The following is a 455,929-nucleotide window of genomic DNA, read 5'->3' as shown; positions in this document are numbered from 1 at the left end:
TGGCGGCCAAGGTATTCGATCCGGCCATCGGCGTCCTGCCTGACGCGGTCGCCGGTGCGGTACATCCTTGCACCGGCGGTGAAGGGATCGGGGACGAAGCGCTCGGCGGTCAGTCCCGGGCGACCGAGGTAGCCGCGCGCCAGCTGCGGTCCGGCGATATAGAGTTCGCCGACGATGCCGGCGGGCACCGGGTTCAGGTCGGCGTCAAGCACATAGACGCGTGAGCCCGGCAGCGGGGTGCCGGTCGGCAACTGGCGTTCGGGCAGGGCCACCGCTTCATGCGTCAGCACGCCGACCGTGGTCTCCGTCGGGCCGTAATGGTTGAACAGCCGGCATTGCCGCTTCAGGTCGCGGATCGTCCGAGCCAGTTCGGCCGAGGTAGCCTCGCCGCCAAGAATCAGCGCCTCTTCGGGCAGGACGTCGGCAGGCTGCCGCGCCTGCAGCAATCCGCGCAGATGGCTGGGTACGATCTTGAGCACGCCGACGCGGTGCCGCGACATGTACTCGGCGAAACGATCGGGATCGAAGCCCCGCTCGCGCGAGATCAGATGCAAGGTGCGGCCGCTGCAGAGGGCGCCGAACAGCACGGTATGGCCGAGATCGGCGGCGGTAGTCGAGACCATCGCCATCGAGGCGTCCGCAGTCAACTGCAGCCGGTGCAGCACGCCGGAGACGTAATGCGCGAGCGCATCGTGGCTGACCACCACGCCCTTGGGGGTGCCGGTGGAGCCGGAGGTGTAGATCAAGTAAGCGGCTTGCCCCGGAAGCAACGAGACGGAAGGCGCATCGTCGACCGGCGTCACCGAGGCCGGATCGATGCAATCGAACCCCGGCCCGAACCCCGGTCCAAACTCCGGCACCGAGCTCGGCCCCGAGCCCACGACAACACTGGCGCCAGCGTCGTCCAATAGCTGGCGCAAGCGCTCGGCTGGCTGCGCCGGATCGAGCGGCACGCAAACTGCCCCGGCCTTCAGGATGCCAAGCAAGCCTGTAACGAACCCCAGCGAGCGCTCGACACAAAGTCCTACCCGCGTCTCCCGCCCAATGCCGCGTTCGGCCAGCGCCGCCGCAATGCCGTTGGCGATCCGATCGGTCTCGCCCCGAGTCAGCGTCTGATCCTCATATTGCAACGCGACGGCTGCGGGCCCGGCGGCGACATTGCGCTGCCAGGCGGTCAGCACATCGGCTGCTCGAGTACCCAGCGGCTCGCCGGCCAGCCTTCCGTCCTCCTCGCCGGCAAACCGCAATTCACCGACACGAGCATGCGGCGCCGCGACGATCCGCTGGAGCACGGCTACATAATGCCGCTGCAATTGCTGGGCGGTCGCCGTCGAGAAGAGATCGCACTGGTAGCTGCAACCGATTTCGAGGGTGGCACCGGCCGAGATCACCAGCGTCAGCGGATAGTTGGTAGTCGCCGCATGGCTGACCTCGCCGAGCTTCAGGCCGTTCTGCTCGCGTTGGCGCAGTGCCGCATCGACCGGGTAGTTCTCGAACACCAGGATCGAGTCGAACAGCGCCTGCCCGCCTTGACCGGCCCAGCGCTGGATCTCGTACAGCGGCACGTGTTCGTGCTCGCGCAGCGCCAGGTTCTCGGCTTGCAGCGCCTGCAGCCAGTCGGCGACGGCCTGGTCCGGCGACGGGGCCTGGATCACCGGCAAGGTATTGATGAACAGGCCGAGCATCGCCTCGGCGCCCGGCAAGGCCGCCGGCCGACCGGCCACGGTCGCGCCGAAGGCGACGGCACGCCGACCGGTATAGCGCTGCAGCACGATGACCCAGGCCGCCTGCAACAGCGTGTTCAGCGTCAGATGCTGGCTGGCGGCGCTGCGCTGGAGGTGCGCGAGGGCGTCGGCATCGAGGCTGGTGCGGCACGTCGCGTGACCGGTGCCGGCATCCGGTGCGGGAAGTGCCGAGGCCAGCCGGGTAGGCTCGTCGAGCGCTTGCAGCCGCTCGCGCCAGAACGACTCGCTGGCGGCGACATCGTGGGTCTGCAGCCAGGCGATGTGGTCGCGATAGCGCGAGGCGGGCACCTCGACCGGCTGGCCGTGGTAGCGCTGCAGGACTTCGCCGATCAGGCGGGCGGTGCTCCAGCCATCGAGCAGCAGATGGTGGCTGGTCCAGATCATGCGGTAGCGGTTCGCGCCCAGGCGGAGGAGGCGCACGCGCATCAGCGGCGCAGAGTCGAGCGCGAAGGCCAGCTTGCGTTCTTCGAGCGCAACGTCCTCGCACGCCGATTCGTTCCAGTCGCGTTCGGCATTGATCCGAACCGGCGAAGGCACCTGCCGATAGACCGCCTGCATCGCCTGCCCGTCGATCCAGACGAAGCCGGTTCGCAGGATTTCATGGCACGCGACCGTCTCGTCCCAGGCCGAGCGGAAGCGCTCGGCATCGAGGCCATCGAGCGTGATGGCGAGCTGGTTGACGTACAGCCCGGCCTCCGGCGCGTAGAGCGAGTGGAACAGCATGCCGTGCTGCATCGGCGTGAGCGGATACAGGTCCTCGATCTGGCCGCCGTCGAGGCGATCGAGCTGATGCTGGTTCAGGCCGGCGAGCGGCACATCGGACGGTGTCAGCGCGCCGGGTGGCATGCCGATGCAGTGGTCGATGGTGGTCTCCAACGCCTGCCGGTAGGCGTCCACCAGCGAGGCGATGGTGTCGTGGCGGTAGCGGGCGGTGCTGAACGTGACGCCCAGCGACAGCACGCCGCCGATGACCTGGCCATTGATCGTGATCCAGTTGTCAAGCGGTGCGTCGGGGGAGACGGGCTGCCCCGGAGACTCTGTGGCCCGATCGAACAGGGCCGCTTCGTCGATATTGGCGTCAAGCTGGCCCAGATAGTTGAACGTAATGCGAGGCGAACGAAGCGCGGCAAGTTCGTCGCGGATCGCCTGCGGTCCGAGAAGCCGCAGTAAGCCATGGCCGATGCCGTGATGGGGGATGGCGCGCAACGTTTCCTTGACCGCCTTGATGCTGCTGCCGGTGTCGCCGAGCACCGGCAGGACGACGGGGAACAGGCTGGTGAACCAGCCGACGGTGCGGCTGATATCCACGTTCTCGAACAACGCCTCGCGGCCATGCGCTTCCAGGAAGATGGCCGCTCGGTCCACGCTCGCCCAATCGCCGACGGCTCGCGCGAGCGCGCTGAGCAGCAGGTCGTTGATCTGCGTGCGATACGCCGCAGGGGCTTGCTTGAGCAGCCGCTGCGTCTGCGCCGGCGACAGCTGCAGGGTCAGCGTGGCGGCGTCGGCGATGCGATCGTTCTCCACGACGCGATCGCAAGGCAGTTCCGGCCCTTGCTGGGTGCGCCAGTAGTCCGCCTGCCGGATCAGATCGTCCGAGTTCGCGTGCTGGACCAATGCCTGCGACCAGGCCTTGTACGACGCCGTCCTGGGCGGAAGGGCGATCGACCGGCCGTCCCGCGCAAGGCGATACGCCTGCTGCAGATCTTCCAGCAGGACGCGCCATGACACGCCGTCGATCACCAGATGGTGTACCGCGAGCAGAAGGCGCTCACTGCCGTCCGGAAGCCGCAGATGCAGCGCACGAAGCAACGGACCGTGTTGCAGATCGAGGCTCTGTTGCGCGCGGGTGCAGTGTTCGTCCATGGCCTCCAGACCAGCGACATCTTGCTGCCACAGCAACTCGTCTTCTGCCGGCTCGGCGTAGTGCTGGCGCCATTCGCCCTCGGTCTGCCGGAACCGTAGCCGCAGCGCGTCGTGATGTTGGACCACCGCCAGCAGCGCCTGCCCCAGTGCGTCGTGGTCGAGCGGCGACCGCGGACGCAGCAGCACCGATTGGTTCCAATGGTGGCGGTGCGGCATCGGCGTCTCGAAGAACGCCTGTTGGATCGGCAGCAGCGGCACCTCGCCGGTCGGCGTGTCTTCGACGGCCCGGTTTGCTTCCTCGCGCGTGGCGATCTGCGCGAGTGCCTGCACGGTCTGGTGCAGGAACAGGTCCTTGGGCGTGAAGCGCAGGCCGACGCGACGCGCCCGGCTGACCGCCTGGATCGACAGGATCGAGTCGCCGCCAAGTTCGAAGAAGTTGTCGGTGATGCCGACTCGCTCGACACCAAGAACCTCCTGCCAGACCTGGGCGAGCCGCGCTTCGATGCCGTTGCGCGGCGCGACGTAGCTCTTGGCTTCCCACGCCGGCTCAGGCAGCGCGCGACGATCCAGCTTGCCGTTCGTCGTGACCGGCAGCCGATCCAGCTCGATGATGTGCGCCGGGACCATATAGGCCGGCAGGCAGCCTTCGAGATAGCCGCGAAGCTCGGCGGAGAGATCGGAGGTGTTCTCGCGCGTGACGATATACGCGACCAGCTGTTTCCCGCCTTGGCCATCGTGCGCAAGGACGACGGCCTCCCGGACCGCGGCATGGGCGCGCAGGCGCGCCTCGATCTCGCCGAGTTCGATGCGGTAGCCGCGGATCTTGACCTGATGGTCCAGCCGGCCGACGTATTCGATGCTGCCGTCGCGGCAACGCCGTACCAGATCGCCGGTGCGGTACATGCGGGCGCCGGCGGTGAAGGGGTCGGGGACAAAGCGCTCCGCGGTCAGTCCCGGTCTGCCGACATAGCCGCGCGCGAGACCCAGGCCGCCGATATAGAGCTCGCCTGCCACGCCTACCGGCACCGGGTTCAGGTCCGCGTCCAGCACGTAGGCGGTGCGGTCGCCCACCGGTGTGCCGATCGGCACGTACGCGCTCGCGCAGTCGGTGTCGCGCTGCCCGACCCAGGCCAGCGGCGTGACCACGGCCTCGGTGGGTCCGTAGCCGTTGATCAGCGTGCCAGCCTGGAATTTCTGCTTGATGCGGGCCAAGGCCTCGCGCGACATCGCTTCGCCGCCGAAGGACAGCAGGCGCAGCGGCACCGGCTCGGTGGCCGCCTCGGCCAGACGCAGCAGGTACGCGGGCGGGAAGCCGGCATTGGTGACGCTTTCGCGCGCGATCACTTCGAGAGTCTGCTCGGCGCTCCACAGGGTGTCGTCGCGCAGCACCAGCTGGGCGCCGGCGATCAGCGGTACCAGCCAGCGTTCGTGGGCCCCGTCGAAGTTGAAGGACAGGAAGTGCAGCTCCCGGTCATCCGGTCCCATGCCGTATTGCTCGACGGTGGCGTGGCAGTGCATCGCCAGCGGTCCGTGCTCGACGGCGACGCCTTTGGGCGTGCCGGTGGAGCCGGAGGTGTAGATGAGATAGGCGAGCTGGCGAGGATCGACGGTCGGCAGTTGCACCGCCTCCGGTTCACCAACGTCTTCCATGACGATGACCGGCAGGGTGGTATCGATCCGGCCGGTCAGGACTCGGGAGGTCAGAACGAGCTTGACGCCGGCGTCCCGCAGCAATTGCTCGATACGCGCAGCCGGCAGTTCGGGGTCCAACGGCAGGTAGGCGGCGCCGGCCTTCAGCGTGGCCAGCAGCCGTACGATCAGGTCGGGACTGCGGTCGAGCACCACGCCAACGACGGCCTCCGGGCCGGCACCGGCCGCGTGCAAGGCGTAGGCAAGACGCGTAGCAGCGCCATCAAGCTCGCCGTAGCTGACCGCGCGTTCGCCGCAACGCACCGCAATGGCATCAGGGCGCTGCGCCGCTTGGCGAGCGATGGCGACGTGTACCGGCTCCATGGCGGAGAACCGCTTGTTCGGCGTGTTCCAGTCACGCAACTGACCTTGCTCGCCGATATCGAGAAGGTTCAACTCTCCGATACGAACCTCGGGCCGTGCGACGACCTGCTGCAACAGACCGACGAAATGCTGCTGCAAGCGCTCGACGGTGTCGTGCTCGAACAGATCGGCGGCATAGCCGAACACGCCGCTGAGAACGCCCTGTTCGTCCTCCTGCGTATCGAGCGCCAGATCGACCTTGGCCGCGTTGGCGGTACGCTCGACTTTCTCCAGCACCAGACCGGGCAGGCGATCCAGCGCGCGCAGGTCGCGCCGCTGATGGTTCAGCATGACCTGGAACAAGGGGTTGTGCGACAGGTTTCGCTCGGGCTGCAGCGCCTCGACCAGCTGCTCGAACGGCAGTTCCTGATGCGCCTGCGCTTGCAGCAACGATTCCCGAGCGCGGGCGAGTACCGCGTCAAACGCCATGCTGCCGTCGATCTCGGTACGCAGGACCTGCGTGTTGACGAAGAAGCCGACCACGCCCTCGGTCTCGACGCGATTGCGATTGGCCACGGGGACGCCGACGCGCAGGTCGCACTGACCGGTGTAGCGGTAGAGCAGGACCTGGAAGGCTGCCAGCAGCACGGTAAAGAGCGTGGTGTCGGCACGGCGCGCCAATGCCCTGAGCTGGGCCGACAGGCCAGCGTCGAGCGAGAACGAAACCGCACCGCCGCGGTGGCTCGGGACAGCCGGGCGCGGCCGGTCGGTCGGCAGTTCCAGCACGACGGTGCCATCGTCTGCCAGATGCGACTTCCAATAGCGCAGTTGCCGCTCGAGCTCACCGGCCTCCAGCCACTGCTTCTGCCACGCCGCGTAGTCGGCGTACTGGATCGGCAGCGGCGCCAATTGAGCCGGCTGGCCGCTGACGAAGCCCGCATAAAGCCGCGCGAACTCGTCGATCACCACGTTCATGGACCAGCCGTCGGAGACGATATGGTGCATGGTGACCAACAGGATGTGGTCGTCGTCGGCCAAGCGCAGCAGGCGCACGCGCAGCAGCGGTCCGTGTTCGAGGTCGAACGGGGCCCGGGCCTCGGCGTCGACCATCGATTGCACAACAGCGTCGCGCTGCGCCGGATCGGTGTCGCGCAGATCGCTGATGGCGACGGGAAGGGGAGCAGGCGCGTGAATGCGCTGCACCGCCTGCTCGCCCTCCTGATGGAAGGTGGTGCGCAGGCTTTCGTGCCGCTCCACCAGCGCATCGAAGGTCCGCTGCAAGGCGCCATCGTCCACCGAGCCGCGCAGACGCAGCATGCCGGCGAGGTGATAGGCGCTGCCGGCAGGCTCCAGCTTCCACAGGAACCACATTCGTTGTTGTGCGGCGGACAGCGGCAGATCGCCGGAGGGCGGGCGCCAGTCTGGCGTAATCGGAAGCACCGACAGCGAAATGCCCTGCTGGCCCAGCCGCTCCAGCAGGATCTTCCGCTTCTCCGGCGGAAGGCCGACGAAACGCCGGATCAGTTCCCGGCTTGCTTGCTGTTCGTTCATTGGATCAGGAAGTCTCGAGATCGGCCATCAAGTCGTCGATGGTTTGCAATTGGCTGGCGACGTTGACCGTGGCGCCGGTCGCCTGTTGCTGGGCGATGTATTCGGCAAGCTCGGCCACGGTGGGCAGCGACATCGCTTGACGCAGCGTCAGCGTGTTGCCGAACTCGCGGTGCAGCCGGGAAACGAGTTGCGTCAGCAGCAGGGAATGGCCGCCAAGCTCGAAGAAGTCGTCGTGAATGCCGACCCGTTCGACGCCCAGCACCTCCTGCCAGATCGCCGCCAGCAATGCCTCGATGTCGTTGCGCGGTGCCACGTAGGAATGGGTTTCCCAAACCGGCTCGGGCAGGGCGCGGCGATCGAGCTTGCCGTTGGAGGTAACCGGCAACTGGTTCAGCGGCACGATCTGCGCCGGCACCATGTAGGGCGGCAGGCAGCCTTCCAGATAGGTTTTCAGCTTCGCGCCGACTCCGTGCTGGTCTTCGGCGGGAACGGCATAGGCGACCAAGTGCTTTCCGCCCGGACCATCGTGGGCGACGACCACCGCTTCGCGCACGGTTTCGTGTGCGCGCAGGCGCGCCTCGATCTCGCCGAGTTCGATGCGATAGCCGCGGATCTTGACCTGATGGTCGAGCCGGCCGACGTATTCGATGCTGCCGTCGCGACAACGCCGTACCAGATCGCCGGTGCGGTACATGCGGGCGCCAGCGGTGAAGGGGTCGGGGACAAAGCGCTCCGCGGTCAGTCCCGGTCTGCCGACATAGCCGCGCGCGAGACCCAGGCCGCCGATATAGAGCTCGCCTGCCACGCCTACCGGCACCGGGTTCAGGTCCGCGTCCAGCACGTAGGCGGTGCGGTCGCCCACCGGTGTGCCGATCGGCACGTACGCGCTCGCGCAGTCGGTGTCGCGCTGCCCGACCCAGGCCAGCGGCGTGACCACGGCCTCGGTGGGCCCATAGCCGTTGATCAGCGTGCCGGCCTGGAACTTCTGCTTGATGCGAGCCAAGGCTTCGCGCGACATCGCTTCGCCGCCGAAGGACAGCAGGCGCAGCGGCACCGGTTCGGTGGCCGCCTCGGCCAGTCGCAGCAGGTACGCAGGCGGGAAGCCGGCATTGGTGACGCCTTCGCGCGCGATCACTTCGAGGGTCTGCTCGGCGCTCCACAGGGCGTCGTCGCGCAGCACCAGCTGGGCGCCGGCGATCAGCGGTACCAGCCAGCGTTCGTGGGCCCCGTCGAAGTTGAAGGACAGGAAGTGCAGCTCCCGGTCATCCGGTCCCATGCCGTACTGCTCGACGGTGGCGTGGCAGTGCATCGCCAGCGGTCCGTGTTCGACGGCGACGCCCTTGGGCGTGCCGGTGGAGCCGGAGGTGTAGATCAGATAGGCCAGTTGACGGGGATCGACGGCGGGCAGTTGCACCGCCTCCGGCTCGCCAATGTCCTCCATGACGATGACCGGCAGGGTGGTATCGATGCGGCCGCCCAGCGCCTGGGACGTCAGAACGAGCTTGACGCCGGCGTCCTGCAGCAGTTGGTCGATACGCGTAGCCGGCAGTTCGGCGTCCAGCGGCAGATAAGCAGCGCCGGCCTTCAGCGTGGCGAGCAACCGCACGATCAGGTCTGGGCTGCGGTCGAGCACCACGCCAACGACGGTTTCCGGGCCCGCACTGGCTGCATGCAGGGCGTAGGCAAGACGTGTGGCGGCGGCATCGAGTTCGCCGTAGCTGACGGCACGCTGCCCGCAACGCACTGCAATGGCATCAGGGCGCTGTGCCGCCTGGCGCGCGATGGCGACGTGGACAGCCTCGGTCGCCGAGAAGCGGCGGTCCGGCGTATCCGGGTCGCGCGAAGGCTCGTCATGGTCCGTATCGAGCAACTTCATGTCGGCGATACGTGCCGTCGGGGCAGCGGCAAGTTGGTCGAGCACCCCACGGTATTGCCGCTGCAATTGCTCGACGGCAGCGTGCGAGAACGCTTCGCACTGATAGCTGCAGACGATATCGAGCGTGGCGCCAGCGGAGACCACCAGCGTCAGCGGATAGTTGGTGGTCGCCGCATGGCTGACCTCGCCGAGCTTCAGGCCGTTTTGCTCACGCTGTCGCAGTGCCGCATCGACCGGGTAGTTCTCGAACACCAGGATCGAGTCGAACAGCGCCTGTCCGCCTTGGCCGGCCCAGCGCTGGATCTCGTACAGCGGCACATGTTCGTGCTCGCGCAGCGCCAGATTCTCCGCTTGCAGCGCCTGCAGCCAGTCGGCGACGGCCTGGTCCGGCGACGGTGCCTGGATCACCGGCAAGGTATTGATGAACAGGCCGAGCATCGCCTCGGCGCCCGGCAAGGCCGCCGGTCGACCGGCGACCGTGGCGCCGAAGGCCACCGCACGCCGACCGGTATAGCGCTGCAGCACGATGACCCAGGCCGCCTGCAACAGCGTGTTCAGCGTCAGATGCTCGCTGGCGGCGCTGCGCTGGAGGCGGGCGAGGGCGTCGGCATCGAGGCTGGTGCGGCACGTCGCGTGACCGGTGCCGGCATCCGGTGCGGGAAGTGCCGAGGCCAGCCGGGTAGGCTCGTCGAGCGCTTGCAGCCGCTCGCGCCAGAACGACTCGCTGGCGGCGACATCGTGGGTCTGCAGCCAGGCGATGTGGTCGCGATAGCGCGAGGCGGGCACCTTGACCGGCTGACCGTGGTAGCGCTGCAGGACCTCGCCGATCAGGCGGGCGGTGCTCCAGCCATCGAGCAGCAGATGGTGGCTGGTCCAGATCATGCGGTAGCGGTTGGCACCCAGGTGGAGCAGGCGCACGCGCATCAGCGGGGCGGTATCGAGCGCGAAGGCCAGCTTGCGTTCTTCGAGCGCAACGTCCTCGCACGCCGATTCGTTCCAGTCGCGTTCGGCATCGATCCGAACCGGCGAAGGCACCTGCCGATAGACCGCCTGCATCGCCTGCCCGTCGATCCAGACGAAGCCGGTTCGCAGGATCTCGTGCCGCGCGACCGTCTCATCCCAGGCCGAGCGGAAGCGATCAGCATCGAGCCCGTCGAGCGTGATGGCGAGCTGGTTGACGTACAGCCCGGCTTCCGGCGCGTAGAGCGAGTGGAACAGCATGCCGTGCTGCATCGGCGTGAGCGGATACAGGTCCTCGATCTGGCGACCGTCGAGACGATCGAGCTGGTCCTCGGTCAGGCCGGCGAGCGGCACATCGGACGGTGTCAGCGCGCCGGGCGGCATGCCGATGCAATGGTCGATGGTGGTCTCCAACGCCTGCCGGTAGGCGTCCACCAGCGAGGCGATGGTGTCGTGCCGGTAGCGGGCGGTGCTGAACGTGACGCCCAGCGACAGCACGCCGCCGCTGACCTGGCCATTGATCGTGATCCAGTTGCCAAGCGGGGCTTCCGGATCGCGGCTCTCTCCGCTTGGCTCGTCGGCGAAATCGAACAGCGCGTCGCCGCCGACGCTCTGGTCGAACTGGCCCAGATAGTTGAACGTGATGCGGGGCAATGGGTACGCCGCGAGTCGTTCGCGGATGGCCTGCGGCGCGAGATGCCGCAACAGACCGTAGCCGATGCCATGATCGGGAACGCCGCGCAGCGTCTCCTTGATCGACTTGATGCTGGCCGCGGTGTCGGCGGCCACCGGCAGCACGACCGGGAACATCGTCGTGAACCAGCCGACGGTGCGGCCGATATCCGGTGCAGCAAGCAGGGTTTCCCGGCCATGCCCTTCGAGCAGGATGGCGGCGCGATCGACGCCGGCCCATTGGCCCACTGCCTGCGCGAGCGCGCTGAGCAGCAAGTCGTTGATCTGCGTCCGGTAGGCGGCTGGCGCCTGCTTCAGCAGGCGTTGGGTCTGCTCGGCGGACAATTCCAAGGTCAGCGTGGCGGCCTGCGCGATGCGATCGTCCGCCGCGGCGTGGTCGCATGGCACCTCGGGGCCGTGCTGGGCGCACCAGTAGTCTGCTTGCCTGGCGAGTTCGTCGGAGTTCGCATGTTGAACCAGCGCCTGTGCCCAGGCCTTGTACGACGCCGTCTTGGGCGGGAGCGCGATGGATTGGCGTTGCTGGGCCAGCCGGTATGCCTGTTGCAGGTCTTCCAGCAGGACGCGCCAGGAGACGCCATCGACGACAAGGTGGTGGACGGCGAGCAGCAGGCGCTCGCTGCCATCCGGTAATTGCAGATGCAGTGCGCGCAGCAATGGTCCCTGTTCGAGGTCCAGGCTGCGCTGGGCACGATCGCAGTGCGCTTCGATGGAATCCGTGTCGGCGACTTGCTGTTGCCACAGCAGCTCGCTATCGCCGGGCGCGGCGTAGCGTTGCTGCCATTGGCCGTCCTGCTGCCGGTAGCGCAGCCGCAATGCGTCGTGATGATCGACCAAGGCCTTCAGCGCGCGGCGCAGTGCGTCCGGATCCAGGCGCTCCACGGGACGCAGCAGCACGGATTGGTTCCAATGATTGCGGTTCGGCATCGGCGTCTCGAAGAACGCCCGTTGAATCGGCAGCAGCGGCACCTCGCCGGCAGGCTTGTCGTCGACGCGGCGATTGGCCTCGTCGCGCTTGGCCACCTGGGCCAGCGCCTGCACGGTCTGATGCAGGAACAGATCCTTGGGCGTGAAGCGCAGGCCGAGGCGGCGAGCGCGGCTGACCGACTGGATCGACAGAATCGAGTCGCCGCCAAGTTCGAAGAAGTTGTCGGTGGCGCCGACGCGTTCGACGCCCAGGACCTCCTGCCAGATTTGGGCCAGCAGCGCTTCGGCTTCGTTGGCGGGGGCGATGTAGCCCTCGGCCTCCCACAACGGGGCAGGCAGCGCGCGACGATCGAGCTTGCCGTTTGGCGTGACCGGCAGGCGGTCCAGCGCAATGAGCTGTGCCGGGACCATGTGGTCGGGCAGCTGGGCCTTGAGCTGCGTTTTCAGTGTCGCGGTATCCGTGCCGTCCAGCACGCAATAGGCGACCAGACGGTCCTCATGGACGATCACGGCGGCGTCCTTGACGCCAGCTTGCGACCGCAGCAGATGCGCAACCTCTCCGAGTTCGACCCGGTAGCCGCGGATCTTGACCTGTTCGTCCTGGCGGCCAAGGTATTCGATTCGGCCTGCCGCATCCTGCCTGACGCGGTCGCCAGTGCGGTACATCCGCTCGCCCTCGGTGAAGGGATCGGGGACGAAGCGCTCGGCGGTCAGCCCTGGGCGACCGAGGTAGCCGCGCGCCAGCTGCGGTCCGGCGATATAGAGTTCGCCGACGATGCCGGCGGGAACCGGGTTCAGGTCGGCGTCAAGCACATAGACGCGGGAGCCCGGCAGCGGCGTGCCGGTCGGCAACTGCCGTTCGGGCAGGGTCACCGCTTCATGCGTCAGAACGCCGACCGTGGTTTCGGTCGGGCCGTAGTGATTGAACAGCCGACAGTGCGGCTTCAGGTCGCGGATCGTGCGAGCCAATTCGGCCGAGGTCGCTTCGCCCCCAAGAATCAGCGCCTGCTCGGGCAGCACGTCCGCGGGTTGGCGGGCCTGCAGTAATCCGCGCAGATGGCTGGGGACGATCTTGAGCACACCGACGCGGTGCCGGGCCATGTAGTCGGCAAAGCGATCCGGATCGAAGCCCCGCTCGCGAGAGATCAGATGCAAGGTGCGGCCGCTGCAGAGGGCGCCGAACAGCACGGTATGGCCGAGATCGGCCGCGGTGGTGGATACCATCGCCATCGAGGCATCGGCAGGCAGTTGCAGCCGGTGCAGCACGCCGCAGACGTAATGCGCGAGCGCGTCGTGGCTGACCACCACGCCCTTGGGGGTGCCGGTGGAGCCGGAGGTATAGATCAGGTAAGCGGCTTGCCCCGGAAGCAACGAGACGGAAGGCGCATCGTCGACCGGCGTCACGGACGTCGGATCGATGCAATCGAAGCCCGGCCCGAACCCCGGTCCGAACTCCGGCACGGAGCCGGGCACCGAGCCGACGACAACACCGGCGCCGGCGTCGTCCAATAGCTGGCGCAAGCGCTCGACCGGCTGCGCCGGGTCGAGCGGCACGCAAACCGCGCCGGCCTTGAGGATGCCAAGCAGTCCGGTGATAAACGCCGGAGAGCGCTCGACACAAAGCCCAACCCGCGTCTCCCGCCCAATGCCGCGCTCGGCCAGCGCAGCCGCAATGCCATTGGCAAGCCGATCGGCCTCGCCGCGGGTCAGGGTCTGTTCCTCATATCGCAACGCGACGGCAGAAGGATCCGCCACGACGCTACGCCGCCATGCCGTCAGCACATCGACCGCAGCCGACTCCAGAGCCTCGCCGACAAGGCGCCCGTCCTCATTGCCCAACGCCAGCTCACCCACGCGAAGCGTCGGTGTCGACGCGATCTGTTCGAGGATGCCGACATAGTGCTGCTGCATCCGTTCAATGGTGTCGGAATCGAACAGGTCCGTGGCGTAGCCAAATCGCCCCGCAATGCCGTCCTCGCTCTCCACCAGATCCAGCGCGATATCGAAGCGCGTGACATCGCCTTCGATCTGTTCGGCCGTGACAGCGTGGCCCGCCAGTCGTTTCGGGACGGCGATCGGCAGCGCCAGGTTGAACTTGACCTGGAACAGCGGGTTATGGGCGAGGCTGCGATCGGGCTGCAAGGCCTCGACCAGCTGTTCGAAGGGCAGATCCTGGTATTGCTGCGATTCGAGCACCGTCTCGTGCAGCCGGCGGAGCAGGGCGTCCCACGGCATGCTGCCGTCGATATCCGTGCGCACGACCAGCGTATTGACGAAGCAGCCGACCAGGCCTTCGGTTTCGACCCTGCCGCGATTGGCGACCGGCACGCCGACGCGGACATCGCGCTGCCCCGTGTAGCGGTACAGCAGCGTCTGGAACCCGGCGAGCAGCACCGCGAACATCGTGGTTTGTGCGCCCAGCGCGATGCGACGCAAGCTCGTCGCCAGCGCGCCGTCCAGCATGAACGGCACCGCGCCGCCGCGATGGCTTTGCACCGCGGGGCGGGGGCGATCGCTCGGCAGCTCCACGACCAGGGACTCGTCGCCAAGACGATCCTTCCAGTAGGCGAGCTGACGGTCGCGCTGGCCGGCGACGAGGCGATCCGCATGCCAGCAGGCATAGTCCGCGTAGCGGATCGCAAGCGGCGTCAGGTCGACGGGGCGATCCGCTACGAAGCCCTCGTACAGCCGGCAAAACTCGTCGATCACGACATTCATCGACCAGCCGTCCGACACGATATGGTGAACCGTGATGGACAGCCATTCCTGCTCGTCCGCCACCCGCAATTGCGCGACGCGCAGTGGCGGCGAGGCCAGCAGGTCGAAGGGCTCGGCGCTGAGCGCTCTGGCCGTTGCCTGCGCCTCGGCAGCTGCATCGGAGCCGTGCTCGCGCAAATCCAGCACGGCGATGGGGCAGGCGCCGGCGGGCAGCACCCGTTGCCTCGGTTCCTCGTGCCGGTCCGGTTCGAAGCGCGTGCGCAGTGCCTCGTGCCGCGCGACCAGCGCATCGACCGCGCGTTGCAGTGCGATCCGGTCGAACCGGCCGTGGAGCTTCAACACGCCGGAGACGTTGTAGGCGCCACTGTCCGGCTGCATCGACCACAGTACCCACAAGCCGCGCTGCACCGGGGACAGCGGCGCAAGGTCGGTGTCGGTTCGGCGCGTAATTGCCGCTTCCCCGTGGGAAGCCTCACCGTCGTCGCGCGCCAGCAATCCATCGATGACCGCCGCATTGGCCCGCAGAGTCCCATCGGCGAAGAGATGCGCCAACGCGTAGCCACGATGCAGGCGTTCCCGCGTCCTCGACACCAGCTGGGTCGCGCGCACCGAATTGCCGCCCAGGGCGAAGAAGTTGTCATTTGCCGAGGCAGGCCGGACGCCAAGGACCTCGTGCCAGAGCGCCGCCAGTGTCGCCTCGGTGCCCTGCAGCGCCACGGTGTTGCCGGTAGCGGCCGGCGAGGCGGCGGCCTCCGACGATGGAACGGATGCGAGCCGCCGCCCCGATTCGAATGCCGCCCACAGCGCCAGTTCGCCGCTGCGCCAGGCAGGCAGGCAGCGCGAACGCTGCAGCTTGCCGCTGGTGGTCTTCGGCAATTCGCCGGGCTGCAGCAGCAGCACCAGTCCCGGCGGCTCGCCGCAGCATTGCGCCACTGCCTCGCGAATGGCCGCTTCCACCGCTTCGGGCGAGCCGAACTTCTGGATGCTGCGCGCAATCTCGGCGGCGACGCCGATCGTTTCGAACTGCCCGTCGGCCGATTGGAACGGGAAGGCCGCGACGCGCCCCTTGCGCACGACCTCGACCGCGCCTTCGACCGCGATCTCGATGTCCTGTGGATACAGGTTGTGCCCGCGGACGATGATCAGGTCCTTCGAACGTCCGGCGACGTAGAGCCTGCCTTCGTGCAGGAAGCCGAGGTCGCCCGTGCGCAGATAGCGCGAGGCGGGGTCGTCGTGATGCGGGAAGGTGCTGGCGGTGGCCGCCGGCTGCTGCCAATAGCCCGCGGTCACGCTCGGCCCGCCGATGCAGATCTCCCCGATCTGTCCGTCCGGAACGGGGCTGCCATGCTCGACATCCCGAATCTCGATGCGATGGCCCGGAGCCGCGTCGCCGCAGGCAACTAGTCGCGCGCCGCCGCCATCGATCGATGCAACGGCGCGGCCGGTGGCCAGCGCCGCTTCATCAAAGCCGATCATCGTGGCGCCCTCGCCGGGGCGACCGCCGGTGGCGAGCAGCGTCGCCTCGGCCAGTCCATAGCAGGGATAGAGCGCGCGAGCGTCGAGGCCGGCGTCGGCGAAGTGGCTGGCAAACCGTTCCAGTGTCTCGGCACGAATCGGCTCGGCGCCGCAGAAGGCGACGCGCCAGCTGCGCAGGGACAGCGTCTGGACCTGTGCCGCACGCACGCGTTCCACGCACAGCCGATAGGCAAAGTCCGGGCCGCCGCTGACGGTGCCGCGGAAGCGGTCGATCGCCTCGAGCCAGCGGCGCGGCCGCTGCAGGAAATAGGTCGGCGACATCAGCACCAGCGGCATGCCGCCGTAGAGGGGATGCAGCAGTCCGCCGATCAGCCCCATGTCGTGATAGAGCGGCAGCCAGCTGACCATCACGTCGTCGGCCGTGGTGCCGAACTGGCTGGCGATGGCCGCTTCGTTGGCGACGATATTGGCGTGCGTCACCATCACGCCCTTGGGCGTCGCGGTCGAGCCGGAGGTGTACTGCAGGAAGGCAACGGTGTCGGGGCGGACGGCCGCGGCCCATGCCCTGGCGTCGGCGATGGCCGCTCCCGGCATCGTTTCGCCGACCGAGGAAACCCACGAGCCAGACGAGACCGACGATACGGTGACGATGCGCGCTTGCAGGCTGTCCGACCGCCCACTGGCCCAGTCGCCTGCAAGTCCGTCGTCGGCCACCAGGACACTGGGCCGCGCATCGGCCGCGATGGCGTTGAGCCTGGCCAGATGCTGCGGCCGCATCGATTCCGGCGGAAACGCCGGCACCGCGATCACGCGCGCCAGCAGGCAGCCGAGGAACGCGCTGACGTAGTCGATGCCGGTGTCGAGCACGATCATCGCGCGCTCGCCGGGCTGCGCGACCTCGCTCAGGCGCGTGGCATAGGCAGCCGCGCGTGCGAGCAGGTCGCGGTAGCGGTAGGTCGTGCCTGCCGGGTGGTCCTCGTCCAGCACCGTCAGTGCCGTCGCATCGGCGCGGCTGGTCCCGTGATGGATCAAATAGTCGAGCAGCGTCTCGCCTTGCATTGCTGTCCTTTTGCGAATCGATGGACCGGTGCTGCACCAGCACGTCCGACAGAAGGAAGACGAAGGGCGAGGCGGGGAATTTAGCGCGGCGGAGTGGTCATCAACCGGGCATCAGCACAATGCCGCGCACTCGGCCCGCAGCGGACAGGTGCCGCAGTAGTCGTCGCCGTCGAGCCGGTACTTCAGGCAGCAGACGCGGCGCACGCGCCGTTCGCCGCCGTCCGCCTGCGGACGGTCGAGATAGGCGGCGCGATAGGGATGCGGCCGGCCATCGGCGTCCGTGTCGGTGCGCAGCCACCGCGCCAGCGTGTCGCGGCGGCGTGCGTCGAGCGCCGGATGGGCGAGCAGGTTCATGCCGACGTATTGCACGAACTCGGCGGCGTGGCTCCACAGCACGCGCGGCGACGCACGGGTCAGTGCCGACAGCGCGGCGAACACCGGCGCCAGATGGCGCTGGGTCATGGCGGCCAGCATGTCGTCCAGCGTCGCCGCGCCCTGGCCCAGCGCCGATGACCGCAAGTGAATGCGCGATACGAGCCCATCCGGGCCGAATGCGATATCGACCTCGTCCAGCGATACCGGTACGGTCCGGCCCAGCGCAGCCGCCGCGACCAGCACGGGTGGCACCAGCACCACGCAGTAGTGCCGGGCCCACCACGATGCCAGCGCCGGCGGGGCGCGTTCGTGCTCGGCGCCGATGGTGTCGCGGTAATCGGCCAGCCGTTGCTGCAAGGCGCCCGGCTCGGCGAACCGGCTTCCCGGCAACGCTTGCGCACTGGCGGGCGCCGCGGTGACCCCTTCGCCGAAGCGCCGCAGCGGGCCGGGAAAGAAGGGCGTGAGTTCGGCAATCAAACGGGAATCTCCAGGCCGGGCGGGGCCGTATCAGGGCTTTGCGGTTGGGCGCCGCCTTCCACGAGAGACGGACCGGCGCCGCAGGAAATTAGGCGGCGCGCCCTTCTTGTGCCGATCAGCCGCCAATTCCCCTGTTCAGGCTCCCTATTGCCGTTCTCCCGTCACTCACGTAATAATTACGAATCATTATCATTCGCAGACGCATTACGGTAAGCCTTTTGCGTACCGGGCCGGCGCGATCCAATAAGAAGGGGAGTCTCATGCAACGGGTGTTCGATTGCCGGCGGACGGAGGTCCGGCGGGCGGTGGTGATGTTGTTTGCGCTGGCGGGCAGCGCGCATGCGCAGCAGCAGGCGGCACCGGCGGGCCAGCCGGTGGCGGGGCAGTTGCCGGAAGTCACGGTCCGGGCAGCGGGGTCGGAAACCGGGATCGGGCCGGTCGGGGGCTATGTCGCCCGCCGCAGCGTCACCGCGACCAAGACCGACACGCCGCTGTCGGAGACGCCGCAGTCCATTTCGGTGATCACCCGCGAGCAGATGGAAGACCGCGGCGTGCAGACCGTGTCCGAGGCCTTTGCCTATTCGGCTGGCGTGGTCGGCGACAACGTCGTTGAGTCGCGTTACGACAAGCCGGTGATCCGGGGCTTCCCGGCACGGCAGTATCTCGACGGCCTGTACATCAACTACTACACGAGCGGCTACCTGATGCCGCGCGTCGACGCCTACGGGCTCGAGCGCGTCGAGCTGCTGCGCGGCCCCAGCTCGGTGCTGTATGGCGCCAATGCACCGGGCGGCCTGATCAACCTGGTCAGCAAGCGGCCGACCGCCGAGACGCTGCGCGAGGTCAACGTGCAATACGGCTCGCACAATCGCAAGCAGGCCAGTTTCGATCTGTCCGGCGCGGTGGACAGCAACCAGACCGTGCTCTATCGGCTGACCGGCCTGTTCCGCAAGAGCGATACGCAGACCGACCACGCCAAGGACGATCGCATCTTCATCGCGCCTGCACTGACGTTCCGCCCGTCCGCCGATACCACCTTCACGCTGCTGACCCACTATCAGCGCGACAGGCAGGGCACCGCGATCAACTTCCTGCCGCGCGAGGGCACGGTCATTCCGACGGTCAACGGCCGCAGGATCTCGAGCTCGTTCTTCACCGGCGAACCCGGCTTCAATACCTTCGATCGCGAGGAATACGCGATCGGCTACGCCTTCGAGCATCGCTTCAACGACACCTTCCGCGTGCGCCAGAACGTGCGTTACATGCATAGCGACCTGACCTATACGGGGGTCTACGCGGTGGGCTGGAATTCGGCCGCGCAGCAGCAACTGCGGCGCGGCTCGCTCGATGCGGGCGGCAAGCTCGATACGATCGGCGTCGACACCCAGCTGCAGGCGGACTTCAGCACCGGTCCGGTCCGGCACAAGATGCTGGTCGGCGTGGACTACCAGCACGGCAAGTTCGACGACAAGCAGGGCTTCGGCACGGTCGGCACCCCGCCGCTGGGCCTGATCGATCCGTGGAATCCGGTCTACGGCGCGCGGATCAATCCGATCGCCTCGTACACCAACGCGGAGCAGACCCAGCGTCAGCTCGGCGTGTACTTCCAGGACCAGATGAAGCTGACCGAGCGGCTGACGTTCGTTGCCGGGGGGCGCAAGGATTGGGCGAGTTCGGATACGACCTCGACGCGGATCGTTACGGCGACCAACGCGCGGACCGTGACCACGACGCCGATCGACCAGGACGACTTCACCTATCGCCTCGGCCTGCTGTACCAGGCGCCGTACGGCATCACGCCGTACGTCAGCTACTCGACTTCGTTCCAGCCGCAGGCCGGCACCGATCGGCAGGGTTCGCCGTTCAAGCCGACCACCGGCAAGCAGACCGAACTGGGCGTCAAGTTCCAGCCGCCGGGCAGCAACAGCTTCATCACCGCGGCGGTCTACGACCTGCGGCAGCAGGACGTGCTGACGCCCGATCCAGGGCGTCCGGCTGGCACCAATTTCCAGATCCAGACCGGCGAGATCCGCTCGCGCGGCTTCGAGCTGGAAGGCACGATGGACTTCCAGAACGGCTTCAAGGCGATTGGCTCCTACACCTTGATGAATCTGGAAACCACCAAGAGCAACGGGCCCGACCTGGGCAAGACGCCAACCAACCGGCCGCGCCATACGGCCGCGCTGTGGGTCGACTACACGATGCGCGGCGGCATGCTGCGCGGCCTCGGCATGGGGGCCGGCGCGCGCTATATCGGGTCGACCTGGGGCGATGCGGCCAATACCTTCAAGGTGTCGTCGGTGTGGCTCGCCGATGCGGCGATCCACTACACGCTGGACCAGCATTGGCGCTTTGCGCTGACCGCGACCAATCTGCTCGACAAGGAGTACGTCGGGCAGTGCGGCAGCGCGACGACCTGCTACTACGGTTATCGCCGCAACATCCTGGCCACGGCGACTTATCGTTGGTGAGGGCCTGAGGCCGGGGCCCTGGTCCCCGGCCTGGGCCCCGCGCCTCGAGGCCCGAGGTCCCGAGGCACCGAGGCACCGAGGCACCGAGGCACCGAGGCACCGAGGCACCGTGGCACCGTGGCACCGAGGCACCGAGGCACCGTGGCGCCGTGGCACCGAGGCACCGAGGCACCGAGGCACCGAGGCACCGAGGCACCGAGGCACCGTGGCCCGGAGGCCCGGAGGCCCCGAGGCCCGGGGGCCAGAGGCCAGAGGCCCGCCAAGGCGCCGGCAATCCCGGCCCTGCGAACGTCGCCGGCACTGGCGGCGTCCGTTTCCGCCTAATTCGCGGGCACCTTCGTTCGTCACAGGAAGAAGACCTCTTCCTCGTGGAGCCACCGACCGTGTCCGCCTTCCCCTCGCTGCGCAATGTGTTGTTCCGGGCCTCGGGCCATCTGCTGGCGTTTGCCATCGTGGCCAGCCTGGCCGGCGGCGCGGCGTCGGTGGGGCTGATCGCCACCATCAATCGCGCATTGGCGACGCCGGCCGATCAACTGACGGCGCTGGGACTGCGCTTCGCGGCCCTGGCGGTGGCGGTGCTGCTGTGCCGTACCGCCGCGCTGATGCTGTTCGTGCGGCTGAACCAGACGGTGCTGGCCAGCCTGCGCGAGCATATCGCTGGCCGGTTGCTGGCCTCGCCCTATGCCGAGCTCGAACGGGTTGGGCCGGGGCGCGGACTCGCGCTGCTGGGCGAGGACACCAATCAGGTGGCGACGCTGCTGGTAGCGCTGCCGTTCGTGGTGATGAACGGCACCATCGTGCTCGGCTGCCTGGCCTATCTGGCCTATCTGTCGTGGCAGGTCTTCCTGTTCGCGCTGGTTGCCGTGCTGACCGGCTCGATCTGCTACCGGCTCAGCCGCAAGCGTTCGCAGCACTATCTGCGCGATGCCGGCAAGTGGCACGATGTGTTGATCGAACGCTTCGGCGCGATCTTCGCAGGCGCCAAGGAACTGAAGCTGCATCGCCAACGCCGCGAGGCGTTCGCCAGCGGGCCGCTGGCCGAAGCGATCGATGCGGTCAGGACCAACCGCACGCACGGGCTGTCGCTGCTGTATCTGTCGCTGACGATCGGCAGCACGCTGTTCTTCGCGGTGATCGGCATCATCCTGTTCGTGGTGCAGCGGCCGCTCGGCGCCGATGCTGCCGTCGCCAGCGGCTATACGCTGGTGTTCCTCTACATGATGGCCCCGCTGGAGGGCCTGCTGAACAGCCTGCCGCAGTTCAATCTGGCGCGCATCGCCTATCAGCGCATCGCCGATACCACCGGGCCGCTGGCGGTGGAGCAGGGGCAGGCAGATGCCGCGGGCGATCGCCGGCCGTTCGTCGCGCTTGCCTTGCACGGCGTCACGCATCGCTACTTCCGCGATGGTGAGGACGGCGCCTTCACGCTGGGGCCGATCGATCTGTCGCTGCGCGCCGGCGAGGTGGTGTTCCTCGTCGGCGGCAATGGCAGCGGCAAGACCACGCTGGCCAAGCTGCTGGTCGGCCTGTATGCGCCGGAGAGCGGGAGCGTGGTGCTCAATGGCCAGGCGATCGCCGATGCGTCTGACCGTGAGCGACACAGGCAGCAGTGCACCGCGGTGTTCTCCGACTTCCATCTGTTCGACAGCCTGCTGGGCGCGGCCTCGGAAGGTGAAGAGGGGGTGGCGGGTGGCAATGACGGGCAGGGCGATCATGAAGGCAGATACGCGGCGCTCGACGCGCGTGCCAACGAGCTGTTGGCGCGTCTGCAGTTGCAGCACAAGGTGACCGTGCGCGGCGGCGCGTTCTCGACGCGCGCGCTGTCGCAGGGCCAGCGCAAGCGCCTGGCGCTGGTCGCCGCCTGTCTCGAGGACCGGCCCGTGATCGTGCTCGACGAATGGGCCGCGGATCAGGACCCGGCCTTCAAGGCAGTGTTCTATCGCGAGATCGTGCCGGCCCTGCGCGCGCAGGGAAAGGCGGTGCTGGTGATCTCGCACGACGATCGCTACTTCGATGCGGGGGATCGCATCGTGCTGCTCGAACAGGGTCGCATCCGCGAGCAGCACATTGAACACCAGCGCGAATACCCGCCCGAATACCCGCCCGAATACCCGCCCGAATACCCGCCCGAATACCCGCCCGAATACCCGCCCGAACATCAGCGCGAACATCAGCGCGAACATCAGCGCGAACATCAGCGCGAACATCAGCGCGAACATCAGCGCGAACACCAACCGGCCGCAGAGCCGGCGGGCGTGGCGATCGCCACCGAGCGGCAGCGCGCGGCATGAGACACCGGCTCGTTGCGCCGGTGCCCAGGCAGCGACTCCGCTACAATCGCGTCACACGACGCTGGTGCATGACATCGGCGCACAAGAACGCATCAAGGGGAGCTGTACGTGGTCCAGAACCGATCGCCGGGCAACGACATCGCCTGGCAACAAGCGCTCGATTGGGTGATGCTGATGCGGGACGGCATGCTCGACGCCAGCGCCGAACAACGCCTGCTCGACTGGCTCGACCAGTCGCCCGATCACATCGAGTCGTTCCGCGAGGCCTGCGCCGTGTGGCAGGCGACCGGTGCGGTGACCCCCTCGATCCAGGCCGCCCTCGAAGCGCGCATGCCGCCCACGGCAGGGCAGCGCCCCACACGCCACGGCTGACCTTCGCTGTCATACCTCGGTCGCATTCGGCCACCAACCTTTACACATTGCCTCTTCGAATCGCACGGGCATGTCGCTATAATTGCGAATGAGTCGCATTTGCGTTAGCATGTCCGTCGGTTTCTTCTGGGAGGGGGCACGAAATGACCGAGCAACCGATCAACGAGGTCCGGACGCCTGTCGAGGCGCACCAGCCGCGCCATATGAATCAGGAACTGTTCGGTACCTTCCTCAACTATCGCCGAGCCCTGATCGACGCCGCGGCGCGCATCCTGGGCTGCCGTGCCGGCGCGGAGGACGTGGTGCAGGACACCTTTCTGAAGCTGATGGACCAGGAGAGCGCCATCGTCGTCCGGCAACCCGTCGGCTACCTGTTCCAGACCGTGCGCAATCTCGCCATCGATCGGCATCGGCGCGCGGCGCTGGAACAACGGCACGCCGCCTGCGAGGAAGATGGCCTGCTGGTGGCCAGCGACGCCTTGTCGCCGGAGTCCATCACGCTGGGCCGCGAAGCGCTCGGCACGGTGGCTGGCGCGCTGGCCGAACTTCCAGAGCGTACCCAGAAAGCCTTTGAGATGTATCGGATTCGGGGGATGACGCAGAAGGAGATCGCGGTGATCCTCGGCGTGTCTCCGACCCTGGTCAATTTCATGATCCGCGATGCGATGACCCATTGCCGCGACGCGTTGTTCGGCGCTGCGTAATTTTCATCCTGCAATCCGTGCAGTCCGGTACCGCTTGATCCGGCACCCCCTGATCCGGCACCCCCTGATCCGGCACCGCTTGATCCGGCGCCGCGTGATCCGATACCACTTGATCCGGCGCCGCGTGATCCGATACCACTTGATCGGGACCGTGCAAGCGCGACCATCGCATCCTGTTATCCCCCCTCTACCCAAGTTCCAGCCCTCCATCGCGCCGCTTCCCGGAATGCAATTTGCGTCCTGCCGTGACATTGCGGTCCGGTGGGTCGGACCGCGTCAACCCAGTCTTGCGGAGTTGCGCGATGAAAGCTGTCGTATTCCACGGAGTCGGCGATATACGCCTGGACGATGTGTCCGATCCGGTGCTGCAGGCGCCGACGGACGCATTGACCGAATTGACCGCCAGCGCCATATGCGGCACCGACCTGCATATGGTCCGCGGCACCATGCCCGGCATGCGCCCGGGCACCATCCTCGGCCACGAGGGCGTCGGCGTGGTGACCGAGGTCGGACAGGACGTCAACAATCTGCGGCCCGGCGATCGGGTCGTGATTCCTTCCACGATCGCCTGCGGCTACTGCAGCTACTGCCGCAGCGGCTACCACGCGCAGTGCGACAACGCCAATCCCAACGGCATGCGCGCGGGCACGGCCTTCTTCGGCGGACCGCAGACCTCCGGTCCCTTCCATGGCCTGCAGGCCGAGTACGCGCGGATTCCCTTTGCCAATATCGGCGCGATCAAGCTGCCGGACGAGATCAGCGACGACCAGGCCATCCTGATGTCGGACATCTTTCCGACCGGCTATTTCGGCGCGCAGCTGGCCGAGATCCGGCGCGGCGATACGGTGGTCGTGTTCGGCTGCGGACCGGTCGGCCAGTTCGCGATCGTGTCGGCGCATCTGCTGGGCGCGTCCCGCATTCTCGCGGTCGATCATGTGCCTTCGCGGCTCGAGGCAGCGCAGGCGCAGGGCGCCGAAGCGATCGACTTCAACCGTGAAGATCCGGTGCAGGCGATCCTGCGCCTGACCGGCGGCATCGGCGCCGACCGCGCCATCGATGCGGTCGGCATCGATGCGCAGCGCCGGCATGCCGATGGAGGCGGCTCCACCGGCCGGCCGTCGCTATGGCAACCCGGCGATGGTCCATCGGAGGTGCTGAAGTGGTCGGTCGAGGCGCTGGCCAAGGCCGGCACGCTGTCGATCATCGGCGTCTATCCCGAGGCGCACGAGACCTTTCCGATCGGCAAGGCGATGAACAAAAACCTGACGCTGAAGATGGGCAACTGCAATCACCGCGCGATCCTGCCCGAGCTGGTGGACCTGGTGCGCGCCGGCGTGATCGATCCCGCCGAGGTGCTGACCCAGACCGAGCCGCTGACCGGCGCGTTGCAGGCGTACGAGGCATTCGACCAGCGCCAGCCCGGCTGGATGAAGGTCAAGCTGGAGCCGTAACCTGGCGCTCCAGGCAAGGGCATCGAGCAAGCGCAGCGATACCCGGGGGCGAGCGATCGCCCCGGTCGACACCAGGACGAAGCCCGGACGAAGCCGCGGACAAAAAAAAGCCGGCACGCCGTATCCGGTCGTACCGGCTTGCCGGGCCATGCAGCGCCCGGTCAGCGCCAGGCTTACTGCTTCGTCGCGGGGCTGGGGGAATCGCCCTTCGGCGCCGACGGCGAGTCCGGCGTTACCGCGTCGGGCATGCCCTGCTGGCGCGGCTTCTTGCTGCGATGCGTGGTGCCGCTCTTCTTCTTGTCGCGTTTCTCGGTACCGGTCATGGTCGAACCGGTCGAGCTGGTCGACCCGCTTTGCATCGTGGTGTCGCTGCTGCCGCTCATGCTGCCGCCAGTCGCCGACGGCGTCGTGCTGCGGCTCGCGGGTGGGTTGCCTTCGGTCGGCGGCGCGCTCGGGTTCGGCGCGTTGTTGCTGGGGGGTGCCTGCTGTGCGACCACGGGCAGGCTCAGCGCCGCGCACAGCGCAAGCGCGGTAGTGGTGACGATTCGCTTCATCGTTGGCTCCATCCATTGAACGTGAGAACGGGCAGGCCCGTCCGGACAGACACCGGCTGGTGGCACACGATGCCCGTTACCTAACGATACGTGCCGCGCCATGCCCGCTCAGGAAGGCGATGCCTGAATTGACTGTAGGAATTGGACGACGGCTGCGAGTCCCGTACTGCAATCCTTACGAGGCGATGTAGAAATTCCGGGGCGGCAACGCAGAGGACCACGCAAGCAGGCCACCCGTATGCCTCGGGCCATACACCGATCTTGTCGCGCCGACTCGGCACGGAAGTTGCGCCGCGGCCGTTGTCACTGATCTGGCCGATGGAGGTCATCTTGAAAACGATGCAATGGATCCGTCCCGCGCTGCTGGTTGCCGCCGCGGCGTCGATGAACCTCGCGTTTGCCGAGGTTGGCAAGACCGACACGAACTTCATGAAGAAGGCGGCCGAGAGCGGCATGCTGGAAATCGAGGCCAGCACGCTGGCCGAAAGCAAGGCATCGAGCGAGACGGTGAAGTCCTTTGCCTCGCAGATGCTCAAGGACCACAAGGCCGCGGACAGTGAGCTCAAGGCATTGGCTTTGACCAAGGGCGTCGAGCTGCCGACCGAGCTGCCCTCGGCGGACAAGAAGCGGCTGGAGGCGCTGGGGGCGCTGGAGGGCGCCACCTTCGATCGCGAGTACGCGAAGGAGGTCGGCGTCAAGGCGCACAACAAGGCCGTGGCCCTGTTCCGCGAGGCTTCGACCAAGGCGCGCGATCCGGAAATCAAGGCGTTCGCCGGCAAGACGCTGCCAACGCTGCAACACCACCTCGAGATGGCCAACAAGATGGCCAACGAGGTGGGAAAGTCCCCGGCCAAGTCGGCGAAACGCTAGGCACCGCGCCAGGCACCGCACCAGGCAGCACGAACCGCGATACGCCGGCGGGGCCCGTCGCCACCACTACGCAGGAGACAGAGATGAAACGTTTTGCCACCTTCGCGATGCTGGCGCTGATGTCCGGCGCCGTGATGTCGCAACCCACGGCCACGCCCGCCACCGGAACGCCTCCGGGCGGGGACAAGGCGCCCGGTACGGCCGCGTCGGACGTCGCGCCGACCCGCCCGGTGCAGGGGCCGAGCGGCGGCTCCACTTCGGACCATGGCGCGCATGGCGGCACTCGCCAGCACGATGCGGCCAAGGGCACGGGCACCAGCAAGCGCGGCGAGGCAAGCCAGTCGAATCGTGGCAACAGCCGCAGCGCCTCTGCGGCCGAAAGCTACGGCTATCCGGCTTCGCCGGCGAAGGCACGCTGACGATCCCGCTGGCGCCGGCCATTTCCGTAGCGCTTCTTCCCGCTTTTCCGTCCCTTTTCCTTGTCCGAGCGCGGCGCCCAATACGGGCGCCGCTTCTTTTCGCGCGACCGCAATTGGCCGCATGGACGGAAATGTTGGCTCGCGCACATAGGCAAACAATTTTTTATTTGCGGGCGCAGCAAACGCTAACTAGATTGCCTTCGTGGGTTTGTCAACGCTGACATGCTGGCGGTCTTTGCATGTCGCGGCCGCGGCAACCCGCCGTGGCGGTACACCGGCATGCCAAGGCAATCGCGTCCGAGCCGTGGGGGAGGGCGGACGCGAGGCAGCGCCAGTCCACGGGGTCTGGGGCTGGTCCGTCGAAGCATGATGGCGGCCGCTCGCGTCGAAGTCATACCAGGAGGCCAGGCATACCGACCGGCATGCACCGGGCGGGTCCGGCCTGCCAATACGCAGCGCATTGGAAAGGAACGGCATCGCGCCGGCGACGGCGTGCGGCCGGCCGGCCCTTCGCGTCTTTCGTCTGGTGTGGGCCGTGGTCACGGCCGCGCCGGCGCTTCTACCCCGGGATCCAACATGAACGACGCCCTGCTCTCCGACCCATGCGTTCCAGCGCGCGCCGAGCCACTCGGTCCGTCCGTTTTGCGACGCGATGTCGAACGATCCGACGCCACCCTGGCCATGCAGGCGACGGCCAGCCGAGAGGACAGCTATCTCGAGCGATTGCAGCCCTTTCTGAAGCCGGGCGCCGTGGTACGCGGTGGGGCCTTTCCCGAGGCGCGCATCGATGCGTTCACCACCGGCATGCGCGCCAACGCGCATTACTTCAGCCATCCCAAATGGATGGACGACTGGCTGGCCAGCGTGCATCGCTATCCGGAGTTGCGAGAGCGGTGGCTGTCCGTAATGGGGTCGCTCGATGGCAAGGTGCTGGTCGATGTCGGCTGCGGCCCCGGGAATCTGCTGGCCGCATTGGGGGGCAAGCCGCGCGTCGCGATCGGCGTCGACATCGCGCCGGGCAGCCTGGAGAGAGCGGCAGGGGTCGGCTACCTGCCGTTGCGGGCCGACGCGCACGATATGCCGTTGCGCTCGGGCATCGCCGATGTCGTGGCCATCAACGGGTCGCTGCATCATCTGGACGACATGCGGCGCGCGCTGGTCGAGGCGTCGCGGCTCGTCCGTCCCGGCGGGCTGCTGATCCTCGATCACGATCCGCAGCGCTCGGCGTGGAATTTCCGCGGGATTGCCTTGCTGCTCTGGCGCATGCGCTTGCCGATCTATCGCTGGCTTCGGCGCGGCGGCCATACCGCGGCCGATGACGAACAGATCTGGGCGCTGGCGACCGAACTGCATCACCGGCCGGGTGATGGGCTCACGCGCGAGCTGGTACACACGACGCTGAGGCCACTGGGCTTTGATATCGCGATCTATCCGCACAGCCACTATGTCGGCAAGGACGTGCTCGATGGTGCGATGGGCCGCCCGCCGTTGAAGATCCGGCTGGCGCAGCGGTTGTCCGGCATCGATCCGCGCTCGGCGGAAGCCGCGCTGAGCCTGTTCGTCGTCGCGCGACGGCGCACGCTGTAGTCACGCCGACACGCCAGTCGGCCGCATGGCGATCTCCCGATCGCCTCGCGCCGCCGCCGGTTTCGGTGGCGGCGCGCCGCAGTTGCCGCCTTCCTTGGCGCGACGTTCGATCCCCTGGTTCCCTGATTTCCTGAGTTCCTGATTCCCTGATTGCAGCGTGCATCGCCTGATCGCGATGCGCATTGCCATGTCCGAATCGCCGCGCGCATCGCCATGTTCGCGCGGGAACGCTATTTGCGTGATGGCCGATGCGGTCAGCCCCGGCCTGCCCTTGCACGGCAGCCGCGCGGCAGGCATGGCTGTGGCGCCCGTCGGCGCCGCGGTTCCGCGTGCCGCCCGCAGGGGTGGCTGGGGCGTGGCCGTCCCGCACTGCGATCCCCAACGAGAAAGTCCGAACGACAAAGTCCAGACGAGAAAGGGCGCCTCTCCACCGGGGACGGGAGAGGCGCCAAGCGCGGGCGAGCGGTCAGTCTATCCCGCGTTGCCACAGGCTATCCGCCGCCACTCGGCGCGAAAGTCGCCTAGCGCACACAGCCTTCGGCGGCGGAATGGAAATTGCGTCACCAAGGACATCACCACCGATACACGCCGGACCGGACGGGCGTTTCGCGCCGGTTCCTCGCCACAGCATTTGCAACTCTTACCAACGGAGGCAGAGATGAACGATCGCAGCACCAGCCGCCGCGTATGGGATTACCGCCAGCCGTATAGCGCCGAAGATCGGCTTGACCAGCGCGGCTCGCGCCAGGGCGGCCGTTATGCGGAATACGCCGAGGAGGAAATACGTCAGGGACGCGGTGTCGGCCGGCCCGGCATGCCGCGCTACGGCGGCGGCCGCGACGATGCGTTCGCGGCGCCGCGCCATGCCGAACACGGCTATGGCGCCGGCCACTTCGGCGAGGGCCGCTTCGGCCGCAGCTACGAAGAACCGGTTGGCGACAATCCCTACGGCACCTATCCGTCGACCGGCGAGGTGATGCGCGGCAACAGGGGACTATCGGGCAGCGGCGAACGGCGCAGCGGCGACCTGACCGACAGCCGGCTCTCGCGCGGACAGCGCGGCGGGCCGTGGCCAGATCAATCGCGTACGCCCTGGCGCGATCGCTACGAGCCCGACGACCCGCAGACCCGCGCCAATCTCGCCCAGGCCTATGGCATCTCGGATTCGGAGCGGCTCGATGCGCCGTCCTGGCCCGACGAGCGCGGCAGCGGCAATGCCGGCCGCCGCCAGGCCAGCGCGCGCTGGATGGACGAGGGCGGACGCTTCCCTGAAAGCGAGCGCCCGGGACGCGGCGGCCGTCCGTCGGGCTGGCCGGGCGACGACTGGAGCGCCGGCGGACAATGGCAATCGCACGGCCGCGACGAGGCCTACGAGCGCTTCAGCGGCGCGCCGCAGCGCGTGAACTGGGGGCAGGGCTCGGGCAGCGGCAGCGGTCCCGGCCGCCGCGTCTCGCCCAAGGGCTACCAGCGCAGCGACGAACGGATTCGCGAGGACCTGTGCGAACGCTTGGCGCATGACGACCGCCTTGAAGTGCAGGACGTCGAGGTCCAGGTCAGCGAGGGCGTGGTCACGCTGACCGGCGCCGTGCGCGACCGCCGCCAGAAATACTGCGTCGAGGACATCGCCGACGACATCTTCGGCGTGCGCGAGGTCCACAACCGGATTCGCGTGCAGCGCGAAGGCGGCCAGGTGGTGCAGGGTTCGGCCGGGTCCGCGTCGCGGGGCCAACGTGTCTCCGGCATGAGCACGTCCGGCAGCGCCACCGGCAGCACCGCCAGCAGCTATGTCGGCGGCATGGAGGTCGGCGCCGGGGAAGTGCCCAAGGGCACCGACCCGCACGGCGGCACCACGACGCCGGGCAAGCACGCTACGTGATGGGGAGAGGACGATGAACCGGAACACCGACAACAAGCGCGATCAGGACGATGCCCGCGACAAGCTTCGCGCGCGCGAGTCTGCCGACGATATTGGCAACGACAGCGGCAACGACAGCACTACCTCCAGCGCCGAGGCCCAGCGCGAACGCGAGGTGAGGGAGGAAGCGCGCGCGATTCCGAGTTCGCTCGATCCCGATACGGACATCGAGCCGATCGATTCGGACATGAACCTGGAAGGCCTGCCCGAGCAGGAACAGGACTATCCGCACGACAATCGGACCGAGGCGTTGCTGCCAGAAGAGCAGATCGGCGAGCGCATCGCCGATGCAGCCGAAGGCATCCCCCCGGATACGCCCGCGGACCGCGCCGATCACACTGACCAGCGCGAGGAACGTCCGCCCCGGCACGAGCCCGAGTAAGGCCGGATCGCTTGCCGAGGCGGTCCGATGATTTGCGATAGGGGCGCCTCGGCATGATGTCGATCCGCTTGCAGGCGAGGGCGGGGGTGAGGGCGAGGCCGAGGCCGGCTCAATCGAACTGATACGACCAGCTCGCATTGATGCGCGGCGAGCGGCGGTCCGCATTGATCGGCTTGTCGCCGACCGGCTGCGCCAGCGACAGGTCCAGCGTGTAGTAGCGCCGGTCCGAGAAGCGCACGCCCAGCGCCACCGACGACAGCGAGCGGTGCGTCAGCGAGTAGCTGTTCGAAAAGACCCGCGCGACATCCGCCAACACATACGGCTGCAGCGTCTTCAGGTAGGTCATGTCCATGCCGAACAACCGGCTGATCTCGGCGGACGCGCCCCAACCCTTGTCGCCCGCCACTTCGCCGGCGGGATAGCCGAGGCCGAAGAAGCGTCCGCCGAAGCTGATCTGCTCGCTCGACGCCAGGCGATCGCCGCTGTACTGGCCGGCGGCCGAGACCGCCATGCCGAAGCCGAAGGGCAGGTCGGTCGCCTGCGACAGCAGCAGCCGCGTGCGCAGGAAGCTCAGGTCGTTGGCATTGTTCTCGCGGCGTGCGCCCAGCGCATCGACGCCCTTGTACAGGCCCAGCGTGGCGCTGCGCGACACGCCTTCCTTGCGCTGGACATAGGCCAGCTCCGCATTGACTACCCGCACATTGGTGCCGATCGCCACCGAGCGATCGGTGCCGGCCTGCGTATAGCGCTCGAACTGGTCGGTCCCGTAGAGCCCGCCGCTCAGCGTCAGCGAATGCCGCGCACTGAGCAGCAGCGGATAGCTCAGGCTCGCGCCAAGCCGCTTGTTGTCGTTGACGTAGCGCCGGTTGAAGCCGATCTGCTCGAGCGTGGCGTTCTGCGGCACGCCGCGATAGTGCGACGCGTTGACGCGCGCGACCAGCCCCTCGGTGCCGATCGGTTGCGCATAGCCGAGCGCGTAGTACTCCTCGTCGTCGCGTCCCTTGGGGAACAGCGCCGATACCGTCAGCTGCTCGCCAAGCGGCGTCAGGCCGCTGGCCGTTGCCGTTGCAATCGCCCGCACGCCGGGCGACATGTAGTCGACGCCGGTGCCGAAGGCGATCGGCTTGCGCTTGACGTCGAGCACCATTTCGCTGGCGCCGTCGGTGGTGGTCGGCGGCTGCACCGTGGCGCCGACCTGCACGCCCGGCTGCAGGCCCAGCACGCTGGAATAGCGGTCGAAGCTCGCGCGCGTCAGCGGCCGTTCCTCTTTCAGCCGTTCGGCGATCGCGCGAAGACGATTCTCCAGCGGCCCCGGATTGCCGCGTATGGTCACACGCGCGACATAGCCTTCGACGACGGTGATCAGCACATTGCCGTTCTCGAAGGACTGCGCGGGAACGAAGGCGAACGACAGCGGATAGCCATGCTGCTGGTACATCTCGGTGACCGCATTGGCGGCCTGCAGCAGTTCGGCAACCGTGATTTCCTTGCCGGCCAGCGGCTTGAACTTGTCCGCGATCTGGTCGAAGGGCAGCGTCCTGGCGCCCTCGATCTGAAAGCGTGTCGGCGTCAGCTTGGCCGACAGCAGATTCTGCAGGGCCGGGTCGGGACGTTCGACCTGTACCTTGACTTCCCCGGTGGGCTTGGGCGGCGCGATCTTCGGCAGCGTTTGAGTCGGGTCCCCCTGGACCGGGCTGCGCGGATCGGCGGCCAGAACTGGATGCATGCCGCCATGCCAGGCACCGAGGCCGAGCAGCAGCATGGCGACGCGAGTGTGCGTGCGCGACATGGTCAATCCCCTTTCACAATGAAACCGATGCGGCTGTGGAAGCCGGATCTCCACCGGCGCGCAGGCTGCCGCTGCCTGCGCGCTTATCGAAGTGGCGTCCGGCTGTACTGCAAGGCTGAGTGAGGCGATGCAGCGGATTTGCCGCGATCGGCCAGGCGGCCGATCGGCGGCGCATCACGTGTGCATCAAGCGGGCATCAAGCCCTCATCAGCGGCGACCCCCCAGCAGACCGCCAACGGTGCCGAGCACACCGCCGACGATGCCGCCGACCGCGCCGGTGACCGGACCGGTGGTCGCGCCACCGGCAGTGCCGCCGGGAGCGGGAGCCGGGGCGGGTGCCGGTGCCGTGCCGCCGCCAGTCACGCCGCCGGTAACACCGGCGACCACGCCGCCGACCAGATTGGTCACCGGAGCCAGCGGACCGCTGCCGGCACCGCCGGTGCTGCCGCCCGTGAGACCACCGGTCAGCCCGCCGACGAGGTTGGTGACCGGTGCCAGCGGACCGCTGCCGGCGCCGCCGTTGCTGCCGCCGGTGAGGCCACCGGTCAGCCCGCCCACGAGATTGGTGACCGGAGCGAGCGGACCGCTGCCCGAACCGCCGTTGTTGCCGCCGGTGAGGCCACCGGTCAGCCCGCCGACGAGATTGGTGACCGGTGCCAGCGGACCGCTGCCACCGTTGTTGCCGCCCGTCAAACCGCCGGTCAGGCCGCTGACCAGGTTGGTCACCGGCGCCAGCGGACCCGTGCCGCCATTGCCGCCACCGGCCAATCCGCCCGTGATGCCGCTGACCAGATTGCCGACCGGTGCCAGCGGACCGCTCGGGGTCGTGCCCGGCGCATGCACCGCGCCGCCCAGCGCTGCAACCGTGTTGCCCGCACCGGTCACCACGCCGCCCACGCCGCTGACGACCGGCGTATTGGTCTGCTGCAGCTTGCCGCCGAGCTGCGCCACCGTGCCGCCGACCACGGTCAGCAGGTTGTTCACGGGCTGGCCGAGGCCGGTCGTCGCGCCCAGCGATTGCGTGGTGCTGGTCAGCTGCGAGGTCAGCGGAACGATCGCGCGGCTGACGCCGCTGGTCAGCTGCTCGACCGGACCGGTCGACAGCACCGTGCCCACCGTGCCGCCCAGCGTCTGCACGCCGGTGCCGACCTTGTCGACCAGCGCACCGACCGGCGACGTCACCGCGCCAAGCGGCGACAACGGGCCGGTGCCCAGGCCGGTGACCGCGCTGCCGACCTGCGTGACTGCCGTGCCGACATGGGTCACCACGTTGCCGGTGCTGGCCACGGTAGTGCCGATCGGATTGACCGCGTTCGGGATATTGCCCAGGCCGTCCTTCAGTCCGGTGCCCAGCGAGTCGACCGCGTTGCCGACCGACACAAGCGCGCCGCCGACACCGTTCTGCGTCTGGTCGGGGACCACGGGGAGGTTGGCGTTCTGCAGCTGCTCGCCGACGGCGCCGACGACGTCGCCGACCTTGCTGACGAGGCCGCCGGTCTGGTTGACGATCTCCCCGGTCGGGCTGCGTACCGGCGTGCTGCCACCGCCGCCGCCATCGCCACCACCGCCGCCGCCACCACCGCTACCGCCGCCATCGCCGCCGCCGCCGGTACCACCGCCGCCGCTGCCACCACCACCAGTACCGCCGCCGCCAGTACCGCCACCGCCGGTGCCACCACCGCCGCTACCGCCACCATCAGTACCACCGCCACCGCTTCCACCACCGGTCCCACCTCCGTTCGGGCTGCCGGTGCCGCCATTGGTGTCACCGACCGTGCCGCCTCCCTTGCTGCCCGTCCCCATCGAGGTCGAGCCGCTGCCGCTCGCGCAACCGCCGAGCAGCAGCAATGCGCTGAGCAGCGCCGTGGCGGTCAAGGTTGTCTTGGTTCTTTTCATCATTGATCCCCTGGTCAACAAGTGTTCTCGTGTTTGACGTTCCCGAGTTGAAAGGCATGGGGCGCGTGGCGCCGCCGTGCTGCTGTCACAAGCGCAAGCGGTGTGCCACTGAGTGACCAGCTGTGCGCCACGCGCATGGACAAGTTCGATGGCTTGCCGGAAAGCCTTGTGCAGCAACGGTTTGCGGGAAATGCGGGCTACCGGCGCAAGGGCGCGCGAGACCATGCGCGAGGCGTGTGGCGGCGTTACGCGTTACGTAACGCGCTACGGCGCGAACGGAACATCGGAGGGGGTGGGCGATGGCGCGCGGGGCGTGCCGGCGCGGTGTTTGCAAGCGTCGGCGTGTGGCGATGGGCGCCGTAACACGTTACGTAGCACGTAACGTCGGAAAGCGCGGCAATGCGTCCTCGCATGGCCTCATTTCCATGCCGGGCTTTGGCCCGCAAAGGCGCGCCCTGCAAGGCTTTGCGGGCGATGCGCCGGGCTGCGCGGCCGGCACGTTCCGCATCGTTTCTCTCCATGGCACACGCCTTGCGGACCAAGGCGTCGAGTCCCCGCTGCACGGGGACCGCCGGCACCACGGGACGGGTCAGGGTTCCGCGCCGGTCCGATCCACAAGGAGAAACACAATGAAGCGGACGAATTCGACGCGACGCGCGCCGGTGATGATGGCGCTGGCGTGCGCATGCGTACTGGGGATGATGGCGGGCTGCTCGTCGAGCGGTTCGGGTAGTGGCACGCGGCCGCCTGCGACGACGCCGCCTCCAAGCAATGGCGGCGGCGGTGACGATGGAGGCGGCACGCCGCCGCCGACCACGTCGAAACCGACCACGCCGACGGGCCAGGTCGCGGAAGGCGCCGGCAATACGGTGACGGCGACCGGCAATGCGATCTCGGAAATCGGCAAGCAGATCCAGGGCGCCAATCTGCCGATTGTCAGCGACGCGACGGGCAAGGCGACCGGCCAGGTGGTCGTCGATGCCGGCAACACGGTGGCCGCGCTGGGCGCGGGCGTGCGCGATGGCCTCGGCAAGATGGGCGCGGTGGACAACCCGGTCGGCGTGACCGTGGCAAGCACAGGCAATGTCGTCACGCAAACCGGCCATACCTTGTCGAGCACGGGGGACCTGGTGAACTCGCTGGGCCAGGACCAGCTGAAGGTGCTGTCGCCGGTGACCACGCCGGTGGGCGCCGTGATCAATCACGTGGCCGGCGGCGTGCAGCAGTTGGGCGAGAAGCTGGGCGACAAGCTGTCGACCGGCCCGGTCGCGCAGCTGACCGGCCAGACCAGCAAGGTGATCGTGCCGTTGACCAGCAAGCTGACGGACACCACGCAGGCGCTGGGTGCCACCACGCGCCTGGGGGCGCCGGTCGACAACCTGTTGACCAAGGTCGGCGGCGTGGTCGCGCATACCGGCACGCACCTGAGCGCGACGAAGGCCCCGGTGGTCGGCCCGGTGGGCGGTGTCGTGACGGAAGTCGGCAGGACCGTCGCCGCGGCGGGTGGCCTGGTCCACGGCGACGGCAATGCGGCAGGCGGCAGCGGCAATCCGCTCGGTGGCCTGCTTGGCGGTCTGCCTCTCACCCAAACGGGTGGTCAGGCGGGCAGTGGTTCTGACAAGGGTGCCGGCAGCGGCAAGACCGGCGGTGTGTTGGCACCGGTCGGTGGGCTATTGGCACCTGTGACCGGCCTGGTCGGCACGCTGGGAGCGCTGGGGCGCTAAGGCGTAGTCGACTGCTGCCATGGCACCAGTCCGGGGGCCATGCCAGGCAGCTTGATGGTGCGCAGTCGGACGATCCCCGCGGCTGCGCATCTTTTTTTATTCAGGGGAGCGGAAAGACCGTCCGCCATCCGTAGTAGTCCTAATGCATGAGCCGACAGTAGGAGCACTGTCAATCGGGGCAACTGAAAACTTTTGTCAAGACAGCAAACGGATGTAGCTGAAATTAAAAAATTCCTTTATAAAAACAACACGGATACTTGCTGCACGAGATCAGCCAAGCCATTAGAGCCAGGCGATCGCGCGGATCGACGCGGTATCCAAAGTGTTGGGATAACTAGCAATAAAGAAGGAGCGGTCATCATGAAACAGGGGTTCTTGCGTTTCATTCGGGACGAGCGGGGGGCGACGGCCATTGAATATGGTCTGATCGCGGGTCTTATCGCGCTGGCGGTCGCCACCGGGGCAAAGTCCCTCGGCACTAATCTCAGCACTGCCTTTACCAACTTGGCGACCTGGGTCACGAACAACGTCAAGGCGCCCTGAAGAAGCAGCGCATTCCTCATGACGCTGCTCGTCACGCTGCTCTGCGTGACGACCCTTTGGACTGACTTTCACTACCGCAAAGTACCGAACCTCGCATTGGCGTGCGCGCTGATTGCGGCCGGTCTCGTGCTGTCTCTCGGCTACGACGCGTCGTTGCCGCTGGGAACGCGCGCGCTCGGATTCGCGATCGGGTTTGCGATCATGCTGCCGGCTTACCTGCTCGGCCGCATGGGCGCCGGCGACGTGAAGTTCTTCGCGGTAGTGGGACTGTTCATCGGGCCGTCGGGCTTGCTGCCGGTATGGCTGGTCGGCACATTGCTGGCGTTCGTCCATGCTTGCGCCGTTCTTGCGCTTCGTCATTCGGCGGTCGTCGGGTGGTTCGGGATTGCCATGGGGCAGTGGCAACGCCGTTTCGGCGTATTCGATGCATTGCGCCCGGAGACCGTGGCGCGAACTCGAGGCATTCCCTATGCCGCGTACCTTGCCATCGGGGTGCTGCTATGGCTATCGGTTGGGCAAGGCAGTTCCTGAAGAGCGATATGCGCCACCGGTTGGCGCCAACATAAGACAAACCGGATGAATGCATGAAACTGGGGAAAAGGGGGCTTATGCCATCGCGAGCCCGCGCGCGAGGCATCGCCGCGCTGGAATTCGCCGTGGTCTTGCCTGTGCTGCTCGCACTGGTGCTGGGCATTGTCTACTACGGCATGATCCTGGTCCTCGAGCAGGTGTTGACGCTGGCCGCGGCCGAAGGCGCGCGCGCGGCGTTGCGCTACCCCAGTGGCGCCGTCGACGGCAGTATTGCCGCATCCAAGGACTTGCGCGTGGCAGCGGCTGCCGACACCGCGCTTGCCGCGCTGCCTGCCAGCATCAAGTCAAATCTTGCTTCCGCCGGCAATCTCGCGTCGGCGGCACCCTGCAGCGCGCCGGCCGACGCAATCTGCGTCAGCGTGACGTTGCGCCTGCCGGCCGCCAACATCCTGCCGCGCATTCCCTTCGTGCCCGTTCCCGAAACGCTGATGGGCAGTGCCGTCGCGCAATTGGCGCCCGATATCTGAGCACCAACATGTCGCGGCACCTTTTCTACCCCAATGACATAGTGCGCGAATTCCACGCCATGCACGGACATCTCCCATGACCAGCAAACAGATCCGAATCGTTGCCATCGTGCTGCTGGCCTTGGCAGGGCTGCTCGCGCTGCTTGCCTGGCAGGTCGGGCGGGGGCCCGCCAAACCGCCCGTGCATCCGGCTTCATCGCCCGCGGCCTTGCATCCGGTCGTGATCACCACCAGGCCCGTGGAGGCCGGCAAGCCCTTGAGTGCAGATGCATTGAGGGTGGAGATGCTGCCGATCGATCCGACGGGCGGCTACAAGTCCGTTGATGCGGTGGCGGGCCAGATTCCGCTGGTGGCGCTCGGTGCCAATGTGCCGGTGCTGGAGGGCCAACTGGCCGGCGGTCTTGCCTCACAGGTGCCTGAAGGCGAGCGCGCGGTCGCCATTGCCGTCGACGAGGTCATCGGTGTGGGGCATCGCGTGCGGCCGGGCGACCTTGTCGACGTGTTCCTCGTACTGCGGCGGGACAGTCAGGAAATCGACGGCAGCCAGGCCCGCTTGCTGCTTTCCAGGCTGCGCGTACTGGCGTATGGCGTAAACGCCGTCAACGATTCGCGCGAAGGCGCACCCGAACAGATGATGAACCGCCGCGAAGGCGCCAAGACCGCGGTCCTGACGGTGCCGCTGGCGCAGGTCAGCAAGCTGACGATGGCGCAGCAGGCGGGCCGCCTGGTGCTGGCGCTGCGCAATCCGCACGATGACGGCATGCCGAGCGAGACGCTCTTCGCAGAGCCCGCGCCTGCCATGGCCACGCGCGGCGGCGGACTGGCCAGCGCCGATGCGCTGGAGCCGGCCGACCGCGCCGCGGCCGGGGTCGCGCTGGCCGGCCTCGCCGGCGGTGCGTCCAAGCCGCGCACGCCCGTCGCGCGCCCCGAGCCGCCGCAGATCGCACAGGCCAGGCCCGCCGCCGCGGCCTCGCCTGCCGGTGTCGAAGTGATCCGCGCCGGCAAGCGCGCCATCGAATAGGGACACGACGATGACCTCCCCGCTGCCGACGGCGCGTCGATTCCACTTCCATGCCTTTCCCGCTGTGTCCTTCCACATGAAGTCATTCCACCGGCCGCGCCAATCCCGTACGCTGACCGCGCTGCTATTGGCGGCAAGCCTGCTCGGCCCCGCGCCGCTGGGCGCGCAGCCTGCGCCATCCCGCGCGCCGGCAAACGCTCCGGGCAGCGCGCAGGGCAGCGCTCAGGCCGGCGATCAAGTCAGCGATCGCGCCGAGCCCACCGCGCAAGGGCCGTCGCAGCGTGTGACCCTCGCCGTCGGCGCGCAGCGCGAAATCCGTATCGGCCGGCAGCTCGAACGCATCGCCATCGGCAACCCCGACGTCGCCGACGCGCTGCTGCTCAAATCGCGCGGCGCCAGCACCGCCGTACTGCTGGTCGCACGCAAGCCCGGCAATACCGATCTGATGGTGTGGCCGTCCGGCGAGGCGCCGATCCGCTACGCGGTGCAGGTCGATGCGATGGCCTCCGACGGCCAGGGCGCGCAGATCGACGTCGCGGGGCAGGGCGCCATCATCCGCGGCCAGTCCGCCGATGCCGCGGCCGCCGCAGGCGCGCAACAGGCGGCGCGCGCGACGGTGGGCAACGGTCCGGTGATCGACCGCTCGACCGTGCCGGTCAGCGGCACCGTGCAGGTCGACGTGCGCGTGGTCGAGATCAGCAAGAACGTGCTGAAGCAGGCCGGCTTCAATTTCTATCGCAACCGCTCCGGCTTCGCGTTCGGCAGCTTCTCGCCGTCCACGCTGACCAGGGCCACATTCACGCCGCGGCCGGGCGGCAGCAACACCGGCGGCGGCCTTGCCACGGAATCGACCGCGCCGATCAGCAGCGCCTTCAACCTGGTCGCGGCCTCGATGAGCCACGGCATCTTCGCTAACCTGAGCCTGCTCGAAGGCAACGGCATGGCGCGCATCCTCGCCGAGCCGAGCCTGGTGGCGCTGTCCGGCCAGAGCGCAAGCTTCCTCGCCGGCGGCGAGATCCCGATCCCCGTACCGCAGGCGCTGGGCACGACCACGATCCATTACAAGCAGTTCGGCATCGGGCTGACCGTCACGCCGACGGTGCTGTCGCCGGACCGCATCGCACTGAAGGTCGCGCCCGAAGCCAGCGACCTCGATCCCTCGCGCGGCATCGTGATGAACGGCGCGACGATCCCGGCCATCGTCACGCGCCGCGCCGACACCACGGTCGAACTGGGCGATGGCGAGAGCTTCGTGATCGGCGGCCTGGTCAGCCGCAATACGGTCAGCAATATCGACAAGGTGCCGGTGCTCGGCGACCTGCCGCTGATCGGCGCCTTCTTCAAGAACCTGAACTTCCACCAGGAAGACCGCGAACTGGTGATCATCGTCACGCCGCACCTGGTGCGACCGCTGGCGAAGGGTTCGAGCGCGGCGGCGCGGGTCGGGGGCGACGGCCGCACCTCCGCCAATCCACCGGTCTGGGGCAAGTTCCTCGGCGGCGAACTGGTCGATCCGGCCTTGCCGGGCTTTTCGAGGTAGAGGAAGGCATGGACATGACGCTGCCCCCCATCGATGCGGCCCCCGTGGCCAGCAATGCGACCTTCCTGTTAAACACCACCGGCGAGGCGCCGCGGCGCTGGCTCGAACGCGCGCTGGCGCCGCTGGGCCAGGTGCATGCGGTAGATGGCGTCGACCCCTCGCGCGACGGCATCGTCGAGCGCATCGGCACCGCCAATCCCGGTATCGTGTTCCTGCATTTCAGCGCGGAGCATGCCCAGGCCTCGACCCGGCTCGGCCAGCAACTGGCCCGGCTGTTCCCGAACCTGCCGCTGGTCGCCCTGGGCGAGGCGCAGGAGCCCGAGCTGATGCTGGCGGCGCTGCGTGCAGGCGTGAAGGACTTCGTCGACATGCGCTCGCCCGCCGCCAATGCGATTGCCACGGTGCAGCGGCTGCTGGCCACGCGCGAGGTCGTGCGGCCGGCGCGCCGCGGCAAGGTGCTGGCGGTGCTCGGCGCGCGGCCCGGCGTGGGCGCGACCACGCTGGCCACCAATCTCGCGGTGGCCGCGCGGCGCCGGCAGAACGGCGAGGTGCTGCTGCTCGACCTCGGCTTGCCGGCGCGGGACGGCGCTCTGTACACCAACGTCGCGCCGGGCTTCCACTTCGTCGAGGCCGTGCGCAATCTGCGCCGGTTCGACCAGGTCTTCGTGCAGACCGCGCTGACCCGGCATGCCGGTGGCGTCGCGGTGCTGCCGCTGCCGCAGACGCTGGCCGAACTGCGCGACATCTCGTTCTCGGAGGCGCTGTCGCTGCTCGGCACCCTGCGCAGCCATTTCGATCTGCAGGTAATCGACCTGGGCGGCTTCAGCAATCTCGACTTCATGGCCCAGCTGATCAAGGTCGCCGACGAGGTGCTGGTGGTGGCCGAGCAGAGCGTCGCGGCGATCGTGTCGGCGGCCGAGCTGCTGGAGGAACTGGGCCGTCGCGAGGCGGGCCGCGAGTCGATGCGGCTGGTGGTGTCCCGCTATCAGGCACGGCTCGGTCTCGACGCGGAGCAGATCGCGCAGCGGCTCGAGCTGCCGCTGGCCGGCACGCTGCCCGATTGCCGCGAGACGATGCTGGCCGCGATGAACAGCGGCGTGGTGCTGGCCGACCGGCAGCCCGCCGCTCCTTACGTCCGCGCGCTGGCGCCGATGCTCGAGCGCCTCGGCTACCGCTGCGAAGCGCGCGCCTCAGGCCCCGGATGGCTGGAGCCGATCGCGCAGGCGGTGCAGCGGCTGCGCCTGGGCCATGCAGCAGGCAAGAACAAGGCAGACCATTGAGATGACGCAACCGATCGAATTCTCCGACAACGCCGCCGCGCCGTTTCCGACCTCGCAGGAATTCCACACGATCAAGGAAGCCGCGCACGAGCACCTGCTGACGCGCATCGAGGAACTGGGCGCGGAGTTCGGCCGCTGGTCGCGCACCGCCATCCAGCGCTTCGTCGATCTCGAACTGGAAAGCTTCACGCGCTTGCGCCGGATTCCGATCAACGAGGCCGAACTGCACCAGATCGCCGAGGCGCTGACCAAGGAGCTGGCGGGCTTCGGTCCGATCGAGGACCTGCTGAACGATCCCGCGGTCGAGGACATCCTGGTCAATGGCCATCTCGACGTCTACGTGTCACGCCACGGCATGCTCGAACGCATCCCGGTGCGCTTTGCGGATGCCGGGCATCTGCTGCGCATCGTGCGCCGGATCCTGGCGCCGATCGGCCGGCGCCTCGACGAATCGAATCCGATGGTCGATGCCCGGCTGCCCGACGGCGGCCGCATCAACGTCGTGATCCCGCCGCTGGCGCTGCAGGGGCCGGTGGTGTCGATCCGCAAGTTCCGCAAGGACCCGCTGACGCCGGAGGCGCTGCTGGGGCTGGGCACCATGAACCAGGAGATCGGCGATCTGCTGGAGGCCGCGGTCAAGGCGCGCTGCAATATCCTGGTCAGCGGCGGCACCAGCTCGGGCAAGACCTCGCTGCTGAACGCGCTGGCGATCTTCGTGCCGGACAGCGAGCGTGTGATCACCATCGAAGACACCGCCGAACTGGCGCTGAACCATCCCCACGTGGTCCGCCTCGAAAGCCGGCCCGGCGGATTCGAGGGCACCGGCGTGGTGTCGATCCGCGACCTGCTGCGCAACAGCCTGCGCATGCGGCCGGACCGGATCATCGTCGGCGAAGTGCGCGGCGGCGAGGTGCTGGAGATGCTGCAGGCGATGAGCACGGGCCACGATGGCTCGATGGGCACCATCCACGCGAGCAGCCCGCGCGAGTGCCTGTACCGGCTCGAGATGCTGGCGGGCTTCGCCGGCTTCCAGGGCAGCGAGGTCAGCCTGCGCCGGCAGATCGCCAATGCGATCGACTTCATCGTGCAGATCGGCCGGCTGTCGAACGGCAAGCGCCGCATCCTGTCGATCACCGAGGTGACCGGCATGGGCGACAACATCGTCACCACGCAGGAACTGTATCGCCACGACCCGTATATCGGACCGGATGGCGTCGAGGTAGACCGCTGGCAGTCGCTCGGCATCCTGCCACATTCGCCCAAGCTGGCGCGCCTGCGCCAGGCCGGTTTCGGCATGGACGATCCGCTGGGCCGCTTCGATGTCTAGCGCCGGCCTGGCCATCGCCGCCGTCGCCTTGCTGCTGCTCGGCGCCGGCCTGCTGTTGCTGGCGCAGGCCGGCACGCGTGCGCAGCGCGAGGCGGCGCGGGCTTTCGTACGGGCGCAGACCGAACAGGTACGTTCCCGTTATGCGTCCGCGGCCGAGCTGCCTCCCGTCACCGGGCCACGCGACTTCAAGCGCCGCTGGGCCGATCTGCTGCGCCGCGCGGACCTCGAGCCGACGCGCCGCACCTATCTGCTGTGGGGCGGGCCACCGCTGCTGCTGTGCGCCGCGGCCTTGATCGGCGGCGGGTTTGTCGCGGCCGCCGCGATGGCGGTGGTCTGCCTTGCCATCTGTGCCTGCCTGTTGTGGCGCCGCACGATCCGTTTTCATCAGCGCCTGTGCGAGCAGCTGCCGGGGTTTCTCGATGGCGTGGTGCGGCTGATGACGATCGGCAGCGCGGTACCGGCGGCGTTCCAGCATGCGATCGGCAATACCGAACTGCCGCTGCGCCAGTGCCTGGTGCAAGCGGTGCATCTGCAGCGCGCCGGCAAGGAACTGGACCAGGCGGTGATGCAGGTCGCGCGCAGCTATCGCTTCGACGAACTGATCCTGCTGGCCTCGGTGCTGCGGCTCGCCACGCGCTACGGCGGCCGCGCCGACATCGTGATGGAACGCACCGCCGCCTATATGCGCGACCGCGAGCAGGCGCAGCGCGAACTGTCGGCGCTGTCGGCGGAAACGCGGATGTCGGCGTGGATCCTGGGTTTGCTGCCGGTGGTCGTGGCCGGACTGATGTTCGTGTTCAATGCCGGCTACCTGCTGATGATGTGGAACGATCCGTCGGGCCGCCTGATGCTGATGGCGGCGTTCGGGCTGGAGATCGTCGGCGCGCTGCTGCTGTATCGGCTGGCGCGTTCGGTATAGGGGCGATGCGATGAACCGTGACAGCCTGATCGCTCTCAGCCTGCTGATCGCCGCGCTCGGTGTGGCGGCGCTCGCCCTGCCGCTGTTGCAACAGTGGTGGCTGCGCTGGCGCTCGGCGCGCACGCTGGACGCCGCGCTGGCGCGGCAGGGGGCGGCGGCGGGGCAGGGTGTGAAGACGGCCGTGGGTGAGCCCGGGGCGGCGTCGTCGGGCGGAGCGGTGCCTGCTGCCGGGCGTCAAGGTGCGATGCCGGCGGCGAACGCGTCCGCCGCAGCAACCGGCGCGGTCAATGCGTCGGGAGCGTCGACAGCGCCGGCCGCGGGCGCGGGCCGTGCGGGTGGTGTGGGTGCGGGTGGTGTGGGTGCGGGTGGTGTGGGTGTGGGCGGTGTGGGCGGCCCCGGCGGAGCACGGGCGCGCCTGGGCGCCCAGCTCGGCGGCCGCTTCGACGAACGCTGGCTGGCCAGTCCAATCGGCAAGGCCATCGTCGGCCCTGAAGAACTCCGCTTGCTGGAACAGTGCGGCTGGTATGGCCCCAAGGCCCGCGCCATCTTCGGCGGCCTGCGACTCTGTGTGCCGCTGCTCATCGCCGCGGTGCTGATGCTGTGGCGGCTGCCGGAATCGCTGCAGGGCGCGGTGTTTACCGCGTTCGGCGGCTTCGCGGTGTCCTTTCTCGCGTTCAAGTCGGTGTTGCGTCGGCGCGCCGCCGGCCGGATGCGCCAGCTCGACGACGAACTGCCGGTGCTGGTCGACATGCTGCGGCTGCTGCAAGGCGTCGGCATGTCGATCGACCAGAGCCTGCAGCTGATCGTGACCGAGTTCGGCAGCATGCTGCCCGTGCTGGGTCCCGAACTGAAACGCGCCAACGACCAGTTCGCCTCCGGCCGCTCGCGCGAGCAGACGCTGCAACGCATCGGCAAGCTGTTCGAGAGCGAGGACCTGCGCAATCTGATCATGCTGCTGAACCAGGTGGATCGCTTCGGCGGCGCGGTGCAGGAGCCGCTGAAGCTGTTCGGCCTGCGGCTGCAGGAGGCGCGCAAGATGCGCCTGAAGGAAAAGGTCGGCCGCCTGACGGTGAAGATGACCGGCGTGATGGTGGTCAGCCTGCTGCCGGTGCTGCTGATCGTGACCGCGGGACCGGGGTTCCTTGGCGTGATCCGGATGCTGGCGAAGTTTGCTGGAGATATGCAATGACGGTGTTTGCTAGCGCGCTACGTGCGGTGGCATGTTTTCTTCCTTCTACCGCGAGGGAGAGGCATGTGGCGGCGTGTTTTCTCTCCTCTCCCGCGCGCGAGAGAGGGGCCGGGGGAGAGGGCAGTCTTCTGCCCGTGGCAACGCGTTGGCGTCGGACATTGACCGCGGTTACCGTCGCTACCGCAAGTTGGCTCGCCGCCGGCTGCGCCACCACCAGCGACCCGGCCTCGCTGATGAGCAAGCAGGCCGACGCACAGATCGCGCTGTCCAAGCTGCAGGACAAGCAGGCGCAGGAGCAGTACGACGATCGGGCCGTGTACCGCGGACTGATCGAGCGGATGCAGCAGCAGGGGCTGTACTACGCCTCGCTCGCGCATCTCGACGCCTATCAGCAACGCTTCGGCGACAACGCCGACGTGGCGATGCTGCGCGCCGATGCGCTGCGCGAAACCGAACAGGACGAGGCCGCCGCGGTCGCCTACCGGAATCTGCTGGGCACCGGTTACGCCGCGCGGGCCTATCACGGCCTCGGCCTGCTGGCCGGCCGCAGCGGCGATTTCGGCGAAGCGGTGACGCAGCTCGAAGCGTCGTTGTCGCGCGATCCGACCAATGCCCTGGTGGCGAGCGACCTGGGCTATGCGCTGATGCGCGCCGGACAGTTGCAGCAGGCCCGCGTGCCGGTAATGCAGGCCCTGCAGCTCGATGGGGCGAATCCCCGCATCGTCAGCAATGCCGCCGTGTGGATGCTGGCAAACCGCCAGCGCGACCAGGCGACCGCACTGATGGAGCGCGCGTCGATGTCGGCGGCGACCCGCAAGGCGATCGCGCAGGAGGCGGACCGCATCGCGCGCGAGGCAGCGCGGCAGGAGCGCGCGGCTTCACGGGTTGGCGGTGCACGGCCGCCCAAGCCGCAGCGCATCGCGCTGACAACGGCCGCGCAGCCGGGCGAGGGCGCGGCACAGAACCCGGCCAGCGCACCGTGATCATCGCGAGACGATCCGCGATCGACGGCAAGCTGGCAGGGACGGGACAGCAAGCGGACAGCAAGAGGAGAAGTGCATGAACATCATGAGACCGTCGCGCATCGCGAGTACGGCCGCAATCGCCTTGTGTGCCGCGAGCTGGCTGCCCGTTGCCGGAGCGCAAACCATGGCGCCGGCCAGCCCGGACACAGGCGCAGTCGCGCAAATCCAGAAACCATCGAACACCGCCATCGGCACCGACACACGCAGCCTGCTGGCAATCCAGCGCGAAGGCAGCCAGGCCGGCGCCATGCTCCCCATGCCGGGCGAACAGGCCGCGCTGGCGCATGCGCGCTATCTGAAGAGCTTCCAGCACCCGATTCCCGAGCGTTTCGTCGGCCAGCCGAGCGGCGGCAGCGGCGTCAGCCTGCTCGGATTGACGCCCTCGCGGTAAATGATGATGGCTCGGCGTAGCAGGACACGCAGCACACGCGCGCAATCGCGCGGTGCGGTCAGCATTCTGATGGTGGTGCTGCTCGCCACCATCGGCATGGCCGCGCTGGTGTCCATCGACGTCGGCCATGTTTTCTACCGGCAACGGCAGCTGCAGTCGGTTGCCGACATGGCGGCGCTGGCCGCCGCCCAGCAACTGCGACGGGCCGACACCAACGCGGCGATGACCGAACGCGCGTTGGCGGCGGCACAGGCGTCAGCGGGCCAGAACGGTTTTACCGGCGCGGCGCGCCAAGACTGCGGCGCCAGCCCCGGGGGCGAAGACGGCATGGCCGTCTGCGCGGGCGTGTGGGATCCCAACGATGCGGCTGCCGCTGCCGATGGCCGTCATTTCCGCGGCAGTTTCGACCCGGCGCGGTTGTCTCCGAACGCGGTGCGGGTCGTGGTGTCGCAGACGGTGCCGATCCTGTTCGGGCTCCCCGGCGGCGACGGACGGCGGCTGCGCGCCGAGGCGATCGGCAACGCCAGCCCGCCTGTCGCATCGTTCTCTGTCGGCAGCGGGTTGCTCAATTTCGAATCGTCGCGCAGCGCGCTGGCGCTGCTGCTCGGCAATACCATCAGCCTGTCGGCCGCGGACTGGCAGGGGCTGGTCGATACACGCGTGACGCTGGACCAGTTGCGGCTTGAGGCCGGCCTCGGCACGGTCGACGAATTGTTGAACGCCGACTTGTCGCTATCGCGCTTCTATGCGCTGGTGCTCCGTGCCGCGAACAAGGAGTCGCTGCTCAACGCGATGCTGGGTGGAATGCCCGGGATCATCGATGCGCGAGCCCTGGCGGCGGGGCTAAGTGTCGGACGAGTGCTCGACCTCGGCGTGCTGGCGCCGGCGATGTCGTCGGCGGCGGATGTGGGGCTCAATGTGGCGGAGTTGTTGATGCTGGCGGCGCAGGTTGCGAACAAAGGGGCAGCGGTCGATCTGGCTGGCGCGGTCCCACTATTGCCCGGCACGCAATTGGCGTTGCAGATCGTCGAGCCACCTCGCATGGCGGTGGGGCCGGTGCGGGCATCCAGCACCGATCCAATGGGTTGGGAGACCACCGCACGAACGTCGCAGGTCGATCTCGGTGTGAGGTTGAACCTTGGTGGAGAGATTCTTGGTGGCTCCTTGATATCGGTGAATCTGCCACTGCGCGTGCAACTTGGTACTGCTCACTCCGCGCTGACGGGCATGCGCTGTGCCGCTGCGCGATCAGACCGCCGAGCGACCCTCAACACGGTAACCACAGCGGCGACGGTTTGTCTTGCCCGCGACGATTTGAGCCAGTGTGCTACCTCGGATGTCGTTGTCACTAACCTTGCGGGTATCAAGATCACGGCCAGCCCCAAACAGCAAACCATCCCGGGCAACGGTATGACGTCGACGCTTGCGCCTGGCGAGCAGACCTCGACCGCCTCCCAAGGCCAATTGGCGGCATTGGTCGAAAGTCTGGCGCGCAATCTCGACGTGAAGCTCATCGTCGCTCCAGTTGGCATCCCGATCGCCAACCTGGATCTGAAACTCGGCGGCATCGTCAGCGCCCTGAGCTCCGTGATATTCGGCCTGCTTGGCCCCACCCTCGACGGCCTGCTGGCCGCCCTCGGCATCCAATTAAGCAACGCCGACCTCTGGGTTCACGACGTCGATTGCGACAACACCAGACTCGTCTATTGAACCGCGACATGAATACGACCAGCCGCCGCGCGGCAATTGCAGCATCGCCATGAAAACAGACCGCTGGGCCTACGAAAATCTCGAAGTCTACGTATGGGAAGGCAAGTACGAATTTGCCGACCGCGTAGCCCGCTTTCTCGCGCCGCTTGGCGCCGAAGTGATCCGCGCCGGTGGGCTCGAAGGCTTGCCGACCGAGCCGCGCCTGAAACTGTCGGTGGCGATCATCAGCGTGTCGGTGATCGGCGCCGCCAAGTTCACCGCGCTGGATTGGGAGGCGGTGCACGGCATGCCCGTGATCTGGGTCGCTGCGCCCACGCGAGAGAACGATCCGGGCCGCTTTCCGCCGGAATACGCACACATCCTGTCGGACGATTTCACCGGCGCCGACCTGCGTGCCCAACTCGGCAAGCTGCTGCCGCAACTGCTCGCGGCCAGCGAGGTGCAGCCGGAGATCGCCGAGCTGGTGGCCGGCTCGCCGGCGATGCAGCAGTTGATGTCGCATGTCGACACCTACGCCGACTTCGACAGCAACGTGATGCTGTATGGCGAGACCGGTGCGGGCAAGGAACGCATCGCCCGGCTCTTCCATGAGCGGCATAGCCTCTATGGCAAGGGGCCGTTCGTCGCCGTCAACTGCGGCGCGATTCCCGACGGGCTATTTGAATCGCAGTTCTTCGGCCACGCCAAGGGCGCGTTCACCGGCGCGATGTATGCGCACCGCGGCTACTTCGAGCAGGCCAACGGCGGCACGCTGTTCCTCGACGAAATCGCCGATCTGCCGCTGTTCCAGCAGGTCAAGCTGTTGCGCGTGCTGGAGGAGAACGTCGTCACGCGGCTTGGCTCGACGCTGCCGGTCAAGCTCAATTTCCGCCTGGTCGCCGCGACCAACAAGGACCTGCGCGAGGCGGTCGGGCAAGGCAAGTTCCGCGCGGATCTGTATTTCCGGCTGGCCGTCATCGAACTGCGGATTCCGAGCCTGGAGGAGCGGGGCGCCGCCGACAAGGTCGGACTGCTCGAGGCCTTCCTGCGGCAGATTCTCGGACGGTCCGGCTACGAGGCACTGCCGCCGATGCCGGACTGGCTCAAGGGCGCCGTTGGTACCGCTTACTTCGCCGGCAACGTACGGGAGTTGCGCAATCTGGCGGAGCGCGTCGCGATCGTGGTGCAGCACGACGGCCTGTGGGACCAGGATCGCATTCGCCCGTTATTCCGCGCGCTGCGGCCCGGGGCGTTCGAGGGCAATGACCGCGGCGTCGACTGGCGCACCGAGGTCGAAGAACGTCGCCGCATCATCGCCGCGCTCGATGCCAACGGCTGGCGCCGCCAGGACACGGCCGCCAGCCTCGGCATCAGCCGCAAGGTGCTGTGGGAGAAGATGCGCAAGTTCCAGATTGCCGACAACGAGGCGGAACCGGCCTGAGCGTGGGCCGGTCCGCGCCGCCATGCGGCCATGCGGCCATGCGGCCACGCGGCCACGCGGCCACGCCTTGGCGCGATATCGGGACAGGGCTGCCGATTTTTACCGACTCCGCTTCGCCGCCTCGTGCTCCAGCAATTGCCGCAACTCCGCCCGGATCGTCCGCAGCAGCACGATCCGTTCTTCCGGCGTCGGCTCGCGCAAGAAGGCGTACGCGTGCAGCGTCAGCGGATGCAGGCCGAGGACACTGGCGATCTGCGCCACCTTGTCCAGCGTCGGGCTCTTCTGCCCACGCTCCAGGCTGCTGACATAGGTGCGGCTCGATACGGTGCCGAACGCCTGCTGCGACAAGCCTCTGGCAGTGCGCGCGGCCCGCAGCGCCCCGCCGAAATGCAGCCGGAAGTTCATCTTTTTCAGGTTCAGGAGGACGTCGGGATCTGGGCCTTGCTGCATCTTCGGTAACTCGTCATCACATTCATCGCGCGCCCGCCGTCGGCTCGCGCACGGACAGCCCGCCGCCGAAGACAAAACCCTGGCCGAAAGGCAGGGCGGGTTGCGCGGGCGCGTGCCGCGAGCGGGAGGCCGTATCCGCAGCCCGGTGGCCATCTGCCGATGAGCCGGACAGGATCTGCCGGATGCGCGCCAGATAGCGTTCGCCGACGGCCCGGTTGGCCCGCGTCGTTTCCATGCGGAAGGCACTGCGCGCCGGCGGACGAATGTCCAGCGCACGGCAGACTTCGGACACATAGGGCTTGGATTCGCCGTTCAGGCGCCTGGCAGCGAGCCGCACCGCGTCGTCACCGACCTGTTGGCGCAGCCACCGAAGGACGAGACGGTCGTATTCGTTCTGAATCCGGATCAGGTCTTCCATGGGCACTCCCGCAACTGTATGTTTGTACAGGTACTGTAAGGATATACAGTATCGGCGAGGATGCAAGGAAAAATTGTTGACGAGGCACACGATCTGTGTGGCTCGGCCTGAGGCGTTGCCCACGCGACATTTTTACGCGCCAAAAGCTGTATCCTTGTTTTACTGCTTGAAGCGAGTATTCTTTGGATACAAAGGAAAGCCAGTAAATCTGAAATACAATCGATCCGTTGTAAAGCAGGAAGACAGCCGAGGCCCGTATGCGCAACTTCACCGTCCGAACGTCCGACCAGTTACCGCAGTTGCTTCAAGCGTTCCGCAAGGAAGCAGGTCTGACGCAAGCCGAGGCCGCAATGCGCATGGGCGTCAGCCAGCAGACCTTGTCTGCGCTGGAACGCAACGCCGCGCGCATCAGCGTCGAACGGCTCATGCGCCTGCTCGGCATCCTTGGCGTCGAGTTCGTGCTGCGCAAGGAGGCTCCGTCACCCGGCAATAGCGACAGCCATAGCGACAGCAATAGCGGCGAGGCGTCGTCGACCACGCAGGCCTGGTGACAATGGGGCGACGGTCGCACACTCGCGCGCTCGGCCTGTGGATGAACGGCGCCTTCGTCGGCACGTGGCGGTTCCATCCTCATGCGGGGGACACGCTGGAATACGCCCCCGAGTGGGTGGCCTCCGAACAGGGACGGCCTTTGTCCCTGTCCTTGCCCTTCATCCCCGGCAACTCGCCCCACCGCGGCGAGAAGGTGCGGGCCTATTTCGAGAACCTGCTGCCGGATACCCGGGAAATCCGCGAGCGCATTGCGCGGCGGTATCGCACCGGCTCGATCGACGCCTTCGATCTGCTTGCCGAGATCGGCCGCGACTGCGTGGGCGCGCTGCAGCTGCTGCCGGACGGTGCGTCGCCAGCCGCGGGGCAGGCGGTACAAGCCGAGCCGCTGACCGAGGCGCAGGTCGCACAGGTGCTGCGCGGCACGCTGGCGCCGGCGCCGCTGAGCATCGTTCACGACGAGGACGAGTTCCGCATCTCGATTGCCGGCGCGCAGGAGAAGACCGCGCTGCTGTATCACAACGGCGCGTGGTGCCTGCCGCATGGCCAGACGCCAACCACGCACATCCTGAAGCTGCCGCTTGGCCTGGTGGGCGGGCTGAAACTGGACCTGAGCGAATCGGTGGAGAACGAGTGGCTGTGCTCGCTCGTCATGAAGGAATTCGGCTTGCCGGTGGCCAGTTGCGAGCTGGTGCGGTTCGAGGACATGAAGGCGCTCAGCGTGCAGCGATTCGACCGCGTCTGGTGGCAGGGCCCGGCGGGCGACAGCCGCCTCGTCCGCCTGCCGCAAGAGGACATGTGCCAGGCGAAAGGCGTGCCGCCGACGGCGAAGTACGAAGCCGATGGCGGCCCGGGCATCGACACCATCATGGACACGCTCGCGGGGTCGATGACGCGCGAGCAGGACCGCAGGACCTTCTTCCAGGCACAGGTCATTTTCTGGATGCTGCGCGCACCCGATGGGCACGCAAAGAACTTCAGCCTGTTCCTGCGCCCGGAAGGGCGGTATCAGCTGACTCCGCTCTACGACGTGCTGTCGGCCCATCCCATCATCGGCGAAGCCCCGGGCCGGCTCTCTCCGTTCAAGATCAGGATGGCCATGGCGGTCCGGTCGCAGAACGCACACTACAAGATGCGCGAAATCGAGCGCCGGCATTGGGTGGCCCTCGGCGAGCGGCATGGCGTACTGACGCCCGACGGACGGCCGGCACGGTATGTGGTGGAAGACCTCGCAGAACGCGCCCCGGCGGTGGCTCAGGCGGTGCGGGCGCAGTTGCCGGCGGACTTCCCCGAACGGCTCGCCGATTGCGTCCTCGATGGGATGTTGGCGGAGGCCGAAAGGCTTGCCGGGTAGCGCCCCGGGGTAATGCCTAGGGTAATGCCCCGGGTAACGCCGGGCGGGCGGAGCCCTTCAGCGCGCCATCGTCATGAGGTCTTCATGAGCGGCGCGCCGCCGTCTCAGAAGTCCACCGTCATGGCGACCTTGAAGGTGCGCGGGGCGCCCATGATCAGGTAACCGCCATATGCGGACGCCCAATACGCCTTGCCCGCGACGTTCTCGATGCCGGCGCGCAGCGTGTAGCGCTGCTGCGCCGCCTTGAAGGTATAGCGGGCGCCCAGGTCGAAGCGTCGCCACGACGGCAGGCTGACCCGGTTCGCCACGTCCAGATACTGGCGTCCCGTCTGCAGATAGCGGCCCGATACGGTGAAGCCCGGCACGCCAGGGATGTCCCACTCCGCGCCGACATTGAGCGTGTAGTTGGGTACGCCGACCGCCTTGTTGCCATCGTTCGCCGGCGTGCCGGTACGGTTCAACCTGGCGTCGATATAGGCCAGGCCGGCCAGCAGGCGGATGCCGGGCAGCGGTTCACCGAAGCCGCTCAGTTCGATGCCCCGATTGCGCTGCTCGCCGGCCAGCGAATACACATCGCCCTGCAGGATGCCGGACGGCTGCTCGATCTGATAGACGGCCAGCGTGCTGCCGAACTTGCCGGCGTCCCACTTGACGCCGGCCTCGACCTGCCTGGACTTGATCGGCGGGAACACTTCGCCGCGGTTGGCCGCCGTATTCGGCGCGGTCGGTCCTTGCGCCAGGCCCTGAATGTAGTTGGCATACAGCGAGATCTGGCGCGTCGGCTTGACCACCAGCCCGAAGGCCGGCGACGTGGCCGACTCGTCGTAATTCGACTGTTGCACGCCCATATAGCTGTAGCCGCGCACGCTCAGGTTCTGCTGCCGCACGCCGGCGGTCAGCAGCACGCGGTCGTCGAGGAAGGACAGCGTGTCCGAGATGGCGAACCCGCTGAGGTTGGTCCTGCCGGTGACGCCGGGGTTGGCCATGTCGCCGCCGGTCAGCGTGGTGCCGGGCCGCGGCGTCTGCACCGGGTCGTACAGGCCGGTAGCGAAACGGCCCGACATCTCGTAGGCCGTGCGCTTGACCGATTGCATGCCCGACCACGCCAGATTGATCCGATGCTTGACCGGCCCGGTATGGAAGGCGCCGCGCACGCCGACTTCCTCGGAGGTGGTGTTGGACTTGTACGGCACCGTCAGCCGCGCCGCGGTCCCGACGCCGCTCCCGTTCACCGTCAGCGAGGAATAGTTGCCGAACTCGTTCGTGTGGTGCGCGCCGGCCGCGAGATAGGTGGTCCAGTCGGGCGCGACGTCGTATTCGGCGCGCAGCGTGCCGTAGGTGTCCTCCAGCATCGAATCGGTCCAGGCCTGCGCGAAGTTGGCGCGCGCCGACGGCACGGCGGGCAGCGTGGTGCCCGTCAGCGACACCATCGGCCGGCCCTGTCGAATGGTCTGCTTCTGGTAACCGAAGTCGGCCGACACGCGCAGCTTGTCGCCCTGGTAATCGAGGCCCGCGGTGAACAGGCGCTGCTGGCGGCGCTCGTCGTCGATGGCTGCCTCGCCGCCGCGCGCCAGCGCATTGATGCGCACGCCCCAACGCTGGTCCTCGCCGAAGCGGCGGCCGATGTCGACATGGCCACCGGCTCGGCCCTGGCTGGTGTAGTCGATGGTGGCCTGGGTCAGCGGCTGGTAGGGCGCAAACTTGGGAACCAGGTTGATGCTGCCGCCGATGCCCGTGCCGGTCGGCGTGACGCCGTTCAGAAAGGCGCTGGCGCCGCGGAAGACCTCGACCCGATCGAGCCCCTCGACGGCCACGAGCTGGCGCGGGGCGATGCCATAGAGGCCGTTGTAGCCGATGTCGTCGCCATTCAGCTGGAAGCCACGGATCACGAACGTCTCGGAGAAATTGCCGAAACCCAGGCTGCTGCGCACGCCGGGATCGTTCGCGAGGACATCGGCGACGCTGCGCGCCTGCTGGTTCTGGATGGTCTCGGCGGTGTATGCCGTGATGCTGAACGGCACGTCCATCATGTCCTGATTGCCAAGAATGCCAAGCCGGCCGCCGCGCGCCACCTGGCCGCCGGCATAGGCGGGCGGCGGCTGGTCCGGCGTCGTCTCGGCGCGGACGGTGACCTCGGGCAGGGTTTCCGCCGACTCCGCGGCGGTGGAGGACTGGGCTTGCGCCAGGGCCGTCAGCGGCAGGGCCCCGGCGACCGCCATGGCAAGGACATGCGGTCGAAACCGGTGCGCGCGGGATGGGCGGGCCCACTCGGGGCGGCTGGCATGGAGTCGGGCAGACGGGGCGCGAACGGGGAAGCGGAGCGGGGACACGGGCGGCAATGTCGTATTGAAAGGACATAATGATAATCGTTTTCATTATCATTTGTGCCGACAAGGCCGCGTCGAACATGGGCGTGGACAGGTGCTGCATTCCCGTTGCGCATCCGGTTGCGCACCCGGTTGCGCACCCGGTTGCGCATAGGGCCGCGCATCGGGAGACCGGCTTCGCCTCACTGCGTCCCGAATCCCTCCTTCAACGCCTCGCGCAGATAGTCCACCAGCAGCCGCACCGGCCGCGGCAGCAGCGGGCTGTAGGGCCGGATCGCGTAGATCGTGTCGCCGAACGCCCCCGAAGGCCGCCAGCCCGGCAGCACTTGAACGAGCTTGCCCGCATGCAGGTCGGCCTGCGCGGTGAAGTCGGGCACCAGCGCGATGCCCAGGCCGCCCAGCGCGGCATCGCGCAGCGCCTCGCTGTTGTCCGCCGCGAAATTGCCGCGGATGCCGACGCTCTGCCGGGCCGCACCGCCCCGGACCGGCTCGAAGCTCCAGGTCGGCTGCTCCCCCCGGCGGAAGTAATGCAGGCAGTTGTGCGCGGTCAGGTCGGACGGCGAAACGGGTGTGCCGTGGCGCCGCAGATAGGCGCGCGTCGCCACCAGGACCGTGCCGGTGCGGCACAGCGTCCAGGCGATGTGGGTATCCGGTGCGCGCGAGGCGTGGCGCACTGCCAGGTCGAATCCCTCGCGCGCAAGCGAGGCGAAGCTGTCCGACAGTTCCAGCTCGACGCGGATCTGCGGATACATCGCCAGAAACGGCGGCAGCCGCGGCACGATCTGCTGCCGGCCCAGCGCCACCGGTGCCGTCATCCGCACCAGCCCGCGCGGCTCGCCGCCCATGTCTTTCACGTCGCCGAAGCTGCGCTCGATCGACTCGAACGGTATCCGGGTCGCGTCCACCAGCCGCTGCCCCGCCTCGGTCAGCCGCACGCTGCGCGTGGTGCGCTGCACCAGCGGGATGCCGGCCGCCCGTTCCAGCTCGGCGATGCGCTGGCTCATCGCGCCCTTGCTGATGCCGAGTTGCGTTGCGGCGGCGGTATAGCTGCCCACGTCGCCCAGCACCACCAGCGAGTGCAGATGCACCCACAGCGATTCGATCTTTTGCTTGTCCATCGACGGATTGTTTAATTCATTGAACAGTGAGTCAAGCGCGGCGCTATTGAATGAGGCCGGGAGCGACGCCTACACTGGCCCCATTCCACCGATTCCAGAACTCCAAAGGAGCCCGAGATGACCCAAGCGCATGCCTATACCGACCGTGCCGACGTCGGCCACTACATCGGCGGCCAGCGTACGAGCGGCAGCAGCCAGCGCCGGCAGGACGTGTTCAATCCGGCCACCGGCGAAGCCGCGCGCAAGGTTCTGCTCGGTGAAGTCGCCGATGTCGACGCCGCCGTCGCCGCGGCCGCCGCTGCATTCCCCGCCTGGGCCGACACGCCGCCGATCCGCCGCGCCCGCGTGATGCAGCGCTTCCTGCAATTGATGAACCAGCATCGCGACACGCTCGCGGCGATCATCACCGCCGAGCACGGCAAGGTCTTCTCCGACGCGCAGGGCGAAGTCATGCGCGGCATCGACGTGATCGAGTTCGCCTGCGGCATTCCCCAACTGCTCAAGGGCGATTACACCGATCAGGTCAGCACCGGCATCGACAACTGGACCATGCGCCAGCCCCTGGGCGTGGTGACCGGCATCACGCCGTTCAACTTCCCGTGCATGGTGCCGTGCTGGATGTTCCCGGTGGCGATCGCGGCGGGCAATACGTTTGTGCTCAAGCCCAGCGAGCGCGATCCGAGCGCGAGCCTGTTCATGGCCGATCTGCTGGCCGAGGCGGGTTTGCCGGCCGGCGTGTTCAACGTCGTGCAGGGCGACAAGGTGGTGGTCGACGCGCTGATCGCGCATCCGGAAGTGAAGGCCGTCAGCTTTGTCGGCTCGACGCCGATCGCACAGGCGATCAGCGAGCGTGCCGCGCAATTCGGCAAGCGCGTGCAGGCACTGGGCGGCGCCAAGAACCATCTGGTGGTGATGCCCGATGCCGATCCGGAGATGGCCATCGACGCGCTGATCGGCGCGGCCTACGGCTCGGCCGGCGAGCGCTGCATGGCGGTGTCGGTCGCGGTGCTGGTCGGCGATACCGCCGATCGCCTGATTCCGAAGCTGGCCGAACGCGCCCGTGCGCTGAAGATCGACAACGGCATGAACCCCGAAGCGGAAATGGGCCCCGTGGTCACGCGGCAGGCGCTGGAACGCATCGAGGGCTATATCGGCCTGGGCGTGGAAGAGGGCGCGACGCTGGTGCTCGATGGCCGCGGCCATCGCGTGGCCGGCCATGAAGGCGGCTTCTTCACCGGCGCCACGCTGTTCGACAACGTCACGCCGCAGATGCGCATCTACCGTGAGGAAATCTTCGGCCCGGTGCTGGCCTGCGTCCGCGTCAAGGACTTTGCCGAGGCCGTCGAGCTGATCAACGCGCACGAGTTCGGCAACGGCGTGGCCTGCTACACCAGCGACGGCGGCATCGCCCGCGAATTCGCGCGGCGCATCCAGGTCGGCATGGTCGGCATCAACGTGCCCATCCCCGTGCCGATGGCCTGGCATGGCTTCGGCGGCTGGAAGCGCAGCCTGTTCGGCGATACGCATGCCTACGGCGAAGAGGGCGTGCGCTTCTACACCAAGCAGAAGTCCGTGATGCAGCGCTGGCCGCAAAGCATCGGCAAGGGTGCCGAGTTCGCGATGCCGACGGCAAAGTAAGGCGCGCCACAAACGGCGACATCCGGCGGCGCCGGCGGGGGAATACCCGCCGGCGCCGTTTTTTTTGCCGCGATCCCCGAACGCTTCAACGCGCGGATGCCGGTGCGGTGCGGTGGCAGAGGTCTCCCAACATTCCTGTCCGTTCAAGATAGCGAAACAAGCGTGGCATGGATGAAGCCTCGCGCGTTAGTTTGCATGCGCAAGTTCCCCGCGCGGGATCGACGTCGACGCCGATCGTGCCACGGAGCAACACCGCAACTATCGGCAGTCAAAGGGAGACAAACCATGAATACGCGCAGGCGATGGATGGCCGCCACGGACGCCGGCGTCAAGCCGGAGTGAGAAGCCATGCAATCCAAGGGTTCATTCGATAGCAGCGGCCTGGGCGGGGCCGTGTTGGCCGGACTGCGCGTCGTCGACTTCGGCCAGTTCATCGCCGCGCCGTCGGCAGGACAAATCCTGGCCGATCTGGGCGCCGACGTGATCAAGGTCGAGCCTCCGGGCGGCGATGCCAGCCGTCGCTCTGGATGGCAGGCCGATGCCTGTGGGCCCATGTTTTCCGCTTATAACCGCGGCAAGCGTTCGATCGTGCTCGATCTACGCCGCGAAGAGGATCGAGATGTGGCGATGGATCTGGTGCGCCGCGCCGATGTGGTGCTGCAGAATGCGCGTCCGGGCGTAATGGAGAAATACGGGCTTGGCGCCGAACAGCTTCGGGGCGAGCATCCGCGGCTTGTCTACGGCTCCGTCAATGGCTTCGGCGACAGCGGGCCGGCGGCGGCGCGCCCAGGCCTCGATATCGCCGCGCAGGCCGAAAGCGGCATGATGAGCATGAACGGCGATGCCCATGCCGATCCAACACGCGTCGGCTTCACGGTCGTCGATGTGCTGGCCGGCCGTACGCTGGCGACAGGCGTGCTCGCTGCGCTGGTGCGCCGTGGCATCACCGGACAAGGTGCCCATGTCAAGGTGTCCCTGATCGACGTGGCAGCCGATGCGCTGAGCCAGCAGTGGGCCGAGTACCAGATCCTCGACACGGTGCCGTCACGCTGCGGCAACGGCCAGCCGACGATGGCGCCGGCGGCGGATGTGCTAACGACTGCCGACGGCAGAATCGTGATTTCGGCCTATCTGCAGGAACACTTTTCCCGCTTGTGCGAATGCGTCGGACTGCCGGAACTCGCGCAGGACGCACGCTTTCACGACAACGCCTCGCGCGTGGCGAATCGACCCGCCTTGCTGGGGATGCTTGCCGGCGCGTTGTCGGCACTGACCACCGAAGACGCTTGCCGAAGGCTCAATGCCGCTGGCGTGGTGTGCGGCGCGGTGCGCGACCTGCACGATGCCATCCAAACCGCGCAGGCCACGACACCGGAACGCGTGATCAACGTGCCGTCGCCCGGCAACCGGTCCCTGCGGATGCCGGCCTTGCCCATGACGATCGACGATGCAAGCTCGCGCGATGCCGCCCTTCCCGATCTCGGCCAGCATACGGCGGAGATCCTGGCCGAATTGGACCGGCAGCGGGAAACGATGGCATAACCCGATGGCATAACCCGATGGCATAAGCCGCTTCAAACGAGCGCCTCGCTGGCGGGCGCGTTGGCATTGTTCGCCGTTTGCGCCGACCAGCCGCTGGTTGCGGTCATCGCGATGCTGCTGGTCGGGCTGACCGGCGTGTCGCTGAATCCCGCGATGGTGGTGCGCGTGATGCGCGCCGCGCCGCCCGGGCCGCTGGTCAATACCATGCATACCGCGGTGATCAATATCGGCCTAATGTCCGGCTCGTGGCTTGGCGGCGTAGGCATCAGCCAGGGCTGGGGACTGCGATCGCCGCTGTGGGTCGGCACGGTGCTGGCCGTAGTTGGCGTGCTGGCGGTGCTGCCTTATGCCTTGCGGCGGTCGCAGGCTCTGAATGAGAGCTTTGAAGCGGAGTGCGCGAAGGGATAGACGTGTTCGATCCCTAAACTAATCCCGATCAATCGCGCGAGAACGCAGCGCCCCCGCCTGGCCGGATATAACGCGGCGTAGGGAGGCCCATCGCTTTCGCAGCATTCAGAATGCCGTCCTCGATCGCGCCCGCGTCGCGTACCCCTTGATATTCGCCGTCCTTGAAAATCACGTTGGCGCCGTAGACCACCATGAATCCTTCGGCCGCCTCCCTGGCATCGGCCGGCACGGAGAAGGTATGGACGGAGCCGCCGGGCTCATACAGGTAGCTGCCGGCGGTCTGGCGATCGTCGGGGTATTCGACGTAGTTCCACTCTCCCTTCGTCGTGAAGAAGTGGACGGTGCCCGTGTGGAAGTGCGGGGGCAGCGTGGTGCCCGGCTCGAACTTGCCGTACAGCACCCAGACGCCGTTTTCACGGTCGAGGAACAGCGGAATGATGGTCGACCCTGACTCCGATCCAGGGAATTCGACTGCTTCATGGATGTTCACCGTCAGCAGACGGTCTTGATGCGTGACGACCTTGGGCAAGGCCATGATTCAACTCTCCTTTGCCAGTAGCGGCAGAGCTGGGACCCATAGCCCAGCGTGATATGGGAATGGCCAGGCCGGTGGCGCTTTACAACAGCCCCAGCGCGCGCAGCTTCGCATCCGGGGCGGAGTACGGCCGTTCGCAGATGATCTTGTCCGAGCCCGGTGCGAACTCGAACGTGGCGGCGATCCGGATGCGGAACGTGCGGCCCGTCGGCGCATAGGTCTTTCCGTTGGCCTTCAACGGACCCAGGTGCGTGCCTTGCAGCCAGAACTCGACCAGCACGGTATCGCCATCGGCCGCAATTGCGATGATCTCGTTCTTCAGATCGGGGAATGGCACGCGCGATGAATCGAAATAGCCCCGCACCTCGGCTTCGCCATCGAATACCGTTCCACTGCCGTGCATTTCGTAGCGGGGATGCGCGAAGGTGTCGATCACCGCGTCCCAATCGTGGACGCACTCCAGCGCCATATGATCGCGTACGGTCTGGATGCGGGCTTCATTCAGTGTGGAAGGCATAAATCGTTCTTGTGGTGTCGTCATGAAAGAGGGGAGAGCACGAGCGCCGCGATGCGTCAGTCCAGCGCCATCTGCGCCTGTCTTGCGATCGATTTCCACATCGGGATATCGCGCGCATTGATCGCTTGCTGCTCGGCCCCGGAAACGTATTTCGCCGTGATGCCGAGCGACAGCAGCTTGCTGACGACCTCGGGTTCCTTCAGCGTGTTCTCGAGCACGGCCGACAGCTTGTCGACGATCGGCTTCGGCGTCTTGGCAGGGACATACATCGCCCATGTCAATTCGCGGTCGAAATCGACGCCTTGCTCCTGATAGCTGGCCACGTTGGGCAGACTCGGTGAGCGCTTCGTGCAGACGGCCAGCGCCTTGACCTTGCCCTCCTTGACGAAGGGCGTGGCGGTGACCATGTCGACGAAACCCACGGAAATATGGTTGCCGAGCAGATCGGTGATGATCTGCGCGGTGCCCTTGTAGGGCACGTGCTGCAGCGGGATGCCGGCCTTCTGGCTGAGGATCTCGCCGCAGAAATGTCCGGTCGATCCGGAGCCCCAGCTGGCGTATTGCACCGGCGCCTGCTGCTTGCGGGCCAGAGCGGTCAGCTCTTTCAGGTTGTTTGCGGGGTACGAGTTCGACGCGACCATCACGATGGACGAATTGCCGATGGTCCCCAGGCTCTGAAAGTCGCGCACGGGGTCGTAGGGCAGCTTCGCGTACGTCGCGGCCGCCAGCGGATGCGTCGACATGCCGCCGATCATGATCGTGTAGCCGTCCGGGGTCGCCGTCGCAACGGACTGGGTCCCGATCGTGCCGGCGGCGCCGGGCTTGTTCTCCACCACCACCGGTTGCTTCAGCTGTGCGGCAAAGCGTTCGGCGAGAAAGCGGCCCAGCGTATCGCCGCCACCGCCAGCGGAGAAGGGCAGCAGCATGCGAATGGGGCGCTCGGGATAGTTGGCGGGGTCCGCCGCCTGGGCGGCCGTGGCCGCCAGGGCCAGCAGCGCGGTGGTGAAGAGTGTCTTCATGTCTGTCTCCATGGGGTTCGCCCGTTCTGCGATGCGGGTATCGGTTCACGTCTCCGGTGCAGTGGAAACGTTTCCATATCAGTGTGGCTAAGGTGAATGCGGGCAGCAATCATGGTTAACGCTATGCTGCATAACGCCGCGCCATCGGCTACCGTATTGTTATGGAAACGTTTCCAGCGTTGCAATGACATGGAGCCGAAATGAGCTTGCTGTTCGGAGGCGTATGCCAGATCGGCTACGTCGTACGCGATATCGAGAAGGCGATGCGGCACTGGAGCGAGGTGCTTGGCGTCGGACCGTGGTTCTACAAGAAGGAAGTCGGCACGACCGAATTCCGCTATTACGGCGAGGCGTCGGCCTTGCCGGATCTCTCGATCGCGCTGGCCAATTCCGGCGGCGTGCAGATCGAGTTGATCCAGCAGCGCAATGACGCGCCGTCGCTGTATCTGGATTCGCTGAAGCAATTCGGCGAAGGGATGCAGCACATCGCGTACTGGACGGGCGACCGGTTCGACGAGTTCGCCGAACGATTGCGCGCCAGCGGCTATGTCGAGGGCCACGGTGGCCGGATGGGCATGCGCGGCCGATTCGCCTATTACGTGCATGCGGACCTGCCGGGCAATATCGTCGAGATCTCCGAAATGTCCGGCGGCAAGGGCGAATATTTTGCCGCGATTGCGGAGGCCGCGAAGAACTGGGACGGCAGCGATCCGATCCGGCGGATTGGAGCACCGCAATGAACGCCACCGAGGGCAGGGATTCGGAACGCCGGATCGCGGTGGTAACCGGCGCCGCGCGCGGCATCGGGCTCGCAATCAGCAGCCGGCTCGCCGCGGACGGATACGCGGTCGCCCTGTGGGATCGCGATCGCGCGCTGCTCGATGACGGCGTTCAGGCCCTGCGCAGAGACGGCGCGCACGTATTGGGCGTCGCCGTCGACATTACCGATCGCGGACAGTTAGATCGCGCATTTGCGCAAACCGTCGAAACGCTCGGTACGCCGACGGCGCTGGTCAACAATGCCGCCATCCTCGGTCGCAGAGGCCCCACGGTCGAGGCGTCGGTCGACGAATGGAAGCTCGTTTTTGACGTCAACGTATTCGGCGCGTTGCAATGCGCGCAAGTAGTCGTGCCCGCGATGGTGAAAAATGGCTGGGGCCGCGTCGTCAACGTGGCCTCGGTCGCCGGCAAGGAAGGCAATCCGTTTGCCGGTGCCTATGCGGCATCGAAGGCCGCCTTGATATCGATGACAAAGAGCCTCGGCAAGGAACTGGCGGAAACGGGCGTGCTGGTCAATTGCATCACGCCCAGCGCCGCAGATACCGATATTTTCGGCGAGCACGACGAGAGCCAGCGGGCGCAACTGCAGGCGCGCCTGCTCGAACGTGTGCCGATGAAGCGCTTTGTGCGAGTCGAAGAAGTGGCGGAGATGGCCGCATGGCTGTGTTCCGAGCGCTGCAGCTTCAGCACGGGCGCGGTGTTCGACATCAGCGGCGGGCGTGCCGTGTACTGAGAGAAACGGCACGGCCTGGCCCTGGCTTTCGACGATAATAGCGGGCCAGGAAGCCTGCGAAGATTGCCGCATGCTTGGACATTCCCGCCGGATCATCAATGACCAGCCGAACGCGCGCCCCCAGCTCCGATACGCCCGCCCGCGTCACCATCCGTGACGTGGCGCGGGCCGCCGGCGTTTCGGTGGGGACGGCATCGCGCGCCCTGAACCGCAGCGGCCCGGTAAGCGAGGCCGCGCTGCAGGCCGTCGAGCGCGCCGCCAAAGCCCTGGCGTATGCGCCCGATCCGATTGCGCAAAGCATGCGCACCGGCACCTCCGGCGTCGTGGGCCTGCTGGTGTCCGATCTGGCCAATCCGCTATACGCCCGCATCATCACGGCCGTGGAAACGCGGCTGCAGCGCGAGGGTTATGCGATGGTGGTCGGCAACACGCATAACAACAAGGCGCAGGAAGAGCTGATGGTGGACCTCTTCCGACGCCGCCGCGTCGATGGACTGATTCTCGGGCCCTGTGAAACCGAGCGCCCCGATTACCTGGCCCAGATCTCCCGCGATCTCGCCGTTGTCGCGATGGACCGCGATTTCGGCGCGCAAGGTGTCGGCGTTCATGTCGAACACGCCCGCGGTTCATACGAAGCGACACGATACCTGCTCGACCTGGGGCACACCCGCATCGCGCTGATGACCTCCGACGGCGCATTGCGCCCGGGCCGAGAGCGCATCAACGGCTATCGCGAGGCGATGGAAGAACGCGGCCTGACTGTGGACAACACGCTGGTGCGATCCAGCCGCTCGGCGATGGATCTGTCATTCAGCGATGCATTGGCACTTCTCTCGGCCAAGGATCGACCGACCGCTTTCATCTGCCTCGGTACACGGATTCTCTCCGGCGTCCTGCAGGCGATGAAGCAGACCGGGAACCGCGTGCCGCAGGATGTCAGCCTGATCTGCGTCGGCGACAGCGATCTCGCGCAGCTTTACTCGCCGGCGATCACGGCGATCAATTGGGATCTGGAGGCGGTGGGGACGGCGGCGGCGGAGATGCTGCTGCGATCTATTGGCGTGGGTTCGGGAAGAGGCGAGGGGAAGGTGCTGGAGGGCGAGGAGATTCGGCTGACGACGCATGTTGTCATGCGGGAATCTTGCGCGCCGCCTCGGGCCGGGAAGACGTAAAGGTCCGAGCATCCCCAGGGCGGGCCTCGCTTGTCCACCCATGCTCTTCTATGTCTGGTACGCGTTAAGGGACCGCTTTCGGCGGCGCATGGCGCGCCAGGAACCGATCCAGTTGGCCGGCAAACGCCTTGCTGTCCTGAGCGGAATACGGCGCCGGCCCGCCCGTATCGATGCCCGAGGCGCGGAGCTGGTCCATTACCTCACGCATCGTCAAGCGCTCCTGGATGTTCTCCCGGGTGAACCAGCTTCCTCGTGGATCGAGCACGTGGGCGCCCTTGTCCAGGGCAGCCGATGCAAGTGGGATGTCCGCCGTAATCACAAGGTCACCGGCGTTGACCAGCTCGACGATCCGCTCGTCGGCGGCGTCGAAGCCCGCCGGCACCTGGATCGATTTGATGAAGCGCGAAGGCGGCGTGCGCATGTACTGATTGGCGACCAGCGTGACGCACACTTCCAGGCGTTGCGCCGCTCGGTACAACATTTCCTTGACTACGACCGGGCAGGCGTCTGCGTCGACCAGGACTTGCATCGCGGTATTTCCTTTGAATAGGGCGCTCATGATACCGCTTGAGTGGGCCATTTCCACGGCAATCCGCCACACCGATGCGACTACGATTGCGCCGCGGCGAGAACGAACCGAGGCGAAAAACGGGCGCTCCTACGCCAATCTCAGATCCCGCAGCATATCCAGTACGTGTTGCGTGGAACGTTCAACGTGCCCCGCACGATGTGCAATGCCGAGCCGACGCCACAACGCCGGGCGCAGCGGACGCATGACAATGCGCTTGTCCGGTAATGGCGCCGTCGCCTCGTGGGGCAACAGCGCCGCACCATAACCTGCTGCTACCAGACTCTTGATCGCATCGTTGTAGTTCAGCTGAATGCGAGGCGCAGGATGATAGCCCGCCGTCGCGAACCACTCAGCGGTCAGGCGGGAAAGCCGCGTGGTCGCGTCATTGAGAATCAGAGGTTGGGCAGCGAGCCATTCGGGCGTGACGCGCGCCGGGCAACGCCAATGCGCCGGCACAAAGGCCATCACGGGGTCGCGCCTCCACGGCTTGATCACGAGTCCAGCTACCGGTGGCTGAGGCAGTGCGACCAGTCCCACATCCAGCGTCCCATCCGCCAGCCGGGACAACGTTTCCTGTGAGGTCAGCACGGCAACCTGAATGTCGATAGCAGGATGGCGCTGGCGCAGACCCTCCAGCGCCTGCGGCAGCAGGTGCGCGAGCGCGCCAGTCGATGCAGCCAGCCGAACGCGTCCTTCGAGCCCCTGCACCTGGCGCTGAATATCGTCCAACGCCTGCTCCGCATCGGCCAGCAGCCGACGTGCGCGCTCCACCAGCACCTCTCCGATCGCCGACGGCCTGACATGTCCGCGCTTGCGCGACAGCAGTGGAGCCCCAATGCGGTCTTCCAGTTCGGCGATATGGAGGCTGACCGTTGGCGGCGCCAGGTGCAAGGCACGCGCGGCATCGGCAAATGAGCCCCGGTCCGCAATGGTGACCAGGGTGCGCAAGCGGTCCAGGCTGATCTCTCGCATGTCGGCGTCCGGGTTCAGGAAAGATGAATGTTCTCGTTGTGAAATTCAACTTTCCCTATTGTAGCGGTCCGCCGAAGATGGGGCTCGTTCGTCGTTCGACTTCTTGCAACCCCAATCCCAGCGGAGTATCCACGTATGAGCTCACCCGTTGTTTTCATCGACGGCGACCAAGGTACCACCGGGTTGCTGATCCACGAACGGCTGCGTCACCGGACCGACATCCGGCTGATGACGCTGGCGGCTGCCGAGCGCAAGGATCTGCGGCGGCGCGCAGAAGCCTTGAATGCCTGCGATATCGCCATCCTCTGTTTGCCGGATGCCGCCGCGCGCGAGGCAGTGGCGGCCATTGTCAATCCCGCGGTCCGGGTCATCGACGCCAGCTCGGCGCACCGTACACACCCGGACTGGACATACGGATTCCCCGAAATGGCGCCCGAGCAGGCGGAGCGAATTGCAAACGCACGTCGGGTCACCAACCCGGGTTGCTATCCGACCGGTGCAATTGGCCTGCTGCGTCCGTTGGTGCAGGCCGGGCTGATACCGGGCGATTACCCCATCAGCATTCATGCGGTATCCGGCTACTCGGGGCGCGGACGCGCCGGCGTGGAGGAATATGAGGGGCCGGGCGCCGCCAGCGCGCCGTCATTCCAGGTCTATGGGCTGGAACTCACGCACAAGCACACGCCGGAGATCCAGCAGCACGCGGGGCTCGCGCAGCCGCCTATTTTTGTCCCCGCATACGGATCGTTCCGCCAGGGCATCGTGCTGACGGTGCCGCTGGCGTTGCGGCTGCTGGCCCCGGGCGTCAATGGCGACACGTTACACGCCTGCCTCGCGCGCCACTATGCCAACGCGGATCACGTACATGTCTTGCCGCTGCAGGAATCGAGCGCCTTGAAGCATCTCGATCCGCAAGCGCTGAACGGTACGAACGACATGCGCCTGAGCGTATTTGCTGGCGCGCAGCACGGCCACGTCCTTCTGTCCGCGGTCTTCGACAATCTTGGAAAGGGCGCGTCTGGTGCAGCGATTCAGAACCTGGATTTGATGCTGGCGTAGCGTTGATCGTCAATGACTTAAGACAACGTTAGGCCACGTCCATGTGCCAACGATGCATTGTTTTGGACAGGATGACGAGGCTCGACATGCAATCAGCGGTCCCTCGATGCGTTGCCGTCCCTACGGGGGCCAGTCTGCATCGCGTCGTTCTCTTGAACCCTTCAAGTCCTGAAGCACTTCCGTATCTCCCCTCCTGATGAGGGGGGTGCTAAAGAACATCGAGGCGATGCCGTAGTTCATAGGTGTCGAACTCGGGGAGAATAATAATGGGACTTTTCGGCAAGGTTGCTGCCCTAAGCAGTGGCCTGAAGGACAAGGTCGTAGCGGCGGCAGAGGAAGCGGAACTCGGAACGAAGCTCGTCAACCTCAAGGACAAGGCCTCAGACCGCGCCTCCGACTACCTGGCAGCCGGAAAGCAGCAGGCGGGAAAACTGGTCGATGCCGCGAAGGAGAAGATGGAGGACGTGGACTTCGATGCCCTGAAACGGCGGGAAACCTACGTCAACAAGTTCCATGAGTACCGTGAACTCAGCTCGGACAAGATCGCTGCTGTTTATCGCTCGACATTCGAGGTGGACAAGACTACGTCGGAGATGATCGACGGCATTCGTGGGCGGCTTCCCTCCCGTCCGAAGGACATCGATGACATCTTCGAGCAGTGCAAGCGTGAGGCTTTCCAGCGCGCGATTTCTGCGTTCTGCCTGGCCCCGGTTATGGTGGGTCTGGACAAGCAGCTTGAGGACCGTTACTCAAATCTCTCCGTCAAGTACAAGAGCTTCAACGACGAGAACGTGCTGGATGACCATCCCAACTATGCGGAATTTCAGAACGTTCGCAAGAATACCGAGTTCCTAGGTTCGGTCGACAATGGCTACAACCGCAATGCCCCGCTTCGGCCCGCCGACGCGCAAATCGATCACATTGTCTCCAAGAAGGAATACTACGAGGATTGGCTGCTTCGGCTGTCGACGAACGATGATGAAATCATCCATGTGCTGAACCACAGCGATAACTTGACCTTCGCTAACGCCTCGTTCAATGGCGGCAAAGGCAGCAAGGATTTGTTGGCCTACATGGAAAAATTTGGCACACCGGATCCAGAGGATCCGAATCTTGTCCACTTTCAGTACGACAAGGGTGGCGACGTTGTCATTAACAAGTCGGATGCGGTCGCAAAGTATGAGACCGCGAAGGAGCGCTTGCGGGAGGCACAAATGGCGGCAGCAAAGGAGATCGGCCTGACCGTAGCTAGCGCCGGTGCACGCATGGCTGCGCAACAAGTCGTCGGCTTGATCGTTATGGAGACGATCGATATCTTCGTTGACGAAATCAAGGACATCGTCAAGAACGGAAAATTCATCGATGAGAACGGCCTGCTCGCCAATATTCAACAGCGCAAGCAAAGCATCTCGGAGAAGCTCGCGAATCGATTCGAGGAGCGCCAGATCTGGTCTCGGGCCAAGGCAGCAGGCATCGACGGAGGCGTCGCCGGCGCGCTTAGCGCGATTCCTCAGATTCTTATCTCGTTGATCATCAAGATGCCGGCGTTCGTTCTTTCGATGATCCGGGAATGCACCCTGTCGGTTGTCAGGTCGGTACGCGTGCTTTTGAGCGACGACGAGAATAAGTTCGACAGCATCAAGGTCGTGATGCTTGGAACGGCCACCGGCGTGCTGGGCGCCTACGTGGGCAACGTGATTTCCAAGGCGATCGCTCCCGTTCCGATGCTCAACGTCTTCAACAGTCAGGTCACCGAGGTACTCAGTGGCGTGGTTGTGACGGCGGTACCGCTTGGCGCGATCTATGTATTCGATCAGAACAAGGCGAAGCTCGCTTTTTCTGTGATCGGCCGCAAGGCGACGCCGTGACAGGCCTGCGGCTTATTCACGGGGCGCCTTGTGGTTCAACGCTGCGTTGGTTGTTGCGCAGGGTCAAGCGCGGCTGGGATGGGGCCTTCAACACAAGCGACCTCGCGGTGACGTCGCTACGGGCTGAACGATAGGGATCGACGAGGTAATGGAATCGGACTGTTGGTGTGGCCGGGATCGCTGTGCCGCAAGCTCGAAATCGAATGGCACACACCAACCCCCTGATCAAAAAAACCCGGGCCGTCCTCCGACGCCCGGGCGAGTACTACAGGGGCACTGCAAATCAAAAAAATCAGTCCAGCTTGATCCCTACTGTCTTCACGACCTTGTCCCATTTCTGGGAATCGCGGTTCACGAGTTGGGCGAATTCCACCGGGCCCAGTGCGCTGGGTTCCATGCCCTGCTTGGTGATGGAATTGCGGACCGAGGGGGTTGCCACTACCGCGGCGATTTCCTGGGCGAGGCGCTTCACGGTCGGCATGGGCGTGCCGCCGGTGGTGAAGACCCCATACCAGGACACCACTTCGTAGCCCGGCACGCCAGACTCGGCGATGGTCGGCACGTCCGGCATGGTTTCCACGCGCTTGGCGCTGGTCACCGCGATGATGCGGACCTTGCCGGAGTCGGCGCCGGCCTTGGCCGACGGCAGGCTGGCAAACGTCATCTGCGCCTGACCCGCCATCACGTCCTGCATGGCAGGCGCGTCGCCGCGATAGGGGATGTGGGTGATGGCCACGCCGGCCATGCTCTTGAACAGCTCCGCGGACAGGTGCGAGATCGTGCCGTTGCCCGGCGACGCGACATTCAGCTGGCCCGGATTGGCCTTCGCATAGGCCAGCAGCTCCTGCACGGTCTTCACCGGCAGCGCGTTGTTCACGACCAGCGCGTTGGCGGACTTCGCCACCAGCGAGACCGGCTGCACGCCTTTGACCGGGTCATAGGGCAGCTTGCTGTAGACCGACGGGGCGATAGCCTGTCCGCCCACCGATCCGAGCAGCAGCACCGAGCCGTTCGGCGTGGCGCGTGCCATTTCCGCGGTGGCGATCGTGCTGCCGCCGCCCGGCCGGTTTTCCACCACCATGGTCTGCTTGGTGTTCAGCTGGAACTGCGTGGCGACGACGCGAGCGATGACATCGTTGCCGCCTCCGGGCGCGAAGCCGACCAGCATGCGGATGGGCCCGGGAGGCAATTCCTGGGCGACGGCTTGTGTGGCAGCGAATGCCAGTACGACAGCGGGAACGATCTTGAAAAATGCCATGGTTTGTCCTCGTAGATGGGTGGAATCCTCTCAGGATGTCGCTGCTGCACTGGATCGTTGCGGCACCTTGGGCGCGGGCGGAGCTTCGATATGCCCCGACGCTTGTCGCTTGCGGTGCTCGCTTTCTAGTTGTGTTGCGCCGTACCGCAATGCAGTCCGGCGACGCGTTCTTCGACGCGATAGTTTCCTGGTGGCGTTGGCCAGCCGCACCTGCATGCCGGGCACGCTGGCCATCACCCCTTACTTCTTGAAACGCACGACCGCCTCGCGCGATGCCGGGGTCTGCGGCAGCGTAGCGATTTCCCCCAGCGTCACGGGCTTGGTCGGGAAACGCAGCCGGTAGTAGCCCACGTCGCGCGGATGGCGCTGCTGCTCGTCGGCGATCAGTTCGGTCACCGTCAGACCGCAGAACCGGCCCTGGCAGGGGCCCATCCCGCAGCGCAGGAATGCCTTCATCTGGTTGGGGCCCTGGCAGCCGATGCGGGCGGCATGCCGTACTTGCTCGGCGGTGGCCTCTTCGCAGCGGCAGACGATGGTGTCGCCCACCGGGCGGCGGAACTGCGCCGCCGGGCGGTACAGCACCTCGAGGAATTCCCGGCCCCGCGTAGCGCGTGCGAGAGCAGCCTGATGCGGTGCGGCCTCGCGGTCGCGGGCGGCGGTGTCGATGCGTCCCAACGCCGCGGCGACATGCACGGCCGCGATGCGCCCGCGGTGCTCCGCTGCCATCGCGCCCGCGATGCCCGCGCCGTCGCCGGCGATGCTCAGTTGCGGCACCGAGGTCGCGCCCCAGGCATCGACGACCGGTTCCCAGCAGTCCTGCAGGTCGTTCCACGCATGCTCGGCGCCGACAGCGCGCGACAGGTTGGTATTCGGGACCACGCCCTGATGCAGCAGCAACTGGTCAACGGCCATCGAACGGCTCTGGCCGCCCGCGGTATATCGCACTTCGGCCAGCTGGCCATTAGCGCCGGCCAACGCCTCCAGCGCGGTGACGCCGCTGACGATGGGCACCGCCTTGCGGACCGCGCGCATCAGCGTCAGGCCCTTGCCAAGGTAGGGCGATCGCAGGAAGCTCCAGGCATGAGGCAGCGCCTGCAGCCATTGGCTGCTTGCCGTGGTTTCGAGAATGGCGTCGAGCTTCACGCCCGCATTCAGGTACTGATAGGCCAGCAGATAGAGCAGCGGTCCGCCGCCTGCGAGCACGGTGCGTCCTTCCGGCACGACGCCCGAGGTCTTGAGCAGGATCTGCCCGGCCCCTGCGGTGATGACGCCCGGCAGGGTCCAGCCCGGGATCGGGAAAGGCCGCTCCTGTGCGCCCGTGGCCAGGATGATGTGCCGGCAATGCAGCAGCGAGGCCTGCGGTTCTTCCCCACCCTTGGACACGGAGTAGGCGACCTCGAAGCCCGCCGGCTGGCCGCCGGCCTGCGGCTCGAGTCGATTGATCGACCACACGGTGGCCGAGGACAGATAGCGTGCGCCGCTGCGTGCAAAGGGCTCCAGCAGTTCCAGGCCGTGCCAGTAGTCGGCGCCGAGGATGTTGCGATCCTGCACCGGGGTACTGCCGACCGCGCGATAGATCTGGCCGCCCGGCGCGGGCTGCTCGTCGATCAGTGCGGTGGCAAGGCCGAGGCCGGCGGCGCGGGTGGCCGCAGCCAGGCCGGCGGGGCCAGCGCCCACCACCAGCAGGTCGTACTGCGGGATCTCGGCGGAAATGGAAGCCATGTCGGAGGCCATGTCCGATGCCATATCGTTCATACCGCCACCTCGCGCGCGCCCAGCTGGCGCTGCACCGTCATGCCATCTCGCACCGGCGTCATGCACGCCTGTTGATTGGGCCGTCCGTCGATGCGCACCAGGCAGTCATAGCAAACGCCCATCATGCAGAAGGGACCACGCGCCGCGCCCGACACGGCGGTGTCGCGACAGGCCTGCACGCCGGCCGCGAACAGGGCCGCCGCGACGCTGTCACCCTCGCGGCATTCCAGCGCGACGCCGTCGACGATGACACGCACCGTGCGGCCGGCAGCTTGCACGACGGGTGCATCAAGTCTTCTGAACATGAAATCTCCGGGTCGAAAAAGTGTCCAGCTCGGGCGCCAACGCGCCGGCGGCGATCATGGGGGCGAGCGTCATCGCATGCGTGGCGGCCAGCGTCACGCCGCTGTGGCACGTCACCAGAAAGGCCCCGGGGTGGCTGGCCGATTGTTCGTAAACGGGGAAGCCATCCTGCGCGCGCACGCGCAGGGCGGACCAGGCGCGCACCGCACGCACCTCGCGCAGCGCCGGCAGCGTGCGCACCGCGCGGTCGGCCAGCGTGGCGAGGATCGGCAACGTGGTCACGTGGTCGGCGTAGCCTGCATCCTCCTGCGAGTCGCCCACCAGCCAGCTGCCTTCGTCGTTCTGGCGCAGGGTCACCATCGGGGTATCGAGCAGGCGGCGCGTGCGCTCGAGCACCAGGATCTGGCCGCGCTGCGGCGCCATCGGGAGATGGGTGCCGACCATGCGGCCCAGTTCGCCGTTGCGCAGCCCCGCGGCCAGCACGATCTTGCGGGCGCGCACGCTGCCCTTGGGCGTGTCCAGCACGAAGTCGCCGTCCGACAGCTGCGTGATGGCCGTTACGCCGTGATGGGGGAGGTAGCGCACGTCGCTCTGGCTGAAGGCGACATGGAATGCGCGCAGCAGCTTCAGCGGGTTGACGATGCCGTCGTGCGGGGTCCAGATGGCGCCGGTCACGTCGGGGCCGAGCCCGGGCACCAGCGAGGCCGCCTGGTGATGATCCAGCAGCTTCCATTCGTAGGGCTCGACGCCCGGCTGGGACATTAGCTTGTTGACCCAGGCCAGGCGCGCTTCGATCTCGTAGTCGCCCATCAGCGGGGTCAGCCCGCCTTTCTGCTCGAGCGCCACGTCGATGCCGGTTTCCGCCAGCAGTTTTGCCGCCAGTTGGGGCCACAGCCGCACGGAGCCCAGCGTCCAGCGGCTGTAGGCGCCCATGCCGTAGCCCTTGCTCTGCAGCCAGACCAGGCCAAAGTTGCCGCGCGAGGCGCGCAGGGCGACGTCGCCCTCGTCAAGCACGGCGATGGAGCTGACGCTGCCGCGCAGGCCATAGGCCACCGCGGAGCCGACCAGGCCGCCGCCGACGACGGCGACATCGAACGTCGGATGTTGGGAGGGGGTGGAGGCGTTGCCCATTCAGCACGCCCTCGCGCGGGTCGGGAACGGGCCTTGGGCCCTGTCAAAAGTCATGTGGGGACTCGCAAATATCGCGGCAGCCCTGGGCCGGAATCGTGGCGCCGGGCCGGTGTTGCCAATGCGAGCGAGTATGCGCACCGACCCCCGATACGCGCAAATACCAATTCGTGCGGTACCTATACGAAAAGCTGATGGGGTCTGACGTGGCGTCTGAGGTGGGATCTCAATCGGCCAAGCCTTCGATTTCCGCGTCGATGACCTCGCGCAGCCGCGCGATAAAGCGGTCCACCAGCAGATTGGCCGGCCGATTGCGCGCCAGCAGCAGATAGCTGACGAAGGGCACGCGGGGCTCGAATGGCCGCACCACGATATTGGTGTGCCGGTACATGCGGGCGACCAGCGGATTGACGATGCCCACGCCCAGCCCAAGACCGACCATATTGCAGATGGTCGCGCCATAGGGCGTCTCGAAATGCATCACCCGGCGGTCGTCGCCGGCGAAGGCGGCATCCACGGCGGCGCGCAGCCCATCGCCATGGGCCATCGAGATGAACGGTTCGCCGGCGAGGTCGGCCGGCGTGATGACCTCGCGGGCCGCAAGCCGATGGCCGGGCGGCAGCACGCAGCAGCCGAACAGCTCGGCTACCGGATGCGCCTCGGTCACGGCGGCAGTGGGCAAATAGGAAACCAGTCCGAGCTCGCAATGGCGGTTGCCGACCTGCTCGGCCACGAGCTGCGTGCTGCCGGTTTCCATGGCGACGTAGACGTCGGGATGGTCCGCATGAAAGCGTTGCAGCACCAGCGGCAATACCGTCATCGCCAACGAGGGCACCGTGGCGATGCGAAGGCGGCCCGCCCCGAACTGGCGGATATTGCGTGCGGCATCCTTCAGGGCCTCCAGCCCGACGAAGGTGCGATCGACCTCGCGCAGAAAAGCCAATCCTTCTTCCGTCGGCGCGAGTCGTCCGGCATTGCGAGTAAAGAGCGTCAGGCCGGTGGAAGCTTCCAATTGGGAGATCAGCCGGCTGACATTGGGCTGCGACATGAACAGTTCGTTGGCCGCGGCCGTCATGGAGCCCGTGCGCATTACCGCGCGAAAGGCATAGATTTCCTTGAATTTCATACCGAATCGATGAAGGGCGGATTCGGCGAATACTAACGTTGTTTGCCCCGGGAGGCCGCAGCGAGGGCTGGGGCGGCCATCGGAATCGGCACCACGCACCAAAGGAGGCGATGGGCAGTAACCATCTGTCAGGCAGAATCGCGCGTCATTGCGAACGGCGGCCCGCAAAAAAAGCCCTGCTGAACGATGGTCCAGCAGGGCTTTTATCGGGCGACGTTGGGGCGGTCGATCAGCGCTTCGCAGCCTGATCACCCTTCGCGTACACGCGTTCACCCGCCACCCAGGTCTCCAGCACCTGGATTTTCCAGATGTCGGCCGGTGCGACCTTGAAGAGATCGCGGTCCACCAGGATGAAGTCGGCCCACTTGCCCGGCTCGAGCGAACCCAGCGTCTTTTCCTGATGCTGCGCGTACGCGGCATCCATCGTGAACGCGCGGAACGCCTGCGGCAGCGTCATCGCTTCCTCGGGGTGCCAGCCCTTGATGGGCCGGCCTTCATGGTCGGTGCGCGTGACCGCGGCGTGCAGCCCGTAGAACGGGTTGGCCGATTCCACCGGGAAATCCGAGCCGCCCGCGATCACGGTGCCCTCCTTCAGGAAGGTCTGCCAGGCATAGGCGCCCTTGATGCGCTCCTTGCCGATGCGGTCTTCCGCCATGTTCATGTCGCTGGTGGCGTGGGTCGGCTGCATCGACGCGATCAGGTTCAGCGTCTTGAAGCGCGGGATATCGGGCAGCGAGACCACCTGTGCGTGCTCGATCCGATTGCGCAGCTCGCGGCCGCCCACGTCCTTGTAGGCGACTTCCATCGCGTCGAGCACCTGATGGTTGGTCTTGTCGCCGATCGCATGCACATTGACCTGGTAGCCGGCCTTCAGCGCGGTCTTCACGCTGGCCTGCATCGCGGCATCGCTCATGAACAGCAGGCCGCTATGCGCGTGATCGTCAGTGTAGGGCTCCATCAGCGCGGCGCCACGGCTGCCCAGCGCGCCGTCGCCGTAGAGCTTCACGGCGCGCAGATCGTAGCGGTCGTTGCCGTAACCGATCAGCGGGCCTTTCGCGGACAGCGTCTTGAAGTCCTCGCCCGTGTCGCGAATCATCCCGTAGATGCGCGTGGTGAGCTTGCCCTGGTCGGCGAACTCGCGATAGATGCGATCGTCGGCAACGGTCACGCCGGCATCGCCGACAGAGGTCAGGCCCAGCGCGTTCAGGTGAGCGACGGCGGCGGCCAGCGCGGCACGGCGATCGTCGTCGGAGTAGGGCGGGATCACGTTGTTGACCAGCGCCATGGCCTTGTCGATCAGCACGCCGGTCGGATTGCCGTTGGCATCGCGCTCGATGCGGCCGCCGGCCGGGTCCTTGGTGTCGCGCGTGATGCCGGCCGCCTGCAACGCCTTGGTGTTCAGCCAGGCCGCGTGGCCATCGACGCGCACCAGGCGCACCGGACGGTCCGACACCGCGGCATCGAGCTCGGCTGCGGTCGGGAAGCGGCCCAGCTTCCAGTTCACCTGATTCCACCCATAGCCCAGCAGCCACTGGCGCTGCGGATTCTTCTGCGCGTAGTCGCGGATCTGGCCCTGCGCTTCCTGCAGGCTCCGCGTCCCCGACAGCGAGATCTCGGTCGTCTTGAAGCCCAGCCGGAACACATGGCCGTGGGCATCGATCAGGCCCGGCAGCAGCGTCTTGCCCTGGCCGTCGATGCGCTTGGCATCGGGATACTTCGCGCGCAGCGCGGCGGCATCGCCGGTCTCCAATACCTTGCCCTGATCGAACACCAGGCCGCTGAAGGTGACGATCTTGTCGTTCTGCAGCGTGTAGCCCAGAACGGACTGCACCAGCGTGGGAGCGGCGTGCGCGTGAACGGCGGCCATGGCGGCCAGCGCGAGCAGACTCGTGCGGATGGACTTCTTCAAGGTGACTCCTTGTTGTTGTGCTGTTTTTTTATGGTGTGTTGATGACGCCCGGGACGGCGTCGAACGCTGGCAAGCGCCGCGTGTCGTTTACCGACCGGCGGTCGTCCTTCTACCGGCCGATATGACGCGCGGCATCATAAGAGAAAACTGCGGTGCGGGAAAGGGCGAGGGGATGCCTGAGGGAATGTCTGAGGGAATGCCTGAGTTAGTGCCCGAGTGAATGCCGGGGCGCGAATGCCGGGGCCCGAATGCGATGCGCGAATGGCCGAGGCGCGAATGGCCGAGGCGCGAATAGTTGGCGCGAATGCTGGACTTGGAAACGCAGTACCATCGTCATACCACGCGCCATGGAGCAGGGCATGCAGTTTCTCTGGCCACAAATGCTCTGGCTGCTGCTGGCTCTCCCCTTGCTGGCAGCCGCCTACCTCTACGTGATTGCGCGGCGCAAAAAAGCCGCCTTGATGTACGCCAGTATTGCGCTGCCGCGGGCCGCCCTCGGCCGCAAGCAACGAGTGCGGCGCCACATCCCGCCGTTCCTCGTCTTGCTGGGGCTTGGCGTCGCCCTGCTGGCTTGCGCCCGCCCTACGGCCACCCTCACGCTGCCCGCCGACACCGTCACGGTGGTACTCGCGATGGACACCTCCCGCAGCATGGCAGCCGCTGATGTGGCACCCACCCGAATCGCCGCCGCTCAGCACGCCGCGCGCGATTTCATCATCGGCCTGCCGGCCAGCGTGCGCCTGGGCATTGTGTCCTTTGCCGCCACCGCGACCGTAGTGCTCTCGCTCACCGAGAGCCGGCAGGACATGCTCGACGCGATCGATCGCTTTCAACTCCAGCACGGCACGGCAACCGGCAGCGGACTGATCCAGGCGCTGGCGGTGCTGTTGCCCAACGATGGCATCGACCTGGAATCGATTATTTTCGGCGGCGAGTCGCTTGCCCCGGGATCCGGCGGCAGATCGCTGTCAGAAGCCGCCGCCGCGGAGGCCGTCCGCAATCGCGAACAGGAGCAGCCCTCGGCGAGCCCCGGCTCCTATCGGCACGGCGCAATCATCCTGCTCAGCGATGGCCGCCGCACCACCGGCCCGGACCCTCTCGACGCGGCACGCATGGCCGCGCAGCGCGGAGTCCGGGTCTACACCGTGGGATTCGGTACGCCGCTAGAGGAGGGCGCAGCGCCGCCCGGGATTTCTTCGCCTGTGCAATTGGATGAGGCCACCTTGCGGCAGGTTGCGATGCTGACCGACGGGGAGTACTTCCAGGCCAGTTCGGCGGCTGATTTGACGCAGGTCTATCGCCGGCTTACCAGCCGGTTTGCGCTGGAGCGGAAGGAGGTGGAGGTTAGTGCGTTGTTGGCGGCGGGGGCGGTGGTGTTGCTGGTGGTGGGGTGTGGGTTGTCGGTGGTTTGGTTTCGGCGGTGAGGGGGAGAGTTGGCAATCGGTTGGGCTTCGGAGAGGTCGCCCTTGATGACCACTAGCGACCCTTCTGCGACATTCACGCTTTTCTCTGCAACCGGCTGCGTGTAGGACGAGACCTGTTCTGCAGAGGCCGATATTCGATTGATGCCGCGCCGTGCTGGCGTCCGCATGGATTTGCCAGGTGAGGTCAATGTGTCGCCACAGGGCGCACAAAGGCGGTGCGCCCCAAAGGTCGTCGCGCTGGCTTGAGTGGGACAGACCCGGGGAAAATGGCGGTCGCCGCGAGGCCCAATTAACTTGCGCGATTCCGCAAGCGCGGTGGTCTCGAACTGGTGTGCATTCCGGGTGCCGGCTGCGATTCGCAAGGTGATCTACCAAACCACACGTCTTCTGAGGCAGTTGTGGCCCAAGAGGTGCAGAGCACAACGGCGACGAGCCGGCACGGCGAGACGCAGGGGACTTTATGGGGGCGAGGACGCCAAGATCGATAGCGGCCGTCGACCGCTCAGAGGTTGATCGGCGGCCCCTGGCCGCACGCCGCGCGGCGTGCCCTCCGAGCCTCGGTGAGCGCGACTACACGACGCTAGAGCCAGGTCGCGATCGCTTCCACGCACCGTTCTATGCCTTCCCTGCCCTCCGAGTATGCGCTGACAACACCCACACCGAAGGTCTCCCACGTCTCGCGTTGCTCGAGTGAATCGACATTTGACGCGCCAGGTAACAAAAGAAGAGACAATTCGGGACGACGACCATCCAGAATGAGGGAGTCGTGGTAAATGTGCGCCGATGCCATCGCTTCTAGCACATTGGTTTTTCCGCTGCGATATTTTGCATCAAGAATCAGCATCCTGTGTGTGCTTCCTCTGGACGCTACAAGTACAATGTCAGGACGCCGCTCTCCAGACAAACTCCACGCTTCTCTCTCGCTTCCTATCCCGTTGGAGCGAAACGTCGCCTGGAACAGCAGTTCAAGCTCGTCACCATTAGGCAGTCGCGCAGCCAAGCTAAGTTCAGGTGATACATTGAAACACGATTTTCTCGGCTCCAGCCTGACGCCCAACCGCGATTCCAGTGCGTTGGCCAAAGCCACATAACACCATGTTTCATAGACGCCCCATGAAGGACTGACATGAAGATGTTCCGCCGAAGCATGGTCTTCAACGCCAAGACGCAGGGCCTCCGTACCAGTGCGAAAGGCACGCGAATAGATGGGATTCGCGGCGATCTGCGTCAGGCCGGCTGCGGTGATCTCGGGCTTGTCAACAGCCCGAAACGGGTAGCGGCTTAGCAAACGTCCTACGTTCGCATCCAGAGAACGAAGAATGGTCAGACGCCGATTGCGTCGCCGGAGTGCCTCGGCATGGGACAGTTCTCCACAGTCGGACATAACCCATGATTCCAGCCCAATGATGGCCCGTCTGAATCGATTGAGTAGCGCATATATAGCCCGGTTCGCCGCAGTATCGACTGTCGCAACAGGTACGTGGGTATGCAACCGGATGGCATCGACACGCTCGTGTTCGGACAGCCGCCCCGTAGCCAACGCGACGATACGGCTGTCGCGCCGTGCAGCCACAGGCAGCCGCTTCATCCGCGCCAAGGGTAGTAGTTGCCTCATTGGCTTGAGCTTTACATGTGGTATGCGCGTGATCGATTCCACGAAGTTCAGAAAAGGGCTGCCATGCCGCTTCACGCGCTCCCAACGAACGAGGTTGTCGAATTTGCCGCTCATCCCGGCGTTGCCGAATCCGAGACAGGCGGAAGCATGCCCCAGAAGGAGCCGCTGATCGAATCGTCGGATGGCGTCAATCATCGACGAGTACTGGGCGGTCTGGAGTTTGCTGCTTGCCGGATTGACTTCAAGATAAAACGGAGTTTCTGCCCCCTTCCGGTCGACAGAAATGAGTTCGACGCGACCAGCAAAAAAGCCGGACGTCCACGTGAAATATTCACCGTGCGCTTCCGTCAACGGCACATCGTCCACATAGAGATGTGTTGCGCCGCTGACCTTGAGGAGATAGGAGGCGTCCTCCCTCAGACCGGAAATCAGCCCTCTCGGACCGATGCGGCCCAACTCTTCGCTAGTCGGGTCCGTGGTATGAATGACGAGGTGCTGCCGCGACTCCATTTTTATCGCCAGAACCGGGTCGAGCCGGCCTCATTCAGATCACGCAGCATGTCCTGTACTTTACTGGCGCATCTGGCCAGGCCATGCTCCTGGCAAATGGCCTGAGTGTGAGACATTGCTCTGGTTAGGCGATCAGAATGTTCGCCGCGCAACTTCGGTAACACCTTCGCGTATAGGACATCATCTAGCGCCTTATTGAAATCGACGCCCAATTCTTGTGTGAAAACAAGGTAACTCACGACATCATCTATTGTCCGCAATCCGAAGTGCAGACGCACCGGTTCGAGCGCCTCCATCAACTTCCTGAGGACACCTTTGACTTTATTTCGGACTTCTTCGGACACGAGGTTTGACCACTTAGGGTAGCTCTCGGGGTCGATCTTCCAGAATTCCAAGGTGTATGCGCGGTCGAGGACCTTGTCCGAGAGGCCATGAGTGGTCTCGTCCATGTTGACGGTACCGATGATGGCAAGGTTCGCGGGATATCGAATCTGACTCGGCACACCGACGACATCTTCATCCATCTGATGGAGGTCGATCACGCCCTGAGTTTCCATCGCGGACAGGATCGGGGCGAGATATTGTTCGGGATGCGACAGGTTCATTTCGTCGAGAACAGCGACGTACGGGCTCGTCGGATTCTCCGCAGCTCGCAGGAGAAGATCTAGGAAAGGCGTCCCGTCATAGACGTTCTGCAGAAGTGTGTTCATCTGTCCAAGCAGGGGAACCGTGTCGAACCAGCCTGGCTGGATTGGAAAAACCTTCACGCTTTCCTGTCCGGCTCGCTGCGGTCCGCACAGCGCCAGCGCGTAGTTGAGCGCGAGTTGAGTTTTTCCTGATCCTGACAAGCCAGCCATCACCGCGAAATGACGTACGGGATGAAACCACAGGCCACCGTGCAATTGCTCGATGAGGCCTTTGTCCCAGTTGAAGTTGCCGGCTGCAGCTTCGGCAAGACGCGATTGCAGCGTTGCCCAAGCAGGAAGGGTGAGCTTCGCATCCACCTCCTCCTGGATTTCGATCACTGTTTCGGCAACCTTGGGAAGTGTTGGCGGGTCCCACGTGATGAGATCATTCCATTGGTGGCCCTCAGCCGTTAGGGCGTAGCCGCTCGCGGGCTGGTAAGAGATGACCTGTAGGCTTATTAGCCAGCTCAGCAACGCTGACGGTGCAAAGCCTGTTGTCCAGCCGGGGTTCACGGTCTGCAGTATCGCGATGAGCTCAGCTTTGGACTTCGAGCCTGCCGCCAAAGTGCGAACGACGTAGTCGACACCCAAAATCTTCGTCAGAAGCTGGTCAGCCAATTCCTTAGGATCCTGAGAATCGAGTAAGTTGACGCCGCGAGCGGAAAGCTGATAAACGGAACCATTGCGCTTACAGAGGTCGAACTCTCGCATGACGACGTTGATGATCGTCCGTATGCTGCCGTCCACCAATGTCGGATTCGACTCGCGAATGAGGTCGCGAAAATCCTCCTCGCTTAGACCATCGCCACTCAGCGTCGGCAGGTATCCTAGGAGCGTCTGGAAGTAGCCTTTGATGGCAGTGAGGCCCTTACGGCGCAGCATGGCCGGCAATGGGACCAGGCCGTCTTCGCGAACGGCCTCCGACCGCGCAACGACAGGTTCCTTCTCATCGGTGATGCGCTCGTAGAGAAACCACGACAGACACATTTGCTTCACACTGTCCATCGTTCCTGGTTCGGCCGGGCCAACGATGGCTTTAATCATCCCACGAATAGCCACATGCATGTGAATGACATGGGCTCGCCCTTTGCCTCCCAGTGCGCGGTAAAGCTCGGTGAGCTTTCCCTCGTCTGCCAGCGTGGTAAAGAAGTCCGGAAACAGTGCGGACAACGCCCGGTTGATCTTGAGCAGTGGCCGCTTTCCGCACAAGGTGCGAAATCTGGCTGCAACTTCGTCGTGCAATTCAATAAGCCGCGCCGTTGCCTCGTCCGGGTCCGATGGAAGAGGCCTGGATGCATTCTCCGAGAACCAGGCCACGAATTCTCCATCATCGATCGCCGGCGCCACGCTGATGGTACACATGCCTGTGGCCGACACGTGGTCAGAATCGAACAAAGTTCTCAGAAAATCTTTGTTCTGGAGCTGGCCAGCGGATGCGCCGCGCGTGCCGATCAGATGGCGAATGCAACCTTGGAATCCAGGTTTGGACCGCCCATGTCGGCGGCGTCTTATACAGAGACTCGATATCCGCCTGAAAGGCGGTTTGATTCAGGAGTTTCCCTGTTACTTTCGTCTGCCCCACTTCAGGAGGACTCTCTACAACGGGATTGCTATTGGAAAGAGCTTGCTCCGCATCTACAATGCTCAGGAACTCCGCAAGAGTGCCGTCGAAATTACGAAGAACATCTCTCCCTGCCAGAATAGAAGAAACAGAGAGCTTCATCGTTACGGAGTTACCGTCAGCGGTCCGGCTCACGCGCAATAAACGTTTTGCTGGTTCGATGCCATTCGATAGCCAGATCGACCACCCATCGCTTCGTGGCTCCACTTTCAATTCCGGCCGCTGTGCCATGACACCGGCAACAATTTCGTCGAAGATCATAAATCACCTTAGCTTCCGCAATACCTGGCTTGAAACACGTCTGAAGGCGGCCGAGTGTCTGCGCCGGACTTCGCAAGTCTCGAAATTGTACTCGCCAAAGTGTCATCAATTGCGTGCTGCATCGTTAAGGTGATGAATCTAACGTTCGACTAACAAGAGAGTGTTTACGTGGGCAATTAAAGCCATTCGGGGATTTGGCGACTAACACACCAAAACGCTTGATCCTACTAATCCTCTCGGGAAGGCAACGCAGGCGCATCGCCATAACATCTCGGTGGCCGTCGCCGAGTCGTAGGAAAACCGGAAGTCGCCCGCAAACGCGATGCGCACAACAAGGTGCACGTGAGCTCGCCGGACGGGATCACGACGAGTTCTGCGAAGCACCAAAATAGGGGTTTTGCGCGCCGCGACATTAATGATGGCCCGGGCGGCAACCGACATATCACATTCAGGACCGCCATGAAAGCGCCTCACATAAAGAAGCGTGCTCTACCGCAGCCTGGGTGCACGAAGGCCGCCCCTATCCTTTCCGTGCTGTGGGCAAGTGAGCGCGACGGTCGCGCGAAGAACTGTACAGAGCCCTACGAAGCGGCAAGTATCCTCACGTTGCGCATCGGGCCGATGTCGGGGTTGATCGGCCGGTCGAATGACCGCTGCCTGGCTCAGGTGAACGTCTCTTCACGGCCAAAGGCGACAGTACCGGCCAGCACATAAGCGTCGTCCGCAACTCCCAAAGAACAGCGGATGCATGGCCGCCAATTAGGTAGATATACCGGGGGACCCGCTCAGCGCACTCTAGTGATGCTGCGAATACGGCAGCGTCCATAGGAGTTCCTCCGCCGTTGATGCATTGATACTTCCATGTGGTCAGCTATCGCGGGTCGAAACTCAGTTCAAGTCGCGTGCCACCCGGCTCCATCACCATCGCGTGCCACTTGGGGCCGTTGCCGGACAGTTCCGGAGCAAACTCTACCTCAACGCCGGGATAAGCGCGAACACGTTCGAACAGGCCGCCGAGCGAGGACCGGTCCGGAACTTTCAATGCAAGGTGGTGAAGGCCGACAGCGTTCTTGCGGTCGAACGCCGCGAACGCGGTTGCATCCGCGACCTGCCACAGCGTGATCTTGGCTGTGCCGTCGGTGACGTACGCAGCGGGGTATGCAGGGTTGCTGCCGAATACGCGCCAGCCCAGGCATTCCGTAAAGAAGCGCGTCGAAGCTTCGAGGTTTGCAACGGTAAGGCCAATGTGGTCAATGCCCATGGTCGTGGCAGTCATCGCGTCTACTCCGTTTTTGTGTTGGCTGGCGAAGATTGTGGCATGCGCCAGCAGGCGGCTCATCCCTTGCGCAGCAAATCGACTTGCGTATATGATTCGTATATGAACCATATAGAGATACCGCAATGGGCATAGTCAATATCGACGACGATCTGCACGATCAAATCCGCAAGGCAAGCGCCGTGTCATGTCGGTCGATCAATGCGCAAGCGGCGTTCTGGATCAAGATCGGCATGCTGTGCGAAATGAATCCCACGCAGAGTTTCAATGAGATCGTGGCGGGGGAATTGCGGGCGGCTGGTGTGGTGTCGCAAGGCATCAAGGTCGCTTCGACATGACAAAGCGGCCGGAAGAAATCGCGATTCTGGCGGAGTCGGGCAGATTGTTGGCCCAGGTGTTTGCCTATCTAGACCGACTAAATCTGATCGGCATGTCTACCATGCAGGTCAACGACTTGGTCGACAGCTTCATCGTCAATGAGCTGCAAGCGCGCCCGGCGAGCAAAGGGCAGTACGGGTATGCGTACGCGCTGAACTCTTCTCGCAACAACGTGGTCTGCCACGGCGTTCCATCGACGTCGGACATCCTGCAGAACGGGGATATCGTCAACTTCGATATCACGTTGGAGAAGAACGGCTATATCGCCGATTCGAGCAAGACGTATCTTGTTGGCGAGGTGTCACCACTAGCCAAGCGGCTCGTGCAGGTTACCTACGAAGCCATGTGGAAAGGCATCCAGACTGTTCGCCCTGGCGCCCGGCTTGGCGATGTCGGGCACGCGATCGAGCGGCACGCGCGAAAGCACGGCTATTCGGTCGTCAGGGAATATTGCGGGCATGGCATCGGGCGTGAAATGCACGAGCCGCCCGAAGTCCTGCACTGGGGAAGGCCGCGAACAGGGTTGGAGCTGCGCGAAGGCATGGTGTTCACCATCGAGCCGATGATCAACCAAGGCGGGCACGCCGTCCGGACCGAAGACGATGGCTGGACGGTGGTGACGCGCGATGGCCAGCTGTCCGCGCAATTCGAGCACACGGTCGCTGTCACGGGGAACGGCGTGCGAGTCCTGACGTTGCGGGCCGGGGAGACGGTGCCGAATTTCGGCTCGTGATGGCGATGGTAGAGTGCATCGTTGTGCCAGCGCCCCCCTTTGATTCAGCAGATCGTCGACAAAGACAAGGAACGCGCCTGATGCGCGTGATATGACCATGCAGATTCCGGCAATCGTTCCCGCAAAAACCGCGCTGTTGGCCATGCACTATCAGACCGACATTCTGGCGTTATTTCCCTCGGTCGCGTCCACTTTGCTCTCCAATACGCGCAAGCTCTGTGACGCTGCGCGGGCCAGCGGCGTCAGCGTCTATTTCGCGAAGTTCCATTTCAGCCCCGGCTATCCGGAAGTCAGTCCGTTGAACAAGAACGGGCAGGGCGTCAAGAAGCTCGGTCTTTTCGTTGAAGACAAGGTTTCGCCTGAGCTCGGTCGGCGTGCCGACGAACCGATCATCATCGCCCACCGTGCCAGTGTGTTCTTCGGTACAGATCTGCAGGTGCGGCTGTCCGCGCAAGGTATCGATACGCTGATCATGGTTGGCATTGCGTCGACCGGCGTGATGCTGTCTTCGGTCGCGTACGCGAGCGATGCGGACTTCCGTCTGTTCACGGTCAAGGATTGCTGCTACGACGCGGATCAGGTCGTGTACGATCATCTCTTCTCGACAGCGTTTGAATCCCGTACGACGGTGCTTTCGCTGGCTGACGCCTTGGCATTGCTAGCCTGAGACTCCGGCGACTCAATCGGGATGGGTTCGGCGAAAACTTCGGAGGATGGACGGGAATGAGGCCGCGAACGCTGGCACAATTGCGCCTTTCTCATGAAGCATCAAAGGAATCCCCATGAAGTCTTCCCGCCATTACAACCACCGCCAACGCAAGAAGCTCCATATCGGTGAGTATCAGGAGCTGGCGTTCGAGGTGATGGCCGATGTCTCCGAGTCGGCTCGCCAGGGTGATCCCGAGGCGCTGCTCGATCGGTTCCTGCAAGAGGCGATCGAGGCGAACGGGCTGCTGATGGCGGGCGCCATCGACGATTACCAGTTGTCCGCCTATGTTCTGCTGAACGCCGCTCGCGGTTCGGTGAGCGCCGAGCAGCGCGAAGCGGTCGAGAAGTGGTTGCAGGCATCGGGCGACTTCGAGAACGTGCGCGTCGGGCCGCTGCGCGACGCGTGGTACGGCGTGGACCAGGAGTAATAGGGATAGGGCAAAGCTGCTACGGGCCGGGCGGCTAGGGTGGCCGCGTGATGGCCCGCAGCCGGAAGCGGTGAAAGCCGTATCGTCCGACGTGGAACGGCGCCGGCGTGAAGCTGCGCGCCGAGCCATGGAGGATCGACGCCGTGTTCCGGCGGCTCGAATACATCCTCGACGCGCTGGACCTCGATGGCACCCTGACCACGACGGCCGCCGGCGTTGCCGATCTTCCTCGATGCCGACGACGGCCGCTGGTGGGAGACCGCGCCGGTAGTGGAGGCGTCGCCTGCGCCTTTGAGATGCCGGAGGGCCGCAAGCGTGTGACGCACAAACTCCACCGACGATATGTCGGTGGGCGAGCTCAGCGAATACCTGGCGAAGATGCAGGCCGCGGCGGTCTCCGGCGTCTGCTTCCACGGGTTTAATTGCTTAGCAAGGAGCAGGGCTTCCGCGCGGCGAAGTGAATGAAGCCTATTACCAGGTGCTGGAGGACCCGGCGCTGGCGCGGCCGGAACACAAGTTCGTGGCGCACGGCCTCGTCGAGGACCGTACAACCTGCGATGCGCCGGAAGGCCTTGCGGCGCGGCGAAAAATGGCTCGCGTTTTTGCACCAGGCGGCATAGATCTTTGCCAGACTCGCAGCAAAGCCCCTCAAGTTGGGGGCTTTTCTTTTTTACGGTTCATGGTTGAATGCTTAGCTTCAACTATGGAGAAGTAAGAATGGGTCAAAACTCGTTGGCTTGGGGGCGCTTGACTATCGGCGCCACCCTTGATGAAACGGCGAAGAGCGCGGTGCAGAAGTTGACGACACCTGCCGCAGGGGAAAATCGGTCGCCCGGCATCGCAGTGTCCGGCATTGACGACTACACCCTTAAAGTGGAAGGCCACCGGATGGTCCTCATCGCGGAATATCGGCGCGCGGTCGACGAGAGCACCCGTGGCAGCAAGTCGCTTGTGGGCCTTATCGAGTTTCGCCGCCTCCGGGGTGATGTCCCTGAAGGCGGTCCAGTCCACACAATGTGGTTTGATTCGGAAGGCCGCCTTTCGGTGTCAGGTCAGCCGGACGATGCGGTGGACTACGTCCTTGGCAATCATGGCGACTATCATCTCGACGCGCGAAATGCCTTCTTGGAGCAGATGGCAGTTGTGCTAGATCGGCTTTTGCCGAGGATAGGCACCTCGGCGTCGTGATCGCCGTAAGATTTATTGTATCGCCCCGCCGGCAACGCCGCGCGGGGCGTTTGCTTTAGAGCCCCGGATACGACGGCGAGCGCGAGTTGATGTCGTCGACCGCATCGGAAAATCGCCGCGCTTCGTCCGCGAATCCTGCATTGCTTAGGTCGCGCAGTGTCATGCGGGCAAAGTTTTGGAACTCGCTCCCGGCACCGCTCGCAGCCCCTGCCGGCAAGTGGTCAATCAGCGCGATAGCGAAGTGCTGAAGTGCGGCGACCTGGGCCTGCAAATTCTTGATGGTTTCGTCCATGCATACCCCTTTCGTGGGTGGTTGAGAAGCTTACAGAGCTCAATTGTTCCACGACTTCGGGTTAGGCTCGTCGTCATGGTCATCTAGCCGCCGAGGAAAGGAGATCGGCAGCGATAAGTTCTGCGAGAAGCTCAGCTCTAGATAGCCGGTTCGCATCGTATAGCGCGTAAGCAAAGCCGAGCCGGGGGCATTGAAAGGTCGTACCAAGAACTAGTGCGTCTTCGGGATCGTGGCTGGCGAAGCGGAAGCACAGATCAGCGAACTGCTCGGGCCGCCAGGCATTGTAGTGCGGCCTGAGCAATGCAAGCTCGGATTCAAATACCCATCCCCGGCCTATGATCCCGTTCACGACAACGGGTCCGACGTCCGGGCGCAGGAAGGCTTCGCGTAGCTCATCATTCGTAGGGAATGGCGACGCTGAACTCATGGTGTTTGCCGATAGCGGAGAATAGCCATTATTCCATTCCGACAAATTCGTCTCGACATGACAAAAGCAAAGGACATCGACTGGGTCGCTGTCGAAGCGACCTATCGCGCCGGCACCGAGCCGGTGACCGCGATCGCCGCGAAGCACTGCATCAGCCATACCGCCATCAACAAGCGGGCGAAGGCGCAAGACTGATCCGCAATTGGGGCGCCGCCAAGCGCCCCTCCCTTTGGACAGTCCTTAGCGTTGTAGCTGGCCAACGTGGCGGCGTAAGACCTCGGTGCGAGGGGAAAGGGACATGGAATCCTATGACGGTAGATTGAACAGCGCGGAAGCGCCGAATATCAAGCCGATAAGAAACGCCCCGAAGCTTCCGTAGCCAATGATGTATCCCCACCGTTCATACTTATGAACCCGCGCGTCATCCCGCCGAAGTAACTCATTCCATGGAATTGAACCGCGCAGGAAACTTGCATAGTCATCGCGCCATTGTTCTAGCAAGTAGCCGATTAAATGCAGCGTATATGCGCGAGTAAAACCGGCATTTACCAGGCCAATAGCGAAGAACGCAATGGAAGCGACAGCAGCGCTCGAATGTCTTACCTCTGCGACGGCGCCTACGAAAGCGAGCATGCCAGCGAGCGCTCCGCCATTTACAGTTAGGAGATAACTGTGTGCGCCTTCGGATTGCGCTATAAGGATGCCATTGAGTTGGCTCCAGCGCTCATCATAGTATCTTTGAGCAGACGTCAAAGGAGTTTGACTCTGTGACATCCGGGCATCTCTCCTGCGGATCTAAAGGAGTACCGGACTACGCTCGCATAGGGCCGTGCCTACGGCGCCGTGCAGCCATAGGACGCCGGTACGGCTATTGGAATAACGTCAAGTCGACGTTATCTGGTTTGAGCTTCAAAATCAACATATCGTAGTACCAGGCCAGCGCTCCGAAACCAACCGCGAAGGTGAGGAGGGTGGCTTTCAGTCCGAGCCCCACGCGGTCGCCACCGAAAAGTGTGAATATGAACCCAAACAAGGACAGGCCAGAAAGCAGCTTACAGCCAAGGAGAAATAGACCGCGGAAGGTGCGCAGAAGGTGAAAGAGGATGGTCTTGAATGCTCGCATACGTATGGGATGGTTGTGCCGATGGTGGAATCTTCGTATCGGCACTGGGCGCAAATTTCTTTACCCCTCTCAAGAAGGGTGTTTGGTTGCCGCCAGGTGGTACTTTTCTCTCCAGAGTCCAAGGTATGCAGCAGGCTAGTCGCCACAGCCGCTACAAGTGGGTACAGCGGGTCGCAAGTACCCACCACGCGGCCCAACACCTCTCAGGATCCCCCATGTTCGACCACGTAAAATTCGGCGTTAGCAACTACACCGCAAGCAAGGCGTTCTTCCTGAAGGCCCTCGAACCGCTCGGCGTAGCCGTAGCCTCAGAGGGCCCACCGTCCTACGGCGTCGAACTTTGCCCCCCAGGCAAGCCTTCCCTGTGTATGTTCCAGACCAACGAAAAGCCGGCGCATTTGCACCTCGCCTTCAAAGCCGAAACACGCCAGCAGGTGGATGCCTTCTATCGCGCCGCCCTCGAAGCGGGTGCAAAAGACAACGGCGCACCGGGCCTACGCCCGCACTACCACCCCAACTACTACGCCGCCTTCGTCATCGGCCCCGACGGCCACAACATCGAGGTCGTTTGCCACGAGCGTGAAGCAGCAGCCTAAGCTGAGGCCAAACCTACCGCTGCACCAAATCCCTGACCCCCTGCCGGCAAAGGCTGACGAAATGCTGGGCCGCCGATGACTGGCCGCGCCCCGGGTGAAACGCCAGGATCGCGCGGAATCGGACCGCGCCGGCAAACGGAATACTCCGGAGCCCGAGGGCCAGATAGGTCCGTGCGACAAGGGGATTGGTGATCGCGAGACCGGCGCCCGCCAGCACCAGCGCGCATTGCGTATGGCTGTACGGCGTCGTCGCGACGAAGCGTGGGGCGATCTGGTGCTCAGCGAAGGCGGTTTCCAGTTGCCGTTGCGCCGGGTCGGCGGCGTCGAGGCCGATCAGCGGGGCGTCGGCCAGGTCGGCAACGCTGACTTTGGCCCTGGCGGCGAATGGGTGTGTGGCCGGCACGATGCAGACGGCCGGCACGGCGTAGAACTCGGATGCGGTCAGGCCGCTGGTGTCGACCTCATCGCCCATGAAGGCCAGGTCGAGCTCGCGTTGCAGCAGGCGCTCGCGCAGCGCGCGCGAGCTGTCTACCTCCAATCGGCAATGGCTGCGCGGATAGCTGTGCGAGAAGCTGGCGACCGCGATCGGCATCACGCTGGCGGCCATGGCATGCAGCGCGCCGACGCGCAGCATCGTGTCCTCGTGCTGGCGGAGCAGGTCGATCTTGCGCTGGACGGCGTCGAGGCCGATATAGACGCGCTCGACTTCGTCCATCAGCGCGGTCGCCTCGGCGGTCGGGACCATGCGGCCCTTGCTGCGGTCGAACAGTCGCAGCTGCGCGATCTTCTCCAGTTGCAGGACGATCTGCGTCACCGCCGGCTGGCTGATATGCAGTGCCTCGGCGGCGCGGCGCGCGGAACCGAGGCGCATGACCATGCGGAATACCTCGATCTGCCGGGCACTGATGGGCGGTTGGCCTGCGTCTTTCGCCGCCTCTTTCATAGGGACCCTATAAGTTCGTCTTATTGCAAAGCCGCAATGGCTTTGATCGCAATGGCATGCCGCGCCGTAGACTTCACCGTATGCAATCGTCGTCTATCGCCATGCCTCTCGACCATTTATCGAAGCCCCTTTCGGCCATCAACCCGACTTTCAACCCGGCACTGCACGCGCTGCAATGCATCAGTTGCGAGGCGATCTATCCCGTTTCGGATCTTCCGGAAGGTTGCCCTGCCTGTCACAGCCGGGGCCGACCCAGCAGTGTCGAAGCGGTCTACGACGCGCGAGCCTTCGATTTTGCACCAAAAAGCACAGGTTATCGCTGGGGGCACTGCCTGCCGTATCTGAATGGCGTGACGCTGGGCGAGGGCGACACGCCTTGTCTTCCGGTGCCCGCGCTGGCCGAGCTGGCTGGCGTCGCCTCGGTATGGATCAAGAACGAAGGGGCGAACCCGACCGGCTCGCACAAGGACCGCATGTCGGCCCAGGCGGTGAGCCGTGCGCTGGCGATCGGCGCGAGCGAAGTGGTGCTCGCCTCGAGCGGCAACGCGGCGGTATCCGCCGCGGCCTATTGCGCGGCGGCCGGCCTGGCGTGCGAGGTGGCGACCTATCGGGACCTGCCGCCGATCTTCGATGCGGCGCTGCGCTACTACGGGGCGAAACGCATCGTTTGCGAGACCGGTCATGCGCGGTGGCAGCATGTGCGCCAACGCGTCCGCGACGATGGCGCGTTCCCGCTGACGAACTACAGTATTCCGGCGGTGGGCAGCCCGGTGTTCGGTGTGGAAGGCTATCGCGCGGCGGCGCTTGAATGGGTGCACCAGGGTTGCGAGCCGGACCATGTCATCGTGCCGACCGCGCGCGGCGACCTGCTGTGGGGCATCTATAGCGCGCTGCGCGATCTGGTGGCGGCACGGCGGCTGGCCCGCGTGCCGCAGCTCTGGGCGGTCGAGCCGTTTCCGCGGCTGTGGCGCGTGCTGGCCGGCGAGCCGCAGCAAGGCGATTTCTATGGCGCCACGCAGCAGTTCTCTACGGCGGGATCGACGGTGACCGCGCAGCAGGTCCTCGCGGTGACGCGCTCCGGCGGCGGCGCGGTGGTCGTGGGTGACGATGCCGCCCGCGCCGGCACCGCAGCGCTGGCCTCGGCAGGATTCTGGGTCGAGCTGTGCGCCGGGGCAGGGCTCGCCGCGGCGCAAATGCTGCGCGCCGATGGGCGCATCGATGCATCGCAATCGGTTCTTCTGATGTTGACGGCACGGGGCGATCGCGACCCCGCGCAAGGCTGACCCTTATACAGGCTGGAGTGTTCCCATGACGCTGCGCTATCTGATCGCCTCCCTCGCAATCTGCCTCACCGCCCATGCCCCCGCGGCCATGTCGGCCTATCCGGAAAAACCCATTCGCCTCGTCGTGCCCTGGGCCGCGGGCGGCAGCACCGACGCGCTGGCGCGCGCCGTGGCGCAGCGGATGAGCGAATCGATGGGCCAGCCTGTGGTCGTGGAGAACCGGGCAGGGGCATCGGGCCGCATCGGCGCCGAGGCCGTGGCAAAGGCGGCCCCCGACGGCTATACATTGGGCGTCATCGAACTGGCCCATACGGTCGCGCCGTCGGTGTTCCGCCAGATGCCATACGACCTGCTGCGCGATTTCACGCCGGTCTCGCTGCTCGGCGAATCGCCGCTGGTGCTGTTCGCCGATAGCACCCGCTATCGGCCCGGGGAGGCCCAGCGCTTCCTTGCCGATGCGCGCAAGCAGGCCAAACCGCTGCAACTGGCCACGAGCGGCAACGGCACGATCAGCCATCTGGCGGCCAAGATGCTGGAGGCGCAGGCCACGATTCCCATCGATGCGGTGCCATACCGCGGCTCCGCGCCCGCGCTCACCGATGTCTCCTCGCAACTGGTCGCGGGCCATTTCGCCACGCTGGCAAGCGGCAGCAGCCTGCTTGGCGCGGGCAAGATCACGGCGCTGATGGTTACCGGACCGGCGCGCATTGCCGCGCTGCCGAATGTGCCGACCGCCGCCGAAGCGAAACTGCCGGCGCTGCAGATCAGCCAGTGGTGGGCCATCGTTGCACCGGCACGGACGCCGTCGACGGTGGTCGCGCGGCTTGGGGACGAGGTGCGGGCGGCGCTGACCAATCCGCAGACCAAGGCGCGGCTGGATAGCCAGGGCATCGAGCTGAAGGCCTCGTCGCCCGCGCAACTCGGCGACAGGCTGCGCGGCGAGGTCGATCGTTGGGCGGCGCTGGTAAAGCAGGCCGGCATTCAGCCGGAATAAGGATCGGCGCGGATCCCGTCATCGCGGCGGGATCCAATCGATCATCAGGCACGGTGGCCCGTGTCGCCGATCGCGGCCAGCAGGGTATTAGGCGCGTTGGTCCGTGTCGCCGATCGCCGTCAGCAGGTATCAGGCGCGTTGGCCCACGTCGCCGATCGCGGCCAGCAGGTCGTCCGCGTGGACCATCAATTCGCGTACGCGCCGCAGCGCCCGGTATTGGTTCAGCACGGCGCTCCACTGCGGCGATTCCAGCAGTTGATGCCAGACCGGCTCGAGTTCTCGCGAATCCGCCTGCTGCGTTTCGATCAGCTTGCTGGCGAATGCCAGCGTGGCCGGTGCGGACAGCAGCTGCATCCGGCTCGCTGCGCTCAGCACGCGTGGATTGGATTCGGCGGGCGCATCGCTGCAATACAGGACCTTGCTGGCGACCCCGGCCTCGTCGGTTGGCAGCGCGCTCAGCGAGGCGCCACGCAGGCGCACGGTGCCTTGTTCCGTCTGGAATGCATACGTGACGTGTTGCTCGGCGTGGGCGAGCAGGCGCAAGCCGCGCAGCAAGCGAGGGAGATCCGTCGTGGCCGCATCCACCGAAGCCTTGGCTTCGACGAGCAGGCAGACGTCCCACGCCGGTGTTTCGTCGTCGGCCTCATCCTCCGTGCTGGCCTGCCTGAGCAATACCGCATCCCATTCGGTCTTGGCTCGCTCGTGGCTGGCCGGCAGCGACGCCGGCACGCGCATCGAAGTCACCACGCGGTAAGGCGCCGACGTTCCCTCCGCGTCGTTGAGCCGCTGTGCCAACGCCCGCAGCGCCTGTGCGGCCAGCGCTTCGGCGGCGGCCCCGCGCTGCCGCGAGGAAGCGCCCTGCGCCGTCGCGGTGGCGGTTCCCGAGCGAGGACCTTGCCGGTCCCATAGCGACCGATATTGGCGGACCTGTGCATCCGAGCTCAGCGCTTCGAGGCGTCGCAAGCGTTCCAATGCGGGGCTGTCCAACAGTTGCGCCAATGCAGGTTGCAGCGGCGCTGCGTTTGGCATGGCGTTCGGCGCCTCGTTCGAGGTCGCCGGCATGGCGAGCAGGCGTCGAACCGTATCGTGCAGCGCCGCCCACGAGGAAGCCGAGGCCGCCGCGTGGAGCTGCGTCATTGCCTCGCGCTGCGGGCCAGAAGCATTCCGCTGCGGCTTGTTCGGGTGGGCCACCGCGTTGACGACGGCCAGCACCAGCCTGCGGTCCTGCTCGGCACGGGCCGCCAGCGATGCGTACTCGCGCACGTGGGGCACCCGATGCCGAAGGACCATCGCCTGGAAAGCCGGGTCGCCCGCATCCGGCCGGATCGCTTCCCGCACCATGCGCGCGAGCGATTCGATGAACAGATGTTTCAGTGCGGCGCCCGGGACCTCGCCGTTGGCGAGGGCGAAGCGCGCCTGCTCGATGGTCACCGCCAGCGCCGTCGCGGGATTGGCCTCGTGAATCCGTTCCGATACGGCGCCGATCGCCGGCAAGCGATACCGGCGTGCGACGGCGCGCAGCGTGTCGTCGAGCAGGGCGGGCGGTGGCGGCAGCGGCAGGGACATGCGTGCAATGGTAGCAATGACTCACGCGCCCAACGACTCCAGCGCCAATGAAGCCCGCACCAATGATGCCCGCACCGGATACGCCCGCGCCGATGACTCCAGCACCGATGACTCCAGCACTGATGACTCCCGCACCCCAACGCGCCCCGATGTCCCCCGGGGCAACCGCCACGCAGTCCTGTTACCCCGCGCGCGCCATGGCACCGAGGCGCCCGAGCACGTCGTCCAGCTCGGCGTTCAATGTCGCCACCAGTTCCGCCGCCGGCAGCGAACGCGCCAGCGGTGCGGCCTGGCCCGCCCATTGCGCGGCGAAGTCCGCGCTGCCGGCCGCCTTGGCCGCGGCGTGTAGCGCCTTGCCGGCGTCATAGGTGATCGGGTAATCGGGGATCGGCGGCGCATCGGCCGCGACGCCCAGTTCGGTGAAGCGATTGACGAAGCCGCGCGCGGCGCGTCCGGAGATGGCGCGCGTCAGCGTGGTGGGACGCGTCTGCTCCGCCAGCAGCGCTTCGCGATACGCGGCATCGGCCACCGTCTCGGGGCATGCCACGAACGCGGTACCGAGCTGCGCCGCTGTCGCGCCCAGAGCCAGCGCGGCCGCGATGCCGGCGCCGTCCATGATGCCGCCCGCCGCGATCACCGGCAGGCCGGTCTTGCGCACCAGCAGCCGGACCAGCGCCATCGTGCCCAGGCCCTCGTCGAAGCCCTGCGTATCGAACACGCCGCGATGGCCGCCGGCCTCGACGCCCTGCGCGACCACGGCATCGATGCCGGCCGCTTCCACCTTGCGCGCTTCCGCGATTGTCGTCGCCGAGGCCAGCAGCACGATACCCGCCTCGCGCAGCGCGTCGATCCATGCCTGATCCGGCAGGCCGAAGTGGAAGCTGACGACCGCGGGCTTTTCCTGCAGCAGCATCTCGTACATGGCCTCGTCGGCGACGAAGCTGCGATAGATCTCGCGCAGCGAAGCCGGCGGGGTCGCGCCGAATTCGGCGAAGCGCGGCGCCAGGTAGTCGAGCCAGCCGCGTTCGCGCTGCGCATCGGCCTGCGCTGGCACATGGCAGAACAGGTTGATGTTGAAGGGGCGATCGGTCAGCGCGCGCGTGTCGCGGATAGCCTGGCGTGCGGCATCGGCGTTCATCGCGCCGACGCCGAGCGAGCCGAGGCCGCCGGCGTTGGAAACGGCCGCGGCCAGCGCCGGCGTGCTGACGCCCGCCATCGGGGCCTGGATGATCGGCGTCGACATGCCGAGCCGGGCCAGCAGCCCGTTCTCAGCGGAAGATTCAACGGAAGAGGGGGTCATCGGATGCTCCTTCGGGATCGGGCCGCTCAGCCTTGGCGCAGCTCGTGCAGCAATGCTTCGTAGGCGGCGGTGGTGAAGCCGGCACGCTTGACCAGGAAGGTATGCGCGGCGCGCACCGGCACGGTGTGGAAGTCGTCGCTGTCGCGATGCAGCGCCAGCAGCGATTTGGGCAGGATGGCGAAGGCCGAGCCCGCGCTGACGCAGGCCAGGATCGCGTGATAGGAGGGCATTTCGCGCACGGTCAGGTTGCGGCGCAGGGCCTCGTCGGCCTGCGCCAGCCATTCCTCGGCGCAGCGGCGGTAGGTGCAGCCGCGCGAAAAGCCGGCGAGCGTGCGCAGCCTGACGTCCTGCGGCCGGCGCACGCGCGGATGGCTGGCCGGCAGCACCAGCACCAGTTCCTCGGTGAACAGGAACGTGCCTTCGAGCCCGGGCGCCATGTCCTCCATCGACAGCTGGCGCGGCGATCCAGTGCCAGGATGGGCGACGATCGCGCAGTCGAGCTGATGCATGGCGACCGCATCGGCCAGCGCCTGCGCGGTGCCGGTGCGGATCTCGACATCGACCAGCGGATAGCTTGCGTGATAGCGGGCCAGCGGCTTTGGCAGGCGGGCGGCCGCGGCGCTTTCCATGGTGCCCAGCCGCAGCTTGCCGGTGGGCACGTCGTGCCGCATCGCCTGCCGCGCTTCCTCGGCAAGCGCCAGCAGCCGCTCCGCATAAGCCAGCAGCTTTTGCCCTTCGGCGGTCAGCGTCATGCGCTTGCTGTCGCGCTGGAACAGCGTCACGCCGAGGCTGTCCTCGAGCTGCTTGATACGCGTGGTGACGTTCGACTGCACGCGATCGAGCGCACGCGCGGCCCGCGTGACGCTCTGCTCCTGCGCCACGGCGCGGAAGATTTCCAGTTCGGCCAGTTCCATCCGGATGCGGCGCGGTGTCTCGCGTCGTTCTCAATTCAGGAATGAAGATGGATCAAATATCCTGTATCGAGAACGATAAGTCAAGGCGGCCACAAAGGGCGAGGCGGCCACGAAGGACCTACGAAGGACCCACGAAGGACCCCCGAAGGACCCACGAAGGACCCCCGAAGGACCCACAAAGGACCCACAAAGGACCCCCCAAAGCAAAAAGGGAGAACGCAGTGCGGTGGTCAAGTTTTATCAGACAGTCGTTAAGGTGGTCTGGTTGAACTTGTCCTCGTAATCCTGCGGCGACTCATACCCCAGTGTCGAATGCAGACGCATGGGGTTATAGAAGCCAACGATGTACTGCATGATGTCGCGCCGGGCTTCGGCCCGGTCGGCGTAGCGGCGCTGCCACACGCGCTCCATTTTCAAGTTCAGGAAGAAGCGTTCGGCCACCGCGTTGTCCCAGCAGTCGCCCAGGCGGCTCATGCTGCAGACCATCCCGTGACGCGCCAGCAAGCTCTGGTACTCGTCGCTGGCGTACTGGCTGCCACGATCCGAATGCACGATCAGACCCGGCCCCGGCTTGCGGTGCGCAATGGCCATCTGCAACGCGCTTACCACCAGGGTGGACGGCATGGCCGCGGCCATGGACCAGCCCACGACCTTGCGGGAGTACAGGTCCAGCACCACCGCCAGGTACAGCCAGCCCTCTAGCGTGCGGATATACGTGATATCCGACACCCACGCCTGGTTGGGCGCCGCGGGTCTGAACTGTCGATCCAGCACGTTGCGCGCGACCGGCCGGTCGTGCCGGCTGTTGGTCGTTGCCACAAATTTGCGTTTCCACACCGGACGCAGATGGGCCTGACGCATCAGCGTGCGAGCGCGATACCGGCCGATCTTGACCCCTTGCCGGCTCACATCCCGCGCCACCCGCCGGCTGCCATAGGTGCGCCCGCTGGCCTCGAATGCGGCGCGCACGTACACCATCTGTCTGGTCCGCTTGGCGTCGCCACCGGGGCGGCGCAAGAACGCATAATAGCCAGCGCGGCTGACACCCAGCGCCAGGCAGGCGCGGCTCAGGGGAATGGCCTCCTTCTGCAAACCACTGACTGCGTGATACATCACTTCAGTTCGCGGGCGAAGAAGGCCGATGCCTTTTTTAGGATCAGGTTGTCCTCCTTCAGGCGCCGGTTCTCTTCCTCCAGCTGACGGATGCGTTGCTGCTCCGGCGTCAGCGGCCTACCAATCCCCTTCTCGCCCTTGAGCTCGGCGTCGTACTGGGCCAGCCAGCGCCGTACGGCCGTCTCGCCAATGGCCATCGAGTGGCACACCTCGGCCACCGACAGGCCTTGATCCCGGATCATCCGGACCACCTCCAGCTTGAAGGCAGGGTCAAATTTGCGGCGTTGCTTCATGGTTCGGTCTTTTTCCTCGTCGATCGTGATTTTCCACTTATCGACCTGTCTGAGGAAATTGAACCACCGCACAGTACGCGTTCTCCCTCCTGGAGCGTTCGACAGGGTGGTCCGGCGTGGCCGGCCCCCAGTCCGATCAGAAGTCCTCGGCGTCCACGTCGTAGTTCGCCGGCTCCCAGCGGATCGCCAGCAGCGCCAGCAGGCCGGCCAGCGGCGCCAGCGCGATGACCCAGAACACCTTGGTGCTGAGCGCGGCGGCCAGCACCGGGAACAGGAACAGCGACAGCGTGGAGCTGGCGCGCATCAGCGTCTGGTTGAAGCCCACGCCCACGCCGCGCAGCGAGGTTGGGTAACTCAGCGAGGCATAGGTCATCGTATGCGCGCCCGGACCGAAGCCCTGGCCCAGCAGGAACACGGCCAGCAGCGCGATCGCCGCCACCACTTCGCTGACCCCGTCCGGTTTGCCGACCAGCGCCAGGCCGACCAGCGCGGCCAGCTGGAACGCGTAGCCGACCACGGTCAGCTTCCACGCGCCGACCCGCGGCACCAGCCGCACGCCGATCAGTCCGCCGACGAAGGCGAACAGCAGGTTCAGCGCCAGCGAGATCAGGATCGTGTTCAGCATGGTCTGCGCCAGGAAGCTGGCGATGATGACCGGCAGGCCGAAGGCGACCGCGTTGTAGGCGAACGACGAAGCGATCGACATGATCGTCGCCAGCACCGTGCGGCTGCGATAGACGCCCTGCAGCAGCACCGCGTAGTTGCCCCAGGACGCGGCGCGCTTGGCGGGCTTGGCAACCGCGTCGGGTGCAACCACCGCGTCGATGCCATAGGACCGCTTCAGGATCCGCGCGGCCCCTTCAAGGTCGCCCTGGTTGGCGGCCCACACCGGCGATTCGCTCATGTACTTGCTGCGCACCGCGATGATGACCAGCGCCGGCACCGCGCCGAAGCCGAGGATGATGCGCCAGAGCAGCCCGCTGTGCGACTCGGGCAGGACCGCGTAGCACAGCAGCACCAGTAGATACGACACGCAGATCGCCGCATACCAGGTGGGGCACCACATCGCCACGCGCGAGGCCTTGTTGCCGCGGCCCTGCAGCTTGGAGAACTCGGCGAGGAACGCCATCGCCACCGGCAGGTCGATGCCGACGCCCAGGCCCATCACGAAGCGGGCGCCGGCCAGCACGTATTCGTTCGGCGCCAGCGCGCAGGCGATGGCCGCCACCACGAAGAACAGCATGTCGGCCATGAAGACGCGATAGCGGCCGATGCGGTCGGTGAAATAGCCGCCGAGGAAAGCGCCGACGATGGCGCCGAAGGTGATCGCCGACGCGACCATGCCCGTGCCGGCCGGCGTCAGGTTGAATTCGCGGGTGACGTCCTTCAGGCCGAAGGCCAGCGCGCCGAGGTCGTAGGCGTCTAGGAACACGCCGCCCAGCGCGATCGCGACCACCATGCGCGCATTGCTGGCCTGGGCGCCGCCCTGGTTGACCAGTTGCGAGACATCGGCGGCGGAGCGGATGACGGCCTTGTTGGGTGGAGCGGCGGTGGCGGCCGCCTGTTGCGCTTCGGCAGGGGAGAGGGTGAGGTCGACGGACATGGGGATCGTGATGGGAGCATGCGCCGCGCGCCGGGAGAGGCGGCGGCGCGGCGAATGCTACGCCAGCACGATCGCTGATCCAAATGACTTATTGTTATATCTTTAAGGACGCTGGAATTCCGGGCCTTGGGGCGTCCCGTTTCCCATGTTCGGTATATGTTTCAAATGTTCCGTGGGCCTTGCGGTCTTGCCTGCATGCCGTCTTACGGCCGGCTGCTTCCCGTTCCCTCGAAGGCCGAGCGCAGCGCTGCCGCGTCCAGCTTCTTCATCTGCAGCAGGGCTTGAACCAGCCGGTCGATGCCCGCCTGGTCGCCGGAGCGCATCAGCGTGTCCATCTCCGCCGGCACGATCTGCCACGAGATGCCGAACGGATCCTTGCACCAGCCGCATACCTCGGCTTCGGGTACCGCGGAGAGCTTCGACCAGTAATGGTCGATGCTCGCCTGGCCCTCGCACGGCACGACAAACGAGATGGCCTCGTTGAAGGCGAAGCCGTGCGGGTAGCCGCTGTCCATCGCCGCCATCCACGTATTGCCTAGCCGGAAGTCGGAGAACATCACCGAGCCCGCCGGATTCGGCTCCATGCCGGGCCCATAGCGGACCAGTTGCCCCGCCTGCGAATCCGGGAAGATCTCGCGCCAGAACTCGCCCGCCGCCTCCGCCTTGCCGCAGGCATCGCCGGTGAACATCAGCGCCGGCACGATCGGCGGCCGGGATTCGCTCGACGTATCGGTCAGCATCAATTGCCAGGACAGCCCGTAGCGGTCCTGTATCCAGCCGAAGCGCGCGCTGAAGGGGTAGGCGTCCAGCGGCATCAGCGCCTGGCCGCCATCGACCAGCTTGTCCCACATGGCATCCAGCCGCTCGCGCGCCTGAGGATCGCGGCCCGGATCGAACAGCACGAAGAAGGAGATCGACGGATTGAAGCGGAACATCGGGCCCGCCGAGATCGCCATGAAGGGCTGGCCCCATAGCGTGAACCGCACGAGATCGCAGTCGCCGGACGGCGTATTGCGGATCTGACCAACGAAATCGACGGCCGAATCCGGAAATACCGATACATAGAAGCGCGCCGCTTCGACGGCCTCCTTGTCGTACCAAAGGTGCGGGACAAGGGTGGGCGGTGAGGCGACAGGCGGGGTGACAGGCGTGGTCATGTGCCGGGCTCCTTTTCAGGCATCTCGAAAGGAAAACGGCGCCATGCCGGCCGCCGTTTTGCGATGAAACTCCAGAGTAGTCGCCGCACGCGTCCGGCACAAATCCTGGGCGCAAAAAATCCCCAGGGTGGAGTGCCCTGGGGATCGGGTATTTCGGGATCGCGTGTTTCAGGGCCGCATGTTTGGGCGGCCCGGCGCCGCTATTTCTGCACGGCTGGCGCCGGCGCCGGCGTGCGCAGCGCTGCCTCATGACTGGCCGAGGCCGAACGCCGATGGTCGATCATCGAGACCGCCAGCGCGGCGATCACGGCCGGAATCGCGATGGCGACGAAGTTCTGCTGCAGCGGCAGCGCCATGCCGACCAGCATGCCGATCACGATCGGGGCCAGGATCGCGCCGCTGCGGCCGACGCCCGACGCCCAGCCGATGCCGGTGCCGCGCGCGGCCATCGGATAGAACTGGCCGGCATAGGCGTACGTCACGATCTGCGTGCCGATGGTCGACGCACCGGCCAGGCCCACCAGCACGAACAGCACCGGCGTCGGCACCGGGTAGCCAAGCAAGGTGATCGAGACCGCCGCCAGCGCGTACATGCCGACCAGCACGTGCTTGATATTGAAGCGGTCCGCCAGCCAGCCGCCGCCGACCGCGCCGATCATCGCGCCGAAGTTCAGCACCAGCACGAAGGTCAGCGCCGAGCCCAGGCTGTAGCCGGCGCTGGCCATCAGCTTGGCCAGCCACGAGCTCAGCGCGTAAACCATGAACAGGCACATGAAGAACGCGACCCAGAACATCACGGTGCTGAAGCCGCGGCCGTCCTGGAACAGCTTGCCGATCGGCGCCTCGCCGGCCTTCAGCTCGGGCAGCGCAAAGCGGTCGTCCGCTTGCGGCCGGTAGGACGGCTCCAGCCGGCTCAGCACCTTCTTGACCTCGTCCAGGCGTCCCGAGCGGATCAGGAAGGGCATCGACTCCGGCAGCGACTTCATCACCATCGGGATCAGCAGCACCGGCAATCCAGCGGCCAGGAACACCGATTGCCAGCCGTAGCTCTCGATCAGGCCCTTGCCGACCACCGCGGCCAGCATGCCGCCGACCGAATAGCCGCTGAACATCAGCGTGACCATGGTGCCGCGGATCTTGCGCGGCGAGTACTCGGTCATCTGCGCGACGACATTGGGCATCACGCCGCCGATGCCCAGGCCGGCGAGGAAGCGCGTGACGCTGAACGTCACCGGATCGCTGGTGAAGCCGGCAGCCGCGGTAAAGACCGAGAACAGCACGATGCAGATGGCAATGGCCCAGCGCCGGCCGATGCGATCGGCGATGGTGCCCAGGAAGATCGCACCGAACATCATGCCGAACAGCGCGGAACTGACCATGAAGCCGGCCTGCGTCGCGTCGACGCCCATCGACTGCATGATCGACGGCAGGGCGATGCCGGCCACGGCCAGGTCGTAGCCGTCGAAGATGATGATCAGCGCGCACCAGAACAGCACGAGCCCATGGAAGCGGTTGAAGCGGGCCTCGTCGGCCAGCTGGTGGACGTCGATTTGACGCATGGTTGTCTCCTTGCAGTCCGGTTTCTACCGGCTCTGTGATGGGTGAACGATCGGGTACGGGGCCGACGGGGCCGCCAGGACGCCGCGCCGGCGTTCCCGGCGGCGTGCGGCGACTATTGCGGCAAGTTCTGCGGCAACTCTTGCGGCAACTCTTGCGGCAACTCTTGCGGCAAGTCGTGCGGCGACCGCGTGATCGGCGCCATGGCTGTCGACTGCGGATCGCGCACGAAATCGACGATCGCCGCGATCAACGCGTCGGGCTGATCGCGATGGGGCGAATGGCCGCACTCCGGCAGCTCCAGCAGGCGCGTCTGCGGCACGCGGCGCGCAATGCCGTGGATCTGCTCCAGCGTGCCGTACTCGTCGTCGAGCCCCTGCACCGCCAGCAGCGGGCAGGTGATGCTGGCAATCTCGGCCTCGATCGACCAGTGGCGGAACGGCGGATGCAGCCAGATGCCATTCCATCCCCAGAAGGCCGAGTCCGGATCGTCGTGATAGCGCGCCAGCCGCTGCCGCAGGTCGGTATTGAGATAGGCTTCGCGCGCCTTCTCGATGCTCGAGACCGACAGGTCCTCGACCAGGATGTGCGGGGCCAGCACGATGGTCCCGGCGACGCGCGACGGAAACCGCGCCGCGTACAGCAGCGCGATGGAGCCGCCATCGCTGTGCCCAAGCAGCCAGGGCGGTTCGGCCTGGGCGTCGATGCCGAGCGCCGTCAGCAGCGTGGGCAATACCTCGTGCGCCTGGCGGTGCATGAAATCCGGATGCCAGACCTCGTCCGCGGCCCGCGGCGTCGAACGCCCATAGCCGGGCCGCGAATAGACCAGGCCGCGCCACCCGAGCGCCTCGCAGACGCGCTGCGGAAAATCGCGCCACATCGCCACCGATCCCAGGCCCTCGTGCAGGAAGACCAGCAGCGGGGCGCCGGCGTTCTCCGTGCCCAGCCGCTGATATTCGATCCGCACCGGGCGGCCGGCCCAATCGATCTCGACGAATTCGACCGGCGCGCTCATTGCAGCCCCGCCAGTGCCAATTGCCCACTCGGCGAGATCAGCACGTTCGACGCGACGTCGCGGCCGCAGTCCATGGGCTGCTGTCGCTGTTGCTGCTGCTCCTGCTCCCGCAGCCGGAAGCGCTGGATCTTGCCGGTCGCGGTCTTCGGCAGGCTGTCGACGAACTCGATCAGCCGCGGGTACTTGTAGGGCGCCAGCCGTTCCTTGACGAAGGCCTTGAGCTCGGCGTCGTCGCACTGCGTACCGCGTTTGAGCACGACAAAGGCCTTGGTGCGCGTCAGCCCCTGCGGGTCGTTGACGCCGATCACCGCGGCCTCCAGCACGGCGGGATGCTGCATCAGCGTGGCCTCGACCTCGAACGGCGAGACGTAGATGCCGCTGACCTTCAGCATGTCGTCGCTGCGGCCCGCGTAGCAGTAGGTGCCATCGGCGTTGCGCACGTACTTGTCGCCGCTTTTGGTCCAGCTGCCCTGGAAGGTCTCGCGCGACTTGTCGCGATTGCCCCAATACATCAGCGCCGCGCTCGGGCCCTGGATATAGAGGTCGCCCACCTCGCCGTCGGGCACCGGCCGGCCTTCCTCGTCGCGCAGTTCGATGTTGTAGCCGGGCACCGGCCAGCCGGTGGTGCCGTAGCGGACCTGCCCCGGGCGATTCGACAGGTAGATATGCAGCATCTCGGTCGAGCCGATGCCGTCGATGATCTCGCAGCCGAAATGCGCGGTGAAGCGCTGGCCCAGTTCGGCCGGCAGCGCCTCGCCGGCCGACGAGCACAGCCGCAGCGCCACCTGTTCGCGCGCCGGCAGCGCGGGCGAGGCGAGCATGCCGGCATAGCCGGTGGGCGCGCCGAAGAACACCGTGGTGCGATGGTCCAGCCAGCGCCGGAAGATCGCCTCGGGCGTGGGCCGCTCCGCCATCAGCACCACGGTGGCGCCGACGCTGAGCGGAAAGGTCAGGCCGTTGCCCAGGCCGTAGGCGAAATACAGCTTGGCCGCCGAGAAGCAGACGTCGTCCTCGTTCAGGCCGAGAATCGGCTTGGCGTAGAGCTCCGCGGTCCAGTACGGATTGGCCTGGCTGTGCAGCACGCCCTTGGGCCGGCCGGTGGAGCCGGACGAATACAGCCAGAAGCCGGGGTCATCGGGACCGGTGGCTGCGGCCGCCGGCTGCGGTGCATGGTCGGCGATCAGCGCGTCGAGCGAGACCATGCCGGCAGGAAAGGTGCTCCCATCGCCGTTGGCGCCCTCGGGGCGGGACACGATCACGTGGTCGACCTCATGGCCGCCTTCGCCCATCGCCTTCGCCATGGCCTGCTCCAGCACCGGCAGCAGTGCCGCCGACACCAGCGCCGCGCGGGCGCGGCTGTGCTGCAGCATGTAGGCGTAGTCGTCGGGCGTCAGCAGCGTGTTGACCGCGACCGGCACGATGCCGGCGTAGATCGCGCCGAGGAAGCAGACCGGCCAGTCGCTGCAGTCGTGCATCAGCAGCAGCACGCGTTCCTCGCGGCGTACGCCGAGGGCTTGCAGCGCGGTCGCGAACCGGCGCACGCGCTCGGCCAGTTCGCCGTAGCGCAGGCGGCCGTGGTCGTCGATATAGGCGGTCTTGTCGCCGCGGTGCGCGTTGCCTTCCAGCAGGTGCTGGGCGAAGTTGAAGGGCGTGGTGGGCGCGACCACCGGCGGAGGGTCCGAGCCTGGCGCGGTGGCGGTGATCGTGGTCGCGGTAGTCGTCGTTGCGGCTGCCATGCGTTGTCTCCCCATCTGTTCTATGGACGCTGCGAATGCTGCGAATACTGCCGGTGATGCGATGTGCTGCGTGTCTCCTTGCAACTGGTCCTGGCAGCGGACCCCTACAGCCGGTCGAGCACCGCCGTGCTGGCCTGCACCGCGCTGCGGCGATGGTAGAAGTTCAGCGCCCGCAGGCCGCCCAGTTCCTCGCCGCCGCCGGCGCGGCCGGGGCCGCCGTGCAGCGATTGCGGCATCACGTTGCCGTGGCCGGTATGCAGCTGCGCGACATCGGGCGAGATCACGTGGACGCGGCCGTGGCTGTCGGCCAGCTGAAGCGCCGCGGCGGCCAGCGCGGCCGGATCGCTGCCATAGAGCGACGCCACCAGCGAGCCTTCGCCGCGGCGAGCCAGTTCGAAGGCATGGCCGGCGTCGATGCTGTCTTCGCCTTGCCGCTCCCGATAGGACATCAGCGTGGCGACCGGGCCGAACACCTCGATCTGATGCACCAGCGCATTGCCGTCGGGATCGCGCGTGCCGAGCAGCGTCGGACCGATGCAGCAAGCCACGGCCGGATCGGCGTCGATCAGCGCCTGGCTCGCGCCGTCATGCAGGGTTTGCGTCTGCGCCTGCAGTTGCGCGAGGCCCTCGCGCACGGTGGCGAGCTGCGCACGGCTGACCAGCGCGCCCATGCGTACGTCCGGGCTGCGCGGATTGCCGACGGTGACCTCGCGCAGCTTGGCCGCGATGGCTTCGGCGGCGGCGTCGTACAGCGACTCGGGCACCAGCACGCGGCGGATCGCCGTGCATTTCTGTCCCGACTTGACCGTCATCTCGCGCACGACCTCGGACGCCAGCAGCGGCAGCGGATCGTTGCCGCCGGCCTCGCGCGGCAGCAGCAGCGCCGAGTTGACGCTGTCCGCCTCGATATTGACGCGCACCGAGCGCTGCGCGATGGCCGGATGCGTGCGGATCTGCGCGGCCGTCTGCGCCGAGCCGGTGAACGACACCACGTCGAAGGGCTCCAGTGCGTCCAGCAGGCCGTCGGCGCTGCCGCAGACGATCGACAGCGCGCTAGGGGGCAGGATGCCCGCCTCGACGACATCGCGGACCATGCGGTGCGTCAGCCAGGCGGTGGAGGTGGCCGGCTTGACGATCACCGGCACGCCCGACAGCAGCGCCGGCGCGGCCTTCTCCCACAGGCCCCACGAAGGGAAGTTGAACGCGTTGATGCACAGCGCGACGCCGCGCGTGGGGACCAGCATGTGTTGCGACTGGAACAAGGGATCCTTGCCCAGGCGCGCGGCTTCGCCATCGAGCAGATAGCGCCGGTCGCCCAGCGTCTCGCCCAGCTTCGCATAGCTGCCCAGCGTGAAGATCGCGCCGTCGATATCGACCGCGGAATCGCGCTTGACCGTGCCGCTGTTGGCGGTCGCGATCTCGTAGTAGGCGTCGCGGTGTTGCTGCAGCACCTGCACGATGGCGCCCAGCAGCGACGCCCGTTCGCGATAGGTCAGCGCCCGCAGCGCCGCGCCGCCTTGCTCGCGCGCGAAGGCGAAGCCTTCGGCCAGATCGAGTCCGGTGGCATCGACACGCGCCAGTTCATCGCCCAGCACGGGGTCGAACAGTGCCGTGCCCTTGCCGTTGCCATGCTGCCAGCGGCCGGCCAGATAGCTCGGTAGCGATTCGCTCATGCTGCCTCCTGTCGGGTGAAGTCGATGCGCCCTTCGGGCAGCAGATAAAGAACCAGCGCGCGCCCGTTCGACACCGTGGGGCGATGGGCGCTGCCGGGCGGGCACACCAGCCAGCCGGCAGGCCTTCCGTCGAAGCGGGCCTCGCCCTCGATCGGCATGATCAGGTCGATCTCGCCATGGGGATGGGTGTGATGCGGGCCGGCGATGTCCTGCATGTCGACCACGTCGACCGAGAAGCCGTGCAGGTCGTCGGCGGGTTTGAAGATGCGGCCGTAGCGGATACCGCCGCCTTCGCGATCGCACAGCCAGCCTTCGGCGACGCCGGTTTCGCAGGCGGCCTTCAGCGCGCGATAGGACTCGGTATCGGGGCCGTATTCGGCGTTGAGCCAGGCGTCCAGCTCGGCGTCGAGCGGACGGCCCGCAAGGCGGGCCGTCAGTTGCGCCAATTGCTGGCGGAAGGCCTGGGCGGCCGGTGGGAGGGTGGGGGACATCGGCAAGCGCTCCGTCAGATCGGGAAGAACGTCACCGGTTGGCGTAACCGGTTTGCACGTCCGCGGTGTTCAAGTCTGCGGTTTGCACGTCTGCTGTTAATGCATTATTGTGCATGGGCGAACCATAGAGGTCGACGTCGGCTCTGTCAAGAACTATATTGCAGGAGTGTCGGCGGAAGCGCTGTGAAAACACCGGCGTGCGTTCGGCAAGCCGCCGGCGCCATAGGGGGCGACGGACGGGCGGCTACAACGGATGGCCACACCGCCAAGGCCGCGTATTGGCGGGATCGCCACGCGCTCTATGAAGTAAAGCGCAGCGTCGCAGTCATTCGCTAATATGCACAATAATTCTTGACGTCGCGCGAAGCGATGCACTATGATGCGTGACATCGGATCCCGATCCATGCACTATCGTGCTTCGCGGTGCTTCGTTGCACCACGCGCCCAGGCTGAACAGACAGCGATGTCAGCACAGAGAACAGGAGACAATGCCGTGACCCAGGTCCCCCGCGTCGACTACCAGACCGACCCCTCCCAATACAAGCACCTGAAGCTGCAGTTCGACGGACCCGTCGCCACGCTGGTCCTCGATATCGACGAGAACGCCGGCCTGCGTCCCGGCTACAAGCTCAAGCTCAACAGCTACGACCTCGGCGTCGACATCGAGCTGAACGATGCGCTGAACCGCATCCGCTTCGAACATCCGGAAGTGCGCAGCGTGGTGGTCACCAGCGGCAAGGAGAAGGTGTTCTGCTCGGGCGCCAATATCTTCATGCTGGGCGTCAGCAGCCACGCGTGGAAGGTCAACTTCTGCAAGTTCACCAACGAGACGCGCAACGGCATCGAGGATTCGTCGCGGCACAGCGGCCTGAAATTCCTCGCCGCGGTCAACGGCGCCTGCGCCGGTGGCGGCTATGAACTGGCGCTGGCCTGCGACGAGATCCTGCTGGTCGACGACCGCTCCTCGGCGGTCAGCCTGCCGGAAGTGCCGCTGCTGGGCGTGCTGCCGGGCACTGGCGGCCTGACCCGCGTCACCGACAAGCGCCATGTGCGCCACGACCTCGCCGACATCTTCTGCACCACCACCGAAGGCGTGCGCGGCCAGCGTGCCAAGGACTGGCGCCTGGTCGACGACATCGCCAAACCGGCCGTGTTTGCGCAGAAGGTGCAGGAGCGCGCGCTGGCGCTGGCCGCGCAGAGCGACCGTCCCGCCGACGCGGCCGGCATCTCGCTGACCCCGCTGGAGCGGACCGTCGAAGCCGATGCGCTGCGCTACGGCTACGTCGACGTGCAGATCGACCGCGCCGCGCGCACCGCCACCTTCACGATCCACGCGCCGCGCGGCCCGCAGCCGCAGACCCCGGCCGCGATCGCCGAAGCCGGCGCGGCCTGGTATCCGCTGCAGCTGGCGCGCGAGCTCGAGGACGCGATCCTGTCGATGCGCACCAACGAGCTGGAGATCGGCACCTGGCTGATCAAGACCGCCGGCGATGCCGAGGCGGTGATGCAGATGGACGCCACGCTGCTGGCGCATCGCGACCACTGGCTGGTGCGCGAGACCATCGGGCTGCTGCGCCGGACCTTCAGCCGTCTCGACGTGTCCTCGCGCAGCCTGTTCGCCCTGGTCGACGAGGGCACCTGCTTTGCCGGCTCGCTGCTGGAACTGGCGCTGGCCTGCGACCGCATCTACCACCTGGCGCTGCCGGACGACGAGGCGCGCGCGCCGAAGATCACCGTCGGCGAGACCAACTTCGGCCTCTATCCGATGGCCACCGGCCAGAGCCGCCTGGGCCGCCGCTTCTACGACGAGACGCCGGCGCTGGAAGCGGTGCGCGCCAGGGCCGGCCAGCCGCTCGATGCGGACGCCGCCTTCGCGCTGGGTCTGGCGACCTCGAACCCGGACGACATCGACTGGGCCGACGAGCTGCGCATCGCGATCGAGGAACGCGTGGCGATGTCGCCCGACGCGCTGACCGGCATGGAAGCGAACCTGCGCTTCAACGGCCAGGAGACCATGTTCACCCGCATCTTCGGCCGGCTGACCGCCTGGCAGAACTGGATCTTCCAGCGGCCCAACGCCGTCGGCGACAAGGGCGCACTGAAGGTCTACGGCAAGGGCGACAAGGCGGCATTCGACTGGAATCGCGTCTGACGCGCAGGTCCGCGCGCGCAGCGACACAAAGACACAGCGACACCACGGCACAACGACACGACGACATATCACCGGGAGACCAACGATGTCCGGTATCAACTACAGCGAGAAGATCCCCAACAACGTCAACCTCAGCGAGGACCGCACGCTGCAGCGCGCGCTGGAGCAGTGGCAGCCGAACTACCTGAGCTGGTGGAACGACATGGGCCCGGACGGCTCGCAGAACTTCGACGTCTACCTGCGCACCGCGATCAGCGTCGATCCGCAGGGCTGGGCGCAGTTCGGCTACGTCAAGATGCCGGACTATCGCTGGGGCATTTTCCTGAATCCGGCGGAGCAGGGCCGCAAGATCCATTTCGGCGACCACAAGGGCGAGGACGCGTGGCAGGACGTGCCGGGCGAATACCGCGCCAACCTGCGCCGCATCATCGTGACGCAGGGCGATACCGAGCCGGCCTCGGTCGAGCAGCAGCGCCATCTGGGACTGACCGCGCCGAGCATGTATGACCTGCGCAACCTGTTCCAGGTCAACGTCGAGGAAGGCCGCCACCTGTGGGCGATGGTCTATCTGCTGCACAAGTACTTCGGCCGCGACGGCCGCGAGGAAGGCGAGGCGCTGCTCGAGCGCCGCAGCGGCGAACAGGACAACCCGCGCATCCTGCAGGCGTTCAACGAGCGCACGCCGGACTGGCTGTCGTTCTTCATGTTCACCTACTTCACCGACCGCGACGGCAAGTTCCAGCTGTGCGCGCTGGCCGAGAGCGCGTTCGATCCGCTGGCCCGCACGACCAAGTTCATGCTGACCGAGGAAGCGCACCACATGTTCGTCGGCGAGTCGGGCGTGTCGCGCGTGATCCAGCGCACCTGCCAGGTGATGAACGAACTGAAGACCGACGATCCGGGCAAGCTGCGCGCCGCCGGCGTGATCGACCTGCCGACCATCCAGCGCTACCTGAACTTCCACTACAGCGTGACCATCGACCTCTTCGGTGCCGACGAGTCGAGCAATGCCGCCACCTTCTACAGCACCGGCCTGAAGGGCCGCTTCGAGGAAGGCAAGCGCAACGACGACCATCTGCTCAAGGACAGCACCTATCGCGTGCTGCAGGCCTCCGGCGGCCAGTTGGTCGAGAAGGAAGTGCCGATGCTGAACGCGCTGAACGAGGTGCTGCGCGACGACTACATCAAGGACAGCGTGGCCGGCGTCGAGCGCTGGAACCGCGTCATCGACAAGGCCGGCATTCCGTTCCGGCTGAAGGTTCCGCACAAGGCCTTCCACCGCAATATCGGCGCGCTGGCCGGCGTCAAGGTGTCGCCGGACGGCCGCGTGATCTCGGACGCCGAATGGCAGGCCAATGTCGACCAGTGGCTGCCGAGCGCGGAGGATCGCGCCTTCGTCGCCAGCCTGATGGGCCGCGTGGTCGAGCCGGGCAAGTTCGCCAACTGGATCGCGCCGCCGGCGATGGGCGTCAACCGCCAGCCGGTGGACTTCGAATACGTGCGCTTCAACTGAGCGGCGAGAGCAACGGCAATAACGGCAGCAACAGCGCCATCAATAGCGCCAGCAATAACGACAGCGACCGCGCGTGACCGAACGTAGCGCCGAGCCGCCGCAGCATCTGGAGACGGCCATGGATATGGCAGACATGCAAATCATCAAGCAGCATCTGATCGACCCCGAGATCTGCATTCGCTGCAATACCTGCGAGATGACCTGCCCGGTCGGCGCGATCACGCACGATTCGCGCAACTACGTGGTCGACGCCGACAAGTGCAATCTGTGCATGGCCTGTGTGTCGCCGTGCCCGACCGGATCGATCGACAACTGGCGCATGGTGCCGCGCACGCGGCCCTATACGCTGGACGAGCAGCTGGGCTGGGACACGCTTCCCGAAGAGCTGAGCAGCGAGCAGCTGGCCGCCAGCGGCGTCGGCGCCGAGGCGATCGCCGAAGCGCAGGCGCTGGAGGCGGTCGACGAGCCGGTCGATCCCGCGCTGGCGCAGATCGCGCCGTTCAACAGCGCGCAATACGGGGCCACGCTGCCGCCGTGGTCGGCCGCGCATTGCTACACCAATCTGTACGGGCCGAAGGCGGCGATCAAGTCGGTTACCGCCACCGTGGTCGGCAATGTGCGCGTGACCGAGGTCGGCCGCGACTACGACACCCATCACCTGGTACTGGACTTCGGCGCGATGCCGTTCCCGGTGCTGGAGGGCCAGTCGATCGGCATCGTGCCGCCGGGCGTCGACGAGCAGGGCCGCCCGCATCACGCGCGCCAGTACTCGGTGGCGAGCCCACGCAATGGCGAGCGGCCGGGCTACAACAACCTGTCGCTGACGATCAAGCGCGTGCTGGAGGACCACCAGGGCAATCCGGTGCGCGGCGTGGCCTCGAACTACCTGTGCGACCTGCAGGTGGGCGACACGGTCGAGGTCATCGGCCCGTTCGGCAACAGCTTCCTGATGCCGAACCATCCGCGCTCGAACATCGTGATGATCTGCACCGGCACCGGCAGCGCGCCGATGCGGGCGATGACCGAATGGCGCCGGCGCCTGCGCAAGTCGGGCAAGTTCGAGAGCGGCAAGCTGATGCTGTTCTTCGGCGCCCGCACGCGCGAGGAGCTGCCGTACTTCGGTCCGCTGCAAAGCCTGCCCAAGGACTTCATCGATATCAACCTGGCGTTCTCGCGCACGCCGGGCCAGCCCAAGCGCTATGTGCAGGACGTGATGCGCGAGCGGGCCGCCGACCTGGCCGCGCTGCTGGCCGATCCGGACAGCTACTTCTATGTCTGCGGGCTGAAGAGCATGGAGGAGGGCGTGGTACTGGCGCTGCGCGATATCGCCGAGCAGGCCGGTCTCGATTGGGAGGCGGTGGCCGCTTCGCTCAAGCGCGAAGGGCGGCTGCATCTGGAGACGTACTGAGCTCGGGACGTACCGAGCAAGCGGTCGCGCGGACCGGGTTTGATGTTCTTGATGTGGCCAGGGCCAGCCGCCGCGGAAACGCGGGGCCGGCCTCGTTCGTTCAGTCGGCGGACCAGCTTGGCGCGTGCTCGCCCAACGCCGCCACATGGTCGTCGCCATCGGGAAGACCCAGCGAAAAACGGACCGGAAAGCGGACGGCGACGCGATCCTGATCGGGGTCCGATACCTGACGCACCGTACCGCGCGCCTGCACATGCGGGTCCCGCAGCAGCTCTTCCGCGTTCAGCACCGGCGAGATCGGCAGGTCCACGCCGGCCAGCGTGTCCAGCCACTGCGCCAGCGTGCGGCTGACAAAGATCTGCGCCAGCAGCGCATTGACCTCGACCTTGTGGCGCTGGCGTCCGGCCCGCTCGGCGAAGCGCGGATCCATCAGCGAAGGAAACTTCTCGCCCAGCGCGTCGCGCAGGTTCAGCCAGAACTTGTTCTCCAGAATGCCGAGCGCCAGATGGCGGCCGTCGCGCGTCTCGAACAGGTCGTTCTCCGGCATCACCGTGGGCGAGCGCAGCGGCGCGTCGGCATGTTGTTGCGCGGCCCAGGCGCCATGGGCCGTCCACGACAGCACCGCATCGTGGATCGATACGTCCAGATGCTGGCCGCGCCCGTGCTGACGCGCGCTGAGGATGGCGACGGTCAGCGCCAGCGCCGCATAGCTCGACGCCGCATAGTCCGACACCCGCACGCGCGGCCGCGCGACCTTGTCGCGGACCTGTACCGGCGCGGCCCAATAGCCGGCCAGCGCCAGATAGTTCAAATCGTGGCCGGCATGGTCGGCATAGGGGCCGGTCTGGCCGAAGCCCGAGATCGAGCACAGCACGATGGCCGGATTGACCTTGGCCAGTTCGGCGTAATCGATGCCGAGGCGCTGCATCACGCCGGGACGAAAGCCTTCGACCACCGCGTCGGCATCGCGCACCAGCTCAAGGAAGGCCGCGCGGCCCTCGGCATCCTGCAGATCGAGCGCGACCGAACGCTTGCCGCGATTGAACTGGGCGAACACCGAGGCGCTCAGCGTGCGCGAGGTATCGCCGACGCCGGGCCGCTCGACCTTGATCACCTCGGCGCCCAGCTGCTGCAGCTGCAACGTGGCGTGCGGGCCGGGCAGCAGCTGGCTCAGGTCGATAATCCTGACGTCGTTCAGGCAGGACCAGTCCGGTTTGGTTGGCGGCTTTGTTGGGGGCTTCGCTGGCGCCTTGGTTGGCGGCTCGCTCGATGGCTTGCTCGATGGCTTGCTCGATGTCATGGCCCGCGCCCGCTCAGCCGATGTCGGCCGTCATGCCGATATCGCGCATCAGCGACGCGTAGCGCTTGGTCTCGGCCGAGACCATCTCGCGGAACTGCGCCGGCGAGGCGCTGCGGCGCAGTTCCCCCGCGCTGGCTTCGAGCATCGCATCGAGCTTGCCGCTGGCCTGCACCTCGTTGATCGCGGTGAACAAACGCTGCGTCAGCGCGGCGGGCATCCCCGCCGGCGCGAACAGCCCGCTCCAGTTGTCGAGCACGAAGCCGGGCGGCAGCGCCTCCGCCAGCGTCGGCACGTCGGGGAAGTAGCGCGAACGCTCGGCGGTGGTCACCGCGAGCGCGCGGACCTGGCCATTGCGCAGGTACGACGTGGCCGTGCTGAGCACCGGCATGCCGAACTGCGTCTGCCCGGTCAGCATCGCCGTCAGGATCTCCGGCGCGCCCTTGTACGGCACGTGGACCGCTTCGGTGCCGGTCTGGTGCAGCATCGATTCGACGGCCAGATGGGCGATGCTGCCCTTGCCGCCGGAGCCGTAGTTCAGCTTGCCCGGCGCGCGCTTCATCGCCGCGATCAGGTCGGCGGCGGTGCGGTACGGCGAGTTCGCAGGGACTACCAGCGCGGTGGGGCCGCCCGACAGCGGCGCGATGCAGGTGAAGTCGCGCGCCGGGTCGTACGGCATCTGCTTGTACATGTGGATGTTGATCACGTGCGTGTTGGCCAGCACGCCGAGCGTGTAGCCGTCCGCCGCGGCCCGCTTGAGCGCGCGGCCGCCGATGATGCCGCCCGCGCCGGGCATGTTCTCGACCACCAGTGGCTGGCCGAGCTTCGGTGCCAGCTCGGCCGACAGCGCGCGCGCCATGTTGTCGGGCGAGGTGCCGGCCAGGAAGGGGACGATCAGCCGGATCGGCCGGTTCGGATAGCCGTCGGCCGCGTAGGCGCGCGGCAGGATGCCGCCCAGTGCCGCGGCGCCCGCGGCGGCCAGCCATGTTCTGCGATGCATTTGCTGTCTCCTGTACTGATGGCGCAGTCCGGGCTGCGTCGACGTTCTGCTGCTGCTGCTGTTGCTGGTGCTGCGGGCAACCGGCGGCACTATGCCGCGCCGCGCCCCTTGCCCGCCTGCTCCATCAGCGGCTCCAGGATCGCCCGCGCAATGGTGTTGCGCTGGATCTCGCTGGTGCCCGTGAAGATGCGGAACATGCGCAGCTTGCGGAAGGTCTGCTCGACCGGGTGGCCGCGGGTGACGCCCACATTGCCGTGGATCTGCACCGCCTTGTCGGCGATCTCGAAGCAGCGCTCCGATACGAAAAGCTTGCAGGCCGCGGCCTTCATGCGCAGATCGGCGCCGCTGTCGGCCAGCGCGGCGGTCTGCGCGATCATCGCCTCGCACGCCCACAGCGCCGCCGCCATGTCGGCGAGCATATGCTGGATGGCCTGGAACCGCGCGATCGGGCCGCCGAACTGGCGGCGCTTGCCCGCGTACTCGACGGACGCCCGATACACGCTGGTGGCCAGACCCAGCATGCTCGGGCAATGCAGCAGCCGGTTGACGTTGATGCGGGACATGCTGAGCTTGAAGCCATTGCCCTCGCCGCCGAGGATATTGCTGCGCGGCACGCGCACATCGACCATGCGGATATCGGCGTCGATATGCTGGCCCGACATTGGCGTGTATTCGGTATCGACGGTGACGCCGGGCAGGTCGAGATCGACCAGCACCGCGCTGATCGACGGCGGCGTGGTGCTGGCATCGGTCACGCACAGCACGATGGCGAAGTCGGCGAACGGCGCGCCGCTGATGTAGTGCTTGTGGCCGTTGATGACCAGCTCGTCGCCGTCGGCCACCGCCGTCGTCGAGATGCTCATCGCATCGGAGCCCGAATGCGGCTCGGTCATCGCGAAACAGGTCGAACGCTCTCCGCGGATCACCGGGCCGAAATAGCGCTCGATCTGCCCGGGCGTGGCGTACTTCAGCATATTGCCCACGCGCGGCGGACCGCCGAGGTCGCCCAGCACATGCGGCGCCAGCGAGCAGCCGCTGGCGGCGATGTCGGCTTTCAGCGCGCACTGCTCGGCGATGTTCAGGCCCTTGCCGCCCAGTTCGATCGGCAGGCAGGCGGCGTAAAGACCCAGCTCGCTGGAGCGGCGCCAGACCCGGCGCAGCACCTCCTTCGGCCACGGGTCTTCCGAGCCCAGGCCAAGCTCTTGCTCCATCGGGCGCAGTTCCTCGTCGATGAAGCGGCGGATGGCGGCCCGCGTCTGGACCAGCACGGGGTTGGTCAGGTATTCGAACATGGCGTGGTTCCTCGGTGTCGTGGGCTTTGAGTCGCGTTTGTCAGTCCGCGTTTCAAGCCGCGTGTCAGTTCACGCGGCGTTCCTGACCCTGCCAATAGCGCTCGCGCACCAGCTTGCGGGCCAGCTTGCCGCTGGCGTTCTTCGGCAGCTCGCTGACGAAGTCGATCGAGCGCGGGGTCTTGTAGTCGGCGATGCGCGCGCGGCAATGCGCGATCAGGTCGGCCGCGCTCAGTTCGCGCCCCGGCCACAGCGTGACCACGGCCTTGACGCTCTCGCCCCAGGTCGCATCGGGCACGCTGATCACGCAGGCCTCCATCACGTCGGGATGCTGATACAGCGTGGCTTCGACCTCGGTCGGATAGACGTTGAAGCCGCCCGAGATGATCATGTCCTTCTTGCGGTCGACCAGATAGATGAAGCCTTCCTCATCGACGCGGGCCAGATCGCCGGTATGCAGCCAGCCGTCGATCAGCACCTCGCGGGTCAGCTCGGGCTCGCCCCAGTAGCCCTGGAACACGTCCTCGCCGCGGATCACCAGCTCGCCGATCTCGTCGCCGCTGACTTCCTCGCCGCGCTCGTTGACCACGCGTACCTCGGTCTCGCCCAGCGCGCGGCCGCACGAGGCCAGGCGCTCGGGGCGATTGGCGAGCGCATCGGCATGGTCGGCGGTGGACAGCCGCGTGACGCCGGAGGTCGATTCGCTGGCGCCATAGCCCTGCGACAGGATCGGGCCGATGCGCTCCCACGCCTCGCGGATGCGCGCCGGGGCCATCGGCGCGGCGCCATAGGCCAGCGTCTTCAGGCTGGAAAGATCGGCGCTGGCGAGCGACGGCTCGGCCAGCACCATATTGATCATCGCCGGCACCATGAACACGTGCGTGATGCGCAGGCGCGCGATCTCGGCGAGGAAATGCGCCGGCTCGAACTTGTCGAACAGCACCAGCGTGGCGCCGCAGTACAGGTAGGGCTGCATCAGCATGCCCGAGGCGTGCGTGACCGGGCCGATCAGCGCCAGCCGGTCGCCGGAGCGGGCAGGGCGATCCATGCCAAGCACGATCTTGCGCAGCGAGGCGATGCGGTTGCCGTAGCTCTGCATCGCCGCCTTGATCTTGCCGGTCGAGCCGGACGAGAAGTGCAGCACCGCGAGATCGGACGCTTGCGGCGTGTAGTCGGGCGCCTGGGTGTCGCCACGGCTGACGACGTCCTCGTAGTCCAGATAGCCCGGGGCTGCTTCGCCGATCGCGATAAAGGTCTCGACCGAGCCGAAGCCAGGCGTCTGCGGGTTGTAGCCGGTGTAGCCGCGGCCCGCGATCATCACGCGCGGTCCGCAATTCTCGACCACCTGGGTCGCCTCGGCGGCGGTGAAGCGCGGATTGAGCGCCGCCTTGACCAGCCCGGCCTTGAAGAGGGCGCATTCGATCTCCACCAGCTCGGTGCAATTGCGCGACTGCACCGCGACGCGGTCGCCCTTGACCAGGCCCAGCCCCAGCAGCGCATTGGCCAGCCGGGTCGAGCGCTCGTCCAGCTGGCGATAGCTGAGCGCGCGGTCGCGATACAGCACCGCGGGGCGGTCGCCCCAATAGCGCGCGGCACGCCGCAGGAAATAGGCGAAGGTCATCGAGGTCTCCTTGATCTGCTTTGGCGGCAGTTTGGAAGACGCGGGACATCACTACAATGCTGCATTGGAAATAAAGCCATAACCGACTGGAATGCGAGGGGAGCGGCATGGAGACACGCGATCTGGAGTACGTGCTGGAGGTGGCTGCTCACGGCGGCATCGGGCGCGCCGCCGAGGCGCTCGGCATGAGCCAGCCGGCGCTGACCAAGGCGGTGCAGCGCGTGGAAGCGCAGATCGGCCTGCCGCTGTTCGAGCGCACCGCGCTGGGCATGCGGCCGACGCAGGCAGGCGCGGCATTTATCGACCGGGCCCGGCGCATCCGGCTCGAATACGAGGATGCGCTGGCCGAGATGCGCGGCATCCGCACCGGCGAACAGGGCGTGCTGCGGCTCGGCTATTCGCCGTCGATTCCAAACCCGGTGGTGCTGGACGCCTGCCGCCAGCTGATGCAGGAGCGGCCCGTCGCGCGGCTGCGGCTGACGCGGCGGATGGCGCGCGACCTGATGGATCCACTGCTGGCCGGCGAACTGGACTTGGCCATCGCGCCGGTGCCGCGGCAGCGGACCGAGGCGTTCGTGGTCCACGACCTGTTCGACGACACGCTGGCGGTGGTCGCCGACGAAGCGCACCCGCTGCACGGCAAGCGCGGCCTGCGGCTCGCCGATCTGGTCGATCAGGAATGGCTGCTGCCCGGTGCGCATATCGTGCTGCGCCAGCAGCTGGAGGCCGCGTTTCAGCAGCGCGGCCTGCCGCCGCCGAATCTGCGCGTCGAATCGGATTTCGGCAGCGCCTCGCTGTTCTATCTGATGCGGGGCACGCGCATGCTCAGCATTGCCGGGGCGCAGATGGCCAGGCCCCTGGCGGGTTTTCGTGCGTTGCGGTTGAGCAGCGAAGAACTCGATCTGCGCCGGCGGGTCGGCGTGATCGCGCGGGCCGGCGCTTATTTATCGCCGCTGGCGCAGCGGATGGTGGCGATCCTGCAGGCGCAGGTGAAATAACGATTGCGGCACCGATTGCGGCACCGATTGCAATACCGACTGCAATAACGATGGCGAAAACGAATGCCGGTATGACCAATACAACAGATTACGTGATTTAAAAAACTTTCATATCGGCGGCCCCTTACCTGTTGTATTTGTATTGGGCAAAACGGGTTTCCCAAAAATATAAAGGGGTCGGCGCGAGCCAGCGCCAATGCCGATACGATGAAACTTTCTCTCTTCCTGCTGGGAGCAGGAACCCTGGCCGCGATGTTGATGGGCGCCGCCCAGGTAAAGGACACGCTGACGAATGCGCCGATCGCGGCGCTGGCGCCGGGCTTTCACGCCGATGGCGATCATTTCGGCGGCAGGCCTTGCGCCGCGCCATGCGCCGATCTGTTCCAGGGCTATGCATGGGCGCTGATGCACGACGTGCGCCACGCCAGGTCGTGTGAAGCAGTACAGCCGGCCTTTCGGGCCGGCTGCATGCAGTACGTCGACGATCTGATCGTGCGGCGCGGCGCGCGAGCGATGGCGCAGCGCCAAGCCGATGCCGAACCCGCGGGCGAGGCTGCGCAACCGATCGGCCCCACGCCAACGCTGGTTCGGCCGATTGCTACATCCGGTACCGCAGCGTCGCCATGACGCTGCGCGGCGCGCCCGGCAGGTTCAGGTTCGCGTTGGAACCGTGCGCGGACACGATATAGCTCTTGTCGAACAGGTTGTACAGGTTCAGCTGCAGCTCGACGGGGCCGCGCCGGTACCACGCCATCATGTCGGCGGTGACATAGCCGGGCAGCGTGACCGTGTTCTGCGGATCGGCCATGCGCGCGCCGATCAGGTTCAGGCCGCCGCCGATGCCGAAGCCGTGGCCCAGCTCCTTGGTAACCCAGAAATTGCCGCTATGCCGCGGCGTCAGCGTGGCGCGCTTGCCTTCCAGTGCGCTGCTCGAGCGCGTCACCCGCGCATCGAGATAGGCGTAGCCGGCCAATACCTTCCAGCCCTGGCCCAGGTCGCCGGCGAACGTCAGCTCGGCACCGTCGGTGCGCTGTTCGCCGATCGGCATCAGCGCGGTATTGGTGGCATTGGCGACCTTGATATTGGTGCGCTCCAGCCGGAAGACCGACACCGTGGTGCTGGCGCGCCCATCGAAGAAATCGTATTTGGCGCCGATTTCGGTATTGCTGGTCTTTTCCGGTTCCAGTTCGGCGTTATTGGCCGCCAGCGAGAAGGTCTCGCCGGAAGGCTGGAATGAACGGCTCCACGACAGGTAGTAAGACTGCGTCTTCGACGGCTGCCACACCAGGCCCGCGCGCGGGCTCCAGGCATTGTCGGTACGCGACAGGCCGCGCTGGTTCGGGCGGCGGTCGACGGTCTCCTGCTCGAAGCGGTCGTAGCGCACGCCGACCAGCGCCTTCCACTGTTCACTGAGCGTGATCATGTCCTGGGTGTAGAGGCCCAAGGTCTTGAAGGTGCCGCGGTTGGTGGTGCCCGGCGTGCCGCCGATCAGCCGCGGCAGCGTCGGCAGCACCGGATTGAACAGGTCGACGGTGGCGACGTTGTTGCGCGAATAGTTGACCAGATCCTTGTTCTGCTGGCCCACCTCGACGCCGTACAGCAGCTCGTGCTTCATGCCGAACAGCGTGGCCTTCTGCGTCAGGTCGGTCTGGTTGAACCAGCCATGCTCCTCGCGATAGACGTTGGAGCGGTTCAGCGACACGGTGCGGCGCGCCGCGTTGACGGTGCCCGGCAGCGTGTTGTTGCGGTCCAGCGAATAGTTGTAATAGCGCGTCGCGTTGCGGATCGACCATTGGTCGTTGAAGCGATGCGTCAGCGTGGCGGTGCCCGAGTACACCCGCGATCGGCTGTAGTCCACGTCGCGTGCATTGGCCGCGCCGTAGTAGGTGGACGCCGGCACCTCGACCGGCCGGCCATTGAAGGCCGGAATGCCGAAGTCGGTCACGCGGCGGTCTTCGAGGTAGTCGGCCTGCAGCAGCAGCTTGGTGTCCGGCGCGAGCTTCAGGTCCAGCGACGGCGCGATCGCGGTGCGGTCCAGAAACTGCTGCGAGCGGTAGCTGTCGGCGCGTTGCACCGCGCCGGTGATGCGAAACGCCGCCGCGCCGTCGCCGAACACCCGCCCGACGTCGACCTCGCCGCGCCGGTCGGCCCACGAGCCGTAGCTCAGGCTCAGGTCGGTGATATCCAGCCCGGGCTTCTTGGTGACCCGGTTGATCAGCCCGCCCGACGAACCGCGGCCGTACAGCACCGCGGCCGGTCCCTTGATCACCTCGATCCGCTCGACGTTCGACAGGTCGCGGAAATACAGCGCGTCATCCCGGATGCCGTCGACGAACTGATCGGCGATCGCGGTAAAGCCGCGGATCGTGACCTGGTCGCGCTGTCCGTCCCCATGCGAGAAGCCCACCCCCGGCACGTTCTTCAGCGTGTCCTGGATCGAGGTCGCGTGCTGGTCGCGCATGACCTCGGCCGTCACCACGTTCACCGTCTGCGGGACGTCCCGCAGCGGGACATCCATCTTGGTGGCGCTGACCGTATCGGGCGGGTTGTAGCCCTCGCCCAGCTCGCGGTTCGCGCTGGCCTTGACGGTGACCTCCGGCAACGTCTCGGCGCCCTGGGCGCGGACAGCCGCGGGTGAGAGAACGGACGCCGCCAGCAGGGCAGCGGTAATAGGGTGACGCTTGGCTCGCATTTTGTAATGAACTGTAATATTTTTAAGGGAATGCGAATTATTATCATTTCGGCATATGTGGTCAACTGCCTAATCACCCGTTCGTGGGGTGCCGCCAACAATGTTTCAGGTGGGGTGCTGCTTGAGTAACGTGCCCAAAGACGGGCGGAAAGATGCGGCGAGGGAGAGGGCGAGAGGGCGAGAGGGCGAGTGGGCGAGAGGGCGAGAGGGCGAGAAGGCGAGAAGGCGAGAGGGCGAGAGGGCGAGAAGGGGACAATTTCCGGTACATTCCCCGCGCTCCGCCGGAGAATTCGCGCCAGATGGCATCGGAGACGCGCCGCGGGGGTATGCTTGCACGGTGGTCAGCCGTCCCCAGCCGTCCCTCCTTACCCATGCCTCCGCTTCGCAACCGCCGCCGATCCGCCTCCTCCCCTCATCCGCGCAGTCCCTCGCCGTTCCGCCATTTCCGCCGATTCCTTCCCGATCCCGAACGGCTGCAACAGCATCGATGGCTGCGCTGGATGGGACCGATCCTGCAGCACCCCCGCCTATGGCATGTCAGCCGCCGCGGTATCGCATTGGGCGTGGCGCTGGGGCTGTTTTTCGGCCTGCTGCTGCCCATCGCGCAAATTCCGATGAGTGCCGGCGTGGCCGTGGCCCTGCGCGCCAATGTGCCGGCCGCGGTGGCCAGCACCTTCGTCAGCAATCCGTTGACCTTCGGCCCGATCTATTACGCCGCCTGGCGGTTGGGCAGCGCGGTGCTGGGAGAAAGCGGCGAGCCGCCGGCGCCGGAGACGCTGGCGGCTGTCGCGGAACCGGGGGCGATCGTCAATCTCGTTCCGGGTGGCGCCGACCCGGCCGCGCAGCCCGCCCAGGTGGAAGAGGAGAGCTGGTGGACGCAGACGCGTCGCCGCCTGCTGGGCGTCGGCAAACCGCTGCTGCTCGGTCTCGCACTGATGGCGAGCGTGACCAGCGTGTTGTTCTATTTCGGCGTGTCGTGGGTGTGGGCGCTGCGAACGCGCCTGATCCGGCGCCGCCGCGTCAGGGCGGCGCGCGCGCAGGACAAGCTCGACGGCCGGGGGCCAGCCGACAGGCACTGAAGCCGGCGCGCGTCGATTCCACGATTCGTCGATTGGCCGGCTGGCGGATACCGTCCCAGGATGGAGCGGCTGCCCCTCAATAGCCGCTAGTGGATGCCGGGCTCGCTGGCACCTGGCCCGACGCCCGGAAGCGCGCGGCGGTGCCGTCCAGGCCGTCGCGCAGCAGCACCGTATCGAGCGCTACCGCGACGAACTGCGCGCCCAGATCGAGGCATTGGCGCGCGCGGGCCTCGTCGACCATCAGAATGCCCGGAGCCTTGCCGCAGGCCCGAATGCGGCGGATGGCGTCGTCGATCGCCTGGTTGACCGCGGGGTGGCGCGCCTGGCCGGGGTAGCCCAGGCTCGCAGACAGATCCGCCGGGCCGATGAAGATGCCGTCAATGCCGTCGATTGCGGCGATGGCCTCGATCTGGGCCAGCGCCTCGGCGGTTTCCACCTGCACCAGCAGGCACAGCTCCTCCGCCGCGCGGGCCGCATAGTCGGTGGTGCGGCCGAAGTTCGAGGCGCGAGTCGAGCCGCCCATGCCGCGAATGCCCTCGGGCGCATAGCGGATCGCCCGTACCGCCGCCTCGGCCTCCTGCGCGTTCTGCACGAAGGGCAGCAGCAGCGTCTGCGCGCCGATGTCGAGGTAGCGCTTGATCAGCACGGGGTCGTTCCATGCCGGCCGCACGACCGCATGGGTCGGCGGCGAGCATGGGGCGGGCTGCGCGGCGGCGACCGCCTGCAACTGGCTCAGCATCAGCGGCACGTCGGTGGGCGTGTGCTCGGTGTCCAGCAGCACCCAGTCGTAACCGGCGCCACCGATCAGCTCGGAAACGAAGGGCGACGGAATGGTGGACCAGACGCCGATCTGGGACTGGCCGGCGCGCAGCGCCTTCTTGAAATGATTGATGGGCAGCATGCTGTCTCCGGTGATGACGTTTTCGCAATCATTCCATGGCTGGGGCTCGGATACTCATTCGTACCTCCACCGAGCCGGAATCGAGGGCCGGATATCGGGAAATATGTTGCTTCCAGCACAAATTGGGCTCTGTCCGCCCGATGTGACCTTCCCGCTCTCGCTTTAGGTGTTGCTTTCCGGCATACGCATTTCTACCTAATGTTGCAATGCGTCAATCCTTTGCCTACAATTCGGGAAAACCCCATAAGGGTTATCCCTGAAAGGAAGGACGCCATGAACACCCAATCCGATATCAAGCTGACCGACCAACTCGAACGCGACCTGATCGAGCGCGAACTCGATGCTCCGCGCCTGGGCTTCGCTTACGACGTCAAGCGTGCCATCGCCGCCGTGCAAGGCGTGCTGGCCCGCCTGCAGTCGGACGCCCGCAAGGCCAAGATCGTCTTCGCGAACGGCTAAGCAGCCGGCTCGACCCCTGCATCGCGACGGTCCCCCGCCGTCGCGCGGCGGTCCGTCCGCGGTTGGCCTCTGGTCAACCCGCGGCCACCTCTGGCGAGCCCGCAGCTCGCCCGGAGCTAGCCCGCAGTTAGCCAGCCGCCAAGGTCAGCCAATAGAAAACCGGCCCGGTATCGGCCTCGCAGCCACGCGCTGCGGGACCGATACCGGGCCGGTTTTTTTGCGTCGCGGCTCAGCCCGCGCTGCTTTCCGGTTCTTTCGTGTCCCCGGAAGCGGAAGCGGCGGCGGGCGCAGGAGCAGTGCGAGCGGTCGCAGCAGCGGAAGAGGCCGGATTCGGCGCAGGCCGGCCCGCCGCCGCGGTGGCGCGCGGCTGCCACGACACGCTGATGTCGCCGTTGACGAAGGTCTGGCAGGCAAGCCGGTGGCCGCTGGCCAGTTCCTGCTCGGTCAGCAGCTTCTTCTCCTTAGCCTTGACCTCGTCGGTGTGTTCGAGGCCGCTGTCGATGTGGCATTTGCAGGTCCCGCAAAGGCCGCCGCCGCACTTGAACGGAATGCCGCCCTGTTCGCGCAGCGAGACGCGCAGCAGGTTGCTGTTGGGCGGGGCGGTGGCGGTCTTGCCGTTGTTGCTGACGAAGGTGATCTGGATCATGGCAATGCGCTGCTATCAGGTATCGGGCGTGTTCAGGATTCGAATGGCGACCGGCGATTCGAATGCAATTCAAATGGCGACCAGCGCCAGCTCCATGCTGCCGAACGAGGCGAGCCGGCGCAGTTCCTCGCGCGCCGCTTCGACGGTGGCGTACTTGTCCAGGAACTTGGTCGGGACATGGTTGACGATGCCGGGCGGCGTTTCCTCGACCACGCGGACCTTGGTCTCGCGGTCGAGCTGGGCGATGACGAAGCGCACGGTGGGTTTGCCGTAGAAGCGGTACTCGTAGCGTTCCACCGGCGTGATGCCGTCGACGGGCTCCGTGCGGAACTGGCCGGGGCGGCTGGTCAGGATGATGTACATGGCGTCGAAGTCGGGAACAGCGCCATCAGGTCGGCGACGAGCAGGCCTTGGCGCCGGCCGGCACGCGGCCCGCGGCGGCCGCGGATTCCTCGGCCGGCGACAGTTCGTCCTGCGCCAGCTCGATGTCGTGCTCGATCCAGAGCTGGCAGATCAGCCGGTAGCCCTGTTCGAGCCGCTCGCCCAGCTGCTTTTTCTCTTTCCAGTTCGGCGGCGGCAGGTGTTCGGCGCCCGCCAGCACGCGGCAGGCGCATTTCGAGCACTTGCCCATGCCGCACTCGTAGCGCAGGTTCGGATAGGGAAACTGCCGGATCCCGGCGCGCACGACGAGGTTGGTGCGGGGCGCGACCTCGTCGCTGTGGAGTTGGCCGTGCCGGTGAAGAAGAACCTTGGGCATGATGTTGTCCTGCTTGTTGCTGTCTACGTGTCTGTCAATCTACGAATGCCGCTATCCACGGATGCCCGTCCACAAACGGCTCGCCGATGGCGCAAGGCAGGGCATGGCGGCGGCCAGGTCAGGACCACAGCAGCATTGCCGCCACGGTCGAGCACGCCAGCCCGATCACCACCGGGATCAGCAGCGCCCGCACCGCGTCGAGCACCGGCACCCGGGCGAAGCCGGCCACCGCGATCAGCGAGGACCAGGCGATCAGCGTGCCGCCGCCGGTCCAGACCGCACCCATCTGGCCGACCGCCGCCAGCGTGGCCGGATCGAAGCCCACCACCGGGCCCAGCGCGCCGGCCAGCGTGCCGGTCAGCGGCAGGCCCGCGAAGCCGGAGCCGTCGATGCCGGTGATCATGCCGACCAGCAGCACACCGAACGCGACCAGCATGTGGTTGTCGGGAATCAGGTGCTGGTACGACTGGATCAGCTCGAACAGCAGGCTGGGCGCCTTGCCCGGCGGCAGGCCGAGGATGTGCGCCGCGGTCTCGCCGGCGCCGACGAAGAAGAAGCCCGCGATTGGCAGCACCGATCCCATCGCCTTGAAGGCGAATACGAAGCCGTCCGTGATGTGCTCGGGGCAGACGTCCAGCATCCGGCGCGGGCCTTCGGCGGCCAGCGTGGCCAGCATCATCAGCACCGCGGCCACGCCGCCGACCAGGGCAGCGGCCTCGCCGCCCTTCAGGTCCTGCACGCCGGTGCCCAGCTTGGGCAGCACCATCACGGTGACCACGGCGAGGAAGGCGATCGGCGTCACGATGGCGAAGCACTTCGACCATTTGATCCGCTTGCGCTCGACCATCGACAGGCTGGCCTCGATATTGGATTCGGTGGCCAGCGGCTCTTCATGCGCGGTGGCGCGGGCGATCTCCGCCTTGTCGAAGGTGCCGCCGCCATCGACGCCCAGCGTCGTGCCGCTGGCGCGCTGTTGCCACCGGTCCAGCAGCGTACCGCTGGCGGGAACGATGTGCTTGCGCATCGACAGATAGGCCAGGCACAGCGCGATCGCGCCGGTGATGATCGACAGGGTCAGCGCGCGGTCCGCGACCACGGCGGCGCTGACCGCGGCGCCCGCCGCCTTGGCGCTGATGCCGGGGGCGACGCCGATCACATAGTCGGAGGACAGCGCCATGCCCTGGCCGGCGATCGCGATCGCCATCGCGCCCGCCAGCGGCGGCAGCCCGGCCGCGATCGCCGCCGGCAGCAGGATGGCGGACACCAGCGGCACCGCGGGCGTCGGCCAGAAGAACAGCGAGATCACATAGGTCACGCCGGCGAGGATGAAGAAGGCGCTGTGCCCGTTCTTCATCACCACGCGGAAGGGCTCGACCATGCGGATATCCGAGCGCAGCGTCTTCAGCGCATTGAGCAGCGCGGTCATGAAGGCGATGACCAGGAAGATATTGAACAGCTCCTTGGCGGCCACCAGGCTCGCCGAGAACACGCCCGCCAGCGCGGACACCGGGCTGCCGGTCAGCGCGAACACGACCAGCGCGGTCCCCACGATGGAGGGCACGACGACATTGGCGCGCAGGATCATCGTCAGCACGATGACCGCGACCCCCATGAGATATATCCAGTGCGCGGCACCGATCACGACTTCGTGTTGCATGAAAGCTCCGTGGGGCGAGAGGGTGGTTCGTGTAGCTCGACCGTCCTTCGGGTGGGGGTCTGAACGGTATACTATATTCCGTATGGCGGTGCCGCCAAGCGAAATCGTATACGGATATACGCTGATACCGGAGTGGGGTGCGGCGCCGGGAAGCCGCACCAGAACTGGGAAAGATGCGGACAAGGAAACACCGTTGCGGTGCGGCGCGCGGCGAATCGGGTTGCGTTTTGCCTTCGTCGGTATGTAGACTGTATACCAACATCCGCTGCTCAGGTATTCCACCGCTGCGCAGCCCACGCGACGCCCGCATCGCGGCCGCCAGTCCTGTTCCAACCGCCGCTTCGTCATGACAACCACGTTGCCCGCGCTGATTGCGAGTCTGTTGCCGACGCTGTCGCCGGCCACGTCGTTGCTGCCGGCCGTGCCGTTGTCCGAGTACGGCTGGATGGGCGTGACGATCTTTGCCGGTGCCTGCCTGCAGGGCGTCGGCGGCATCGGCTTCGCGATGCTGGCGGCGCCGCTGGCCGCGATGTTCTTTCCGCAACTGGTGCCGGGGCCGCTGCTGACGATGGGTGGTTGCCTGTCGCTGCTGGCCGCGCTGCGCGAGCGCGAGGCGATCGCCTGGCGGCTGACGGGAACGGCGCTGCTCGGCCGCACGATCGGCGGGCTGATCGGCGTGCTGGCCATTGCGTGGCTGCGGCCGCAGTGGCTGGCGGTGGTGTTCTCGCTGTCGATCCTGGTGGCGGTCGCGCTCAGCGCCCTTGGCTGGCGCGTGCGGCCCTCTGCCGGCAATCTCGCCATCGCCGGCACCGCGTCGGGCTTCATGGCGACGTTGACATCGGCGGGCGCGCCGCCCTTTGCCATCGTGATGCAGCACATGAGTCCGGCCGCGATGCGCGCCACCGTGGGCTGCATCCTCGGTGGCGGGGCGGTGTTGTCGTTGGCGATGCTGGCGGGCGCGGGGCGCTTTGGCATCGTGGACCTGACGCTGAGCGCGCTGCTTGCGCCGTTCTTGCTCGCCGGCTTTGCGGTATCGAGCCGGCTCAAGACGCGCGTCTCGGCCGTGGCTGTGCGGCGCTTGCTGCTGGCCCTGTGCGCGGCGGGGGCGATCGCCGTGCTGGTGCGGCTGGCGCTGCAGAGTTGAGCCGCGCGGTCCGCTCGCCTTCGACCCCGACCCTGACCCGGATCCCGACTCCGACTCCGACTCCGACTTCATTCCAACTTCATCCATCCACCATCGCAGGAGACCCGATGCAGCACATCACAGACGAAATGGTCGATCGCCACGTCGCACCGGAGGACGTGCAACGCATCATGCTCGAAGCGTTCCGCAGCTTCGGGCAGGGCAGCGCCGCCATGCAGCAGCGCATCCGCACCGAGGCCGGTGGCGTCAAGCTGTCGACGCTGGGCGCGGTGATCCCGGAGCAGGGCGTGGCCGGCGGCAAGGTCTACACCACCATCGACGGGCAGTTTTCCTTCGTGATCCTGCTGTTCTCGACCGAGGACGGCCGGCCCTTGGCCTCGTTCGATGCGGGCGCGATCACGCGCCTGCGCACCGCCGCCTGCACGGTGGTCGCGGCGCGCCATCTGGCGCGGCCCGACGCGCGCACGCTGGCGCTGTTCGGTGCCGGCACGCAGGGCGCTGCCCACGCACGGCAGTTGAGCGCCGCGCTGCCGCTCGAGCGCATCCTGCTGTGCGACCCGTACGCGCCGGCCGATATGCCGGAGCGCCTGAGCCAGAGCTGCGGCATCCCGGTGATCGCGACCGAGGCCGAAGCCGCGGTCCGCGAGGCCGACATCGTCGTGACGGCCTCGCGCTCGACCACGCCGCTGTTTTCGGGCGAGGCGATCAAGCCCGGGGCCTTCGTGGCGGCCATCGGTTCCAGCCTGCCGCATACGCGCGAACTGGACGACGTGGCGCTGTCGCGCGCCTCGGCGGTGGTCGTCGAGTGGAAGCCGCAGTCCACGCGCGAAGCCGGCGACATCGTAATGGCGGGGCAGGGCGTGCTGCCCGAGGCGAAGCTGATCGAGCTGGCGGACGTGGTGCTGGGCCGGACGCAGCCCCGGCGCAGCGACGACGACATCGTCATCTACAAGTCCGTCGGCGTCGGCCTGGAAGATGTGGCGCTGGCGGGCCTGGCATGGCGGCGCCTGCAGGCGGCCGCGGAAACCGGCGCCACGATCGCGGCCTGACGCCGGCTGCCCGCGCTGCCTTCGCTTCCCCGCGCACGGCCACCACCGCACCAAGGTAAACCCCGATGAATAAACCTCCGCAGGACCTTGTCCGCCCAGCCTAAGTGTATATAGTATACAAACATCGAGCGAACGATCCGCCCGACCCAACCCATTCCGAACGTCAGCCAACAAGGAGCCCCACATGGCCGAACTGATGAACCGAGAAGAATTCCGTGCCGCCCTGGAAGAAGCGATCAAGGGCAAAAGCGCCAACCAGGCGCCGTTCAGCAAGGCCTGGGCCACCGGCAAGCTCAGCCGCGCCCACCTCGCCCGCTGGGCCGAGAACCACTATCACTATGTCGGGCCGTTCGCCGACTACCTGGGCTATATCTACGCCCGCATGCCGGATCGGTATACCGAGGCCAAGGATTTCCTGCTGGCCAATATGTACGAAGAGGAAATCGGCGGCGATCGCCACACCGACCTGCTGATCCGCTTCGCCGAGGCCTGCGGCACCACGCGCGAGCGCGTGATCGATCCCGACAATATGTCGCCCACCACGCGTGGCCTGCAGGCCTGGTGCTATTCGGTGGCGATGCGCGAGGACCCGATCGTCGCGGTGGCCGGCCTGGTGGTCGGGCTGGAGTCGCAGGTGCCGTCGATCTACCGCAAGCAGACGCCGACGCTGCGCGAGAAGTACCAGTTCACCGACGAGGAGGTCGAGTTCTTCGACCTGCATATCGTCTCGGACGAGATCCACGGCGAACGCGGCTACCAGATCGTGCTCGAGCATGCCGATACGCCCGAGCTGCAGCAGCGCTGCCTGAAGATCTGCGAGATCGGCGCACAGATGCGGCTGCTCTATACGACCGCGCTGTACTACGACTATGTCGCGCACGAGCTGCCGCTGCCCGAGCTCGAACTGGCGGCCTGATCGCCCGGTCCGCGCGGCGGCGCCTTCGCGGCGCCGCGCTTCTTCCCCTAACCGCCTGATGAGCGCCGCACAGATGGAACCGTTCTACAACTACATCGATGGCGAATGGACCGCGTGCCAGTCCGGCCGAACCTTCGACAACATCAATCCCGCCGATACGCATGACGTGGTGGGCCGCTTCCAGGCGTCCGCCGCCGAAGATGGCCAGGCGGCGGTGGCCGCTGCCGCTGCCGCCTTCGACGGCTGGAAGAACACGCCGATCGGCCGCCGCGCGGCCATCCTGAACCGCGCCGCGCAACAGCTCGAAGCCAATGCCGACAGCATCGCGCGGGAACTCACACGCGAGGAAGGCAAGGCGCTGAGCCTCGCGCGCGACGAGGTCCTTCGCTCGGCGCAGACGCTGCGCTTCTATGCCGTCGAGGGCCAGACCTTCACCGGCGAATCGTTCCCCAACGACGATGGCGACATGCTCGTCTACACGCAGCGCGAGCCGCTGGGCGTGGCGACGGTGATCTCGCCGTGGAATTTCCCGATCTCGATCCCGGCGCGCAAGATCGCGCCGGCGCTGATCACCGGCAATACGGTGGTGTTCAAGCCGTCGTCCGATGCGCCGCTGAGCGGCTATCGGCTGGCCGAGGCGCTGATCGACGCGGGCCTGCCCAAGGGCGTGCTGAACTTCATCACCGGCAGCGCCGCCGACGTGGGCGCCGCGATCACGCAGGCACCCGCGGTGCGCGCGATCTCGTTTACCGGCTCGACCCGTGCCGGCGAGCAGATCCATCGCTCGGTGCCGCTGACCACGCGCACGCAGATGGAGCTGGGTGGCAAGAATCCGCTGCTGGTGATGGAGGATGCCGACCTCGACCAGGCCGTCGAACTGACGATCAAGGGCGGCTTCTCGCTGAGCGGCCAGGCCTGTACCGGTACCAGCCGCGTGCTGGTTGCCGAGTCCGTGCGCGAGGCCTATACCGAGAAGCTGCTGGCCCGCGTCAAGACGCTGAAGATCGGCAGCGGCCTGACGCCCGGCATGGACCTCGGCCCGCTCGCAACGCGCAACCAGCTCGACAACGTGCTGCGCTATATCGACATCGGCAAGTCCGAGGCGACGCTGCTGTGCGGCGGCGAGCGGCTGACGGGGCCCGAATACGACAACGGCTTCTATGTGTCGCCCGCCGTCTTCACCGATGTCACGCAGCAGATGCGCATCGCGCAAGAGGAGATCTTCGGGCCGGTGATCGCGATCATCGCGTTCAGCGACTACGCCGATGCGATCGCCAAGGCCAACGATACCGAGTACGGCCTGGCCGCGGCGATCGTCACGCGCAATCCGCGCTACATGCACCGCTTCGCGGCAGATATCGAGGCCGGCACGGTGAAGATCAACCGCACCACCACCGGCAATCTCGTCAACGCGCCGTTCGGCGGGCTCAAGCGTTCGAGTACCTCGACCTTCCGCGAGTCCGGTCGCACCGGCCTCGAGTTCTATACCCAGATCAAGACCGTCTACCGCGGCTTGTAAGCACCGCGGCATTGCAGCGCCGCACTGCAGCGCCGGACTGCCACGCCGCATCGATCAGGAGAACATCGCATGAAACAAGCCATCAAGCTCGAACTGCGCGAAGCGCGCCATATGGTGGCCGCGGCCATCGCCAAGTCCGAGGAGATCGGCGTGCTCGAGTCCATCTGCGTGGTGGACGAGGGCGGCTATCCGCTGGTGCTGGAGCGGATGGACGGCGCTCGCATCACCGGGCCGCAGATCGCGTGGAACAAGGCCTTTACCGCCGCCGGCCACAAGCGCTCGACCCACCTGTTCACGACGCCGCCGAACGGGCCCGCGCTGCCGGGCAACGAGGCCTTCGGCATCCAGTGGAGCTTCGAGGGCAAGTTCGCTGCCTTCGTCGGCGGCTTTCCGATCGTCGTCAACGAGCAGGTGATCGGCGGCATCGGCCTGAGCGGCGGCAACGGCGAGCAGGACACGCAGGCCGGCCTCGCCGCGCTGCAGGCGCTGCAGGAACTGCTGGCACCGCAGGACCTGAAGGTGGTGGTGCAGGCCGACATCAAGCGCTGAACCTAGCGCTGAGCCAGGCGCTGAACGGCGCGCTGAACGCGCGCCGCCTCTTTCAACCGGCTATTCGGAACCCATCATGTCTCACCGCATCCAGATCCTCGAAACGCAGCAGGCCTTCTTCGTCGAGCGCGGCGAAACGCTGCTGCAGGCCGCGCTCAAGGCCGGCATCACGCTGCCGCACGATTGCCAGCTGGGCGGCTGCGGTACCTGCCGGCTGAAGCTGGTCGAGGGCGAGGTCCGCTACGAGGAGGAGCCGATGGGGCTGGCGCCCGACGAGGCGGCCGCGGGCTATGCGCTGGCCTGCCAGGCACAGCCGGTTGGCGATCTCGTGATCAGCACCGCGCGCGAGGACGAGGCCTGCGCCGAGCCGATGCGGCATCGCGCGCGGATCGAAGCGGTTCGCCCGCTGACGCCGACCGTGCTGCAGGTCCGGCTGCAGGTGCCGGATCTCGAGGCGGCGCTGGACTATCGGCCCGGCCAGTACCTGAAGCTGATCGCGGCAGAGGGGCGGGCCCGCAGTTTCTCGATGGCGTCGGTGCCGCGGGGCGGCAGCATCGAACTCCATGTCCGCCGCATTCCGGGCGGCGCGGTCACCGACCGCATCCTGCCGGGCCTGGCGCCGGGCGATGCGGTCGAGGTCGAGCTGCCGCACGGCAACTTCTTCTATCGCGCCCGCGACTACCGCCCGCTGCTGATGGTAGCGACAGGCACCGGCATCGCGCCGATCAAGGCGATCCTCGAATCGCTGATGGACGATCCCGATTGCCCGCCAGTCTCGCTGTACTGGGGCATGCGCGAGGAGGGCGATCTCTATCTGCACGAGCAGATAGAGAGCTGGGCCGAGCGCCTGTACGACTTTCGCTATGTCCCGGTGCTGTCGCGTGGCGGCATCGGCTGGCAGGGCCGGCGTGGCTATGTGCATCACGCCGCGGTCGACGATCTCGGCGATCTGTCCGAGCATGCGATCTATCTGTGCGGCTCGCCGGACATGATCCGCGACGCGCGCCAGGCCTTCCTGGATCGCGGCGCGAGCACCGAGCACATCTACACCGACAGTTTCACGTTCCAGCGGGACTGAGAAGGCCGGCGATCGTCGGGAGCGGCGACCGCGCCGCTTCGCTCGGTAGCTGGTATACAATAACGCCAGCCTTTGGTGCGGGCCTTGCACCAGCCGGTGTCACGCGCCGGTGTCACCAGTCGGTGCCATCCGCGGTGCCGCCAAACCGGCCACGGTCCCGCCCATTCGCGCTGTTCAATCCGATCGCCTCGCCATCCGCCATGTCCCTCCGCCCGTCCGTTTCCGCCGCGCCCGATCAGGAAGTCGTGAGCCTGGGCGCCAGCCATTCGCCGCTGTTCGCGCTGGTCACCGACAAGCTGCGCGAGCGCATCCTGAAGGGCGACTACGCGCCGGGCGAACGCCTGGTCGAGAACAAGCTGTCGGCCGAGCTGGGCGTGTCCCGCATCCCGGTGCGCGAGGCGCTGCGGGCGCTGGCGAGCGAAGGGCTGGTGCTGATCGAACCGCGCCGCGGCGCCTCGGTGGCGAAGCTGTCGCCGGATATCGTCCGCGAGATGGTCGAGGTGCGCGCCACGCTGGAGGGGCTGAATGCCAAGCTGGCCGCCCAGCGGCGCGATCCGGGGCTGATCGCCGAACTCGAGGCGGTATTGCAGCAGGGCATGGAGGCGGCGGCGCAGGGCAAGGCGGACGAACTGCTGACACTGAACTCGCGCTTCCACGAGGTGCTCGGCAATATCGCCGCCAACAGCGTGCTGCAGGAAATGATGCGCTCGCTGCGTGAGCGCACCGCGGTGCTGTTCGGACCCGCCAATACGGTGCGCGCCCGGCAGAACTGGGACGAGCACGCGCAGATCCTGCAGGCGGTCATCGCCGGCGATGCGGATCTGGCGGCCCTGCTGGCGGCGCGGCATGTCTACAGCGCGGCCAAGGCGGCCGAGCTGCCGGTGGGCGAGCAGCACGCTGCTTGAGCCTCAGTGTCGAACGCCTCACGCCTCACGCCTCACGTCTCACGTCTCACGTCTCACGTCTCACGCCTCACGCCTCACGTCTCACGCCTCACGTCTGACTCCGGGACAAGTCCTCCGGTCCTTCTCCTTCCCTTCGGTTTTCTCTGTCGCGCCGCACCACGGTAGCGGCGCCGCATGCGCTGGTCTGCGGCTGCTTGCGGTCCGCTGTAGATGGGCACGGCATCGCGTGCACGCACGGCTTCGGGGCGTGCCGCCGCACCGTCATGGCGCAATGCACAAAATTTGTGTATACTGTCAACCGTTGTAAACGCAATAGAGAAAGACCATGACTTACCGCGACACCACCGCCCGGGCGTCGTACCTGGACACCCCGGTCGGCCAGCAACTGCTGCGCCACTACGCATCCCGCGATGCCGTCCGTCATGCCACGCCGCTGATCCCGCTGCGGGCGGCCGATGTGCTGCGCTTCGTGCAGTGCCTGTTCGGCCGCGCGGGCTGCGGGCATCGCCCGGCATAAGCGCCAACGTACCTGCAAAGCGCTGCTGGCAGCGCCCGAACCGCCCTCCGGGGCGGTTTTTCTTTTCCTTCTCCTGATTCGGCTCTGCTGACCCGCCCCGCCGACTCCGCCCTCCTGGCGCCGCTCTCCGACGCCGCTCTGCCGACGCCGCTCTGCCGACGCCGCTCTGCCGACGCCGCTCTGCCGACGCCGCTCTCCCGACGCCGCTCTGCCGACGCCAAGCATTCGTCCGGGAGCGATTCCATCTCTCGGCCAACGCGGCGCACCGCATGGTGGCCCACGTCCCGCTGGGCCGATTCTTGCGTAAAGCGCATCCGCGACGCCGCCCGCGCCTGGGGCGCACCGGCGGTGCGAGGGTTTCCGCCAATGCCGGGGAACCTTGGTGCGCCCTAAACTATTGCATATAGTATACCGACGCAGCACAAACTCAGGACTCCCAGTAGAGAGGCCGGGTGCTGCCGTCAGGGTCGCGGCAATAACAACAGGCAACAACAAGCAACAACAAGAAAAGGAGCCGACGTGAGCCTGCCAACGTCCCCGTCCATTCCCGCCCGCGCCGGCGTTCCACCGCGCCCTAAGACGGCAACCGCCGGATCTGACGCGCGCCATCGCCCGCTGTGGCAGGCCGTCGACGATCTCGCCGAAGGCCGCACCAGCGCCGAGCAACTGCTCGATCTGTGCCACGCCGCCTGGGCCGAACGCAATCCGCTGCTGAACGCCATCGTGCTGGCCGATTTCGATGCCGCGCGCGAGCAGGCGCGCGCCTGCGACGCGCGCCGCCGCCAGGGCAGGGCGCTGGGGCCGCTCGATGGCGTGCCGTTCTCCATCAAGGAATCGTTCGACGTGGCCGGCTGGCCGACCACCTGCGGCAATCCGGCGCTGCGCGAGCATGTCGCCCGTCGCGACGCCACCGTGGTGCAGCGGCTGCGCGAGGCGGGGGCCGTGCTGATCGGCAAGACCAATGTGCCGCTCGGCCTGCGCGACTGGCAGAGCTACAACGCGGTCTACGGCACCACGCGCAATCCGCACGACCCGTCGCGCACGCCGGGCGGTTCGTCGGGCGGCAGCGCGGCGGCCGTCTGCGCCGGCATGAGCCTGTTCGACATCGGTTCGGACATCGGTTCTTCGCTGCGCAATCCCGCGCACTACTGCGGCGTGTTCTCGCACAAGAGCAACCACGGCATCGTGCCGCTGAGCGGCCATGGCACCGCTGCGGCCTCGTTCGGCATGCAGGACATCAACGTGGCCGGGCCGATCGCCCGCAGCGCGCGCGACCTCGAGCGGGTGCTGCAGGCCATCGCCGGTCCCGAAGGCGCCGATGCGGTGGCCTATCGCCTGGCCCTGCCGCCGTGCCGGCTCGATACGCTGGCGCAATTTCGCGTGGCGGTGCTGCCGTCGCACCCGCAGGCCGAGGCCGACCGTGAAGTCAGCGACTGCATCGAAGGGCTGGGCCGCTGGCTTGAAGGGCAGGGCGCCAGTGTCGCCTGGCATGTGCGTCCGTCATTCGAGGCCGAAGAGCTGTGGCGCGTCTACGTGCTGCTGCTGCGCGCGACCACCTCGGTCCATATGCCGGACGGCGCGTTTGCCGAGGCGATGGACCAGGCCGCGGCCGCATCTCCGGGCGATGCGCGTTACGCCGTGCTCCAGCATGCCGGCGCCACGCTGCGCCATCGGGACTGGCTGCTGTTGCAACACGCGCGCGAGCGCTTCGCCCTGGCCTGGCAACGCTTCTTCGACGACTACGACGTGCTGCTGTGCCCGGCGGCGGCCACGACCGCCTTCGAGCTGGACGAGGCCGGCGAGCCGTGGCAGCGCCATCTGAACGTCAACGGCAAGCCGCAGCCGATGACGACGCAGCTGTTCTGGGCCGGCCATTCGGGCCTGTGCGGGCTGCCATCGACCGTCGCGCCGATCGGCCCCGGCAGCAGCGGCCTGCCGGTCGGCGTGCAGATCGTCGCCGGACGCTACCGCGATCTGACCTCGCTGCGCTTCGCCAGTCTTCTGGAGGCGGCGGGCTTCGGCTTCCGGCCTCCGCCCGGCTGAGGACGCACGAGGCAACGGACGAGGACGCACGACGCAACGGACGAGGACGCGAGCCAACGCGCCACGCCACTGGCCCGGCATCCCACCCCACCGAATTCGCACGCCACGCGGCCAACCACGCGGCAACACGCCGCCACGATGCCCCACACTGACAAGGAGCGACGATCATGCTGGACTGGTTCAAAGAGCTATCGCGGATGGAGCGCAAGGGTTTCTACGGCGCCTTCCTCGGTCATGCGGTCGACGTGTTCGACTTCATGATCTATTCCTTCCTGATCTCGACGCTGCTGACGCAGTGGCAGATGAGCAAGTCGACCGCCGGCGCGATCGTCACGTGGACGCTGGTGTCGTCGCTGATCGGCGCGATCGGCGCCGGCATGCTGGCCGACCGCTATGGCCGCGTGCGCGTATTGCGCTGGACCATCGTGGTGTTCACCGTTGCCTGCTTCCTGTGCGGGCTGGCCAATTCGCCCGAGCAGCTGATGCTGTTCCGCATGATCCAGGGCATCGGCTTCGGCGGCGAGTCGTCGCTGTGCATGGTGCTGGTGACCGAGATGATTCGAAATCCCGCGCACCGCGGCAAATACTCCGGCTTTACGGCGAGCAGCTATTCGTTCGGCTGGGGCGCGGCGGCGCTGGCCTACGGCCTGACCTTCAGCCTCTTTCCGGCCGAGACGGCCTGGCGCGTCTGTTTCTTCCTCGGCATCGTGCCGGCGCTGGTGGTGTTCTATCTGCGCCGCAACCTCGACGAGCCCGAGGTCTTCGTCAAGACGCGCGCCGAGCGCGCCGCGCAACGCGGCTCGGCGTGGCATGAACTGAGCCGCCTGGTGCGGCGGCCGCTGCTGCGCAAGACCGTGCTGTGCAGCCTGCTGTCGGGCGGCATGCTCGGCGCCTACTACGCGATCGCGACCTGGCTACCGACCTTCCTGAAGACCGAGCGCGGCCTGTCGGTGTTCGGCACCAGCTCCTATCTGGCGGTGACCATCCTCGGTTCGCTGGTCGGCTACGTGGCGGGCGCCTATGCGACCGACCGCCTGGGACGGCGGCCGACCTATGTGCTGTTCGCCGCCGGCGCGTTTGCGATGGCGCTGATCTATATGGTGATCCCCGTTTCCAACCTGTCGATGCTGTTCCTCGGTTTTCCCCTGGGCGTGCTGATGCAGGGCGTGTTCTCCGGCATCGGCGCGACCATCTCGGAGTCGTATCCGAACGATATCCGCGCGACCGGTTACGGCGTCTCGTACAACCTCGGGCGGGTGATCGGCTCCTTCTTTCCGCTGTCGGTCGGCTGGCTCAGCTCGGGCCGGACCTCGCTGCCGCTGGCCATCGCCATCGTCGCCGGGGCCGGATACGCGCTCGTCGTGTTCGCCGCGCTGATGCTGCCGGAAACCACCGGCATGGACCTGGACAAGGCGGGTGGCGACGAAGCCGACCGCGACGAGACGGCGCCGGGCAAGGTCGGGCTGGCGCCCGCGCCGGGTGCCGGCGGGACCGTGGCCTGACCGGCCGAACTGGCGAAAGCCGGGGGAGCAGGCGGGGCAGAGGCCGGGCGCAAGTCGGGCGCGGACCGGGCGCCGATCGGGCGCCGATCGGGCGCGGCTGGGCGCAATCCGGCGGCAAATCGGGCGGCAAATCCGGCGGCAAATCGGTCGGAATGGGCCGCAAATCGGTCGGAACGGGCTGGGCGGAACACCCCGCCCGATATCCCAGATCGTCACGTTTTCGGGAACAACCTAGGGCTAACCCTGTCCAGGCGATTGCATTCGGTTACAATGCCGCTCTTGCGTCTTATTACGCAGGGCACCAGCCGTCATATTCCTGGCGTCGTGCGCTTGCCTGCATACCGACGCCAACTTCCCCTTGATGCGAGCCTTACTGCCCTTTCTGATCGCGTGCTGCCTGTTCCTGCTCTCCTTTGGAGCGCAGGCCGGCACGCGTCTGGACGCGGCGGCGGGGCTCGGTCCCGGCCAGATGCGGGTCGGACCGCTGGTTTGCAGCATGGCGGCGGTTGCCGCCGTGGCCGCCCGCACGCTCTCCAGCGATGAGGACGGCAGCCGCATCGTCGCGCCCGGCGACGACGGCATCCATGCCGACGACGTCGTCGAATCCGCGCCCTCGCCAGGCTACTGCAATATCTGGTCGGCCGATCTGCTCGATCCGCCCGACGTGCTCGACGAAATCGAGGAATCCAGCGCGCTGTTCGCCCTGCCGACGGCGCCGCTCGAACTGCCTTCCGGCGATGTCTCTCCGCCTCGCCACGGTCGCGCGCCGCCACTGCCCGCGGCGCTGTTCAAGCCCCCCATCCTCACTGCCTGATCGCTGACGCGCCGGTCCAGTCCCGTATCGGACCGGCCGCGCCTCCTATCTGCGTGTCTTGCTCGCGGCCTTCGCCGCCGTGGGCCGTGTGCTTGTCGCGGTAACGCCGTCCGCGCGAAGCCGGCATGCAGTGGTCCGGCTTTTTCTCGTTGCCATGAAGATCTCTACGCTTACCCTGATAGCGTCGCTTTCGCTTGGGGTGTCGTCGGCCTTTGCCGCCGATGCCTTCTCGCTGGAGCAACTGCTTTCCCTGTCCCAGAACTCGAACAAGGGCGTGGTCGCCGCGCATGCCGGCGTGGACGCCGCCAGCGCCGCCGTCACCAGCGCGGGCGCCTATCCGAATCCCCAGGTCGAAATGATGTACGGCCGCCTGCGCGGCCGGCAGGCCGGCGTTGCCGAGGGAAACGCGCCCAGCTTCTCGATCACGCAGCGCCTCGACTACCCCCAGCAACGCAGCCTGCGCCGCTCGATCGCCGAGCGCAATCTCGACGCGACTGAAGCCGGTCTGCAGGCCTTCTACGCCGACCTCGCCGGCCGGGTCAAAACCGGCTACTACGGCGTGCTGCGCCGCGAGAGCGAACTGGCGGCGGCACGGGAAGACCTGGCGATGATGAAGCAGGTCCATTCGCGGGCGCGCCTGCGCGTCGAGGTCGGCGAGGCGCCGCGCTATGAGCTGATCCGTGCCGAGACCGAGTTGCTGGCCGCGCAGAAGTCGCTGCAGAGCGCCGAATACCGCGTCGACCAGGCCAAGGCGGCGCTGCGCCAGCAGGTCGGCGGCGCGCTGCCGCCGAAGTTCGCGCTGGCGGGCAGCCTGGGCCAGCTTCCGAGCGTGCCCGATCTGGCCGTGATGCGCGAGCGGCTGAACACGGCCAACGCCGAACTGGTCCAGCGCCGCATGGAGCTGGAGCGCGCCAATCTGGCGGTCGACTACCAGCGCTCGCTGCGGCTGCCGGAGCTGGCGGTGCGCGCCAGCACCACGCGCGAACCCGACAACAGCGTCTCGCAGGTCGGCCTGGTGCTGACCATTCCGCTGTGGGACCGTCGCAAGGGCCCGGTGGGCGAGGCGGTCGCGCAGGCCACGCAGGCGCGCAATGCCTACGAGCTGCGCGAATTCGAACTGGGCCAGGAGCTCGAGTCGGCGTACCGCCAGCTGGAAATCACGCAGGCCCAGGTTACCGCGCTGGAGTCCGGCATCGTGCGCGAGGCCGAGAACGCGCTGCAGGTCGCGCAGGCGGCCTACCGCTACGGCGAGCGCGGCATCCTCGAAGTCATCGATGCCCAGCGCACGCTGCGCAACGCGCGCAACGAACTGATCGCCGCGCAATACGACCAGCAGATGGCCGTGATCCAGATCGAACGCCTGCTGTCGATGGCGCCCGGCATGACGCCGCCGGGCATGGCCCCGACCGCCGCGACCTTCTCCACCGAATCGAAACAAGACTGACCATGCGCCCCTTTTCCCTCCGTACCCTGGCGGTGGCTGCCGCCATGATGTTGACGCTCGCGGCCTGTTCCGAGGAGCCGCCGCCCGCGGCCGAGGCCCCCAAGCTGCCGCCCGGGGTAGTCAAGCCCGAGCCGTCGCTGCAGCAGCAGCTGAAGGTCGCGCCGGTGACCACCAGCCCGTTCAGCGAGATGCTGCACGTGGCCGGCCGCATCGACTTTGACGAGCAGCGCGTCGCGCGCATCGGCGCGTCCGTGACCGGGCGCGTGACCGACCTCTACGCGATGCCCGGCCAGGAAGTGAAGGCCGGCCAGGTGCTGGCGCGCCTGCACAGCAGCGAGCTGGGCGCCGCGCAGATGTCGTATCTGAAGGCGCTGGCGCAAACGCAACTGCAGGCGCAGAACGCCGAGCGCGCGCGCCAGCTGTTCGCCGCCGACGTGATCGGCCGCGGCGAGCTGCAGCGCCGCGAGAGCGAATATGCGATCGCCAACGCCGAGATGCATGCCTATCGCGACCAGCTGCGCGTGCTCGGCATGTCCAAGGCGGCCATCGCCGAGCTGTCCAAGGGCGGCAGCATCAATTCGTATTCGCCGGTGTACTCCAGCATCAGCGGCACCGTGGTCGAGCGCAAGGTCGCGCAGGGGCAGGTGGTGCAGCCCGCCGATTCGCTGTACACGGTGGCCGACCTGTCGCGCGTCTGGGTCGTCGCCGAGGTGCCCGAGCAGCAGGCCGCGCTGGTGGCCGAGGGGCAGACCGTCGAGATCGACGTGCCGTCGCTGGGGGCCGGCACGGGCCGCAGCCGCATCGCGGGCAAGCTGATCTATGTGGGCCGCACCGTCAATCCCGAGTCGCGCACGGTGCTGGTTCGCACAGAACTGGACAATCGCGAGGGTCGCCTGAAGCCCGCGATGCTGGCCAGCATGGTGATCGCCAGCCGGCCGACCGAGCGGCTGGTGGTGCCCGGCTCGGCCGTGGTGCGCGATGGCAACGAGGAGCAGGTCTACGTCGAGCAGGGCGAAGGCCTGTATCGCGCCGTGCCGGTCAAGCTCGGTGCCGAGAGCGACGGCATGCGCGTGGTGCAGAGCGGCGTCAAGGCTGGCGACCGCATCGTGGTCAATGGCGCGTTCCATCTGGATAACGAGCGCAAACGCCTCGAGCAAGGTTGACCACGATGATCCAATCCCTAGTCCAAGCTGCCATCAACCAGCGGCTCGTGGTCTGCGTGATCGCGGTCGTGCTGTTCTTCTTCGGGTTGCGCGCCGCCGGCAAGCTGTCGGTCGACGCCTTCCCCGATGTCACCAACGTGCAGGTGCAGATCGCCACCGAAGCGGCGGGCCGCTCGCCGGAAGAGGTCGAGCGCTTCGTCACCGTGCCGATCGAGATCGCGATGACCGGCCTGCCCGGGCTGGTCGAGATGCGCTCGCTGAACAAGGCGGGCCTGTCGCTGATCACGCTGGTGTTTACCGATGCCACCGACGTCTATTTCGCGCGCCAGCTCGTGATGGAGCGGCTGATCGAGGTCGGCGGGCGCATGCCGGAAGGCGTGTCGCCGGTGCTCGGCCCGGTCTCCACCGGCCTCGGCGAGGTCTACCAGTACACGCTGGACCGCGCCGACGACGGCGATCGCGAACTGACGCAGGAGGAGCTGTCCGAACGCCGCATCGTGCAGGACTGGGTCGTGCGTCCGCTGCTGCGTTCGATTCCGGGCGTGGCCGAGATCAACTCCCAGGGCGGCTACGTCAAGCAGTACCAGGCGCTGATCAACCCGGATCGCATGCGCCACTACGGCATCTCCGTGCAGCAGGTGTACCAGGCGCTCGCGCAGAACAACGCCAACTCCGGCGGCGGCGTGCTGCCGCACTATGCCGAGCAGTACCTGATCCGCGGCGTGGGCCTGGCGCAGGGCGTCGAGGACCTGAAGAGCATCGTGCTCAAGGAGGTCAACGGCACGCCGGTCTATCTGCGCGACGTGGCCGAGGTCACCATCGGCCATGAAGTGCGGCAGGGCGCGCTGATCAAGAACGGCCAGACCGAGGCGGTCGGCGGCATCGTGATGATGATGCGCGGCGGCAACGCCAAGGAAGTCGTCAGCCGCGTCAAGCAGCGCGTCGCCGAGATCAACGAGCGCGGCATGCTGCCCGGCAAGCTGCAGATCGTGCCGTACTACGACCGCAGCGAACTGGTCGATGCCGCGTTGTGGACGGTGACCAAGGTGCTGCTCGAAGGCGTGGTGCTGGTGGTGATCGTGCTGTTCCTGTTCCTCGGGGACCTGCGCTCGTCCGTCATCGTGCTGGCCACGCTGGTGCTGACGCCGCTGCTGACCTTCATGGTGATGAACCAGGTCGGGTTGTCGGCGAACCTGATGTCGCTGGGCGGTCTGGCGATCGCCATCGGCTTGATGGTCGACGGCTCCGTGGTGGTGGTCGAGAACGCGTTCGAGCGATTGGGGCGCAAGGATGAACTGAGGCTGACCAAGACCGAGGTGCTGGTCAAGGCGGTGCAGGAAGTGGCGACGCCCGTGATCGTCGGCGTCGGCATCATCATCCTGGTGTTCCTGCCGCTGATGACGCTGACCGGCACCGAGGGCAAGATGTTTGCGCCGCTGGCCTTCACCATCGCGATCGCGCTGGCGATCTCGCTGGTGCTGTCGCTGACGCTGTCGCCGGTGCTGTCGTCGTACCTGCTCAAGGGCGGTGCGGAGCACGACACCAAGGTGATCGCCTTCCTGAAGCGCCACTATCTGCGGATGCTGGGCTGGGCGATGGCGAACAGCCGCAAGACCGTGGTCGCCGCCGTGGTCGCGTTCCTGGCCACGCTGGCGATCGTGCCGCTGCTCGGTTCGTCGTTCATGCCGGAGATGAAGGAAGGCTCGATCGTTCCGGCGATCGACCGCGTGCCCAACATCTCGCTGGAGGAATCGATCAAGCTCGAGAAGGAGGCCAACAAGCTGGTGCTCAGCGTGCCGGGCGTCAAGTCGGTGGTGTCCGGCGTCGGCCGCGGCGAAAGCCCGGCGGACCCGCAGAGCCAGAACGAGTCCACCCCGATCGCCAGCCTGAAGGACCGCGACGAGTGGCCCGACGGCTGGACCCAGGACGACATCGCCGAACAGATCCGGCAGAAGCTGCGGGCGATCCCCGGCGTGCAGATCGTGATGGCGCAGCCGATTTCCGACCGGATCGACGAGATGGTCAGCGGCGTGCGTTCGGATATCGCGGTCAAGATCTTCGGCGACGACCTCGGCAAGCTGCGCGAGCTGGCCGGCGAGGTGGCGCGCGTGGCCGGCGGCATCCAGGGTTCGCAGGACATCCGCATCGAGCGCATCACCGGTCAGCAGTACCTGTCGATCGAGATCGACCGCCAGGCGATCGCGCGTTATGGGCTCAATGTCTCGGACATCCACGACATCATCGAGATCTCGATCGGCGGCAAGCGCGCCACCGACATCTTCGAGGGCGAGCGCCGCTTCAGCGCCGCGGTCCGCCTGCCGGAGCGCTTCCGTCATGATGTCCAGTCGATCCGCCAGCTGCTGGTGACCACGCCGGACGGCATCCAGGTGCCGCTGCAGAGCGTCGCCAAGATCGAGGTCAGCGACGGCCCGGCGCAGATCAGCCGCGAAATGGCCAAGCGCCGCGTGGTGGTGATGATCAACGTCAAGGACCGCGACCTCGGCGGCTTCGTCGCCGAACTGCAGCAGGCGGCAGACAGCAAGGTCAAGCTGCCCGAAGGCTATTACTTCGAGTGGGGCGGCCAGTTCCAGAACATGGAACGCGCGATGGGCCACCTGAAGATCATCGTGCCGATCACGATCGCCGCGATCTTCTTCCTGCTGTTCCTGCTGTTCAACTCGCTGCGCTTCGCCACGCTGATCATCACCGTGCTGCCGTTCGCATCGATCGGCGGCATCATCGGCCTGTTCGTCACCGGCGAATACCTGTCGGTGCCGGCATCGGTGGGCTTCATCGCGCTGTGGGGCATCGCGGTGCTCAACGGCGTGGTGCTGGTGTCCTATATCCGCGGGCTGCGCGACAGCGGTCTGGATCTGGACACCGCGGTGCGGCAGGGCGCCGCCCAGCGCTTCCGCCCGGTGATGATGACGGCGACCATCGCGCTGCTGGGCCTGGTGCCGTTCCTGTTCTCCACGGGGCCGGGTTCCGAGGTGCAGCGCCCGCTGGCGGTGGTGGTGATCGGCGGCCTGATCACGTCGACGCTGCTGACGCTGGTGATGGTGCCGACGCTGTATCGCTGGTTCGACGACCACAAGCCGAATCCGGCGACGGACGAGCCGGTGTAATCGAAGGCCGGGCGCCGGCACCGTGCCGGCGCCATGGTGGTGCGTTGGGGTCCCCGCGAAGGCGGGGGCCCTTTTTTATTGCCGGGCGCTCGGTCAGTCGTCCTGCGCCAGCCGATGCACAGGCTCGGGCAGCGCATCGAGCAGCGGCTTGCCGAAATACTGCCGATCGCTGACCGCCAATTGCCGCAGCCCCTCGCGCAGCGAACGCAGCGCACGGGCCGCCTGTTCCAGTTGGCCCGCATGGGCGGCATACCACGACAGTTCGAACCACAGACTGCTCTGCTGCAGCAGCGGATACTTGCGCTCGCCGCGCTGCGATTCGGCCAGGCGCCAGGCGGCGACCTCGTGCCAGGAATCGGGCCAGGCCGGACCGGTGAATGCGTCGGCGAACGGGCCCGCGAGGTCGCGCAGCGCCGCGACGCCGATCGGCGCGGCGGCCTGGAATTCGGCCAGCGTGGGACGCGGCGCGGTATGGCAGGCGCCGCGGGCGATGCGCATCAGATAGATCGCGTTCCACGCCGACGGATGGCGATTGCCCGCGCCGCGGCCCAGCCATTCCGACAGGCCGATCCACTGGATCGCGCGCTCGGCCTCGCGCTCGGACGAGACCCCGGGCACGGCACCGGGCAGTGCGCCGGGCAAGGCGCCCGACCATGCGATGCCGGCCTCGCCGAACAGCCATAGCGCCATGCCGATATTTGCCGCGACGTGCTGAGCGGCATCGGAGACGTTCGATTCGAAGGCCGCCGCCAGCGCCTGCTCGAAATGCGCGACGGCCTGCTCGGCGAGCGTGCCGGCCGCTGCCGTGTCGTTGGTCGCGGCCGCCGACAGCGCATGCGAGCGCTGGATCAGCGCGGCGAGGTTGTGCCACTCGAAGCGGACGTGCGGGTGCACCTGCACCAGCGTCGCGCCGGGCGCGTTCTGCGCCAGCGCCTGCAACAGCGCCAGCGCCCCGCGCAGATCGCGCTCGTCGTAGGCGCACCAGGCCGCGACGATGCCTTCCATCGCGTCGAGGTAGTCGTTGCCCGCAATCGCGTGGCCGCGCCGACGCCGTCGCAGCGCGCGCAGCATCTTGCGGGTTTGCGCGCGGTCGCCGAGGCGGCGCCACAGCAGCGCCTCGTTCAGCGCGACAAAGGCGTGTTCGAATTCGCTGACGGCGAGCCGGCGCGCGGCGCGAAATGCCGTCAGCGCGGCCGGGGCGTCATGGCTGCCGTTACCACCTATGCCTGCGGCAGCCGCTTCGTCGCGCGCCAGCGGCGTCAGCAATCGCCCCTCGCGCAGCGCCTGCTTGCCGTCGACGAAATGGCGCCAGAAGGACAGGTCGGTCTGCGTCACCATCCGCTGCGGCACGGCGGCCTTGCCTTGTGCGCGCCCGTCGCGGTCCAGACCGAGAAAGGCGGCAATCTCGTGCGCAGTGGCGGGCGCGCCTTCGACCTGGCAGACGATGCGCTGGCGCTCGTGCGCGGCCAGCCAGAACGGCCCCTGGCTGCGTCCTTCCAGATTGAGGAAGCGCGGGTCGCGGCTCGCGTCCTCGCCCCATCCGACCTGCAACTGCCAGCGTCCGAAATCCTGGAAGGCACGGGCGATCGCCATCCGCAGCGTGCGCGCATTGCTCATGCGCTCGCGCAGGTCGTCCGCGTAGACCAGTGGCCGTTGCGGCGATGCCAGCGTGGCGTGGTGCAGCCGCACCAGCAGCCAGACCGACTGGTAGGCGGCGCGCGTGCCGTTGACCGATTGCGGGGCGGACAGTTCGACGACGACGGGATCGGGCATGGAGCAGGGGGAGCGAAAGGGGCGCAACGGAGCGGAAGGAAGACGGAAGGATGGCAAAAAAGTCCGGTCGATGTGACAGCCGTGACAGCCGTGCCGGATTGTCGCATGGGCAGGATTGGACCGGAACCCCGCCATGGCTACGATGCGCACTGTCCGGCCGGCGATGCGCCGCGCCGGCCGGACCGGCGCGCACAACCCGCCGCTGCCATCGGCAAGCCGCCGATCGCAGCAGCCCCAACGAACAAGGAGAGACCATGAAGTCCCGTACCGAAGCGCAGTCCCTGCACGCGCATGGCCTGTATCGCCGCCGCCTGCTGCAACTGGCCGGCGGCGCCGCGCTGCTGCCTGCCGCGCGCCTGGCGCTGGCCGATGTCGCGCCGGCAAGCGCCGTCGCCGCGCCGAGCGAAGTCGCCCGCGAGGATTTGATGTCGCACTTTCGCGCGCTGGACGTCGACGGCTGTTTTGCGCTGTTCGACGTCAAGGCGAACCGGATGACGCTGGTCAACGCATCGCGTGCGAAGACGCGCATGGTGCCGGCGTCGACCTACAAGATTCCGAACAGCCTGATCGCCTTCGAGACCGGCGTGGTGGCCGATCCGGACCAGATCCAGCCATATGGCGGCGGCAAGACGCGCTTCCCGCAGTGGCAGCGCGACATGAATCTGCGCGAGGCGATCGCGATGTCGAATGTGCCGGTCTACCAGGGCATTGCCCGGCGGATCGGCATGCAGCGGATGCAGACGTGGGTCGACCGGCTCGACTATGGCAACCGGCAACTCGGGAAGGTGGTGGATCAGTTCTGGCTGCGCGGGCCGCTGGCGATCTCGGCGGCCGAACAGACGCGCTTCCTGGCGCGGCTGGCACAGGGCCAGCTACCGGCGTCGCGCCTGAGCCAGCAATGGGTGCGCGAGATCCTGCGCGTCGAAGCCAATGACGATCACGCGATCTACGCCAAGACGGGCTGGGCGATGGATGCCGGGCTGAACCACGGCTGGTGGGTGGGGTGGGTCGAACGCAGCGGCGGCGTCCATGCCTTCGCGCTCAATATGGATCTGCAGCGCGAGGAACTGGCGCCAAAGCGCATGGCCATCGCACGGGCGATGATGGCGGAACTTGGCGTGTTGCCCGTGGAGAACGGGCAAGCGCGCAAGATGAGCTAGCGCAAGACGGGCCAGCCCGGGCGAGCCAGCGCAAGATGAGCTGGCGAAGAGGAGCTGGCGAAGACGAACTGGCGCGGGGCGGAGCTTGCCGCGCCGGGCGTACCGGCTGCGTCAGGCTGTCGCGTGCGCCTTCGTGGCCGCGGCCTTGCGCTTGCCCTTGGTAAAGCTCGACAGGCCGTCGATCACATCGCGACCGTAGGCGACGGCCGCTTCGATCGCCTCGCGCGGACTGCCGGCGCGATGCGAGCGCAGCGCCGGCAAACCGGTCGACGGCTCTCCGCCCAAGGCGATGATGTTGACCGTTGCCTCGAAGCTGTCGCGCGCGGTGCCCGACTTGCCGGCTTGTTCGCCGGCGTGATGGACGTGTGCCGAGAGGCGATAGCCCTTGTAAACAGCGTGATTGGCGTACATGGTGGACTCCTTGGAAATGCGCGCGCTCAATGGCGGCGCAAGCGCGTAATCGCGCGTTCGCCCGCCTGGCGGGCGACCTGCTTTGCCTGCGCTTCCGTGCGATGCAGCGTGTCGCGTACCGCGACGTTTTCGAGCACCCGCTCGCGTCCGCTTTCATAGCGGCTGACGATGTAAGTGGCGAACCACTGGCCGGGGCTTTGCTGGATCGGATGGACGGCGACGGTGTATTGGTTCTGGTTCTGGTTTTGGCTGTGTTGTTGATTCATGTCATTGGAAGGGGGCGGTCCCTTGCCCTGATCCGATGGGTCCGCGCAGATGCCAGAGGCAGGTGCATGCGGATGTCGAGCGCTGCGGCGCGTGAGTGCGCGCCAGTTGCGGCTTACGGAAACGGCTTGGTCGCGAGGCGAGGCCCGGCTCGGTTGAGCCGAAACAGCGGTGAGGCGACGGAACGGGAACGCTGGGTGGTGAATGCCGGACGTCAGGTCGGGCGGCGGGGCCCTGGGGGCCAGCCGGACAGTGTCTTGTCTTAATAATCTGTCCGGGTTTTCGCCTCTTGGGGCGAAGGCACACACTATAGCACGGTTGGCCTGTCAGCACCGGCTGCGCGGGTAGGCTCCTCTCCCACGCGCGGGAGAGGATAGGGGAGAGGGAAAAACGGCGGTCGCCACGGCATCGCCGTCGCAACCAGCCTTCGTTTCCCCCGCAGCGCGCAGCGAAGCGCCTCACATATGCAGCACGCCGCGAATCGTCTCCGCCAGATCCTTGGCGAGGAACTTCGACACGTAGGCGTCCGCGCCGACCTTGCGAACATGGTCCTCGCTGGCATTGCCCGACAGCGACGAATGGATGACCACCGGAATGCCCTGGAAGCGCTTGTCCGCCTTGATCTTGCGGGTCAGCGTGAAGCCATCCATCTCCGGCATCTCGAGATCGGTCAGCACGCAGGCGATCTCGTCGCGCACATTGCGCCCGGCCTTCGCGGCGGTGGCGGCGATGTCGTTCAGTTCGTCCCACGCTTCCTGGCCGGTCTTGGTCATCACCACGGATACGCCCATCGCATCGAGACCTTGCTCGATCAGGCTGCGGGCGAGGGCGGAATCGTCGGCCGCGAGGATTTTCGTGCCCGGGCGCAGCGCCAGCTTCGGTCCGACGGTGGACGGATCGACATCGGGCTGACTGGTCGGCAACACGTCGCGCAGGATCTGTTCGACGTCGAGCACCTGTACCAGGCGAGCGTCGGGGGTGTCCGCATTCAGCTTGGCGATGCTGGTCACCAGCCCGCCCTTGGTGCTGGCTTCGGCCGACACCACCTCGTTCCACTCCAGGCGCACGATTTCCTCGACGCCCTCGACGGCGAAGCCCTGCGTCGAGCGGGCGTACTCCGTGACCAGCAGGATGCCGCAGCTGCCCCCCTGTGGCGTGCAACCCACGATCTTGGCCAGGTCGATGACCGGAATCACCTGCCCGCGAATATCCGCCATGCCCAGCATCGCCGGCGCGCCGCCGACCACGGTCGTGATTTTCGGCATCACCAGAATTTCACGGACCTTGAATACATTGATGCCGAATATCTCGTTCTGGCCGGAACGCTCGGCATTCCCGAGCCGGAACAGCAATAATTCGAACTGATTATTGTTGGTCAGGTTGGTCCGCTCGTCGATTTCCTTCATCAAGCCGCTCATGACTTCCCCATATTCCTCGCGACGCCCGCGTGACCGGTGGCGCAGTGTGTTGTCGATGACACACGAGGGCACGGCTACGAAGAGGGCCCGACCGCTCGCGGTACGGGTCATTAACGACCGGGCGGGTGGAACCTTTAGGGCCGTGACGCAGCGCTTCCCCGGCTAGGTGCTGGTGCTGACGATCAACGGCAATCTGGTGGCGACGCCGCGGATCGCGCGGCCGGACCAATGGCCTGTTGTTCGTGCCGATGGCCAGCGAGCAGCAGGCGCTGAACGTCGCCGCGGTGATTGGCGGCGCGGGCGCGCCCGCGACGAGATAACAAGGCGCTCTGCCGTCCCTGCGTGCGGGGACGCGGCGTCTTGCTGCCTTTCTCGCTTGGTTGCCGCTTGTTTCCTGCTTGGATTGCTGCCCGGTTGCTGCCTGGCTGCCGCTCATTTACCGATATACCCAGGCAGTCCCCGCGCCTTCGGACTCCTGGCCGCCTTGACCGCCAACGCGAGCGCATAGGCGAAGCATTCCGGATTCCCCATCGGCCCGCGAATCTCGCGCCGGAAGAAATCCGCCCACTTGAAGTCGGGATAGGCCTGCTTGACCCGGCGGTAGCCGCCCGCGATGCGGGCAAAGGCCTCCAGACTGCGATATGGATCGTCGCGCATGCCCGCGACAGAGCGCGGCAGCGCCGACAGCGGCTGGCGCTGGCCGTGCTCGTCGTACGGGTGGACCTGATGGCGGCGCAGCATGTACTCCCAGAACTCGTCCTCGGAGCGGTCACTCAGGTCCTTGCGGACGAACACCGGGATGATGTCGAAACCCAGCTCGTGCCAGGCGCGCACCCAGTGGTGATGGTCCACGACCCACAGCACATGCTGCGGTCCCACCACCACGTGGATGCGATGCTTGTCGAAGAAGGCCTCGAGCCGGTCCTCCGGCTGCCGGCGCGTCGTCTGCATCTTGCGCTTGACGTGCAGCATGCCGACCGTGATCTGGGTCGGCCGCAGCTCCGCGATCGGCGCGCGGAGCTTGCTGCCTTTGGCGAGGGTCGTGGTGCCCACGTGCGCCGGTCCGGTCGGGCTCAGCGGTTGGTTCCCTTGCCGGTCGAGCCGAGCCCGTCGCCGATATCGGGCGTGCTGCCCGAAGCGGAGGAGACCGACGAGCCGGATGTCCCGGTCGTTCCCGATGTCCCGGACGTGCCCGACGTTCCCATCGAGCCGGTGCTGCCGGTGGTGCCGGACGTTCCCATCGTGCCGGACGACAGCGGCGAGCCGGTCGACGTGGCCGAGGTGGAGCCGGACGAACCGGAGGAGCCCGACGTTCCCGACATCCCGCCGCCGCTGCTGCTGCTGCTGCTGCGATAGTCGCCACCCGCTTCCGAACCGGCACCCGCGCTGCCCATGTCGCGCGTCACGCGGATCTGGTTGTGGACCTCGTTGACGCCGAACACTTCGTCGGCGATGTCCTCGATCACGAACTTCTCATGGCGCTCGCGGACCGTGCCGGTCAGCGTCACCGTGCCGCCGCTGACTTCGACCGAGACCTGGCTGACATCGACCATCGGCACATCGGACAGCCGCTCGCACAGATCCTCGCGAATGCGCTCGTCCGAACGCTGATAGCCCTTCGGGCCGACGCGCCGGCGGCGTTGCTGTTGTCCGTATTGCTGGCCTTGCTGGCCGTACTGGGAAGCTTGCTGGCCATATTGCTGCCCCTGACCATACTGCTGACCCTGGCCATATTGCGAGCCGTAGCCCGACTGGTACTGCGAGCCGCCCCGGCCGCCGGATTCGTAGCTCTCCAGCCCGTAGCCGCGGCCGCCCTGGCCCGAACTGCCGCCATAGCCGGAGGTACCGCTCTGGCGATAGCCCGGATCGCCGGGATAGGCCCGCTGACCGCCGCTGTACGACTGTCCGCCGCTGGAGCTGCTGCCGTAGTAGCCGCCGCCATAGCCGGGCTCGTTGCCGACGCGACGCGAACGGTCGCGCGCCTCGAGTTCGCGCCAGGTTTCCGCGCCACCGCCGCGGCGGCCTTGCTCGCGCCCATAGCCACCGTACTGCTGGCCGCCGGATTGCTGGCCGCCGTACTGCTGGCTGCCGTACTGCTGGCTGCCGTACCCCTGGCCCGATTCCCAATCGTCCTCGCGGCCGGTATCGCGCACGCCGTACATGCCGTAGCGCTCCACGCCGCCGCCGCTGGGGTCGTAGCCGGCATAGCCGCTGCTGTACGGATTGCGCGCGCCGCCCATGTCGGTCGGGTCATAGCGGCCCTGGCCGCTGCCGCGATAGCGCGGCGAGGATTGCTGCTCGAACGAGGAACCGCCGCCGCCGCTGCGCGAGCGATCGCCGCCGCCGCCACCACCACCGCCGCGTCCAGCGCCCCATTCATCGCGCCAGCGTTCGCGTTCGTTCTCATGGCGTTGCTGGCCCTGGCCCTGGCCTTGCCACTGCCCCTGTCCTTGTCCGTACCGCTGCTGGCCCGAGCGCTGGCCGCCGTATCCGCCGGACTGCCCGCGGCCGGATTGTCCGCGGCCGTATTGCTCGTGTGACTCGCCCTCGTCGCCGTATTCGCCAAACCGCATTTCTTCGCCCATGTCGTCACCGTCCTTGTCGCGCCACCATTCGCTGCCGCTCCCCTGATCCCGCCCCGGACCGCTGCCATAGCCACCGTAGCCGCCGGGGTAGCGCTGATTGCTACCGTTGCTCATTTGTCCCTCCTTGCGTACCAAGTGGCGGCACGCGCCGCGCACTGCGCCGGGCGGATGTTGCTCCTGCTCTGCTGCTGCCCGGCCGGGTGAAGAATCGCAAGAACCGTACCGCTGTGCGCGAGAGGCGGCATGCGAAAGCGGGGCACGCGCATCGCCCGCGATCGCCGCGGCGCCAGCAGCCACATGCAAAGTTTGCCGCCGTCACTTGTAAAAAGTACGGCGCATGGCGGGGCCGTCACCGAAGCGCAGTCTCTTTCGTCATTTGCCTGCGTCGCGCCTGACGGATCGACGTCGCAGGTATGGAACTTGCCGTATAGCGGTATTGCCCATCACCGGCGCGGGCGTGCCTTGCGTGCTGTGGCCCGCCATGCCGGAAGGCGCCCAGAGAACAGCCATGTCCGACGTAGCCAGTACCGACCGCGAACGCCTCGCCAGCGCCGCCCGCGAAGTCATCAACGGAAAGTCCGCCAACGGCAAGGCAGCCAACGGCAATGCCAGAGGCGCCGGCAATGGCGCCGGCAATGGCGCGTCGGAAGAGGACCGGCAGGGCTGGCGACGACGTGTGATGCACGCCTTCGAATGGTTCGCCGGCCATGCCACGCGGGGCGCCGGCTCCCCGATCGCGTTCGCCTCCGCCGTGGGCGTGGTGCTGCTGTGGGCGGTGACCGGGCCGATGTTCGATTATTCCGAGACCTGGCAGCTTGTCATCAATACCGCCACGACCATCATCACGTTCGTCATGGTGTTCCTGATTCAGCAGACGCAGAACAAGGACTCGCTGGCGGTACACCTGAAGCTGAACGAGCTGCTGGCCTCGCATCGCCACGCCAGCAGCCGGCTGGTGGCAATCGAGGACCTGGACGAAGAGGACCTCAAGAAGTTGGCGGCCTTCTACCGGCAGCTGTCCGAGCTGGCCGAGCGCGAAAGCGATATCGAGGAAACCCACGGGCTTGACGATGCGCTGCAGACGCACGTCGCCAAGCAGGAGGCGCGGCACGATCTGGAGGAGGAGATCGCTGCGGAGCTCGACTCGAAGGCGCGCAAGGACCGCCGGCCGGACGACGCGGTCTGAAGCGGCCGAGCCTGCCTCGCGCGCAGGCCGGATCGCGATGGGCCGGTGCAGGCCCGTGTCGATCGAGTCGGTCCGTGTAGATCGGTGTGGGTGTTGCAAGTTCGACATGCGCGACGAACAGCCATCCAGCGATGACGCGCGCTGCTGCGTGCCGGCACGCGCGGGCGCATTCCTTGCACGACGCGAAGAATGTCGTTGCCGAACCCAGGAGCCAATCATGTCGACCATCGTGGCAGGGCGTTTCGATTCCTTCGCCGACGCCGAGCGCGCGGCGCGAGGGCTTTATGGACACGGATTCTCGGTATGGGACGTGTCGATCTTCACGGTCGGCACGCCGCAGGCCACGCAGGAACTGGCGCGCCCGCCCGGCGTGCTGCTGGCGGCGCGGGTCGAGCCCGAACGGCTGCAGACGGCGGCCGAACTGATCCGCCTGGAAGGCGGGCGCGAGCTCGAGCAGGCCGAGGGCCAATGGGAGAACGGCCGCTGGTCGGACTTCGATCCGCTTGGCACACCGAAGCCGTTGCAGGAGACCGCACCGCACGAGCGCGCGGGCCAGCTCGGCGAGGGCGCGCTGAGCGCGACCGGCAACGAGGACCCGGGTAGCGAGATCGACCAGTCGGTCCGGCAGGAAGAAGACCGCCATTCCGGACAAGTGAGCGGGCAGGCGGGCGGGCATGCCGGCGGACAGACAGGCGGGCAGCCGGGCGGGCATGAGGCTGGAAACGGCGAGCGCGATCTCGGCGTGCTGCTGACCCCGGGCCAGCACACCACCACGCATGAGGGCGTCAGCAAGGGCGACGAGGCCCGCATGCAGGGCCAGCGGGCGGGCGAACCGCGGCAGCAGGACGCTGGCAGCCAGACCGCGTCGGCCGCCGAGGGATCGAGCCCAGGCGCGAGTGAAGGAGCGACTCAAGACGTGGGCCAAGGAAAGAGCCAAGGTGCGGGCCATGGCGCGACTCAAGGCCAGAGCCCAGCGCAACGCGAAGGGCAGGGCCAGCACCCCGCCGAACAGCAACCGCGCGAAGCCTGGGAATCGGCGCAGTCGCATCGCCAACCGGGCGAGAAGACCGACGAGCCCGAACTGGTGCGCGGGGCCACCACCACGCCGGAGCCCAGCGGGCCGAACGACACCTTCCGCCAGATCCGTCGCGGCCAGTTCCCGCCGGGCGTCGGCGAGGGCGACCTGCGCGATCCGGGCAGTACCACGCCGGACGCGCCGAAGGTCGACAACCGGTCGTGAGGGATCCGATGACGGATCCGATGGCCACCACGATGACCGCGGCGATGACCGCCGCGATGACCGAACCGGTACTCCCCTAAGCGCCGCCCCCCACCAGCGAGACGATGCCGACGACCAACGGACATCCCGCCCCCGCCTCCAAGCGCCGGATCGCGGCCGAACTATGGGCCACGATCTGGCGTTTCCGCGGCCGCGTCGGCGTGGCCGTGGTGCTGCTGATCCTGGCCAAGGCCGCCGCCGTGGCGGTGCCGCTGGTGCTGAAGCTGGTGGTCGACGATGTGGCGCCCGTGGCGACCGGCGCGGCCGCGATGGCGGGTGCGGCGATCACGATGCCGGTGTTCCTGGTGCTTGCCTACGCGGCGCTGCGCCTGCTCGGCAACGCCTTCAACGAGCTGCGCGACGTGGTGTTCGCGCCGGTGACCCAGCGCACCGTGGCCACCTTCATGGAGCGCACCTTTTCCCATCTGCACGCGCTGGGGGCCCGCTTCCATGCCCGCCGCGAAACCGGTGGCGTGATCCGCGACCTGGAGAAAGGCACCGCGGCGATCGGCTTCCTGCTCGGGGTCGCGGTCTTCACCATCGTGCCGACGCTGATGGAGATCGGCTCGGTGCTGGTGATCATGATCGCGGCCTATGGCGGTGCGTTCGCCGCGATCATCGTGGTGACTTTCGCGCTGTACGCGGGCTACACCTATGTGATGACGCGGCGCCGGACGCGGGTGCAGCGCAAGGTCAACGCGGTCGAGGCGCAGACCAACAGCAAGGTCGTCGACAGCCTGCTGAACTACGACACCGTCAAGTTCTTCGCGCGCGAGCGCTTCGAGACGCGCCGCCTGTCGGGCCTGCTCGAAGGCTGGGTCGATGCCAGCGTCGAGAACCAGTACACGTTGTCGGCGCTGCATGTGGGCCAGAGCTGCTGTATTGCGCTCGGCGTGGCGGCGGTGATGCTGCTGGCGACCGAGCGGGTCGTTACCGGCGCGCTGACGGTCGGCGACCTGGTGCTGATCAACGCGTACATCATCCAGGTGGTGCTGCCGCTCAATACGCTGGGCTTCATCTTCCGCGAGTCCAACGACGCGATGACGCAGGTCGAGCGGCTGTTCGCGCTGCTCGACGCGCAGGGACCGCCGGGCGAGGACCACGACGCGCCTGGGGCGCGGCCGCTGCACGTGACGCGCGGCGAGATCGTGTTCGAGCACGTGAACTTCAGCTATGACCCGAGCCGGCAGACGCTGTGGGACGTCAGCATCCGCATCGGCGCGGGCCAGACCGTGGCGGTGGTCGGCGGCAGCGGCTCCGGCAAATCGACGCTCGCGCGCCTGCTGTTCCGGCTGTATCTGCCGGACAGCGGCAAGATCAGCATCGACGGGCAGGACCTGCGGCTGGTCACGCAGCAAAGCCTGCGCGAGGTGATCGGCATCGTGCCGCAGGACACCATCCTGTTCAACGACACCATTGCCTACAACATCGGCTACGGCCGCGAGGGCGCGACCCGCGCCGATATCGTCGAGGCCGCGCGTGCCGCGCAGCTCGATACCTTCATCGACCGGCTTCCCGATACCTACGAGACCCGCGTCGGCGAACGCGGCGTGCGCCTGTCCGGCGGCGAGCGCCAGCGCGTGGCGATTGCCCGCGCGTTGCTGAAGAAGCCGCCGATCGTCGTGTTCGACGAGGCCACCTCGGCGCTCGACACGCGCTCGGAGCGCGCGATCCAGCGCGAACTGGCGGAAGTGGCGAAGGGCCGCACCGCGCTGATCATCGCGCACCGGCTGTCCACCATCGCCGATGCCGACCATATCCTGGTGATGGAGCATGGCCGCGTGGTGGAGGAGGGCACTCACGACGCGCTGCTTGCGAAGCGAGGCGTCTATGCGCAGATGTGGCGCCTGCAACAGCAGCAGCGCGAACTGGAACGGACCGAGCAGAAGCTGGCGCTGCAGCCGATCCGGCTCGAGGCCATCGTCGCCGCGGTGGTGGACGGACTGCGCGAGCTGATCGCCGAGCGGCAGGTCAATCTGTTCACCGTGCTCGGCGAGGCGGAATTGCGCGTTACCGGCGATCCGGGCGTCGTGCAAAAGGCGGTGTGGGAGCTGTGCCATGCGCTGATCGACGACATGGAGCCGGGCGGGCGCATCGAGCTGCGGCTCGAACGGCAGGGCGGCGAAGCGTCGCTGTACCTCGCCGCGCCGGACCGCCAGGCGCCGCTGCCCGATATGCGCGAGCTGGAGAACATGCTGGAGGACCACGCGGTGCGCCTGACGGTGGATCCGCATGGACATGGCTATCGCGTGACGATGCCGCTGCGGCCGATCCGCGAAACCCCGGCGCCGCCCCCGGTCGCGCCGCCCGACATCGGCGCGACGCTGCCGGCGCCGGACGCCCTCAAGGGGCTGCGCATCCTGGTGCTCGACGACGACGAGCCCACGCGCGAGGTGCTGACCAGCACGCTGGAGGACTATGGCGCCGACGCGCAGGCTTTCGGCCGCGGCGACGATTTGCTCGACCTGCTGGGCAACGCCGATCCGCAGCACTGGCCGCAGGTACTGCTGTGCGATATCGCGCTGGACGAGGAGGACGGCTACACCGTGCTGCGCCGCGTGCGCCGGCTCGAGACCGAGCGCAACGTGCCGCTGGCCTGCCGCCTCAGCGCGATCGCGCTGTCCGGCCATGCCGAGGCGCAGGACCGCATGCGCGCGATGATGGCCGGCTTCCAGGTGCACCTGTCCAAGCCGGTGCAGATCGGCGAGCTGGTGGTGGCGATCCATTCGCTGGTGCGCCATCGCGATGTCGACACCACGGTGCCGGGGCCGCGAAGCTAGCGCCAGGGCGCTGCCGGTCTCCGGTTCCCGGTACCGGACCGCGGCCCCCGGTCGCAGCCCTCCGGCCTCAGGCCTCAGGCCTCGGGCCTCGGGCCTCGGGCCCGGGGTCGCCGTTGCGGGTCCATCGATTCCGTTTCACAACCCAACCCACTACACGATCGAGGAGAAACCATGCAGCCTCACGACAGACCCGATCTGCCCAGTTCCACACCGTCCCGGTCTTCCACTGACGTGCCCGGCGCCACTGCCTCGCCGGGCAGGGCGCCGGGCAGCCGGTTCGCCGATGCGGCCAGCGCCGAGCGCGCGGTCGCGCTGGCGAGACCGATGCTCGAAGCGGCGGTGCGGGACCGCGAGGTCGGCGAAGGCGGCTTCCTGCATCTGGTGGTGATGGACCCGGGCAAGGGTCCGGCCGATTGCCCGTTCGAGCAGGCAATCCTGTACGAATACTCGGCGCCGGGGCGCGAGCGGTGGGACGCCGATTACGCCTGGTATGCGCGCGAGAAGGCCAAGGTGGCCTGGCGCACCGGCATGGCGACCGACCAGGTCCAGGCGCGCGCCCCGCATCTGCTGCGCGCGGAGGAATCGATGCTCGGCGGCGCGGTGGTGCTCGACGGCATCGTGGTGGCGGTCAGCGGGGCGAACCCCTGGTATGACGAAGCCTTCGCGCTGAGCGTGGCGGCGCTGCTGCGGGCGGTCGCGCAGCAGCGGCGGCGGGAGCAAGGGTAGGTCGCGCCGCGGAGAGTTCGTGCAGCGAGCGAATGACGCGACGGCGAGCGCGCTGGCGAACAGATCGCTCCCTCTCCCGCTTGCGGGAGAGGGTTGGGGAGAGGGCAGCACCGCCCATGCAACTTTTACCAGCCACGGCATAAACGCCAACGCCCCCCATGTAACTCCGGACATGGGGGAACCGTTACCCCTGAAACGGCAAGCCACTGCGCCATCACGCGTCTGGCATGCAATTCGCTGAAGGCATCCCCACAGAGAACCGGATTCGCCGCCGTCGCACGGGGCGGCGGGTAGCCGGAAATGGGGAGCGATGCCGTGCATTCCCTTTTCCGTCCGCCCGCCGGCGCTGCACCTCGCGCCGCGCTTCGCGCCGCATCCCCTTGCGCCCGCGCCGCATCCGGTCACGCCTTCCAAGCCAACTTCAGGAGCCGAAATGACCGATGCGCCAGACGCCAGCCTGCAAGGCAAGACCTTTCTCGTGACCGGAGGAGGGCGCGGGCTGGGCGCCGCGATCTGCCAGAACCTGTCGGCCGCAGGCGCCAGCCTGGTCGTTGCCGACGTCGACGAAACCCTGGCCCGCAACTGTGCCGAGAAGCTCGACGCCAGCGGCGAGCGGGCCTATTCGCTGTCCTTCGACGTGGCCGAGCCGGCCGCCGTCCGCTCGGCCTTCGAGCAGGTGCGCGAGCGCAGCGGCCGCCTCGATGGCATCGTCAATAACGCCGCGATCGACATCACGCTGCCGGTCGACGAGGTCGAGACCGAACGCTGGCACCGCGTGCTGATGGTCAACCTGTACGGTCCCTATCTGATGTCGCACGCCGTGGTGCCGATGCTGAAGGCGCAGGGCGGCGGTCATATCGTCAATATCGCGTCGACCGCGTCCAAGCGCGCCTGGCCCAACGCCTCGGCCTACCACGCCACCAAATGGGGGCTGCTGGGCTTCTCGCACGCGCTGCACGCGGAACTGCGGCCGCACGGCATCAAGGTGTCGGCGATCGTCGCGGGCGGCATGCGCACCCCCTTCCTGCTCGACCGCTTCGCCGACATCGACCAGTCCACCCTGCAGGACCCGGCCAATGTCGCGCGCGCGGTGCGCTTCGTGCTGACGCAGCCCGAAGAGACCGTGATCCCCGAGGTCATGGTGCTGCCGATGAAGGAAACGTCGTGGCCGTGATCGACGACCCCGGCGCCGGCCTCGGGGCTGGTCCCGGCGCTGGCCCCGACACTGGCCGGATCACGGGCGCCGCAGTACCGGCCGGAGGCGGCGGTGGACTCCCCGGCGCGGTACTGCTGGACAAGGACGGCACGGTATTGCAGGACGTGCCGTACAACGTCGACCCCGACAGGATGCGGCTCGCGCCGGGCGCGGCGCGCGCGCTGCGGCGGCTCGGCCGGCTGGGCGTGCCGCTGGTGGTGGTGTCGAACCAGCCGGGCCTGGCGCTCGGCCGCTTCGAACCCGAGGCGCTGGGACCAATGCGCCAGCGCCTGGGCGAACTGTTCGCGACCCACGGCGCGCGGCTGGCGGGCTTCTTCTTCTGTCCGCATCATCCGGAAGGCGTGGTGCCGCGCTTCACGCGCACCTGCCTGTGCCGCAAGCCGCTGCCGGGGCTGCTGCGCAATGCCGCGGCGATGCTGCACTTCGACCTGCGCCGCTCCTGGATGATCGGCGACATCCTCGACGACATCGAGGCCGGCCAGCGCGCCGGCTGCCACACCATCCTGGTCGATTGCGGCAACGAGACCGAATGGGTGCGCGGGCCGTACCGCACGCCAGAGCATGTCGTCGCGGATCTGGACCAGGCCGCGCGCATCGTGGTCCGCCATCTGGGCGGCACGGTGCGGCACGCCGAACGTTGCCGGGTGGAGGCCTCATGACGGCATGGCGCGACGCCAAACGCATCCTGTGCGTGCGGCTGGACAATATGGGCGATGTGTTGATGACCACGCCCGCGATGCAGGCGCTGAAGGACAGCGACCCGTCCCGTCATCTGACCCTGCTGACCTCGAGCGGCGCGGCGGCGCTCGCCAGCCACCTGCCGATGATCGATACGGTGCTGACCTGGGATGCGCCGTGGGTGAAGGGCAACGGCATCGGCAACCGCACCGGCAGCAGCGTGATGCCGATGGCGCAGCGGCTGCAGGCGGCGCGCTTCGACGCGGCGGTGATCTTCACCGTCTACAGCCAGAACCCGCTGCCCGCCGCACTGCTCTGCACGATGGCCGGCATTCCGCTGCGGCTCGCGCATTGCCGCGAGAACCCCTATCAGTTGCTGAGCGACTGGGTGCCGGAGACCGAGCCCCAGACGCAGGTTCGCCACGAGACGCAGCGCCAGCTCGATCTGGTGGCGACGGTGGGGGCGGTGCCGGCCGACACGCGGCTGCGCTTCCGCGTGCAGCCCCACGACCGGCGCGCGGTGCAGCGGCTGCTGCAACGGTGGCAAGGGGAGGGCGCGCCAGAGAGCGCCGCCTCCGCCCGCTGCGTGGTGATGCATCCCGGCGCCACCGCCGAGTCGCGCCGCTGGCCGGAGGCGCGCTTCGCCGAGGTCGCGCGCACGCTGGCCGGGCAGGACGGCGCGCTGGTGCTGCTGACGGGCGGCGTCAGCGAGCAGGCGCTGGTCGACAGCGTATGCCGCGCCGCCGGACATCCACGCGTGGTGGGCATCGCCGGCGAACTGACGCTCGGCCAGATGGGCGCGCTGATCGAGCATGCCGATCTGCTGGTCTCGAACAACAGCGGGCCGGTCCACCTCTCGGCCGCGCTCGGCACGCCGGTGGTCGATCTCTATGCGCTGACCAATCCGCAGCACACGCCGTGGCAGGTGCCGCACCGCACGCTGTATGCCGACGTGCCGTGCCGCTATTGCTACAAGAGCGTCTGCCCGCAGCAGCACCACCGTTGCCTGAACGACGTCGAAGTGGCCGAGGTCGTCGCCGCGGCGCGCGAACTGCTGGCCGGCGCGCCGGCCACCTCCGATGCGCTGCCGCCGCTGATCGTGCCCGCCCCCGTCATGCCCCCGTTGCCGCCGGTACGCGCCAGTGGCGCGGTGCTGGCGACCTGAACCGGACACAAGGAATCGCGCAGAGGGAATCGCGCAGAGGAGCCGCCATGTACACGCTTGGAATCAACGCCGCCTATCACGACACCTCCGCCTGCCTGGTGCGCGACGGCGAGGTCATCGCCGCGGCGGAAGACGAACGGTTCACGCATATCAAGCACGGCAAGCGGCCGGTGCCGTTCACGGCCTGGGAGCTGCCCTACCATGCGATCGACTATTGCCTGAAGGAGGCCGGCATCACGCTGGCCGATATCGACCATATCGCCTATTCCTTCGACCCCGCGATCATGCTCGGCGAGCGGCGCCACGACGAGACGGTGACGCTGCCGCTGGAGCCGTCGCGGCATGCGCAGCCCGGCGTGGCCGATTCCCCGTGGGACCCGCTGTTCCTGTCCTATGTCGTCAACGCGCCGCGGCAACTGGTGTCGGGCGTGCCGCATCACCTGCAGAAGCGCTTCGCCACCGTGCGCAGCAGCGCCGAGGCGCCGTACCGCTGGCACTACGTCGAGCACCATATGGCGCACGAGGCCAGCGCTTTCCTCGCGGCCCCGTTCGACCGCTGCGCGGTGCTGACGATGGACGGCCGCGGCGAGAGCGCCACCACCAGCTATGGCGTGTTCGACGGACGCGACTACCGCCGCATCAAGCAGATCGACTTGCCGGATTCGCTCGGCCTGCTGTATGAACGCGTGACGCGGCATCTGGGCTTCCTGCATTCGTCCGACGAGTACAAGGTGATGGCGCTGGCCTCGTATGGCGAGCCGACCCGCGCCGACGTGTTCCGCGCGATGGTCCATGGCGACCGCGAGGGCGGCTATCGCATCGACCAGGCCGACCTCGAAGCGGTACTGGGGCCGCCGCGCGTGCGCGGCAGCGAATTCACGCGCGAGCATTTCAATATCGCGCGCTCGCTGCAGCTGGTGCTCGAGGAGACGGTGCTCGGCATGACGGCGTGGCTGGCCGCCGAGACCGGCGAGCGCAAGCTGGCGATGGCGGGCGGGGTGGCGCTCAACTGCGTGATGAACGCACGGGTGCGCGACCAGGGCGCGTTCGACGAGGTCTGGGTGCAGCCGGCCGCCGGCGATGCCGGCACCGCGCTGGGCGCGGCGCTGTGGATCGACTGGCAGCAGCGCGGCAAGCCGGCGCGGCGCTGGACGATGGAGCACGCTTATTACGGCCCGGCCTTCGACGAGCAGGAGATCGCGGCCTTCCTGGACCAGGCCAAGCTGCCGTACCGCCGGCTCGACGACGTTGCCGGCGAGACCGCCGAACTGCTGGCGCAGAACAAGATCATCGGCTGGTTCCAGGGCCGCATGGAATTCGGCCCCCGCGCGCTGGGCGCGCGCTCGATCCTGGCCTCGCCGATCGATCCGTCGATGCAGCAGAAGCTCAACCAGATCAAGGACCGCGAGGACTTCCGGCCGGTGGCGCCGGTAGTGATGGAGGAACGTGCCGCCGAATGGTTTACGGCGGCCTGTCCCGGCAACTGGCGCGCGCCGTTCATGCTGTTCGTGTTCGACGTCAAGTCCGGGCGCGAGGACCGCATCCCGGCGGTCTGCCACGTCGATGGCACGGCCCGCGTGCAGACCGTGCGGCGCGAGCAGAATCCCGCCTACTACGACGTGCTGGCCGCCTTCGAGCAGCGCACCGGTGTGCCGATCCTGGTCAATACCTCGTTCAACACGCGCGGCGAGCCCATCGTCTGCACGCCGCGCGATGCGGTCGAATGCTTCTGGACCTCGCCGCTCGATGCGCTGGTGATCGGTCCGTTCCTGCTGGAAAAGCCTGCGCGGGAGGGCGCCCATGCCGCTGCATGAGCCCGCGGATCAGGCAGTCGGCCACGTCGAGACCCCGGACGCCGAGCCGCTGGTCTCGGTGGTGATCCCGACCTACCGCCGCCCGGACCTGCTGCACCGCTGCCTGCGCGCGATCGGGGTGCAGCAGTTCGGCGCCGGCACGTTCGAGGTAATCGTCGCCGATGACGGTTGCCAGCCCGAGGTCGAGCGCCTGGTCCAGGAACTGAACGGCGCGTGGCCGCGCTGCACGCTGCGCTATCTGCCGGTGCCCGACACGCAAGGGCCCGCCGGCGCCCGCAACGCCGGCTGGCGCATCGCGCGCGCGTCGGTGATCGCGTTCACCGACGACGACACCATTCCCGATCCTGGCTGGCTGCGCGAAGGCTGCCGGGCGCTGTCGACCTCGCCGCAATGCTGCGCGATCACGGGCAGGGTGGTGGTGCCGCTGCCGGCCCGTCCGACCGACCATCAGCGCGATACCGGCGGCCTGGCGACCGCGGAGTTCGTCACTGCGAACTGCTTCGTCCGCAAGGAGGCGCTGCTGAAGGTCGGCGGCTTCGACGAGCGCTTCACGCGCGCGTGGCGGGAGGACTCCGATCTGCAGTTCCGCCTGCTGCAGCAGGTCGGCCCGATCGGTACCGCGCACGGGGCGATGGTGGTGCATCCGGTGCGGCCGGCTCCGTGGGGCAGCAGCATCGCCGCGCAGTCCAAGGTGTTCTTCGACGCGCTGCTGTACAAGAAGCATCCGCGCTGGTATCGCGAGCGCATCCGCCCGATTCCGCCCTGGCACTACTACGTTTCGGTGCTCGGCTTGCTGGTCGCCCTGGTCGCCGCGCTGGCCGGCCATGCCGCGATGGCATGGAGCGGCTTCGGCGTGTGGTTCGTGCTGACGGCGTGGTTTTGCTGCCGCCGCCTGCGCGGCGCGGCGCTGACCCCTTCGCATGTCGCCGAGATGATCGCGACGTCGATTCTGATTCCCCCGCTTTCCCTGTACTGGCGCCTGCGCGGCGCCCTTGCCTTCAAGGTTGGTTTCCTATGATCAGATTCGCGGACCGTCCGCGCCGGATCGCCGTATTCCGCGCGCTGCAACTGGGTGACATGCTGTGCGCGGTGCCGGCGCTGCGCGCGCTGCGCAAGGCCGAGCCCGATGCGGCCATCACGCTGATCGGCCTGCCGTGGGCGGCCTCGTTCGTCGAGCGCTTCTCGCATCTGATCGACGACCTGATGGTGTTTCCCGGGGCGCCCGGCATGCCCGAGCAGCCGATCCGCGAAGAGGAAACCCAGGCCTTCTACGAGCAGGCGCGCGCGCGCCGGTTCGATCTGGCAATCCAGCTGCATGGCAGCGGGCTGGTGACCAACGCGATCGTGCGGCAGCTGGGCGCGCGGCAGATGGCCGGATTCCGGCCGGTCCCCGCGGCGCCGGTCGCGGGCCGCGCCGAACGCAAATGGCAGCCGGGCGTCGTCTCGTACGGCGCGCGTCCGGTGAAGGAGCTGCTGATCGACTGGCCGGGCGGCAACGAGATCGAGCGGCTGCTGGCGCTGACCAGCCGGCTGGGCTATCCGCCCGATGGCATCCAGCTCGAATTTCCGCTGCGGCCCGCCGACAACGCGGCCTGGCAGCGGCTGGCGTTGATGTACGACCTGATGCCCGGCAACTTCATCTGCGTGCATCCCGGCGCGCGCATGCATTCCCGCCGCTGGCCCGTCGAGCGCTTTGCCGCGGTGGCCGACGTGTTGCGCCAGCACTGGAAGATCGTGGTGACCGGCACGCCCGATGAGGCGGAACTGGTCGGGCGGCTGTGCGACACGCTCGGTTCGCCGGTGATCAATCTGTGCGGCAAGACCGATCTGGGCGCGATGGCGGCGGTCGTCAAACACGCGCGGCTGCTGCTGTGCAACGACACCGGCGCCTCGCATATCGCCGCGGCGATGCACACGCCGAGCGTGGTGGTTTCCTGCGGCAGCGACAGCGCGCGCTGGGCGCCGCTCGACAGCTCCAGCCATCGCGTGCTGGCCGACTATCCGGCCTGCCGCCCGTGCATGCATCAGGATTGCCCGGTGGGCCACCTGTGCGCCGAGGGCGTCGGGGTCGACGAGGTAGTGGCGGCCGCGATGGCGATGACCGGCCAGTCGCGCGAGACGCAGGAGGTCAGCCATGCGTGAGCGGCTGCGCATCCTGACCTGGCACGTTCACGGCAATTATCTGTACTACCTGTCGCAGATCCCGCACGACCTGTACCTGGTGACCAGGCCAGGCTCGCCGCCGGGCTATGCCGGTGCCGTCGGCGCGCTGCCCTGGGGCGCCAACGTGCACGAGGTCGCCTACGAGGACGTGCCGAACCGCGAGTTCGATTGCGTGCTGTACCAGCACCAGCGCCATTGGGACAGCGATCGCGAGACGCTGCTGACCGAGGCGCAGCGGCGTCTGCCGACGATCTTCCTCGAACATGATCCGCCGCAGCAGCATCCGACCGCGACCGTGCATCCGGTGCAGGACCCGAACGTGATGCTGGTCCATGTGACGCCGTTCAATGCGCTGATGTGGGACAGCGGCGTCACGCCGCACTGCGTGGTCGAGCATGGGGTGGTCGTCGATCCGTCCGTGCGCTACAGCGGCGAGGCCCCGCGCGGCATCAGCGTGGTCAACAACCTGACCAAACGTGGGCGCCGGCTTGGCGCCGACATCTTCGCGCAGGCGCGCGAGCAGGTGCCGCTCGATCTGGTCGGCATGGCTGCGGAAGAGGCCGGCGGACTGGGCGAGGTGCCCAATCCCGAGCTGGCGGCCTTTATCGCGCGCTACCGCTTCTTCTTCAATCCGATCCGCTATACGAGCCTGGGGCTCGCCGTGGTCGAGGCGATGATGATCGGCATGCCGGTGGTCGGGATGGCGACGACCGAGATGTCGACGGCGATCCGCAACGAATACAACGGCTATGTGGATACCCGGCTCGAGCGGCTGGTCGAGGTGATGCGGCGGCTGATCGACGATCCTGGCCTGGCGAGGGAGTGGGGCGAGCAGGCGCGCGCCAGCGCGCAGGAACGCTTCGGGATCGGGCGCTTTGTCGAGGATTGGTGCGAGGTGTTGCGGCAGGTGACGCAGTAAGAGGGAAGGGGCTGGGCGCTCTCGCGAAGGGCAGGCGGCCCAATTCCCCACCTGCCGCGCCTTACCGCATCTGCGCCGACCCCAGATACCGCCGCAACTGCTCCACCGTCGGCGGAATCACCGTGCGTTCGCGCAGCACCCATGGCAGCCCGCGTGCGGTATCGACGCATCCCGCCAGTCCGCCTTCGCGCAGCAGCGCCGGCAGCATGCGCAGGCTCTCGCGCAGCGCCGCGCCCGCCGGCAGGCGCAGCCACGCCGACCAGATCGCATTGCGCGCCAGCAGGCGGCGGCGCATCCTGTGCGCGCGGATCGGGCAGGGCTGGTGGTAGGCGATCAGTTCGGGGCAGTAGACCAGCTGCCAGCCGAGCGCCGCCAGATCGAGCGCCAGCAGCGTTTCCTCGCCGCCGATGAAGAGCCGCGGATGGTAGCCGCCGGCGCGGCGGTAGGCGTCCACGCGGAACACCGTCGCACCGGCGAGCAAGCCGAGGATCGCCTTGCCCGGCAGGCCCGCCGACGGCAGCGGACTGTCGGCCATGATGCGGCTGATCGGGTCGGTCTGCGGCTCGCTGTCCTCGCGCACCACCATCAGGTGCGCGGTCAGCGCGGCGACGTCCTGATGGCGGTCCAGCGTGTCTGCCGCCAGCTTCAGCGCGCCGGCATGCCACCACGTATCGTCGTCGCAGAACGCGACATAGGGCGTGCGCGCCCAGTCGACGCCGACATTGCGCGCCGCGGCGCCGAGATTGGCCGGCAGCCGCAGCAAGGCCGCCTGCGGAAAATCCCGCCGCACCATGTCGGCGGTGCCGTCGCTCGAGCCGTTGTCGACCACCGCGATGGCGGGACGCTCCGGCAGCGCGCACAGCCGTGACAGCGTGGCGCGCAGCCATTCGCAACGGTTGTAGGTCAACACCACCACGCTGACGCGCGTCTCCACCTGCGCCCGCGCCTGCGATTGCCGGCCGCCGCCGGGCGCAGGCGCCGCGATGCCGTCCGCTACGCTCACACGCTGCCCTCGCTGGTGCAGGCGGTCTGGGCCTCGGTCGCATCGCCGGCGCTGGCCTCCCACTGCCAATAGCGCTCGGGCGCGCTCAGGTCGCTGATCGTATTCGAGTCGAACATGGCGAGCTGGCTGGCGTAGGCGTTGCAGGCGCGAGCCTTGGTGGCGGTGTGCTCGCCGATGGCCAGGTCCACCGGCGTGGACACGGTGCCGGCCGCGTGCCAGCGCGCCAGCAGCTTGTGCAGCATGCCGGGTTTGCGCCGGTAGATCGCCTCTTCGTAATAGAGCCAGGGCGGACCGCCGTGATCGCGTTCACGCCACAGCCGCGCGCAGGCTTCGTGCACCAGCGTGTGGTCCGAATGGTAGAGGCCGCATGGCGCCACCACGGCGCAGGCGTTATGCAGCGAGATCACCTTCGACAGTTGCGCGGCGATCTCGCCCGCGGTGTGGCGCCGGTTGTACTGGCTGTCCAGAAAATCGAGCCAGACCGGCTGCGCGTCGAGGATGGCGAGGCCGGCGCGGTCTTCCTCGCGCCGCGACAGCACCGCCTGCGCCGCACTGGAGAAGCCGGCGCGCCGGTCCCAGTCCGGCGCCGGCATGTCGACCGGCGGTACGCCGGCGAAGACGGTGACGACCACGGAGCCGGGGCAGGCCGCCAGCAGATTGCCGCAACTGAATACGGCATCGTCCAGGTGAGGCGATACCACCACCAGGGGAACGGAGACCGACAGGGACATGGTTCAATCCGGTTCGGTTTGCAGGTCCGCGATGGTGCAAGGATCGCGCCAATCGGTGGCGCTGGGTGTGGTGGACTGTGTGATGTCCGGCGCCGTATCTGCAGTGGTGCCGGGCGTGGCGCCGGAAGGGGTGCCGGAATTGGCGACAGAAGCGGCGCCGGAAACCGGGCCGCCGATGGTCCGCGCCGCGGGGCTGCGGTGCGTAAAGGTGTCGGCGGCCCAGTAGATCTTGCACGAGGGCAGGTCGCCAAGCTCCCGATAGAGGCCGCTGCGCGCCGCGTGCAGCGCTTCGGCGCGGCGCCGATGCCATTCGAGCCGGTAGACCAGGAAGGTGATATTGCCGCTCATCGCGTCGCTCCCCTCGGGCTTGGACCGGCCCCGCGCCGCGGCGCCAGCGTCGCCATGCCGGCCGCTGCTTGCGCGGCCTGTGCCGCCGCGGCGAGTCCATTTTCGGCCTGTGGCGCGACGGTGTCGTTGACCGCGGGCGCCGGCATGCCGGCACCGCGCGCCAGCCGCTCGGCGAAGTAGGCGACGGTGCGCCGCAGCCCTTCGTCCAGGTCGATGCGCGGCGCCCACTGCAGCTGCAGCCCGGCCTGCGTGATATCGGGGCAACGCTGGCGCGGATCGTCCTCCGGCAGCGGGCGCATCACGATCGGTGCGGACGAGCCCGTCGCCGCCAGCACCTTGCGCGCAATCTCCAGCATCGACAGCTCGCACGGATTGCCCAGGTTGATCGGTGTGCTGTGGTCGCCGGGCGCGTCCATCAGCCGGATCAGCCCTTCGATCAGGTCGTCGACATAGCAGAACGAGCGGGTCTGCGAGCCGTCGCCATAGACGGTCAGCGGCTGGCCCGACAGCGCCTGCGTGATGAAGTTGGACACCACGCGGCCATCGGCGGGATGCATGCGCGGGCCGTAGGTGTTGAAGATCCGCGCGATGCGCACGTCGACGCCGTGCTGGCGGTGATAGTCCATGAACAGCGTCTCCGCGCAGCGCTTGCCTTCGTCGTAGCAGGAGCGCGGACCGATCGGATTGACATGGCCCCAGTACGACTCCTGCTGCGGGTGGCAGTCGGGGTCGCCGTAGACCTCGCTGGTCGACGCCTGCAGGATGCGGGCCTTCACGCGCTTGGCCAGCCCCAGCATATTGATCGCGCCATGCACGCTGGTCTTGGTGGTCTGCACGGGATCGCTCTGGTAGTGGACCGGGGAGGCCGGGCAGGCCAGGTTGTAGATCTGGTCGACCTCGACATAGAGCGGAAAGGTCACGTCGTGACGCATCAGCTCGAAATTCGGCTCGCGCAACAGGTGCGCGATATTGTCCTTGCTGCCGGTATAGAAGTTGTCCACGCACAGCACGTCGTGTCCGGCCTGCACGAGCCGGTCGCACAGATGCGAGCCGAGAAAGCCCGCGCCTCCTGTGACCAGCACGCGGCGTCGATTGGCTTCTTTCATGGGGTCGCTCCGTTCAGGCCGCGACTTGCGGCGCTTGCGCCGTGTCGTCGACGGTGACACCGGCCAGCCGCGCATATACCGTTTCCATCCGCGCGGCGACACCGGCCCAGGTGAAATGCGCGTGCGCGCGGCGGCGGCCGGATGCGCCCATGCGCTCGGCCAGCGTCGGGTCGCACGCCAGCCGCGCGAGCCGAGCGGCCAGCGCCGCGGGATCGTTGGGCGGCACCAGGTAGCCGGTACGGCCATTCAGCACGGTGCTGCGGATGCCGCCGACCGCGGCGCCGATCACCGGTACGCCGCAGGCCATCGCCTCGACCGGCGTGATGCCGAACGGCTCGTACCACGGCGTGGTGACGAACACGTCGGCCGCGCTGTAGAACAGCCGCAATTGCTCGCGGCCGCGCCGGCCGACGAAGGTCACCGCGTCGGCCACGCCTTCCTCGGCGGCGATCTTCTGCAGCCGGCCGATCTCCGGCGTCGCCGCGGGGCTGGGCTGATCGGAATTGCCGCCGACCACATACAGCCGGGCGCGCAGGCCGAACGCGCGCCGCAGCTCGCCCATCGCACGCACCACGTTGTCGATGCCCTTGCGCGGCACCATGCGGCCGAGCTGCAGCACCGAGAATTCATGCGACGGCCAGCCGAGCGCGCACCGTGCTTCGTGGCGCGGCACCGGCGAGAATTCGTCGCCGTCGAAGCCGCACGGCACCGTCTCGATCGTGCCGGGATCGGCGCCATAGAGGCGGATCAGGTCGTGCCGGTCCTGCGGGCATTCGGCGATCACGCAGTCCGACTCGCGTACCAGCCGCTCCTCGATCTCGAAGCGGCAGTCGGGAAAGCCGTCGGCGCTGCCCTGGTGCTGGCGCCTGACCTTGCCGAGCGCATGGAACGTCATGACCAGCGGAATATCAAGCTTTTGCTTGACGCGCAGCGCCGCCAACCCCGACATGAAGAAGTTCGCGTGCATCACCATATAGCCGACGCGATCGCGCGCCATGAATTCGGCCATATACGCGCCGAACTCGTCCATATAAGGCAACAGCTGTTCCTTCGGCACGTGGACCGCGGGGCCGGCGGGAACATGGATCACGCGCACGTTCGGAGCGAACGCCACGACCTCGGGCAACAGGCCCTTGTCGCGGCGCGTGAACACGTCCACCGGATAGCCTCGCTTGCCAAGATGGCGCGCCAGCTGCGCCACGTAGATGTTCTGTCCTCCACTGTCCACGCTACCCGGCCCGGCCAGAGGGGAAGCGTGCTCGCTGATCAGCGCGATCCTTTGCATGGTTGGCTCCCAGGGGAGCGAGCTGCCGGCCGTCGCAGCCGGGCGATCCGCTCGCTAGTAAAGCCAGCGTGATTGCAGCTTGCATGCCAGCGTGCGACTTCTCAGGCTGTTGACGGCGAGAAGCGTTATATCGCTTCTCGTTCGGTTCCCATGCCGCACATGAAAATCTGCGCGGGCGTTCGCAGGGCGCTGTCCGGCGCCATGGCGAAATTGCAGCATTTTGTAATACGCGCTAGCAGGCGGCGATGGGCCGGTGTTGCGTGTCTCGCGTGCGCGACGCACCGGCGCTCCGTTTGCGTTGCGTTTGCGCTGCGTGCGCACTTCCGTTGCACAACGGTACCGCGGTAGGGCACGAGCATCGCCGGAGCAACTCCGGGAACGCTCTTTGCAGGAAGGTCAAGGCTGCCGGCGGCGAGGCCCGTGCCGGCTGCCACGCGCGTGGTGCGGCGCCGCGATGCGGTGGATGGAGACCCGGGCCGCTGGAGTAGCAAGCAGATGAGAATGACGCTGAAGAAAATCGGGTCGCAGGTGATCGTGATCACCGGCGCCACCAGCGGCGTGGGCCTGCTCGCGGCGCGCAAGGCGGCCGCGCGCGGCGCGAAGCTGGTTCTTGCGGCGCGCAGCGAAGAGGCGCTGCACCAGCTCGCCGAACAGTTGCGCGAGACCGGTTCCGAAGTGATCACCGTGCCGACCGACGTCGGCGATCTCGAGGCGGTCAAGGCGCTCGCGCAAGCGGCGATCGAGCGCTTCGGCGGCTTCGATACCTGGGTCAACAACGCGGGGGTGACGATCTACGGCCGGTACAACGAGGTACCGATGGAGGACCAGCGCAAGCTGTTCGATACCAATTACTGGGGTGTGGTCCATGGCTCGCTGGTCGCGGCCGCGCATCTGCGCGAGCGGGGCGGCGCGATCATCAACATGGGCAGCGAGGCCTCCGATGTACCGCTGCCGCTGCAGAGCGCCTATGCCGCGTCCAAGCATGCGATCAAGGGCTTTACCGACTCGCTGCGGCTCGAGCTCGAACAGGAACGCGCGCCGGTGTCGGTCACGCTGATCAAGCCGGCGGCGCTCGACACGCCGTTCGCCAGCCATGCCAAGAACTATCTGGACGTCGAGCCGGAACTGGCGCCGCCGGTCTACGATCCCGAGATGGCGGCCGAGGCGATCCTGTTCGCCGCCGAGCATCCGCGCCGCGACATGTTCGTCGGCGCCGCTTCCAAGGCCATGTCGTCCGCGGCTTACCACATGCCGGCCCTGTACGACCGCGTGATGCGGCGCTTCCTGGGGCGCGCGCAGTGCACCGCCCGTCCCGCGGGTCCCCGCGAGAACAACGCGCTGTTCCAGGCCACCAACGACCTGGTCGAGCGCGAAGGGCGCCGGCACGTGGTCCGCACCTGCCCCTATACCGCCAGCACCCGCCATCCGGTGATGACCGGCGCAATGGTGGTCGGCGCGTCGCTGGCGCTCGCAGCGGCGCTGGGCATGCGGCGCACGCGCATGCGATGAGCGATGAGCAGCAACGATGGCTGAGGCGGCCACGCTGATCCTGATGTACGGCCTGGTCCCGCTGTGGCTGGTGGCGGGACTGGGCGACTGGGCCTGCCATCGTCGCGAACGGATCGAGCGCAATGCGGGCACCTACGAATCGGCGCTGCATCTGCTGATGCTGGCCGAGGTCGGCGTGCCGGTGCTGCTGGCGCTGTTCTTCGAGGTCAATGCGCTGGTGCTGGCGATCATGATCGTCGCCGTGGTGGTGCACGCCGCGACCGCCTGGTGGGATGTGCATTACACGTACGGCCGCAGGGTCATCGGCCCGACCGAACAGCATATGCACGGGCTGCTGGAGGTGCTGCCGTTATCGGCGGTGGCGCTGGTGGCAGTCGCGCACTGGCCGCAGGCGCTGGCGCTGTTCGGACTGGGCGGCCGGGCTCCCGACTTCTCGCTGACGCCGAAACAGCCGCCGCTGCCCGGTTGGTATCTCGCCGCGGTGCTGGCGGCGACGGCGCTATGCGGGGTGTTGCCCTTCGTCGAGGAGTTTTATCGTTGCCGACGCTGGCGGCGCGAGCATGGCGCCGAGCGCGAGCAGCGCGCGGCGGTGGTGACGGAGGGGTGAGGGAGGCGGACGTTAAGGTGAATGACCTCAGGCGAATGACCTCGGGCGAATGACCTCGGGCGAATGACCTCGGGCGAATGACCTCGGGCGAATGACCTCAGGCGAATGACCTCAGGTGAATGACCTCAGGTGAATGACCTCAGGTGAATGACCTCGGGTGAACGCGCCAGGGTGAGTGAACTGAGGTGACCGACCGGTCGGAAGGCCGGCCCGCCGCTCAGCCGACCCGACGCCAGCTGCGCACGACTAGGTAGGCCCCATAGGCCGCGGCCAGCGCGAAGATGACGCCGACCACCACCGCATTGTCGCTGCCACCGGCACTCGGCAGGCGCGCCAGCCAGCCTTCTCCCCCCAGCCAGATGACCGCCTCGTGCACGGCCGCGACGACCAGCAGCGTCATTGCCAGCGCATCGAGCAGGCGCATCCATGCCGGCCGCGTGACCGGCGGCGTGGCAAGCGGCGTGGCGGCCGGCGGCACCGGGTCCGCCGGCGCGCGGCGCAGATCGGCAGCGGGATTGCGCGGGGATTGCGCAGTGGGGGAATTCGGCGAGTCGGGTGAGTTGGGCGGATTCGTCGGCATCGACACAGCCTTCGTGGTCTAGCGGTGTGGCAGCGGCCGGTTGACGGTCGGCCGCCACGGCGAGCGGCGCGTGGTGGCCGGGTACTGCTCGCGCGTCAACTGCTCCAGCACCCGCAGCAGGTCGGCCGCCTCGTGGTAATAGCGGATCAGCCAGGGGCGCAGCATCGGATCCTCCAGTTCGCCGCGCAGCAGCGCCCCGCAGGCGGCCACCGAACGCCCCGCCCGGCGGCAGGCCAGCTGCAGCGGCGTATCGCCGGGGCGCTCGCGATGCGCCGCGCCATCCCCGCGCGGCGGTGCGGCGGGCGTACCGGCGGCGCGCTGCGACAGATCGGCGGCGGCGCGTCGTTGCAGGTTGGCGCGGTGGATCAGCAGCGCCCGCAATTGCGGATCGGCGGCGCTCACCGATGCGGCTTCGAGCGACTGCCCGCAGAGCGCGGCCAGTTCGCCCAGGGCCGCCAGCATGGCGGCCGGGTCGTCTGGAGACGGAGAGGTCGATTTCACAGTGTGCGGACGGTTCGGCAAACGGGCTTGGGCAGACACGGCAATCTCGGCTCGGCAAGGGGGGCGGAGGTCGTGCGGATCGGTGGGATCCGGGGCGCGCTACCGCATGCCGGGGCTTGGCTGCGTGCTGATGGCGGCGTGCTCTAGTGTTTTAGAACGTTTTTCGGAATTGGTTCAGGTGTTTTCCACCGGCGGCTCACTTTCTTCCGGATTGCCGCCGGGGCGCTTCACCGACGGCGGCTCGCCGTTTTCATCGGGGAGATCGCGCCCGGCCGCGGGGTCGGACTCGCTTGCGGAGCTGCCGGCGCTGTCGCGCTGATCTCGCTGACTGTCTTGCCGACTGTCACTCCGACTGTCGCGCTGGCCATTGCGGCCACCGGCATCGGGCGCGCTCTGCGCCGGGGTAGGGCCGGAGGTCTGGCTCCCGCCCGGATCGTTGCGTTGGCCGACCGGGGCGCTGGTTTGCCGCCCGGTATCACCGGCGCCGGTGTTGCCGGTATCAGGGGATGCGGTCCCGGGCCGAGATTCTGTTGCCATGCGTCCACTCCGTCGAAGGCAAGTTGCACTTCCCACGCATGAGCACTAACCATGCCAATCGCGATTGCTGGCACCGCAGCCCTCTGCACCGCGAGGCGCGGCGCGATACGCCCGGTTTTCGGCCGGTTTTACATGGACGTTGTAATTCGTTGGCCAGGCTGGGCCGCAAGCAGGGCGGTTCCGCGCGGCGTCCGGCGCGGCAGTCCGGCGCGGCAGTCCGGCGCATACGGGACCCGCCCGGACGCGGACTATAGCTTTTGACCCTCCCGGTCTTGCGGCCTCGCTACCGCTCACTAAGCTGGCTCGCACCCGGCCGAACGGCGATGCCATCCCGCGCCCGGGTCCCGCCATGAACCCCTTCGATTCCGCCGAGGCCACGCAGGCCGATCCCCAAGCCGATTTTCCGCTGCGCCGGCGCGTCACCGCGCTGCTGCTGGCCAGCACCCTGCTGTTGCCGCTGTGCCTGCTGGCCGGCTGGGGATGGCTCGCGCTGCGCGATGCGTTCGCCGATGCCCAGCGTCAATGCGCGCTGCTAGCACGGGTGGTGCAGGAGCACGCCAGCAAGGTGATGGAGAGCAACCGGCTGGCTGACCAGCGCCTGCGCGACCTGACGGTGCAATGGAGCAACGCGGACATTCGCCACCATGAGCTCGAACTGCATCGGCGCATGGCGCGGATGGGCCGTGGTCTGCCACAAGCCCTTGCACTCGGCATCTTCGGCGACGACGGCACGCTGCTGGTCAGCAGCCTGCTCTACCCGGCGCCGATGCTCAATATCTCGGAACGGGAGGACTATCGGGCGATCATGGTCGATCGCGAGCCCATGCATCTGTCCGCGGTGCTGATCGGCGGCGTGATTCCCGAGCCGGTGTTCAAGGCCAGCATGCCGCGCATGCATGGCCAACGGCTCGCCGGCATCGTGTCGATCTCGCTGCGGCCTTCCTATTTCGCCGACTTCTACCGGCAATTGCTCGAGCACACCGACGGTTACCGCGCGGCACTGGTGCGCAGCGATGGCGCGGTGCTGGCGGCGTATCCGTGGCCGGACCCCGACGCGGCGCGCTTCGCGGCCATGGTGCGGCATGCGCGGGACGGCGACGCAGCACAGCGAGTCGAGCGCGCCGACGGCCATGCGTGGCTGGTCACGGTCCATCCGGTCGGCGACGGCGTGGCCAGCGCCATGGTCAGCGTGCCGTATCGCGTGGTCTATCGCGCCTGGTGGCAACGCATGGCGCCCGCCTCGCTGGCGGCGGGCATCGTCTCGGCGGTGCTGTGCCTGTCGTTATGGAGCGCGTTGCGGCGCATTCGCGCCGAGGAAGCGGTACGGCGGCGCTGGCGCGACGAATGCGCGCGCCGCGAACAACTGGAAAAGCGCTATCGGCAGTCGCGCAAGTTCGAGGCCATGGGGCAGCTGATCGGCTCGGTCGCGCACGACTTCCGCAATGTGCTGGCGGTGATTTCGGCCTATACCGACGTGCTGCTGCTGCGGCCCGGTGTCGCGGGAAATGCGGACCGGGCCGAGCGGGCGGACCGCGCCAACCGTACCGCGCTGGCCGGCATCCGCAAGAGCCTGGCCAGCGGCGCGCTGCTGGCCGAGCGGCTGCTCGGCGTGGTGCGGCGGCGCGAGCATCGCAGCGAGGCCATTGCGCTGCACGAGGAGCTGCAGCAATGCGATCCGCTGATCCGCGCGACGCTCGGCTCCGGCATCGCCTTGCGCTATGCGCTCAGTCCCGATTGCCTGCCGGTCCTTGCCGACCGCTGCGAGCTGGGTCTGGCGCTGTTGAACCTCGCGGCCAACGCGCGCGATGCGATGCCCGAGGGTGGGGTGCTGGAGATCGGTGCCGCCAATCTCGGCGCGGCCTATGGCGGTGGGGCCTCGCTGCCGCCGGGACTCGCCGCGCGGCGCGGGTCAGCGGAGCCGTCCGATGATGTCCATCTTGCTGGTCGTACCAATACTGCCGATCGTGCCGATCCTCGGGCGGAAGCTCACGCCGAAGAAGACCGCGCCGGAGCACACCACGCCGCAGAAGACCGCGCGGACGAAGACCGCGCCGAAGACGATTCGCGCGATGCCGCGACGCCGATGCGCGGCGTCTACGTGCGGCTCTGGGTCAGCGACAGCGGCATCGGCATGCCGGCTCACGTCGCGGACCGGGCGCTTGAGCCGTTGTTTACCACCAAGCCGGACGGCGCCGGCACCGGTCTCGGCCTGAGCCAGGTCAGCGACTTCTGCCGCGAGGCGGGCGGTGCGGTCACGGTGCGCTCGGCTCCGGGCAAGGGAACCACGGTCACGCTGTTCCTGCCGGCGTGCCAGCCGTCCCGTCGCGCCTGATCTCATCGGGGCACGCGTTGCCCGGCCAGCTTGGCCGGCGAGTCAGCCCGGCCGGCAAGGTCAGCAAGGTCAGGGAGGTCAGCGAGGTCGGCGAGGTCGGCGAGGTCGGCGAGGTCGGTGAAACCAGCGAGATCATCGCTCCCGCTGCTGTGCCAGCGCGTAATAGCGGGCGATCTGCGCCAGTGCGAATTCGGCGGCCGCCTCCCGCACCTCGTTGCGGCCGCCGCGCAGGCGTACCGTCTCCGAAAACTCGACGGTACGGCCGTCGCCGCGACCCGTCTGCCTGAAGATCCAGGCGAAACACTGCGTGCCGGGCGGCGTGCCGTCATCGCCCTTGCCGTCCGCAATGCCGGTGTTGGCGATCGCCAGGTTGGCATCGGTCAGCGCCAGCACGCCGCGCGCCATCGCCAGCGATACCTCTTCGCTGGTCAGCCCATGGCGGCGGATCGTTTCCGGCGACACGCCCAGCACGCGATGCTTGATTGCCGGGGCATAGGCCACCACCGCGCAACGCAGCGCGTCGCCGCAGCCGGGCACATCGGCGATGCGCGCGGCGATCAGGCCGGCCGTGCACGATTCCGCGGTGGCCAGGCGCAGGCCATGCCGCAACAGAAAGCGTGCGGCCTCCTCATGGGCATTCATCTCGTTTTCCTCCCGCTTTCCCAATCCAAAACGACATCGACATCCACATCGCGTGTGCAGATTCCATGCCACCGAGGCGCCTTGGTCAAATCTGCACGCTTTGCCACGTGGCGCGCGGCGGACATCGGGAAAGTGTGTAAAAAGCGGCGCTGCATGCAATTCCGAACGCCGTAAACACGCCGGCAGCGGCCATTTCCCGGCGAGAGCGTGTGCAAGAGTGGCCGTCGTGCCGGCGGTATGGATATTGCGTCTTGGCTCGAAGCCGCAGGTTGGATGCGCCTCAGCGCCGGCCCGCGGCGATCGATGCAAACCGGAGCACAAGGAGTCGAGGCATGCAGCAATCCACCAGCAATCCGCGAGAACGCAGTGTCACCGGGGCACCGTTTGCCGCGCCGGGGACCCGCACCGACCGGTCTGGCGACGAGGTGCGCAGCCGCAGTGCCGATCCCGGTCAAAGCAGTTACGGCGGCTTCAAGAACGAAAACCCGAGCTATCAGCGGCAAGGCGATGCCGGCCGCGGTGCGGGCAACCGCATCAGCTATTCGGACGATCGCATTCTGGATCGGGTCTGCGAGCGCCTGTGGCGCGCGGGGCTCGATGTCAGCGAGGTATCGGTCCGCGTCGAAGGCGGCCACGTCACGCTCGAAGGCCAGGTCGGCAGCCGTACGGCGCGCCGGCAGATCGAGGAGTGTGTCGACGCCTGCCAGGGCGTGTCCGATATCGAGAACCGGATCCGGGTCGCGCCGGATCGCAGCGAGTCCCGGGCCTGACGGCACCCGCCGAAAGGTAACGACGGACCGGATGGAAACAGGGCTTCGGTAACGGCCCACGCAGCACTGACGCAGCACCACAAAGCAATTCCCCACCACGATAAAAGGAGTTTCGCATGGACAAGTCCAAGATTCCGACCGCGCAACGCGCCGCGCTGAGCCTGCTGCTCGACGACCACCGCAACGTCAAGAAGCTGTTCAAGTCGTTCGAGAGCGCGAAGGAGCGTTCCGAGAAGGAGCAGATCGCGCAGCAGACCTGCCATGAGCTGACCGTGCATGCGCAGATCGAGGAGGAGATCTTCTATCCCGGCTTGCGCGGGGTCCACGAGAAGATCGACGAGATGCTCGATGAAGCGAAGGTCGAACACCAGGTCGCCAAGGACCTGATCGCGGCGATCGAAGGCGGCCTGAGCGGCGAGATGCTGGAGGCCAACTACAAGGTGCTGTCCGAATACGTCAACCACCACGTGCAGGAAGAGGAGAACGAACTCTTCAAGATGGTCATCAGCAAGAACGTGGAGCTGGGCGAGATGGCCGAGCAGATGACGGCCCGCAAGGAAGAGCTGATGGGGGCCATGGCGTAAGGCTCGTCACTAAGGCCTCGTCACCGAGGCTCGTCGGCTGAGGCTCGCCTGACGGCCTCGGCTGCCTGCGGCGCGGATTCATACCGCGCCGCAGGCGTTTTCAGCGGCCGTGCTGCGGTCTCACAGCGGCGCGGTCTCACACCTGCGGCCTCACACCCGCGGTCTCACACCCGCGGTCTCACACCTTGTGATGGATCGGCCCGGGCGGCGGCGGCAACGGTGCGCCGCGTTCTCCCCGCTCGCCGGGCTCGGGCGCGTCGATGGCATCGGCGGCCTCGGCTCCCGCGATCGGGCTGGCCGGTTCGCTGTTATCGGCCGCCTGCAGTTCGTTGTAGACGCCGAGGATGCCGGGACCGATGGCCGCCGCCTTGGCGATGCGCTCGGCGGTCGGCAGATCGGCCACGCGTCCGCGCAGCCGGATGCGCTTGTCCTCGATGCCCACCTCGATGCCCTGCGGCAGGGAGCCGCCGAATTCCTCGGCGATATGGTCGCGCGCCTGCCGGAGCAGGTCGTCGTCCTGCGCGGAGGTGGCGGCGGCGGTCGGCGGGGTGGGCTGAGAAGGAATGGAGTCTGGCATGGGCGTGCTCGCTGAGGCAGGAAAGCAAAGAGAGGCGCGCGCCGTTGTCTTCGCGCGCCCGTCCAGTCGGGAAATCGGACCGCGACCTCATCGCTGCGCGATCCCGCTGCGCCACGTCATGGTCCGCGTGGACATCGACTTGCCCTGCGACAGGCGCTCTTCCAGCATCGGCAGCGTGCGCTTGGCGAAGGCCCGAAGCGCCGGGTCCTTGCCGATCTCGGCCTGCCGCTGGAACAGCGCCAGCGCCTGGCGATTGGCGTCGACCGCGACGATCTGCACGAACATGCGGTCGAACTCGGCGCCCTTGAGCGAGCGCAGCTTGGTGACCTCCGGCGCCTCCGGCAGCCGCTGTTCGGGCTGCACGCCCTTGCTCTGCGCGATGCGTGCCAGTTCCGCCGCGAGCGCGCGGTAGTCGCGGGCCGCGCTGCGGGCGTAGGCCAGCAGCGTCGGATCGGCGGAGACCTCGAGCGCCATGTTGGCGGTCTCGACGCCCATTGCCGCGGTCAGGATCGCTTCGTCGATAAAGCGCAGGTCGTCCGTCGACAGCGAGGTCGCAGGCGGCTTGGAGGCGCCCGTGGGCGGCGTCGCCAGCGGCGAGGCCGCGCCGGGCTGCGCCGGCGCCGGGCCCGCGGCCAGCGCGGTGGCCAACGCGGCGGCGGCCAGCAGCAGCCGGGCCGCCGTGCGAGGGGTGAATGCGCTTGTCGTCATCGCGAATCTCCATCGACGGACGTCGCCGGCTGGTGAGCCCATCAGTCCCATCGGACCTCTCGGACCCATCGGGCCTGACGGGCCTATCGGACCCGATCGGACCCGATCGGACGCCGGTGACTTGCATCAGCTCTCGGACTTGTGGTCCGGCTTGCCCTTCTGCGGCGTCGATGCCATGTCGTGCAGTTCCTTCTCGCTCATCGACTTGTACATCGACTTCGACGCGCCCTTGAGCTCGCCGACCTTCTTGTCGCCACGTTTGGCCGACAGCGCGGCCCCGGCGGCCATTTGCTGCGATTTCGATTTGGCTGGCATCGTGTCCTCCATTGAGTCATCGAATCGGGTGGGCGGGGATCGGTGCAATCTTGCAAGCCTTGTAAATCCCGGTCGTTGCCTGCCCCCGCAGGCAAGCGGCATTCGACGTCGGCGCGACGTCAGCGCGACATCAGCGGGACGGCTGCGCCGGTTGCGAAACGCCCTGCAGCGCCTCGCCGGTACCGCCGGTGTCGCCGGTCTTCACGGCCAGGTCGCCCAGCGACACCATGCCGACCAGATGATGATCCTTGTCGATCACCGCCAGACGGCGGATCTGATGCGCCGCCATCTTTTCGCGCGCGGTGTCGATGGACTCGTCATCGCTGCACCACTGCACGTCCTCGCTCATCGCCTGGGTCACCTTGGTGCTGGCGGGGTCCGCCCCAGCCGCGGTGCAGCGCACGGTGATGTCGCGGTCGGTCACCATGCCGGTCAGCCGGCGCCCGTCGCAAACGGGCAGCGCGCCGACATCGAGCTGGGCCATCAGTTCGGCCGCGCGCTTGATCGTGTCGTCCTGCGTCAGAAAGGCTGGCTGTGCGGTCATCACATCCCGAAGAACGCCGCCGGACCGCTGGGCGCCGCCTCCTTGCATCTGGGTTGCCATCGTCGTTTCTCCTTGCGGATAGTTGGCACTGCGCGCGTTTCGCACGCATCCACGGTTTCGCAAGATGCGTTCCAGAGCGCCTGCGCGGATGACGCCGCCGTGACACGCAGTGCGCGACCGATCGACGCGGCGGTACGGTTCTTGCGCGGCATGACGGATACGGGCGCGCATCGCGCCGGACCACCTGCAGGAGATCGATATGCGAAACGAATCCATGCGACGCAATCGGCCAGAGCAATCCTGGCCTGGCTACGATCAACGTGACGATGGCTGGAGCGACAACCGTTCCGAACGCTGGGCCCAGGATGACTGGCAGGCGGAATCGGACGGCAACGATTGGGAGTCGCGCTGGCGCAGGGCACGCCTGACGCCGTACCAGCTCAGCGAGGGCGGCCCGCCGCGCGGCGCCTTCGAGGACGACGACACCTATGGCACCGGCTACGGCCGCGAGGCCGGCCGGCAGAGCCAGCCATACCGCAGCGGCAGCAGCAGCGGCACCAGCAGCGGCTATGGCGAGGGACGCTACAGCGGCGAGCAATACACCAGCGGTCAATCGGGCCGCGGTGAATACGGCCGTGCTCAAGGCGGCGGTCAAGGCGGCGGCCAGTATGGGCGCGGCCAGTACGGGCGCGAGCATGGCGGTGGCCGATTCGGTGGCGGATACAGTGGCGGGTACAGCGGCGAGTCCGGCTATGGCTCTGAATATGGGTCGGAGTACGGTGGCCAGTATGGCGGCCAATACGGGGGCCAATCTGGCGGCGGATATGGCAGCGAGTATGGCGGCGGATATGGCGGCGGATATGGCGGCGGATATGGTGCCGGATATGGCCGCGGCGAGGAACGCGGCGATTGGCGCGGCCGCGGCAAATCGTCGACCCGCCGCAACGAATATCGCACCGATCCCTGGCAGTCCGGCTACTCAGGCGCCGCCGCGCTTGAGACCGGCACCGGGCCCTCGTACGCCACCGGCACGCGCGGCGACGAATGGCGCGAGGAAGAGGAGCGCTACGGCGGGACCACCACGTGGCGCGGCGGCCAGCGGCAGGGCATGCGCAACCGCGATCAGGACTGGCTGCGCGAAGCCGAACGCAGCAGCGGCTACAGCAATGCCGGCACGTCGAACTACGGCTGGGACCGCTTCGACGACGATTGGCCCGGCCGCAACTATGCCGTGCCGGAGCACCGCTACGGCGGCGACTATCGGGAGGAATGGTCCGGGCGCGAGGCGGGCCGGCAGTCGGCCGGCGAATTGAGCTATGGCGGCGGCTACAGCCGCTACGGGCGCGACGACGGCCGCTACGGGCGCGACGATGACCGCGAGGAGCACGGCCCGCTGTACAACATCGGCCGGCGCATCGGCGAGGCGGTCAGCGAATTCTTCGGCACCGACGATCGGCCGCAGCGCCGCGTCGGTCCGAAGGGCTATCGCCGCAGCGACGAGCGTATCCGCGAGGCGGTGTGCGAACGGCTTGCCTATGCCGAAGGGCTCGATGTCAGCGAGGTGACGGTCGATGTCAACGGCGGCATCGTCAAGCTCGCCGGCACGGTGCGCAACCGCAACGAGAAGTACGACATCGAGGACCTGGTCGACAATGTCTTCGGCGTAACCGACGTGGAGAACGACATTCGCGTCCGCCGCGACAGCGGCGAATCGCCGGCGAAGATGGACGATCTGAAGGGCTGGACCCCGGACTGATCGGCCGAGGCTCCGGCGCCCGGGCAGGCCCCGGCAGGCTGCGTAGGCGGTCGGTGCAGCGGGCGGTGGAGCGGTGAAAGCGGTGAAGTGGCGGCGGTGAGGCGGGGCGGTGAGGCGGGGCGGTGAAGCGGGGCGGTGAAGCGGGGCGACCGCCTGGCGCCCGCCCGTTCCATCCCGCCAGCCCGCCTTGCGTGCGCTGCCGCACGCGTGTCAGACAGGCGCCGATGGCGCCGCGCCACCCTCTGGGCAATACTGCGCTCACAAAACAGGGAGGGCGCCATGACCGCCAATGAGGGTTTCATCGCCGCCAACCGGCCGGCGGCACAGCCCGATGCCGGCGCACCGGCATCGGCCCAGGCCAATGCCGAAAAAAGGCGTGCGCCATGGTGGCAGCCGGGCGTCTACTGCAGCGCACCGGCCGTATTTCTGTGGATTGCCTCACGCCTGCCGGAAGACATGCTGTCGCAGATGTTCCGCGGCGAATCGATGCCGCTCGTGCTGAATCAGCTCGGCGACGCGCTGTTTTTCTGCGGCTGGGTCATCAGCGCGATTCTGCTGTGGGGCAGCCGGCGCCAGGGGCCAGCGGCCTGACCCGCCGATCCCATCTGCAGGTCTCTGCTGCAGATCCCGCCATTACCGGCCATTACGGCCATTACGGCCATCAACCGTCATGAACCGCCTACGAGGCCGCACCGGCCTCGTCGCGCCTGAGCACGCGCAGCCGCAGTACGCCGGGCAGCGCGGCCAGCGCCTGTTCGAGTTCGGCCGAGGGCGCCTTGTCCAGGTCGGTGACGACATAGCCGGTGGTGCCGCGCGTTTCCAGATGCTGGCCCGCGATATTGATGCCCTCGCGCGCGAGCAGCGTGTTCAACGCCGCCAGCGCGCCCGGCGCATTGCCGTGGACGTTCAATAGCCGCGCGGGGCAATCGACCGGCCCCGGATCGACCTCCGGGAAATTGACCGCGCCGATGGTGGCGCCGGTCGTCAGATAGTTGACCAGCTTGGCGGCCACCTCGACGCCGATGTTCTGCTGCGCCTCCTCGGTGCTGCCGCCGATATGCGGGGTCAGCAGGACGTTGGGCAGGTTCTGCAGCTCGCTGACGAACGCATCCTTGTTGCTCTTCGGCTCGCTGGGGAAGACGTCGATCGCGGCGCCGCCGACCCGCCCGTCGCGCAGCGCCTGCGCCAGCGCGGCAATATCGACCACGCTGCCGCGCGAGGCGTTGATCAGCATCGCGCCGCGCTTGAAGGCGGCCAGCACGGTGGCGTCGATCATGTTGCGCGTGCGCGGCGTCGCCGGTACGTGCAGCGTCACGACGTCGGCATGCGCGACGGCGTCGGCCAGCGAGCCGGCCGCCTTGGCCGAGCCCAGCGACAGGCGCGGCTGCACGTCGTAGTAGACCACCCGCATGCCCATCGCCTCGGCCAGCACGCCGACCTGCGAGCCGATATTGCCGTAGCCGACGATGGCGAGCGTCTTGCCGCGCGCCTCGAAGGCGCCGGCCGCGCCCTTGGCCCATTTGCCGGCATGCGCCAGCGTGTTCTTTTCGGGAATCCGGCGCAGCAGCATCACCGCCTCGCTGACCACCAGCTCGGCCACCGACCGGGTATTCGAGAACGGGGCGTTGAATACCGGGATGCCGGCCGCGGTCGCGGCGGCGAGGTCGACCTGCGAGGTGCCGATGCAGAAGCAGCCGATCGACAGCAGATTCGCCGCATGGCGAATGTCCTCGGCATGCAGATGGGTCGCCGATCGAATGCCGATCAGCTCGTTGGCGGCCAGCACTTCGTGCAGTTCGCCGCCGGCCAGCGCACCGGCGCGGCGGTCGACCTGCAGTCCGGCCTCTGCCAGCCGTTCGCTGGCGCTTTCGTGAATGTTCTCGAGCAGCATTACCTTGGTCATCGCGGCCTCGTGTGGCGGTCGTGGTGGGCCCCGACGGTGTCGGTGCAGCGCTCTATCTTGCCTCAACTTCGGCAGGGAAGTGAGGTAGGCGACGATTTGCGGCGCGCCGGGCGGGCCGGCATCGGACCGCATTCGACAGTCTTGCCGGCCGCGGACGGGACCGCGATGGATGCCTTCGCGGCGCGCTCGGGCGACGCGGATGCGTTCGGCGATCTGGACGATGTTGACGATCTGGACCCTTGGGAGGACCTGGCCGAAGCGCCCAGCATCGCATGCGCGCGAATCAGCGAAATCTCTTCGCCGTCGGCATCGGCGTGTTGTGCATCGCGCCGGTCGCTGAATTCGTTCAGGTTGGCCTGCATCCGCTGCAGCAGCGTCGACAGCATCGTGCGTTCGTCGCTGCTGAACGGGCTGACCGACACCGAATGCAGGGCCTTGAGCGACTGCGCAATGCGCTGCACGCGCGCGCGCTCGGCCTCGGGGACGACGGGCTGCGCCTCGGGCTGGGCCGGGCCGCAGGTCATGCCGGCGCGATCGACGAAGGCGATCCAGCGGTCGCGATGCAGCTCGGCCAGCAGATGCTCGCCCATCTCGACGTCGATCAGGATCGCACCCAGATACGGCCGGTGCCGGACATAGTCGCCGCGCGCGACGGCACGCAGCAGGATCCATTTGACGTAGGTCAGGCCGGAGGTGGACAGCGTCGAATCCAGCGCGCGCTGCCAGGCCTTCATCGCCTCGACCAGGGCCACGATCGTCGGCTCTCCTGCATCACTGCGGTGCAGCGTCATCCATGTCTCCCTGTCATGTTTTTGAACGGCGTAACGTACACGAAAACCATGGCAGTTCGAGGGCAACTAAGGGAAATCGAGAACAAGGAATCCCCTCGATATGACGGCTGCGCCGCAGGTTTCAAGCCGGCGCCATCGCCGTCTCGCGATGACCGACCGGCCGGTCGTCGATTGGCCAGTGCAGCACGGTCGCGCCGAGTCCGACCACGATCGCGCCCATCCACACCAGGTCGTAGGAACCGGTCCGATCGAACAGATAGCCGCCGAGCCAGACGCCGAGGAAGGAGCCGAGCTGATGGCCGAGAAAGACGAAGCCGAACAGCGTGGCCACATAGCGGGTGCCGAACACCTGCGAGACCAGGCCGCTGGTCAGCGGCACGGTGCCCAGCCAGACGAAGCCCATCACCGCGGCGAACACGAAGACGCTGACGCTCGAGAGCGGCACCAGCAGGAACAGCGCGATCGCCGCGGTGCGCAGCAGATAGATGCCGCTGAGCGCGCGATGCCGCCGCACATGGTTGCCGAGCAGGCCGCACAGATAGGTGCCGGCGATATTGGCCAGCGCGATGATCGCCAGCGCGATCACGGCGTCGCGCGCGGGCAGCCCGCGGTCGAGCAGATAGGCGGGCAGGTGCGAGGCGATGAAGGCGAGCTGGAAGCCGCAGGCCAGAAAGCCGATATTCAGCAGCCAGAAGCCGCGATGGCCGCAGGCCTGGCGGATCGCGGCGCGCATCGATTGCTGGTTGTCGTTCGCGCCGGCCGCTGCTGCGGTGGGGGCGGTGGCCGATGTGGCCGATGTGGTCGGTGCGGCCGGTGCGGTGGCCGGTGCGTCGACTGCCCGAGCGCCCCGCTCGCGCAGCGGCCACACCAGCGGCAGGGCCACCAGCACGCACGCGGCCATCGCCCACAGCGCGGCGCTCCAGCCGATCCGCTCGACGCCGGCCTGCACCGCCGGCACCAGCAGGAACTGGCCGAGGCCGCCGAACGAGCCCGCCACGCCCAGCGCCCAGCCGCGCCGCTCGGCGCTGACCAGCCGGCTCAGCGCGGCGAACACCACGCCGAAGGTCGTGCCCGACAGCGCCAGGCCCAGGCAGATGCCGGCGCTCCAGACAAAGGCGGCGGTGGTCGTGGCCTGCGTCATCGTGTAGAGCCCGAGCGCATACAGCAGCAGGCCGGCCAGCATCACGCGCGCCGAGCCGAAGCGGTCGGCGATCATGCCGGCGAAGGGCTGCGCCAGCCCCCATACCAGGTTCTGCACCGCCATCGCGAAGCCGAATGCCTCACGCGTCCAGCCACGCTCCATCGTGATCGGCAGCAGGAACAGCCCCTGCACATGGCGCATGCCGAGCGCGAGGCCGAGGATCAGGCCGCCGGCCACGACCAGTACCAGGGGATCGGTGGCGGACAGCCGGGGAGCGGGGGAGGCGGAACCGAGCGGAGAGCGGAGGCGGGAGCGGGACATGGTCGTGACGGCCTTCGAATGAGCGGTTAGCATGCGGTGGAATCACCGGATTCCATTAAGCCGGCTGCATGCGGGCAGCTCAATTGATTTCTTCGTCCGCTCGCATGCGCTCCACGAATGTGAAAACCGCCATGCAAACCCTCGTCAGCCTGCCGTCGCTCGATCTGCTCAAGGGCTTTGTCGCCGTCGGCCGGCGCATGAGCATCACGCTCGCCGCCGAAGACCTGTGCCTGACCCAGTCCGCGGTCAGCCGGCAGATCAGCGCGCTGGAGGCGCAGCTCGGCGTCCAGCTGCTGGTGCGCCGGCATCGCGCGATCGCGCTGACCGGCGCCGGCGAGCGGCTGTTCCGCAGCGCCAATGCCGCGGTCCAGCAGATCCAGGACGTGGTCGGCGAACTGCGCGTGCAGGCCGCGCAGCGGCCCGTCACGCTGACCGCCAGCGTCGGTGTCACCGGACTATGGCTGCTGCGCCGGCTGGGGCGTTTGCAGCAGGCGCATCCCGAGCTTGAGTTGCGGCTGTCGGCGAGCAACCGGGTGGCGGACCTGCGCGCCGAGCAGATCGACCTGGCGATCCGCTACTGCGCCGCCGACCATGCGCCGCCGGGCGCGATCGCGCTGTTCGGCGAGACCATCGTGCCGGTGGCCCATCCCGCGCTGGGCGTCGCGGCGATCGACAGCGTGCGGGCGCTGCATGGCCTGAATCTGCTCGAGCTGGACGACGACACCAATCCGCGGCTGCGCTGGCGCCACTGGCTGGAGGAGCGCGGCTGGCAAGGGGCGAAGCCGCGCGCGATGACGCAGTTCAACCAATACGATCAGGTCATCCATGCCGCGCTGGCGGGGCAGGGCGTTGCGCTGGGACGGCTGGAGCTGATCCGCGACCTGCTCGACGACAGGCAGCTTGGCGTGGTGGCCGCGCCGCCGCCAGCCGCGGGCGACAGCTTCGGCTACTGGCTGATCCAGGCGGACGAGCGGCCGCGTCCCGATGTGCTGAAGGTGGTGGCGTGGATTCGGGCCGAGGCGGCGGGGCATCGGATCGGCGGCTGATTTTCCCGAGTCCGGCAGTGGGTCTCTCTTGATGATGGTCAAAATACTGTATAAACATACAGTATCCGAAAGCTGAGTTTCTTTGCGCTTTGAAGTGCACTGAAGGCTCCTTGAAGCGCAGAGAAAGCGCTTTGAAATGCATAAAAAGCGCATCGAGAGACGTTGAAAACACAATGATTGCGTCATCACCTGCCGTCACGTTACCGCCTGCCGCTGCCGTCACGTCGCCTCCTTCCCTCCCGGAACCCCCGCTGGATCGCCAGCGCGCGCTGGCCGAGCTGGAACGGCGCCATCCCGACCTGTGGCGGGCCGGCCAGCTTGGCCGTGCCGCGTCGCTGCCGGTATGGCCGACCGGCTACGACACGCTGTCGGCGCAGCTGCCGGGCGGCGGCTGGCCGGTCGGCGCGGTGACCGAGCTGCTGGTGCCGGACAGCGGCGTCGGCGAAGTCCGCCTGTTGCGGCCGGCCTTGCAATCGCTGGCCGAGGCCGGGCGCCGGCTGGTATGGGTCGGCGCGCCACATGCCCTCAATGCGCCGGCGCTGGCCGCCTGGGGATTGCCGGCACGGCAGGTGTATTGGATCCGTGCGGGCGAGGGGCAGGAGGGTGCCGAGGGCGCGGCTCGCCAGGCCGCCTCCAGGGGCAGGCGCCTGGGGCGCCAGGCCGGCCAGGCCGCTCGGCAAGCCGTTCAGCAGGCCACCAGGCAGGCCGATCTGCTGTGGGCCGCCGAGCAGGTACTGCGCAGCCAGGCCTTCGGCGGCGTGCTGGTGTGGCTGCCTTCGGCCCGTCCCGAGGCGGTGCGGCGCCTGCAGGTGCTGGCCCAGGCCAGCGAGGCGGTGGTCTGGGTCTGCCGTCCGGCCGCGGCCTTGCGCGAATCGTCGCCGGCGGTGCTGCGGCTGCTGCTGTCGCCGCTGCCCGGCAATGCGCTGTCGATCGTCTTCCACAAGCGGCGCGGGCCGGTGCGCGATACCCCGCTGATCCTGCCGCTCGGCGCGATGCCGGCGGTGCCGGCCGGGCGTTCGGCGCTGTCGGCATCGGTATTGGAATCGACATCCGGATCGACATCCGAGTCGATGTCCGAGTCGAGGTCCGAGTCGAGGTCCGGATCCGCTCATGAATCCGCCAACGAGTCTCCCCACGAGTCCCCTCACGAGTCCGACCATGCCGTTCTGGATCGCGGTGCATCTGCCGCGCCTGCCGCTGGACGCGCTGCACCCCAGCTGGCCTGAGGCCGCGGGCACCGCCGGCATCGCCGGCACGCTCAGCCATGCGGTGCCGACGGTCGTGCTGGAGCAGGAACGGGTGGTGCTGGCCAACCGGCCGGCGATGGCGCTGGGCGTGTCCGCCGGCATGCGGCGCGGCGGCGTGCAGGCGCTATCGGCCGAGGTGGTGCATCTGGAGCGCGACCCGGCCGCCGAAGCGCAACTGCTGACCGCCGCCGCGCTGGCCCTGCTGCGCTTCACGCCGCAGGTCACGATGGACGAGGCACTCGGCCCCCCCACCGTCGCGCTTGACGTGACCGCCAGCCTGCGCCTGTTCGGCGGCCATCGCGCGCTGTGCCGCGCGGTGCGCGCCTGCATCCGCAGCCTCGGCACCTTCGCGCAGATCGGCTGCGGCACCACCGCCCATGGTGCCGCCTGGCTGGCCGCGATGCCGCTGCGGCTCGGGCGCCGCGGCCAGGTGCTGCGCCCCGCGCGGCGCGCGGTGCGCAGCGAGCGGATGGCGCGGCTGCTGGACCGGCTGCCGGTCGAGATGCTGGCGAGCCTGGCCGATCCGCGCTGGCTCGATGGCATCGGCTGCCGCACCGTCGGCGAGGTCCGCTGGCTGCCGCGCGCGGGCCTGCAGCGCCGGCTCGGCACGGAGCTGCTGGCGCGGCTGGACCAGGCCTATGGCGAGACGCCGGCGCGCCTGGGCTGGTTCACCGCGCCGCCGACCTTCGCCGAACGGATGGAGTTGCCGGGACGGACCGAATCGGCCGCCGGCGTGCTGGCCGGCGCCCAGCGCCTGCTGCAGGCGGTGGCCGGCTGGCTGACGGCGCATCAGGCCGGCGTCACGCGCTTCGTGCTGCGGCTCGAACACGAACGCCAGCGGCGCGACGCCGCCATCGCCGCCACGCCGGTGACGGTCAGCCTGGCCCAGCCCAGCCGCGATCCGGTGCATCTGTCCCGGCTGCTGCAGGAAAAGCTCGACCGGCTGCAGTTCGAGGCGCCGGTGGTCGGCCTGATGCTCAAGGTCGACACCGTGGCCGAATGCCTGCCGCAGAGCGACACGCTGTTTCCCGAGCCGGGCGGCGGGCAGGCCGAACTCGGCCGCGTGCTCGATACCCTGGTGGCGCGGCTGGGCCGCGAGAACGTGTTGCAACCGCATCCGCTGGCGGACCATCGGCCCGAATGCGCCAACCGCTGGCGGCCCGTCGACGAAGCCGGCACGGGCCGCGCCAACGCGTCGCCGCGCGGTTCGGCGCCGCGCATTTCGTCGCCGGGAGTTTCATCGCCGGGGGTTTCATCGCGGGGAGTTTCGACGCCGGGAGCTTCGACGCCGCGAGGGGCGGCGCCCCGCGTTTCGACGCCGGCTCCGGCCGATCCCGCCTTGCCCGACCGTCCGCTGTGGCTGCTGGAGCCGCCGCTGCGCCTGCCGGTGCGCCGGCATCGCCCCTGCCACGGCAGCCCGCTGACGCTGCTGTCCCGGCCCGAACGCATCGAGTCAGGCTGGTGGGACGGCGCCCTCGCCACGCGCGACTACTTCATCGCCGAACGAGGCGACGGCCTGCGCTGCTGGATCTACCGCGAACGCCCCGGACGCGAGGGGGAGGAGGAAGGGGAGTACCGGTGGTTTTTGCATGGGTTGTTTGGGTAAGGACAGCGCATATGCCGAAAACGATAGCTCCGCTCGCCATCTGTTGGACGCCGGCGAGAGAGAAATAGCCTCCTTCGGGGGGCCATCGTTTTTTCTGTGGCTGGGGCAACGGGACGGACGACGACAAGGCACGCAGGCTCGCACCGCAATTCATCTTGCCTTCACGCTTGCCGATACTGTATAAACATACAGTATCGACCCCAGGCATTCCCCTCGCAGTGCTGTGTCCCAAGCTCCACCCCAGTCCCCGTTTTCCGCGTCTTCGTTGCCGCCATCGCTTGCCTCGCTGCTGCTTGGCAGCCTGCCGGACTACGCGGAGCTGCACTGCATTTCCAACTTCACCTTCCTGACCGGCGCCTCCCATCCGGAGGAACTGATCGAACGGGCGCTGGCGCTCGGGTATCGCGGGCTGGCGTTGACCGACGAGGCGTCGGTGGCCGGCACGGCGCGGGCGCATCACGCGCTGAAGACCCTGCGCGAGCGGACTCGCGAGGCGGTGGAGCGCAGTGCGGCGCGGCTGGCGAGGATGGCGGCGGGCGGCGCTGCCGATGACACGGACGACGATGACGAGGACGACGATGACGACAACGAAATGTGGCTCGCGGCGCCATCGTCAGGCCCGGGGGCAGCCGCTGCCGTGGCCGATTCGCCGGCAGGCGGGGCGGTCCAGCCGGAGTTCCTGCGCCGGCATGCGCGCCTGCTGGCCCGGGCCGAGGCGGCCGAAGCCTTCCGGCTGCTGATCGGCAGCCGCATGACGCTGCAGGCGGGCGAGGGCGGCCTGGGTTTGCGGCAGCGGGGTGACCCGTCCGAAGTCCCATCCGAAGTCCCATCCGAAGTCCCGTCCGGTATCCGGCTGATCCTGCTGGCGCAGGACCGCGAAGGGTTCGGCAATCTGTGCGAGCTGATCACGCTCGGACGCCGGCGGGCCGACAAGGGCAGCTACCAGCTGTACCAGCACGACATCAGCGATCCCGCTCCGGAGGAAGCGCATCTGCGCGGCATGCCGCATTGCCTGGCGCTGCTGCTGCCGGACTACTGCGCCGACCCGGAGACGCTGCGCGCCCAGGCGCAATGGTGCCGCGCGATCTTCGGCGAGCGCGTCTGGATCGCGCTGGAACTGCTGCAGGAACATGCCGACGCGCTGCATCGCGAGCGGCTCGAAGCGGTGGCCGCCGACACCGGCGTGCCGCTGGTGGCCGCCGGCGCGGTGCAGATGCATGTGCGCTCGCGCAAGCCGTTGGCCGATGTGCTGACCGCGATCCGGCTGGGCCAGCCGCTGGGCGCCTGCGGCATGGCGCTGGCGCCCAATGCCGAGCGCCATCTGCGCATGCGGCAGCGGCTGTCGCGGCTCTATCCGCGCGAGGCGCTGGCGCAGACGATCAAGATCGCCCAGGCCTGCGACTTCTCGCTCGATACGCTGCGCTACGAATATCCCGAGGAACTGGTGCCGAAGGGCCATACGCCGAGTTCGTACCTGCGCCAGGAGACGATGGCCGGCGCCGCGCAGCGCTATCCCGACGGCGTCCCCGCCACGGTGCGGCAGCGGCTGGAGGACGAGTTCGCGCTGATCGAGGAAAAGGGCTACGAGCATTTCTTCCTGACGGTCTACGACATCGTCCGCTTTGCCCGCGGCAAAGGCATCCTGTGCCAGGGCCGCGGCTCGGCTGCGAACTCGGTGGTCTGCTACTGCCTGTACATCACCGAGGTCAGCCCCGAGCAGACCAATCTGCTGTTCGGCCGCTTCATTTCGCGCGAGCGGGACGAGCCGCCCGATATCGACGTCGACTTCGAGCACCAGCGGCGCGAGGAGGTGATCCAGTACATCTACCAACGATACGGCCGCCATCGCGCCGCGCTGGCGGCGACGCTGATCACCTATCGCGCCCGCAGCGCGCTGCGCGACGTCGGCCGCGCGCTCGGCATCGACCCCGGCGTGGTCGAGCAGGTGGTCAAGGGGCAGGCGTGGTGGGAGAGCGGACACAGCTTCGTCGAACGCATTTCGCGCTACGGGCTCGACCCCGATTCGCCGGCGGTGCGCCAGTGGGCCAGCCTGGTGATGCAGCTGCGCGGCTTTCCGCGCCATCTGTCGCAGCACGTCGGCGGCTTCGTGATCGCGCGCGACAAGCTGTCGCGGCTGGTGCCGATCGAGAACGCGGCGATGGAGAACCGCAGCGTGATCCAGTGGGACAAGGACGATCTCGAATCGCTGGGCCTGCTCAAGGTCGATGTGCTGGCCCTGGGCATGCTGACCGCGATCCGCCGCGCGCTGGCGATGATCCCGAATCCCGCGCATCCGGAGCTGCCCTGCCGCATGGAAGACATCCCGCAGGACGACAAGGACACCTACGAGATGCTGTGCAAGGCCGACACCATCGGCGTGTTCCAGGTCGAGTCGCGCGCGCAGCAGTCGATGCTGCCGCGGCTGCAGCCGCGCAAATACTACGACCTGGTGGTCGAGGTCGCGATCGTGCGGCCGGGGCCGATCCAGGGCGGCATGATCCATCCCTATCTGAAGCGGCGCGAGATGGTCCGCCGCACCGGCAAGCTGCCGACCTATCACAACGAGGTGATCCGCCGCGTGCTGGGCCGCACGCTGGGCGTGCCGATCTTCCAGGAGCAGGTGATGCAGCTGGCCATCGACGCTGCCGGCTTCACGCCGGGCCAGGCCGACCAGTTGCGCCGCTCGATGGCCGCGTGGCGGCGCAAGGGCGATCTGAAGCGCCACCAGGACGCGCTGATCAAGGCGCTGACCCGCAACGGCTATCCGGAGGCGTTCGCGCAGGCGATCTGCAAGCAGATCGAGGGCTTCGGCGAGTACGGCTTCCCGGAAAGCCATGCCGCCAGTTTCGCCAAGCTGGTCTATGTCAGCGCCTGGATCAAGCACCATCATCCCGCGGCCTTCCTTTGCGCCCTGCTGAACAGCCAGCCGATGGGTTTCTATTCGCCGTCGCAACTGGTGCAGGACGCGCGCCGCCATCGAGTCAGGTCGCTGCCGCCCGACGTGACGGTCAGCGGCTGGGAAAGCGTGCTGGAGAACGATGCGGTGCGGCTCGGCCTGAACCGGGTCAAGGGCATGCGCGAGGCCGCCGCGCTGCGGATCGAACAGGCCCGGCTGGAGCGGCCCTTCGCCAGCGTCGAGGACCTGGTGCTGCGCGCCGGCCTCGATCGGCACGATATCGACGTGCTGGCCGCGGCCGATGCGCTGCGCTCGCTGGCCGGCCATCGCCGCCAGGCCCGCTGGCAGGCCCGCGCCGCGGCGGTGCAGGCCGCGCATCGCGATCTGCTGCACAGCGCGCCGCCGGCCGAGGGTGCGCTGGCGCTGCCGGCGCCGAAGCTGGGGCAGGAACTGGTGGACGACTACGCCAGCCTGGGGCTGTCGCTGAAGGCCCATCCGCTGACGCTGCTGCGCCGGCGGCTGGCGGGGATGGGCTATGCCACCGCGCGCGACCTGGCCGGGCTACCCAATGGCCGGCGGGTGCGCGCCTGCGGCATCGTCACCGTGCGCCAGCGGCCCGGCACCGCCAGCGGCACGATCTTCTCGTCGATCGAGGACGAGACGGGCTCGATCAACGTGATCCTGTGGCCCGACCTGGTCGACCGCCAGCGCAAGGAGGTGCTGGGCGCGGCCTTGCTCGGCGTGGTCGGTACCTGGCAGCGGCAGGGCGAGGTCCGGCATCTGATCGCGCAGGAACTGGTCGACTTGAGTCCGCTGCTGGGCCGGCTGGTGGCGGGCAGCCGGGATTTTCACTGAATCACCAAAGCCACCGAACCCGCGCCTTCGCGGGGACGAAGCGGATCAGGCGCGGATCATGCGCGCATCATGCGATATCGGCCACCATGCTGTCGTCCCCGCGAACGGCGACCCGGTGTCTTCAAACATCTCCACGCGACCCCGCGAAAGCCGGTCCCAGTGGCCGCAACCGCAATCCCGCCGGCAGCTTCTTCCACGGCAGGTCGGCCGGATCGGCCAGCAGCGGACCCGGCGCCTTGGCCACCAGCACCGCCTCGGCGATCGGCTGGAAGTCGGCGCGGAAATGCACCGAGCTCTTGTTGACCAGGATCTTCATCCGCTCGGGCTCGACGCCGGCCATCCGGTACAGATTGCGATCGAGCATCTGGGCCTTGCCGGCGCTGACCACCACCTGCACGCCGCCGATCGTCAGCCGCGCCGCCGGGCCGACGTCGACGTCCATGCCCTTCATCATCGGACCGTCGAAGCGGCAGCGGCCGTCGGACAGCTGCGCGACGCGGAAGGTGGCCTCGAACGGCGCGTCGCCCGGTACGCCGGACTGGCCGCCGAGCGCAATCGTGATGTCGCTGCCGACGCCGGCGGCATGCGCGGCGCGCACGGCCTCGGGATCGACGATCAGCCCGATCGCGGCATCGGTGGCGCCGGCGCGCACCAGCGCGCGCAGCATGCCGGTCGTGTTCGAGTCGCCGCCGGCGCCGGGGTTGTCCTGCGTGTCGGCGATCACCACCGGGCGGCTCGCCGCTTGCGACAGCCGCATCGCTTCCTGCACCGCCTCGTCCGGCGTCAGGAAGGGCACCGCCCACTGCGCCTCGCGCGCGACCACGGCGTCGGTCAGCGCGGCGACCGCCTGCTCGATGCGCGCCGCGTCGTCGCCATAGCCCCACACCACGCCGCCGCACTCGGCGAAGTCCGCCGCCGGAAAGCCCGGCGTGAACGACAGCGACACCACGCCGTCCAGTTCGCGTTCGAGCTCGTCGAGCAACGCGTAGATGCCGCGCGCCGGTTCGAGGAAGGTGCACTGGCCGTTGATCGGAATCAGGAAGGGCAGGCGCCGCGCGGCACGATGCAGCGGGCGGCTGTTGCCCGCGGCGAGCAAGCGTTGCAGCAATTGCGCCGCGCGCGCGCCGGTGTCCGCCATGTCGACGTGCGGATAGGTGCGGTAGGCAACCAGCGCGTAGGCGTTGTCCAGCATGCGCTGCGTGACGTTGGCATGCAGGTCGAGGCTGGCGACGATCGGCACGCCGGCGCCCACCACGGCCCGCAGCCGCGCCAGCAACTCGCCTTCGCCGTCGTCGTGCGCGTCGGTGACCATCGCGCCATGCAGGTCCAGATAGATCGCATCGGGCCGCTGCGCGCGCGCGGCGTCGACGATCTCGCCGGCGATGCGTTCGAACGCGTCGGTGGCCACATGCGCCGAAGGGCTGGCGCCGGCCCAGATCACCGGCAGCAGTTCTGCTTCACCGCGCGTCAGCTCACCGATCGCGCGCAGGAAGCCGCCCGCCGGGATGTTGACGTCGCGCAGCGCAAGCACGTCGGCGCCGCGCACCATCGCGGGAAAGCCTTCGCCGCGGACGAAGTTGTCGTAGTGAGCCTTCGAAGGCGCGAAGGTATTGGTCTCGTGCTGGAAACCGGCGAGAAGGATGCGCATGGATCGGTAGTCGGTCAAATCGAAACGTGGAAACGGAGCGGGGAGCAAGCAAGGCCACCGTACGCATCAGCGCGCCGCGGAGCGCATCAGCACATCGCGGCACGCATCAGCGCACCACAGCGGCCGTCAGCGCACCGCAGCGGCCGTCAGCGCACCGCAGCGGGCATCAGCGCACCGCAGCGAGCATCAGCGGACTGCGGCGGCCGTCAGCGCACCGCAGCGAGCATCAGCGGACTGCGGCGGCCGCGCGGTCCTTCGGCAGCCGGTTCAGCAGGATCGCGAGGCCGCCCGCGGCCAGCAGCGCCACCATCGCCAGCAGCCCGCCCTCGAGCGAACCGGTCAGGTCCTTGACCGCGCCGATCAGCGTCGGGCTGACGAAGCCGCCCAGCAAACCCAGGCTGTTGATCAGCGCGATGCCGCCCGCCGCGGCGGTGCCCTGCAGATATTCGGACGGGATCGCCCAGAACACCGTGTACGCGGCCCACATTGCCGCGGTCGCGACGGTGATGCTGAGCAGCGACAGCGTCAGGTTGTCGGCGGTGAAGGCCGCGACCGCCAGCGTGGCGGCACCGACGAAGGCCAGCGTCGCGCTGTGCCAGCGCCGTTCCTGATGGCGGTCGGAGCTGCGCGCCGCCAGGAACATCAGGATCGCGGCGGCGACGTAAGGCAGCGCCGAATACATGCCGATCGCCATCGTGCTGGTCACGCCAGCGCCCTTCAGGATCGTCGGCAGCCAGAAGCTGACCGCGTAGATGCCGCTGATCAGGCAGAAGTAGCCGAAGGCCAGCGCATAAATGCGCGGATCGCGCAGCACCGTCGCAAAGCTGTGATGGCCGCCGCCGGCGCGCGCGGCGCCGATGTCGTGCGCCAGCAGCCGGCGCTCGTGGTCGGACAGCCAGCGCGCCTGCGCCGGTGTGTCGTCCAGAAAGAAGTAGGCGACCACGCCGAGCAGCACGCACGGCAGCCCCTCGATCAGGAACATCCATTGCCAGCCGGCCAGGCCGTGCGAGCCGGCCAGCGCGGTCATGATCCAGGTCGACACCGGACCGCCCGCCATGCCGCCGATCGGGCCGGCCAGCATCACGATCGCCATCACGCGCGCCATGCGGGCGCCGCCGTACCAGTAGGTCAGATAGAAGATCATGCCCGGCGCGAAGCCGGCCTCGAACACGCCGAGCAGGAAGCGCAGCGCGTAGAAGCTGTGCGCGTCGCGCACGAACAGCATGCAGGCCGAGGTTGCGCCCCACAGCACCATGATGCGGCTGATGGTCTTGCGCGCGCCGATCCGTGCCAGCAGCAGATTGCTCGGCACCTCGAACATGACATAGCCGAGGAAGAAGATGCCGGCGCCCAGCCCGTAGACCGCGTCGCTGATGCCGACGTCCTGCTGCATCTGCAGCTTGGCGAAGCCGATGTTCACGCGGTCCAGATAGGCGAACACGTAGCACAGCAGCAGGAAGGGCAGCACGCGCAGGCTGATCTTGCGATAGATCGGCGCCAGCGCGTCGGGCGTGGCGGCCATCGCGTCCGATGGATTCCACGAGGTGGTGGTCTGTTGCATCGATGTCTCCGGGTGCCGCGGGGCACGGTGCGGGGTTGGCAGGACGGGCGCTTGTTATGAAGTTGTTGTGCTGTGGTCGTGCAGTTGTTGTCCCGTTCGGCAGGCGTTCGCGACGAGGGCGGCGCCGGCCTTCGCGCATTGTTGCCAACGCGGCCGTTGAGGAACAATAGCCATCGCTGTACGATTCCGTTGCTTTTTGGTCAACGCTCCGGTCAACGCTTGGCGGACGCTGGACGATCAACGCTGGACCATCAACGCTGGACGGTCAACGCTGCTGGCCGCCACGACGCCCCCGCATGCAGACAACGTTCGAAGGAAACACCCCGTGCCCGTATCCCCCGACCCGAACCGCGACGGCGCTTTGCCGGCCGGACTCAGCGAACGCAGGCTGCGCTATTTCTATGCGGCCGTGGCCGCCGGCTCGATCCGCGCCGCCGCCGACAAGCTCGATGTCGAACCGTCGGTGATCAGCCGGCAGATCCAGCAGCTCGAAGGCGAACTCGGCGCGACGCTGCTGGAGCGCCGCGGCCGCGGCGTGATGCCGACCGAGGCGGCCCAGCTGGTGCTCGACCACTACCGCGAGCGGCTCGCCGGCGAGGAGACGCTGCTGGCCCGGCTGCAGGAGCTGAACGGGCTCCAGCGCGGGCAGATCCATATCGTCGCCGGCGAGGGCTTTATCGACGAGCTGATCCACGCGGTGCTCAACGAGTTCTGCCAGCGCTATCCGAAGATCCACGTCACGCTGGAACTGATGAACGTCAACGAGGTGGTGCGCGCGGTCGCCGAGGATCGCGCCCACGTGGGCCTGGCCTATGCGCCGCCGCCGGAGCCGACGCTGCGCGTGCTGACGGCGCGGCGCCAGCCGGTCTGCGTGATCGCGCGCCCCGATCATCCGCTCGCGCGTCGCGGCAAGGCGCTGACCGTCGCGGACATCCTGCCGTATCCGGTCGGCCTGATGACGCCCGGCTTCGGCCTGCGCCAGGTGATCCAGCTGGTCGAGCTGACCGAGAAGGTCCGCTTCACCGCGGCGCTGACCACCAACTCGATCGCGGCGCTGAAGCACTACGCCAGCACCGGCCTGGGCGTGACCTTCCTGCCGGCGCTGGCGGTCGCGCGCGAGCTGGGCGACCAGCTGGTGGCGCTGCCGGTGCGCAACGCGGTGCTGGAGGCCGCCGACGCGCAGCTGATCGTGCGCGACAAGCGGCCGCGCTCGGCGGCGGTCAAGCGGCTGCTCGACTATCTGGCCGAGATGACGGTGCTGCGCGCCGACGGGCAGGGCGGCGCGCGGACTAGCCGGGTCCGCCACCGCCGCACGGTTTGAGTCGCACGGCCTGGGTCGAACGGCTTGAGCCGCAAGGCTTGCCGCACTGGCTGCGGGACACGCCGGCTCGGGCCGGCCCGTGGGGGGCGCCGGCATGTGTCCCTAAAGCGACATGACAACACAGAAGTGGACATTGTCCATTTGTGTGCTATGGTTGTGAACGCTGTACACAACTGCGCGGAATGCCCGCGCGTCAATGCTCCCGTCAATGCTCCCGAAGCAAAGAACCCAAACAAAAACCAGGAACCGCAAAAGGACACGCCATGCAGCACACACTCGATGACCGCAAGCGCTGGCTGGCGCTGATGGTCCTATGCCTGGGCGAGCTGATGATCGTGCTGGACACGACCATCGTGAACGTCGCCCTGCCGTCGATCCGCAACGAGCTCGGCTTCACCGAGACCGCGCTGGTCTGGGTCGTCAACGCCTATATGCTGACCTTCGGCGGCTTCCTGCTGCTCGGCGGCCGGCTCGGCGACCTGTTCGGCCACCGCCGGCTGTTCCTGCTCGGCATCACGCTGTTCACGCTCGCGTCGCTGGCCTGCGGCGTAGCGCAATCGCAGGGCCTGCTGGTCGCCGCGCGGGCGGTGCAGGGGGTCGGCGGCGCGGTGGTGTCCGCGGTGGCGCTGTCGCTGATCATGGACCTGTTCTCGACGCCGTCCGACCGCGCCAAGGCGATGGGCGTCTACGGCTTCGTCTGCGCGGGCGGCGGCAGCATCGGCGTGCTGCTCGGCGGCCTGCTGACCAGCGCCTTGAGCTGGCACTGGATCTTCCTGGTCAATCTGCCGATCGGCGTCGCGGTCTACGCGCTGTGCCTGGCGCTGATTCCGAATCTGCCCGGCTCCGCGAACGGACAGCGGCTCGACGTCGGCGGCGCGGTGACCATCACGGTGTCGCTGATGCTGGCGGTCTATGCGGTCGTCAATGGCAACGAGGTCGGCTGGCTGGCCACGCAGACCGTGTCGATGCTCGGCATCGCGGTGGCGCTGCTGCTGGTGTTCCTGCTGATCGAGTCGCGCGTCGCGCATCCGCTGATGCCGCTGGGCCTGTTCCGGCTGCGCAATGTCGCGGTGTCAAACGTGGTCGGCGTGCTGTGGGCCGCGGCGATGTTCGCCTGGTTCTTCATCTCGGCGCTGTACCTGCAGCTGGTGCTGGGCTACACCCCGATGCAGGTCGGGCTGGCGTTCCTGCCGGCCAATCTGATCATGGCGGCGTTCTCGCTGGGCCTGTCGGCGCGTCTGGTGATGCGCTACGGCGTGCGTGCGCCCCTGGCCGTCGGGCTGCTGCTGGCGGCGCTGGGCCTGCTGCTGTTCGCGCGCGCGCCGGTCGACGGCGGCTTCGTCGTTGACGTGCTGCCCGGCATGCTGCTGCTGGGCCTGGGTGCCGGCATCGCGTTCAATCCGGTGCTGCTGGCGGCGATGAGCGACGTCAAGCCGAGCGATTCCGGCCTGGCGTCGGGCGTGGTCAATACCTCCTTCATGATGGGCGGCGCGCTCGGCCTGGCGGTGCTGGCCAGCCTCGCGGCGGGCCGCACCGCGGGCGTGGCCGCCGCCGGCAGCGCGCCGGCCGAGGCATTGAACGCGGGATATCACGCTGCCTTCCTGGTCGGCGCGGTGTTCGCGCTGGTGGCGGCGGTGCTCGGCGGCATGCTGCTGCGCACGCGCACCGCGCCGGTATCGGTGACGCCGGAAGGCGCCGAGGCGGCGGCCGATGGTGCCGCCGGTGGTGCGGTCGATGGTGTTTCCGGTGGTGTTTCCGGTGGTGTCGCCGGCAGTGTCGCCAGCGGTGCCCCCGATCATGCGCCCAACACGGGCATGGCCGCGCCCCAGGGCGGCCATGCAGCCTGATGGTTACCGCGTTGAAGTTCGCCGTCGAGCCGCCGCCGCGCTCGACCTATCGCCACGGCGATCTGCGTCGCGCGCTGATTGACGCCGGCATCGCGCTGGCCAGCGACGGCGGCCCCGACGCGGTCGTGCTGCGCGAGGCCACGCGCCGCGCCGGCGTGGTGCCCAATGCCGCCTACCGGCATTTCGCCAACCGGCAGGCGCTGTTCGAGGCGGTACGCGCCGCGGCGCTGGCCGCGCTGGCGGTGGCAATGGAAGCGGAGCTGGCCGCAGCGGCCGCGCAGGTCGACGGCAACGATCCGGTTGCGAAGGCCCGCGCCAACCTGCGCGCCATCGGCGCCGGCTACCTGAAGTTCGCGCAGACGCAGACGGGTTTGTTCCGCACCGCCTTCGCCACGCCGACGATGGTGGAAGACGATCGCGATCCCGCCAAGGCCGGGCCCAGCGGCCTGAATCCCTTCCAGCTGCTTGGCGCCGCGCTGGACGCGCTGGTCGCGACCGGCGTGCTGCCCGCCGAGCGGCGCCCGGGGGCCGAGTACCTGGCCTGGTCGGCGGTGCACGGGCTGGCGCTGCTGATCATCGACGGGCCGCTGCGCCATGCCGACGAAGCGCAACGGATTGCGCTGGGCGAGCGCGTGCTGGCGATGGTGGAGAAAGGGCTGTAGCCGGCGGTCCGGTCTGACGTTAGCCTGGGTCCCGCCGCTCGTTGCGAGCGGGATGGCGACGTGGATGGCGGCGTGGATGGCGAGGTGGATCTGGACGTAGATCGCGACGTCATTGCGACCGCAGGCTTCGGTTCACACTCGCATGGCGATGCGGTAACTCATCGCTATGCGCACATTCCGCACACGTTTCCAGTAGTCCGCGTCCGCAATGCCGGCAAAGATGGCGCGTGCATTTCACTCGACGAGGACGCATATGTTCACCGTACTGAAATCGTGGTTCCTTGGCGTCCGCGCGCCGCTGTATCTCTCCGCCACACCCGCCACCGGGCGCCTGACGCTCGCCGAGCAGCAGAACGACGAGGTCTCCATCGCGTTCATCCGCGCCGATGTCAACGCGCCGGCCACCGCGGCGCGCGGGCACGGAATGGCCATCGTGGAGATCTACCGCAGCAGGCAGAGTCGCGCGGAATACCTGGCCGAGTGGCTGGCGGCGCAGGCCGAGATCGGCGGGCACGTGCGGTCTTCCACCGCCGGCAACTGCCCCGGCGACACAGGCAGGCAACTCCCGGCGGGCAACGGCGGCTGCAATACAGGCGGGCAACTCCCGGCCGGCAATAGCCCCGGCGACACAGGCAGGCAACTCCCGGCGGGCAACGGCCGCTGCGATACAGGCGGACAACTCCCGGCCGGCATTAGCCGCAGCGATACAGGCGGGCAACCCTCGGCTGGCTGCGGCGAACGGCGCGTCGCCACGGCATCGCACGATCGGCGCGAAGCGTTACGCCCGCACGCTCGACGCAATGCGCCGGCGCGGCCGCTTCGTCCCGCCCGGTTCCGCGGCCCGCAGCGGTCCAGGGACACCAGCACGGACCTCGATCGTCCCGCCCGGATTCATCCGCCAGGGATGGAACCCTGCCTGCCGAAGCACGCCGTGCACATCTCCCGTTGCATGACCGAACTGGGCCAGGACGAGCCGTCGGGGGCCGCCGGGATGGTCAGCATCGGGACGTTGGCGGGGGTCGAGGCGCTGGGACTGTCCCGCTCGATCCAGGACTTGGGGCGAGGGTGGTGAGGCGCCCCCGGCGAGCCGCCATGCCGCAAGAGGCCGCAGCGCTGCGGGAGCGCCGGGCCGCACGGCTGCGCTAGCCCGCCGCCACCTTCACCGGCCGCCCCGTAAACGGATAGCTCGGGTCGGTATAGCCCGGCGTGGACGGGTGTCCGGGCGCCACCAGCGCATCGACCATCGCTTCTTCCTCGGGCGACAGCGCCGCGCCGATCGCGCCGAAATAATCCTCGAACTGCGCCAGCGTGCGCGGGCCGGCAATCACCGAGCTGATCAGCGGGTTGGCCAGCACCCATGCGGTCGCGAACTGGCCGGCGGTCAGGCCGCGGCCCTCGGCGTGGGCCTTCAGCTGCTGCGCGATGACCAGCGATTCCTCGCGGAATTCGGTCTGCATCATGCGGCGATCGGCGCGTCCGGCGCGGGTGCCGGCCTGCGGCGGTTGTCCCGGCACGTACTTGCCGGTCAGCACGCCGCGCGCGACCGGGCTGTAGGGCACTACGCCGAGCCCGTAGTATTCGCAGGCGGGCAGTATCTCGACCTCGGGCATCCGGTTCAGCAGGTTGTAGTAGGGCTGGCACGCTGCCGGCCGCGGCACGCCCAGCTGATCGCACAGCCGCGCGATTTCCGCGATACGCCAGCCGCGGAAGTTCGACACCGCCCAGTAGCGGATCTTGCCGTCGCGCACCAGATCGCCCATCGCGCGCACCGCCTCCTCGAGGTTCTCGTCGGCGAAATCGCGGTGCAGGTACAGGATGTCGATGTAGTCGGTCGCCAGCCGGCGCAGGCTGTCCTCGACCTCGCGCAGCATCCAGACGCGCGAGTAGTGCCCGCGGTTCGGCGCCGAGCCCATCGCGTTGCCCAGCTTGGTGGCGAGGATCCATTCCTGCCGATCGGCCTCGATCAGCCGGCCCACCATCTGCTCGGAGCCGCCCTTGCTGTAGACGTCCGCGGTGTCGATGAAATTGACGCCATGGTCGCGCGCGCTGGCGACGATGCGGCCGGCCTCGGCCTCGTCCGTCTGGTCGGCGAACATCATGGTGCCCAGGCACAGCGCGGACACCTTCAGATTGCTGCGGCCCAGGCGGCGGTATTCCATCTTGAATTCGGACGTGGCGGACATGGGATTCCTCGTATGAGAAGGGACAGGGAAGAAGAGGGAAGCGGAAGCGGAAGCGAAGAGGGCGCAAGCCGGTGGGCACCGGTGGATACGAAAGGGCAAGGATACAACGGGCAGCGCCGATGGCGCAGGGCGTTCACCGGCGCGTCGCCGACCCGGCCGGCTCCGCCGACACCGTCTTCCACTGCGCCCGCGTGAACGCGTACAGCGATTCCAGCGCCGGCGACAGCGAGCGCGCCGCCATGCGCGCGATGCCATAGCGGCCGCGCCGGCGCGCATCCGGCGGCATCGGCACCTCCGCCATCCGGCCCTCGGCCCGCTCCTGCCGCGTGATGGACAGCACGCCGAACAGCAGCGTATCGGTGGTCAGCGCCACGCTGCGCAACACGTCGAGGTTGTCGCAATGCAGGGTGATCAGACGGTCTGGCGCGGCCTCCGGTCCCCACAACTCGATCAGCTGCCGGCCGATGATGGCGCTCAGCGTGGTCGACGCGACCGGATAGGCGCGGATCGCCTCGATATCGAGCCGGCGCTTGCGCAGGATCGGATGGCCCGCGCGGCAGACCAGGCCGGCGCTCAGCTCGCCCAGTGTTTCCAGCTCGATGTCGTCGGCGGCGCGCAGCACGTAGGCATCGCCGACGATCGCGTCGATCGCTTCGCTGCGCAGCTGCTCGAGCAGCGCGCTGGTGGCGCCGGTCTCGGTGCGGACACGGATGCGCGGATGGGCCTGCGCCATATGCGCGAGGAAGGGCGTGAGCAGCAGCGCGGCCGGCGCGGGCGCCATGCCGATCGCCAGCGAGCCTTCCTCGCCGCCGCGCAGCAGGTCCAGGTCGCGCCGCAACTGCCGCTCTTCGAGCCTGATGCGCCGCGCGCGCTCGGCCACCAGTTCACCGAACACCGTCAGCCGCGCGCGCCGTGCGCCGCGGTCGAACAGTTGCGCCTTCAGTTCGTCCTCGAGCGCCCGAATGCTGCGGCTCAATGCCGGCTGGGTCAGATGCACGGCCCGCGCGGCCTCCGAGAAGGTGCCGTGCTCGACCACCGCCAGCAGGTGAAGCAGCTTCTGCGTATCCATGCCGATCCGTTATGGAAGTCGTTCGATATTTGCATTTGAATCATACATCGCGGCTCCCTATGATGGCTCCACAACAAGAGCGGGCGACCCCTCGGCGCACCGCAAACCGGCCATCGGACCACGGAGACAAAGCATGCTCAAGCTGTTCATCGGTCTCGGCATCCCGTACCTCGGGGTGATCGGACTCCTGCCCTGGGTGGCGTCCGTCGAGCGCTTCGTGCTCGGCGTTCCCTTCATCTACGCCTGGATCTTCGCGTGGTTCGTGTTGACCTCCGGCTGCATGCTGCTGTGCTGGCTGCTGTTCGACCGCCACGCGTCCGACGATGCCGCCGGCGATGCCGAAGATGCGCGGCATCGCGCCTGAAGGAGCCGCCATGACCACCGCGGTATTCCTCGGCTTCATCGCGTTCTCCCTCTACCTCGCGATCCGCTCCCGCCAGGGACGCGGGGCGCAGAGCGTGCACGACTTCTTTGTCGCGTCGCGGCAGTTCGGCGCCTATCTGGTCTTCTTCCTGGCGGCCGGCGAGATCTACAGCATCGGCACGATGGTCGGCTTTCCCGGCGGCATCTACGCCAAGGGACCGACCTACGGCATCTGGTTTCTCGGCTATATCCTGCTGGCGTACCCGCTGGGCTATTTCCTCGGCCCGCGCATCTGGCGCGCCGGCGCGCGCTACAACGCGATCACGTTGCCCGACCTGTTCAAGGGCCACTACGGCAGCCGCGCGCTGGAGCTGATCGTCGCCGCCTCGTCCATCCTGTTCCTGCTGCCCTGGGGCCAGCTGCAGTTCACCGGCCTGGTGGCCGCGCTCAAGGGCCTGGGCTGGCATTTCGATCCGCTGCACCTGGTGCTGATCTCCGCGGGGCTGGCCTTTACCTATATCGCCATCTCGGGCGTGCGGGCCTCGGCCTACATCGCGATCCTGAAGGACGTGCTGATGGTGGTCGCGATCGTCGCCACCGGCGTGGCGGTGGGCTGGAAGGCCGGCGTCGGCGAGGTCTTCCATGCGGCCAGCATGCAGGTCAGCAATCAGATGAGCGACACGCAACTGCGCTTCTCGATGAGCACCATGCTGTTCCAGGCGCTGGGCTTCTACATGATGCCGTTCGCGGTGCAGAACTTCTTCACCGCGAAGAGCGCCAACACGATCCGCCGCACGCAGGTTGCCATGCCGCTGTACATGCTGATGTATCCCTTCCTGGTGCTGGCGTCCTACTACGCGATCAGCCAGAACCTGCAGCTGGCCTCTCCGAACGAGGCGTTCTTCGCCGCGGCGGTGCGCCTGCTGCCGGACTGGCTGCTGGGCCTGGTGACTGCCGGCGCGGCGTTGTCGGGCCTGCTGGTGCTGGCCGGCATCTGCCTGGCCATCGGGCCGATCGTCGCGCGCAACCTGCTGCCGGGCCTGCCCGAGCAGCGGCAGAAGCAGGGCGCCAAGGTCGTGATCGCGATCTACCTGGTGCTGTCGATCGTGATGACGCTGGTCACGCCGAACCTGATGCTGACGCTGATCAATACCACCTACTACGGCGTCACGCAGTTCTTCCCCGGCGTGATGGCGATCCTGTTCTCGTGGAAGGTCAGGCCGCTGGCGATCGCGCTGGGCATTCTGAGCGGGCAGGGGCTGGCGATCGCGCTCTATGTGCAGCAGGCCGATTTCGGCGGCATCAACGTCGGGCTCGTCAGTCTCGCGGTGAACCTGCTGGTGACGGCGCTGGTGAACCTGGTCCCGCGGCCGGCGCGCATGCAAGCGGCATGACCTCCTCCAGGACCTCGCTTCCTCGCCAGACCTCCCACCTTTTCACGCAACGATGACTCCTCACGAAACGGCGCGCACGCAAATATTCCAGACGCGCAAGATCCTCACGATGAATCCCGCGCAGCCGCATGCGACCCATGTGGCGGTGCGCGACGGCAGGATCGTCGCGGTCGGCGAACGGGGCGACATGGCGCGCTGGGCGGATGCCGATGTCGACGACACCTTCCGCGACAAGGTGCTGATGCCGGGCCTGGTCGAAGGCCACTGCCATCTGATGGAAGGCGCGATGTGGGAGGCGGTCTATGTCGGCTACTTCGATCGCCGCGACCCCGACGGCCGGCTGTGGCGCGGCCTGCGTACGCTCGATCAGGTCATCGACCGGCTCGCCAGCGCTGCCGCTCGCTTGCCCGATGCCGACACGGCGTTGCTCGCCTGGGGCTTCGATCCGATCTACTTCGGCGCCGGCCGCCTCGGCGTGCAGCAACTGGACCGGGTCTCGGCCACGCGTCCCATCGTCGTGATGCATGCCAGCGTGCATCTGATGAACGTCAATTCGGCAATGCTCGCGCTCGCCGGCATCGACGAGGACACCGATATCGAAGGCGTGCACAAGGACGCGCAGGGCCGGCCCACCGGCGAATTGCAGGAGTTTGCGGCGATGTTCCCGGTCCACCGCGTGATCGGCAAGGGCCTGTCACTGGCGGCGGCCGAAGACCCGCAGGCGGTGCGCCGCTTCGGTCGGGTGGCGCAACTGGCGGGCGTCACCACCGCGACCGACCTGGTCAGCGACCTGTCGCCGGCGGGGCTGGACACGCTGCGAACCGTCACCGCCGACGAGGCCTTTCCGCTGCGCATCGTGCCCGCCTTCGCCCCGCAGCGCAATCCGGATGGCGGTGCCGAGCGCGTGCATGCCGCCGCGCGGACGGGCAGCGACAAGCTGCACTTCGGCCCGGTGAAGTTCATCGTCGACGGTTCGATCCAGGGCTTTACCGCGCGCCTGCGCGCGCCCGGGTACGTCGGCGGCCAGCCCAACGGCCTGTGGCTGATTCCGCCGGCCCAGCTGCTGGACTGCTTCACGCCGTTCCATCTGGCCGGCCTGCAGCTGCATATCCATACCAACGGCGACGAGGCCACCGAGGTCGTGCTGGACGCGCTGGAGGCGATGCTCGCCCGCCATCCGCGCGCGGATCATCGGCACACGCTGCAGCACTGCCAGCTCGCCGATGCCGCGCAACTGGCGCGCGCCGCGCGGCTCGGGCTGTGCATCAACTTCTTTTCGAACCATCTGTACTACTGGGGCGAGGCGCACGCCAGCCAGACCGTCGGCGCGCAATGGGCCGCGCGGATGAACCCCGCGCGCTCCGCGCTGCGGCTCGGCATTCCGGTCGCCATCCATTCCGATGCGCCGATCACCTCGCTGAACCCGCTGTTCACCGCATGGTGCGCGGTGCAGCGCCAGACGGCGGAGGGCCGCGTGCTGGGCGAGGGGGAGCGGCTGAGCGTCGGCGAGGCCTTGCACGCGATCACGCTGGGCGCCGCGCATACCCTGCATCTGGACCACGTGATCGGCAGCATCGAGCCCGGCAAACTTGCGGATTTCGCGGTGCTGGAGGACGACCCCAGCGCCGTGGCGCCGCAGGACCTGAAGGACCTCCGGGTCTGGGGCACGGTGCTGGGCGGGCGCGTCTTTCCGGCGCCGGCACGATGAACGCCCCGCCGCCCATTCCTCTGGTGGTCGTCGGCGGCTATCTGGGCGCGGGCAAGACCACGCTGCTGAACCGGCTGCTCGCCCATGCGCAGGGGCGGCGGATCGCCGTGCTGGTCAACGACTTCGGCGAGATCAATATCGACGCGGCGCTGATCCGCGCGCGCAGCGACGACGTGATCCAGCTCGAGAACGGCTGCATCTGCTGCTCGATCGGCGGCCGGCTGGCCGATGCGCTGCTCGCCATCGCAGCGCGAGCCGAGCGTCCCGACCTGCTGGTGATCGAGGCCAGCGGGGTGTCGGATCCGCAGCGGATCGCGCAGATCGGCCTGCTCGATCCGGCGTTCCGGCTCAACGCGGTGGTCGTCGCGGTCGACGTGGCGGGAGTAACCGATGCCCTCCGCGATCCGCTGGTCGGCGACATGGTGCGGCGGCAGATTGCCGGCGCGTCGGTGCTGGCCCTGACCAAGGCCGATCTGGCGGACGCGGCCACCGTCTCCGCCGTTGTTGCATCGGTCGGTGAACTGGCGCCGCGGGCTGCCGTGCTGACCGCACGGCATGGCGATCTGCCGCTGTCGGTCTATCTGGACCGCCTGGACCATCTGGATCCTCAGGACGCCGGGCCGCCGCTCGCGCCGACCGTGGGCCCCGCACCGACCGGGCCCACCGCGCCCACTGCGCCCACTGCGCCCAACGCGCGCACCGCGTCCGGCGTGTTGCTCTCGCGTGGGAGCCGGCACTGGACCCGCCCCGACGCGCTGCATGCGGGCATCCTGACCTTCTCCTACCGGACGGACCGGGCGTTCGACAAGGCGGCCCTGCGGCAGGCGCTGAAGACGTTGCCGGTGCGACTGCTGCGAGCCAAGGGCCTGGTGGCGTTCGATGGCGATCCGCGCGCGCATGCGGTGCACCTGGTGGCGGGGCGGATGCGGGTCGAGCCCGCCGGACACGCGCCGCAAGACGGTTCGGCGCTGGTCTTCATCGGCCCCTTCGATGCGGCCGACAAAGACACGGTGCGCGGCTGCCTCGACGCGGCGCTGGCATGATGCGCCGGCGACGGCGCACCGATGGCTTGCCCACGGCTGGGCGTCGGCTTACTGATACAACACCTTCGGCAGCCACAGCCCGATGTCCGGGAACATGTACAGCAGCACCAGCGCCACCACCTGGATCGCCATGAACGGCAGCATGCCCCCGAAGATCTGGTTCAGCGTGACATGCGGCGGGGCCACGCCCTTCAGGTAGAAGGCGGCCATCGCGACCGGCGGCGACAGGAAGGCGGTCTGCAGGTTCAGCGCGACCAGCAGGCCGAAGAACAGCGGATCGATGCCGAAGTTGTCCAGCAGCGGCACGAAGATCGGCATGAAGATGATGATGATCTCGGTCCATTCCAGCGGCCAGCCCAGCAGGAAGATGATCACCTGGGCCAGGATCATGAACTGCAGCGGCGTCAGGTCCATCGACATCACCCACTGCTCGACCAGCGCCTGCCCGCCCAGCAACGCAAACGCGGCCGAGAAGATCGACGAGCCGACGAACAGCCAGCAGACCATCGCGCTGGTCTTGGCGGTCAGGAACACCGACTCCTTGACCACGCCATAGTTGAGCTGGCCGTAGGCAGCCGCCAGCAGCGTGCCGCCGAGAGCGCCGACCGCCGCCGCCTCGGTGGGCGTGGCAAGGCCGAACACGATCGAGCCGAGCACGGCCAGGATCAGCACCGCCAGCGGGAAGAACGACGACAGCAGCTGCTTGAAGATCTCCATGCGCGCGAAGTCGAAGCGCCAGTAGAAGTAAGCCATCGCCACGCAGACCACGGCCAGCGTGATCCAGAACCAGTTTGGTACCTGCGGCGCGGTGGCCGGCGGATTGGCCGTGTCGGCACCGGGAGGGCTGGGCGCTGCCGCGCCGGGGCTCGGTGCGGCGCCGGCCGGCGGCGATTCGGCAGCCGGCGTGGCGGGGCCGGCCGGGGCCGCGGCTGCGGCCGGCGCGCTCTCCTCGCTCGGCGGCGGCGCCAGCGTGTCGAGCCCGGCGGATTCTTCGCTGCTCGCCGCGCCCAGCTCCATCAGCGTCGAGTCGATCGCCGCCGGCGGCGCGGCGGTGACGCCGGCATAGATCGAACCCATCAGCAGCGCCACCACCAGCGCAGGCAGGACCGCGATGCCGAACTGGCGCATCAGCTGGCCGGTCGGGATGGCGGCGTTGCGGCGGCCCTTGAGCGCCGTGATCAGCGCGGGCAGGGCGCGCGCGCCGATGGTGTCGCGCAGCCGCTGCTGCAGCGGCGGCAGCGGGACCTCGCGCTCGGCCATCGGCAGCGGCGGGGCGAGCCGCGGCCGCAGCTTGGCCAGCAGGATCACGTAGAGCAGGTAGAGGCCCGTCAGCATCAGGCCGGGAAAGAAGGCGCCCGCATACAGCTGCACCACCGACACGCCGGCGGTCGCGCCATAGACGATCAGCAGCACCGACGGCGGAATCAGGATGCCGAGGCAGCCGCCCGCGGTGACCGCGCCCGCCGACAGCGACGCGCTATAGCCGGCGCGCAGCATCGCCGGCAGCGCCAGCAGCCCCATCAGCGTGACCACCGCGCCGACGATGCCGGTCGCCGTCGCGAACACGGCGCAGGTGATCACCGTGGCGACGGCCAGCGAGCCCGGCAGCCAGGCCAGCGCCAGATGCAGGCTGCGGAACAGCCGCTCGATCAGGTTGGCGCGCTCGACCAGGTAGCCCATGAAGACGAACAGCGGCACCGAGATCAGCACGTCGTTGGTCATCACCGCATAGGTCCGCTGCACCATCAGGTCCAGCGTCTGCTGCACGGCGATGTTCGGATCGGCATGGCGATAGGCGAGCCAGGCGAACAGCACGCCCATGCCCATCAGCGTGAACGCGGTCGGAAAGCCGAGCATGATCGCGGCGACGATCAACGCCAGCATCAGCAGGCCGAGATGGCCATTGGTCCATTCCGAAGGCGACGGCATCAGGATGAAGACCGCCGCGACGATCATCACCATCAGCGTGGCGCCGAACCACAGTTCCTTTCTCATCGCGGCGCTCCGTCGGTTTCGCGCGCTGGCTTGTGTTCGCGGTCGTCGCGATCGTCGCGATCGTCGCGCAGGCCGCGTGGATCGAGACGATCGCGCGGATCGCCCGGGCCCGCATCGGGCGCAGGCGCATCGCGTCGGTCGGTTGCATCGCGGCCGCCGCCCTCATCGCGTTGATTCCGTTCAACGCTTTCATCGGCACCATCGCGCTCATTTCGCTCGTCCCGCGCTGCGCCACCCTCCGCGACCGCCGGCGTCGCCACCGTCCCCGCCGCGGCTTCGGCGCTGACCATCTGCTTGAGCTTGTCCACGTCGACTTCCTCGACGTCGCCCTCGCGCATCGGCCAATGGCCGCGCTTCAGGCAGATCACGCAGCGGATCGTCTCGGCCACCCCCTGCAGCAACAGCAGGGCGCCCGCGACCGGAATCACCGCCTTGAACGGATAGATCGGCGGACCGTCGGCCGCGATCGACGAGTGCTCGTTCTGCGCCAGCGAGACCTCGAAGAAATCGATGCCGGCCCAGGCCAGCGCGATCACGCCGGGGAAGAAGAAGGCCAGATACAGCACCAGGTCGATGCCGGCCTGCGCGCGCGGCGGCAGGAAGCCATAGAGGATGTCGCCGCGTACATGCCCGCGCTTGGCGAGCGTATAGGCGCCGGCCAGCATGAACAGCGCGCCGTACAGCATGTTGCTGGCGTCGAACACCCAGGCGTGCGGTGCCGACAGGGCATAGCGCGAGAACACCTCGTAGCTGATCATCAACGTCAACGCGACGATCAGCCACGAGGCGGCCTGACCGATCAGGGTGCTGATCCTGTCGATCGCAAGCAGCAGGGATTGCACGATCGCGCCCCGCTGGTCAGCTGCGCTTGCTGAAGTAGTGCGTGGCGGCCATCCGGTAATCGACGTTGGTGTCGTTCTGCCAGCGGGTGCTGCGCTGCGCGAACGCCTTCATCGAGTCGTTGACCTTCTTGAACATCGGGTTTTCCTTTTCCTTGCGCGCCACCACTTCGTCCCAGATCTTCAGCTGCGCCTGCAGCACCGAATTGGGCGTCGCGTAGAACTTCACGCCCTGCTGCTGCAGCGCCTGATAGTCCTTCGAGTAGCGGTCGATCGCCTTCATCGACATGTCGGCCGATGCCGCGTCCACCGCGTTGGCGATCAGCGCGCGCAGCTTGGGCGGCAGCGCGTCGTAGCGCTTCTTGTTGAACAGGATCTCGAACTGTTCCGAGCACTGGTGGAAGCTGCGCAGCATGCAGACCTTGGACACGTCCTGGAACCCCAGCGCGCGATCGGAGCTGGCGTTGTTGAACTCGGCCGCGTCCAGCAGGCCGCGGTCCAGCGCCGGCACGATCTCGGCCCCGGGCAGCGCGTTGACCGCGGCGCCCAGTCCCGTGAAGATGTCGATCGACAGGCCGACCGTGCGGAACTTCAGGCCCTTGAAGTCCTCCGGCTTGGTGATCGGCTTCTTGAACCAGCCGAGCGGCTGCGTCGGCATCGGTCCGTACAGGAAGGACACCACGTCCAGGTTCAGGCTGCGGTAGATCTCCTGCTGCAGCTCCTTGCCGCCGCCGTATTTGTGCCAGGCGAGCAGCATGTTCGGATCCATGCCCCAGGCCGGTCCCGAACCCCACAGCGCCAGCGCGGAGTTCTTGCCATACCAGTAGGCGATCACGCCGTGGCCGCCGTCGAGCGTGCCCTTGCTGACCGCGTCGATCAGATCGAACGCCTTGACCACCGCGCCGGCCGGCAGCAGTTCGATCTTCAGCTCGCCGCCCGACATGTCGTTGACCTTGGCGACGAAGTCGCCGGCGAACTCGTGAAAGATGTCCTTGCTGGGCCAGGTGCTTTGCCAGCGCATCGTGATCGGACCCTGGGCCTTGACGATCGCTGGAAATCCCAGCGCCGTTGCACCGACCGCAGCCCCCGCCCCGCCCAGAAATCCCCGTCGCGATACCGCACCGCGCTTGTTTTTCGCTGCCATGCTGTCTTCCCCCTTGCTGCTGTTGACGACACCGGAGGCAGCGCCGCGAGTGCGCCAGCCTCGAACCGTTGATGCGACGTCTGGAATTGCGATGCGGTGGCCGGCCCGGTGGCGACTCTGCCGAATTGGAAGGGGGCGGCGTGCAAGTGGTTTGTAATTGACTTCATGTTAGGAATTGCAACCAAGCGCAACAATGTAGGGATTACCCGTGACGGATCGGCCCTGTCATCGCCTGCGGATCGCAGGCCAGCGACATGTCTGCTGCTTGTCTGCGCCATGTCTACCGCATGTCTGGCGAAGGCCGTGGTGCGGTCCTCCCGATGAAGGCGAAGCGGCCGGATTAGCATGACCTTTCGGCCACTTCGATGGTCGAAGCGGCTACAGTAACGAGGACCGGCCATCGCGCCATTTTTTCGCCAGGAGCCATCGCATGCCCGACCCATCAAATCAGCCCAGCCCGGCGAACCCGGCGACTCCAACCAGCCAGGCCAACCAGAAGATCCAGTTCCCGGGCCATGACGGTCAGCCGCTGGCGGGCCGCCTCGACATGCCGGCTGGCCCGGTCAAGGCCTACGCGCTGTTCGCGCATTGCTTCACCTGCGGCAAGGATGTGGTGGCGGCCAGCCGCATCGCGCAGGCGCTGACGCAGCACGGCATCGCGGTGCTGCGCTTCGACTTCACCGGCCTGGGCGGCAGCGGCGGCGATTTCGCCAACACCAATTTCTCGTCGAACGTGGCCGACCTGCATGCGGCCGCCGACTACATGCGCCAGCATCTGCAGGCGCCGGCGCTGCTGATCGGCCATAGCCTGGGCGGCGCCGCCGTGCTGGCGGCGGCCGACGGCATTCCCGAGGCAAAGGCGGTGGCCACCATCGCCGCGCCGAGCGATCCCTCGCACGTGGTCGGCCTGCTGCGCGAGCACGCCGAGACCATCGCCGCCAACGGCGAAGCCGAGGTACAACTGGCGGGACGACCGTTCCGCATCCGCAAGCAGTTTCTCGACGACGTCGCCGAGCAGACGCTGCTCGCCAAGGTGTCGCAGCTGCGGCGCGCGCTGCTGGTGATGCATTCCCCGGTCGACGAGACCGTCGGCATCGACAATGCGAGCCAGCTGTTCATCGCCGCTCGCCATCCGAAGAGCTTCGTCTCGCTGGACCATGCCGATCACCTGCTGACCCGGCGCGAGGACGCGACCTATGTCGCCAACACCATCGCCGCCTGGAGCCAGCGCTACCTCGGCATCGACGCGGCCACGCTGCCGGCCGCCGCGGTCGAGGAGGGTCTGGTGCGGGTCGAGGAGAACCATGCCGGCAAGTTCCAGCAGCAGGTCACGGTCGGCAAGCACCGGCTGCTGGCCGACGAGCCGGTCTCGTTCGGCGGCCTGAACGGCGGGCCGGCCCCCTACGACCTGCTGCTGGCGGCGCTGGGCGCCTGCACCTCGATGACGATCCGGATGGTGGCCGAGCGCAAGGGCTGGCCGCTGGAACACATCGGCGTGTCACTGAGGCACGAGAAGATCCATGCCGCGGACTGCGCGGAATGCGACACGCGCGACGGCAAGGTCGACTGGATCGAGCGCGAGGTCACGCTGCGCGGGCCGCTCGACGCGCAGCAGCGCGAGGCCCTGCTGGCCATCGCCGACAAGTGCCCGGTGCACCGAACCTTGCATTCGGAGGTGGTGGTGCGCACGCGCGCCGCGCCGGAGCAAGGGACGGGCGAACTGGCCATGGGCCCGGGCGGGGCGGGCGCGAGCCCGGCGGGCAAGGCGCCTGGCGGCTGATCGGGCCTTGGCTGCCGGCCAGTGCCGGCCCGGGCTGTTCGTCGCCTTGGCGTGCCGCCGCCACCCGAAGTCATTGTCAATTTGTGGAGATCGCCTGTGCAAACCGATGCAAATCCGACCAACAAGGCCGACAGGACGACGCCCGGCGCGACCCCCGGCGCGACCACCAGCGCGACCCCCGGCGGCGGTGCCGCCATCCCGGCCACGCTGATTCCCGGCGACGGCATCGGCCCGGAAATCATGGACGCCACCTTGCAGGTGCTGGACGCGCTGGGCGCGCCGTTCGCCTGGGAAACGCAGCAGGCCGGCATGGCGGCGCTGGAGGCCAGCGGCGACCCGCTGCCCGAGGCCACGCTGGACAGCATCCGCCGCACCGGGCTGGCGCTGAAGGGGCCGCTGACCACGCCGGTGGGCGGGGGCTTCCGCTCGGTCAATGTCCGGCTGCGCGAGCTGTTCCAGCTGTACGCCAACGTGCGGCCGGCGCGCACGCTGGTGCCCGGCCGCTATCAGGACATCGACCTGGTGCTGGTGCGCGAGAACGTCGGCGGCTTCTATGTCGCGCACGACTACTACATTGCCGTCGGCGACGATCCGCGCGCGGTGGCGGTGTCCACCGGCACCAATACGCGCGCCGATTGCCTGCGCATCGCCCGCTTCGCCTTCGAATACGCGCTGCGCAACGGCCGCAGGAAGGTCACCGTGGTCCATAAGGCCAACATCCTGAAGGCGCTGACCGGCATCTTCCTGGAGGCCGCGCGCGAGGTGGCGGCCGATTATGCGGGGCGGGTCGAGATGGAGGACCGCATCGTCGATGCCTGCGCGATGCAGTTGGTGCTGGACCCGTGGAAGTTCGACGTGCTGCTGTGCACCAACCTGTTCGGCGACATCCTGTCGGACCAGATCGCGGGACTGGTCGGTGGGCTGGGGCTGGCGCCGGGCGCCAATATCGGCGAGCACGCGGCGGTCTTCGAGGCCGTGCACGGCTCCGCGCCGGACATCGCGGGCAAGGGCGTGGCCAATCCGGTCGCGCTGATGCTGGCGGCCGGACTGATGCTCGAGCATGTCGGCCGCCAGGACCTGGCGCAGCGGATGCGCACCGCGATCGACCGGACGCTGAACGAGGACAACATCCGCACCGGCGACCTGAAGGGCAAGGCCAGCACGCGCGAGTTTGCGGACGCGGTGGTGCGGCGGTTGGCGTGAGGTGGCCGGGGGCGAGACGGCTCGGGTGAGGCGGCTCGGGTGAGGCGGCTCGGGTGAGACGGCTCGGGCGAGACGGCTCGGGTGAGGCGGCTCGGGTGAGACGGCTCGGGTGAGACGGCTCCGGTGAGACGGCTCGGGTGAGACGGCTCCGGTGAGACGGCTCGGGTGAGGCGGCCGAGTTGCGGCCGCTTAGGTGGCCAGCCGCGTTGAAGCCGGGATGAGGCGGCCCGGGTCCGGGGTGAGGCGGCGAGGCGGAGCGGTCCGCATTGACAAAGAAAGCGCCGTTCTATACGGTGCACGGTCGCCGCGCGCCCGGCTGCATCCGCCCGCCGCGCCCGCGACCCGCCGATCCGCTGACCCATCACCGATGCCCCGTAAAGCCGCCCAGGTTTCCGAAGCCGACAAGCATGCCGCCGAGGGCGGCGCGGTAGCGGTGGATCGCGCGCTGTTCCTGCTGCGCGCGTTCCGGCTCGGCGATACCGCGCTGACGCTGGCCGAGCTGGCGCAGCGTTCCGGCCTCTACAAAAGTACGCTGCTGCGGCTGCTCGCCTCGCTCGAGCATGCGCGGCTGGTCGTGCGGCATGCCGACGGCCGCTACGGCCTCGGCCCCGAGGTCGCGCGCCTGCACGCGGTCTATGCCGCGTCGTTCTCGCTGGAGACGGCCGTGATGCCGGTGCTGCGCCAGCTGGTGCAGGACACCCGCGAGAGCGCCGCCTTCCATGTCGAGCAGGGCGAGCACCGGCTATGCCTCTATCGCGTCGATTCCCCGCAGCCGGTGCGTGACCATGCCCGCGCCGGCGATCTGCTGCCGCGCAACCGCGGCGCTGGCGGGCGCGTGCTGCGCGCCTTCGCCGGCGCGCGCGGCCAGCTGTACGACACCATTCGCCGCGAGGGCGTGGCGACGCTGGTCGGCGACCGCGTGCCCGATATCGCCGGCGTGTCGGCCCCGGTGTTCGGCCCCGGCGGCGAACTGCGCGGCGCGCTGACGCTGACCTGCCCGGCCTCGCGCTACCGGCCCGATTTCCGCACCGACGTGCTGCGCGCCGCGCGCGCGCTGACCGAAACGCTGGGCGGCAGCTTCCCCTTCGACGACTGAGCGTGCGTCGGCCGGCTGGCGGCACGCCGAGGCTGCCGCCAGCCCATGCCCGACTCAAGGGGGATGCCCGGTGCCGGTGCGACGGCTATCATCAAAGGTTTTTGGGACGAGCGGCCGTGCCGCCGGGGCATATGCAACGCGGCATTTTCCGAGGGATACCGTGCAGCTAGACCAGCACAGCATTGTGATCGTCATGATGGTGGTGTTTTCCAGCACGCTGCTGATCTCGACGGGCCTTGTGTTCGCGCTGATCCGCACCGATGCCGGCCGCCTATGGGCCGGCGGCCATCTGGTGCTGTCCGCCGGCGGCCTGGCGCTGACGATCAACGCCGCCACGGTGCATCTGGTCGAAGTGGGCGCGGTGGCGGTGATGGTCTATCTGGCCGGCAAGCTGACGATCTATTGCGGCGTGCGCGTGCATCAGGGTTTGCCCGGATTCACCCGCATGCAGGGCGCCGCCGTGGTGGTCACCGTCGCCGCCGCCCTCGATGCGCTGACCGGACCCCATCCGGTACTGCAGCTGCATCGCGTCGCCTATGTCGCGCTGGCGCTGCTGTCGCTGACGACGATCCTCGTGCTGCTGCGCTCGCGCGTGCGCCATAGCGAGATCGGGCTGCCGCTGGTGCTGCTGGCGAGCGCGGTGCAGCTGTGCGCGCAGCTCTATGGCGCGTCCGCGGCCTGGCAGGCCGACAATGCGATTTCCGCGTCGCCGTTCAATGCGGCCAATCTGACCCACGACGCCACCTACAACGCCGTGGTGGTGCTCGCCCCGCTGGTGGCGACGCTGCTCGGGCTGTTCGGCTTCACCGTGATGGCGCTGGAGCAGGTGATCGCCAACAAGGAACGCGGCGCCCGCATCGACGGGCTGACCGGCCTGCTGAACCGCGCCGCGCTCGACAATGCCGCCAGCCGGCTGATCGTGTCCGCGCTGCGCAACCGGCAGGCGGTCGCCTGCCTGGTCATCGACGTCGATCATTTCAAGCAGGTCAACGACCGCAGCGGGCATCGCGCCGGCGATGCCGTGCTGCAGGCGATCGCCGAGGCGCTGGACAACTCGCGCCGCGCCTCCGATGTGGCCGGCCGCTACGGCGGCGAGGAATTCTGCGTGCTGTGTCCCCATACCGACGAGCATCAGGCCACCGCGCTGGCCCGGCGGATCCTGCGTAAGGTACGCGCGATCCCGCTGCCCGGGCCCGCGGGTAAGTTCGCCAGCGTCAGCATCGGCGTGGCGCAGCTGCGCGACGACGGTTCCGATTCGGTGGGGCTGTGGCAGCAATTGTTCGGCAACGCCGACCGGGCGCTGTACGAAGCGAAGCGGCGCGGGCGGGATCGCTACGTGCTGGCGTCCACGCTCGAGCGGGAGGAGGCGATCGCCGCGGCGGCGGAAATGGAGCGGGCGTCCGCATCGGACTCCGCGATGGCGTCGGTCATGGACGCCGATGCGCAGTCCGATCCCGCGCTGGCGGCCGATCTTCCTGGCGACACGCGCTGACCCGCCGGCCGCGACGCTTTGCAACGCACTAGTGCTTGCCGTCCGGCCGCCCACCCGGCCGCTCTCCCGACCGCTCACCCGACCTCTCGCCTGACAACTCACCCGACCGTCAGCCCTGCGACTGCCGGGGCGACACCGCCTCCGGCACATCCCGCGGCGGGTGCCCGTCATAGGTCCAGATGAACTCTCGCGGCATCGGTCCCTTGTTGCGGCCGCCTTGCTCCGTCTGCTCCCACGCGTGCGCCAGGATGCCGACCGAGCGCGACAGGCAGAACAGCCCGCGCGCCAGCGGCGGCGGGAAACCGAGCTCGGCGTAGATCACCGCGGTGGCGCCGTCGATATTCATCGGCACCGGCCGCGATCGGCCCGCACCGAGCTCCACCTCCACCGCGCGCGCGATCGCGGCGAACCGCCCGCCGACCACGCCGTCGGCGGCGGCCTGGTCGACCAGTTCGAGCAGCCGCGGCGCGCGCGGATCGACCGGATGGAAGCGATGGCCGAACCCCGAGACGTACTTGCCGTGCAGCTCGCGCCAGGCCTGCAGGCCCGCACGCACCGCTTCCCGCAGCGCGAGTCCCGCGTCGGCGCGCGCCGCGATCTCCAGGTAGAGCGCGACCGCCTGCTCGCCGGCGCCGCCGTGCACGTCGCCGAGCAGATTGAGGGCCGACGCCATCGCATTGTTCAGGCCCACGCCGCAGGTCGCCGCCATGCGCGCCACCGCGATGCTGGGCGCTTGCGGCCCATGGTCGACCGCGGACATCAGCGCGGCGTCGAGCAGGGCGGCCTGGCCGGGCGGCGGCAGTTCGCCGCGCAGCATCAGCCAGATCATCTGTGCGAACGAGACACGCCCGATCAGCTGCTCGATCGGATAGCCGCGATAGCGGATCACGCCGGGCTGCATGTCGATGATGGCGCTGCGCCACCAGTCTTCGGCACGGCGCTGGCCGGCGTCCGGGTTGGAGGGATCGAATGCGGTCATAGGGCCTTCTCCGCCTGCATGGTGTCGATCTGCTCGGCGGTATAGCCGAGTTCGAGGAGGATGTCGCGCGTGTGCTGGCCCAGTTCGGGCGGCGGCGTATCGACCGCCGGCGCGGCGCCGTCGAGCTTGAAGCCGGTGCGCAGCAGACGCAGGTCGCGTCCCACGCCCGGCGCGTCGGCAAACTCGGCGACGATGCCGCGCGTGGCGACCTGCGGGTGGGCCAGCGTCTGCGGAACCGTATAGACCGGACCGGCCGGCACGCCCGCCTGGTTCAGCAGCGGCCACCAATGCGCGGTGGGCTGGCGCGTCAGCTGCGCCTCGAGCTCGCCCTGCAGCGCGGCGCGGTGCTGCAGCCGCGCCTGCCGCTCGGCGAAGCGCGGGTCGGTGGCCAGCTCCGGCCGGCCGATCACGCGGCAGACCGCCTCGAACTGTTCCTGCTTGTTGGCGGCGATATTGATCAGCCCGTCGCCGGTGCGGAAGGTGCCCGAGGGGCTCGCGGTCATGTTGTCGTTGCCCATCGGCGCCGGTTCGCGCCCGGCCACCAGGTAGTTCGACACGACCCAGCCCATCGTCGCCAGCGTCGATTCGAGCATCGACACGTCGATCAGATAGCCCTCGGTGCGGTCGCGATCCGCCAGCGCCGCGGCCACCGCCAGCGCCGCGGTCAGCCCCCCGACGGTGTCCGAGACCGGATAGCCGACGCGATACGGCGCGGTCTCGGCATCGCCGGTGATGCTCATCACGCCGGCCATGCCCTGGATGATCTGGTCGTAGGCCGGCAGGTCGGCCAGCGGGCCGTCCTGGCCGAAGCCGGAAATCGCGCAATAGATCAGCCGAGGATTGTCCTGCTTCAGCGTGTCGTAGCCGAGCCCCAACCGCGCCATCACGCCCGGACGGAAGTTCTCGACCAGCACGTCGGACTCGCTGACAAGCCGGCGCAGCGCCTGCTTGCCGAGCGGATGCTTCAGGTTCAGCGTGATCGAACGCTTGCCGGGGTTCTGCGCGAGGAAGGACACGCCCATCAGCCTGCGGTTCAGCTCGGCGTCGGCGCCCAGCTGGCGCGCCAGGTCGCCGGTGCCGGGCGTCTCCACCTTGATCACGTCCGCGCCCAAGTGCGCGAGCTGATGGCAGCAGAAGGGGCCGGCCAGCACATTGGTCAGGTCGAGCACGCGGATGCCGCGCAGCGGCTTGCGGCGCTCTTTCGGCGCGGCCCCGGGTGGGCTGCCGTTGGCGGAGTCGGGATTCATGGCGATTTCGCCGAAGTTCTTTTGTATTCCGTACAACAGAACATCGGTCTTTTGAAAGGAACAATGCGCGCCAGCATAGAAGCCGGGAACGGGGGCTGTCAAGGCAAGCGGGCATGTCCGGGCCCGCGTTCGGCCTTGTTGCTATAATCGCCCGACCCCCCAACACCGATCGCGGGTTCGCACGCGCCGGTCGTGGTCCCGCCCCGCCGGCTGCCTCGCGATGTCATTGCGTGACGAGGAGTGATGTGGCTGAAATCCAGATCGCCTTGACCGGTTCGCCGCCCGCCGTGGACCCCGTGGACACCCAGGATCGGCCGGACACCGTCGTCTCCCTCGCGCCATCCCTCCCTTCGTTCACCGCCCCCACTGACCTCGCCGGCTCACGGCTCGATGCCGCGATCGCGCACGCCGTCGACGCGCTGATCGCGCGGCAAAGGCCCGACGGCCATTGGGTGTTCGAGCTCGAGGCCGATACCACGATCCCGTCCGAATACGTACTGCTGGTCCACTACCTGGGCGAGCCGGCCGATCCCGCGCGGGAGGCGCGCATCGCGCGCTATCTGCTGCGCCGGCAGAACGATGACGGCGGCTGGCCACTGTTTCATGGCGGCGCGTCCGATATCAGCGCCAGCGTCAAGGCGTATTTCGCGCTGAAGATGATCGGCGAGCCGGTCGATGCGCCGGCGATGCGGCGCGCGCGCGAGCGGATCCTGGCGCTGGGCGGTGCCGAAGCGAGCAATGTGTTCACGCGCACGCTGCTGGCGCTGTACGGCGTGATGCCATGGCGCGCGGTGCCGCTGATGCCGGTCGAGATCATGCTGCTGCCGCTGTGGTTTCCCTTTCATCTGTCGAAGATCTCGTACTGGGCACGCACGGTGATCGTGCCGCTGCTGGTGCTGAACACGCTGCGTCCGTGCGCGCGCAATCCGCGCCGCGTGGGCATCGACGAACTGTTTCGCCGGCCCAGCCAGGCCGCGCGGATGCCGGGCAGGGCGCCGCACCAGAGCCGCTTCTGGTATGCGGTGTTCCGCGGCGTCGATGTCGCGCTGCGCGTGCTCGAGCCCCTGTCGCCGCGCGCGCTGCGCCAGCGCGCGATGCAGCAGGCCGAGCGCTTCGTGCGCGAGCGCCTGAACGGCGACGACGGCCTCGGCGCGATCTTTCCCGCGATGGTCAACGCGGTGATGATGTTCGATGCGCTCGGCGTGCCGCGCGACGAGCCCGCGGTCGCGCAGGCCCGCGCGGCGCTGGACCGTCTGCTGGTCGAGCATGGCGGCGACGGCGATGAGACGTACTGCCAGCCCTGCTTCTCGCCGGTGTGGGACACCTCGCTGACCTGCCATGCGATGCTCGAAGCCGGCGGCGAACGCGCGCTGGCGGCGGCGGGGCGCGCGCTCGACTGGCTGCTGCCCCTGCAGGTGCTCGACGTGCGCGGCGACTGGACGGTGCGCCGTCCGCATCTGCGCCCCGGCGGCTGGGCCTTCCAGTATGCCAATCCCCACTATCCCGATGTCGACGATACCGCCGTGGTCGCGATGGCGCTCGATCGCGCCGCGCGTGGCGATGCGCGCTGGGGCGGCCGCGTCGCGCCCGCGCTGGCTCGCGCCCGCGAATGGATCGAAGGCATGCAGAGCAGCGACGGCGGTTGGGGCGCGTTCGAACCGGAAAACACGCACAGCCATCTGAACAGCATCCCGTTCGCCGATCATGGCGCGCTGCTCGATCCGCCCACCGCCGACGTGTCGGCGCGCTGCCTGTCGATGCTGGCGCAGCTGGGCGAATTGCCGGCGAACAACCGCGCCGCCGCGCAGGCGCTGCGCTATCTGCTCGATGAGCAGGAGGCAAACGGCAGCTGGTATGGGCGCTGGGGCACCAACTACCTGTATGGCACGTGGAGCGCGCTGTGCGCGCTGCAGGCGGCCGGGCTCGGGCCCGATGCCGCGCCGGTGCGCCGCGCCGCGCAGTGGCTGCTGTCCGTACAGAACGAGGACGGCGGCTGGGGCGAGGACGGCAGCAGCTACCGGCTCGATTACCGCGGCCACGAGAGCGCGCCGAGCACGCCGTCGCAGACCGCGTGGGCGCTGCTGGGCCTGATGGCGGCCGGCTGCCGCGAGCAGCCGGCGGTCGCGCGCGGCATCGACTATCTGCTGCGCGAGCAGCGCGCCGACGGGCTGTGGGACGAGCAGCATTTCACCGCGGTCGGCTTTCCGCGCGTGTTCTATCTGCGCTATCACGGCTATGCGCGGTATTTCCCGCTGTGGGCGCTGGCGCGCTACCGCAATCTCGGCAATCCCGGCAACCTTGCCAATCCCGGCGACCCGGGTGATCCCGGCAATCGTGGAGGCCTCGGCAGTTCGGCCGATGCCGCCGTTCCCAACGATGCCGCGGGGCGCATGCCATGGGGCATGTGAGCGAGTCCGCGAACCGCGCCGATGCCCGCGCACCGCTCTGGCTGGTCGTCACCGGCATGGCCTTCGAGGCGCGGCTGCTGAACTGGCCAGACGCTACGACGCTGAGCGGCCTGCGCGGCGATGCCCTCGGCCATGCGCTGACCGCAGCGCTGAGCCCCACGGTTACGGCCGCGCTGACCGCCGCGCCGACCCCCACGGTTACGGCCGCGCTAACGGCCCCTTTGCGCGACGGCAAGGAACCGGCGCACCGCTACGCCGGGGTGATCAGCTTCGGCGTCGCTGGCGGGCTCGATCCCGCGCTGCCGCCAGGCAGCGTGATCGTGGCCGATGCCGTGGCGGCTGACGGCTCGCGCTTCGACACCGACGCCCGCTGGGCCAGCGCGATTCGCCTGGCCTTACCCGAGGCGGTCGACGGCACGATCGTGGGAGTGGACTCGCCAGCCGCAACGATTGCCGACAAGCGGTCGCTGCATGCGGCGACCGGCGCGGTGGCCGTCGACATGGAGTCGCACCGCATTGCCGCGGCGGCGCGCACGGCGGGGCTGCCGTTCGTCGTGTGCCGGGCGATTGCCGATCCGGCGGGGCGCCGCGTTCCGCCGGCGGCGCTGGCCGCGTTCGGGGCCGACGGCGGTGTCGCGATGCGCGCGCTATGCGCCAGCCTGCTGAAACAGCCCGCGCAAATGGGCGAACTGCTGCAGCTTGCCCGGGAAGCCGCCGCGGCGCGGCGCGGCCTGCGCCGGCTGGCGGCCGTGCTGCAGCGCTTGGCGGGCGAATCGCGCGATCATTGGGGGGCTGGGGCTGGGGCTGGGGCTGGGGCTGGGGCTGGGGCTGGGGCTGGGGCCGGGGCTGGGGCCGGGGCTGGGGCTGGGGCTGGGGCTGGGGCCGGGGCCGGGGCTGGGGCTGGGGCCGGGGCCGGGGCTGGGGCCGGAGCTGGAGCTGGAGCTGGAGCTGGAGCTGGAGCTGGAGCTGGGGCCGGCGCTGCAGCGGGAGCCGGGGCGGGCGCTGGAGCTTGGGTTGGAACTGGCGCCGGCGTTGAGCCGACCGCGGGTCCGGGCGTCCCCGTCGCTGGCGACGCTGCGCCGGGCGCGCCGTCTGCCTCGTCCCCCTCGTCGCCATAGTCCGGCAGATCGCCGGACTCGCCGCCGCGCAGCCGCTGGCGGCGCTGCTGCAGATAGGCGTCGCGCACGAAGCTGTATTTGTCCAGCGCGGCCTGCTCCAGCAGGCTGGTGGCATCGAGCAGATTGCTGCGCGTATTGACGAACTGCAGCGCGAACAGGCTGTTGCGCCAGGCCGGATCCATATAGGTCACCGGATCGGTGAAGACGTCGCCGGCCATGCCGATGCCATCGCGCACGGTGCTGGGCCCGAACAGCGGCAGCACCAGATACGGCCCCGAGGGCACGCCCCACGTGCCCAGCGTCAGGCCCAGATCCTGCGGATGCCTCGGCAGCCCGGCCGGCGTCGCGATATCGATCAATCCGCCCAGGCCCAGCACGGTATTGATCGCGACCCGCATCACGCTCTCGGCCGCCGCCACGCCCTTGCCCCGCAGCAGGTTGTTGATCGCGTTGCCGACGTCGCCGAAATTGTTGAAGACATTGGTCACCGCGGTGCGCACCGGCTGCGGCGTGACGCGGCGATAGCCCTTGGCGACCGGCACCGCGACATAGGTATCGATCTTGTCGTTGACGGTATGGACGGCGCGGTTCAGCGGTTCCAGCGGGTCGGCAGGATTGGCGTTCGGCCCGGTCGCGCAGGCCGCGCAGCACAGCGCGGCAAGCGGGATCAGCCGGTGCAGCGCTGCCGGCGCGGGCAACAGAGACGAAGAGTCCGAAAGGCGTAAAAGGGGCGAAAGGCGTGAACGGGGCCAATGGCGTGAAAGGAGCCAATGGCGTGAAAGGAGCCAATGGCGTGAAAGGGGCGAAGGAGACGAGGGCTCTGGCATGGCGATCATGGTGGCGTCGTGGTCGGTCCGTCCGCGGCCTCGGACAATTCAGCGCGACTGGCGCGGCCGTCCCATCAGAATAGGCTGGAAAAACACCGCGCCGGCCAGCGTGCACACCAGCGACAGCGCCAGCAGCTTGCCCATGCTCGCGGTGCCGGCATGGTTGGACAGCCACAGGCTGCCGAACGCGGTGGCGGTGGTCGCCGCGCTGAACAGCACCGCATGGGTCAGGCTGGACTGCAGCAGGCCGGTCTTGCCCTCGCGCCATGCGATCACGTAGTAGATCTTGAAGGCGACGCCGATGCCGAGCAGCAGCGGCAGCGCGATGACGTTGGCGAAGTTCAGCGCGATGCCGAACACCACGCACAGCTCCAGCGTCAGCACCGCCGATACCAGCAGCGGCACCAGCGTGCGCAGCACGTCGGCGAAGCGGCGCAGCGTCAGCCATAGCAGGATCGCGATCGACAGCACCGCCCACGCGCCGGCCTGCGCGAACGCGCTCAGGATGGTGCGGGCCGAGCCGCGCACCGCGATCGGCCCGCCGGTGGCCTCCGGCGCGATCGCCAGCACCGCCGGCACGAAGGCGTCGAGCGCCGCCTCGCGCGCGCGTTCGCCGGGCGGCAGGCGCGGGCTGACGGTGACCAGCGCGCGCCCGTCGGGCGTCAGCCAGTCGCGCACCAGTTCGCGCGGCAGCGAATCGATGGCGACGCGCTCGGCCCGCAGCGCCTGCGCCAGGCCCGCCAGTCCCAGCCGCAGGGGCAGGGCGATTGCGCGTTCGGCGCGGTCGCGGGTCGCGGCGTCGGCATCGGCCAGCTTGCGCAGCGCCTGCGCGAGCCGCCGCGCTTCGCTCACGCCCGCGGCAGGCGTGGTACCGGGGGCCGAGCGGGTGTTGGCCGCCAGTTCGAGCTGGCCGGCCGTGCGGCGCAACGCGGCCACGCGCAGCGGATCGGAGGCCGGCGGCGCGGCTGGCTGGGTCAGCGCCGGCAGCAGCGCCCGCGCCGCCGATGCGATCAAGGGCAGTTTGGCGTCCTGATCGTGCGGCACGAAGCTGTCGAGCGTGGTGACGCGCTCGACCTCGGGCCGTGCCGACAGCCGCGTCGCCAGCGCACGTGCGGCATCGAGCGAGGGTGCCAGCACGCTGACATCCTCGGTGCCGGCCTGCGGCGCGTCCTTCAGCGATCGCAGCGTCGCCATCGATTCGGAGGCGGGGTCCTTCAAATTCAGCGGATCGAAATCGAAGCGCAGCTGCGTCAGCAGCGGCGAGGCGGCCAGGATCACGACGCAGGTGACCCACAGCACCGGCTTGCGATGGCGCTCGAAGAACTCGTCGGCGGGCGCGAGCCAGCGGATGCCGGGCGCCACAGTCTCGCCGTCGGGCTGCAGCACGCGGATCAGCGCCGGCAGCAGCGTGACCGTGGTCAGGAACGCGACGAACATGCCGACGCCGGCGATCAGGCCCAGTTCGGCCACGCCGCGATAGTCGGTCGGCAGGAAGGCGAAGAACGCGGCGGCGGTGGCCGCCGCCGCCAGCGACAGCGGCACCGCCAGCGCCTGCGCGGTATGGGCCAGCGCCGTCACGATATGGTCGCGGTCGTGGCGCTCGGCGCGGTAGCGCACGCCGAACTGGATGCCGAAGTCCACGCCGAGGCCGACGAACAGCACCGCGAAGGCGACCGAGATCATGTTCAGCGCGCCGACCATTGCCAGCCCCAGCGCCGCGGTGACGGCCAGGCCAGCGAACAGGCTCAGCAGCACGGCAACGATCAGCCGCGCCGAACGCAGCGCCAGCCACAGGATCAGGATCACGACCAGCACCGTCACCGCGCCGTTCAGCGCGGCGCCGTCGGCCACCGAGGCGAACTCGTCGTCGGCCAGCGCCTGCGGCCCGGTCAGCCGTACCTCGGCCGCGTAGCGCTGTGCCAGCTGCAGCTGCGCCGCGCTGGCGCGGATCGCGGCCGAGGCATCGGCGCCGGCCTGCAGGTCGCCGTAATCGAGCACCGGGCTGACCGCGACGAAGGCCAGCGCGGGACCGGACGCCGGCGTGGGGTCGGCCAGCGTGCGCCAGGACAGCGCCGCCGGCCGGCCTGCCAGCACCTGCTCGAGCGCCATCGCGCTGCGCGACAGCAGCGGCGCCATCTGCGCCAGCGTGACCTGGCCCATCTGCAGCGGCAGGCCCAGCGTGACCGACAGCGTGTCGGCCAGCCCGCGCAAGGACGGATCGCGCGCCAGCGCATCGAGCAGCGGCCGCGCATCGGTCAGGTCGCGCGTGACCCGCGCCAGCGTCGGCGTATCGAGAAACAGCAGGCCGTTGCGCGCGAAGAAGGCGCCGCCGCCGGGCTGGCGCACCGCCTCGAAGTGCGACGGCTGATTGCGCAGCGACTGCGCCAGCGCATCGGCGGCGGCTTCGGCCAACTCCGGGACCGGCGCCTGCACGACCGCGAGGATCATGCGGTCGCGGTCGGGGAAGGCCTGGTTCAGCGCGGCATCGTAGCGGGCCCACGGGGCGTCGACATCGAGCAGGCGGCCGATATCGGTATTGATCGCGAAGTGCCGCGCCGCATACCAGCCGCTGCCGGCGCAGACCACGGCCGCCAGCGCGATGGTCAGCCAGGCGCGCGCGGTCCCCAGCATCACCAGGCGGGTAATGGCCGCGGTCAGCATGCGAGGCCAGCGTGGGCGCAGGCCACTACAGCGGCGCTGGCGGCGGGTCTATACTCGATCGCTCGGATCGCCATGTTCGTCGTCATGCCGTCGGATCGCTCTCCATGTTCCCTGTCCGTTCCCGTTCCCGCTCCCGCTCGCCGCTTCCCGCGCTGGCCATCGCGCTTCCGCTGGCACTGCCCGCTCCGCTGGCACTGCCCGCACTCCCCATCGCACTCCCCATCGCACTCCCCATCGCACTCCCCATCGCGGCCGCCATGCTGATCTGGCCGCTGCCTGCCAACGCCGCCGAGCGCGCCGCGCCCGACCGGCTGGTGCGCACCGCGGTGGAAGGGGTGATTTCCGCGGTGCGCGCCGATTCCGCGGCCAGCGCCGGCGATCAGGCCAGCGTCGTGGCCGTGGTACGGCGCCAGTTCCTTCCCTATACCGATTTCGCGCGCACCACGCGGCTCGCGCTCGGTCCCGCCTGGCGCACCGCCAATCCCGCGCAGCAGCAGCAACTGGTCGAGCAGTTCCGCACGCTGCTGGTCCACACCTATGCGCTGTCGCTGTCCCAGCTGCGCGGCCAGAATGTCGAATTCCGCTATGCGCCGGTGCAGGGCGGCGCCAATGCCGACGACGTGGTGGTGCGCACGCGCGTGATCACCGCGGGCGACGAGAACCAGATCGACTACCGGCTGCGGCGCGGCGCCGACGGCTGGAAGATCTACGACATCAACATGATGGGCGCGTGGCTGATCGAGGTCTATCGCCGCCAGTTCGGCGACATCGTCGAGCGCGACGGCATCGACGGGCTGATCCGCTATCTGTCCGAGCACAACGCGCGCCAGGCCGGCGGCCGCTGAAGCGCCGCGCCTCATCGCCGGCCGCTCCGTACGGCCGCGGCCGGTTCGCCGTGCCGGTCGCGCCAGCGGCGCACCTCGAACCACTGCCACGACAGCAGCGCCGGCACGCCGTACAGCACCTCGCGCGCGCGGCGCACCAGCGCCAGAGACAGCGCGGTCTGCGCGTCGATGCCGAGCAGCTGGCCGAGCAGCATCACCACCGCCTCCTGCACGCCGAGCCCGCCCGGCACGAAGAAGGCCATATTGCGCGCCGCCATCGTCAGCGACTCGATCGCCAGCGCCTCGCCGAACGACACCGGATGGCCCAGCAGCCGCAACGCGAACCAGGTCTCGACGGTGCCGGCCGTCAGCCCCAGCAGTTGCCAGACCGCCGCGGTGACCGGCGTGCGCAGCCGTCCCAGCAGCGAGCGGATGCGCTCGTCCAGGCCCGCGCCGAGGTCGGCGCCGGCGATTGCATCGACCATCCGGTGTTCCTCGCCCAGCAGGCGCCGGGCCAGCCGTTCGAGCCGCGCGAACAGCGCGCCATGCCGCAGCGCCAGCGCAAACGCGACCGGCAGCGGCAGCGACAGCAGCAGCCCGCCGCCGATCGTCAGGGCGCGCTGTTCCTGATGGCCGCCGGGAATCGCGGCGATCAGCAGCAGCACGCCGATCACGCAGAACAGATACTGCGAGAACAGCGTGACCATGACCTCGACCACCACGCTGGCGGTGACCGCGCTGGTGTCGCCGACCTGCAGCCTTCCCAGCCGGATGCCGGCCAGCTCGCCGCCCACATTGGCCGTCGGCAGCAGCCGGTTGACGGCCTCCCGCACGCTTGCCACCCACCACAGGAACAGCATGCCCGGATGCGCGGCGGGCGCCGCGGCGCGCAGCAGGCCCTGCCAGGCGCGCGCGTCGAGCGCGATCGCCACGCCATGCACCGGCAGCAGCCACAGCAGCGGCCAGCCGGCGCGGGCGACGGTGTTGGCGATCTGTCCCACGCCCTGATGCACGATCAGCGCGCCCAGCGCGATCAGCCCGATCAGGCCGGCCAGCAGTCCGAGCCGCTTCATCGCCGCCACCCCGGCGAGGCACAGGAGCCGTCGTCGCCGATGCGCGCGGGCAACTGATCGGCGAAGCCGCCGCGCCGCGGCGCCACCTGCTCCAGCGCGGTGCGTACGCGCGGCGACAGCAGCGCGGCCAGTTCGTCGGCATGGCGGTAGCCGCGCATCGACGGCGCGATCCGTTCGCCGGATTCCGTCGCCGGATGCAGATAGAGCTCGACCACGCCGGGCGGCAGCGTGCGCAAGGCGGCCAGCACGGCGTCCTCGTCCATCGCGCCGCTGCGGGCGATGCCGATCACATGGTCGTTGTGGGCGATGCCGGCGGCATCGAGGCGCCGGCGCAGCAGCGCGAGCCACGGGCGCAGCCACCATGGCGCGCCCGTCTCCCGCGGCAGCCGCATCGCGCGCAGGCCGTAATCGCGGCCGATGGCGAGGATCAGCGACAGCACGGTCGGATGCAGATGGAAATGCTTGTGCGTATTGACGTGATCGAGTGCCAGGCCGGTCGCGGCGAAGGCGGCGAACTGCGCGCGGATCTCCGCGGCCAGCTGGCGGCGCACCGCATCGGACAGGAAGAAGCGCAGGCCGTCGCGCGCCATCGCCGAGCCGAAGCGGCCCTCGGCGTCGACGAGGTCGGGAATGGCGGCCGGCGGCAGCACCGACGGACCGTCGGCCAGCACCAGATGCAGGCCCACGCGCAGCCGCGGCAGCCGGTGCGCGCGCGATACCGCATCGGCGGCGGCCGGTGCGCCGACCATCAGGCTGGCGGCGTCGAGCACGCCATGCCGGTGAGCCAGCTCGACTCCCTCGTTGACGGCCGGATGCAGGCCGAAGTCGTCGGCGGTCACGATCAGCGCGCGTGGCCGCGTACGGCCCGTCGCCGGCCCTGCGGCCGTGGTCGCGTCAGCGGTCGCCTTGGTGGTCGCGTTGACGGTCGCGGTGGTGGTCGGGATCGGCAGGATCACGCCTCGTGGGTATGCAGGAAGCGGAAGAATTCGACGCCTTCGCGCAGCCGGCGCCGCGTCATTTCCCAGCTGCCCATCATTTCGCGGGTGATCTCCCAGATCTTGGACGGCCGGAAGTAGAAGCGGCGGTAGAAGGTCTCGACGCCGTGATAGATCTCGTCGCGCGACAGATGCGGGTAACTGATCGCCGCCAGCTGCACGCCGCGGTCGTTGACCAGCGGGATCACCTTGTCGTCGGCCAGCCAGCCGTTGTCGAGCGCCTGCCGGTACAGCGCGGTGCCGGGGTAGGGCGCGGCCAGCGAGACCTGGATCGTATGCGGATTGATCTCCTGCGCGAAGGCGATGGTCTTCTCGATGGTCTCGCGCGTCTCGCCCGGCAGGCCGAGGATGAAGGTGCCGTGGATCGTGATGCCGAGCTTGCGGCAGTCCTCGGTGAAGCGCCGCGCGATATCGGTGCGCAGGCCCTTCCTGATGTTCAGCAGGATCTGGTCGTCGCCCGATTCATAGCCGACCAGCAGCAGGCGCAGGCCGTTGTCCTTCATGATCTTCAGCGTGCTGTAGGGGACGTTGGCCTTGGCATTGCACGACCATGTCACGCCCAGCTTGCCGAGCCCGCGCGCGATCTCCTCCACGCGCGGCTTGAAGTCGGTGAAGGTGTCGTCGTCGAACATGATCTCGCGCACCTCCGGCATATTGCGGCGGATCCATTCGACCTCGGCCAGCACGTTCTCCGGCGAGCGCACGCGGTAGCGATGGCCGCCGACCGTCTGCGGCCACAGGCAGAACGTGCAGCGCGAGCGGCAGCCGCGGCCGGTGTAGATCGATACATAGGGGTGCAGCAGATAGCCGATGAAGTAGTTGCGAATGTTCAGGTCGCGCCGGTAGACCGGGGCGACGAAGGGCAGCGCGTCCATGTCCTCGATCATCGGCCGCGGCGGGTTGTGTTCGATGGTGCCGTCGGCCGCCCGGTAGCTGAGCCCGGCGATCCGCGGCAGCGGGATGCCGGCGGCGACGTCGCGGCACGTGTAGTCGAATTCCTCGCGGCAGACGAAGTCGATCGCCTCGCTGGCGGCCAGCGTGCCGCCGGGATCGACCGCGGCCTTGGCGCCGACCATGCCGAGCCGGATGGTCGGATAGCTGGCCTTCAGCGCCTGCGCGAAACGCACGTCGGCCGGGAACGACGGCGTGCTGGTATGCACGATCACCAGTTCGTATTCGCTGGCGATGGCCAGCGTCTGTTCGAGGCTCAAGCCGTCGGCCGGCGCATCGAGCAGGCGGCTGCCGGGTACCAGCGCCGCCGGTTGCGCCAGCCAGGTCGGATACCAGAACGAGCGGATCTCGCGCCTGGCCTGATAGCGCGAGCCGGCGCCACCGTCGAAGCCGTCGAAGGAGGGCGCTTGCAGGAACAGGGTCTTCATCGGGTCCTCCGGGAGACGGAAGGGGGCTGCATGTCGGCGCGATCGTGGGGGCGGGGCGGGCTTGCGCCGACTGCCGCGCTCGCGACCCCATCGCGCGTCCATTGGATGGCAAGGCGCGTACCGCGCCAGCGCACCTGCCGGCCGGCCATCGCCACCGTCCATTCGAGCAGCAGCAGCGTGTCCCGCAAGGGCGCGCGCAGCGCCGCGCCCGCATCGCGGCAACGCAGCGTCCGGGCCATCGCCCCGAGCACCGCCACGAGCGCGAGCGCGCGCGAGGACGCCAGCAGCAGCCCGATCACCAGCATCGGCCAGGTAAAGGTCAGGAAGACCAGGGCGAAGCCGGCGGGATCGAGGGCGCGCAGCGTACGCAGCCAGCGCAGTTCGTGAGACCACAGCGCGCGCGGCGTGGTTTCCGCGATATCGGTGCCGACCACGACCTCGGACAGCACGGTGCGCAACCCTTGCCGGCGGGTCAGCTCGCCGAGCCAGTAGTCGTCGGCGAGCCGGTCGGCCAGGGCCGCGAAGCCGCCAATCCGCAGCAGCGCCTCGCGCCGCAACGCGATGGTCGCGCCGAAGCCGAAGCGCTGGCTGCCTCCCGCATGCGCGACGCGTACTGCGGGAACGAACCACTCGTCGATGAATTGCGCCCCCAGCCGCGCCCAGATGCCCCGCAGCGGCCGGCCGCGATACAGGCAGGTCACGATGCCGACGCGCGGGTCGGCCAGCAGCGCCGTGACGCGCCGCAGATAGTCGGCACGCACCGCGATATCGCTGTCCGCGATCACCAGCCGCTCGTGGCGCGCCAGCGGCAGCATCGCCAGCAGGTTGGCGACCTTCGGGTTGACGGTCGGCAGCGCCGGCGCGCTCCGATGCGCGCCGATCGCCACGGCGATATCGCAGCCGGGGAACGCCCGACGCAAACGGTCGACCACGGCCAGCGCCGCATCGTCGGGCTCCCACACGCCGAACACCAGCTGGAAGCAGGGATGGCGCTGCCGGCAGAAGCTGGCGAGATTGCGGTACAGGCGCGGCTCGTCGCCGCACAGCGGCTTGAGCACCGTCACCGGTGCGAGGCCGTCATCGCCTTGTACGGCGGGCGCGGGCAGGGGACGGCGGCTGGCCCACCAGGCCGCCGCCGCATAGCCCGATGCCAGCACGGTCAGGACGCCGCCGGCCAGTCTGACCCAGTCCATGCGCGTTCAATGCAGCGCCGTGGCCCGCCGGTCCGGCTTCGGGGCGTGGATGGAACCGGCGGTGTCGGGGGCGTCGGCCGAACCGGCGGAATCCGCAGAATTCGCGGCAGAATCCGCAGAATCGGCGGTGGAATCGGCCGGGCCGGCGGCGCGGCGCCGGATCTGCTCGAGCTTGATCTCGACATGGCGCGAGAACACGTACTCGGCCGGCCGCTGGCCGTCCAGCGCAATATCGGGCGCCATCGGGCCGTCGGTGCGCACGCCGCGCAGCGCGACGCGCATCGCCTTCAGCGGATGCGCGACGGTATCGGCCACCGCGGTGGCCTCATAGCCGCTGTGCACCATGCAGTTGGCGCATTTCTCGTAGTTGCCGGTGCCATAAGCGTCCCAGTCGGTGTCCTCCATCAGCTCGCGAAACGTCGCGGCATAGCCTTCGCCGAGCAGATAGCACGGACGCTGCCAACCGAACACGGTGCGCGCCGGATTGCCCCACGGCGTGCAGCGGTAGGTCTGGTTGCCTGCAAGAAAGTCCAGGAACAGCGTCGACTGGCTGAAGGCCCATTGCCGCCCGCGCCGGCCGCGCGCGAGGATGTCGCGGAACAGCTGGCGCGTCTTGCCACGATGCAGGAAGTGCTGCTGGTCGGGCGCGCGCTCGTAGGCATAGCCGGGCGAGACGGTGATGCCGTCCACGCCCATCGCCTTGACCGAGTCGAAGAAACGGGCCACGCGCTCCGGGTCGGCATCGTTGAACAGCGTGCAGTTGATGTTGACGCGAAAGCCGCGCTGCTTGGCGGCGCGGATCGCGGCCACCGCGCGCTCGTAGACGCCAGGCTGGCAGACCGCGCGGTCGTGCATCTCGGGATCGCCGTCCAGATGCACGGACCAGACGAAGTAGGGGCTCGGCCGGTAGGCGTCGAGCTTCTTCTCCATCAGCAGCGCGTTGGTGCACAGGTAGACGAACTTGCGGCGCGCGACGATGCCTTCGACGATGGCCGGCATCTCCTTGTGCAGCAGCGGCTCGCCGCCGGCGATCGAGACCACCGGCGCCCCGCATTCGTCGACCGCCGCCAGGCACTCGTCGAGCGACAGGCGCTGGTTCAGGATGGGTTCGGGATAGTCGATCTTGCCGCAGCCGGCGCAGGCCAGATTGCAGCGGAACAGCGGCTCGAGCATCAGCGCGAGCGGATAGCGCTGGCGGCCGGCCAGCCGCTGGCGGACCACATAGGCGCCCACGCGGGCAACCTGGAGCAGGGGGATGGCCAAGGCGCGCTTCCTCCTTCGATGTGGGTGGATGGATGCCTGGGCGGGATCGCGCTTCGCCCGGCGGCTTCAGGCCACGGTGACGCCGGCCAGCTCGGCGGGCAGACGGAACTGCGCGGTTTCCTCGCGGCCTGTCATCGTGCTGACTTCGACCGACCCCAGCCGGCGCAGCGCGGCCAGCACGTCCTCGACCATCGCTTCCGGCGCGGACGCCCCGGCCGTGATGCCAACCACGGCGGCATCGCGCACCCAGGCCGGGTCGAGCTCGCTGCCATCGGCGATCAGAAACGACGGCACGCCGCTCTCGGTACCGATCTCGCGCAGGCGGTTGGAGTTGGAACTGTTGGGCGCGCCGATCACCAGCAGCACGTCGACCTGCGTGGCCAGCTCGCGCACCGCGCTCTGGCGATTCTGCGTGGCATAGCAGATGTCGCGCGTATCGGGTCCGACCAGATCGTGGAAGCGCCGTTCCAGCGCGGCGATGATGCCGCGTGTATCGTCGACGCTCAGCGTGGTCTGCGTGACATAGGCAAGCGGCGTGTCGGCGGCCAGATCGAGCTGCGCGACCTCGGCCTCGTTCTGCACGAGGATCACGCGGCCGGGGATCTGGCCCATCGTGCCGACCACCTCGGGATGGCCGGCATGGCCGATCAGGATGACGATGCGGCCGCTGGCCGCGTATTGCCTGCCCTGGTTATGGACCTTGATGACCAGCGGGCAGGTCGCGTCGATCGCATGCAGCTGGCGCGCTTGGGCTTCCCGCTCGACGCTGCGCGCGACGCCGTGCGCGCTGAAGATCGTCACCGCGTCGGCCGGCACCTCGTCGAGTTCCTCGACGAAACGCGCGCCCTTGTCGCGCAGGGTGTCGACCACATGGCGGTTGTGGACGATTTCGTGGCGTACGTAGACCGGCGCGCCGTGCTTGACCAGCGCGCGATCGACGATCTCGATCGCTCTTACCACGCCCGCGCAGAAGCCGCGCGGCTGAGCCAGAATCACCCGCATGGAGACGTTCCCCCTGGCAATACAACCTGGACACCGCGCCTTGACACCGGGCCCTTGACGCCGGGCCTTGACACCGGGCCCTTGACGCCGGGCCTTGACACCGGGCCCTTGACGCCGGGCCTTGACGCCGGGCCTTGACGCCGGGCCTTGACGCAGCGTTGCCGGCAAGCCGCCGTGGAGCCGGCGCCTTGTCCGGTGTGCGGGAAGCGCTTCCCGTCGCACGGTGGTTACTATATACCCGCGTCGGCGGCTTTGCCCGGCCGGCCCGGGGCAGGTCCGGCGGAGGTCCGGCACACGTCCGACACACGTCCGGCACAGTTGGAAGCAGGTTCGGCGCAGGTCTGGCACACCCAGGCAGTCCCGCCGGACGAAGCACCGCGCGACAGACCGTGCGAAAAGACAGCGCGCAGGACAGCACCATGGAGAGCCGATGGAAAGCATCGACGACGACATTCTGGTCACCGGGGCATCGGGCTTTCTCGGCTCCGCGGTGGCACGGCAAGGACTCGCGCGCGGCTGGCGCGTGCGCGTGCTGGTCCGCGCCGGCAGCCCGCGCGGCAATCTGGAGGGCCTGCCGGTGCGTATCGTCGAAGGGGATATGTGCGATCCGAAGGCGGTCGAGCGCGCGATGCGCGGGGTCCGCTATCTGTTCCACGTGGCGGCCGACTACCGGCTGTGGGCGCCCGAGCCCGAGACCATCGTCCGCACCAATGTGGTCGGTGCCGAGACCATGATGGGCGCGGCCCGGCGCTGCGGCGTCGAGAAGGTCGTCTATACCAGCAGCGTTGCCACGCTGCGCGTGCAGGGCGCGACCGCGCCGGTCACCGAGACTGCCACGCTGTCGCCGCAGCAGGCGATCGGGGCCTACAAGCGCAGCAAGGTGCTGGCCGAACGCGCCGTCGAGCGCGAGATCGCCGCGGGCCTGCCGGCCGTGATCGTCAATCCTTCGACCCCGATCGGGCCGCGCGATATCCGGCCGACGCCGACCGGCCGGGTGATTGTCGAAGCGGCCAGCGGGCGCATTCCCGCCTTCGTCGATACCGGGCTCAATCTCGCGCATGTCGACGATGTGGCGGAAGGGCATTGGCTCGCGCTTGAACGCGGACGCATCGGCGAGCGCTATATCCTCGGCGGCGAGGACGTGCCGCTGCGGCAGATGCTGCGCGATATCGCCGAGCTGACCGGCCGCCGCGGCCCGCTGGTGCCGCTGCCGCGCTGGCCGCTGATCCCGTTCGCGCATCTGTCCGAGGCGATCGCGCGGCGGCGCGGCACCGAGCCGCTGCTGACGGTGGACGGGCTGGCGATGTCGCGCTACCGCATGTACTTCAGCTCGGACAAGGCGCGCACGGAACTGGACTACCGGCCGCGGCCGTATCGGGAAGGGCTGCGCGATGCGGTGGAGTGGTTCCGTGGGGCGGGGTATCTGCGCTGATGGCCGAGACCGGGCGGGCGCGCAAATGCATCGGCGGCCCGCAGGCCGCCGATCGACAATCAACGCTCACGATCAACGCGCACGATCAACGCTGGATGTGGGCGGGCTTACCGAAGCAGTGACTTACCAACTCACTTGCCAACCCAGGGACTTACCAGCGCAGCTGCTTGTTGCGCTGGCCCGCGCTCAGCGTGGTGCGCTTGGTGTTGCCCTGATAGTCCGCGGTGACCTGGTAGGTGCCCTTCGGACCCTTGATCAGGCAGCGCGGTCCGGTGGAGCGGAAGTTCGCGACCTGCTTGCCGCCGCGCGACAGCGTGATATCGACATCGGACAGATATTCGCCGCGCGGGCCTTCGGTCATCAGCAGGCCCATGTCGTAGTTGCGGGCCTCGGCGCGCATCGCTTGTTGCTCGTCTTCGGCGACGCCGCCGCACACATAGGTAAAGGGCCCGGCCGTCTGCGGCGTCAGGTCCGCGGCCAGGGCCGGGACGCTCAGGGCCAGCGCACCGAGCGCGGCGGCGCCGAGCCCGGCAAGGCGGCGGGAAAGACGAGACTGGCGGGGAGGATCGAAACGGCCGGAATGGCCAGGGCAGGACGATTCGGATGCAAGAGTCAGTGTCTTCATCGATGTTCTCCTGTGACGGGGATAGCAGTTTGACGATGCGAATGCCGGGTTTGTTCTCGCCTCGCCGGCAATTTGCCGAAGCCTTTTCCGCTTTCTTGCCGATCTCGCAAGAGTCGGCGGGCCTGCGCGGCCCCTGCGAGACGGGCACGAGGCCCTCAGGACCCCTCGGGGGCCGCGGGGACGCGCCTGCAGCCGTAATACAGCGTCACAAATGCAACACTTCGCGCGGCCAATATTACGGCGCCGCCGCATACAGTACGGCCATGTTCAACGGCTCCTCAGGGGGACAACCATGAAACGGATTCTCGCAATGGTCGCTGTGGGCGGTGCCATGCTGGCAGCCAGCGCCGCGGCGCATGCCGGGGTGGACATCCATATCGGCGTCGGCGTGCCCGGCGTGGTGGTGGCGCCGGCACCGGTCTACCGGCCGGCTCCGGTCTATGCCCCGGCGCCCGTCTATGCGCCGGCCCCGGTGGCCTACGCCCCCGCGCCCGTGGTGGTGGCGCCGCGCCCGGTGGTGGTCGCTCCCGCGCCCGTCCGTTACGGCCCGCCGTATGGCTATGCGCGCGGCTGGCACCGCCACGACGGCTATCGCGAGGCGCGCTGGCGCGATCATCGCCACTGGCACTGAGCCGCGGCCGGGCCTTGCCGTACCGGCTTGAGGGACATCATCCGCCTTGGCCGCTTCGGCGGCCCGGCCTCCTCAGGCCGGCGCGGCGGGCGCCGGCGCCTCCTGCAGTATTGCGTGTTCGGTCATGCGCAGCGCGTCGACGTCGTAGCCCAGCTCCGCGACCCGATGCAGCAATTGCGAGCGCAGCGCCGGCTCGGGATCGCGCGCCCGCGTCAGGATCCACAGGTAGCGCCCTGACGGCTCGCCCACGATCGACCAGCTGTAGTCCTCGGCGTGGTCCAGGATCCAGTAGTCGCCGACGTAGAACGGTCCGAAGAACGACACCTTGAACTTGGCGTTGCGGCTGTCCGGCACGACGCGCGCCTTGCCGCGCGAGATGCGGGGCTTGCCGGTCGCGTCGCGGCCGGCGCGGTTGACGATGTCGATCAGCCCGTCCGGCCGCAGGCTGTACTCCGCGGTGACCGCGTCGGCGCCCTGCTCGAAGTGGTTGTCGTAGCGCGCCATCTCGTACCAGCGGCCCAGGTAGGGGTCCAGTTCCACGTCCTTGTCCGGCTCGGGCACATGCGGATTGCGCACGGGTTCGCGCGAGCGCGCGGCCAGCAGCAGTGCCGCACTGACGCTGGCGACGCCGGCGAGCGTGGCCAGCGTGGTCATGCGAGCCTTGTTCATGTCTGCCTCCTCGGGATGCCATCGGGCCAGGTGATTGGCCAGTTATCGGCCAGTCTAGGCAGCGATGACGGCGGGCGGCATCGGTCCGCGTCCTACGCGCCAGAGCCTATGCGGCCCGACCTATGCGGCCCGACCTATGTGGCTCGACCTATGCGGCCAGACCGATGCGCCGGGACCCATGCGTCCGAACGGGCCGGCTGCCGGTCTTGTCGTATCGCGATGATGTGGCGTATCGTGCCGTATTGATTTGTCTCCATGGATTGACAGCCGCATGACGCCCACCCCGGACAGCGACGCGCGCACGCGCAAGGTGATGTTGTGGGTCGTCGCGGTCGGCTTCTTCATGCAGACGCTGGACAGCACCATCGTCAATACCGCGCTGCCCGCGATGGCGGCCAGCCTCGGCGAAAGTCCGCTGCGGATGCAGTCCGTGATCATCGCGTATTCGCTGACGATGGCCGTGATCATCCCGGCGTCGGGCTGGCTGGCCGACCGCTTCGGCACGCGGCGGATCTTCCAGCTGGCGATCGCGCTGTTCGTGCTCGGATCGCTGCTGTGCGCCTATGCGCAGAGCCTGCCCTTCCTGGTCGCGGCGCGCGTGGTGCAGGGCGTCGGCGGCGCGATGCTGCTGCCGGTCGGGCGGCTGGCGGTGCTGCGGACTTTTCCGCGCGAGCAGTTCCTGCAGGCGCTGAGCTTCGTCGCGATTCCCGGCATGATCGGGCCGCTGATCGGGCCGACGCTGGGCGGCTGGTTGACCCAGGCGCTGTCGTGGCACTGGATCTTCCTGATCAACGTGCCGGTCGGGCTGCTCGGTGGCCTGGCCACGCTGCGCTACATGCCGAACAGCCGTCTGCCCGAGACGGGCCGTTTCGACGTCGCCGGTTACGCCTTCCTCGCCACCGCAATGGTGACGATCTCGTTCGCGCTCGACGGCCTGGCCGACTTCGGCTTCGAGCACGCCACCGTGCTGATGCTGCTGATCGCGAGCCTGGCCGCGCTGACCGCCTATGCCCTGCACGCGGCGCGGCGCACGCAGCCGCTCTTTCCCTTGACGCTGTTCCGCATCCACAGCTTCAGCGTGGGCCTGCTCGGCAATCTGTTCGCGCGCATCGGCAATGGCGCGATGCCGTTCCTGATCCCGCTGACGCTGCAGGTGTGCCTGGGCTATTCGCCGCTGTACGCGGGGCTGATGATGTTGCCCGTGACCGCGGCCGGCATGCTGTCCAAGCGGCTGGCGACGCGCCTGATCGAGCGGCACGGCTATCGCCGGGTGCTGGTGACCAATACCTTCGTGGTCGGGCTGGTGATCGCCTCGTTCGGGCTGATTTCGCCGACCTTGCCGCTGCCCCTGGTGCTGTGCCAGCTGGCGCTGTTCGGCGCCGTCAATTCGATCCAGTTCACCGCGATGAATACGGTCACGCTGAAGGATCTCGGCGGCGCCAGCGCCAGCGGCGGCAACAGCCTGCTGTCGATGGTGCAGATGCTGGCGATGAGCCTGGCGGTCACGTCCGCCGGCGCCTTGCTGGGGACCTTCAACCGCGTCTTGCAGGAGCATGCGCAGGCCGGGCCGCTGCCGGCGTTCCATGCGACCTTCGTCTGCGTGGGGCTGATTACGTCGGCGTCGGCCTGGATCTTCATGCAGCTGACGCCCGAGGACGATACCGGGACGGGCCAGGCCACCAGGGAAACGCGCGAGACGGCGGAAGCGGCGGAGGTCTGAGGCCGCGGACCGGCCAGGAACGGCGCCGGGTTGGTCCGCCGCTGTTCAGGATTGGCGCGCCTGCACGGGGAGATGCGCGCGGCGGATGTTGGGCGCGCAGGGCGGGATGTCGTGATGCCACTCGCGCGGGATGTCGGGCTCGACATCGAACTCGTTGCGCACGATGGTTTCGATCGCGGTACAGACGCCCACCGTGCCCTTCGGCCCCACGCAGACCAGGCTGCGCGGACGCTCGGCATCGCGCGGTACCGCATACACGTGCATGCCCTCGCGATACAGCGGATGGCTCGGCAGCCGCGCATTGACCATCTCGACAAAGCGGCGCGGACTGATCACTGGCTTTTCCATGGCGGTCTCCCTGCGAGCGGAACAGCCTCTCTTGCCGGTGCGCCGTGGCGCCGGTGGCGAGTGGGGTTCTCCCGTCGTGGTGAGAGTCGGTCGGATCGGGTCCAGTGAGACGCCGACGGCGTCTGCGCCCTGCCGGCAAGGTGCCGTCAAGCCAGGTTGCGAGCGCGCAGCAGACCCGTGCCGGGCGAAAGGCCCGACGCCTTCAGGGTAGTGCATATCGGCCGCCGTGCAAGCGCCGGCGCCCGGACTCAGTGCTCCGTGGCGATGCGGGGACCGTTCAGCAGCCGGTTGCATTCGGCCCAGCCGGCCGCTTGCGCCTCGGCCTTCGTGGGCCACTCGGCGTGGGCCTCGATGATGCAGTCGCAGTCGGCGCTGCCGCAGTGTTCCTCGAGCACCATCTGCCAGGTGTAGGCCTGCGGCTGCAGCTCGATCACGTGCAGCACCACGGTGCGGTGCTGGTCCGACAGGGACAGGGATGTGTTCGGCATGGCGGGTTCCCCTTGCTACCTCGATTCATCCTAGCAGTTGGACGCGGGGATTTCGGGCCGGTGGCACAGTGAGGACGCCGCTTTTGTTTCGTGGGCATTTACAGTATCTTCTGCGCTTGCCCGTGCCCGCCGCCGATCCCTCTGCCTCGATGAGCCGCATTTCTTCCTCTGCCGCCGCTTCCTCCGCCACTTCCTCCGCCGCTTCCTCCGCCGCTTCCGCCACCCCCTCCGGTGGGACCGCCCGAGGCCTTGGCGATGGCATCGCCGCGCTGCTGGCGCACTACGACACCACCGTGTTGCCGCTGTGGACCGGCGCCGGCTGGCACGAATCCATCGGGCTGCCCTACGAGGCCCTGGCGGGGCGCGATGCCAGCCCGCTGCCGGTGCAACGCTTTCGGGCGATGGCCTGCGCGCGGCAGCTCTACGTGTTTTCGCGGCAGCCGGGCGGCCTCGCCCACGCCGATACGCTGTTCGCCGCGCTGCGCCGCCGGTTCGCCGATCCGGAAGGGGGCTGGTACTACAGCATCGACGCCGACGGCGCGCCGCTCGATACCGGCAAGGACCTGTACACGCACGCCTTCGTCGTGTTCGCCTGCGCCGCGTACTGGCGCCGCAGCGGCAATGCGGATGCCCGCGACGTGCTGGACGGCACGGTGGCGCTGATCGAGGCGAAATTCGGCATTCCGGACGGCCTGTACCACGCCGCGCTGGCGCGCGACTTCACCGTCGAGCGCGAGGCGGTACTGCAGAACCCGGTGATGCATCTGACCGAGGCCTATCTGGCCGCGCACGAGGCCACCGGGGACCAGTGGTACGCGCAGCGGCTGCGGGAGATCGCGCAGCGAGTCCAGCGCACCTTCGTCGATCCGGCGAATGGCTGCATCGCCGAGTTGCCGCTGGGCGCGGCCGACAACCGGATCGAGCCGGGCCACCAGTTCGAGTGGTATTCGCTGCTGGCAATGGCGCCGTCGGTGTTCGGCGCGTGCGAACTGGCCGAGTCGCTGACGCGCGGCTGTGCCTTCGCGCAGCGGCATGGGGTGGCACCTGGCACGCAGGGCGTAGCCGCGGCGCTCGACGCGGACGGACGCATCATCGATGCGACCCAGCGCATCTGGGCGCAGACCGAATACGCCCGCGCGCTGGCACTGCGCGGCGACGGCGAGGGCCGGGCCGCGCTGGCCCAGTGGCTGGCCGCCTTCCCCGGCCGTTTCCTGCATGCACGCGGCTGGCACGAATGCATCGGCCCGGACGATGCGGTGCTGCGCGACGAGATGCCCTCGACCACGCCGTACCATCTGGCCACCGCCTACGAGGCGCTGCGCAAGCTCGCCGATTGAACCCCGTGCTGCCCGTGCTGCCCGTGGTTTCCGTGCAGTAACGCGGCCCGCTCAGTCCTGCACGCCGTTCTCGCGCAGCAGCCGCTCGCACTCGTCGAGCATGTCGTGCGCGAAGGCAGACTGATAGTTCGGGTCCAGCGATTCCATCATTTCATGCGCGGCGTAGAGGCCCGCCGAGCGCGACAGCGTTTCCGCCAGTTGGCGTGCGAGCTGGTCGCTCAGTTCCGACAGCAGCCGGCGCTCGCTCAGCGCCAGTTGCAGGCGCGAGCGCGACAGCCATTGGGCGGCCAGCGTGGCGGCCTGAGCGTCGGTCATCCATTTGCCGTGCTCGTAGTAGGCCGACAGGCGTTCGGCGGCCAGCGCGAACAGCAGCGCCTTGCGCGTATCGAAGTCGAGCAGGGGAGCGGAGGGAGCAGGGGGACGCGGGGGAATCGCTGACATCGGAAACGAATCGGATTGGCACGTGCGGGCAGACGCGACGGACGCGACGGACGCGACCGCCCAGCGGAAATGGCGCAGTCAGGCCATGGTGGACGGCATCAAGCCGCCGAACCGGCCCCGGCCGCGGCGAGGCGCTGGCCGAGCCAGACGCCGATGTCGGCGATCTCCTCGAGGCAGACCGAATGCGGCATCGGATAGGTCTGCCACGTCAGCGGATAGCCGCGTTGCTGCAGCAGGTCGCGCGCCTGCGTGCCGAGCGCGAGCGGCACGACGTCGTCCTGCGCGCCGTGCGCGGCGAAGATCGGCGTCGCGGCGTTGCCCGGCGCGGCCTCGGCGTCGAGCAGCGTGGGCGAGGCCAGATAGGTGGACAGCGCGATGATCCCGGCCAGCGGCTCGGGATGGGTCAGTCCGGCCAGATACGCCATCGCGCCGCCCTGCGAGAAGCCCGCCAGCACGATGTGCGAACTCGGGATGCCGCGCGCGTTCTCGCGGGCGATCAGCGCGCGGATCGTGTCGCGCGACGCGCGGATGCCGCTCTCGTCGGCATGGCGGCGCGCATCGTTGAGCGAAACGATGTCGTACCAGGCGCGCATGATATAGCCGCCGTTGCAGGTCACCGGAATCAGCGGCGCGTGCGGGAAGATGAAGCGCACCGCTGCGTCGGACGGCAGGCCGAGTTCTGGCACCACCGGCACGAAATCGCCGCCGTCGGCGCCCAGGCCATGCATCCAGATCACGGCAAAGCGTGGCTGCGGCGCGGTTTCGATTTCGATCGGGGCGTCGGCGGAGGATTCGGCGGCGGATTGAGCGGCGTGGAAGGCTTCGGTCATGGCAAGGCGCGGGGTCGACGGCGCGCTGGGGAAGGACTGGACGGCATCGGCAAGGATGGCGTGCGCATCCTCAGGGATCGCCGGCATCCGCGCTTTGCAAATGCAACGGCGCCGGGCAGCGCGGCTGCGCAGTATCGCACAGAAGCGGCGCGCGCCCGCCGCGGGGCGCGCCGCCGACAGCAAGGGATCAGGCCGCGGACGGCACGATCGGCACGGTGCTCAGGCCAGGCGCGATGCGCGAGGGCTGCGTGGCGGTCTGCGACGGAACGGGCACGGTGTGCGAGGCGGCGGCCTCGGTCCGATCGGCCTGTTCGGCAGCCGCGGCTTCGCTTGCGCGGCGTTTGTCGACGACCTGTTCGACTCCGGCGGTGGCGACCTCTTCCAGGAAGCCGACCATGTCGCGGTAGTAGTCGACCTGCATCTGCGCCTCCAGCAGGCGCCGCTCGGCCTGGAACAGCGCGAGCCGCATGTCCTGCAACTCCTTGGCGGCGATCTTTTCCGGGCTGGGCGCAATGAACAGTGATGCAAGCGAACGCATGGCGGTGTACCTCCCGTACTGGATTCGATGATCCTTGTGGTCGAAAAACCTCTCAGGCCATGCGATCCAATATAGACGCCAATGCACCTCGGCCATGTGCGGCGCACCGCATCCGTCGCGGATCGCCCACAACCACGCGCCATGACGGATTGTCGGATCGCGGCGGGGCAGGGTAGATTGTCCGATGTGCCGCACCTTGGCACGCCGATTTATGAACTTGGCTTCACGTGGCGCTTCGGGGATGCGGGTCGTATCCGGGGCGCCTTAATATTTTCCTTGACTATCTATCTATCGGTAGATAACATGCAGGACATGGAACCCGCAGTGCGTTGACGAAATCGACGGACTCCTGGTCCACCAGCATTACCGAGCCGCCGAGGCTATTTTTTTGACAGAGGTTATCTATCTACGAGTAGATACTGATGCCGGAAAAAGCGCCGATGCACCCGTTGCCCGGGCGGACGCAGGAATCAAGGGACTACCACCTGCCTGCGCGCCCACCGAAGCCAGGAGAACCATCATGCAAGCCAAGTTCGCCAAGACCCTGATTGCCATCGCCACCGTCGCCGCCGCTACCGTTGCCGGCCAGGCTGCCGCCGCCAGCGCGGGCGGCGTGCCGGCCGATCGCTACGGCTACGAACTGCGTACCGGCAAGTTCGACCCGTACAGCGAGGGCGCGCGCAGCGGCAAGTTCGACGTCTACAGCGAGGGCGCCCGCGCCGGCAAGTTCGACGTCTACAGCGAAGGCGCGCGTGCCGGCAAGTTCGATCCGTTCACCGAAGGCGCCCGCGTCGGCAAGACCGATCCGTTCACCGACAGCTTCCGCAGCGCCGGCCTGGATCGCAGCGGCGTGTCCGCCTCGCCGTCGCGCCGCTTCGATTCGTACACCGACGGCGCGCGCAGCGTGGACACCTACACCGACGGCGCCCACGCCTGACGGGAGCGGCGGGGCAACCCGCCGCGCGCTCATCGTGGCCAGGCCGCCAGCATCGCGGCTAGGCTTGTTTTCAGGAGTCGATCATGGGAATTCGCGACAGTGTTCTGATTGTGTCCGGTTGGCTGTTGCTCTGCGGAGCAAGTGGTTGGCTAGTCACGGCGATCGCGCAAGTGTTGCCCGCTTGATGCCGGGCAATGGCTCGCATCTTGCATGACGCTTGACGGCAGGCATGCCGGCAATCCGGGGCTATCCCTCATTGCTAACCTATCTGTTGGTAGATAAAGTGGCGTCATGAAAGCGCAATCCGTCCGCGAGCAATTGCTCGACCACACCTTCGCCTTGATCCGCCGGCGCGGTTTCAATGGGTTCAGCTATCGCGACCTCGCCGACCTGGTCGGCGTCAAGACGTCCAGCATCCACTATTACTTCCCGTGCAAGGAAGACCTGGCGCTGGAAGCGACCAGGCAATACACGGCCCGGATCGCCGAAGAACTGAGCCATATCGACCCGGCGCTGAGCCCGCTCGAACGCGCCGAGCTCTACCTGAATGGCTGGCGCCGCAAGCTCGATCCGGACCAGATCTGCATGTGCGGCATGCTGGCGACCGAAACCGAGTGCCTGCCGGAAGCGGTTCATGCGGTGCTGAAGGACTTCTTCCTGCTGCACGAGCGCCTGTTGACCGGCATGATCGAACAGGCCCGTGCCGAAGGCGCACCGGCCCAGCCGATCTCGGCCGCCGAACTGGCGATGGTGATCTTCGGCGCGCTGCAGAGCGGCCTGATCTCGGCGCGCCTGTTCCGCTCGCCCGAGCGCTGGGAAGCCGCGGCGCAGATGCTGCTGGCCGCGGTCGGCAAGCCCGCCGGCGCGACGTCCGCCGCCGAACAGCCGGCCGAAGCGGCCACGGGTTGAGCGCGGCGGCGCCGCGCGCCGACCTCTGGCGTCGGCGCCGGCAGTTCGCGACCGGCCCGCGACCTCGGGTCTGCGCCCCGGCAGACCTCGATACCCACTCCTGTGCTGCAGCGGTTGCCCACTCGGGCCAGCCGTGTTGCAATCCTGCCCGATGGCGATTTCCCTGCTGATTCTGCTGATGGCCGGCGCACTGTTGGTGTGCGCCGCGATCGCTATCGCGAGTTGGCCGCGGCGCGACGATCCCACCGTGCGGGCCTTTCTGCTGCTGGCTGTCGGCGCCGGCATCTGGTGTGCCGGACGCATGCTGGAAATCCAGGCTCCCAACGTCGCGGAACGCATCGTCTGGGCCAAGCTGCAATATCCGGGCATCCTGATGGTGCCGGTGGGCTGGCTGCTGTCGGTCGTGCGGCTGACGCATCCCGATCACGTGATCGGCCGCGGCTGGCTGACCCTGGCCCTGGCGATCGGCGTCGCCAGCATGATCCTGGTGCTGACCAACGAACGCCATGGGCTGGTCTGGCCGCAGATCCAGTGGTTCGGGGGCGAAGGCCTGCATACGCGCGCCGTGTTCTCCCACGGCCCGGCTTATTGGGCCCTGGCCGCCTACAGTTATGGCCTGCTGCTGGCGAGCCTCTATTTCCTGGTGACGGCACGCCCCCGCGGCAGGCTGTCGCGCGGGGGCAGGGCGGTGCTGATCGCCGGGCTGTTGCTGCCGGTGCTGGCCAATGTCGCCTATCTGCGAGGCTGGACCACGCCGGTGGGCGGCGACCTGACGCCCGCGACGTTTTCCGTGATGGCGCTGCTGGTCTGGCTGTGCGCGCTGCGGCCACATCTGGGCGACGTGGGCCACTATGCGCGGCTGCGCGTGTTCGACGCGCTGCGCGAAGGTTGTGTGATCGTGGACGACCGCGACCGCATCGCCGATCTGAACCGCACGGCCCAACGCATGTTGCCCGGACTGCGGCGCGGCGATCCCGCGCCCGCTTCGTGGCTGGCGACCCGGCCGTATGTGGCGGGCGTGCCGGACTACGAGCTGACGGTCGAGCCGGTGCGCAATCTGGAGGAGCGGGTCATCGGCCGCATCGTCTTCGTGCGCGATGTCAGCGCCTTTCGCACGCGCGAGCATGCGTTGGTGGAAGAGAACTCCAATCTCGCGGTCCGGCTCAACGAAACCGTCGACAAGCTGCTGCGCATCGAAGGCGATCTGTATCGCGACCCGCTGACCGGCCTGTTCAACCGGCGCTTCTTCCAGCGCGAGGCCGGTGTGCTGCTCGCCGCGGCGCAGGAGCGCGGCACGCCGCTCGGCCTGATGCTGATCGACATCGACTTCTTCAAGCAGTACAACGACATCTACGGCCATTTGCGCGGCGACGAATGCCTGCGCGCGATCGGCGCGACGCTGGCGCAGACGCTCGACGAGGCGGCCAGCTTCTGCGCGCGCGTGGGCGGCGAGGAGTTCGCCGTGGTGCTGCACCAGGCCGATGCGGATCGCACCCGTGCCATCGGCATGCGCATGCTGCAGGCAGTGCGCTCGCTGCAAATGCCGCATGTGGGCGCGGACCCGTCGCATCCCTTCCTGAGCATCAGCGTCGGCGCAGTCTCCCGCATTCCGGACTCGCCGCTGGTCGAGGAACTGGTGGCCGCCGCCGACGTTGCGCTCTATGCGGCCAAGCGCGGCGGCCGCAACCGGCTGGTGATGGCCGGCGGCCAGGCCGTCGCGCCGCACACGGACCCGTCCCCGCTGGTCTGACGGCGCAGCAGCACCCCAGGCGATCCCGCCTTCCACCGTTCCACCGTTCCAGGAGACAAGATGCCCACGCTCGATACGCTGATCGCCTTCTTCGGCATTGCCGTGCTGCTCGGCCTCGCGCCCGGGCCGGACAACGTCTTCGTGCTGCTGCAGTCCGCCATGCGCGGGCCGCGGGCGGGTTTGACCGTGGTGCTGGGCCTGTGTACCGGCCTGCTGTTCCACACCGCCGCGGTGGCGCTGGGACTGGCGACGTTGTTCGCGGCGTCGGCCACCGCCTTCACCGTGCTGAAGATCTGCGGCGCGCTGTACCTGGCGTGGCTCGCGTGGCAGGCGTTTCGCGCGCCGGTCGATGCCCCGGTGCAGGCAAGCGAGCGCGCCGGCAACGGCTGGCAGATGTATCGGCGTGGCGTGGTGATGAACGTCACCAATCCCAAGGTCGCGATCTTCTTTCTTGCCTTCCTGCCGCAGTTCGTCTCGCCGGCGCAGGGACCGATCGCCATGCAGATCGCGGTGCTGGGCGCGGTCTTCATGCTCGCCACGCTGCTGGTGTTCGGCGCGATCGCATGGTTCTCGGGGCTGTTCGGCACGTTGCTGCTGCGCTCGGCGCGCGCGCGACGGGCGCTGAACTGGTTCGCCGGCACCGTCTTCGCCGGTCTGGCGGTACGGCTCGCGACGGCGCAGCGCTAGGGGATCGAGGGTCAGGCGCAGCACCTGCCATGCACTGCGACTCGGTGCCGCAGAGGCTGTCTGTATAGATTCCGAAACATTGCATCGCAGTGCGTCGGCGAGACTCTATAGAGTCGGACCAGTCTCGACAGCAAGCTCGCACGGAAGCGCTACATTGCGCCATCCCGCTCGACTGCCGAGGCGACCGCCATCGTGTTTCCCTCTTCCTTTCCCTCCTTCGGCCGTCTTCTCGGCCAGTTCGGCCAGCCATTCTTCCGTTCCGAACCGGGGCGATCCCACGGTGATGGCCAGCGCGCCGAATCCGCGCCGGACGCGATGCATCCATGCCTGGCACTGGGCCTGTACCAGCCACCGCTTCCGGAAGAACCCGTGCCAACGCGCGTCCCGCTCGACGCGCCCGATCCTGCCAGCCATGTCGACGCGGCGCTGACCTTGCTGCGCCGGCGCACCGGCGTGCCGCTTGCCGAGCGTCTCGCCACCGGCCTGCCGAGCGATCGGGCTGCCGCCATCGCGCTGCTCGACGCGCTGCTGGCGGATGGCAAGCCGGCCGGGCCGCTCGCCGCGTCGAGCCCGCTTGCCGCCTCGGAGCCGGGGCGCCGCGCCATCGCACAGGCGCTTGCGCTGCGGGACCGCTTGCAGACCGAACCATCCGCGGACGCCGCCACGCTGCAGCACGCGGTAGACGAACTGGTCGGCACGCTGGAGGCGATTCCCTACGGCCGCGAGCATGCCGTGCTGCGGGAGCGGGGCGATGCCGCGCTTCGCGCGATCGTCGGTGGCCCCCCATGGGACCTTGCCGCGATGATCAACAGCGACCGGCTGCCCGATCGCCAGGCGGCGGCCAGGCAGATCGACATGCTGCTGGCGCATGTCAGGGTGCTGGCCGGCAACAGCGGGCAAGCGCCGTCTGCCGACCGCTTTCCGCCCGCACTGCGCGCGGCGCTGCACCGCCTGGTGCTCGAGGGCGGTCACGGGCTGAACGCCGCGCAGCGGTTGGCGCTGCGGCAGTGCCCGGTCCTCGGCCCGGAACTGGAGCCGATGCTGCAAGCGGGCAGCACGCTCTCCAGCGTGGCAACAGACACGCTGGACCGCTTTTGTCGGCATGCCGGCCACTGTACGGCCGACGCGAGTCAGCACGCCGGCGATGCGGTCCTTCTCGCGGAACTCGCTGCGCTGGGGGCCAGCGCCCGCAAGCTGGCCGACAGCGCACGGGCTCTCATCGGCGATGCGGATCGGGCCGGCACCGGTTCCGATTTTCCGGCTGCCGACAGCGCGCCGGAGAGTCTGCTGCACGACGCGCTGGCGACGAGGCTGGCGGCGTTGAAGCCGAACGACATCGCCAATCTGCATCGCTGGATGACGACGCCAGCCATGCTCGCACTGCGTGCCATGGTCCACCGCTCGGCGCGCCCCGGCGAGCGCCACGACACGGGCACGTCGCGCGCCGCCAGCGCGCTCGCCGGCCAACGTCGGCTGCTGGGCGACTGGTTGGCCGCCTACGATCAGCTGTCCGCCTTGCTCGCCATGCGCATGGCGTGGCAAGCGGCGCCGGCAGCCAAGCGCGAAGCGGCAAATAAGAAGACGAAGCCTGCAGCAGCGCCTTTGCCGAGCGCCAGTGACGCCAAGGCACGCGCCGCAGGCAAGGCGCGTGCCTCGGACCAGGGCCTGGCCCATGCCCGCCAAGCCGATTCCACTTCGTCGGAGGCACCGCACGGCGCGTCATCGGCATCCGCGCAAGCGGGCGCAGTCGCTGCGGCGAACGTCCTGTTCCGGCAGCTGTTCGCTACCGACCCCGCGCCGGAGACTCCGGCCGAAATGCCGCTCGATTGGGTCCGGGCCTGATCCACGCACATGGTTAGTCAGGGCGCGGCCTCGATGGGGCCGCGCGGAATGCTTTTTTTTGCTTGTTTGGGGGAATGGGATGTTGCAAGTCGTGTCCAGATTCTTCGGTCCGTGCCTGGGCGTCAGGTACAAGGTGCGGTCCGAAGCCGCGCCATCCTCGGGCATTGCATGCGGCGTTGCATGCGGCGCGCCAACCGCGCGAACCAGCCTCTGGTCCCGGCTTCTGCGCGCGTTGTTCTTCTGGCGCGGCCGGCGCGCGCAGACGGTAGCCAGCGGCCGTCAGCCGTTGCCCCGGATCACCTACGTTTCCACGCCGCCGCCCTTGTCCGACCGGGATACGGCGAAGTCGATCGCCGAGAAGCTGACGCCATTGCCGCCCGATGCGCTTGCCGCATTCTGTGCCCGGTGCAGCAGGGACACCCTGCAGGCGATGGTGGACTGGTGCCAGGACCCCCGCGGCTATCCGGCATCGGACCTCGGCAACGACGCCGCGGCGGACGATGCGGCCGCGACAACGGCGGCGAAGGCCATGATCGAGGCGACCGCGAGGGAAGCGCTACGCAGGTTCGAGCCGGACAGCATCGTGCCCGCGGCTGGCGTCGGTCATGTGTTGATGCAGCTGGACCGCGAACTGGCCAAGGTACGCGACGGCAAGGGCGTACTGGACCTGGCGCGCCTTCGCGACGACTGGGTCAGCCCGCGCCCGCGCGACCGCAAGTTCCTGGCCGGCGGTGCGTACGCTGCGGACACCTTCGACATGTTCCGACGTTCGGTCGAGGCGGTGTGCCGTTTCGGGATGGCGGACGGCGACCTGGCACTCACGCAGGCATTGGCCGCGAAATGGGCGACAGCCGCGCAAGCGCTATGCAGGGCGTCGGAAGCCCGCGAACTGACCGTGAGCGGCATGACCCGCCATGCCGACGATTTTCGCGTGCTCGAGCGGGATACCGCGCTGGTGCTGATCCGCACGCAGCTTGGCATTGCCCAGGAAGCGCCGCCCTCGGGTCCGTCCAGTGCCGCCGGGCCGGACGAGGCAGCGGCGGCTGCCGCAGCGGCTGGCGCCGCGTCGAGTCGCGTCAACGAGAAGCCCCGCAGCAGTCCGCCGCCGGCCGCCATGCAGACATTGACGGACCTGCTGCTTGATCCTGGTAGCGATGCCGACCAGATCGGTGCTGCCATCGATTCGCTGGTCCACAACTTGCGCACGCTGGCGCGGCAGCGCGCGGGCGAGGGGGTGCTCACGGAGATCGAGCGGCGTGTGGACGATCTGCTGGCACGTGCAGGTGCCCGGCTGACAGAGCCGCAATTGCATCGTCTCGGCGACGCGCTGCAGCGGCTCGATCTGAACGCCTGGGGCACCTGCCGCAAGCTGCTGGACATCCGCGAGGCGCTGTACGACGCCGGCAAGCAGGCCTTGCGCGATGCGATGGCGGGGATCGCCGGCGTGCGGGCGCGGCAGTCCGCGGTGCGCGTGCAGGCGCAGCGGATCTGGCACAGCGCCGGACTGGTGGATGCCGAGGTGGCACGGGGCGGCGGCCCCTCCGGCGCGAGTCCGGGCCATGGTGCCATCCTCCGTTAGCACCGGCCACGTCGGACCATCACGCAATCCGGCGGCGAGTTTGTATCGCCGTGTATCGACCCCGTCGATCGATACACGGCGATGCGCGGCGGCGGAATTCGGACATGCCGACGATACCGCGCGGGAGTCCACTGGCGTTTCTCACCCACCTTTTCGGAGAAACGACCATGTCAGATTCAGTGAACGCACAACGCCGCCGCTTGCTCGGCTCGACCACTGCGCTGGCCGGCATCGGCTTGCTGGAACTGGGCCTGGGCAGCGCGGCCCGGGCACAATCGGCAAAGTCGACGCAGTCGGCACGGCCGGCCGCGACCGGTGCTCGGCAAACGCCGGGTGCCGCCTCCTTCGGTCCCATTCGCCAGATCGACGCCGGCACCTTGAACATCGGCTATGCGGAGGCCGGGCCGGCCAACGGTCCGGTGGCGATCCTGCTGCACGGCTGGCCGTACGACATCCATAGCTTCGTCGAGGTCGCGCCGCTGCTGTCGGCGGCCGGCTATCGCGTGATCATGCCGTACCTGCGTGGATACGGCTCGACCCGCTTCCTGTCGGCCGACACGCCGCGCAACGGCCAGCAGGCCGCGCTTGCGCTCGACGTCATCGCGCTGATGGATGCGCTGAAGATCGACAAGGCCATCATTGCCGGTTTCGGCTGGGGCGCCCGCACCGCGAATATCGTCGCCGCGCTGTGGCCGGAGCGCTGCCTTGGACTGGTATCCGTCAGCGGCTATCTGATCGGCAGCCAGGAAGCCAACCGCAAGCCCTTGCCGCCGCAGGCCGAGTTGCAATGGTGGTACCAGTTCTACTTCGCGACCGAACGCGGAGCCGCCGGCTATGCGGCCAATCTCGATGGCTTCAACCGGCTGATCTGGCAACTGGCCTCGCCGCAGTGGCGATTCGATGACGCCACCTACCGCCGCTCGGCGCAGTCGTTCGACAACCCCGATCACGTCGCCATCGTGATCCACAACTATCGGTGGCGTCTCGGGCTGGCCCAGGGCGAGACGCAATACGATGCGCTGGAGAAGCGCCTGGCGGCGGCGCCGAAGATCTCGGTGCCGACCATCACGATGGAAGGCGACGCGAACGGTGCCCCGCATCCGAAGCCCGCCGCTTACGCCGGCATGTTCACCGGCAAGTACCAGCACCGGGACATCGGCGGCGGCATCGGCCACAACCTGCCGCAGGAAGCACCGCGCGCATTCGCCGACGCGGTGTTGCAGGTCGTGCAGCTTTGAGCGAGGGGATCTCGCATGCAACGTCTCCGACTACCCACGACCCTCGCCGGGCTTACGCTGCTCGCCTGCGCCGCCGTCGGCCAGCCGACCCTGGCGCAGCCATCGGTCCACGGCGCGCGCGACACCGCGCAGCCAGCGGTCCATGCCGCCAGCGACACCGCGCAGCAACAGACCGGCAAGCAGCCTGCCGAGCATCAGACCGCCCAGCAGCCCGCCACCAAGCAGCGCGTCCAGCAGCCGACCGCCACGCAGCCAACCGCCACACAGCCGACCGCCAAGCCATCGGCCTCCCCCATCTATGGCGTCACCATTCCCCACGGCTACCGTAAATGGCAGTTGATCGCACCCGCCGAAGAGGCCGCCCCGCTCGATGAGCTGCGTGTGGTGCTGGGCAACCCGGAAGCGATGGCGGCCATCGAACGATCCGCGAAGCGCTTCCCGGACGGGGCCGTGCTGGTCAAGCTGGCCTACAAGCGCAAGCCATCGCCCGACTTCGAGCCCGCGACGATACCGGGGCAGCCGACCACGGTGCAGGTGATGGTCAAGGACTCGCGCCGGTATGCGTCGACCGGAGGCTGGGGCTTCGGCCGCTTCGTCAACGGCGTGGCGGTGGACGCGGCCCAGCATCAAACCTGCTTCGCCTGCCATGCGGCCCGCGTCAAGGACCGCGACTACGTGTTCACACGCTTCGCGCCGTAGCCGCGGCTTCGGCTGCGCCCCGTGGTGCCCGATCCGGATTTGCCTGTTGCGTTGGCAGGCCAATCCGGATTTTTTTTTCCATCGGCAAGCGCATCGGTGCATCGGTGCAAGCGCGCATTGGCGCATCGGCGCATCGGCGCAACCGCGCAACCGCGCAACCGCGCCACGGTGCCACGGTGCAACGGCGCAAAGGCGCAAAGGCGCAAAGGCGCAAAGGTGCAACGGTGCAACGGTGCAACGGTGCAAAGGCGCAAAGGTGCAACGGTGCAATGGTGCAAAGGCGCAAAAGGTGCAACGGTGCAACGGTGCAACGGTGCGACTGCCGCGAACCGTGGAGAACGACCGCGGACCGCGAACCACCGAGAACGCCCGCGCTTTGTATTGCACTGTATCTGCCACCGCCCGCGATGCAACTCCGTGACAATCCCGCGCGCCGGCAAACACATCCGCGATACACGCCCGCCCTGAAATGGCGACATCGAATCCACGACGCCATTTCAAGGAGCGCACTGTGCAAGACCGGCCCATCCCCATCCCGCTGACAACCCGCCTCGATACCGTCGGCCACTGGCTGGCGCCGATCGGACTGCGCGCGATCCTCGCCTGGGAGTTCTTCGAGTCGGGCCGCGAGAAGCTGCTCGGACAGAACTGGTTCGACCAGCTCGCCGGGCAGTTCCCGCTGCCGTTCTCGCTGCTGAGCGCCAACCTCAACTGGACGCTGGCGACCTGGCTCGAACTGCTGGGCGCCGTCGCGCTGCTGCTGGGCCTGGGTACGCGCTTCGTCGCCTACGCGCTGATCGTGCTGACCGTGGTCGCAACCTACGCGGTCCATTGGCCAACGGAGTGGGCGAGCCTCGCCGAGCTGTGGCAGGGCTACGCCGTCACCGACAAGGGCTACGGCAACTTCAAGCTGCCGCTGCTGTATGTGCTCATGCTGCTGCCGCTGCTGCTGCGTGGTGCCGGCCCGCTGAGCCTGGACGGCTTGCTGATGCACCGGTGGGCGCGTGGCAACGCGCTGCCGGCCGCTGCTGCAACCCATGCCGGCCATGCCGTCTGGTCCGCCGTGCTGATCCTGCTCGGCCTGCCGCTGGCGCTTCTGCTGCCATGGGCCGGCGGTGCGCTGATCGCCATCGGCATCGCGTTGGCCGCGCTGAGCCGGGCCAGGGCCAGGGCCAGCGCCTGATGGTCTCGCCGTCCGGCCGCTCGATATGCGGCGCTTCGCTGCGCGAGCCCGCCATAGACGACCACCCCAATCGAAACGATTCCGTTCGCCACGCCTCGTGGCACAGACCCGCACGTCCGCGTGCATTGACTCAGGAGTTTCGCCATGTCACAAGCTCATTCCTCCCGCAAGACGACGCTCGGCCTGCTTGGTGCCGCGCTGGCCGGCAGCGTGCTGCTGAATGGACCGGTCTTCGCCATGCAGCCGCTGGCGCAGGGCTATCTGGTGGCCGCGGCCGACGGCAAGGCCGCCGAAGGCAAATGCGGCGAAGGCAAGTGCGGTGCGGAAACGGTGCGCGCACCGCGCGGCGCGAAGAAGGGCGCGCAGGCAGAAGGCAAATGCGGCGAGGGCAAGTGCGGCGAAGGCAAGTGCGGTGCCGAAACGACGCGCGTGTCGCGCGGCGCCAGCAAGGGCGCGCAGGCCGAAGGCAAGTGTGGCGAGGGCAAATGCGGCGAAGGGAAATGCGGCGAAGGGAAATGCGGCGACGCCTCCTTCTCGCGCACCGATACCGACAAGAACGGCCTCGTCTCGCGCGCCGAGTTCCTGGCGGTGGCGCCGACGCGCGCCGCGGAGTTCGACAAGATCGACACCAGCCACGACGGCAACATCTCGCAGGCCGAGGCCTACGAGTATCTGCGCGCCACCTACCAGGCCAACGGCAAGCCGGTACCGAAGAACCTGTTCGCCAAGCTGCAGAAGTAGCCGTCCCGTGCGGCTGCGCCGCGCCGGATCGAATCGGTGTGGCGCGGCTGCGCAAGCCCTGCATCGGGCCCCCCGGTGGCCCCATGCCCCCCCATGTTTTCCCATGCCCCCCAAACGATCCAAGGAGATCCACCGTGCCGGTGCCGATCCGTTCGTCCGTCCTGTCACCGCGCTCCGCGCCCACCGCCTGCGTCGGCCTGGGGCTGCGCCGGGCCCTGATCCCGCAGCTGGAGCAGGCGCCGCCCGGCGACTTCGATTTCCTCGAGCTGGCTCCCGAGAACTGGCTGCGCGTCGGCGGCGCCCATGGCAAGGCGCTGGGCCGTCTGGCCGGGCGGTATCCGCTCTATTGCCATGGACTGTCGCTGTCGCTCGGCGGCATCGCGCCGCTCGATGAAGGCCTGCTGACCGAGATCCGCGGCTTCCTCGATGGCCATCGCGTGCCGCTCTACAGCGAGCACCTGAGCTACTGCACCGACGACGCGCATCTGTACGATCTGCTGCCGCTGCCGTTCACGGCGGAGACCATCGAACATGTGGTCGCCCGCATTCGCCGGGCACAGCAGATCCTCGGCAGGACGATGGCAATCGAGAACGTGTCGTACTACGCCGCGCCGCGGCAGGACATGGACGAGGCCACCTTTACCAATGCCGTGCTGCGCGAGGCGGACTGTGTCTTGCTGCTCGACGTCAACAACGTCTACGTCAACGCGATCAACCACGGCTTCGATCCCTATGCCTTCCTCGATGCGCTCGAGCCGGGCAGGGTGGCCGCCTATCACGTGGCGGGCCATTACGACGAAGCCGACGACCTGAAGATCGACACCCATGGCGCCGCGGTCAAGGCCGAGGTATGGGCGCTGCTGGAATACGCCTATGCACGCTTTGGCGTGCATCCCACCGTGCTGGAGCGCGACTTCAACTTTCCCGACTATGCGGAGCTGGCCAGGGAGCTGCGCCATATCCGCGAACTGCAGGCCCGTGCGGATGGAGCCGCGAGGAGAATCGCCCATGGCTGAGATCGCGCGCACTTCATTGCAGCAGCAGCTGGCGCTGACCCGCCACCTGCGCGATCCGTCGCGCCATCCGTCACCGCCGGGCATGGACCCGGCCCGCGTGCGGATCTATCGCGAACTGGTGACCGGCAACCTCGTATCGCTGCTGGGCGGGACCTTTCCGGTGCTGGTGTCCTTGCTGGGAGCCGAGCATTGGCGCTGGCTGGTCGAGCGCTTCCTGCGGGACCACCGTTCGCACACGCCGCGCTTCGGCGAGATTGCCGAAGAGTTTGTCGCCTTCGTCGACGCGCTGGATCTCGAGTCCTTGCCGGCGCCGATGCGGCGGCCGTTCCTCGCCGAGCTGGCGCATTACGAGTGGGTGGAAATGGCGCTGCTGCAGAGCGATGCACAACCGCTCGGCGCGGACCTGTTCGCGCCAATCCGGGCCCCAACCGGCGCTCCAATCGGCGCTCCGATGGGTACTCCAATGAGCGCTCCAATGGGTACTCCAATGGGCGCGCCGGCCCTGGACCTGCCGCTGCGACTGTGCCCGCTGGCCTGGCCCCTGGCCTATCGCTGGCCGGTGCATCGGCTCGGACCGGCGTATCGGCCGTCGCAACCGCCGGCCCTGGGGACCTTCCTGCTGGTGCGCAGGACCGCCGACGACGAGGTGCGATTCTCGGAGCTGAGTCCGCTCGCCTGGCAACTGCTGCACGAGATCGGGCAGTCGGGCGGCTCGGTGACCGCCGACAGCCTGCTGCACGAACTGGGGCGTCAATGCGGCGTACCGGACTTGCCGTCCTTCGTCGCCGCCGGCATGGCGCTGCTCAATGACATGCACGCCGACGGCATCGTCGCGGCGGTTCGCGATCGGGAGGATCACGGCCTGGAGAGCGATGCCTAGCTGGCCGGCAACGCGATCCAGCGTGCCACCTCCCGCGCCACCCATTGCGGATCGTCGTGCGGCAGGTCGTGTCCCGCCCACGGGTGCACGCGATGCGGGACCGACCACGCCGCGGCCAATCGCGCCGAGCAGGCCGGGGACACCAGCCGGTCGGCCGCCGACGACAGCAGCAGCGTGGCGCAGTGTGGCGGCGCCGTGCCGGCCCGGAAGCGGGCCGCCGCCAGCAGTTGGCGCAGCGCATTGCCGCGGCTGACCGGCGCGTCCGTGCGGATCGCGGTCCAGCGCGCCACGTCGGATTCGAGTGCATCGGTGCGGGCGCAGGTCAGCCGATGGATGATGGCCTCGCAACGGGCGCCGTCGTGCCACGAGCGCATCAGGCCAAGCACCGCGGGCCACGCGCCGGGACGCATGCGCTGATGCGGCGCGCCGAACGGCCGCATGCTGGTGTTGATCAACACCAGCCGTTCGATGTCATGCGCGTGCTGCTGCGCCCACGCGGTCGCCACCATGCCGCCCAGCGACATGGCCAGCAGCCGGTACGGCGGGCGCAGGCCGGCCCGTGCCGCGTCGGCGCGCAGGTGGGACACGATGGCCGCCACCGTCGCCGGCGATCTCCGGCGGGCCTGGTTGCCGTTGCCCGGCAGATCGAGCATCGTCAGGCGATCGTCATCGCCGACCGCGCCGCCGCGCCGCAGCGCCGCCGGCAGGTCGCCCCAATGGCGCGCCTCGCGCGTCAGTCCGCGCAACAGGATCCAGTCGCTCATCGTGTCGGCCTGCCGGCAGGGGCGCGCCAGTGTTCGCTGGCCTCGCGCCAGATCGCCTGCCGCGCCGCACCGGTCGGCAGCCAGCGCGCCGGCGCGAAGGCGGCGCGCGCCAGGAAGTCGAACAGGCTGACATGGCGGCGCAGCACGCGCGCGGTGCGATGCGCCTTGACCGGATTGAAGAAGCCGTCGCGCGAGAACAGCTGCCGCGGATTCTTCTTGATCCACAGCCACGAGCCCAGTTCCAGCGTCATCGGCAGGAAGATATGCGGCGCGGGCGTGCGGTCATAGGCGTAGTCCCACAGGTCGCCGTGCACCAGGTACTGGTGGCTCTGCGGCTCGAAGGCGTAGCCGTGATGCGGGTGGGCCTGCTCGAACAGCGTCTTCAGCACGTACATCTCGGGCAGATGCGGCATCGCGGCCTGCGTCCGCGCGTAGGGAAACCAGATGCTGTCGCGCCAGCCGTAGCCCGAATGGCAATCGACCGCGAAGCTCAGCGGGCGCGTCAGCAATTGCGCCTGCACCACGCGCAGCAGCGCGGTGCTCTCGGCCTCCATCGGCGTGCCGGCCCTGCCGCGGTACCACGGCAGCCACGGGCCGATGCGCTGGCCGCCGGCGAGGAAGGGCACGCGTCCCTCGGCATCCTGCGGGGCGTTGCGCATCAGGTCGACGCCGTTCGGATTGGCGCGCCGGCCGGCCCACATGCCGGCCGGGTTGACGATCGGCATGAACAACAGCCGGACCTTGCGCAATTGCAGGTGCAGCAGCTCGTCCCATTCGAGGCGCTTGAGCAGCGCCCGCATATAGTCGAGCAGCAGCTGCGTGCCGATCCGTTCGAGGCCGTGGATGCCGCCGAACAGGCCGATCGCCGGCGCGTGGGGATCGCGCGAGCCGATGCCGGCGAGGTACACCGGAAAGCGCCGCCCATGGCTGCTGGCCTCGCATACGACTTCGATATCGAAATGCGCCGCGCCGACTTCCAGCAGTGCGCGCAGCAGATCGAGCTCGGCGAAACTGTCGGAGGCGGGAAGGGGCATCGGGGCAGTCGGGCGGAAGTTGGGCCGAAGCTGGGCGGAAGTTGCGCGGCGGTTGGGCGGACGGCGAGCGGCGCGCCGCGACCGCGCCGGTCCGTATGACGGAACGATGTTGCGAGTCTACTCGCGCAATATGACAGTGCCTTGTGACGACACGGGACTGTCATCGAGCCGGGTCATGCGGCCGCGCCGGTCAACCGAGCTGCTCGGCCAGGACCTCGCGCGCGGCCTGTACCACCGGTGCTTCGCCGCGGCGCGGCGGCAGCAGGCAGAACTCGACCTCGGGCAGCGCCGGCAGGCCCAGCGACGATGCGGTCGCCGCGTCGAGCTCGGCCACGCCGGCCGGAATGGCCGAGCGGTTCAGGCACGAGATGCCGAGCCCGGCCGCGAGCGCCATCTGCAGCCCCGCCACGCCCGACGCGGAGTGCGAGACGCGGTACGGCACGCGGGTACGCTTCAGGGTCCGGACGACGTACTGGTGCAGCGAGCAGGTGTCCGGCAGCAGCACCAGCGGCAGCGGCATGGCGATGCTGTCCGTCTCCCCGCGCGCGACGACCCAGGCCAGCGGCTCCCGCCGCAACGGGAGCCAACCGGCGCGCGACCCGCGCGACCCGCGGGACCCGCGCGACCGATCGGCGGCGCCGCTGCGCGCTCCCACCACCCGCATGGTCAGGCCGATATCGAAGGCGTCGTCGTCGACGCTGGCATCGATCGCTGCGCTTTTCATCACCGTCACGTGCAGCCGCAGTTGCGGGTGCCGCTCGCGCAGGCGCCGCAGCATGCCGGCAATCTCGCTGGTGCGGTAGTAGTCGGTGATGGCGAGCCGCAGTTCGCCCGCCAGCGTCTCGCCGCGGATGTCCTGCATCGCCAGCGCGTCCAGATCGAGCATGCGGCGCGCATGGCCGAGCAGCCGCTCGCCGGCCGGGGTGGGCTGCACGCCCCGGCGGCCCCGCAGCAGCAGCGGCACGCCGGCGCGCTCCTCCAGCTTGCGCAACTGCTCGCTGACCGAGGACTGCGACAGAAACAGCCGCGGCGCCGCGGCCGACAGGCTGCCGCTGTCGGCCACCGCGACGAAGGTACGCAATTGTTCGAGATCGAAGCCGCGCATCGCCCGCTCCTGGTTTCGGCATTACCGATGGATGGTATCAAATCTTCCCGCTTTTCCGATGGCAGGCGGGGCACTAGGATCGAGTCAGTGGCGGGTCGGCACGGCGATATCGAGCCGGCCCGTGCCACCTGCGATTCCATGCACCGACCACTTCACCAACCATTCAAGGAGGAAACCGCGATGCCCCATCTCCAACTGCAGATCTCCGGCCGCCCCGATACCGCGCTGACCGCCAAGGCCGCCGCCACCGTTGCCGAGCTGACCCGTACCGTGCTGGGCAAGAAGCCCGAAGTGATGGCGGTCGCGGTCCAGTACGTGCCGCACGACGCCTGGTTCATCGACGGCCAGCCGCTGTCCGCGCTCGAGCGCAATGCCTTCCATCTCGATATCAGCGTGACCGACGAGACCAATACCAAGGCCGAGAAGGCCCGCTATCTCGAAGCGGTGCACCGCGCGCTGTCCGAGTTGATCGGCAATGTGCACGACTGCTCGTACATCCATGTGATCGACGCCCGGGCCGCGGCCTACGGTTATGGCGGCCGCACGCAGGAATACCGCCATCAGCACGGTTCGACGTTGTAGTTGGCGTTCGGCCGGAGCGGCGGCAAGTAGCCCGCGGCGGCTCCGGCGACCGGGCGGCTCGGCGATTCGGTGATTCGGTGATTCGGTGATTCGGTGATTCGGTGATTCGGTGATTCGGTGATTCGGCGATTCGGCGATTCTGCGATTCGGTGATTCGGTGATTCGGCGATTCGGCGATTCGGCGATTCGGCGATTCGGCGACCCCGCGACCGGCGGCGACCCCGGCGACTGACCTCAGCCCGCGGGCAGCCGATACAGGCGCCGTGGCTGGCCGTCCGGCGACAGTTCGAACACGACGCCGCCGCCGCTGTCGGCCCCCTGTCCCGTCAGGGCCGTGATGACGACCTGATGGGTCACCATCAGATACGGCCCGCCGCGCGGATCCAGCTGGTCGATAAACCGGGACAGCGCGGCGGTTTGATGCGTGCGGGCGCCGGCGTCGCCGAAGAAGGAATTGAGCACCGGCAGCACCGTGACGGGACCGAGGTCCATCAGGCGCGCGGTGTCCCGGCAGCGGCACCAGGCGCTGCTCCAGACCGCGCTGGGACGAAAGCCCGCCGCGCGCCACGCCGCGCCGAGGCGTTGTGCCTGGGCGCGGCCGCTCGCATCGAGATTGCGCTGCGTCGGACAGGACTGCAGGTCGAAGCCGGGCGGGTCGCCGATGCCGGGTGCATTGGCATGCCGCAGCAACACCACCACATTGGGACGGGCCAGCGCCGAGACGGGCAGCGTGCCGAGCGGTTGCGCAAGGGCGCTGGACACGCTGGCCGGCATCGCCGATGCGAGCGCTGTCCAGCAGGCGACGCGGGCCGCGATGCGCAGTGCATCGCGCCGCCGCGTGGAGGGTGTGTCGATGGGCCGTCCGCTGCGATCGATCATGTCATTCCTCCTTGCTGCCCCCCGCCTGGCCGCGGATCTGCGGCCTATATCTGGCGGCTCGCCTCTGACGGCTGCGTCCAAACGGCTTACTCTGACGGCTGCTTCGCACGGCTGCTTCGCACGGCTGCTGCTAACGGGCTGCCTCTAACGGCCTGCCTTTAATGGCCGCGTGTAACCCTGGTTTTAACGACCCGTTTTAACGGCTGAGACCGCGCGCCGAGATCGGCCACAGCGATTCCACCTTGCCGTCGCGCACCCCGACCAGCGTGTCGTACAGGTTCAGCGTCGGATCGCAATGGCCCGGCACCAGCCACAGCGGTTCACCCAGTTGCGGCAGTGCCGGCACCTCGCCGCCGGCGCCCGGCACCGGCCGCACGATGCCGTGTTCGTCGTTGGCGGCGACATAGGCCAGCCGCGTGCTGCGCGTGCCGACGTTGCGCTGCCCGCCGCTACGCTCCCCGCTGTTGTGATCGACGCCGTTGCGTTGCCCGCCGTTGCGTTCCCATACCCATGGCAGCCCCGAGTCGACCGCCATCGACTTCAATCCCGCATCGACCACGACCTGGCCCTGCGCCGCGGTGCTCATCACCGTGGTCGCGATAAACAGGCTGTGCTCGAAACGCAGCGCCTCGGCCGCGCCGTCGTCGCCGCGCGCATTGCTGCCGTAGTCGCCGTCCATGAAGACATACGAACCGGGCTGGATCTCGGTGAAGACGCCGCTGGCCAGGTCGAATTCGACACTGCCGCTGCCACCGCCGGTGACCACCTGGCACGGCGCACCGGCCGCTGCGAGCCGGGCCGCCACCGCGCCGGCACGCTCCGCCGCGCGGGCCGCGGCCTCGCGCCGGGCGGCGTGGTCGCGCACATGCTGGATGCCCCCATGGTAGGCCTGCAATCCGCCGAACGACAGGCGCGGCTGCGCGGCGATGCGCTCGGCCAGCCGTAGCGCGGCGTCGGCATCGGCCACGCCGCAACGGCCCTGGCCGATGTCGAGTTCGACCAGCACCGTCAGCCCGCTCTGCTCGCGTTCGGCGGCCTCGGCCAGTGCGCGCACCTGGACGACGGCGTCGACGCAGACGCTGATCCGAGCGTGGCGCGCCATCCGGGCCAGCAGCGTGGCCTTCGCCGGGCCGGCGATCTCGTTGCTGATATGGACGTCGGCGACGCCGGCGCGCAGGAACGGCAGCGCCTCGCTGACCTTCTGGCAGCAGATGCCGACGGCGCCGCGCGTCATTTGCGCCAGCGCGATGTCTGGACATTTGTGGGCCTTGGCATGGGGCCGCAGCGCGACGCCGGCCCGATCCGCGGCCTGCTGCATCCGCTGCAGATTGCGCTCGAAGGCATCGAGCTCCAGCACCAGCGCCGGCGTGTCGATCGCCTGCCACGGCTGGCCGGGCTCGGCGATCGGGGGCAGGGCGGGCAGTCCCGCCGGATCGCGCAGGACGGGCAGGTCGGTCGCGGCGGAAGGCACAGGGCGGTGATCGGGCATGACGGCGAGGTCTCCATAAGGGGCGGTGGGCCGAAAGGCGTGAGGCGCGGGGCATCATCGGTCGATCGGGACGGGCTGTCAAACCGTGCCGTGGCGCGCGGCCGCGGGTGCCGGACCGCTACCCGGGTCCCCGTGCCGCGGGTCCCTGCCCGGGTCCCCGTGCCGTGTTCGGAGCGCCGTGGGCCACGGGGGACGCTGTCGCGCTTGTCCTACACGGCTTGCGGCGGCCGTCCGACTGCGGGGGGCGTGAGCCGCCGACTATGCTGACAGTGATGCACCGCGCTTCCCGCGCGGCGCTCCCCAGCCCCCGCACCGTCCCCCTCGCCATGCATGCCACGCCCAATCCGTCCGCGCAGCCCGGTGCGCCATCCGCACCGTCCACGGGTGGCGCGCGGGCGGTGCCATCGCGGGACGAGGCAGCAGTCGAGCCGCTGGCCGGGGCGACGGCGGCGAGCGAGGCGGCGGCCACACGGCCGGACGCTTCGGCCATCGCCGCGAATGTCCGCGACGGCCAGCCAGCGACAGGCACACAGCCGGACGCTTCGGCCATCGCCGCGAATACCCGCGAGCGCGAGCCTGGGGCGACCGCACAGCGGGACGCATCGGCCATCGCCGTGGGCGCCCGGGATGGTGAGTCCGGAGCGGCCTCATCCGCAGCCTCATCGGCCGCCACATCGGCGGCCGAGCCGGCCCGCGGCCCGGCCAGCGCCCGCATGCTGCCGGTGGCGATCCAGCGCGGCAGCCTGGCGCTGGTGGTGCTCGCGACGCTGGCCTGCCTGTACGCGCTGCATGTTGCCAAGGCTTTCGTGATTCCCGTGGTGCTGGCGGTCATCCTGACCTATCTGCTCGATCCGCTGGTGTCGGCGCTCCATCGGCAGCGGCTGCCGCGTCCGATCGGCGCGACGCTGGTGTTGCTGGGGTTGGTCGCGGTGCTGCTGTGCGGCGCCTATCTGCTGCAGGGCCAGGTGGAGGCCATCGTCGACCGTCTGCCCGAGATCGCCCGCAAGCTCTCCCGCAGCCTGTCGGCGCTGCTCAGCGGCGACGACTCGATGTGGCAGAAGATCCAGCGCGCGGCGACCGTGCTGACCGGCGGCACGCCACAGCTCTCGCGCGGCGCGCCCGTCGTGATCGAGAAGCCCGCCGGCGCGCTGCACGACATGGTGCTGGCCGGCTCGGTCAGCGCCTTCGCGGCGGCGGGGCAGGCCGTAGTGGTGCTGTTCCTGACCTTCTTCCTGCTGGTGTCGGGCGACATGTTCAAGCGCAAGTTCGTCAAGATGACGGGCCGCACGCTGACGCAGAAGAAGGTCAACGTCCATATGCTCGGCGAGATCAACCGGGCGATCCAGCGCTACATGCTGATGCTGCTGATCACCAATGCCGCGCTGGGGGTGTGCACGTGGTTCCTGCTGAAGGCGATCGGCCTGCAGCACGCCGGCACCTGGGCGCTGGCCGCGGCCGCGCTGCATCTGATTCCGTACTTCGGCTCGGGCGCCACCGCGATCGCGCTCGGCGTGGCGGCCTTCATGCAGTTCGGCACGCTGGGGCTGGCCGCCGCGGCAGCGGGGGGTTCGATTCTGATCGCGACGCTGATCGGCTCGGTGGTGCAGACCTGGATGACCGGGCGGATGGCGAAGATGAATCCGGTGGCGGTGTTCGTCGCGTTGCTGCTGTTCACCTGGCTGTGGGGCGCGTGGGGGATGCTGCTGGCGATTCCGCTCGCCGTGATCGCCAAGGTGGTGGCCGACCATATCGAAGGGCTGGAGTTCGTGGCGGAGTTCCTGGGGGAATAGGGTAGCCGACGGGACCGGGCCGGCCGACGGAACAGGGGCGGTCGACGGAACAAGGGCGGCCGACGGAACAGGGCGACGGGATAGGACGGCCCACCCAAAGGGCGACCGGCGGACAGCGCGCCCGGCAAGACCCTGCCCCAAGCAGGGCCGAGGCTTGACCTGCAGTGCCGCCAACTATATCGTAAGATATGTTTTTCGATATAACGGACGACTGACCCATGCCTCCTCGCCATCATCACGGCCGGCACGGCCACGGACCCGGCGGTCCCTTCGGTGGATTCGGCGGTTTCGGCTCCGACGCCGACGGCCTGCGCCGCGGCCGCAAGCTCGGCGCCGACGACCTGCAACTGCTGCTGCTCGACCTGCTGGCCGAGCAGCCCAGCCATGGCTACGAGCTGATCAAGGCGCTGGAAGCGCGCAGCGCCGGCTTCTACAAGCCCAGTCCGGGCGTGATCTATCCCGCCCTGACGTACCTGGAGGAGATCGGCCACGCCGAGGTAGACGTCGACGGCAACCGCAAGTGCTATCGGCTGGCCGAGCCCGGCCGCGAGTTCCTGCAGGCCAACCGCGAGCGCCTGGCGCTGCTGTGGAACGGGCTGCGTCATGCCGCCCGCAAGATGGAATGGGTGCGCCGCGCGCTTGCCGGCGAGCCGCCGCCCGAGCCGGACGAGCAGGGCAACGGCTGGCTGCCGGAGTTCGTGCAGGCGCGCATGGCGCTCAAGCGCGCGCTGCTGCTGCGCACCGATGCCTCGCCGGCCGAACAACGGCGCATCGCCGACATCCTGCTGCGCGCCGTCGCCGATATCGAAGACACCGAGGCAGCCGCCGTGCCGCCGCATCCCACCCGACCACGCCAACCGAGGTAATGCATGTCCGCTACCGATCGCGCCAATACCGCCAATGCCGCCAATACGGCCAATACCGCCAATACGGCCAATACGGCCAATACGGCCAATACGGCCAATACGGCCAATACGGCCAATACGGCCAATACGGCCAATACGGCCAATACGGCCAATACGGCCAACACCGGCGATACCGCCAGTCCGCTCGATAGCCGCGGCGCCGCCGCGCTCACCGTCGAACGCGTCCGCCATCCGCTGAAGTTCCGCCACATCCAGGTGGTCCGCACGCAGCGGCTCTCACCGGCGCTGCTGCGCGTGACCTTCACCGGCGACGACCTCGCCGACTTCGTCTCGGCCTCGTTCGACGACCACATCAAGGTGTTCCTGCCCGCGCCCGGACAGCAGCGCCCGGTGCTGCCCGAGATGGGACCCGACGGTCCGATGTTCCCCGAGGGACAGCCGCGCCCGATCGCGCGCGACTACACGCCGCGCCGCTACGACGCCGCGACGCGCGAGCTCGATATCGAATTCGTGCTGCACGGCGACGGTCCCGGCGCCAGCTGGGCGGCGCAGGCGCAGCCGGGCCAATGGCTGGGCATCGGCGGGCCGCGCGGTTCCTTCGTGATCCCGTCGGCGTTCGACTGGCACCTGCTGATCGGCGACGAAGCGGCGCTGCCCGCGATCGCCCGCCGTCTCGAGGAATTGCCCGCCGGCAAGCGCGTGGTGGTCGTGGTCCAGGTCGAGGATCGCGAGGCGCGTCTCGATCTGCGCAGCAATGCCGACTGCGAACTGCATTGGCTGTATCGCGCCGAAGGTGACGAATTGCTGACGACGCTGCGCCGGCTGGAATTGCCGGCCGGAGAGGGCTATGTCTGGGCCGCCGGCGAAGCCGCCGAGATGCGCGCGGTGCGCGCTTGCCTGGTTGACGAGCGCGGCATCGACAAGCGCCGCATCCGCGCGTCGGCCTACTGGAAGCACGGCGCGGTCGGCGTGCACGAGACGCTCGACGACTGAGCCCCGCGCAGGGCTGGGGCGCTCCGGCTCAGTGCGAGTCGGCGTGTCCGCTCTGACGATGGAACTGCGTATGCCGGTAGAGCCCGTACAGGCTGGTCGCGGTAAAGCCGAGCTGCTGCACGAACAAGCCATAGGTGCCGGTCACCAGCGCGAACACGCTCCACACGATGTTCGAGCACAGGTACGAAATCCAGCCCCAGCGCGACGCCTTGTTGTGCAGCGCCACCAGCAGCGAGCCGCTCATCGCGAGCGCGCAGCCCGACCATTCCAGACCATTGAGCACCATCGGCAGTTGAGCGGCAGCGAGATCCATCGCGCTATGTCTCCTTTTTTTGTGTTCAAGTTTTGCATACAAAGCGTGGGCGAAGCTTACCGCCGAAGCGCGGCGCGAGCAAGAGGGGAGAAACGCTCGGCACAAGCTGCGGCGCCCCAGCGGGCCGACGAGAGCGTCATCGCGTTTGCGCGATAGCCGTGGACGCGCGCCCGTAACCCGATTAACATCGTTGCCGGCGGCACTGACAACCGCCAACGTCGCTCGGACGGTTCCGGGCGCTTACGTACAAGGACAACCATGTCAGCCATTCCGGCATCCCCGGGCTCGAGCACTTCGGGCCAGCGCCGCTTCGCGCGCATCGATCGTCTTCCCCCCTACGTCTTCAATATCACCGCCGAGCTCAAGATGGCCGCGCGCCGTCGCGGCGAGGACATCATCGACATGAGCATGGGCAACCCCGATGGCGCGACGCCCGCGCATATCGTGGCCAAGCTCACCGAGGCGGCGCAGCGCCCCAATACCCACGGCTATTCGACCTCGCGCGGCATCCCGCGGCTGCGGCGCGCGATCTCGCACTGGTATCGCGAGCGCTACGACGTCGAGATCGATCCGGAACGCGAGGCCATCGTGACGATCGGCTCGAAGGAGGGGCTGTCGCATCTGATGCTGGCCACGCTCGATCGCGGCGACACCGTGCTGGTGCCGGACCCGAGCTATCCGATTCACATCTATGGGGCGGTGATCGCCGGCGCCGATATCCGCTCGGTGCCGCTGATTCCGGGCGTCGACTTCTTCGCCGAGCTCGAGCGCGCGATCCGCGGCAGCTATCCGAAGCCCAAGATGATCGTGCTGGGCTTTCCGTCCAACCCGACCGCGCAATGCGTCGAGCTCGATTTCTTCGAGCGCGTGATCGCGCTGGCGCGCAAGCACGACATCCTGGTCGTGCATGACCTGGCCTATGCCGACATCGTCTTCGACGGCTGGAAGGCGCCGTCGATCCTGCAGGTGCCGGGCGCCAAGGACATCGCGGTGGAGTTCTTCACGCTGTCCAAGAGCTACAACATGGCCGGCTGGCGCATCGGCTTCATGGCCGGCAACGCCGACCTGGTGACGGCGCTGGCGCGCATCAAGAGCTATCACGACTACGGCACCTTCACGCCGCTGCAGATCGCCGCGATCGCCGCGCTCGAAGGCGACCAGCAGTGCGTGCGCGAAATCGCCGCGCAATACCAGTCGCGCCGCGACGTGTTGGCGCGCGGCCTGAACGAAGCCGGCTGGCCGGTGGAGCTGCCGAAGGCGTCGATGTATATCTGGGCGCGGATTCCCGAACCGTATCGCGCGCTGGGCTCGCTGGAGTTCGCCAAGCAGCTGCTGGAAAAGGCCAAGGTCTCGGTATCGCCGGGCATCGGCTTCGGCGACTTCGGCGACGACTACGTCCGCTTCGCGCTGATCGAGAACGAATCGCGCATTCGGCAGGCGGTGCGGGGCATCAAGGCGATGTTCCGCGCCGATGGGCTGGTCGCGCCGGCCGCGCATGAGCCGGCGCGCGGGGGCGGGGCGAAGGGGTAGGTCGTCGCGCCCGCGCGAGCGGGGGAATCAGCAAGTCAAGGCGGGCGATGCCAACGGGTGCCGCTCCCCTTGCCACGGCGATACGAAGAACCGGCGTACCGCATCGGGATCGACCTCGTCATGGCTGCCGACCCGCCAGTGCGGGGTCTGGTCCTTGTCGACGATCAGCGCGCGCACGCCCTCGATGAAATCGCCGTCGGTGAAGGCGTGGCTGACCACGTCGAGCTCCATGCGAAAGCAGTCGGCCAGGTCCAGCCGGCGGCCGCGCAGCAGCAGTTCGCGCGTGACCGCCGTCATCAGGGGCGAGCGCCCGCGCAGCAGCATGGCGGTCTTGGCGGCCCATTCGGCCCATTCGGCCCTTTCGGGACCATCGGAGCCACCGGTGCGGTCGGCGTCATCGGCTCGGTCGGCACCATCGGCTCGGTCGGCGCCATCAGCTCGGTTGGCCCGGTCGGCTTGGTCGGCGCGATCAGCTCGGTCGGCTCGGTCGGCCCGGTCGGCGCGCTCCGCCCGGTCCGTGCAGCAGGCATCCTGCTCGCCCGCGAGTCCCCGCAGGATCGCCGCCGGCGTCGCGTCGGCGCGGAAATGCCGCAGCAGGGCGGGCAGGACCTTCAGCAGCGGGGCGTCGGCCGCCGTGACCGGCGATGCGGGGACCAGCGCGCGGCGCAGGGTTGCGAGCACCGTGTCGCCGTTGCCGGGCCAGGCGCAGCCGGACCAGTCGATGCTGGCCAGCGTCGCCTCCAAGTCCGCCAAGGCGGCGCTGTCGACCGCGACATCCGCGAGCCCGCACAGCAGCGTGTCGGCCGCGCCGAGCGTCACCCCGGTCAGGCCCACATAGAGCGCCAGCTCGGGCGTCATGCGCGACAGGAAGTGGCTGGCGCCGACATCGGGCACCAGGCCGATGCCGGTCTCCGGCATCGCGACGCGCGCGCGTTCGGTGACGATGCGCAGCCGCGCGGCCTGCGCCAGCCCCATGCCGCCGCCCATCACGATGCCATCCATCAGCGCGACCACCGGCTTGGGATAGCGGTGCAGTTCGAAATCGAGCTGGTATTCGTCGACGAAGAAGCGGCGGTACAGCGGTCCGCCATCGTCATCGCCTCGGCCGGCCACGTCGTCGCGATAACTGTCGTACAGCGCGCGGATATCGCCACCGGCGCAGAACGCCTTGTCGCCTGCGCCGCGCAGCACCACGGCGACGACATCGTCCCGCGATGCCCATTGCCGCAGTCGTTCGCGCAGCGCCAGGATCATCGGATACGACAGCGCATTGAGCTGGCGCGGCCGGTTCAGCGTGACCAGCCCGACGCGATTGATGACGTCGAAGCGGACCTCGTCTGTGCCCTTGGCATCCACCGCGTGCGGCATGGTTTCGGCCCTTGCGTTCACGCCGTCCCTCCATCGGCATCCAGGTATTGCCGAATCACGCCCGAGAAATCGAGCTGGCCATCGCCGCGCTGGCACATCGCCTGATACAGCTGCTGCGCCAGGGCGCCGAGGAACAGCGGCTGCCGCACCGCGCGCGCGGCATCGTTGGCCAGCCCCAGGTCCTTGAGCATCAGCTCGGCGCCGAAGCCGCCGCTGTAGCCGCGAGCGGCCGGCGCGGTGTCGATCACGCCGGGGTAGGGGTTGTAGGTGTCGGAGGACCAGCAGCGCCCGGTCGAGGTGTTGACGATGCCGGCCAGCACCGTGGTGTCGATGCCGAGCCGGGCGCCAAGCGCCATCGCCTCGGATACGCCGATCATCGAAATGCCCAGGATCAGGTTGTTGCAGATCTTCGCGACCTGGCCCGTGCCGGTGTCGCCGCAGCGGACCACGTTCCTGCCCATGCCGGAGAGCACCGGCTGCAGCCGCTCGAACAGCGCCGCCTCGGCGCCGACCATGAAGGTCAGCGTGCCGGCCTGCGCGCCACCGGTGCCGCCGGACACCGGCGCGTCGGCGAACGGATTGCCCTGACGCGCGGCCAGCGCGGCCAGTTCGCGTACCGTCGCCGGATCGATCGTGCTGGAATCGACCAGCGGCACGCCGGGACGCACGCCGGCCAGCACGCCGTTCTCGCCGGTGTAGACGCCGCGCACATGGGCCGCGGCCGGCAGCATCGTGATCACGATATCGGCTTCCGCGGCCGCCTGCCGCGGCGAATCGGCGCCGCTGGCGCCGGCTTCGCGCAACGCGGCCAGCGCCTGCGCGTTCAGGTCGAATACCGTCAGCGTGTGGCCGGCCTTCAGCAGGTTGCGCGCCATCGGCGCGCCCATGTTGCCCAGGCCGATGAAGGCGATATGCATCGAGGTCTGCTGCATCGAGGTCTCCTGTGCGTTGCCGGTTTCAGCGCAGCGCGATGGTGGTATTGACGCCCTGGTTGACGGTCTCGTCATCGAACCAGCGTGCCGTCACGGTCTTGGTCTGCGTGTAGAACTGCACCACCTGCTTGCCGTAGGGGCCGAGGTCGCCCAGCTTCGAGCCGCGCGAGCCGGTGAAGCTGAAATACGGCACCGGCACCGGAATCGGGATATTGATGCCGACCTGGCCGACGTCGATCTCGCTCTGGAACTTGCGCGCCGCGGCGCCGCTCTGCGTGAACACGCCGGTGCCGTTGCCGAAGGGGTTGCGGTTGACCAGCGCGATCGCCTCGTCGAGCGTGTCGACGCCGATCACCACCAGCACCGGCCCGAAGATCTCCTGCGTGTAGATCGACATCTCGGTGGTGACGTCGGTGAATACGGTGGGCCCGATGAAGTTGCCGTCCGGATAGCCCGGCACGCTGACCTCGCGGCCATCGAGCGCGAGCGTCGCGCCTTCCTTCACGCCGGCCTCGATCAGGCCCAGGATGCGCTGCCTGGCCGCGACCGACACCACCGGTCCGACATCGGTGCCGGGCTCGGCGCCGGCGCCGACCTTCAGCGTGCGGGCCTTGGCGATCAGCTCGGGCACCCAGTCGCGTGCCGCGCCGACCAGCACCGCCACCGAGGTCGCCATGCAGCGCTGGCCCGCCGCGCCGAAGGCGGCGCCAACCAGCGCGTTCAGCGTTTGCTCCTTGTGCGCGTCGGGCAGCACCACCGCGTGGTTCTTGGCGCCCATCATCGACTGCACGCGCTTGCCGTGGCTGCCGGCCAGGTTGTAGACGTGGGTGCCGACCGCGGTCGAGCCGACGAACGACACCGCCTTGACATCGGGATGCGTGCACAGCGCGTCGACCACATCCTTCGCGCCGTGCACGACGTTCAGCACGCCGGGCGGCACGCCCGCTTCGAGCGCGAGCGCCACCAGTTCCATCGTCGACAGCGGGTCCTGCTCGGAGGGCTTGAGCACGAAGGTATTGCCGCAGACGATCGCCATCGGGAACATCCACAGCGGAATCATGGCCGGGAAATTGAACGGCGTGATGCCGACGCACACGCCGATCGGCTGCTGCAGCGTGTAGGTGTCCACGGTCGCCGCCACGTTCTCGGCAAAGCCGCCTTGCTGCAGCGTGCCGATCGAGGCGGCGTGCTCGACCACCTCGAGGCCGCGGAAGATGTCGCCCTCGGCGTCGGACAGCGTCTTGCCCTGCTCGGCGGTCAGGATCGCGGCGATGCGCTTGCTGTGCTCGCGGATCAGCGCCTGGTACTTCAGCATGATGCGCAGCCGCGCGCCGATCGGCGTATGGCGCCAGCTGGCGAAGGCGCGCTGCGCCGCGCCGACGGCGGCGTCGACCTCGGCCTGCGTGGCCAGCGGCACGCGCGCCAGCACCTGCTGCGTGGCCGGATTGACGACCTGGCGGTATTCGGTGGCGGCCGATTCGACCCATTCGCCGTTGATCAGCAGCTTGACTGTCGGAATCGCGGTGTCGGTGGCGGGCTGTGTGGTCATGGTGTCTCCATCGTTTGTCTGGTCGTGCAAGTCGTCAGGAAAGGCGAGGCGCGAACTACAGCGAGCGGGCGATCAGCATCCGCTGGATCTCGCTGGTGCCTTCGTAGATCTGGGTGATGCGCGCGTCCCGGTAGTGCCGCTCGACCGGGTAGTCCTCGAGGTAGCCGTAGCCGCCATGGATCTGCAGCGCCTTGGAGCAGACCCGTTCGGCCAGTTCCGACGCATACAGCTTGGCCTGCGAGGCCTCGGACAGGCAGGGCTGGCCGTCGCTGCGCATGCGCGCGGCGCGATGCACCAGCAGGCGCGCCGCGTTCAGCTCGGTCGCCATGTCGGCCAGCATGTTGGCGATCGGCGCATGCTCGCGCAGCGGCCGGCCGAACTGCACCCGTTCGCCGGCATAGCGGCAGGCGGCATCGAAGGCCGAGCGCGCGATGCCGATCGCCTGCGCGGCGATGCCGATGCGGCCGCCTTCGAGATTCGACAGCGCAATGCGCAGGCCCTCGCCGGTGTCGCCGAGCAGCGCGTCGTGTGGCACGACGCAGTCCTCCAGCGTGATCGCGCAGGTGTCCGAAGCACGGATGCCGAGCTTCTTCTCCGGGGCATGGACGTGAAAGCCCGGCGTGTCGGTCGGAACGAGGAAAGCAGACAATCCGCGCTTGCCGCGCTCCGGTTCGGTCGCGGCGAAGACGATGGCGATGCCGGCGCGCTGGCCGTTGGTGACGAACTGCTTGTTGCCCGACAGGACCCAGCCGTCGTCGGTCGGCCGCGCGCGCGTGCGCAGGTTGTGCGCCTCGGAGCCGGCCTGCGGCTCGGTCAGGCAGAACGCGCCGATCAGCTCGCCGCTGGCCAGCGCCGGCAGATAGCGCTGCTTCTGCGCCTCGCTGCCGTAGTGCAGGATCGGGCCGCAGCCGACCGAGCTGTGCACGCTCATCAGCGTCGCGCAGGCCGCGCAGCCGGCGGCGATCTCCTCGATCGCCAGCGCGTAGGCGATGTAGTCGGTATAGGTGCCGCCCCATTGCTCGGGCACGATCATGCCGAGCAGGCCGAGCGCGCCCATCTCGGCGACGATCTCGTCGGGCAGTTGGCCGCTGCGGTCCCATTGCGCGGCGTTGGGCTTGAGCCGTTCCTCGGCGAAGGCGCGCGCGGTGTCGCGGATCATGCGTTGCTGCTCGGTGTATTCGCTGTACATGGCGCTGTGGTCGCGTGGTTGCGGGGTCTTCGTGGTGCGTCGTCGTGGTGCGGTCGCCGTGGGGCGGTCGTGGAATGACGGCAGTGTAGAAAGGCGATGCCGGCGCGCGCTATGCCAAAATCCGCCAACTGTGCTGAACTGATTTGCCACTGCCCGCCGCTTGCCGTGACGGCGGCAGCCGGCATCCCGACCACCTTACGGATCGTCTCCATGTCTTTGCTGTTGCGTCCCGTTACTGCCTCGCGTGCCGATGGAAAAAGGTAGCGTCGCGATCTGCTTTGTCCACCATGCGATTTCCGGGCTGCGCTCGCGCGGCATCGATCCGGAGCCGGTGCTGCGCGCCGCCGGTATCGCGCCGGCGATGCTGGCGGTCGCGCAGGCGCGCGTGTCCGCGGCAAGCTACAGCGGGCTGTGGCTGGCGGTATCGGCGGCGCTTGGCGACGAGTTCTTCGGTCAGGACTCGCGCGCGATGAAGCCCGGCAGCTTCGCGCTGCTGTGCCATGCGGTGGCCGGCAGCCGCACCGTGGGGCAGGGGCTCGACCGCGTCGCGCGCGGCTTCGGCCTGCTGCTCGACGATATCGGCGTGCAGCTGCTGCGCCGCTACGATGGCGACGCGCCCGGCGCCGGCCCCGAGCGCGCCGCGCTGGTGCTGACCGAGCCGTCGCGCCGCCGTCCCGGCGTGTTCGCCCAGGAGACGCTGCTGATCATGCTGCACGGGCTGATGTGCTGGCTGGCGCGGCGGCGGGTGCCGGTGCGGCTGGCCGCGTTCCGCTATCCGGAGCCCGACTACAGCGCGGAATACCGCGTCATGTACTCACGCCAGCTCGCCTTCGATGCGCCCTGCACCGCGCTGATCTTCGACGCGGCGTGGCTGGACCATCCGGTGCGGCACGACGAGCGCAGCGTCAAGGCCTTCCTGCGCGACGCGCCCCATAACGTGGTGGTCAAGTACTCGGACCGCAGCAGCGTGGCCGCGCGGGTTCGCCGGCTGCTGCGGCAGTCGCGGCCGGATGGATGGCCGACCTTCGAGGCGCTCGCGGCGGCGCTGCATCTGTCTGCCTCGTCGCTGCGGCGCAGGCTGATGGAGGAGGGCGCCACCTATCAGCAGCTGAAGGACGAATTGCGGCGCGACCTGGCGATCGAGGCGCTCAGTCATACCGACTTGCCGATCACCGAGATCGCCGCCGAGATGGGGTTTGCCGAGCCCGGCGCCTTCCATCGGGCGTTCCGGCGCTGGACCGGGCTGCGGCCCGGGGTTTATCGCGGCATGCACGCCGCCGCGGACTGAGCGCGCGGCGCAGCGGACGGGATCAGTGCGGCGCGTCGGCGCGCCGGTCGCCGGTGTCGGCGCCGCGGTTCGCGCCGTTGTTCACGCTGCCCTTCGCGCTGGCATCGACGGCCGCGGCGGCGTCCTGCCGCGCGCTCTCCAGCACGCGCCGGATCATCGCCGTCGCCAGTTCCTGCTCGCCGAGAAACACCTCGCCGACGCGGTCCTTCAGCAGCAGCGCGGCCTCGTCCTCGCTGTGCGTGCGCACCAGGATGCGGATCCCGGGATTGAGCGTGCGGGCGATCTCGACCATGCGCCGCACGCCGACGGTATCGGGCGTGGCGATCACCAGCATGCCGGCGCGCGCGATATGGGCCTGGATCAGCACGGACGGTTCGGCCGCATCGCCCGATACCGCCGGCACGCCTTGCGCGCGCAGCGCCTCGACGATCTCCCGGTTCTGGTCGGCCACAACCACCGGCACGCCATGCGCGCGCAGCGCCCCGACGATACGGCGGCCGACGCGGCCGTGGCCGACCAGCACCACCTGCCGCGTCAGCAGCGCCTGATCGACCGTCGCCGGCAGCTCGGCCAGCGGATCGGCGCTGCGCTCGAGCTTGCGCGCCAGTTCGGAGCGCGCGCGGATCCAGCGCTGCAGCGGCTCCACGGTGCGAAACACCAGCGGATTGAGCGCGATCGAGATCAACGAGCCGGCGAGCACCAGATTGTGTCCCTGCGGGCTCAGCATGCCGATCGTGACGCCGAGCCCGGCCAGGATGAACGAGAACTCGCCGATCTGCGCAAGGCTCGCCGACACCGTCAGCGCGGTGTTCAGCGGATAGCGCATCGTCAGCACCAGCGCAAGCGCGGCCAGCGATTTGCCGACGATCACGATGGCCAGCGTGGCAATGACCTGCAGCGGCGCGTCGAGCAGCACGCGGGGGTCGAACAGCATGCCGACCGAGACGAAGAACAGCACCGAGAAGGCGTCGCGCAGCGGCAGCGTCTCCTGCGCGGCGCGATGGCTCAGCGCCGAGCCGCGCAGCACCATGCCGGCGAAGAAGGCGCCGAGCGCGAACGAGACCCCGAACAGCACCGCCGAGCCGTAGGCGATGCCGACCGCCGCCGCGACCAGGCACAGCGTGAACAGTTCGTTGGAGCCGGTGCGGGCGACCTGCCAGAGCAGCCATGGAAACACGCGGCGGCCCACCAGCAGCATCAGCGCGATAAAGATCGCGACGCGGCCCAGCGTGGCGCCCAGCGTCGCCCATAGCGACGCGCCGGCCTCGGGCTGCATGGCGCCGTTGCCGCCCGCCGCGATCGCCGCGGCCTGGCCTGACGGCACCGTGCCGAACACCTCGGCCAGCGCGGGCAGCATCACCAGCACGAGCACCATCACCAGATCCTCGACCACCAGCCAGCCGACCGCGATCCGGCCGTTGACCGAATCGAGCGCGCCGCGCTGCTCCAGCGCGCGCAGCAGCACCACGGTGCTGGCGACCGACAGGCACAGGCCGAACACCAGCGCATCGGCCAGCGGCCAGCCCCACAGCCTGGTCACGCCTGCGCCCAGCGCGGTGGCGAAGGCGATCTGCACGATCGCACCCGGTAGCGCAATACGGCGGACCGACAGCAGGTCTTCCAGCGAGAAGTGCAGGCCGACGCCGAACATCAGCAGCATCACGCCGATCTCCGCGAGCTGGCCGGCCAGGGCCATGTCGGCGACGAAACCCGGTGTGGCCGGGCCGATCACGATGCCGGCGAGCAGATAGCCGACCAGTGCCGGCGCGCCCAGGCGGGCGCAGATGAAACCGAAGACGAGCGCCAGGCCGAAGCCGGCGGCGATGGTGGTGATCAGGCTGACTTCATGGGGCACGGGCGGCTCGCAGCGAAGTGATCAGGGGTGATCGGGGGATCGGTGGCGCAACGGTCTGCAGTCCATGATAGCAAGCGGATGCGGCCGGGCTCCCCGCACGGGCGGCAACGGGGCGTCGTTTACACTGTCGCCTTCGCTCGTTTTCCAAAGATCGCGGTCCTCCTGCGGTTCGTTTCCGCGGGCTGCCCGCCGTTCCCGCTTCATGTCCCAGCCGTCCCCCGCACCCCATCAGATCGATCTCGTCGTCTATCCCGGCTTCAAGGCCATGGAGGCCGTCGGACCGATGACGGTGTTCGACTATGCCAACCTGCAGCTGGCCCGGCGCGGCCAGCCGCCGGCCTATCGGACGCGCATCGTCTCGACGCGTGTGGGCCCGGTGCGTTCGGACACGCTGATGACGCTGGAGGCCACCGCGCGGCTCGACACGGTGCTGCTGCCCGACACCGCGGTGATCGTCGGCGCGCGAGATATCGAAGGGGTGTTGCAGGAAGCGGGGGAGATCGTGCCGTGGGCGCGCGCGGTGGCCCCGCGCATCGGCCGGCTGGTGGCGCTGTGTTCGGGATCGTTCTTCCTGGCCGCCGCTGGTCTGCTCGACGGCAAGCGCGCGACCACGCACTGGAGCGTGGCGCCGCTGCTGCGGCAGCGCTATCCCGCGGTGGCGGTCGATCCCGATGCGATCTTCGTGCGCGAGGGCCGGCTGTGGACCTCGGCCGGCGTCACGGCCGGCATCGACCTGGCGCTGGCCATCGTCGAAGAGGACCTCGGACGCGAGATCGCGCTCGATCTGGCGCGCGAGCTGGTGGTCTTCCTGAAGCGTCCGGGCGGCCAGTCGCAATTCAGCGTGCATCTGGCCAGCCAGACCACCGGCCACGCCGGCGTGCGCGAGGTCCAGGACTGGATCCTGCGCGACCTGACCCGCGCGTTCACGATGAGCGAGATGGCGGCGCGGGCCGCGATGAGCGAGCGCAATTTCCGCCGTGTGTTCGCGCGCGAGACCGGGGCGAGCCCGACCGCCTTCATCGAATCGGCGCGGCTCGAAGCGGCACGCCGCCTGCTGGAGCAGGGCGAGCTGCCGCTGAAGGCGGTGGCCGCGCGCAGCGGCTTCGGTTCCGACGAAGCGCTGCGGCGCGCCTTCCTGCGCCATCTGGGCATCACGCCGCGCGACTATCGCCAGCGGTTTGGCGCGGCGGCGTAGCGCCCAAGCACCCAAGCACCCAAGCACCCGAGCACCAAAGCACCAAAGCGCTCAAGTACCGAAGCGCTCAAGCACCGCAGCGCCCAAGCACCGCAGCGCCCAAGCACCGCAGCGCCCAAGCACCGCAGCGCCCAAGCACCGCAGCGCCCAAGCACCGCAGCGCCCAAGCACCGCAGCGCCCAAGCACCGCAGCGCTCAAGCACCGAAATGCCGAAGCGCCTTCCACCGCCCGGTCAGCCGTCCTGTAATTGCGCCGCGTGATGGCGCAGATGGTCCTCCATCCACGTGGAGATGAAGTAGTAGCCGTGGTCGTAGCCCTGATGCCGCCGCAGCGTCAGCGGCTGGCCCACCGCGGCGCAGGCCGCCTCGAAGGCCTCGGGATGCAGCTGGTCGGCGAGGAATTTGTCGGCCAGCCCCTGATCGATCAGGATGCCGCCGGGGAAGGGCGCGGTGGGCTGCGCCTGCATCACCGCGCTGGCATCGTACTGCAGCCATTGCGCGCGATCGTCGCCGAGATAGCGGCTGAACGCCTTCTCGCCCCAGGGACATTGCGACGGCGCGGCGATCGGCGCGAACGCCGACACCGAGCGGAAGCGCTCGCGATGGCGCTGCGCCAGCACCAGCGCGCCGTGGCCGCCCATCGAATGGCCGAAGATGCCGATGCGCCGCGGGTCGGCGCCGAGTTCGCCGACCACCAGATCGTAGAGCTCGCCGGCGACATAGCTTTCCATGCGCCAGTGCGCGTTCCACGGCGCCTGCGTCGCGTCCAGATAGAAGCCCGCGCCCGCGCCGAAGTCCCATTCGTCCGCCTCGCCGGGGATGCCGGTGTCGCGCGGGCTGGTATCGGGCGCAACCAGGATCAGGCCGAGCTGCGCGGCGAGCCGCTGCGCGCCGCCCTTGATCATGAAGGTCTCTTCGGTGCAGGTCAGGCCGGCCAGGTAGAACAGCGCCGGCCGCGGCGTGCCGACACCGGCCAGCGCCGCCGGCGGCAGGAAGACCGAGAAGCGCATCGGCAGGCCGACCGCGGTCGACGCATGCCGGTAGAAGCGCTGCACGCCGCCGAAGCAGCCGTGCTCGGAGAGCAGTTCGAGCATGAGCGTCGCGCCTCCGGCCTTAGTACAGCACCACCGAACGGATCGACTCGCCGCGCTTCATCAGGTCGAAGCCCTCGTTGATCCGCTCCAGCGGCAGCGTGTGCGTGATCAGGTCTTCGATGTTCAGCTTGCCGTCCATATACCAGTCGACGATCTTGGGCACGTCGGTGCGGCCGCGCGCGCCGCCGAAGGCCGAGCCCTTCCACTCGCGGCCGGTCACCAGCTGGAACGGACGGGTCGAGATCTCGGCGCCGGCCTCGGCCACGCCGATGATGATCGACTTGCCCCAGCCCTTGTGGCAGCACTCCAGCGCCTGGCGCATGACCTTGGTATTGCCGATGCATTCGAACGAGTAATCGGCGCCGCCGTCGGTCAGCTGCACGATATGGTCGACCACGTTCTCGACCTCGTTCGGATTGACGAAGTGCGTCATGCCGAATTGGCGCGCCAGCGCCTCGCGGTTCGGGTTGATGTCGACGCCGATGATCTTGTCGGCGCCAACCATCTTCGCGCCCTGGATCACGTTCAGCCCGATGCCGCCCAGGCCGAACACCACCACATTGGCGCCGGCCTCGACCTTCGCCGTGAACAGCACCGCGCCGACGCCGGTGGTGACGCCGCAGCCGATATAGCAGACCTTGTCGAACGGCGCGTCGTCGCGGATCTTGGCCATCGCGATCTCCGGCACCACGATGTGATTGGCGAAGGTCGACGTGCCCATGTAGTGGAAGATCGGCTTGCCGTCGAGCGAGAAGCGCGAGGTGCCGTCCGGCATCAGGCCCTTGCCCTGGGTCGCGCGGATCGCCTGGCACAGGTTGGTCTTGCGCGACAGGCAGAACTTGCACTGGCGGCATTCGGGCGTGTAGAGCGGGATCACGTGGTCGCCGGGCTTCAGCGAGGTCACGCCCGGGCCGACCTCCGTCACGATGCCGGCGCCCTCATGGCCGAGGATGGCGGGAAAGATGCCCTCGGGGTCCGCGCCCGACAGCGTGTAGTAGTCCGTATGGCAGATGCCGGTGGCCTTGATCTCGACCAGCACCTCGCCGGCGCGCGGTCCGGCCAGGTCGACTTCCTCGATGGTCAACGGGGCGCCTGCTTTCCAGGCGACGGCGGCTTTGGTTTTCATGGCGGCTTTCCTAAGGTGGCGACGCGCGGGGCGCGTGGCGGGTTCGATCGATGGCGGACGCGGGGCCGGCAGCAGCGGCAGCAGCGGCAGTAGCGGCATCGCGCGTTATCGCACGGCACCGCGCGGCACCACCCAGCACCGCTCGGCTCCACGGGGTTCGGCCGACACTGTAATGCCTGCGGCATCGGCACGGCGGGGCAATGCTGCCCGCTTGGCCCCGCAAGCCGCCATTTTGGCCGAATGCGAGGGCTAGCGGCCCGGCATGCGGGCCGCGGCCTCGGCCGGGGCGGTCGCTGTCCGCGCCGGCAGGTCGGCGGCGCCCTGGTGGCGCCGGCCCAGCCACCACCCAAGCAAGCCCCAGACCAGGGCCAGCACGGCACCGGTCAGGGCGACCACCGCCGGATGGCCGGCCAGCGCGTCGATGCCGGTCTTGACCCAGGCGCTGACCGCATCGCCGGCGCGGTAGACCATCGTGTCGATGACGTTCTTGGCCTTGTACTTGGTCTCGGCATCGACCACGGTGAACAGCATCTCGCGGCCGGGCCGCACCAGCGCGTACTCGCCGACGCGGCGCAGCACCATCACGCCGGCCAGCACGCCGAACACCGGCCAGATCGCCAGCAGCACGAAGCCGCCCGCCACGGCCAGGGGCACCACCGTCAGCAGCGCGGTCACGCCGTAGCGCCGCGCGATCTGGCCGGAGAAAAACAGCTGGATCGCGATGGTGGCGGCCTGCACGATCGCGTCGATCGCGCTGAACACGCGCGTCTGCTCGGTGCGGTCGGGGAAAGTCTCCGCGACCAGCCGCGCCTGTTCGAAGTACAGGAAGGTGCTGGCGGTCGACAGCAGGATCACGAACAGCGCGATGCCGAGCAAATAGCGCGAGCGGGCGATCAGCGTCAGGCCGGCCAGCAGGCTGCCGCCGATGGGATCGCGCGGATCGTCGCGCGCGGGGCCGGCATGGTGCGTGGGTGCGGCGCTCGCCGCGGCATCGCGCGGCGCGATGGATCCCCCGCCAATGTCAGCCCTGGCCCCCGCGACACCGGTCGCGACACCGGTTGCGGTACCGATCGCAGTACCGGTTGCGGTACCGATCGCAGTACCGGCTGCGGCACCGGCTGCGGCACCGGCCCCGGCCCGCGCCCGCCACCGGAACAGCCACGCGCAACCCGGCAGCGTCGCCGCCAGCAGCACGGCGGACAGCAGCATCAGCCCGGTCAGCCCGATCGGCCCGACCAGCCATCCCGACAGCAGCGGCCCGGTCAGCCCGCCGACGCTGGCGCCCGCCGCAATCACCGGAAACAGCCGGCGCGCCTGTTCGGGGCGGAACACGTCCGCCATCAGGCTCCACGCGACCGACACCACGAACAGATTGGACACCGACAGCCACACGTAGAACACCCGCGCCAGCCAGACATCGTCGGGCCGCGCGCGCGTGGCGAGCGCGAAGGCCAGCAGATTGGCGATGAAGAAGGCATAGACCCAGGGCACGAAGCGCCGCCGCGGCAGCCGCGAGCTGCACAGGCCGTACAGCGGAATCGCGGCCAGCATCACGACGAAGGTCGCGGTGAACAGCCATTGCAGGTTCTGCACGCCGCCGGCGATGCCCATCGTTTCGCGCACTGGCCGCAGCATGAAGTAGCTGGCGAACAGGCAGAAGAAGAAGCCGAATGCCGCGACTACGGCCGCGTGTTCGCCCGGGCGGATGCCGAGCGCGCCGAGGCGGCCGGGGCCGTGGCCAGGGTTGGGGTGCGGAGGCGGGGCGGCTGCCATGCCCGGCGATTGCGGTGGACGGGCGCTAGGTCAGCAGCGCCGCGATGCGCTCGCGCTGCTGCGCGTCCGGCATGCGGCCGAGCGCCGCGCCGAGGTTGTCGCGCATATGGCGGGGATTGGACGTCGCCGGAATCGCCGCGGTCACCGCCGGATGGCTGACGATGAATTTGAGGAACAGCTGGCCCCAGCTGCTGCAATCGAGCTCGGCCGCCCACGGCGGCAGCTGGCGTCCTTGCACCGCGCGGAACAGCCGCCCGTCCTGGAACGGCCGGTTGATCAGCACGCCGATGCCGCGCTGCCGGCACAGCGGCAGCAGCCGGCGCTCGGCCTCGCGCTCGCCCAGCGAGTAGTTGATCTGCACGAAGTCGATCTTTTCGCTGCGCACGATCTGCTCGAGCCGCTCGTGCGCATCGGCGCGATAGTGCGTGACGCCGATATAGCGGGTCTTGCCTTGTTCCTGCAGCCGGCGCAGGAAACGCAGGTTCTCTTCCCAGTCGATCAGGTTGTGGACCTGCAGCAGGTCGACGGTGTCGCTGCCCAGCTCCTGCTGCGAGCGCGCCCATTGCGCCGGCGCGCTGCTGCTCGACGCCGAGATCTTGGTGGCGAGGAAGACCTGCCTGCGGCCATTGTGCAGCCGCAACAATTCGCCGGTGACGGCCTCCGCGGCACCATAGCTGGGCGCGGTATCGAGAACGGCGCCCGGCATCCGCAGCAGCAGCGACATCACCTCGGACAGCGGGCTCTGCTGCAGGCCCTGCGTCGGCGCGTCGAAGGTGTCGGCGGTGCCCAGGCCGATCACCGGCAGCGTTTCGCGCGTGCCGGGGATGGCGCGCCGCAGCGGGCCCGCGCTGCCGCCCGCGGCCGGCGTGCCGGGGGCTGCGGACGCGGAGGCCGATGCCTGGCCGGGCTGGGCCCGTGCGGCGGACGTCAGCGTGCCCGCCAGCGCGGCGGAGCAGGCAAGGAAGCGGCGACGATCGATGGGCATGGCGTCTCCTGGCGAGCCGGCAACTTCCCGGCCATTGTAGGTAAGACGCGCCGATTTGGCACAGCCGCCGCCGCGGCCTTCCTCCCGCTCAGATCACGGTGGCCAGCCCCAACGTCAGCAGCAGCGCCACCACCGAGATGATCGTCTCGCAAACGGTCCAGGTCTTGAACGTCTGCGCCACGGTCATGTTGAAGTACTCCTTGACCAGCCAGAAGCCCGCATCGTTGACGTGCGACAGGATCAGCGAGCCCGCGCCGGTGGCCAGCACCAGCAGCTCGGGCCGCGTGCCCGGCACGCTGGCCGCGATCGGCGCGACGATGCCGGCCGCGGTGGTCATCGCCACGGTGGCCGAGCCGGTCGCGATGCGGATCATCACGGCGACCAGCCAGCCGAGCACCAGCACCGAGACGTTGGCGCCGGTGGCCACTTCCACGATCGAATTCGAGATGCCCGAGTCGCGCAGGATGCGGCCGAAGCCGCCGCCGGCACCGACCACCAGCGTGATGATCGCGGTGGGCGCCACCGATTCGTTGGTGAAGCGCAGGATCGCCTCGCGATTGAAGCCGCGCGCCTTGCCGAAGGTGTAGAAGCTGACCAGCGCGGCGATCAGCAGCGCGATCACCGAGTTGCCGATCAGCTTGAGGAAGTCGTTGGCCCAGGTCTTCGGCGTCGTCACCAGGTCGGCGCCGCTGCCGATCAGCATCAGGATCACGGGCAGCAGGATCGTGAAGACCGTGATGCCGAAGCCCGGCAGCGCCTGGGCCGGCGCGGTGTCGTCGGCTTCCTCGATGAACTGCGCCGCCAGCGGGTTGTCGGCGGGCAGCTTGATATGGCGGTCCATCAGCTTCGCGAAGATCGGACCGGCGATCGCCGCGGTGGGGATGCCCACGATCAGCGCGTACAGGATCGTGCGGCCGATGTCGGCGCCGTAGGCGGTCACCGCCAGCAGTGCCGCCGGATGTGGCGGGATCAGGCCGTGCACCACGGACAGGCCGGCCACCATCGGGATGCCGACCTTGACCATCGAGGTGCCGGTGCGCTGCGCGATATTGAAGGCGATCGGGATCAGCAGCACGAAGCCGACCTCGAAGAACACCGGCAGGCCGACGATGAAGGCGATGGTCGCCATCGCCCAGTGCACGTTCTTCTCGCCGAAGAAGGCGATCAGCGTGCGCGCGATGCGCTCGGCGCCGCCGGACTCGGCCATCATCTTGCCGAGCATCGTGCCCAGGCCCACCACGAGCGCGATATGGCCGAGCGTGCCGCCGACGCCGGCCTCGAACGACTTGACGATCTCGTTCATCGGCATGCCGACCGAGAAGCCGAGCAGCACAGAGACGACCACCAGCGTGATGAAGGGGTTCAGCTTGAATCGCGCGATCAGCACGACCAGCGCGATCACGGCGATCAGCGCATACAGCAACAGCGTGGTTCCGGTGACTGGGACCATGTTGTCTCCTTGGGGTGCGCGGGGCCGGTCGGCGCCGCGGCGTATGAAAGAGGCCGCTGGCGCGGCCCGGTTGGGAAAAGGGAAGGGGAGGCGGCCTGGATTCGCTGTATCCGCCTGTATCCGCGGGATCAGGGCAATGCGCGGAATCGGCGAATCGGCTGAATCAGCGGATTCCGCGGATTCAGCCGCCCGGACGCTTGTAGGCGATGCAGTCGATCTCGACCTTGCAGTCGACCACCATGCTCGACTGGACGCAGGCACGCGCGGGCGGATTGGCGCCGAAATACTGCTTGAAGATCTTGTTGAACGAGGCGAAGTCGCGTGCGTCGTCGAGCCAGACGCCGCAGCGGACCACATGCTCGGGGCCGTAGCCGGCCTCGGCCAGGATCGCCAGCACGTTCCTGATGGCCTGGTGGGTCTGCGCGACGATGCCGCCGTCGACGACTTCGCCATCGACCATCGGCACCTGGCCGGACACATACAGCCAGCCGTCGGCAGCGACCGCGCGTGCGAACGGCATGTGCTGGCCGCCGGTGCCGGTGCCGCCTTCGACGCCAAAGCGTTGGATATCCATGAAGACTCCTTCGAACTGAATACGGGAAACGGTGAGCTTGAAACAGGGGGGAGCGTGCGGCCTTACGTGTCCGCGATGTTGTCCGCGTTGCGGTTCGCGATGGTGTCCGCGACGGCGGGGACCGGCTCGCCGCGCGGCAGGAAGCGCCCGGCGCGCGCGCCGGTGGCGTGCCGCTGCGACCAAGACAGCGTGCCGTTGACCCACACCGCGGCGATGCCCTCGGCCGGCTGCATCGGCTCGGTGAACGTGGCCGCGTCGCGGATCGTCGCGGCGTCGAACAGCACCAGGTCGGCCCAATGGCCTTCGCGCACGAAGCCGCGTCCCGCGAGGCCGAAGCGCTCGGCCGACAGGCCGGTCATCTTGGCGATCGCCATCGTCAGCGGAAACAGCTCGCGGTCGCGCGCATAGTGGCCCAGCACGCGGGGGAACGCGCCCCACAGGCGCGGATGCGGCAGCGGGTCGTTGGGCAGCCCGTCCGAGCCGATCACCGTGGCCGGATGCGCCAGGATGCGGTCGACGTCGGCGTCTTCCATGCAGTGATAGACCGCGCCCGCCGGCTGCAGGCGGCGGGCCGCCTCGTGCAGATCCACCTGCCATTCGGCCGCGATATCGGCGAGCAGGCGTCCGCCCATCGCGGGATGCGGCGTGGACCAGGTCACCATGATGTCGAAGTCGCCGGTGACCTGCTTCAGGTCCAGCGTCGACGAACTGGCGGTATAGGGATAGCAGTCGCAGCCGACCGGCTGCCAGCGCTGGGCGGCATCGAGCGCGTCCAGCACCGCGCCGCTGCGGCCCCAGTTGTCCACGCCCGCGCATTTGAGGTGCGAGATCACGACCGGCACGCGGGCATGGCGGCCGATGCGGAAGGCCTCGTCCATCGCGTCGAGGATCTCGGCGAATTCGCTGCGCAGATGCGTGGCGTACAGCGCGCCGGCGCGGGCCAGGGGCTCGGCCAGCGCCAGCACTTCCTCGGTCGGCGCGGCAAAGGCGTTGGCATAGGCGAGGCCGGTCGACAGGCCGAGCGCGCCGTGGTCCAGTGCCTCCTGCAATTGCGCGCGCATCGCGGCGATCTCGTCGGCGCTCGCCGCGCGGTCCAGCCGGTCCAGATGATTGCTGCGCAGCGCCGTGTGGCCGACCAGCGCGGCCACGTTGACCGCGGGCTGCGCCGAGGCGATGGCATCGACGTAGGCCGAAAAGCTCGGATAGCGGAACGCGCTCGCATCGCCCAGCAGGTTCATCGGATCGGGCGGCTCGCCGCGCAGGGCCACCGGTGCCGCGCTGATGCCGCAGTTGCCGACCACCACGGTGGTCACGCCCTGCGACAGCTTCGGCGTCATCTCGGGCTGGCGCACCACGTTGGTGTCGTCGTGCGTGTGGACGTCGATGAAGCCCGGTGCCAGCACAAGCCCGTCGGCCTCGACGACCTCGGCGGCGGCGTCGGCGGCGATGCGTTCGCCGCCATCGTCGTCGGCATCGATGTCGACGATGCGGGCGATGCGGCCGTCGCGCAGCCCGACATCGGCGACGCGCGCGGCGGCGCCCGAGCCGTCGATCACGGTGGCGCCGCGGATCAGCGTGTCATAGGCGAAGAGGGTGTCCGAGCTCGCTGCCATGGTCAGTCTCCGAGCGGCTGACGGCTGTCGCGCATCCCCGCGCTGCCGCGCTCGCCGCTGCCCCGATGCGCGTCCAGCACGTACTTGAGCCGCCGCAGCCGTTCCTGGCTGTCGTCCTGCTGCAGCAACGCCAGCCGCGTGGCCAGCACGTCCAGCACCAGCAACATCGCATAGCGCGAGGCCGACGGCTTGAAGATGAAATCGGTCTCCAGCGCGCGCACGGGCAGCAGCACGTCGGCGCGCGCCGCCAGCGGCGAGCCCAGCGCGGTCACCGCGATCACGCGCGCACCGTATTCGCGCGCGACATCGCAGCTGGCCAGCATCTCGGGCACGCTGCCGCTGACCGAGAAGGCCAGCACCACATCGCCCTTGACGAGCGTGGCCGCGACCATCTGCTGCAGCACCGCGTCCTGATAGCTCGCGACCGGCCGGCCCAGCCGCGCCAATCGATAGCGCGCCTCGTCGGCGAGCCAGGTCGAGCCGCCACCCATGCCGAAAGCGTAGACCATGCGCGCGTCCTGCAACAGGCGCGCGGCGCGTTCGATCTGGGCCTCGTCGATCAGTTGGCGATTGGCCTCGAGCACGGCGACCACGTCCCCATGCAGGCGGTCGGTCAGCGAGGGCGGAGCCGCTTCCGCGCCCGAGTCCGCGCCGACGGTGCCGGGCTCGTGCTGCAGGAAGCGTTGGCCGACCGCGGTCGCGCGCGCCAGCCGCAGCTTCAGGTCGCGCACGTCGCGGCAGCCCAGCGCCTTGGCCAGGCGCGTGACGCTGGCCTCGCTGACGCCGGCCCTGCGGGCCAGCGCATTGATGCTGGCCGAGGCCGCGCCGGCGACGTCCTCCAGGATGACCTGGGCCACCTTCTGCTCGGCCAGCCGCAGCGTCGGGCCGCGCTCGGCGATGCGGGTCAGGATGTCGAAGGCAGCGGGCATGGGCTTGGCGAAGGGGTGCCGGACGTCGGGCCTGGCCTCGGTGAGGCCGGGGCATCGCAGCGTGTTACTTTATAACAAGGATGAAATATCGTAATTTCGCCGCTATCATTACGTCAATCGAAAATTTCGGCAGCGCGCCACAGTGTGTGGCTGGGCGCGGCAAGGCGGACAACGGCATGCGTGATATAAAGTACCAGAGCGGGATCATCGATCCGCTGAACAAGGCGCTCGGCAAGCTGGAGGCGCCGCTGGCGCCCGCCGAGGCCGCCACCGGCTGGCGCCTGCTGGACGAGGAACTGAGCCTGCCGGCCGCGGTGCTGTACGAAAGCCGGCTGGCCCACAACCTGGCCTGGATGCGCCGGTTCATGGACGAATACGGCGTGAAGCTGGCGCCCCATGGCAAGACCACGATGGCGCCCAAGCTGTTCGCGCGGCAGCTCGAGGCCGGCGCCTGGGGTATCACGCTGGCGACCGCGCAGCAGACCGCCGCCGCCCATGCGCATGGCGTCAAGCGCGTGCTGATGGCCAACCAGCTGGTGGGCCGGCGCAATATGGAGATCGTCGCCGACCTGCTGCGCGATCCCGATTTCGAATTCTTCTGCCTGGTCGACTCGGCCGAACTGGTGGACCAGCTCGGCACGTTCTTCCGCGCGCGCGGCCAGCGCCTGCAGGTGCTGCTGGAACTGGGCGTGGAGGGCGGGCGCACCGGCGTGCGCGACGCCGCGCAACAGCAGCAGGTGCTGGACGCGCTGGACCGTTGGTCCGACGCGCTGACGCTGGCCGGCGTCGAGATCTACGAGGGCGTGCTGCAGCAGGAGGCCGATATTCGCGCCTTCCTGCGCCGCACCGTCGCGGTGACGCGCGAACTTGCCGCGCAGGGCCGTTTCGGCGCGGGTGCCGAACCTCGCCCGGTGGTGCTGTCCGGCGCGGGCTCGGCCTGGTACGACGTGGTGGCGGAGGAATTTGCCGGCGCCGACATCGGCGCCCCCGTCGACATCGTGCTGCGGCCGGGCTGCTATCTGACCCACGACGTCGGCATCTACCGGCAGGCGCAGCAGCGCATCCTGGCCAGCAACCCGGTGGCACGGAAGATGCGGGAGGGTCTGCTGCCCGCCTTGCAGCTATGGGCCTATGTGCAGTCGATCCCCGAGCCGGACCGCGCGATCGTCGGCATGGGCAAGCGCGACGCCGCCTTCGATGCCGGCATGCCGATTCCGGCGCGGCACTTCCGTGCCGGTTCGGCTGATGGCGGCGCAAAGGGCGACGCAAAGGACGGGGCAAGCGCGCGGGGAACCGCGCCGGTCGATACGCCGTCCATACCTTCTCACTGGGAGATCACCGGCATGATGGATCAGCACGCCTATCTGCGGATCGCGCCGGGGGACGATGTGCGGGTCGGCGACATGATCGCCTTCGATATCTCGCACCCTTGCCTGACCTTCGACAAGTGGCGGCATATTCCGGTGCTGGACGACGAACTGCGCGTGGTCGATATCGTGCAGACCTTCTTCTGAAGTTTCCCGCTTTTTCGGTCCTCCGGTCCTCCGGTTCCGCGGTTCTTCCGTTCCCCTTTCTCCCGTATCCGCGATCGCACCATGAGCATCGATATCCTGGCCTTCGGCGAAGCGCTGGTCGAGTTCAACCAGCAGCCCGACGCGCCCGAACGCTATCTGCAGGGCTTCGGCGGCGATACCTCCAACTTCTGCATCGCCGCCGCGCGCCAGGGTGCGCAGACGGGCTTCATCAGCGCGGTGGGCGCCGACAGTTTCGGCGAGCGCCTGCTGGCGCTGTGGACGCAGGAGCGTGTCGATACCCGCCATGTGCGCACTGACCCGCGGGCGCCGACCGGCGTCTACTTCGTCAGCCACGACAACCACGGCCATCGCTTCGACTATCTGCGCGCCGGCTCGGCGGCGAGCTGCTACAGCCATGACGATCTGCCGCAGCAGGCGATCGCCGAAGCGCGCTATCTGCATCTGTCCGGCATCAGCCTGGCGATCAGCAACACCGCCTGCGATGCCGGGCTCGCGGCAATGGAGCTGGCGCGCAAGGCGGGCGTCAAGATCTCGCTGGACACCAATCTGCGGCTGCGGCTGTGGTCGCTGGCCCGCGCGCGCGGCATCATGCGCGAAGCGCTCGGGATGACCGATATCTGCCTGCCGAGCTGGGACGATGTCACGGTGCTGACCGGGCTCGACGACCGCGACGCCATCGTCGACCATCTGCTCGGCTGCGGCGTGAAACTGGTCGCGCTCAAGCTGGGCGAAGAGGGCGCCTACGTGGCGACGACGGATGCGCGCGCCCTGGTGCCCGCGTATCCGGTGCAGCCGCTCGACGCCACCGGGGCCGGCGATTGCTTCGGCGGCAGCTTCGTCGCGCGGCTCGCCGCCGGCGACGATCCCTTCGACGCGGCCCGCTATGCCAACGTGGCCGCCGCGCTGTCGACCACCGGCTATGGCGCGGTCGCGCCGATTCCCTCGGCGGAAACGGTGCTGGCGCGGCTGGCCGAATCCGTCTCGGTGATCCGATGATGGCGCCGGTCCGCGCTCGCGGTGCTGCCGTGCGGCGTTGCCGTGCGACGGCGGACGACGCTTCCTTTCAACCCGTACCGACTTCCTTCCCGATAACGCCATGCCCAGCCAATCTCCCTCTCTGATCGACCGCCTGGCCGGCGTGCCGGTCATTCCCGTGCTCGAGTTCCACTCCGTCGACGAGGCGCTGCGCGTCTCCGAGGCGCTGGTGGCCGGCGGCCTGCCGGTGCTCGAAATCACGCTGCGCACGCCGGTCGCCATCGAGGCGATGCGCGCGGTCGCCGCGGCCTTGCCGCAGGCAGTGGTCGGCGCCGGTACCGTGCTCGATGTCGCGCAGCTGCATGCGGTGCGCGATGTCGGCGCGCAGTTCGCCGTCTCGCCCGGGCTGACACCGCGGCTCGCCGAAGGCGCACGCGATGCCGGCATTTCGCTGCTGCCGGGTGTGGCCACCGCCAGCGAGGCGATGGCCGCGCTCGAGGCCGGCTTTACCTTCCTGAAGTTCTTCCCGGCCGAGGCCGCCGGCGGCATGCCGATGCTGAAGTCGCTGAACGGGCCGCTGCCGCGGCTGCGCTTCTGCCCGACCGGCGGCATCGACGCGGCGCGTGCGCCGGCCTATCTGGCGCTGCCGAACGTGGTCTGCGTCGGCGGCTCCTGGGTCGTGCCCAAGGACGCGGTCGCCAGCGGCGACTGGGCGCGCATCCGCTCGCTGGCGGAAGAGGCCGCGGCGCTGCGGCGCAGCTGAGCGCCGGCTTCCTGCCGCGCAATTTCGGCGCTCCTTCGGTCCTTCTTTCGAGCGCCTTTCGCGCTCGTGCGGCGCTCGTGCGGCGCTCGTCCGGCGCTTGTCCGGCGCTTGTCCGGCGCTTGTCCGGCGCTCGTCCGGCGCTCGTCCGGCGCTTGTCCGGGTCCGTCCGGCGCCGGCAAGCGCTCGGCATGCGCCAGCCCGGCGCGCCTCGCGCGCTGCAGCACGGCCGTTGGCCTGCTGTCGGACAAAGGCGGATTGTCCGGGCCGTCGGCGCCACCTAAGCTGACAGCATCCGGACTGATGGAGTCGGCATGACGGCGTTTGCGGTGTCGTGGGGGAAAGCGAGGCCGCGCACGGCGAGCTGGTTGCGCTGGCTCGCCACGGTGACGCTGGCGCTGAGCGCTTCCGCCTGCGCCAGCCTGCCGCAGGATGTACCACGCCGGCCCTCGACCGCCTTCGCCGGCTGGGCCGATACGCCGCTGGGCCAGGTCGTCGCCCGCAGTACGCCGGACCCGGCACTGTCCGGCTTCCACCTGGTGTCGTCCGGCGAAGAGGCCTACGGCACGCTGATCACGCTGGCCGACCGCGCCACCCGTTCCCTCGATCTGCAGTACTACATCGTTGCCGCCGACGAATCGTCGCGCGAGATCCTGCGCCGCGTGCGCGCGGCCGCCGAGCGCGGCGTGCATGTGCGGCTGCTGGTCGACGACCTGCACAGCGACGGCAAGGACCCGGCCTTCCTGCGTTTCGCACGCCATCCCAATATCGAGGTGCGCTACTTCAATCCGTTTCCCGCGGGGCGCTTCTCCAAGCTGACGCGCTTCATCAGCGTGGTCGGCGACGCCCGCCGGGTCAACCGGCGCATGCACAACAAGGTCTTCATCGCCGACAACGCGATGGCGATGACCGGCGGCCGCAATATCGGCAACGCGTATTTCCTGCGCGCGCCGGATACCAACTTCGTCGATCTCGACGTGGTGGTGGCCGGCCCCGCGGTGCGCAGGCTGTCGGCGGGCTTCGACGAGTACTGGAACAGCCAGTACGCCTATCCGGTGGAGGCACTCGCCAATCCGAACGAGGCGGCGCCGGGACCGGCGGGCACGCCGCCGGGTTCGGGCGTGCAGGCCGCCGGTAATCGGGAAACGGAAGGGGCGGGCGGATCGTCCGGCTCGGGTTCCGGCAGATCGGGCGTTGGCGGATCGCCCTCCGGTGCATCGGGCTCTGGTGGTTCGGGCTCCGGCGGATCGACCGGTTCGAGCGGTTCGTCTTCGCCGCCCGCGCCCGAGCAGGCGCTGGTCGACGAGGCCGCGCAGCGCGAGGCCGAGCAGAAGCGGCTGGAGGCGAGCGGCATGACGGCGCCGCAGAAGATCGATCCGAACAAGAGCTTCCTGGCGCGCGAGCTGATCCGCGGCGGCAAGCTGAACTTCGAATGGGCGCGCGCCAGCGTGCTGGTCGACAACCCCGCCAAGGTCGAGCCCGACAAGCTGCCAGACAGCGACGACACGCTGGCCGACGAGGTCGCGCGGATGATGAACGAGGCGCGGCAGGAGATCATCATCATTTCGCCGTACCTGGTGCCGGGCAAGCGCGGCGTCGAATGGCTGACCGGCCTGGCCCGTCGCGGGGTCAAGATACGCGTACTGACGAACTCGCTGGCGGCGACCGATTCGCCGATCGTGCACGTTGGCTACAAGCGCTATCGGAAGGAACTGCTGCGCGCCGGCGTCGAGCTGCACGAGCTGAAGTCACGGCTGCATCGGCAGCAGCGCGCGGTGGGGGACTTCAAGTCCTCGCAGGCGAGCCTGCACGTCAAGGCGGCGGTGGTGGACCGCACCACGCTGTTCGTCGGCTCGATGAACTTCGATCCGCGCTCGATCACGCAGAACACCGAGACCGGCATCATCGTGCGCAACGAGCGGCTGGCGGGGCAGGTGGCGCAGCTGTTCACGGGCGCGATCGGCGTCAACAGCTGGCGCCTGCGGCTGTCGGAGGACGACAAGCTGCAATGGGTGGACGGGCAGGGCAAGCAGGCGGTGGTGCTCGATACCGAGCCGGATACCACCTGGTCGCAGCGCTTCTGGATCGACGTGCTGACGCCCTTTACGCCGGAAGAGCTGCTGTAAGCCGCCGGCAGCGGCAAGGCGCCGGCTGCATCAAGGCACCCGCTGCCCAGGCTCCGATTGCAGCAAGGCGCCGACTACTGGAGGCGCCGGCAGGCCGCCGCGCAGCTGGCGGGCGGCCTGCCGGGTTGCCTGCCTGGCTTACTTGTGACGATCCGCCGCGCCTTCGAGCTTCTGGCCGCCGCGCTGGATGTCCTGGCCGAGCCCGGCCATCGTGTTGCAGCCGGTCAGCAGCACAGCCAGCATCAGACCGAAAATCCAACCTTTTTTCACACTGCGCTCCTTTTGAGATGTTGCGAACGGGGCGATTTTACAATTGGTGCGGCCCGCTGCGCACAGGGCAGTGTGGCTATTTGTAACGGCCGGCCGGGCGGACGAACGGGCAGGGCGCCGAAGGGGCGCAGAGCGGACGCAAAACGGATGCGGAAGGTGCCGGAAGGGGCAACGAAGGGGGGACGGTGCCCTCCCTAGACGTAGGCGATCAGCCTTCCGGCCGCGATCACCAGCGTCCAGGTCAGCAGCGACAGCACCGCCGCGGTGCGGGCCGCGCGCGGCGGCCGGACGCCGACGTTCCAGTCGGCCACGGCAGCGCCGCTGCGGGCCTCGCCCGGGCCAGCCGCCCGCTGCAGGGCCCGGTACGGCCACAAATGAAACGCCAGGGCATTGAGCAGCCCCAGGGCGATCAGGGCCAGCTTGGCATACAGCGCGGGATTGGTCGCCAGTTCGTCCGCATGCGCCAGCAACAGCAGGACGCCGCTGATCGCCACCGCGACGAAGGCTGCCATCGTCAGCGGCAGAACCTGGCGCAGCAGCGCCGTCACCGGCAGATTGCGCCAGAGCCCGGCGAGGCGCAGATCGACCACGGCGATGGTGCCGAACAGCAGCGCCATGCCGGCCAGGTGGACGATCTCGACCAGCGGATAGGCCCAGGCGGAAGCGCGCAGCGCGCTCGACAGCGGCAACGCCGCCAGCGTCGCGCCGAGTTCCGTCAGCGATGCCACGGCGGGCGGGGCAGGCCGATCAGCGCAGTTCGACGGTCTGGCCGTCGAGCACGATCCGCTCGGCGCGCATCTCGTCGCCGTGTTCCTTGCTGGGATAGCCGACGATGGTGACCTCGCGGCCGACCGCGACCTTGTCGGCGGTCGCCCCGCGCGCCTGCATCCGCGAGATCGGCGCCAGCACGGCGAGCCAGCGCTTGCCGTTGGCATCGATCCGCACCATCGCGTGCGGGTTCTCGTATTTGACCTCGGTCAGCTTGCCGGTCAGCGTGATCGGCTTGCTGTCGTCATAGCTGGACCAGCCGTGATGGGCGGCGGCCGGGCCGGCCAGCAGGGCGGCGAGCGCCGCGGCGCAGGAAAGCGCGGCCAACGGGGCGGCGCGCATCGATGGGAACCGGTGGAACGGGCGGGACAAAGCGGACAGGCGGGACAAGCGGGACAGGCGGGACATGGCGGATCTCCGTAACGGCAGGCAGCGGGCGGGCAGCGGACGGAACGCATGGAAGCGGACGGCGGGCGCCGTCCGCTGCTGAGTATAGCTCCCGCTAGCCGGTCGTATCGGGCTCCGGCCCTTCCTCGGAGGGCAGCGGGGTGGCCAGCACCTTGTCGATGCGCTTGCCGTCCATATCGACGATCTCGAACTTCCAGTCCAGCCAGCTGACCGAGTCGGCGATCTGCGGGAGCCGTCCCAGCAGCAGCAACAGCATGCCGGACAGCGTGTGATAGCGCTCCTTGTCCTCCTCCGGCACGCTGCGCAGGCCGATGCGGTCCTTGAGCTCGGGGATCGGGATCAGGCCGTCGAGCAGCCAGGAGCCGTCCTCGCGCTGCACCGCCCATTCGTCGCCGGCGATGTCCGGCTTGAACTCGCCGGTGATCGCCTCGATCAGGTCCTGCAGCGTGACGATGCCCAGCACCTCGCCGTACTCGTCGATGACGAACGCCATCTGCCCGCCGGACGAGCGGAAATGTTCGAGCAGCTCCATGCCGGTGACGCTCTCGGGCACATAGACCGGGGCCTGCATCACCGCCGCCAGGTCGGTGGCCTCGCCGCGCAGCTTGCGCGCCAGCAGCTGGCGCGCGCTGACCACGCCGATCACGTCGTGCATGCCGCCGCGCACCACCGGAAAGCGCGAATGGTCCGACTCCTCGATGCGGCGCAGGTTTTCCTCCAGCGGCAGTTCGACGTCGAGGCTGATCACGTCGCCGCGCGGCACCATCAGCGAAGTCAGCTGGCGGTCGTCGAGCCGGAACACGTTGCGCACCATCGTGTGCTCGTGGCGCTCGATCACGCCGGCCTCCGAGCCCTCGACCAGCAGCGCGTGGATTTCTTCCTCGGTGACCGCGGGGCCGGCGCCGCTCTTGACGCCGATCAGCCGCAGCACCAGCCGCGTCGAGCTCGACAGCAGCTTGACGAAGGGCGTCGAGGCGATCGCCAGCCAGGACAGCGGCCGCGCGACGGCGCGCGCCAGCGTTTCGGGCGCCAGCTGGCCCAGCCGCTTGGGCACCAGCTCGCCGAGCACGATGGAAAAGTAGGTCAGGCCCGCGACCACGATCGCGGTCGCCACATAGCCCGCGGTGGGCTGCGCCATACCGAGTCCCTGCAACCAGATGCCGAGCGGCTGTGCCAGCGCGGACTCGCCCACCACGCCGTTGAGCACGCCGATCGACGTGATGCCGATCTGCACGGTGGACAGGAAGCGGGTCGGATCCTCGCCCAGCTTGACCGCCTCGATCGCGCCGCGGTCGCCCTCGTCGATGAGCTTCTGCAGGCGGGCCTTGCGGGCCGAAACCAGCGCGATCTCCGACATGGCGAACACGCCGTTGAGCAGGATCAGCGCCAGCAGGATGGCTATTTCCATCGGGTTGCGCGCCCTACGCGCGCGGGTGTTGTCGAGCCGTCAAGCATAACATCGGCATGTGGCCGGTCCGGCTTCGGTCCGGCTTCGGTCCGGCTTCGGTCCGGCTTCGGTCCGGCGTTCATTACCTGGCAGGTTATCGCCAGCGCGCGCACCGCATGCTGTAATGCGGCCATGGACACGCTGACTCCCGCCTCCGAAACCGCCCTCGACTTTCCCGCCCTGCTGCGCTACTGGCGCGGGCGCCGCGGCTACAGCCAGCTGGCGCTGTCGCTTGCCGCAGGCGTGTCGCAGCGGCATATCAGCTTTCTCGAATCGGGCCGCGCCCGGCCCAGCCGCGAGATGATCCTCGCGCTGTCGGACCGGCTCGGCGTGCCGCTGCGCCAGCGCAACCGGCTGCTGCTGGCGGCGGGCTTCGCCCCCGCGTACAGCGAGCATGCGCTGGCCGAACCGCCGCTGCAGATGGTGCGCCAGGCCATCGCGCTGATCCTGGCCAAGCAGGAGCCGTACCCCGCCGTGGTGCTGGACCGCTTCTGGAATATCAGCGACGCCAACCGTGCCTATCGCCGCATGGTCGACGCGCTGCTCGACGGACGTCCCGCGGCGGTGCTGCCCGAGGGCCTGGGCAACGATGCCGGCGGCGGCCCGCGCATCAACCTGATGCTGACCGTGTTCGATCCGCAGGGCCTGTGGCCGCTGATCGAGAACGCCCATCAGGTCGGCCGCTATCTGCTGCGCCGGGTCTGGCAGGAGCTGCAGGCGCAGGCGCACGACCGCGTCGCACGCGAGATCTTCGCCCGCATCGCGCAATGGCATCCGGAGATGATCGGACCGGGCGGCGTGCCGCATGCCGACGAGGAAGCCAGCGAGGGCCCGCTGCCGCCGGTGCTGCCGGTGGTGCTGCGCGCCGAGGGCTTCCAGGCCTCGCTGTTCTCGACGCTGACCACGCTGGGCAATCCGCACGACGTCACGCTGCAGGAACTGCGGATCGAATGCTTCTTCCCGGCCGACGAACCGTCGCGCCTCGCGCTCGAGGCGCTGGGGCGCGACGCCGAGCCCGCCGCCGTTCAGAACCGGTAGCGCAGGTAGGCGGTATGGAAGTCCGAGCCGGGATTGGGCTTCTTGATGCCGGCATTCGAGATGTGCTGGTAGCGGTAGCCGATCGCGAAGCGCTGGTCCTTGCCGAACGCGATGCCGACGCCCGCCATGTCCGAGAACTGGAACGCGGTCGACATGGTGTGGTTGTCCGACGTTCGCGTTCCGCTCATCAACCGCACGCCGATCGATGCCTCGAGGAAGGGCACCCACCGATGGCGCTGCCACGCCAGCCTGAACACCGGCTGCGCGCCGATCTCCCACAGGTTGCGCGGATTGGCGTCGCTGGTGCTGTCCCAGCGCGCGACATTGAGCTCCCACGAGAGCCCGAGCCGCAGGCCCATCGGGTCGCCCCAGCCGAAGCCGGAGTCCCAGCCGAAGGCGATATCGACCTTGCGCACGTCGGTGCGGCTGTCGGTGCCGTAGCCGATCTGCACGGTGGGGTCGGCCCATGCCGCGCTGCCGGCAATCAGCAGGGGCAGGGCGGCGAGCCAGCGCAGCGCGCGCGTGGCATGACGGGAAGGGGAAGGGCGGCGGGACAGGCGGGCAAGCGGATTGTCGTCGAATGGCATCGTGATCGCGGCAAGAAAAACGGGAACGGGAAACGCGGGCGAGAGCGCGGAAAGCCTGCACGGCGCCGGGATTTCGATGCCCGCATGGCGGGCGCGGCGTCGGCGCAAGTCGTTTAGTTGTAGTACAGATCGGGCGCTTACGCCGCATCGCGTGCTAACATCGCAACGCCGGCGCGGGCCTCCGCCCCCGGGAATCGGGCCACGATTCCTCGAAGGGCAAGCGCGTTTCGCCGGTTTCGTTACGTCTTCAGGGCGGGGTGAAAGTCCCCACCGGCGGTATGCCGAACGCGTTCTCCGACGCGCCGGCGAGCCCGCGAGCGCCCGCGTCGATCCATGTTTTCCTTTGTCTGGTACATGGATTCGCGCGGGGTCAGCAGACCTGGTGAGAGGCCAGGGCCGACGGTCATAGTCCGGATGAAAGAAGATGGGCGAGCAAGCATCGCTGCCGCTTCACTGCCGCTTCACTGCGGTCAGGCTGGAACGGCGCGGGCCTGCACGGTCGGGTGCCTCGTGCATGCGGCTCCGCGGTTCGTTGCCTTGCCATGCGCGAGTGGGCGGCGTCGTGAACGATCACGCAGGCCGGCTTCGGGCCGGCTCTCGTGCGCGCTCCCGCTTGTGACGCCAATCCCCTGAAACGCCCGTTGATCTTTACGCAAGGAGCGTTTCAATGCTGTCCGCTATCTCTTCCCACGATATCGCTTCCCCCGACCACGCCGCCTCCGCGCAGGCCGCCGTCGACCCTGCCGCCGCCATCGTGCCGGCGCTTCCCCACGATCTGCCGACCCGCATCGAGCAGGCCCTGCAGGCCATGCGCGAGGGCCGTCCCGTGGTGCTGATGGACGACCACGACCGCGAGAACGAGGCCGACCTGATCGTCGCCGCCGAGCGGCTGACGCCGGGCAATATGGCGATGCTGATCCGCGAATGCAGCGGCATCGTCTGCCTGTGCCTGACGCGCGAGAAAGTCGCGCGGCTGGGCCTGCGGCCGATGGTCGAGAACAATCGCAGCCAGTACGGCACCGCGTTCACGGTGTCGATCGAGGCGAGCACCGGTGTCACCACCGGCGTCAGCGCGGCCGACCGGATCACCACGATCCGCGCCGCGATCGCCGACGACGCGGGGCTCGACGCGGTGGTCAGTCCCGGCCATGTGTTTCCGCTGGTGGCCGCCGACGGCGGCGTGCTGACCCGGCGCGGCCATACCGAGGGATCGGTCGATCTCGCGCGGCTGGCGGGCCTGTCTCCGGCCGCGGTGCTGTGCGAGCTGATGAATCCGGATGGCACGATGGCCCGCTACGAGCAGGCGCTGGTCTTCGCCGCGCAGCACGATCTGCCGGTGCTGACCATCGCCGAACTGGTGGCCTGGCGAGAGCAGGGGCACTGAGGCCAGGGGGCGGACCGTTCCGGCCGCGGCGGCGCGTCGCTGTGCGACAATGCCGCCTGTCGCGCGGCCCATGCATCATCGTGGGCCGCGCCCGCCGCCGGTCCCCGGGCCGTCCCCGTTTCACCAACGCGCCCCGCATCATGTCGTCTCGTGCCGCCACGCCCGCACCGCGTCGCCGCGCTCTCAGCGCCGGCGTCGCGTCGCTTCGTTACCGTTCCGCCGAATCTACCGCATCCAGATCGATCGCGCCGCTGCTGTTGGCAGTCACGCTGACGCTGGCGCCCGCGCTCAGTCCCGATGCCCACGCCGACACCGCTCGCGGCAAGGTGCTGCCCGCGGCGGCCGCCGGGCTCTATCAATGCCAGGGTCCGAACGGCGGCACCGTATTCCGTTCGACGCCGCGCGAAGGCTGCGTGACGCTGGCCGCGCCGGACCCGTCCGCGCCGGATCCGCAGCGCTGGCTGCCGTTGATGGGCGCCAATGGCGTGATCTCTTATCTGGACCAGCGTTCGGTGCGCCGCAAGGGCGCGCGCATCGGCGTCGTCGTGATGCGCAACGCGCCGGTCGGCGGCGCCATCCACACGACCAGCGGCGAGCCGATCCAGTCGTCGCTGCGGCGCATGGTGCTGGACTGCGCCACGTCGATGTACGCGGTGGTCGAGCAGACGCTGTTCCCGCGCCGTTTCGCGCGCGGCGAACCGCTTTATACGATCCGTTCGCCGCAGCGGGCCACGCCGCAGGTGGCCTCATCGGGCTCGCTGGCCAGCGAGATGATGGCGCGGCTGTGCCGCTGAGCACTGCGCCGAACGGCTTTTCCTTGTTTCCTATTCTTCGTCGACAGCCCGCGCCCGCCAGCGGCCGTCCGGCTGCCTGCAGAACCAGCCAGTCCAGCTTTCCTCGTTGCTGGACCGCTGCAGCTCGCTGCGGATCTGGCGGCAGGATTGGCCGTGGTCGGTCTTGCTCTGCAGCGGCGTGATCCGGGCGTAGGTGGCCGGGCGCCGCGGCGTGGCCTGGGTTCGCCACGAGACCGGGGTGCCGTCCTCGGTCGTGTTCAATGCGCGATTGACCGCGGAGGCGAAGGCGCGCGCCTCGCTCTGCGTCATCGTGCCGACGATCGTGCTGGTCAGATAGTGGTCGACATAAGCCCATGTCGGCGCCGCCGCGCACAGGGCCAGCGCAAACACCAGTGCACGCGCCAGTGCACGCGCCAGTGCAAACGCCAGTGCAGGCGCAAGGCGCCGCGGCAGCGGCAGGCGGGCGCGCGCCGAATGCGGCATCGGCAGGCGGGCAGGCGCTGCGTGCGGCATCGCATCCCCCTTGTCAGCGTGGTGGGCGTGGTGGCCCGGTTTCACGCGGGCGCGCCATCGAACGGATCGGTCGATTGTAGTGCGCGTCGACACGGGGCGCGGCCGCCGCGCGCCGGCCTGCGTGTTCCGTCCCACCAAGGCAGGGTTTTGTCGGACAGCCTCCGATTGACGCCGCAATGACACGGGCCTAGTTTCAATCGTCGCGCCCGCTGCGGCACGTTCGTGTTCCGGCGCTTGCCGCCCGCACGGTACGGCCGCATCCGCAACCGACCGCGTGCCGTCCGGCGCGCATCCGATCCCGACACCGATTCGCTGCTCCTGCGCGCAGGACGAAAGGAGCGGACAGGCCGTGCGCGCCCGTCGTGGCCATGGGCCTTGTTGCGGTGCAACTTCGGCGCCATTTGACTGATGAGGAGGATACCCGACGTTGATCAATCAAGAGGCGGATAAGCAACAAACGTTTCAAATTGTTGCAACCGTTGCGTGACCGAAACGTGACTTTTGGTAGGCAAATTTGTTAAGGTTTTGTCCCGCATTGCAGCAAATCCAACACCTTCCAAGCGTCACCAAAGTCACAGCCCCCGGCAACGTCCGTCATGGGGCGGCTCAGGCACCGGTTCTCCGGCCTGGCCATCGACGAGTTTCCGCGCCACTGTCCGCGGCTTCCCGAATAACCAATTGCATTACCGACTACCGCCTTTGATGACGGCATTCATGATCGACTCCGCCATTTCCTCGCCGCTCTCCGCCCGTTCCCGCCGGCCCATGCCGTCGGCGCGCTTCGACGGCGTGCGACTGGGACGCTGGCTGTGTGCCGGTGCGCTGGCCTGCTTCGCAATGGCGGCGCATGCGTTCAGCTTCGATACCGTGGCGGCGCGCGCGCGCCAGCTCGCCAATTCCCCGTACAAGGCCCCCAAGGCCCATCTGCCGACCGAGCTGCGCGAACTGTCGTACCCGCGCTATCGCGAGATCCAGTACAAGCCCGAACGCTTCGTCTGGCGCAATACCAAGCTGCCGTTCGAGCTGTCGTTCTTCCACGAGGGCATGGTGTTCGACCAGCCCGTCAAGATCAACGAGGTCACCGGCAACCGCGTGCGCGAGATACGCTTCAATCCGGCCGACTTCAACTACGGCTCGCACAAGTTCGACCCCGAGATGCTCAAGGGCCTGGGCTTTGCGGGCTTTCGCGTGCTGCATCCGGTCAACGGCAAGCACAAGGACGAGGTGGTGTCCTTCGTCGGCGCCAGCTATTTCCGCGGCGTCGGCAAGGATCAGTGGTACGGGCTGTCGGCGCGTGGTCTTGCAGTCGACACCGCGCTCGCTTCGGGCGAGGAATTCCCGCGCTTCGTCGAGTACTGGATCGAGCGTCCCGCACCGGGCGACAAGCAGCTGGTCATCTATGCGCTGATGGATTCGCGCCGCATGAGCGGCGCCTATCGCTTCGTGATCAAGCCGGGCACCGACACCGAGACCGAGGTCAAGGCACGCCTGTATCTGCGCGAGAACGTGACCAAGCTGGGCCTGGCGCCGCTGACCAGCATGTACCTGTTCGGCGAAAACCAGCCGCCCGCGGCGCCGGAGTTCCGTCCCGAGGTGCACGACTCCGACGGCCTGTCGATCCAGCTGGGTACCGGCGAATGGATCTGGCGTCCGCTCGTCAATCCGCGCCGCCTGCTGGTGACCTCGTTCTCGGCGACCAATCCGCAGGGCTTCGGCCTGATGCAGCGCGACCGCTCGTTCGCCAGCTACCAGGAAATCGGCGAATGGTATGAACGCCGGCCGAGCGGCTGGGTCGAACCCCGCGGTAACTGGGGTTCGGGGCGCGTCGAACTGGTGATGATCCCGACGCCGGACGAGACCAACGACAACATCGTGGCCTATTGGGTCCCGGACAACCCGCCCAAGCCGAAGCAGCCGTTCGATCTCGAATACCGGCTGCTGTGGCAGAAGGACCGCGAGCGCATGCCGCCGCTGTCGTGGGTCACGCAGACCCGCCGCGGGCAGGGGCTGTCCCGCAACAAGGAGGACACCAGCTTCTCGCTGCTGGTGGACTTCGAGGGGCCCGCATTCAAGAAGCTGGATCCCGCCGCGCATATCGATGCGGTGGTATCGGCCGATGGCAACGCCGAACTGCTGCGCACCACGACGCAGCGCAACGAGGCCACCGGTGGCTGGCGCATGACGATGTTCCTGCGCCGCAAGGACGAGAACAAGCCGGTCGAGTTGCGCGGCTATCTTCGCAACGGCAACACAACCCTGTCAGAGACATGGAGCTACATCTTACCCCCAGGCTAAAGCAGCGCTCGGCCGCGGCGGCGTGCGAGCGCTATGTCGACCGCCTGCCAGTATCGCCGGAACAGCGCCGCGACCTGCTCGCCGATACCGCGCTGCATGAAGGCATCGTCATCAAGGGCGATGCCACCGGCGACGATCCCGGCGTGCGCTCGCTGCAAAAGGCGCTGTCCAATGGCGACGGCGCGGCTTCTCCCGCCGGCGCGGCCTACGGCTCGATCGAGCGCCGCCTGCAACTCGCCTACGGCGAGCCCAAGGTCGGCGGCGAACCGCTGATCGAGCGGCGCGCCGACGGCACGGTCCATGTGGCCACCGGCCCCGAACCCAAACGTGCGTCGATGGTGCCGCGGCCGTGGCCACCGCACCTGGTCGCGGCCTTCGTGCGCAACGGCGTGCGCAAGCTGTTCGGCAAGCCGCCCGTTCCAGAGACCTGGGACACGCTGCACGACGGCCCCGATGCCGAGGGCAAGTGGCATCCGGCCGGTGCGCACCGCCGCTGGGTGCTGCTGTTGCTGGTGATCGTGCAGACCATGATGGCGACGTACTTCATGTCGACGGTGCTGCCGTACAAGGGCAACGACACCCTCGAGATGATCACGCTGGGCCTGTTCACGGTGCTGTTCTCGTGGGTCTCGGCCGGCTTCTGGACCGCGATGATGGGCTTCCTGGTGCTGGCCAAGGGGGGCGATCGCCATCTGATCTCGCGCTCCGCGAGCGGCAACGCGCCGATCGCCCAGGAGGCGCGCACCGCGGTCATCATGCCGATCTGCAACGAGGACGTGACCCGGGTCTTCGCCGGCCTGCGCGCGACCTACGAATCGCTGGAACGCACCGGCGAACTCGCCCACTTCGATTTCTTCGTGCTGTCCGATAGCGGCAGTCCCGACCTGCGCACCGCGGAAACCGATGCGTGGATGGAAACCTGCCGCGCAGTCAACGGCTTCGGCCGCATCTTCTATCGCTGGCGCCGTCATCGCGTCAAGCGCAAGACCGGCAACGTGGCCGACTTCTGCCGCCGCTGGGGCAGCAAGTATCGCTACATGGTGGTGCTCGACGCCGACAGCGTGATGAGCGGCGATTGCCTGGCCACGCTGGTGCGGCTGATGGAGGCCAACCCGGGCGCCGGCATCATCCAGACCGCGCCGCTGGCGACCGGCCGCGAGACGATGTACGCGCGCGTGCAGCAGTTCGCCACGCGCGTCTACGGACCGCTGTTCACGGCCGGCCTGCATTACTGGCAACTGGGCGAATCGCACTACTGGGGCCACAACGCGATCATCCGCATCAAGCCCTTCATGGAGCATTGCGCGCTGGCGCCGCTGCCCGGCAAGGGGCCGCTGGCCGGCGAGATCCTGTCGCACGATTTCGTCGAGGCCGCGCTGATGCGCCGCGCCGGCTGGGGGGTGTGGATTGCCTACGATCTGCCGGGCTCGTTCGAGGAGTTGCCGCCCAATCTGCTCGACGAGGTCAAGCGCGACCGCCGCTGGTGCCAGGGCAACCTGATGAACTTCCGGCTGTGGATGAAGCAGGGCTTCCACGCCGTGCACCGCGCGGTGTTCCTGACGGGCGTGATGGCCTACCTGTCGGCGCCGCTGTGGTTCCTGTTCCTGCTGCTGTCGACCGCGATGCTGGCCAAGCATGCGCTGGTGCCGCCCGAGTACTTCTCGCAGCCGTACCAGTTCTATCCGAACTGGCCCGAGTGGCATCCGGAGAAGGCGCTCGCGCTGTTCTCGGCCACCGCCACGCTGCTGTTCCTGCCGAAGCTGTTCGGCGTGGTGCTGCTGATGAAGCAGGCGCGCCGCTACGGCGGGGCGCTGCGGCTGATGCTGTCGATGCTGATCGAGGTCGTGATCTCGGCCCTGCTGGCGCCGGTGCGGATGCTGTTCCATACGCAGTTCGTGCTCGCCGCCTATATCGGCTGGGGCATCTCGTGGAAGTCGCCGCCGCGCGAGGACGCCGAGACGAGCTGGGGCGAGGCGGTGCGCCGCCACGGCTGGCATACCGTGCTGGGTCTGGGCTGGGGCGCGCTGGTGTACTGGCTCGATCCGGGCTTCGTCTGGTGGCTGCTGCCGATCGTCGGCGCGCTGGCGCTGTCGATCCCGCTGTCGGTCTGGCTCTCGCGCGTCAGCCTGGGCCGCGCCACGCGCCGTGCCGGACTGTTCGTGATTCCGGAAGAAATCGAGCCGCCGCGCGAGATCGTCGACACGCAGCGCCATGTGGCGGAGGCAGGCGATACGCCGGGCTTCGTCGACGCGGTGGTCGATCCGGTCACCAATGCGCTGATGTGCGCAACGGCGACCACGCGCGTGGTGCAGCCGGCCAGCACGCAGCGCCAGCACGCGGTGCTGGTGCGGCAGGCGCTGACCAATGGCCCCGGCAATCTGAGCGCGAAGCAGAAGCTGCTGCTGCTGAACGATCCGCTGGCGCTGTCGCGGCTGCACGAGGCGGTGTGGTCGTCGCCGCTGGCCGACGACGGCTGGAAGGCCACGCGCGCGCTGCTGCGCCGCGCGGCCAATGTCGTGCCCCTGCGCCCGCGGGGGAGTGCGGCGGCTTGATCGGACACCACTCCCTCTCCCTCTCCCTCTCCCGGTGAGGGAGAGGGAGAACCCAAACGCCGGCTGCCACCGCCAACGCCGATTCAATGCCTCGCTCCCCGCTCCCGCATGCGGGAGAGGGTTGGGGGAGAGGGGTTGGGACAGAGGGCAGGAGCGGTGGCCATGCCATCGCCGATGGAAGCGAGACGGGACGCTCAGCGCAGCGCCGCCGTGCAGATCGGGCCGTTGATATAGACGTCGCCGACGCGGCGCTCGCCGCGGGCCTTGCGTGTCATGTAGCGGAACATCATGCTGACGCCCAGCTTGGTCAGGATCTCGACGTCGCGATTCGCGCAGATATTGCGCTGTAGCGGCGCGGCGTAGCTGACCTCGAAGCTGGCCAGGTCCAGCATCGGCCCGCTGTAGTTGGTCAATTCCAGCTGGAACAGGATGTGTTTGCCGGGCACCGCCTGGCAGCGGCGCAGACGCGTTTCCTTGTCGATCTCGATCGGCAGCGCGTCGTTGAGCTGACGGCAGGCGCGCGCCAGCACGGTATCGGGCCGGCGCGAGCTGCGCAGGAATTCGGGGACGCCGGCCGCGCCGGTGTTCTGGCCGGTGGCCGCGCCGCGCAGCATGCGGGTCAGCGAATCGGCTTCATCGACCACCACGGCCGCGCTCGCGGCTGGATGTGCCGCGACAGTACGCGCCGTGACCGGCGCCGCGCAGGCGGACGAGGCCCACAGCAACCAGGTTGCGGTAGCGATCCCGATGGAGGCCGACGTTCCTCGGGCGATCGATGCAGTCGTGTGGTTCGATATGGTTCGCATGCAGGGAAAGAACGCCTGGAACGGCACGGGGCTGGGGCTGCGCTGAAGTCCCGCGATCGAGACCGGCGATGAAGACGGACCGGCAGTGTGTCGACCGGGTGCATTGTACCCGCCGGCCCCGTGAGGCGGAACCCGCAGGCACGCAATACATCACGGTGTGCAACAATTGCGCCTTTCGCTTGACGGCGTTCCGTCGTCCGCCAATGACCCAATCCTCCCGCACGGCCACGACGCCGCGTTTTCCGCTTTGGCTGCTGATCTGCGCGTCGCTGACCGCCTTGGCGCCGCTGTCGATCGACATGTACCTGCCGGCGTTCCCGACGCTGGCCGCCGACCTCGGCGTCGACATCGGCAGCGTGCAGCTGACGCTCGGTACCTTCCTGGTCGGCCTGGCGATCGGGCAGTCCTTCTACGGTCCGGTCAGCGACCGCTTCGGCCGCAAGGCGCCGCTGTATGTCGGGCTCAGCCTCTACGTGCTGGCGTCGGTGGCCTGCGCGCTGTCCGGCGACGCACCCGCACTGATGGCCTGGCGCTTCGTGCAGGCGGCCGGCGGCTGCGCCGGCATGGTGATGGCGCGCGCGATGGTGCGCGACCGGCTCGAGGCGCACGAGTCCGCGCGCGCGTTCTCGTCGCTGATGCTGGTGATGGGCCTGGCGCCGATCCTCGCGCCGATCGTCGGGGGCGCGATCCTGACCGCGCTGGGCTGGCGCGCGATCTTCTGGGTGATGGCCGCGGTCGGCACGCTGGTCCTGCTGCTGGTGCATTTCCGCCTGGAGGAGTCGCTGGACCCGCGCCGCGCGACGCCGCTGCGCCTGGGCAATGTCTTTAGCAACTACGGCGCGCTGCTGCGCGATCGCGAATTTCTCGGCTACTCGCTGTGTGCCGGCTTCGCGCAGTCGGGCATGTTTGCGTACATTGCCGGCTCGCCCTTCGTGCTGATCGAACTGCACGGCATCGACCCCTCGCACTATGGCTTCGTCTTCGGCGCCAATGCGTTCGGCCTGATCGCGATGTCGCAGATCAATGCGGCGCTGGTGCGCGGCCGCTCGCTCGACCGCGTGCTGCAGCTGGCGCTGCTGGCGCCGTGCGGCGCGGGACTGCTGCTCGCGCTGGTCAACCTCGCCAACGTGGCGGCGCTGCCGGTGCTGCTGGTCGGCTTCTTCATCTTCGTGGCGGGCCTGGGTTGTATCACGCCCAACGCGTCGGCGCTGGCGCTCGCGCATCAGGGCCATCGCGCCGGCACCGCATCGGCGCTGATGGGCACACTGCAATTCGGCATGGGCACGCTGGCCGGTACCGCGGTCAGCCTGTGGCACGACGGCACCGCCTTGCCGCTGGGCGTGGTGATGGCCATCGCCGGCATCGGGGCGGTGCTGATGCGCACGTTCGGCCGTCGTTCCGCCGTGGTGGCTGCCGCGGAATAGGCTGCCGGCCGGGGAGGCGTGGCGACGCGGGGCGCCGCGGCCCTTGCCGCAGGTTCGGGATAACCCGCTGTCGGACCCGCGTCAAAGCCCCGAATTGAGGGGGTAAATCTCCCCGAAAGCCGCTTGACGGAAGGATTTCCGGCATTTTCGTTGCGTCGGTGCGACTGGGGATTGCCCAACGCGCAAGCGGCGGATTAGACTGCGCCGGTCGGTGAAACGGCTCAGGCTGGTCACCGGTGACGACGACCAACAAGGGATACAGCCATGAATAAAGGTGAACTGGTGTCTGCCATCGCCGCAGACGCGGAACTGAGCAACGCTGCAGCAGAGCGCGCCCTGAACGCCGCGCTGGAAAACATCAAGAAGGCGGTTGCCAAGGGAGATTCGGTCACGCTGGTGGGCTTCGGCAGCTTCGGCGCCGGCAAGCGCGCCGCCCGTACCGGCCGCAACCCGCGCACCGGCGAAACGATCAAGATTCCGGCCGCCAAGACGGTCAAGTTCTCTGCCGGCCAGGGTTTCAAGGACGCTGTGAACAAGAAGAAGTAAGAGCGGGCATCCTCGGATGCCAACCGGAGAGAGCGGCCCACGTGGGCCGCTTTTTCATTTGGCGCCGCCGTCGCCGCGCCGCGCTACACTCGCATCCTGCAAGCGCGTTCCGCCACCGCCGCAGTTCGCCACCCCAATCTCAACCCACCCGCGCCGATTTCTCCGCGCCGCTCCCGATGAACGACCTCTCGCATCAACTGTCGATGACCGTGCTGATGACGCCGGACATGGCCAATTTCTCCGGCAATGTCCACGGCGGCACCATCCTCAAATATCTGGACATGGTCGCCTATGCCTGTGCCAGCCGCTACGCGGGCCGCTATGTCGTCACGCTGTCGGTCGACCAGGTGGTGTTCCGCCAGCCGATCCACGTCGGCGAACTGGTGACCTTCCTCGCCGCGGTCAACTACACCGGGCGCAGCTCGATGGAGATCGGCATCAAGGTCATCACCGAGAACATCCGCAGCAAGCTGGTGCGCCATACCAACAGCTGCTATTTCACGATGGTCGCGGTCGACGACGACGGCAAGCCGGCCGAGGTGCCGCCGCTGGTGCCGCGCGACGAGGTCGAGCGCCAGCGCTTCGCCGCCGCGCAACTGCGCCGCCAGCTGCGCCAGGAGATGGAGCACCGGCACGACCAGATCCAGGGTGCGGTGAGCTGACCATGGCGCGCGCATCCCGTCGTCCGATGGCCGCAGGTTCGGCCGCATCGCTGGCTGCCGTGCGGGCTGGTGCGCTGGTTCGTCCGCTGGTTCGTCCGTTGGTTGGTGCGTTCGTTGGGGCGCTGGCGTTCGCCACGATCGCGCCCGCGCATGCCGAAGAAATCGGCAGCGTCAACACGCATTTCCGCGTGACCGGCTCGGACCGCGTCGTGATCGAGGCCTACGACGATCCCGAAGTCGACGGCATCACCTGCTACGTCTCGCGCGCCCGCACCGGCGGCATCAAGGGCTCGCTCGGCATGGCCGAGGACCCGGCCGAAGCCTCGATCGCCTGCAGGCAGGTCGGCAAGATCGCCTTCAAGGGCCCGCTGCGCCAGCAGGACAATGTGTTCTCCGAACGCATGTCGATCCTGTTCAAGACCCTGCACGTGGTGCGCGTGGTCGATCGCAAGCGCAACACGCTGGTCTACCTGACCTATTCGGACCGCATCGTGTCCGGCAGCCCGAAGAACAGCGTGACGGCGGTACCGGTGGAGGCCGGCACGCCGATCCCGCTGCGCTGAGCGCTGCTCTCTTTCGTGGGGGGGCGCTACTGCCCCAGCGCCGCCCGCTCCGCCGCGCAGTCGCGCGTCGGCTTCAGCCCCTTGGCGCGCGCGGCCGCCACCTCGGTGCGTGCGGCCGCAAGGTCGGCGCGGAAGGTCGGGTCGGCATGCAGCCGCGCCACCGTGGCCGCGCCCATGATGCGGCCCTGGTTGGCATCGCTCTGCCAGTGCACGTTGCAGGCGAGGCGGCTCTGGCCGTAGGCGAGCCCGCGCGCCAGGATCGCGTCGGCGCGCTCGGGGTCGACCTCGGTCAGGATCAGCGCCCAGGCCCAGCCCGCCGCGTTGTGGCCGGACGGGTAGGAGCCGTCCTTGGCCAGCTTGGCGACATCGTCGGGGGTGCAGGTCGGCAGGTGGTTGACGAGGAAGGGACGCTGGCGCCGGTAGTGCTCCTTGGCGCGATAGGTCGACAGGCCGGCGTCCACCAGGCTGCGCCGCAGCAGCAGGTAGAGCTGCGGGGTATCGCGTTCGTTGATCGGCACGCCCAGCGCGCACGAGAAGGTCTCGGCCGCCTGCGGGAATTTCAGGTTGGCGTCTTCGACGGCCAGTTGCCAGCGGGGCGTACCCGCCTTGGCCAGGTTCGCGCGCGCGGCTTCCTCGTCGGCGGCGAGCGCCTGCGAGCCGGGCGCAGGCGGTGGCGGCACGAGGCGCAGGCTGTCGGGACGCTGGTCCGCGGGCAGGTAACCGGCGAGAACGCCCGGCCGCAGTTCCGGCACGTCGCCGGCCCGGCTGATGGGGCCCTGGCTGGCGCAACCGTAGGCGCCTGCCAGAAAGGCGGCGACGGCAAAGACGGACAGGGTGCCGCGCCAGGCGGCGCGGAAGGGCGAGGCGGCAATGGCCAAGATGGGGCTCCCGGTTGTCGTGAAAGAGCGTGTGGCGCGTGGCTACGCGCTCGCGCCATTGTCGAACAGCTTGCGCAATTCCGACTTCAGGATCTTGCCGTTTGCGTTGCGCGGCAGCGTCTCGTCGCGCACGATCACGCGGACCGGCACCTTGAACGCCGCCAGCCGCTGCGCGACGAAGGCCTGCAGCTCGGCCTCGGTAACGCTGGCGCCGGGCTTGACGCCCACCACCGCGCCCGGTTCCTCGCCCAGCGTGCGGTGCGGGATGCCGACCAGGGCCGCGTCCATCACCGCGGGATGCTCGTACAGCGCGCTCTCGACCTCGATGCAATAGATGTTCTCGCCGCCGCGGATCAGCATGTCCTTGGCGCGATCGACGATATAGAGGAAGCCTTCTTCGTCCAGCCGCGCGATATCGCCGGTGCGCAGCCAGCCGTCGACGAAGGTGCTGGCGGTGGCCTCGGGCTTGTTCCAGTAGCCGCGCACGACATTGGCGCCGCGCACCATCAGCTCGCCGACCTCGCCGGGCGGCAGGGCGCGGCCGCGGCCGTCGACCACCTTCATCTCGCCGATCGGCAGCGCGGGGCCGCTGCTGTCGGGACGATGCAGGTATTCCTCGGCGTTGTGGCTGGTGAAGGTGGCCGAGGTCTCGGTCATGCCCCAGCCGATGCCGGGCATCGACTTGGGGAACACCTCGACGATGCGGCGGACCAGCTCGGGCGAGGCCGGCGCGCCGCCGTAGTTGACGCCCTCCAGCGAGGACAGGTCAAAGCGCTCGCGCTCGGGATGCTCGACCAGTTGCCAGGCGATGGTCGGCACGCCGCCGGCCACCGTGCAGCGCTCGCGCTCGATCAGCGCCAGCGCGCGCAGCGCGTCCCAGCGGCGCATCAGCACGATCTTGCTGCCGGCGTGCAAGGCGCCGTTCAGCACCGACATGCAGCCGGTCACGTGGAAAAAGGGCACCGACAGCAGCGTGGCCTTCTGCGGCGCCTGCGGGTCGGGTTCGGGAATCGGCTGGCCACGGCGCAGGAAGTTGCGCGCCGGGCCGAAGCCGCCGCAGAAGGCCACCGTGGTCGCATTGCGGTGCGTGCCGATGGCGCCCTTGGGCTTGCCGGTAGTGCCGGAGGTATAGAACAGCGTGGCGTCGTCTTCGGGATCGATCGCCACGTCGGGCAGCGGCAGATCCGGCAACGCGTCCCAGGCCATCACGTCGCCGGTGGTCCGCTCCAGCGGCACCACGCGCGGATCAACATCTCCGGCCATCGCGGCATTGCCGGCATCGGCGCCGAAGCGGCAGACATGGACGCGCAGCAGGGCGGGGCACTCGGCCAGATGCGGACGCAGCCGCTCGAGCCGTTCGTCGTCGACGATGGCGACCTTGCAGCCCGAATCGGCCAGGCCGTATTGCAGCTCGGGGCCGGTCCACCATGCATTGAGCGGCGTCGCGATGGCGCCGGTCAGCAGCGCGCCGTAGAAGGCCGCGGGCCATTCGGGCAGGTTGCGCATCGCCACCGCGACACGGTCGCCCGGGCGCACGCCGTCCGCGATCAACGCGTGCGCGATCGCCAGCGCGGCGCGCGCGAAGCCCGCATAGGAAACGCGCTGGTCCTCGTAGACGACGAAGGTACGCTCGCCGCGCGCGCGGGCCTGCAGGAACAGGTCGCGCAGCGTCGGCGGCGCGTGCTTCCAGACCGTGGTTGGAATGCCGCGGATCTCGCGCACCTCGGTTTCGAACGGTGCGCCGGGAGCGGTCAGGCGGGCATGGGCTTCGGCCAGCGAGATCGCCGGCCAGGCCGGCGAATCTCCCTGCGCACTGCCCTGTGAACTGCGGGTCGGCGGTGCCATCGGGCGGCGAGCGTGAGCGCCGCTCAGATCGTCACGCCGCCGTCGACCACCAGCGCCTGGCCGGTCATGAAGGTGCTGGCGCTCGAGGCCAGGTAGACCGCCGCGCCGGCGATCTCGACCGGCTCGCCGATGCGGCGCAGCGGCGCGTTCTCGGTCGATTGCTTGTAGCGCACCGGGTCCTCCCACAGCGCGCGGGCGAAGTCGGTCTTGATCAGGCCCGGGGCGATGCAGTTGACGCGCACATTGTGCGGGCCGAATTCGACGGCCAGGTTGCGCGCCAGCTGGAAGTCCGCCGCCTTCGAGATGTTGTAGACGCCGATGGTCGGCGAGCCGCGCAGGCCGCCGATCGACGACACGATGATGATCGAGCCGTCCTTGCGGTCGATCATCTGCGGCGCGACCATCTGGATCAGCCAGTGGTTGGAGATCACGTTGTTGTCGAGCACCTTGCGGAACTGCTCGTCGGTGACCCCGCCCATCGGACCGTAGTAGGGGTTGGACGCGGCATTGCAGACCAGCACGTCGATCTTGCCGAACACGCGGTTGGTCTCGTCGACCAGATGCTGCAGGTCGCTCTTGGACGAGATATTGGCCGGCACGGCGATCGCGGTGCCGTCGCCGTGCCTGGCGTTGATGGCGTCGACCACTTCCTGGCAGGCCTCGGCCTTGCGCGACGAAATGACCACCTTGGCGCCCTGGACCGCCATCTGCTCGGCGATCGCGCGGCCGATGCCGCGCGAAGAGCCGGTGACGATGGCGACCTTGCCGCTCAGATCGAACAATGACATGGGGTGTCTCCTCTACCGATCCCGTTTTCCGGTGGACTCTGATGTTGGTGTGGCGCCGCGGCACGCGTTGCACGGGCGGCGGCGACCGGCACATTATGGTCGGTGGGTCTGGCCGCGTCCACAGGCCGGCGCGCGTTCCTCGGCCCTTATCAGCATTCTTTCTGCGGGGGATTCACGGCGTGCATGGTGCGCAGGGTGGCCGGTGTGCGGGGCGCCCGCCCACATGCCTCAGGCCCGCCGTGCCAGCCATTCCCGCAGGCCGGCCGCCGTCTCGTCGTCCAGCCGTACGCCGATCCGTTCGCGCAGCGTGGCGACGATCTCCGCCGGCGTGTCGAGCAGCAGGTGGTGGCTGGCGCCATCGGCATCGCGCTCGGTCAGCTCGCCGTTGGTTATCGTCAGGCGGACGTTGCCGTCGGTGCGCGCCGCCATCAGCCGGTGCAGGAACACGCTGTCCGGATGGGTGCAGACATACCAGTTGCGCGCCGCGTAATCGATCCACGCCTGCGGCGACAGGTCGAAGCGATAGAGCTTGGCCCAGCCGTCGGCGGTGGCCAGTTCGAGATCGAGCAGGTGGAACGCGCCGCCGGATGCCGCACCGGGCGGTGCGCTGACCAGCCGGTACGGCAGCCCCTCGGGCGCCGGTTCGGACAGCGGCAGCGCGCAGGGCGGATTGGGGCCGCCGAAGCCGGCGTCGGCGATGTAGTCGCGGTGGGCGATGCGCACGCGCAGCAGCAGATGCGACTGCGGCGTCGGCACGCCTTCGTCGACGCCGTAGCGTACGCGCGCGGCCAGCGGCACCACCTCGAAGCCGAGCGCCGTCAGCGCGGCGGCCAGCAGCGTGTTGTGCTCGAAGCAGTAGCCGCCGCGTCCGCGCGTCACCAGCTTGTCGAACACCGCGTCGAGCGCGATGTCGATCGGGCGGCCGAGCAGCACGTCGATGTTCTCGAACGGAATGCGCCGCAGATGCGCGGCAACGATCGCGTCGAGCGCCTCGCGGCTGGGCGATGGGCGCTCGCGCAGGCCGATGCGGTTCAGATAGGCGTCGAGCCGGTCGGCATCCAGGCTCGGCTGGGCCGATGGGTTCACCGGTGTGGTCACGTCAAGGTCTCCAGGGTCGACAGATCGAGCAGTTCGATATCGGCGTAGCGCAGCCGCAGCAGGCCGCGTGCCTCCAGTTCGCGCAGCGCGTGGTTCACGGTCTGCCGGGACAGGCCGAGCATCTGCGCCAGTTGTTCCTGCGGCAGATGGATCGAGCGATGGGGCTGCCGTGCGGGGTCTTCGGCCGCCGCGGGCGTGTCGCCATAGGAGCGCGCGATGGCCGCGAGCCGCCGGGCGGTACGCGCCAGCGGGGGCAGCAATTGCGCCTCCTCGACATAGCGGAACGCCTCGCGCGTCTTGCCGGCCAGCAGCTTGCCGAACTCGCGCCACCACGCCGGCTGCGCGGCCAGCATCGCGTCGAGCCGGGCGCGCGGGACGTGCCACACCGCCGCACGCGTTGCCGCGCGGGCGTCATGCGTGCGCAGCAATCCGTCGAACAGGCAGATCTCGCCGAACCATGCGCCCCCTTCCAGCATGCCCAGCAGCGCGGCCTTGCCGCCGGCATCGTGCGCATGCACAAGAACCGCGCCGGCGATCACCGCGTACAGGCCATCGAAGGGATCGCCGCGCTGGAACAGGACCTCGCCAGGTTCCAGCCGGCGCATCGTGCCGCTCTCGAGCAGGGCCGCGCGCATGTCCTCGGGCAGGCCGCGAAACCAGCTACCCGTGCGCAGCGGGGCGAGCGAATCGGCGGGGTTGTCAGTGCCACGCGTGGGGCAGGCAAGGGGCGGAATGCCCATGGTGGTCTCCATCGTCATCGCGACGCAGGGCAGGGTCGAGGTGAGTCCGTGCGAGCGTCGGTGCGTGCGCCGGTGCGAGTTCGGCAAGGGCCGGGGACGAGGTCAAGGACCAGCCCAGGGACAAGCCCAGGGACAAGCCCAGGGACAAGCCCAGGGACAAGCCCGGACTGTCAAAATTCGGACAGACCGCGTCCGGCGCGCCCATTACTATAAATCGATCATGCCGGGCTGGAGCGCGCCAGCCATGCGTCGGAGGTGCGCCAGGAATGCAGCCGAAGTTCGCCCGTGGTGCGCCCGTACTGCGCCCGTATTGCGCCCGTATTGCGCGGGATCGGTCCGACGGCATGCCGTTCGTAGTCCCCGCTGACAGGAGGAGACGCCATGAAAACGCTGGTCGACCATCTATCCCAATACGCCGCCTATCACCGCGACAGCCGCAACGTCGCGACCCACTTCGTCGGCATCCCGATGATCGTGCTGGCGGTCACGGCGCTGCTGGCGCGTCCGCAGATCCCGCTCGGTGGCGGCGCCGCGGTGCTGACGCCGGCGATCGTGGTCTACGTGCTGTCCTGTCTGTTCTATCTGCGGCTGTCGGCGGGGTTCGGCATCGCGATGACGCTGATCCTTGCCCTGTTCGTCTATGTCGGCCATCTGATCGGAGGACTGTCGACCGCGGCCTGGCTGGCGATCGGTATCGGGCTGTTCGTGCTCGGATGGGTGATCCAGTTCGTCGGCCACTATTACGAAGGGCGCAAGCCGGCTTTCGTCGACGATCTTGTCGGGCTGCTGATCGGCCCGTTGTTCCTGGTCGCCGAGACGGCTTTTGCGCTCGGCCTGGCGCGCGAAACGCGCGAACGGATGGAGGCGCACGCGCACTGAATCGGTATCGCACGCGCAAGGAGCGGGTCATCGCTCGACACTGCGAAGCACGGCGATGCGCGCCGACAGGAGGGCCGGGGCGTTGCCGCGCACGTGCGTCGATGCATCGGCGCGACAGAAAGCAGGACTTTTCACCGGGTTTTTACGGGGTTTCAGGGGGGTAACGGGCCAAACCCCCTTGGAAATGCGTCACTTTCCGCTATGATTCGGTGGCCGCCGCAGCCGTACGCTGTTTTCGCGGGGTTTGCGGCGCCAACCGTTCAACTCTATCTGACCAATATGGCGACCAAAGCGAAATCGACCGCGAAAGCTGCAACCAAGACCGCCGCGACCAAGAAGGCACCGGCAACCAAGGCGCCCGTGAAGGCTGCCGCGAAGAAGGCCGCTGCGCCCGCAACCGCAACCCCGCGTCCGCTGAAGGACACCTTCAACAAATCCAGCCTGGTCGCTCACCTGGTCGCGCAGACGCAAGTCGAGCCGAAGGCCGTGAAGACGGTGCTCGCCCATCTGGAAAACACCATCGTCAGCGCGCTGCACAAGAAGGGCGCCGGCGAATTCACGCTGCCCGGCCTGCTGAAGATCACCGCGCAACAGGTGCCGGCGAAGAAGAAGCGCTTCGGCAAGGATCCGTTCACTGGCGAAGAGCGCTGGTTCCCGGCCAAGCCGGCCAGCGTCAAGGTCAAGGTCCGTCCGCTGAAGAAGCTGAAGGACGCTGCCGCGTAATACGTCATCCGACGTGACCGCGACAGGCGGATGCCGGTCGCGGCAAGCAGTGAAAAAAGGGAGCCGCATGCGGCTCCCTTTTCCATTGGCGATCCGTCGGCGAGGAATGCACCGAGGCGAATCGGCGGACAACGAATCGGGCCGCGACGAACGAATTGCGCTGCAGCGGCTCGGGCCGAAACCAATCGACCTACGGCGCGACGCCTTGGATATTGCAATTAACCGTCAGGCATTCGCCCACGCCGACCACTCATGGCCAGCAGGGCGAGGGGCGCCCCGTGCTAGGCGCTATGGTCCGCCGGCGTGTCCTGCGTATGCGCGCCGTCGCTGAAGCGATCGCGATGGTCCGCGCCATGGCCGCCCTGCGTGAAGCTGTCGCGCGGGCCGAGGCGGCTGGCGCCTTCGGTGAACACATCGAACTTCTGGGTCGCGCTGCGCGCGCCGTCGGTGTACGGATCGGCGGTGCGCGTTGCGGCCTTGGCCGACAGCGAGACGGTGGCGCCGATCATCATCGCCACGGTGGGCAGCAGCGCGGCAAGCATCGCGCGGCGGCGCGCATGCCAGCGCTGGCGCAACGCGCGCAGCCGCTGCGCCGCCAGCGGGGGACGCGGACGGGGCGGGGCGCCGGACGCTCGGTGAGGCACGGTGGTCGGGGTCGTTCGAGTCATGGCAACACTCCTTCAGATTGGGATCCGGGGCGGTTCTGGGAACCTTGACGAGGGGAGACGGCTTGGCCAAGCACGGTTAGCAGTCTACGAACCGGGCCGGACGCGGCGGTGACGCCAGCCTGACAATTGCGTCAGGATCGGAGGCGCGCCGCGCACCGCGCGTGGCCGGACAAATACCCGGTGGCAGCACGGCTTGCACGGTGATGCCCACGCCGGCGGCAAGCTGACAACGTTGACAGGTTCGGGCGGCGGCTTTCACCTATAGTTGCCGGAAATGGCGGGCGGAAGCCGTTGGCGCGGACATTGCGGGCGACGGCTGTGCCGCGAGTTTGGCGCCAACTGTTTGGCCGCAACTTTGCCGCGAACTTGCCGGACTTGGAGGGCCGGACCCATGAAACTGTTGTTGGTAGAGGACGAGATCAAGACCGTCGACTATCTGCGCCGTGGGCTGTCGGAAAACGGCTATGTGGTCGACACGGCGACCAACGGGGTCGATGGCCTGCACATGGCCTGCACCGAGCCCTACGACGCGATCGTGCTCGACGTGATGCTGCCCGACCTCGACGGCGTGTCGATGCTCAAGTCGCTGCGGCGCGAGCAGCAGACGCCGGTCATCATGCTGACCGCGCGTGACGATCTGGACGACCGGCTCAACGCCTTCGACGCCGGCGCCGACGATTACCTCGCCAAGCCGTTCTCCTTCCTCGAGCTGCTGGCCCGCCTCAATGTGCTGACCCGCCGCGGCCGCCAGAGCGAGCCCTCGCAGCTGACGGTCGGCGACCTGCGCATCGACCTGCTGTCGCGGCGCGCGATGCGCGGCACCCGGCGGCTCGACCTGAGCGCGCGCGAATTCACGCTGCTGTCGGTGCTGGCGCGGCGCCAGTCGCAGATCGTCTCGAAGACGGCGATCACCGAGCTGGTCTGGGACATCAGCTTCGACTGCAATACCAATGTGGTGGAGGTGGCGATCAAGCGCCTGCGCGCCAAGCTCGACTGGCCGGGCGAGCCCAAGCTGCTGCATACCATTCGCGGCATGGGCTATGTGCTCGAATGCCGCGCCGAGGAAATCGCGTGAGCCGCCGCCGCTCGATCGCCACGCGGCTGGCCGCGATGTTCGCCCTCGCGGCGGCGCTGGTGTTCTCGGTCACCGGCTTCGTGATGTATTACGTCCAGTGCGTCGAGCTCGAGAAGCGCCAGCTCGAGGAGCTCGAGGCGCGCTTCCAGCTGATCGGCCCGAAGGCCGCCCACTACGGCACGCAGCCGCAATGGGAGCGCTTCGGCGCGGTGCTGACCGGCATGACGCCGGAGGACGACAGCCTGCGCTATTTCGTCGACACGCCGGATGCGCGCTTCCGCTTCGGCAAGCCGTTTCCGCGCGACGCGGTCACCGTGCAGCGTGCGCCGGATGTCTGGACGGTGCAGTTCGACGACCGCAGCTTCCTGATGCTCAAGCGGATCATCCCCGCGCTGGACGAGCGCCCGGCGCTGGCGCTGGTGGTTGCGGTCGATCAGGCGCCGTTCTACCAGACCAGCCGCGTGCTGGGCGTTGCCCTGATCGTCTGCTCGGTGCTGGGCGTGCTGGCGGTGGCGGTGCTCGGCTGGCGCATCGCCAAGGTCGGACTGGCGCCGATCGAGGCGCTGTCGCGCCATGCCGGCGAGCTCAATCCGCGCAAGCTGGAGCGGCTGCCCGATACCGATCTGCCGGCCGAGCTGTCCGGCCTGGTGCTGGCGTTCAACGGCGCGCTCGACAAGCTCGAACGCGCCTACGTGCAGCTGTCCGCCTTCAATGCCGATGTCGCGCATGAACTGCGCACGCCGCTGGGCAACGTGATCGGCCAGACCCAGGTGGCGCTGTCACGCCCACGCAGCGCGCGCGAGCTGGAGGACATCCTGCAGTCGAACCTGGAGGATCTGGAACGGCTCGGCCGCATCGTCGTCGACATGCTGTTTCTCGCGCAATCGGACCGCGGTGCGCTGGCGCGCGATCTGGTCGAGGTGTCGGTCGCGCACGAGGTGCGCCGCAGCGCGGACTTCCTCGACATGCTGTTCGAGGATGCCGGCGCGACGCTGGAGATCGTTGGCGACGCGCGGGCCCGCGTCAACGCCTCGCTGCTGCAGCGCGCGATCACCAATCTGCTCGGCAATGCGCTGCAGCATGGCCTGCATGGCCGTCCGGTCGCGGTCGAGATCGGCGACGAGGCCGGCGTGGTGACGATTGCGGTGCGCAACGAGGCCGACCCGTTGTCCACCGCGCAGATGGACCGGCTGTTCGACCGCTTCTACCGCGTCGACAGCGCGCGCGCCGACAGCCGCCAGAACCACGGGCTCGGACTGGCCATCGTCAAGGCCATCGCCACAATGCATGGCGGCGCGGTGTTCGCGCGCCAGTCGCGCGGCGTGGTCTGCATCGGCCTGACGCTGCCGGCGCTGCCGCCGCAGGCGCCGACGTCCGACAGCCTGCCTCCGCTGACACAGGCGGCCACGGCATGATCGGCGGCGGCAAGACGCGCACGCCGCGGCGCGTGCGCATGGCAAGGCGTGTCCGGCGCCTCGTCGTCGCCGCGCTGGCCGCGACCACGGCCGGGCTGATGGTGCTGGCTTCGGCCTGCAGCCTCACCGCGCAGGACCACGGCGGGCGGGACCCCAGCCGGCACGAACACAGCCGGCACGACCACAGCCGGCAGGACTACAGCCGGCAGGACCACAGCCGGCAGGACCACAACGGGCTGGACGACAGCGCGGCGCGCGCGCCCGCCATCGCACCGACCTTCGCCGCGCATCGCGCGCAAGCGCTCGCCGCGCTGGAAAGCCGGCGCCGCTACGTGTCGGCCGATATGCAAGCCGAGACCGAATGGAATCTGCCGCGCGAATGGCGTCCCGCCGGCACGCCGCGCGGGGGGGCGCTGCTGGTGCACGGGCTCGGCGATTCGCCGTGGTCCTTCGTCGATATCGCGCCGCGGCTGGCCGAGCGCGGCCTGCTGGTGCGCACGGTGCTGCTGCCCGGCCATGGCACGGCGCCAGCGGACCTGATGGACATCAGGCTGGAGGACTGGCAGCGCGTGCTGCGCGAGCAGGTCGCGGCGTTGCGGGACACCGTTGGCGACGGGCCGCTGTATCTCGGCGGCTTCTCCACCGGCGCCAATCTGGTGCTGGACTATGCGCAGGCCCATGCCGAGATCGCCGGGCTGTTGCTGGTGTCGCCGGCGCTGCGTTCCGGCAGCCGATGGGAATGGCTGACGCCGTGGCTCGCACCGGTGATGCCGTGGCTGCTGTCGACCGGCGACGACCGGCCGCAGCAGACGCCGGTCCGCTATCTGAACACGCCCACCAATGGATTCGCGCAGTACTACCGCAGCAATGTCGCGGCGCGCGCGGCGCTGAACGCGCGCCCTTACGACAAGCCGGCGCTGCTGATCGTCGCCGAGCACGATTCGGTGGTCGACTCGCATTACGTGCGGCAAGTGTTCGGTACGCGCTTCACGCATCCGGCGAGCCGGCTGATCTGGTATGGGGCGGAGCAGGGCAATGCGAGCGGCGATGTGCTTGTCGATGCGAGGGCCGATGTGCGCCTCGCTGGAAGCGTCGATGCGAGCGTCGGTGCAAGCCGCGATGCGAAGGCCGACGGGAGCGCCGGTACCGGCCGCGTGCTGGTCCGCCCGGACCGCCTGCCGGCAGAGCGCATCAGCCAGTTCTCGCACATGGGCGTGCTGTTTTCCGATGCCAATCCGCTCTATGGGCGGCAGGGCTCGTTGCGGCTGTGCCTGAACGGTCAGGAGCCGGCCGAGTACCAGCGCTGCGTCGATGGCGCCGAGGTCTGGTATTCGGATTGGGGCTATCGGGAGCCCGGCAAGGTGCACGCGCGGCTGACCTACAACCCGTATTTCGCATGGCAGACCGGCGTGATGTTGTCGGTGCTGGGGTTGGACGGGGCCGCTGGGGCGGTACCGGCCACGGCCTCGGCCACCGCATTGCCAACCACCTCGGCCACCACCTCGGCCACCGCATCGGCCGCGGCATCCTATGACGCATCCCCTGCATCCCCTGCTGAATCGGGCTCGGCATCCCCCACGACATCCCCGACGGCATCCCGGTAACGGTCCCGGTCCGCCATCCTGCGCGGACCGGCCTTCAGCCGCCGATCACCTGCTTCGCGTAGCTGGCGCGCTCCATCTCGCGCACCTCGACGCTGATCTGCACCGGCGTGTTGTTGGCGCCCGAGCGGACGGCTTCGGCGATCACCTCGCAGACCGCCTGGCCCAGCGCCTGCCGCGTCGCCAGGTCGCGGCCGTCGAGAATCGACAGCCGGCCATGGACGAAGGCGCGCTCGACCGCTTCGGTCCCCTGGCGGTAGGTCTCCAGCGTGATGCAGCGCGACTTGATATCGGGCTCCTGGAATTGCCCGGAGGCCAGCAGCGCGGCGTTGGCCTGATCCAGCAGTTCCTCGGGCGAGCAGTTCAGGCGCGCGTTTTCGGTGATTTCAATGACGAGATGGGGCATCGGGGACTCCGTCGGTTGGCGGGAAGAGACAGCGGGCAAAACGCCGGGTGCGTCGAGGCATCGGTGTTCGGTTCGTTCCCCGGCGCACTGCCGCTGTCGGCGGCGATGACGTTCGCGGCGGTAGTCATGATAAGCGCCGTGCCACGGGCAGGCCAACGCCCGGCGAGGGCGCGCGGCGGTCACCCCGGCGGCCAACCCGAATTTTGGCGCGATAATCGGTCCTGCCTTGCCTGCCGTTTCGCGTTCGCCTGCACAATGGGGCGATGCAGGGTTCAGGTCCCGATTCCGTTCGGACCTGTTCCGATCGCGTTCCGATCCCGTTCGCGAGCCTGTTCCGGATGTCGTTCCCGTTGTCGTTCCCGATACCGTTCCCGATCTTCGTCCCGTTTCCGATTCGATGAGCCAGCCGATGACCCAGCCTACCGCCGATCTCCGATCGTCCTCCGCCGGCACGCCGGCGCCCGCGCCACGCAGCGGCGGCCGCATCCTGGTCGATGCGCTGCGCATCCACGGCACCGAGCGTGTGTTCTGCGTGCCGGGCGAGAGCTTCCTCGACGTGCTCGACGCCCTGCACGATCAGCCCGCCATCGACCTGATCGTCTGCAAGCACGAAGGCGCGGCGGCCAATATGGCCGAGGCCGACGGCAAGCTGAGCGGACGTCCCGGCATCTGCTTCGTCACGCGCGGACCCGGGGCGACGCATGCCAGCGTCGGCGTCCATATCGCCGCGCAGGATTCGACGCCGATGATCCTGTTCGTCGGGCAGATCGCCCGCGAGCACCGCGGCAGGGAAGCGTTCCAGGAGGTCGACTACGCGGCGATGTTCGGCGGCATGGCCAAATGGGTCGCCGAGATCGACGACCCCGCGCGCATCCCCGAACTGGTGGCGCGCGCCTTCCAGGTCGCGACCTCGGGCCGGCCCGGACCGGTGGTGCTCGCGTTGCCCGAGGACGTGCTCGACGGCGATGCGGCCTGCCGCGACACCGGCGCGTATCGGCCCGTGGTCGCCTCGCCGTCGGCCGCGGATGCGGCCGCGCTGGCCGAGCTGCTGTCGTCAGCGCAGCGCCCGCTGGTGATCGCCGGCGGCGCTAACTGGCGCGACGAGGATGCGGCCGCGTTCGCCCGCTTCGTGCATGCCTGGGACCTGCCGGTGGCCTGTGCCTTCCGCCGCCAGGACGTGCTGGACAATCGCGATCCGCACTACGTCGGGCATCTGAGCCTGGGTGTCAATCCGCGCCTGGCCGAGCGCGTGCGCGGCGCCGACCTGATCGTCGCCTTCGGCACGCGGCTCGGCGACGTGGCCACCGACGGCTATACGCTGCTCGAACCCCCGCGGCCGCGCCAGCGGCTGGTGCATATCCACGCCGATGCGGCGGAACTGGGCCGGGTGTACCAGCCCGATCTGGCGATCCACGCGGGTATCGGTCCGGGAGCGGCGATGCTGGCGGGCCTGCCGGCGCCGGCGACGATACACTGGCGCGAATGGACGGCCGCGGCGCGCGCCGATCATCAGGGTTTTGTCTCACCGGCCGCGCCGCACGCGGACGCCACTGGTGTCGACATGACCGCGGTGGTCGACCATCTGAACCGCACGCTGCCCGACGATGCGATCGTCACCAACGGGGCCGGCAACTATGCGGTCTGGCTGCATCGCTACTTCCCCTATCGCCGGCCGCGCACGCAGCTGGCTCCGACCTGCGGTGCGATGGGCTATGGCCTGCCCGCTGCGATCTCGGCGAAGCTGCGCCATCCCGAGCGCACCGTGGTGTGCTTCGCCGGCGACGGCTGCTTCCAGATGTATCCGCAGGAGCTGACCACCGCGGCCGCGGTGGGCGCCAATGTCGTGGTGCTGGTCGTCAACAACGGCATGTACGGCACGATCCGGATGCATCAGGAGCGGCGCTATCCGGGCCGCGTCAGCGGCACCGGCATCGTCAATCCGGATTTCGTCGCGCTGGCGCAGGCCTGTGGGGCCTGGGCCGAGCGGCTGACCAGCGCGGACGGGTTTGCCGACGCCTTTGCGCGCGCCTGCGCCGCAGGCAGGCCGGCGCTGCTCGAGCTGTGCACCGACCCGCGGCAGATCACGCCGGCGATGCGGCTCAGCCAGTAGCAAGCGACGGGACCGCCGGAGCGCTGCCCGCGCCGGCGGTGGTTGTGGCGGTGGTGGTGGTGGTGGTGGTGGTGGTCGACTTCGCCGACGCGGCGGCGAGCAGACGCTTGATCTGGCGGTCGCGCAGGTCCAGCGTGCATAACTCATCGTTGACGAGCAGCCAGTCCTCGCGCAAGCAGGCGCCGATGCGCTGCACCACGCCCACGGGCAGCCGGAAGTCCGCGAAGGCCGAATACCTCGGAATCTCGCCGCGCCACCAGTGCTGCTTCCACACGTCGGTCAGGCGAGCGGCCAGTTCCGCCAGTTGTTCGTCCTTGGCGTCGGCCGACTGGCGAAGCGCCTGCAGAACGCCCATCACTTCGGCATAGGCCGATGCGCTCTCCGACCGGTTGCGGCGCAGGTACCTGACCACGGCCGCCATCTGCGCCAGCACCGCGGCGGCGGCGACGTCCAGGCACTCGGGTGGATCATTGCCGGCGATCGCGCGAACCACCTTGCACCATTTCCCCTTGTGCGCGAACAGCTTGCAGCGGTCCGCCTTGCGGATGCGCTCGGCCAGGAAATTCAGCCTCACGCGGCGCGCTTCGGGCGACAGCACCGGGGAAATCCGCGGGCGCGGTTCGTCGACGTCAACGCCGGTGCCAGAAGGGACGCGTGCTTCGTTGGCGGAGGGCGGCACAGTCGAGACAGCCATGCCGGCCCGCTGGCGCAGTCGCGTGATGGTGTGCAATACGGCGGGAACCTGCCCGTGACAGGGCCGCTCGCAGCGATACCTGTCGCGCGGCACGACGCAGCTCAGCAGCGTCAGCACGACGCGGCGGAACCAGCCCAATTCGCGCCAGTTGCGCTCCAGCCGGACATCGACAGGCTGGCGGGCGTTCGCGACTGCGGCATTCTCGACGACGAGCCGGTAGCCGCGGCCGCCGACGAAGAACGAGCCGCGCTGAAGGACGATCCGCTTCAGCATGGATTCGTCGCTGCCTTTGGCGACGGCGTCAAAGAATTCGTGCGCGGTCGAATAGTGCGCCGCGAGGACGGGGCGCGCAAGGCAGGGCAGAGTGGGCATGGGGGCGCTCCGGAAAACGCCGCACTGGCGCGCGGCAGTGGGATTGCCGCGTCCGATCGGCCGCGCCTGCCAGGCGGGGCCAATCGGTTTGCGGGACACCGGAATCATGGCGGCATGCTGGCCGCGTTCTTGCGAATTTGGCGCGGTCCGTATGGCAAACGGTAGCCTGCTCGTCGCGCGATCGCGGTTTCGTCACCGTCGCGGCAGGCCGGCCGCTTCCGCGTCGCCCGATTGTCGCGTCGCCCGCTCGTCGCGCCGCCCGATTACGGCCGTCCGATTACGCGCCGCCGAGTTCGCGCTCGATCCGCGCGACGCATTCGATCAGCACCGGCCGCACCACGTCGAGCAGATGCCGCGGCGGGACGACCGCGTTGGGGCCGCTGCAGCTCAACGTCATCGGCGGCAGCGCGGGGCCCGGATGAAAGGCGGCCGCGATCGAATTGATGTCCGGCAGCCAGTCGCCGAACGAGGTGGTGCAGCCCATGCGCCGGACTTCCTCGCGGCTGCGCGCCAGCACCGCCTGGGCCTCGGCCTCCGGCAGCCCGTCGCTGGCGCGGAAGGCGGCCAGCGCCTGGCGCGCGTCGGCGGCCGGCAGCGCCTGCAGATAGGCGCGGCCCGCGGCCGTGGTCAGGCCAGAGATGCGCGTGCCGACGGCCACGCGCAAGGTCAGATAGCTCTCGGCCTGGCAGTTCTCGAAGATCAGCATGCGGCCGCGATCGCGCAGGATCAGCGAGGCGACGCCCTGCGACAGATCTGCCAGGCGCTGCATATGCGGCCGCGCGACCGCCAGCACATCGGCGCCTTCGCGCGCGGTCGGCGCCAGCGCCAGCGCGGAGCTGCCGAGGCGATATTTGCCGGCGTCCGGCTCCAGGCGCAGATAGCCGAGTTCCGTCAGCGTATGGGTCAGCCGCGACACGGTGGACTTTGGCAGGCCGCAGCGCTGCGCCAGTTCCGCGTTGCCCAATTGCGCGTCGAAGCCGCGGAAGCAGGCCAGTACATCGAGGCCGCGCGCCAGCGCGGTGACGAAGTGGCGGTCTTCCTTGTGGCGGGGCGCGCCGCTGCCGATGCCGCTGCGGACGTCGTCCCGCTCCGCCGCCTCGGTCGCCATCGCCTGGGCCTGATCGTCGCTTGCCATGGTGCTCGTGCGATCCGCGCTCAGAACTCGCCGGCGGCCAGCATCTCGCGCAGCCTGGCCTTCAGGATCTTGCCCGACGGCGCGGCCGGCAGCTGTGCGACCACCTTGATTTCCGCGGGGATCTTGTACGGCGACAGCCGTTCGCGCAGGAAGGTCTTCAGCGCCGCGGGGTCGAGCGTCATGCCGGCGCGGACCTCGACGAAGGAGATCACCTCCTCGTTGCCTTCGACGGCGCGTCCGACCACGGCCGATTGCACCACCGCCGGGTACGCGTTGATCGACTGCTCGACTTCCTCGGGATACACGTTGAAGCCGGAATGGATGATGATTTCCTTGGACCGGCCGACGATGGAGATCGCGCCGTCGTCGTCGATCCTGGCGAGGTCGCCGGTATGCAGCCAGCCGTCGGCGTCGATCGCCTGCGCGGTCAGATCGGGGCGCTTGTAGTAGCCCTTCATCACGTTGGGGCCGCGCACCAGCAGTTCGCCGCTGCCGTCCGGCAGTGGATCGCCGAGCCGCACCTCGACACCAGGCACCGCCTGGCCCACCGAGCAGTCGCTGCGCGGCGCATCGACGCGCGTCTGGCTGACGGTCGGCGACGTTTCGGTCATGCCGTAGCCGTTGTGCAGCGTGATGCCAAAGGTCTGCTCGAACGCGGCCTTCAACGTCGCGGTCAGCGGCGCGCCGCCCGATTGCGCCATGCGCAAGGCCGGCGCGCGCAGCGGCGTGGGCTGGCTGCGGCCCCATTCGATCAGCTTGGCGTACATCGCCGGTACGCCGTGCAGCACCGACAGGTTCTCCTCGACCAGCGCGCGCGCCAGCCGCTCGGGCCGGAAGCGCGGTTCGTAGTAGACCGTGGCGCCGTTGGACAGCGGGCCGACCAGCAGCACCGACAGGCCGTAGACATGCGAGATCGGCAGCACGCCATAGACGCGGTCGCCCGGCTGCACGCGCGCCTGCACGCGGTTGCTGTGGCCGATGAACATCAGGTTCGAATGCGTCAGCATCACGCCCTTCGATGCGCCGGTGGTGCCGGTGGTGTAGATCACCGCGGCCACCTGTTCGCGCGCGTCGGCCTGCACCGGTTCGGGCACCGCCTCGCCATTGAGCCTGCCGATCAACAGGCGACCGACATGCGGCCATTCGGCCCATTGCGCGCCGCGCGCCAGGCCGTGCTCGCGCGCCTCGGGGTAGGCATTGTCGAGATACAGCGCGAGCCGGGCGCCCGCGTGCTCGATGATGTTGTCGATCTCGCGCGCGGACAGTCGGGCGTTGACGGGAATCGCCCACGCGTCCAGCGAACTGAGGGCGAGGATCAGCACCGCGCAGCCGACGCTGTTCTCGGTCACCAGCACCACGCGGTCGCCGCCGCGCACGCCGGCATTGGCGAGCGCCGCCGCGCTCTGGCGCACCGCGCCCTCCAGCTCGCCATAGCGGATCGAGCGCTCGCCATCCATCAGCGCGACCACGTCCGGGCGGTCGGCGGCCCAGGGCGCGATGGCCTGGTGCAGGCGCGCGTAGGGCGGCACGAACTGCGCCGTGGCGGCGGAGGGCCGGGAAGCGGGCGTGGAGGCGGCGGGGGAATTGGCGCCGGTATTGGGGCCGGCATTGGCGCCGGCATTGGCGCTGAAGGTGCTGCTCATCGAAGTCTCCGGAATGGCGTTGCCGGCGTGGCCGCCGGCTTGGTCTGTCCGCGATGGTTGCATCGTTCGATGATGCCGTCAACTGCAATGCAGAATCTATGTTCTGCATTGCAGAACAGCCAAATCCGATGGCGGGACGCGTCCACCAGCGTCCCAAGACGGCGGAGCGCCTCGCCTCCCGGCGGGCCCGGCTCAGAAGCGGAAGCGCCCCACATCGGCGGCCAGTTCGCCGGCCTGCCAGTCCAGCGATTCGGCTTGCTGCGCCACCGTGGTCACCAGTTCGGCGTTCTGCCGGCTGGTGCCGTCCAGGCGCGCGACGGCGCCGTCGACCACCGCAATCCCCACCGCCTGCTGCTGCGCCAGGCCATTGAGCCGCTCCGCCAGCGTATGGCTGCGCAGCACCGCCTGCTCGATCGCCGCCATCGCCTGTTCGACCTCGCCGCTGAGGCCGGCGCCGGCCTCGATGTCGCGCGTGGCTTCGCCGAGCAGCGCGCCGATATCGCGCGCCGATTGCGCGCTGCGTTGCGCCAGTGCACGGACTTCGTTGGCCACCACGGCGAAGCCGCGGCCCGCCGCGCCGGCGCGCGCGGCTTCGACCGCTGCGTTGAGCGCCAGCAGATTGGTCTGGAAGGCGATGCCCTGCAGCACGCCTACCACTTCGGAGATGTCGCGCGAACGCGCCTGCACCGCATCCATCGACGCACGCATGCTGCGCACCACCGCGCTGCCGGTACCGACCGCGTCGCGCGCCTGGCTGGCCATCGCGCTGGACTCGTGCGCACGCATGTGGATCTGCTCGACCAGCCCGCGCAGTTCGCCGATGCTCGTGGCGGCTTCCTCGACGGCGGCCAGCTGGCGGCCGGTGCGCTCGGACAGATCGCGATTGGCCGCGGCGATCTGCTCGCTGGCGCCGTGGATCTGGCGCGCCGAGGATTGAATGCGCGCGAGCATCGCGGCCAGCGCGTCGCGCATCGCGGCCAGGTCCTGCAGCAGACCGCGCGCGCCGCGCCGGCGCAGACGCTGGCCTTCGGTCAGGTCGCCGGCGGCGATGCGCCGCGCGGCGTCGGCCGCCTCGCGCGGTTCGCCGCCGAGTTCGGCCAGCAGGGCGCGCGCGGCCTGCCATGCCAGCACTGCGGCCGCCGCGAGGCTCGCGGCCAGCATCGCCATCGTGATCCACTGCGCGCGGGCCTGGCTGTACGACACCGAGGCCACCGTATCGGCGGCCTGCTTCTCCAGGCGGGCACGGGCCTGCTCGATCTGCGTGCCGAGTTTCGCCAGCTGTTCGGCGACGAAGTGACCCTCGACGGAGACGGCGCTGTCGAATTGCAGCGCGTCGAGCGGCTGCTTGCGCAACAGCTCGACATAGCCGTGCATCAGTTGCGCCGCGTTGGCACACTCGCGCGCCAGCGCCTCGGCCTGATCCGGCGCGGCACGGCCGACGCCGGACAGCGTGGTGTCGAGTGTCTGCAGGGCCTGGGCGATCTGTTGGGCGGCGGTATCGCGCTCGGCCGTGCTGGTGGCCATCGTCAGCGCGAGCTGGGCGTGTCCCAGGCCGGCCAGCGCCGACTGGGCGCGCTCGGCGGCGACCGAGCCACGCATGTCGCGCTGATACAGCGTGTCGGTCTTGTCCTTCAGCGCGACCAGATTGACGATGCCGCTGACCGCGGCCGCGGCGCCGAACAGGTAGACCAGCACGAACGCCGTGCCCAGGCGCGCGGCCAGCGGCAGGCGTGGCCGGCGCCGGGCCGCCGAGGAAGGCGAGGACTCCGAGGACTCCGATGGCCCGGATTGCCACGCCGGCCCCGGTGGCCCGGATGGCCCCCATGGCGACGTGCCCGCTGGCGCCGTGTCCGCCGTGGCAGCGGTGCCGAGCATCGGTGCGATCCCCGCGCCCGTGCTCGACCGCAAACCAAACCTTGACCGCCAGCGCGGCCACCCCGTTCTGAATATTTGCAACATGGCTTTCCCCCGCCGCATGCGGCGCCCGTGAATTGTTGTTTTGGGCTGATGCTGGCGACGGGATGTGACGTTGCCGTGACGTCCCGCCATGCGGCGGGGTTGTCATAGGGCGGTCATGTGACTGTCATGAAATAGGCTGCCTTGCCGCGCGCCTCCTCGATGCCGGCGCAGGCCACACACGCCGTCGCCGCGTCCATCCCGGCGTCCTTGCCACCGTTGTCGAGATCCCCATGTCCGTTGCCGTGATCGAATCCGCCGCAGCGGCTGCGCCGATGCGTCTGCCGCCGCTGCGCGCCGTCTTCCAGCCGATCGTGCGCTTCGAGTCGGCCGATCTGCTCGGCTACGAGGCGCTGCTGCGCGGACCCGAGGGCTCGCCGCTGGCCTCGCCCGAAGCGCTGTTCCGGCTGGCCGTCAGCCCGGCCGAAACGATGGCGCTGGAAGTGCAGGCGGCCCGGGCCGCGCTGGCGCGCTTCGCCGAGCTGCAGTTGCCCGGCGCGCTGTTCGTCAATTTCAGTCCGATGACGCTGCGCCATCTGCTGGCCGATCATGGCCGCGGCATGGCGGCGCTGCTGGCGAACACCGTGGCCCCGGGGCGCGTGGTGATCGAGCTGACCGAGCAGACCCGCATCGGCGACATGGCGGCATTTGCCGACGCGATGGCGGTACTGCGCGATCTCGGCCTGCGCTATGCGCTGGACGACTTCGGCACCGGCCACGCCAACCTCGATCTGCTGGTCCAGCTGACGCCGCAATTCATCAAGCTCGACAAGTCGCTGGTGCACGGCGTGGCCTCATGCTCGCGGCGGCTCGAACTGATGCGCACGGTGTTGAGCCTGGCCGATGCGCTGGGCATCAGCGTGATTGCCGAAGGCATCGAGGACAACGAGGAGCTGGCGGTGCTGCGCGATCTCGGCGTGCCGTTCGGCCAGGGCTATCTGCTGGGGCGGCCATTGCCGGAGCCGTCGCAGGCGCCGCCGCATGACGTGGTGCAGGCGCTGGGCTCGCGCCAGATCGCGGTGTTTCCGCAGGTGGTGCGTTCGGGCTGGACCGGGCCGAATGCCGGCAAGCTGCTGCGGCGCGCGCCGACGGTGCGGCCGGAGCAGACCAACAACGAGGTGCTGGCGCTGTTCCACGCCCATCCCGGGCTGCATGCGCTGGCCGTGCTCGATCCGGAGGGCAGGCCGATCGGCATCATCAACCGGCAGAGCTTCATCGACCGCTATGCCGCGCCGTTCCATCGCGAGCTCTATGGCAAGAAGGCCTGCATCCTGATGGCCCATCGCGAGCCGGTCTGCTTCGATCGGGAGGCCACCATCGAGACCACGGCCAAGAGCCTGGCCAGCGGCAACCAGCGCTATCTGGCCGACGGTTTCATCATCACCGATGGCGGCCGCTATGCGGGCCTGGGCACCGGCGCGGACCTGATCCGCGCCGTCACCGAGATCCGCATGGAGGCGGCGCGCTATGCCAATCCGCTGACTTTCCTGCCGGGCAACATCCCGCTGAACCAGCATGTCGACCGGCTGCTCGATGCGGGCGCGGCGTTCTGCGCCTGTTATGTCGACCTGAACCACTTCAAGCCCTTCAACGATCAGTACGGCTACTGGAAGGGCGACGAGATGATCAAGGGCGCGGCCGCGATCCTGGCCGATGCCTGCGATCCGGTGCGCGACTTCCTCGGGCATGTCGGCGGCGACGACTTCCTGGTGCTGTACCAGAGCCCGGACTGGAACCAGCGGGCGCGCGGCGCGATCGCGCGCTTCAATCGCGCCGCGCGCGAACTGTACGACGTGGACGACCGCGCGGCAGGGGGCATCCATGGCGAGGACCGCCATGGCCGCACCGCATTCTTCCCGATGGTCAGCATGGCGATCGGCGCGGTCCGCGTGGCCCACGGGGTGGCCCGCACCGAGACCGACGGCTGGCGCCTGGGCAGCAGCCATATTGCCGCCGCCGCGGCCGCGGCCAAGCGCGATGCCAAGAAGGACCCGAGCGGTTTCGCGGTGGTCGACCTGACGCCGACGCTGGGGCCGGGCGGTCCGTCGGAAGAGCGCAGCGAGGGCCGTCCACATTGAGCGACCGGCGAGCGCCCGGCTCGCGAACGGGCGTTCGGGTTATCCACAGATTGTGTGGATAACCCGACCGGCCACGGCGCCAGGCGCGCGCCGGCGCGTCGCCCCATCGGACTGCCTAAAAAAAATGCAAACGCAGGCGCCGAGGTCATCAGCGCGTCCATGTTGCATACATGGACGGGCGCGATGCGGGCCGCCTATGCCACAATGCGCGGCAGTTCAGTGTTCACTGTTCACTCATCATCGTTCACCGTTCATCGTTCAACCGCATTCCGCAGCGGATGGCAGCCGATGTTATTGAGCACCAGCGTTGTCGCGACGATTGTCCTGTGTTTCCACGTGATCGGCGTGTTCGCCGCCATGCATGCCGTGATGACGGTCCGCACCGCGCCCGGCGCCATCGCCTGGGCCGGTTCGCTGCTGTTGATACCGTATCTGGCACTGGTGCCGTACCTGGTGTTCGGCAGCAGCAATTTCGTCGGCTATGTCAATGCGCGGCGCTTCTATCGCGCCCAGATGCGCGAACTGCGCCACGGCATGGAGCCGCGCGAGCGCGAGGCCTGCATCGTCCGGCAGCCGCATCATCCGGGACTGCGCGCACTGCCAAGGCTGACCGGGCTGCATTGCCTGTCCGGCAATCATGTGCAACTGCTGGTCGATGGGCAGGCCACCTTTGCGGCGATCTTCGCCGCGTTGAAGTCCGCGCGCCGCGTCGCGCTGGTGCAGTTCTTCATCGTCCATGACGACGAGCTCGGGCGCGAGCTGCAGGCGCTGCTGTGCGAGCGCGCGGCCGCGGGCGTCGAGATCTATTTCCTGTACGACAGCATCGGCTGCCATGCCTTGCCGGGCCACTACGTTCGCCGCATGGCCGAGTGCGGCGTCAAGGTCAGCGCGTTCGCGCCGCACCGCGGCTTCGTCAATCGCTTCCAGCTGAACTTCCGCAACCACCGCAAGCTGGTGGTGGTCGATGGCGAGCGGGCCTTCATCGGCGGCCACAATGTCGGCAACGAATACATGGGCCGCAGGCCGCCGCTGGCGCCCTGGCGCGATACCCATATCGAGGTGCGCGGACCGGCGGTGCTGGACCTGCAGATGACCTTCGCGGAGGACTGGTACTGGGCCGCGCGTGAAGTGCCGACGCTGCTGCTGCCGCCGCCCGAACCGGCCGGCGCGATGGTGTGCCAGGTGGTGCCGAGCGGGCCGGCCGATTCGCAGGAGACCTGCTCGCTGTTCTTCGTCGAGGCGATCCAGGCCGCGCGCAACCGGCTGTGGATCACGACGCCGTACTTCGTGCCCGACGAGGCGGTGTTCGCGGTGCTGCGGCTGGCGGTGCTGCGCGGCGTCGACGTGCGCATCCTGATGCCGGGACGCGCCGACCACAAGGTGGTGTTCGCCGCCTCGACGCTGTACGCCTACCAGGCGATCTGCGCGGGCATCCGCATCTATCGCTATATCCCGGGCTTCCTGCACCAGAAGGTGATGCTGATCGACGACGAGCTGGCCGCGGTCGGCACCGCGAACCTCGACAACCGCTCGTTCCGGCTCAATTTCGAGCTGACGGTGATGACGGCCGATCGCGCCTTCGCGAGCCAGGTCGAGGGGATGCTGCTGGCCGATTTTGCCCAGGCACGCGAGATCGGCCGCGACGAATACCTGGCCGCGCCGGGGCCCCGCCGCGTGGCGATGCATGTGGCCAAGCTGTTCGCGCCGATCCTGTAGGGGCTGCGCGCCGGGCCGGCAAGCGCGGCCCGGGTGAAGGGCCCGACACGGGGCCCCGAGCGGCCCTTTGCCGATTCGCGGTATCCTTGCCGTCAGGCGCCGCCCTGGAAGGGGCCATCGGCAGGCATCACCCAGCCGGCAGCGGACTCTCCCGGGACCCCATCCCGGCCGCTGCCACGGCATCCGGCGCACACGCATTGGCAAGATGATATGAACGACACGGAAATCACGCTGATCGGTTCGGCACGGCTGCCGACCCGCTTCGGCGAGTTCACCGCTCACGCCTTCAAGGGCGCGACCAGCGGGACGGAACACCTGGCGCTCAGCGTCGGCGACATCGCCGGCGAGGGCGTGTTGACGCGGCTGCATTCGGAATGCCTGACCGGCGACGTATTCGGTTCGTGCCGCTGCGATTGCGGCGAGCAACTGGCGCTGGCGATGGAGCGCATCGCCGAAGAGGGCCGCGGCATCCTGCTGTACCTGCGCGGCCACGAAGGCCGCGGCATCGGCCTGGGCCACAAGATCCGCGCATACAGCCTGCAGGATGGCGGGCTCGACACGGTCGATGCCAATCTGGCGCTTGGGCAGGCGGTCGACTCCCGCACCTATGCCTTCGCCGCCGATCTGCTGCGCCAATGGGGCGTCAAATCGATCCGGCTGATGAGCAACAATCCGCGCAAGCGGCAGCAGCTCGAAGAGGCCGGCATCACCGTGCTCGAGCAGGTGCGCCACAGCGTGCCGGCCAACGCCGAGAACGAAAAGTACCTGGCCACCAAGCGCGTGCGGCTCGGGCATCTGCTCGACTGACGGCGCACCGGACAACGCGGGACAATTCGCCCGACAACGCGTCCGGGAACGCGCGCGACACCGCTCCCGGTCCTTGGGGGCAACCCTGTAGGCATCGGCCGACAGCTTCTCGGGCGGCCTGCTTACAGTCCCCGCCCGCCGCTTCTCTTATCGTGAAGGCATGGTCGCACCGCACGCGGTGCGCGCCGTTTTGCAGCCTCGCTGCAACCGTCCTGCAACCGCCGCCGCGGCATGCGGCGGCATCACGATAACGAGGAGTCGCCATGGCAGACAAGAACGTCGATGTGCTCAACGATCTGATCGAGGTGTCGCGCGACGGCGAGCAAGGTTTCCTGAAGGCCGCCGAGGATGCCACCAATCCCGAGCTGAAGGAACTGTTCACCAGCCGCGCGACCGAGATCGGCGCCGCCATCCGCGAGCTGCAGTCGCAGGTGATCGCGCTGGGTGGCCGGCCGGAAGAGGGCGGCAGCGTGGCCGGCGCGTTGCATCGCGGCTGGGTCAGTCTGCGCAGCGCGGTCGCGAATCGCACCGATCTGTCTATCCTTGAGGAATGCGAGCGCGGCGAGGACGTGGCCAAGAAGAAATACGCGGACGCCCTCCAGCACGACGATCTGAGCTTCGAAGTGCGCGCGCTGATCGAACGCCAGTATCACGGCGTGCTGCGCAACCATGACCTGGTGCGCGACCTGCGCAACCGCTATCGCGCGACCTGAGCGGCCGAGGCCGCCGCCCGCCACCGCCACGCGAAGGAGACAGACGATGAGCCAGCCCGGCAAGCCCGACACCGCGGTTCCCCGCTCCGGCCAGCAAGGCAAGGGCGGGGCGGCCGAGGACCATACCGAGCGCAACCTCGACGAGGCGCTGGAGGAAACGTTCCCGGCCAGCGACCCGATCGCGGTCGAGCCCGACAAGGACGACAGTGAAGGGCAGGGCGGCAGGCCGCGCAAGGGCGGCCAGGCTGGTGGCCCCGGCTGATCGCCCGGGCCGGATGCGGCGATTGGCCGCAGGGGTTGCCCGGCAGGATTGACCGCGAGGATCGGTCGCGCAACTGGCCCTGCCGGGTCCTGGGCGTACGCAAAAGCAAAGACGCGGGAGCCGCAAGGCTCCCGCGTCTTGTCTTGCGCGTCCCCTAGGGAAGCTTGCGAAGTTGTGCGATTACCGACATCAGTTGCCCGTGCGCCACGGTGACCGCGGGCTCGTCCTGCAGCGCCTCGTGATAGCGCTCGCGGAACGCCGGATCGCCCTGCGTGCTGAACAGCCGCGCCGCCGCCTCGGCCACCGCGCGGCAGGTGCCATCATGGTGCTTCGGCCCGTCGAGCTCCTCGTCGATCTCGACGATCAGGCGCGACAGCGGGTCTAGCCAGCGGAAGTAGTTGTCCTCGGTGACGATCTGCACGAACTGGCCCGCGGGGATCGGGCCATAGAGGCGTTCATATTCGTTACGGTCGTGCTGGATGATCTCCTTGTGGGATTTCAGCAGCGCGGCGCGCAGCGCGCGCAATCCGGCGCGGCGCGATTCCTGCGTGGCTTGGTATTGTTCTTCAGTCAGCATCCCCATTCTCCGCTCCCGGTTCGGTGTTGTGCGGTCGTCCCGCGCGACAGGGGTAGTGGCGCGGTGCGTGTGCTTGCTCGTGGACGATGCGTCGTGCGGCCGTCGATGCAGGCCGCATGCCAGTATATGTAGGCGCCGGGGGGCGATCCAACCTCGTGCTATCCCGAATGGCCGCGATCTTTGGAATGCGGTGATACAAACGGTGCGGCATGCAGGCCCGCGCCGAATGGCCCGGATTCGATGTGAATTATTTTTAGGGCAGACATAACGATTGCCGCGGCGGCAGTGTCATGGGGCACAATAGCCGCATGTTGCGCACACGATGCTCGGCGCGGCTGGGCCCGCCGCCTTCCCTTCGCCTTCCCGCACCCTCTGCCGGAGACGACAGATGGTGATGCTGTGGCTGATCGCTCTGCCGCTGGTCGCGGCCATGCTGACGCCGCTGGTCGGCCGCCATCTGCGAGCGCTGACCGCGCCGCTGGTGCTGGGCACGCCGATGCTCGGGCTGGCCCTGCTGGCCAGCGTGCGGCACGAGATCTTCAGCGGCGAGGTGCTGGCCTGGCGCATGCCGTGGCTCGACGGCCTGGGCTTCGCGCTGAGCTTCCGCCTGGACGGCCTGTCCTTCGCCTTCTCGCTGCTGGTGCTGGGCATTGGCCTGCTGGTGCTGCTGTACGCGCGCTATTACCTGTCGCGCAGCCAGTCGACCGCGCGCTTCTTCGCGCTGCTGCTGCTGTTCATGGCCGCGATGCTCGGCGTGGTGCTGTCGAGCAATCTGCTGCTGCTGGTCGTGTTCTGGGAATTGACCAGCATCGTTTCCTTCCTGCTGATCGGCTTCTGGTCGTATCGCTCCGATGCGCGCAAGGGCGCGCGCATGGCGCTGACAATCACCGGCGGCGGCGGGCTCGCGCTGCTCGCCGGGGTGCTGCTGCTCGGCCATATCTGCGGCAGCATGGAGCTGTCCGACGTGATCGCCAGCGCGGGCACCGTGCAGAAGCACCCGCTGTATCCACCGATGATCGTGCTGGTGCTGCTCGCGGTCTTCACCAAGTCGGCGCAGTTTCCGTTCCACTTCTGGCTGCCGCACGCGATGGCGGCACCGACGCCGGTCTCGGCGTATCTGCACTCGGCCACCATGGTCAAGGCCGGCGTGTTCCTGCTGGCGCGGCTGTATCCGGTGCTCGAGGGCACCGATTGGTGGTTCTACATGCTGAGCCTGACCGGCCTCGCCACGCTGGTGGTGGGCGCCGGCATGGCGCTGGTGCAGCGGGACCTGAAGGGGCTGCTGGCATATTCGACCATCAGCCATCTGGGCCTGATCACGCTGCTGTTCGGGCTCGACACCGGCCTGAGCACGGTGGCCGCGCTGTTCCACATCATGAACCACGCGGTGTTCAAGGCCTCGCTGTTCATGGCCGCCGGCATCATCGACCACGAGACCGGCACGCGTGACCTGGGCCGCCTGCGCGGGCTGCGCCGCTACATGCCGCACACCGCGCTGCTGGCCATCGTCGCCTCGCTGGCGATGGCCGGCGTGCCGCTGCTCAACGGCTTCCTCTCCAAGGAGATGTTCTTCGGCGAGACGCTGGCACAGGGCCTGCTCGGTCCGTTCAACTGGACCATTCCGGCGCTGGCGACCGCCGCCGGCGCGCTGACGGTGGCGTACTCGCTGCGCTTCATCCATGGCGTGTTCTTCGACGGCGAGCCCGACGACCTGCCCCATCATCCGCCGCACGAGCCGCCGCGCTGGATGAAGATCCCGGTCGAGATCCTGGTGGTCACTTGCCTGGTGGTGGGGCTCTTCCCCAACCACACCGTCGGCGGCCTGCTCGATGCGGCCGCGCGTGGCACCATGGGCGCGCCGCTGCCGATCTACAGCCTGAGCCCCTGGCATGGCTTCAATCTGCCGCTCGCGATGAGCGCGTTGTCGATGGCGGCGGGCGCTGCGCTGTTCTTCCTGCGCCGCGATTCGTTCCGCCACTATCACGCGAAGCTGCCGCAGCTGAACGCGCGCGACCGCTTCGAGGATGCGATCGAGCGCGTCGAGCGCGCCGCCGGCCGCGTGGCGCTGCTGTTCGAGAACGGTTCGCTGCAGCGCTATCTGGCCTTCGCGATTGCGGCGATGGTGCTGCTGCCGGCCCGCTATCTGTTCGAGCTCGAGCAGGCCCAGGGCCCGGCGCCGCTGTCCCCTGCGGACCCGGTCACGGCGACCGGCCTGGTATTGCTGGCGATCGGCGCCATCGCCGTGGTCGCGGCGCGCCGGCAGCGCGTGGTGGCGCTGCTGATGGCGAGCCTGTGCGGGCTGATGGTGGCGCTGGCGTTCACGCGTTTCTCGGCGCCCGACCTGGCGCTGACGCAGATCTCGGTCGAAGTGGTCACCGTCATCCTGCTGGTGCTGGCGCTGTACTTCCTGCCGGTCGACCTGCCGGAGCGCGCGGGCACCGCGCGGCATCTGCGCGATGCCGCGCTGGCGCTGGCCGGCGGCGGCACCGTCGGCGTGGCCGCGTTCGCGGTGATGACGCGCCCGCACCAGACCATTGCCGATTTCTTCATCGCGCAGAGCGTGCCGGGCGGCGGCGGGCATAACGTCGTCAACGTGATCCTGGTCGATTTCCGCGGCTTCGATACGCTGGGCGAGATCTGCGTGCTGCTGATCGCCGGCCTCGGCGTGCATGCGCTGCTCAAGGGCCTGCGCCTGCCGGCGCCGACCGCCGGCCCGAACGACATGCCGTGGTCGCGCCAGAGCCATCCGCTGCTGCTCGCGATCCTGGCACGGCTGATGCTGCCGCTGACGATGCTGGTGGCGATCTTCATGCTGTTGCGCGGGCACCAGCTGCCCGGCGGCGGCTTCGTCGCCGCGCTGATCACCGCGGTGGCGCTGCTGCTGCAATACATCGCCAGCGGCGTGCTGTGGACCGAGTCGCGCATCACGCTGCACCATCGCGCCATCGCCGGCGCCGGCATCCTGATCGCCGGGCTGGTGGGCCTGGGCAGCTGGGCGTTCGGCTATCCGTACCTGACCACCGCCTTCGGCCACTTCCATCTGCCCGGGATCGGCGAGATCGAACTGGCGACCGCCTTGCTGTTCGACCTGGGCGTCTATCTGACCGTGGTCGGCACCGTGCTGCTGATCGTGTCCCACCTGGGCGTGCGCGACAAGCGGGTGGCCGCCGCGCGCGAGATCGCGGAGACCGCCTGATGGAAGCCCTGTTCGCCGCCGCCATCGGCGTGCTCGCCGCCTGCGGAATCTATCTGGTGCTGCGCGCCCGTACCTTCTCGGTGGTGCTCGGACTGACGCTGCTGACCTATGCGGTCACGCTGTTCCTGCTCGGCATGGGCCGGCTGACCACCGGCAAGCCGCCGATCATCGCGCCCGGCGCGCAGTATGCGGACCCGTTGCCGCAGGCGCTGGTGCTGACCGCGATCGTGATCGGCTTCGCGATGACGGCCTTCATCATGGTGCTGGCATTGCGTTCCCGTGCGCTGCGCGGCAGCGACCATGTGGACGGCGACGAGCCGGCCGATCCATCGTCGGCGGTACCCGGGCAGCCGCCGGAGCCCGAACGTCCGGAGGATGCCGAGCGCGCGCGCTCGGCATCGCCCTCGACGGCGCCACCAACGGCGCCACCAACGGGACCATCAACGGCGCCATCGACCGCTCCGTCCCCGGCCAGCGAGGAGGCGCGATGAACCACGCCATGCTGCTGCCCATCCTGCTGCCGCTGTTCTGCGGCGGCCTGCTGGTGGTGATGCCGGCCCGCTGGCGCGCACGCTCGCGCTGGCTGGGCGTGCTGGCGACACTGGCGCTGCTGCCGATTGCGGCCGGCCTCGTCGGCCAGGCAGCCGGCGGCAACATCGCGGTCTACGCGCTGGGCAACTGGGCGGCGCCGTTCGGCATCGTGCTGCAGCTGGACCGGCTGGCGGCGCTGATGCTGCTGTTGACGGCGCTGCTCGGCGCGGCCGCTGTGCTCAGCGCAGGCGAGCGCGATACCCGTGCCGGCCGGCATTTCGACGCCTTGTTCCAGTTCCAGCTGATGGGCCTGAACGGCGCCTTCCTGGCCGGCGATCTGTTCAATCTGTTCGTGTTCTTCGAGATCCTGCTGATCGCCTCGTACGCGCTGCTCGTCCATGGCGGCGGCAGCGAACGGATTGGCGCCGGCCTGCATTACGTCGTGCTCAATCTGGTCGGCTCCTCGTTCTTCCTGTTGGCGATCGGCGTGCTGTACGGCATCACGGGCGCGCTGAACATGGCCGACCTCGGCGAGCGGCTGGCGCGGCTGGCGCCATCGGAGGTACCGCTGGCGCTGGCGGCCGGCGCGATGCTGATGCTGGTGTTCGGGCTGAAGGCGGCGATCTTTCCGCTGTCCTTCTGGTTGCCGCGTGCCTATGCCGCGGCGGCCGGGCCGGTGGCCGCGCTGTTCGCGATCATGACCAAGGTCGGCATCTACGCCATCCTGCGCTGCCATGCCCTGCTGTTCGACGGCGGGCGCGGCTGGTTCGGCGCCTTCATGCACCACTGGCTGTGGTGGCTGGCGATCGTCACGATGGTGCTGGCCGCATGCGGCGCGCTGGCGGCGCGTTCGATGAAACGGCTGACCGGCTACCTCGTGCTGGTATCGGTCGGACTGCTGTGCGCCGGGGTCTCGATGCAGACGCCGCAGGCCTGGAGCGCGACGCTGTACTACCTGGCCAGCACCACGGTGGGCACCGCCGCGCTGTTCCTGCTGGCCGATTCGCTCGAGCTGCCGTCCGGCAGGATGCCCGTCGGCGGCGGCGTTTCGCGGCTGGCCGGCACGCTGTACCTGACCGCCGCGATCGCCGTGGTGGGGCTGCCGCCGCTGTCGGGCTTCATCGGCAAGGTGATGCTGATGCAGGCGGTGCCGCTGTATGGCGAGTGGAACGGCGCGGCGGTGCTGTGGCCCGCGGTACTGGTGTCCAGCCTGGCGCTGATCGTGGCGATCAGCCGCACCGGCAGCCGGCTGCTGTGGCAGGGGCCGGCAGCCGCCGCCGCGCACGAGCACGGCATGGTGACGCGGCCACAGGCCAGTACGCCGCCGGTGCGCCGCCCGGACGCGGCCAAGCTGGTCTGCTGCGCATTGCTGCTGGCCTGCAGCGTGGCGCTGGTCGTGTTCGCGCGGCCCTTGTCCGGCTATCTGGACGCAACCGCGCTGCAACTGTTCGACCGCGCCGCCTATACGCGGGCGGTGCTGGGCGCGCCGACGGAGCCGGCACGATGATGCGGCGCCTGTTGCCCCATCCCTGGCTCAGCGCGATGCTGCTCGCGGTCTGGCTGCTGCTCGGCAATGCCGCCGCGCCGGGCGACTGGCTGCTGGGCGCGCTGCTGGCGTGGGCCATTGGCCTGCGCGTCGGCCGGCGGCTGTGGTTGCGGCCGCTGCGGCTGGCGCGGCCCTGGCTCGCGTTGCGATTGATCTGGCATGTCGCCGTCGACATCGTCGTCGCCAACGTGCATGTCGCCTGGCTGGTGCTGGTGCGTGGCGCGCGCCTGCAACCGGCCTTTATCGAGCTTCCGCTCGAATCCGAGCACGAGATCGCGCTGACCGCGCTGATCAGCATTGTGTCCCTGAGCCCGGGCACGGTCTGCGCCGAACTGAGCGACGATCGCCGCTGCCTGCTGATCCATGTGCTCGATCTGGACGATGCGGACGACATGATCGCGCGCATCAAGTCGCGCTACGAGGCGCCGTTGAGGGAGATCTTCCTATGCTTGCCGTCGTGATTCCGATTTCGCTGGCGATGCTCGGCATCGCCTTCCTGCTGACGCTGCTGCGGCTGCTGATCGGCCCGACCTTGCCGGACCGCATCGTCGCGCTCGACACGCTGAACATCAATGCGATCGCGCTGATCGTGGTGTTCGGCATCTGGCTCGGCTCCGCGCAGTTCTTCGAGGTGGCGCTGCTGCTCGCGGTGATGGGCTTCATCGGCACGGTCGCGCTGACCAAGTATCTGCAGCGCGGCGACATCATCGAGCTGAAGTAGGGAGCCCCGCGATGCCGTTCTACCTCGAGGCCATCGTCTGCGCGCTGCTGCTGATCGGCAGCCTGTTCACGCTGGTCGGCGCGATCGGCCTGCTGCGCCTGCCGGACTTTTTCATGCGGCTGCACGGGCCGACCAAGTCGACCACGCTCGGCGTCGGCGGGGTGGTGATCGCGTCCGTCGTCTACTTCAGCAGCCTGGGTGAGGGCTGGAGCCTGCACGAGATCCTGCTGACGGCCTTCCTGTTCCTGACCGCGCCGATCAGCGCGCATATGCTGGCCAAGGCGGCGATGCAGCAACGGGTGCCGGTCCATCCGGTCACGCGCGGCCGGCCGTGGCTGACCGATCGCGGCGCGGAGGCCGAGCCGGAGGACGACGACGGCATCGAGCAGCGCTAGGGTTCCGCGGCCGGTTTTGGTTTTGGCCCTGGTCTGGGCCTGGGCTTGGGCGCGGACTCTGACGACGACGCCGACGGCGACTTGGCGACGGCGCGTTTCGCGACCGTCTTGCCGGCGCCCTTGCGCGCCGCCTTGCCGCTGACCTTCGCGGCCAGCTTCAAGGCTGCGACGATTTCATCGAAGGCGGCCTCGCGCGCCGCGGGATCGGGCACGCGCAACGCATAGGACGGGTGGTAGGTCGGTATCACGGTGCGGCCTTCGTGCTCGATCGGCTGGCCCAGCACCTTGCGCAGCGCCGTCGCCTTGACGCCCAGCACGGCCTTGAGCGCCGTCGCACCGAGCGCCACCACCACGCGCGGCGCCACCCGTTCGAATTCGTCCTCGAGCCAATAGCCGCAGGCCTCGATCTCCCGTTGTGCCGGTGTCTTGTGTAGCCGCCGCTTGCCGCGCAGCTCCCATTTGAAATGTTTGACCGCGTTGGTCAGGAATACCGACTCGCGCGACAAGCCGGCTTTTTCGAATGCTTCGTCAAGCAGCCGGCCCGCCGGCCCGACGAAGGCCTTGCCGGTGAGGTCTTCCTGATTGCCGGGCTGTTCGCCGACCACCATCACCGGCGCCGGCGTCGGGCCGTCGCCGGGCACGCCATGGGTGGCATTGCGCCACAGGTCGCAGCGGCGGCAGGCATCGAGCGTGGCCGGCCGCTGGTCGGACGGTTCCGGTGCGGGGTCGGGCGCGTCGTCGGGTGGAGTTGGGCGGGATGGTGAGGACATGGCGCGTGGGCAGCGGTGCTGGCGAGCCGCGTTGCTCGTTTCAAGCACGCCGCATGCCAACGGCGCCGAGCGCCGATCCTGGGTCGCTGATCCTGGTCTTCGATCCACGACCGCGATTCCGATCCCGATTCTCGGTCCTCGGTCCTCGATCCTCGATCCTCGATCCTCGATCCTCGATCCTCGGTCTTCATCCGATCGGCTCGGACGGGATCGGGCAGGATCACAGCGGCAACAGCGACAGCCCCCAGCCGCCGAGCGCGCAGGCCACCACCACCAGCCACGGCGGCAGCTTCCAGAACATCAGCGCCACCAGCGCCGCGAGCGCCAGCGCGAAGTCGGCCGGGCGGTGGATCGCGCTGGTCCAGACCGGATCGTACAAGGCTGCCAGCAGCACGCCGACCACCGCCGCATTGACGCCGGCCAGTGCACCCTGGGCATGCGGACTGCGGCGCAGCCGTTCCCAGAACGGCAGGGCGCCGGCGACCAGCAGGAAGGACGGCAGGAAGACCGCGACCAGGCACAGGGCGCCGCCAGCCCCGCCGCTCGGCTCGATCCGCATCGCCGCGCCGAGGAAGGCCGCGAAGGTGAACAGCGGACCGGGTACCGCCTGCGCCGCGCCATAGCCGGCCAGGAAGGCGTCGTTGTCGACCCAGCCGTTGGGGACCACCGCGGCCTGCAGCAGCGGCAGCACCACGTGGCCGCCGCCGAACACCAGCGAGCCGGCCCGGTAGAAGGCGTCGATCAGCGCCAGTGCCTGGCCCGGCCAGGTCTGCGCCGCCAGCGGCAGCAGTGCCAGCAGCACGGCGAAGATCGACAGCATCAGGGCACCGAGCCGGCGGTCGACCGCAATCGGCAAGGCCTCGTGCTCGCCGGCCGGGGCCGTCTTCAGCAGCGCGCGGCCCAGCAGCGCCGCTGCCGCCATCACCGCGACCTGGGCCAGCGGCCCGGGCACCAGCACTACCACGCAGGCCGCGACCGCGGCAATCGTCGCGCGGGGACGGTCCGGACACAGCGAGCGGCCCATGCCCCAGACCGCCTGCGCGACCACCGCCACCGCGACGATCTTCAGCCCGGCCAGCATGCCGGCGGGCAGCACATTGCCCCACGCCGACAAGGTCAGCGCGAACAGGATCAGCGCGATGGCGGACGGGAGCGTGAAGCCGACCCAGGCGGCCAGCATGCCGGCAAAGCCGGCGCGCGACAGCCCGATCGCCATGCCGACCTGGCTGCTGGCCGGCCCCGGCAGGAACTGGCACAGCGCCACCAGGTCGGCATAGACGCGCTCGCCGAACCAGCGCCGGCGCACCACGAATTCCTGACGGAAATAGCCCAGATGCGCGACCGGTCCGCCGAACGAGGTCAGGCCCAGCCGCAGGAAGGCCAGGAATACCTCCCAGACCGGATGGCGATGCGGGGCGAGGGTATGGCCGTCGGTGGCCGGCATCGGTTCTGGCTCCATGGGGCTGGCGTGGGCTCGGGTGCAGGGAACGCCATGGTAGCGCAGCGCGATGATCGATCGGCCATCGCAGGCCATCGCGGGCCGTCGTGCCCGGTTGCGGCCCGTCCTCAGGCGGTGGCCGGTGCGCCGCGGCGCGAGGCGTCCGACAGCGACAGCAGATAGACCACCAGGCCGCCCGCCGCCAGCAGCAGTCCGACCCAGCCGGTCGATTGCCAGCCCAGGCCGGCCGCGATGGTCACGCCGCCGAGCCAGGCGCCCAGCGCGTTCGCCATGTTGAAGGCCGAGTGATTGAGCGCCGCGGCCAGCGTCTGCGCATCGCCGGCGACGTCCATCAGGCGGATCTGCAGGGCCGGGCCGAGCGCGACCACGGTGCCGATCAGCAGCACATTGGCCGACGCCAGCCAGGCGTGCGGCGCGGTCAGCACGAAGGCGCCGAGCACCGCAGCGGACCAGACCAGCACGCCGCCGATGGTCGGCATCAGCGCCTTGTCGGCCAGCTTCGAGCCGGCCAGATTGCCGATCACCATGCCGACACCGAACAGCGCCAGCACGAAGGGGATGCCGCTGGCGGGCATGTGCGCCAGTTCGATCATCGTCGGCTTGATATAGCTGAACACGGCGAACATGCCGCCGAAGCCGATCGCGCCGATGCCGAGCGTCAGCCAGACCTGCTTGCGGCCCAGCGCCGACAGCTCGCGCAGCGGACTGGCGTGGCGGTCGGCCGGCACGAACGGCACCCAGCGCCAGACCAGCAACACCGTCAGTGCGCCGATCAGGCCGACCAGCGCGAATGCGGAGCGCCAGCCCAGCCATTGGCCGATCGCCGCGGCGATCGGCACCCCGACCAGCGTGGCGACGGTCAGGCCCAGCATCACCATGCCGACCGCCTGCGCGCGGCGCTCGCGCGCGACCAGGCTGGCGGCGACCAGCGCCGCCACGCCGAAGTAGGTGCCATGCGGAAAGCCGGTCAGCAGCCGCGCGACGATCATCGAGCCGTAGCCGGGCGCCAGCGCGCTGGCGAAGTTGCCCATCGCGAACACCGCCATCAGCGCCAGAAGGAGGGTGCGGCGCGGCAACCGCGCGCCGAGCACCGCCAGCAGCGGGGCGCCGATCACCACGCCGAGCGCATAGGCGCTGATCAGGTGGCCGGCGGCCGGGATCGTGATGGCCAGGTCGCTGGCGGCGTCGGGCAGCAGGCCCATGATGACGAATTCGCCGGTGCCGATGGCGAAGCCGCCGACACCCAGCGCCAGCAGCGCGAGCCGCCCGGCGCGGCGCTCCGCCTTGCTGGTGGCGGAGGAAGCGGCTGGGGAAGGGGCGGGAGCGTCGTGTGAAAAGGAGTCGATCGGATCGTATGGGCTACCGTCAGGGGCGGACATGAGGAGATGACTGCAAGAGATCGCGCGGACGCGTGTTGTTTGGACCTTGTGATGAACCGGAGCGCGGGCTCTGCGGCCCGCTGGCACGCTCGGTCGCGATCGAAGCGAGCGAAGCGATCCGGGCGGCCGGTTTGGCCGTTATTGTGAAGCAAAACGCGCGGCCGTGCTGCGACGCAGCATGACGGCACCGCCATGCGGAGGGTTCCGGGACGGTTCTCCGAGGGTTCTCGGAGGGTTCTGGGAGGGTTCTGGGAGGGTTCTGGGAGGGTTCTGGGAGGGTTCTCGGAGGGTTCTCGGAGGGTTCTGGGAGGGTTCTGGGAGGGTTCTGGGAGGGTTCTGGGAGGGTTCTGGGAGGGTTCTGAGAGGGTTCTGAGAGGGTTCTGGGAGGGTTCTCGGAGGGTTCTCGGAGGGTTCTCGGAGGGTTCTCGGAGGGTTCTCGGAGGGTTCTCAGAGGGTTCTCAGAGGGTTCTCAGAGGGTTCTGAGAGGGTTCTCAGAGGGTTCTCGGAAGGCTCGCGGAAGGTTCTCGGAAGGTTCTCGGAAGGTTCTTGGAAGGTTCTCGGAGGGTTCTCGCCAGGCCCTAGTCGGCCTGGCGGCGCCGCCGGGCCAATATGCCCAGGGATACGCCCAGGGCCAGCAGACCGGCGCCGATCAGGCCGGCCTGCGTGGCGCGCGAGCCCTCGTTGCGGTTCCGCCAGCCGCCGTCCACCGCCATATAGCCCTCGGTCGGATCGAACAGATTGCCGTCGGTGCGCGGCGCGGGGTCGGCCCGGTCCAGATAGCGCTGGGCGAGCTGCTGGGAAAAGCGCCGCGTCAGGCCCGGAGTGACCAGATTGCCGACGCGGGACAGCCACGCCACGCTGCCGATGGTGGTCGCCTGGCGATGCGGCCGCGCCGCCGCCCGCACGATCGCACGGGCGATGGCACGGGGATCGACCAGCGGCCGCGGCGGCCGGATCGCCTTGCCGGTGTAGTTGGCGCAATGCCGAAAGGCCGGCGTATCGGCCACCGCCGGAAAGATGTCGCAGACGTGGATGCCGGGGAAGGGCAGCAGCTCGGCGCGCAGCGCCTCGCTGAAGCCGCGCAGCCCATATTTGCTGGCGGTGTAGGACACGCCATAGGCCGACGGCGACCAGGCGTTCATCGACAGCACATTGATCAGCGTGCCGTGTCCCTCGCGCTTGAAGTAGGGCAGCACCGCGTGCGCGCCGTACAGGTAGGCGATCAGGTTGGTCCGCAGGACGCGCTCGTGGGCATGCACCGGCGTCTGTTCCAGCAGGCCGACCGTGCCGACGCCGGCATTGTTGATCCAGACGTCGATGCGGCCGTCGCCGGTGTCGGCCGCGAGCCGGGCCAGCGCCGCGACGGCTTCCGCGTCGCCGACGTCGGTCGGCACCATCAACGTGTCGGCGCCGTGCGCCGCGCAGACATGGGCCACTTCGCGCAGCGCCGCTTCTCCGCGCGCCGCAAGCACCAGGCGCACGCCTCTGCGGGCGAAGGCCTCGGCGGTGGCCCGTCCGATGCCGCTGGACGCGCCGGTGATGACGATGGTGACGGGACGGGACGGACGCATGGTCACTCCTTCGCGGATCGGCAATCGTGCGGGGTGACGATGCAAACGGCATGCCACGGCGACATCCCCTGCCGAACCTGTTATCCGCCGAGCGTGTCATCCGGCGAGTGTGTCGGACGCTGAGCCCGTCCCCGCCGTGCCTGCTCGCCGCGGTGCCTGTCCGCGCCCGTGCCGCGCTGCTACGCCGGTCCCATCTCCAGGCTGGCGAAAAGATCCGCCAGCGTCGGCACCGAGCGCGCCGGCCAGATCGCCGACAGGTCGAAGGTCGGCAGCGCATCGCCGTCGCGGACCTCGCAAAAGCGCACGCCGCGGAAGTTCAGCGAACGGATCCAGCTCGGCAACAGCGCCACGCCGCAGCCCCCTGCGACGCAGGCCAGCACGGTCAGCGTCCGGTTGGCCTCCTGCGCGACGTGGGCCTCGTGGCCGGCCTTGCGCATCGCATCGAGAATGCCGGCATAGAAGGCCGGCAGCTGGGCCTGCGGATACATCACCAGCCCGGCCTCGGCGATCTGCGCCAGCGACACCTTGCCGTCCGGTCCGGGCGCGAGCTCGTCGGGAATCGCCGCCACCAGCCGGTCGCGCAGCAGCGGGCGCTCCCGCATGCGTCCGCCCACCGCCACCGGCGTGTGCATCAGGCCGAGATCGATGGCGCCGGTGCGCAGCGCCTCGGCCTGCTCGGCATTGCTCATCTCGCGCAGGATCACGCGCACGCCCGGCGCGCGCCGGCGCAGCTCGCGCAGCGCGCGCGGCAGCGTATCGAACAGCGCCGAGGACACCAGCCCGATCGTCAATTGCCCCGCGCTGCCGCGGCCGATCTCCTGCGCGCGCCGGGCCGCCGCGTCGATGCGTTCGACGCTGGTGCGCACATCGTCGAGGATCGCCAGCGCCGCCGCGGTCGGCTGCGCGCCGCGGCGCGAGCGCTCGAACAGCCGGACGCCCAGGTCCTTCTCCATGCGGGCCAGCGCGGTGCTCAGCGCCGGCTGCGCGATGCCGAGCCAGTCGGCGGCGCGGCTGACGCTGCCATGGTCGATCACGGCGAGGAAGTAGCGCAGGTGGCGGGTTTCCATATCGAAACGGTATGAATAAACAGATTCGGGATAATGGAAAACTATACCCGCGCTCCCTAGAATCCGTCCGAACTATCGTTTGTCCGTTCAGCCGTTTTCCATCCGGAGCCGCGCCTTGTCCCAGTCTTCGCCATCCGCGCCGCCGCCTGCGTCACCATCCGCGTCACCATCAGTGCTGCCGCCTGCGTCACCATCCGCGCCGCCATCGACGCGACCCGCCGTCGACTCGCATGCCCATGTGTTCGAGCACGGCCTGGCGCTGGCGGCGGTCCGGCGCTACCGGCCGGACCACGACGCGCTGCTGGGCGACTATCTGGCACAGCTCGACGCGAATGGCCTGACCCACGGCGTGCTGGTCCAGCCGAGCTTTCTCGGCACCGACAACCGCTACCTGCTGGCGGCGCTGCGTGCGGAGCCCGCCAGGCTGCGCGGCGTGGCGGTGGTGGACCCGGCCATCGAGGATGCGGAACTCGACGCCATGGCCGCCGCCGGCGTGGTCGGCATCCGGCTGAACCTGATCGGCCTGCCGGCGCCGGACCTCGGCTCGGCGCCGTGGCGGGGTTTGCTGGAGCGCATCCATGCCCGTGGCTGGCACGTCGATCTGCATCTGCCGGCGGCGCGACTGCAGCAGGTCATGCCGTCGCTGCTGGCGGCCGGTTGCCGCATCGTCGTCGATCATTTCGGCCGGCCCGATCCGGCGCTCGGCGTGGCTGACCCGGGTTTCGACGCTCTGCTGCGCCACGCCGACAGCGGACGGGTCTGGGTCAAGCTGTCCGGCGCCTATCGCAACTGGCCCGATGCGCAATGCGCGCAGGCGGGGCGGCTTGCGGCACAGCGGCTGCTGGAGGCCTTCACCGCCGGGCGCCTGCTGTGGGGCAGCGACTGGCCCCATACCCAACATCCACACGTGTCCTACGGCGCTACCCGCCAATGGCTCGACGACTGGATCGACGATGCCGCGCAGCGCCGGCAATTGCTCGGCGATACCGCGCTGAACCTATTCCAATTCCAAGGAGACTCCGCATGATGCTGCCTGCCCTGTTCCGCACGCTGTCGCGCCGCGCCGGCGCCTGTCTGTTCGCCGCCTCGGCGGTATTGCTGGCCGGTGTTGCCACGCCCGCCGCCGCGGCCTATCCCGAGCGGCCGGTGACGCTGGTCGTCACCTATCCGCCCGGCGGCACCGTCGACGTGGTCGCGCGCCTGCTGGCGCCGAAGCTGTCGAGCGTGCTCGGCCAGCCGGTGGTAATCGACAACCGCGGCGGCGCGGGCGGCATGATCGGCGGCGCCTATGTCGCGCGCGCCAAGCCGGACGGCTACACCCTGATGCTAGATGCCTCGAATCACGCGCAGAACCCGGCGCTGCACAGCCGCATGCAGTTCGACACGCTGAAGGATTTCGCGCCGGTGTCGCTGCTGCTGCGCGTGCCCAATGCGCTGGTGGTCACGCCGTCGTATCCGGTCAAGACGGTGGCCGACCTGATCAAGCTGGGCCAGGCCAACGCCGGCAAGCCGGTCTACTTCGCCTCGGCGGGCAACGGTTCGGCGCAGCATCTGGCCGGCGAGCTGTTCAACCTGATGGCAAACACGCGGCTTGAGCATGTCGCCTACAAGGGCGGCGGTCCGGCGATGGTCGACGTGATGGCGGGGCAGGTGCCGGTGATGTTCGCCAGCATGGGTTCCGCGTGGCAGCACATCAAGAACGGCAAGCTGCGTGCGGTTGCCGTCGGCGGCGCCAAGCGCTCGAAGGCCGCGCCAGAACTGCCGACCATCGCGGAGGCGGGCGTGCCGGGCTACGAGAGCTACGAGTGGAACGCTGTGTTCGCGCCGGCGGGCACGCCGGCGGCGATCGTCGAGCAGGTCTCGCGCGCGCTGGCGCAGGTGCTGAAGGACCCGGTCGTGGCCGAACAGCTTGCCGGCTTCGGCGCGGAGGCCGTCGGCTCGACGCCGGCCGAGCTCGACGCCTTCCGCCGCGCCGAAATCGCCAAGTGGAAGAAGGTCGCCGCGCAGGCGAAGCTCAGCCTCGATTGAAGTCCCCGGTCTCGCGCCGGCGCATGCGAACAGGGCATGCGCCGACAGCAGGGCGCGCCCGGTGACGGTAGCGCCGCAGATCAAAAATCCCCGGCACAAAAACGCGCACTCTCTGCGCGTGACAGTCGCAGAATAGACCGCCATGCAGGCGGGCCCACGCAGGCCTTCGGCGAAAGGCCGCGGCACGGATCCGACGACGATGGTCCGCCGGCATGTCGTTCGAAACCGGGGAGACTGTCATGCGCACAACCTGTTGTCAGCAAGCGGGGGTGCGTCCCCCGCGTCCCTCGCCCACGCGGCGCGGCAAACCACTGGTGAGGCATTGCATCGGACGCATGGGACTCGCGGCACTGGGCGCCATCGGCGCGCAGGCGCAGGCGCAGACGCCGATCGGCCCGGGCCTCATCACCAATTCCATCATTCTCGACGCGCAGGACGCGGTCGTGGCCGGCGGTACCACGATCGACGTGCCTGCCACGCCCGGCGCGGGCTGGGCGCTGGTTGCCAGGAACGGCAGCCGCGTGGTGTTCGATACCACGCAAGGGCCCATTCGCCTGGCGACGCGCACGACCGCGGGCCAGGCGTTGCGCGTCGAGCAGAACGCGGTCGTGGAGACGGCGCCGGGCGCCGGCTCGCCGGGCGGTCTGTCGATCGGCACCAGTGCGAACGGCGAATTCGGCGTCGGCGTGTTTTCCGGCGGCAGCGTCGCCTTGTCCGGTGCGGCGATCGCGACCGCCGGCGGCGCGAGCGGCGATCTGCGTGCGCACGGCGTATTCGTTCAGGGCGCCGGCAGCCGCGCGGCGCTGGTCGAAGGGTCCATCACCACCACCGGAGGCGGCAGCGGGGCGATGGCGGTCGGCGGCGGCACGCTGACGCTGACCCGCGTGCCCATCACGGTGCGCCAGGCCGCGGCCGCCGGCCGCTATGGCCTGAACGCGCAGACGGGTGCGTCCATCACGATGAATGGCGGATCGATCGTCACGGAAGGGGCAACCGGCACTGCGGTGCGTGCTTCGGGCATGGGCGGGCCGGGCGCGCGGATCGCGATCGCCGACGCGACTGTGGCGACCGCCGGCAGCAACGCGCACGGCGCCTTCGCTACCGACGGCGCGCGTATCGACGCCGTGCGCACGACGGCCAATATCCGCGGCGACAGTGCCGCCGGCTGGTTTGCCACCCACACCGGCCAACTTGCCGCGACGGACAGCACCGTGACCACCGCCGGCATCGACGGCTACGGCGCCTATGCCCGCGCAGGCGGCAGCATCGCGCTGCTGCGTGGCGCGGTGACGACCGGCGGCGAGCGCGCGGTCGGCCTGTTCGTCGGCGATGCCGGCACCACGCTCAACGCCACCGAGGTCACCGTGTCGACCGCCGGCGCCGATGCACCGGGCGCCGCCGTGTTCAGCGCCGGCACGTTGGCGATGGCGCGTGGCACCGTGCGCACCACCGGCGATGGCAGTCACGGCCTGAGCGCGATCGGCGACGGATCGTCGGCGGCGCTCGCCGGCACCGCGGTCGGCACGCAGGGCAACGGCGCCCATGCCTTTGCGGTGTACCAGGGGGCCACGGTCACCGCGACGGGGATTACGGCTGAGGCGAGCGGCACCGATGCCTCGACCCTGTTCCTCACGGGGTTGTCGGGAACCCACTCGCGCGCCGACTTGATTGGCGGCAGTCGGCTGACCAGCGCCTCCGGTCCTGCCATCGCCGTAGCGGGGGGCACCGCAACGGTCGGGCTGGGCGATGCCGCCGTCAGCGGCGGCACGCTGTGGCTGCGGGTCGGACCGAACGACGCCTTTGCCGCGGCGGCCCGCCGCACGATGCAGCCGCCGGGCGAGCAGCGGGACAACGAGGCATCCTCGAATCCCTTGGCGACCGAACGCGATCCGTCGATGGCGACCCGCACCACGATCGTCACCACCGGCCCCGAGCCGGGCTTCGGCACGATCGTCGCGGACAACAGCCGCATCACCGGCGCGGCCTTGACCGAGCCGGGCAGCGTGTCCGATGTGAGCCTGAGACGGAACACGCATTGGGACATGACCGGCAATTCCAACCTGACGCGGCTGACAATCGATGCGAGCCAGGTCGTATTCGCGCCGCCGGTGGCCGGTGCCTTCAAGACGCTGACGGTGCAGCAATACACCGGGGTCGGCGGACTGATCGCGCTGAACACGCGGCTCGATGCCGACGATTCGCCGTCGGACAAGCTGGTGGTGCAGGGCAGTGCCGGCGGACAGTCACGGCTGCGGATCGTCAACGCCGGCGGTGCGGGCGCGCTGACGACCGCGAACGGCATCCAGGTGGTCGAGGCGACCAGCGGCGCCACCACCACGACCGACGCCTTCGCGCTCGATGGCCGCGTGGTGGCCGGCGCCTACGAGTACCGGCTGTTTCGCGGCAGCCTCGATCCCTCGTCGCCGCAGTCGTGGTATCTGCGTTCCGAGCGCGAATCGACGCCGCCCGGGCCGCTGCCGCCGCGGCCGCTGTTCCGGCCCGAAGCGGCGGCGTACCTCGCCAATCGCCGCGTCGCCGGCGAGATGTTCGTGCACAGCCTGCACGACCGGCTCGGCGAGCCGCAGTTCGTCGACTCGCAGGGCTTCGCGCCGGCCAGCCAGCAGCCGCGCTCCGGGTGGCTGCGCGTGGTCGGCAAGTGGGAGGGCAGCCACAGCCGCGACGGCAACTTCCAGGTCGATACCGATACCTTTCTGCTGCAGGGCGGCGCCGAGCTGGCGAAGTGGGCGCTGTTCGGCACCGCGGACCGCGTCCATCTCGGCGTGATGGGCAGCTATCTGGCGGCGAGCACCGACGCCGAGGCCGCCGGCAATCCGGCTCGCGCCCGCGGCAAGGTCGACGGCTTCAGCGCGGGCGTCTATGGCACCTGGTACCAGAACGACCACAACAAGCTCGGCGCCTATGCCGATACCTGGTTCCAGTACGGGTGGTTCGACCAGCGGGTGGAGGGAGCGGGGCTGCCGGCGGTCAAGTACGACGCGCATGGACTGGCGGTGTCGGGCGAGGTCGGCTATGCGATCCCGCTGCGTGGCGGCTGGGTGATCGAGCCGCAGGCGCAGCTGATCTATGTCGACTATCGCCAGGACGACATCGCCGAGGCCAACGGCACACGGATCGCCGGCGGCGATGCGGACGGCCCCATCACGCGCCTGGGCGTGCGCCTGCATCGCACGTTCGTCCAGGGCGACACGCGCCGCATCCAGCCCTATCTGACGCTGAACTGGTGGCACGCTGACACCGACCGCCGCATGACCTTCGACCGGGTCACCGTCGGCGATCTGTATCCCGAAAACCGCTACGAGGCCAAGCTCGGCGTCAACGCGCAGCTCGACAAGCGCTGGACCGGCTGGGCCAACCTGGCGGGCGCGTGGGGCGAGCACAGCTATCACCAGTACGTGGTCCGGGTGGGGGTGAAATACACCTGGTGATGCAGCGTGGGTTTGCTCCTGTCGCCGCTGGCGATGACGTTCTCGTTCAGCGAAGGGGATATGCCTCCTGCCGGGAAACGGCGCGCTATGATTTGCCCCCTGACGAGCCGTTAGCGTTGCCAAGGAGCAAGCCCACGATGCGGGACCTGGATTTGACCAGCCTGCGCCTGTTTGTCGCGGTCTGCGAGACGCGCAATATGGCGCGGGCCGGGGAGCAGCAGCATATCGTCGCGTCGGCGATCAGCAAGCGGCTGGCGCAGCTGGAGGATACGGTCGGCGCGCAGTTGCTCGAGCGGCGCCGGCGCGGCGTGATTCCGACGCCGGCCGGCGAGATCCTGCTCGAGCATGCGCGGGCGATGCTGGCCGCGGCCGATCGGGTCGCGCGCGACATGGCCGACTACGGCTCGGGCATCAAGGGGCAGGTCAGGCTGCTGGCCACGGTGTCGTCAATGGCGGAGTCGCTGCCCGACGATATCGCCGGCTTCCTGCAGCAGCCCGAGCATCGCGATATCCGCGTCTCGGTCGAGGAGGGCGTGAGCCGAGAGGTGGTGCGGGCCGTGCGGGAGGGCTCGGCGCCGCTCGGCATCTGCTGGGATGCCGCCGATCTGGAAGGGCTCGCCACGCGGCCCTATCGCGCCGACCATCTGGCTGCGGTGGTGCACGCCTCGCATCCGCTCGCCGAAGCAAACGAATGCGCGTTCTCCGATACGCTGGACTTCGACCATATCGGCCTGCCGGCGCAGACCGCGGTGCACACCATGCTGGCGCGCCACGCAGCGATCGTCGGCCGGCCGGTGACCTATCGGGCGGTGGTGTCGACCTTCGACGCCTCGCTGCGCTGCGTGCGCGCCGGGCTGGGCCTGGCGATCATGCCGCGCGAGGTGGTTGAACCGGTCGCCGCGAGCCTGGACGTGCGCGTCGTGCCGCTGACCGACGGCTGGGCGCATCGGCGCTTCGCGATCTGTTTCCGCGACGAGCAGAGCCTGTCGCCGGCCGCGCGCATGCTGGTGGCGCATCTCCAGCGGATGGCGGCCGACGACGGGCAAGACGCGCTGCAGCGCTGATCCGTCTTCGGCGACGCCCCACCGGCAAGCGCAACGGCGGTCCGCAGCAAGGACCGGCGGCAAGGGGCGCCGCAAGAGCGCAGCCGCACCCCCGGTACCAACGATCCGCATAAACCCGGCTTCCGCTGACCCGTACGATGGCTTAAGCAATGGCAGATGGCGCCGAAGCGGTCGGTTGGCCGACACTACGGCGATTTCGAGCCCTGGATACGCAGGGCATTACATCCGGAGACATCGCCATGGCTGTTCCTACTGCGTCCACCCGTTCCCTTCGACCGCTCGCTTCGCTGCGCCGCCTGACCGTCGCGGCGCTCGGCCTGTTTGCCGCGGCCGGCGTGCAGGCGGCCGATCCCTTCCCGCACAAGCCGATCGCCCTGGTGGTGCCGTTCTCCGCGGGCGGTCCCACCGACGTGGTCGCGCGCAGCCTGGGCCAGGCCATGTCCAGGCACCTCGGCCAAAGCGTGGTGGTCGAGAACCGCACCGGCGCGGGCGGCACCATCGCGCCGGCCTATGTCGCCCGCGCCGAGGCCGACGGCTATACGCTGCTGATCCACCACAACGGCATGGCCACCGCGCCGGCGCTGTACCGCAAGCTGTCGTACGACCCGCTGAAGGACTTCGAGTACATCGGCCAGGTCGCGGACGTGCCGATGACGCTGCTGGGCAAGAAGGACCTGCCGCCCAACAACACCGCCGAACTGGTCCGCTACGTGCAGCAGAACGAGTCGAAGATCAATCTGGCCAACGCCGGCCTCGGCGCGGTCTCGCAGCTGTGCGGGCTGCTGTTCGAGCAGGCCACCAACGTCAAGCTGAACGTGATTCCGTTCCAGGGCACGGCGCCGGCCATGACGGCGCTGCTGGGCGGTCAGGTCGACGTGCTGTGCGACCAGACCACCGCGACGCTGCCGCAGATCGCCGCCAACAAGGTCAAGCTGTACGGCGTCACCACGCCGCAGCGGATTCGCGCCTTGCCCAATGCGCCGACCTTGCAGGAAGGCGGGCTCAAGGGCTTCGAGATGAAGGTGTGGCACGGCGTGTACGCGCCGAAGGGCACGCCGGCGCCGGTGGTGGCGCGCCTGACCGCCGCGCTGCAGGCCGCGTTGAAGGACCCGGCGGTGGTCAAGCGCCTGGACGAGCTGGGCGCCGAGATCGTGCCGCCGGCCAAGCAGACGCCCGAAGGGCTGAAGACCTGGCTCAAGGCGGAAAGCGACAAGTGGCAGCCGATGCTGCGCAAGGCCGGCGCCTTCGCCGACTGAGCGGCGAGCACCGGCCCCTCGCGGCCACACCAGGGCACACCCCAGTGCCACACACCTGGGGGGGCACGCCCCCCAGGGCACATCCCACGGCGCCGCCGGCTCAATGCCGCGGCGCCTTCCCTGTCACGGTTTCGCGCGCGGCGCCTTGCCCGTCAGCGTTTCCCTCGCGGCGCCGAGCCGCTCGCCCATCGCCGCGCCCAGCGCCTGCAACCCGCTCATCGGGCGCACCATTACCTCGAACTCGACGATCCGGCCTTCCTCGTCGAAGCGCAGCATGTCGATGCCCTTGAGCGCCTTGCCGTCGACCTCGGCGCTGAATTCCAGCACGACGCTGCTGCCGTCGGTGCTGGCGAAGGTGCGGTGATAGCGGAAGTTCCGGAACACCGTATTGACGGTCTTGAGCACCAGCTTGATCGCGTCGCGTCCCGGGTAGGGGGTATGCGCGACCGGGGAGCGGAACACGATCCGGTCCGACAGCAGCGGGTCCAGTTCCTCCATCGCATTGCGTTCCAGCAACCGATGCCAGGTCGCCAGCGTGCGGCGGGCGGCGTCGGACAGGGGCTGGTCGTCGACTTCCATCAGGCTCTCCTCTTCGGGTGGGGGACACCGGTTGGCGCTACGGCGAGCCCGGATCCGTATGCCCGGCGTGTTCGCGCTATGCAACCAGTTGCAATAAGAATAGCAGTGCGCAGGGTGCTATGCAATCAGTTGCATAGCGAGAGTCCACTTCGACCTCAGGCAGCGGCGAAGCGCTATCGCCTGGGTCTTCCTGCCCGGATGGCCGCTCATCGAGTGTCGGACAGCGCTGGATAGCGAGGGGCATCGGAGGTGCGCTACAGTGCCGCCCAATGGCCCGGTACCGGCCCAGTCGGCCCCCACGACGCGCCTTCCGTCCGCCATGCAACCATCACCACGCCCATGACCCCTCGCGCCGCGCCTGGCCGACAAGAAGCGCCATCGGACGATGGCCGGCAACCCTTCGCGCTGTTTCGCGGCGACCGCGGCGCGGCCGCCCTCGAGGCGCTGCTCAACGCGCTGCCCCATCCGGTACTGGTCAAGGACCGCGCGCATCGCTGGCTGCTGTTGAACGACCAGATGTGCGAGCTGATGGGCCACAGCCGCGCGACCCTGCTCGGCCGGACCGATCACGACTTCCTGCCCAAGGAACAGGCCGACGGCTATTGGGCGGTCGACGACGAGGTGTTCGACACCGGCGAGGAGCGCGAGGTCGAGGAGACCCTGACCGCCGCCGACGGCAGCAAGCGCGTGCTGGCCACCCGCAAGCGCCGCGTCATGCTGGCCGGACCGGGCGGGGCCCCGATGCCCGTCGTGATCGCCTCGATCATCGATATCACCGACATCCGCCGGGCCGAGAGCGCGCTGCGCGAGAGCGAAGAGCACTACCGTCATTCGGTCGAACTCAATCCACAGGTGCAGTGGACCGCCGACGCGCAAGGCCTGGTGTCCGAAGCCGGGCCGCGCTGGGAGGAACTGACCGGCATGGCGGTGGAGCAGGGCATGGGGACCGGCTGGACCGGCCAGGTCCACCCCGACGATCTCGACGAAACGCTGCGGCGCTGGCAGGCCAGCGTCGACAGCGGGGCGCCGTTCGACAAGGCCTTCCGGCTGCGCATGCGCGGCGGCGAATACCGCTGGTTCCGCTCGCGCGCCGCCGCCCGTCGCGACGGCGAGGGCCGCGTGCTGCGCTGGTACGGCACGCTGGAGGACATCGACGATCGCATGCGCGCCGAGGCGGCGCTGCGCGAGAGCGAACGATTCAGCCGCAGCATCCTGGAAAACAGTCCGAACTGCATCCGCGTGCTCGATCTGGACGGACGCGTGCTGTACGCCAACGCGACCACCTACCGCCTGCTCGAGATCGAAGACGACGAACCGGTGCTCGGCGAGCGCTGGATCGACCTGATTCCGCAAGGCTGCCGTACGAATGCCGGCAAGGCGCTGGACGCGGCGCGCGCGGGCGGCATCGGCCGCTTCACGATCCGCCGCCATACCCGCAGCGGCGCCGTCCAGTGGCTCGACACGGTGACGGCGTCGATTCCCGGCGAGCAGGGCCGGCCGGCCCGCCTGCTGGCGATCTCGCTGGACGCCACCGAGGCGCGCGAGGCCCGCGAGGCCGCCGACCGCGCGCAACGCGAGGCGCAGCAGCTGGCCCAGCGGCTGTCCGCGGTGCTGGAGAGCACCATGGACAGCGTGATCGTGATCGATCGCGACTGGCGCCTGACCTACTTCAACGGCAACGCCGCGCGCGCCTTGCAGGAGCGCGCTCCCGCCATCGGCCGCAGCCTGTGGGACATGTTTCCCGAGGAAGCGGACGGCGTGTTCGCGCGGCACTACCGGCGCGCCCTGGACGAGCAGGTGCCGGTGGCCTTCGAGGAATACCTGCCGCCGCTGGCGATCTGGCTCGAGGTGCACGCCTATCCGACGCCCGAGGGCCTGTCGATCTTCTTCCGCAACATCACCGAACGGCGCCGCGCCGAACAGGAGCGCCTGGCCGCGCAACAGCACCTGGCCTATCTGAGCCGGCACGATGCGCTGACCGGCACGCCGAATCGCGTCGCCTTGCGCGAGCATCTGGACCTGCTGCTGCGCGAGCGTAGCCGCGCCGCCCTGCATTGCCTCGACCTGAGCGGCTTCAAGGCCGTCAACGATACCTTCGGCCATGCGGTCGGCGACGCCGTGCTGCGCCAGGTTGCCGACCGGCTGCGCAGTTGCCTGACCGAGGCCGATACCGTCGCGCGGCTGGGCAGCGACGAATTCGTGGTGGTACAGACGCCCGTGGCCGATGGCGAGGAGGCGGCCGCGCTGGCGCGCCGCATCCAGGGATGCCTGTCCGAGCCGTTCACGATCGAAGGGCATACCGTCACCATCGGCGCGAGCGTCGGCATTGCGCTCGCGCCGGAACACGGCGACCGGCCCGACGACCTGCTGCGCGCCGCCGATATCGCGCTCGACCACGCCAAGCGCGAGGGCGCGTCCAGCGTGCTGGCCTTCCACGCCGACATGGACGCGCAACTGCGCGCCCGCGTGGCGATCAAGCGCGATCTGCACCAGGCGCTGGCCGACGAACAGTTCCTGCTGCATTACCAGCCGGTGTACGACCTCCGTTCGGGACAGATCCGCTGCTTCGAGGCGCTGCTGCGCTGGCAGCATCCCGACCGCGGCATGATTTCGCCGGCCGAGTTCGTGCCGATGGCCGAAGAAACCGGCCTGATCGTGCCGCTCGGCGCCTGGGTGTTGCGCGAGGCGTGCCGGCAGGCCGCGGCGTGGCCGGCGTCGGTGTCGATGGCCGTCAACCTGTCGCCGCTGCAGTTCCGCGATCCGGCGCTGGTCGATACGGTGCGGCAGGCGCTGCGCGACGCAGGGATATCGCCCCAACGGCTGCAGCTGGAGATCACCGAATCGGTGCTGCTGCAGGAGAGCCAGTCGAACCTGTCGATGCTGCAGGCGCTGCGCCAGATCGGCGTGCGCATTGCGATGGACGACTTCGGCACCGGCTATTCGTCGCTGGGCTATCTGCGCAGTTTTGCCTTCGACAAGATCAAGCTCGATCGCTCCTTCGTCACCGATCTTCACGGCGGCAACGAGGGGCGCGCGATCCTGCACGCGGTGGCGAGCCTCGGCGCGGCGTTCAAGCTTGTCACCACCGCCGAGGGCATCGAGACCGCGAGCCAGCTCGCCGCGGTGCGTGAGGAGGGCTACGACGAGGGGCAGGGCTACCTGTTCAGTCCGCCGGTGCCGGCGGAGCAGGCCGCTCGCCTGCTGGAGCGCGGCGCCAGCGAGCATATCGCCGGGCGCCCCGCTTCATGAGCGTGACTTCTATGCGCATGACTTTACGAGCGTGCCTTTACGACCGTCGGCCTCATGCCAGCGCGTGCCTGCCCGCTGCAATCAGGATCGCGTCGTCCTGCGGCGTATGGACGCGGCTGCAGAGCACGTCGCGATAGTGGCGCTCCAGCGGGTTGTTGCGGCTCAGTCCATGATTGCCGGCCAGTTGCAGCGCCAGTTCGACCGCGCGGATGGCGTTGCCGGTCACTGTGAATTTCAAAAGCCCGCTGTCGCCGAATGACGGCGGCCGGCCGGCATCGACGCGCGCGGTCGCGTCGTCGAGCAGCGCCCGGTTTGCCTGCAGCAGCGCGGCGATTTCTCCGATGGTTTGCTGTACGCGAGGCAGGGTCGCCAACGGCGCGCCCAGGCTTGCCGGCGCACGGTTGCGCACGAAGTCGCGAATCCAGTCGAAGCCTGCGCGCGCCACTGCCTCGTAGAGACTACCGAGCAGCACCACCATCCAGGCCTGCTGATCGGCATTGCCGTCGGTATCGGCCTGGCTGGCCGCCGCCGGCGCCCATTGCTCGGGCGGCCGGATGTCGACCGCGTATTCCGGCGGAATCCACACATCGTCCAGCACGGTCTCGTGGCTGCCCGACGCGCGCAGCCCCAGGTGGTTCCAGTTCTCGATCACGCGAATGCCGCGTGCCGGATCGGCAGGACCCGGCACCAGGAACACGCCGACGCGCGGCTGCGGCTCGTCGGTGCGCGCCCAGACCGCCAGCCAGCGCAGGGCCGGGATGCCGGTGCAATAGAGCTTGCGCCCGCGCAGCCGCCAGCCGTCGGCGGTGCGCGTCGCCACCGTGCCCGGCAGTCCGCCTCGCGAAGGCGAGCCCAGTTCGGGCTCGACGCGCAGCGCGTTGATCAGCGCGCCCTCGGACACGGCGCTGTCGAATACCTGTTGCGCGACCGCCGAAGGCCAATGCCGGTCGTCGCGCGCGATCGCGCGGTGCTGCAGATAGGTCATCGTCAGCACCAGCGCGGTGGCGGCATCTCCCGCCGCCACTGCCCCAACGATGCGGCGCGCCTGCGCCAGGTTCGCGCCGCCGCCGCCATGGGCTTGCGGCACGACCTGCGCGATCAGGCCATGGCGATGCAGCAGCGCGAAGTTCTCGTGCGCGAAGCTGCCGTCGGCATCGTGCCGCGCGGCGTTGGCGGAGAAGGTGGCACGCAAGACATCCAGCGTTTCATCGAGGCGCGGCTCGCTGCTCGGCAGCCGGCGCAAGGCGGAGGAAGGCATGGCGGTGGTTCCCTGTGCGGATTCGGATCGGCGCCTAGCGTAACGCCGCGATGCCGCTTCGATGAACGATGCAAATCGAATATGGAGTCTCGTTTTTATTCGTTCGGCCGCGCGCGGGTTTGCCTTACGTTTGTCGCCAGATTCCGCCGCCGTGGCTGCAGCGGGCGACACAGGAGAACCCATGAGCGTCGACATCATCGGCATGATCCAGAGCCAGAAGCAATCCGAGATCCATCCACCCAGCGGGCCCGCCGTCGATCGCGACTATGTGCGGGCTTTCGCGCAGGCGCATGAGCAGGCCGGCTTCGACCGCATCCTGGTGCCGCATCATTCCACCGGGCCGTCGGCCACGCTGACGATCTCGTATGCGGCCGCAGTGACCGAGCGCATTCACTTCATGCTGGCGCATCGCCCCGGCTTTACCGCGCCGACGCTGGCCGCGCGGCAGATCGCGACGCTGGACCAGTTCAGCGGCGGCCGGCTCGGCGTGCATGTGATCTCCGGCGGCTCGGACGACGAGCAGAAGCGCGATGGCGACTATCTCGATCACGACGAGCGCTATGCGCGCACCGACGAATATCTCGGCATCCTGCGCCGCATCTGGACCGAAGACGCGCCCTTCGATCACGAGGGCCGCTATTACCGCTTCCAGCGCGGCTTCTCCGAGGTCAAGCCCGCACAGCGGCCGCATGTGCCGATCTACTTCGGCGGGGCTTCGGCGCCGGCGATCGAAGTCGCCGGCAAGCACGCCGACGTCTATGCGCTGTGGGGCGAATCGCTGGAGCAGGTGCGCGAGCTGACCACGCGGGTCAGGGCGGAGGCGGCGAAGCACGGCCGCCAGATCCGCTTCTCGGTGTCGTTCCGCCCCGTGCTGGCGGACAACGAGCAGAAGGCCTGGGAGCGTGCCGACCGCATTCTCGAACGCACCCGCGCGCTGCGCGTGCAGCAGGGCTACAGCCGCGGCGGGCCGCAGCAGAGCGAGGGCGCACGCCGCCTGCTGGCCGCCGCGGAGCAGGGCGATCGCGTCGATACCCGGCTGTGGACCGCGATCGCGCGCGAGACCGGCGGCCGCTCCAATTCGACCGGACTGGTCGGCACGCCCGAACAGGTCGCGCACGCGCTGCTCGACTACTACGACTTCGGCGTCACCACCTTCCTGATCCGCGGCTTCGATCCGCTCGACGATGCGATCGACTACGGCCGCGAGCTGATTCCGCGGCTGCGCGCGCTGGTCGCCGAACGCGAGGCGCAGCGGGCGCTTGAACACGCGCAGGGGCAACGGCAAGCGGCATGAGCCGATTGCCGCGCCCGCAATGCGCGACAACACATACCACGACCAAACCAAGACGAAATCAGGAACACCTGGAACCACGGGAGCCGTATCACCATGAGCCAACTCGAATCCCCCGCCGATGCCAAGCCCGCCGCCGGACGGCGGCGCGACGTGCTGCGCCTGGCCGGCGCCGCGGCCCTCGCCGCACCGGCGCTGATGCTCGGCCGGCGCGCCTGGTCCGCGCCGCGCAAGCTGACCTTTGCGTGGAATCAGAACTCGTTCTGCCTGACGCCGATCGTGGTCGCACAGGAAAAGGGCTTCTTCGAGAAGAACGGCCTGCAGGTCGATCTGATCAACTACAGCGGCTCCACCGACCAGCTGCTCGAATCGATCGCCACCGGCAAGGCCGACGCGGCCGTCGGCATGATCCACCGCTGGCTCAAGCCGCTGGAGGCGGGCTTCGACGTCAAGATCATCGGCAGCTCGCACGGCGGCTGCGTGCGGCTGGTCGGCGCGAAGGCGGCTGGCGTCACCAGTCTGCAGGCGCTGAAGGGCAAGACCGTCGGCGTCAGCGACCTGGCCGCGCCGGGCAAGCACTTCTTCACGATCCTGCTGGCCAAGAACGGCATCGACCCGGACAAGGACGTGACCTGGCGCCAGTATCCGGCCGACCTGCTCGGCGTGGCGGTCGACAAGGGCGAGATCCAGGCGATTGCCGACGGCGATCCGAATCTCTATCTGCTGGAGAAGCGCACCAACGGCGCCTACGTCGAACTGGCGACCAACCTGAGCGGCGAGTATGCGCGCAAGGTCTGCTGCGTGGTCGGCGCGCGCGGCGAACTGGTGCGCAACGACCGTCCCGCCGCGTCGGCACTGGCGCGCGCGATCGTGCAGGCCACCGACTTCGTGCACGAGAACCCGAACGAGGCCGCCAGGGTGTTCGCCAAGTACTCGCCGAAGATCTCGCTGGACGATCTGCGCAAGCTCTACGCGACGCTGACCTATACGCATCATCCGACCGGCATCGACCTGCGCGACGAGATCGCGTTCTATGCCGACGATTTCCGCCGGATCGGCGTGATCAAGAAGACCACCGATCCGCAACGCCTGGCACAGCACGTCTATGCCAATGTCCTGGGATAAATCATGAGTACGCATCAACCTGCGTTCGAGGGCGCGCGCGATGCCGGCCGGGCGGCGCGCCGGGCCGCACGCGCTTCGGCCTCCGCCTCGCCCTCGGTGGCTTCGATCACGGCTGCCGGCGCAGCTGCGAGCGCGGCCGCGCCGGCACAATGGCCCGTCGGTTACGTTGCCGCGCTGGCATGGGCGGGCTTCGGCCTGCTGACCTGGCGCTGGCCCAACCGCGTGGCCGGCTTCAGCGACTGGGCCTATACCGCCGAGCTCGGCGTCGCGGCGTTGGCCGTGGCGGCGGCGCTGGCGCTGTCCGCGGCAATCGGTGCGCGCGTGTGGGCGGGGCGCCGCGGCTGGACGGCGCTGCGCGGCGCCGGACCCTGGCTGGTCGCGCTGCCGCTGGTGCTGGCCGGCTGGGAGTTCCTGACCGCCAAGACCGGAACCTTGCCGACGCCGTTCTTCGCGCCGCCGCAGGCGCTGATCGAGGTCTATCTCGACGACTGGCGCCGGCTCGGCGACAGCGCGCTGAACACGCTGAAGCTGCTCGGCTTCGGTGTCGCGCACGGCGCGGTGGTCGGTTTCCTGATCGGCGTCTCGATCGGCTGGTCGCGGCGGATCGGCTATTGGGTGCATCCGGTTCTGCGCGTGCTCGGCCCCTTGCCGTCGACGGCCCTGCTGCCGCTGACCTTCTACTTCTTCCCGTCCAGCTATTCGGCCGCGGTGTTCCTGATCGCGCTGGCCACGGCCTTTCCGGTGGCGGTGCTGACGTGGTCGGGCGTTGCCAGCGTCGACAAGCGCTACTACGACGTGGCGCGCACGATGGGGGCGTCGGGCTGGTTCCTGGTGCTCCGCGTGGCGATTCCGGCGGCCTTGCCGCAGGTGTTCGTCGGCCTGTTCATGGGGCTGGGCGCGTCGTTCTCGGTGCTGGTCACCGCCGAGATGATGGGCGTCAAGTCGGGGCTCGGCTGGTACCTGACCTGGGCGCAGGGCTGGGCCTCCTACGTCAACATGTACGCGGCGCTGATCGTGATGGCGCTGCTGTTTTCCGGGGTGATCACGCTGCTGTTCGCGCTGCGCGACCGGGCACTGTCGTGGCAGAAGGGGACCGTCAAATGGTGAGCGCGGCGATTGCGGACAAGGCAAAGGCGACCGCGGTGCAGGGACCGGCAGGGTTGCATCCACAAAAGAACGACGGGACGGGTGGGGTCATTGAGCGCGAGGGAGCCGGCGCGCGCATCGAGGTACGACAGGTCAGCCACTGGTTCGGGGACGGCGAGACACGGCTGCAGGTGCTCGACCGGGTCGATCTGAAGGTAGAGCCGGGGGAATTCGTTGCGCTGCTGGGGCCCAGCGGCTGCGGCAAGTCGACCTTGCTGCGACTGGTTGCGGGCCTCGATGCGCCGGTGGAGGGTCGAATCCTGCAGGACGGCGCGACGATCGCCGAGCCGGACCCGTCGCGCATCGTCGTGTTCCAGGACCCGACGCTGTTTCCGTGGCGGCGCGTCTGGGACAACGTGGCGCTGGGCCTGCAGGCGCGCGGGCTGCTCGGCCGCGAACATCATCGCGTCGACGCGGCGCTCGAACGCGTGGGCCTGAAGGACTTCGCGCGCGCCTTTCCGCATCAGCTGTCGGGCGGCATGGCGCAGCGCGTGGCGCTGGCACGTGCGCTGGTCAACGATCCGCGCCTGCTGGTCCTGGACGAGCCGCTCGGCAAGCTCGATTCGCTGACGCGGCTGGCGATGCAGAGCGAGCTGGTCGCGCTGTGGCAACGCGCCGGGTTCTCGGCCCTGCTGGTCACGCACGATGTCGAGGAGGCGCTGTTCCTGGCGCAGCGCGTGATCGTGTTCAGCGATCGGCCGGCGCGCATCCGCGCGGAGATCGAGGTCGATCTGCCGTATCCGCGCCATCGCGGCGATCCGCGGCTGACCGAGATGCGGCACGAGGCGCTGCGGCATCTGGGACTGGACGCGAGCTGGTGATGGAGGAAGCGTTGCGGGAGGCGTTGGAGGGGGCGTTGAAGGGTGCGTTGAAGGAGGCGTTGGCGCAAGCGTTGAAGGCAGCGTTGGGGGAAGCGTTCGGGGACGCCGCGGCGCGAACGGTTCGATGAACGGCGTGGTATTGCCGCCCTGGCTCGATACGCTGTTGGCCATCGTCGAGCAGGCGCAGTTCGGCCTGCTGCGGCTATGGCACTGGCTGGGGCTGACCGGCGACGCGCACGGACAGCCGGCCTGGCCCTGGGGCCATCGCATCGCCGACGAAACGCTGCTGATCGATCTCGGCGTGGCGAGGCAACTGGCGTGGACAGGGATCGCCGTCGCGCTGTCGCTGGTGGCGATTGTGCTCACGCTGCCATGGCGGCGCCGGCGCGTGCTGTTGCTGACGATCGCCGCCGCCGGCCTGCTGTTTGCGCCCTGGCCCGCGCCGGCGCTGCTATTCGTGCCGGCGGCGCCGACCAGCTTCCATGCGAGTCCGACCGGATTCTCGGTGGAAGCGATTGCCATCGGCGCGCGAATCTATGGACAGCATTGCGCGGCCTGCCACGGCGACGACGGCCGCGGCGAAGGGCCGCTGGCGGCGTCGCTGCCGCGCTGGCCGCCAACGCTGGTCGGCCCCTTGCTCGGACGCCGTGCCGATGGCGAGCTGTTCTGGCATATCGCCGATGGCATGCGCGATGACGATGGCCGCCTCGTGATGCCGGCGTTTGCCGGCGTATTGCGCGATGACGAAATCTGGGCCGTGCTCGACTACGCCAAGGCGCTCGCGGCGGGCGAGGGTGCGAAGTCGGCCGGCAGCTGGCCGATGGCGGTACCGGTTCCCGATATGGCGATACGCTGCGGCGCCGATGCGCCGCGCCGGCTGGCGCGGTGGCGCGACGGCCAGCGGCTGCGGCTGGTCGCCTTCGACGGCTCGCCCGATCGCATTCCGCTCGAGGATCCACGCTTTCTCACGCTGCTGGTGACGCCCGACGGCAGGCCGCCCGCCGCCGTGCCGCAGTTTCGCAGCGAGTGCACGGCGGTGTCGCCGCAGGCCTGGGATATCGTCGCGCGGCTTGGCGGCGTCGCGCCGGAACGCCTTGCCGGCACCGAGCTGCTGGCCGATCGCAACGGCTGGCTGCGTGCACGCGGCACGCCGCAGCAGAAGGGCTGGTCCGATGCCGATCTGCTGTGCGAGTCGGGCCAGCCGGCGAAGTCAGCATCGGGCGGCAAGCCTGCACCCGATGGGCTGACTGCGCTGCTGTTGCGGATGGACGCCGAGCCGGTGCGCTTCGTCAAGGGCGGGATCGTGCATTAGCGGAAGGCCGGCAAGCGGAGCGCGGCCGTGAGCCGCGGTGAGCGGGGGGTGGGCGGCGGTGAGCGGCAGTGCGCGGCGCTGTGCGGTGGCGTGCAGCATTGCGCCTTACCGCTTCATCATCGCCACCAGCGTATCGACGAAGTCCAGCGCCAGCCGCGACAGCGGCTCGGTCTCGACATGGAAGATCTGCGCCGATGCCGTGACGCGGGTCCTGACCGGCACCGCGACGATGTCGGGCCAGCTCTGGCCGAATACCGTCATCGCGTCGACCAGCGCGATGCCGGCGCCCGCCTGCGCCAGCGCACGGGCGACGTGGGCCTGTTCCACCTGCACGCTGAAATCGGGCTGGTCCGCCTCGCCGCCGAACATCTCGCGGATCAGCAGGCCGAAGGGCACGTCGTCGCCGTAGCCGATCAGCGCCTCGCCGGCCAGTTCGGCCGGCCGCACGGCACTGCGCCCGGCAAGCCGGTGGCCCTCGGGCACCAGCGCGACCAGCGGATTGCGCGCCAGCACGCGCGCCTCCAGATTCGGGTGCGTCAGCGGCATGGTCGACACGCCCAACTCGACCTGCCCCGACAGCAGCGCGCGCAGCATATTGGCCGGAATCTGCGTGCGCACGACGATCCGCACTTCGGGATGCGCCAGGCGAAAGCGCGCGATCGCGCGCGGCAGCACCGTCTGCCCCAGATTGGGGCTGCACGACACACGCAGGCTGCCGGTGCGGTTCGCCGCCAGGTCCTCGGCGATCTCGTTGACGCGCTCGATGCCCTCGTAGACCGAGTTGACCTCGGCCAGCATGCGGCGCGCTTCCGGCGTCGGATACAGCCTTCCCTTGGTGCGGCGAAACAGCGCGAAGCCCAGGCGCTGCTCGGTATGCGACAGCAGGCGGCTGATTGCCGGCTGCGAGACGTACAGCAGCTTGGCGGCGGCGCTGATGGAGCCCGTCAGCATCACCGCGCGAAAGACTTCGATCTGGCGCAGATTGATTTTCATGACATAACACGATGTTAAGCGTCACCGATATATAAGCATATGACAGTCATGGCCGCGCTCCCTACACTGATTTCGACGAATCCACGATTCGACGATCCACGACATCAGGAGACGGTATGAGCGACATCCATCTGACCTACCTCAACGGCAAGGACATCGCGCAGCTGGCGATGACCGACGCGGAGATCCTTGCCGCGGTCGAGCAGGGGCTGGTGGCGCAGGGCAATGGGCAGACCGTGATCGAGCCGCGCATGCATCTGATCCCGGACCCCGCCTTCAACGGGCACTTCAATGTGCTGCGCGGATATGTCGCGCCGCTCGGGCTGGCGGGGGTCAAGATCGTCGGCGACTTCGTCGACAACTACAAGCAGGGCCTGCCGTCGGAAATGGCGCTGCTGAACCTGTTCGACCCGCGCACCGGCATGCCGGTCGCCGTGATCGACGCGACCTTCATCACCGATGCCCGCACTGGGGCGCTGACCGCGCTGGGGGCGCGTCATCTGGCGCGGCGCAACAGCAAGGTGCTGGGCCATATCGGCGCGCGCGGGACCTCGTACTGGAATATCCGGCTGCTCGACAGCCTGTTCGACTTCGACGAGATCCGTGTGCACTCGCGCCGCCCCGAAAGCCGCAACGCGTTCGCCGCCAGCCTGGAGCGCGACCTGGGCAAGCCGATCGTGGTGACCGAGGACTGGGAGTCGTGCGTGCGCGGCGCCGATATCGTCGTCGAAGCCTCGCGGCTGGAACAGCCGACGCCGCTGCTGAAGACCGAATGGATCTCGCGCGGCGCCTTCGTCGTGCCCTACGGCACGATGAGCGCGGTCGAGCTGTCGCTGACCGACATCATGGACAAGCTGGTGGTCGACGACTGGAGCCAGTGCAAGGGCGGCATGTTCGGCTCGCTGCGTGCGCATGTCGAGGCCGGCAAGCTGTCGGAGCAGACGCTGTACGCCGAGCTCGGCGAGATCGTCGCCGGCCGCAAGCCCGGGCGGCAGAGCGACGACGAGACCACTCTGTTCTGGCATCGCGGCCTGTCGCTCAGCGATATCGCGCTCGGCCACGCGATCATGCAGAAGGCGCAGCGCATGGGCATCGGGAAAAGGCTGGTCTACGCATGATCGCCAATGCACGGATGTACTCGGTGTCGCCGCAGGCCGGCGCGGCTTGGCGGACGCTGCTGATGCGCGTGGCGCAGCGCGCCGGCGTGGAGTTGGCCTATGTCGAGCACGATGCGCCGGCGCCGATCCGCGCGCTGTGGGAGCGCGACGATTGCGCCTGCGTGCTGATGTGCGGCTATCCGTTTGCGACGGCGCCGGTGCGCTACCGGTTGCTGGCGGCGCCGGTGCCCGACCTGCCGCGCTATGGCGGCCTGCCGCGCTATTTCAGCGAGTTCATCGTGCGCGCCGATTCGCCGTGCGCCTCGCTGGCGCAGACCTTCGGCACGCGCCTTGCGTGCATGCTGCCGGAATCCAATTCCGGCTATAACGCGCCGCGCCGCTATCTGATGGAGTTCGGACTGGTCGACGGGGCGTTGTATCTGCCGACCGAAGCGGCCACGCCGACCCCGCAGGACGTGATCGATGCCGTCATTGCAGGGAGGGCGGAGGTTGGCGTAGTCGACAGTTATGTGCTGGACCTGCTGCGTCTGCATGCGCCCGGGCGGATCGCCGCCTTGCGCACGCTCGCGGTGACGCAGTCCTCGCCGATTCCGCCGCTGGTCGCCTCGCCCGGCATCGACGAGGAGATTGCCGCGCGGCTGCGCGGGGCATTGCTGGACGCGCATCGCGATCCGGACTGTGCCGAAGCGCTCGCCACGCTGCGGCTGGCGCGCTTTGCCGCGGTGGAGCCGGGCGATTACCGGCGCCTGGTCCGGTGGGCGCGCGAGGCCGACCACGCGGGCGTCGCGCTGACCGCGGCGACGCCGGTGGCGCAGGGGCTTTCGTCGCCGCTGTCGCAGCCATCGTCGCGACCGTCGTCGCAGCCGCTGTCGGAGCCGCTGTCAGAACCTTTGTCGAAGCCCTTGCCGCACCCCTCCGATCCATTGGCCTGATTCACTCGGGAGATTCACGATGATGCGTTTGCTTTCCACGATACTGGGCGCGCTGCTCGCGGCAAGCGTGCCGCCTGGCGCATCGGCGCAGGGCGGCGGCGGGCAAGCCTATCCCGCCAAGCCGGTCCGGCTGGTGGTGCCCTTTGCCGCCGGCGGCCCGGCCGACGTGCTCGGCCGCGCGGTGGGCGATGGCCTGTCGAAACGCTGGAGCCAGCCGGTCGTCGTCGAGAACAAGGCCGGCGCGGCGGGCACGATCGGCGTCGATCAGGTCGCCAAGGCGGCACCCGACGGCTATACGCTCGCCGTGGTGCCGGTCGGCAATATCGCCGTCAATCCTTCGCTGATGCCGAACCTGCCCTACAAGGCGGCCGACCTGGTGCCGGTCACGATGCTGGCGACGGCCGAGAACGTGCTGGTGGTCCACCCTGGCGTCCAGGCCAGGTCGCTCGGGGATCTGCTCAAGCTCGCCCGCCAGCAGCCCGGCAAGCTGACGTTCGCCTCGCCCGGGGCCGGCAGCCAGGCGCATCTGGCCGGTGAACTGCTGCAGCTCGACGCCAACGTCAAGCTGATCCACGTGCCCACAAGGGCGTCAGCCCGGCGATGACCGACCTCGTCGGCGGCCAGGTCACGATGATGTTCGCGCAGATGTCGGCGGCGCTGCCGTATATCCAGGCCGGCCGGCTGCGCGCGCTCGGCGTGGCCAGCGCCAGGCGCTCGGCCGTGCTGCCCGATGTGCCGACCATCGCCGAACAGGGCTTTCCGCAGTTCGAGGCGGTGTCCTGGTACGCGCTGATGGCGCCCGCCGGCACGCCGCGCGAGGTCGTCGAGCAGCTGAGCCGCCAGGCTGGCGAAGTGCTGGCCGATCCGGGCCTGAAGAGCAAGCTCGCGACGCTCGGCATGGACGTCGGCGGCGGCACGCCACGGCAATTGGCCGAGACGATCCAGAAGGAGACGACGCGCTGGGCCGGGGTGATTCGGCAGCGGGGGATTACGGTGGATTGAGGGGCGACGAGGCGGGGGCGTCAGTTCCAGCGCGGTCAAATGTCGGGGTGCGCCCGGCCGTAACCGTGAGGACTGCGGTCTTTTGGCGTGCGCCCAACTGTGACGCTTGTATTGATGCCAAAATTGATGCATATTGGCTTCAATATTGAAGCGGAGATCAGCCATGCGCACCACAGTGACGATCGATGATGCACTCTACGAAAAGGCACTGGAGATGGCGGACCCCGGCATGGATAAATCGGATCTGTTCCGAGAAGCGATCAAGACGTTTGTACGAGTCCAGGCGGCGAAGCGCCTTGCTGCCCTAGGCGGTGCAGCTCCCGATATGGAGGACGTTCCACGCCGCCGCGAGGAGCCGCCGGCAAAATGAGTGTGCTGATCGATAGCTCGGTATGGGTCGATCACTTCAGGCACCGTAACGCGGCGCTGATCGACCTGATCGTGATGGACCAAGCCCTGACGCACCCCATGGTGGTCGCCGAACTCGCCTGCGGAACGCCGCCGGCACCGCGCCTTACAACGCTCAACGACATTGGCTTGTTGCAGCCATGCAATCAAGCGACGTTGCATGAAGTGATGCAGTTTATCGAGCGGGAAAGGCTGTATGGACTCGGATGTGGCCTGGTCGACATGGTGCTGCTGGCATCCACCCTTATCACGCCAAGCGCAAAGCTATGGTCGCTCGATAAGCGGTTGGCCGAATTGGCCGAACGCTTCGGAGTGGCATACCAACCCAGATTGCACTAGCCGAATCAGCTTGCGTCACCGTCGGATCGTTCCATCACGACTCCGCCTTCTCCGACAAATACTCCCGCCGCTCGATCCCATGCCGATGCAGCTTGTCGTAGAAGGTCTTGCGCGCGATGCCCAGCGATTCCAGCGTTGCGCGAACATTGCCGCCGTTCGCGGCGAGCGTGTCGCGGATCAGCTGGGCCTCGTAGCGGTCCATCCGTTCGGCCAGCGTGCCTTCGGCGCTGGTGTCGCCTGAGGTCGCGGCCTGCGCGGCGGGGGGCGTCGGCAGCGTATGCACGCCCAGCACGAAGCGTTCGGCGAAATGCAGCAGTTCGCGTACGTTGCCGGGCCAGGCGTGCGTATTGAGGTAGCGCCGTACCGCGTCGGTGACCGGCGGCGCCTCGCGCTGGAAGCGGCGCGCGGCCTGGCCGGTGAAGACCTCGAACAGCAGCGGAATGTCTTCGCGCCGCTCGCGCAGCGGCGGCATGTACAGCGTGACGACGTTGAGGCGGTAATACAGATCCTCGCGGAAATCGCCGCGCTGCGCGGGGTCGCCCAGATCGACCTTGCTGGCCGCGATCACGCGCAGATCGACCGGCCGCATTTCGTTGGTGCCCAGCGGCGCGACGCTGCGCGTCTCCAGCACGCGCAGCAGCTTCAGCTGCACCGACGGCGGCATGCCTTCGATCTCGTCGAGAAACAGCGTGCCGCCGTTGGCGTGTTCGATGCGGCCGATCCGCTTGCGTTGCGCGCCGGTGAAGGCGCCGGGCTCGTGGCCGAACAGCTCGCTCTCGATCACGCTCTCGGGCAGCGCCGCGCAATTGAGCGCGACCAGTTCGCCCGCGCTGCGCCGGCTCCAGCGATGCAGCGCGGTCGCCGCCATTTCCTTGCCGCTGCCGGTTTCGCCGACCACCAGCACGTCGACATCGGCATCGGCGATATGGCGGATGGTCTGGCGCAATCGCTCCATCGCCGGCGTCACGCCGATCAGTGGCCAGGCGCTTTCGGCCTGCGTCGCGGCGTCCTGCAGCCGGCGGTTCTCCAGCACCAGCCGGCGCTGTTCCCATGCATGGCCGACGGCGGTCAGCAGACGATGGGTGGCGTAGGGCTTCTCCAGAAAATCGTAGGCGCCGCGGCGCATCGCCTCGACCGCCTGCGCGATATCGCCATGGCCGGTGATGAAGATCACCGGCAGGCTGGCGTCGCGCTCCAGCACCCGCTCGAACAGTTGCAGGCCGTCGAGCCCCGGCATCCGCATATCGGTGACCAGTACCTCGGGATAGCCGTCGCGCAGGCTGTCGAGAAAGGATTGCGCGCTGGCGTGCGCGTCAACCCGATAGCCGGCCAGGGTCAGGCTTTCGGCTGCTGCGGCGCGAACGTCGTGGTCGTCGTCGACCAGGGCGACCCGGCGTACCGGACCCTGACCGGCTTGCGCTTCGCTGGTTTGCATCATGGAGCTGAATTCAGTGTGATGGTGAAGATCGCGCCGCTGCCGCTGCCGCTGCCGCTGCCGCTTCCGCCGCTGCGGGGGCGCGTATCGAGCGTGCCGCCGAACTCGGCGACGATGTCGCGGCTGATCACCAACCCCAGTCCCATGCCCTCCGGCTTCGAGGTGGAGAAGGGCGTGAACAGCCGCTCGGCGATCTCGGGCGCGATGCCGGGGCCGTTGTCGGCGATCTCGATGCGCACGCGCGCATCGTCCCCACCGTTCGCACCGTCCGCATGGTCCGCATGCGTCGCGATGTCGATCCGCGCATCGTCGCGGCCGGCGACGGCGTCCAGCGCGTTATGCAGCAGATTGACCAGCACCTGTTCGAGCCGCAACCGTTCGGCCTGCACCCGCAGGCCCTTGTCGCCGGAGCGCACCAGGGTGACGGGCTGCGTGCGCAGCCGCGGCCCCAGCAACAGCAGCGCGCCTTCGATCGCGTCGTCCACCGGCGTCGGCTCCCGCGCGCCCGAACCCTTGCGGGCAAACGCGCGCAGCTGGCCCGTGATGGCGCCGATGCGCTCGGTCAGTGCGCCGATCCGCGCGAGGCTGGCGCGCGCGCCGTCGGCCTCGCCGCGCTCCAGATAGCTGCCGGCGTTGTCGGCATAGCTGCGGATCGCCGCTACCGGCTGATTGATCTCGTGCGCGACGCCGGCGGCGATCTGGCCGAGGAACGTCAGCTTGTTGGCCTGCACCAGTTCCTCCTGCGCGGCATGCAGCCGCAGTTCGGCCTGGCGGCGTTCCTCCATTTCGGCGCGCAACTGGTCGTTGGCGGCCTGCAGTTCGGCGGTGCGCGCCTGCACGCGCGCGGTCAGTTCGGCGCGGATCGCGGCCTGCTGCGCATTGTGCCGCCGCAGCCGGCGCCGCGCGTAGATCGCGCTGGCAATGGCGATATAGGCGAGCAGCAGCACCACCAGCGCCTGCGCCTGCATCCGCGCCGCGATGCCGGTCCGCTCGTCGCGGCTGGGCGCCAGCAGATGGAAGGTCCAATGCGTGGACGGTACGGGCAGCGCAACGTGGAGATAGCTGTCGCCGGGCGGGTGTCCGGGCACGTCGGCAAGTATCTCTTCGCCGCTGGACGGCGGCCTGCGCGCCGGCGCGGCACCGGCTGCCGCGGAAAACGGCCGGATCGGCAGCGGGGCGAAGGTGCCATCGCCGAACTGCAGGCTGCGCCGCAGCTGCTCGGCCGCCGCCTCGCCCAGCGGCACCATCGACCGGAAGCGCCAGCCGGGCTCGCTGGTCAACAGCACCACGCCATCGCTGTTGGTGACGAAGATCGGCTCGGCCAGGTGCGCCCAGTCTTCCTCGAGGCCGGGGAACTCGACCTTGACGACCACCACGCCCAGCGGCTGTCCGCCGGCATCGTCGAGCCGGTGCGACAGGTACAGGCCGGGGCGGCGGCTGATCGTGCCCAGGGCGAAGTGCTCGGCGGCGCCGCCGGCCATCGCGCCCTGGTAGTAGGGGCGGAAGGCGTAGTTCTCGCCGACGAAGCTGTCGGGGCCGCGCCAGTTGCTCGAGGCGACCGTCAGGCCGCGGCGGTCCACCGCGTAGATCACCGAGGCGCCCGTGCCGGCCGCCAGCGCCTCGAGCTTGCCGTTCAGCGCGGCAAGGCGCCGCGGGTCGGCGGTCGCCAGCGCCGTCTTCAGGTCGGGGTCCTGCGCCAGCACGAACGGCAGCGCGCGATGCTTTTCGAGATCTCGCCGCAGCGTGGCGACGTTGAACTGCGCGGCCGTCAGCGCACGCTGGGTGACCGCCGCGGTGGCCTCGCGATGCGCCGTGCGCTCGACCATCCGCAGCACCGCGACCGTCAGCGCCAGCATCAGCAGCACGGCCAGCGCGACGCCCGCCGCGGCGCGCGGCGAGAAGGACCGGCGCGCGCGCGCTTGGTCGGTTGGCAGGGTCGAGGCGGGCGGTCGGGCCATCGGCTGGCGAAGTGAGCGCGGAGGTAGCGGAGTGGTCAGGCCCGCACGTCCGATGCTAACGCGGGGTTGTGTGCGTAAAAAGTTGTGTGGATTTCCATACAAGCGGCCCGAATTCTATGTGGATTTCCACTCAAACGCCAGCGAGCCGCACGGCGCTTCCGAATTTTTCCCTTAAAGATCAACGAATTGTGAAAGACATTCGGCTGGCACACGCATTGCGATAGCGGCTGGTCCGGCGCCGCATCCGCTCGGCCAGGATATTTCAAGAAACTCGCCGCCGCGTGCCCCCGCATGGCGCCCGGCAGCCCATTGGCAGGGGACACCCGCATGATCGACACCCACACCGCCGCGGCCACGGCCGCGCAGCCTCGTCCGTTCTATCGCCATCTGTACGTGCAGGTGCTGGTCGCCATCGTCGCCGGCATCGCGCTGGGCCACTACTGGCCCGATATCGGCTCGAGCATGAAGCCGCTCGGCGACGGCTTCATCAAGCTGGTCAAGATGATCATCGCGCCGGTGATCTTCCTGACCGTGGTCACCGGCATCGCCGGCATGTCGGACCTGAAGAAGGTCGGCCGCGTCGCCGGCAAGGCGATGATCTACTTCCTGACGTTCTCGACGCTGGCGCTGGCGGTCGGCATGATCGTCGGCAACGTGGTCCAGCCCGGCCACGGCCTGCATATCGATCCGGCCTCGCTGGATTCGAACGCGGTGTCCGGCTACGTCGCCAAGGCACACGATTCGACCATCACCGGCTTCCTGATGAACATCATCCCGACCACGGTGCTGAGCCCCATGGTCAATGGCGACATCCTGCAGGTGCTGTTCGTCGCGGTGCTGTTCGGCATCTCGCTGGCGCTGGTCGGCGAGCGCGGCAAGCCGGTGGTCGATTTCCTGCAGGCCGTCACGCTGCCGGTGTTCCGCCTGGTGTCGATCCTGATGAAGGTCGCGCCGATCGGCGCGTTCGGCGCGATGTCGTTCACCATCGGCAAGTACGGCATCAAGTCGGTGGCCAACCTGGCGATGCTGGTCGGCACCTTCTATCTGACGTCGCTGCTGTTCGTGCTGATCGTGCTGGGCCTGGTGGCGCGCTACAACGGCTTCTCGATCGTCAAGCTGATCCGTTATATCCGTGAGGAACTGCTGCTGGTGCTGGGCACCAGTTCGTCCGAGGCCGCGCTGCCGACGCTGATGCAGAAGATGGAGCGGGCCGGCTGCGCCAAGTCGGTGGTCGGCCTGGTCGTGCCGACCGGCTATTCGTTCAATCTGGACGGCACCAACATCTACATGACGATGGCCGCGCTGTTCATCGCGCAGGCCTGCGACATCCACCTGTCGTTCGGCGACCAGATCCTGCTGCTGCTGGTCGCGATGCTCAGCTCCAAGGGCGCGGCCGGCGTGACCGGCGCGGGCTTCATCACGCTGGCGGCCACGCTGGCGGTGGTGCCCTCGGTGCCGGTCGCCGGCATGGCGCTGATCCTGGGCGTCGACCGCTTCATGTCGGAATGCCGCGCGCTGACCAACCTGGTCGGCAATGCGACCGCCGCGATCGTCGTCGCGCGCTGGGAAGGCGAGCTGGACAAGGATCAGCTGCGCAAGGCGATGGCCGGCGAGGCCGTCGCGCCCGCCGCCCCGGGCACGCCCGAGCTGACGCAGTCGGCGGCGTAACCTCCGGTCGCGCTTGCCCGAATGCCGGACGCGGTCGATCGCGTCCGGCATTTTTTTTGCGCATTGCGGTTCGCATTTGGCGCGTCTATGCTGGCATAGATCCATACGCGTCACTTTTCCGCCGGCACAGGCGGGCAAGGATGGGAACTCGATGCAGATTCGCCTCGATCCGGTCACCTCGGTGCTGATCGCCGTGCTGGTCCTGCTGCTCGGTACGCTGATCAATCGCCGGGTCGCCTTTCTGTCGCGCTACAACATTCCCGATCCGATCACCGGCGGGGTCCTGTTTGCCGCGGTCGCGGCGATTGCGGTCGCGCTGTTCGACTTCCGCGTCGTCATCGACGCCGCCATCAAGCCCGTGCTGCTGCTGATGTTCTTTGCCGGCGTCGGCATGGGGGCGGACCTGCGCGCGCTGAAGCAGGGCGGCAAGGCGCTGGTGATCTTCCTGATCGTGCTGTTTCCTTACATCGTGGTGCAGAACACCGTCGGCGTCGCGATGGCCAAGGCGCTGGACCTGCATCCGATCTTCGGGCTGGTCGGCGGCTCGATCACGCTGGTGGGCGGGCACGGCACCGGCGCCGCCTATGCCGAGCGCTTCGCCGAGATCAACAATCTGCAGTCCGTGATGGAGCTGTCGATGACGGTGGCGACGATCGGCCTGATCGTCGGCGGCATCATTGCGGGGCCGGTCGCGCAGTACCTGATCTCGCGATATCGCCTGCGCTCGCAGGGCGAGGACGAGGCGAGCGTCGAGGCGGAGGCCCATGGTTTTCCGATCACGACCGTCGCAGCCGTCGGCGCGCTGGGCGGCATCCTGGTGGCGGTAGTGGTCGGCCGCTGGCTCGCCTCGCTGTTCTCGGGCCAGGCCATCACGATCCCAGGCTTCCTGTGGTGCATGCTGACCGGCATCGCCATCCGCAACCTGCTGCCGCTGACCGGCGTGCGCTTCGACGACCGGCCAGCCGAGCTGATCTCCAATGTGAGCCTGTCGCTGTTCCTGGTGATGACGATGATGGCGCTCGACCTGGTCGACGTGGCGCTGTCCGCGGGGCCATTCATCGCGATCATCGCGATGCAGGTGGTCTTTATCGTGCTGTATGTGGTGCTGGTCTGCTTCCGCTTCATGGGGCGGGACTACGAGGCCGCGGTGCTGTCCGCCGCCTTCATCGGCTTCAATATGGGCTCGACCGCCACCGCGATGGCCAATATGCAGGCAATTACCGCCAAGCACGGACCGGCCCCGAAGAGCTTCGTGGTCGCGCCGCTGGCCGGCGCCTTCTTCGTCGACATCATGAATGCCTTCGTGCTGACGCTGATGCTGGCGATGCCATGGATGGGAGGCTGATCGTGCGCCGCCTGTTCTTCGCGCTGTTTGCCCTGGTCGTCGCGTCGCTGCTGGCGGGATGCGAGCGCGGCCCGGACGCCGACGTGCTGCGCAAGGACGTCGCCGCGCGGCTGGCCCAGGCACTGCCGCCGGGAACGGTCGAGGTGGCGGACCTGCGGCGCCAGGGCTCGCAGACCGATCGGCGCGGTCCTCCGGGCGAAGACCGGCGTGTCGTCTACTTCGACGCCGAGCTGAAGCTGACGCGCGACTTTGATTTCGGCGCATGGGATGCGCCCGGCGTCGCCGGCCTGATCTCGGCGCTCGGTGCGGCGCCCAAGGGCGTGCAGGGCATCGCGCTGGGCGGCAACAAGGCGGGCGACATCATCCGCGCGCACGGCGCCGCGGTGTACCGCGAAGAAAATGGGCGATGGGTGCCAGTGGTGCCGGGCGGCTATCGCCCGGTCACCGCGCCTGCCTATGCGGCCAGCGCCCCGCAAGGCGCGGCCGCGATGCTGGAGGCCGTGCGCCGCATCGTCGAATCCGTGCCGGCCGAATCGTCGCCAGAGCAGCACGCGATGATCACGCAGGAACTTGCCGCCGCGCATGCCAGCATCCGCGCGCGGCTCGCTCGCGCCAAGCAGGGTTACCCGCTCGCAGCGGGCGCCGAGGGCGGGCAATACCTGCGCTTCGCCCAAGCGCTGGCCGCCAATCCCGGCGCGCGCGTGGTGCCGCTGGTCACGCGCGGCGGCGACGAGAACCTGCGGATGCTGCGGCAGGGCAAGGCCTCACTCGCGCTGGCGCAGGCCGATGCCGCGCTCGACGCCTATCGCGGCGACGGCGACTTCGCCGCCGATGGCCCGTTCACGTCGCTGCGCGCGATCGGCAGCCTGTATCCGGAGGCGGTCCATGTTCTCGTGCGCGCCGATGCGGCCGTCAAGACGGTGGCGGACCTGCGCGGCAAGCGCATCGCCATCGGCGAGAAGGGCGGCGCGTCGCAACGGACGGCGTTACGTGTGCTTGCCGCGCACGGCCTCAAGCCAGCGGATTTTGCCGGGCGCGAGCTGGGCATCAACGCCTCGCTGGTGGCGCTTCGGCAGGGCGAGGTCGACGCCGTGATCCAGATCATCGGCGTGCCGTCGGAGAGCATCCGCGATGCACTGGCCGCGATTCCGCTGCGCCTGCTGCCGCTCGGCGACAAGGCCGCCGCCGCGCTCGCCGATTCGGGCCGCGGCTATTTCCGCTATACGGTGCCGGCAGGCACCTATGCGAACCAGGCCGCCAGCGTGGCCACCGTGGCCGTCGCCGCGCAACTGCTGGTCGCCGCCGATCTGTCCGACGCCGAGGTCGGCGCGATCGCGCGCAACGTCTATGCGCCGGGCGCGGACTTCACCGCCCGCGGCAGCGCGCAAGGCGCGCAGATCTCCCCGGCCAACGCGACGCAAGGCCTGTCGGTGCCGCAGCATCTGGCGGCGGCGAGGGCGATCGAGGCGCTGGTCAAGGGCGGCGCGGCAGCGCGGCAGGGGCGATGACAACCCTTCGACCGGATCATGTCCCGCGTCGTGCGCTCCGTCGCCGCGGCTTTTCCCCGGCGTCCATCTCCGCCGCCGCCAGCCGCAGGCAATCGATCAGATGCTCCGCGCTCGCGCCCAGCCCGGCCTCGCGCGATGCACGCAGCGTAATGATCCCGACCGGCGGCAGCTCGATCGGCACGGCGATATTCACCAGCTCGAGCCTGCCTTCGCTGGCGAACTGCTTCGCCACCGAGCGTGCCAGGAATCCGACGGCGTCGCGCTGCGTGACGAAGGTGGACACCCCCAGATAGGACGAGGTCTCGATCCGGTCCGACGGCGGCTCCAGGCCCTGGGCGAGGAACGCCTGCTCCAGCTTGACCCGCAGCGAGGCCCAGGGCGGCGGCATCACGCAGGGCAGCTGCGCCAGGTCGGCCCAGCCGGCCTTGCGCTTGCCGGCGAGTGGATGCCCGGGCCGCACTACGGCCACCATCGGTTCGTTGTATAGCGCCTCGGTGGCCAGGTCCGGCGCCGCATAGCCCGGTTCCAGCCGGCCCACGATCAGGTCCAGTTCGGACAGCCGTAGTTTGGGCAGCAGATGCGTGAGATCGCCTTCCTCGATCAGCACGGTGGCCTGCGCCGAGCGCGCCTTCAGCCGGGCGGTGGCGCGCGCCAGCAGCACCGGCAGCGCCGCGCCCATCGCGCCGACGCGCACGCGCCCGGCCGCGCCGGTGTCGACCGCCTCGATCTCCTCGCGCGTGCGATCGTATTGCGCCAGCACGCGGCGGGAGAAGCGGATCAGCGCTTCTCCCGCCGCGGTCGGCTCGGTGCCGCGGGTCGAGCGGGAGAACAGCACCAGGCCCAGCATCTTCTCGACCTCGGTCAGCGTCTTGGACACCGCGGGCTGGCTGATCGACAGGAATTCGGCGGTCTTGCCGAGGTGGCGGAACTCGTCGAGCGCCACCAGCAACTGCAGATGGCGTAGCTTGATATTGGAGCGCAGCGCGCGGTCGATATGGGGCATGCCGCGCAGTCTACCTCGCGGCCTACTTAACGGAAAGGTTATGAAGCAATGACGATATTGGATTGGATCGTTATGTCGTTGCCGGACACAATGCCGCCCATGGCGTTGCCTCGATGCACGCCGGGCACCACCGATAACACAGTGCGAGGATGACAATGAACCAAGGTTCCCCCACCAATCCCGCGCGCCGCCGCCTGCTCCTCGGCGCCAGCGCCGGTGTTGCCACGGCCGCGGCGGCGGCTGCCACCGGTACCGCCGGCATGCTGCTGGCACGCGGCGCCAGTGCCGCCACCTATCCCGAACGTCCGATCACCTTCATCTGCCCGTGGCCGGTCGGCGGCACCGCCGACCAGTCGATGCGCGCGCTGTGCCAGGTCGCCTCGGGCATCCTGAAGCAATCGATCGTCGTCGAGAACCGCGCCGGCGCCTCGGGCATGATCGGCACCCGCGCGCTGGCGCGGGCCAAGCCGGACGGCTACACCATCGGCCAGATTCCGATCTCGGTAACGCGCTTCTCGCAGCTCGGCATGCTGGAGATCGATCCGCGCACCGAGCTGACCTATCTGGCGCGCACGTCGGGCCAGACCTTCGGCATCGCGGTGCCGGCCAGCTCGCCGTACAAGACGCTGCAGGAAGTCGTCGCGGCGGCCAAGGCCAATCCCGGCAAGCTGACCTATGCCCACGCCGGCATCGGCGGTGCGACCCATGTCGGCATGGAGCAGTTCGCGCTGGCCGCCGGCGTGCGTTTCAACGCGATCGCCTACAAGGGCGGCTCGGCTGCGCTGCAGGACGTGCTCGGCGGCCAGGTCGACCTGCTGGCCGATTCCAGCTCGTGGGCGCCGCATGTCGAATCCGGCAAGCTTCGGCTGCTGGCGACCTGGGGCGAGCAGCGGACGCCGCGCTTCAAGGACACGCCGACGCTGCGCGAGCTCGGTTACGACGTCGTGGTCGAAGCGCCCAACGGCATCGGCGCACCGAAGGGGCTGGACCCGGCCATCGAGAAGCAGCTGCGCGACGCCTTCCGCGCCGCGGTCGCCAGCAAGGAATTCAGGCAGGTGGCCGCGCGCATCGACGCGCCGGTGATGTACCTCGATGGGCCCGACTACAAGAAGTACGTGGCGACGGTCTACGAGCAGGAGACCCAACTGATCCAGCGGCTCAAGCTGAAGGAAATGCTGCAGCAGAGCTGATCCCGCAAGCCGCCGACCGCCGACCGCCGACCGCCGACCGCCGATTGCCGATTGCCGATTGCCGATTGCCCCCGCCAACCACAGGAATTGTTCGACGTGAACGTCAATGCCGTCATCCGCCTGCACGCCAATGACAACGTGCTGATCGCGCGCCAGGACCTGGCGCTGGGACAGCCGTTGCCCGAGCTTGGCGTGCGTGCGCGGGCCCAGGTGCCGGCCGGCCACAAGATCGCCGCGTGCGCGATCGCGAAGGGCGAGCCGGTGCGCAAGTACGACACCGTGATCGGCGTCGCCGACCGCGATATCGCGCCGGGCGAGCACGTGCATTCGCACAACCTGAAGCTGGTCGACTTTTATCGCGATCCGGCCTTCTGCACCGACGTGCGGCCGATCGACTATGTGCCCGAGGCCGAGCGCGCGACCTTCCAGGGCTTCGTGCGCGCCGACGGCCGCGTCGGCACGCGCAACTTCATCGGCATCCTGTCGTCGGTCAATTGCTCGGCCACGGTGATCCGGCATATCGCCGACCATTTCACGCGGGAGCGGCTCGCGGCCTATCCCAATGTCGATGGCGTGGTCGCGTTTGCGCATGGCACCGGCTGCGGCATGTCGTCGCCGAGCGAGCATTTCGATCTGTTGCGTCGCACGCTGGCCGGCTATGCGCGCCATCCGAATCTGGCCGGCGTGCTGATCGTGGGGCTTGGCTGCGAGCGCAATCAGGTCGCCTCGCTGGTCGAGTCGCAACAACTCGAGCCCGGCAGCCATCTGCATACGATGGTGATGCAGGACACCGGCGGCACGCGCGAGACCATCGCCGCCGGTATCCGCGCGATCGAGTCGATGCTGCCGGCAGCGAATGCCGCGCAACGCCAGCCGGTGTCCGCCAGCCATCTGAAGATCGGCCTGGAGTGCGGCGGCTCCGACGGGTTTTCCGGCATCACCGCCAATCCCGCGCTGGGCGCGGCGATGGACATCCTGGTGCGCCACGGCGGCACCGCGATCCTGTCGGAAACGCCCGAGATTCATGGCGTCGAATACATGCTGACGCGGCGCGCCGTCACGCCGGAGGTCGGGCAGAAGCTGCTGGACCGGCTGGCCTGGTGGGAGCGCTACACCGCCGGCCACAACGCGCAGTTCAACGGCGTGGTCGGCCACGGCAACCAGCAGGGCGGCCTCGCCAACATCTTCGAGAAGTCGCTGGGCTCCGCGATGAAGGGCGGCACCACGCCGCTGCAGGCGGTCTACGAATACGCCGAGCCGATCGACAAGGCCGGCTTCGTCTTCATGGATTCGCCCGGCTATGACCCGGTCGCGGTGACCGGCCAGATCGCCAGCGGCGCCAACCTGATCTGCTTTACCACGGGCCGCGGCTCGATGTTCGGCTCCAAGCCCGCGCCGACGATCAAGCTGGCGTCCAACACGCCGATGTACCGGCGCCTGGCCGACGACATGGACATCAACTGCGGCGTCATCGTCGACGGCGAGCTGACCGTCGCCGAGATGGGGCAACGTATCTTCGAACATATCCTGCGTGTGGCCTCTGGCGACAAGACCCGCAGCGAGCTGCTCGGCCTGGGCGACAACGAGTTCGTGCCCTGGCATATGGGCATCGTCAGCTGATTGGCCATATGCGGTCGCTTGTGGCCGCCCGTGGCTGCTTGCGGCGGCTTTCGGCGTTTTCTTCGGCCGCATGCGGCCACCTACGCCCGCATGCGGCCGCGTCCACCCGCTTACCGTCCTTCTCCAAGACCTCCATCGCATCATGTCCCTGCAGCTTTCCCACGCCGCGCTGCTGCGCGGCCAGAACCTGATCGGCGCCCAGTGGCAACCTGCCGCGCGCGGTGAGCGCCTCGATGTCGCCAATCCCGCGGACGGCGCGACGCTGACGCAGGTTGCCGACAGCGGCGCCGAGGACGCGCGCCGCGCCGCCGATGCCGCGCACGCGGCTTTCGCCGACTGGAGCCGCCGCCCGGCCCGGGAGCGCGCGCGTCTGCTGCAGCGCTGGCATGCGCTGATCCTCGAGCACCAGGAAGACCTGGCGCGCATCATCTCGGCCGAGCAGGGCAAGCCGATGCACGAGAGCCGCGGCGAGGTGCAGTACGGCGCCGCGTACGTCGAATGGTTCGCGGCCGAGGCGGTCCGCATCTGCGGCGACATCGTGGCCGAGGCCGTGCCGGGCCGAAAGATGCTGGTGCTGAAGGAACCGGTCGGCGTGGTGGCGGCGATCACGCCGTGGAACTTTCCGCTGGCGATGATCGCGCGCAAGATCGCGCCGGCACTGGCGGCCGGCTGCACCGTGGTCGCCAAGCCGGCCGAGGACACGCCGCTGACCGCGCTGGCGCTGGTGTACCTGGCCGAGCTTGCCGGCGTGCCGGCGGGCGTGCTGAACATCGTCACTGCGTCGCGCGAACGCACGCCCGAGGTGGTCGACGTCTGGCTCGCCGACAGCCGCGTGCGCAAGATCACGTTCACCGGCTCGACGCCGGTCGGCAAGCACCTGGCGCGCGAATCCGCATCGACGCTGAAGAAGCTGTCGCTGGAGCTCGGCGGCAACGCGCCCTTTATCGTGTTCGAGGATGCGGACCTCGACGCCGCGGTCGAAGGGCTGATGGCATCGAAGTTTCGCAACGGCGGCCAGACCTGCGTCTGCCCGAACCGCATCTACGTGCACGAGGCCGTTCACGACGATTTCGTCGAACGGCTGGCTCGCCGCGTCGGGGCGCTGAAGGTCGGCGCGGCCAGCGAGGAGGGCTCGCAGATCGGCCCGATGATCAATGCGCGCGCGGTCGACAAGATCGCCCGCCATGTCGAGGATGCGGTGGCCCGGGGCGCGCGCGTCGTCACCGGCGGCAAGCGCGTGCGTACCGCGGACGGTCCGCACTACTACGCGCCCACCGTGCTGATCGGGGCCACGCCGCAGATGGCGTTGTCCTGCGAAGAAACCTTCGGCCCCGTCGCGCCGATCTTCCGCTTCGCGAGCGAGGACGAGGTGATCGGCCACGCCAACGACACGCCGTTTGGCCTTGCCGCCTACTTCTATTCGAACGATGTGCGCCGCATCTGGCGCGTCGCGCAGGCGCTGGAGACCGGCATCGTCGGCATCAACGAGGGCGCCATCGCGGCCGAGGCCGCGCCGTTCGGCGGCGTCAAGGAGTCCGGTTACGGGCGCGAGGGCTCGCGCCATGGACTGGACGATTACCTGCATTTGAAGTATTTGTGCCAGGGGCAACTGGACTGAGGCCGGCCGCAGCCGTAGAACGCCGCAGGAAACCCACAAGGCCGTACACCGCCGTACAAGGCTCGGTCGCCAGGCCCATCGAACCCGCATTGCTTTGACAGGACCCGTCATGCCCGCATCCAATCCCTTCAAGACCGCATTGGCCGCCCGCCGGCCGCAAATCGGCCTTTGGCTGTCGATGGCCGAGCCGTATCTGGCCGAGGTCTCGGCCACCGCCGGCTTCGACTGGCTGCTGATCGACGGCGAGCACGCCCCCAACGATGTGCGCAGCATCCTGGCCCAGTTGCAGGCGGTCTCGGCCTATCCGAGCGCCCCTGTCGTGCGCGCCGTGGCAGGCGACGTGCCGCTGATCAAGCAGCTGCTCGATATCGGCGCGACCACGCTGCTGGTGCCGATGGTCGATACCGCCGAGCAGGCGCGCATGCTGGTCAGCGCGACGCGTTATCCGCCGCAGGGCATCCGCGGCGTCGGCAGCGCGGTGGCGCGTGCCTCGCGCTGGAGCGGCCGCACCGACTATCTCGATGTCGCCGATGACGAGGTCTGCCTGCTGGTGCAGGCCGAGACCGTGACCGCGCTGGCAAACCTGGAAGAGATCTGCGCGGTCGATGGCATCGACGGCGTCTTTATCGGACCGGCCGACCTGGCCGCATCGATGGGGCATCGCGGCAATCCCGGCCACCCGGAAGTGCAAGCGGCGATCGAGAACGCGATGCGCACCATCGTCGCCAGCGGCAAGGCCGCGGGCACGCTGACCTCCGATGCCGCGTTGGCGCGGCGCTATCTGGAGCTGGGCTGCACCTTCGTCGCCACCGGCGTCGACGTGCTGCTGTTCGCGAAGGCCGCGCGCCAGCTGGCCGCGTCCTTCCGAGAGGAAGGCGCCGTCCCCGCACAACGGCCGTCCGCCGCCTACTGAACGATTTCCCGATTTCTCCGCATCATGTCCCTGGATAGTTCCACACGCGACGCCACGCTGCGCGCGCTGCAAGCCATCGTCGGCGACAACGCCTGCCTCGTCGCCGACGCCGATACCGAATCCTATGTCACCGACTACCGGCGCATCAGCCGCGGCAAGGCCAGCGTGGTGGTGCTGCCGTCGAGCACCGAGCAGGTCGCCGCGGTGATGGCGTGGTGCCATGCGCACGACGTGCCCGTGGTGCCGCAGGGCGGCAATACCTCGCTGATGGGCGGCGCGGTGCCGGACACGCGCGGCGATGCCGTGGTGCTGAACCTGAGCCGCATGAACCGCGTGCTGGCGATCGACACCGTCAACGACACGCTGAACGTGCAGGCCGGCGTGACGCTGGCCGCCGCCCGCGCCGCGGCCGAGGAGGGCGGGCGCCTGTTTCCGCTGCGCATCGGCTCCGAGGGTTCGTGCCAGATCGGCGGCAATCTGTCGACCAATGCCGGCGGTACCGCGGTGCTGCGCTACGGCAATATGCGCGACCTGGTGCTCGGCATCGAGGCGGTGCTGCCCGACGGGCGCATCTACTCGTCGCTGCGCGGCCTGCGCAAGGACAACACCGGCTACGACCTGAAGCATCTGTTCATCGGCGCCGAAGGGACGCTCGGCATCATCACCGCCGCCGTGCTGAAGCTGATGCCGCAGCCGCGCGCGAGCGCGGTGGCCTTCGTCGCGGTGGCGTCGCCGGATGCGGCCGTGCGCCTGCTGGGCGAGGCCAAGCGGCTGTCCGGGGGCGCGGTCACGGCGTTCGAGCTGATCTCGGGCCCGGCGCTCGACCTGGTGCTCGACTATCTGGGCAATGTCGCCTCGCCGCTGGCGCAGCGGCACGACTGGATGGTGCTGATCGAGTTGAGTTCGGGCGCGGACGCCGCCAGCCTCGAGGCGACGCTGCTCGAAATCCTCGAAAGCGGCTACGAACAGCAGCTGGTGCAGGATGCCGCGATCGCGGCCAGCGTTGCGGACGCGCAGACCTTCTGGCGCATCCGTGAGGAAATCTCGGACGCGCAGACGCGCACCGGCGGCAGCATCAAGTGCGATGTGTCGGTGCCGCTGTCGCGCATCGCGGACTTCGTCGACGAGGCCTCGCGTCGCGTGCTGGAACTGGTGCCCGATGCCCGCATGGTGATCTACGGCCATATGGGCGACGGCAACGTCCACTTCAATCCGCTGCGGCCGAAGGACGCCGACGCCAAGGCCTTCCTCGCGCAGTGGTACAAGCCGGTATCCGATCTGGTCGATGGCCTTGCCCACGGCGAAGGCGGCTCGATCTCGGCCGAGCATGGCATCGGCGCGGTCAAGCGCGATGATCTGCGGCGCTACAAATCGCAGGTCGAGCTCGAGCTGATGTGGCAGGTCAAGCGGGCGCTGGATCCGAAGAATCTGATGAATCCGGGCCGGGTGTTGCCGGCGATGGGCGAGGGCGGCTGAGCTTTCGGGCCGCCGCGCTGGTGTTCAGGCGGCGGCCTCGAGCCCGCGCGTTCGAGCTGGCAGGCTCAGGGTGGCACTTTCGAGCCGGGCCGTTCGAGCCGGCAGGCTCGGGGTGGCACTTTCGAGTCCGGCCGTTCGAGCTGGCAGGCTCAGGCTGGCACTTTCGAGTCCGGTCGTTCGAGCTGGCATGTTCAAGCCGGGCCGTTCAAGCCGGCTCGGCCGCCGGCTCCGACAGCCGCAGCGTGCGCAGCACCGCCTTGGCCACGCCATACGCGCTGCCCGGGTTCTGTCCGGTGATCAGGCGCCCGTCCTCGACCACATAAGGCGCAAACGGCAGCATCGCCTTGCTGTATTGCGTGCCGCGCTTGCCGAGCTCCTGTTCGAGCCCGAACGGCACCGCAAAGTCGCGCTTGGCCATGATCTCCTCGTTCCACGAGAAGCCGGTCACGCGCTTGCCCTGCACCAGCAGCTCGCCATTGCCGAGCCTGACGTCCAGCAGGCCGGCCGGGCCGTGGCACACCGCGGCCACCACGCGACCCTGCTCGTACATCGCCGCGATCAGCCGCGCCAGCGGCTCGCAACCCGGGAAGTCGAACATCACGCCATGCCCGCCGGTCAGGTAGATGGCATCGAACTCGCCCGGATCGACCGACGCCACGTTGACCGTGTCGTTCAGCAGGTCCATGAAGATCCGGTCCTCATAGCGTTTGAAAACACTGCTGCGCATGCCGGCACTTCGTGCAAGTTCCGACAGCATCAGGCTCTCGGGATCGATCGGGATCATGCCGCCCGACGGCGACGCCAGCTGCAGCGTATGGCCCGCTTCCTCGGCCACATCCCAGAAGTGCGTGAGTTCGCTGAGCCACAGGCCGGTACGAAAGCCCACTTTTTGATACTGGTCGACGTTGGTCGCGACCACCAGGATTCGGCGTTGCGCTGGCATGGGTGCCTCCTGTTTTTCGGGGGAAGTTCGAAAGCTGCAAGAAGCGTTCCGCAGGTTCGGCGGCGGACCCAGGGCAGTCGTCCAGGAATGACGAAGTCGGGGTTAACCCTTGCTCTCGTAAACTCTATTTTCATGGCACGGCTATTGCGTGTAAATTTGTTTACATCGATAGCTGTTCGCCGGATGCACCAGATTGCGCCCGGCCCACCGCAGAGCCATGACTGCTTCCCGTCCGGACCCGGCCGCCAGGCCGGCCGATTCCGCGCCAGACGCCGCGCCCGAGACCACGGTCTCGCAGCGCATCGCGAAGGTGTTTCCGTCGCTGACGCCGGCGCACCAGCGCATGGCGGATTACGTGCTGGCCAACCCGTTCCGCGCGGCGACGATGCGCATCGACGAGTTCGCGCAGGCGGTGCAGGTGTCGGTGGCGACGGCGAACCGCTTTGCCCATGCGCTGGGCTTCGACGGCTACCCGCAGTTCCGCGCCGAACTGGTGCGCGGGTTCGAGGCCACGCTGGCGCCGGTCGAGAAGCTGCGCACCGAACTGGAGCGCCCGGCCACCGTCACGGAAATCATCGCGGCCTCGCTGGAGGAGAACGAGCGCAACCTGCAGGCGACCCGCCGCGCGCTCGATGCCGATGCCTGCGAACGCGCGGTGACGGCGATCCTCGAGGCCGAGCATGTCTATGTGCTGGGCTTCGGCGCGAGCGGCTATCTGGCCGGCCTGCTGCAGCACGGGCTCGACATGTACTGCCGCACGGTGATCACGGTCGCCGGCGTCGGCGGCGCGTCGACGGCGGCGCGGCAGCTGTTCAAGCTGACCAGCCGCGATCTGGTGATTCCGATTGCTTTTCCCCGCTATGTCTATGACAGCGTCGCGCTGACCGAGCGCGCCCGCGCCCACGGTGCCCGCATCCTGGCGCTGACCGACGGGCCGACCTCGCCGCTGGCGCCGTTTGCCGATATCGCGCTGTATGTCAGCGCCGGCCGGCAGCTGTCGCCGAACTCGGATGCGGCCGTGCTGGCGATGATCGAGGCGCTGTGCGGCGCGGTGGCACACCGCGCCACCGGCTCGGTCAAGGCCGCCGCCGACATGACCGAATTCGTGCTGCCCTGGCTGCATCAGACCCATGCCCGCGGCGATTCCAGCCGCACCGCCGCGGCGGGCGACACGCAGACCAAGCCCCGTCCGGGGTCCGGCAAGGCGCCACGGCGCCGGCGCCCGGACCCCGGCACCGAATAACGCTCCCGAGCCTCACCGAGTTGCCTGCCGTGCAGGCCGACCAAGCACCATGAACGCAGACCGATCGACCTCCAAGCCCACGCCCGTGATCGCCATCCATGGCGGGGCCGGCACCATCACCCGCGCCGCGATGGACGCGGACAAGGAAGCCCAATACATCGCCGCGCTCGAACAGGCCCTGCGCGCGGGCCAGCGCCTGCTGGCGGACGGCGCCAGCGCCGTCGATGCCGTGACCGAAGCGGTGCGGCTGCTCGAGGACTGTCCGCTGTTCAATGCCGGCAAGGGCGCCGTGCTGACCAACGCCGGCACCTATGAACTCGACGCCGCGGTAATGGACGGCGCCACCCGCGACGCCGGCGCGGTGGCCTGCGTCAAGCGCCTGCGCAATCCGGTGCTGGCGGCGCGCGCCGTGATGGAACGCAGCGAGCATGTGCTGTTCGCCGCCGACGGCGCGGAAGCCTTCGCGCAGGCGCAGGGCCTGCCGCTGGTCGAGGCGGATTACTACTACACGCGGGAGCGCCATGCGCAATGGCAACGCGCCCGCGCGGGCAGCGGCATGGCCCTGCTCGATCACGACGCCGCCGCGCTGGCCGCGCGCGCCGACGCCGATGAGGCGGGCGGCGAGCCGCTCGATCCCGGCACCAAGTTCGGCACCGTCGGCGCGGTCGCGCTCGACGCCCAGGGCCGGCTCGCCGCGGCAACGTCCACCGGCGGCATCACCAACAAGCAGCTCGGCCGCGTCGGCGATACGCCGGTAATCGGCGCCGGCTGCTATGCCGACGAACTGGTGGCGGTGTCGACCACCGGCACCGGCGAGATGTTCATCCGCGCGGTGGCGGCCTACGACATCTCGGCGCGCATGCGCTATGCCGGCAGCTCGCTGGAGGCCGCGACGCATGCGGTCGTGATGCAGAGCCTGCCGGCGATCCAGGGCCGGGGCGGGCTGGTGGCGATCGACGCGGCCGGTAATGTCGCGCTGCCGTTCAACACCGAAGGCATGTACCGCGGTCATGCCCGCGTTGGCGAGCCGGTCCACGTGGCGATCTACCGCTGACCCCATGCCCGCAGGTTTCGAGGAACACTCCATGGCTACATCGTCTTCCACGTCTTCCGCGCCTTCCGCATCCAGCCTCGCGCTGCCGCCGCAGCGCGTCGTGTCCGTCAACGACCTGACGGTGCGCTTCGCTACCTCCGAACGCACCGTCGAAGCCGTGCGCGGCCTGTCCTTCCATATCGACCGCGGCGAGACGCTGGCGGTGGTCGGCGAGTCGGGCTCCGGCAAGTCGGTGACCTCGCTGGCGCTGATGCGCCTGGTCGAACATGGCGGCGGACGTCTGGCCAGCGGCAGCATGCTGCTGCGCCGCCGTGGCGGCGACGTGCTCGACCTCGCCAGCGCGGACGCCGGCACGATGCGCGGCATCCGCGGTGCCGATATCGCGATGATCTTCCAGGAGCCGATGACCTCGCTCAATCCGGTGTTCCCGGTCGGCGAGCAGATCGCGGAATCGATCCGCCTGCATCAGAACAAGAGCCGCGCGGCGGCCCGCGCCGAGGCGTTGCGCATGCTCGAGCTGGTGCGCATCCCCGAGGCGCGCCGCGTGCTGGACCGCTATCCGCATCAGCTGTCCGGCGGCATGCGCCAGCGCGTGATGATCGCGATGGCGCTGTCGTGCCGGCCCGCGCTGCTGATCGCCGACGAGCCGACCACCGCGCTGGACGTCACCATCCAGGCCGAGATCCTGCAGCTGATCCGCAATCTGCAGGCCGAGATGCAGATGGGCGTGCTGTTCATCACGCACGACATGGGCGTGGTGGCCGAAATGGCGGACCGCGTGCTGGTGATGTACCGCGGCGAGAAGGTCGAGGAGGGCCACGCGCCGACCGTGTTCGCGCGGCCCGCGCACCCCTACACGCGCGCACTGCTGTCCGCGGTGCCCAAGCTCGGCGCGATGGCAGGCACCGATCTGCCGGCCAAGTTTCCGCTGGTGCGGGTGGAGGGCGGCGATGGGCATGCGGGCGCCGAAGTCCCCGGCGATAGACCGGCCGCGGCCACGCGTCCCGATGCCTCGGCCCAGCCGATCCTGCGCGTGCGCGATCTCGTGACCCGCTTCGACGTGCCGGGCGGGCTGTTGGGACGGCCGACGCGCCGCGTGCATGCGGTCGAGCGCGTCAGCTTCGACCTGTATCCCGGCGAGACGCTGGCGCTGGTCGGCGAATCGGGCTGCGGCAAATCGACGACGGGCCGCTCGCTGCTGCGCCTGGTCGAAAGCCAGAGCGGCACCATCGAATTCGCCGGCCAGAACATCGGCGAACTGTCGGGGCCCGCGCTGCAGAGCCTGCGCCGCAATATCCAGTTCATTTTCCAGGACCCGTTCGCCTCGCTCGATCCGCGCGTGCCGGTCGGCTATTCGATCATGGAGCCGCTGCTGGTGCACAAGGTCGCCAGCGGCAAGGAGGCCGAGCAGCGCGTGGCCTGGCTGCTCGACAAGGTCGGCCTGTCACCTGCCCATGCCGCCCGCTATCCGCACGAGTTCTCGGGCGGCCAGCGCCAGCGCATCTGCATCGCGCGCGCCCTGGCGCTGAACCCGAAGGTCGTGATCGCCGACGAGTCGGTGTCCGCGCTGGACGTCTCGATCCAGGCGCAGATCGTCAACCTGATGCTCGACCTGCAGCGCGAGATGGGCATCGCCTTCCTGTTCATCTCGCACGATATGGCGGTGGTCGAACGCGTCAGCCACCGGGTCGCGGTGATGTATCTGGGGCAGATCGTCGAGATCGGCCCGCGCCGCGCGATCTTCGAGAACCCGCAGCATCCCTATACGAAGAAGCTGATGTCGGCGGTACCGGTGGCCGACCCCGCGCGCCGGCATCTGCGGCGCGAGCCGCAGGTCGACGAGCTGCCGAGCCCGATCCGCGCGATCGGCGACGAGCCGGTGGTGCAGCCGCTGGTGGCCGTCGCCCCGGACCACTTCGTTGCGCGGCACGCCGTCGGCGGCGCCTATTGAGGCTGCCCGCGCCAACCCGCATTGTGCCGACCCGTATTGAGCCAACCGTATTGAGCCAACCGTATTGAGCCAACCGTATTGAGCCAACCGTATTGAGCCAACCCGGGCTGCAAGGCCGCCAAGAGCCGACCCAGCCCGATCACCCTGCCAGTCTTACCAAGGAGAATCGACAATGATGCAAGCCAGTTTGTCCCGACGTGGCGCCGCGCGCCTGTTTGCCGGCGGCCTGCTGATGGCCGCGTTTGCGGCCGGACCGGCCTTCGCCGCCAAGGACGCGGTGATGGCGGTGGCCTCTACCTTCACCACGCTCGATCCCTACGATTCGAACGACACGCTGTCGCAGGCGGTCTCCAAGAGCTTCTACCAGGGCCTGTTCGGCCTGGACAAGGACATGAAGCTGGTCAACGTGCTGGCCGACAGCTATGACGTCAGCAAGGACGGACTGGTCTATACCATCAAGGTCAGGAAGGGCGTCAAGTTCCACGACGGCACCAGCTTCGACGCCACCGCGGTCAAGGCCAATCTGGACCGCGTCACCGATCCGGCCAACAAGCTCAAGCGCTACACGCTGTTCAACCGCGTCGCGCGCACCGACGTGGTCGACCCGACCACCGTCAAGATCACGCTGAAGGAGCCGTTCTCGCCGTTCATCAACGTGCTGGCGCACCCGTCGGCCGTGATGATTTCGCCGACCGCGCTGAAGAAGTACGGCAAGGACATCGCCTTCCACCCGGTCGGCACCGGTCCCTTCGAATTCGTCGAGTGGAAGCAGCCCGACCACCTGCGCGGCAAGAAGTTTGCCGGCTACTGGAAGAGCGGCCTGCCGAAGATCGACACCATCACCTGGAAGCCGGTGGTCGACAACAACAGCCGCTCGGCCATCATGCAGACCGGCGAGGCCGACTTCGCCTTCAGCATTCCGTTCGAGCAGGCCGCGGTGCTCAAGGCCAGCCCGAAGGTCGACCTGATCGCCGCGCCGTCGATCATCCAGCGCTACCTGTCGCTCAACACGCAGGTCAAGCCGTTCAACGATCCCAAGGTGCGCCAGGCGATCAACTACGCGATCAACAAGCAGGCGCTGGCCAAGGTGGCGTTCGCCGGCTATGCGGTGCCGGCCGAAGGCGTGGTGCCGCCGGGCGTCGATTTCGCCGAGAAGCTGGGCCCGTGGCCGTACGATCCGGCCAAGGCCCGCGCGCTGCTGAAGGAGGCTGGCTATCCGAACGGCTTCGAAACCACGCTGTGGTCCGCCTATAACCACACCACCGCGCAGAAGGTGATCCAGTTCGTGCAGCAGCAGCTGCAGCAGGTCGGCATCAAGGCCTCGGTGCAGGCGCTCGAGGCCGGCCAGCGCGTCGAGAAGGTCGAGAGCGTGCCCAGGCCCGAGGACGCCGGCGTGCGCATGTACTACGTCGGCTGGTCCTCGTCGACCGGCGAATCGGACTGGGCGCTGCGACCGCTGCTGGCGTCCGAATCGATGCCGCCCAAGCTGCTGAATACCGCGTACTACAAGAACGACCAGGTCGATGCCGACATCGCCGGCGCGCTGCGTACCACCGACCGCAACGAGAAGGCGCGGCTGTACAAGGACGCGCAGCAGCGCATCTGGGCCGACGCCCCGTGGGCCTTCCTGGTGACCGAGCAGGTGCTGTATGCCCGCAGCAAGCGGCTGAGCGGCGCCTATGTGATGCCGGATGGCTCGTTCGAGTTCGAGAACATCGATATCAAGAGCAGCTCGCAGTAAGCCGCGCAGCGCCGCCCGCCCCAGGTATGCGGGGGCGGGGCGGGCGGCCGGCGGTCTTTTGCGGCCATCCTCATTGCCATTGTTGCAAGCCCCCCGGTGTCCGCGCCGGTCGCCGATTGCTGATCGGCGCGGACCCACGGAGTCGTCATGTTGAATTACTTTCTGAAGCGCGTGCTGGGCGTGGTGCCGACGATGCTGATCGTCGCGGTGCTGGTCTTCCTGTTCGTGCATCTGCTGCCCGGCGATCCGGCGCGGCTCGCCGCGGGGCCGGAGGCCGATGCCGCCACCGTCGAACTGGTGCGCAAGGACCTGGGCCTGGACAAGCCGCTGCACGAGCAGTTCGTCACCTTCTTCGGCAATGCGCTGCAAGGGGAGTTCGGCAACTCGCTGCGCACCAAGCGCCCGGTCAGCGAGGAGATCGGCGACCGTTTCTTCCCGACGCTGTGGCTGACCGTCGCCTCGATGCTGTGGGCCGTGGTGTTCGGCATGCTGATCGGCATCGGCTCGGCGGTCTGGCGCAATCGCTGGCCGGACCGCATCGGCATGACGCTGGCGGTGTCGGGCATTTCGTTCCCGGCCTTCGCCCTCGGCATGCTGCTGATGGAGATCTTCTCGGTCCAGCTCGGCTGGCTGCCGTCGATCGGCGCGGAAAGCTGGAAGCACTACATCCTGCCGTCGCTGACGCTCGGCGCCGCCGTGGCCGCCGTGATGGCGCGCTTTACGCGGGCGTCGTTCGTCGAGGTGCTGCAGGAAGATTACGTGCGTACGGCGCGCGCCAAGGGCGTGCGCGAGTCGCTGGTGGTCGCCAAGCACTGCCTGCGCAACGCGATGATCCCGGTCGTCACGATGATGGGCCTGCAGTTCGGCTTCCTGCTGGGCGGCTCGATCGTCGTCGAGAAGGTGTTCAACTGGCCCGGCCTCGGCCGGCTGCTGGTCGATGCCGTCGAGATGCGCGACTACCCGGTGATCCAGGCCGAGGTGCTGCTGTTCTCGCTCGAATTCATTCTGATCAATCTGGTGGTGGATCTGCTGTACACGGTGATCAACCCCACCATCCGCTACAAGTGAGGCCGTCCATGACCGAGCTATCGACCGTGGCCAACGAGGCCGCCGTGCCGGGCGCGGCGGCGCAGGCCGAGCCCGTCCGCACGCCGTGGAGCGAATTCTGGCGCAAGTTCCGCCGCCAGCATCTGGCACTCGCCGCCGGCGTGTTCGTGATCCTGCTGGTGATCGTCGCCGTGCTGTCGCCGCAGCTGGTGCCCTACGATCCCGAGAACTACTTCGACTACGACGCGCTGAACGCGGGGCCGTCGGCGGCGCACTGGTTCGGCGTCGATTCGCTGGGCCGCGACATCTTCAGCCGCATCCTGGCCGGCACGCGCATCTCGCTTGCCGCCGGCTTCTTCTCGGTGATCGTCGGCGCCATCGTCGGCACGCTGCTGGGCCTGCTGGCCGGTTACTACGAGGGCTGGTGGGACCGGATCGTGATGCGGATCTCCGACGTGCTGTTCGCGTTTCCGGGCATCCTGCTGGCGATCGGCATCGTCGCCATCCTGGGCAACGGCATGGTCAACGTGGTGTTCGCGGTGGCGATCTTCAGCATCCCGGCGTTCGCGCGGCTGGTGCGCGGCAACACGCTGATGCTCAAGCGCCTGACCTATATCGAGGCCGCGCGCAGCATCGGCGCGTCCGACTGGACCATCCTGATGCGGCATATCCTGCCGGGCACGATATCGTCGATCGTCGTCTATTTCTCGATGCGGATCGGCACCTCGATCATCACCGCGGCCAGCCTGTCCTTCCTCGGCCTGGGCGCGCAGCCGCCGACGCCCGAGTGGGGCGCGATGCTGAACGAGGCGCGCGCCGACATGGTCACGGCCCCGCATGTGGCGATCTTTCCCAGCCTGGCGATCTTCCTGACCGTGCTCGCGTTCAACCTGCTGGGCGACGGGCTGCGCGACGCGCTCGATCCGAAGATCGATCGCCGCTGACGGAGGGCCATCGCGATGCCGCACGAACCCTCCGCCGCGCCGGACTCGCCTGCACCGGGCGTTCCTCCGCATATCGGCGAGCTGCCGGCCGGCGCGCGCAATGCGATCACCGATGTGCCGGGCGTTCGCGTGGGCCATTGCACGCTGGCCGATGGCGCGGTGCAGACCGGCGTCACGGTGGTGCTGCCGCACGCCGGCGATCCGTACCTGGACAAGGTGCCGGCCGCGGCCGCGGTGCTGAACGGATTCGGCAAGAGCATCGGGCTGGTGCAGGTCGACGAGCTCGGCGTCCTGGAGACGCCGATCGCGCTGACCAACACCTTTGCGGTCGGCGCCGTGGCGCAGGCGCAGATCCGGCAGGCGATCGCGGCCCACGCCGAGATCGGCCGCGGCTGGCCCACCGTCAATCCGCTGGTGTTCGAATGCAATGACGGCTATCTGAACGACATCCAGGCGATTGCCGTCGGCGAAACGCACTATCTGCGGGCCTGCGCCGCGGCCGGCGCCGATGTTGCGCAGGGCGCGGTCGGGGCGGGGCGCGGCATGTCGGCGTTCGGCGTCAAGGGCGGCATCGGCACGGCGTCCCGGCTTGCGGGGCCTTACCGCGTGGGAGCGCTGGTGCTGGCGAACTACGGCACGCCGTCGATGCTGACGGTCGCCGGCAGGCGGGTCGGTGCCGAACTGGCGCAGCGGCTGGCCGCGCCCACTGCAACGGACGCCGCCGCAACGGACGCCGCCACAACGAATGCCGCCGCAACGGACGCTGCGCCCGCTGCAACGGACGCGGGGCGGGCCGCAACGGACGCCGCGCAGACTGCCGCTGACGCCAGGCCGGAGAAGGGCTCGATCATCATGATCGTCGCCACCGACGCGCCGCTCGATTCCCGCCAGCTGGGACGGCTGGCGCGGCGTGCCGGCGCGGGGCTGGCACGCACCGGATCGGTCTACGGTCATGGCTCCGGCGATATCGCGCTGGCCTTCAGCACCGCCTATACCGTGCCGCACGACGCCGCCACGCCGATGCCGGCCGTCGCGATGGTCCACGAGACCGAGCTCGATCCGCTGTTCCACGCCGTGGCCGACAGCGTCGAGCAGGCCACCCTGCATGCGCTGTGGCACGCCGAGACCGTCGGCGGCCGCGACGGCCATTGCCGCCGCAGCCTGCTGTCGTGGATGCCTGAATTGAATTTCGCCGACTGAACCGCGCACGCCGCCGCTGCGGCCGGCGCGCGCCATTCCCGCGTGCGTCGCCGCTGCGTTTTGCGCGCGCCATTTCCATGAAGATCCTGATCTCCACCGATATCGAGGGCGTCGCCGGCGTCTTCCATCCCGAACAGACGCGCCCGGGCAATGGCGAGTACGAGCGTGCCCGCGCCTGGATGACGCGCGAAGCCGACGCCGCGGCGCGGGGCGCCTTCGCGGCCGGGGCCGAGGCCGTCTGGGTCAACGACTCGCATGGGGGCTTCCGCAACCTGCTGCCGGACCTGCTGGACCCCCGTGTGCGCATCGTGCTAGGCAAGCCGCGCTACGCCGGCATGATGAGCGGGATCGAGCAGGATTGCGACGGCGTGCTGATGATCGGCTATCACGGCCGCGCGCAAGGCCGCGGCATCCTGGCGCATACGATCAACAGCAGCGCGTTCGCCAGCGTGACGATCGGCGGCATCGAACTCGGCGAAGCGGGGTTGTACGCCGCGCTGGCGGGCGAGGCCGGTGTGCCGGTGCTGATGGCGAGCGGCGACGATGTCTTCGTCGACGAAACGTCGGCGCTGATGCCGTGGGTGCGCTACGTGGCCACCAAGCGCGCGCAGGGGCAGGGCAGCGGGGATTCGATGACGCCGGCGGCTGCGTGCGAGGCGATCGGCGCGGCCGCGCAAGCCGCGGTCCGCGCGCTGCGGACCGATCCGGCCGGGGCCCGGCCCTTCACCATTCCGGGCCCCGTCACGTGCCAATTGCGCACCCTGACGCCCGCGCACGCCGACCTGTTCTGCCAATGGCCCACGCTGCGGCGGCTCGATGGTGTCACGCTGAGTTTCGATGCGCCCAGCGTGACCGACGCGGTGCGCATGCTGAACTGCCTGTCGGCGATGTCGTTCATGCTGCGGTAGCGGCGAATGGGGCAGCGTGGGTTTTCTCCCCTCTCCCGCTTGCGGGAGAGGGGCGGGAGAGAGGGCAAACGGCAGCCGCCATGTCGCTGCAGTTTGAAACCACCTGCGGTGGTTCAATTTCCTCAGACAGGTCGATAAGTGGAAAATCACGATCGACGAGGAAAAAGACCGAACCATGAAGCAACGCCGCAAATTTGACCCTGCCTTCAAGCTGGAGGTGGTCCGGATGATCCGGGATCAAGGCCTGTCGGTGGCCGAGGTGTGCCACTCGATGGCCATTGGCGAGACGGCCGTACGGCGCTGGCTGGCCCAGTACGACGCCGAGCTCAAGGGCGAGAAGGGGATTGGTAGGCCGCTGACGCCGGAGCAGCAACGCATCCGTCAGCTGGAGGAAGAGAACCGGCGCCTGAAGGAGGACAACCTGATCCTAAAAAAGGCATCGGCCTTCTTCGCCCGCGAACTGAAGTGATGTATCACGCAGTCAGTGGTTTGCAGAAGGAGGCCATTCCCCTGAGCCGCGCCTGCCTGGCGCTGGGTGTCAGCCGCGCTGGCTATTATGCGTTCTTGCGCCGCCCCGGTGGCGACGCCAAGCGGACCAGACAGATGGTGTACGTGCGCGCCGCATTCGAGGCCAGCGGGCGCACCTATGGCAGCCGGCGGGTGGCGCGGGATGTGAGCCGGCAAGGGGTCAAGATCGGCCGGTATCGCGCTCGCACGCTGATGCGTCAGGCCCATCTGCGTCCGGTGTGGAAACGCAAATTTGTGGCAACGACCAACAGCCGGCACGACCGGCCGGTCGCGCGCAACGTGCTGGATCGACAGTTCAGACCCGCGGCGCCCAACCAGGCGTGGGTGTCGGATATCACGTATATCCGCACGCTAGAGGGCTGGCTGTACCTGGCGGTGGTGCTGGACCTGTACTCCCGCAAGGTCGTGGGCTGGTCCATGGCCGCGGCCATGCCGTCCACCCTGGTGGTAAGCGCGTTGCAGATGGCCATTGCGCACCGCAAGCCGGGGCCGGGTCTGATCGTGCATTCGGATCGTGGCAGCCAGTACGCCAGCGACGAGTACCAGAGCTTGCTGGCGCGTCACGGGATGGTCTGCAGCATGAGCCGCCTGGGCGACTGCTGGGACAACGCGGTGGCCGAACGCTTCTTCCTGAACTTGAAAATGGAGCGCGTGTGGCAGCGCCGCTACGCCGACCGGGCCGAAGCCCGGCGCGACATCATGCAGTACATCGTTGGCTTCTATAACCCCATGCGTCTGCATTCGACACTGGGGTATGAGTCGCCGCAGGATTACGAGGACAAGTTCAACCAGACCACCTTAACGACTGTCTGATAAAACTTGACCACCGCAACCTCCTTCTCCCAACCCTCTCCCCCGTGAGGGGGAGGGAGAATTCCGCCGGCAAGAATCAGTGCCGGCGGTCCGCCGGCGCCCAACCTCAAGCCACCGGCAACGTCTTGCTGAACACGCTGACGCCATCGAGGTCGCGCAGGTCCACCGTCAGGGCCTTCGTCGACGGATCGATATTGACCTCGCCGAAGAACTGGAAGCCCGAATAGGGCGACAGGTTCGCCTGGCCCGCGGGCGGCGCCTTCTGGAAGACCAGTTGGGGGCCGAAGGTGGCGTCGAGCTGGTTGGGGCCGAAGGTCCCGGCGTTCAGCGGGCCGGCCACGAACTCCCAGAACGGCGAGAAATCGGTGAACTGTGCCTTCGACGGATCGTAATAGTGCGCGGCGCAATAGTGCACGTCGGCGGTCAGCCAGACCACATTGGGCACGCCCTTGATGGCGCGCAGCAGCCGCGCGGTTTCCAGCTCGCGGCCCAGTGCCGCGCCGTCGTTGCCGTTGGCGATCGCTTCCCAGCGGGCGTTGCCGGCCGCGTCCTTGCCGTCCGGCACCCACAGGCCGATCGGCATGTCCGCGGCGATGATCTTCCACGTGGCCTGCGATTGCTTCACGCCGTTGACCAGCCATTCCAGCTGCTCGTTGCCGAGGAACACCGTGTCGCCGTTCTCGGTGGTCTGCAGGTTGGCGGTATTGCCGCCACGATACGTGCGCATGTCGAGGACGAACACGTCCAGCAGCGGCCCGTAGGAAACCTTGCGATAGAGCGTTTGCTCCGCCGCGGTGCTGCCGATCCGCATCGGCGCGTATTCGCGGAACGCCTGGGTGGCGCGGGCGACCAGCGTGGCGATGTTCTTCTCGGTGTAGCGCGCGTCGGCGCTCAGGTCCTTGGTCGGCGACCAGTTGTTGGTGACCTCGTGATCGTCCCATTGCCAGATCTGCGGCACCTCGGCCGAGAAGCGGCGCACGTTCTCGTCCATCAGGTTGTAGCGATAGCGGCCGCGGTATTCGTCCAGCGTTTCGGCAACCTTGGAGACCTCCGGCGTCACCAGGTTCTTCCACACGCGGCCGTTCTCGGCGGTGGCCTCGGCCAGGATCGGGCCGTCCGCGTAGATCGTGTCGCCGCTGTGCAGGAAGAAGTCCGGCTCGCGGCGGCGCATCGCCTCGAAGATCTTCATGCCGCCGAACTCGGTATTGATGCCCCAGCCCTGGCCCGCGACGTCGCCACCCCAGACGAAGCGCACGGGGCGATTGGCGTCGGTACGCGGGATCGTGCGGAACTGGCCCGGCACCACCACGCCGGTCGCGCGCGGATTGTCGATGCTGTCACAGGCTACGCGCAGGAAGATCGATTCGCCGGCCGGCAGGCCCGACAGCTCCACGCGGCCGGTGAAATCGGACGCGGCGCTGACGGTGGGGCCGAGCACCTTGCGCGGATTGCGGAAGCTGTCGGTGGTGTCGTACTCCACGCGCAGCTGCGCGGCGCGGTCGGCGCGCGCCCAGACCACCGCGCGTCCATCGCCCACATCGCCGATCTGGATGCCGTACGGCAGCTTGGGCCGCTCGCTGTCGGGCACGATGACCGCCGGCGCCTCGGGCGAGTCGTCGGAGCCGCAGGCGGTCAGGCCGAGGCTGGTGCCGAGGCCGAGCGCGCCGGTGTGGATCAGGAAACGTCGACGGGGGTAGGGGGATCGGGTCATGTCCTGCCTCTCGGGTGTGGGGAAGGGAAAGGCAGGACCTTAGCGGGCGATTGCGAAAGAATGATGAAAGCCGGCGCCGGCCGGGACAGGCGTGCGGCGGACGCGCGGCAGACGCGAGGCAAGCGGGATGGCATGGTCGTTGCGGAACACCGGTTCCTGCGTACCAACGATCAAGGAGATGGCGATGAATCCCTCGCAACCCGGCACGAATCAGGGCGGTGCCAGCATCGTAGGATCGGGCGTCGGTGAAGGCCCCGGCCCGGAAGTGATGGCGGCCTCCAGCCTTGAGGACACCAAGGTCTATTCGTCCGACGGCGAGCACGTCGGCGAGATCAGCGAAATCATGCTCGACGTACCGCGCGGCCGCATTGCCTATGCCGTGCTGACCACCGGCGGCTTTCTGGGCATGGGCGACACGCTGCACGCGATCCCGTGGAACGCGCTGGTCATGGATACCGACCAGAAATGCTTCCGCCTCGGCATCACGGCCGACCGCATCAAGTCGGCGCCCGGCTTCAACAAGGACCAGTGGCCGCGCATGGCGGACCCGCAATGGGGAACGCAGCTGCACCAGTACTACGAGCGCGAGCCGTATTGGCTGTCCGGCGGCGGCACGCTGTGATATCGGCGGCGCGCACCGCATGCCGTCCATGCGGGCGCGTCGTTCTTACAGCGGCATGTAATTCCGCAATGGGCGACGCGGCCGCAGGCGGCGCGCCCAACGTTGCAGGCAGTCCCCGCTAGATCACCCTGGCCGCGCAAAACGCGGCCAGTTGCGTGGCGGGGGTTCTGGCGTTGTCAGCGAAGGGGCCTCAATCGAGGCGCGTGCCGGTCGCCTTGACCTGAGCGTCCCACCAGGCTGTCTCGCTGCGGATCTGCGCGGCGAACGCTTCGGGGCTGTTGCCGACGGGCTCGGCGCCCAGTTCGATCACCCGCTTGCGCATCTCCGGCGTGGCCAGGATGCGGGCGCAGGCTTGATGCAGCTTGTCGATGACGGGCTTGGGCGTGCCGGCCGGCGCCATCAGGCCCTTCCACGCGGTGACCAGATAGCCCTTGACGCCCGCCTCGTCGAAGGTCGGCACATCGGGCAGCGCGGCGGCGCGCTTGTCGCTGGCGACCGCGATCGGCCGCAGCTTGCCCGCCTGCACCTGGGCCAGCAGCGCCGGCATGTTGTCGATCATCAGGTCGATATGCCCCGCCATCAGGTCGGCGACGGCCGGGCCGCTGCCCTTGTAGGGGACGTGCTGCATCTTCAGGCCGGCGGTGCGGTTCAGCAGCTCGCCGCCGAGATGGGCGACGGTGCCGTTGCCGGGCGAGCCGAACGACAGCTTGCCCGGATGGCTGCGCGCATGGGCGAGGAACTCGGACAGGTTGCGCACCGGCAGCTGGGCCCTCACCGCCATCAGGTTGTGCTCGCGCGCCAGCACCGTGACCGGCGCCAGATCGCGCGCGGGATCGAACGGCATCTTGCTGTACAGGCTCGGATTGATCACGGTAGGGCCTGCCGCGGCGAGCAGCAGCGTGTAGCCATCGGGCGCGGCGCGCGCCACGTTTTCGCCGGCGATATTGCCGCCCGCGCCGGGCTTGTTCTCGACCACCACCACCTGGCCCAGCTCTGCCTTCAGGCGATCGGCGAGCAGGCGCGCCAGGATATCGGACGAACCGCCGGGCGCGAACGGCACCACCAGGCGGATCGGCTTGCCGGGATAGGCCGCGTCGGCGCGGGCCGCGCCGCTCAGCGTGGCGGTGCCGATCGCCAGGGCGATGGTGGCGACAAGGGTCTTGAGCATGGTGTCTCCTGTTGTGTTTTATCGGCCGGGCCGCTGGATCCAATGTCCGATCAAGCGTGCGATCAAGCGCCGATCAAGCGCCGATCAAGCGCCGGCCTGCGCCAGCGTGCGCTTGGCGATATTGAGCTGGTGGATCTGGCTGGTGCCCTCGTACAGGCGGAACAGCCGCACATCGCGATAGAAGCGCTCGATGCCGTAGTCGGCGATATAGCCGTAGCCGCCGAACATCTGCACGCAGCGGTCGGCGACGCGCCCGCACATCTCCGAGGCGAAGTACTTGCAGATCGACGCCTGCATCGTCACGTCCTCGCCGCGGTCGCGCTGGCGCGCGGTCTCGAGCACCAGCGCGCGGGCCGCGTGGATTTCGGTCTGGCAGTCGGCGATCATCGCCTGCACCAGCTGGAAGCTCGACAGCGGCTCGCCGAACTGCTTGCGCGTGCTGACGAAGCGGATCGCATCGTCGAGCATGCGGATGGCCGGGCCGATGCACAGCGCCGACAGATGGATGCGCTGCTTGTTCAGCACCTTCATCGCCGTACGGAAGCCCTGGCCCTCGACGCCGCCGATCAGGTTGGCGGCGGGCACGCGGCAATCGTGGAAATGGACCTCAGACACCGGCGAGCCTTCCTGCCCCATCTTGCGGTAGGCCGACCCGGTGCTCAGGCCCGGCGTGCCGCGCTCGACCAGGAAGGCCGAGATGCCGGAGGCGCCGGTGGTCTCGGGATCCGTGCGCGCCATCACCGTGAACAGCCCGGCGATCGGCGCATTGGTGATGAAGCATTTGGTGCCGTTGAGCACATAGTGGTCGCCATCGCGGCGCGCCGACGTGGTCAGCGCCGTTGCATCCGAGCCGGCCTCGGGCTCGGTCAGCGCGAACGAGCCGGTGATCTCGCCGCTCGCCAGGCGCGGCAGATAGCGCTGCTTCTGCTCTGGCGTGCCATCGGCAACCAGCGCTTCCGAGCCGATGCCGGTATTGGTGCCGACGCGCGCGCGGAAGGCCACCGAGCACTGCGACAGTTCGATCGCGGCCAGCACCAGTTCCTCGGTCGTCATGCCCGCACCGCCGTAGGTCTCCGGAATCGAGAAGCCGAACAGTCCGATGTCGGCCATCTCCTTGACCAGGTCGGCCGGCACCTCGTCGCGCGATGCCACCTCGGCCTCGCGCGGCACCAGGCGCTGCTGCACGAAGCGGCGCAGCTGCGCCAGGAATGCGGGGTAGGTCTCGGGGTCTCGGATCATCGTGATGGCTTCCTGTTTGGGTTGGCGGTGGAGCGCGGGACATGCCCCGCGGTCCGACATCGGAGTGGAAGGCAGCGTAGCAATGCGGGCGGAAATAGTGGATCGTTGTTTCGCTATCTTGAACAACTCGCCATTGCCAGGCTGGCCCGGCGCGCTATGATCGAGGCCAGTGGGGCGATGCGCGCGGCGTGCCGCCTCTTGTTGCCGTACCTCCCGAAGCGCCGCCGATGGCTCCACGCCCCCATCATCCCGATCCCGCCTTCGCCACCACGCTGGCGCACGGCCTGTCGCTGCTGCAGTGCTTCGGCATCGGCGACAGCGTGCTCAGCAACAAGGAACTGGCCGAGCGCACCGGCCTGTCGCCGGCGACCGTCAGCCGCCTGACCTACACGCTGGCGGCACGCGGCCTGCTGCGCTACGACGCGCAATTGCGCCGCTATCGGCTGGGATCGACCACGCTGGCGCTCGGCTACCCGCTGCTGGCCACGCTGCGCATCCGGCAATTGGCGCGGCCGCTGATGAAGCAGCTGGCCGACGAGATCGACGGTTCCGTGTCGCTGGGCCTGCGCGACCGCACGCAGATGGTCTACGTGGAGACGAGCCGCGGCCACGACGCGATGGCGTTCCGGCCCGATATCGGCGCGACGCTGCCGATGCTGCCGACCGCGATCGGGCGCGCCTGGCTGTGCACGGCGTTGCCGCGGGAAAGCGCGCCGGTGCTGGCGGCATTGCGCAAGGCCGATCCGGCGGAATTCCGGCGGCAGGCGTCCGCGCTCGGGCGCGCCCGGGAAGAGATGGCCGAGTTCGGCTTCTGTACCTCGCGCGGCGAATGGCAGAGCGACATCCATGCCGTGGCGGCGCCGCTGCCGACGCGTATCGATGGGGAAGTCATGGTGTTCAACTGCGGCGTGCTCGGCGTGCGGATGACCCCGCGCAAGCTCGAGCGGCAGATGGGGCCTCGGCTGCTGAGGATGGTCGCGAAGGTCGAGGCCGCGCTGAGGAGGAGCCGATGACGCGGCCTGGCTCGCGCTCTGACTCGCGCCCTGGATTGCGCTCCGGCTCGCGCTCGGAGTCGCGCCAAGACTCGCGCTCCCACTCGCGGACCGACGCGCGCTCGGGCGAGCGTTCCGATGTGCGCGCCGGCTCGCGGCCCGGTTCCCGCGCCAGCGCGGCGCAGCCCCTGCCGCGCTCCAACGAGCCGGCCGACAAGGACCGGCAGTTCGCCGCCACGCTGGCCAACGGCATCGACATCCTGCTGGCCTTCGACAGCGGCGATGCGATGCTCGGCAATCGCGATTTCGCCGAGCGTACCGGGCTGTCGAAGACCACCGTTGCCCGGTTGACGCACACGCTGACAGCCTTGGGCTATCTTCGCCACGACACGGCGCTGCGCAAATACCGGCTCGGCGCGGCGGTGCTGTCGATGGGCTATCCGCTGCTGGCCAGCATGCATCTGCGCCAGCTGGCGCGGCCGCTGATGAAGGCGCTGGCGGACCGGCTGTGCGGCGCGGTATCGCTCGGTATCCGTGATCGCACGCAGATGATCTATGTCGAGACCGCGCGCTCGACCGACAGCCTGATCGTGACGCCGGAGATCGGCGCCGCGCTGCCGATGCTGTCCACCGCCATCGGCCGCGCGTGGCTCAGCCACGCCCCGGCGCACGAACGCGATGCGGTGCTGAATCAGCTGCGGCTGCAGGACCCCGACGCCTTCGCCCGCGCACAGCCGCGCCTGGCCGATGCCCGCCGCGACCTGGAGCGGCAAGGCTACTGCGCCAACCGCGCCGAATGGCGTCCCGAGGTCTACGGCTTCGCGGTGCCAATGTGCCAGCCGGTCGGCTCGCAATTGTTCGTGCTGAACTGCGGCGTGCCGGCCGCGCAGGGCAGTTTCGCGGCGATCGAGAAGCAGGCCGGGCCGCAGTTGCGCGCGCTGATGCTCGATATCGAGAGGATGCTGGGGTTGCGATAGCGCGCCGGTAACCCGGCTTCGTGCTCCGGCATGCTGCGGCGCGACAAGCGCCGGCCTGGAGAAGAGTAAGACCGAAGTCCCGGTCACCGTGTCGTTATTCCGCATCGCAGCAATGGCCCGTTCGTCACTGACCCGCTTCCGTTATTGCGAAAACCGATTCAATCCTGCTCTTCATTGACTTGACCTTGCGTAAACACGCCTCTACGATCCCCGTCCTATAGCCAATGTGTTCGTATATAGAACGCTAGTTCGAAATGCGGCACTAGCGCAGCAACACGCGGACACCTTTCGGCACGTTTTTGGAGACAGATCTTGAGCAAGGTCGCCGGGTTCTTTACTGAACTGATGCGCCGGTATTTGCCGGACCCCTTCGTTTTTGCCATCGGACTGACGCTGCTCAGCATGGTGATGGCCATGCTGGTGCAGGGACAGGCCGCGCCCGCCGTGATCCTGGAATGGGGCAAGGGCTTCTGGAACCTGCTGGCGTTCACCACGCAGATGGCCGTGATCCTCGCGATGGGCTACGTGCTGGCGACCGCGCCGCTGGTCGACCGTTTCCTCGACCGCATCGTCGAACGCGTGGCCACGCCGCGCGGCGCGGTGATCGTCGCCACGCTGGTCGGCGGCATCGGCAGCTATCTGAACTGGGGCTTCGGGCTGGTGATCGGCGGTATCGTCGCGCGCAAGCTGGCGCTGAGGGTCAAGGGCGTCCACTATCCGCTGATCATCGCCGCGGCCTACAGCGGCTTCACGCTGTACGGCCTCGGCCTGTCGGCCAGCATCCCGGTGCTGATCTCCACGCCGGGTCATCCGATGGAAAAGCTGATGGGCGTGATCGCGCTGAAGGACACGATCTTCTCGACGCCGATGCTGCTGACCAGCCTGGCGGTGATCATCACGCTGCCACTGCTCAACGCGATGCTGCATCCGCGCGATCCGAAGGACGTGACCGAAATCAATGCGCAAGCCGAAACGCGCGCGGAGCAGGGCAGTGCGGCCGGCGGCCACAGCATGGGGCTGGAGAACACGCTGGCCACGCGGATGAACAACAGCCGGCTGCTCAGCCTGGTGATCGGTGTCTGCGGGCTGGCCTACGTGGGGCTGTACTTCACGCAGGGCGGCACGCTCGACCTGAACCTGATCAACTTCCTGATCCTGTTCATCGGCGTGCTGCTGCTCGGCACGCCGGCCAACTATGTGGCCAAGCTGAACGAGGGCATCAAGACGATTTCGGGCATCATCCTGCAGTATCCGTTTTATGCGGGCATCATGGCGGTGATGGCCGGATCGGGCCTGGTCGACACCATCTCGCGCGTGTTCGTCGATATCGCGACGCCGCAGACGCTGCCGTTCTGGGGGCTGGTCAGCTCGTTCTTCATCAACTTCTTCGCGCCCTCCGGCGGCGGCCACTGGGTCATCCAGGGACCGTTCATGATCGATGCGGCCAAGGCAATCGGCAGCTCGGTCGCGCAGACCTCGATGTCGGTGATGCTCGGCAATGCCTGGAACGACCTGGTGCAGCCGTTCTGGATCCTGCCGGCGCTGGCGCTGTCGAAGCTGAAGCTCAAGGACGTGATGGGCTACACCGTGATCATGATGTTCTGGGTCGGCCTGATCTACATCGTCGCCATGCTGGCGTGGGGCGCGCAGATCTGACGATCCGGGTCTGGCCATCGGTCACCGCGCTTTGCCAACGACAACACAGGAGACACCATGCCGTACATCATCGAGACCTTCGACAAGCCCGACCACCAGCACGTGCGCAAGGCCCAGCGGCCGGCGCATCTGGACTTCCTCGAAGCCAACAAGTCGCTGCTGCTGGCCTGCGGTGCCAAGCTGAACGACGATGGCAGCGATGCGGGCGGCGGTCTCTATATCGTCGATGTCGAGACCCGCGAGGCCGCGCAGGCGCTGATCGAAGCCGATCCCTTCCATCAGGCGGGCCTGTTCGCCGAAGTGCGGATCACGCGCTGGCGCAAGGCCTATCTCGATGGCGTCTGCTGTCTCTGACTGACATCCCGATCGATCGGACCGCGCGGGCCGGCGCATCGGCGCTGGCACCGCGGCGCGTCCGTGCCGGAGGCTATCCCCGATGCGATGGAAACAACGGCCGGAAGGCTCCAACTGGGGCGATTTCGGCGCCGACGACCAGCTCGGCCGTCTGAACCTGATCACCGCGGACAAGATCCGCGCCGCCGCGCAGGAGATCCGCAGCGGCCGCACGTTCTGCCTGTCGCTGCCGCTCGATCTGCCGGGTGGCAATGCGCTGAACGTGCGCCGGCATCCGCCGGTGCTGCGGCCCACCTATCGCGACGACATTCCGTACGTCAATTTCCCGCTGGCCAGGGTCGATGCCAATGCGCTCGACGTGCTCAGCGACGACCAGGTCCTGCTGTCGCTGCAGTATTCGACGCAGTGGGACTCGCTGGCCCACGTCGGCGCGCTGTTCGATGCCGACGGCGATGGGGTGGCGGAACGCGTCTATTACAACGGTTTCCGGCCCAATGCGGAGATCGTCGGGCCGGTCGATTATGCCGAGGCCGATGATTTCGCCGCGCATCCCTGCGGGCATGACCATAGCCACGCCGATGCGCTGGGCATCGAGACGCTGGCCGTGCATGGCGTGCAGGGGCGGGGCGTGCTGGTCGATCTGGCGGAGCATTTTGGCCGCGATTTCCGCACCGTCGGCTACGACGACCTGATGCGCGTGATGGACGCCGATCAGGTCGCCGTCGAGACCGGCGACATCCTGGTGCTGCGCACCGGCTTCGCCGAGATGGTGCTCGAGATGGGCGGCAGGCCCGATGCGCACGCGCTGCATCACAGCTGCTGCGCGCTCGATGGCCGCGACGAGCGGCTGCTGCAATGGATCACCGATGCGGGCATCGCCGCGCTGGCCGCCGACAACTACGCGGTCGAACGCTTTCCGGCCCGGCCACCGGCGCCGGGGCAGGGCGCGGTGCCGATGCTGCCGCTGCATCATCACTGCCTGTTCAAGCTGGGTCTGCCACTGGGCGAGCTGTGGTATCTGCGCGATCTCGCCGCGTGCCTGCGCGCAGAAAGGCGTTCGCGCTTTTTCCTGACCGCGCCGCCGCTGCGCCTGCCCGGCGCGATGGGCTCGCCCGTGACGCCGATCGCCACGGTATGACCTCGCTTACTCTCTTCACCGTACCGCTACAACAAGGAGATCGCCATGCTGTTCATGGTTGAAATGACCGTCCGCATTCCCCATTCGGCCGACCCGCAGGCCGTCGACAAGCTGAAGGCCGACGAGAAGGCGTTTTCGCAGCAGCTGCAGCGCGAAGGCAAGTGGCGCCACCTGTGGCGCGTGGTGGGCCAGTACGCCAACGTCAGCATCTTCGACGTCAAGGACAACGACGAGCTGCATACGCTGCTGACCTCGCTGCCGCTGTATCCGTATATGGAGATGAAGGTCACGCCGCTGGCGCAACACGGTTCCGCGATCGCGCAGAACTGATGTCTGTGTCGCTCCGTGTGGGCGCTTTCCCGCGCCGCGCGGGGCATCGATCGATCGTCGTCCCGAGTACCGCCGCGAATCGCCGAGCATCACCGAGCATCACCGAGAATCGCTGGGTACCGCCGACAACTGCTGAGAACCGCTGAGAACCGCTTCTGCCATGCCCTTCGCCGACCTTTCCGACGTTCGCCTCCACTACCAGCTCGATGGCGACCCGAGCCTGCCGGTGCTCGTGCTGTCCAATTCGCTGGGTACCAACTTCGACATGTGGCAGCCGCAGATCGCGGCCTTCACGCAGCATTTCCGCGTGCTGCGCTACGACACGCGCGGCCATGGCCGCTCGTCCGTGCCTGCCGGCCCCTATAGCGTCGCCCAGCTCGGTGGCGACGTCATCGCGCTGCTCGATACGCTGCAGATCGAGCGCGCGCATTTCTGTGGGCTGTCGATGGGCGGCATCACCGGCATGTGGCTGGGCCTGAACCACGCAGCGCGGCTGAACAAGCTGGTGCTGTGCAATACCGCGGCCTACATCGGCCCGCCGGAGAACTGGACCAACCGCGCCGCGGCGGTCGAGCGCGATGGGGTGGGGTCGATCGCGGCCGCGGTCGTCGACAGATGGCTGACGCCGGACTTCGCCGCCGCGCATCCGGAACGGGTGCAGCAGTTGCGCGCGATGCTGAGCGCGACCGATGCCGCCGGCTACGCGGCCAATTGCCGCGCGATTCGCGACAACGATCTGCGCGCCGACATCCATCGGATCGCGGTGCCGACGCTGGTGATCGCGGGCTCGGGCGATATTCCGACGCCGCCGTCCGACGGCCGCTATATGGCCGAGACGATTCCGGGCGCGTCCTATGTAGAACTGGAGGCGGCCCACCTGTCGAATCTGCAGCAGGTGGAGCGGTTCACGCAGGCGGTCGTCGATTTTCTGACTGGCGCCTGAAAGCCCAGGTGGTCGTGGTTCCTCTGACTTGCGCCGGAAGGCCAGGGCAGAGGCCTCGGTAACGACGCCACGTCGTCCCCCGCGCAGGCGGGACGACGCGTCCGTGCAGCCGTCCCCCCTGCCTGCGCACGGGAGACGACCAACTCAATCGACCTTCGCGCCCGAACGCTTGACCACCGTCGACCATTTGCGGATCTCGCTGTCGACAAAGCGCGCGGTCTGCTCCGGCGACATTGGCATCGGCTCCGAGCCGCGGTCGACGATGAACTTCTGCAGCTCCGGCGATTGCAGCGCCTTCACCGTTTCGGCATTGAGCTGCGACACGATGGCCGGCGGCGTGCCGGCCGGCGCCATCAGCACCGCCCATCCCAGTGCCTCGAAGTCGGGCACGCCTTGCTCCTGCACGGTCGGCACGTTCGGCAGCTGCGGCACGCGCTTGCCCGCGGTCACGGCCAGCGGCACCGCCTTCTTCGACTGGATCAACGGCAAGGCCGCGGTGATCGAGTCGACCATCACCGGAATCTGATTGCCGAGGAAGTCCGCCTGCGCGGGGCCGCTGCCCTTGTACGGGATATGGACCATGAAGATGCCGGCGCGCGCCTTCAGCATCTCGGCCGACAGATGCTGCGTGCCGCCGATGCCGGCGCTCGCGTAGCTCAGCTTGCCCGGCGCCGCCTTGGCCTTGCTCACCAGATCGCGCAGCGACGTGATGCCGGACGCGGGCGTCGACAGGAACACCAGCGGCACCGAGAACACGCCCGAGATCGCCTGGAAATCGCGGCGCGGATCGTAGCCGATCGATGCGTACAGCGTCTGGTTGATCGCCATCGCACTGCCGGCCATCACCAGCGTATAGCCATCCGGCGCGGCGCGAGCGGCCAGTTCCATGCCGATATTGCTGCCGGCGCCCGCGCGGTTCTCGACTACCACCGATTGCCCCAGCTGCTTGCCGAGCCGCTCGCCGAGCGCGCGCGCAAAGATGTCGGTCGCCTGCCCGGGCGGGAAGGGCACGATCAGTTTGATGGGGCGTTCGGGATAGGCGGCGTGTGCCGCGGCGCTCGCCATCAAGGCAATCGCCGCCAGGCACGTGATGCGTGGCTTCAAGGTTGTCTCCTTCCAACAATGTCTGGGTGTGGCACGGGATGCCAAGTGCCGACGATAGCACCCCGTACGTTGCCTCGGCCATGGAACCGCTCAATCTCATCGGAAAGGCGGTGCTAGTCCGTCCTGCGATCCTGGTTCTGCATGAATATCTTGCGAAACGCCATGCGCAAGAATAGAATGCTTTCTCCCCGGGGAGGTGACGATGTTTGAACGAATCTCGCAAAAGCTGATCGGCTATCGGGTCAAGGCGGCACGCGAGGCCAAGGCATGGACACAGGATCAGCTCACCCAGGCTCTCGGCCTGAACGACCGCCAATCGGTGTCGGACATCGAAAACGGCAAGCGCGCCCTCAAGTCCGACGAGATCCTGGCCATATCCGAACTGCTGGACCGCGACGTCGATTTTTTTCTCGATCCATTCGCCGTCGCGGGCGAGGCTCAGTTTTCCTGGCGAGCGGCCCCGAGCGTGCCGGAAGAAGAGCTCGATGGGTTTGAATCGAGCGCCGGCAAATGGATCGGTTTATTGCGCTGGCTACGCGAGAGCCAGCGCGGCGGCACCAATCCACTCAAGCACAGCTTGCGCCTGAGCGCGCAGTCATCGTTCGAGGATGCCATCGCGCGCGCCGAAGCCTTGGTCTCCGCGCTGGACCTGGGCATGGTGCCCGCTGAGCGGCTTGCCGAGCGTATCGAGCGGGATCTGGATATCCCGGTCCTGTTTGTCGACGCCGTCGAAACACCCAGGGGCGACTCCATTTCGGGGGCGACCTGTCATTTGCAGGACCTCGGCGTGATCCTGATCAATCGCAACGAATCCGAGGCTCGCCGCTACTTCGACCTCGCTCATGAACTGTTCCATGCATTGACATGGGACGCCATGAAACCCGACCACCGGGAGTCAAACTCATTCGAAGCCCGGGGCAGGGCAAAACGCATCGAGCAGCTTGCGGACAACTTCGCCGCGGCGCTGCTGATGCCGAGCCAGTCTCTGCAGCAATTGATCGACCCGCGGCGATGCTCGGATATCGATCATCTAGTCGATGTCGCCGCCGAATTGCGCGTTTGTCCCATTGCGCTGGCCTGGCGTCTGTACAACATGAAGCGTATCGACGCTGCTACGCGGGAAGGACTGCGCAAAGAGCGTCAACGATCCAGTGCAGGTCGCAAGCCAAAGCGCTTCTCGGACAGCTTCGTCAGCATGCTTCACACAGCCATCGACCGCGGCCAACTCTCTGCCCGCAAGGCGGCCAAGGCAATGGGCATGAGCCTGCCGATGCTGAACGACCTGTTCGCCGAGCATTCGTTGCCGGCACCGTTCGAGCTATGAGGACCGGCATCGCATGGCGAAGGTCAGGGTGTTCGTCGACACCAACATCATCCTGGAAGCGTTCCGGACGGGATGTTGGTTCGCCGTCTGCGAGCGTTACGCGATTGAAACGGTAGAGAAGTGTATTGAGGAGGCGCTTACCGGAGATCTTTCGGATCCCCGGCGTATTCCGGTGGACCGCAGCGCCCTGGTCGCCGGCTTGAGTGGAAGGCATGCCGTTGGCAGGCGCGAACTGGTCGACCTGGTACTGGCCTATCCTCACTGCCAAACCCTGGACGACGGAGAGCTGCATTTGCTCGCCTGGCTGCACGCGAACAAGCTGCTGCCGCAAGCCCTGATCCTGCTGTCCACGGCGGACAAGGCGGCGATCGTCGCGACGGGTCGTCTCGGCTGGATCGATTCGCTGACGTCGCTCGAACATCTTGCTCGAACGTCGGGCGCCACGCCGGGGCAGATCGGTCGCCTAGCTCGGCATTACAGGGAAGATTGGCTGGGAGAGATCAAGATGAAGATTCGGCTCGGAATCCTCCCGTAGCCGCTTTCCTCCAGGCGGAGGGTGGTGCGCTCATCCATGGCCTTTTCGGCCAGCACTCGATAGCCTCGCACGCGGCGCGGTAGGGAAGCGGGGCCGAACTGGCCCCGCTCCCGTACTTACCGCCAATCTCAAGACTTCGTAATATCAAACACCAGATTCACCGGCGACGGGCCGAACGATCCATTCGGCACCACGCCCGTTTGGTTGACCCCGCGCTGGGTCCAGTCGCAGACGCCGGTCGGGAAGATCGCGCGCAGGCGGTTCAGCTGGTCGGGCGTAAAGGGCACGCTGTAGTCGGCGGGATTGACCGGCTTCAACGTGCATTTCATCACGTCCCCGGCGATCGGGCCGCCGGCTGCGATGCGGGGCGCGGTCCACGACGGGAACAGCGAATTGCAGGTCGTGTCCGGCGTGCTGCTCAGGGTCTGCGGCTCGGCGACGAAATCGGTCTGCGAACGCCAGCAACCGTCCACCGCATCCCGCGGCTTGTGCGTGACCACCCGCTGCCTCTGCGGCGCCTGCGATTTGTCGTCCTTGTAGGCAGCCACCCACCGGATGAACATGTCCCAGGCGGTATCGGCCGGCACCGGATTGCCGCGCCACATCACGTGGTTGGCGGTATCGCCGTTGGCGGCGAGCATCCGTTCGCGCAGCGCGAAATGGAACCACTGGTAGTGGTAGGCCGTGTCCTCGTTATAGACGCCCGTGACGTCCACCACGGGGATCGTCGCCAGTCCGCCGTTGCCGCCCAGTTGCAGGCCCGACTGCTGCGCGCGCAGGATCGCGCCGAGATCGCCTGGCGAGCGCGCCGGGACGTAGTTCGCGTCCTGGTCGTAGCCGCCCACCTTCTCGTTCAGGTCGAGGAACTGATCGACGGTGATCCCTCCGCCGTTGAGCGCCGCCAGTCCGTATTGCACGCCGACGTTGTCGAACGGGCGCAGCGCGAAGCCGGTGGCCTTGTCGATGCCATAGATATTCCTGGCGGCGTCGTACACGGTCGGCCGTGCACCGGTCCGGTTATTGACCGGGTGATAGCGCACCTCCTGCGGCACGGCGGCGTTGAACACGCCCGACACATAGCCCGGATAATCCTGGCGCGCGGGGGCCGGATCGGTACGTCCCGCCTGATTGGCGGCGTCCTCGAAGGCCTTGCGGCTCTTGTAGCCGGTCACCGCGGCGATCTGCGCATCGGTCAGCGCGTTGGGATTCCCCATGATGTAGTGCGTGATCAGGTGCCCATCCGAGCCCGACAGTGCGATCGACAGCGGGTCGGGGAAGGTGCAGGCGATCAGCACGCCGTCGAACAGGCCGGGAATGCGGTCGGCGGGCTGGGCGCTGCCATAGGACCCGCCCGAGCAGCCGGCGCTGACGGTAAAGACCGGCACGCCGAAGGTCTCGATTACCGCCTCCTTGGACATCATCGCCGCCTCGCTGGCCAGCACCGCGTTGCAGTTGTTCGACGCGTGCTGCAGCGTATTGGCGAAGGTAGCGTAGCCCTCGCCGAGCCGCCTGACATTGAGCAGCGTGAAGTCGAACCCGGCGACCGAGATGTTGCCCTGCGCCGCGCCCTGGATGTACCAGCCGCCCGGGCAGCCGAAGCCCTCTACCGCTATCAGCCGCTTGTTCCATGCCTTCGGCGGTTTCAGCGGCGTGGGGGCCGACTCCCTGGTGGGGTCGTGCAGCACCGCGTTCTGGTAGATGCCGCGATTGACCGTACCGGTTTCCACGCGCACCACGAAGGGCACGGTGCGGCCGTCGAGCGTCGTCGTGCTGGCGACATCGGTGGGCAGGGAAGTCGTGCTCGGCATCGGCACCAGCGCGCCGCCGGTGTTCTTCTGATAGACGTAATGCACGCGCGTGGCCACGCTGCAGTTGGCATCGAGCGGCGGACCGAGACGCGAGCCGTCCGGCAGCACGAAGCTCTCGGTCTGGCAGATGAACGGCGTTTGCCACGGCCCCGAAATCACCGGGCCGGTGATCGGGTAGTTGGTCATTCTCAGCGTGGCCGTTTCGCGGCCGATCTTGGCCGTCAGCGTATTCTCGCCATCGCGCAGACCCGTCACGACGGCCTGCAGATGGCGAAGATCGTCCAGCAGCGGGCGGAATTCCCGCGTCACGTCGTTGCCGTTGAGTTCGATCCGCAGCGGGCGGCGGTCCAGCTTGATCTGGCGCGGCACGGTGATGTCGATCAACGCGTTGCCGCCGGTCACGTGATCGGGTGAGGAGGAAAGCAGCTGGATGGTAGGTGCCGCTTCGGGGCCGTCGTCATCGTCGTGGCCGCCGCCGCATGCTGTCAGGGCCGCAAGCATGGCGCATGCGAGCGCCATCCTGGGCCATCGCCGTAGGATGTTCATGTCGTCGACTCCTCTTCCGTAGTGAGTCGTGGTGGGTTGCAAGCCGCTCCGGGCTTGCGCCGACATGCATGCGTACGACGAGCTTAGTGTCCGGTCCTGCCAAATACAATGTCGAGGAAAGCTGACCAGGAAGCCGACCAGAAGCGGATATCGGGGACGGTACATCGTGCGCTCCAGGTGTGCCGAGCCCAGCGCTGAAACGCCCGGCGGCGCCTCCCCGCCGTACCCTTCACAAATCGTGAAGCCCCCATTCCGTCCGGCGCCTTAGCAGGGCCCCCAGGTATCGGTAGAGTCGCGTCAAACATCGACAAGACCGAACCGTGCCTTTCTTCCCCATGCCCTCATCCGAGGACGCCGCATGATCGACGTCCTGGTCATTGGCGGCGGCAACGCCGCCCTGTGCGCCGCGCTGATGGCGCGCGAAGCCGGTGCCTCCGTGCTGCTGCTTGAGGCCGCGCCGCGCGAATGGCGTGGCGGCAATTCGCAGCACACCCGCAACCTGCGCTGCATGCACGACGCGCCGCAGGACGTGCTGGTCGACGCCTATCCCGAAGAGGAATACTGGCAGGACCTGCTGAAGGTGACCGGCGGCATCACCGACGAGCACCTGGCCCGCCTGGTCATCCGCGCGTCGTCGAACTGCCGGGACTGGATGCGCCGCCATGGTGTCCGCTTCCAGCCGCCGCTGTCGGGCGCGCTGCATGTCGCGCGCACCAACGCCTTCTTCATGGGCGGCGGCAAGGCGCTGGTCAATGCCTACTACCGCAGCGCCGAGAAGCTGGGCGTGCAGATCCGCTATGAGGCGCCGGTCGATGCGATCGAGCTTGACGGAGACCGCTTCGTCGCGGCGCGCGTCGGCGGCGAGCGCATCGAGGCGCGCGCCTGCGTGCTGGCGGCCGGCGGCTTCGAATCGAACCGCGAATGGCTGCGCGAGGCCTGGGGCCAGAACGAGCGCGGCGAATGGCCCGCCGACAATTTCCTGATCCGCGGCACGCGCTTCAATCAGGGCGTGCTGCTCAAGTACATGATCGACGCCGGCGCGGACGCGATCGGCGATCCGTCCCAATCGCACTGCGTGGCGATCGACGCCCGCGCGCCGCTGTACGACGGCGGCATCTGCACCCGCATCGACTGCGTCTCGCTGGGCGTGGTGCTCAATGCCAACGCCGAGCGCTTCTACGACGAGGGCGAGGACTTCTGGCCCAAGCGCTATGCGATCTGGGGCCGTCTGGTGGCGCAGCAGCCCGGCCAGATCGGCTACTCGATCATCGACGCGAAGGCGATCGGCCGCTTCATGCCGCCGGTCTTTCCCGGCGTCACGGCCCGCACGCTGCCCGAGCTGGCGCGCAAGCTGGGCCTCGACGAGGCCACCTTCATGCGCACCGTCGGCGACTACAACGCGGCTTGCCGCGTCGGCACCTTCGACCATACGGTGCTCGACGACTGCCATACCGAGGGCCTCGCGCCCGCGAAGACGCACTGGGCCCGCCCGATCGACACGCCGCCGTTCTACGGCTATGCCCTGCGCCCGGGCATCACGTTCACCTATCTCGGCCTGAAGGTCGACGACAAGGCCGCCGTGCATTTCGGCGGCAAGCCCAGCGCAAACCTGTTCGTGGCCGGCGAAATGATGGCGGGCAACGTGCTGGGCAAGGGCTATACGGCGGGGGTCGGCATGTCGATCGGCACCGCGTTCGGCCGCATCGCCGGCACGCAGGCGGCGCGGGCCGCCGCCGCACAACGGGGCGCCGCCGCGGCGCCCCGCACCGAATCTCTGGAACAGCAACATGCAACATCTTGAAGCCCTGACGCGCGAAGCGGCGGCGCTGGCGCAGGCCGCGCTGCCCCTGACGGCCGACGAAAGCGAAGTCGCGCGAACGCTGCAGATCTGCAATGCCTGCCGCTATTGCGAGGGCTTCTGCGCGGTGTTCCCGGCGATGACGCGCCGGCTCGAATTCGGCAAGGCCGATATCCACTACCTGTCGAACCTGTGCCACAACTGCGGCGCCTGCTTTCATGCGTGCCAGTACGCGCCGCCGCACGAGTTCGCGGTCAATATTCCGCAGGCGATGGCCAAGGTCCGCGTGCAGACCTATGGCGATTACGCGTTTCCTGCCGCGCTGGGCGGCCTGTACCGGCGCGCCGGGCTGGCGACCGCGCTGGCGCTGGCCGCGGGTCTCGCGCTGTTCCTGCTGATGGCGGTGGCGATGGGCGGCGGCCTGTGGCACGAGCCACTGGCCGGCAATTTTTACGCGATCTTCCCGCACAACCTGCTGGCGACGATGTTCGGCGTCGTCTTCCTGTTCGCGATCGTGGCGCTCGGCGTGGGCGTGACGCGCTTCTGGCGGCAGGTCTCCCCGGGCACGCGGCCGGGCGAATCGCGCGCCGCGGCCGCGACCGGCGCCGCCAATGACGCGCTGCGCCTGCGCTATCTCGACGGCGGCCACGGCGAGGGCTGCAACAACGAGGACGACGCCTTCACGCTGGCCCGCCGGCGCTTCCACCATTTCACCTTCTACGGCTTCATGCTGTGCTTCGCCGCGACGACCGTGGCGACGTTCTACCACTATGCGCTGGGCCTGCACGCGCCGTATGCGTATACCAGCCTGCCGGTGGTGCTCGGCACGCTGGGCGGCATCGGCCTGCTGATCGGTCCGGCGGGACTGTTGTGGTTGAATCTGCGCCGCGATCCGCGCACCGGCGACCCGGACCAGCGTCCGATGGACCGCGGCTTCATCGCGCTGCTGTTCCTGACCAGCGCGAGCGGCCTGGCGCTGCTGGCCTGGCGCGATACGGGCGCAATGGCGGCACTGCTGGCGGTGCATCTGGGCATCGTGATGGCGCTGTTCCTGACGCTGCCCTACGGCAAGTTCGCGCACGGCATCTATCGCAGCGCCGCGCTGCTGAAATGGCATATCGAAAAACGCCGGCCCAGCGATCTGGCGCTGGGGTCGGACTGAGTCCGGCGATCGAACGATCGATCGAACGAACACAAGGAGAGAAAGACCATGACCAAACCAGGCGTGTTGAACATCCCCTCGATGCGCGACCGTTGCAGCGATGCCGAATGGCAGGCGCGCGTCGATCTCGCGGCCTGCTACCGGCTGGTGGAGCTCTATGGCATGGCCGACATGATGGCCAACCATATCTCGGTGCGCGTGCCGGACGAGGAAGGCGCCTTCCTGATCAACGCCTACGGCATGATGTACGAGGAGATCACCGCATCGAGCCTGATCAAGGTCGATCACGACGGCAACATCCTCGCCAAGCCCGACTTCGGCGCGCTGAACTACGGCATCAACAAGGCCGGCTACGTGATCCACAGCGCCGTGCACGCGGCGCGCCCCGAAGTGGCCTGCGTCATCCACACCCACAGCTGGGCCTCGATGGCGGTGTCCGCGCTGGAATGCGGGCTGTTGCCCCTCACGCAGACCGCGATGCGCTTCCTGAAGATCGGCTACCACGACTATCAGGGCGTGGTGCTCGATACCGCGGAACAGGCCTCGCTGATCGAGGACCTGGGCAAGAGCGAGGCGCTGATCCTGCGCAATCACGGCGCGCTGACGGTCGGCAACACCGTCGGCGAGGCCTTCAACTGGATGCACCGGCTCGAACTGGCCTGCCGCGCCCAGATCGGCGCGATGTCGTGCAACACGCCGCTGCAGCAGGTCGGCCAGCAGGTGCTCGAGGAAACCTGGAACAACTACCAGCCCGGCACGCGGCGCCCCTACGGCGTGATGGAGTGGCCGGCGCTGCTGCGCAAGCTGGACCGGATCGATCCGAGCTATCGGGACTGAGCGCGGCGCCCCCCGCCGAACAAGAACAAGTTTGCAGGATGGAGACCACGATGAACCGCAGACGCCTGCTGGCGCAGATGCTGGCGCTTGGCGCCGCCCCCATGGTGATGACCGCCGCGCGTGCGCAGTCGCTGCCCAACAAGCCGGTGACGCTGGTGGTGCCGTTTGCGCCGGGCGGCAACCTCGACGTGGTCGCCCGCGCGATCGCGCCGGCGCTGGAGCAGGGCCTGGGCCGCAACGTGATCGTCGACAACCGGCCCGGCGCCGGCGGCGTGATCGGCGCCACGCTGGTGTCGCGGGCCGAGCCCGACGGCAGCACGCTGCTGGTCACCACGCCCAACGCGATCGTGGTGCTGCCGCGCATGACGAAGACCAACTTCAAGCTGGCCAGCTTCCACCCGGTCGGCCTGGTGTCGACCACCGCGCTGGTGGTGGTGGTCAAGGGCGACGACAAGCGCTTCCGCGATATCCAGTCGCTGCTGGCGTACGCGAAGAGCAACGCGGGCAAGCTCGCCGCCGGCCATGCCGGTCCGGGCACGACCAACCATATGGCGATGCTGCAGCTGGAAGACGCAGCCGGCATCCGGCTCAATCAGGTGCCCTACAAGGGCTCGGCGCCGGCGCTGGTCGACCTGATGGGCGGCCAGATCGACATGGTGGTGGACCAGCTGACCAGCTCGGCCCCGCATATCCAGTCCGGCGCGCTGCGCGCATTGGCGGTGATGTCGCGCGAGCGCGATGCGGCCTTGCCCAAGGTGCCGACGCTGCGCGAGGCCGGCCTGGCCAACTTCGAGGCGACCACCGCGACCGGCCTGCTGGCGCCGGCCGGCACGCCGGCCGCGGTGGTGGACACCATCAACGCCGCGCTGCGCAAGGCGCTGGCCGAAGGGGCGGTGAAGAGCCGGCTGCTGACGGTCGGCAGCGTCGCGCATCCATCGTCGCCGCAGGAGCTGTCGACGCTGCTGCAGCGCGAGGATGCGCGCGCGCAGACGCTGGCGTCCGCGGGCCGGCTGAAGGCCGCGGAATGAGCGCCGGCATGAAACCCGCTTGCGAGCTGCCGCGATGACGCGCCCCTGCCTGCCTGCCCGCGAGCACATCACGCCGCCGGCCTTTCGCGCGCCGCCGGGCGCGTGCGACAGCCATGCCCATGTGTTCGGCCCGTTCGAGCGATTTCCGCTCGCCGGCGATCGCAGCTATACGCCGGCGGCCTATCCCGCCGAGGCGTTCATCGCGCATCTCGACGCGCTCGGCCTGACGCGCGGCGTGCTGGTGACCGCCAGCGCCAGCGGCACCGGCGCGGGCAACGCCGTGGTCGTCGATGCGCTGCGGCGCTATCCGACGCGGCTGCGCGGCATCGCCGTGCCGTGCGCCGATACCACCGACGCCGAGCTCGATGCCTGGCACGAGGCCGGCGTGCGGGGTGTGCGCATCAACCTGTATCGGGTCGACGGCCATGCGGTCTACCGCAACGGCGTCGGCATCGACGTGCTCGAAGCGATGGCACCGCGCCTGCGCGAACGCGGCTGGCACGCGCAGATCTGGATTCACGCGCCGGACCTGGTCGAACTGGGTCCGCGCCTGAAGGCGCTTGGCTTGCCGCTGGTGGTCGACCACATGGGCCGGATGTCGACCGCACGCGGGGTTGGCGACCCCGGCTTCCAGACGCTGTGCGCGATGCTGGCCGAGGGCGTGGCCTGGACCAAGATATCCGGAGCCGATCGCCTGAATCCCGGCGGCGCGCCTTACTACGAGGTGGACCCGTTCGCCACGGCGCTGCTGAAGGCCAATCCCGACCAGGTGGTCTGGGGCTCCGACTGGCCGCATATCAATTACTTCGAGCCGCACCTGATGCCCGACGACGGCGTGCTGTTCAACCTGCTGGCGCGCTGGCTGCCCGACGCGGAGGCGCGCGAACGCGTGCTGGTCACCAATCCGGCGCGGCTCTACGGCTTTTAGGTCCGTGACACACGGCGGTCGGCCATACACAACAAGCAACGAGGAGACAACGATGTTCCGTTTCACCAAACCGATCGTCCGCGCCATCGCGCCGGCGATGATCGCCGCCACCGCGGCTTTGACACCGCAGGTCCATGCGGCCGACTATCCCACCAAGCCGGTACGCGTGGTGGTGGCCTTCACCCCTGGCGGCACCACCGACATCCTGGCGCGCAATGTCAGCCAGCAGCTGGCGCAGCGCTTCAAGCAGTCGTTCGTCGTCGACAATCGTCCCGGCGCCGGCGGCAATATCGGCACGGAGTTCGTCGTCCGCGCGCCGGCCGACGGCTATACGCTGCTGGTCAATTCGGTCGGGCCGATCTCGATCAACCAGACGCTGTACAAGCGGCTGAGCTACGACCCGCTGACGGATCTGGTGCCGGTCGTGCAGATCGCCGATGTGCCGAACGTGCTGGTGGTCCATCCCTCGTTGCCCGTCAAGAACCTGGACGAGTTCGTCGCCTATCTGAAGGCCAACCCCGGCAAGCTGAACTACAGCTCGACGGGCGTGGGCACCTCCTCGCACCTGTCCGGCTTCATGCTGACCGAGCGGATCGGGGCATCCGCCACGCATATCCCCTACAAGGGCGCAGACGCGCTGAACGACCTGCTGTCCGCCCGCGTGCAGTTCATGTTCGCCACCATTCCGTCGGTGATCTCCCACATCCAGAGCGGCAAGCTGCGCGCGCTGGCCGTGACCAGCGCCAAACGCTCGCGTTCGCTGCCCGATCTGCCGACGGTCGCCGAGAAGGGCTTCCCCGGCTTCGAGGCCGGTTCGTGGTTTGGCTTCTTCGCGCCCAAGGGCACGCCCGAGGCCGTCGTGATGAAGATCAACCGCGCCGTCAACGAGGTGCTGCCGTCGCTGCAGGCGCAAATGATCCGCGAGGGCGCCGATCCGGTCGGCGGCACGCCGCAGCAGTTCGGCAAGTTCACCCGCGCCGAATACGAGAAGTGGAAGCTCGTCGTGCGCGCCTCGGGCGCTTCGGTAGACTGAAGCCCCGCATCCGATACGCCGACACCATGACCGCTTCTCCGCGTCCCGCGCCATTGCGCATCCTGTTGTCCGAGCCGGCCCTGCAGGCCCATGGCGAGGCCATCGCCGCGGTGCTGCAGGACCGTCCGTGGACCGCGGTGCTCGCGCCCGCCATCGATGACCCGCGCGCCGTCGACGCCGATATCGCCTTCGTCTCGCGCGATGTCACCGGCCTGTCGACCAAGCATGAGGTATTGCCGTCGACGCAGCGCTTCTACACCGCGCTGCTCGAGGCGCCGTCGCTGCGCTGGACCCATGTGCATTCGGCCGGTGCGGACCGGCCGGTCTACATCCAGTTGCGCGAGCGCGGCGTCAAGGTGACCACCTCGTCCGGTGCCAATGCCAGCGTGGTGGCGCAAACGGCGTTGGCCGGTCTGCTGACGCTGGCGCGCCAGTTTCCCCGGATGCTGGCTGCGCAGCGGGAACGCCAATGGGCGCCGCTGATCGCCACCGGCATGCCGCGCGACCTGCACGGACAGACGGCGACCGTTGTCGGCTGGGGACCGATCGGCCAGCAGATCGGCGCGGTCCTGCACGCCCTCGGCATGCGCGTGGTGGCGGTGCGGCAACGTCCCGACTCAGCCGGCCCGGACTATCAGACCGTGACATACCGGACGCTGCCCGAGGTGCTGCCGCGCACGGACTGGCTGGTGCTGGCCTGTCCGCTGACCGACGAAACCCGTGGGCTGGTCGGCGCCGATGCGCTGGCGCGCTTGCCGGAAGGGGCGCACCTGATCAACGTCGCCCGCGGCGAAGTCGTCGACGAGCCGGCCCTGATCGCCGCGCTAAGCGAGGGCAGGCTCGCCGGCGCCTACCTGGATGTGTTCGCCCACGAGCCCTTGCCGGCCGAATCGCCGCTGTGGGACATGCCCAACGTCATCGTGACGCCGCACAGCGCCGGTTTTTCCGATGGCAACGCGGCCCGGGTCGTCGACATCTTTCTCGACAGGCTGCGCGCGCTGGCGACACACGGCGATCCCGACGCGCGGGACTGACATCGCCGGCCGACGCTTCGCATCGGTCTGAAGGGCAGGGGATGTTTGCGGTACACTTTGCCGCTCGCGGAGGCACCACGGGGGCATCAAGCCCTGCGCCGCCCGCAGCCCTTGTCCTGATCGTCGATGCGCCGGTTCTTCCTGATCCTTCTGGTATTGCTGTTGCCGCTCCAGTCCGCCTGGGCCGCGGCCACGGCGTATTGCCAGCACGAACAGCGGCCGGCGGCCAAATGGCATCTGGGCCATCATCAGCACGAGCATCGGGGCGACGGCAACGCCGAGGCCGGGACGTACGCCAAGGTCGTTGGCGGAGCCGATAACCGAGCTAATCTCGGTGCCGACAACGCGGCCGATCACAACGCCGATCACAACGCCACCACCAGGGCCGACGCCAATCACGGCACCGACGCCAAGGGCCTGTTCGATCCCGACTGCGGCACCTGCCATCTCGCTTCGCTGCCGTTCGCCTGCCCCGAGCCGGCCGTCCTGCCGGCGCTGCGCCTGCCGCGGACCGTGCTGGTGACGCACGATTTCCACTACACCTCTCTCCATCCCCGCGCCCCCGATCGCCCGCAGTGGCGTCGTCTCGCTTGAGCGGCGAGACGAACGGTTCGATTTCCTGCTGAATTCCCGTCTCGCCGGATTCCCTTGGTGTCTTTTCCAGGTGCAATTCGATGCGACGATTCATGGTGCCGCTGTGCATGGCGGCGATTCTTGTTGGTCCGGGCCGGGCTGGGGCACAGCCATCCCCGCAGTCAGCCTCTCAGCCATACGCTCAGCCATACCTTCAGCCATACCCACAAGCACAGCCAGCCGCGCCCGGGCCCTCCGCATGGCCACGCGAGGCCGCTGAACCGCTGACGCTCGACACGGCGCTGGCGCTGGCCGCCGCGGGCAATTTCTCGCTTTCGGCCGCGGCCAGGGAGCTCGACGCCACCGAAGGCGCGATCCGCCAGGCCCGCACGCTGCGCAATCCCGAAGTGGCGCTCGCCATGGAGGACACGCGGCGCGAGACCCGCGCCACCACGGCGCAGCTCAATCTGCCGATCGAACTGGGCGGCAAGCGCGCGGCCCGCATCTCCGCCGCCGAGCTGGGCCGCGACGTCGCCCAGGCGCAATGGCGCAGCACCCAGGCCGACTTGCGCGCCACGGTGATCGCCGCCTTCTTCGGCGTGGCGGTGGCCCAGGAGCGCGTCAGGCTGGCCGCCGCCTCGGTCGACATCGCGCGCAAGGGCACCGATGCGGCGGCAAGACGCGTCGCCGCGGGCAAGGTCTCTCCGCTGGAGGAGACCCGGGCCGCGGTGGAGCAGGCCAATGCCGAACTGGAACTGGCCGACGCCACGGCCGAACTGCAGTCGTCCCGGCAGGCGCTGGCCGCGCTGTGGGGCAATGCCTCGCCGCAATTCACCGAAGTCCGCGGCGACCTCGATGCGCTGCCGTCCCGTCCCGCGCCCGAGCAGCTGCTGGCCGCGCTGGAGGACTCGCCGCTGCTGCAGAGCAGCCGTCTCGAAGTGGGACGCCGGCAGGCGCTGGTCGATGTCGAACACAGCCGCCGCTATCCCGATATCACGGTCAGCGTGGGCACCAAGCGGGACAACGAGGCCAATCGCACCATGCCGGTGCTCGGCGTGGCGATACCGCTGCCGCTGTTCGACCGCAACCAGGGCAATCTGTACGAATCGATCCGGCGCGCCGACAAGGCCGCGGACGAATTTCTCGCCAACCGCATCCGGCTGACCAACGAGCTGCAACAGGCGAGCAACCAGCTGACGGTATCGCGCAGCTCCGCGCAGACGCTCAAGACCACCGTGCTGCCCGCGGCCGAGCGCGCCTACGAGGCCGCCACGCGCGGCTTCGAGGCCGGCAAGTTCGACTTCCTGAACGTGCTCGACGCCCAGCGCACGCTGTTCCAGGCGCGCATCCGCTACCTCGGCGTGCTGGCCCGCGCCTATCAGGCGGCTACCACCATCGACCGCATCGTCGGACGCTGATCAGGACCGATTTCAATCATGGCAATCACACCGAAGCAAAAGGCCGCCATCGCGGCCATTCTCGCGGCCGGCACGCTGGCGACCGCGGCCGTGCTGCTGACCGGCCGCTCAGGCTCGGACCCACACGGCGCGCATGACGCCCACGGCGACGCGCACGCGCATGGCGCCGGGCAGGCATCCGCTTCCGCCGCGACGCCGGCCGCGGACAAGCATGCCGACGCCGACGCGCCCATCGCGCTGACCGACGAACAGATCCAGCGCGCCGGCATCGCGATCGAGACCGCCGGCCCCGCGACGATCCAGTCGGGACTGCAGTTTCCCGGCGAAATCCGCTTCAACGAGGACCGCACCGCGCACGTGGTGCCGCGTCTGGCGGGCGTCGCCGAAAGCGTGCCGGCCACGCTGGGCGAGCAGGTCAGGAAGGGGCAATTGCTGGCGGTGATCGCCAGCACCGCGCTGTCGGATCAGCGCAGCGAGCTGCTTGCCGCGCAACGCCGCATGGAGCTTGCCCGCGCGACCTACCAGCGCGAACGCAAGCTGTGGGAAGAAAAGATTTCCGCCGAGCAGGACTATCTGCAGGCCAGGGCGGCGCTGGAGGAGGCCCGCATCGCCGTGCAGAACGCGCAGCAGAAGCTGACCGCGGTCGGTGCCACGCCTTCGGCGGCGCGGCTCAACCAGTTCGAGCTGCGCGCGCCATTCGACGGCGTCATCGTCGAGAAACACCTGGCCCTGGGCGAGGCCGTGGCGGACAACGCCAATATCTTCACGATCTCGGACCTGTCGACCGTCTGGGCCGAATTCGTCGTTGCCGCCAAGGATCTGGAACACGTGCGCGTCGGCGAGACGGCGCGGATCCGTTCGGCCGCGTCCGACGGCAAGGCCGAAGGGAAGATCTCGTATGTCGGCTCGCTGCTGGGCGAGCAAACCCGCACGGCCAAGGCGCGCGTGACGCTGACGAATCCGAATCTGGCCTGGCGGCCCGGCCTGTTCGTCACGGTCGAGGTGCTGACCGCCAAGGCGGCAGTTCCCGTCGCGGTGCAGGCCGATGCGATCCAGGAAGTCGACGGCAAGCGCGTGGTGTTCGTCGCCGGCCCGAAGGGCTTTGTCGCGCAACGCGTCGTGCCGGGACGCAGCGACGGCCAGCTGGTCGAGATCCGCGAGGGGCTTCGCCCGGGCGTGCGCTATGCCGCCCGCAACAGCTTCGTGCTGAAGTCCGACCTCGGCAAGGACGCTGCCGGGCACGAGCACTGACACGGGAGGTCGCCATGTTCGAACGTGTCATCCGTTTCGCCATCGTGCAGCGCTGGCTGGTGCTGCTCGCCGTGCTCGGCATGGCGGTATTGGGCGCGCTCAGCTACACGCGCCTGCCGATCGACGCCGTGCCCGACATCACCAACGTCCAGGTCCAGATCAATACCTCGGCGCCGGGCTATTCGCCGCTGGAGACGGAGCAGCGGATCACCTATCCGATCGAAACCGCGATGGCGGGCCTGCCGGGCCTCGAGCAGACCCGTTCGCTCTCGCGCTACGGGCTGTCGCAGGTCACCGTGATCTTCCACGAAGGCACGGACATTCATTTCGCACGCCAGCTCGTGAACCAGCGCATCCAGGAGGCCACGGAGAGGCTGCCGGCCGGCGTGTCGCCGGCCATGGGGCCGATCTCGACGGGACTGGGCGAAATCTATCTGTGGACCGTCGAGGCCGAGGAGGGCGCGCGCAAGCCGGATGGCTCGCCCTACACGCCGACCGATCTGCGCGAGCTGCAGGACTGGGTCGTCAAGCCGCAATTGCGCAATGTGCCGGGCGTCACGGAGGTCAATTCGATCGGCGGCTTCGACAAGGAATACCTGGTCGCGCCGAGCCTGGAAAAGCTGGCCTCGTATGGACTGACGCTGGCCGATGTCGTCAGCGCGCTCTACCGCAACAACGACAATGTCGGCGCCGGCTATATCGAGCGCAGCGGCGAACAGTATCTGGTGCGGGCGCCAGGCCAGGTCCGCAGCGAGGCCGACATCGGCGACGTGATCGTCGGCAGCGCACAAGGGCAACCGATCCGCGTGCGCGATATCGCCGAGGTCGGCATCGGCAGGGAACTGCGCAGCGGCGCCGCCACCGAGAACGGCAAGGAGGTGGTGCTGGGTACCGTCTTCATGCTGATGGGCGAGAACAGCCGCGCGGTGGCCCAGGCCGTCGGCGAGCGGGTCGATGCGATCAACCGCACCTTGCCGCAGGGCGTCCGCATCGTGCCGGTCTACGATCGGACCCGGCTGGTCGACAAGGCGATCGCCACCGTCAAGAAGAACCTGCTCGAGGGCGCGGTGCTGGTGATCGCGGTACTGTTCCTGTTTCTCGGGAATATCCGCGCGGCCATCATCACGGCGCTGGTGATTCCGCTGTCGATGCTGTTTACCTTTACCGGCATGGTCAGCTATCGGATCAGCGCGAACCTGATGAGCCTGGGCGCGCTGGACTTCGGCATCATCGTCGACGGCGCGGTGGTAATCGTCGAGAACTGCGTGCGGCGACTGGCCCATGCGCAGGCGCATCGCGGCAGGCCGCTGACCCGGTCGGAGCGCTTCGAAGAGGTGTTCGCGGCCGCGCGCGAGGCGCGGCGGCCGCTGCTGTTCGGCCAACTGATCATCATGATCGTCTATCTGCCGATCTTTGCGCTGACCGGCGTGGAAGGCAAGATGTTCCACCCGATGGCGTTCACCGTGGTGCTGGCCTTGCTGGGGGCGATGCTGCTGTCGGTGACGTTCGTGCCGGCCGCCGTCGCGCTGTTCATCGGCGAGCGCGTCGCCGAGAAGGAGAACCGGCTGATGGCATGGGCGAAGCGGCGCTATGCGGTCTGGCTGGAGCGGTCGCTGGCGAATGCGCCGGTCGTGCTGACCTTTGCCGGCGTCGCCGTCGTGCTTTCGCTGGCCATGGCGTCCCGGCTCGGCAGCGAGTTCATTCCCAATCTGAACGAGGGCGATATCGCGATCCAGGCCCTGCGCATTCCCGGCACGAGTCTGTCGCAGTCGATCGAGATGCAGAAGCAGCTCGAAACGACGCTGATGGCGAAATTCCCCGAGATCGAGCGCGTGTTTGCGCGTACCGGCACCGCGGAGGTGGCGTCCGACCCGATGCCGCCCAATATCTCCGACGGCTACATCATGCTGAAGCCGCGATCCGAATGGCCGCAGCCGGCCAGGACGCGCGAGGCGCTGCTCGAAGCGATGCAGGATGAGGTCGCCAGGCTGCCGGGCAACCGCTACGAGTTCTCGCAGCCGATCCAGCTGCGCTTCAACGAGCTGATCTCGGGCGTTCGGTCCGACGTCGCGGTCAAGATCTTCGGCGACGATCAGGCGGTGCTCGACCGGACCGCCGAACGCATTGCGGCGGTGCTGCGGGACGTGCCCGGCGCGTCCGAGGTCAAGGTCGAGCAGACTACCGGCCTGCCGATGCTGACCGTCGGCATCGACCGGCACAAGGCGGCGCGCTACGGGCTCAATCTGGCCGATATCCAGGACGCCGTGGCGATCGCCATCGGCGGCAAGGAGGCGGGCATTTTCTACCAGGGCGATCGGCGCTTCGACATCATCGTGCGGCTGCCCGATACGGTCCGGCAGGACATCGAGGCGCTGCGCCGGCTGCCGATCGCATTGCCCAAGGGCGGAGGGGCCGATGCTCGAGTCAGCTATATCCCGCTGGCCGAGGTCGCGACGATCGAGATCGCGCCCGGCCCGAACCAGATCTCGCGCGAGAACGGCAAGCGGCGCGTCGTCGTCAGCGCCAATGTCCGCGGCCGCGATATCGGCAGCTTCGTGCCCGAAGCGCAGGCCGCGATCGACAAGGCGGTCAGCGTGCCGGCCGGCTACTGGCTGGGCTGGGGTGGCACCTACGAGCAGTTGCGCTCGGCCACGGCCCGGCTGCAGATCGTCGTGCCGGTCGCCTTGCTGCTGGTCTTCGTGCTGCTGTTCGCGATGTTCAACAACATCAAGGACGGCATGCTGGTGTTTACCGGCATTCCGTTCGCGCTGACCGGCGGCATCCTGGCGTTGTGGCTGCGCGGCTTGCCGCTGTCGATCACCGCGGCGGTCGGCTTTATCGCGCTGTCGGGCGTCGCGGTGCTCAACGGCCTGGTGATGCTGTCGTTCATCCGCACGCTGCGCGACGAAGGCAAGCCGCTCGACGAGGCGATCCGGCTCGGCGCGCTGACGCGGCTGCGCCCGGTACTGATGACGGCGCTGGTGGCCTCCCTGGGCTTCGTGCCGATGGCGATCGCCACCGGCACCGGCGCCGAGGTGCAACGGCCGCTCGCCACCGTGGTGATCGGCGGCATCCTGTCATCGACCGCGCTGACGCTGCTGGTGCTGCCAGTGCTGTATCGGCTCGCGCATCGGCGCGATGCGGTAGTGCCGGCCGCTGCCGTGCCGCGCTCTGCCTGATTGTTGGAGTCCATTGGAAACACAAGCCAATGGCGGCCGGATTGTCCGCTCCGGCCGCCATCGACAGAATGGGCTCCATCGCGGCCGGGGTGCCGCAGTGGTGGAGAGAGACATGACGAAGCGAATCATCGAAGAGGGGCAGCCGGGGCCGGCAGTTGCCGGGATGTCCGATGGATCGGTGCGGCGCCGGCACGCCGCTGGCGCGCGCTTTGAACCCGTCGCCTATCTGCTGCTCCGCATCGTCTTCGGCATCGTGATGATGACCCACGGCCTTCCCAAGCTGCTGGGCACCAGCCACGGCTCGATGGCCGATCCAATGGCGGGCGCGACGCGGCTGATTGCCGAGGTCCTGCATCTGCCCGGCGCGCCGGTGCTCGCCTGGCTGGTGGCCGTGCTTGAGACCTTCGGCGGTGCGATGCTGGTGGCCGGGGCATGGACCCGGCCGCTGGCAGCGCTGATGACGGTGCAGATGATCGCGATCTGCTATATCCACCGGCAGCACTTCGCGTGGATCGACCGGGGCATGGAATATCCGCTGGTGCTGCTGGCCGTGGTGCTGCTGATCGCCGCGCGAGGCGGCGGAGCGTGGTCGGTCGATGCCGCGCTGCATGCGCGCCGGCGGGCCTAGAGCAGGCCGGCACGGCCCGGCGCGGCCCGGCGGCAGCGCGCCGCCACGGCAAGGAAAGGATTGACCGCCGCCCGATCGATCTGTTAATTCTGCCGGACCTTCAATGCAGATCGATCCCAACGGCATGGACCGCTTCGACGCCTTGCAACTGTTTACCCGCATCGTGGAGCTCGGCAGCTTCTCCGGTGCCGCCAATGCGCTCAATATCCCGCGCGCCACGGCCACGCATGCGATCAAGGAACTGGAGGCGCGGCTCGGCGCCCGGCTGCTGGAACGCACCACACGCCAGGTCCGCCCCACGCTCGACGGCCAGGCGTTCTACGAGCGCAGCAAGCGCGTGCTCGCCGAACTCGAGAATGCCGAGACCTCGCTGAGCAGCCACGCCACCGATCCGCGCGGCACGCTGCGGCTCGATCTGCATGGCACGCACGCGGCGATGATCATCCTGCCGCGCATCGGCGAATTCCACCAACGCTATCCGCATATCGAGTTGGCGATCAGCAGCGGCGACCGGCTGGTCGATCTGATCGGCGAGGGCATCGATTGCGTGGTCCGGGCCGGCGTGCCGCGCGAGTCCTCGCTGGTGGCGCGACGGCTCGCCAACCTGACCGAGGTGATCTGCGCCAGCCCGGCCTATCTGGACCGGCACGGCGTGCCCCGCCACCCGGACGAACTCGCCCGGCATCAGGGCGTGGGCTTTTTCGCCCGCAATCACGATTACCGCTATCCGTTCACCGTGCGCGTCGACGGCGAGGTGGTCGAATACCAGCCACGCGGCTGGATCACCGTCAGCGACGCCGAGTGCTATACGCAGGCCGGGCTGGCCGGCTGCGGTTTGATCCAGGTGCCGCGCTTCCGCATCGAGGACCATCTGCGCACGGGCCGGCTGGTGCAGGTGCTGGCCGATTGGCCGTGTCCGGAGCTGCCGGTGTCGGTCATGTACACCTCGCAGCGCCAGTTGGCGCCGCGGGTGCGGGTCTTTGTCGACTGGGTGTCGGCGCTGTATGAAGAGCGCTTCGGGCCGGTGCGGGCCGGCGCATCGTCGCGGCGGCGGGCGTCATGACGATGGCGCTGGATGACCGTCCTGACTGTCCGGCACGACCTTCCTGAAACGACCATCCCGAAACGACCCTACTGATCGACCGTCCTGACCGACCGTCCCGAAGGACCGCCCTTGACGACCCTCCGCGTCAATGCGCCGCCGCCACGGCACGCTGAAACGACACCGCGGTATGCCGCATCGCGTCGCGCACGGCGGCGACCGAGCGGTTGTCGTCATCGGCCTTGCGGGTCACCATCGACAGCGTCAGCACCGGCGCCGCGCGGCCGAGCCGGACGATGCGTACCGGATATCCCTGCAGCACCACGGGGTCCGGTGACTGCACGATCGACACGCCCAGTCCCGCGCTGACCATGGCCACGATGGCCGGCGCGCTGTCGAATTCCACGGTGCCACGGATCTCCGGCACATGGTTGCCGACATACTGCGCCGCCAGCGCGCCCGACACGGTATTGCGGTCGTAGCGGATCCAGTCGTACAGGCGGAACAGCGACGCCACATTGCTTTCCATCGCGCCCGGCGGAGCGATCAGCACCAGTTCGCGGCGCAGCATCGGCGTCCAGCGCAAGCGCGCGGTTCCGCCCGAGGGCGGTTGCGCGACCAGCGCCGCATCGAGCTCGCCGGCCTTGACCGAGGCGGTCAGGGTACTGCTGCGGCCGCGCTCCAGCCGCAATTCGAGCCGAGGATGGCGCTCCCGCACGAAGCGCACGATGCCAGGCAGCAGCACCGGCTGCAACGATTCGATGATCCCCAGACGCACCACGCCTTCCACCGCAATGCTGTTGCCCGCGCGCAGGGCCTCCAGGTTCTGCAGTGCCTGCTGCATCGTCTCCGAAACCTGATGAGCCAGCCGATTGGGGCGCGCCTGCAGTCCCGAGCGGTCGAACAGCGGCCTGCCCAGATACTGCTCCAGCTGCTTCATCTGCATGCTGACGGCGCTCGGCGTCACGTTGGCCTGCCGCGCCGCGGCGGCGAAGGTGCCCGTCTCCAGCACGGCGGCAAGCGTATGGAAGGTCTCGATCTTCATCAAAAATCCTTATGAAGCATCTCAAATAAGTTCGCTTTTCTCATCATACGCCGGCTCGCTAGACTTGTTCCCAACGTATCGAACAACATGTGGAGAGTCCCGATGGCAGTCACCGCCGCAACCGAACCCGCGCAACGCGCGCAACGTCCGCAGCCCTGGACGGCGCGGCAGGCCAGCGAGGACCGCTCCTGGGTCCTGCGATTGAACGCGGCGCAGGTCCAGGGCATGCGCGAGGCACTGGCCCATGCCAAGGCCGTCAACAAGCCGCTGCTGGAGATGGAGCAGGCCGATTTCCCGCTGAACGACGCCGCGCGCGACGTGCTGCGGCAAGCCATCGACACCACGCAGGGCCGCTGGGGCATGTGCCTGCTCAAGGGCTTCCCGGTCGACGAGTGGACCGAGCAGGAGGCAAGGCTCGCTTACTGGGGCATGAGTCTGCATATGGGTGTGGCTCGCACGCAGAACCGCGCCAGCGAGATCATGAACGACGTGCGCAACGAAGGCGGCGAGTACAAGGTCAAGGGCGGCCGCGGCTACAACACCAATGCGGGACTCGACTTCCACCAGGATTCCTGCGATGTGGTCGGCCTGCTGTGCCGCCGCACGGCCAAGGCGGGCGGCACCAGCAAGGTGATCAGCTCGATCGCGCTGTACGACGAGGTCCAGCGCCGCCGCCCGGACCTGATCCCGGTGCTCAAGGGCACCTTCTTCCATAGCTACCAGGGCACGCAGGACCCGAGCCAGCCGCCGTATTACCGCTGCCCGATCTTCGGCAGCCATCCCGAGTACTTCGCCGCGCGCACCAACCGCAAGAACACCGTGGCCGCGCAGCGCGACTTTCCCGAATTGCCGCGCTTGGGCCCGCAGCAGATCGAGGCGCTGGACCTGCTCGACGAGCTGATGCCAAGCGAGCTGCTGTGCTACACGATGGAGCTGGAGCAGGGCGACATGCAGCTGCTGAACAACTACGTCACGCTGCATTCGCGCACGCCGTTCGAGGACCATGACGAGCCTGACCGCAAGCGCCACCTGTTCCGGCTGTGGCTGGCGGTGCCCGGCTCGCAGCCGTTGCCCGACGACTGGAAGGAGTACTACGGGGACGTGCGCGCCGGCTCGGTGCGCGGCGGCGTGCGCGGCAGCGCGATCACACAGGCCTTCCTGGACTACGAGAAGCGGCAGGCCGCGGCGCTGAACATGCTGTTCGAGCCGTGGCGCCCGCAGATTCGGCAGGAGGACATGGCGCGCATCCTGGCGGATTACGCCAACACGGTGGCCGTCGCATGAGCGGCGCCGCGGGGGAAGCGGGACGGTCCCGCTCGCTGAAGGCGCGGCTGATGCAAGCGCAGGCGGAGCCGGTGCTGGCGCCGGGTGTCTACGATGCGCTGTCCGCGCTGCTGGCCGAGCAGGCCGGCTTCGAGGCGCTGTATCTGTCCGGCGGCGCGGTCGCCTACACGCTGCTGGGGCGCTCCGACGTGGGCCTGACCACGGCGACCGAGACCGCCGACGTGCTGGCGCGCATCGCCGACCGCGTCTCGCTGCCGATCATCGTCGATGGCGATACCGGCTACGGCAACGCGCTGAACACGCAGCGCACGGTGCGTGCGTTCGAGCGCGCCGGCGCCGCGATGATCCAGCTGGAGGACCAGGGCTTTCCGAAGCGCTGCGGGCATCTGGCCGGCAAGTCGCTGGTGTCGACCGCCGAGATGTGCGGCAAGCTGCGGGCCGCGCTGGATGCCCGGCACGATGCCGACACGCTGATCCTCGCGCGCACCGATGCCGTCGCGGTGGAGGGTCTGGACGCCGCGATCGAGCGCGCCGAGGCCTATCTGGCCTGCGGCGTCGATGCGCTGTTCATCGAGGCGGTGGTGTCGGCCGAGGACATGGACCGCGTCTGCGGCCGTTTCGCCGCGCGCATTCCCTTGCTGGCCAATATGGTCGAAGGCGGCAAGACGCCGATCCAGAGCGCGCCCGAACTGGGCCGGCGCGGCTATCGCATCGTCATCTATCCCGGCGGCACGGTACGCTTCGCCTCGCGCCAGTTGCAACGCTATTTCGCGGGCCTCAAGGCGGCGGGCACCACGCGCGCCTTCGCCGGCGAGATGAACGATTTCGATGCGCTGAACGCGCTGCTCGGCACGCCCGAGCTGCTCGACACCGCCAGGCGGTATGCCGGCGACGACTGAGCGCCAATTCCCGTCCACTAGCGCGCCCATCGATCGACAGACCTATATAAAAACCCCCAGGGGGAGACAACCATGCAACGACGCGATTTCCTCGGGCTGCTCGCTGCGGCCGCGATATGGCCCCGCGCGGCACAGGCGGCCGCCGTTACCAGGATGATGGTCGGCGCGACACCGGGCGGCGGCACCGATCTGGTGGCCCGCGCGCTGGCCGCCGAACTGGAGCAGCGGCTCAAGCAATCGTTCATCGTCGAGAATCGCGGCGGCGCCGCCGGCAATATCGCCGCGATGGCGGTGGCCAAGGCCGATCCCGACGGCGGCACGCTGCTGCTCAGCTATACCAGCCACGCGATCAACCCCGCGCTGTTCGACAAGAAGCCGTTCGATCCGCTGAAGGACTTCACGCCGATCTCGTTGATCGCCAGCTCGCCGCTGGTGCTGGTGTCCCGGCCCGACCTGGGCGTCGGCAATGTGCGCGAGCTGATCGCGCTGGCCAAGTCGCGGCCCGGCAAGCTGAGCCTGGCGGTGGCCGGCGTCGGCAGCGCCAACCATCTTGCCGGCGAGATGTTCAAGCGCGAGGCTGGGATCGAGATGATCAGCGTGCCGTACAAGGGCGCCGCGCCGGCGGTGGCCGACGTGGTCGCCAGCCAGGCCGATCTGCTGCTCGGCAATGTGGCGACGGTGCAGCCGCTGCTGCAGGCCGGCAAGATCAAGGGGCTGGGCGTCAGTACCGCGCAGCGCCTGCCGTCGATGCCGGAGTTGGCGCCGATCGCCGAGGTGGTGCCGAACTTCCACTACAGCTCGTGGTACGGCCTGCTCGGGCCTGCCGGCATGCCCGCCGATACCGTGGGGCAGCTGGGCAAGGCCGTGCGCACCGCGGTGGCCTCGCCCGCAATGCGCAAGCGTCTGCAGGGCGAGGGGCTGGTGCCGGTCGGCAGCGATGCCGCCGAATTCACGCGCTTCCTGCAGAGCGAGATCGCCCGCTGGGCGAAGGTGGTCGCGCTCACCGGCACGCGGGTGGGCTGAGGGGAGCCGAGTTCATTCGAGGTCGGCCGAGGTCAACCGAGGGCCGAGGGGCCGAGGGGCCGACGAGCCGAAGTCGGCCCAGGCGAGCGCGGCGGGCGGCGCGAGGCCGCCCATGCCGCCGATGCCGCCTTCAGGCCCGGTTCACTACCGGCAGCAGCGCGCCGTGAATGGCGCGGGCCGCATCCGAGGCCAGGAACAGGATCGCGTCGGCCAGCGCCGCGGGATCGACCCAGCGCGAGGCATCGGCGTCCGGCATCGCCGCGCGGTTTTCCGGGGTGTCGAGCACGCCGGGCAGCACGGCGTTGACGTGCACGCCCTGGTCGCGCACCTCGGCAGAGAGCGCCTCGGTCAGCCGCGCCAGCGCGTCCTTCGAGGCGCAGTAGGCCCCCATTTGCGCCAGGCCGCGCGCGGCCGAGTTGGCGCCGACATTGACGATCCTGCCGCCGCCGGCGGCGACCATATGCGGCACCACCGCGCGCGACACGTTCAGCACCGTACGCAGGTTCAGGTCGAACATCCGCTCCCACTGGGCATCGGCGCCTTCGCCGACGACGGGACCCATGCCGAAGCCGCCCGCCAGATTGCACACCACGTCGATGCGCTGGCAGCTCCCGATCGCCTGTTCGATCGCGCGCTTCACCGCGCCGGCGTCGAGCAGGTCCGCTTCCAGCGCGAGATGCGCGCCGGCCGGAAGGGCGGGGCTGACGCCGGGGCGATCTACCAGCACCAGGCGGGCACCGGCATGCGCGAAGGCGTCGGCGACGGCACGGCCGAGGTTGCCGGCCGCGCCGGTGATGAGGACGGTCTTGTCGTGGAAGTCGAATGCCATGTCAGGTCTCCTGGGAATGCATTGCATCGCGCCGTTGACGTCGGCGGATGCGGCCGGCGTCCCGATGTATGTCGGCCGATGCGGCCGGCGCCCAGTGTATGGCGACGCGCCCAACAGGATGTTGCGATTGCGGCTCGGGCTAACCCTGTGTCGCGGCAGAAAATTGCGGCACCGCGCCGGTCCTGGCGTGGGAGGCCTCGGCGGCGTCCCCGAGTTGTCTAAAAAAGACGTCTACAAATCCAGCGGCATCGCACTGGTGCACTTGATTTCGTCGAGGCAGACGCTGGAGCGCACGCCGCTGACGCCCGGAATCCGCATCAGCGTATCGAGCAGGAAGTCCGACAGCGACTTCAGGTCCCGCGCGACCACCTTCAATACATAATCGATATCGCCCGTCACGGAGAAGCACTCCTGGATCTGGGCCAGCTCGGTCACCAGGCCCTTGAACTTCGACAGGTCGCGGATATGCCCGCGCTCCATCGTCACATGGATGAAGGCCACCACGCCGAAGCCGAGCATGGCGCCGTCGAGCCGGGCCTCGTAGCGCTTGATGATGCCGCTTTCCTCCAGGCGGCGGTGACGCCGCAATGTCTGGGCCGGCGACAGGTTGATGGCCTCGGCCAGTTCCAGGTTGGAGGCGCGGCCGTGCTCCTGCAGGACGTCCAGCAGGCGGCGGTCGGTACGGTCCAGTTCGATCGAATGCATCTTTATTTCTCCAGGGAGCGGATGGACGAAATGTTATCTCACATCCTAGGGTTTCCCTGTGGTTTTAACGAAATCCAATTTGGCGCCGCGAAATATAAACTGCATCGCATCGCTGCATGCGTTCGACCCTCAGGCGATATGTCGGGGCCCTGCTGGGACCCGACACCCGCCGGCGCCGTTCGACGCATGAGCAGCAGAAATAATATTTCCCGGGGGATGCCCCGGCATCCCGGACCCACAACCCACTTGCCAGAAGACGATATGAGCGATCTCTTTGACAACCCGATGCAGCTGATGGGCTTTGAATTCGTCGAATTCGCCTCGCCAACGCCGAATGTGCTGGAGCCCCTGTTCGAACAGATGGGCTTCACGCTGGTCGCCCGCCACCGCTCCAAGGACGTGGTGCTGTATCGCCAGGGCGACGTCAATTTCATCGTCAATCGCGAGCCGAACAGCCTGGCCGCGTACTTCGCCGCCGAGCACGGCCCCAGCGCCTGCGGCATGGCGTTCCGCGTCAAGGACTCGCACAAGGCCTATGCCCGCGCGCTCGAGCTCGGCGCGCAGCCGGTGGAGATCCCGACCGGCCCGATGGAACTGCGCCTGCCGGCGATCAAGGGGATCGGCGGCGCGCCGCTGTATCTGATCGACCGTTTCGAGGACGGCAAGAGCATCTACGACATCGACTTCGAATTCATCGAAGGCGTGGACCGCCGCCCGGTGGGCCATGGCCTGAAGCTGATCGACCACCTGACGCACAACGTCTACCGTGGCCGCATGGCGTACTGGGCGGACTTCTACGAGAAGCTGTTCAACTTCCGCGAGATCCGCTACTTCGACATCAAGGGCGAATACACCGGCCTGACCTCGAAGGCGATGACCGCGCCGGACGGCAAGATCCGCATTCCGCTGAACGAGGAATCGCAGAAGGGCGGCGGCCAGATCGAGGAATTCCTGATGCAGTTCAACGGCGAAGGCATCCAGCACATCGCCTTCCTGTGCGACAACCTGATCGAGGTCATCGACAACCTGCAGCTGTCGGGCGTGCCGCTGGCGACCGCACCGAACCAGTACTACTACGACAACCTGGCCAAGCGCCTGCCCGGCCATGGCCAGCCGGTCGACCAGCTGCAGGCCCGCGGCATCCTGCTCGACGGCACCACCGAAGGCGGCCAGCGCCGCCTGCTGCTGCAGATCTTCTCGAAGCCGTTGCTGGGTCCCGTGTTCTTCGAGTTCATCCAGCGCGAAGGCGATGAAGGCTTCGGCGAAGGCAACTTCAAGGCGCTGTTCGAATCGCTCGAGCGTGACCAGATCGAGCGGGGCGTGCTGAACGTCTGATCCGTCAGCTCGTCGGCGACCCCGGCCGCTCGCGTCGGGATTGTTCACAGGGTCATATCCACCGACTGCCCGGCGCTACCCGCGCCGCGGCAGCGCACAGCCTTAAGCGTCCGCCCCCATAGAGGCGCCCGGCTAACATTCCAAAAGAATGGGTAGAGGAAACACTTCATGCATGCAGATCAATCGGACCGCTCGCTCAAGCGCGGCCTGAAGAACCGGCACATCCAGCTGATCGCGCTGGGCGGTGCCATTGGCACGGGCCTGTTCCTGGGCATTGCTCAGACCATCAAGATGGCGGGCCCCTCGGTATTGCTGGGCTATGCCGTCGCCGGCATCGTCGCCTTTTTCATCATGCGCCAGCTCGGCGAGATGGTGGTCGACGAGCCGGTGGCGGGCTCCTTCAGCTATTTCGCCGACAAGTACTACGGCCATTTCGCCGGCTTCATGTCGGGCTGGAACTACTGGGTGCTCTATATCCTGGTCAGCATGGCCGAGCTGTCGGCGGTCGGCATCTACGTCCAGTACTGGTGGCCGGAGATTCCGACCTGGGTGTCGGCATTGGCCTTCTTCCTGATCATCAACGCGGTCAACCTGGCCAGCGTCAAGTCCTTCGGCGAGACCGAGTTCTGGTTCTCGATCGTCAAGGTCGCGGCGATCATCGGCATGATCGGCTTCGGCGGCTATCTGCTGGTGTCCGGCGAGGCCGGCCCGCAGGCCTCGGTCGCCAACCTGTGGCAGCACGGCGGCTTCTTCCCGAACGGCGTGTCCGGCCTGGTGATGGCGATGGCGGTGATCATGTTCTCGTTCGGCGGCCTGGAGCTCGTGGGCATCACCGCGGCCGAGGCCGATTCGCCCGAGAAGACCATCCCCAAGGCGACCAACCAGGTCATCTATCGCATCCTGATCTTCTATGTCGGCGCGCTCGGCGTGCTGCTGTCGCTGTACCCGTGGGAGAACGTCGCCAGCGGCGGCAGCCCCTTCGTGCTGATCTTCCACGCGCTGAACAGCAACTGGGTCGCCAACGTGCTGAACGTGGTGGTGCTGACCGCGGCGCTGTCGGTCTACAATAGCGGGGTTTACTGCAACAGCCGCATGCTGTTCGGCCTGGCACGCCAGGGCAACGCCCCCAAGGCGCTGCTGAAGGTCAACCGGCGCGGCATTCCGGTGGTGGCCCTGGGCGCATCGGCGGCCGCCACCGCGGTCTGCGTGCTGATCAACTACCTGATCCCGGGCAAGGCCTTCCAGCTGCTGATGGGCCTGGTGGTGTCGGCCCTGATCATCAACTGGGCGATGATCAGCGTGATCCATCTGAAGTTCCGCGCCCACAAGCGCAGCGCCGGCCTGACCACGCGCTTCCAGAGCTTCGGCTACCCGCTGACCAATTACCTATGCCTGGTCTTCATGGCCGGCATCCTGGTGATCATGTACCTGACGCCGGACCTGCGCCTCTCGGTCTATCTGATCCCGGTGTGGCTGGGCGTGCTGGCCGTGTGCTACCGGCTGCGGAACAAGGACGCGGCGCAGGCGCTGCCGCAGGGCGCACCGGTGCGCTGAGGCAGTGACGGCAATGCGAGGCGGCGCCCGGCGCCGCCCGCGACGCCGCGCGTCATCTCCGATCTTGCATCGATCTCAATCTGGCTTGAGGTTTTCATGTTTGCTCATATCGACGCCTACCCCGGCGACCCCATCCTGTCCCTGAACGAGAACTTCGCGCAAGACCCGCGTCAGGACAAGGTCAATCTGACGATCGGCGTCTGCTTCGACGACGAAGGCCGCCTGCCACTGATGGCCGCGGTGCGCGAAGCAGAAGCCGCGCTGGTCGCCGACCAGGGTCCGCGCCCGTATCTGCCGATGGCCGGTATCGCCGGGTATCGCCAGGCCGTGCAGCAGCTGGTGTTCGGCGAGAACAGCCCCGCGCTGGCCGAGGGCCGCGTCGCCACCATCCAGACGCTGGGCGGCTCGGGCGCGCTGCGCGTCGGCGCCGATTTCCTGAAGCGCTATTTCCCCGAGGCGCAGCTGTGGATCAGCGATCCGAGCTGGGACAACCATCGCGTGGTGTTCGAGCGCGCCGGCTTCCAGGTCAACAGCTATCCGTACTATGACGACGCCACCGGCGGCCTGCGCTTCGACGCGATGATCGACGCGCTGCGCCAGGTGCCGAAGGGCCATGTGGTGCTGCTGCACGCCTGCTGCCACAACCCGACCGGTGTGGACCTGAACGAGGCGCAATGGCGCGAAGTCATCGCCGTGGTCAAGTCGCGCGGGCTGCTGCCCTTCGTCGACATGGCCTATCAGGGCTTCGGCACCGGCCTGCAGGACGATGCCTTCGTGATCCACGAGCTCGTGCGCGAAGGCGTGCCGTGCCTGGTCGCCAATTCGTTCTCGAAGAACTTCTCGCTGTACGGCGAGCGCTGCGGCGGGCTGTCGGTGGTCTGCGCGAACGCCGAGGAAGCCGGCCGCGTGCTGGGCCAGCTGACCGGCGCGGTGCGCGCCAACTACAGCAACCCGCCGACGCACGGCGCCCGCATCGTCGGCAAGGTGCTGACCACGCCGGCGCTGCGCCAGTCGTGGGAGGCCGAACTGGCCGCCATGCGCGAGCGCATCGCGGCGATGCGCACGGCGATCCACGACAATCTGCAGCGCCTGGTCGGCGATGCGGACCTGTCGCGCTATCTGGCGCAGCGGGGCATGTTCACCTATACCGGCCTGTCCGCCGAGCAGGTCGATACGCTGCGCACCGAGCACGGCGTCTATCTGGTCCGCTCGGGCCGCATGTGCGTGGCCGGCCTGAACCACGGCAATGTGGCGGTGGTCGCGAAGGCGATCGCCGGCGTGTTGAGCGCGAAGGGCTGATCGCGTAGCGCAGCAAAACGAAGGGCCCGCGCACGGCAAGGCGCGGGCCCTTGTTCCATCTACACCACCATCCCCGTCGCGGCCCTCAGCGCCGCCATCGTCCATCCCCGTCCCAGCAGCACCATGCGGGTATGCAGGTCGTCTAGCACCGGCTCGGATACCTCCGCTCCCCGGTCGCGCAGCGCCTTGTCGCGTAGTTCCACATAACCGCGTTCGTAGTCCGCCGCCAGGGCATGCCATAGCGCATGCGCGCCGGGCGACTGGCGTGCGCCGGTGATCAGGCAGTGTCCCGCATCGAGATACCGGCGATAGATCGCCGAGGCCAGGCCGCGGCGCTGGTAGGGCGGGGCGAACTTCGAATGCGGGGCGCGCAGATGGCGGTCGGCGCGGCGGTCCAGTTCGACCAGCCGGTTGAAGACGGTATAGCCGGCAAGCCGGCGCCGCACGGTGTCTTCGACATAGAAGTAATACTCCCCATCCGCCTCTCGGTAGCGCACCACCAGCCCCGGCAGGGCCGAGGGCGTGGCCGCGATGCCGTGGAGGCAGTCGCCGGGCTGGTAGAGCCGGTCGTACAGCGTCTGCAATTCGGCCTCGAGCGCGTCGGGGGCGTGATCGACATCGATGCGCAGTTCGATGGCGCGCAGCAGGCGGGCGAGGGTGGGGCGGCTTGTATGCCGCTGTCGCGGCGAGTCCGGCCATGAAGCGGGGCCGGCGGCCGCATGGGCGAGCAGGAAGGACATGGCCGTCGTCAACCGCTCTGCCAGGCGCCGCTGACCAGGTTCTCGGGTTTGCGGCGGGCAACGATGCGCGCGCTGACGTCCCAGATATCGATCCGCACGTTCAGTCCCGCATGAATGCCATATCCCGGCCCGGTGACGATGTCCTCGTCGGTCTGCACGCCTTCGCCGGCCTTGATCGCGCTCTCCGCCACGATCGATCCCGTTGCCTTGATGCCCCAGCCGGCTTCGATATGGTGGCTGCTGCGGATCGCGCCGCCGGCCTCGATGCCCTGGCCGGCGCTGATGCCGTGGCCCTGCAGATCGCCGTCGGCCTTCAGCGTCCCGCCGCAGCGGATCGCGTGCTGCGCGGCGATGCTGTCGCCCGCGCGCAGATTGCGGCCGACGTGGATGTGCTCGCCCGCGCTGATGTCCCAGCCCGCGCGCACGCTGCCCTTGGCATCGAGGAAGGTCGCGACGTCAATGCCCCATGCGGCCTTGATGTCGCCGCCCGCCTCGATGGCGCCGCCGCTGTAGAGATTGCCGGCGCAGTCGATATCTTCACCGGCGATGATCGCCGTGCCCGCGCGGATGCCGCCGCCGACGCGGATCGTGCGGCCGGCCCGGACCACCGAATCGACATCGATGGCGCCGCGCACGACCAGCGTGCCGGCGAACACCAGCGCGCCGGCGTTCAGTGCATCGAGCGTCAGCACGGCATCGGTGGGGCCGAACTGGTCCAGCAGCCAGCACGCATCGCCGACGCGGCCGGCATCGACCAGCGCATCGAGCAGCCGCTGGTAGTCGCTGCCGTCATGCCGGTTGCGCAGGAACCATTTGTAGCCGTCCGCGCAGGGGCGTTTCGCCTTGACGAAATTCTGGGTGAGTTCCATGGACATCGGGACCTCGGTAGTCGGTGAAGGGTGGGGGCTGTCGTGCCTTGGGCGGTGGCACGCACGAATGCAAGCGCGATGCCGCGCTCCCTCTCCCCACGCGGGAGAGGGAGGCGCGGAGGGAAACCGCGTTCAAACCGCCTACAGCGGATTCATCACGATGAATTCAACCGCGAGATAAAGCGCGGCAATGCCGGCCATGGCGAGCAGGGCGCGGCGATAGACGACGGCGGATTTTCTGGTCTTGGCGGACATGCGCTCTCCCAATTGCACGTTGAACAGTGGATCGCCGATCGTCGATGGCGATCCCCGGGCAATGTGCCGTGCCAGGGAGACCGGTGTGGGACTGTTGGTGCTAGTCCCGGACTCCCCGCACGGCTGAGAGAAGCACGGCGGGAATATGGGATGTGCGGGCGACCATGGCCTGGCGCGCGGCAAAGCCGCAAGCGTCGCCGTACGCGCGTGCCGCCACAGCATGCAGGGCATGCTGGAAAAGGGCGGAGCGGCGCAGGACGAGTTGCATTCGGTCGCGAAGAAGAGGAAGGAGTGAGCCGGTGTTTTCGGTGGAGCGTTTGCTCCATCGGCCCGGAAAACCGGCGAAAAACGGCTGAAAGCAGGCCGAGTATCCCATAGCCGTTGAGAAGTCTCAACCCTGCGGCGCACCATGCGCCCTCGACAGAGCCCGTGCCACAGCCCCGGCAGACGCTCAGCGGCCGAGCCTCATCGGCAGCCCCTCATCGGCAGCCCATCATCGGCAGCCCTCAGCGACAGTACTTCCGATACTGGTTGAAATGCCGAATCGCGCGATGCGCGTCGCCCAGCTGCTCATGCAGCCGGGCCGCATTGAAATGCGCATCCGCCATGTCCGGCGCGATGTCGATGCAGCGGTGATAGCTGCGCAGCGCGTCCTCGTATCGCTCCAGATCTTCGAGCGTGACGCCGAGATTGAAGTGGAGCAGCGGTTCGTCGCCGATCGCGGTGAGCGCGTCCCGATATAGCGATTCGGCCTCCTGCACGCGCCCCGCCTCGGTCAGCAGGCAGCCGAGGTTCAAATAGGGATCGGCGTAGTCGGGGGCGATCGCGATCGCGCGGCGGTAGGCCTGTTCGGCCTTGCGCATGTCCTGTGCTTCGAGCTGGCAGCCGAGCTGGAACCATGTACCGGCGTCGGGGCCGTGGCCGGTATGCTCCTCCGCGCGGTGCTCGGTGGGGTCGGTGCGGTTGTCAGCGCGGTTGTCAGCGCCGTCATCAGCGCTGTTTTTGGCCGGGTTGTCGGCCTTCCTCGCCGACTGGATCGACAGCACCGCGCCCGGCTGCGACCGGCTCGGCTGCAATTCCATCACCAGCTGGCCGGTCTCGACCTCCCACTGGCGATGCGCTTCGGAGACGACCACGCCATTGCCGACCGCCGCGATCCGCACACCCGACAGCGGCCGGTCCTGCGACCACGCCTTCAATCGCTGCAAGGCCCGCGTGACGCGCCGCGGCGGCACATTGGCCTTCTTCAGCGAATCGGCGGTGCGGATCAGCACCACGTCCTGGAACGAGAACTGGCGCTCGCCGCGGCTGCCCTTGATCGGTTCGAGCAAACCCGCCCGCGTCAGGCTCGCCACCGTCCCGCGCGAGACGCCGAACGTGCCTTCGATGTCCTTCAGCGTGAAGCTGTCCTTGCCGACCGCGCTCATTTCCTGGCAGTACGTCGGATGGGGGTCGCGGCCTCCGTGGCGCGCTTGGCGCCCTTGCGCGGCGCCGCCTCGCGCGCAGGCTTCTTCGCGGTGGCCTGCGACTTGCTCAGGCTCGCCTTGAGCGCCGCCATCAGGTCGATCACCTCGCCGCCCTCGCTGGGCCGCTCCGCCGTCGCCGATACCGTGATCTTCTTGCCCTCGATCTTCTTGTCGATCTCGGCCAGCACGCGCTGCTTTTCCTCGTCCTGATAGGCGGCCGGGTCGTAGGCCTCCACGGTGCTCTGCTCGATCAGCTGCTCGGCCAGCGTCAGTTCGGCGGGGCGGATATCGGTGCGCTCGACGTTCAGGTCGGCCATCGAGCGGACCTCGTCCGCATAGAGCAATTGCTGCAGCACCAGGCCCTCGTCGTTGGCACGCACCTGCACCATGTACTGCTTGCCCTTCCACACCCAGGTGGCCAACGCGCAGGTGCCGGTCTTGCGCATCGCTTCGGTCAGCAGGCTGTATGGCTTGGCGCCGCGCTTGTCGGGCGCCAGATAGTAGGCCTTGTCGAAATAGATCGGGTCGATGGCGCCCATCGGCATGAAGGCGACGATGTCGATGGTGTGGCGCGCGCCGGTCTCCAGCGCGTCGAGCTCTTCGGGCGTGAACACCACGTACCGGTCCTTCTCGAACTCGTAGCCCTTGACCATGTCGGCGCGCTCGACCACCACGCCCTCGCGCTGGCAGATGTACTGCTGCCGCAGCCGCGAGCCGCAGCCCTTGTGCAGCAGGTTGAAACCGATGCCGGACTTGCTTTCGGTCGCGGAAAAGACCCGGACCGGGATGGAAACCAAGCCGAAGCTCAGCGAGAGGGAGGCAATGGAGCGTGCGGCCATGTCGTCACCTTTCGGGTTGGCGTATTGCTAAAGAATAGTCGACGCTTCGTCTGCACGCCTGCCTCAGCCTTTCGTATAATGGCGGGTTTGCCGCCATGTCACCGCGCCAACGCGGGATGCGGACGGCTGCCGGGCACCGCCCGCCCTCTGCTCTGACGCCCTGATCTCCCTCTGCGCCTCTCCCACCATGAAAACTCTGAAAGCCCTCCTGATCGTCTCCGCCGTGGCCCTGTTCGCCGCCTGCGGCAAGTCCGAACAAGCCCCCGCCGCCGGTGCGCCGGCCGCGGCCGCCAAGACCGTCGTGGTCGGCCTGGACGACAACTTCCCGCCGATGGGCTTTCGCGATGCCAACAATGAACTGGTCGGCTTCGATATCGACATGGCCAAGGAAGCCGCGCGCCGCCTCGGCATGACGGTCGAGTTCAAGCCCATCGACTGGAGCGCCAAGGAGGCCGAACTGAACGGCAAGCGCGTCGACGTGCTGTGGAACGGCCTGACCATCACCGACGAGCGCAAGAAGAACATCAGCTTCACCGCGCCCTACATGAGCAACCACCAGATCATCGTGGTGGGCAGCGCCTCGCCGATCAAGGCCAAGGCCGACCTGGCCGGCCGCATCGTCGGTGCGCAGGACGGCAGCAGCGCGGTCGACGCGATCCGCAAGGAGGCGCAGGTGGCCGCCAGCATCAAGGAACTGAAGACCTTCGGCGACAACGTGACGGCGCTGATGGACCTGGCCGCCGGCCGCCTCGACGCCATCGTGGTCGATGAGGTCGTGGGCCGCTATCTGGTCAGCAAGCGCGCCGGCGAGTACCGCGTGCTCGACGAGAACTTCGGCACCGAGGACTACGGCGTCGGCCTGCGCAAGGACGACACCGAACTGCTGGCGCAGCTGGACAAGACGCTGGCCGAGATGAAGCAGGACGGCACGGCCTCCCGCATCGCGCAGCAGTGGTTCGGCGCGAATCTGATCAAGTAAGCCCGCCGCGCCCCTTCACGGGGCGCCGCTTTTTTCTGGATCCCGCGCGCCGGGTTTCGATCCATGGACTACGTTCTCTCCCTGCTGGGACCGATGGCGCAGGGCGCGCGGATCACGCTCTCGCTGTTCTTCATCACGCTGGCGCTGTCGGTGCCGCTGGGCCTGGCGCTCGCGTTGGCGCGGCTGTCGGCATGGCGGCCGCTGAGCGTGGCCGTCAACGGCTATATCTGGCTGATGCGCGGCACGCCGCTGATGCTGCAGCTGCTGTTCGTCTATTTCGCGCTGCCGTTGCTGCCGGTGGTGGGCGTGCGCCTGCCGGACTTCCCCGCGGCGGTGGTCGCCTTCGCGTTGAACTACGCGGCGTATTTCGCCGAGATCTTCCGCGCCGGCATCCAGTCCGTCGACCGCGGCCAGTACGAAGCCAGCAAGGCGCTCGGCATGACCTACCTGCAGACGATGCGCCGCGTGGTGCTGCCGCAGATGGTGCGGCGCGTGCTGCCGCCGGTCAGCAACGAGACCATCACGCTGGTCAAGGACACCTCGCTGATCTACGTGCTGGCGCTGAACGACATCCTGCGCACCGCGCGCGGCATCGTGCAGCGCGACTTCACCACCACGCCTTTCCTGGTCGCCGCGGCGTTCTATCTGCTGATGACGCTGCTGCTGACCTGGATGTTCCAAAGCCTGGAAAAACGCTATGCCGCACACGATCAATGAGCCGCAGGCCCGCGGCGGCGAAGGGCAGGAGCGCCCGGTGATGATCCGCGCCCGCGATATCGTCAAGTCGTTCGGCACGAACCGCGTGCTGCACGGCGTCTCGCTGACGCTGCGCAAGGGCGAGGTGGTGGCGGTCATCGGGCCGTCCGGCTCGGGCAAAAGCACGCTGCTGCGCTGCCTGAACCATCTCGAGACGATCGACGGCGGCAGCATCGAGATCGAGGGCGAGACGCTGGCGGAGCCCGGCGCGGACCAGCGCAGCCGCTACGTGCCGGACGCCGAGGTGCGCCGCATCTGCCGCAAGATGGGCATGGTGTTCCAGTCCTTCAATCTGTTCCCGCACATGACGGTGCTGCAGAACATCATCGAGGCGCCGATGACGGTCAAGGGCATGGCGCGCGATGCCATCGTGCCGATCGCCGATGCGCTGCTGCGCAAGGTCGGCCTGCTGGAGAAGCGCGACAACTATCCGTCGCGCCTGTCGGGCGGGCAGAAGCAGCGCGTGGCGATCGCCCGCGCGCTGGCGATGGAGCCGGACATCATGCTGTTCGACGAACCGACCTCGGCGCTCGATCCGGAGCTGACCGGGGAGGTGCTGCGCACGATGCGGCAACTGGCGGACGACCACATGACCATGCTGGTCGTCACGCACGAAATGGGTTTCGCGCGCGAAGTCGCGCACCGGGTCGTCTTCATGGACCAGGGCCGCATCGTCGAGAGCGCGCCGTCCGAGGAATTCTTCCGCGCGCCGCAGCATCCGCGCACGCGGGAGTTTCTGGCCCATATGCTGTAGGCCGCTGCGCTGCGCTGCGCTGCGCTGCGAGGCGAGGCGAGGCGAGGCGAGGCGAGGCTGGGCTGGACTGGGCCGGGCGTTTGGCCCGCTACGTCGCCGGATGCAGCGCCTGCACCAGCGCGCGCTTGTTGTCCCGGCTGCGGCGCGCGTGCTCGCGCATCAGCGCCTCGGCCCGCGCCCCTTCATGCGCGACGATGGCCCGCACCACATCCTCGTGATCGAACTGCGCGCGCTGCACGAAGGCCAGTTCCAGCGATGGCTGCACTCCCGCCGCGCCCAGCGCGCCAGGGCCCGCCATCGGCGTCCTGGCGATATGGTCGAGCGCCGATGCCAGCGCCGGATTGCCCGCGCCCTCGACCAGTGCCCGATGAAAGCGCGCATTCATCGCCGCCCAGCGTGCGGTATCGACCGGCGCATCCTTCCCGAGCAGCGCCTGCTCGACCAGTAGCCGCCCCTCGTCGACGCAGGCCTGCAGCACCGCCAATATCTCTCTGGTGACGCCTTGCTCGGCCAGCAGCCGTGCCGCCATGCCTTCGAGCGTGCCGCGCACGTCGATCGCCATGGCCACTTCGTCCAGCGTGACCTGGCGCACGCGGAACCCGCGCGTCGGCAGCCGCTCCAGCAGGCCCTCCTTTTCCAGCTCGCCCAGTGCCAGCCGCAGCGGGGTTCGGGACACGCCCAATTCCCCGGAGAACTGCACCTCGCGGATCCGTTCGCCGGCCTGCAGGTCGCCGGCCAGGATGCGGCGCCGCAATTCCATCGTCACGCGTTCGATCTGGGAGGCCATCGGTCAAAAGTGGATTTTGGCAGACATGTGGGGCTTCATTATGGCATGAGGCCAGCTTGACGCAGCCGGGTGCATCGCCAATACTGCATGCAAAAGTCATCATAGATAGACGATACAAGGCATTGGCGAGCATGTTTGCATGCAAACAGCGACAAAATGCCGGACAGGAGACAAGCGCCGTGCCATCCCGATTCCTGCGGCGGCGGCAAGCCCCGCGCTCGCCCGTCGTTTCCCCGCGCCGCCGTGCGACGGCCTTCGCGCTCGCGGCGGTGGCAACCGGACTGCTGGCTGGCCCCGCTGCAGCCCTTGCCGCGTCCGAGCCGTATCCGTCCAAGGCGATCCGCCTGATCGTGCCGTTCCCCGCCGGCGGTGGCGGCGACACGCTGGCCCGCCTCGTGATGACCCGCGTCGGCAAGGAGCTGGGCCAGTCGCTGGTGATCGAGAACGTGGCAGGCGCCGGCGGCAATATCGGCTCCCAGGCCGCGGCAAAGGCGGCGCCGGACGGCTACACGCTGCTGTACGGCACCAATGGCACCTTCGCCATCAATCACGCGCTGTACAAGCGCACCGGCTTCGATGCGATGCAGGACTTCGTGCCCGTCGCGCAGTTGACGCGCATCGCCACGATGGTGGTCACGCGGCCCGGCTTTCCGGCGAAGACCTTCCCCGAACTGCTGCAGGTGCTGAAGGCCAATCCCGGCAAATACACGGTTGCGTCGGCCGGCAACGGCACCACCTCGCATCTGGCTTCCGAACTGCTGAAGGCATCGGCCGGCGTCTCGATGGTCCATGTGCCGTACCGCGGGGGCGCGCTGGCGCTGACGGACCTGATGGGCGGCCAGGTCGACCTGATGATCGAGGTGATGCCCAACGTCATGCCGGCGGTGCGCGGCGGCAAGGTGCAGGGCCTCGCCGTGACGACCGCGCAGCGCGTGCCGAGCTTTCCCGATGCGCCCACCGTGGCGGAGCAGGGCCTGGCCGGCTTCGAGGTCAGCGCGTGGGACGGCATCTTCGTGCCGAAGGGCACGCCGGCCGAAGTCGTCGCGAAGATCCACGCCGCGATCCAGAAGGCGCTGGCCGACCCCTCGCTGCGGCAGCAGCTGCTGGATCGAGGCGCCGAGCCGGTGCCGCAATCGAGCGCCGCCTTCGCGCAATTCGTTCGTGCCGAATATGACCGCTGGGGGGCGCTGGTCAAGCGCTCCGGCGCCAGCGTCGATTGATCGCCGAGGGCTCGGCGTCCCCGCCGCCCCGACCGGCTGCCATTCCATCGCAAGAACCGGGAGAGAGATGAACGCCCATTCCGACCGCAAGCCCGACGCCAACGCCAACGCCAACGCCAACGCCAACGCCGTCCATCGCTCGCCTGCCGCCGACGATCGCAGCGGCCTGCCGCACTACGACCGTCCGCCGCTGAAGGACAGCCGCCGCCCGCGATGCCCGCCGTTCGTCGAGATCACCGATGCCGACCAGCTGCTGCCGTATCTCGAACACGTCGCGCGCCGTCCGTACAACCACGGGCTCAACGCCTGCTGGGACCTGAAGGAGGGCGAGCGCGTGCTGCTGCGCGTCGACAACTGGCACAGCGAACTGACGATCCAGGCATGCCAGCGCATCCTGGAGAAGTACAAGGTCAGGTACGAGATCCAGAAGATCGATCGCGGCCCGATTCCGACCTGGGTCGGGGCCGACGAGGTCGACTACTACCTGTTCCGCACGCGCGAGCTGGCGCAATGGATGGACATGTGGGAGGAGGAAGAAAAGAAGCAGCAGTACGACAAGATCCTGATGGGCTACGGCGGCCCGGTGCTCGCGGAACGCTTCATCAAGATCCAGCGCATGCCCTTCATCACGCCGGAGATCCTGGCCTCGCCCGCGCATGCGATGCCGATCGAGGTCATCAACGCGATCGACCGCTGGACCTGGGACCGCATCCGTACCGCGCGGCGGGCGCGCATTACGGACCCCGAGGGCACCGACATCAGCTTCACCAATCACGACGACTACTGGGACGCGCGGCGCGAGTTCTATCACCCCGACCTGACCGCGGCGACCTGGCGCGGCAACGAGCATTTCGGCAAGACCTATCTGCCGGGGCATATCACCGGGCGGCCGTGGATGTTTCATCCGTTCAAGGAGGACGGCTGCGGCGTGATCGCCGGCACCACCAACCATATCGCGCCGTGCGACTGGACCCAGCTCGTGGTCGAGAATTCGAAGATCACGCGCATCAACGCCGGCGGCGACTTTGGCGACAAGCTGCGCAACGTGATGGAGCAGACCCGGGACATCCAGTATCCGACCTTCCCAGGCAAGGGCCTGATGTACTGGTGGGAGGCGTCGATCGGCACCAATCCGCATATCCATCGGCCGCGCAAGGACTTCCCATCGGGCTTCGTCAATTGCCTGTACGAGCGCGTGCGCTCCGGCGTCATCCATATGGGCTTCGGCACCATCATCTCCTCGATGGCCGAGCGCGAGGCCGCCAGGATGGGGCATCTGGTCGGCCACTGGCACCTGCACCTGTATTTCCCCACGTACACCACCGAGCGGTCCGGCGACAACGAGAACATCATCGAGAACGGCCGCCTGCTGGCGCTCGACGACCCCACCATCCGCAAGCTGTGCGCAAAATACGGCGATCCCGACCTGTGGCTCGACGAGAGCTGGAATCCGGCGGTGCCGGGCATCAATATGCAGGGTGACTACTGGTCGCACTATGCAAAGGACCCGCTGCACTGGGTCAAGACCGAGCTGGAGGTCTGTCGCAACTACCACCCGATGTTCATGCGGATGGTCGATGCCGATGCGAAGTACTGCGAAGGCGAGGGCGCGCGCTGGTGGAAGGGCGGTTGCTGTAATCACAGCGGCGTGCAGGCGCCGGTGTTGCCGGGCAACTGCTGCGGCACGGAGGCAGCGCCGGTGCAGGGGGGCCATTGCTGCCATGGCGGTGCGGCATCGGAGTGAGGGCGCGGGCGGCGCGGCGGATAGGCCTGGGGCGAAGCGGAGCGGTGATCGACCGGACCAGCAGGCCGCCGCGGTCAGATGCGGCGGCCTGCCAGCGGCAAGACTGGGACTGATAGCAGGGCCTTACGACTGGCCCCGCAAGAGGGCCTGACGACGGGGCCTCTAACGACGGGACCTTACTTGTCGTTGCCGACCTTCTTGTTCAGGTCGCGCGCCATCTGCAGATGCTGCTCCAGATCGGGCACGTGCTTGGCGGCGAAGGCCTTGATGTCCGGGTCCTTCGCGTTCTTCGCGGCTTCCTGGAACAGCTTCACGGTCTTTTCATGCGCGGCGACGCCGATCCGGCTGGCGTACATCTTGTCGAAGCGCTCGCCATCGAGAGCGCTGAGCCCCTTCAGCTCGGTGCGCTGCACGACCGAAGGCTCGGTCGGCGGGGTATAGCCCTTGCTCGAGGCCAGCTTGGTCAGCTCCTCGTTGACCGCGGTGTGGTCCTTGATCATGCGGGCCGCAAACGATTTGACGTCGGCATTGGAAGCCTTCTGTTCGGCCAGCTTGCTGCCCTCGACCTCGGCCAGGCCGCCCTGCGCGGCGTTTTCCAGGAAGCTGCGGTCGGCGCGCACCAGCTTGCTGGTGTCGCCCGCGGTGCCTCGCGTGGTGGTCTGATCCGTTGCGGTCGTGGCGGGCATATTGCCGGGCGCCGTGTTCTTCGGCGCGGTGCTGGTGCCTTGCGCCATCACCGCGGTGGACAGCAGCAGGGAACAGGCGGCGGTACTGAAGACACTGAGTGCTGCGGTACGGATAGGCATGGCGTGTTCTCCCTTGAAGGTGGATGGGTTCGACCAATCAGCAATATCCGCGCCCAACGCCGGCCTCGCCGATCACCGCCTTCGCCCCGTGGCTCGCGCAGGGCTTGCTGGGGCTTGTGCAGGGCCTGCACAAGGCTGGCGTTGGGATGTCGTGCGCCATCGCAATGACACCGCCGCATATCGGTCGGCGTATGGCCGGCGACCAGGGCGGCGACAAGGCCGGCGAAAAAATTGCATGCGACGGTAAAAACGCTCGGCCCGGTGGCCGGCTTGGCAGGCAGTTCAACGTCCGGCCACGTCTCCGTACACATAACGCCGCGCAGTGCATGCAAAAACGGCGTTTCGAGTGGCCCCCGTAGTAGAATTGCCCCCACTCAAACCGATGTCCCTGCCGCATGCCCGAAGAGCGAACGAGTCTGGCGGAAACGATCCGCGCCACCATCGAACAGGAGATTCTGTCCGGCAAGCTGGCCAGCGGCGCCCAACTCGACGAGCAGCAATTGCTGTCGCGTTTCTCGGTATCGCGTACGCCGGTGCGGGAGGCGTTGATCCGGCTGGCGTCGGCCGGGCTGGTCGATCTGGTGCCGCGCCGCGGCGCCATTGTGTCCGCCATCACGCTGCGCGAATACGTTGCCATGAGCGAGATCCTGGTGCAGCTCGAGGCATTGGCGGCCCAGCTGGCGGCGCGGCGTATCACCGAGGCCGAACGGGAGGCGCTGCGGGAAGCCTATGCGGCTTGCCAGCAGGCGGCGGCGCAGGCCAGCGCCGACCGTTATCGCGAGGCCAACGATCGTTTCCACGCGGTCATCTACGAGGCCTGCCGCAACGAGATCCTGAGCGCGCAGATTCGCACGATGCGGGCCCGCATGCGTGGCATGCGCGACTACCGCTTCGAGAAGCCCGCGCGCATTCGCGCCTCGCTCGAGGAACATGGCGCGGTGATGGAGGCGATCCTGCGCGGCGATGAAGAGGCGGCGGCGCGGGCGATGGTCGAGCACATCTCGACCGGCGGCAACGTCTATGCGGACATGATCGCGTCGATGCCGGACGAGGCCGTCGGCGCCAAGGGGGCGCGCTGAGCCGGGGCGCCCAGGCAAGCGCGAGAAAGCACGGCAGCGAGCGCGGCAGCAAGCGCGACAGAAGACACGCCAGCCTGCGCACCAACAACCGCGCCAGCCGGCGCCGCGCGTTTCAATCGATCTTCACGCCCGCCTGCACCGTGCGTTGCAGCGCGTTCTTGCCATCCTGCTGCGCCCATTGCTTGAACTCGGCTGGGGAGCGCGACGGTGCCGGTTCGCTGCCGTTGTCGACCAGACGCGTGCGAATCGCCGGATCGGCCAGCACCTTGGTGGCGACGGCGTAGAGCTTGTCCGTGACCTCCTTCGGCAGCCCCGCCGGTCCGAACAGCCCGAACCAGAACGTGTAGTCGAAGCCCGGCAAGCCGAGCTCGGCAATGGTCGGCAGCCCCGGCGCCACGGCGGAGCGCTGCGGCGTCGTGACGCCGATCATCTTGACCACGCCCTGCGTGCCGAGCGGCAGCACCGACGATGCCGTGCCGAAGGAAAACTCCACTTCGCCCGCCGCCACCGCCTGCAAGGCCGGCGCGCCGCCCTTGTACGGCACGTGGGTCATGTCGACACCGACCGCGTTCGCAAACGACAGCCCGGCGACATGCGGCGAGCCGCCGATGCCCGAAGACGAGTAGTTGAACTTGCCGGGATTCGCCTTGGCCTTCGCCGCCAGCGTTTTCACGTCGGCGATGCCGAGGTCCTTGTTGACGGCCAGGATCAGCGGCGAGATGGTCAGCCGCGTGATCGGCGTGAAGCTGTCGGCTTTGTACTTGACCTTGTACAGGTGCTGGTCCATGCCATAGATCGTCGCCGTGGCCAGCCCCAGCGTATAGCCGTCCGCCGGCGCCTGCGCGAGCCATGCCGATGCGAGCGTGCTACCGGCACCGGGCTTGTTCTCGACCACCACCGGCTGTCCCAGCTCCTTGGACATGGCCTCGCCGACCACGCGCGCAACGAAATCGGCCGCGCCGGCCGGCGTGTAGCCGATCACCAGCCGGATCGGCTTGTTCGGATAGCCTTCGGCCATCGCGGCGCCGGGCGCGATGGCGGCGATCAGACCCACGGCCGCCAGGGCCGCGACAGTGGCAGAGGCCCTGGAAGCCCTAAAGGCCCTGGAGGCCGCGGAGGTCGCTGTGGAATGGCTGTGCATCGGTGTCTCCTTGTCATGTTGTATGGGTCGATGGGGCTCTGCGGCTCCTCGTCGATCGTCAGGCGATGGCGCCCTTGTCGCGCCACTGCGCGATCAGCTCCGGCGCAAAGCCCAGCTCGCCGAGCAGCTCGTCGGTCTGCTCACCGGGGTCCGGCGCCGCGCGCGCAAAGCGCTCGGGGTGGGGCGCGGCGGACAGGTTGATCGGCGAGCGCAGCAGGTCGAGTTCGCCTAAAACAGGATGGCGCGCGGTACGGGTCATGCCGAGGTGGCGGACCTGCGGGTCCTCGAAGGCCTGCCCGATATCGAGCACGGGGCCGCAAGGCACGCCGGCCGGAT

At 68.2% G+C, this 455,929-nt stretch carries 386 protein-coding genes, 6 pseudogenes and 1 riboswitch (2 of these 393 cut by a window edge); of the genes and pseudogenes, 227 read left to right on the top strand and 165 right to left on the bottom strand.

The window, feature by feature from the left end:
• From KZ686_RS18055 to fhuF, 3 genes are all read right to left on the bottom strand, one after another.
• Positions 1–7,151: the 5' portion of a non-ribosomal peptide synthetase gene (locus KZ686_RS18055; protein ID WP_265634659.1), read on the bottom strand. The gene continues 616 nt to the left of window position 1, outside the view; 7,151 of the gene's 7,767 nt are visible here — the first part of the coding sequence; its start codon is at positions 7,149–7,151; its stop codon lies beyond the left edge, outside the window.
• 4 nt (positions 7,152–7,155) lie between these two features.
• The gene (locus KZ686_RS18050) at positions 7,156–16,857 is read right to left on the bottom strand and encodes a non-ribosomal peptide synthetase (protein WP_265634657.1); all 9,702 of its coding nucleotides are present in this window, start codon (positions 16,855–16,857) and stop codon (positions 7,156–7,158) included.
• 111 nt (positions 16,858–16,968) lie between these two features.
• Positions 16,969–17,709 (bottom strand): siderophore-iron reductase FhuF, encoded by a 741-nt coding sequence (gene fhuF, locus KZ686_RS18045; RefSeq protein ID WP_226105044.1) that lies wholly within the window; start codon positions 17,707–17,709, stop codon positions 16,969–16,971.
• A 260-nt stretch (positions 17,710–17,969) separates the two neighbouring features.
• Here fhuF and KZ686_RS18040 point away from each other — a divergent pair, with 260 nt between their 5' ends.
• The 5 genes from KZ686_RS18040 to KZ686_RS18020 all read left to right on the top strand — a co-directional run bounded on the left by KZ686_RS18040 (position 17,970) and on the right by KZ686_RS18020 (position 24,998).
• Positions 17,970–20,180 (top strand): TonB-dependent siderophore receptor, encoded by a 2,211-nt coding sequence (locus KZ686_RS18040; RefSeq protein WP_150083283.1) that lies wholly within the window; start codon positions 17,970–17,972, stop codon positions 20,178–20,180.
• A 383-nt stretch (positions 20,181–20,563) separates the two neighbouring features.
• The gene (locus KZ686_RS18035; RefSeq protein ID WP_265634653.1) at positions 20,564–22,471 is read left to right on the top strand and encodes a cyclic peptide export ABC transporter; all 1,908 of its coding nucleotides are present in this window, start codon (positions 20,564–20,566) and stop codon (positions 22,469–22,471) included.
• Between the two features lie 108 nt (positions 22,472–22,579).
• Complete coding sequence (locus KZ686_RS18030; RefSeq protein ID WP_265634651.1) at positions 22,580–22,843, top strand: FecR/PupR family sigma factor regulator; 264 nt, start codon at positions 22,580–22,582, stop codon at positions 22,841–22,843.
• Between the two features lie 143 nt (positions 22,844–22,986).
• Complete coding sequence (locus KZ686_RS18025) at positions 22,987–23,547, top strand: RNA polymerase factor sigma-70 (RefSeq protein WP_304524161.1); 561 nt, start codon at positions 22,987–22,989, stop codon at positions 23,545–23,547.
• A gap of 302 nt (positions 23,548–23,849) precedes the next feature.
• On the top strand, positions 23,850–24,998 hold the full coding sequence (locus KZ686_RS18020; RefSeq protein WP_265634649.1) for a zinc-dependent alcohol dehydrogenase: 1,149 nt from the start codon (positions 23,850–23,852) through the stop codon (positions 24,996–24,998).
• 173 nt (positions 24,999–25,171) lie between these two features.
• On the opposite strand, the gene KZ686_RS18015 is transcribed toward KZ686_RS18020, so the two are convergent.
• On the bottom strand, positions 25,172–25,552 hold the full coding sequence (locus KZ686_RS18015; protein ID WP_149319884.1) for a hypothetical protein: 381 nt from the start codon (positions 25,550–25,552) through the stop codon (positions 25,172–25,174).
• Between the two features lie 339 nt (positions 25,553–25,891).
• Between KZ686_RS18015 and KZ686_RS18010 the strand changes: the two genes are divergently transcribed.
• The 3 genes from KZ686_RS18010 (at position 25,892) to KZ686_RS18000 (ending at position 28,428) form a co-directional block, all read left to right on the top strand.
• Positions 25,892–26,422, top strand: coding sequence for a DUF4142 domain-containing protein (locus KZ686_RS18010; protein ID WP_265635277.1), 531 nt, complete (start codon positions 25,892–25,894; stop codon positions 26,420–26,422).
• Positions 26,423–26,505: 83 nt separating this feature from the next.
• Positions 26,506–26,841, top strand: a complete 336-nt coding sequence (locus KZ686_RS18005; RefSeq protein WP_265634647.1) for a hypothetical protein — start codon at positions 26,506–26,508, stop codon at positions 26,839–26,841.
• Positions 26,842–27,207: 366 nt separating this feature from the next.
• Entirely contained in the window at positions 27,208–28,428 is a 1,221-nt protein-coding gene (locus KZ686_RS18000; RefSeq protein ID WP_223819608.1) for a class I SAM-dependent methyltransferase, read from the top strand.
• Here KZ686_RS18000 and KZ686_RS17995 read toward each other — a convergent pair whose 3' ends face one another.
• A complete protein-coding gene (locus tag KZ686_RS17995; protein ID WP_265634645.1) occupies positions 28,429–28,725 on the bottom strand; it encodes a hypothetical protein in 297 nt (98 codons plus the stop codon).
• Positions 28,726–29,086: 361 nt separating this feature from the next.
• Between KZ686_RS17995 and KZ686_RS17990 the strand changes: the two genes are divergently transcribed.
• The gene (locus KZ686_RS17990) at positions 29,087–30,304 is read left to right on the top strand and encodes a BON domain-containing protein (protein WP_265634643.1); all 1,218 of its coding nucleotides are present in this window, start codon (positions 29,087–29,089) and stop codon (positions 30,302–30,304) included.
• Positions 30,305–30,317: 13 nt separating this feature from the next.
• On the top strand, positions 30,318–30,725 hold the full coding sequence (locus KZ686_RS17985; protein ID WP_149319887.1) for a hypothetical protein: 408 nt from the start codon (positions 30,318–30,320) through the stop codon (positions 30,723–30,725).
• A gap of 109 nt (positions 30,726–30,834) precedes the next feature.
• Here the strand turns inward: KZ686_RS17985 and KZ686_RS17980 are convergent, their stop codons facing one another.
• Positions 30,835–32,514: a ShlB/FhaC/HecB family hemolysin secretion/activation protein gene (locus KZ686_RS17980; protein ID WP_265634641.1), complete on the bottom strand. Its 1,680-nt coding sequence runs from the start codon at positions 32,512–32,514 to the stop codon at positions 30,835–30,837.
• Positions 32,515–32,721: 207 nt separating this feature from the next.
• Positions 32,722–34,413 carry a collagen-like triple helix repeat-containing protein gene (locus KZ686_RS17975; RefSeq protein WP_456064383.1) on the bottom strand — a complete coding sequence of 564 codons (1,692 nt, stop codon included), beginning with the start codon at positions 34,411–34,413 and terminating at the stop codon, positions 32,722–32,724.
• A 626-nt stretch (positions 34,414–35,039) separates the two neighbouring features.
• On the opposite strand from KZ686_RS17975, the gene KZ686_RS17970 reads away from it, so the two are divergent.
• From KZ686_RS17970 to KZ686_RS17905, 14 genes are all read left to right on the top strand, one after another.
• Positions 35,040–36,134 (top strand): collagen-like triple helix repeat-containing protein, encoded by a 1,095-nt coding sequence (locus KZ686_RS17970; protein WP_265634637.1) that lies wholly within the window; start codon positions 35,040–35,042, stop codon positions 36,132–36,134.
• A gap of 360 nt (positions 36,135–36,494) precedes the next feature.
• A complete protein-coding gene (locus KZ686_RS17965; RefSeq protein WP_226105064.1) occupies positions 36,495–36,677 on the top strand; it encodes a Flp family type IVb pilin in 183 nt (60 codons plus the stop codon).
• Positions 36,678–36,695: 18 nt separating this feature from the next.
• Positions 36,696–37,208, top strand: coding sequence for an A24 family peptidase (locus KZ686_RS17960; RefSeq protein WP_322784959.1), 513 nt, complete (start codon positions 36,696–36,698; stop codon positions 37,206–37,208).
• A 53-nt stretch (positions 37,209–37,261) separates the two neighbouring features.
• Complete coding sequence (locus KZ686_RS17955; RefSeq protein WP_223819606.1) at positions 37,262–37,735, top strand: TadE/TadG family type IV pilus assembly protein; 474 nt, start codon at positions 37,262–37,264, stop codon at positions 37,733–37,735.
• Between the two features lie 76 nt (positions 37,736–37,811).
• On the top strand, positions 37,812–38,756 hold the full coding sequence (cpaB, locus tag KZ686_RS17950; protein WP_226105066.1) for a Flp pilus assembly protein CpaB: 945 nt from the start codon (positions 37,812–37,814) through the stop codon (positions 38,754–38,756).
• Positions 38,757–38,766: 10 nt separating this feature from the next.
• Positions 38,767–40,296, top strand: coding sequence for a type II and III secretion system protein family protein (locus KZ686_RS17945; RefSeq protein ID WP_265634634.1), 1,530 nt, complete (start codon positions 38,767–38,769; stop codon positions 40,294–40,296).
• A 14-nt stretch (positions 40,297–40,310) separates the two neighbouring features.
• Positions 40,311–41,576: an AAA family ATPase gene (locus KZ686_RS17940; RefSeq protein WP_265634632.1), complete on the top strand. Its 1,266-nt coding sequence runs from the start codon at positions 40,311–40,313 to the stop codon at positions 41,574–41,576.
• Between the two features lies 1 nt (position 41,577).
• On the top strand, positions 41,578–42,903 hold the full coding sequence (locus KZ686_RS17935) for a CpaF family protein (RefSeq protein WP_149319895.1): 1,326 nt from the start codon (positions 41,578–41,580) through the stop codon (positions 42,901–42,903).
• The gene (locus KZ686_RS17930) at positions 42,896–43,822 is read left to right on the top strand and encodes a type II secretion system F family protein (RefSeq protein WP_265634630.1); all 927 of its coding nucleotides are present in this window, start codon (positions 42,896–42,898) and stop codon (positions 43,820–43,822) included. The genes KZ686_RS17935 and KZ686_RS17930 overlap by 8 nt, the downstream gene beginning before the upstream one ends.
• 10 nt (positions 43,823–43,832) lie before the next feature.
• Positions 43,833–45,011, top strand: coding sequence for a type II secretion system F family protein (locus KZ686_RS17925; RefSeq protein ID WP_265634628.1), 1,179 nt, complete (start codon positions 43,833–43,835; stop codon positions 45,009–45,011).
• A 158-nt stretch (positions 45,012–45,169) separates the two neighbouring features.
• Positions 45,170–45,994, top strand: a complete 825-nt coding sequence (locus KZ686_RS17920) for a tetratricopeptide repeat protein (RefSeq protein WP_187829297.1) — start codon at positions 45,170–45,172, stop codon at positions 45,992–45,994.
• Between the two features lie 76 nt (positions 45,995–46,070).
• Positions 46,071–46,427 carry a DUF3613 domain-containing protein gene (locus KZ686_RS17915; RefSeq protein ID WP_265634625.1) on the top strand — a complete coding sequence of 119 codons (357 nt, stop codon included), beginning with the start codon at positions 46,071–46,073 and terminating at the stop codon, positions 46,425–46,427.
• A 69-nt stretch (positions 46,428–46,496) separates the two neighbouring features.
• Entirely contained in the window at positions 46,497–48,137 is a 1,641-nt protein-coding gene (locus tag KZ686_RS17910; protein WP_265634623.1) for a TadG family pilus assembly protein, read from the top strand.
• A gap of 49 nt (positions 48,138–48,186) precedes the next feature.
• Positions 48,187–49,557, top strand: a complete 1,371-nt coding sequence (locus KZ686_RS17905) for a sigma 54-interacting transcriptional regulator (RefSeq protein ID WP_149319898.1) — start codon at positions 48,187–48,189, stop codon at positions 49,555–49,557.
• Between the two features lie 99 nt (positions 49,558–49,656).
• Here KZ686_RS17905 and KZ686_RS17900 read toward each other — a convergent pair whose 3' ends face one another.
• Positions 49,657–50,007 carry a helix-turn-helix domain-containing protein gene (locus tag KZ686_RS17900; RefSeq protein WP_265634621.1) on the bottom strand — a complete coding sequence of 117 codons (351 nt, stop codon included), beginning with the start codon at positions 50,005–50,007 and terminating at the stop codon, positions 49,657–49,659.
• Positions 50,008–50,029: 22 nt separating this feature from the next.
• Entirely contained in the window at positions 50,030–50,425 is a 396-nt protein-coding gene (locus KZ686_RS25480; RefSeq protein ID WP_322784958.1) for a hypothetical protein, read from the bottom strand.
• 257 nt (positions 50,426–50,682) lie between these two features.
• On the opposite strand from KZ686_RS25480, the gene KZ686_RS17890 reads away from it, so the two are divergent.
• On the top strand, positions 50,683–50,976 hold the full coding sequence (locus KZ686_RS17890) for a helix-turn-helix domain-containing protein (protein ID WP_149319899.1): 294 nt from the start codon (positions 50,683–50,685) through the stop codon (positions 50,974–50,976).
• Positions 50,977–50,978: 2 nt separating this feature from the next.
• The gene (locus KZ686_RS17885; RefSeq protein WP_407648593.1) at positions 50,979–52,328 is read left to right on the top strand and encodes a type II toxin-antitoxin system HipA family toxin; all 1,350 of its coding nucleotides are present in this window, start codon (positions 50,979–50,981) and stop codon (positions 52,326–52,328) included.
• A gap of 104 nt (positions 52,329–52,432) precedes the next feature.
• On the opposite strand, the gene KZ686_RS17880 is transcribed toward KZ686_RS17885, so the two are convergent.
• Complete coding sequence (locus tag KZ686_RS17880; protein ID WP_265634616.1) at positions 52,433–54,547, bottom strand: TonB-dependent receptor; 2,115 nt, start codon at positions 54,545–54,547, stop codon at positions 52,433–52,435.
• A gap of 290 nt (positions 54,548–54,837) precedes the next feature.
• Positions 54,838–55,773 (bottom strand): LysR family transcriptional regulator, encoded by a 936-nt coding sequence (locus tag KZ686_RS17875; RefSeq protein ID WP_150082430.1) that lies wholly within the window; start codon positions 55,771–55,773, stop codon positions 54,838–54,840.
• A 117-nt stretch (positions 55,774–55,890) separates the two neighbouring features.
• Between KZ686_RS17875 and KZ686_RS17870 the strand changes: the two genes are divergently transcribed.
• The 3 genes from KZ686_RS17870 to KZ686_RS17860 all read left to right on the top strand — a co-directional run bounded on the left by KZ686_RS17870 (position 55,891) and on the right by KZ686_RS17860 (position 59,361).
• Positions 55,891–57,411, top strand: coding sequence for a CoA-acylating methylmalonate-semialdehyde dehydrogenase (locus tag KZ686_RS17870; protein ID WP_150082429.1), 1,521 nt, complete (start codon positions 55,891–55,893; stop codon positions 57,409–57,411).
• A 348-nt stretch (positions 57,412–57,759) separates the two neighbouring features.
• A complete protein-coding gene (locus KZ686_RS17865; RefSeq protein WP_265634613.1) occupies positions 57,760–58,953 on the top strand; it encodes a CaiB/BaiF CoA transferase family protein in 1,194 nt (397 codons plus the stop codon).
• A gap of 60 nt (positions 58,954–59,013) precedes the next feature.
• On the top strand, positions 59,014–59,361 hold the full coding sequence (locus tag KZ686_RS17860; RefSeq protein ID WP_226105086.1) for an MFS transporter: 348 nt from the start codon (positions 59,014–59,016) through the stop codon (positions 59,359–59,361).
• A 28-nt stretch (positions 59,362–59,389) separates the two neighbouring features.
• Here the strand turns inward: KZ686_RS17860 and KZ686_RS17855 are convergent, their stop codons facing one another.
• The 3 genes from KZ686_RS17855 to KZ686_RS17845 form a co-directional block, all read right to left on the bottom strand.
• Positions 59,390–59,896, bottom strand: a complete 507-nt coding sequence (locus KZ686_RS17855) for a 2,4'-dihydroxyacetophenone dioxygenase family protein (RefSeq protein WP_149319905.1) — start codon at positions 59,894–59,896, stop codon at positions 59,390–59,392.
• 82 nt (positions 59,897–59,978) lie between these two features.
• Positions 59,979–60,512: an ester cyclase gene (locus KZ686_RS17850; protein WP_226105087.1), complete on the bottom strand. Its 534-nt coding sequence runs from the start codon at positions 60,510–60,512 to the stop codon at positions 59,979–59,981.
• Positions 60,470–61,432, bottom strand: a complete 963-nt coding sequence (locus tag KZ686_RS17845) for a Bug family tripartite tricarboxylate transporter substrate binding protein (RefSeq protein ID WP_226105088.1) — start codon at positions 61,430–61,432, stop codon at positions 60,470–60,472. Before KZ686_RS17845 ends, KZ686_RS17850 begins: the two co-directional genes overlap by 43 nt.
• Positions 61,433–61,632: 200 nt before the next feature.
• On the opposite strand from KZ686_RS17845, the gene KZ686_RS17840 reads away from it, so the two are divergent.
• The 3 genes from KZ686_RS17840 to KZ686_RS17830 all read left to right on the top strand — a co-directional run bounded on the left by KZ686_RS17840 (position 61,633) and on the right by KZ686_RS17830 (position 64,117).
• The gene (locus KZ686_RS17840) at positions 61,633–62,172 is read left to right on the top strand and encodes a VOC family protein (protein WP_265634609.1); all 540 of its coding nucleotides are present in this window, start codon (positions 61,633–61,635) and stop codon (positions 62,170–62,172) included.
• The gene (locus KZ686_RS17835; protein WP_265634608.1) at positions 62,169–62,945 is read left to right on the top strand and encodes an SDR family NAD(P)-dependent oxidoreductase; all 777 of its coding nucleotides are present in this window, start codon (positions 62,169–62,171) and stop codon (positions 62,943–62,945) included. The genes KZ686_RS17840 and KZ686_RS17835 overlap by 4 nt, the downstream gene beginning before the upstream one ends.
• Positions 62,946–63,043: 98 nt before the next feature.
• Positions 63,044–64,117 carry a LacI family DNA-binding transcriptional regulator gene (locus tag KZ686_RS17830; RefSeq protein WP_265634607.1) on the top strand — a complete coding sequence of 358 codons (1,074 nt, stop codon included), beginning with the start codon at positions 63,044–63,046 and terminating at the stop codon, positions 64,115–64,117.
• Positions 64,118–64,181: 64 nt separating this feature from the next.
• On the opposite strand, the gene KZ686_RS17825 is transcribed toward KZ686_RS17830, so the two are convergent.
• Positions 64,182–64,646, bottom strand: a complete 465-nt coding sequence (locus KZ686_RS17825) for a YaiI/YqxD family protein (protein WP_149319910.1) — start codon at positions 64,644–64,646, stop codon at positions 64,182–64,184.
• A 129-nt stretch (positions 64,647–64,775) separates the two neighbouring features.
• Positions 64,776–65,660, bottom strand: coding sequence for a LysR family transcriptional regulator (locus tag KZ686_RS17820; RefSeq protein WP_149319911.1), 885 nt, complete (start codon positions 65,658–65,660; stop codon positions 64,776–64,778).
• 135 nt (positions 65,661–65,795) lie between these two features.
• On the opposite strand from KZ686_RS17820, the gene argC reads away from it, so the two are divergent.
• Positions 65,796–66,719 (top strand): N-acetyl-gamma-glutamyl-phosphate reductase, encoded by a 924-nt coding sequence (argC, locus tag KZ686_RS17815; protein ID WP_265634606.1) that lies wholly within the window; start codon positions 65,796–65,798, stop codon positions 66,717–66,719.
• A 266-nt stretch (positions 66,720–66,985) separates the two neighbouring features.
• Entirely contained in the window at positions 66,986–68,587 is a 1,602-nt protein-coding gene (locus KZ686_RS17810) for a hypothetical protein (RefSeq protein ID WP_265634604.1), read from the top strand.
• A gap of 292 nt (positions 68,588–68,879) precedes the next feature.
• On the opposite strand, the gene KZ686_RS17805 is transcribed toward KZ686_RS17810, so the two are convergent.
• The 6 genes from KZ686_RS17805 to KZ686_RS17780 form a co-directional block, all read right to left on the bottom strand.
• A complete protein-coding gene (locus tag KZ686_RS17805; RefSeq protein ID WP_226105101.1) occupies positions 68,880–69,845 on the bottom strand; it encodes a Bug family tripartite tricarboxylate transporter substrate binding protein in 966 nt (321 codons plus the stop codon).
• Positions 69,846–70,085: 240 nt separating this feature from the next.
• Entirely contained in the window at positions 70,086–71,567 is a 1,482-nt protein-coding gene (locus tag KZ686_RS17800) for an FAD/NAD(P)-dependent oxidoreductase (RefSeq protein WP_265634602.1), read from the bottom strand.
• Positions 71,568–71,596: 29 nt separating this feature from the next.
• Positions 71,597–71,905, bottom strand: a complete 309-nt coding sequence (locus tag KZ686_RS17795; RefSeq protein WP_150082418.1) for a (2Fe-2S)-binding protein — start codon at positions 71,903–71,905, stop codon at positions 71,597–71,599.
• On the bottom strand, positions 71,889–73,034 hold the full coding sequence (locus KZ686_RS17790; protein WP_265634601.1) for an NAD(P)/FAD-dependent oxidoreductase: 1,146 nt from the start codon (positions 73,032–73,034) through the stop codon (positions 71,889–71,891). The genes KZ686_RS17795 and KZ686_RS17790 overlap by 17 nt, the downstream gene beginning before the upstream one ends.
• 223 nt (positions 73,035–73,257) lie before the next feature.
• Entirely contained in the window at positions 73,258–74,157 is a 900-nt protein-coding gene (locus KZ686_RS17785; protein ID WP_226105104.1) for a LysR substrate-binding domain-containing protein, read from the bottom strand.
• Positions 74,158–74,386: 229 nt separating this feature from the next.
• Positions 74,387–76,066 carry an amidohydrolase gene (locus KZ686_RS17780; protein ID WP_265634599.1) on the bottom strand — a complete coding sequence of 560 codons (1,680 nt, stop codon included), beginning with the start codon at positions 76,064–76,066 and terminating at the stop codon, positions 74,387–74,389.
• 359 nt (positions 76,067–76,425) lie between these two features.
• Here KZ686_RS17780 and KZ686_RS17775 point away from each other — a divergent pair, with 359 nt between their 5' ends.
• Positions 76,426–77,490 carry a VWA domain-containing protein gene (locus KZ686_RS17775; protein WP_265634597.1) on the top strand — a complete coding sequence of 355 codons (1,065 nt, stop codon included), beginning with the start codon at positions 76,426–76,428 and terminating at the stop codon, positions 77,488–77,490.
• Positions 77,491–78,070: 580 nt separating this feature from the next.
• Here KZ686_RS17775 and KZ686_RS17770 read toward each other — a convergent pair.
• From KZ686_RS17770 to KZ686_RS17755, 4 genes are all read right to left on the bottom strand, one after another.
• Positions 78,071–79,615 carry a nuclease domain-containing protein gene (locus KZ686_RS17770; protein ID WP_226105107.1) on the bottom strand — a complete coding sequence of 515 codons (1,545 nt, stop codon included), beginning with the start codon at positions 79,613–79,615 and terminating at the stop codon, positions 78,071–78,073.
• A 2-nt stretch (positions 79,616–79,617) separates the two neighbouring features.
• Positions 79,618–81,663: an McrB family protein gene (locus KZ686_RS17765; RefSeq protein ID WP_265634594.1), complete on the bottom strand. Its 2,046-nt coding sequence runs from the start codon at positions 81,661–81,663 to the stop codon at positions 79,618–79,620.
• 19 nt (positions 81,664–81,682) lie between these two features.
• Positions 81,683–82,183 carry a hypothetical protein gene (locus KZ686_RS17760; RefSeq protein WP_265634592.1) on the bottom strand — a complete coding sequence of 167 codons (501 nt, stop codon included), beginning with the start codon at positions 82,181–82,183 and terminating at the stop codon, positions 81,683–81,685.
• An 871-nt stretch (positions 82,184–83,054) separates the two neighbouring features.
• Positions 83,055–83,459 (bottom strand): VOC family protein, encoded by a 405-nt coding sequence (locus KZ686_RS17755; RefSeq protein WP_265635275.1) that lies wholly within the window; start codon positions 83,457–83,459, stop codon positions 83,055–83,057.
• Between the two features lie 125 nt (positions 83,460–83,584).
• Between KZ686_RS17755 and KZ686_RS17750 the strand changes: the two genes are divergently transcribed.
• The 6 genes from KZ686_RS17750 to KZ686_RS17725 all read left to right on the top strand — a co-directional run bounded on the left by KZ686_RS17750 (position 83,585) and on the right by KZ686_RS17725 (position 86,894).
• The gene (locus tag KZ686_RS17750) at positions 83,585–83,797 is read left to right on the top strand and encodes a ParD-like family protein (RefSeq protein ID WP_150082410.1); all 213 of its coding nucleotides are present in this window, start codon (positions 83,585–83,587) and stop codon (positions 83,795–83,797) included.
• Positions 83,794–84,570 carry a type I methionyl aminopeptidase gene (gene map, locus KZ686_RS17745; RefSeq protein WP_226105110.1) on the top strand — a complete coding sequence of 259 codons (777 nt, stop codon included), beginning with the start codon at positions 83,794–83,796 and terminating at the stop codon, positions 84,568–84,570. The genes KZ686_RS17750 and map overlap by 4 nt, the downstream gene beginning before the upstream one ends.
• A gap of 91 nt (positions 84,571–84,661) precedes the next feature.
• Complete coding sequence (locus tag KZ686_RS17740) at positions 84,662–85,237, top strand: isochorismatase family cysteine hydrolase (protein WP_407648591.1); 576 nt, start codon at positions 84,662–84,664, stop codon at positions 85,235–85,237.
• Positions 85,238–85,352: 115 nt separating this feature from the next.
• On the top strand, positions 85,353–85,706 hold the full coding sequence (locus KZ686_RS17735) for a YggL 50S ribosome-binding family protein (RefSeq protein ID WP_226105112.1): 354 nt from the start codon (positions 85,353–85,355) through the stop codon (positions 85,704–85,706).
• 457 nt (positions 85,707–86,163) lie between these two features.
• Positions 86,164–86,421 carry a hypothetical protein gene (locus tag KZ686_RS17730; RefSeq protein ID WP_226105114.1) on the top strand — a complete coding sequence of 86 codons (258 nt, stop codon included), beginning with the start codon at positions 86,164–86,166 and terminating at the stop codon, positions 86,419–86,421.
• Positions 86,422–86,423: 2 nt separating this feature from the next.
• Entirely contained in the window at positions 86,424–86,894 is a 471-nt protein-coding gene (locus KZ686_RS17725; RefSeq protein ID WP_265634587.1) for a hypothetical protein, read from the top strand.
• A 55-nt stretch (positions 86,895–86,949) separates the two neighbouring features.
• On the opposite strand, the gene KZ686_RS17720 is transcribed toward KZ686_RS17725, so the two are convergent.
• The gene (locus KZ686_RS17720) at positions 86,950–87,186 is read right to left on the bottom strand and encodes a hypothetical protein (RefSeq protein ID WP_226105118.1); all 237 of its coding nucleotides are present in this window, start codon (positions 87,184–87,186) and stop codon (positions 86,950–86,952) included.
• Between the two features lie 484 nt (positions 87,187–87,670).
• On the opposite strand from KZ686_RS17720, the gene KZ686_RS17715 reads away from it, so the two are divergent.
• Positions 87,671–87,808: a hypothetical protein gene (locus tag KZ686_RS17715; protein WP_226105120.1), complete on the top strand. Its 138-nt coding sequence runs from the start codon at positions 87,671–87,673 to the stop codon at positions 87,806–87,808.
• Positions 87,809–87,919: 111 nt separating this feature from the next.
• Here the strand turns inward: KZ686_RS17715 and KZ686_RS17710 are convergent, their stop codons facing one another.
• Together KZ686_RS17710 and KZ686_RS17705 are read right to left on the bottom strand one after the other, a co-directional pair.
• Positions 87,920–88,387 carry a hypothetical protein gene (locus KZ686_RS17710; protein WP_265634584.1) on the bottom strand — a complete coding sequence of 156 codons (468 nt, stop codon included), beginning with the start codon at positions 88,385–88,387 and terminating at the stop codon, positions 87,920–87,922.
• 94 nt (positions 88,388–88,481) lie between these two features.
• A complete protein-coding gene (locus KZ686_RS17705) occupies positions 88,482–88,736 on the bottom strand; it encodes a hypothetical protein (protein WP_226105122.1) in 255 nt (84 codons plus the stop codon).
• A gap of 215 nt (positions 88,737–88,951) precedes the next feature.
• Between KZ686_RS17705 and KZ686_RS17700 the strand changes: the two genes are divergently transcribed.
• A complete protein-coding gene (locus KZ686_RS17700) occupies positions 88,952–89,332 on the top strand; it encodes a VOC family protein (RefSeq protein ID WP_265634581.1) in 381 nt (126 codons plus the stop codon).
• Positions 89,333–89,345: 13 nt separating this feature from the next.
• Here KZ686_RS17700 and KZ686_RS17695 read toward each other — a convergent pair whose 3' ends face one another.
• Entirely contained in the window at positions 89,346–90,209 is an 864-nt protein-coding gene (locus KZ686_RS17695) for a LysR family transcriptional regulator (RefSeq protein WP_265634579.1), read from the bottom strand.
• Between the two features lie 167 nt (positions 90,210–90,376).
• On the opposite strand from KZ686_RS17695, the gene KZ686_RS17690 reads away from it, so the two are divergent.
• Together KZ686_RS17690 and KZ686_RS17685 are read left to right on the top strand one after the other, a co-directional pair.
• A complete protein-coding gene (locus tag KZ686_RS17690; protein WP_265634578.1) occupies positions 90,377–91,558 on the top strand; it encodes a pyridoxal-phosphate dependent enzyme in 1,182 nt (393 codons plus the stop codon).
• A gap of 25 nt (positions 91,559–91,583) precedes the next feature.
• Positions 91,584–92,552: a tripartite tricarboxylate transporter substrate binding protein gene (locus KZ686_RS17685; RefSeq protein ID WP_226105126.1), complete on the top strand. Its 969-nt coding sequence runs from the start codon at positions 91,584–91,586 to the stop codon at positions 92,550–92,552.
• A 129-nt stretch (positions 92,553–92,681) separates the two neighbouring features.
• On the opposite strand, the gene KZ686_RS17680 is transcribed toward KZ686_RS17685, so the two are convergent.
• The 11 genes from KZ686_RS17680 to KZ686_RS17630 form a co-directional block, all read right to left on the bottom strand.
• Positions 92,682–94,112 (bottom strand): 3-deoxy-D-arabino-heptulosonate 7-phosphate synthase, encoded by a 1,431-nt coding sequence (locus KZ686_RS17680; protein ID WP_265635271.1) that lies wholly within the window; start codon positions 94,110–94,112, stop codon positions 92,682–92,684.
• Positions 94,113–94,299: 187 nt separating this feature from the next.
• On the bottom strand, positions 94,300–95,418 hold the full coding sequence (locus KZ686_RS17675) for an NAD(P)H-dependent flavin oxidoreductase (protein WP_149319930.1): 1,119 nt from the start codon (positions 95,416–95,418) through the stop codon (positions 94,300–94,302).
• 26 nt (positions 95,419–95,444) lie between these two features.
• Positions 95,445–96,332 carry a LysR family transcriptional regulator gene (locus KZ686_RS17670; protein WP_265634574.1) on the bottom strand — a complete coding sequence of 296 codons (888 nt, stop codon included), beginning with the start codon at positions 96,330–96,332 and terminating at the stop codon, positions 95,445–95,447.
• A 240-nt stretch (positions 96,333–96,572) separates the two neighbouring features.
• Positions 96,573–97,762 (bottom strand): IS3 family transposase gene (locus KZ686_RS17665; RefSeq protein WP_390885778.1). Its coding sequence is split into 2 segments (ribosomal slippage): positions 96,573–97,474 and positions 97,474–97,762, totalling 1,191 coding nucleotides; the frame shifts between segments, so codons are not numbered across the junction.
• Between the two features lie 112 nt (positions 97,763–97,874).
• Positions 97,875–99,341, bottom strand: coding sequence for an MFS transporter (locus KZ686_RS17660; RefSeq protein WP_150082401.1), 1,467 nt, complete (start codon positions 99,339–99,341; stop codon positions 97,875–97,877).
• Between the two features lie 203 nt (positions 99,342–99,544).
• The gene (locus KZ686_RS17655; protein WP_226105132.1) at positions 99,545–100,498 is read right to left on the bottom strand and encodes a VOC family protein; all 954 of its coding nucleotides are present in this window, start codon (positions 100,496–100,498) and stop codon (positions 99,545–99,547) included.
• 200 nt (positions 100,499–100,698) lie between these two features.
• Positions 100,699–102,057 carry an MFS transporter gene (locus KZ686_RS17650; protein WP_226105134.1) on the bottom strand — a complete coding sequence of 453 codons (1,359 nt, stop codon included), beginning with the start codon at positions 102,055–102,057 and terminating at the stop codon, positions 100,699–100,701.
• Positions 102,058–102,170: 113 nt separating this feature from the next.
• The gene (locus KZ686_RS17645; protein WP_265634571.1) at positions 102,171–103,070 is read right to left on the bottom strand and encodes an alpha/beta fold hydrolase; all 900 of its coding nucleotides are present in this window, start codon (positions 103,068–103,070) and stop codon (positions 102,171–102,173) included.
• Positions 103,067–104,806, bottom strand: a complete 1,740-nt coding sequence (locus tag KZ686_RS17640; RefSeq protein ID WP_265634569.1) for a benzoate-CoA ligase family protein — start codon at positions 104,804–104,806, stop codon at positions 103,067–103,069. The genes KZ686_RS17645 and KZ686_RS17640 overlap by 4 nt, the downstream gene beginning before the upstream one ends.
• A gap of 104 nt (positions 104,807–104,910) precedes the next feature.
• A complete protein-coding gene (locus KZ686_RS17635) occupies positions 104,911–106,479 on the bottom strand; it encodes a 3,4-dehydroadipyl-CoA semialdehyde dehydrogenase (RefSeq protein WP_265634567.1) in 1,569 nt (522 codons plus the stop codon).
• On the bottom strand, positions 106,476–106,970 hold the full coding sequence (locus KZ686_RS17630; protein ID WP_265634565.1) for a DUF4863 family protein: 495 nt from the start codon (positions 106,968–106,970) through the stop codon (positions 106,476–106,478). The genes KZ686_RS17635 and KZ686_RS17630 overlap by 4 nt, the downstream gene beginning before the upstream one ends.
• Before the next feature lie 493 nt (positions 106,971–107,463).
• Between KZ686_RS17630 and boxC the strand changes: the two genes are divergently transcribed.
• Both boxC and boxB read left to right on the top strand, forming a co-directional pair.
• Positions 107,464–109,122, top strand: a complete 1,659-nt coding sequence (gene boxC, locus KZ686_RS17625; RefSeq protein WP_265634563.1) for a 2,3-epoxybenzoyl-CoA dihydrolase — start codon at positions 107,464–107,466, stop codon at positions 109,120–109,122.
• A gap of 85 nt (positions 109,123–109,207) precedes the next feature.
• Complete coding sequence (gene boxB / locus KZ686_RS17620; protein ID WP_149319938.1) at positions 109,208–110,635, top strand: benzoyl-CoA 2,3-epoxidase subunit BoxB; 1,428 nt, start codon at positions 109,208–109,210, stop codon at positions 110,633–110,635.
• Here the strand turns inward: boxB and KZ686_RS17615 are convergent.
• Entirely contained in the window at positions 110,628–110,789 is a 162-nt protein-coding gene (locus KZ686_RS17615; RefSeq protein WP_265635473.1) for a hypothetical protein, read from the bottom strand. The genes boxB and KZ686_RS17615 overlap by 8 nt on opposite strands.
• Here KZ686_RS17615 and boxA point away from each other — a divergent pair.
• On the top strand, positions 110,754–112,043 hold the full coding sequence (gene boxA / locus KZ686_RS17610) for a benzoyl-CoA 2,3-epoxidase subunit BoxA (protein ID WP_226105142.1): 1,290 nt from the start codon (positions 110,754–110,756) through the stop codon (positions 112,041–112,043). The two genes, KZ686_RS17615 and boxA, sit on opposite strands and share 36 nt — an antisense overlap.
• Before the next feature lie 100 nt (positions 112,044–112,143).
• On the opposite strand, the gene KZ686_RS17605 is transcribed toward boxA, so the two are convergent.
• The 4 genes from KZ686_RS17605 to KZ686_RS17590 all read right to left on the bottom strand — a co-directional run bounded on the left by KZ686_RS17605 (position 112,144) and on the right by KZ686_RS17590 (position 117,250).
• Positions 112,144–113,343, bottom strand: a complete 1,200-nt coding sequence (locus tag KZ686_RS17605; RefSeq protein ID WP_265634559.1) for a CaiB/BaiF CoA transferase family protein — start codon at positions 113,341–113,343, stop codon at positions 112,144–112,146.
• A gap of 13 nt (positions 113,344–113,356) precedes the next feature.
• Positions 113,357–114,340 carry a tripartite tricarboxylate transporter substrate binding protein gene (locus KZ686_RS17600; RefSeq protein WP_149319941.1) on the bottom strand — a complete coding sequence of 328 codons (984 nt, stop codon included), beginning with the start codon at positions 114,338–114,340 and terminating at the stop codon, positions 113,357–113,359.
• Positions 114,341–114,429: 89 nt separating this feature from the next.
• On the bottom strand, positions 114,430–115,632 hold the full coding sequence (locus KZ686_RS17595) for an acyl-CoA dehydrogenase family protein (protein WP_265634557.1): 1,203 nt from the start codon (positions 115,630–115,632) through the stop codon (positions 114,430–114,432).
• A 64-nt stretch (positions 115,633–115,696) separates the two neighbouring features.
• Positions 115,697–117,250: an AMP-binding protein gene (locus KZ686_RS17590; RefSeq protein ID WP_149319943.1), complete on the bottom strand. Its 1,554-nt coding sequence runs from the start codon at positions 117,248–117,250 to the stop codon at positions 115,697–115,699.
• A 107-nt stretch (positions 117,251–117,357) separates the two neighbouring features.
• On the opposite strand from KZ686_RS17590, the gene KZ686_RS17585 reads away from it, so the two are divergent.
• A complete protein-coding gene (locus KZ686_RS17585; RefSeq protein ID WP_226105152.1) occupies positions 117,358–118,248 on the top strand; it encodes a LysR family transcriptional regulator in 891 nt (296 codons plus the stop codon).
• Positions 118,249–118,455: 207 nt separating this feature from the next.
• On the top strand, positions 118,456–118,875 hold the full coding sequence (locus KZ686_RS17580; protein ID WP_226105155.1) for a hypothetical protein: 420 nt from the start codon (positions 118,456–118,458) through the stop codon (positions 118,873–118,875).
• Here the strand turns inward: KZ686_RS17580 and KZ686_RS17575 are convergent.
• On the bottom strand, positions 118,847–120,940 hold the full coding sequence (locus tag KZ686_RS17575) for a TonB-dependent receptor (protein ID WP_265634553.1): 2,094 nt from the start codon (positions 120,938–120,940) through the stop codon (positions 118,847–118,849). The genes KZ686_RS17580 and KZ686_RS17575 overlap by 29 nt on opposite strands.
• 500 nt (positions 120,941–121,440) lie before the next feature.
• Between KZ686_RS17575 and KZ686_RS17570 the strand changes: the two genes are divergently transcribed.
• Positions 121,441–122,019: a DUF2062 domain-containing protein gene (locus KZ686_RS17570; protein WP_149319947.1), complete on the top strand. Its 579-nt coding sequence runs from the start codon at positions 121,441–121,443 to the stop codon at positions 122,017–122,019.
• A 76-nt stretch (positions 122,020–122,095) separates the two neighbouring features.
• Here the strand turns inward: KZ686_RS17570 and KZ686_RS17565 are convergent, their stop codons facing one another.
• Positions 122,096–122,920 (bottom strand): HpcH/HpaI aldolase family protein, encoded by an 825-nt coding sequence (locus KZ686_RS17565; RefSeq protein WP_265634550.1) that lies wholly within the window; start codon positions 122,918–122,920, stop codon positions 122,096–122,098.
• A gap of 273 nt (positions 122,921–123,193) precedes the next feature.
• Between KZ686_RS17565 and KZ686_RS17560 the strand changes: the two genes are divergently transcribed.
• A complete protein-coding gene (locus KZ686_RS17560; protein ID WP_006575737.1) occupies positions 123,194–123,379 on the top strand; it encodes a hypothetical protein in 186 nt (61 codons plus the stop codon).
• Positions 123,380–123,746: 367 nt separating this feature from the next.
• Here KZ686_RS17560 and KZ686_RS17555 read toward each other — a convergent pair.
• The 4 genes and pseudogenes from KZ686_RS17555 to KZ686_RS17540 form a co-directional block, all read right to left on the bottom strand.
• Positions 123,747–124,025 (bottom strand): annotated as a pseudogene (locus KZ686_RS17555) (2Fe-2S iron-sulfur cluster-binding protein); the annotation flags it as partial.
• Positions 124,026–124,094: 69 nt separating this feature from the next.
• Positions 124,095–124,388, bottom strand: coding sequence for a ferredoxin (locus tag KZ686_RS17550; protein WP_150082390.1), 294 nt, complete (start codon positions 124,386–124,388; stop codon positions 124,095–124,097).
• A gap of 25 nt (positions 124,389–124,413) precedes the next feature.
• Positions 124,414–124,782, bottom strand: coding sequence for a 2Fe-2S iron-sulfur cluster-binding protein (locus KZ686_RS17545; RefSeq protein ID WP_149319950.1), 369 nt, complete (start codon positions 124,780–124,782; stop codon positions 124,414–124,416).
• A gap of 118 nt (positions 124,783–124,900) precedes the next feature.
• Positions 124,901–126,439 carry a hypothetical protein gene (locus KZ686_RS17540; RefSeq protein WP_149319951.1) on the bottom strand — a complete coding sequence of 513 codons (1,539 nt, stop codon included), beginning with the start codon at positions 126,437–126,439 and terminating at the stop codon, positions 124,901–124,903.
• Positions 126,440–126,785: 346 nt separating this feature from the next.
• Here KZ686_RS17540 and KZ686_RS17535 point away from each other — a divergent pair, with 346 nt between their 5' ends.
• The 14 genes from KZ686_RS17535 to KZ686_RS17470 all read left to right on the top strand — a co-directional run bounded on the left by KZ686_RS17535 (position 126,786) and on the right by KZ686_RS17470 (position 144,207).
• Positions 126,786–127,583, top strand: coding sequence for a sulfite exporter TauE/SafE family protein (locus KZ686_RS17535; RefSeq protein WP_265634547.1), 798 nt, complete (start codon positions 126,786–126,788; stop codon positions 127,581–127,583).
• Between the two features lie 107 nt (positions 127,584–127,690).
• Positions 127,691–128,632 carry an ornithine cyclodeaminase family protein gene (locus tag KZ686_RS17530; RefSeq protein ID WP_265634545.1) on the top strand — a complete coding sequence of 314 codons (942 nt, stop codon included), beginning with the start codon at positions 127,691–127,693 and terminating at the stop codon, positions 128,630–128,632.
• Positions 128,633–128,816: 184 nt separating this feature from the next.
• Positions 128,817–129,548 carry a TenA family transcriptional regulator gene (locus KZ686_RS17525; RefSeq protein ID WP_149319954.1) on the top strand — a complete coding sequence of 244 codons (732 nt, stop codon included), beginning with the start codon at positions 128,817–128,819 and terminating at the stop codon, positions 129,546–129,548.
• Positions 129,549–129,621: 73 nt separating this feature from the next.
• Positions 129,622–131,067 (top strand): aldehyde dehydrogenase family protein, encoded by a 1,446-nt coding sequence (locus KZ686_RS17520; protein WP_149319988.1) that lies wholly within the window; start codon positions 129,622–129,624, stop codon positions 131,065–131,067.
• Positions 131,068–131,136: 69 nt separating this feature from the next.
• Complete coding sequence (locus KZ686_RS17515; protein ID WP_006575728.1) at positions 131,137–131,616, top strand: GlcG/HbpS family heme-binding protein; 480 nt, start codon at positions 131,137–131,139, stop codon at positions 131,614–131,616.
• Between the two features lie 76 nt (positions 131,617–131,692).
• A complete protein-coding gene (locus KZ686_RS17510) occupies positions 131,693–132,694 on the top strand; it encodes a 2Fe-2S iron-sulfur cluster-binding protein (RefSeq protein ID WP_265634541.1) in 1,002 nt (333 codons plus the stop codon).
• A 200-nt stretch (positions 132,695–132,894) separates the two neighbouring features.
• Positions 132,895–133,599, top strand: coding sequence for a GntR family transcriptional regulator (locus tag KZ686_RS17505; protein WP_150082386.1), 705 nt, complete (start codon positions 132,895–132,897; stop codon positions 133,597–133,599).
• 325 nt (positions 133,600–133,924) lie between these two features.
• The gene (locus KZ686_RS17500; protein ID WP_149319957.1) at positions 133,925–134,116 is read left to right on the top strand and encodes a hypothetical protein; all 192 of its coding nucleotides are present in this window, start codon (positions 133,925–133,927) and stop codon (positions 134,114–134,116) included.
• Between the two features lie 615 nt (positions 134,117–134,731).
• Complete coding sequence (locus KZ686_RS17495; protein WP_265635268.1) at positions 134,732–136,159, top strand: amidase; 1,428 nt, start codon at positions 134,732–134,734, stop codon at positions 136,157–136,159.
• A gap of 167 nt (positions 136,160–136,326) precedes the next feature.
• Entirely contained in the window at positions 136,327–137,661 is a 1,335-nt protein-coding gene (locus KZ686_RS17490; protein ID WP_265634539.1) for an MFS transporter, read from the top strand.
• A gap of 496 nt (positions 137,662–138,157) precedes the next feature.
• Positions 138,158–138,475 (top strand): cobalt-zinc-cadmium resistance protein, encoded by a 318-nt coding sequence (locus tag KZ686_RS17485; protein ID WP_223819470.1) that lies wholly within the window; start codon positions 138,158–138,160, stop codon positions 138,473–138,475.
• 154 nt (positions 138,476–138,629) lie between these two features.
• Entirely contained in the window at positions 138,630–139,919 is a 1,290-nt protein-coding gene (locus KZ686_RS17480; protein ID WP_149319960.1) for a TolC family protein, read from the top strand.
• 2 nt (positions 139,920–139,921) lie between these two features.
• On the top strand, positions 139,922–141,082 hold the full coding sequence (locus KZ686_RS17475; protein ID WP_149319961.1) for an efflux RND transporter periplasmic adaptor subunit: 1,161 nt from the start codon (positions 139,922–139,924) through the stop codon (positions 141,080–141,082).
• A gap of 5 nt (positions 141,083–141,087) precedes the next feature.
• Entirely contained in the window at positions 141,088–144,207 is a 3,120-nt protein-coding gene (locus KZ686_RS17470) for an efflux RND transporter permease subunit (protein WP_149319962.1), read from the top strand.
• Positions 144,208–144,300: 93 nt separating this feature from the next.
• On the opposite strand, the gene KZ686_RS17465 is transcribed toward KZ686_RS17470, so the two are convergent.
• On the bottom strand, positions 144,301–145,980 hold the full coding sequence (locus KZ686_RS17465) for a hypothetical protein (RefSeq protein ID WP_265634532.1): 1,680 nt from the start codon (positions 145,978–145,980) through the stop codon (positions 144,301–144,303).
• 254 nt (positions 145,981–146,234) lie between these two features.
• Between KZ686_RS17465 and blaOXA the strand changes: the two genes are divergently transcribed.
• Complete coding sequence (gene blaOXA, locus KZ686_RS17460) at positions 146,235–147,140, top strand: OXA-837 family class D beta-lactamase (protein ID WP_265634530.1); 906 nt, start codon at positions 146,235–146,237, stop codon at positions 147,138–147,140.
• 111 nt (positions 147,141–147,251) lie between these two features.
• On the opposite strand, the gene KZ686_RS17455 is transcribed toward blaOXA, so the two are convergent.
• From KZ686_RS17455 to KZ686_RS25515, 5 genes are all read right to left on the bottom strand, one after another.
• Entirely contained in the window at positions 147,252–147,581 is a 330-nt protein-coding gene (locus KZ686_RS17455; protein ID WP_149319964.1) for a GTP cyclohydrolase, read from the bottom strand.
• The gene (locus KZ686_RS17450; protein WP_226105181.1) at positions 147,578–147,817 is read right to left on the bottom strand and encodes an isochorismatase; all 240 of its coding nucleotides are present in this window, start codon (positions 147,815–147,817) and stop codon (positions 147,578–147,580) included. Before KZ686_RS17450 ends, KZ686_RS17455 begins: the two co-directional genes overlap by 4 nt.
• A 456-nt stretch (positions 147,818–148,273) precedes the next feature.
• Positions 148,274–149,233: a chemotaxis protein gene (locus tag KZ686_RS17445; RefSeq protein WP_149319966.1), complete on the bottom strand. Its 960-nt coding sequence runs from the start codon at positions 149,231–149,233 to the stop codon at positions 148,274–148,276.
• Positions 149,234–149,665: 432 nt separating this feature from the next.
• Complete coding sequence (locus KZ686_RS17440; RefSeq protein WP_226105183.1) at positions 149,666–150,286, bottom strand: ParB/Srx family N-terminal domain-containing protein; 621 nt, start codon at positions 150,284–150,286, stop codon at positions 149,666–149,668.
• A 20-nt stretch (positions 150,287–150,306) separates the two neighbouring features.
• Positions 150,307–151,932, bottom strand: coding sequence for a BON domain-containing protein (locus tag KZ686_RS25515; RefSeq protein WP_407648589.1), 1,626 nt, complete (start codon positions 151,930–151,932; stop codon positions 150,307–150,309).
• A 565-nt stretch (positions 151,933–152,497) separates the two neighbouring features.
• Here KZ686_RS25515 and KZ686_RS17430 point away from each other — a divergent pair.
• From KZ686_RS17430 to KZ686_RS17380, 11 genes are all read left to right on the top strand, one after another.
• Positions 152,498–153,004 carry a low affinity iron permease family protein gene (locus tag KZ686_RS17430; protein ID WP_149318356.1) on the top strand — a complete coding sequence of 169 codons (507 nt, stop codon included), beginning with the start codon at positions 152,498–152,500 and terminating at the stop codon, positions 153,002–153,004.
• A gap of 217 nt (positions 153,005–153,221) precedes the next feature.
• A complete protein-coding gene (locus tag KZ686_RS17425) occupies positions 153,222–154,244 on the top strand; it encodes a hypothetical protein (RefSeq protein WP_265634523.1) in 1,023 nt (340 codons plus the stop codon).
• Positions 154,245–154,348: 104 nt separating this feature from the next.
• Positions 154,349–157,063 (top strand): ABC transporter transmembrane domain-containing protein, encoded by a 2,715-nt coding sequence (locus tag KZ686_RS17420; protein ID WP_265634521.1) that lies wholly within the window; start codon positions 154,349–154,351, stop codon positions 157,061–157,063.
• 171 nt (positions 157,064–157,234) lie between these two features.
• Positions 157,235–157,789 (top strand): heme-binding protein, encoded by a 555-nt coding sequence (locus KZ686_RS17415; RefSeq protein WP_223819469.1) that lies wholly within the window; start codon positions 157,235–157,237, stop codon positions 157,787–157,789.
• A gap of 433 nt (positions 157,790–158,222) precedes the next feature.
• Positions 158,223–158,963, top strand: coding sequence for an SDR family oxidoreductase (locus KZ686_RS17410; protein WP_053823623.1), 741 nt, complete (start codon positions 158,223–158,225; stop codon positions 158,961–158,963).
• Between the two features lie 59 nt (positions 158,964–159,022).
• Positions 159,023–159,664 (top strand): D-glycero-alpha-D-manno-heptose-1,7-bisphosphate 7-phosphatase, encoded by a 642-nt coding sequence (locus KZ686_RS17405; protein ID WP_149318358.1) that lies wholly within the window; start codon positions 159,023–159,025, stop codon positions 159,662–159,664.
• The gene (locus KZ686_RS17400; RefSeq protein WP_265634516.1) at positions 159,661–160,848 is read left to right on the top strand and encodes a glycosyltransferase family 9 protein; all 1,188 of its coding nucleotides are present in this window, start codon (positions 159,661–159,663) and stop codon (positions 160,846–160,848) included. The genes KZ686_RS17405 and KZ686_RS17400 overlap by 4 nt, the downstream gene beginning before the upstream one ends.
• Positions 160,849–160,895: 47 nt before the next feature.
• Positions 160,896–162,662 carry a carbamoyltransferase family protein gene (locus KZ686_RS17395; protein ID WP_149318047.1) on the top strand — a complete coding sequence of 589 codons (1,767 nt, stop codon included), beginning with the start codon at positions 160,896–160,898 and terminating at the stop codon, positions 162,660–162,662.
• The gene (locus KZ686_RS17390) at positions 162,649–163,680 is read left to right on the top strand and encodes a glycosyltransferase family 2 protein (protein ID WP_265634514.1); all 1,032 of its coding nucleotides are present in this window, start codon (positions 162,649–162,651) and stop codon (positions 163,678–163,680) included. The genes KZ686_RS17395 and KZ686_RS17390 overlap by 14 nt, the downstream gene beginning before the upstream one ends.
• Complete coding sequence (locus tag KZ686_RS17385) at positions 163,677–164,804, top strand: glycosyltransferase family 9 protein (protein ID WP_265634512.1); 1,128 nt, start codon at positions 163,677–163,679, stop codon at positions 164,802–164,804. Before KZ686_RS17390 ends, KZ686_RS17385 begins: the two co-directional genes overlap by 4 nt.
• Positions 164,797–165,744 (top strand): glycosyltransferase family 4 protein, encoded by a 948-nt coding sequence (locus tag KZ686_RS17380; protein WP_265634510.1) that lies wholly within the window; start codon positions 164,797–164,799, stop codon positions 165,742–165,744. Before KZ686_RS17385 ends, KZ686_RS17380 begins: the two co-directional genes overlap by 8 nt.
• A 61-nt stretch (positions 165,745–165,805) precedes the next feature.
• On the opposite strand, the gene KZ686_RS17375 is transcribed toward KZ686_RS17380, so the two are convergent.
• From KZ686_RS17375 to KZ686_RS17355, 5 genes are read right to left on the bottom strand one after another with little or no spacing between them, the layout of a single operon-like run.
• The gene (locus tag KZ686_RS17375) at positions 165,806–166,729 is read right to left on the bottom strand and encodes a glycosyltransferase family 2 protein (protein ID WP_226106263.1); all 924 of its coding nucleotides are present in this window, start codon (positions 166,727–166,729) and stop codon (positions 165,806–165,808) included.
• A gap of 14 nt (positions 166,730–166,743) precedes the next feature.
• On the bottom strand, positions 166,744–167,478 hold the full coding sequence (locus KZ686_RS17370) for a PIG-L deacetylase family protein (protein ID WP_265634508.1): 735 nt from the start codon (positions 167,476–167,478) through the stop codon (positions 166,744–166,746).
• A 3-nt stretch (positions 167,479–167,481) separates the two neighbouring features.
• Positions 167,482–167,826, bottom strand: a complete 345-nt coding sequence (locus KZ686_RS17365) for a hypothetical protein (RefSeq protein WP_265634506.1) — start codon at positions 167,824–167,826, stop codon at positions 167,482–167,484.
• Positions 167,823–168,932: a UDP-glucuronic acid decarboxylase family protein gene (locus tag KZ686_RS17360; protein WP_265634504.1), complete on the bottom strand. Its 1,110-nt coding sequence runs from the start codon at positions 168,930–168,932 to the stop codon at positions 167,823–167,825. The genes KZ686_RS17365 and KZ686_RS17360 overlap by 4 nt, the downstream gene beginning before the upstream one ends.
• A gap of 13 nt (positions 168,933–168,945) precedes the next feature.
• Complete coding sequence (locus tag KZ686_RS17355; protein WP_265634502.1) at positions 168,946–170,217, bottom strand: glycosyltransferase family 4 protein; 1,272 nt, start codon at positions 170,215–170,217, stop codon at positions 168,946–168,948.
• Between the two features lie 495 nt (positions 170,218–170,712).
• On the opposite strand from KZ686_RS17355, the gene KZ686_RS17350 reads away from it, so the two are divergent.
• Together KZ686_RS17350 and KZ686_RS17345 are read left to right on the top strand one after the other, a co-directional pair.
• Entirely contained in the window at positions 170,713–171,726 is a 1,014-nt protein-coding gene (locus tag KZ686_RS17350) for an SDR family oxidoreductase (protein ID WP_149318055.1), read from the top strand.
• Between the two features lie 16 nt (positions 171,727–171,742).
• On the top strand, positions 171,743–172,333 hold the full coding sequence (locus tag KZ686_RS17345; RefSeq protein ID WP_265634500.1) for a diguanylate cyclase: 591 nt from the start codon (positions 171,743–171,745) through the stop codon (positions 172,331–172,333).
• A gap of 217 nt (positions 172,334–172,550) precedes the next feature.
• Here the strand turns inward: KZ686_RS17345 and KZ686_RS17340 are convergent, their stop codons facing one another.
• From KZ686_RS17340 to KZ686_RS17330, 3 genes are all read right to left on the bottom strand, one after another.
• The gene (locus tag KZ686_RS17340) at positions 172,551–172,913 is read right to left on the bottom strand and encodes a hypothetical protein (protein ID WP_265634498.1); all 363 of its coding nucleotides are present in this window, start codon (positions 172,911–172,913) and stop codon (positions 172,551–172,553) included.
• An 18-nt stretch (positions 172,914–172,931) separates the two neighbouring features.
• Positions 172,932–173,375, bottom strand: coding sequence for a hypothetical protein (locus tag KZ686_RS17335; protein ID WP_265634496.1), 444 nt, complete (start codon positions 173,373–173,375; stop codon positions 172,932–172,934).
• Positions 173,376–173,588: 213 nt separating this feature from the next.
• The gene (locus KZ686_RS17330; RefSeq protein ID WP_265634495.1) at positions 173,589–173,951 is read right to left on the bottom strand and encodes a hypothetical protein; all 363 of its coding nucleotides are present in this window, start codon (positions 173,949–173,951) and stop codon (positions 173,589–173,591) included.
• A 349-nt stretch (positions 173,952–174,300) separates the two neighbouring features.
• Between KZ686_RS17330 and KZ686_RS17325 the strand changes: the two genes are divergently transcribed.
• On the top strand, positions 174,301–176,283 hold the full coding sequence (locus tag KZ686_RS17325) for an ATP-binding protein (RefSeq protein WP_265634493.1): 1,983 nt from the start codon (positions 174,301–174,303) through the stop codon (positions 176,281–176,283).
• Positions 176,284–176,415: 132 nt separating this feature from the next.
• On the opposite strand, the gene KZ686_RS17320 is transcribed toward KZ686_RS17325, so the two are convergent.
• Positions 176,416–176,925, bottom strand: coding sequence for a CinA family protein (locus tag KZ686_RS17320; RefSeq protein ID WP_150082367.1), 510 nt, complete (start codon positions 176,923–176,925; stop codon positions 176,416–176,418).
• A 332-nt stretch (positions 176,926–177,257) separates the two neighbouring features.
• Between KZ686_RS17320 and KZ686_RS17315 the strand changes: the two genes are divergently transcribed.
• Both KZ686_RS17315 and KZ686_RS17310 read left to right on the top strand, forming a co-directional pair.
• Positions 177,258–177,695 carry a BON domain-containing protein gene (locus tag KZ686_RS17315; RefSeq protein ID WP_149318062.1) on the top strand — a complete coding sequence of 146 codons (438 nt, stop codon included), beginning with the start codon at positions 177,258–177,260 and terminating at the stop codon, positions 177,693–177,695.
• A 116-nt stretch (positions 177,696–177,811) separates the two neighbouring features.
• Complete coding sequence (locus KZ686_RS17310) at positions 177,812–178,279, top strand: hemerythrin domain-containing protein (protein WP_265634491.1); 468 nt, start codon at positions 177,812–177,814, stop codon at positions 178,277–178,279.
• Between the two features lie 178 nt (positions 178,280–178,457).
• Here KZ686_RS17310 and KZ686_RS17305 read toward each other — a convergent pair whose 3' ends face one another.
• The 4 genes from KZ686_RS17305 to KZ686_RS17290 form a co-directional block, all read right to left on the bottom strand.
• Positions 178,458–178,856 carry a BON domain-containing protein gene (locus KZ686_RS17305; protein WP_150082366.1) on the bottom strand — a complete coding sequence of 133 codons (399 nt, stop codon included), beginning with the start codon at positions 178,854–178,856 and terminating at the stop codon, positions 178,458–178,460.
• An 87-nt stretch (positions 178,857–178,943) separates the two neighbouring features.
• The gene (locus KZ686_RS17300; protein ID WP_150082365.1) at positions 178,944–179,564 is read right to left on the bottom strand and encodes a DUF4142 domain-containing protein; all 621 of its coding nucleotides are present in this window, start codon (positions 179,562–179,564) and stop codon (positions 178,944–178,946) included.
• A gap of 126 nt (positions 179,565–179,690) precedes the next feature.
• Positions 179,691–179,879 (bottom strand): DUF3008 family protein, encoded by a 189-nt coding sequence (locus KZ686_RS17295; RefSeq protein WP_144833264.1) that lies wholly within the window; start codon positions 179,877–179,879, stop codon positions 179,691–179,693.
• A gap of 130 nt (positions 179,880–180,009) precedes the next feature.
• Entirely contained in the window at positions 180,010–180,483 is a 474-nt protein-coding gene (locus tag KZ686_RS17290; protein WP_150082364.1) for a CBS domain-containing protein, read from the bottom strand.
• Positions 180,484–180,682: 199 nt separating this feature from the next.
• On the opposite strand from KZ686_RS17290, the gene KZ686_RS17285 reads away from it, so the two are divergent.
• A complete protein-coding gene (locus tag KZ686_RS17285; RefSeq protein WP_265634486.1) occupies positions 180,683–182,179 on the top strand; it encodes a BON domain-containing protein in 1,497 nt (498 codons plus the stop codon).
• Between the two features lie 279 nt (positions 182,180–182,458).
• A complete protein-coding gene (locus tag KZ686_RS17280) occupies positions 182,459–182,770 on the top strand; it encodes a hypothetical protein (protein ID WP_265634484.1) in 312 nt (103 codons plus the stop codon).
• Positions 182,771–182,858: 88 nt separating this feature from the next.
• On the opposite strand, the gene serA is transcribed toward KZ686_RS17280, so the two are convergent.
• From serA to KZ686_RS17265, 3 genes are all read right to left on the bottom strand, one after another.
• Positions 182,859–184,082, bottom strand: coding sequence for a phosphoglycerate dehydrogenase (gene serA, locus KZ686_RS17275; protein ID WP_150082361.1), 1,224 nt, complete (start codon positions 184,080–184,082; stop codon positions 182,859–182,861).
• A 62-nt stretch (positions 184,083–184,144) separates the two neighbouring features.
• The gene (locus KZ686_RS17270; RefSeq protein WP_149318069.1) at positions 184,145–184,873 is read right to left on the bottom strand and encodes a hypothetical protein; all 729 of its coding nucleotides are present in this window, start codon (positions 184,871–184,873) and stop codon (positions 184,145–184,147) included.
• A gap of 121 nt (positions 184,874–184,994) precedes the next feature.
• Positions 184,995–186,335, bottom strand: a complete 1,341-nt coding sequence (locus KZ686_RS17265) for an MFS transporter (protein WP_265634481.1) — start codon at positions 186,333–186,335, stop codon at positions 184,995–184,997.
• Between the two features lie 131 nt (positions 186,336–186,466).
• Between KZ686_RS17265 and KZ686_RS17260 the strand changes: the two genes are divergently transcribed.
• The 4 genes from KZ686_RS17260 (at position 186,467) to KZ686_RS17245 (ending at position 193,985) form a co-directional block, all read left to right on the top strand.
• Positions 186,467–187,381, top strand: a complete 915-nt coding sequence (locus KZ686_RS17260; protein ID WP_265634479.1) for a LysR substrate-binding domain-containing protein — start codon at positions 186,467–186,469, stop codon at positions 187,379–187,381.
• A gap of 173 nt (positions 187,382–187,554) precedes the next feature.
• Positions 187,555–188,607: a damage-inducible protein gene (locus tag KZ686_RS17255; RefSeq protein ID WP_265634477.1), complete on the top strand. Its 1,053-nt coding sequence runs from the start codon at positions 187,555–187,557 to the stop codon at positions 188,605–188,607.
• Positions 188,540–190,234: a Y-family DNA polymerase gene (locus tag KZ686_RS17250; protein ID WP_265634475.1), complete on the top strand. Its 1,695-nt coding sequence runs from the start codon at positions 188,540–188,542 to the stop codon at positions 190,232–190,234. The genes KZ686_RS17255 and KZ686_RS17250 overlap by 68 nt, the downstream gene beginning before the upstream one ends.
• 319 nt (positions 190,235–190,553) lie before the next feature.
• The gene (locus KZ686_RS17245; protein ID WP_407648608.1) at positions 190,554–193,985 is read left to right on the top strand and encodes an error-prone DNA polymerase; all 3,432 of its coding nucleotides are present in this window, start codon (positions 190,554–190,556) and stop codon (positions 193,983–193,985) included.
• A gap of 121 nt (positions 193,986–194,106) precedes the next feature.
• Here KZ686_RS17245 and KZ686_RS17240 read toward each other — a convergent pair whose 3' ends face one another.
• Both KZ686_RS17240 and KZ686_RS17235 read right to left on the bottom strand, forming a co-directional pair.
• Positions 194,107–195,633: a M81 family metallopeptidase gene (locus tag KZ686_RS17240; protein WP_265634471.1), complete on the bottom strand. Its 1,527-nt coding sequence runs from the start codon at positions 195,631–195,633 to the stop codon at positions 194,107–194,109.
• 226 nt (positions 195,634–195,859) lie between these two features.
• A complete protein-coding gene (locus KZ686_RS17235) occupies positions 195,860–197,194 on the bottom strand; it encodes an MFS transporter (RefSeq protein ID WP_407648588.1) in 1,335 nt (444 codons plus the stop codon).
• A gap of 325 nt (positions 197,195–197,519) precedes the next feature.
• Between KZ686_RS17235 and KZ686_RS17230 the strand changes: the two genes are divergently transcribed.
• The 4 genes from KZ686_RS17230 (at position 197,520) to KZ686_RS17215 (ending at position 202,096) form a co-directional block, all read left to right on the top strand.
• Positions 197,520–198,515 (top strand): LysR family transcriptional regulator, encoded by a 996-nt coding sequence (locus KZ686_RS17230; protein WP_149318074.1) that lies wholly within the window; start codon positions 197,520–197,522, stop codon positions 198,513–198,515.
• Between the two features lie 263 nt (positions 198,516–198,778).
• Positions 198,779–200,362, top strand: a complete 1,584-nt coding sequence (locus tag KZ686_RS17225; RefSeq protein WP_265634469.1) for an MFS transporter — start codon at positions 198,779–198,781, stop codon at positions 200,360–200,362.
• Positions 200,362–201,024 carry a TetR/AcrR family transcriptional regulator gene (locus KZ686_RS17220; RefSeq protein WP_149318075.1) on the top strand — a complete coding sequence of 221 codons (663 nt, stop codon included), beginning with the start codon at positions 200,362–200,364 and terminating at the stop codon, positions 201,022–201,024. The genes KZ686_RS17225 and KZ686_RS17220 overlap by 1 nt, the downstream gene beginning before the upstream one ends.
• Before the next feature lie 253 nt (positions 201,025–201,277).
• A complete protein-coding gene (locus KZ686_RS17215) occupies positions 201,278–202,096 on the top strand; it encodes a hypothetical protein (RefSeq protein WP_265634467.1) in 819 nt (272 codons plus the stop codon).
• Between the two features lie 70 nt (positions 202,097–202,166).
• On the opposite strand, the gene KZ686_RS17210 is transcribed toward KZ686_RS17215, so the two are convergent.
• Positions 202,167–203,183, bottom strand: coding sequence for an aldo/keto reductase (locus KZ686_RS17210; protein ID WP_407648607.1), 1,017 nt, complete (start codon positions 203,181–203,183; stop codon positions 202,167–202,169).
• 157 nt (positions 203,184–203,340) lie between these two features.
• Positions 203,341–204,276: a LysR family transcriptional regulator gene (locus KZ686_RS17205; RefSeq protein WP_149318078.1), complete on the bottom strand. Its 936-nt coding sequence runs from the start codon at positions 204,274–204,276 to the stop codon at positions 203,341–203,343.
• A gap of 133 nt (positions 204,277–204,409) precedes the next feature.
• On the opposite strand from KZ686_RS17205, the gene KZ686_RS17200 reads away from it, so the two are divergent.
• The 4 genes from KZ686_RS17200 to KZ686_RS17185 are packed head-to-tail and all read left to right on the top strand — an operon-like array spanning position 204,410 to position 208,784.
• The gene (locus tag KZ686_RS17200) at positions 204,410–204,640 is read left to right on the top strand and encodes a DUF3311 domain-containing protein (RefSeq protein ID WP_226105229.1); all 231 of its coding nucleotides are present in this window, start codon (positions 204,410–204,412) and stop codon (positions 204,638–204,640) included.
• Between the two features lie 10 nt (positions 204,641–204,650).
• Positions 204,651–206,033 carry a sodium:solute symporter family protein gene (locus tag KZ686_RS17195; RefSeq protein ID WP_265634462.1) on the top strand — a complete coding sequence of 461 codons (1,383 nt, stop codon included), beginning with the start codon at positions 204,651–204,653 and terminating at the stop codon, positions 206,031–206,033.
• Positions 206,034–206,085: 52 nt separating this feature from the next.
• Positions 206,086–207,741 carry an amidohydrolase gene (locus KZ686_RS17190; RefSeq protein WP_265634460.1) on the top strand — a complete coding sequence of 552 codons (1,656 nt, stop codon included), beginning with the start codon at positions 206,086–206,088 and terminating at the stop codon, positions 207,739–207,741.
• A complete protein-coding gene (locus KZ686_RS17185) occupies positions 207,738–208,784 on the top strand; it encodes a CobW family GTP-binding protein (protein WP_265634458.1) in 1,047 nt (348 codons plus the stop codon). The genes KZ686_RS17190 and KZ686_RS17185 overlap by 4 nt, the downstream gene beginning before the upstream one ends.
• Before the next feature lie 48 nt (positions 208,785–208,832).
• On the opposite strand, the gene KZ686_RS17180 is transcribed toward KZ686_RS17185, so the two are convergent.
• From KZ686_RS17180 to KZ686_RS17170, 3 genes and pseudogenes are all read right to left on the bottom strand, one after another.
• Positions 208,833–210,779, bottom strand: a complete 1,947-nt coding sequence (locus KZ686_RS17180) for a TRAP transporter large permease (protein ID WP_265634456.1) — start codon at positions 210,777–210,779, stop codon at positions 208,833–208,835.
• 283 nt (positions 210,780–211,062) lie between these two features.
• Positions 211,063–211,621: pseudogene (locus KZ686_RS17175) on the bottom strand (TRAP transporter small permease subunit); the annotation flags it as partial.
• Between the two features lie 16 nt (positions 211,622–211,637).
• The gene (locus KZ686_RS17170; protein ID WP_149318084.1) at positions 211,638–212,762 is read right to left on the bottom strand and encodes a TRAP transporter substrate-binding protein; all 1,125 of its coding nucleotides are present in this window, start codon (positions 212,760–212,762) and stop codon (positions 211,638–211,640) included.
• A 430-nt stretch (positions 212,763–213,192) separates the two neighbouring features.
• On the opposite strand from KZ686_RS17170, the gene KZ686_RS17165 reads away from it, so the two are divergent.
• From KZ686_RS17165 to KZ686_RS17150, 4 genes are all read left to right on the top strand, one after another.
• Positions 213,193–214,542, top strand: a complete 1,350-nt coding sequence (locus KZ686_RS17165; protein ID WP_265634453.1) for a bifunctional alpha/beta hydrolase/OsmC family protein — start codon at positions 213,193–213,195, stop codon at positions 214,540–214,542.
• A 195-nt stretch (positions 214,543–214,737) separates the two neighbouring features.
• Positions 214,738–215,745 carry an isocitrate/isopropylmalate dehydrogenase family protein gene (locus KZ686_RS17160; protein ID WP_265635267.1) on the top strand — a complete coding sequence of 336 codons (1,008 nt, stop codon included), beginning with the start codon at positions 214,738–214,740 and terminating at the stop codon, positions 215,743–215,745.
• A gap of 367 nt (positions 215,746–216,112) precedes the next feature.
• The gene (locus tag KZ686_RS17155) at positions 216,113–216,841 is read left to right on the top strand and encodes an IclR family transcriptional regulator (RefSeq protein WP_149318086.1); all 729 of its coding nucleotides are present in this window, start codon (positions 216,113–216,115) and stop codon (positions 216,839–216,841) included.
• Positions 216,842–217,001: 160 nt separating this feature from the next.
• Entirely contained in the window at positions 217,002–218,333 is a 1,332-nt protein-coding gene (locus KZ686_RS17150; RefSeq protein WP_226105241.1) for a GGDEF domain-containing protein, read from the top strand.
• Positions 218,334–218,442: 109 nt separating this feature from the next.
• On the opposite strand, the gene KZ686_RS17145 is transcribed toward KZ686_RS17150, so the two are convergent.
• Together KZ686_RS17145 and KZ686_RS17140 are read right to left on the bottom strand one after the other, a co-directional pair.
• Positions 218,443–219,312: a citryl-CoA lyase gene (locus tag KZ686_RS17145; RefSeq protein WP_265634450.1), complete on the bottom strand. Its 870-nt coding sequence runs from the start codon at positions 219,310–219,312 to the stop codon at positions 218,443–218,445.
• Positions 219,309–220,559: a CaiB/BaiF CoA transferase family protein gene (locus KZ686_RS17140; protein ID WP_265634448.1), complete on the bottom strand. Its 1,251-nt coding sequence runs from the start codon at positions 220,557–220,559 to the stop codon at positions 219,309–219,311. The genes KZ686_RS17145 and KZ686_RS17140 overlap by 4 nt, the downstream gene beginning before the upstream one ends.
• Before the next feature lie 245 nt (positions 220,560–220,804).
• Between KZ686_RS17140 and shc the strand changes: the two genes are divergently transcribed.
• Together shc and KZ686_RS17130 are read left to right on the top strand one after the other, a co-directional pair.
• Positions 220,805–222,967, top strand: a complete 2,163-nt coding sequence (gene shc / locus KZ686_RS17135) for a squalene--hopene cyclase (protein WP_407648587.1) — start codon at positions 220,805–220,807, stop codon at positions 222,965–222,967.
• Positions 222,955–223,647, top strand: a pseudogene (locus tag KZ686_RS17130) (phosphorylase family protein); the annotation flags it as partial. The gene shc and the pseudogene KZ686_RS17130, both read left to right, overlap by 13 nt.
• Here KZ686_RS17130 and KZ686_RS17125 read toward each other — a convergent pair.
• From KZ686_RS17125 to hpnN, 3 genes are all read right to left on the bottom strand, one after another.
• Positions 223,615–223,752, bottom strand: coding sequence for a hypothetical protein (locus KZ686_RS17125; RefSeq protein WP_265635471.1), 138 nt, complete (start codon positions 223,750–223,752; stop codon positions 223,615–223,617). The pseudogene KZ686_RS17130 and the gene KZ686_RS17125 sit on opposite strands and share 33 nt — an antisense overlap.
• Entirely contained in the window at positions 223,749–224,783 is a 1,035-nt protein-coding gene (locus KZ686_RS17120) for an MlaA family lipoprotein (protein ID WP_322784957.1), read from the bottom strand. Before KZ686_RS17120 ends, KZ686_RS17125 begins: the two co-directional genes overlap by 4 nt.
• Before the next feature lie 177 nt (positions 224,784–224,960).
• Entirely contained in the window at positions 224,961–227,573 is a 2,613-nt protein-coding gene (gene hpnN, locus KZ686_RS17115; RefSeq protein WP_265634446.1) for a hopanoid transporter HpnN, read from the bottom strand.
• A gap of 257 nt (positions 227,574–227,830) precedes the next feature.
• Here hpnN and KZ686_RS17110 point away from each other — a divergent pair, with 257 nt between their 5' ends.
• Complete coding sequence (locus KZ686_RS17110) at positions 227,831–228,418, top strand: MlaC/ttg2D family ABC transporter substrate-binding protein (protein ID WP_226105251.1); 588 nt, start codon at positions 227,831–227,833, stop codon at positions 228,416–228,418.
• 11 nt (positions 228,419–228,429) lie between these two features.
• On the opposite strand, the gene KZ686_RS17105 is transcribed toward KZ686_RS17110, so the two are convergent.
• The 6 genes from KZ686_RS17105 to ispH all read right to left on the bottom strand — a co-directional run bounded on the left by KZ686_RS17105 (position 228,430) and on the right by ispH (position 235,302).
• A complete protein-coding gene (locus tag KZ686_RS17105) occupies positions 228,430–229,470 on the bottom strand; it encodes a lysylphosphatidylglycerol synthase domain-containing protein (RefSeq protein WP_149318093.1) in 1,041 nt (346 codons plus the stop codon).
• Positions 229,467–230,315, bottom strand: coding sequence for a hopanoid biosynthesis-associated protein HpnK (gene hpnK, locus KZ686_RS17100; protein WP_226106266.1), 849 nt, complete (start codon positions 230,313–230,315; stop codon positions 229,467–229,469). Before hpnK ends, KZ686_RS17105 begins: the two co-directional genes overlap by 4 nt.
• 107 nt (positions 230,316–230,422) lie before the next feature.
• Positions 230,423–231,844, bottom strand: a complete 1,422-nt coding sequence (gene hpnJ / locus KZ686_RS17095; RefSeq protein WP_150083412.1) for a hopanoid biosynthesis associated radical SAM protein HpnJ — start codon at positions 231,842–231,844, stop codon at positions 230,423–230,425.
• The gene (gene hpnI, locus KZ686_RS17090; RefSeq protein WP_265634442.1) at positions 231,841–233,037 is read right to left on the bottom strand and encodes a bacteriohopanetetrol glucosamine biosynthesis glycosyltransferase HpnI; all 1,197 of its coding nucleotides are present in this window, start codon (positions 233,035–233,037) and stop codon (positions 231,841–231,843) included. The genes hpnJ and hpnI overlap by 4 nt, the downstream gene beginning before the upstream one ends.
• 6 nt (positions 233,038–233,043) lie before the next feature.
• On the bottom strand, positions 233,044–234,300 hold the full coding sequence (hpnH, locus tag KZ686_RS17085; RefSeq protein WP_265634440.1) for an adenosyl-hopene transferase HpnH: 1,257 nt from the start codon (positions 234,298–234,300) through the stop codon (positions 233,044–233,046).
• 66 nt (positions 234,301–234,366) lie between these two features.
• Positions 234,367–235,302, bottom strand: coding sequence for a 4-hydroxy-3-methylbut-2-enyl diphosphate reductase (gene ispH, locus KZ686_RS17080; protein WP_265634438.1), 936 nt, complete (start codon positions 235,300–235,302; stop codon positions 234,367–234,369).
• Between the two features lie 430 nt (positions 235,303–235,732).
• Between ispH and hpnA the strand changes: the two genes are divergently transcribed.
• Positions 235,733–236,734, top strand: coding sequence for a hopanoid-associated sugar epimerase (hpnA, locus tag KZ686_RS17075; protein WP_265634436.1), 1,002 nt, complete (start codon positions 235,733–235,735; stop codon positions 236,732–236,734).
• Positions 236,735–236,885: 151 nt separating this feature from the next.
• On the opposite strand, the gene KZ686_RS17070 is transcribed toward hpnA, so the two are convergent.
• Positions 236,886–237,359 carry a hypothetical protein gene (locus KZ686_RS17070; RefSeq protein WP_226105261.1) on the bottom strand — a complete coding sequence of 158 codons (474 nt, stop codon included), beginning with the start codon at positions 237,357–237,359 and terminating at the stop codon, positions 236,886–236,888.
• A gap of 292 nt (positions 237,360–237,651) precedes the next feature.
• Between KZ686_RS17070 and KZ686_RS17065 the strand changes: the two genes are divergently transcribed.
• Entirely contained in the window at positions 237,652–237,990 is a 339-nt protein-coding gene (locus tag KZ686_RS17065) for a hypothetical protein (RefSeq protein WP_187829179.1), read from the top strand.
• A gap of 72 nt (positions 237,991–238,062) precedes the next feature.
• Here the strand turns inward: KZ686_RS17065 and KZ686_RS17060 are convergent, their stop codons facing one another.
• The gene (locus KZ686_RS17060; RefSeq protein WP_265634433.1) at positions 238,063–238,659 is read right to left on the bottom strand and encodes a lipocalin family protein; all 597 of its coding nucleotides are present in this window, start codon (positions 238,657–238,659) and stop codon (positions 238,063–238,065) included.
• Between the two features lie 271 nt (positions 238,660–238,930).
• Here KZ686_RS17060 and mdtD point away from each other — a divergent pair, with 271 nt between their 5' ends.
• Positions 238,931–240,379, top strand: a complete 1,449-nt coding sequence (gene mdtD / locus KZ686_RS17055) for a multidrug transporter subunit MdtD (RefSeq protein WP_226105263.1) — start codon at positions 238,931–238,933, stop codon at positions 240,377–240,379.
• A gap of 45 nt (positions 240,380–240,424) precedes the next feature.
• Here mdtD and KZ686_RS17050 read toward each other — a convergent pair whose 3' ends face one another.
• Complete coding sequence (locus KZ686_RS17050) at positions 240,425–240,727, bottom strand: hypothetical protein (protein WP_265634430.1); 303 nt, start codon at positions 240,725–240,727, stop codon at positions 240,425–240,427.
• A 248-nt stretch (positions 240,728–240,975) separates the two neighbouring features.
• Entirely contained in the window at positions 240,976–241,215 is a 240-nt protein-coding gene (locus KZ686_RS17045) for a hypothetical protein (RefSeq protein ID WP_265634428.1), read from the bottom strand.
• A 149-nt stretch (positions 241,216–241,364) separates the two neighbouring features.
• Here KZ686_RS17045 and KZ686_RS17040 point away from each other — a divergent pair, with 149 nt between their 5' ends.
• Positions 241,365–242,552 carry an AGE family epimerase/isomerase gene (locus KZ686_RS17040; protein WP_265634426.1) on the top strand — a complete coding sequence of 396 codons (1,188 nt, stop codon included), beginning with the start codon at positions 241,365–241,367 and terminating at the stop codon, positions 242,550–242,552.
• Between the two features lie 51 nt (positions 242,553–242,603).
• Here the strand turns inward: KZ686_RS17040 and KZ686_RS17035 are convergent, their stop codons facing one another.
• The 3 genes from KZ686_RS17035 to KZ686_RS17025 all read right to left on the bottom strand — a co-directional run bounded on the left by KZ686_RS17035 (position 242,604) and on the right by KZ686_RS17025 (position 244,361).
• Positions 242,604–242,993: a hypothetical protein gene (locus tag KZ686_RS17035; protein WP_150083418.1), complete on the bottom strand. Its 390-nt coding sequence runs from the start codon at positions 242,991–242,993 to the stop codon at positions 242,604–242,606.
• Between the two features lie 98 nt (positions 242,994–243,091).
• On the bottom strand, positions 243,092–243,823 hold the full coding sequence (locus KZ686_RS17030; RefSeq protein WP_265635261.1) for an alpha/beta hydrolase: 732 nt from the start codon (positions 243,821–243,823) through the stop codon (positions 243,092–243,094).
• A gap of 187 nt (positions 243,824–244,010) precedes the next feature.
• A complete protein-coding gene (locus KZ686_RS17025; RefSeq protein WP_265634423.1) occupies positions 244,011–244,361 on the bottom strand; it encodes a hypothetical protein in 351 nt (116 codons plus the stop codon).
• A gap of 520 nt (positions 244,362–244,881) precedes the next feature.
• Here KZ686_RS17025 and KZ686_RS17020 point away from each other — a divergent pair.
• From KZ686_RS17020 to KZ686_RS16965, 12 genes are all read left to right on the top strand, one after another.
• Positions 244,882–245,298 (top strand): hypothetical protein, encoded by a 417-nt coding sequence (locus KZ686_RS17020; protein WP_149318107.1) that lies wholly within the window; start codon positions 244,882–244,884, stop codon positions 245,296–245,298.
• 291 nt (positions 245,299–245,589) lie between these two features.
• Positions 245,590–246,207 (top strand): TetR/AcrR family transcriptional regulator, encoded by a 618-nt coding sequence (locus KZ686_RS17015; protein WP_265634421.1) that lies wholly within the window; start codon positions 245,590–245,592, stop codon positions 246,205–246,207.
• Positions 246,208–246,358: 151 nt separating this feature from the next.
• Positions 246,359–247,957 carry a histidine kinase N-terminal 7TM domain-containing protein gene (locus KZ686_RS17010; protein ID WP_149318109.1) on the top strand — a complete coding sequence of 533 codons (1,599 nt, stop codon included), beginning with the start codon at positions 246,359–246,361 and terminating at the stop codon, positions 247,955–247,957.
• Between the two features lie 60 nt (positions 247,958–248,017).
• The gene (locus KZ686_RS17005) at positions 248,018–248,644 is read left to right on the top strand and encodes a LysE family translocator (RefSeq protein WP_226105272.1); all 627 of its coding nucleotides are present in this window, start codon (positions 248,018–248,020) and stop codon (positions 248,642–248,644) included.
• Positions 248,645–248,836: 192 nt separating this feature from the next.
• Positions 248,837–250,486, top strand: a complete 1,650-nt coding sequence (locus tag KZ686_RS17000; protein WP_265634417.1) for a hypothetical protein — start codon at positions 248,837–248,839, stop codon at positions 250,484–250,486.
• Between the two features lie 79 nt (positions 250,487–250,565).
• A complete protein-coding gene (locus KZ686_RS16995) occupies positions 250,566–252,065 on the top strand; it encodes a hypothetical protein (protein ID WP_265634415.1) in 1,500 nt (499 codons plus the stop codon).
• 167 nt (positions 252,066–252,232) lie between these two features.
• Positions 252,233–253,303, top strand: coding sequence for an alpha/beta fold hydrolase (locus KZ686_RS16990; protein ID WP_265634413.1), 1,071 nt, complete (start codon positions 252,233–252,235; stop codon positions 253,301–253,303).
• Between the two features lie 294 nt (positions 253,304–253,597).
• Positions 253,598–254,002: a cytochrome P460 family protein gene (locus tag KZ686_RS16985; RefSeq protein WP_265635259.1), complete on the top strand. Its 405-nt coding sequence runs from the start codon at positions 253,598–253,600 to the stop codon at positions 254,000–254,002.
• Between the two features lie 511 nt (positions 254,003–254,513).
• Positions 254,514–255,185 carry an HvfX family Cu-binding RiPP maturation protein gene (locus tag KZ686_RS16980; protein WP_265634411.1) on the top strand — a complete coding sequence of 224 codons (672 nt, stop codon included), beginning with the start codon at positions 254,514–254,516 and terminating at the stop codon, positions 255,183–255,185.
• A gap of 144 nt (positions 255,186–255,329) precedes the next feature.
• Positions 255,330–255,926 (top strand): HvfA family oxazolone/thioamide-modified RiPP metallophore, encoded by a 597-nt coding sequence (locus KZ686_RS16975; RefSeq protein WP_265634409.1) that lies wholly within the window; start codon positions 255,330–255,332, stop codon positions 255,924–255,926.
• Positions 255,927–256,060: 134 nt separating this feature from the next.
• Entirely contained in the window at positions 256,061–256,942 is an 882-nt protein-coding gene (locus KZ686_RS16970) for an HvfB family MNIO-type RiPP peptide maturase (RefSeq protein ID WP_265634407.1), read from the top strand.
• Entirely contained in the window at positions 256,935–257,822 is an 888-nt protein-coding gene (locus KZ686_RS16965) for an HvfC/BufC N-terminal domain-containing protein (RefSeq protein ID WP_265634405.1), read from the top strand. The genes KZ686_RS16970 and KZ686_RS16965 overlap by 8 nt, the downstream gene beginning before the upstream one ends.
• Here the strand turns inward: KZ686_RS16965 and KZ686_RS16960 are convergent.
• The 3 genes from KZ686_RS16960 to KZ686_RS16950 form a co-directional block, all read right to left on the bottom strand.
• Entirely contained in the window at positions 257,819–258,586 is a 768-nt protein-coding gene (locus KZ686_RS16960; protein ID WP_265634403.1) for an alpha/beta fold hydrolase, read from the bottom strand. The two genes, KZ686_RS16965 and KZ686_RS16960, sit on opposite strands and share 4 nt — an antisense overlap.
• Positions 258,583–259,620 carry a M14 family zinc carboxypeptidase gene (locus tag KZ686_RS16955; protein WP_149318118.1) on the bottom strand — a complete coding sequence of 346 codons (1,038 nt, stop codon included), beginning with the start codon at positions 259,618–259,620 and terminating at the stop codon, positions 258,583–258,585. The genes KZ686_RS16960 and KZ686_RS16955 overlap by 4 nt, the downstream gene beginning before the upstream one ends.
• A 190-nt stretch (positions 259,621–259,810) precedes the next feature.
• Complete coding sequence (locus KZ686_RS16950; RefSeq protein WP_265634400.1) at positions 259,811–260,725, bottom strand: LysR family transcriptional regulator; 915 nt, start codon at positions 260,723–260,725, stop codon at positions 259,811–259,813.
• Between the two features lie 180 nt (positions 260,726–260,905).
• Here KZ686_RS16950 and KZ686_RS16945 point away from each other — a divergent pair, with 180 nt between their 5' ends.
• Positions 260,906–261,307, top strand: coding sequence for a tautomerase family protein (locus KZ686_RS16945; protein ID WP_149318120.1), 402 nt, complete (start codon positions 260,906–260,908; stop codon positions 261,305–261,307).
• 234 nt (positions 261,308–261,541) lie between these two features.
• Here KZ686_RS16945 and KZ686_RS16940 read toward each other — a convergent pair whose 3' ends face one another.
• Positions 261,542–262,186, bottom strand: coding sequence for a phosphoglycerate mutase family protein (locus KZ686_RS16940; protein WP_226105288.1), 645 nt, complete (start codon positions 262,184–262,186; stop codon positions 261,542–261,544).
• Positions 262,187–262,382: 196 nt separating this feature from the next.
• A complete protein-coding gene (locus KZ686_RS16935) occupies positions 262,383–263,675 on the bottom strand; it encodes a DSD1 family PLP-dependent enzyme (RefSeq protein WP_226105290.1) in 1,293 nt (430 codons plus the stop codon).
• A 713-nt stretch (positions 263,676–264,388) separates the two neighbouring features.
• Between KZ686_RS16935 and KZ686_RS16930 the strand changes: the two genes are divergently transcribed.
• From KZ686_RS16930 to KZ686_RS16920, 3 genes are all read left to right on the top strand, one after another.
• Positions 264,389–265,465: an AI-2E family transporter gene (locus KZ686_RS16930; protein ID WP_226105292.1), complete on the top strand. Its 1,077-nt coding sequence runs from the start codon at positions 264,389–264,391 to the stop codon at positions 265,463–265,465.
• A gap of 218 nt (positions 265,466–265,683) precedes the next feature.
• On the top strand, positions 265,684–266,331 hold the full coding sequence (locus KZ686_RS16925) for a PadR family transcriptional regulator (RefSeq protein ID WP_265634393.1): 648 nt from the start codon (positions 265,684–265,686) through the stop codon (positions 266,329–266,331).
• A gap of 3 nt (positions 266,332–266,334) precedes the next feature.
• A complete protein-coding gene (locus KZ686_RS16920; RefSeq protein WP_265634390.1) occupies positions 266,335–267,324 on the top strand; it encodes a siderophore-interacting protein in 990 nt (329 codons plus the stop codon).
• Between the two features lie 28 nt (positions 267,325–267,352).
• Here the strand turns inward: KZ686_RS16920 and KZ686_RS16915 are convergent, their stop codons facing one another.
• Positions 267,353–267,637, bottom strand: coding sequence for a nicotinamide mononucleotide transporter (locus tag KZ686_RS16915; RefSeq protein WP_265634388.1), 285 nt, complete (start codon positions 267,635–267,637; stop codon positions 267,353–267,355).
• A gap of 258 nt (positions 267,638–267,895) precedes the next feature.
• Here KZ686_RS16915 and alaC point away from each other — a divergent pair, with 258 nt between their 5' ends.
• Entirely contained in the window at positions 267,896–269,167 is a 1,272-nt protein-coding gene (alaC, locus tag KZ686_RS16910; RefSeq protein WP_149318125.1) for an alanine transaminase, read from the top strand.
• Between the two features lie 27 nt (positions 269,168–269,194).
• Here alaC and KZ686_RS16905 read toward each other — a convergent pair whose 3' ends face one another.
• From KZ686_RS16905 to KZ686_RS16890, 4 genes are read right to left on the bottom strand one after another with little or no spacing between them, the layout of a single operon-like run.
• Positions 269,195–270,535, bottom strand: coding sequence for an enoyl-CoA hydratase/isomerase family protein (locus tag KZ686_RS16905; RefSeq protein WP_265635258.1), 1,341 nt, complete (start codon positions 270,533–270,535; stop codon positions 269,195–269,197).
• A 17-nt stretch (positions 270,536–270,552) separates the two neighbouring features.
• Entirely contained in the window at positions 270,553–271,452 is a 900-nt protein-coding gene (gene mmsB / locus KZ686_RS16900; RefSeq protein ID WP_149318374.1) for a 3-hydroxyisobutyrate dehydrogenase, read from the bottom strand.
• A 40-nt stretch (positions 271,453–271,492) separates the two neighbouring features.
• Positions 271,493–273,016 (bottom strand): CoA-acylating methylmalonate-semialdehyde dehydrogenase, encoded by a 1,524-nt coding sequence (locus tag KZ686_RS16895; RefSeq protein WP_265634383.1) that lies wholly within the window; start codon positions 273,014–273,016, stop codon positions 271,493–271,495.
• Positions 273,017–273,071: 55 nt separating this feature from the next.
• Positions 273,072–274,205: an acyl-CoA dehydrogenase family protein gene (locus tag KZ686_RS16890; RefSeq protein ID WP_149318127.1), complete on the bottom strand. Its 1,134-nt coding sequence runs from the start codon at positions 274,203–274,205 to the stop codon at positions 273,072–273,074.
• A gap of 250 nt (positions 274,206–274,455) precedes the next feature.
• Between KZ686_RS16890 and KZ686_RS16885 the strand changes: the two genes are divergently transcribed.
• Positions 274,456–275,493: an AraC family transcriptional regulator gene (locus KZ686_RS16885; protein WP_149318128.1), complete on the top strand. Its 1,038-nt coding sequence runs from the start codon at positions 274,456–274,458 to the stop codon at positions 275,491–275,493.
• Between the two features lie 22 nt (positions 275,494–275,515).
• Here the strand turns inward: KZ686_RS16885 and ybaL are convergent, their stop codons facing one another.
• Positions 275,516–277,348 (bottom strand): YbaL family putative K(+) efflux transporter, encoded by a 1,833-nt coding sequence (gene ybaL, locus KZ686_RS16880; protein ID WP_265634379.1) that lies wholly within the window; start codon positions 277,346–277,348, stop codon positions 275,516–275,518.
• Between the two features lie 202 nt (positions 277,349–277,550).
• On the opposite strand from ybaL, the gene KZ686_RS16875 reads away from it, so the two are divergent.
• The gene (locus KZ686_RS16875) at positions 277,551–278,543 is read left to right on the top strand and encodes a GlxA family transcriptional regulator (protein ID WP_265634377.1); all 993 of its coding nucleotides are present in this window, start codon (positions 277,551–277,553) and stop codon (positions 278,541–278,543) included.
• Between the two features lie 233 nt (positions 278,544–278,776).
• On the opposite strand, the gene fghA is transcribed toward KZ686_RS16875, so the two are convergent.
• The 8 genes from fghA to KZ686_RS16835 form a co-directional block, all read right to left on the bottom strand.
• On the bottom strand, positions 278,777–279,637 hold the full coding sequence (gene fghA, locus KZ686_RS16870; RefSeq protein ID WP_265634375.1) for an S-formylglutathione hydrolase: 861 nt from the start codon (positions 279,635–279,637) through the stop codon (positions 278,777–278,779).
• 19 nt (positions 279,638–279,656) lie between these two features.
• Entirely contained in the window at positions 279,657–280,763 is a 1,107-nt protein-coding gene (locus KZ686_RS16865; RefSeq protein ID WP_265634373.1) for an S-(hydroxymethyl)glutathione dehydrogenase/class III alcohol dehydrogenase, read from the bottom strand.
• Positions 280,764–281,012: 249 nt separating this feature from the next.
• Entirely contained in the window at positions 281,013–282,536 is a 1,524-nt protein-coding gene (locus KZ686_RS16860) for an NTP/NDP exchange transporter (protein WP_265634371.1), read from the bottom strand.
• Positions 282,537–282,561: 25 nt separating this feature from the next.
• Complete coding sequence (locus KZ686_RS16855; protein WP_226105310.1) at positions 282,562–283,521, bottom strand: aldo/keto reductase; 960 nt, start codon at positions 283,519–283,521, stop codon at positions 282,562–282,564.
• An 88-nt stretch (positions 283,522–283,609) separates the two neighbouring features.
• Positions 283,610–284,971 (bottom strand): GntP family permease, encoded by a 1,362-nt coding sequence (locus KZ686_RS16850; RefSeq protein WP_149318135.1) that lies wholly within the window; start codon positions 284,969–284,971, stop codon positions 283,610–283,612.
• 181 nt (positions 284,972–285,152) lie between these two features.
• On the bottom strand, positions 285,153–285,545 hold the full coding sequence (locus tag KZ686_RS16845; protein ID WP_006579898.1) for a RidA family protein: 393 nt from the start codon (positions 285,543–285,545) through the stop codon (positions 285,153–285,155).
• 62 nt (positions 285,546–285,607) lie between these two features.
• A complete protein-coding gene (locus KZ686_RS16840) occupies positions 285,608–287,158 on the bottom strand; it encodes an N-acyl-D-amino-acid deacylase family protein (RefSeq protein WP_265634367.1) in 1,551 nt (516 codons plus the stop codon).
• A gap of 2 nt (positions 287,159–287,160) precedes the next feature.
• Positions 287,161–288,087, bottom strand: a complete 927-nt coding sequence (locus tag KZ686_RS16835; protein ID WP_150083440.1) for a MurR/RpiR family transcriptional regulator — start codon at positions 288,085–288,087, stop codon at positions 287,161–287,163.
• A 176-nt stretch (positions 288,088–288,263) separates the two neighbouring features.
• Here KZ686_RS16835 and KZ686_RS16830 point away from each other — a divergent pair, with 176 nt between their 5' ends.
• From KZ686_RS16830 to KZ686_RS16815, 4 genes are all read left to right on the top strand, one after another.
• The gene (locus KZ686_RS16830; RefSeq protein WP_265634365.1) at positions 288,264–289,601 is read left to right on the top strand and encodes an amino acid deaminase; all 1,338 of its coding nucleotides are present in this window, start codon (positions 288,264–288,266) and stop codon (positions 289,599–289,601) included.
• 81 nt (positions 289,602–289,682) lie between these two features.
• Positions 289,683–290,618, top strand: a complete 936-nt coding sequence (locus KZ686_RS16825) for a sugar kinase (RefSeq protein WP_150083442.1) — start codon at positions 289,683–289,685, stop codon at positions 290,616–290,618.
• 100 nt (positions 290,619–290,718) lie between these two features.
• Complete coding sequence (locus tag KZ686_RS16820) at positions 290,719–291,360, top strand: bifunctional 4-hydroxy-2-oxoglutarate aldolase/2-dehydro-3-deoxy-phosphogluconate aldolase (protein ID WP_265634363.1); 642 nt, start codon at positions 290,719–290,721, stop codon at positions 291,358–291,360.
• 311 nt (positions 291,361–291,671) lie between these two features.
• The gene (locus KZ686_RS16815; RefSeq protein WP_265634361.1) at positions 291,672–293,483 is read left to right on the top strand and encodes a phospholipase D family protein; all 1,812 of its coding nucleotides are present in this window, start codon (positions 291,672–291,674) and stop codon (positions 293,481–293,483) included.
• A gap of 138 nt (positions 293,484–293,621) precedes the next feature.
• Here the strand turns inward: KZ686_RS16815 and KZ686_RS16810 are convergent, their stop codons facing one another.
• From KZ686_RS16810 to KZ686_RS16795, 4 genes are all read right to left on the bottom strand, one after another.
• Positions 293,622–293,753, bottom strand: coding sequence for an entericidin A/B family lipoprotein (locus KZ686_RS16810; RefSeq protein WP_149318142.1), 132 nt, complete (start codon positions 293,751–293,753; stop codon positions 293,622–293,624).
• A 194-nt stretch (positions 293,754–293,947) separates the two neighbouring features.
• Entirely contained in the window at positions 293,948–294,481 is a 534-nt protein-coding gene (locus KZ686_RS16805; RefSeq protein WP_150083444.1) for a hypothetical protein, read from the bottom strand.
• Positions 294,482–294,500: 19 nt separating this feature from the next.
• The gene (locus tag KZ686_RS16800; RefSeq protein ID WP_407648586.1) at positions 294,501–294,929 is read right to left on the bottom strand and encodes a DUF6152 family protein; all 429 of its coding nucleotides are present in this window, start codon (positions 294,927–294,929) and stop codon (positions 294,501–294,503) included.
• 94 nt (positions 294,930–295,023) lie between these two features.
• Positions 295,024–296,337 carry a hemolysin family protein gene (locus tag KZ686_RS16795; RefSeq protein WP_149318145.1) on the bottom strand — a complete coding sequence of 438 codons (1,314 nt, stop codon included), beginning with the start codon at positions 296,335–296,337 and terminating at the stop codon, positions 295,024–295,026.
• A 171-nt stretch (positions 296,338–296,508) separates the two neighbouring features.
• Here KZ686_RS16795 and KZ686_RS16790 point away from each other — a divergent pair, with 171 nt between their 5' ends.
• Complete coding sequence (locus KZ686_RS16790) at positions 296,509–297,414, top strand: helix-turn-helix domain-containing protein (RefSeq protein ID WP_149318146.1); 906 nt, start codon at positions 296,509–296,511, stop codon at positions 297,412–297,414.
• Here the strand turns inward: KZ686_RS16790 and KZ686_RS16785 are convergent.
• Complete coding sequence (locus KZ686_RS16785) at positions 297,402–298,001, bottom strand: acyloxyacyl hydrolase (protein ID WP_223819630.1); 600 nt, start codon at positions 297,999–298,001, stop codon at positions 297,402–297,404. The two genes, KZ686_RS16790 and KZ686_RS16785, sit on opposite strands and share 13 nt — an antisense overlap.
• Before the next feature lie 239 nt (positions 298,002–298,240).
• Positions 298,241–298,431: riboswitch (FMN riboswitch) on the top strand.
• Between the two features lie 237 nt (positions 298,432–298,668).
• Between KZ686_RS16785 and ribB the strand changes: the two genes are divergently transcribed.
• Together ribB and KZ686_RS16775 are read left to right on the top strand one after the other, a co-directional pair.
• On the top strand, positions 298,669–299,385 hold the full coding sequence (ribB, locus tag KZ686_RS16780; RefSeq protein ID WP_150083445.1) for a 3,4-dihydroxy-2-butanone-4-phosphate synthase: 717 nt from the start codon (positions 298,669–298,671) through the stop codon (positions 299,383–299,385).
• Between the two features lie 140 nt (positions 299,386–299,525).
• The gene (locus KZ686_RS16775) at positions 299,526–300,179 is read left to right on the top strand and encodes a surface-adhesin E family protein (RefSeq protein WP_149318148.1); all 654 of its coding nucleotides are present in this window, start codon (positions 299,526–299,528) and stop codon (positions 300,177–300,179) included.
• A 30-nt stretch (positions 300,180–300,209) separates the two neighbouring features.
• Here KZ686_RS16775 and KZ686_RS16770 read toward each other — a convergent pair whose 3' ends face one another.
• The gene (locus KZ686_RS16770; protein WP_265634353.1) at positions 300,210–300,692 is read right to left on the bottom strand and encodes a hypothetical protein; all 483 of its coding nucleotides are present in this window, start codon (positions 300,690–300,692) and stop codon (positions 300,210–300,212) included.
• A 765-nt stretch (positions 300,693–301,457) separates the two neighbouring features.
• Between KZ686_RS16770 and KZ686_RS16765 the strand changes: the two genes are divergently transcribed.
• Positions 301,458–302,987, top strand: coding sequence for a glucan biosynthesis protein G (locus KZ686_RS16765; protein WP_322784971.1), 1,530 nt, complete (start codon positions 301,458–301,460; stop codon positions 302,985–302,987).
• Positions 302,960–305,539, top strand: coding sequence for a glucans biosynthesis glucosyltransferase MdoH (gene mdoH, locus KZ686_RS16760; RefSeq protein ID WP_265634351.1), 2,580 nt, complete (start codon positions 302,960–302,962; stop codon positions 305,537–305,539). Before KZ686_RS16765 ends, mdoH begins: the two co-directional genes overlap by 28 nt.
• 194 nt (positions 305,540–305,733) lie before the next feature.
• Here mdoH and KZ686_RS16755 read toward each other — a convergent pair whose 3' ends face one another.
• Positions 305,734–306,264, bottom strand: coding sequence for a hypothetical protein (locus KZ686_RS16755; RefSeq protein ID WP_043440846.1), 531 nt, complete (start codon positions 306,262–306,264; stop codon positions 305,734–305,736).
• Here KZ686_RS16755 and KZ686_RS16750 point away from each other — a divergent pair.
• From KZ686_RS16750 to KZ686_RS16730, 5 genes are all read left to right on the top strand, one after another.
• The gene (locus tag KZ686_RS16750) at positions 306,227–306,391 is read left to right on the top strand and encodes a hypothetical protein (protein WP_187829200.1); all 165 of its coding nucleotides are present in this window, start codon (positions 306,227–306,229) and stop codon (positions 306,389–306,391) included. The genes KZ686_RS16755 and KZ686_RS16750 overlap by 38 nt on opposite strands.
• Before the next feature lie 157 nt (positions 306,392–306,548).
• Complete coding sequence (locus tag KZ686_RS16745; RefSeq protein WP_265634348.1) at positions 306,549–307,769, top strand: Bcr/CflA family multidrug efflux MFS transporter; 1,221 nt, start codon at positions 306,549–306,551, stop codon at positions 307,767–307,769.
• A gap of 264 nt (positions 307,770–308,033) precedes the next feature.
• Positions 308,034–308,315, top strand: coding sequence for an HU family DNA-binding protein (locus KZ686_RS16740; protein WP_006577833.1), 282 nt, complete (start codon positions 308,034–308,036; stop codon positions 308,313–308,315).
• Positions 308,316–308,491: 176 nt separating this feature from the next.
• The gene (locus KZ686_RS16735) at positions 308,492–308,977 is read left to right on the top strand and encodes an acyl-CoA thioesterase (RefSeq protein WP_149318152.1); all 486 of its coding nucleotides are present in this window, start codon (positions 308,492–308,494) and stop codon (positions 308,975–308,977) included.
• 2 nt (positions 308,978–308,979) lie between these two features.
• A complete protein-coding gene (locus tag KZ686_RS16730) occupies positions 308,980–309,540 on the top strand; it encodes a CreA family protein (protein WP_223819632.1) in 561 nt (186 codons plus the stop codon).
• A 26-nt stretch (positions 309,541–309,566) separates the two neighbouring features.
• Here the strand turns inward: KZ686_RS16730 and KZ686_RS16725 are convergent, their stop codons facing one another.
• The 5 genes from KZ686_RS16725 to KZ686_RS16705 all read right to left on the bottom strand — a co-directional run bounded on the left by KZ686_RS16725 (position 309,567) and on the right by KZ686_RS16705 (position 314,889).
• Positions 309,567–310,418 carry an acid phosphatase gene (locus KZ686_RS16725; RefSeq protein WP_262484932.1) on the bottom strand — a complete coding sequence of 284 codons (852 nt, stop codon included), beginning with the start codon at positions 310,416–310,418 and terminating at the stop codon, positions 309,567–309,569.
• Between the two features lie 42 nt (positions 310,419–310,460).
• Entirely contained in the window at positions 310,461–312,263 is a 1,803-nt protein-coding gene (locus KZ686_RS16720; RefSeq protein WP_265634343.1) for a class I adenylate-forming enzyme family protein, read from the bottom strand.
• Between the two features lie 23 nt (positions 312,264–312,286).
• The gene (locus KZ686_RS16715; protein ID WP_149318154.1) at positions 312,287–313,051 is read right to left on the bottom strand and encodes an SDR family oxidoreductase; all 765 of its coding nucleotides are present in this window, start codon (positions 313,049–313,051) and stop codon (positions 312,287–312,289) included.
• A 228-nt stretch (positions 313,052–313,279) separates the two neighbouring features.
• On the bottom strand, positions 313,280–314,149 hold the full coding sequence (locus KZ686_RS16710) for an arylamine N-acetyltransferase family protein (protein ID WP_265634340.1): 870 nt from the start codon (positions 314,147–314,149) through the stop codon (positions 313,280–313,282).
• Entirely contained in the window at positions 314,146–314,889 is a 744-nt protein-coding gene (locus KZ686_RS16705; RefSeq protein WP_265634338.1) for a Crp/Fnr family transcriptional regulator, read from the bottom strand. Before KZ686_RS16705 ends, KZ686_RS16710 begins: the two co-directional genes overlap by 4 nt.
• Positions 314,890–315,270: 381 nt before the next feature.
• On the opposite strand from KZ686_RS16705, the gene KZ686_RS16700 reads away from it, so the two are divergent.
• Positions 315,271–315,768 (top strand): Mpo1 family 2-hydroxy fatty acid dioxygenase, encoded by a 498-nt coding sequence (locus tag KZ686_RS16700; RefSeq protein WP_149318155.1) that lies wholly within the window; start codon positions 315,271–315,273, stop codon positions 315,766–315,768.
• A 279-nt stretch (positions 315,769–316,047) separates the two neighbouring features.
• A complete protein-coding gene (locus KZ686_RS16695) occupies positions 316,048–316,491 on the top strand; it encodes an HU family DNA-binding protein (protein WP_149318156.1) in 444 nt (147 codons plus the stop codon).
• Positions 316,492–316,772: 281 nt separating this feature from the next.
• Here the strand turns inward: KZ686_RS16695 and KZ686_RS16690 are convergent, their stop codons facing one another.
• Entirely contained in the window at positions 316,773–317,159 is a 387-nt protein-coding gene (locus KZ686_RS16690; protein ID WP_223819634.1) for a hypothetical protein, read from the bottom strand.
• Positions 317,160–317,550: 391 nt separating this feature from the next.
• On the opposite strand from KZ686_RS16690, the gene KZ686_RS16685 reads away from it, so the two are divergent.
• Genes KZ686_RS16685 through KZ686_RS16675 form a run of 3 tightly spaced genes read left to right on the top strand, consistent with a single transcriptional unit; the run spans position 317,551 to position 321,253 of the window.
• Positions 317,551–318,234 (top strand): heavy metal response regulator transcription factor, encoded by a 684-nt coding sequence (locus KZ686_RS16685; RefSeq protein ID WP_149318157.1) that lies wholly within the window; start codon positions 317,551–317,553, stop codon positions 318,232–318,234.
• Positions 318,231–319,649 (top strand): heavy metal sensor histidine kinase, encoded by a 1,419-nt coding sequence (locus tag KZ686_RS16680; RefSeq protein WP_265634334.1) that lies wholly within the window; start codon positions 318,231–318,233, stop codon positions 319,647–319,649. The genes KZ686_RS16685 and KZ686_RS16680 overlap by 4 nt, the downstream gene beginning before the upstream one ends.
• A 38-nt stretch (positions 319,650–319,687) precedes the next feature.
• Positions 319,688–321,253: an alpha/beta hydrolase gene (locus KZ686_RS16675; protein ID WP_265634332.1), complete on the top strand. Its 1,566-nt coding sequence runs from the start codon at positions 319,688–319,690 to the stop codon at positions 321,251–321,253.
• Between the two features lie 34 nt (positions 321,254–321,287).
• Here KZ686_RS16675 and KZ686_RS16670 read toward each other — a convergent pair whose 3' ends face one another.
• Positions 321,288–321,656, bottom strand: a complete 369-nt coding sequence (locus KZ686_RS16670; RefSeq protein WP_149318159.1) for a 5-carboxymethyl-2-hydroxymuconate Delta-isomerase — start codon at positions 321,654–321,656, stop codon at positions 321,288–321,290.
• Between the two features lie 409 nt (positions 321,657–322,065).
• On the opposite strand from KZ686_RS16670, the gene KZ686_RS16665 reads away from it, so the two are divergent.
• Positions 322,066–323,766, top strand: coding sequence for a thiamine pyrophosphate-binding protein (locus KZ686_RS16665; protein ID WP_265634330.1), 1,701 nt, complete (start codon positions 322,066–322,068; stop codon positions 323,764–323,766).
• Here KZ686_RS16665 and KZ686_RS16660 read toward each other — a convergent pair.
• From KZ686_RS16660 to KZ686_RS16645, 4 genes are all read right to left on the bottom strand, one after another.
• Entirely contained in the window at positions 323,756–324,832 is a 1,077-nt protein-coding gene (locus tag KZ686_RS16660; RefSeq protein ID WP_265634328.1) for a hypothetical protein, read from the bottom strand. The genes KZ686_RS16665 and KZ686_RS16660 overlap by 11 nt on opposite strands.
• Before the next feature lie 277 nt (positions 324,833–325,109).
• On the bottom strand, positions 325,110–325,967 hold the full coding sequence (locus KZ686_RS16655; RefSeq protein ID WP_223819636.1) for an IclR family transcriptional regulator: 858 nt from the start codon (positions 325,965–325,967) through the stop codon (positions 325,110–325,112).
• A 20-nt stretch (positions 325,968–325,987) separates the two neighbouring features.
• Positions 325,988–327,610 carry a class I adenylate-forming enzyme family protein gene (locus tag KZ686_RS16650; RefSeq protein WP_265634325.1) on the bottom strand — a complete coding sequence of 541 codons (1,623 nt, stop codon included), beginning with the start codon at positions 327,608–327,610 and terminating at the stop codon, positions 325,988–325,990.
• A gap of 192 nt (positions 327,611–327,802) precedes the next feature.
• The gene (locus KZ686_RS16645) at positions 327,803–329,485 is read right to left on the bottom strand and encodes a methyl-accepting chemotaxis protein (protein ID WP_265634323.1); all 1,683 of its coding nucleotides are present in this window, start codon (positions 329,483–329,485) and stop codon (positions 327,803–327,805) included.
• Positions 329,486–329,799: 314 nt separating this feature from the next.
• Here KZ686_RS16645 and KZ686_RS16640 point away from each other — a divergent pair, with 314 nt between their 5' ends.
• The 5 genes from KZ686_RS16640 (at position 329,800) to KZ686_RS16620 (ending at position 335,142) form a co-directional block, all read left to right on the top strand.
• Positions 329,800–331,644, top strand: coding sequence for a phosphodiesterase (locus KZ686_RS16640; protein ID WP_265634321.1), 1,845 nt, complete (start codon positions 329,800–329,802; stop codon positions 331,642–331,644).
• Positions 331,645–331,932: 288 nt separating this feature from the next.
• Positions 331,933–333,360: a cardiolipin synthase gene (gene cls, locus KZ686_RS16635; protein ID WP_149318164.1), complete on the top strand. Its 1,428-nt coding sequence runs from the start codon at positions 331,933–331,935 to the stop codon at positions 333,358–333,360.
• Positions 333,361–333,570: 210 nt separating this feature from the next.
• The gene (ribA, locus tag KZ686_RS16630; protein WP_149318165.1) at positions 333,571–334,167 is read left to right on the top strand and encodes a GTP cyclohydrolase II; all 597 of its coding nucleotides are present in this window, start codon (positions 333,571–333,573) and stop codon (positions 334,165–334,167) included.
• Between the two features lie 263 nt (positions 334,168–334,430).
• Positions 334,431–334,880 carry a PA2169 family four-helix-bundle protein gene (locus KZ686_RS16625; RefSeq protein ID WP_053823726.1) on the top strand — a complete coding sequence of 150 codons (450 nt, stop codon included), beginning with the start codon at positions 334,431–334,433 and terminating at the stop codon, positions 334,878–334,880.
• Positions 334,881–334,926: 46 nt separating this feature from the next.
• Entirely contained in the window at positions 334,927–335,142 is a 216-nt protein-coding gene (locus KZ686_RS16620) for a hypothetical protein (RefSeq protein WP_149318166.1), read from the top strand.
• 154 nt (positions 335,143–335,296) lie between these two features.
• On the opposite strand, the gene KZ686_RS16615 is transcribed toward KZ686_RS16620, so the two are convergent.
• Complete coding sequence (locus KZ686_RS16615) at positions 335,297–335,725, bottom strand: hypothetical protein (protein ID WP_043437284.1); 429 nt, start codon at positions 335,723–335,725, stop codon at positions 335,297–335,299.
• Positions 335,726–336,107: 382 nt separating this feature from the next.
• Between KZ686_RS16615 and KZ686_RS16610 the strand changes: the two genes are divergently transcribed.
• From KZ686_RS16610 to KZ686_RS16585, 6 genes and pseudogenes are all read left to right on the top strand, one after another.
• Positions 336,108–338,915: a monovalent cation/H+ antiporter subunit A gene (locus tag KZ686_RS16610; protein ID WP_265634310.1), complete on the top strand. Its 2,808-nt coding sequence runs from the start codon at positions 336,108–336,110 to the stop codon at positions 338,913–338,915.
• Positions 338,915–339,235 (top strand): annotated as a pseudogene (locus KZ686_RS16605) (Na+/H+ antiporter subunit C); the annotation flags it as partial. The gene KZ686_RS16610 and the pseudogene KZ686_RS16605, both read left to right, overlap by 1 nt.
• Before the next feature lie 167 nt (positions 339,236–339,402).
• Positions 339,403–340,953, top strand: coding sequence for a monovalent cation/H+ antiporter subunit D (locus KZ686_RS16600; protein ID WP_265634308.1), 1,551 nt, complete (start codon positions 339,403–339,405; stop codon positions 340,951–340,953).
• On the top strand, positions 340,950–341,453 hold the full coding sequence (locus KZ686_RS16595; RefSeq protein WP_149318170.1) for a Na+/H+ antiporter subunit E: 504 nt from the start codon (positions 340,950–340,952) through the stop codon (positions 341,451–341,453). The genes KZ686_RS16600 and KZ686_RS16595 overlap by 4 nt, the downstream gene beginning before the upstream one ends.
• Complete coding sequence (locus KZ686_RS16590; RefSeq protein ID WP_149318171.1) at positions 341,438–341,713, top strand: K+/H+ antiporter subunit F; 276 nt, start codon at positions 341,438–341,440, stop codon at positions 341,711–341,713. Before KZ686_RS16595 ends, KZ686_RS16590 begins: the two co-directional genes overlap by 16 nt.
• An 11-nt stretch (positions 341,714–341,724) precedes the next feature.
• Entirely contained in the window at positions 341,725–342,108 is a 384-nt protein-coding gene (locus KZ686_RS16585) for a Na+/H+ antiporter subunit G (RefSeq protein WP_149318172.1), read from the top strand.
• A 137-nt stretch (positions 342,109–342,245) separates the two neighbouring features.
• Here KZ686_RS16585 and KZ686_RS16580 read toward each other — a convergent pair.
• The 5 genes and pseudogenes from KZ686_RS16580 to KZ686_RS16560 all read right to left on the bottom strand — a co-directional run.
• Positions 342,246–342,878, bottom strand: a pseudogene (locus KZ686_RS16580) (UdgX family uracil-DNA binding protein); the annotation flags it as partial.
• 220 nt (positions 342,879–343,098) lie between these two features.
• Entirely contained in the window at positions 343,099–344,322 is a 1,224-nt protein-coding gene (chrA, locus tag KZ686_RS16575; RefSeq protein ID WP_265634304.1) for a chromate efflux transporter, read from the bottom strand.
• A 122-nt stretch (positions 344,323–344,444) separates the two neighbouring features.
• Complete coding sequence (locus tag KZ686_RS16570; RefSeq protein WP_226105358.1) at positions 344,445–345,716, bottom strand: MFS transporter; 1,272 nt, start codon at positions 345,714–345,716, stop codon at positions 344,445–344,447.
• A 578-nt stretch (positions 345,717–346,294) separates the two neighbouring features.
• Positions 346,295–347,287, bottom strand: a complete 993-nt coding sequence (locus KZ686_RS16565; RefSeq protein ID WP_226105360.1) for an SDR family oxidoreductase — start codon at positions 347,285–347,287, stop codon at positions 346,295–346,297.
• Positions 347,288–347,466: 179 nt separating this feature from the next.
• Positions 347,467–348,354, bottom strand: coding sequence for a LysR family transcriptional regulator (locus KZ686_RS16560; RefSeq protein ID WP_265634300.1), 888 nt, complete (start codon positions 348,352–348,354; stop codon positions 347,467–347,469).
• 175 nt (positions 348,355–348,529) lie between these two features.
• Here KZ686_RS16560 and KZ686_RS16555 point away from each other — a divergent pair, with 175 nt between their 5' ends.
• The 5 genes from KZ686_RS16555 (at position 348,530) to KZ686_RS16535 (ending at position 356,148) form a co-directional block, all read left to right on the top strand.
• On the top strand, positions 348,530–349,381 hold the full coding sequence (locus tag KZ686_RS16555; protein WP_265635461.1) for an amidohydrolase family protein: 852 nt from the start codon (positions 348,530–348,532) through the stop codon (positions 349,379–349,381).
• Positions 349,378–350,382: a tripartite tricarboxylate transporter substrate binding protein gene (locus tag KZ686_RS16550; protein WP_407648585.1), complete on the top strand. Its 1,005-nt coding sequence runs from the start codon at positions 349,378–349,380 to the stop codon at positions 350,380–350,382. Before KZ686_RS16555 ends, KZ686_RS16550 begins: the two co-directional genes overlap by 4 nt.
• A 335-nt stretch (positions 350,383–350,717) precedes the next feature.
• Positions 350,718–353,828, top strand: a complete 3,111-nt coding sequence (locus tag KZ686_RS16545; RefSeq protein ID WP_265634298.1) for an autotransporter family protein — start codon at positions 350,718–350,720, stop codon at positions 353,826–353,828.
• A gap of 137 nt (positions 353,829–353,965) precedes the next feature.
• Positions 353,966–354,892, top strand: a complete 927-nt coding sequence (locus tag KZ686_RS16540; RefSeq protein WP_149318178.1) for a LysR substrate-binding domain-containing protein — start codon at positions 353,966–353,968, stop codon at positions 354,890–354,892.
• Between the two features lie 239 nt (positions 354,893–355,131).
• The gene (locus tag KZ686_RS16535) at positions 355,132–356,148 is read left to right on the top strand and encodes a tripartite tricarboxylate transporter substrate-binding protein (RefSeq protein ID WP_149318179.1); all 1,017 of its coding nucleotides are present in this window, start codon (positions 355,132–355,134) and stop codon (positions 356,146–356,148) included.
• A 123-nt stretch (positions 356,149–356,271) separates the two neighbouring features.
• Here KZ686_RS16535 and KZ686_RS16530 read toward each other — a convergent pair whose 3' ends face one another.
• Positions 356,272–356,727, bottom strand: coding sequence for a nuclear transport factor 2 family protein (locus tag KZ686_RS16530; protein WP_265634295.1), 456 nt, complete (start codon positions 356,725–356,727; stop codon positions 356,272–356,274).
• A gap of 339 nt (positions 356,728–357,066) precedes the next feature.
• Between KZ686_RS16530 and KZ686_RS16525 the strand changes: the two genes are divergently transcribed.
• Positions 357,067–359,976: an EAL domain-containing protein gene (locus KZ686_RS16525; protein ID WP_265634293.1), complete on the top strand. Its 2,910-nt coding sequence runs from the start codon at positions 357,067–357,069 to the stop codon at positions 359,974–359,976.
• A gap of 52 nt (positions 359,977–360,028) precedes the next feature.
• On the opposite strand, the gene KZ686_RS16520 is transcribed toward KZ686_RS16525, so the two are convergent.
• A complete protein-coding gene (locus KZ686_RS16520) occupies positions 360,029–361,234 on the bottom strand; it encodes an acyl-CoA dehydrogenase family protein (RefSeq protein ID WP_265635457.1) in 1,206 nt (401 codons plus the stop codon).
• A 181-nt stretch (positions 361,235–361,415) separates the two neighbouring features.
• Here KZ686_RS16520 and KZ686_RS16515 point away from each other — a divergent pair, with 181 nt between their 5' ends.
• From KZ686_RS16515 to KZ686_RS16495, 5 genes are all read left to right on the top strand, one after another.
• Positions 361,416–362,528, top strand: coding sequence for an LLM class flavin-dependent oxidoreductase (locus tag KZ686_RS16515; protein ID WP_265634291.1), 1,113 nt, complete (start codon positions 361,416–361,418; stop codon positions 362,526–362,528).
• A gap of 93 nt (positions 362,529–362,621) precedes the next feature.
• Complete coding sequence (locus KZ686_RS16510) at positions 362,622–363,650, top strand: ABC transporter substrate-binding protein (RefSeq protein WP_150083467.1); 1,029 nt, start codon at positions 362,622–362,624, stop codon at positions 363,648–363,650.
• 3 nt (positions 363,651–363,653) lie between these two features.
• The gene (locus KZ686_RS16505; protein ID WP_226105367.1) at positions 363,654–364,757 is read left to right on the top strand and encodes an ABC transporter permease; all 1,104 of its coding nucleotides are present in this window, start codon (positions 363,654–363,656) and stop codon (positions 364,755–364,757) included.
• Positions 364,751–365,617, top strand: a complete 867-nt coding sequence (locus KZ686_RS16500; RefSeq protein ID WP_265634287.1) for an ABC transporter ATP-binding protein — start codon at positions 364,751–364,753, stop codon at positions 365,615–365,617. The genes KZ686_RS16505 and KZ686_RS16500 overlap by 7 nt, the downstream gene beginning before the upstream one ends.
• A gap of 124 nt (positions 365,618–365,741) precedes the next feature.
• Positions 365,742–366,929, top strand: a complete 1,188-nt coding sequence (locus KZ686_RS16495) for a c-type cytochrome (RefSeq protein ID WP_265634285.1) — start codon at positions 365,742–365,744, stop codon at positions 366,927–366,929.
• A gap of 105 nt (positions 366,930–367,034) precedes the next feature.
• On the opposite strand, the gene KZ686_RS16490 is transcribed toward KZ686_RS16495, so the two are convergent.
• On the bottom strand, positions 367,035–367,922 hold the full coding sequence (locus KZ686_RS16490; RefSeq protein ID WP_265634282.1) for a LysR family transcriptional regulator: 888 nt from the start codon (positions 367,920–367,922) through the stop codon (positions 367,035–367,037).
• Positions 367,923–368,038: 116 nt separating this feature from the next.
• On the opposite strand from KZ686_RS16490, the gene KZ686_RS16485 reads away from it, so the two are divergent.
• From KZ686_RS16485 to KZ686_RS16465, 5 genes and pseudogenes are all read left to right on the top strand, one after another.
• A complete protein-coding gene (locus tag KZ686_RS16485; RefSeq protein WP_265634280.1) occupies positions 368,039–369,040 on the top strand; it encodes an ornithine cyclodeaminase family protein in 1,002 nt (333 codons plus the stop codon).
• Positions 369,037–369,972, top strand: coding sequence for a phosphate/phosphite/phosphonate ABC transporter substrate-binding protein (locus KZ686_RS16480; RefSeq protein WP_265634278.1), 936 nt, complete (start codon positions 369,037–369,039; stop codon positions 369,970–369,972). The genes KZ686_RS16485 and KZ686_RS16480 overlap by 4 nt, the downstream gene beginning before the upstream one ends.
• 19 nt (positions 369,973–369,991) lie before the next feature.
• Positions 369,992–370,974 (top strand): annotated as a pseudogene (locus KZ686_RS16475) (tripartite tricarboxylate transporter substrate binding protein).
• Between the two features lie 163 nt (positions 370,975–371,137).
• Positions 371,138–371,344, top strand: coding sequence for a type II toxin-antitoxin system VapB family antitoxin (locus tag KZ686_RS16470; protein WP_265634276.1), 207 nt, complete (start codon positions 371,138–371,140; stop codon positions 371,342–371,344).
• Entirely contained in the window at positions 371,341–371,721 is a 381-nt protein-coding gene (locus KZ686_RS16465) for a type II toxin-antitoxin system VapC family toxin (protein ID WP_265634274.1), read from the top strand. Before KZ686_RS16470 ends, KZ686_RS16465 begins: the two co-directional genes overlap by 4 nt.
• Positions 371,722–371,755: 34 nt before the next feature.
• Here the strand turns inward: KZ686_RS16465 and KZ686_RS16460 are convergent, their stop codons facing one another.
• Complete coding sequence (locus KZ686_RS16460; RefSeq protein WP_265634272.1) at positions 371,756–373,159, bottom strand: sigma-54-dependent transcriptional regulator; 1,404 nt, start codon at positions 373,157–373,159, stop codon at positions 371,756–371,758.
• Positions 373,156–375,114: a sensor histidine kinase gene (locus KZ686_RS16455; protein WP_265634270.1), complete on the bottom strand. Its 1,959-nt coding sequence runs from the start codon at positions 375,112–375,114 to the stop codon at positions 373,156–373,158. The genes KZ686_RS16460 and KZ686_RS16455 overlap by 4 nt, the downstream gene beginning before the upstream one ends.
• 327 nt (positions 375,115–375,441) lie before the next feature.
• Here KZ686_RS16455 and KZ686_RS16450 point away from each other — a divergent pair, with 327 nt between their 5' ends.
• The 3 genes from KZ686_RS16450 (at position 375,442) to KZ686_RS16440 (ending at position 379,635) form a co-directional block, all read left to right on the top strand.
• Positions 375,442–376,782 carry a dicarboxylate/amino acid:cation symporter gene (locus KZ686_RS16450; protein WP_150083476.1) on the top strand — a complete coding sequence of 447 codons (1,341 nt, stop codon included), beginning with the start codon at positions 375,442–375,444 and terminating at the stop codon, positions 376,780–376,782.
• A 151-nt stretch (positions 376,783–376,933) separates the two neighbouring features.
• On the top strand, positions 376,934–378,127 hold the full coding sequence (gene gltS / locus KZ686_RS16445) for a sodium/glutamate symporter (protein WP_265634268.1): 1,194 nt from the start codon (positions 376,934–376,936) through the stop codon (positions 378,125–378,127).
• The gene (locus KZ686_RS16440) at positions 378,112–379,635 is read left to right on the top strand and encodes a TAXI family TRAP transporter solute-binding subunit (RefSeq protein ID WP_265634266.1); all 1,524 of its coding nucleotides are present in this window, start codon (positions 378,112–378,114) and stop codon (positions 379,633–379,635) included. The genes gltS and KZ686_RS16440 overlap by 16 nt, the downstream gene beginning before the upstream one ends.
• Before the next feature lie 16 nt (positions 379,636–379,651).
• Here KZ686_RS16440 and KZ686_RS16435 read toward each other — a convergent pair whose 3' ends face one another.
• On the bottom strand, positions 379,652–380,638 hold the full coding sequence (locus KZ686_RS16435; protein ID WP_265634264.1) for a LysR substrate-binding domain-containing protein: 987 nt from the start codon (positions 380,636–380,638) through the stop codon (positions 379,652–379,654).
• A 155-nt stretch (positions 380,639–380,793) separates the two neighbouring features.
• Between KZ686_RS16435 and KZ686_RS16430 the strand changes: the two genes are divergently transcribed.
• The 5 genes from KZ686_RS16430 to KZ686_RS16410 all read left to right on the top strand — a co-directional run bounded on the left by KZ686_RS16430 (position 380,794) and on the right by KZ686_RS16410 (position 387,455).
• On the top strand, positions 380,794–381,828 hold the full coding sequence (locus KZ686_RS16430) for a tripartite tricarboxylate transporter substrate binding protein (protein WP_226105384.1): 1,035 nt from the start codon (positions 380,794–380,796) through the stop codon (positions 381,826–381,828).
• A 96-nt stretch (positions 381,829–381,924) separates the two neighbouring features.
• Entirely contained in the window at positions 381,925–383,448 is a 1,524-nt protein-coding gene (locus KZ686_RS16425) for a UxaA family hydrolase (RefSeq protein WP_265634262.1), read from the top strand.
• 142 nt (positions 383,449–383,590) lie between these two features.
• Positions 383,591–385,066 carry an NAD-dependent succinate-semialdehyde dehydrogenase gene (locus tag KZ686_RS16420; protein WP_226105387.1) on the top strand — a complete coding sequence of 492 codons (1,476 nt, stop codon included), beginning with the start codon at positions 383,591–383,593 and terminating at the stop codon, positions 385,064–385,066.
• A gap of 109 nt (positions 385,067–385,175) precedes the next feature.
• Complete coding sequence (gene hpaI / locus KZ686_RS16415) at positions 385,176–385,979, top strand: 4-hydroxy-2-oxoheptanedioate aldolase (protein ID WP_265634258.1); 804 nt, start codon at positions 385,176–385,178, stop codon at positions 385,977–385,979.
• A 24-nt stretch (positions 385,980–386,003) separates the two neighbouring features.
• Entirely contained in the window at positions 386,004–387,455 is a 1,452-nt protein-coding gene (locus KZ686_RS16410) for an FAD-binding oxidoreductase (protein WP_265634256.1), read from the top strand.
• A 205-nt stretch (positions 387,456–387,660) separates the two neighbouring features.
• Here KZ686_RS16410 and KZ686_RS16405 read toward each other — a convergent pair whose 3' ends face one another.
• A complete protein-coding gene (locus KZ686_RS16405) occupies positions 387,661–388,398 on the bottom strand; it encodes a type 1 glutamine amidotransferase domain-containing protein (RefSeq protein WP_265634254.1) in 738 nt (245 codons plus the stop codon).
• 217 nt (positions 388,399–388,615) lie between these two features.
• Here KZ686_RS16405 and KZ686_RS16400 point away from each other — a divergent pair, with 217 nt between their 5' ends.
• The 9 genes from KZ686_RS16400 (at position 388,616) to KZ686_RS16360 (ending at position 399,827) form a co-directional block, all read left to right on the top strand.
• Positions 388,616–389,641, top strand: coding sequence for a MurR/RpiR family transcriptional regulator (locus KZ686_RS16400; RefSeq protein WP_149318203.1), 1,026 nt, complete (start codon positions 388,616–388,618; stop codon positions 389,639–389,641).
• 49 nt (positions 389,642–389,690) lie between these two features.
• Complete coding sequence (locus tag KZ686_RS16395; protein WP_265634252.1) at positions 389,691–390,695, top strand: isoaspartyl peptidase/L-asparaginase family protein; 1,005 nt, start codon at positions 389,691–389,693, stop codon at positions 390,693–390,695.
• Between the two features lie 31 nt (positions 390,696–390,726).
• Positions 390,727–392,646: a dipeptide ABC transporter ATP-binding protein gene (locus KZ686_RS16390; RefSeq protein ID WP_265634249.1), complete on the top strand. Its 1,920-nt coding sequence runs from the start codon at positions 390,727–390,729 to the stop codon at positions 392,644–392,646.
• A 172-nt stretch (positions 392,647–392,818) separates the two neighbouring features.
• Positions 392,819–394,387: a glutathione ABC transporter substrate-binding protein GsiB gene (gene gsiB, locus KZ686_RS16385; protein WP_407648583.1), complete on the top strand. Its 1,569-nt coding sequence runs from the start codon at positions 392,819–392,821 to the stop codon at positions 394,385–394,387.
• A 147-nt stretch (positions 394,388–394,534) separates the two neighbouring features.
• On the top strand, positions 394,535–395,455 hold the full coding sequence (gene gsiC / locus KZ686_RS16380; RefSeq protein WP_149318206.1) for a glutathione ABC transporter permease GsiC: 921 nt from the start codon (positions 394,535–394,537) through the stop codon (positions 395,453–395,455).
• An 8-nt stretch (positions 395,456–395,463) separates the two neighbouring features.
• A complete protein-coding gene (gsiD, locus tag KZ686_RS16375) occupies positions 395,464–396,378 on the top strand; it encodes a glutathione ABC transporter permease GsiD (protein ID WP_223819641.1) in 915 nt (304 codons plus the stop codon).
• Between the two features lie 15 nt (positions 396,379–396,393).
• Positions 396,394–397,578, top strand: coding sequence for a DmpA family aminopeptidase (locus KZ686_RS16370; RefSeq protein WP_265634246.1), 1,185 nt, complete (start codon positions 396,394–396,396; stop codon positions 397,576–397,578).
• 77 nt (positions 397,579–397,655) lie between these two features.
• Entirely contained in the window at positions 397,656–398,486 is an 831-nt protein-coding gene (locus tag KZ686_RS16365) for a M55 family metallopeptidase (protein WP_265634244.1), read from the top strand.
• A 151-nt stretch (positions 398,487–398,637) separates the two neighbouring features.
• Positions 398,638–399,827 (top strand): IS3 family transposase gene (locus tag KZ686_RS16360; protein ID WP_390885778.1). Its coding sequence is split into 2 segments (ribosomal slippage): positions 398,638–398,926 and positions 398,926–399,827, totalling 1,191 coding nucleotides; the frame shifts between segments, so codons are not numbered across the junction.
• 106 nt (positions 399,828–399,933) lie between these two features.
• On the opposite strand, the gene KZ686_RS16355 is transcribed toward KZ686_RS16360, so the two are convergent.
• Positions 399,934–401,538 carry an alkaline phosphatase D family protein gene (locus tag KZ686_RS16355; protein WP_149318209.1) on the bottom strand — a complete coding sequence of 535 codons (1,605 nt, stop codon included), beginning with the start codon at positions 401,536–401,538 and terminating at the stop codon, positions 399,934–399,936.
• Between the two features lie 184 nt (positions 401,539–401,722).
• Here KZ686_RS16355 and KZ686_RS16350 point away from each other — a divergent pair, with 184 nt between their 5' ends.
• Positions 401,723–402,160, top strand: a complete 438-nt coding sequence (locus KZ686_RS16350; RefSeq protein WP_149318210.1) for a PRC-barrel domain-containing protein — start codon at positions 401,723–401,725, stop codon at positions 402,158–402,160.
• Between the two features lie 190 nt (positions 402,161–402,350).
• On the opposite strand, the gene KZ686_RS16345 is transcribed toward KZ686_RS16350, so the two are convergent.
• A complete protein-coding gene (locus tag KZ686_RS16345; protein ID WP_265634241.1) occupies positions 402,351–403,328 on the bottom strand; it encodes a Bug family tripartite tricarboxylate transporter substrate binding protein in 978 nt (325 codons plus the stop codon).
• 84 nt (positions 403,329–403,412) lie between these two features.
• Positions 403,413–404,567 (bottom strand): acyl-CoA dehydrogenase family protein, encoded by a 1,155-nt coding sequence (locus KZ686_RS16340; RefSeq protein ID WP_265634239.1) that lies wholly within the window; start codon positions 404,565–404,567, stop codon positions 403,413–403,415.
• 227 nt (positions 404,568–404,794) lie between these two features.
• Here KZ686_RS16340 and KZ686_RS16335 point away from each other — a divergent pair, with 227 nt between their 5' ends.
• The 7 genes from KZ686_RS16335 (at position 404,795) to pcaD (ending at position 410,957) form a co-directional block, all read left to right on the top strand.
• Entirely contained in the window at positions 404,795–405,580 is a 786-nt protein-coding gene (locus KZ686_RS16335; protein ID WP_265634237.1) for an IclR family transcriptional regulator, read from the top strand.
• Positions 405,577–406,536, top strand: a complete 960-nt coding sequence (locus KZ686_RS16330) for an IclR family transcriptional regulator (RefSeq protein WP_407648582.1) — start codon at positions 405,577–405,579, stop codon at positions 406,534–406,536. The genes KZ686_RS16335 and KZ686_RS16330 overlap by 4 nt, the downstream gene beginning before the upstream one ends.
• A 312-nt stretch (positions 406,537–406,848) precedes the next feature.
• Positions 406,849–408,192: a short-chain fatty acid transporter gene (locus KZ686_RS16325; protein WP_149318213.1), complete on the top strand. Its 1,344-nt coding sequence runs from the start codon at positions 406,849–406,851 to the stop codon at positions 408,190–408,192.
• A 57-nt stretch (positions 408,193–408,249) separates the two neighbouring features.
• A complete protein-coding gene (locus KZ686_RS16320) occupies positions 408,250–408,546 on the top strand; it encodes a YciI family protein (RefSeq protein WP_149318214.1) in 297 nt (98 codons plus the stop codon).
• 82 nt (positions 408,547–408,628) lie between these two features.
• Positions 408,629–409,684 (top strand): cyclase family protein, encoded by a 1,056-nt coding sequence (locus tag KZ686_RS16315; RefSeq protein WP_265634235.1) that lies wholly within the window; start codon positions 408,629–408,631, stop codon positions 409,682–409,684.
• A 45-nt stretch (positions 409,685–409,729) separates the two neighbouring features.
• The gene (catC, locus tag KZ686_RS16310; protein ID WP_149318216.1) at positions 409,730–410,014 is read left to right on the top strand and encodes a muconolactone Delta-isomerase; all 285 of its coding nucleotides are present in this window, start codon (positions 409,730–409,732) and stop codon (positions 410,012–410,014) included.
• A gap of 160 nt (positions 410,015–410,174) precedes the next feature.
• Positions 410,175–410,957: a 3-oxoadipate enol-lactonase gene (pcaD, locus tag KZ686_RS16305; RefSeq protein WP_226105412.1), complete on the top strand. Its 783-nt coding sequence runs from the start codon at positions 410,175–410,177 to the stop codon at positions 410,955–410,957.
• Positions 410,958–411,101: 144 nt separating this feature from the next.
• Here pcaD and KZ686_RS16300 read toward each other — a convergent pair whose 3' ends face one another.
• Positions 411,102–412,022 carry a tripartite tricarboxylate transporter substrate binding protein gene (locus tag KZ686_RS16300; protein ID WP_226106274.1) on the bottom strand — a complete coding sequence of 307 codons (921 nt, stop codon included), beginning with the start codon at positions 412,020–412,022 and terminating at the stop codon, positions 411,102–411,104.
• 241 nt (positions 412,023–412,263) lie between these two features.
• On the opposite strand from KZ686_RS16300, the gene KZ686_RS16295 reads away from it, so the two are divergent.
• Together KZ686_RS16295 and KZ686_RS16290 are read left to right on the top strand one after the other, a co-directional pair.
• Positions 412,264–413,385, top strand: a complete 1,122-nt coding sequence (locus KZ686_RS16295) for an XRE family transcriptional regulator (RefSeq protein ID WP_226105414.1) — start codon at positions 412,264–412,266, stop codon at positions 413,383–413,385.
• A 13-nt stretch (positions 413,386–413,398) separates the two neighbouring features.
• Positions 413,399–413,920 (top strand): hypothetical protein, encoded by a 522-nt coding sequence (locus tag KZ686_RS16290; protein ID WP_226105415.1) that lies wholly within the window; start codon positions 413,399–413,401, stop codon positions 413,918–413,920.
• A 128-nt stretch (positions 413,921–414,048) separates the two neighbouring features.
• Here KZ686_RS16290 and KZ686_RS16285 read toward each other — a convergent pair whose 3' ends face one another.
• The gene (locus tag KZ686_RS16285) at positions 414,049–416,439 is read right to left on the bottom strand and encodes a DUF6351 family protein (RefSeq protein ID WP_265634230.1); all 2,391 of its coding nucleotides are present in this window, start codon (positions 416,437–416,439) and stop codon (positions 414,049–414,051) included.
• Between the two features lie 193 nt (positions 416,440–416,632).
• On the opposite strand from KZ686_RS16285, the gene tcuA reads away from it, so the two are divergent.
• The 13 genes from tcuA to KZ686_RS16220 all read left to right on the top strand — a co-directional run bounded on the left by tcuA (position 416,633) and on the right by KZ686_RS16220 (position 432,206).
• Complete coding sequence (tcuA, locus tag KZ686_RS16280) at positions 416,633–418,075, top strand: FAD-dependent tricarballylate dehydrogenase TcuA (protein WP_226105419.1); 1,443 nt, start codon at positions 416,633–416,635, stop codon at positions 418,073–418,075.
• Positions 418,062–419,234: a tricarballylate utilization 4Fe-4S protein TcuB gene (gene tcuB, locus KZ686_RS16275; protein WP_265634224.1), complete on the top strand. Its 1,173-nt coding sequence runs from the start codon at positions 418,062–418,064 to the stop codon at positions 419,232–419,234. The genes tcuA and tcuB overlap by 14 nt, the downstream gene beginning before the upstream one ends.
• A gap of 48 nt (positions 419,235–419,282) precedes the next feature.
• Positions 419,283–420,071, top strand: a complete 789-nt coding sequence (locus tag KZ686_RS16270; RefSeq protein ID WP_149318221.1) for a class II aldolase/adducin family protein — start codon at positions 419,283–419,285, stop codon at positions 420,069–420,071.
• A 50-nt stretch (positions 420,072–420,121) separates the two neighbouring features.
• Positions 420,122–421,099: a Bug family tripartite tricarboxylate transporter substrate binding protein gene (locus tag KZ686_RS16265; RefSeq protein WP_265634221.1), complete on the top strand. Its 978-nt coding sequence runs from the start codon at positions 420,122–420,124 to the stop codon at positions 421,097–421,099.
• 34 nt (positions 421,100–421,133) lie between these two features.
• Positions 421,134–422,027 (top strand): amidohydrolase family protein, encoded by an 894-nt coding sequence (locus tag KZ686_RS16260; protein ID WP_150083499.1) that lies wholly within the window; start codon positions 421,134–421,136, stop codon positions 422,025–422,027.
• Between the two features lie 97 nt (positions 422,028–422,124).
• Positions 422,125–423,060, top strand: a complete 936-nt coding sequence (locus KZ686_RS16255; RefSeq protein ID WP_407648640.1) for a Bug family tripartite tricarboxylate transporter substrate binding protein — start codon at positions 422,125–422,127, stop codon at positions 423,058–423,060.
• Between the two features lie 26 nt (positions 423,061–423,086).
• On the top strand, positions 423,087–424,094 hold the full coding sequence (locus tag KZ686_RS16250) for a D-2-hydroxyacid dehydrogenase (RefSeq protein ID WP_265634215.1): 1,008 nt from the start codon (positions 423,087–423,089) through the stop codon (positions 424,092–424,094).
• Between the two features lie 126 nt (positions 424,095–424,220).
• On the top strand, positions 424,221–424,688 hold the full coding sequence (locus KZ686_RS25475; protein WP_322784955.1) for a cobalt-zinc-cadmium resistance protein: 468 nt from the start codon (positions 424,221–424,223) through the stop codon (positions 424,686–424,688).
• 80 nt (positions 424,689–424,768) lie between these two features.
• The gene (locus KZ686_RS16240; RefSeq protein WP_265634213.1) at positions 424,769–426,085 is read left to right on the top strand and encodes a TolC family protein; all 1,317 of its coding nucleotides are present in this window, start codon (positions 424,769–424,771) and stop codon (positions 426,083–426,085) included.
• Positions 426,086–426,103: 18 nt separating this feature from the next.
• Complete coding sequence (locus tag KZ686_RS16235; protein ID WP_265634211.1) at positions 426,104–427,336, top strand: efflux RND transporter periplasmic adaptor subunit; 1,233 nt, start codon at positions 426,104–426,106, stop codon at positions 427,334–427,336.
• 14 nt (positions 427,337–427,350) lie between these two features.
• Positions 427,351–430,515, top strand: coding sequence for a CusA/CzcA family heavy metal efflux RND transporter (locus KZ686_RS16230; RefSeq protein ID WP_265634210.1), 3,165 nt, complete (start codon positions 427,351–427,353; stop codon positions 430,513–430,515).
• Between the two features lie 112 nt (positions 430,516–430,627).
• Complete coding sequence (locus tag KZ686_RS16225; protein ID WP_226105434.1) at positions 430,628–431,143, top strand: DoxX family protein; 516 nt, start codon at positions 430,628–430,630, stop codon at positions 431,141–431,143.
• A 124-nt stretch (positions 431,144–431,267) separates the two neighbouring features.
• The gene (locus KZ686_RS16220; protein ID WP_265635451.1) at positions 431,268–432,206 is read left to right on the top strand and encodes a LysR family transcriptional regulator; all 939 of its coding nucleotides are present in this window, start codon (positions 431,268–431,270) and stop codon (positions 432,204–432,206) included.
• Between the two features lie 127 nt (positions 432,207–432,333).
• Here KZ686_RS16220 and KZ686_RS16215 read toward each other — a convergent pair whose 3' ends face one another.
• A complete protein-coding gene (locus tag KZ686_RS16215; RefSeq protein WP_149318230.1) occupies positions 432,334–433,230 on the bottom strand; it encodes a LysR family transcriptional regulator in 897 nt (298 codons plus the stop codon).
• Between the two features lie 102 nt (positions 433,231–433,332).
• Here KZ686_RS16215 and KZ686_RS16210 point away from each other — a divergent pair, with 102 nt between their 5' ends.
• The 3 genes from KZ686_RS16210 (at position 433,333) to KZ686_RS16200 (ending at position 436,436) form a co-directional block, all read left to right on the top strand.
• Positions 433,333–434,514, top strand: a complete 1,182-nt coding sequence (locus tag KZ686_RS16210; RefSeq protein WP_265634208.1) for a TauD/TfdA family dioxygenase — start codon at positions 433,333–433,335, stop codon at positions 434,512–434,514.
• Positions 434,511–435,413, top strand: a complete 903-nt coding sequence (locus KZ686_RS16205; protein ID WP_150083507.1) for an isocitrate lyase/PEP mutase family protein — start codon at positions 434,511–434,513, stop codon at positions 435,411–435,413. The genes KZ686_RS16210 and KZ686_RS16205 overlap by 4 nt, the downstream gene beginning before the upstream one ends.
• A 72-nt stretch (positions 435,414–435,485) precedes the next feature.
• Positions 435,486–436,436 (top strand): tripartite tricarboxylate transporter substrate binding protein, encoded by a 951-nt coding sequence (locus KZ686_RS16200; protein WP_265634206.1) that lies wholly within the window; start codon positions 435,486–435,488, stop codon positions 436,434–436,436.
• 130 nt (positions 436,437–436,566) lie between these two features.
• Here KZ686_RS16200 and KZ686_RS16195 read toward each other — a convergent pair whose 3' ends face one another.
• The gene (locus KZ686_RS16195) at positions 436,567–437,265 is read right to left on the bottom strand and encodes an SDR family NAD(P)-dependent oxidoreductase (protein ID WP_265634203.1); all 699 of its coding nucleotides are present in this window, start codon (positions 437,263–437,265) and stop codon (positions 436,567–436,569) included.
• Between the two features lie 231 nt (positions 437,266–437,496).
• Entirely contained in the window at positions 437,497–437,970 is a 474-nt protein-coding gene (locus tag KZ686_RS16190) for an Lrp/AsnC family transcriptional regulator (protein WP_149318235.1), read from the bottom strand.
• Between the two features lie 261 nt (positions 437,971–438,231).
• On the opposite strand from KZ686_RS16190, the gene hppD reads away from it, so the two are divergent.
• The 3 genes from hppD to KZ686_RS16175 all read left to right on the top strand — a co-directional run bounded on the left by hppD (position 438,232) and on the right by KZ686_RS16175 (position 442,158).
• Positions 438,232–439,305, top strand: a complete 1,074-nt coding sequence (gene hppD / locus KZ686_RS16185; protein ID WP_149318236.1) for a 4-hydroxyphenylpyruvate dioxygenase — start codon at positions 438,232–438,234, stop codon at positions 439,303–439,305.
• A gap of 168 nt (positions 439,306–439,473) precedes the next feature.
• A complete protein-coding gene (locus KZ686_RS16180; RefSeq protein ID WP_149318237.1) occupies positions 439,474–440,859 on the top strand; it encodes an amino acid permease in 1,386 nt (461 codons plus the stop codon).
• Between the two features lie 96 nt (positions 440,860–440,955).
• Positions 440,956–442,158 carry an amino acid aminotransferase gene (locus KZ686_RS16175; protein ID WP_265634200.1) on the top strand — a complete coding sequence of 401 codons (1,203 nt, stop codon included), beginning with the start codon at positions 440,956–440,958 and terminating at the stop codon, positions 442,156–442,158.
• Positions 442,159–442,217: 59 nt separating this feature from the next.
• Here the strand turns inward: KZ686_RS16175 and KZ686_RS16170 are convergent, their stop codons facing one another.
• From KZ686_RS16170 to ku, 4 genes are all read right to left on the bottom strand, one after another.
• On the bottom strand, positions 442,218–442,898 hold the full coding sequence (locus tag KZ686_RS16170) for an N-acetyltransferase (protein ID WP_265634198.1): 681 nt from the start codon (positions 442,896–442,898) through the stop codon (positions 442,218–442,220).
• An 8-nt stretch (positions 442,899–442,906) separates the two neighbouring features.
• Positions 442,907–443,767 carry a DUF342 domain-containing protein gene (locus KZ686_RS16165; RefSeq protein WP_149318239.1) on the bottom strand — a complete coding sequence of 287 codons (861 nt, stop codon included), beginning with the start codon at positions 443,765–443,767 and terminating at the stop codon, positions 442,907–442,909.
• 761 nt (positions 443,768–444,528) lie between these two features.
• Positions 444,529–445,449, bottom strand: coding sequence for a tetratricopeptide repeat protein (locus tag KZ686_RS16160; protein ID WP_265634194.1), 921 nt, complete (start codon positions 445,447–445,449; stop codon positions 444,529–444,531).
• Positions 445,446–446,327: a non-homologous end joining protein Ku gene (ku, locus tag KZ686_RS16155; RefSeq protein ID WP_265634192.1), complete on the bottom strand. Its 882-nt coding sequence runs from the start codon at positions 446,325–446,327 to the stop codon at positions 445,446–445,448. The genes KZ686_RS16160 and ku overlap by 4 nt, the downstream gene beginning before the upstream one ends.
• Positions 446,328–446,514: 187 nt before the next feature.
• Here ku and KZ686_RS16150 point away from each other — a divergent pair, with 187 nt between their 5' ends.
• The 3 genes from KZ686_RS16150 to KZ686_RS16140 all read left to right on the top strand — a co-directional run bounded on the left by KZ686_RS16150 (position 446,515) and on the right by KZ686_RS16140 (position 448,816).
• Positions 446,515–447,306, top strand: a complete 792-nt coding sequence (locus tag KZ686_RS16150; RefSeq protein WP_226105447.1) for an amino acid ABC transporter substrate-binding protein — start codon at positions 446,515–446,517, stop codon at positions 447,304–447,306.
• Positions 447,307–447,369: 63 nt separating this feature from the next.
• Positions 447,370–448,023 carry an amino acid ABC transporter permease gene (locus KZ686_RS16145; RefSeq protein WP_006576339.1) on the top strand — a complete coding sequence of 218 codons (654 nt, stop codon included), beginning with the start codon at positions 447,370–447,372 and terminating at the stop codon, positions 448,021–448,023.
• A gap of 40 nt (positions 448,024–448,063) precedes the next feature.
• The gene (locus tag KZ686_RS16140; protein WP_265635449.1) at positions 448,064–448,816 is read left to right on the top strand and encodes an amino acid ABC transporter ATP-binding protein; all 753 of its coding nucleotides are present in this window, start codon (positions 448,064–448,066) and stop codon (positions 448,814–448,816) included.
• 88 nt (positions 448,817–448,904) lie between these two features.
• Here KZ686_RS16140 and KZ686_RS16135 read toward each other — a convergent pair whose 3' ends face one another.
• Positions 448,905–449,603 (bottom strand): GntR family transcriptional regulator, encoded by a 699-nt coding sequence (locus KZ686_RS16135; protein WP_265634189.1) that lies wholly within the window; start codon positions 449,601–449,603, stop codon positions 448,905–448,907.
• Positions 449,604–449,782: 179 nt separating this feature from the next.
• Here KZ686_RS16135 and KZ686_RS16130 point away from each other — a divergent pair, with 179 nt between their 5' ends.
• Both KZ686_RS16130 and KZ686_RS16125 read left to right on the top strand, forming a co-directional pair.
• Positions 449,783–450,823 carry a Bug family tripartite tricarboxylate transporter substrate binding protein gene (locus KZ686_RS16130; protein ID WP_322784954.1) on the top strand — a complete coding sequence of 347 codons (1,041 nt, stop codon included), beginning with the start codon at positions 449,783–449,785 and terminating at the stop codon, positions 450,821–450,823.
• A gap of 67 nt (positions 450,824–450,890) precedes the next feature.
• Complete coding sequence (locus KZ686_RS16125) at positions 450,891–452,567, top strand: hypothetical protein (RefSeq protein WP_265634187.1); 1,677 nt, start codon at positions 450,891–450,893, stop codon at positions 452,565–452,567.
• Positions 452,568–452,743: 176 nt separating this feature from the next.
• Here the strand turns inward: KZ686_RS16125 and KZ686_RS16120 are convergent, their stop codons facing one another.
• A complete protein-coding gene (locus KZ686_RS16120; RefSeq protein ID WP_223819644.1) occupies positions 452,744–453,373 on the bottom strand; it encodes a DUF4142 domain-containing protein in 630 nt (209 codons plus the stop codon).
• 23 nt (positions 453,374–453,396) lie between these two features.
• Between KZ686_RS16120 and KZ686_RS16115 the strand changes: the two genes are divergently transcribed.
• Complete coding sequence (locus KZ686_RS16115; RefSeq protein ID WP_150083514.1) at positions 453,397–453,732, top strand: hypothetical protein; 336 nt, start codon at positions 453,397–453,399, stop codon at positions 453,730–453,732.
• A 36-nt stretch (positions 453,733–453,768) separates the two neighbouring features.
• Positions 453,769–454,452 carry a GntR family transcriptional regulator gene (locus tag KZ686_RS16110; RefSeq protein WP_265634183.1) on the top strand — a complete coding sequence of 228 codons (684 nt, stop codon included), beginning with the start codon at positions 453,769–453,771 and terminating at the stop codon, positions 454,450–454,452.
• A 112-nt stretch (positions 454,453–454,564) separates the two neighbouring features.
• Here KZ686_RS16110 and KZ686_RS16105 read toward each other — a convergent pair whose 3' ends face one another.
• Both KZ686_RS16105 and KZ686_RS16100 read right to left on the bottom strand, forming a co-directional pair.
• Positions 454,565–455,593, bottom strand: coding sequence for a Bug family tripartite tricarboxylate transporter substrate binding protein (locus KZ686_RS16105; RefSeq protein ID WP_370639467.1), 1,029 nt, complete (start codon positions 455,591–455,593; stop codon positions 454,565–454,567).
• Positions 455,594–455,651: 58 nt separating this feature from the next.
• On the bottom strand, positions 455,652–455,929 hold the 3' portion of the coding sequence (locus tag KZ686_RS16100) for a CaiB/BaiF CoA transferase family protein (RefSeq protein ID WP_265634180.1). The gene runs 922 nt beyond the window's last position; 278 of the gene's 1,200 nt are visible here — the last part of the coding sequence; its start codon lies beyond the right edge, outside the window — the gene reads right to left on this strand; its stop codon occupies positions 455,652–455,654.

This window comes from Cupriavidus cauae (genome assembly GCF_026210475.1).
Classification (GTDB): Bacteria; Pseudomonadota; Gammaproteobacteria; order Burkholderiales; family Burkholderiaceae; genus Cupriavidus; species Cupriavidus cauae.
The sequence above is the reverse complement of the archived record's forward strand: the minus strand, read 5'-3'. Positions and strand labels throughout refer to the sequence as shown.

Excerpts from the sequence above, each read along its gene's own strand:
- KZ686_RS18050 (WP_265634657.1), bottom strand. The coding sequence starts at position 16,857 with ATGCAAGGCGAGACGCTGCTCGACTATTTGATCCATCACGGGACCAGC.
- KZ686_RS18040 (WP_150083283.1), top strand. The coding sequence starts at position 17,970 with ATGCAACGGGTGTTCGATTGCCGGCGGACGGAGGTCCGGCGGGCGGTG.
- KZ686_RS18025 (WP_304524161.1), top strand. The coding sequence starts at position 22,987 with ATGACCGAGCAACCGATCAACGAGGTCCGGACGCCTGTCGAGGCGCAC.
- KZ686_RS18020 (WP_265634649.1), top strand. The coding sequence starts at position 23,850 with ATGAAAGCTGTCGTATTCCACGGAGTCGGCGATATACGCCTGGACGAT.
- KZ686_RS18015 (WP_149319884.1), bottom strand. The coding sequence starts at position 25,552 with ATGAAGCGAATCGTCACCACTACCGCGCTTGCGCTGTGCGCGGCGCTG.
- KZ686_RS18010 (WP_265635277.1), top strand. The coding sequence starts at position 25,892 with ATGCAATGGATCCGTCCCGCGCTGCTGGTTGCCGCCGCGGCGTCGATG.
- KZ686_RS18005 (WP_265634647.1), top strand. The coding sequence starts at position 26,506 with ATGAAACGTTTTGCCACCTTCGCGATGCTGGCGCTGATGTCCGGCGCC.
- KZ686_RS18000 (WP_223819608.1), top strand. The coding sequence starts at position 27,208 with ATGATGGCGGCCGCTCGCGTCGAAGTCATACCAGGAGGCCAGGCATAC.
- KZ686_RS17995 (WP_265634645.1), bottom strand. The coding sequence starts at position 28,725 with ATGCCTGCCGCGCGGCTGCCGTGCAAGGGCAGGCCGGGGCTGACCGCA.
- KZ686_RS17990 (WP_265634643.1), top strand. The coding sequence starts at position 29,087 with ATGAACGATCGCAGCACCAGCCGCCGCGTATGGGATTACCGCCAGCCG.
- KZ686_RS17985 (WP_149319887.1), top strand. The coding sequence starts at position 30,318 with ATGAACCGGAACACCGACAACAAGCGCGATCAGGACGATGCCCGCGAC.
- KZ686_RS17980 (WP_265634641.1), bottom strand. The coding sequence starts at position 32,514 with ATGTCGCGCACGCACACTCGCGTCGCCATGCTGCTGCTCGGCCTCGGT.
- KZ686_RS17975 (WP_456064383.1), bottom strand. The coding sequence starts at position 34,413 with ATGATGAAAAGAACCAAGACAACCTTGACCGCCACGGCGCTGCTCAGC.
- KZ686_RS17970 (WP_265634637.1), top strand. The coding sequence starts at position 35,040 with ATGAAGCGGACGAATTCGACGCGACGCGCGCCGGTGATGATGGCGCTG.
- KZ686_RS17965 (WP_226105064.1), top strand. The coding sequence starts at position 36,495 with ATGAAACAGGGGTTCTTGCGTTTCATTCGGGACGAGCGGGGGGCGACG.
- KZ686_RS17960 (WP_322784959.1), top strand. The coding sequence starts at position 36,696 with ATGACGCTGCTCGTCACGCTGCTCTGCGTGACGACCCTTTGGACTGAC.
- KZ686_RS17955 (WP_223819606.1), top strand. The coding sequence starts at position 37,262 with ATGAAACTGGGGAAAAGGGGGCTTATGCCATCGCGAGCCCGCGCGCGA.
- cpaB (WP_226105066.1), top strand. The coding sequence starts at position 37,812 with ATGACCAGCAAACAGATCCGAATCGTTGCCATCGTGCTGCTGGCCTTG.
- KZ686_RS17945 (WP_265634634.1), top strand. The coding sequence starts at position 38,767 with ATGACCTCCCCGCTGCCGACGGCGCGTCGATTCCACTTCCATGCCTTT.
- KZ686_RS17940 (WP_265634632.1), top strand. The coding sequence starts at position 40,311 with ATGACGCTGCCCCCCATCGATGCGGCCCCCGTGGCCAGCAATGCGACC.
- KZ686_RS17935 (WP_149319895.1), top strand. The coding sequence starts at position 41,578 with ATGACGCAACCGATCGAATTCTCCGACAACGCCGCCGCGCCGTTTCCG.
- KZ686_RS17930 (WP_265634630.1), top strand. The coding sequence starts at position 42,896 with ATGTCTAGCGCCGGCCTGGCCATCGCCGCCGTCGCCTTGCTGCTGCTC.
- KZ686_RS17925 (WP_265634628.1), top strand. The coding sequence starts at position 43,833 with ATGAACCGTGACAGCCTGATCGCTCTCAGCCTGCTGATCGCCGCGCTC.
- KZ686_RS17915 (WP_265634625.1), top strand. The coding sequence starts at position 46,071 with ATGAACATCATGAGACCGTCGCGCATCGCGAGTACGGCCGCAATCGCC.
- KZ686_RS17910 (WP_265634623.1), top strand. The coding sequence starts at position 46,497 with ATGGTGGTGCTGCTCGCCACCATCGGCATGGCCGCGCTGGTGTCCATC.
- KZ686_RS17905 (WP_149319898.1), top strand. The coding sequence starts at position 48,187 with ATGAAAACAGACCGCTGGGCCTACGAAAATCTCGAAGTCTACGTATGG.
- KZ686_RS17900 (WP_265634621.1), bottom strand. The coding sequence starts at position 50,007 with ATGCAGCAAGGCCCAGATCCCGACGTCCTCCTGAACCTGAAAAAGATG.
- KZ686_RS25480 (WP_322784958.1), bottom strand. The coding sequence starts at position 50,425 with ATGGAAGACCTGATCCGGATTCAGAACGAATACGACCGTCTCGTCCTT.
- KZ686_RS17890 (WP_149319899.1), top strand. The coding sequence starts at position 50,683 with ATGCGCAACTTCACCGTCCGAACGTCCGACCAGTTACCGCAGTTGCTT.
- KZ686_RS17885 (WP_407648593.1), top strand. The coding sequence starts at position 50,979 with ATGGGGCGACGGTCGCACACTCGCGCGCTCGGCCTGTGGATGAACGGC.
- KZ686_RS17880 (WP_265634616.1), bottom strand. The coding sequence starts at position 54,547 with ATGGCGGTCGCCGGGGCCCTGCCGCTGACGGCCCTGGCGCAAGCCCAG.
- KZ686_RS17875 (WP_150082430.1), bottom strand. The coding sequence starts at position 55,773 with ATGGACAAGCAAAAGATCGAATCGCTGTGGGTGCATCTGCACTCGCTG.
- KZ686_RS17870 (WP_150082429.1), top strand. The coding sequence starts at position 55,891 with ATGACCCAAGCGCATGCCTATACCGACCGTGCCGACGTCGGCCACTAC.
- KZ686_RS17865 (WP_265634613.1), top strand. The coding sequence starts at position 57,760 with ATGCAATCCAAGGGTTCATTCGATAGCAGCGGCCTGGGCGGGGCCGTG.
- KZ686_RS17855 (WP_149319905.1), bottom strand. The coding sequence starts at position 59,896 with ATGGCCTTGCCCAAGGTCGTCACGCATCAAGACCGTCTGCTGACGGTG.
- KZ686_RS17845 (WP_226105088.1), bottom strand. The coding sequence starts at position 61,432 with ATGAAGACACTCTTCACCACCGCGCTGCTGGCCCTGGCGGCCACGGCC.
- KZ686_RS17840 (WP_265634609.1), top strand. The coding sequence starts at position 61,633 with ATGAGCTTGCTGTTCGGAGGCGTATGCCAGATCGGCTACGTCGTACGC.
- KZ686_RS17835 (WP_265634608.1), top strand. The coding sequence starts at position 62,169 with ATGAACGCCACCGAGGGCAGGGATTCGGAACGCCGGATCGCGGTGGTA.
- KZ686_RS17830 (WP_265634607.1), top strand. The coding sequence starts at position 63,044 with ATGACCAGCCGAACGCGCGCCCCCAGCTCCGATACGCCCGCCCGCGTC.
- KZ686_RS17825 (WP_149319910.1), bottom strand. The coding sequence starts at position 64,646 with ATGCAAGTCCTGGTCGACGCAGACGCCTGCCCGGTCGTAGTCAAGGAA.
- KZ686_RS17820 (WP_149319911.1), bottom strand. The coding sequence starts at position 65,660 with ATGCGAGAGATCAGCCTGGACCGCTTGCGCACCCTGGTCACCATTGCG.
- argC (WP_265634606.1), top strand. The coding sequence starts at position 65,796 with ATGAGCTCACCCGTTGTTTTCATCGACGGCGACCAAGGTACCACCGGG.
- KZ686_RS17810 (WP_265634604.1), top strand. The coding sequence starts at position 66,986 with ATGGGACTTTTCGGCAAGGTTGCTGCCCTAAGCAGTGGCCTGAAGGAC.
- KZ686_RS17805 (WP_226105101.1), bottom strand. The coding sequence starts at position 69,845 with ATGGCATTTTTCAAGATCGTTCCCGCTGTCGTACTGGCATTCGCTGCC.
- KZ686_RS17800 (WP_265634602.1), bottom strand. The coding sequence starts at position 71,567 with ATGGCTTCCATTTCCGCCGAGATCCCGCAGTACGACCTGCTGGTGGTG.
- KZ686_RS17795 (WP_150082418.1), bottom strand. The coding sequence starts at position 71,905 with ATGTTCAGAAGACTTGATGCACCCGTCGTGCAAGCTGCCGGCCGCACG.
- KZ686_RS17790 (WP_265634601.1), bottom strand. The coding sequence starts at position 73,034 with ATGGGCAACGCCTCCACCCCCTCCCAACATCCGACGTTCGATGTCGCC.
- KZ686_RS17785 (WP_226105104.1), bottom strand. The coding sequence starts at position 74,157 with ATGAAATTCAAGGAAATCTATGCCTTTCGCGCGGTAATGCGCACGGGC.
- KZ686_RS17775 (WP_265634597.1), top strand. The coding sequence starts at position 76,426 with ATGCAGTTTCTCTGGCCACAAATGCTCTGGCTGCTGCTGGCTCTCCCC.
- KZ686_RS17770 (WP_226105107.1), bottom strand. The coding sequence starts at position 79,615 with ATGGAGTCGCGGCAGCACCTCGTCATTCATACCACGGACCCGACTAGC.
- KZ686_RS17765 (WP_265634594.1), bottom strand. The coding sequence starts at position 81,663 with ATGTGTACCATCAGCGTGGCGCCGGCGATCGATGATGGAGAATTCGTG.
- KZ686_RS17760 (WP_265634592.1), bottom strand. The coding sequence starts at position 82,183 with ATGATCTTCGACGAAATTGTTGCCGGTGTCATGGCACAGCGGCCGGAA.
- KZ686_RS17755 (WP_265635275.1), bottom strand. The coding sequence starts at position 83,459 with ATGACTGCCACGACCATGGGCATTGACCACATTGGCCTTACCGTTGCA.
- KZ686_RS17750 (WP_150082410.1), top strand. The coding sequence starts at position 83,585 with ATGGGCATAGTCAATATCGACGACGATCTGCACGATCAAATCCGCAAG.
- map (WP_226105110.1), top strand. The coding sequence starts at position 83,794 with ATGACAAAGCGGCCGGAAGAAATCGCGATTCTGGCGGAGTCGGGCAGA.
- KZ686_RS17740 (WP_407648591.1), top strand. The coding sequence starts at position 84,662 with ATGACCATGCAGATTCCGGCAATCGTTCCCGCAAAAACCGCGCTGTTG.
- KZ686_RS17735 (WP_226105112.1), top strand. The coding sequence starts at position 85,353 with ATGAAGTCTTCCCGCCATTACAACCACCGCCAACGCAAGAAGCTCCAT.
- KZ686_RS17725 (WP_265634587.1), top strand. The coding sequence starts at position 86,424 with ATGGGTCAAAACTCGTTGGCTTGGGGGCGCTTGACTATCGGCGCCACC.
- KZ686_RS17720 (WP_226105118.1), bottom strand. The coding sequence starts at position 87,186 with ATGGACGAAACCATCAAGAATTTGCAGGCCCAGGTCGCCGCACTTCAG.
- KZ686_RS17715 (WP_226105120.1), top strand. The coding sequence starts at position 87,671 with ATGACAAAAGCAAAGGACATCGACTGGGTCGCTGTCGAAGCGACCTAT.
- KZ686_RS17710 (WP_265634584.1), bottom strand. The coding sequence starts at position 88,387 with ATGTCACAGAGTCAAACTCCTTTGACGTCTGCTCAAAGATACTATGAT.
- KZ686_RS17705 (WP_226105122.1), bottom strand. The coding sequence starts at position 88,736 with ATGCGAGCATTCAAGACCATCCTCTTTCACCTTCTGCGCACCTTCCGC.
- KZ686_RS17700 (WP_265634581.1), top strand. The coding sequence starts at position 88,952 with ATGTTCGACCACGTAAAATTCGGCGTTAGCAACTACACCGCAAGCAAG.
- KZ686_RS17695 (WP_265634579.1), bottom strand. The coding sequence starts at position 90,209 with ATGGTCATGCGCCTCGGTTCCGCGCGCCGCGCCGCCGAGGCACTGCAT.
- KZ686_RS17690 (WP_265634578.1), top strand. The coding sequence starts at position 90,377 with ATGCCTCTCGACCATTTATCGAAGCCCCTTTCGGCCATCAACCCGACT.
- KZ686_RS17685 (WP_226105126.1), top strand. The coding sequence starts at position 91,584 with ATGACGCTGCGCTATCTGATCGCCTCCCTCGCAATCTGCCTCACCGCC.
- KZ686_RS17675 (WP_149319930.1), bottom strand. The coding sequence starts at position 95,418 with ATGACCCCCTCTTCCGTTGAATCTTCCGCTGAGAACGGGCTGCTGGCC.
- KZ686_RS17670 (WP_265634574.1), bottom strand. The coding sequence starts at position 96,332 with ATGGAACTGGCCGAACTGGAAATCTTCCGCGCCGTGGCGCAGGAGCAG.
- KZ686_RS17660 (WP_150082401.1), bottom strand. The coding sequence starts at position 99,341 with ATGTCCGTCGACCTCACCCTCTCCCCTGCCGAAGCGCAACAGGCGGCC.
- KZ686_RS17655 (WP_226105132.1), bottom strand. The coding sequence starts at position 100,498 with ATGACCACGCCTGTCACCCCGCCTGTCGCCTCACCGCCCACCCTTGTC.
- KZ686_RS17650 (WP_226105134.1), bottom strand. The coding sequence starts at position 102,057 with ATGCGTCAAATCGACGTCCACCAGCTGGCCGACGAGGCCCGCTTCAAC.
- KZ686_RS17645 (WP_265634571.1), bottom strand. The coding sequence starts at position 103,070 with ATGAGCGCGCCGGTCGAATTCGTCGAGATCGATTGGGCCGGCCGCCCG.
- KZ686_RS17640 (WP_265634569.1), bottom strand. The coding sequence starts at position 104,806 with ATGGCAGCCGCAACGACGACTACCGCGACCACGATCACCGCCACCGCG.
- KZ686_RS17635 (WP_265634567.1), bottom strand. The coding sequence starts at position 106,479 with ATGAGCGAATCGCTACCGAGCTATCTGGCCGGCCGCTGGCAGCATGGC.
- KZ686_RS17630 (WP_265634565.1), bottom strand. The coding sequence starts at position 106,970 with ATGTCCCCCACCCTCCCACCGGCCGCCCAGGCCTTCCGCCAGCAATTG.
- boxB (WP_149319938.1), top strand. The coding sequence starts at position 109,208 with ATGTCCGGTATCAACTACAGCGAGAAGATCCCCAACAACGTCAACCTC.
- boxA (WP_226105142.1), top strand. The coding sequence starts at position 110,754 with ATGGATATGGCAGACATGCAAATCATCAAGCAGCATCTGATCGACCCC.
- KZ686_RS17615 (WP_265635473.1), bottom strand. The coding sequence starts at position 110,789 with ATGCTGCTTGATGATTTGCATGTCTGCCATATCCATGGCCGTCTCCAG.
- KZ686_RS17605 (WP_265634559.1), bottom strand. The coding sequence starts at position 113,343 with ATGACATCGAGCAAGCCATCGAGCAAGCCATCGAGCGAGCCGCCAACC.
- KZ686_RS17600 (WP_149319941.1), bottom strand. The coding sequence starts at position 114,340 with ATGCATCGCAGAACATGGCTGGCCGCCGCGGGCGCCGCGGCACTGGGC.
- KZ686_RS17595 (WP_265634557.1), bottom strand. The coding sequence starts at position 115,632 with ATGTTCGAATACCTGACCAACCCCGTGCTGGTCCAGACGCGGGCCGCC.
- KZ686_RS17590 (WP_149319943.1), bottom strand. The coding sequence starts at position 117,250 with ATGACCTTCGCCTATTTCCTGCGGCGTGCCGCGCGCTATTGGGGCGAC.
- KZ686_RS17585 (WP_226105152.1), top strand. The coding sequence starts at position 117,358 with ATGGAGACACGCGATCTGGAGTACGTGCTGGAGGTGGCTGCTCACGGC.
- KZ686_RS17580 (WP_226105155.1), top strand. The coding sequence starts at position 118,456 with ATGAAACTTTCTCTCTTCCTGCTGGGAGCAGGAACCCTGGCCGCGATG.
- KZ686_RS17575 (WP_265634553.1), bottom strand. The coding sequence starts at position 120,940 with ATGCGAGCCAAGCGTCACCCTATTACCGCTGCCCTGCTGGCGGCGTCC.
- KZ686_RS17570 (WP_149319947.1), top strand. The coding sequence starts at position 121,441 with ATGGGACCGATCCTGCAGCACCCCCGCCTATGGCATGTCAGCCGCCGC.
- KZ686_RS17565 (WP_265634550.1), bottom strand. The coding sequence starts at position 122,920 with ATGCTGCCCATCAATCATTTCAAGAAGGCGCTGCGCGCCGGCCAGTCC.
- KZ686_RS17560 (WP_006575737.1), top strand. The coding sequence starts at position 123,194 with ATGAACACCCAATCCGATATCAAGCTGACCGACCAACTCGAACGCGAC.
- KZ686_RS17550 (WP_150082390.1), bottom strand. The coding sequence starts at position 124,388 with ATGTACATCATCCTGACCAGCCGCCCCGGCCAGTTCCGCACGGAGCCC.
- KZ686_RS17545 (WP_149319950.1), bottom strand. The coding sequence starts at position 124,782 with ATGCCCAAGGTTCTTCTTCACCGGCACGGCCAACTCCACAGCGACGAG.
- KZ686_RS17540 (WP_149319951.1), bottom strand. The coding sequence starts at position 126,439 with ATGCAACACGAAGTCGTGATCGGTGCCGCGCACTGGATATATCTCATG.
- KZ686_RS17535 (WP_265634547.1), top strand. The coding sequence starts at position 126,786 with ATGACAACCACGTTGCCCGCGCTGATTGCGAGTCTGTTGCCGACGCTG.
- KZ686_RS17530 (WP_265634545.1), top strand. The coding sequence starts at position 127,691 with ATGCAGCACATCACAGACGAAATGGTCGATCGCCACGTCGCACCGGAG.
- KZ686_RS17525 (WP_149319954.1), top strand. The coding sequence starts at position 128,817 with ATGGCCGAACTGATGAACCGAGAAGAATTCCGTGCCGCCCTGGAAGAA.
- KZ686_RS17520 (WP_149319988.1), top strand. The coding sequence starts at position 129,622 with ATGGAACCGTTCTACAACTACATCGATGGCGAATGGACCGCGTGCCAG.
- KZ686_RS17515 (WP_006575728.1), top strand. The coding sequence starts at position 131,137 with ATGAAACAAGCCATCAAGCTCGAACTGCGCGAAGCGCGCCATATGGTG.
- KZ686_RS17510 (WP_265634541.1), top strand. The coding sequence starts at position 131,693 with ATGTCTCACCGCATCCAGATCCTCGAAACGCAGCAGGCCTTCTTCGTC.
- KZ686_RS17505 (WP_150082386.1), top strand. The coding sequence starts at position 132,895 with ATGTCCCTCCGCCCGTCCGTTTCCGCCGCGCCCGATCAGGAAGTCGTG.
- KZ686_RS17500 (WP_149319957.1), top strand. The coding sequence starts at position 133,925 with ATGACTTACCGCGACACCACCGCCCGGGCGTCGTACCTGGACACCCCG.
- KZ686_RS17490 (WP_265634539.1), top strand. The coding sequence starts at position 136,327 with ATGCTGGACTGGTTCAAAGAGCTATCGCGGATGGAGCGCAAGGGTTTC.
- KZ686_RS17485 (WP_223819470.1), top strand. The coding sequence starts at position 138,158 with ATGGCGGCGGTTGCCGCCGTGGCCGCCCGCACGCTCTCCAGCGATGAG.
- KZ686_RS17480 (WP_149319960.1), top strand. The coding sequence starts at position 138,630 with ATGAAGATCTCTACGCTTACCCTGATAGCGTCGCTTTCGCTTGGGGTG.
- KZ686_RS17475 (WP_149319961.1), top strand. The coding sequence starts at position 139,922 with ATGCGCCCCTTTTCCCTCCGTACCCTGGCGGTGGCTGCCGCCATGATG.
- KZ686_RS17470 (WP_149319962.1), top strand. The coding sequence starts at position 141,088 with ATGATCCAATCCCTAGTCCAAGCTGCCATCAACCAGCGGCTCGTGGTC.
- KZ686_RS17465 (WP_265634532.1), bottom strand. The coding sequence starts at position 145,980 with ATGCCCGATCCCGTCGTCGTCGAACTGTCCGCCCCGCAATCGGTCAAC.
- blaOXA (WP_265634530.1), top strand. The coding sequence starts at position 146,235 with ATGAAGTCCCGTACCGAAGCGCAGTCCCTGCACGCGCATGGCCTGTAT.
- KZ686_RS17450 (WP_226105181.1), bottom strand. The coding sequence starts at position 147,817 with ATGAATCAACAACACAGCCAAAACCAGAACCAGAACCAATACACCGTC.
- KZ686_RS17445 (WP_149319966.1), bottom strand. The coding sequence starts at position 149,233 with ATGAGCGGCTTGATGAAGGAAATCGACGAGCGGACCAACCTGACCAAC.
- KZ686_RS25515 (WP_407648589.1), bottom strand. The coding sequence starts at position 151,932 with ATGAGCAACGGTAGCAATCAGCGCTACCCCGGCGGCTACGGTGGCTAT.
- KZ686_RS17430 (WP_149318356.1), top strand. The coding sequence starts at position 152,498 with ATGCACGCCTTCGAATGGTTCGCCGGCCATGCCACGCGGGGCGCCGGC.
- KZ686_RS17425 (WP_265634523.1), top strand. The coding sequence starts at position 153,222 with ATGTCGACCATCGTGGCAGGGCGTTTCGATTCCTTCGCCGACGCCGAG.
- KZ686_RS17420 (WP_265634521.1), top strand. The coding sequence starts at position 154,349 with ATGCCGACGACCAACGGACATCCCGCCCCCGCCTCCAAGCGCCGGATC.
- KZ686_RS17415 (WP_223819469.1), top strand. The coding sequence starts at position 157,235 with ATGCAGCCTCACGACAGACCCGATCTGCCCAGTTCCACACCGTCCCGG.
- KZ686_RS17410 (WP_053823623.1), top strand. The coding sequence starts at position 158,223 with ATGACCGATGCGCCAGACGCCAGCCTGCAAGGCAAGACCTTTCTCGTG.
- KZ686_RS17400 (WP_265634516.1), top strand. The coding sequence starts at position 159,661 with ATGACGGCATGGCGCGACGCCAAACGCATCCTGTGCGTGCGGCTGGAC.
- KZ686_RS17395 (WP_149318047.1), top strand. The coding sequence starts at position 160,896 with ATGTACACGCTTGGAATCAACGCCGCCTATCACGACACCTCCGCCTGC.
- KZ686_RS17390 (WP_265634514.1), top strand. The coding sequence starts at position 162,649 with ATGCCGCTGCATGAGCCCGCGGATCAGGCAGTCGGCCACGTCGAGACC.
- KZ686_RS17385 (WP_265634512.1), top strand. The coding sequence starts at position 163,677 with ATGATCAGATTCGCGGACCGTCCGCGCCGGATCGCCGTATTCCGCGCG.
- KZ686_RS17380 (WP_265634510.1), top strand. The coding sequence starts at position 164,797 with ATGCGTGAGCGGCTGCGCATCCTGACCTGGCACGTTCACGGCAATTAT.
- KZ686_RS17370 (WP_265634508.1), bottom strand. The coding sequence starts at position 167,478 with ATGTCCCTGTCGGTCTCCGTTCCCCTGGTGGTGGTATCGCCTCACCTG.
- KZ686_RS17365 (WP_265634506.1), bottom strand. The coding sequence starts at position 167,826 with ATGAGCGGCAATATCACCTTCCTGGTCTACCGGCTCGAATGGCATCGG.
- KZ686_RS17360 (WP_265634504.1), bottom strand. The coding sequence starts at position 168,932 with ATGAAAGAAGCCAATCGACGCCGCGTGCTGGTCACAGGAGGCGCGGGC.
- KZ686_RS17355 (WP_265634502.1), bottom strand. The coding sequence starts at position 170,217 with ATGCAAAGGATCGCGCTGATCAGCGAGCACGCTTCCCCTCTGGCCGGG.
- KZ686_RS17350 (WP_149318055.1), top strand. The coding sequence starts at position 170,713 with ATGAGAATGACGCTGAAGAAAATCGGGTCGCAGGTGATCGTGATCACC.
- KZ686_RS17345 (WP_265634500.1), top strand. The coding sequence starts at position 171,743 with ATGGCTGAGGCGGCCACGCTGATCCTGATGTACGGCCTGGTCCCGCTG.
- KZ686_RS17340 (WP_265634498.1), bottom strand. The coding sequence starts at position 172,913 with ATGCCGACGAATCCGCCCAACTCACCCGACTCGCCGAATTCCCCCACT.
- KZ686_RS17335 (WP_265634496.1), bottom strand. The coding sequence starts at position 173,375 with ATGCTGGCGGCCCTGGGCGAACTGGCCGCGCTCTGCGGGCAGTCGCTC.
- KZ686_RS17330 (WP_265634495.1), bottom strand. The coding sequence starts at position 173,951 with ATGGCAACAGAATCTCGGCCCGGGACCGCATCCCCTGATACCGGCAAC.
- KZ686_RS17325 (WP_265634493.1), top strand. The coding sequence starts at position 174,301 with ATGAACCCCTTCGATTCCGCCGAGGCCACGCAGGCCGATCCCCAAGCC.
- KZ686_RS17320 (WP_150082367.1), bottom strand. The coding sequence starts at position 176,925 with ATGAATGCCCATGAGGAGGCCGCACGCTTTCTGTTGCGGCATGGCCTG.
- KZ686_RS17315 (WP_149318062.1), top strand. The coding sequence starts at position 177,258 with ATGCAGCAATCCACCAGCAATCCGCGAGAACGCAGTGTCACCGGGGCA.
- KZ686_RS17310 (WP_265634491.1), top strand. The coding sequence starts at position 177,812 with ATGGACAAGTCCAAGATTCCGACCGCGCAACGCGCCGCGCTGAGCCTG.
- KZ686_RS17305 (WP_150082366.1), bottom strand. The coding sequence starts at position 178,856 with ATGCCAGACTCCATTCCTTCTCAGCCCACCCCGCCGACCGCCGCCGCC.
- KZ686_RS17300 (WP_150082365.1), bottom strand. The coding sequence starts at position 179,564 with ATGACGACAAGCGCATTCACCCCTCGCACGGCGGCCCGGCTGCTGCTG.
- KZ686_RS17295 (WP_144833264.1), bottom strand. The coding sequence starts at position 179,879 with ATGCCAGCCAAATCGAAATCGCAGCAAATGGCCGCCGGGGCCGCGCTG.
- KZ686_RS17290 (WP_150082364.1), bottom strand. The coding sequence starts at position 180,483 with ATGGCAACCCAGATGCAAGGAGGCGGCGCCCAGCGGTCCGGCGGCGTT.
- KZ686_RS17285 (WP_265634486.1), top strand. The coding sequence starts at position 180,683 with ATGCGAAACGAATCCATGCGACGCAATCGGCCAGAGCAATCCTGGCCT.
- KZ686_RS17280 (WP_265634484.1), top strand. The coding sequence starts at position 182,459 with ATGACCGCCAATGAGGGTTTCATCGCCGCCAACCGGCCGGCGGCACAG.
- serA (WP_150082361.1), bottom strand. The coding sequence starts at position 184,082 with ATGACCAAGGTAATGCTGCTCGAGAACATTCACGAAAGCGCCAGCGAA.
- KZ686_RS17270 (WP_149318069.1), bottom strand. The coding sequence starts at position 184,873 with ATGACGCTGCACCGCAGTGATGCAGGAGAGCCGACGATCGTGGCCCTG.
- KZ686_RS17265 (WP_265634481.1), bottom strand. The coding sequence starts at position 186,335 with ATGTCCCGCTCCCGCCTCCGCTCTCCGCTCGGTTCCGCCTCCCCCGCT.
- KZ686_RS17260 (WP_265634479.1), top strand. The coding sequence starts at position 186,467 with ATGCAAACCCTCGTCAGCCTGCCGTCGCTCGATCTGCTCAAGGGCTTT.
- KZ686_RS17255 (WP_265634477.1), top strand. The coding sequence starts at position 187,555 with ATGATTGCGTCATCACCTGCCGTCACGTTACCGCCTGCCGCTGCCGTC.
- KZ686_RS17250 (WP_265634475.1), top strand. The coding sequence starts at position 188,540 with ATGCCGTTCTGGATCGCGGTGCATCTGCCGCGCCTGCCGCTGGACGCG.
- KZ686_RS17240 (WP_265634471.1), bottom strand. The coding sequence starts at position 195,633 with ATGCGCATCCTTCTCGCCGGTTTCCAGCACGAGACCAATACCTTCGCG.
- KZ686_RS17235 (WP_407648588.1), bottom strand. The coding sequence starts at position 197,194 with ATGCAACAGACCACCACCTCGTGGAATCCATCGGACGCGATGGCCGCC.
- KZ686_RS17225 (WP_265634469.1), top strand. The coding sequence starts at position 198,779 with ATGCAGCACACACTCGATGACCGCAAGCGCTGGCTGGCGCTGATGGTC.
- KZ686_RS17220 (WP_149318075.1), top strand. The coding sequence starts at position 200,362 with ATGGTTACCGCGTTGAAGTTCGCCGTCGAGCCGCCGCCGCGCTCGACC.
- KZ686_RS17215 (WP_265634467.1), top strand. The coding sequence starts at position 201,278 with ATGTTCACCGTACTGAAATCGTGGTTCCTTGGCGTCCGCGCGCCGCTG.
- KZ686_RS17210 (WP_407648607.1), bottom strand. The coding sequence starts at position 203,183 with ATGGAATACCGCCGCCTGGGCCGCAGCAATCTGAAGGTGTCCGCGCTG.
- KZ686_RS17205 (WP_149318078.1), bottom strand. The coding sequence starts at position 204,276 with ATGGATACGCAGAAGCTGCTTCACCTGCTGGCGGTGGTCGAGCACGGC.
- KZ686_RS17200 (WP_226105229.1), top strand. The coding sequence starts at position 204,410 with ATGCTCAAGCTGTTCATCGGTCTCGGCATCCCGTACCTCGGGGTGATC.
- KZ686_RS17195 (WP_265634462.1), top strand. The coding sequence starts at position 204,651 with ATGACCACCGCGGTATTCCTCGGCTTCATCGCGTTCTCCCTCTACCTC.
- KZ686_RS17190 (WP_265634460.1), top strand. The coding sequence starts at position 206,086 with ATGACTCCTCACGAAACGGCGCGCACGCAAATATTCCAGACGCGCAAG.
- KZ686_RS17185 (WP_265634458.1), top strand. The coding sequence starts at position 207,738 with ATGAACGCCCCGCCGCCCATTCCTCTGGTGGTCGTCGGCGGCTATCTG.
- KZ686_RS17180 (WP_265634456.1), bottom strand. The coding sequence starts at position 210,779 with ATGAGAAAGGAACTGTGGTTCGGCGCCACGCTGATGGTGATGATCGTC.
- KZ686_RS17170 (WP_149318084.1), bottom strand. The coding sequence starts at position 212,762 with ATGGCAGCGAAAAACAAGCGCGGTGCGGTATCGCGACGGGGATTTCTG.
- KZ686_RS17165 (WP_265634453.1), top strand. The coding sequence starts at position 213,193 with ATGCCCGACCCATCAAATCAGCCCAGCCCGGCGAACCCGGCGACTCCA.
- KZ686_RS17155 (WP_149318086.1), top strand. The coding sequence starts at position 216,113 with ATGCCCCGTAAAGCCGCCCAGGTTTCCGAAGCCGACAAGCATGCCGCC.
- KZ686_RS17145 (WP_265634450.1), bottom strand. The coding sequence starts at position 219,312 with ATGACCGCATTCGATCCCTCCAACCCGGACGCCGGCCAGCGCCGTGCC.
- KZ686_RS17140 (WP_265634448.1), bottom strand. The coding sequence starts at position 220,559 with ATGAATCCCGACTCCGCCAACGGCAGCCCACCCGGGGCCGCGCCGAAA.
- KZ686_RS17125 (WP_265635471.1), bottom strand. The coding sequence starts at position 223,752 with ATGATCGCGCGATTCGCCCGCCAAGCGCTGCAGCACGGCCGCCAGCCG.
- hpnN (WP_265634446.1), bottom strand. The coding sequence starts at position 227,573 with ATGCTGACCGCGGCCATTACCCGCCTGGTGATGCTGGGGACCGCGCGC.
- KZ686_RS17110 (WP_226105251.1), top strand. The coding sequence starts at position 227,831 with ATGCTGATCTGGCCGCTGCCTGCCAACGCCGCCGAGCGCGCCGCGCCC.
- KZ686_RS17105 (WP_149318093.1), bottom strand. The coding sequence starts at position 229,470 with ATGAAGCGGCTCGGACTGCTGGCCGGCCTGATCGGGCTGATCGCGCTG.
- hpnJ (WP_150083412.1), bottom strand. The coding sequence starts at position 231,844 with ATGAAGACCCTGTTCCTGCAAGCGCCCTCCTTCGACGGCTTCGACGGT.
- hpnI (WP_265634442.1), bottom strand. The coding sequence starts at position 233,037 with ATGGACTGGGTCAGACTGGCCGGCGGCGTCCTGACCGTGCTGGCATCG.
- ispH (WP_265634438.1), bottom strand. The coding sequence starts at position 235,302 with ATGCGGGTGATTCTGGCTCAGCCGCGCGGCTTCTGCGCGGGCGTGGTA.
- hpnA (WP_265634436.1), top strand. The coding sequence starts at position 235,733 with ATGGAAAGCATCGACGACGACATTCTGGTCACCGGGGCATCGGGCTTT.
- KZ686_RS17070 (WP_226105261.1), bottom strand. The coding sequence starts at position 237,359 with ATGAAGACACTGACTCTTGCATCCGAATCGTCCTGCCCTGGCCATTCC.
- KZ686_RS17065 (WP_187829179.1), top strand. The coding sequence starts at position 237,652 with ATGAAACGGATTCTCGCAATGGTCGCTGTGGGCGGTGCCATGCTGGCA.
- KZ686_RS17060 (WP_265634433.1), bottom strand. The coding sequence starts at position 238,659 with ATGAACAAGGCTCGCATGACCACGCTGGCCACGCTCGCCGGCGTCGCC.
- mdtD (WP_226105263.1), top strand. The coding sequence starts at position 238,931 with ATGACGCCCACCCCGGACAGCGACGCGCGCACGCGCAAGGTGATGTTG.
- KZ686_RS17050 (WP_265634430.1), bottom strand. The coding sequence starts at position 240,727 with ATGGAAAAGCCAGTGATCAGTCCGCGCCGCTTTGTCGAGATGGTCAAT.
- KZ686_RS17045 (WP_265634428.1), bottom strand. The coding sequence starts at position 241,215 with ATGCCGAACACATCCCTGTCCCTGTCGGACCAGCACCGCACCGTGGTG.
- KZ686_RS17040 (WP_265634426.1), top strand. The coding sequence starts at position 241,365 with ATGAGCCGCATTTCTTCCTCTGCCGCCGCTTCCTCCGCCACTTCCTCC.
- KZ686_RS17035 (WP_150083418.1), bottom strand. The coding sequence starts at position 242,993 with ATGTCAGCGATTCCCCCGCGTCCCCCTGCTCCCTCCGCTCCCCTGCTC.
- KZ686_RS17030 (WP_265635261.1), bottom strand. The coding sequence starts at position 243,823 with ATGACCGAAGCCTTCCACGCCGCTCAATCCGCCGCCGAATCCTCCGCC.
- KZ686_RS17025 (WP_265634423.1), bottom strand. The coding sequence starts at position 244,361 with ATGCGTTCGCTTGCATCACTGTTCATTGCGCCCAGCCCGGAAAAGATC.
- KZ686_RS17020 (WP_149318107.1), top strand. The coding sequence starts at position 244,882 with ATGCAAGCCAAGTTCGCCAAGACCCTGATTGCCATCGCCACCGTCGCC.
- KZ686_RS17015 (WP_265634421.1), top strand. The coding sequence starts at position 245,590 with ATGAAAGCGCAATCCGTCCGCGAGCAATTGCTCGACCACACCTTCGCC.
- KZ686_RS17010 (WP_149318109.1), top strand. The coding sequence starts at position 246,359 with ATGGCGATTTCCCTGCTGATTCTGCTGATGGCCGGCGCACTGTTGGTG.
- KZ686_RS17005 (WP_226105272.1), top strand. The coding sequence starts at position 248,018 with ATGCCCACGCTCGATACGCTGATCGCCTTCTTCGGCATTGCCGTGCTG.
- KZ686_RS16995 (WP_265634415.1), top strand. The coding sequence starts at position 250,566 with ATGTTGCAAGTCGTGTCCAGATTCTTCGGTCCGTGCCTGGGCGTCAGG.
- KZ686_RS16990 (WP_265634413.1), top strand. The coding sequence starts at position 252,233 with ATGTCAGATTCAGTGAACGCACAACGCCGCCGCTTGCTCGGCTCGACC.
- KZ686_RS16975 (WP_265634409.1), top strand. The coding sequence starts at position 255,330 with ATGTCACAAGCTCATTCCTCCCGCAAGACGACGCTCGGCCTGCTTGGT.
- KZ686_RS16965 (WP_265634405.1), top strand. The coding sequence starts at position 256,935 with ATGGCTGAGATCGCGCGCACTTCATTGCAGCAGCAGCTGGCGCTGACC.
- KZ686_RS16960 (WP_265634403.1), bottom strand. The coding sequence starts at position 258,586 with ATGAGCGACTGGATCCTGTTGCGCGGACTGACGCGCGAGGCGCGCCAT.
- KZ686_RS16955 (WP_149318118.1), bottom strand. The coding sequence starts at position 259,620 with ATGCCCCTTCCCGCCTCCGACAGTTTCGCCGAGCTCGATCTGCTGCGC.
- KZ686_RS16950 (WP_265634400.1), bottom strand. The coding sequence starts at position 260,725 with ATGCGCGGCTTCGATCTCGAACAATTGCGTACCTTCGTCGCGGTGGCC.
- KZ686_RS16945 (WP_149318120.1), top strand. The coding sequence starts at position 260,906 with ATGCCCCATCTCCAACTGCAGATCTCCGGCCGCCCCGATACCGCGCTG.
- KZ686_RS16940 (WP_226105288.1), bottom strand. The coding sequence starts at position 262,186 with ATGATCGATCGCAGCGGACGGCCCATCGACACACCCTCCACGCGGCGG.
- KZ686_RS16935 (WP_226105290.1), bottom strand. The coding sequence starts at position 263,675 with ATGCCCGATCACCGCCCTGTGCCTTCCGCCGCGACCGACCTGCCCGTC.
- KZ686_RS16930 (WP_226105292.1), top strand. The coding sequence starts at position 264,389 with ATGCTGCCGGTGGCGATCCAGCGCGGCAGCCTGGCGCTGGTGGTGCTC.
- KZ686_RS16925 (WP_265634393.1), top strand. The coding sequence starts at position 265,684 with ATGCCTCCTCGCCATCATCACGGCCGGCACGGCCACGGACCCGGCGGT.
- KZ686_RS16920 (WP_265634390.1), top strand. The coding sequence starts at position 266,335 with ATGTCCGCTACCGATCGCGCCAATACCGCCAATGCCGCCAATACGGCC.
- KZ686_RS16915 (WP_265634388.1), bottom strand. The coding sequence starts at position 267,637 with ATGGATCTCGCTGCCGCTCAACTGCCGATGGTGCTCAATGGTCTGGAA.
- alaC (WP_149318125.1), top strand. The coding sequence starts at position 267,896 with ATGTCAGCCATTCCGGCATCCCCGGGCTCGAGCACTTCGGGCCAGCGC.
- KZ686_RS16905 (WP_265635258.1), bottom strand. The coding sequence starts at position 270,535 with ATGCCGCACGCGGTGGATGCCAAGGGCACAGACGAGGTCCGCTTCGAC.
- mmsB (WP_149318374.1), bottom strand. The coding sequence starts at position 271,452 with ATGCATATCGCCTTCATCGGCCTGGGCAACATGGGCGCGCCGATGGCG.
- KZ686_RS16895 (WP_265634383.1), bottom strand. The coding sequence starts at position 273,016 with ATGACCACACAGCCCGCCACCGACACCGCGATTCCGACAGTCAAGCTG.
- KZ686_RS16890 (WP_149318127.1), bottom strand. The coding sequence starts at position 274,205 with ATGTACAGCGAATACACCGAGCAGCAACGCATGATCCGCGACACCGCG.
- KZ686_RS16885 (WP_149318128.1), top strand. The coding sequence starts at position 274,456 with ATGGAAAAAGGTAGCGTCGCGATCTGCTTTGTCCACCATGCGATTTCC.
- KZ686_RS16875 (WP_265634377.1), top strand. The coding sequence starts at position 277,551 with ATGTCCCAGCCGTCCCCCGCACCCCATCAGATCGATCTCGTCGTCTAT.
- fghA (WP_265634375.1), bottom strand. The coding sequence starts at position 279,637 with ATGCTCGAACTGCTCTCCGAGCACGGCTGCTTCGGCGGCGTGCAGCGC.
- KZ686_RS16865 (WP_265634373.1), bottom strand. The coding sequence starts at position 280,763 with ATGAAAACCAAAGCCGCCGTCGCCTGGAAAGCAGGCGCCCCGTTGACC.
- KZ686_RS16860 (WP_265634371.1), bottom strand. The coding sequence starts at position 282,536 with ATGGCAGCCGCCCCGCCTCCGCACCCCAACCCTGGCCACGGCCCCGGC.
- KZ686_RS16855 (WP_226105310.1), bottom strand. The coding sequence starts at position 283,521 with ATGCCCATCGATCGTCGCCGCTTCCTTGCCTGCTCCGCCGCGCTGGCG.
- KZ686_RS16850 (WP_149318135.1), bottom strand. The coding sequence starts at position 284,971 with ATGGTCCCAGTCACCGGAACCACGCTGTTGCTGTATGCGCTGATCGCC.
- KZ686_RS16845 (WP_006579898.1), bottom strand. The coding sequence starts at position 285,545 with ATGGATATCCAACGCTTTGGCGTCGAAGGCGGCACCGGCACCGGCGGC.
- KZ686_RS16840 (WP_265634367.1), bottom strand. The coding sequence starts at position 287,158 with ATGGCAGCGAGCTCGGACACCCTCTTCGCCTATGACACGCTGATCCGC.
- KZ686_RS16835 (WP_150083440.1), bottom strand. The coding sequence starts at position 288,087 with ATGCCCGCTGCCTTCGACATCCTGACCCGCATCGCCGAGCGCGGCCCG.
- KZ686_RS16830 (WP_265634365.1), top strand. The coding sequence starts at position 288,264 with ATGCGTGATATAAAGTACCAGAGCGGGATCATCGATCCGCTGAACAAG.
- KZ686_RS16825 (WP_150083442.1), top strand. The coding sequence starts at position 289,683 with ATGAGCATCGATATCCTGGCCTTCGGCGAAGCGCTGGTCGAGTTCAAC.
- KZ686_RS16820 (WP_265634363.1), top strand. The coding sequence starts at position 290,719 with ATGCCCAGCCAATCTCCCTCTCTGATCGACCGCCTGGCCGGCGTGCCG.
- KZ686_RS16815 (WP_265634361.1), top strand. The coding sequence starts at position 291,672 with ATGACGGCGTTTGCGGTGTCGTGGGGGAAAGCGAGGCCGCGCACGGCG.
- KZ686_RS16800 (WP_407648586.1), bottom strand. The coding sequence starts at position 294,929 with ATGTCCCGCCTGTCCCGCTTGTCCCGCCTGTCCGCTTTGTCCCGCCCG.
- KZ686_RS16795 (WP_149318145.1), bottom strand. The coding sequence starts at position 296,337 with ATGGAAATAGCCATCCTGCTGGCGCTGATCCTGCTCAACGGCGTGTTC.
- KZ686_RS16790 (WP_149318146.1), top strand. The coding sequence starts at position 296,509 with ATGGACACGCTGACTCCCGCCTCCGAAACCGCCCTCGACTTTCCCGCC.
- KZ686_RS16785 (WP_223819630.1), bottom strand. The coding sequence starts at position 298,001 with ATGCCATTCGACGACAATCCGCTTGCCCGCCTGTCCCGCCGCCCTTCC.
- ribB (WP_150083445.1), top strand. The coding sequence starts at position 298,669 with ATGCTGTCCGCTATCTCTTCCCACGATATCGCTTCCCCCGACCACGCC.
- KZ686_RS16775 (WP_149318148.1), top strand. The coding sequence starts at position 299,526 with ATGTCGTCTCGTGCCGCCACGCCCGCACCGCGTCGCCGCGCTCTCAGC.
- KZ686_RS16770 (WP_265634353.1), bottom strand. The coding sequence starts at position 300,692 with ATGCCGCACGCAGCGCCTGCCCGCCTGCCGATGCCGCATTCGGCGCGC.
- KZ686_RS16765 (WP_322784971.1), top strand. The coding sequence starts at position 301,458 with ATGCCGTCGGCGCGCTTCGACGGCGTGCGACTGGGACGCTGGCTGTGT.
- mdoH (WP_265634351.1), top strand. The coding sequence starts at position 302,960 with ATGGAGCTACATCTTACCCCCAGGCTAAAGCAGCGCTCGGCCGCGGCG.
- KZ686_RS16745 (WP_265634348.1), top strand. The coding sequence starts at position 306,549 with ATGACCCAATCCTCCCGCACGGCCACGACGCCGCGTTTTCCGCTTTGG.
- KZ686_RS16740 (WP_006577833.1), top strand. The coding sequence starts at position 308,034 with ATGAATAAAGGTGAACTGGTGTCTGCCATCGCCGCAGACGCGGAACTG.
- KZ686_RS16735 (WP_149318152.1), top strand. The coding sequence starts at position 308,492 with ATGAACGACCTCTCGCATCAACTGTCGATGACCGTGCTGATGACGCCG.
- KZ686_RS16730 (WP_223819632.1), top strand. The coding sequence starts at position 308,980 with ATGGCGCGCGCATCCCGTCGTCCGATGGCCGCAGGTTCGGCCGCATCG.
- KZ686_RS16720 (WP_265634343.1), bottom strand. The coding sequence starts at position 312,263 with ATGGCACCGCCGACCCGCAGTTCACAGGGCAGTGCGCAGGGAGATTCG.
- KZ686_RS16715 (WP_149318154.1), bottom strand. The coding sequence starts at position 313,051 with ATGTCATTGTTCGATCTGAGCGGCAAGGTCGCCATCGTCACCGGCTCT.
- KZ686_RS16705 (WP_265634338.1), bottom strand. The coding sequence starts at position 314,889 with ATGGGCATTCCGCCCCTTGCCTGCCCCACGCGTGGCACTGACAACCCC.
- KZ686_RS16700 (WP_149318155.1), top strand. The coding sequence starts at position 315,271 with ATGAAAACGCTGGTCGACCATCTATCCCAATACGCCGCCTATCACCGC.
- KZ686_RS16695 (WP_149318156.1), top strand. The coding sequence starts at position 316,048 with ATGGCGACCAAAGCGAAATCGACCGCGAAAGCTGCAACCAAGACCGCC.
- KZ686_RS16690 (WP_223819634.1), bottom strand. The coding sequence starts at position 317,159 with ATGACTCGAACGACCCCGACCACCGTGCCTCACCGAGCGTCCGGCGCC.
- KZ686_RS16685 (WP_149318157.1), top strand. The coding sequence starts at position 317,551 with ATGAAACTGTTGTTGGTAGAGGACGAGATCAAGACCGTCGACTATCTG.
- KZ686_RS16675 (WP_265634332.1), top strand. The coding sequence starts at position 319,688 with ATGGCAAGGCGTGTCCGGCGCCTCGTCGTCGCCGCGCTGGCCGCGACC.
- KZ686_RS16670 (WP_149318159.1), bottom strand. The coding sequence starts at position 321,656 with ATGCCCCATCTCGTCATTGAAATCACCGAAAACGCGCGCCTGAACTGC.
- KZ686_RS16665 (WP_265634330.1), top strand. The coding sequence starts at position 322,066 with ATGACCCAGCCTACCGCCGATCTCCGATCGTCCTCCGCCGGCACGCCG.
- KZ686_RS16660 (WP_265634328.1), bottom strand. The coding sequence starts at position 324,832 with ATGCCCACTCTGCCCTGCCTTGCGCGCCCCGTCCTCGCGGCGCACTAT.
- KZ686_RS16655 (WP_223819636.1), bottom strand. The coding sequence starts at position 325,967 with ATGGCAAGCGACGATCAGGCCCAGGCGATGGCGACCGAGGCGGCGGAG.
- KZ686_RS16650 (WP_265634325.1), bottom strand. The coding sequence starts at position 327,610 with ATGAGCAGCACCTTCAGCGCCAATGCCGGCGCCAATGCCGGCCCCAAT.
- KZ686_RS16645 (WP_265634323.1), bottom strand. The coding sequence starts at position 329,485 with ATGCTCGGCACCGCTGCCACGGCGGACACGGCGCCAGCGGGCACGTCG.
- KZ686_RS16640 (WP_265634321.1), top strand. The coding sequence starts at position 329,800 with ATGTCCGTTGCCGTGATCGAATCCGCCGCAGCGGCTGCGCCGATGCGT.
- cls (WP_149318164.1), top strand. The coding sequence starts at position 331,933 with ATGTTATTGAGCACCAGCGTTGTCGCGACGATTGTCCTGTGTTTCCAC.
- ribA (WP_149318165.1), top strand. The coding sequence starts at position 333,571 with ATGAACGACACGGAAATCACGCTGATCGGTTCGGCACGGCTGCCGACC.
- KZ686_RS16625 (WP_053823726.1), top strand. The coding sequence starts at position 334,431 with ATGGCAGACAAGAACGTCGATGTGCTCAACGATCTGATCGAGGTGTCG.
- KZ686_RS16620 (WP_149318166.1), top strand. The coding sequence starts at position 334,927 with ATGAGCCAGCCCGGCAAGCCCGACACCGCGGTTCCCCGCTCCGGCCAG.
- KZ686_RS16615 (WP_043437284.1), bottom strand. The coding sequence starts at position 335,725 with ATGGGGATGCTGACTGAAGAACAATACCAAGCCACGCAGGAATCGCGC.
- KZ686_RS16610 (WP_265634310.1), top strand. The coding sequence starts at position 336,108 with ATGGTGATGCTGTGGCTGATCGCTCTGCCGCTGGTCGCGGCCATGCTG.
- KZ686_RS16600 (WP_265634308.1), top strand. The coding sequence starts at position 339,403 with ATGAACCACGCCATGCTGCTGCCCATCCTGCTGCCGCTGTTCTGCGGC.
- KZ686_RS16595 (WP_149318170.1), top strand. The coding sequence starts at position 340,950 with ATGATGCGGCGCCTGTTGCCCCATCCCTGGCTCAGCGCGATGCTGCTC.
- KZ686_RS16590 (WP_149318171.1), top strand. The coding sequence starts at position 341,438 with ATGCTTGCCGTCGTGATTCCGATTTCGCTGGCGATGCTCGGCATCGCC.
- KZ686_RS16585 (WP_149318172.1), top strand. The coding sequence starts at position 341,725 with ATGCCGTTCTACCTCGAGGCCATCGTCTGCGCGCTGCTGCTGATCGGC.
- chrA (WP_265634304.1), bottom strand. The coding sequence starts at position 344,322 with ATGCCGGCCACCGACGGCCATACCCTCGCCCCGCATCGCCATCCGGTC.
- KZ686_RS16570 (WP_226105358.1), bottom strand. The coding sequence starts at position 345,716 with ATGTCCGCCCCTGACGGTAGCCCATACGATCCGATCGACTCCTTTTCA.
- KZ686_RS16565 (WP_226105360.1), bottom strand. The coding sequence starts at position 347,287 with ATGCGTCCGTCCCGTCCCGTCACCATCGTCATCACCGGCGCGTCCAGC.
- KZ686_RS16560 (WP_265634300.1), bottom strand. The coding sequence starts at position 348,354 with ATGGAAACCCGCCACCTGCGCTACTTCCTCGCCGTGATCGACCATGGC.
- KZ686_RS16550 (WP_407648585.1), top strand. The coding sequence starts at position 349,378 with ATGATGCTGCCTGCCCTGTTCCGCACGCTGTCGCGCCGCGCCGGCGCC.
- KZ686_RS16545 (WP_265634298.1), top strand. The coding sequence starts at position 350,718 with ATGGGACTCGCGGCACTGGGCGCCATCGGCGCGCAGGCGCAGGCGCAG.
- KZ686_RS16540 (WP_149318178.1), top strand. The coding sequence starts at position 353,966 with ATGCGGGACCTGGATTTGACCAGCCTGCGCCTGTTTGTCGCGGTCTGC.
- KZ686_RS16535 (WP_149318179.1), top strand. The coding sequence starts at position 355,132 with ATGGCTGTTCCTACTGCGTCCACCCGTTCCCTTCGACCGCTCGCTTCG.
- KZ686_RS16530 (WP_265634295.1), bottom strand. The coding sequence starts at position 356,727 with ATGGAAGTCGACGACCAGCCCCTGTCCGACGCCGCCCGCCGCACGCTG.
- KZ686_RS16525 (WP_265634293.1), top strand. The coding sequence starts at position 357,067 with ATGACCCCTCGCGCCGCGCCTGGCCGACAAGAAGCGCCATCGGACGAT.
- KZ686_RS16520 (WP_265635457.1), bottom strand. The coding sequence starts at position 361,234 with ATGCCTTCCTCCGCCTTGCGCCGGCTGCCGAGCAGCGAGCCGCGCCTC.
- KZ686_RS16515 (WP_265634291.1), top strand. The coding sequence starts at position 361,416 with ATGAGCGTCGACATCATCGGCATGATCCAGAGCCAGAAGCAATCCGAG.
- KZ686_RS16510 (WP_150083467.1), top strand. The coding sequence starts at position 362,622 with ATGAGCCAACTCGAATCCCCCGCCGATGCCAAGCCCGCCGCCGGACGG.
- KZ686_RS16505 (WP_226105367.1), top strand. The coding sequence starts at position 363,654 with ATGAGTACGCATCAACCTGCGTTCGAGGGCGCGCGCGATGCCGGCCGG.
- KZ686_RS16500 (WP_265634287.1), top strand. The coding sequence starts at position 364,751 with ATGGTGAGCGCGGCGATTGCGGACAAGGCAAAGGCGACCGCGGTGCAG.
- KZ686_RS16495 (WP_265634285.1), top strand. The coding sequence starts at position 365,742 with ATGAACGGCGTGGTATTGCCGCCCTGGCTCGATACGCTGTTGGCCATC.
- KZ686_RS16490 (WP_265634282.1), bottom strand. The coding sequence starts at position 367,922 with ATGAAAATCAATCTGCGCCAGATCGAAGTCTTTCGCGCGGTGATGCTG.
- KZ686_RS16485 (WP_265634280.1), top strand. The coding sequence starts at position 368,039 with ATGAGCGACATCCATCTGACCTACCTCAACGGCAAGGACATCGCGCAG.
- KZ686_RS16480 (WP_265634278.1), top strand. The coding sequence starts at position 369,037 with ATGATCGCCAATGCACGGATGTACTCGGTGTCGCCGCAGGCCGGCGCG.
- KZ686_RS16470 (WP_265634276.1), top strand. The coding sequence starts at position 371,138 with ATGCGCACCACAGTGACGATCGATGATGCACTCTACGAAAAGGCACTG.
- KZ686_RS16465 (WP_265634274.1), top strand. The coding sequence starts at position 371,341 with ATGAGTGTGCTGATCGATAGCTCGGTATGGGTCGATCACTTCAGGCAC.
- KZ686_RS16460 (WP_265634272.1), bottom strand. The coding sequence starts at position 373,159 with ATGATGCAAACCAGCGAAGCGCAAGCCGGTCAGGGTCCGGTACGCCGG.
- KZ686_RS16455 (WP_265634270.1), bottom strand. The coding sequence starts at position 375,114 with ATGGCCCGACCGCCCGCCTCGACCCTGCCAACCGACCAAGCGCGCGCG.
- KZ686_RS16450 (WP_150083476.1), top strand. The coding sequence starts at position 375,442 with ATGATCGACACCCACACCGCCGCGGCCACGGCCGCGCAGCCTCGTCCG.
- gltS (WP_265634268.1), top strand. The coding sequence starts at position 376,934 with ATGCAGATTCGCCTCGATCCGGTCACCTCGGTGCTGATCGCCGTGCTG.
- KZ686_RS16440 (WP_265634266.1), top strand. The coding sequence starts at position 378,112 with ATGGATGGGAGGCTGATCGTGCGCCGCCTGTTCTTCGCGCTGTTTGCC.
- KZ686_RS16435 (WP_265634264.1), bottom strand. The coding sequence starts at position 380,638 with ATGCCCCATATCGACCGCGCGCTGCGCTCCAATATCAAGCTACGCCAT.
- KZ686_RS16430 (WP_226105384.1), top strand. The coding sequence starts at position 380,794 with ATGAACCAAGGTTCCCCCACCAATCCCGCGCGCCGCCGCCTGCTCCTC.
- KZ686_RS16420 (WP_226105387.1), top strand. The coding sequence starts at position 383,591 with ATGTCCCTGCAGCTTTCCCACGCCGCGCTGCTGCGCGGCCAGAACCTG.
- hpaI (WP_265634258.1), top strand. The coding sequence starts at position 385,176 with ATGCCCGCATCCAATCCCTTCAAGACCGCATTGGCCGCCCGCCGGCCG.
- KZ686_RS16410 (WP_265634256.1), top strand. The coding sequence starts at position 386,004 with ATGTCCCTGGATAGTTCCACACGCGACGCCACGCTGCGCGCGCTGCAA.
- KZ686_RS16405 (WP_265634254.1), bottom strand. The coding sequence starts at position 388,398 with ATGCCAGCGCAACGCCGAATCCTGGTGGTCGCGACCAACGTCGACCAG.
- KZ686_RS16400 (WP_149318203.1), top strand. The coding sequence starts at position 388,616 with ATGACTGCTTCCCGTCCGGACCCGGCCGCCAGGCCGGCCGATTCCGCG.
- KZ686_RS16395 (WP_265634252.1), top strand. The coding sequence starts at position 389,691 with ATGAACGCAGACCGATCGACCTCCAAGCCCACGCCCGTGATCGCCATC.
- KZ686_RS16390 (WP_265634249.1), top strand. The coding sequence starts at position 390,727 with ATGGCTACATCGTCTTCCACGTCTTCCGCGCCTTCCGCATCCAGCCTC.
- gsiB (WP_407648583.1), top strand. The coding sequence starts at position 392,819 with ATGATGCAAGCCAGTTTGTCCCGACGTGGCGCCGCGCGCCTGTTTGCC.
- gsiC (WP_149318206.1), top strand. The coding sequence starts at position 394,535 with ATGTTGAATTACTTTCTGAAGCGCGTGCTGGGCGTGGTGCCGACGATG.
- gsiD (WP_223819641.1), top strand. The coding sequence starts at position 395,464 with ATGACCGAGCTATCGACCGTGGCCAACGAGGCCGCCGTGCCGGGCGCG.
- KZ686_RS16370 (WP_265634246.1), top strand. The coding sequence starts at position 396,394 with ATGCCGCACGAACCCTCCGCCGCGCCGGACTCGCCTGCACCGGGCGTT.
- KZ686_RS16365 (WP_265634244.1), top strand. The coding sequence starts at position 397,656 with ATGAAGATCCTGATCTCCACCGATATCGAGGGCGTCGCCGGCGTCTTC.
- KZ686_RS16355 (WP_149318209.1), bottom strand. The coding sequence starts at position 401,538 with ATGACCCGATCCCCCTACCCCCGTCGACGTTTCCTGATCCACACCGGC.
- KZ686_RS16350 (WP_149318210.1), top strand. The coding sequence starts at position 401,723 with ATGAATCCCTCGCAACCCGGCACGAATCAGGGCGGTGCCAGCATCGTA.
- KZ686_RS16345 (WP_265634241.1), bottom strand. The coding sequence starts at position 403,328 with ATGCTCAAGACCCTTGTCGCCACCATCGCCCTGGCGATCGGCACCGCC.
- KZ686_RS16340 (WP_265634239.1), bottom strand. The coding sequence starts at position 404,567 with ATGATCCGAGACCCCGAGACCTACCCCGCATTCCTGGCGCAGCTGCGC.
- KZ686_RS16335 (WP_265634237.1), top strand. The coding sequence starts at position 404,795 with ATGGCTCCACGCCCCCATCATCCCGATCCCGCCTTCGCCACCACGCTG.
- KZ686_RS16330 (WP_407648582.1), top strand. The coding sequence starts at position 405,577 with ATGACGCGGCCTGGCTCGCGCTCTGACTCGCGCCCTGGATTGCGCTCC.
- KZ686_RS16320 (WP_149318214.1), top strand. The coding sequence starts at position 408,250 with ATGCCGTACATCATCGAGACCTTCGACAAGCCCGACCACCAGCACGTG.
- KZ686_RS16315 (WP_265634235.1), top strand. The coding sequence starts at position 408,629 with ATGCGATGGAAACAACGGCCGGAAGGCTCCAACTGGGGCGATTTCGGC.
- catC (WP_149318216.1), top strand. The coding sequence starts at position 409,730 with ATGCTGTTCATGGTTGAAATGACCGTCCGCATTCCCCATTCGGCCGAC.
- pcaD (WP_226105412.1), top strand. The coding sequence starts at position 410,175 with ATGCCCTTCGCCGACCTTTCCGACGTTCGCCTCCACTACCAGCTCGAT.
- KZ686_RS16300 (WP_226106274.1), bottom strand. The coding sequence starts at position 412,022 with ATGGCGAGCGCCGCGGCACACGCCGCCTATCCCGAACGCCCCATCAAA.
- KZ686_RS16295 (WP_226105414.1), top strand. The coding sequence starts at position 412,264 with ATGTTTGAACGAATCTCGCAAAAGCTGATCGGCTATCGGGTCAAGGCG.
- KZ686_RS16290 (WP_226105415.1), top strand. The coding sequence starts at position 413,399 with ATGGCGAAGGTCAGGGTGTTCGTCGACACCAACATCATCCTGGAAGCG.
- KZ686_RS16285 (WP_265634230.1), bottom strand. The coding sequence starts at position 416,439 with ATGTACCGTCCCCGATATCCGCTTCTGGTCGGCTTCCTGGTCAGCTTT.
- tcuA (WP_226105419.1), top strand. The coding sequence starts at position 416,633 with ATGATCGACGTCCTGGTCATTGGCGGCGGCAACGCCGCCCTGTGCGCC.
- tcuB (WP_265634224.1), top strand. The coding sequence starts at position 418,062 with ATGCAACATCTTGAAGCCCTGACGCGCGAAGCGGCGGCGCTGGCGCAG.
- KZ686_RS16270 (WP_149318221.1), top strand. The coding sequence starts at position 419,283 with ATGACCAAACCAGGCGTGTTGAACATCCCCTCGATGCGCGACCGTTGC.
- KZ686_RS16265 (WP_265634221.1), top strand. The coding sequence starts at position 420,122 with ATGAACCGCAGACGCCTGCTGGCGCAGATGCTGGCGCTTGGCGCCGCC.
- KZ686_RS16260 (WP_150083499.1), top strand. The coding sequence starts at position 421,134 with ATGACGCGCCCCTGCCTGCCTGCCCGCGAGCACATCACGCCGCCGGCC.
- KZ686_RS16255 (WP_407648640.1), top strand. The coding sequence starts at position 422,125 with ATGATCGCCGCCACCGCGGCTTTGACACCGCAGGTCCATGCGGCCGAC.
- KZ686_RS16250 (WP_265634215.1), top strand. The coding sequence starts at position 423,087 with ATGACCGCTTCTCCGCGTCCCGCGCCATTGCGCATCCTGTTGTCCGAG.
- KZ686_RS25475 (WP_322784955.1), top strand. The coding sequence starts at position 424,221 with ATGCGCCGGTTCTTCCTGATCCTTCTGGTATTGCTGTTGCCGCTCCAG.
- KZ686_RS16240 (WP_265634213.1), top strand. The coding sequence starts at position 424,769 with ATGCGACGATTCATGGTGCCGCTGTGCATGGCGGCGATTCTTGTTGGT.
- KZ686_RS16235 (WP_265634211.1), top strand. The coding sequence starts at position 426,104 with ATGGCAATCACACCGAAGCAAAAGGCCGCCATCGCGGCCATTCTCGCG.
- KZ686_RS16230 (WP_265634210.1), top strand. The coding sequence starts at position 427,351 with ATGTTCGAACGTGTCATCCGTTTCGCCATCGTGCAGCGCTGGCTGGTG.
- KZ686_RS16225 (WP_226105434.1), top strand. The coding sequence starts at position 430,628 with ATGACGAAGCGAATCATCGAAGAGGGGCAGCCGGGGCCGGCAGTTGCC.
- KZ686_RS16220 (WP_265635451.1), top strand. The coding sequence starts at position 431,268 with ATGGACCGCTTCGACGCCTTGCAACTGTTTACCCGCATCGTGGAGCTC.
- KZ686_RS16215 (WP_149318230.1), bottom strand. The coding sequence starts at position 433,230 with ATGAAGATCGAGACCTTCCATACGCTTGCCGCCGTGCTGGAGACGGGC.
- KZ686_RS16210 (WP_265634208.1), top strand. The coding sequence starts at position 433,333 with ATGGCAGTCACCGCCGCAACCGAACCCGCGCAACGCGCGCAACGTCCG.
- KZ686_RS16205 (WP_150083507.1), top strand. The coding sequence starts at position 434,511 with ATGAGCGGCGCCGCGGGGGAAGCGGGACGGTCCCGCTCGCTGAAGGCG.
- KZ686_RS16200 (WP_265634206.1), top strand. The coding sequence starts at position 435,486 with ATGCAACGACGCGATTTCCTCGGGCTGCTCGCTGCGGCCGCGATATGG.
- KZ686_RS16195 (WP_265634203.1), bottom strand. The coding sequence starts at position 437,265 with ATGGCATTCGACTTCCACGACAAGACCGTCCTCATCACCGGCGCGGCC.
- KZ686_RS16190 (WP_149318235.1), bottom strand. The coding sequence starts at position 437,970 with ATGCATTCGATCGAACTGGACCGTACCGACCGCCGCCTGCTGGACGTC.
- hppD (WP_149318236.1), top strand. The coding sequence starts at position 438,232 with ATGAGCGATCTCTTTGACAACCCGATGCAGCTGATGGGCTTTGAATTC.
- KZ686_RS16180 (WP_149318237.1), top strand. The coding sequence starts at position 439,474 with ATGCATGCAGATCAATCGGACCGCTCGCTCAAGCGCGGCCTGAAGAAC.
- KZ686_RS16175 (WP_265634200.1), top strand. The coding sequence starts at position 440,956 with ATGTTTGCTCATATCGACGCCTACCCCGGCGACCCCATCCTGTCCCTG.
- KZ686_RS16170 (WP_265634198.1), bottom strand. The coding sequence starts at position 442,898 with ATGTCCTTCCTGCTCGCCCATGCGGCCGCCGGCCCCGCTTCATGGCCG.
- KZ686_RS16165 (WP_149318239.1), bottom strand. The coding sequence starts at position 443,767 with ATGGAACTCACCCAGAATTTCGTCAAGGCGAAACGCCCCTGCGCGGAC.
- KZ686_RS16160 (WP_265634194.1), bottom strand. The coding sequence starts at position 445,449 with ATGAGCGCGGTCGGCAAGGACAGCTTCACGCTGAAGGACATCGAAGGC.
- ku (WP_265634192.1), bottom strand. The coding sequence starts at position 446,327 with ATGGCCGCACGCTCCATTGCCTCCCTCTCGCTGAGCTTCGGCTTGGTT.
- KZ686_RS16150 (WP_226105447.1), top strand. The coding sequence starts at position 446,515 with ATGAAAACTCTGAAAGCCCTCCTGATCGTCTCCGCCGTGGCCCTGTTC.
- KZ686_RS16145 (WP_006576339.1), top strand. The coding sequence starts at position 447,370 with ATGGACTACGTTCTCTCCCTGCTGGGACCGATGGCGCAGGGCGCGCGG.
- KZ686_RS16140 (WP_265635449.1), top strand. The coding sequence starts at position 448,064 with ATGATCCGCGCCCGCGATATCGTCAAGTCGTTCGGCACGAACCGCGTG.
- KZ686_RS16135 (WP_265634189.1), bottom strand. The coding sequence starts at position 449,603 with ATGGCCTCCCAGATCGAACGCGTGACGATGGAATTGCGGCGCCGCATC.
- KZ686_RS16125 (WP_265634187.1), top strand. The coding sequence starts at position 450,891 with ATGAACGCCCATTCCGACCGCAAGCCCGACGCCAACGCCAACGCCAAC.
- KZ686_RS16120 (WP_223819644.1), bottom strand. The coding sequence starts at position 453,373 with ATGCCTATCCGTACCGCAGCACTCAGTGTCTTCAGTACCGCCGCCTGT.
- KZ686_RS16115 (WP_150083514.1), top strand. The coding sequence starts at position 453,397 with ATGGGTTCGACCAATCAGCAATATCCGCGCCCAACGCCGGCCTCGCCG.
- KZ686_RS16110 (WP_265634183.1), top strand. The coding sequence starts at position 453,769 with ATGCCCGAAGAGCGAACGAGTCTGGCGGAAACGATCCGCGCCACCATC.
- KZ686_RS16105 (WP_370639467.1), bottom strand. The coding sequence starts at position 455,593 with ATGCACAGCCATTCCACAGCGACCTCCGCGGCCTCCAGGGCCTTTAGG.